At 70.9% G+C, this 461373-nt stretch carries 409 protein-coding genes, 10 tRNA genes, 3 rRNA genes, 1 other RNA gene, 7 pseudogenes and 1 riboswitch (2 of these 431 cut by a window edge); of the genes and pseudogenes, 194 read left to right on the top strand and 236 right to left on the bottom strand.

Annotated elements, in window-relative coordinates:
- The 3 genes in view from HNR20_RS14885 to HNR20_RS14875 are tightly spaced (at most 54 nt apart) and all read left to right on the top strand, a layout consistent with a single transcriptional unit that may run on beyond the window.
- Positions 1-1510, top strand: the 3' portion of a protein-coding gene (locus HNR20_RS14885) for a GTPase family protein (RefSeq protein ID WP_184180301.1). The gene continues 332 nt to the left of window position 1, outside the view; the window shows 1510 of its 1842 coding nt (coding positions 333-1842); its start codon lies off the left edge, out of view; its stop codon occupies positions 1508-1510.
- Positions 1507-3192 (top strand): GTPase, encoded by a 1686-nt coding sequence (locus tag HNR20_RS14880; RefSeq protein WP_184180299.1) that lies wholly within the window; start codon positions 1507-1509, stop codon positions 3190-3192. Before HNR20_RS14885 ends, HNR20_RS14880 begins: the two co-directional genes overlap by 4 nt.
- A gap of 54 nt (positions 3193-3246) precedes the next feature.
- Positions 3247-4470 carry a hypothetical protein gene (locus HNR20_RS14875; RefSeq protein ID WP_184180297.1) on the top strand — a complete coding sequence of 408 codons (1224 nt, stop codon included), beginning with the start codon at positions 3247-3249 and terminating at the stop codon, positions 4468-4470.
- 81 nt (positions 4471-4551) lie between these two features.
- Here the strand turns inward: HNR20_RS14875 and HNR20_RS14870 are convergent, their stop codons facing one another.
- Both HNR20_RS14870 and HNR20_RS31915 read right to left on the bottom strand, forming a co-directional pair.
- Complete coding sequence (locus HNR20_RS14870; protein ID WP_184180295.1) at positions 4552-5175, bottom strand: phosphatase PAP2 family protein; 624 nt, start codon at positions 5173-5175, stop codon at positions 4552-4554.
- Positions 5176-5241: 66 nt separating this feature from the next.
- A complete protein-coding gene (locus HNR20_RS31915) occupies positions 5242-6090 on the bottom strand; it encodes a hypothetical protein (RefSeq protein ID WP_221309808.1) in 849 nt (282 codons plus the stop codon).
- Positions 6091-6612: 522 nt separating this feature from the next.
- On the opposite strand from HNR20_RS31915, the gene pdhA reads away from it, so the two are divergent.
- The 6 genes from pdhA to HNR20_RS14835 all read left to right on the top strand — a co-directional run bounded on the left by pdhA (position 6613) and on the right by HNR20_RS14835 (position 15786).
- Positions 6613-7788, top strand: a complete 1176-nt coding sequence (gene pdhA / locus HNR20_RS14860; RefSeq protein ID WP_184180293.1) for a pyruvate dehydrogenase (acetyl-transferring) E1 component subunit alpha — start codon at positions 6613-6615, stop codon at positions 7786-7788.
- On the top strand, positions 7788-8777 hold the full coding sequence (locus HNR20_RS14855) for an alpha-ketoacid dehydrogenase subunit beta (protein ID WP_184180291.1): 990 nt from the start codon (positions 7788-7790) through the stop codon (positions 8775-8777). Before pdhA ends, HNR20_RS14855 begins: the two co-directional genes overlap by 1 nt.
- A gap of 5 nt (positions 8778-8782) precedes the next feature.
- A complete protein-coding gene (locus HNR20_RS14850; RefSeq protein WP_184188479.1) occupies positions 8783-10270 on the top strand; it encodes a dihydrolipoamide acetyltransferase family protein in 1488 nt (495 codons plus the stop codon).
- 218 nt (positions 10271-10488) lie between these two features.
- Positions 10489-10626 (top strand): hypothetical protein, encoded by a 138-nt coding sequence (locus tag HNR20_RS14845; RefSeq protein ID WP_167454674.1) that lies wholly within the window; start codon positions 10489-10491, stop codon positions 10624-10626.
- Between the two features lie 344 nt (positions 10627-10970).
- On the top strand, positions 10971-13715 hold the full coding sequence (locus tag HNR20_RS14840) for an LppU/SCO3897 family protein (protein ID WP_184180289.1): 2745 nt from the start codon (positions 10971-10973) through the stop codon (positions 13713-13715).
- 232 nt (positions 13716-13947) lie between these two features.
- Positions 13948-15786 carry an NHL domain-containing thioredoxin family protein gene (locus HNR20_RS14835; RefSeq protein ID WP_184180287.1) on the top strand — a complete coding sequence of 613 codons (1839 nt, stop codon included), beginning with the start codon at positions 13948-13950 and terminating at the stop codon, positions 15784-15786.
- A gap of 34 nt (positions 15787-15820) precedes the next feature.
- Here the strand turns inward: HNR20_RS14835 and HNR20_RS14830 are convergent, their stop codons facing one another.
- Genes HNR20_RS14830 through HNR20_RS14820 form a run of 3 tightly spaced genes read right to left on the bottom strand, consistent with a single transcriptional unit; the run spans position 15821 to position 18085 of the window.
- A complete protein-coding gene (locus HNR20_RS14830) occupies positions 15821-16570 on the bottom strand; it encodes a LamB/YcsF family protein (protein WP_184180285.1) in 750 nt (249 codons plus the stop codon).
- A complete protein-coding gene (locus tag HNR20_RS14825) occupies positions 16554-17516 on the bottom strand; it encodes a 5-oxoprolinase subunit C family protein (protein ID WP_221309807.1) in 963 nt (320 codons plus the stop codon). The genes HNR20_RS14830 and HNR20_RS14825 overlap by 17 nt, the downstream gene beginning before the upstream one ends.
- Entirely contained in the window at positions 17414-18085 is a 672-nt protein-coding gene (locus HNR20_RS14820; RefSeq protein ID WP_184180281.1) for a 5-oxoprolinase subunit B family protein, read from the bottom strand. Before HNR20_RS14820 ends, HNR20_RS14825 begins: the two co-directional genes overlap by 103 nt.
- Before the next feature lie 107 nt (positions 18086-18192).
- On the opposite strand from HNR20_RS14820, the gene trhA reads away from it, so the two are divergent.
- Positions 18193-18870, top strand: coding sequence for a PAQR family membrane homeostasis protein TrhA (gene trhA / locus HNR20_RS14815; RefSeq protein ID WP_184180279.1), 678 nt, complete (start codon positions 18193-18195; stop codon positions 18868-18870).
- 96 nt (positions 18871-18966) lie between these two features.
- On the opposite strand, the gene HNR20_RS14810 is transcribed toward trhA, so the two are convergent.
- Positions 18967-19254 (bottom strand): DUF6458 family protein, encoded by a 288-nt coding sequence (locus HNR20_RS14810; RefSeq protein ID WP_184180276.1) that lies wholly within the window; start codon positions 19252-19254, stop codon positions 18967-18969.
- Positions 19255-19366: 112 nt separating this feature from the next.
- Here HNR20_RS14810 and HNR20_RS14805 point away from each other — a divergent pair, with 112 nt between their 5' ends.
- Complete coding sequence (locus HNR20_RS14805; protein ID WP_184180273.1) at positions 19367-19906, top strand: SixA phosphatase family protein; 540 nt, start codon at positions 19367-19369, stop codon at positions 19904-19906.
- A gap of 57 nt (positions 19907-19963) precedes the next feature.
- On the opposite strand, the gene HNR20_RS14800 is transcribed toward HNR20_RS14805, so the two are convergent.
- The 4 genes from HNR20_RS14800 to HNR20_RS14785 all read right to left on the bottom strand — a co-directional run bounded on the left by HNR20_RS14800 (position 19964) and on the right by HNR20_RS14785 (position 24324).
- Positions 19964-20233: a DUF6458 family protein gene (locus tag HNR20_RS14800; protein WP_030487564.1), complete on the bottom strand. Its 270-nt coding sequence runs from the start codon at positions 20231-20233 to the stop codon at positions 19964-19966.
- A 243-nt stretch (positions 20234-20476) separates the two neighbouring features.
- Positions 20477-22333: an acyl-CoA dehydrogenase gene (locus HNR20_RS14795; protein WP_184188476.1), complete on the bottom strand. Its 1857-nt coding sequence runs from the start codon at positions 22331-22333 to the stop codon at positions 20477-20479.
- 129 nt (positions 22334-22462) lie between these two features.
- Positions 22463-23587 (bottom strand): PP2C family protein-serine/threonine phosphatase, encoded by a 1125-nt coding sequence (locus tag HNR20_RS14790; protein ID WP_184188473.1) that lies wholly within the window; start codon positions 23585-23587, stop codon positions 22463-22465.
- Positions 23588-23691: 104 nt separating this feature from the next.
- On the bottom strand, positions 23692-24324 hold the full coding sequence (locus HNR20_RS14785) for a septal ring lytic transglycosylase RlpA family protein (protein ID WP_184180270.1): 633 nt from the start codon (positions 24322-24324) through the stop codon (positions 23692-23694).
- Between the two features lie 187 nt (positions 24325-24511).
- On the opposite strand from HNR20_RS14785, the gene HNR20_RS14780 reads away from it, so the two are divergent.
- Genes HNR20_RS14780 through HNR20_RS14770 form a run of 3 tightly spaced genes read left to right on the top strand, consistent with a single transcriptional unit; the run spans position 24512 to position 26644 of the window.
- Entirely contained in the window at positions 24512-25063 is a 552-nt protein-coding gene (locus HNR20_RS14780) for a phosphoribosyltransferase family protein (protein ID WP_184180267.1), read from the top strand.
- 33 nt (positions 25064-25096) lie between these two features.
- Positions 25097-26155: a questin oxidase family protein gene (locus tag HNR20_RS14775; protein ID WP_184180264.1), complete on the top strand. Its 1059-nt coding sequence runs from the start codon at positions 25097-25099 to the stop codon at positions 26153-26155.
- Between the two features lie 57 nt (positions 26156-26212).
- Complete coding sequence (locus HNR20_RS14770; protein ID WP_184180261.1) at positions 26213-26644, top strand: ASCH domain-containing protein; 432 nt, start codon at positions 26213-26215, stop codon at positions 26642-26644.
- 22 nt (positions 26645-26666) lie between these two features.
- Here the strand turns inward: HNR20_RS14770 and HNR20_RS14765 are convergent, their stop codons facing one another.
- Positions 26667-27548: an LLM class flavin-dependent oxidoreductase gene (locus HNR20_RS14765; RefSeq protein WP_184180258.1), complete on the bottom strand. Its 882-nt coding sequence runs from the start codon at positions 27546-27548 to the stop codon at positions 26667-26669.
- A gap of 57 nt (positions 27549-27605) precedes the next feature.
- Here HNR20_RS14765 and HNR20_RS14760 point away from each other — a divergent pair, with 57 nt between their 5' ends.
- The 3 genes from HNR20_RS14760 (at position 27606) to HNR20_RS14750 (ending at position 29306) form a co-directional block, all read left to right on the top strand.
- On the top strand, positions 27606-27800 hold the full coding sequence (locus HNR20_RS14760; protein WP_184189389.1) for a hypothetical protein: 195 nt from the start codon (positions 27606-27608) through the stop codon (positions 27798-27800).
- A gap of 124 nt (positions 27801-27924) precedes the next feature.
- Entirely contained in the window at positions 27925-28629 is a 705-nt protein-coding gene (locus HNR20_RS14755; RefSeq protein WP_184180254.1) for a dihydrofolate reductase family protein, read from the top strand.
- A 32-nt stretch (positions 28630-28661) separates the two neighbouring features.
- Entirely contained in the window at positions 28662-29306 is a 645-nt protein-coding gene (locus tag HNR20_RS14750; protein ID WP_184180251.1) for a dihydrofolate reductase family protein, read from the top strand.
- Positions 29307-29338: 32 nt separating this feature from the next.
- Here the strand turns inward: HNR20_RS14750 and HNR20_RS14745 are convergent, their stop codons facing one another.
- On the bottom strand, positions 29339-29680 hold the full coding sequence (locus HNR20_RS14745) for a VOC family protein (RefSeq protein ID WP_229687023.1): 342 nt from the start codon (positions 29678-29680) through the stop codon (positions 29339-29341).
- An 89-nt stretch (positions 29681-29769) separates the two neighbouring features.
- Here HNR20_RS14745 and HNR20_RS14740 point away from each other — a divergent pair, with 89 nt between their 5' ends.
- Together HNR20_RS14740 and HNR20_RS14735 are read left to right on the top strand one after the other, a co-directional pair.
- Positions 29770-30612, top strand: coding sequence for a hypothetical protein (locus HNR20_RS14740; protein ID WP_229687024.1), 843 nt, complete (start codon positions 29770-29772; stop codon positions 30610-30612).
- Positions 30609-30995: a transcriptional regulator gene (locus HNR20_RS14735; RefSeq protein WP_184180246.1), complete on the top strand. Its 387-nt coding sequence runs from the start codon at positions 30609-30611 to the stop codon at positions 30993-30995. Before HNR20_RS14740 ends, HNR20_RS14735 begins: the two co-directional genes overlap by 4 nt.
- 42 nt (positions 30996-31037) lie before the next feature.
- On the opposite strand, the gene HNR20_RS14730 is transcribed toward HNR20_RS14735, so the two are convergent.
- Positions 31038-31457, bottom strand: coding sequence for a hypothetical protein (locus tag HNR20_RS14730; protein ID WP_184180243.1), 420 nt, complete (start codon positions 31455-31457; stop codon positions 31038-31040).
- Between the two features lie 49 nt (positions 31458-31506).
- A complete protein-coding gene (locus HNR20_RS14725) occupies positions 31507-32469 on the bottom strand; it encodes a DUF6461 domain-containing protein (protein ID WP_184180241.1) in 963 nt (320 codons plus the stop codon).
- 154 nt (positions 32470-32623) lie between these two features.
- On the opposite strand from HNR20_RS14725, the gene HNR20_RS14720 reads away from it, so the two are divergent.
- Positions 32624-32878, top strand: a complete 255-nt coding sequence (locus HNR20_RS14720) for a hypothetical protein (RefSeq protein ID WP_184180238.1) — start codon at positions 32624-32626, stop codon at positions 32876-32878.
- Between the two features lie 87 nt (positions 32879-32965).
- On the opposite strand, the gene HNR20_RS14715 is transcribed toward HNR20_RS14720, so the two are convergent.
- A tRNA-Gly gene (locus HNR20_RS14715) sits at positions 32966-33039 on the bottom strand.
- 139 nt (positions 33040-33178) lie between these two features.
- A complete protein-coding gene (locus tag HNR20_RS14710) occupies positions 33179-33736 on the bottom strand; it encodes a pyridoxamine 5'-phosphate oxidase family protein (protein ID WP_184180235.1) in 558 nt (185 codons plus the stop codon).
- Between the two features lie 99 nt (positions 33737-33835).
- Between HNR20_RS14710 and dcd the strand changes: the two genes are divergently transcribed.
- Positions 33836-34414 carry a dCTP deaminase gene (gene dcd / locus HNR20_RS14705; protein WP_030332009.1) on the top strand — a complete coding sequence of 193 codons (579 nt, stop codon included), beginning with the start codon at positions 33836-33838 and terminating at the stop codon, positions 34412-34414.
- 60 nt (positions 34415-34474) lie between these two features.
- Here the strand turns inward: dcd and HNR20_RS32695 are convergent, their stop codons facing one another.
- Positions 34475-35515: a C40 family peptidase gene (locus HNR20_RS32695; RefSeq protein ID WP_184180232.1), complete on the bottom strand. Its 1041-nt coding sequence runs from the start codon at positions 35513-35515 to the stop codon at positions 34475-34477.
- A 13-nt stretch (positions 35516-35528) separates the two neighbouring features.
- Positions 35529-35664: riboswitch (cyclic di-AMP (ydaO/yuaA leader) on the bottom strand.
- A gap of 234 nt (positions 35665-35898) precedes the next feature.
- Here HNR20_RS32695 and HNR20_RS14695 point away from each other — a divergent pair.
- Entirely contained in the window at positions 35899-37878 is a 1980-nt protein-coding gene (locus HNR20_RS14695; RefSeq protein WP_184180229.1) for an N-acetylmuramoyl-L-alanine amidase, read from the top strand.
- Between the two features lie 56 nt (positions 37879-37934).
- Here HNR20_RS14695 and HNR20_RS14690 read toward each other — a convergent pair whose 3' ends face one another.
- The 5 genes from HNR20_RS14690 to HNR20_RS14670 form a co-directional block, all read right to left on the bottom strand.
- Positions 37935-38948 (bottom strand): C40 family peptidase, encoded by a 1014-nt coding sequence (locus tag HNR20_RS14690; protein WP_373290975.1) that lies wholly within the window; start codon positions 38946-38948, stop codon positions 37935-37937.
- Between the two features lie 166 nt (positions 38949-39114).
- A complete protein-coding gene (locus HNR20_RS14685; RefSeq protein ID WP_184180223.1) occupies positions 39115-40116 on the bottom strand; it encodes a hemolysin family protein in 1002 nt (333 codons plus the stop codon).
- On the bottom strand, positions 40109-41434 hold the full coding sequence (locus HNR20_RS14680; RefSeq protein ID WP_229687025.1) for a hemolysin family protein: 1326 nt from the start codon (positions 41432-41434) through the stop codon (positions 40109-40111). The genes HNR20_RS14685 and HNR20_RS14680 overlap by 8 nt, the downstream gene beginning before the upstream one ends.
- A gap of 103 nt (positions 41435-41537) precedes the next feature.
- The gene (locus HNR20_RS14675; RefSeq protein ID WP_184188464.1) at positions 41538-43736 is read right to left on the bottom strand and encodes a (Fe-S)-binding protein; all 2199 of its coding nucleotides are present in this window, start codon (positions 43734-43736) and stop codon (positions 41538-41540) included.
- A gap of 208 nt (positions 43737-43944) precedes the next feature.
- A complete protein-coding gene (locus HNR20_RS14670) occupies positions 43945-44208 on the bottom strand; it encodes a cell division protein CrgA (RefSeq protein ID WP_184180220.1) in 264 nt (87 codons plus the stop codon).
- Positions 44209-44430: 222 nt separating this feature from the next.
- Here HNR20_RS14670 and HNR20_RS14665 point away from each other — a divergent pair, with 222 nt between their 5' ends.
- From HNR20_RS14665 to HNR20_RS14650, 4 genes are read left to right on the top strand one after another with little or no spacing between them, the layout of a single operon-like run.
- Complete coding sequence (locus HNR20_RS14665) at positions 44431-45231, top strand: DUF881 domain-containing protein (protein ID WP_184180217.1); 801 nt, start codon at positions 44431-44433, stop codon at positions 45229-45231.
- Positions 45228-46844, top strand: coding sequence for a class E sortase (locus HNR20_RS14660; protein WP_184180215.1), 1617 nt, complete (start codon positions 45228-45230; stop codon positions 46842-46844). Before HNR20_RS14665 ends, HNR20_RS14660 begins: the two co-directional genes overlap by 4 nt.
- 4 nt (positions 46845-46848) lie before the next feature.
- Complete coding sequence (locus HNR20_RS14655) at positions 46849-47127, top strand: hypothetical protein (protein WP_184180212.1); 279 nt, start codon at positions 46849-46851, stop codon at positions 47125-47127.
- A gap of 2 nt (positions 47128-47129) precedes the next feature.
- Positions 47130-47780 carry an aminodeoxychorismate/anthranilate synthase component II gene (locus tag HNR20_RS14650; protein ID WP_184180209.1) on the top strand — a complete coding sequence of 217 codons (651 nt, stop codon included), beginning with the start codon at positions 47130-47132 and terminating at the stop codon, positions 47778-47780.
- 45 nt (positions 47781-47825) lie between these two features.
- Here the strand turns inward: HNR20_RS14650 and HNR20_RS14645 are convergent, their stop codons facing one another.
- From HNR20_RS14645 to HNR20_RS14610, 8 genes are all read right to left on the bottom strand, one after another.
- Positions 47826-48458: a SanA/YdcF family protein gene (locus HNR20_RS14645; protein ID WP_229687026.1), complete on the bottom strand. Its 633-nt coding sequence runs from the start codon at positions 48456-48458 to the stop codon at positions 47826-47828.
- 93 nt (positions 48459-48551) lie between these two features.
- Positions 48552-50372, bottom strand: coding sequence for a Stk1 family PASTA domain-containing Ser/Thr kinase (gene pknB, locus HNR20_RS14640; RefSeq protein ID WP_184180203.1), 1821 nt, complete (start codon positions 50370-50372; stop codon positions 48552-48554).
- Positions 50369-51778: a serine/threonine-protein kinase gene (locus HNR20_RS14635; RefSeq protein WP_184180200.1), complete on the bottom strand. Its 1410-nt coding sequence runs from the start codon at positions 51776-51778 to the stop codon at positions 50369-50371. The genes pknB and HNR20_RS14635 overlap by 4 nt, the downstream gene beginning before the upstream one ends.
- A gap of 1 nt (position 51779) precedes the next feature.
- Positions 51780-53285, bottom strand: a complete 1506-nt coding sequence (locus HNR20_RS14630; RefSeq protein WP_184180197.1) for a peptidoglycan D,D-transpeptidase FtsI family protein — start codon at positions 53283-53285, stop codon at positions 51780-51782.
- Entirely contained in the window at positions 53282-54775 is a 1494-nt protein-coding gene (locus HNR20_RS14625; protein WP_184180194.1) for an FtsW/RodA/SpoVE family cell cycle protein, read from the bottom strand. The genes HNR20_RS14630 and HNR20_RS14625 overlap by 4 nt, the downstream gene beginning before the upstream one ends.
- Positions 54776-54805: 30 nt before the next feature.
- The gene (locus HNR20_RS14620; protein ID WP_184180191.1) at positions 54806-56275 is read right to left on the bottom strand and encodes a protein phosphatase 2C domain-containing protein; all 1470 of its coding nucleotides are present in this window, start codon (positions 56273-56275) and stop codon (positions 54806-54808) included.
- Positions 56272-56757 (bottom strand): FHA domain-containing protein FhaB/FipA, encoded by a 486-nt coding sequence (locus HNR20_RS14615; RefSeq protein ID WP_110562905.1) that lies wholly within the window; start codon positions 56755-56757, stop codon positions 56272-56274. Before HNR20_RS14615 ends, HNR20_RS14620 begins: the two co-directional genes overlap by 4 nt.
- A 6-nt stretch (positions 56758-56763) precedes the next feature.
- Positions 56764-57552: an FHA domain-containing protein gene (locus HNR20_RS14610; protein ID WP_007454122.1), complete on the bottom strand. Its 789-nt coding sequence runs from the start codon at positions 57550-57552 to the stop codon at positions 56764-56766.
- Between the two features lie 205 nt (positions 57553-57757).
- Here HNR20_RS14610 and HNR20_RS14605 point away from each other — a divergent pair.
- The 3 genes from HNR20_RS14605 (at position 57758) to HNR20_RS14595 (ending at position 59826) form a co-directional block, all read left to right on the top strand.
- A tRNA-Leu gene (locus HNR20_RS14605) sits at positions 57758-57843 on the top strand.
- Positions 57844-57907: 64 nt separating this feature from the next.
- Positions 57908-59023 carry an NAD-dependent epimerase/dehydratase family protein gene (locus tag HNR20_RS14600; protein WP_184180188.1) on the top strand — a complete coding sequence of 372 codons (1116 nt, stop codon included), beginning with the start codon at positions 57908-57910 and terminating at the stop codon, positions 59021-59023.
- Positions 59005-59826: a WecB/TagA/CpsF family glycosyltransferase gene (locus HNR20_RS14595; RefSeq protein ID WP_184180185.1), complete on the top strand. Its 822-nt coding sequence runs from the start codon at positions 59005-59007 to the stop codon at positions 59824-59826. Before HNR20_RS14600 ends, HNR20_RS14595 begins: the two co-directional genes overlap by 19 nt.
- Positions 59827-59892: 66 nt before the next feature.
- Here the strand turns inward: HNR20_RS14595 and HNR20_RS14590 are convergent, their stop codons facing one another.
- Entirely contained in the window at positions 59893-61764 is a 1872-nt protein-coding gene (locus tag HNR20_RS14590; RefSeq protein WP_184180181.1) for a S8 family peptidase, read from the bottom strand.
- A gap of 217 nt (positions 61765-61981) precedes the next feature.
- Here HNR20_RS14590 and HNR20_RS14585 point away from each other — a divergent pair, with 217 nt between their 5' ends.
- Complete coding sequence (locus HNR20_RS14585) at positions 61982-62581, top strand: hypothetical protein (protein WP_184180178.1); 600 nt, start codon at positions 61982-61984, stop codon at positions 62579-62581.
- Here the strand turns inward: HNR20_RS14585 and HNR20_RS14580 are convergent.
- The 3 genes from HNR20_RS14580 to HNR20_RS14570 all read right to left on the bottom strand — a co-directional run bounded on the left by HNR20_RS14580 (position 62549) and on the right by HNR20_RS14570 (position 64240).
- Entirely contained in the window at positions 62549-62950 is a 402-nt protein-coding gene (locus HNR20_RS14580; protein WP_184180175.1) for a hypothetical protein, read from the bottom strand. The genes HNR20_RS14585 and HNR20_RS14580 overlap by 33 nt on opposite strands.
- A gap of 217 nt (positions 62951-63167) precedes the next feature.
- Positions 63168-63389, bottom strand: coding sequence for a DUF397 domain-containing protein (locus HNR20_RS14575; RefSeq protein WP_110562909.1), 222 nt, complete (start codon positions 63387-63389; stop codon positions 63168-63170).
- Positions 63359-64240, bottom strand: a complete 882-nt coding sequence (locus HNR20_RS14570) for a helix-turn-helix domain-containing protein (RefSeq protein WP_110562910.1) — start codon at positions 64238-64240, stop codon at positions 63359-63361. Before HNR20_RS14570 ends, HNR20_RS14575 begins: the two co-directional genes overlap by 31 nt.
- 628 nt (positions 64241-64868) lie before the next feature.
- Between HNR20_RS14570 and HNR20_RS14565 the strand changes: the two genes are divergently transcribed.
- Together HNR20_RS14565 and HNR20_RS14560 are read left to right on the top strand one after the other, a co-directional pair.
- Positions 64869-65153: a hypothetical protein gene (locus HNR20_RS14565; RefSeq protein ID WP_110562946.1), complete on the top strand. Its 285-nt coding sequence runs from the start codon at positions 64869-64871 to the stop codon at positions 65151-65153.
- A 98-nt stretch (positions 65154-65251) separates the two neighbouring features.
- Positions 65252-65713, top strand: a complete 462-nt coding sequence (locus HNR20_RS14560) for a hypothetical protein (protein WP_184180172.1) — start codon at positions 65252-65254, stop codon at positions 65711-65713.
- A 9-nt stretch (positions 65714-65722) separates the two neighbouring features.
- Here HNR20_RS14560 and HNR20_RS14555 read toward each other — a convergent pair whose 3' ends face one another.
- Positions 65723-66559: a PASTA domain-containing protein gene (locus HNR20_RS14555; protein WP_184180169.1), complete on the bottom strand. Its 837-nt coding sequence runs from the start codon at positions 66557-66559 to the stop codon at positions 65723-65725.
- A 174-nt stretch (positions 66560-66733) separates the two neighbouring features.
- Complete coding sequence (locus HNR20_RS14550) at positions 66734-67432, bottom strand: PASTA domain-containing protein (protein ID WP_184180166.1); 699 nt, start codon at positions 67430-67432, stop codon at positions 66734-66736.
- Between the two features lie 122 nt (positions 67433-67554).
- Here HNR20_RS14550 and HNR20_RS14545 point away from each other — a divergent pair, with 122 nt between their 5' ends.
- A complete protein-coding gene (locus tag HNR20_RS14545; RefSeq protein WP_184180163.1) occupies positions 67555-68958 on the top strand; it encodes a hypothetical protein in 1404 nt (467 codons plus the stop codon).
- A gap of 128 nt (positions 68959-69086) precedes the next feature.
- On the opposite strand, the gene HNR20_RS14540 is transcribed toward HNR20_RS14545, so the two are convergent.
- Together HNR20_RS14540 and HNR20_RS14535 are read right to left on the bottom strand one after the other, a co-directional pair.
- On the bottom strand, positions 69087-70565 hold the full coding sequence (locus HNR20_RS14540; protein ID WP_184180161.1) for a glutamate-cysteine ligase family protein: 1479 nt from the start codon (positions 70563-70565) through the stop codon (positions 69087-69089).
- A 294-nt stretch (positions 70566-70859) separates the two neighbouring features.
- A complete protein-coding gene (locus HNR20_RS14535; protein ID WP_184180158.1) occupies positions 70860-71441 on the bottom strand; it encodes a YceI family protein in 582 nt (193 codons plus the stop codon).
- A 99-nt stretch (positions 71442-71540) separates the two neighbouring features.
- On the opposite strand from HNR20_RS14535, the gene HNR20_RS14530 reads away from it, so the two are divergent.
- The gene (locus tag HNR20_RS14530) at positions 71541-72059 is read left to right on the top strand and encodes a MarR family winged helix-turn-helix transcriptional regulator (RefSeq protein WP_184180156.1); all 519 of its coding nucleotides are present in this window, start codon (positions 71541-71543) and stop codon (positions 72057-72059) included.
- 237 nt (positions 72060-72296) lie between these two features.
- Here HNR20_RS14530 and HNR20_RS14525 read toward each other — a convergent pair whose 3' ends face one another.
- The 3 genes from HNR20_RS14525 to HNR20_RS14515 form a co-directional block, all read right to left on the bottom strand.
- Positions 72297-74981 (bottom strand): ATP-binding protein, encoded by a 2685-nt coding sequence (locus HNR20_RS14525; RefSeq protein WP_184180153.1) that lies wholly within the window; start codon positions 74979-74981, stop codon positions 72297-72299.
- A gap of 134 nt (positions 74982-75115) precedes the next feature.
- A complete protein-coding gene (locus HNR20_RS14520) occupies positions 75116-76264 on the bottom strand; it encodes an acyl-CoA dehydrogenase family protein (protein WP_184180150.1) in 1149 nt (382 codons plus the stop codon).
- A 76-nt stretch (positions 76265-76340) separates the two neighbouring features.
- Positions 76341-77873, bottom strand: a complete 1533-nt coding sequence (locus HNR20_RS14515; RefSeq protein WP_184180147.1) for an acyl-CoA carboxylase subunit beta — start codon at positions 77871-77873, stop codon at positions 76341-76343.
- Between the two features lie 169 nt (positions 77874-78042).
- On the opposite strand from HNR20_RS14515, the gene HNR20_RS14510 reads away from it, so the two are divergent.
- Positions 78043-78603, top strand: a complete 561-nt coding sequence (locus HNR20_RS14510; RefSeq protein ID WP_184180144.1) for a snapalysin family zinc-dependent metalloprotease — start codon at positions 78043-78045, stop codon at positions 78601-78603.
- 54 nt (positions 78604-78657) lie between these two features.
- Here the strand turns inward: HNR20_RS14510 and HNR20_RS14505 are convergent, their stop codons facing one another.
- The 3 genes from HNR20_RS14505 to HNR20_RS14495 form a co-directional block, all read right to left on the bottom strand.
- The gene (locus HNR20_RS14505; protein ID WP_184180141.1) at positions 78658-79578 is read right to left on the bottom strand and encodes a hydroxymethylglutaryl-CoA lyase; all 921 of its coding nucleotides are present in this window, start codon (positions 79576-79578) and stop codon (positions 78658-78660) included.
- 76 nt (positions 79579-79654) lie between these two features.
- Positions 79655-80992 carry an acetyl-CoA carboxylase biotin carboxylase subunit gene (locus HNR20_RS14500; protein WP_184180138.1) on the bottom strand — a complete coding sequence of 446 codons (1338 nt, stop codon included), beginning with the start codon at positions 80990-80992 and terminating at the stop codon, positions 79655-79657.
- Positions 80993-81065: 73 nt separating this feature from the next.
- Positions 81066-81665: a TetR/AcrR family transcriptional regulator gene (locus HNR20_RS14495; protein WP_184180135.1), complete on the bottom strand. Its 600-nt coding sequence runs from the start codon at positions 81663-81665 to the stop codon at positions 81066-81068.
- A gap of 107 nt (positions 81666-81772) precedes the next feature.
- On the opposite strand from HNR20_RS14495, the gene HNR20_RS14490 reads away from it, so the two are divergent.
- Complete coding sequence (locus HNR20_RS14490; protein ID WP_184180132.1) at positions 81773-83008, top strand: MFS transporter; 1236 nt, start codon at positions 81773-81775, stop codon at positions 83006-83008.
- Positions 83009-83057: 49 nt separating this feature from the next.
- On the opposite strand, the gene HNR20_RS14485 is transcribed toward HNR20_RS14490, so the two are convergent.
- The gene (locus HNR20_RS14485) at positions 83058-83636 is read right to left on the bottom strand and encodes a TetR/AcrR family transcriptional regulator (RefSeq protein WP_184180129.1); all 579 of its coding nucleotides are present in this window, start codon (positions 83634-83636) and stop codon (positions 83058-83060) included.
- 91 nt (positions 83637-83727) lie between these two features.
- Here HNR20_RS14485 and HNR20_RS14480 point away from each other — a divergent pair, with 91 nt between their 5' ends.
- The gene (locus HNR20_RS14480; RefSeq protein ID WP_184180125.1) at positions 83728-84174 is read left to right on the top strand and encodes an anthrone oxygenase family protein; all 447 of its coding nucleotides are present in this window, start codon (positions 83728-83730) and stop codon (positions 84172-84174) included.
- Positions 84175-84209: 35 nt separating this feature from the next.
- Here the strand turns inward: HNR20_RS14480 and HNR20_RS14475 are convergent, their stop codons facing one another.
- Positions 84210-85370 carry an FAD-dependent oxidoreductase gene (locus HNR20_RS14475; RefSeq protein WP_184180122.1) on the bottom strand — a complete coding sequence of 387 codons (1161 nt, stop codon included), beginning with the start codon at positions 85368-85370 and terminating at the stop codon, positions 84210-84212.
- Positions 85371-85475: 105 nt separating this feature from the next.
- Between HNR20_RS14475 and HNR20_RS14470 the strand changes: the two genes are divergently transcribed.
- From HNR20_RS14470 to HNR20_RS14460, 3 genes are all read left to right on the top strand, one after another.
- Positions 85476-86057: a TetR/AcrR family transcriptional regulator gene (locus tag HNR20_RS14470; protein WP_184180119.1), complete on the top strand. Its 582-nt coding sequence runs from the start codon at positions 85476-85478 to the stop codon at positions 86055-86057.
- 68 nt (positions 86058-86125) lie between these two features.
- A complete protein-coding gene (locus HNR20_RS14465) occupies positions 86126-86674 on the top strand; it encodes a SigE family RNA polymerase sigma factor (RefSeq protein WP_184180116.1) in 549 nt (182 codons plus the stop codon).
- Entirely contained in the window at positions 86671-87858 is a 1188-nt protein-coding gene (locus HNR20_RS14460) for a hypothetical protein (protein ID WP_184180113.1), read from the top strand. Before HNR20_RS14465 ends, HNR20_RS14460 begins: the two co-directional genes overlap by 4 nt.
- Positions 87859-87977: 119 nt before the next feature.
- Here HNR20_RS14460 and HNR20_RS14455 read toward each other — a convergent pair whose 3' ends face one another.
- The 6 genes from HNR20_RS14455 to HNR20_RS14430 all read right to left on the bottom strand — a co-directional run bounded on the left by HNR20_RS14455 (position 87978) and on the right by HNR20_RS14430 (position 93433).
- On the bottom strand, positions 87978-88880 hold the full coding sequence (locus HNR20_RS14455; RefSeq protein WP_184180110.1) for a sulfurtransferase: 903 nt from the start codon (positions 88878-88880) through the stop codon (positions 87978-87980).
- Between the two features lie 125 nt (positions 88881-89005).
- A complete protein-coding gene (locus HNR20_RS14450; protein ID WP_184180107.1) occupies positions 89006-89452 on the bottom strand; it encodes a hypothetical protein in 447 nt (148 codons plus the stop codon).
- 2 nt (positions 89453-89454) lie between these two features.
- Positions 89455-90222: an SGNH/GDSL hydrolase family protein gene (locus HNR20_RS14445; RefSeq protein ID WP_184180104.1), complete on the bottom strand. Its 768-nt coding sequence runs from the start codon at positions 90220-90222 to the stop codon at positions 89455-89457.
- A 119-nt stretch (positions 90223-90341) separates the two neighbouring features.
- A complete protein-coding gene (locus HNR20_RS14440; RefSeq protein ID WP_184180101.1) occupies positions 90342-91490 on the bottom strand; it encodes a hypothetical protein in 1149 nt (382 codons plus the stop codon).
- Between the two features lie 231 nt (positions 91491-91721).
- Positions 91722-92906 (bottom strand): hypothetical protein, encoded by a 1185-nt coding sequence (locus tag HNR20_RS14435; protein ID WP_184180098.1) that lies wholly within the window; start codon positions 92904-92906, stop codon positions 91722-91724.
- Positions 92903-93433, bottom strand: coding sequence for a SigE family RNA polymerase sigma factor (locus tag HNR20_RS14430; RefSeq protein ID WP_184180095.1), 531 nt, complete (start codon positions 93431-93433; stop codon positions 92903-92905). The genes HNR20_RS14435 and HNR20_RS14430 overlap by 4 nt, the downstream gene beginning before the upstream one ends.
- A 179-nt stretch (positions 93434-93612) precedes the next feature.
- Here HNR20_RS14430 and HNR20_RS14425 point away from each other — a divergent pair, with 179 nt between their 5' ends.
- The 4 genes from HNR20_RS14425 to HNR20_RS14410 are packed head-to-tail and all read left to right on the top strand — an operon-like array spanning position 93613 to position 96988.
- The gene (locus HNR20_RS14425; protein ID WP_184180092.1) at positions 93613-95382 is read left to right on the top strand and encodes a proline--tRNA ligase; all 1770 of its coding nucleotides are present in this window, start codon (positions 93613-93615) and stop codon (positions 95380-95382) included.
- Positions 95383-95439: 57 nt separating this feature from the next.
- Positions 95440-95865 carry a CBS domain-containing protein gene (locus HNR20_RS14420; RefSeq protein ID WP_184180089.1) on the top strand — a complete coding sequence of 142 codons (426 nt, stop codon included), beginning with the start codon at positions 95440-95442 and terminating at the stop codon, positions 95863-95865.
- A gap of 32 nt (positions 95866-95897) precedes the next feature.
- Positions 95898-96326, top strand: a complete 429-nt coding sequence (locus HNR20_RS14415) for a SufE family protein (RefSeq protein WP_184180086.1) — start codon at positions 95898-95900, stop codon at positions 96324-96326.
- Positions 96327-96346: 20 nt separating this feature from the next.
- On the top strand, positions 96347-96988 hold the full coding sequence (locus HNR20_RS14410; RefSeq protein WP_184180083.1) for a DsbA family oxidoreductase: 642 nt from the start codon (positions 96347-96349) through the stop codon (positions 96986-96988).
- A 73-nt stretch (positions 96989-97061) separates the two neighbouring features.
- On the opposite strand, the gene HNR20_RS14405 is transcribed toward HNR20_RS14410, so the two are convergent.
- From HNR20_RS14405 to HNR20_RS14385, 5 genes are all read right to left on the bottom strand, one after another.
- On the bottom strand, positions 97062-97610 hold the full coding sequence (locus HNR20_RS14405; RefSeq protein ID WP_184188462.1) for a YbaK/EbsC family protein: 549 nt from the start codon (positions 97608-97610) through the stop codon (positions 97062-97064).
- An 85-nt stretch (positions 97611-97695) separates the two neighbouring features.
- Positions 97696-97890 carry a hypothetical protein gene (locus tag HNR20_RS14400; protein WP_184180081.1) on the bottom strand — a complete coding sequence of 65 codons (195 nt, stop codon included), beginning with the start codon at positions 97888-97890 and terminating at the stop codon, positions 97696-97698.
- A 99-nt stretch (positions 97891-97989) separates the two neighbouring features.
- Complete coding sequence (locus tag HNR20_RS14395; protein ID WP_184180078.1) at positions 97990-98643, bottom strand: GAP family protein; 654 nt, start codon at positions 98641-98643, stop codon at positions 97990-97992.
- A gap of 51 nt (positions 98644-98694) precedes the next feature.
- Positions 98695-100083, bottom strand: coding sequence for an MFS transporter (locus HNR20_RS14390; protein WP_184180075.1), 1389 nt, complete (start codon positions 100081-100083; stop codon positions 98695-98697).
- Positions 100084-100142: 59 nt separating this feature from the next.
- A complete protein-coding gene (locus tag HNR20_RS14385; protein WP_184180071.1) occupies positions 100143-100403 on the bottom strand; it encodes a hypothetical protein in 261 nt (86 codons plus the stop codon).
- A 217-nt stretch (positions 100404-100620) separates the two neighbouring features.
- Between HNR20_RS14385 and HNR20_RS14380 the strand changes: the two genes are divergently transcribed.
- Together HNR20_RS14380 and HNR20_RS14375 are read left to right on the top strand one after the other, a co-directional pair.
- Positions 100621-105126 (top strand): cation-translocating P-type ATPase, encoded by a 4506-nt coding sequence (locus HNR20_RS14380; RefSeq protein WP_184180068.1) that lies wholly within the window; start codon positions 100621-100623, stop codon positions 105124-105126.
- A gap of 281 nt (positions 105127-105407) precedes the next feature.
- Complete coding sequence (locus HNR20_RS14375) at positions 105408-105797, top strand: hypothetical protein (protein WP_184180065.1); 390 nt, start codon at positions 105408-105410, stop codon at positions 105795-105797.
- Between the two features lie 19 nt (positions 105798-105816).
- Here HNR20_RS14375 and HNR20_RS14370 read toward each other — a convergent pair.
- The 6 genes from HNR20_RS14370 to gyrB all read right to left on the bottom strand — a co-directional run bounded on the left by HNR20_RS14370 (position 105817) and on the right by gyrB (position 111850).
- Positions 105817-105892, bottom strand: a tRNA-Ala gene (locus tag HNR20_RS14370).
- Between the two features lie 47 nt (positions 105893-105939).
- Positions 105940-106068, bottom strand: coding sequence for a DLW-39 family protein (locus HNR20_RS31910; RefSeq protein WP_209444550.1), 129 nt, complete (start codon positions 106066-106068; stop codon positions 105940-105942).
- A gap of 42 nt (positions 106069-106110) precedes the next feature.
- Positions 106111-106184: transfer RNA gene (locus HNR20_RS14365), tRNA-Ile, on the bottom strand.
- A gap of 150 nt (positions 106185-106334) precedes the next feature.
- The gene (locus HNR20_RS14360; RefSeq protein ID WP_184180062.1) at positions 106335-107246 is read right to left on the bottom strand and encodes a DUF3566 domain-containing protein; all 912 of its coding nucleotides are present in this window, start codon (positions 107244-107246) and stop codon (positions 106335-106337) included.
- Between the two features lie 4 nt (positions 107247-107250).
- Positions 107251-109773: a DNA gyrase subunit A gene (gyrA, locus tag HNR20_RS14355; RefSeq protein WP_184180059.1), complete on the bottom strand. Its 2523-nt coding sequence runs from the start codon at positions 109771-109773 to the stop codon at positions 107251-107253.
- 130 nt (positions 109774-109903) lie between these two features.
- Complete coding sequence (gene gyrB, locus HNR20_RS14350; protein ID WP_184180056.1) at positions 109904-111850, bottom strand: DNA topoisomerase (ATP-hydrolyzing) subunit B; 1947 nt, start codon at positions 111848-111850, stop codon at positions 109904-109906.
- Between the two features lie 523 nt (positions 111851-112373).
- Here gyrB and HNR20_RS14345 point away from each other — a divergent pair.
- The gene (locus HNR20_RS14345) at positions 112374-112928 is read left to right on the top strand and encodes a hypothetical protein (RefSeq protein ID WP_184180053.1); all 555 of its coding nucleotides are present in this window, start codon (positions 112374-112376) and stop codon (positions 112926-112928) included.
- On the opposite strand, the gene HNR20_RS14340 is transcribed toward HNR20_RS14345, so the two are convergent.
- The gene (locus HNR20_RS14340; protein WP_184180050.1) at positions 112913-113413 is read right to left on the bottom strand and encodes a MarR family winged helix-turn-helix transcriptional regulator; all 501 of its coding nucleotides are present in this window, start codon (positions 113411-113413) and stop codon (positions 112913-112915) included. The genes HNR20_RS14345 and HNR20_RS14340 overlap by 16 nt on opposite strands.
- Positions 113414-113522: 109 nt before the next feature.
- Here HNR20_RS14340 and HNR20_RS14335 point away from each other — a divergent pair, with 109 nt between their 5' ends.
- On the top strand, positions 113523-113750 hold the full coding sequence (locus HNR20_RS14335) for a hypothetical protein (RefSeq protein WP_184180047.1): 228 nt from the start codon (positions 113523-113525) through the stop codon (positions 113748-113750).
- Between the two features lie 9 nt (positions 113751-113759).
- Here HNR20_RS14335 and HNR20_RS14330 read toward each other — a convergent pair whose 3' ends face one another.
- The 5 genes from HNR20_RS14330 to dnaA form a co-directional block, all read right to left on the bottom strand.
- Positions 113760-114377 carry a DciA family protein gene (locus HNR20_RS14330; protein WP_373290976.1) on the bottom strand — a complete coding sequence of 206 codons (618 nt, stop codon included), beginning with the start codon at positions 114375-114377 and terminating at the stop codon, positions 113760-113762.
- Positions 114367-115500, bottom strand: a complete 1134-nt coding sequence (recF, locus tag HNR20_RS14325; RefSeq protein WP_184180044.1) for a DNA replication/repair protein RecF — start codon at positions 115498-115500, stop codon at positions 114367-114369. The genes HNR20_RS14330 and recF overlap by 11 nt, the downstream gene beginning before the upstream one ends.
- Before the next feature lie 16 nt (positions 115501-115516).
- Positions 115517-116389 carry a phosphogluconate dehydrogenase (NAD(+)-dependent, decarboxylating) gene (gnd, locus tag HNR20_RS14320; RefSeq protein ID WP_184180041.1) on the bottom strand — a complete coding sequence of 291 codons (873 nt, stop codon included), beginning with the start codon at positions 116387-116389 and terminating at the stop codon, positions 115517-115519.
- Between the two features lie 40 nt (positions 116390-116429).
- Complete coding sequence (gene dnaN / locus HNR20_RS14315; RefSeq protein WP_184180038.1) at positions 116430-117563, bottom strand: DNA polymerase III subunit beta; 1134 nt, start codon at positions 117561-117563, stop codon at positions 116430-116432.
- Between the two features lie 775 nt (positions 117564-118338).
- A complete protein-coding gene (dnaA, locus tag HNR20_RS14310; RefSeq protein WP_184180035.1) occupies positions 118339-120168 on the bottom strand; it encodes a chromosomal replication initiator protein DnaA in 1830 nt (609 codons plus the stop codon).
- Between the two features lie 627 nt (positions 120169-120795).
- Here dnaA and rpmH point away from each other — a divergent pair.
- The 9 genes and pseudogenes from rpmH to HNR20_RS32690 form a co-directional block, all read left to right on the top strand.
- The gene (gene rpmH, locus HNR20_RS14305; protein ID WP_007453904.1) at positions 120796-120933 is read left to right on the top strand and encodes a 50S ribosomal protein L34; all 138 of its coding nucleotides are present in this window, start codon (positions 120796-120798) and stop codon (positions 120931-120933) included.
- Between the two features lie 34 nt (positions 120934-120967).
- Complete coding sequence (gene rnpA, locus HNR20_RS14300) at positions 120968-121384, top strand: ribonuclease P protein component (RefSeq protein WP_184180032.1); 417 nt, start codon at positions 120968-120970, stop codon at positions 121382-121384.
- Positions 121381-121677, top strand: a complete 297-nt coding sequence (gene yidD, locus HNR20_RS14295) for a membrane protein insertion efficiency factor YidD (RefSeq protein WP_184180029.1) — start codon at positions 121381-121383, stop codon at positions 121675-121677. Before rnpA ends, yidD begins: the two co-directional genes overlap by 4 nt.
- Before the next feature lie 2 nt (positions 121678-121679).
- Positions 121680-122675, top strand: a complete 996-nt coding sequence (yidC, locus tag HNR20_RS14290; protein WP_184188458.1) for a membrane protein insertase YidC — start codon at positions 121680-121682, stop codon at positions 122673-122675.
- Between the two features lie 212 nt (positions 122676-122887).
- Positions 122888-123508 carry a Jag family protein gene (locus HNR20_RS14285; RefSeq protein ID WP_184180026.1) on the top strand — a complete coding sequence of 207 codons (621 nt, stop codon included), beginning with the start codon at positions 122888-122890 and terminating at the stop codon, positions 123506-123508.
- Positions 123509-123512: 4 nt separating this feature from the next.
- Positions 123513-124367, top strand: coding sequence for a 16S rRNA (guanine(527)-N(7))-methyltransferase RsmG (gene rsmG / locus HNR20_RS14280; protein ID WP_184180023.1), 855 nt, complete (start codon positions 123513-123515; stop codon positions 124365-124367).
- Between the two features lie 254 nt (positions 124368-124621).
- On the top strand, positions 124622-125929 hold the full coding sequence (locus tag HNR20_RS14275) for a ParA family protein (RefSeq protein ID WP_308425403.1): 1308 nt from the start codon (positions 124622-124624) through the stop codon (positions 125927-125929).
- A gap of 27 nt (positions 125930-125956) precedes the next feature.
- Entirely contained in the window at positions 125957-126970 is a 1014-nt protein-coding gene (locus tag HNR20_RS14270; protein ID WP_184180019.1) for a ParB/RepB/Spo0J family partition protein, read from the top strand.
- Positions 126971-128814: 1844 nt separating this feature from the next.
- A pseudogene (locus HNR20_RS32690) lies at positions 128815-129406 on the top strand (hypothetical protein); the annotation flags it as partial.
- A gap of 768 nt (positions 129407-130174) precedes the next feature.
- Here the strand turns inward: HNR20_RS32690 and HNR20_RS14255 are convergent.
- Positions 130175-131179 (bottom strand): D-alanine--D-alanine ligase family protein, encoded by a 1005-nt coding sequence (locus HNR20_RS14255; protein ID WP_184180016.1) that lies wholly within the window; start codon positions 131177-131179, stop codon positions 130175-130177.
- 7 nt (positions 131180-131186) lie between these two features.
- Positions 131187-132500 (bottom strand): aminotransferase-like domain-containing protein, encoded by a 1314-nt coding sequence (locus HNR20_RS14250; protein ID WP_184180013.1) that lies wholly within the window; start codon positions 132498-132500, stop codon positions 131187-131189.
- A 294-nt stretch (positions 132501-132794) separates the two neighbouring features.
- Between HNR20_RS14250 and HNR20_RS14245 the strand changes: the two genes are divergently transcribed.
- Complete coding sequence (locus HNR20_RS14245; RefSeq protein ID WP_184180011.1) at positions 132795-133460, top strand: GNAT family N-acetyltransferase; 666 nt, start codon at positions 132795-132797, stop codon at positions 133458-133460.
- A gap of 19 nt (positions 133461-133479) precedes the next feature.
- Here HNR20_RS14245 and HNR20_RS14240 read toward each other — a convergent pair whose 3' ends face one another.
- The 7 genes from HNR20_RS14240 to murJ form a co-directional block, all read right to left on the bottom strand.
- Positions 133480-134643, bottom strand: a complete 1164-nt coding sequence (locus HNR20_RS14240) for an N-acetylmuramoyl-L-alanine amidase (protein ID WP_184180008.1) — start codon at positions 134641-134643, stop codon at positions 133480-133482.
- Positions 134644-134813: 170 nt separating this feature from the next.
- The gene (trxA, locus tag HNR20_RS14235) at positions 134814-135137 is read right to left on the bottom strand and encodes a thioredoxin (RefSeq protein ID WP_184180006.1); all 324 of its coding nucleotides are present in this window, start codon (positions 135135-135137) and stop codon (positions 134814-134816) included.
- A 32-nt stretch (positions 135138-135169) separates the two neighbouring features.
- Entirely contained in the window at positions 135170-136120 is a 951-nt protein-coding gene (trxB, locus tag HNR20_RS14230; RefSeq protein ID WP_110564830.1) for a thioredoxin-disulfide reductase, read from the bottom strand.
- A 183-nt stretch (positions 136121-136303) separates the two neighbouring features.
- Positions 136304-137323 carry an RsmA family anti-sigma factor gene (locus tag HNR20_RS14225; RefSeq protein ID WP_184180003.1) on the bottom strand — a complete coding sequence of 340 codons (1020 nt, stop codon included), beginning with the start codon at positions 137321-137323 and terminating at the stop codon, positions 136304-136306.
- Positions 137320-138036 carry an RNA polymerase sigma factor SigM gene (gene sigM / locus HNR20_RS14220; protein ID WP_184188456.1) on the bottom strand — a complete coding sequence of 239 codons (717 nt, stop codon included), beginning with the start codon at positions 138034-138036 and terminating at the stop codon, positions 137320-137322. Before sigM ends, HNR20_RS14225 begins: the two co-directional genes overlap by 4 nt.
- Positions 138037-138079: 43 nt before the next feature.
- Positions 138080-139687 (bottom strand): protein kinase family protein, encoded by a 1608-nt coding sequence (locus HNR20_RS14215; RefSeq protein ID WP_184180000.1) that lies wholly within the window; start codon positions 139685-139687, stop codon positions 138080-138082.
- A 446-nt stretch (positions 139688-140133) separates the two neighbouring features.
- Positions 140134-141873: a murein biosynthesis integral membrane protein MurJ gene (murJ, locus tag HNR20_RS14210; RefSeq protein ID WP_184188454.1), complete on the bottom strand. Its 1740-nt coding sequence runs from the start codon at positions 141871-141873 to the stop codon at positions 140134-140136.
- A gap of 127 nt (positions 141874-142000) precedes the next feature.
- On the opposite strand from murJ, the gene HNR20_RS14205 reads away from it, so the two are divergent.
- Entirely contained in the window at positions 142001-143461 is a 1461-nt protein-coding gene (locus HNR20_RS14205; RefSeq protein WP_184179997.1) for a CCA tRNA nucleotidyltransferase, read from the top strand.
- A gap of 103 nt (positions 143462-143564) precedes the next feature.
- Here HNR20_RS14205 and HNR20_RS14200 read toward each other — a convergent pair whose 3' ends face one another.
- Together HNR20_RS14200 and HNR20_RS14195 are read right to left on the bottom strand one after the other, a co-directional pair.
- Positions 143565-145100, bottom strand: a complete 1536-nt coding sequence (locus HNR20_RS14200) for a flotillin family protein (protein WP_184179994.1) — start codon at positions 145098-145100, stop codon at positions 143565-143567.
- A 26-nt stretch (positions 145101-145126) separates the two neighbouring features.
- On the bottom strand, positions 145127-145639 hold the full coding sequence (locus HNR20_RS14195; protein WP_229687028.1) for an NfeD C-terminal domain-containing protein: 513 nt from the start codon (positions 145637-145639) through the stop codon (positions 145127-145129).
- Positions 145640-145726: 87 nt separating this feature from the next.
- Between HNR20_RS14195 and HNR20_RS14190 the strand changes: the two genes are divergently transcribed.
- Positions 145727-146206 (top strand): methylated-DNA--[protein]-cysteine S-methyltransferase, encoded by a 480-nt coding sequence (locus HNR20_RS14190; RefSeq protein WP_184179988.1) that lies wholly within the window; start codon positions 145727-145729, stop codon positions 146204-146206.
- A gap of 260 nt (positions 146207-146466) precedes the next feature.
- On the opposite strand, the gene HNR20_RS14185 is transcribed toward HNR20_RS14190, so the two are convergent.
- Both HNR20_RS14185 and HNR20_RS14180 read right to left on the bottom strand, forming a co-directional pair.
- Positions 146467-147546: an inositol-3-phosphate synthase gene (locus HNR20_RS14185; protein ID WP_184179985.1), complete on the bottom strand. Its 1080-nt coding sequence runs from the start codon at positions 147544-147546 to the stop codon at positions 146467-146469.
- Between the two features lie 23 nt (positions 147547-147569).
- Positions 147570-148208 (bottom strand): PadR family transcriptional regulator, encoded by a 639-nt coding sequence (locus HNR20_RS14180; protein ID WP_184179982.1) that lies wholly within the window; start codon positions 148206-148208, stop codon positions 147570-147572.
- A 175-nt stretch (positions 148209-148383) separates the two neighbouring features.
- On the opposite strand from HNR20_RS14180, the gene HNR20_RS14175 reads away from it, so the two are divergent.
- From HNR20_RS14175 to HNR20_RS14165, 3 genes are all read left to right on the top strand, one after another.
- Positions 148384-148833, top strand: coding sequence for a DUF5318 domain-containing protein (locus tag HNR20_RS14175; RefSeq protein ID WP_184179979.1), 450 nt, complete (start codon positions 148384-148386; stop codon positions 148831-148833).
- 197 nt (positions 148834-149030) lie between these two features.
- The gene (locus tag HNR20_RS14170) at positions 149031-151904 is read left to right on the top strand and encodes a transglycosylase domain-containing protein (protein ID WP_184179976.1); all 2874 of its coding nucleotides are present in this window, start codon (positions 149031-149033) and stop codon (positions 151902-151904) included.
- A gap of 126 nt (positions 151905-152030) precedes the next feature.
- Positions 152031-153536 carry a glycosyltransferase family 87 protein gene (locus tag HNR20_RS14165; RefSeq protein WP_184179973.1) on the top strand — a complete coding sequence of 502 codons (1506 nt, stop codon included), beginning with the start codon at positions 152031-152033 and terminating at the stop codon, positions 153534-153536.
- A 127-nt stretch (positions 153537-153663) separates the two neighbouring features.
- Here HNR20_RS14165 and HNR20_RS14160 read toward each other — a convergent pair whose 3' ends face one another.
- Both HNR20_RS14160 and HNR20_RS14155 read right to left on the bottom strand, forming a co-directional pair.
- Positions 153664-156039, bottom strand: coding sequence for a putative glycosyltransferase family protein (locus HNR20_RS14160; RefSeq protein ID WP_184179971.1), 2376 nt, complete (start codon positions 156037-156039; stop codon positions 153664-153666).
- A complete protein-coding gene (locus tag HNR20_RS14155) occupies positions 156036-156827 on the bottom strand; it encodes a deoxyribonuclease IV (RefSeq protein WP_184179968.1) in 792 nt (263 codons plus the stop codon). Before HNR20_RS14155 ends, HNR20_RS14160 begins: the two co-directional genes overlap by 4 nt.
- 639 nt (positions 156828-157466) lie before the next feature.
- Here HNR20_RS14155 and rpsF point away from each other — a divergent pair.
- The 4 genes from rpsF to rplI all read left to right on the top strand — a co-directional run bounded on the left by rpsF (position 157467) and on the right by rplI (position 159127).
- Positions 157467-157757, top strand: coding sequence for a 30S ribosomal protein S6 (gene rpsF / locus HNR20_RS14150; protein ID WP_007073791.1), 291 nt, complete (start codon positions 157467-157469; stop codon positions 157755-157757).
- A 91-nt stretch (positions 157758-157848) separates the two neighbouring features.
- The gene (locus HNR20_RS14145; protein WP_184179965.1) at positions 157849-158385 is read left to right on the top strand and encodes a single-stranded DNA-binding protein; all 537 of its coding nucleotides are present in this window, start codon (positions 157849-157851) and stop codon (positions 158383-158385) included.
- Complete coding sequence (gene rpsR, locus HNR20_RS14140; RefSeq protein ID WP_051723758.1) at positions 158385-158666, top strand: 30S ribosomal protein S18; 282 nt, start codon at positions 158385-158387, stop codon at positions 158664-158666. Before HNR20_RS14145 ends, rpsR begins: the two co-directional genes overlap by 1 nt.
- Positions 158667-158680: 14 nt before the next feature.
- A complete protein-coding gene (gene rplI, locus HNR20_RS14135) occupies positions 158681-159127 on the top strand; it encodes a 50S ribosomal protein L9 (protein ID WP_184179963.1) in 447 nt (148 codons plus the stop codon).
- Between the two features lie 639 nt (positions 159128-159766).
- Here rplI and HNR20_RS14130 read toward each other — a convergent pair.
- Positions 159767-161317 (bottom strand): hypothetical protein, encoded by a 1551-nt coding sequence (locus tag HNR20_RS14130; protein WP_184179960.1) that lies wholly within the window; start codon positions 161315-161317, stop codon positions 159767-159769.
- Between the two features lie 397 nt (positions 161318-161714).
- Here HNR20_RS14130 and dnaB point away from each other — a divergent pair, with 397 nt between their 5' ends.
- Positions 161715-163118: a replicative DNA helicase gene (dnaB, locus tag HNR20_RS14125; RefSeq protein WP_184179957.1), complete on the top strand. Its 1404-nt coding sequence runs from the start codon at positions 161715-161717 to the stop codon at positions 163116-163118.
- A 23-nt stretch (positions 163119-163141) separates the two neighbouring features.
- Here dnaB and HNR20_RS14120 read toward each other — a convergent pair whose 3' ends face one another.
- The 5 genes from HNR20_RS14120 to HNR20_RS14100 form a co-directional block, all read right to left on the bottom strand.
- Positions 163142-163819: a maleylpyruvate isomerase N-terminal domain-containing protein gene (locus HNR20_RS14120; protein WP_184179953.1), complete on the bottom strand. Its 678-nt coding sequence runs from the start codon at positions 163817-163819 to the stop codon at positions 163142-163144.
- Between the two features lie 105 nt (positions 163820-163924).
- The gene (locus tag HNR20_RS14115) at positions 163925-164296 is read right to left on the bottom strand and encodes a TFIIB-type zinc ribbon-containing protein (RefSeq protein ID WP_184179950.1); all 372 of its coding nucleotides are present in this window, start codon (positions 164294-164296) and stop codon (positions 163925-163927) included.
- A 22-nt stretch (positions 164297-164318) separates the two neighbouring features.
- Complete coding sequence (locus HNR20_RS14110) at positions 164319-164951, bottom strand: phosphoribosyltransferase (protein WP_184179947.1); 633 nt, start codon at positions 164949-164951, stop codon at positions 164319-164321.
- A 41-nt stretch (positions 164952-164992) separates the two neighbouring features.
- The gene (locus HNR20_RS14105; protein WP_184179944.1) at positions 164993-166336 is read right to left on the bottom strand and encodes a glycosyltransferase 87 family protein; all 1344 of its coding nucleotides are present in this window, start codon (positions 166334-166336) and stop codon (positions 164993-164995) included.
- A gap of 67 nt (positions 166337-166403) precedes the next feature.
- Positions 166404-168926 carry a putative bifunctional diguanylate cyclase/phosphodiesterase gene (locus tag HNR20_RS14100; protein ID WP_184179941.1) on the bottom strand — a complete coding sequence of 841 codons (2523 nt, stop codon included), beginning with the start codon at positions 168924-168926 and terminating at the stop codon, positions 166404-166406.
- Positions 168927-170038: 1112 nt separating this feature from the next.
- Here HNR20_RS14100 and moaC point away from each other — a divergent pair.
- The 4 genes from moaC (at position 170039) to HNR20_RS14080 (ending at position 172759) form a co-directional block, all read left to right on the top strand.
- Positions 170039-170530: a cyclic pyranopterin monophosphate synthase MoaC gene (gene moaC, locus HNR20_RS14095; protein ID WP_184179938.1), complete on the top strand. Its 492-nt coding sequence runs from the start codon at positions 170039-170041 to the stop codon at positions 170528-170530.
- Positions 170527-170997, top strand: coding sequence for a MogA/MoaB family molybdenum cofactor biosynthesis protein (locus tag HNR20_RS14090; protein ID WP_184179935.1), 471 nt, complete (start codon positions 170527-170529; stop codon positions 170995-170997). The genes moaC and HNR20_RS14090 overlap by 4 nt, the downstream gene beginning before the upstream one ends.
- 77 nt (positions 170998-171074) lie before the next feature.
- Positions 171075-172334 carry a molybdopterin molybdotransferase MoeA gene (locus tag HNR20_RS14085; RefSeq protein WP_184179932.1) on the top strand — a complete coding sequence of 420 codons (1260 nt, stop codon included), beginning with the start codon at positions 171075-171077 and terminating at the stop codon, positions 172332-172334.
- A complete protein-coding gene (locus tag HNR20_RS14080) occupies positions 172331-172759 on the top strand; it encodes a molybdenum cofactor biosynthesis protein MoaE (RefSeq protein ID WP_184179929.1) in 429 nt (142 codons plus the stop codon). Before HNR20_RS14085 ends, HNR20_RS14080 begins: the two co-directional genes overlap by 4 nt.
- Before the next feature lie 6 nt (positions 172760-172765).
- Here the strand turns inward: HNR20_RS14080 and HNR20_RS14075 are convergent, their stop codons facing one another.
- Both HNR20_RS14075 and HNR20_RS14070 read right to left on the bottom strand, forming a co-directional pair.
- Positions 172766-174211 carry a glycosyltransferase 87 family protein gene (locus HNR20_RS14075; protein ID WP_184179926.1) on the bottom strand — a complete coding sequence of 482 codons (1446 nt, stop codon included), beginning with the start codon at positions 174209-174211 and terminating at the stop codon, positions 172766-172768.
- 215 nt (positions 174212-174426) lie between these two features.
- Complete coding sequence (locus HNR20_RS14070; protein WP_184179923.1) at positions 174427-174972, bottom strand: DoxX family protein; 546 nt, start codon at positions 174970-174972, stop codon at positions 174427-174429.
- 134 nt (positions 174973-175106) lie between these two features.
- Between HNR20_RS14070 and HNR20_RS14065 the strand changes: the two genes are divergently transcribed.
- Positions 175107-175655: a GNAT family N-acetyltransferase gene (locus HNR20_RS14065; protein ID WP_184188452.1), complete on the top strand. Its 549-nt coding sequence runs from the start codon at positions 175107-175109 to the stop codon at positions 175653-175655.
- A gap of 24 nt (positions 175656-175679) precedes the next feature.
- Here the strand turns inward: HNR20_RS14065 and HNR20_RS14060 are convergent, their stop codons facing one another.
- The 3 genes and pseudogenes from HNR20_RS14060 to HNR20_RS32305 all read right to left on the bottom strand — a co-directional run.
- Positions 175680-176921 (bottom strand): ATP-binding protein, encoded by a 1242-nt coding sequence (locus tag HNR20_RS14060; RefSeq protein ID WP_184179919.1) that lies wholly within the window; start codon positions 176919-176921, stop codon positions 175680-175682.
- Between the two features lie 136 nt (positions 176922-177057).
- Positions 177058-177855: an LppU/SCO3897 family protein gene (locus HNR20_RS32910; RefSeq protein ID WP_229687031.1), complete on the bottom strand. Its 798-nt coding sequence runs from the start codon at positions 177853-177855 to the stop codon at positions 177058-177060.
- Positions 177856-177877: 22 nt separating this feature from the next.
- Positions 177878-178363, bottom strand: a pseudogene (locus HNR20_RS32305) (LppU/SCO3897 family protein); the annotation flags it as partial.
- Positions 178364-178816: 453 nt separating this feature from the next.
- Between HNR20_RS32305 and HNR20_RS14045 the strand changes: the two are divergent.
- Together HNR20_RS14045 and HNR20_RS14040 are read left to right on the top strand one after the other, a co-directional pair.
- A complete protein-coding gene (locus HNR20_RS14045; protein ID WP_184179913.1) occupies positions 178817-179821 on the top strand; it encodes an EamA family transporter in 1005 nt (334 codons plus the stop codon).
- Between the two features lie 10 nt (positions 179822-179831).
- A complete protein-coding gene (locus HNR20_RS14040; RefSeq protein WP_184179911.1) occupies positions 179832-180473 on the top strand; it encodes a prepilin peptidase in 642 nt (213 codons plus the stop codon).
- Between the two features lie 68 nt (positions 180474-180541).
- Here HNR20_RS14040 and HNR20_RS14035 read toward each other — a convergent pair whose 3' ends face one another.
- The 5 genes from HNR20_RS14035 to HNR20_RS14015 form a co-directional block, all read right to left on the bottom strand.
- Positions 180542-183733: a UvrD-helicase domain-containing protein gene (locus HNR20_RS14035; protein ID WP_184179908.1), complete on the bottom strand. Its 3192-nt coding sequence runs from the start codon at positions 183731-183733 to the stop codon at positions 180542-180544.
- Between the two features lie 61 nt (positions 183734-183794).
- Complete coding sequence (locus HNR20_RS14030) at positions 183795-185042, bottom strand: metallophosphoesterase (RefSeq protein ID WP_184179905.1); 1248 nt, start codon at positions 185040-185042, stop codon at positions 183795-183797.
- Positions 185043-185053: 11 nt separating this feature from the next.
- Positions 185054-185308, bottom strand: coding sequence for a MoaD/ThiS family protein (locus HNR20_RS14025; RefSeq protein WP_184179902.1), 255 nt, complete (start codon positions 185306-185308; stop codon positions 185054-185056).
- Between the two features lie 3 nt (positions 185309-185311).
- Positions 185312-186325 carry a GTP 3',8-cyclase MoaA gene (gene moaA / locus HNR20_RS14020; protein WP_184179899.1) on the bottom strand — a complete coding sequence of 338 codons (1014 nt, stop codon included), beginning with the start codon at positions 186323-186325 and terminating at the stop codon, positions 185312-185314.
- A complete protein-coding gene (locus HNR20_RS14015; protein WP_184179896.1) occupies positions 186322-187236 on the bottom strand; it encodes a fructosamine kinase family protein in 915 nt (304 codons plus the stop codon). The genes moaA and HNR20_RS14015 overlap by 4 nt, the downstream gene beginning before the upstream one ends.
- A 174-nt stretch (positions 187237-187410) precedes the next feature.
- Between HNR20_RS14015 and HNR20_RS14010 the strand changes: the two genes are divergently transcribed.
- From HNR20_RS14010 to HNR20_RS14000, 3 genes are all read left to right on the top strand, one after another.
- The gene (locus tag HNR20_RS14010) at positions 187411-188457 is read left to right on the top strand and encodes a DUF4192 domain-containing protein (protein WP_184179892.1); all 1047 of its coding nucleotides are present in this window, start codon (positions 187411-187413) and stop codon (positions 188455-188457) included.
- 61 nt (positions 188458-188518) lie between these two features.
- Positions 188519-188770 (top strand): hypothetical protein, encoded by a 252-nt coding sequence (locus HNR20_RS14005; protein WP_184179890.1) that lies wholly within the window; start codon positions 188519-188521, stop codon positions 188768-188770.
- The gene (locus tag HNR20_RS14000; RefSeq protein ID WP_184179887.1) at positions 188767-189165 is read left to right on the top strand and encodes a hypothetical protein; all 399 of its coding nucleotides are present in this window, start codon (positions 188767-188769) and stop codon (positions 189163-189165) included. The genes HNR20_RS14005 and HNR20_RS14000 overlap by 4 nt, the downstream gene beginning before the upstream one ends.
- Positions 189166-189199: 34 nt before the next feature.
- Here HNR20_RS14000 and HNR20_RS13995 read toward each other — a convergent pair whose 3' ends face one another.
- A complete protein-coding gene (locus HNR20_RS13995; protein WP_184179884.1) occupies positions 189200-189874 on the bottom strand; it encodes a TetR/AcrR family transcriptional regulator in 675 nt (224 codons plus the stop codon).
- Here HNR20_RS13995 and HNR20_RS13990 point away from each other — a divergent pair.
- Positions 189873-190823: an NADP-dependent oxidoreductase gene (locus tag HNR20_RS13990; protein WP_184179880.1), complete on the top strand. Its 951-nt coding sequence runs from the start codon at positions 189873-189875 to the stop codon at positions 190821-190823. The two genes, HNR20_RS13995 and HNR20_RS13990, sit on opposite strands and share 2 nt — an antisense overlap.
- 113 nt (positions 190824-190936) lie before the next feature.
- Positions 190937-191644: a GAP family protein gene (locus tag HNR20_RS13985; protein WP_184179877.1), complete on the top strand. Its 708-nt coding sequence runs from the start codon at positions 190937-190939 to the stop codon at positions 191642-191644.
- A gap of 19 nt (positions 191645-191663) precedes the next feature.
- Here HNR20_RS13985 and fdhD read toward each other — a convergent pair whose 3' ends face one another.
- A complete protein-coding gene (fdhD, locus tag HNR20_RS13980; RefSeq protein ID WP_184179874.1) occupies positions 191664-192530 on the bottom strand; it encodes a formate dehydrogenase accessory sulfurtransferase FdhD in 867 nt (288 codons plus the stop codon).
- 300 nt (positions 192531-192830) lie between these two features.
- Between fdhD and mobA the strand changes: the two genes are divergently transcribed.
- The 3 genes from mobA to HNR20_RS13965 all read left to right on the top strand — a co-directional run bounded on the left by mobA (position 192831) and on the right by HNR20_RS13965 (position 194912).
- Positions 192831-193460, top strand: coding sequence for a molybdenum cofactor guanylyltransferase (mobA, locus tag HNR20_RS13975; protein ID WP_373290979.1), 630 nt, complete (start codon positions 192831-192833; stop codon positions 193458-193460).
- Positions 193457-193723, top strand: coding sequence for a DUF6457 domain-containing protein (locus HNR20_RS13970; RefSeq protein ID WP_184179868.1), 267 nt, complete (start codon positions 193457-193459; stop codon positions 193721-193723). Before mobA ends, HNR20_RS13970 begins: the two co-directional genes overlap by 4 nt.
- Before the next feature lie 82 nt (positions 193724-193805).
- Positions 193806-194912 carry a T3SS (YopN, CesT) and YbjN peptide-binding chaperone 1 gene (locus HNR20_RS13965; RefSeq protein WP_184179865.1) on the top strand — a complete coding sequence of 369 codons (1107 nt, stop codon included), beginning with the start codon at positions 193806-193808 and terminating at the stop codon, positions 194910-194912.
- Between the two features lie 45 nt (positions 194913-194957).
- On the opposite strand, the gene HNR20_RS13960 is transcribed toward HNR20_RS13965, so the two are convergent.
- Positions 194958-195911: a zinc-binding dehydrogenase gene (locus tag HNR20_RS13960; protein WP_184179862.1), complete on the bottom strand. Its 954-nt coding sequence runs from the start codon at positions 195909-195911 to the stop codon at positions 194958-194960.
- Between the two features lie 73 nt (positions 195912-195984).
- Positions 195985-196449 (bottom strand): Lrp/AsnC family transcriptional regulator, encoded by a 465-nt coding sequence (locus tag HNR20_RS13955; protein ID WP_184179859.1) that lies wholly within the window; start codon positions 196447-196449, stop codon positions 195985-195987.
- A 59-nt stretch (positions 196450-196508) separates the two neighbouring features.
- Between HNR20_RS13955 and ddaH the strand changes: the two genes are divergently transcribed.
- Positions 196509-197342 carry a dimethylargininase gene (gene ddaH / locus HNR20_RS13950; RefSeq protein ID WP_373290980.1) on the top strand — a complete coding sequence of 278 codons (834 nt, stop codon included), beginning with the start codon at positions 196509-196511 and terminating at the stop codon, positions 197340-197342.
- 76 nt (positions 197343-197418) lie between these two features.
- On the opposite strand, the gene HNR20_RS13945 is transcribed toward ddaH, so the two are convergent.
- Both HNR20_RS13945 and HNR20_RS13940 read right to left on the bottom strand, forming a co-directional pair.
- Positions 197419-198606: an ABC transporter substrate-binding protein gene (locus HNR20_RS13945; protein ID WP_184179856.1), complete on the bottom strand. Its 1188-nt coding sequence runs from the start codon at positions 198604-198606 to the stop codon at positions 197419-197421.
- A gap of 80 nt (positions 198607-198686) precedes the next feature.
- Entirely contained in the window at positions 198687-199484 is a 798-nt protein-coding gene (locus HNR20_RS13940; RefSeq protein WP_184179853.1) for an alpha/beta hydrolase family protein, read from the bottom strand.
- Between the two features lie 84 nt (positions 199485-199568).
- Between HNR20_RS13940 and HNR20_RS13935 the strand changes: the two genes are divergently transcribed.
- On the top strand, positions 199569-200168 hold the full coding sequence (locus tag HNR20_RS13935) for a bacterial proteasome activator family protein (RefSeq protein WP_184179850.1): 600 nt from the start codon (positions 199569-199571) through the stop codon (positions 200166-200168).
- An 8-nt stretch (positions 200169-200176) separates the two neighbouring features.
- Here HNR20_RS13935 and HNR20_RS13930 read toward each other — a convergent pair whose 3' ends face one another.
- The 3 genes from HNR20_RS13930 to HNR20_RS13920 all read right to left on the bottom strand — a co-directional run bounded on the left by HNR20_RS13930 (position 200177) and on the right by HNR20_RS13920 (position 202810).
- On the bottom strand, positions 200177-200989 hold the full coding sequence (locus HNR20_RS13930) for an HAD family hydrolase (RefSeq protein ID WP_184179847.1): 813 nt from the start codon (positions 200987-200989) through the stop codon (positions 200177-200179).
- On the bottom strand, positions 200989-201810 hold the full coding sequence (locus HNR20_RS13925) for an HAD family hydrolase (RefSeq protein ID WP_184179844.1): 822 nt from the start codon (positions 201808-201810) through the stop codon (positions 200989-200991). Before HNR20_RS13925 ends, HNR20_RS13930 begins: the two co-directional genes overlap by 1 nt.
- A gap of 256 nt (positions 201811-202066) precedes the next feature.
- Complete coding sequence (locus HNR20_RS13920; RefSeq protein WP_184179842.1) at positions 202067-202810, bottom strand: hypothetical protein; 744 nt, start codon at positions 202808-202810, stop codon at positions 202067-202069.
- Between the two features lie 131 nt (positions 202811-202941).
- On the opposite strand from HNR20_RS13920, the gene HNR20_RS13915 reads away from it, so the two are divergent.
- From HNR20_RS13915 to HNR20_RS13905, 3 genes are all read left to right on the top strand, one after another.
- Positions 202942-203373 carry an OsmC family protein gene (locus HNR20_RS13915; protein WP_110564777.1) on the top strand — a complete coding sequence of 144 codons (432 nt, stop codon included), beginning with the start codon at positions 202942-202944 and terminating at the stop codon, positions 203371-203373.
- Between the two features lie 146 nt (positions 203374-203519).
- Entirely contained in the window at positions 203520-203867 is a 348-nt protein-coding gene (locus HNR20_RS13910) for a metallopeptidase family protein (protein ID WP_184188446.1), read from the top strand.
- A 116-nt stretch (positions 203868-203983) separates the two neighbouring features.
- Entirely contained in the window at positions 203984-204706 is a 723-nt protein-coding gene (locus HNR20_RS13905; protein ID WP_184179839.1) for an AIM24 family protein, read from the top strand.
- 45 nt (positions 204707-204751) lie between these two features.
- Here HNR20_RS13905 and pheA read toward each other — a convergent pair whose 3' ends face one another.
- The 5 genes from pheA to HNR20_RS13880 form a co-directional block, all read right to left on the bottom strand.
- The gene (gene pheA, locus HNR20_RS13900; RefSeq protein WP_184179836.1) at positions 204752-205708 is read right to left on the bottom strand and encodes a prephenate dehydratase; all 957 of its coding nucleotides are present in this window, start codon (positions 205706-205708) and stop codon (positions 204752-204754) included.
- A gap of 10 nt (positions 205709-205718) precedes the next feature.
- Entirely contained in the window at positions 205719-206345 is a 627-nt protein-coding gene (locus HNR20_RS13895) for a hypothetical protein (RefSeq protein ID WP_308425404.1), read from the bottom strand.
- An 84-nt stretch (positions 206346-206429) separates the two neighbouring features.
- Complete coding sequence (locus HNR20_RS13890) at positions 206430-206819, bottom strand: ACT domain-containing protein (RefSeq protein WP_184179833.1); 390 nt, start codon at positions 206817-206819, stop codon at positions 206430-206432.
- 93 nt (positions 206820-206912) lie between these two features.
- Positions 206913-207371 carry a hypothetical protein gene (locus HNR20_RS13885; protein ID WP_184179830.1) on the bottom strand — a complete coding sequence of 153 codons (459 nt, stop codon included), beginning with the start codon at positions 207369-207371 and terminating at the stop codon, positions 206913-206915.
- A gap of 169 nt (positions 207372-207540) precedes the next feature.
- Positions 207541-208278 carry a hypothetical protein gene (locus HNR20_RS13880; protein WP_184179827.1) on the bottom strand — a complete coding sequence of 246 codons (738 nt, stop codon included), beginning with the start codon at positions 208276-208278 and terminating at the stop codon, positions 207541-207543.
- A 163-nt stretch (positions 208279-208441) separates the two neighbouring features.
- Between HNR20_RS13880 and HNR20_RS13875 the strand changes: the two genes are divergently transcribed.
- Entirely contained in the window at positions 208442-209683 is a 1242-nt protein-coding gene (locus HNR20_RS13875) for an arginine deiminase (protein ID WP_184179824.1), read from the top strand.
- 2 nt (positions 209684-209685) lie between these two features.
- Here the strand turns inward: HNR20_RS13875 and HNR20_RS13870 are convergent, their stop codons facing one another.
- The gene (locus tag HNR20_RS13870) at positions 209686-210573 is read right to left on the bottom strand and encodes a DUF5926 family protein (RefSeq protein WP_184179821.1); all 888 of its coding nucleotides are present in this window, start codon (positions 210571-210573) and stop codon (positions 209686-209688) included.
- 159 nt (positions 210574-210732) lie between these two features.
- On the opposite strand from HNR20_RS13870, the gene HNR20_RS13865 reads away from it, so the two are divergent.
- Positions 210733-211383, top strand: a complete 651-nt coding sequence (locus HNR20_RS13865) for a hypothetical protein (RefSeq protein WP_184179818.1) — start codon at positions 210733-210735, stop codon at positions 211381-211383.
- A 73-nt stretch (positions 211384-211456) separates the two neighbouring features.
- Here HNR20_RS13865 and HNR20_RS13860 read toward each other — a convergent pair whose 3' ends face one another.
- From HNR20_RS13860 to HNR20_RS13770, 19 genes are all read right to left on the bottom strand, one after another.
- Positions 211457-211873 carry an ATP-binding protein gene (locus HNR20_RS13860; protein WP_229687033.1) on the bottom strand — a complete coding sequence of 139 codons (417 nt, stop codon included), beginning with the start codon at positions 211871-211873 and terminating at the stop codon, positions 211457-211459.
- 61 nt (positions 211874-211934) lie between these two features.
- Positions 211935-213389, bottom strand: coding sequence for a PAS domain-containing sensor histidine kinase (locus HNR20_RS13855; RefSeq protein ID WP_184179816.1), 1455 nt, complete (start codon positions 213387-213389; stop codon positions 211935-211937).
- Positions 213390-213435: 46 nt separating this feature from the next.
- A complete protein-coding gene (locus tag HNR20_RS13850) occupies positions 213436-214224 on the bottom strand; it encodes a glycerophosphodiester phosphodiesterase (protein WP_184179814.1) in 789 nt (262 codons plus the stop codon).
- A gap of 10 nt (positions 214225-214234) precedes the next feature.
- Positions 214235-214570 carry a rhodanese-like domain-containing protein gene (locus HNR20_RS13845; RefSeq protein ID WP_110564760.1) on the bottom strand — a complete coding sequence of 112 codons (336 nt, stop codon included), beginning with the start codon at positions 214568-214570 and terminating at the stop codon, positions 214235-214237.
- Positions 214571-214628: 58 nt separating this feature from the next.
- Entirely contained in the window at positions 214629-215636 is a 1008-nt protein-coding gene (locus HNR20_RS13840) for an LCP family protein (protein ID WP_444543397.1), read from the bottom strand.
- Between the two features lie 136 nt (positions 215637-215772).
- A complete protein-coding gene (locus HNR20_RS13835; protein ID WP_184179812.1) occupies positions 215773-217035 on the bottom strand; it encodes an LCP family protein in 1263 nt (420 codons plus the stop codon).
- 193 nt (positions 217036-217228) lie between these two features.
- On the bottom strand, positions 217229-218455 hold the full coding sequence (locus tag HNR20_RS13830) for an LCP family protein (protein WP_184179810.1): 1227 nt from the start codon (positions 218453-218455) through the stop codon (positions 217229-217231).
- A gap of 75 nt (positions 218456-218530) precedes the next feature.
- Entirely contained in the window at positions 218531-219508 is a 978-nt protein-coding gene (locus tag HNR20_RS13825; RefSeq protein ID WP_184179808.1) for an NAD-dependent epimerase/dehydratase family protein, read from the bottom strand.
- A 91-nt stretch (positions 219509-219599) separates the two neighbouring features.
- On the bottom strand, positions 219600-221291 hold the full coding sequence (locus HNR20_RS13820) for a monocarboxylic acid transporter (protein WP_184179806.1): 1692 nt from the start codon (positions 221289-221291) through the stop codon (positions 219600-219602).
- Complete coding sequence (locus HNR20_RS13815; RefSeq protein ID WP_110564755.1) at positions 221269-221634, bottom strand: DUF485 domain-containing protein; 366 nt, start codon at positions 221632-221634, stop codon at positions 221269-221271. Before HNR20_RS13815 ends, HNR20_RS13820 begins: the two co-directional genes overlap by 23 nt.
- Before the next feature lie 175 nt (positions 221635-221809).
- Positions 221810-222409: a flavin reductase family protein gene (locus tag HNR20_RS13810; protein ID WP_373290981.1), complete on the bottom strand. Its 600-nt coding sequence runs from the start codon at positions 222407-222409 to the stop codon at positions 221810-221812.
- Entirely contained in the window at positions 222324-223226 is a 903-nt protein-coding gene (locus HNR20_RS13805) for an alpha/beta fold hydrolase (RefSeq protein WP_184179801.1), read from the bottom strand. The genes HNR20_RS13810 and HNR20_RS13805 overlap by 86 nt, the downstream gene beginning before the upstream one ends.
- An 84-nt stretch (positions 223227-223310) precedes the next feature.
- On the bottom strand, positions 223311-225014 hold the full coding sequence (locus HNR20_RS13800; protein WP_373290982.1) for an ABC transporter permease: 1704 nt from the start codon (positions 225012-225014) through the stop codon (positions 223311-223313).
- Positions 224999-225763, bottom strand: coding sequence for an ABC transporter ATP-binding protein (locus tag HNR20_RS13795; RefSeq protein WP_184179799.1), 765 nt, complete (start codon positions 225761-225763; stop codon positions 224999-225001). The genes HNR20_RS13800 and HNR20_RS13795 overlap by 16 nt, the downstream gene beginning before the upstream one ends.
- A gap of 101 nt (positions 225764-225864) precedes the next feature.
- Positions 225865-227505, bottom strand: coding sequence for a sodium/solute symporter (locus HNR20_RS13790; protein ID WP_184179796.1), 1641 nt, complete (start codon positions 227503-227505; stop codon positions 225865-225867).
- 1 nt (position 227506) lies between these two features.
- Positions 227507-227920, bottom strand: a complete 414-nt coding sequence (locus HNR20_RS13785) for a DUF485 domain-containing protein (RefSeq protein WP_229687035.1) — start codon at positions 227918-227920, stop codon at positions 227507-227509.
- 44 nt (positions 227921-227964) lie between these two features.
- Positions 227965-229674 carry a DUF4153 domain-containing protein gene (locus tag HNR20_RS13780; RefSeq protein WP_184179793.1) on the bottom strand — a complete coding sequence of 570 codons (1710 nt, stop codon included), beginning with the start codon at positions 229672-229674 and terminating at the stop codon, positions 227965-227967.
- Positions 229671-230753, bottom strand: a complete 1083-nt coding sequence (locus tag HNR20_RS13775; RefSeq protein WP_184179790.1) for a sensor histidine kinase — start codon at positions 230751-230753, stop codon at positions 229671-229673. Before HNR20_RS13775 ends, HNR20_RS13780 begins: the two co-directional genes overlap by 4 nt.
- Entirely contained in the window at positions 230750-231427 is a 678-nt protein-coding gene (locus HNR20_RS13770) for a response regulator transcription factor (RefSeq protein WP_184179787.1), read from the bottom strand. Before HNR20_RS13770 ends, HNR20_RS13775 begins: the two co-directional genes overlap by 4 nt.
- A gap of 183 nt (positions 231428-231610) precedes the next feature.
- On the opposite strand from HNR20_RS13770, the gene HNR20_RS13765 reads away from it, so the two are divergent.
- Positions 231611-232162 (top strand): Uma2 family endonuclease, encoded by a 552-nt coding sequence (locus tag HNR20_RS13765; protein WP_184179784.1) that lies wholly within the window; start codon positions 231611-231613, stop codon positions 232160-232162.
- A 25-nt stretch (positions 232163-232187) separates the two neighbouring features.
- Here HNR20_RS13765 and HNR20_RS13760 read toward each other — a convergent pair whose 3' ends face one another.
- The 5 genes from HNR20_RS13760 to HNR20_RS13740 all read right to left on the bottom strand — a co-directional run bounded on the left by HNR20_RS13760 (position 232188) and on the right by HNR20_RS13740 (position 237683).
- Complete coding sequence (locus HNR20_RS13760) at positions 232188-232850, bottom strand: DUF5701 family protein (protein WP_184179781.1); 663 nt, start codon at positions 232848-232850, stop codon at positions 232188-232190.
- 65 nt (positions 232851-232915) lie between these two features.
- On the bottom strand, positions 232916-233677 hold the full coding sequence (locus HNR20_RS13755) for a LytR/AlgR family response regulator transcription factor (protein ID WP_184179778.1): 762 nt from the start codon (positions 233675-233677) through the stop codon (positions 232916-232918).
- Between the two features lie 43 nt (positions 233678-233720).
- Positions 233721-234947 carry a sensor histidine kinase gene (locus HNR20_RS13750; RefSeq protein WP_184179775.1) on the bottom strand — a complete coding sequence of 409 codons (1227 nt, stop codon included), beginning with the start codon at positions 234945-234947 and terminating at the stop codon, positions 233721-233723.
- Positions 234948-234986: 39 nt separating this feature from the next.
- Positions 234987-236558 (bottom strand): sugar transferase, encoded by a 1572-nt coding sequence (locus tag HNR20_RS13745; protein WP_184188433.1) that lies wholly within the window; start codon positions 236556-236558, stop codon positions 234987-234989.
- Positions 236559-236822: 264 nt separating this feature from the next.
- Complete coding sequence (locus HNR20_RS13740) at positions 236823-237683, bottom strand: Fpg/Nei family DNA glycosylase (protein WP_184179772.1); 861 nt, start codon at positions 237681-237683, stop codon at positions 236823-236825.
- A gap of 80 nt (positions 237684-237763) precedes the next feature.
- Here HNR20_RS13740 and HNR20_RS13735 point away from each other — a divergent pair, with 80 nt between their 5' ends.
- Positions 237764-239032 (top strand): glycosyltransferase, encoded by a 1269-nt coding sequence (locus HNR20_RS13735; protein WP_184179770.1) that lies wholly within the window; start codon positions 237764-237766, stop codon positions 239030-239032.
- A 632-nt stretch (positions 239033-239664) separates the two neighbouring features.
- Here HNR20_RS13735 and HNR20_RS13730 read toward each other — a convergent pair.
- From HNR20_RS13730 to HNR20_RS13715, 4 genes are all read right to left on the bottom strand, one after another.
- Positions 239665-240387 (bottom strand): CDP-alcohol phosphatidyltransferase family protein, encoded by a 723-nt coding sequence (locus HNR20_RS13730; protein WP_184179767.1) that lies wholly within the window; start codon positions 240385-240387, stop codon positions 239665-239667.
- Positions 240362-241429, bottom strand: a complete 1068-nt coding sequence (locus tag HNR20_RS13725; RefSeq protein ID WP_184179764.1) for an iron-containing alcohol dehydrogenase family protein — start codon at positions 241427-241429, stop codon at positions 240362-240364. The genes HNR20_RS13730 and HNR20_RS13725 overlap by 26 nt, the downstream gene beginning before the upstream one ends.
- Entirely contained in the window at positions 241417-242148 is a 732-nt protein-coding gene (locus tag HNR20_RS13720; protein ID WP_184179761.1) for a phosphocholine cytidylyltransferase family protein, read from the bottom strand. The genes HNR20_RS13725 and HNR20_RS13720 overlap by 13 nt, the downstream gene beginning before the upstream one ends.
- Positions 242149-242227: 79 nt before the next feature.
- On the bottom strand, positions 242228-243046 hold the full coding sequence (locus HNR20_RS13715) for a hypothetical protein (RefSeq protein ID WP_229687036.1): 819 nt from the start codon (positions 243044-243046) through the stop codon (positions 242228-242230).
- Between the two features lie 112 nt (positions 243047-243158).
- Here HNR20_RS13715 and HNR20_RS13710 point away from each other — a divergent pair, with 112 nt between their 5' ends.
- The 4 genes from HNR20_RS13710 (at position 243159) to corA (ending at position 246784) form a co-directional block, all read left to right on the top strand.
- The gene (locus HNR20_RS13710) at positions 243159-243554 is read left to right on the top strand and encodes a CBS domain-containing protein (RefSeq protein WP_184179758.1); all 396 of its coding nucleotides are present in this window, start codon (positions 243159-243161) and stop codon (positions 243552-243554) included.
- A 103-nt stretch (positions 243555-243657) separates the two neighbouring features.
- A complete protein-coding gene (locus tag HNR20_RS13705; RefSeq protein ID WP_184179755.1) occupies positions 243658-244116 on the top strand; it encodes an ester cyclase in 459 nt (152 codons plus the stop codon).
- Positions 244117-244222: 106 nt separating this feature from the next.
- Positions 244223-245317 carry an aminotransferase-like domain-containing protein gene (locus HNR20_RS13700; protein ID WP_184179752.1) on the top strand — a complete coding sequence of 365 codons (1095 nt, stop codon included), beginning with the start codon at positions 244223-244225 and terminating at the stop codon, positions 245315-245317.
- A gap of 318 nt (positions 245318-245635) precedes the next feature.
- A complete protein-coding gene (corA, locus tag HNR20_RS13695; protein ID WP_184179749.1) occupies positions 245636-246784 on the top strand; it encodes a magnesium/cobalt transporter CorA in 1149 nt (382 codons plus the stop codon).
- Between the two features lie 93 nt (positions 246785-246877).
- Here corA and HNR20_RS13690 read toward each other — a convergent pair whose 3' ends face one another.
- Entirely contained in the window at positions 246878-247654 is a 777-nt protein-coding gene (locus HNR20_RS13690; protein WP_184179746.1) for a hypothetical protein, read from the bottom strand.
- Positions 247655-247738: 84 nt separating this feature from the next.
- Here HNR20_RS13690 and HNR20_RS13685 point away from each other — a divergent pair, with 84 nt between their 5' ends.
- Positions 247739-248269 (top strand): peptidylprolyl isomerase, encoded by a 531-nt coding sequence (locus tag HNR20_RS13685; RefSeq protein WP_184179744.1) that lies wholly within the window; start codon positions 247739-247741, stop codon positions 248267-248269.
- Between the two features lie 100 nt (positions 248270-248369).
- A complete protein-coding gene (locus HNR20_RS13680; RefSeq protein WP_184179741.1) occupies positions 248370-249281 on the top strand; it encodes a rhomboid family intramembrane serine protease in 912 nt (303 codons plus the stop codon).
- A gap of 4 nt (positions 249282-249285) precedes the next feature.
- Here HNR20_RS13680 and HNR20_RS13675 read toward each other — a convergent pair whose 3' ends face one another.
- On the bottom strand, positions 249286-249714 hold the full coding sequence (locus HNR20_RS13675) for a PH domain-containing protein (RefSeq protein ID WP_184179739.1): 429 nt from the start codon (positions 249712-249714) through the stop codon (positions 249286-249288).
- A gap of 118 nt (positions 249715-249832) precedes the next feature.
- Between HNR20_RS13675 and HNR20_RS13670 the strand changes: the two genes are divergently transcribed.
- The 6 genes from HNR20_RS13670 (at position 249833) to HNR20_RS13645 (ending at position 255593) form a co-directional block, all read left to right on the top strand.
- Complete coding sequence (locus HNR20_RS13670; RefSeq protein WP_184179735.1) at positions 249833-251005, top strand: thiolase family protein; 1173 nt, start codon at positions 249833-249835, stop codon at positions 251003-251005.
- A 57-nt stretch (positions 251006-251062) separates the two neighbouring features.
- Positions 251063-252082 (top strand): phosphotransferase family protein, encoded by a 1020-nt coding sequence (locus tag HNR20_RS13665; RefSeq protein ID WP_184179732.1) that lies wholly within the window; start codon positions 251063-251065, stop codon positions 252080-252082.
- Positions 252083-252188: 106 nt separating this feature from the next.
- On the top strand, positions 252189-252701 hold the full coding sequence (locus HNR20_RS13660) for a hypothetical protein (protein WP_184188427.1): 513 nt from the start codon (positions 252189-252191) through the stop codon (positions 252699-252701).
- An 84-nt stretch (positions 252702-252785) separates the two neighbouring features.
- Entirely contained in the window at positions 252786-253478 is a 693-nt protein-coding gene (locus tag HNR20_RS13655; RefSeq protein WP_184179729.1) for a response regulator transcription factor, read from the top strand.
- Positions 253471-254937, top strand: a complete 1467-nt coding sequence (locus HNR20_RS13650; RefSeq protein WP_184179726.1) for a sensor histidine kinase — start codon at positions 253471-253473, stop codon at positions 254935-254937. Before HNR20_RS13655 ends, HNR20_RS13650 begins: the two co-directional genes overlap by 8 nt.
- 56 nt (positions 254938-254993) lie before the next feature.
- Positions 254994-255593 (top strand): hypothetical protein, encoded by a 600-nt coding sequence (locus tag HNR20_RS13645; RefSeq protein WP_184179723.1) that lies wholly within the window; start codon positions 254994-254996, stop codon positions 255591-255593.
- A gap of 39 nt (positions 255594-255632) precedes the next feature.
- Here HNR20_RS13645 and HNR20_RS13640 read toward each other — a convergent pair whose 3' ends face one another.
- Both HNR20_RS13640 and HNR20_RS13635 read right to left on the bottom strand, forming a co-directional pair.
- Positions 255633-257234: a ricin-type beta-trefoil lectin domain protein gene (locus HNR20_RS13640; RefSeq protein WP_184179720.1), complete on the bottom strand. Its 1602-nt coding sequence runs from the start codon at positions 257232-257234 to the stop codon at positions 255633-255635.
- A gap of 152 nt (positions 257235-257386) precedes the next feature.
- The gene (locus HNR20_RS13635) at positions 257387-259585 is read right to left on the bottom strand and encodes a glycosyltransferase family 39 protein (RefSeq protein ID WP_184179716.1); all 2199 of its coding nucleotides are present in this window, start codon (positions 259583-259585) and stop codon (positions 257387-257389) included.
- Positions 259586-259709: 124 nt separating this feature from the next.
- On the opposite strand from HNR20_RS13635, the gene HNR20_RS13630 reads away from it, so the two are divergent.
- Positions 259710-260417, top strand: a complete 708-nt coding sequence (locus HNR20_RS13630; RefSeq protein ID WP_184179714.1) for a glycosyltransferase family 2 protein — start codon at positions 259710-259712, stop codon at positions 260415-260417.
- A 2-nt stretch (positions 260418-260419) separates the two neighbouring features.
- On the opposite strand, the gene HNR20_RS13625 is transcribed toward HNR20_RS13630, so the two are convergent.
- Together HNR20_RS13625 and HNR20_RS13620 are read right to left on the bottom strand one after the other, a co-directional pair.
- On the bottom strand, positions 260420-261313 hold the full coding sequence (locus tag HNR20_RS13625) for a transketolase family protein (RefSeq protein ID WP_184188425.1): 894 nt from the start codon (positions 261311-261313) through the stop codon (positions 260420-260422).
- A gap of 5 nt (positions 261314-261318) precedes the next feature.
- Complete coding sequence (locus HNR20_RS13620) at positions 261319-262014, bottom strand: thiamine pyrophosphate-binding protein (RefSeq protein ID WP_184179711.1); 696 nt, start codon at positions 262012-262014, stop codon at positions 261319-261321.
- A gap of 47 nt (positions 262015-262061) precedes the next feature.
- Here HNR20_RS13620 and soxR point away from each other — a divergent pair, with 47 nt between their 5' ends.
- Positions 262062-262535, top strand: a complete 474-nt coding sequence (gene soxR, locus HNR20_RS13615) for a redox-sensitive transcriptional activator SoxR (RefSeq protein WP_184179708.1) — start codon at positions 262062-262064, stop codon at positions 262533-262535.
- Positions 262536-262554: 19 nt separating this feature from the next.
- Here soxR and HNR20_RS13610 read toward each other — a convergent pair whose 3' ends face one another.
- Positions 262555-263529, bottom strand: a complete 975-nt coding sequence (locus HNR20_RS13610; protein ID WP_184179705.1) for an NAD(P)H-quinone oxidoreductase — start codon at positions 263527-263529, stop codon at positions 262555-262557.
- 161 nt (positions 263530-263690) lie between these two features.
- Here HNR20_RS13610 and HNR20_RS13605 point away from each other — a divergent pair.
- Positions 263691-263777: transfer RNA gene (locus HNR20_RS13605), tRNA-Ser, on the top strand.
- Between the two features lie 58 nt (positions 263778-263835).
- Here HNR20_RS13605 and HNR20_RS13600 read toward each other — a convergent pair.
- Both HNR20_RS13600 and HNR20_RS13595 read right to left on the bottom strand, forming a co-directional pair.
- Positions 263836-264570 (bottom strand): class I SAM-dependent methyltransferase, encoded by a 735-nt coding sequence (locus HNR20_RS13600; protein ID WP_184179701.1) that lies wholly within the window; start codon positions 264568-264570, stop codon positions 263836-263838.
- A gap of 102 nt (positions 264571-264672) precedes the next feature.
- Positions 264673-265320, bottom strand: a complete 648-nt coding sequence (locus tag HNR20_RS13595) for a MerR family transcriptional regulator (protein ID WP_184179699.1) — start codon at positions 265318-265320, stop codon at positions 264673-264675.
- Positions 265321-265407: 87 nt separating this feature from the next.
- On the opposite strand from HNR20_RS13595, the gene HNR20_RS13590 reads away from it, so the two are divergent.
- Complete coding sequence (locus HNR20_RS13590; RefSeq protein ID WP_184179696.1) at positions 265408-265824, top strand: hypothetical protein; 417 nt, start codon at positions 265408-265410, stop codon at positions 265822-265824.
- A gap of 29 nt (positions 265825-265853) precedes the next feature.
- Here the strand turns inward: HNR20_RS13590 and HNR20_RS13585 are convergent, their stop codons facing one another.
- The gene (locus HNR20_RS13585; protein ID WP_184179693.1) at positions 265854-267056 is read right to left on the bottom strand and encodes a low temperature requirement protein A; all 1203 of its coding nucleotides are present in this window, start codon (positions 267054-267056) and stop codon (positions 265854-265856) included.
- Between the two features lie 51 nt (positions 267057-267107).
- On the bottom strand, positions 267108-267263 hold the full coding sequence (locus tag HNR20_RS13580) for a hypothetical protein (RefSeq protein ID WP_184179690.1): 156 nt from the start codon (positions 267261-267263) through the stop codon (positions 267108-267110).
- A gap of 140 nt (positions 267264-267403) precedes the next feature.
- On the opposite strand from HNR20_RS13580, the gene HNR20_RS13575 reads away from it, so the two are divergent.
- A complete protein-coding gene (locus tag HNR20_RS13575) occupies positions 267404-267946 on the top strand; it encodes a YbhB/YbcL family Raf kinase inhibitor-like protein (RefSeq protein WP_184179687.1) in 543 nt (180 codons plus the stop codon).
- 112 nt (positions 267947-268058) lie between these two features.
- Here HNR20_RS13575 and HNR20_RS13570 read toward each other — a convergent pair whose 3' ends face one another.
- Positions 268059-268769 (bottom strand): class I SAM-dependent methyltransferase, encoded by a 711-nt coding sequence (locus tag HNR20_RS13570; protein WP_184179684.1) that lies wholly within the window; start codon positions 268767-268769, stop codon positions 268059-268061.
- 213 nt (positions 268770-268982) lie between these two features.
- On the opposite strand from HNR20_RS13570, the gene HNR20_RS13565 reads away from it, so the two are divergent.
- Complete coding sequence (locus HNR20_RS13565) at positions 268983-270818, top strand: DUF6311 domain-containing protein (RefSeq protein WP_184179681.1); 1836 nt, start codon at positions 268983-268985, stop codon at positions 270816-270818.
- Positions 270819-270841: 23 nt separating this feature from the next.
- Here the strand turns inward: HNR20_RS13565 and HNR20_RS13560 are convergent, their stop codons facing one another.
- The gene (locus HNR20_RS13560) at positions 270842-271618 is read right to left on the bottom strand and encodes an IucA/IucC family C-terminal-domain containing protein (RefSeq protein ID WP_184179678.1); all 777 of its coding nucleotides are present in this window, start codon (positions 271616-271618) and stop codon (positions 270842-270844) included.
- A 332-nt stretch (positions 271619-271950) separates the two neighbouring features.
- Between HNR20_RS13560 and HNR20_RS13555 the strand changes: the two genes are divergently transcribed.
- The gene (locus HNR20_RS13555) at positions 271951-273480 is read left to right on the top strand and encodes a peptide deformylase (protein WP_184179675.1); all 1530 of its coding nucleotides are present in this window, start codon (positions 271951-271953) and stop codon (positions 273478-273480) included.
- Positions 273481-273549: 69 nt separating this feature from the next.
- Here the strand turns inward: HNR20_RS13555 and HNR20_RS13550 are convergent, their stop codons facing one another.
- Positions 273550-274665, bottom strand: a complete 1116-nt coding sequence (locus HNR20_RS13550) for a globin domain-containing protein (protein ID WP_184179672.1) — start codon at positions 274663-274665, stop codon at positions 273550-273552.
- Between the two features lie 145 nt (positions 274666-274810).
- Here HNR20_RS13550 and HNR20_RS13545 point away from each other — a divergent pair, with 145 nt between their 5' ends.
- Positions 274811-275581 (top strand): CPBP family intramembrane glutamic endopeptidase, encoded by a 771-nt coding sequence (locus HNR20_RS13545; protein WP_184179669.1) that lies wholly within the window; start codon positions 274811-274813, stop codon positions 275579-275581.
- Here HNR20_RS13545 and HNR20_RS32300 read toward each other — a convergent pair.
- A complete protein-coding gene (locus tag HNR20_RS32300) occupies positions 275542-276822 on the bottom strand; it encodes a hypothetical protein (RefSeq protein WP_229687037.1) in 1281 nt (426 codons plus the stop codon). The genes HNR20_RS13545 and HNR20_RS32300 overlap by 40 nt on opposite strands.
- 145 nt (positions 276823-276967) lie before the next feature.
- Between HNR20_RS32300 and HNR20_RS13535 the strand changes: the two genes are divergently transcribed.
- Positions 276968-277058, top strand: a tRNA-Ser gene (locus HNR20_RS13535).
- A 35-nt stretch (positions 277059-277093) separates the two neighbouring features.
- Positions 277094-277166: transfer RNA gene (locus tag HNR20_RS13530), tRNA-Arg, on the top strand.
- Between the two features lie 90 nt (positions 277167-277256).
- Here the strand turns inward: HNR20_RS13530 and HNR20_RS13525 are convergent.
- From HNR20_RS13525 to HNR20_RS13515, 3 genes are all read right to left on the bottom strand, one after another.
- A complete protein-coding gene (locus HNR20_RS13525) occupies positions 277257-278624 on the bottom strand; it encodes an FAD-dependent monooxygenase (protein ID WP_184179666.1) in 1368 nt (455 codons plus the stop codon).
- A 97-nt stretch (positions 278625-278721) separates the two neighbouring features.
- Positions 278722-279273 (bottom strand): hypothetical protein, encoded by a 552-nt coding sequence (locus HNR20_RS13520; protein WP_184179663.1) that lies wholly within the window; start codon positions 279271-279273, stop codon positions 278722-278724.
- Positions 279274-279316: 43 nt separating this feature from the next.
- Complete coding sequence (locus tag HNR20_RS13515) at positions 279317-281821, bottom strand: ATP-binding protein (protein WP_184179660.1); 2505 nt, start codon at positions 281819-281821, stop codon at positions 279317-279319.
- 472 nt (positions 281822-282293) lie between these two features.
- On the opposite strand from HNR20_RS13515, the gene HNR20_RS13510 reads away from it, so the two are divergent.
- Both HNR20_RS13510 and HNR20_RS13505 read left to right on the top strand, forming a co-directional pair.
- Positions 282294-282872, top strand: a complete 579-nt coding sequence (locus HNR20_RS13510) for a DUF3455 domain-containing protein (protein ID WP_184179657.1) — start codon at positions 282294-282296, stop codon at positions 282870-282872.
- Between the two features lie 343 nt (positions 282873-283215).
- Positions 283216-284751 (top strand): non-reducing end alpha-L-arabinofuranosidase family hydrolase, encoded by a 1536-nt coding sequence (locus tag HNR20_RS13505; RefSeq protein WP_184179654.1) that lies wholly within the window; start codon positions 283216-283218, stop codon positions 284749-284751.
- A 66-nt stretch (positions 284752-284817) separates the two neighbouring features.
- On the opposite strand, the gene HNR20_RS13500 is transcribed toward HNR20_RS13505, so the two are convergent.
- Positions 284818-285309, bottom strand: coding sequence for a class I SAM-dependent methyltransferase (locus HNR20_RS13500; protein ID WP_268240255.1), 492 nt, complete (start codon positions 285307-285309; stop codon positions 284818-284820).
- Between the two features lie 224 nt (positions 285310-285533).
- Entirely contained in the window at positions 285534-288764 is a 3231-nt protein-coding gene (locus HNR20_RS13495) for a S8 family peptidase (RefSeq protein WP_184179648.1), read from the bottom strand.
- Positions 288765-288946: 182 nt separating this feature from the next.
- Here HNR20_RS13495 and HNR20_RS13490 point away from each other — a divergent pair, with 182 nt between their 5' ends.
- From HNR20_RS13490 to HNR20_RS32295, 3 genes are all read left to right on the top strand, one after another.
- Entirely contained in the window at positions 288947-289447 is a 501-nt protein-coding gene (locus HNR20_RS13490; protein WP_184179646.1) for a sigma-70 family RNA polymerase sigma factor, read from the top strand.
- On the top strand, positions 289440-290144 hold the full coding sequence (locus HNR20_RS13485) for a hypothetical protein (protein WP_184179643.1): 705 nt from the start codon (positions 289440-289442) through the stop codon (positions 290142-290144). The genes HNR20_RS13490 and HNR20_RS13485 overlap by 8 nt, the downstream gene beginning before the upstream one ends.
- Before the next feature lie 164 nt (positions 290145-290308).
- A complete protein-coding gene (locus HNR20_RS32295) occupies positions 290309-292006 on the top strand; it encodes a glucuronyl esterase domain-containing protein (protein WP_229687038.1) in 1698 nt (565 codons plus the stop codon).
- A 75-nt stretch (positions 292007-292081) separates the two neighbouring features.
- Here the strand turns inward: HNR20_RS32295 and HNR20_RS13475 are convergent, their stop codons facing one another.
- Complete coding sequence (locus HNR20_RS13475; RefSeq protein ID WP_184179640.1) at positions 292082-292744, bottom strand: type 1 periplasmic-binding domain-containing protein; 663 nt, start codon at positions 292742-292744, stop codon at positions 292082-292084.
- Between the two features lie 134 nt (positions 292745-292878).
- On the opposite strand from HNR20_RS13475, the gene HNR20_RS13470 reads away from it, so the two are divergent.
- The 3 genes from HNR20_RS13470 (at position 292879) to HNR20_RS13460 (ending at position 297433) form a co-directional block, all read left to right on the top strand.
- On the top strand, positions 292879-294144 hold the full coding sequence (locus tag HNR20_RS13470) for a HupE/UreJ family protein (RefSeq protein ID WP_311736869.1): 1266 nt from the start codon (positions 292879-292881) through the stop codon (positions 294142-294144).
- Between the two features lie 252 nt (positions 294145-294396).
- Positions 294397-296262, top strand: a complete 1866-nt coding sequence (locus tag HNR20_RS13465; RefSeq protein ID WP_229687040.1) for a purple acid phosphatase family protein — start codon at positions 294397-294399, stop codon at positions 296260-296262.
- A 91-nt stretch (positions 296263-296353) separates the two neighbouring features.
- Complete coding sequence (locus tag HNR20_RS13460) at positions 296354-297433, top strand: WxL protein peptidoglycan domain-containing protein (RefSeq protein WP_184179634.1); 1080 nt, start codon at positions 296354-296356, stop codon at positions 297431-297433.
- A gap of 12 nt (positions 297434-297445) precedes the next feature.
- On the opposite strand, the gene HNR20_RS13455 is transcribed toward HNR20_RS13460, so the two are convergent.
- Entirely contained in the window at positions 297446-298141 is a 696-nt protein-coding gene (locus HNR20_RS13455; RefSeq protein ID WP_229687041.1) for a YoaK family protein, read from the bottom strand.
- A gap of 224 nt (positions 298142-298365) precedes the next feature.
- Here HNR20_RS13455 and HNR20_RS13450 point away from each other — a divergent pair, with 224 nt between their 5' ends.
- On the top strand, positions 298366-299337 hold the full coding sequence (locus HNR20_RS13450) for a quinone oxidoreductase family protein (RefSeq protein ID WP_221309799.1): 972 nt from the start codon (positions 298366-298368) through the stop codon (positions 299335-299337).
- A gap of 3 nt (positions 299338-299340) precedes the next feature.
- Here the strand turns inward: HNR20_RS13450 and HNR20_RS13445 are convergent, their stop codons facing one another.
- From HNR20_RS13445 to HNR20_RS13415, 7 genes are all read right to left on the bottom strand, one after another.
- On the bottom strand, positions 299341-299931 hold the full coding sequence (locus HNR20_RS13445; protein WP_184179628.1) for an HAD family hydrolase: 591 nt from the start codon (positions 299929-299931) through the stop codon (positions 299341-299343).
- A 42-nt stretch (positions 299932-299973) separates the two neighbouring features.
- Entirely contained in the window at positions 299974-301227 is a 1254-nt protein-coding gene (locus HNR20_RS13440; protein WP_184179625.1) for an RNA polymerase sigma factor, read from the bottom strand.
- A gap of 2 nt (positions 301228-301229) precedes the next feature.
- Complete coding sequence (locus tag HNR20_RS13435; protein WP_184188414.1) at positions 301230-301577, bottom strand: YciI family protein; 348 nt, start codon at positions 301575-301577, stop codon at positions 301230-301232.
- A 127-nt stretch (positions 301578-301704) separates the two neighbouring features.
- Positions 301705-302901: a low temperature requirement protein A gene (locus tag HNR20_RS13430; protein ID WP_184179622.1), complete on the bottom strand. Its 1197-nt coding sequence runs from the start codon at positions 302899-302901 to the stop codon at positions 301705-301707.
- 37 nt (positions 302902-302938) lie between these two features.
- Complete coding sequence (locus HNR20_RS13425; protein ID WP_184179619.1) at positions 302939-303268, bottom strand: SCP2 sterol-binding domain-containing protein; 330 nt, start codon at positions 303266-303268, stop codon at positions 302939-302941.
- A gap of 40 nt (positions 303269-303308) precedes the next feature.
- A complete protein-coding gene (trpS, locus tag HNR20_RS13420; RefSeq protein ID WP_184179616.1) occupies positions 303309-304367 on the bottom strand; it encodes a tryptophan--tRNA ligase in 1059 nt (352 codons plus the stop codon).
- Positions 304368-304644: 277 nt separating this feature from the next.
- Positions 304645-305103 (bottom strand): PRC-barrel domain-containing protein, encoded by a 459-nt coding sequence (locus tag HNR20_RS13415; RefSeq protein WP_184179613.1) that lies wholly within the window; start codon positions 305101-305103, stop codon positions 304645-304647.
- Between the two features lie 483 nt (positions 305104-305586).
- Between HNR20_RS13415 and HNR20_RS13410 the strand changes: the two genes are divergently transcribed.
- The 5 genes from HNR20_RS13410 to HNR20_RS13390 all read left to right on the top strand — a co-directional run bounded on the left by HNR20_RS13410 (position 305587) and on the right by HNR20_RS13390 (position 312803).
- Positions 305587-305841: an SCO4848 family membrane protein gene (locus tag HNR20_RS13410; RefSeq protein ID WP_184179611.1), complete on the top strand. Its 255-nt coding sequence runs from the start codon at positions 305587-305589 to the stop codon at positions 305839-305841.
- A gap of 1326 nt (positions 305842-307167) precedes the next feature.
- Positions 307168-308682, top strand: a 16S ribosomal RNA gene (locus HNR20_RS13405).
- 379 nt (positions 308683-309061) lie between these two features.
- Positions 309062-312170, top strand: a 23S ribosomal RNA gene (locus tag HNR20_RS13400).
- Positions 312171-312253: 83 nt separating this feature from the next.
- Positions 312254-312370: ribosomal RNA gene (rrf, locus tag HNR20_RS13395) — 5S ribosomal RNA — on the top strand.
- The 16S, 23S and 5S rRNA genes sit together here, the layout of an rRNA operon.
- Positions 312371-312548: 178 nt before the next feature.
- Complete coding sequence (locus tag HNR20_RS13390) at positions 312549-312803, top strand: hypothetical protein (RefSeq protein WP_184179609.1); 255 nt, start codon at positions 312549-312551, stop codon at positions 312801-312803.
- Between the two features lie 31 nt (positions 312804-312834).
- Here the strand turns inward: HNR20_RS13390 and HNR20_RS13385 are convergent, their stop codons facing one another.
- On the bottom strand, positions 312835-314652 hold the full coding sequence (locus HNR20_RS13385) for a VanW family protein (RefSeq protein ID WP_184179606.1): 1818 nt from the start codon (positions 314650-314652) through the stop codon (positions 312835-312837).
- A gap of 181 nt (positions 314653-314833) precedes the next feature.
- Between HNR20_RS13385 and nudC the strand changes: the two genes are divergently transcribed.
- Positions 314834-315754 carry an NAD(+) diphosphatase gene (nudC, locus tag HNR20_RS13380; protein ID WP_184179603.1) on the top strand — a complete coding sequence of 307 codons (921 nt, stop codon included), beginning with the start codon at positions 314834-314836 and terminating at the stop codon, positions 315752-315754.
- 115 nt (positions 315755-315869) lie between these two features.
- On the top strand, positions 315870-316607 hold the full coding sequence (locus tag HNR20_RS13375; protein ID WP_221309798.1) for an FkbM family methyltransferase: 738 nt from the start codon (positions 315870-315872) through the stop codon (positions 316605-316607).
- Here the strand turns inward: HNR20_RS13375 and HNR20_RS13370 are convergent.
- Positions 316600-317856 (bottom strand): MATE family efflux transporter, encoded by a 1257-nt coding sequence (locus tag HNR20_RS13370; RefSeq protein WP_184179600.1) that lies wholly within the window; start codon positions 317854-317856, stop codon positions 316600-316602. The genes HNR20_RS13375 and HNR20_RS13370 overlap by 8 nt on opposite strands.
- Positions 317857-318110: 254 nt before the next feature.
- Here HNR20_RS13370 and HNR20_RS13365 point away from each other — a divergent pair, with 254 nt between their 5' ends.
- The 5 genes and pseudogenes from HNR20_RS13365 to HNR20_RS32980 all read left to right on the top strand — a co-directional run.
- Positions 318111-319808 (top strand): MmpA family trehalose lipid delivery protein, encoded by a 1698-nt coding sequence (locus tag HNR20_RS13365; protein ID WP_184179598.1) that lies wholly within the window; start codon positions 318111-318113, stop codon positions 319806-319808.
- On the top strand, positions 319805-319966 hold the full coding sequence (locus HNR20_RS13360) for a hypothetical protein (RefSeq protein ID WP_184179595.1): 162 nt from the start codon (positions 319805-319807) through the stop codon (positions 319964-319966). Before HNR20_RS13365 ends, HNR20_RS13360 begins: the two co-directional genes overlap by 4 nt.
- A 30-nt stretch (positions 319967-319996) precedes the next feature.
- Positions 319997-320803, top strand: a complete 807-nt coding sequence (locus HNR20_RS13355; protein WP_221309797.1) for a glycosyltransferase — start codon at positions 319997-319999, stop codon at positions 320801-320803.
- Complete coding sequence (locus HNR20_RS13350) at positions 320800-322257, top strand: glycosyltransferase family 4 protein (RefSeq protein WP_221309796.1); 1458 nt, start codon at positions 320800-320802, stop codon at positions 322255-322257. Before HNR20_RS13355 ends, HNR20_RS13350 begins: the two co-directional genes overlap by 4 nt.
- Positions 322251-325475: pseudogene (locus tag HNR20_RS32980) on the top strand (alpha-(1->3)-arabinofuranosyltransferase); the annotation flags it as partial. The gene HNR20_RS13350 and the pseudogene HNR20_RS32980, both read left to right, overlap by 7 nt.
- An 873-nt stretch (positions 325476-326348) precedes the next feature.
- On the opposite strand, the gene HNR20_RS32900 reads toward HNR20_RS32980, so the two are convergent.
- Positions 326349-327839 (bottom strand): acyltransferase family protein, encoded by a 1491-nt coding sequence (locus HNR20_RS32900; protein WP_373291033.1) that lies wholly within the window; start codon positions 327837-327839, stop codon positions 326349-326351.
- Between the two features lie 133 nt (positions 327840-327972).
- On the opposite strand from HNR20_RS32900, the gene pgfA reads away from it, so the two are divergent.
- On the top strand, positions 327973-329016 hold the full coding sequence (gene pgfA / locus HNR20_RS13340) for a cell envelope lipid trafficking protein PgfA (protein ID WP_184179586.1): 1044 nt from the start codon (positions 327973-327975) through the stop codon (positions 329014-329016).
- A gap of 106 nt (positions 329017-329122) precedes the next feature.
- On the opposite strand, the gene HNR20_RS13335 is transcribed toward pgfA, so the two are convergent.
- Complete coding sequence (locus HNR20_RS13335) at positions 329123-329857, bottom strand: class I SAM-dependent methyltransferase (protein WP_221309795.1); 735 nt, start codon at positions 329855-329857, stop codon at positions 329123-329125.
- A gap of 437 nt (positions 329858-330294) precedes the next feature.
- On the opposite strand from HNR20_RS13335, the gene HNR20_RS13330 reads away from it, so the two are divergent.
- Positions 330295-330918: a DUF6230 family protein gene (locus HNR20_RS13330; protein WP_184179580.1), complete on the top strand. Its 624-nt coding sequence runs from the start codon at positions 330295-330297 to the stop codon at positions 330916-330918.
- A 384-nt stretch (positions 330919-331302) separates the two neighbouring features.
- On the top strand, positions 331303-332799 hold the full coding sequence (locus tag HNR20_RS13325) for a DUF6114 domain-containing protein (RefSeq protein ID WP_184179577.1): 1497 nt from the start codon (positions 331303-331305) through the stop codon (positions 332797-332799).
- 71 nt (positions 332800-332870) lie between these two features.
- Here HNR20_RS13325 and HNR20_RS13320 read toward each other — a convergent pair whose 3' ends face one another.
- Positions 332871-334541, bottom strand: a complete 1671-nt coding sequence (locus tag HNR20_RS13320; RefSeq protein WP_184179574.1) for a DUF885 domain-containing protein — start codon at positions 334539-334541, stop codon at positions 332871-332873.
- Positions 334542-334672: 131 nt separating this feature from the next.
- On the opposite strand from HNR20_RS13320, the gene HNR20_RS13315 reads away from it, so the two are divergent.
- On the top strand, positions 334673-335653 hold the full coding sequence (locus tag HNR20_RS13315; protein ID WP_184179571.1) for a DMT family transporter: 981 nt from the start codon (positions 334673-334675) through the stop codon (positions 335651-335653).
- Between the two features lie 12 nt (positions 335654-335665).
- Here the strand turns inward: HNR20_RS13315 and HNR20_RS13310 are convergent, their stop codons facing one another.
- Together HNR20_RS13310 and HNR20_RS13305 are read right to left on the bottom strand one after the other, a co-directional pair.
- A complete protein-coding gene (locus tag HNR20_RS13310; protein ID WP_184179567.1) occupies positions 335666-336739 on the bottom strand; it encodes a PHP domain-containing protein in 1074 nt (357 codons plus the stop codon).
- Position 336740: 1 nt separating this feature from the next.
- Entirely contained in the window at positions 336741-337457 is a 717-nt protein-coding gene (locus HNR20_RS13305; protein WP_373291032.1) for a M23 family metallopeptidase, read from the bottom strand.
- A gap of 114 nt (positions 337458-337571) precedes the next feature.
- Between HNR20_RS13305 and HNR20_RS13300 the strand changes: the two genes are divergently transcribed.
- The 4 genes from HNR20_RS13300 to HNR20_RS13285 all read left to right on the top strand — a co-directional run bounded on the left by HNR20_RS13300 (position 337572) and on the right by HNR20_RS13285 (position 339514).
- Positions 337572-337964: a hypothetical protein gene (locus HNR20_RS13300; protein ID WP_373291025.1), complete on the top strand. Its 393-nt coding sequence runs from the start codon at positions 337572-337574 to the stop codon at positions 337962-337964.
- A gap of 142 nt (positions 337965-338106) precedes the next feature.
- A complete protein-coding gene (locus tag HNR20_RS13295; protein ID WP_167454701.1) occupies positions 338107-338274 on the top strand; it encodes a hypothetical protein in 168 nt (55 codons plus the stop codon).
- 117 nt (positions 338275-338391) lie between these two features.
- Complete coding sequence (locus tag HNR20_RS13290; RefSeq protein WP_184179561.1) at positions 338392-338919, top strand: tRNA adenosine deaminase-associated protein; 528 nt, start codon at positions 338392-338394, stop codon at positions 338917-338919.
- Between the two features lie 145 nt (positions 338920-339064).
- Complete coding sequence (locus HNR20_RS13285; protein WP_184188402.1) at positions 339065-339514, top strand: nucleoside deaminase; 450 nt, start codon at positions 339065-339067, stop codon at positions 339512-339514.
- 142 nt (positions 339515-339656) lie between these two features.
- Here HNR20_RS13285 and deoD read toward each other — a convergent pair whose 3' ends face one another.
- The gene (gene deoD, locus HNR20_RS13280) at positions 339657-340364 is read right to left on the bottom strand and encodes a purine-nucleoside phosphorylase (RefSeq protein ID WP_110563627.1); all 708 of its coding nucleotides are present in this window, start codon (positions 340362-340364) and stop codon (positions 339657-339659) included.
- A 75-nt stretch (positions 340365-340439) separates the two neighbouring features.
- On the opposite strand from deoD, the gene HNR20_RS13275 reads away from it, so the two are divergent.
- Positions 340440-340526, top strand: a tRNA-Ser gene (locus HNR20_RS13275).
- Positions 340527-340599: 73 nt separating this feature from the next.
- Here the strand turns inward: HNR20_RS13275 and HNR20_RS32895 are convergent.
- The 5 genes from HNR20_RS32895 to HNR20_RS13250 all read right to left on the bottom strand — a co-directional run bounded on the left by HNR20_RS32895 (position 340600) and on the right by HNR20_RS13250 (position 348263).
- Entirely contained in the window at positions 340600-340848 is a 249-nt protein-coding gene (locus HNR20_RS32895; protein ID WP_373291024.1) for a tyrosine-type recombinase/integrase, read from the bottom strand.
- Between the two features lie 630 nt (positions 340849-341478).
- Positions 341479-343827 carry a DEAD/DEAH box helicase gene (locus tag HNR20_RS13265; protein WP_184179558.1) on the bottom strand — a complete coding sequence of 783 codons (2349 nt, stop codon included), beginning with the start codon at positions 343825-343827 and terminating at the stop codon, positions 341479-341481.
- A gap of 29 nt (positions 343828-343856) precedes the next feature.
- A complete protein-coding gene (locus HNR20_RS13260; protein WP_184179555.1) occupies positions 343857-345116 on the bottom strand; it encodes a hypothetical protein in 1260 nt (419 codons plus the stop codon).
- Positions 345117-345665: 549 nt separating this feature from the next.
- Entirely contained in the window at positions 345666-347582 is a 1917-nt protein-coding gene (locus HNR20_RS13255; RefSeq protein ID WP_184179552.1) for a hypothetical protein, read from the bottom strand.
- A gap of 207 nt (positions 347583-347789) precedes the next feature.
- The gene (locus HNR20_RS13250; protein ID WP_184179549.1) at positions 347790-348263 is read right to left on the bottom strand and encodes an SUKH-4 family immunity protein; all 474 of its coding nucleotides are present in this window, start codon (positions 348261-348263) and stop codon (positions 347790-347792) included.
- Positions 348264-348642: 379 nt separating this feature from the next.
- Here HNR20_RS13250 and HNR20_RS13245 point away from each other — a divergent pair, with 379 nt between their 5' ends.
- Positions 348643-349911 carry an NYN domain-containing protein gene (locus tag HNR20_RS13245; RefSeq protein WP_229687135.1) on the top strand — a complete coding sequence of 423 codons (1269 nt, stop codon included), beginning with the start codon at positions 348643-348645 and terminating at the stop codon, positions 349909-349911.
- A 282-nt stretch (positions 349912-350193) separates the two neighbouring features.
- On the opposite strand, the pseudogene HNR20_RS32290 reads toward HNR20_RS13245, so the two are convergent.
- Together HNR20_RS32290 and HNR20_RS13235 are read right to left on the bottom strand one after the other, a co-directional pair.
- A pseudogene (locus HNR20_RS32290) lies at positions 350194-350871 on the bottom strand (ice-binding family protein); the annotation flags it as partial.
- Positions 350872-350996: 125 nt separating this feature from the next.
- Entirely contained in the window at positions 350997-351932 is a 936-nt protein-coding gene (locus HNR20_RS13235; RefSeq protein ID WP_184179542.1) for a TetR/AcrR family transcriptional regulator C-terminal domain-containing protein, read from the bottom strand.
- Positions 351933-352103: 171 nt separating this feature from the next.
- On the opposite strand from HNR20_RS13235, the gene HNR20_RS13230 reads away from it, so the two are divergent.
- Entirely contained in the window at positions 352104-353711 is a 1608-nt protein-coding gene (locus HNR20_RS13230) for a carboxylesterase/lipase family protein (protein ID WP_184179539.1), read from the top strand.
- A 55-nt stretch (positions 353712-353766) separates the two neighbouring features.
- Here HNR20_RS13230 and HNR20_RS13225 read toward each other — a convergent pair.
- Together HNR20_RS13225 and HNR20_RS13220 are read right to left on the bottom strand one after the other, a co-directional pair.
- Positions 353767-354415, bottom strand: a pseudogene (locus HNR20_RS13225) (response regulator).
- Positions 354403-355623, bottom strand: a complete 1221-nt coding sequence (locus HNR20_RS13220) for a sensor histidine kinase (RefSeq protein ID WP_184179536.1) — start codon at positions 355621-355623, stop codon at positions 354403-354405. Before HNR20_RS13220 ends, HNR20_RS13225 begins: the two are co-directional and overlap by 13 nt.
- Positions 355624-355768: 145 nt before the next feature.
- Here HNR20_RS13220 and HNR20_RS13215 point away from each other — a divergent pair, with 145 nt between their 5' ends.
- Together HNR20_RS13215 and HNR20_RS13210 are read left to right on the top strand one after the other, a co-directional pair.
- A complete protein-coding gene (locus HNR20_RS13215; RefSeq protein WP_221309793.1) occupies positions 355769-356893 on the top strand; it encodes a serine hydrolase domain-containing protein in 1125 nt (374 codons plus the stop codon).
- A 41-nt stretch (positions 356894-356934) separates the two neighbouring features.
- The gene (locus HNR20_RS13210) at positions 356935-358497 is read left to right on the top strand and encodes an alpha/beta hydrolase (RefSeq protein WP_221309792.1); all 1563 of its coding nucleotides are present in this window, start codon (positions 356935-356937) and stop codon (positions 358495-358497) included.
- Positions 358498-358511: 14 nt separating this feature from the next.
- Here the strand turns inward: HNR20_RS13210 and HNR20_RS13205 are convergent, their stop codons facing one another.
- From HNR20_RS13205 to HNR20_RS13195, 3 genes are all read right to left on the bottom strand, one after another.
- Complete coding sequence (locus HNR20_RS13205) at positions 358512-359006, bottom strand: hypothetical protein (RefSeq protein WP_184179530.1); 495 nt, start codon at positions 359004-359006, stop codon at positions 358512-358514.
- Positions 359007-359098: 92 nt separating this feature from the next.
- The gene (locus tag HNR20_RS13200) at positions 359099-359653 is read right to left on the bottom strand and encodes a hypothetical protein (protein WP_184179527.1); all 555 of its coding nucleotides are present in this window, start codon (positions 359651-359653) and stop codon (positions 359099-359101) included.
- Positions 359654-359870: 217 nt separating this feature from the next.
- Positions 359871-360707, bottom strand: a complete 837-nt coding sequence (locus tag HNR20_RS13195) for a class I SAM-dependent methyltransferase (protein ID WP_184179524.1) — start codon at positions 360705-360707, stop codon at positions 359871-359873.
- A gap of 39 nt (positions 360708-360746) precedes the next feature.
- Here HNR20_RS13195 and HNR20_RS13190 point away from each other — a divergent pair, with 39 nt between their 5' ends.
- Positions 360747-361097 (top strand): pentapeptide repeat-containing protein, encoded by a 351-nt coding sequence (locus tag HNR20_RS13190; protein ID WP_184179521.1) that lies wholly within the window; start codon positions 360747-360749, stop codon positions 361095-361097.
- Positions 361091-361255, top strand: a complete 165-nt coding sequence (locus HNR20_RS13185; RefSeq protein ID WP_184179518.1) for a hypothetical protein — start codon at positions 361091-361093, stop codon at positions 361253-361255. The genes HNR20_RS13190 and HNR20_RS13185 overlap by 7 nt, the downstream gene beginning before the upstream one ends.
- Before the next feature lie 69 nt (positions 361256-361324).
- On the opposite strand, the gene HNR20_RS13180 is transcribed toward HNR20_RS13185, so the two are convergent.
- Positions 361325-361409: transfer RNA gene (locus HNR20_RS13180), tRNA-Ser, on the bottom strand.
- An 82-nt stretch (positions 361410-361491) separates the two neighbouring features.
- On the opposite strand from HNR20_RS13180, the gene ffs reads away from it, so the two are divergent.
- Both ffs and HNR20_RS13170 read left to right on the top strand, forming a co-directional pair.
- Positions 361492-361581: signal recognition particle sRNA small type (gene ffs, locus HNR20_RS13175), an RNA gene on the top strand.
- Positions 361582-361760: 179 nt separating this feature from the next.
- Positions 361761-364649 (top strand): DNA polymerase III subunit gamma and tau, encoded by a 2889-nt coding sequence (locus HNR20_RS13170; RefSeq protein ID WP_184179515.1) that lies wholly within the window; start codon positions 361761-361763, stop codon positions 364647-364649.
- A 50-nt stretch (positions 364650-364699) separates the two neighbouring features.
- Here the strand turns inward: HNR20_RS13170 and HNR20_RS13165 are convergent, their stop codons facing one another.
- Positions 364700-365383 carry a DUF998 domain-containing protein gene (locus HNR20_RS13165; RefSeq protein WP_229687102.1) on the bottom strand — a complete coding sequence of 228 codons (684 nt, stop codon included), beginning with the start codon at positions 365381-365383 and terminating at the stop codon, positions 364700-364702.
- Between the two features lie 129 nt (positions 365384-365512).
- Here HNR20_RS13165 and HNR20_RS13160 point away from each other — a divergent pair, with 129 nt between their 5' ends.
- From HNR20_RS13160 to HNR20_RS13125, 8 genes are all read left to right on the top strand, one after another.
- Positions 365513-366715 (top strand): hypothetical protein, encoded by a 1203-nt coding sequence (locus tag HNR20_RS13160; RefSeq protein WP_184179512.1) that lies wholly within the window; start codon positions 365513-365515, stop codon positions 366713-366715.
- A gap of 133 nt (positions 366716-366848) precedes the next feature.
- Complete coding sequence (locus HNR20_RS13155; protein ID WP_221310504.1) at positions 366849-367157, top strand: YbaB/EbfC family nucleoid-associated protein; 309 nt, start codon at positions 366849-366851, stop codon at positions 367155-367157.
- An 8-nt stretch (positions 367158-367165) separates the two neighbouring features.
- A complete protein-coding gene (gene recR / locus HNR20_RS13150; RefSeq protein ID WP_030328135.1) occupies positions 367166-367759 on the top strand; it encodes a recombination mediator RecR in 594 nt (197 codons plus the stop codon).
- 312 nt (positions 367760-368071) lie between these two features.
- Positions 368072-369733 (top strand): ABC transporter substrate-binding protein, encoded by a 1662-nt coding sequence (locus tag HNR20_RS13145; protein WP_184179510.1) that lies wholly within the window; start codon positions 368072-368074, stop codon positions 369731-369733.
- 85 nt (positions 369734-369818) lie between these two features.
- On the top strand, positions 369819-370823 hold the full coding sequence (locus tag HNR20_RS13140; RefSeq protein ID WP_184179507.1) for an ABC transporter permease: 1005 nt from the start codon (positions 369819-369821) through the stop codon (positions 370821-370823).
- Complete coding sequence (locus HNR20_RS13135; RefSeq protein WP_184179504.1) at positions 370820-371782, top strand: ABC transporter permease; 963 nt, start codon at positions 370820-370822, stop codon at positions 371780-371782. Before HNR20_RS13140 ends, HNR20_RS13135 begins: the two co-directional genes overlap by 4 nt.
- Before the next feature lie 8 nt (positions 371783-371790).
- Positions 371791-372804, top strand: a complete 1014-nt coding sequence (locus HNR20_RS13130; protein WP_184179500.1) for an ABC transporter ATP-binding protein — start codon at positions 371791-371793, stop codon at positions 372802-372804.
- A gap of 76 nt (positions 372805-372880) precedes the next feature.
- Positions 372881-373984: an ABC transporter ATP-binding protein gene (locus HNR20_RS13125; protein WP_184179497.1), complete on the top strand. Its 1104-nt coding sequence runs from the start codon at positions 372881-372883 to the stop codon at positions 373982-373984.
- Between the two features lie 33 nt (positions 373985-374017).
- Here the strand turns inward: HNR20_RS13125 and HNR20_RS13120 are convergent, their stop codons facing one another.
- Together HNR20_RS13120 and HNR20_RS13115 are read right to left on the bottom strand one after the other, a co-directional pair.
- Positions 374018-374395: a hypothetical protein gene (locus HNR20_RS13120; protein WP_184179494.1), complete on the bottom strand. Its 378-nt coding sequence runs from the start codon at positions 374393-374395 to the stop codon at positions 374018-374020.
- On the bottom strand, positions 374392-375048 hold the full coding sequence (locus HNR20_RS13115) for an HNH endonuclease family protein (protein ID WP_184179491.1): 657 nt from the start codon (positions 375046-375048) through the stop codon (positions 374392-374394). The genes HNR20_RS13120 and HNR20_RS13115 overlap by 4 nt, the downstream gene beginning before the upstream one ends.
- Before the next feature lie 107 nt (positions 375049-375155).
- Here HNR20_RS13115 and HNR20_RS13110 point away from each other — a divergent pair, with 107 nt between their 5' ends.
- The gene (locus tag HNR20_RS13110; protein ID WP_184179488.1) at positions 375156-376658 is read left to right on the top strand and encodes an MFS transporter; all 1503 of its coding nucleotides are present in this window, start codon (positions 375156-375158) and stop codon (positions 376656-376658) included.
- Between the two features lie 34 nt (positions 376659-376692).
- On the opposite strand, the gene leuA is transcribed toward HNR20_RS13110, so the two are convergent.
- From leuA to HNR20_RS13095, 3 genes are all read right to left on the bottom strand, one after another.
- Entirely contained in the window at positions 376693-378444 is a 1752-nt protein-coding gene (leuA, locus tag HNR20_RS13105; RefSeq protein WP_184179485.1) for a 2-isopropylmalate synthase, read from the bottom strand.
- A 344-nt stretch (positions 378445-378788) separates the two neighbouring features.
- Positions 378789-379319 (bottom strand): nitroreductase family protein, encoded by a 531-nt coding sequence (locus HNR20_RS13100; protein WP_184179483.1) that lies wholly within the window; start codon positions 379317-379319, stop codon positions 378789-378791.
- 84 nt (positions 379320-379403) lie between these two features.
- Positions 379404-380192: a hypothetical protein gene (locus HNR20_RS13095; RefSeq protein ID WP_229687101.1), complete on the bottom strand. Its 789-nt coding sequence runs from the start codon at positions 380190-380192 to the stop codon at positions 379404-379406.
- Positions 380193-380452: 260 nt separating this feature from the next.
- Between HNR20_RS13095 and HNR20_RS13090 the strand changes: the two genes are divergently transcribed.
- A complete protein-coding gene (locus HNR20_RS13090; protein WP_088987236.1) occupies positions 380453-381718 on the top strand; it encodes an aspartate kinase in 1266 nt (421 codons plus the stop codon).
- A 5-nt stretch (positions 381719-381723) separates the two neighbouring features.
- Positions 381724-382785 (top strand): aspartate-semialdehyde dehydrogenase, encoded by a 1062-nt coding sequence (locus HNR20_RS13085; protein WP_184179480.1) that lies wholly within the window; start codon positions 381724-381726, stop codon positions 382783-382785.
- A 367-nt stretch (positions 382786-383152) separates the two neighbouring features.
- Here HNR20_RS13085 and HNR20_RS13080 read toward each other — a convergent pair whose 3' ends face one another.
- Positions 383153-384562, bottom strand: coding sequence for a GGDEF domain-containing protein (locus tag HNR20_RS13080; RefSeq protein WP_184179477.1), 1410 nt, complete (start codon positions 384560-384562; stop codon positions 383153-383155).
- Between the two features lie 195 nt (positions 384563-384757).
- Between HNR20_RS13080 and HNR20_RS13075 the strand changes: the two genes are divergently transcribed.
- Entirely contained in the window at positions 384758-385537 is a 780-nt protein-coding gene (locus tag HNR20_RS13075) for a phosphodiesterase (protein WP_184179474.1), read from the top strand.
- A gap of 29 nt (positions 385538-385566) precedes the next feature.
- Here the strand turns inward: HNR20_RS13075 and HNR20_RS13070 are convergent, their stop codons facing one another.
- A complete protein-coding gene (locus tag HNR20_RS13070; RefSeq protein WP_221309790.1) occupies positions 385567-386364 on the bottom strand; it encodes an alpha/beta fold hydrolase in 798 nt (265 codons plus the stop codon).
- Between the two features lie 282 nt (positions 386365-386646).
- Here HNR20_RS13070 and HNR20_RS13065 point away from each other — a divergent pair, with 282 nt between their 5' ends.
- Positions 386647-388353 carry a bifunctional metallophosphatase/5'-nucleotidase gene (locus HNR20_RS13065; protein WP_184179471.1) on the top strand — a complete coding sequence of 569 codons (1707 nt, stop codon included), beginning with the start codon at positions 386647-386649 and terminating at the stop codon, positions 388351-388353.
- A 323-nt stretch (positions 388354-388676) separates the two neighbouring features.
- On the opposite strand, the gene HNR20_RS13060 is transcribed toward HNR20_RS13065, so the two are convergent.
- Complete coding sequence (locus tag HNR20_RS13060) at positions 388677-389960, bottom strand: MFS transporter (protein ID WP_221309789.1); 1284 nt, start codon at positions 389958-389960, stop codon at positions 388677-388679.
- Between the two features lie 76 nt (positions 389961-390036).
- On the opposite strand from HNR20_RS13060, the gene HNR20_RS13055 reads away from it, so the two are divergent.
- Positions 390037-390585, top strand: coding sequence for a hypothetical protein (locus HNR20_RS13055; RefSeq protein WP_308425426.1), 549 nt, complete (start codon positions 390037-390039; stop codon positions 390583-390585).
- A gap of 30 nt (positions 390586-390615) precedes the next feature.
- Here the strand turns inward: HNR20_RS13055 and HNR20_RS13050 are convergent, their stop codons facing one another.
- The 4 genes from HNR20_RS13050 to HNR20_RS13035 form a co-directional block, all read right to left on the bottom strand.
- Positions 390616-391440 carry a class I SAM-dependent methyltransferase gene (locus HNR20_RS13050; protein WP_184179465.1) on the bottom strand — a complete coding sequence of 275 codons (825 nt, stop codon included), beginning with the start codon at positions 391438-391440 and terminating at the stop codon, positions 390616-390618.
- A 76-nt stretch (positions 391441-391516) separates the two neighbouring features.
- Positions 391517-394102 (bottom strand): ATP-binding protein, encoded by a 2586-nt coding sequence (locus tag HNR20_RS13045; protein WP_184179461.1) that lies wholly within the window; start codon positions 394100-394102, stop codon positions 391517-391519.
- Between the two features lie 54 nt (positions 394103-394156).
- Positions 394157-395611, bottom strand: a complete 1455-nt coding sequence (locus tag HNR20_RS13040; protein ID WP_184179457.1) for a hypothetical protein — start codon at positions 395609-395611, stop codon at positions 394157-394159.
- Positions 395608-396174 (bottom strand): SigE family RNA polymerase sigma factor, encoded by a 567-nt coding sequence (locus HNR20_RS13035; RefSeq protein ID WP_184179454.1) that lies wholly within the window; start codon positions 396172-396174, stop codon positions 395608-395610. The genes HNR20_RS13040 and HNR20_RS13035 overlap by 4 nt, the downstream gene beginning before the upstream one ends.
- 241 nt (positions 396175-396415) lie before the next feature.
- Here HNR20_RS13035 and HNR20_RS13030 point away from each other — a divergent pair, with 241 nt between their 5' ends.
- Entirely contained in the window at positions 396416-396838 is a 423-nt protein-coding gene (locus HNR20_RS13030) for a nuclear transport factor 2 family protein (RefSeq protein ID WP_184179452.1), read from the top strand.
- A 52-nt stretch (positions 396839-396890) separates the two neighbouring features.
- Here the strand turns inward: HNR20_RS13030 and HNR20_RS13025 are convergent.
- Positions 396891-396967: transfer RNA gene (locus HNR20_RS13025), tRNA-Pro, on the bottom strand.
- 105 nt (positions 396968-397072) lie between these two features.
- On the bottom strand, positions 397073-397966 hold the full coding sequence (locus HNR20_RS13020; protein ID WP_184179448.1) for a metallophosphoesterase: 894 nt from the start codon (positions 397964-397966) through the stop codon (positions 397073-397075).
- 25 nt (positions 397967-397991) lie between these two features.
- Between HNR20_RS13020 and HNR20_RS13015 the strand changes: the two genes are divergently transcribed.
- A complete protein-coding gene (locus HNR20_RS13015; protein ID WP_184179445.1) occupies positions 397992-398447 on the top strand; it encodes a GatB/YqeY domain-containing protein in 456 nt (151 codons plus the stop codon).
- 139 nt (positions 398448-398586) lie between these two features.
- On the opposite strand, the gene HNR20_RS13010 is transcribed toward HNR20_RS13015, so the two are convergent.
- Complete coding sequence (locus tag HNR20_RS13010; RefSeq protein WP_184179442.1) at positions 398587-401001, bottom strand: penicillin-binding protein; 2415 nt, start codon at positions 400999-401001, stop codon at positions 398587-398589.
- Between the two features lie 407 nt (positions 401002-401408).
- Between HNR20_RS13010 and HNR20_RS13005 the strand changes: the two genes are divergently transcribed.
- Positions 401409-401729 carry a WhiB family transcriptional regulator gene (locus tag HNR20_RS13005; protein ID WP_184179440.1) on the top strand — a complete coding sequence of 107 codons (321 nt, stop codon included), beginning with the start codon at positions 401409-401411 and terminating at the stop codon, positions 401727-401729.
- A gap of 6 nt (positions 401730-401735) precedes the next feature.
- Here HNR20_RS13005 and bagB read toward each other — a convergent pair whose 3' ends face one another.
- The 3 genes from bagB to HNR20_RS12990 are packed head-to-tail and all read right to left on the bottom strand — an operon-like array spanning position 401736 to position 404473.
- Positions 401736-402887: an ArsA family ATPase gene (bagB, locus tag HNR20_RS13000; RefSeq protein WP_184179437.1), complete on the bottom strand. Its 1152-nt coding sequence runs from the start codon at positions 402885-402887 to the stop codon at positions 401736-401738.
- Between the two features lie 54 nt (positions 402888-402941).
- Entirely contained in the window at positions 402942-403919 is a 978-nt protein-coding gene (gene bagA / locus HNR20_RS12995) for an ATPase BagA (protein WP_184179434.1), read from the bottom strand.
- A 26-nt stretch (positions 403920-403945) separates the two neighbouring features.
- Entirely contained in the window at positions 403946-404473 is a 528-nt protein-coding gene (locus HNR20_RS12990) for an Rv0361 family membrane protein (RefSeq protein WP_184188387.1), read from the bottom strand.
- 611 nt (positions 404474-405084) lie between these two features.
- Between HNR20_RS12990 and HNR20_RS12985 the strand changes: the two genes are divergently transcribed.
- The 8 genes and pseudogenes from HNR20_RS12985 (at position 405085) to HNR20_RS12955 (ending at position 413005) form a co-directional block, all read left to right on the top strand.
- Positions 405085-405567 (top strand): hypothetical protein, encoded by a 483-nt coding sequence (locus HNR20_RS12985; protein ID WP_184179431.1) that lies wholly within the window; start codon positions 405085-405087, stop codon positions 405565-405567.
- 44 nt (positions 405568-405611) lie between these two features.
- Positions 405612-405767 carry a Sp36 family protein gene (gene sp36, locus HNR20_RS12980; RefSeq protein WP_007466198.1) on the top strand — a complete coding sequence of 52 codons (156 nt, stop codon included), beginning with the start codon at positions 405612-405614 and terminating at the stop codon, positions 405765-405767.
- Complete coding sequence (locus tag HNR20_RS12975; RefSeq protein ID WP_179781329.1) at positions 405764-406225, top strand: RidA family protein; 462 nt, start codon at positions 405764-405766, stop codon at positions 406223-406225. Before sp36 ends, HNR20_RS12975 begins: the two co-directional genes overlap by 4 nt.
- A 135-nt stretch (positions 406226-406360) precedes the next feature.
- A complete protein-coding gene (locus HNR20_RS12970; protein WP_184179428.1) occupies positions 406361-407197 on the top strand; it encodes an MBL fold metallo-hydrolase in 837 nt (278 codons plus the stop codon).
- Positions 407194-408769: pseudogene (locus HNR20_RS32890) on the top strand (adenylate/guanylate cyclase domain-containing protein); the annotation flags it as partial. The gene HNR20_RS12970 and the pseudogene HNR20_RS32890, both read left to right, overlap by 4 nt.
- 92 nt (positions 408770-408861) lie before the next feature.
- A pseudogene (locus HNR20_RS32885) lies at positions 408862-410856 on the top strand (ATP-binding protein); the annotation flags it as partial.
- Between the two features lie 118 nt (positions 410857-410974).
- A complete protein-coding gene (locus tag HNR20_RS12960) occupies positions 410975-411478 on the top strand; it encodes a hypothetical protein (RefSeq protein ID WP_184179422.1) in 504 nt (167 codons plus the stop codon).
- Positions 411479-411508: 30 nt separating this feature from the next.
- Positions 411509-413005, top strand: coding sequence for a serine/threonine-protein kinase (locus tag HNR20_RS12955; RefSeq protein WP_184179419.1), 1497 nt, complete (start codon positions 411509-411511; stop codon positions 413003-413005).
- On the opposite strand, the gene HNR20_RS12950 is transcribed toward HNR20_RS12955, so the two are convergent.
- From HNR20_RS12950 to HNR20_RS12930, 5 genes are all read right to left on the bottom strand, one after another.
- Positions 412992-413333 carry a hypothetical protein gene (locus HNR20_RS12950; protein ID WP_184179416.1) on the bottom strand — a complete coding sequence of 114 codons (342 nt, stop codon included), beginning with the start codon at positions 413331-413333 and terminating at the stop codon, positions 412992-412994. The two genes, HNR20_RS12955 and HNR20_RS12950, sit on opposite strands and share 14 nt — an antisense overlap.
- A 100-nt stretch (positions 413334-413433) precedes the next feature.
- Positions 413434-414078 carry a response regulator transcription factor gene (locus HNR20_RS12945; protein ID WP_184179413.1) on the bottom strand — a complete coding sequence of 215 codons (645 nt, stop codon included), beginning with the start codon at positions 414076-414078 and terminating at the stop codon, positions 413434-413436.
- Positions 414078-415295: a sensor histidine kinase gene (locus HNR20_RS12940; protein WP_184179410.1), complete on the bottom strand. Its 1218-nt coding sequence runs from the start codon at positions 415293-415295 to the stop codon at positions 414078-414080. The genes HNR20_RS12945 and HNR20_RS12940 overlap by 1 nt, the downstream gene beginning before the upstream one ends.
- A 110-nt stretch (positions 415296-415405) precedes the next feature.
- Complete coding sequence (locus tag HNR20_RS12935; RefSeq protein ID WP_184179407.1) at positions 415406-417946, bottom strand: ABC transporter permease; 2541 nt, start codon at positions 417944-417946, stop codon at positions 415406-415408.
- Positions 417943-418695: an ABC transporter ATP-binding protein gene (locus HNR20_RS12930; RefSeq protein WP_184179403.1), complete on the bottom strand. Its 753-nt coding sequence runs from the start codon at positions 418693-418695 to the stop codon at positions 417943-417945. Before HNR20_RS12930 ends, HNR20_RS12935 begins: the two co-directional genes overlap by 4 nt.
- Before the next feature lie 153 nt (positions 418696-418848).
- On the opposite strand from HNR20_RS12930, the gene HNR20_RS12925 reads away from it, so the two are divergent.
- Both HNR20_RS12925 and HNR20_RS12920 read left to right on the top strand, forming a co-directional pair.
- Complete coding sequence (locus tag HNR20_RS12925) at positions 418849-419790, top strand: transporter substrate-binding domain-containing protein (RefSeq protein WP_184179401.1); 942 nt, start codon at positions 418849-418851, stop codon at positions 419788-419790.
- Entirely contained in the window at positions 419787-420977 is a 1191-nt protein-coding gene (locus HNR20_RS12920) for a hypothetical protein (RefSeq protein ID WP_184179399.1), read from the top strand. The genes HNR20_RS12925 and HNR20_RS12920 overlap by 4 nt, the downstream gene beginning before the upstream one ends.
- Positions 420978-421018: 41 nt before the next feature.
- Here HNR20_RS12920 and HNR20_RS12915 read toward each other — a convergent pair whose 3' ends face one another.
- The 9 genes from HNR20_RS12915 to HNR20_RS12875 form a co-directional block, all read right to left on the bottom strand.
- A complete protein-coding gene (locus tag HNR20_RS12915; RefSeq protein WP_184179397.1) occupies positions 421019-422182 on the bottom strand; it encodes an acyl-CoA dehydrogenase family protein in 1164 nt (387 codons plus the stop codon).
- Positions 422179-424161 carry an ATP-binding protein gene (locus HNR20_RS12910; protein WP_184179395.1) on the bottom strand — a complete coding sequence of 661 codons (1983 nt, stop codon included), beginning with the start codon at positions 424159-424161 and terminating at the stop codon, positions 422179-422181. Before HNR20_RS12910 ends, HNR20_RS12915 begins: the two co-directional genes overlap by 4 nt.
- Before the next feature lie 15 nt (positions 424162-424176).
- Entirely contained in the window at positions 424177-425778 is a 1602-nt protein-coding gene (locus HNR20_RS12905; RefSeq protein ID WP_184179393.1) for an acyl-CoA carboxylase subunit beta, read from the bottom strand.
- The gene (locus tag HNR20_RS12900) at positions 425775-426971 is read right to left on the bottom strand and encodes an acyl-CoA dehydrogenase family protein (protein WP_184179391.1); all 1197 of its coding nucleotides are present in this window, start codon (positions 426969-426971) and stop codon (positions 425775-425777) included. The genes HNR20_RS12905 and HNR20_RS12900 overlap by 4 nt, the downstream gene beginning before the upstream one ends.
- Before the next feature lie 55 nt (positions 426972-427026).
- On the bottom strand, positions 427027-428718 hold the full coding sequence (locus HNR20_RS12895) for an acyclic terpene utilization AtuA family protein (RefSeq protein WP_184179389.1): 1692 nt from the start codon (positions 428716-428718) through the stop codon (positions 427027-427029).
- Positions 428715-429524, bottom strand: coding sequence for a TIGR03084 family metal-binding protein (locus HNR20_RS12890; RefSeq protein ID WP_184179387.1), 810 nt, complete (start codon positions 429522-429524; stop codon positions 428715-428717). Before HNR20_RS12890 ends, HNR20_RS12895 begins: the two co-directional genes overlap by 4 nt.
- A gap of 37 nt (positions 429525-429561) precedes the next feature.
- Positions 429562-430167, bottom strand: a complete 606-nt coding sequence (locus HNR20_RS12885) for a TetR/AcrR family transcriptional regulator (RefSeq protein ID WP_184179385.1) — start codon at positions 430165-430167, stop codon at positions 429562-429564.
- A gap of 406 nt (positions 430168-430573) precedes the next feature.
- Positions 430574-431317, bottom strand: a complete 744-nt coding sequence (locus tag HNR20_RS12880; protein ID WP_184179383.1) for a metallophosphoesterase family protein — start codon at positions 431315-431317, stop codon at positions 430574-430576.
- 109 nt (positions 431318-431426) lie between these two features.
- Entirely contained in the window at positions 431427-432104 is a 678-nt protein-coding gene (locus tag HNR20_RS12875; RefSeq protein ID WP_110563686.1) for a Crp/Fnr family transcriptional regulator, read from the bottom strand.
- A gap of 143 nt (positions 432105-432247) precedes the next feature.
- Between HNR20_RS12875 and HNR20_RS12870 the strand changes: the two genes are divergently transcribed.
- From HNR20_RS12870 to HNR20_RS12845, 6 genes are all read left to right on the top strand, one after another.
- A complete protein-coding gene (locus HNR20_RS12870; RefSeq protein ID WP_184179381.1) occupies positions 432248-432910 on the top strand; it encodes an adenosylcobinamide amidohydrolase in 663 nt (220 codons plus the stop codon).
- Between the two features lie 56 nt (positions 432911-432966).
- Entirely contained in the window at positions 432967-434145 is a 1179-nt protein-coding gene (locus HNR20_RS12865; protein ID WP_184179379.1) for a CapA family protein, read from the top strand.
- Positions 434146-434186: 41 nt separating this feature from the next.
- Complete coding sequence (nth, locus tag HNR20_RS12860) at positions 434187-434975, top strand: endonuclease III (protein ID WP_308425425.1); 789 nt, start codon at positions 434187-434189, stop codon at positions 434973-434975.
- Positions 434972-435613, top strand: coding sequence for a TlpA family protein disulfide reductase (locus HNR20_RS12855; RefSeq protein WP_184179375.1), 642 nt, complete (start codon positions 434972-434974; stop codon positions 435611-435613). The genes nth and HNR20_RS12855 overlap by 4 nt, the downstream gene beginning before the upstream one ends.
- Positions 435610-436302, top strand: coding sequence for an NUDIX hydrolase (locus HNR20_RS12850; protein ID WP_184179373.1), 693 nt, complete (start codon positions 435610-435612; stop codon positions 436300-436302). Before HNR20_RS12855 ends, HNR20_RS12850 begins: the two co-directional genes overlap by 4 nt.
- Positions 436303-436365: 63 nt before the next feature.
- Positions 436366-437544 (top strand): MarP family serine protease, encoded by a 1179-nt coding sequence (locus tag HNR20_RS12845; RefSeq protein WP_184179370.1) that lies wholly within the window; start codon positions 436366-436368, stop codon positions 437542-437544.
- 13 nt (positions 437545-437557) lie between these two features.
- Here HNR20_RS12845 and HNR20_RS12840 read toward each other — a convergent pair whose 3' ends face one another.
- The 4 genes from HNR20_RS12840 to eccCa all read right to left on the bottom strand — a co-directional run bounded on the left by HNR20_RS12840 (position 437558) and on the right by eccCa (position 444542).
- Complete coding sequence (locus tag HNR20_RS12840) at positions 437558-438262, bottom strand: phosphatase PAP2 family protein (protein WP_184179368.1); 705 nt, start codon at positions 438260-438262, stop codon at positions 437558-437560.
- A 37-nt stretch (positions 438263-438299) separates the two neighbouring features.
- On the bottom strand, positions 438300-439091 hold the full coding sequence (locus tag HNR20_RS12835) for a phosphatase PAP2 family protein (RefSeq protein ID WP_184179366.1): 792 nt from the start codon (positions 439089-439091) through the stop codon (positions 438300-438302).
- Between the two features lie 52 nt (positions 439092-439143).
- Positions 439144-440484 (bottom strand): type VII secretion-associated serine protease mycosin, encoded by a 1341-nt coding sequence (mycP, locus tag HNR20_RS12830; RefSeq protein WP_184179364.1) that lies wholly within the window; start codon positions 440482-440484, stop codon positions 439144-439146.
- Positions 440485-440558: 74 nt separating this feature from the next.
- On the bottom strand, positions 440559-444542 hold the full coding sequence (gene eccCa / locus HNR20_RS12825; RefSeq protein WP_184179362.1) for a type VII secretion protein EccCa: 3984 nt from the start codon (positions 444540-444542) through the stop codon (positions 440559-440561).
- A 101-nt stretch (positions 444543-444643) separates the two neighbouring features.
- Between eccCa and eccD the strand changes: the two genes are divergently transcribed.
- Complete coding sequence (eccD, locus tag HNR20_RS12820) at positions 444644-446047, top strand: type VII secretion integral membrane protein EccD (protein WP_184179360.1); 1404 nt, start codon at positions 444644-444646, stop codon at positions 446045-446047.
- Between the two features lie 31 nt (positions 446048-446078).
- On the opposite strand, the gene HNR20_RS12815 is transcribed toward eccD, so the two are convergent.
- Positions 446079-446585 carry an inorganic diphosphatase gene (locus tag HNR20_RS12815; RefSeq protein WP_109816465.1) on the bottom strand — a complete coding sequence of 169 codons (507 nt, stop codon included), beginning with the start codon at positions 446583-446585 and terminating at the stop codon, positions 446079-446081.
- A gap of 597 nt (positions 446586-447182) precedes the next feature.
- Between HNR20_RS12815 and dacB the strand changes: the two genes are divergently transcribed.
- The 3 genes from dacB (at position 447183) to tilS (ending at position 450808) form a co-directional block, all read left to right on the top strand.
- The gene (gene dacB / locus HNR20_RS12810) at positions 447183-448652 is read left to right on the top strand and encodes a D-alanyl-D-alanine carboxypeptidase/D-alanyl-D-alanine endopeptidase (RefSeq protein WP_221310489.1); all 1470 of its coding nucleotides are present in this window, start codon (positions 447183-447185) and stop codon (positions 448650-448652) included.
- An 82-nt stretch (positions 448653-448734) separates the two neighbouring features.
- Positions 448735-449805 (top strand): Rv3626c family coenzyme F420 biosynthesis-associated protein, encoded by a 1071-nt coding sequence (locus tag HNR20_RS12805; RefSeq protein ID WP_184179358.1) that lies wholly within the window; start codon positions 448735-448737, stop codon positions 449803-449805.
- Between the two features lie 10 nt (positions 449806-449815).
- Positions 449816-450808 (top strand): tRNA lysidine(34) synthetase TilS, encoded by a 993-nt coding sequence (tilS, locus tag HNR20_RS12800; protein WP_184179356.1) that lies wholly within the window; start codon positions 449816-449818, stop codon positions 450806-450808.
- Between the two features lie 18 nt (positions 450809-450826).
- Here the strand turns inward: tilS and HNR20_RS12795 are convergent, their stop codons facing one another.
- Positions 450827-451789, bottom strand: coding sequence for a GlxA family transcriptional regulator (locus tag HNR20_RS12795; protein WP_184179354.1), 963 nt, complete (start codon positions 451787-451789; stop codon positions 450827-450829).
- 42 nt (positions 451790-451831) lie between these two features.
- Here HNR20_RS12795 and HNR20_RS12790 point away from each other — a divergent pair, with 42 nt between their 5' ends.
- From HNR20_RS12790 to folE, 4 genes are all read left to right on the top strand, one after another.
- Positions 451832-452077 carry a hypothetical protein gene (locus HNR20_RS12790; RefSeq protein ID WP_184189387.1) on the top strand — a complete coding sequence of 82 codons (246 nt, stop codon included), beginning with the start codon at positions 451832-451834 and terminating at the stop codon, positions 452075-452077.
- Between the two features lie 99 nt (positions 452078-452176).
- Positions 452177-452752, top strand: coding sequence for a hypoxanthine phosphoribosyltransferase (hpt, locus tag HNR20_RS12785; protein ID WP_184179352.1), 576 nt, complete (start codon positions 452177-452179; stop codon positions 452750-452752).
- 466 nt (positions 452753-453218) lie between these two features.
- Positions 453219-455234 carry an ATP-dependent zinc metalloprotease FtsH gene (ftsH, locus tag HNR20_RS12780; RefSeq protein ID WP_184179350.1) on the top strand — a complete coding sequence of 672 codons (2016 nt, stop codon included), beginning with the start codon at positions 453219-453221 and terminating at the stop codon, positions 455232-455234.
- Positions 455235-455269: 35 nt separating this feature from the next.
- Entirely contained in the window at positions 455270-455935 is a 666-nt protein-coding gene (folE, locus tag HNR20_RS12775; RefSeq protein ID WP_184188381.1) for a GTP cyclohydrolase I FolE, read from the top strand.
- Between the two features lie 84 nt (positions 455936-456019).
- Here the strand turns inward: folE and HNR20_RS12770 are convergent, their stop codons facing one another.
- Complete coding sequence (locus HNR20_RS12770; RefSeq protein ID WP_184179348.1) at positions 456020-456739, bottom strand: hypothetical protein; 720 nt, start codon at positions 456737-456739, stop codon at positions 456020-456022.
- Positions 456740-456767: 28 nt separating this feature from the next.
- Positions 456768-459329, bottom strand: coding sequence for an FtsK/SpoIIIE domain-containing protein (locus HNR20_RS12765; RefSeq protein WP_184179346.1), 2562 nt, complete (start codon positions 459327-459329; stop codon positions 456768-456770).
- Between the two features lie 194 nt (positions 459330-459523).
- Here HNR20_RS12765 and HNR20_RS12760 point away from each other — a divergent pair, with 194 nt between their 5' ends.
- Entirely contained in the window at positions 459524-460087 is a 564-nt protein-coding gene (locus tag HNR20_RS12760) for a hypothetical protein (RefSeq protein WP_184188379.1), read from the top strand.
- 2 nt (positions 460088-460089) lie between these two features.
- Here the strand turns inward: HNR20_RS12760 and HNR20_RS12755 are convergent, their stop codons facing one another.
- Positions 460090-460689, bottom strand: a complete 600-nt coding sequence (locus HNR20_RS12755; protein ID WP_184179344.1) for a hypothetical protein — start codon at positions 460687-460689, stop codon at positions 460090-460092.
- A 13-nt stretch (positions 460690-460702) separates the two neighbouring features.
- Positions 460703-461373: the 3' portion of a M23 family metallopeptidase gene (locus HNR20_RS12750; protein WP_184179342.1), read on the bottom strand. 505 nt of this gene lie beyond the right edge of the window; only the last 671 of its 1176 coding nucleotides appear in the window; its start codon lies beyond the right edge, outside the window; its stop codon occupies positions 460703-460705.

Genomic DNA, 461373 nt, shown 5'->3' with positions numbered 1-461373 from the left:
GGCCCGGGTCAGCGCCGCCGGCGTGCTCCGGCCCACCACCCGTTCCCCGGTGCTGGTCTGCAACCCGTCCGACGCGGCCTGGTTTCGGCAGGGCGATCTACTGCCCGGGCTGACCCGCACCACCGAGCCGAGTGACGATCCGCGCGCCCTGCACCTCGTCACCGCCCCGGCCCTGCCCGCCGGGCTGGCCTTCCTCGACGCGCCCGACATCGACTCGGTGGTCGACGCCAACCGGGCGCTCGCCACCCAACTGCTGGCCGCCGCCGATCTCTGGCTCTTCGTCACCACCGCCGCCCGGTACGCCGACGCGGTGCCCTGGGAGCTGCTGCGCAGCGCCCGGGCGCGAGGCGCGGTGATCGCCATGGTTCTGGACCGGGTGCCCGCCGAGGCCACCGACGAGATCGCCGCGCACCTGGCCGAGATGCTCGCCGAGCAGGACCTCGGCCGGGCGCCCCTGTTCGTGTTGCCGGAGACCTGGGTCGACGGTCAAGGGCTGCTGCCCGAGGGCGTGACCGCACCGCTGTCCGACTGGTTCGCCCGGCTGGCCGCCGACGCGGACGCTCGGGCGGCGGTGGTCCGCCAGACGCTGGACGGCGCGCTGGCCGCGGTCCACCCCGCCGTCGAGGAGCTGGCCGACGCCGCCGACGAACAGGTCGCCGCCGCCGACGGGCTGGACGAACGGGTCCGGGCCGCGTACCTGGGCGCCGAGCGCACCGTCGAGCAGGGGCTTCAGGACGGCCGACTGCTCCGGGGCGAGGTGCTCGCACGCTGGCAGGAGTTCGTCGGCACCGGGGAGCTGTTCCGCACCCTGGAAGCACGGATCGGCCGCCTACGGGACCGGGTCGTCGCCGCCGTCACCGGCCGGCCGGCACCCGCCGTCGAGCTGCGCAACGCCATCGAGTCGCAGCTGGTCACGCTGCTGCGCGGGGTGGCCTCGGAGGCCGCCGAATCCGCGTACACCGCGTGGAAGGCGCACCCGGCGGGCGCCGGGCTGCTCGAACCGGCGCTCGCCCACCCGAGTGCCGACCTACCTGAACGCGCCGAACGGATGGTCCGGGACTGGCAGCGCGGGGTGCTGGAGCTGGTCCGGGTCGAGGGCGGTGACAAGCGGTTCGTGGCCCGCACCGCCGCCTACGCGGTCAACGCCACCGGGTTGGCCGTGATGATCGCCGTGTTCGCCTCCACCGCGTTCATCCCGACCGGGCTGGAGCTGGCCACCGGGGCCGGCACGACGGTCGCCGCGCAGGCCGTACTCCAGGCGATCTTTGGTGACCAGGCGGTGCGTACCCTTGCCGCCAAGGCCCGCACCGACCTGCTGGCCCGGGTGCGGACGCTGCTCGACGAGGAGGCCGACCGCTTCCTCAGCCGCACCGCGGACGCCCGCACCGCCGCCGACGCCGGCGACGGGCTGCGCCGGGCCGCCGGCCGGGTCGAGTTGGCCCGGCACCGCAGCGGCCTGTCCGCCGGCGGCGACGCCCAGCCGTCGGGTGACGAGGAGGGCTCCGGGTGACCAACATCACCGGCCGGGTACGCGAGGCGTTCCGCGGTGACCAGCGGGTCGACGCCGACGCGTTGATCGCCCGCCTGGAGGCGGTGCGTCGCTTCCTGACCGCGGTCGACGGCCTGCTGCCCGACGCCGAGCTGGTGCCCGCGCACACCCTGGTCGAGCGGGCCGGCACCCGGCTCGCGCTGTCCCGGGACCACACCGTGGTCGCGCTGGCCGGTGCGACGGGCAGCGGCAAGTCCAGCCTCTTCAACGCCCTGGCCCAGCTGGAACTCTCGCCGGTCGGGGTCCGCCGGCCGACCACCGGCGTCACCCACGCCTGCGTGTGGGGGCCACTGGAGGGCGCCAACCGGCTGCTCGACTGGATCGGCGTGCTGCCCCGACACCGCTTCGTCCGGGAGAGCGCCCTGGACGCGGACGACGAGACGGCGCTGCACGGGCTGATCCTGCTCGACCTGCCCGACTTCGACTCGGTCCAGCGGTCCCACCGGCTCGAGGTGGACCGGCTCCTCGGTCTTGTCGACCAGGTGGTCTGGGTGGTCGACCCGCAGAAGTACGCCGATCGGGTCATCCACGACAGCTACCTGCGCGAGTTCCACCGGCACCGCGACGTCACCGTCGTCGTGCTCAACCAGGCCGACCGGCTGACCCCGGCCGAGTTGCCCCGGGTCCTGGACGACCTGCGCCGACTACTCGACACGGACGGGCTGACCGGCGTGCCGCTGCTGTCCACCACCGCCATCGACCCGGCTGGGATGGTGGGGCTGCGCAGCGCGCTGGAGCGTACGGTCGCCGAGCGGCAGGCCGCGCTGCGCCGGCTCGCCGGTGACGTCGACACGGTTGTCGCCGGGTTGGACGAGCTGGTCGGCTCGGCCCGGCCGGCGGGTGGACCGGACGACACCGCGGTCGACGGGCTGAACCGGGCATTGGCCGGGGCGGCCGGAGTGCCCGCGGTCACCGAGGCGGTGGAGCAGGCGTACCGGCACCGGGCCGGCGCGGCCACCGGCTGGCCCGTGGTCCGAGGCTGGCGGCGGCTGCGACCCGACCCGCTGCGTCGGCTGCACCTGCCCGGTCCGACCGGCGACCAGGCCGACCCGGCGGAGAGCCTGGTCGCGGCCACCTCGGTCCCGGACCCCACGGCCGCCCAGCGCTCGGCGCTGGGTCTCGCGATCCGCGCGGTGGCCGACCGGGCCGCCACCGACCTGCCCGCCGCCTGGCCCGGTGCCGTGACCTCCGCCGCCCGGTCCCGCCTCGGCGACCTGCCGGACGCGCTGGACCGCACGATCGCCGGCACCGACCTCGGCCTGAGCCGTCGGCCGCTGTGGTGGCGGATCGTCGGCGGTGTGCAGTGGTTGGTCACCCTCGCCGCCGTGGTCGGGCTGGGCTGGTTGGTGCTCGGCTACGCGCTGCGGGCGCTCGGCCTGCCCGCGCTGGACAACCCGATGGTCGGTCAGGTGCCGCTGCCCACCCTGCTGCTGCTCGGCGGCCTGCTGGCCGGACTGGTGGTGGCGGCGCTGACCCGGCCGGTGGTGCGCTGGGCCGCTCGGCGCGCCCGGGCCCGCGCCGAGCAGCGGCTGACGGCGAAGGTCGCCCGGGTGGGCGAGGAGTACGTGTTGACACCGGTGCGGATCGTGCTCGGCTCGTACGCGCAGGCGCGCGACGCGCTGCGGGACGCCGCCCGCCGCTGACGCCCGCGACTCGCTACCGCTCTCCGTGCGCCCTGGGCGGCGTAGGGTCGAAGCATGGCCACGCCTGAGACCCCCTACGACGCGGTGCTGCACGCCGCACGCGACGTGACCAAGCTGGAGTCCGCCCTCGACGCCGAGATGCTCGGCAGCGCGCTGCTGGGCAGTGTCTACGCCATCGCGGAGACCGACCGCGACACCGCCGTACGGGAGTTCGTCACCGGGTTCCTCGCCGCAACCGCTCGTCGCCGGATCGCGGCGGCGACCACCATCCGGCAGGTCTTCGCCGCGCTGGTCCCGAACGCCGAGGGCACCGAGCGGGTGCGTCCGGGCAGCCAGGCGCCCGCCTGGTCCGGTCAGCTCGGCCGGGTGCACCTCACCGGCACCTGGGCGTACGGCGACGTGTACGGCGACCAGACCTCCTACCTCGCCACCTTCGCCTACGACGACGCGTCCGGCGGTGCCGAGCACGCGCTGGTGGCCCTCGTGGACCACAACATCGGGATCACCAAGGACATCTTCGTCGGCGGGCCGGCCGAACGGATCCTGGACCAGGTCCGACAGATGTGCGCCGACGACGAGTTGACCTGGTTCCGGACCGAGAATCCGGCCCGGCTCCGTGGCGAGGTGGCCCGCCACCTCGCGGTGACCGACGACCTGAGCGAGCTGCCCGGCGAGGGTTCCCTCGCCACCGACCGGGCACTGGTCGGTGCCCGGCTGGCGTTGCTGCCCACCGCGGCCGACCCGACCGGCCCGGCCGAGGTCGAGCCGCTCTCCGCTGCCGAGCGCACCGACCTGGTCCGGCGGTTCCTCGCCGCGCCGGAGGCCGCCCGTTTCGGGCTGGACACCGTCGACGGCCCGGAGTTGGCCTCCCTGCACTTCTGCCTGAGCCTGGTGCTGGACCATTCGGCGAGCTTCCCGGACGGCGACCCGATGCGCTGGAGCCCCGCGGTGTCCGGGCTCTTCCTGCTGGACTGGGTGCACCGCCGCGCGGTGTTGGACATGGACGACGCGGCGATGCTGCCCCGGGTGCTGCGCGCCTGGGCGCGGTACGCGTCGCGCCAGCGCGGGCTGCCCGAAGCGGCGGCGACCCGCACCGACGAAGCGATCGAGGAGATGGTGCCGGAGTTCGCGCGCCTCTACTCGACGGGTGAGCGGCGTAGCCCGGCGACCGCCGCGGTGGCGCAGCTCATGGCCGACGGGGTGGACCCGGACGACCCGGCCGCCCTGGATGCCTGGATCGAAGCGAACCGGCACCGCCTCGCCGACGACGGCGCCTAACGGATCCCGGGGCGGGCGGCACCGCGCCGCCCACTCCGGGCCCGCCGGACGCGGCGCGCCTCGGTCGGGAGGTGACCGCCGTCAGCGCAGCGCGCCGAAGACCACCACGGCGATCAGCGCGCCGAGCACACCACCGGCGAGCACCTGCGCCACCGTGTGGTCCCTCAGCCGCACTCTGGACCAGCCGACCAACGCCAGCAGCGGTGCCGCGACGACCAGCCGGGTCCCGAAGGTCAGCATCAGGATCACCAGCGTGCCGGCGCCCACCGCCGAGTGGATCGATATTTTCCACCAGTGACTCACCGACACGGTGACCACGAGACCGACGAGCCCGGCCACTGCCAGCGCCAGCACCGGGCGGGGCGCGCCGAAGACGGCGAGCAGGGCGAGCGCCGCCGCCACCGAACCGAGACCGACCAGCAGCGGCGCCCGACGCTGCTCCCGGCGGCCGACGTGATGATCGGTGAGCCGGCCACGGCGTACCCCGCCGATGATGTAGGCGAACGGAATGCCGGTGACGAAGAGCGTGGCGATCAGACCCCAGACCAGGCCCTGACCCGGTCGGCGTGCGCTGTGCCAGCTCACGGTGATGATCAGCAGTGACACGAGCACGGCCGGCGCGGTCACCTCGGTGACCAGCCGGGCGATTCGCACCCCTGGGCCGGGCCGGGTGGTGACCGGGCGGAATTCCGCACCGCCGCCCACGCCACCCCCTCCGGTACGTGTCTACCGCCGGAACACCGCCGGCACCGGATGGGCCGCGCCTGATCGTCACCGTACCGTCGGCGACACCGTCGGGTGCGTTGGTCCGTCCGGGTTGGGTCCGCTGGTCGGGGCAGCAGGGCTGGCGGGCGGCGCGGGTGTGGAGGCCGGCACGGACAGGGCAGTGGTCGGCACGGCGGTCGCAGTCGGGGCGTCCGGCGGGTCCTGCGTGGGTGTCGGGTCCTGCGTCAGAGTCGGGGTCGGATCGGGGTCCGTCGGCCCGGGGTCCGTCGGATCGGGATCGGTCGGCCCAGGGTCCGTCGGATCGGGATCAGTCGGATCGGGATCAGTCGGATCGGGATCAGTCGGATCGGGATCAGTCGGATCGGGGTCCGTCGGATCGGGGTCCGGAGGGTCGGTCGGCGTACCGGTCGGTGGCGGCGGGATGGTCGGCAAGGTGCCCCGGGTGGGCCTCGGCGCCGGCGGCGGGTAGGTCGCCGGCCGGGCAGGCCCCCGGTCGGTCACTGTCGGCCCCGACGCCGGCCCATCCTGGGTACGCCGGGGAGCGGCGGGCAGCCAGCCGCTGGTCGGGCCGACGCTGGGTGTGCCGGGTGGTGGCAGCGCCGGCTGGCTGGTCACCGGTAGCGGAATCACGACCGGCCCGACCGACGGGGTCGGGATGAACGGGGTGCTGCTGTCCGGCAGCGCGGTGCTGCCCGGGGTGGCCGAACCCGCGCTGATGGCGGCGAGGATGGGCATGGACGCGGTGCCGGCCAGCAGCGCGACGGTGAGCAGGTAACCGCGGGAGGGACCGGCTGTGCCGGGGGCACGGTGGACACCGACCACCCGGCGGTAGCCACCGGCCGACCGGTGCCGGCCGAGGGCTGGTGTGCCGGGACCGTCACCTGGCTCCTGCACCACACACCCCTTGTCGTCGGCCGCCGGAGGACATGGATGAACACCGCCAGCCAGAAAGCCGGCATATAACCCGATAGGCGCGATCCTGCGGGAATCAGCCTCGCCCAGTCACCCTGCGTCAGCCAACCTCCACCGCGTGTCGACACGCGGTGGTGACCGAACGGTGACGAATCGTCGCCGGAACGTCTCGGCACGCAGGCCGGCATGATGGCGACAAACGGCGGCAAAGGGTGAGCGGTCGGAACGCGAGGCAGGCGTACTGTGGGCGCGCTCACCTGCTCTGCGAATATGGAGCACGACGGCAACGCAGCCGTGACCTCCGCGCACCCTCGCGGCAGGCGCGGTTGCGCGCTGGCACTCCCCGATCCGGGTTCGGCCAGAACCCGGCTCACGCCGTGCGGCAACCCCCACCGGGGCTAGGCGCGGCCGCCAGGAACCGGTCCGGCAGCAGCCGGACAGGCGCACGAGTTGCGTGGCCGGGTGACCCCCCGGTGCCGACGCAGACACGACAGGGAGAGACCGATGGCAAAGGGCGACCCCGGAGGCACCACCCGCAGCAGGCGGGCGGCACCCCGCTCCAAGAAGGGCGCGGCCGGCGACCCTGAACTGGTGCAGCTACTCACCCCCGACGGCGAGCGGATCGAGAGCCACACCAGCCCGGACGGCACCGAATACCGCGTCGACTTCACCGACGAGGAGTACCGCGGCCTCTACCGCGACCTGGTGCTGGTCCGCAAGCTCGACGCCGAGGCGACCGCTCTTCAGCGCCAGGGCGAGCTGGGCCTCTGGGCCAGCCTGCTCGGCCAGGAGGCCGCGCAGGTCGGGTCGGGGCGGGCGCTGCGGACGCAGGACATGGCCTTCCCGACCTACCGGGAACACGGCGTCCTCTACTGCCGGGGCATCGACCCGATCATGCCGCTCGGCCTGTTCCGCGGTGTCGACCAGGGCGGCTGGGACCCGAACGAGTTCAAGTTCAACATGTACACGATCGTCATCGGTGCGCAGACCCTCCACGCGACCGGCTACGCCATGGGGATCACCATGGACGGCAAGACCGGCACCGACGACGGCGAAGCGGCGATCGCCTACTTCGGCGACGGGGCCACCAGCCAGGGCGATGTGAACGAGGCGTTCGTCTGGGCGAGCGTGTTCAACGCCCCGCTGGTCTTCTTCTGCCAGAACAACCAGTACGCGATCTCCGAGCCGCTGGAGCGGCAGACCCGCGTCCCGCTCTACCAGCGGGCCGCCGGCTTCGGCTTCCCCGGCGTACGGGTGGACGGCAACGACGTGCTCGCCTCGTACGCGGTCACCCGCACGGCGCTGGACAACGCCCGCCACGGGCAGGGCCCCAGCCTGATCGAGGCGTACACCTATCGGATGGGCGCGCACACCACCTCCGACGACCCGACCCGCTACCGAATCGCCAGCGAGGTCGAGGCGTGGCAGGCCAAGGACCCCATCACCCGGGTCAAGGCCTTCCTGGAGAAGCAGCAGATCGCCGACGCGGACTTCTTCGCCGAGGTCGACGAGCAGGCCCGCCGCGAGTCGGTGCACCTGCGCGAGCGGGTGCTCGACATGCCCAACCCCGAGCCGGTGACGATGTTCGACCACGTCTACCCGAACGGCTCTCCGCTGCTCGACGAGCAGCGCGCCCAGTTCACCCGCTACATGGAGTCCTTCGAAGGGAGCGCCCACTGATGGCCACGGAGACGCTCACCCTCGGCAAGGCCCTCAACACCGGCCTGCGCCGCGCCCTGGAGAACGACCCCAAGGTCATCATCATGGGCGAGGACGTCGGCAAGCTCGGCGGCGTCTTCCGGATCACCGACGGGCTCCAGAAGGACTTCGGCGACCAGCGGGTGATCGACACCCCGCTGGCCGAGTCCGGCATCATCGGCACCGCGGTCGGTCTTGCCATCCGTGGCTACCGCCCGATCTGCGAAATCCAGTTCGACGGCTTCGTCTACCCCGCGTACGACCAGATCGTGTCGCAGGTCGCGAAGATGCACTACCGCTCGGGCGGCAGGCTCAACATCCCCATGGTCATCCGGATTCCGTACGGCGGCGGCATCGGCGCGGTCGAGCACCACTCCGAGTCGCCCGAGGCGTACTTCGCGCACACGGCCGGCCTGAAGGTGGTGACCTGCTCCAACCCGCAGGACGCGTACGTGATGATCCAGCAGGCCATCGCCTCGGACGATCCGATCGTCTTCCTGGAGCCCAAGCGGCGCTACTGGGAGAAGGGGCAGGTCGACCTGGACGCGCCGCTGTCCGAGGCGTACCCCCTGCACTCGGCTCGTGTGGTGCGGCCCGGCACGGACGTCACCGTGCTGGCCTACGGCCCGATGGTGCGGACCTGCCTGGAGGCGGCGACCGCTGCCGCCGAGGACGGCCGGGAGCTGGAGGTCATCGACCTGCGCTCGCTCTCCCCGCTGGACCTGGCGGCGGCCTACGAGTCGGTGAAGCGCACCGGCCGCGCGGTGGTGGTGCACGAGGCGCCGTCGAACATCGGCCTCGGCGCCGAGCTGGCCGCCCGGATCACCGAGGAGTGCTTCTACTCCCTCGAGTCGCCCGTGTTGCGGGTGACCGGCTTCGACACCCCCTACCCGGCCGCCCGGGTGGAAGAGGAATACCTGCCCGACCTCGACCGGGTGCTCGACGCCGTCGACCGCACCTTCGGTTGGTGAGCGACATGTCCCGGATCAAGACGTTCAACCTGCCCGACCTGGGCGAGGGGCTGACCGAGGGCGAGATCCTGGCCTGGCTGGTCAAGGTCGGTGACACGATTGAGCTGAACCAGCCGATCGTCGAGGTCGAGACGGCCAAGGCGGCGGTGGAGATCCCGGCGAAGTGGGCCGGGCAGGTGCAGGCGATCTTCCACCCGGAGGGCACCACGGTCGAGGTCGGTGCGCCGATCATCGCGATCGACACCGACCCGGGCGCCGGCCCGCTGGAGGCGCCGTCGACCACGGCCACGGCCAGCGGTGACCTGCCCACCCCGTCGGCGGCTTCGCTGGCGGCGGTGGAGGTGGCACCGGCCGAGGGCATGGTGGAGCCCGGCCTGATCGGCGGTGCGGCCCCGGGCGGTCGGACGGCGGTGCTGGTCGGCTACGGCCCGCGCACGACCGCCGCGAAGCGCCGCCCCCGCAAGGGCGCCGTCCCCACCCAACCCCCCGCACCCCCCGCACCCCCCGCGGTCGATCATGCAGTTGTGGTGGGTGACAAACCAGCCGCAACCTCTACGATCCAGGCACCACCAGTCCATGATCGACGCAATGGGGCGAGCAGCGGCGGTCTGGTACTGGCCAAGCCGCCGGTGCGCAAGCTCGCCAAGGACCTCGGGGTCGACCTCAGCACGTTGACCGGGTCGGGGCCGCTGGGCTCGATCACCCGCGAGGACGTGCAGCAGGCAGCGAGCGGTGCCGTGGCGGTGGTGGTGGCCGAGCCGATCGTGGCGGCGACCGCTCCCAGCTTCGGTGCGGACCGGGAGCAGCGCATCCCGGTCAAGGGTGTCCGCAAGCTCACCGCCGAGAACATGTCCCGCTCGGCGTTCACCGCCCCGCACGTGACGGAGTTCCTGACCGTCGACGTGACCCGGGCGATGAAGGCGCTGGACCGGCTGCGCGGCCGGCGGGAGTGGCGCGACGTACGGGTCTCGCCACTGCTCCTGGTGGCGAAGGCGGTGCTGCTGGCGGTCAAGCGTCACCCGATGGTCAACTCGACCTGGGCCGGCGACGAGATCGTGGTGAAGGAGTACGTCAACCTCGGCATCGCGGCGGCCACCGAGCGCGGCCTGATCGTGCCGAACGTCAAGGACGCCGGCCGCCTCTCGCTCCGGGAGCTGGCGGACTCGCTGACCGACCTGGTGCAGACGGCGAAGTCCGGCCGTACCTCGCCGGCGGCCATGTCCGGCGGCACGTTGACCATCACCAACGTCGGCGTGTTCGGGGTGGACACGGGCACGCCGATCCTGCCGCCGGGCGAGTCGGCGATCCTGGCCTTCGGCGCGGTGCGGGAGATGCCCTGGGTGCACAAGGGCAAGGTCAAGGTGCGTCAGGTCACGACGCTGGGGCTGAGCTTCGACCACCGGATCATCGATGGCGAGCTGGGCTCGAGGTTCCTGCGCGACATCGGCGACTTCCTCGCGGATCCGGAGGCGGCGCTGCTCGCCTGGACCTGACCGTTCGAGACGCCAGCCACGGCCGGTGTGCCACGGGTTAACGCCCGGCACACCGGCCGTGTCGTTTAGGCGACGGAAGCGTCGGCCAGACGGCCCGTTGACCTTTGATTATTAGGCAGGTGTCTCAGCTCACCTAATAATCGATGGAAGTTGGCCGGGTTCTGCGGTTGAATAGATGCATCAGGGGCTGACAACCGAATAGCTAGGGGGACCCACCAATGAGCATGATCGAGCGAATCCGCAACCACCGCGACGCCACCCGCCGCGCCCGTGCCATCGAGCACGCGCTGCGCTCGGCGAACTCGCCGGCAGTTCGCGAGGAACTCCTCGTCATCGCCCAGCGTCACATGAGCTGACGCTCCACAACTTTCCTCACCTCCTCCAGATCGATGGCCCGCCCGGCCCACCGGGTGGGCCATCGGCGTTTCCCGGCCACCCGCCACCGGGATTCCGCCCTGCCGCAGCGCCCGGTACGGTGGGCTTCGGTCGCCGCCCGCCGACCCGGCAGAGGCCGAGCCGACACAAGCTGCTTGACACCGACCGGCCACGGGGAGTGACGACCAGTGCTCCTTGGACGTGCCGTGCCACCACCCGATACCGTGCGGGGAGCCGGCACAGCGGTACGCCGGTGACGCCGGCAGCCACGCCGAGGAGACCGATCGGCACCGGCGAGCCGACATGTGATGGAGGAGGCGCACCCATGACGTCCGAGGGCCCGCACCGCACCGGCCAAGAGCCGGACGAGGTGCCACCGGGCGCCGGCGGACCGGCGCCGTACGGCGACCGCCCGGCGCAGCCGGACAACGGCCACAACGCCGCCGGCCCCGACCTGGGCTGGGCGCCCCCACCACCGGCGCGACCCAACCCGTCGACGCCGGCATGGGCGACCCAGTCCGAGCAGCCGCCGGCCCCCGCCTGGGGTGCCGCCGCTGCCCCGCAGCCCAACGACCCGGCGCAGCCCGCCTGGGCCGCCGGCGGTGGCGCGAGCGAGCCGCCGCAGCAGCAGCCCGGCACCTGGCCCGGCAACGAAGGCGCACCGGCTCCGGCGCAGCCGGCCTGGGCCGCACAGCAGCAGGGCTGGACGCCAGCCGAGCAGAGTGCGCCCGCACCCACCTGGACCCCGAGCGCCACTGAGCAGCCCGACTGGGTGCAGGCCCAGCCGGCCGCACGGGGTGCCGCGCAGGTGCCCCCGGCGACCGCCGCCTGGCCCGCCCAGGAAGACCCGGCCCGCTCCGGCGGCTGGGGTGGCGCGGCGCAGGCCAACCCGCCCGCCGGTGACTGGCGTGGGGCCGAGTCGCAGCAGCCCGAGCAGCAGCAGGCCGCCAACTGGCCGGGCGGCGCTCAGCAGGACGACGCGTCCGGCAACGGCAACTGGCCCGCCAGCGCCGCCGCACGCGACGACCAGCCCGTGTGGACGCCGGCGGAGCAGTCGCCGCCGACCTGGGGCCAGCCCGCCGAATCGGCCGAGCAGCCCGCACCCGGGTGGGGGCAGGCCGCCCAGCCCAACGCCGCCCGTGGCGCGGCCCAGGTGCCGGCCCCGGCGACGAACTGGCCGGCGCAGGACGACCCGGCCCGCTCCGGTGGGTGGGCCGCACAGCAGCAGGCGCAGCCCGCAGGGTGGGGCGACGGCGACGCGCGACAGGACCAGGCCGCACAGCCGGCCGCCTGGGGCGATGCCGAGGGCCGTCCGCAGCAGCCCGACTGGGTGCTCTCGCCGCAGGACCAGCCCAGCGAGCGGCCGGAGGCGGTGGGGTGGACCGCGGCGGAGCAGAGCGGCCTCCCCGCCCGTGCCAGTGTCAGCGTGCCCGGCAACGACGGTGCGCCCGGCTGGGCCGCCGGCCCGGACAACGCCGCGCAGGGCAACCCCGGTGTGCCGGAGGCCGAGCCGTGGGCACCCGGTGAGGTGTGGGGTCGTGCCGAGGCGGAAGCTTCCGCCCAGTCCCGCGGTGGCTGGGAGGCAGACCGGGGCGACGAGGCACCGGCCTACCAGCCCGGGCCCGCGCCGGGCATCTCGCCGGCGAACGCGGTGCCGCTGCCCCCGCAGGAGCAGCGTGTGCCAGGTGCCAGCCTGGCTGCTGCCCCGCCGGCCGACTACGCGCCCCAGGCCCAGTTCGCTCCGATCCCCGAGCAGCCCGCGTACGCCGAGCGGGAGGCCCCGGAGGCCGCCGCGCAGTACGAGGCGGACCCGGCCGGTTGGGGCCGGGCCGAGGAGGCTCCCGCAAGTGGCGCGTTGGTGCCCGCCCCGCGTACCTCTCCGGAGTCCGGAGCGGGCCGCGCGGTGGTGCCGGTGTCGGAGGCCGAGTCGGCAGCCGGCGCGGCGGCCCGGGCCACCGCGAGCGCTTCGGTGCCGTTGGCCAGCCGGGTGATGCCCCCGACCGACCAGGCCATCCGGCCGACTGGCACGGCCACACCCCAACCCCGGGTGTACGGCCGCCCGGCTCGACCCGAGCCGGAGAACGAGCCGGAGCCGGAGGCGTTCCAGGCCGACCCGGGTGCCGAGCGTCAGGTCGCACCAGAGTGGCAGAACGACTCGCCGCGTCAGGGTGCTCCGGAGTGGCAGAACGACGCGCCACGCCAGGTCGCGCCCGACTGGCAGAACGACCCGCCACGCCAGGTCGCGCCCGACTGGCAGAACGACCCGCAGCGCCAGGTTGGCCCTGGCTGGGGTGACGAGTCTCCAGCCGAGCCACGCTTCGACGACCGCCAGCCCGCACCGAACGCGTTCAACGAGGCCCCGTCGGCGCCTCCGGCGTTCCCGCCCGGCGTGCCGTCCTTCGTCGACCCCCCCGGCAACAACCGGCCGTTGAACGGCGTTCGGCCGCACGCCGGTGCCGAGCGCCCGGTGGACCAGTTCGGCGGCCCCGGGTCGCCTGCCGCCGGTGCCGCCACGGTGAACGGGACGTCGGCATTCGGCGGGCCGAGCTTCGGCGGGCCGGGTTCCAGCGGGTCAGGCTTCGGCGGGCCGGCGACCGAGTCGGTGCCGGGCGGCGGCTTCCCGCCGGCCTTCCCACCACCGCAGCAGCCCGCGCCGTCCTGGGGCCAGGAGGCCGGGCAGTCGGACCAGGGACGGTTCGACGCGTTCAAGCCGGACGCCGACGAGCCGAAGGTGGAGCCACCGACGCCGAAGGTACGCAACGGCCGGGTGCTGGCCGCGGTGCTGATCGCCGCGGTGCTCATCCTGGCGGTGCCGCTCGGCCTGCTGATGCTGCTCGGCAAGTTCGGCGGCGGGAACGACTCGCCGGCCTTCGACCCGGCGGTCGGCACCTGCGTGAAGCAGGCCGGCGAGGGTGGCGCCTCAGCGGCGGACTGCGGCGAGGCGGGCGCTTTCACGATCGTCTCGAAGGTGGACGCGAAGGAGAAGTGCACCGACACGACGCAGCCCCACGTGGTGCTGCCGGGTGACGGCACCAACCGGGTGCTCTGCCTCAAGCCGGCCACGAAGTAGCTCCACCGACGGCGGGGTCACGGGCAACCGTGACCCCGCCGTCGTCGTACCCGATGCCGCCCGCGCCCGTCCCCGATGCCGTCCGCCGATCTTGCACTTTTGGTCGCTGTTTTGCGTGGAACGCCCCTTAGGTCGGGGCAGAAAGTGCAAGATCGCGCGGTAGTGGGCGTGGTCCGGGTCTGTCGTCCGGGTCACGGTGGCCGGGACCTCGGGGCGTGGCAGGCTGACAGGCATGGGAACGACAGCGCGTGTACGTGCGCCCGAGCTACACGGCCGGCAGTGGCTCAACACGGGTGGCAAGAATCTGACCTTGCAGGATCTTCGTGGCAAGATCGTCGTGGCGGATTTTTGGACATTCTGCTGCATCAACTGCCTCCACGTGCTCGACGAGTTGCGCCCGCTGGAGGAGAAGTACGGCGACGTGCTCGTCGTGATCGGTGTGCATTCGCCGAAGTTCGAGCACGAGAAGGACGCCGACGCTCTCGCCGCCGCCGTCGAGCGCTACGGGGTGCACCACCCCGTGCTCGACGATCCTGAGATGGACATGTGGCAGCAGTACGCGGCCCGGGCCTGGCCGACTCTGTCGGTGATCGACCCCGAGGGTTACGTGGTGGCCACCATGGCCGGCGAGGGCCATGCCGAGGGGTTGGCCCGGTTGATCGACGAGCTGATCGTCACCCATGAGGCCAAGGGCACCCTGCACCGGGGTGACGGCCCGTACGTCCCGCCGCCGGCGCCGGAGACCGCGCTGCGTTTCCCGGGTAAGGCGGTGCTGCTGCCGAGCGGCAACCTGCTGGTCTCGGACTCGGCCCGGCACTCCCTGGTCGAGGTGGCAGCGGACGGCGAGACTCCGGTGCGCCGGATCGGCTCGGGCGAGCGGGGCCGGGCCGACGGGCCGGGCGGTGCCGCGACGTTCTCCGAGCCGCAGGGGGTGTGCCTGCTGCCCACCCATGTCGCCGAGGTCGCCGGTTACGACCTGGTGGTGGCCGACACGGTCAACCACCTGCTGCGCGGCGTACGGCTGGAGTCCGGCGAGGTGGTCACCGTGGCCGGCAGCGGTCGGCAGTGGCGCGCCGAGGTCGACGACCACGCGCACGACGCGCTCGCGGTGGATCTCTCCTCCCCGTGGGACCTGGCCTGGTACGACGACAAGCTGATCATCGCGATGGCCGGCATCCACCAGCTCTGGTGGTTCGACCCGATCAAGCGGACCGCCGGCATGTACGCCGGCACCACGGTCGAGGCGCTGCGGGACGGCCCGCTGGCCGAGGCGTGGATGGCGCAGCCGTCGGGGCTCTCCGTCTCCGCCGACGGCACCCGGCTCTGGATCGCCGACAGCGAGACCAGCGCCATCCGGTTCGTCGAGAACGGCGTACTGGGCACCGCCGTGGGGCAGGGCCTGTTCGACTTCGGGCACGTGGACGGTCCGGCGGAGTCGGCGCTGCTGCAGCACCCGTTGGGCGTGTGCGCGCTTCCGGACGGCTCGGTGCTGATCGCGGACACCTACAACGGCGCGGTGCGCCGCTTCGACCCGGCCAGCAACCAGGTCTCCACCGTCGCCGACGGGTTGGCGGAGCCGAGCGACCTGGTGGTCACCCCGGCCGGTGAGGTGCTGGTGGTGGAGTCCGCCGCCCACCGGTTGACCCGGCTCGCCCCGGGTGCCCTGTCGGCGGCGGGTGCCAGCACTGTGGACGGCCCCCGGCACCGCACCGAGCGCAAGCCGACCGACGTCGCGGCCGGTGAGGTCACCCTGGACATCGTCTTCACCCCCGCGCCGGGGCAGAAGCTGGACGAGACGTACGGGCCGTCGACCCGCTTGGTGGTCTCCGCGTCTCCGCCGGAGCTGCTGGTGGATGGTGCCGGCACGGGCACCGAGCTGTCCCGCCGGCTGGTGCTCAACGGCGAGGTCACCGCTGGGGTGCTGCAGGTGACCGCCCAGGCGGCGACCTGCGACGCGGACGTCGAGCACGCGGCGTGCCATCTGACCCGGCAGGACTGGGGCGTACCGGTGCGGGTGGTCGACGGTGCCGTGACTCGTCTCCCGCTGGTCCTCCGCGGCCTGGACGCCTGACTGTCGCCCCAGGGGCCCGCGAGGGCCCCTGGGGTCACGCGAACGGGGCCAGGGGGATGTCGGCGTCGATCAGGGTCGCGCGGACGAGCTCGGCGGCGGAGACCGCGCTGGGGGTGTCGCCGTGCACGCAGATCGAGTCGACCGAGCAGGGGATGACGGTGCCGTCCACCGCCACCACGACTCGTTCGGTGGCCATCCGCCCCGCCCGTTCGGCCACCTGCTCCGGATCGGTGATCACCGCTCCGGGGGTGCCGCGCGGCACCAGCGCCCCATTGGGCAGGTAGGCACGATCGGCGAAGGCCTCGGCGACGACCGGCAGGCCCGCGCCGACGGCGAGCTGGGCGAGGGTCGAGCCAGGCAGACAGAGTATGGGCAGCTCGGGGTCGTAGCCGGTAACTGCGGCGACCACGGCCGCCGCCTGGGATTCGTCGGTGCTGGCCGCGTGGTAGAGCGCGCCGTGCGGCTTGAGGTAGCGGACCCGGGTGCCGAACAGCCGGCAGAACGCGTTCAGGGCCCCCAACTGGTAGGTCACCTCGTCGCGTAGTTCGGCGAAGTCGTACGCGATGCGCCGCCGACCGAAGCCGGCCAGGTCCCGGTAGCCGACCTGCGCGCCCACGGCGACCCCGCGCCGCGCGGCGCCCTCGCAGACCCGTCGCATCGTGGACGGGTCACCGCCGTGGAAGCCGCAGGCGACGTTGGCGGAGGTGACGAGGCCCAGCAGCGCCTCGTCGTCGCCGAGCCGCCAGATGCCGAATCCCTCGCCCAGGTCAGCGTTGAGGTCCATGGAATCTGACGGTAGTCCCTGGCCGGGCCTGCGCGAGCGGGGTCACGTCGGTGACCACCCCGATGACGGGGTATCCGCCGGTGGTCGGATGGTCGGCGAGGAAGATCAGGGGTTGTCCGTCCGCAGGCACCTGCACCGCGCCGAGCACGATGCCCTCGCTGGGAAGTTCGCCGGCCACCGCACGGGGCAGCGTCGCGCCGGCGAGCCGCGCGCCGACCCGGTTGCTCACCGGGCTGACGGTGTACGCGGTGCCGAACAGCCGGTCGAGCGCGGTCGGCGTGAACCAGTCGTCGCGAGGGCCGGGGCGCAGCATCAGGTGCAGCTCCGGCGTAGGCGCAGGGCTGACCGTCAGGTCCACTGGCGCGGGTGTGCCGAGCGGCGCACCGAGCGGTAGCCGATCGCCGTCGCGCAGCGGAGGCGGGCCGAGGCCGGACAGGGTGTCGGTGGCCCGACTGCCGAGCACCGCCGGCACGTCGATGCCACCGGCCACTGCCAGCCAACTCCGTACGCCCCGTCGGGCGGGGCCGATCCGCAGAACCGTCCCGGCCGGCACGCTGAGCGGGCGTCCGGTGTCGCCGGGGCGGACGCCGGCATGGACCGTCACCTCGGCACCGGTGACCGCCACCGTGGTCGCCCTGGTCAGCCGCAGTGTGCAGCCGGACAGGGTGATCTCCAGGCCGGCGGCGTGCTCCGGATTGCCGACCAGCCGGTTGGCCAGCCGCAGAGCCGCCGGGTCGAGGGCACCGGACCGGGGTACGCCCAGGTGCGCCAAGCCGGGCCGGCCCAGGTCCTGCACGGTGGTGAGCGCGCCGGCGCGGAGCACCTCGACAGTGGCCGAGTGGGTCACGCCGCCGCCATCCGGACCGAGGTGCCGGGACCGAGTCGGGACGGCGGGTCGACGTCGACGTCGAAGAGGACCAGGTCGGTCCGGCCGACCAGCAGCCAACCGCCGGGGGACGGGCCCGGGTAGATGCCGGCGTACGGGCCGGCCAGGGCGACCGAGCCGGCCGGCACCCGGGGACGAGGGGTGGCCAGCCGGGGCAGCGCCAACTCGGCCGGCAGCCCGGTCAGGTAGGGGAACCCGGGGGCGAAGCCGCAGAACGCCACCCGGAACCGCGTGCTGGTCAGCCGACGCAGCACGGCTGGCACGGCCACGCCCCAGTGTTCGGCCACCGCCGGCAGGTCCGGCCCATCGAACTCGACCGGAACGACCACCTCCGTGCCGTCGCCGTGCTCGCCGTCGCCGTGCTCTCCGTCGCTGCGGCGGGCGGTGGCGGCGTCTTGGACCACCGACGCCCATCGGGTCAGCTGCTCCGCTGTGGCGAGCGGGTCGGGCAGGCCGTCGAGCAGGACGGTGCTGGCTGCCGGCACGACCTCGACGGCGATCAACTCGCCCTGCTCGCGACGCCGCCACAGCTCGGCTCGCCACGCTTCGACCAGCGCGGCTTCGGGAACGTCGGTGGGGGCGGTGCAGTCGAGAAGCAGGGCGTGCGCCCCGACGGGTCGGATCCGCATCCGCTCATCCTCGCCGATGTCGCGCCGATCTGGCGTTCACGATGACGGTGCCAGGTGTCACCAACGCCACTACTTCCAGGTAACCTACGGTGCCGTAGCCTGACGGGGTGAGCACCTCCGCCCCGCTTCGCCTGAAGCCGGTCGACATCGGTAAGCCCCGGATGCGCGGCTGGCTACACACGTACGCATTCTTTGTCGCCCTGGTCTGCGGCATCGTGCTCTGCTCGATCGCCGCCAGCCGGCCGGGTTGGGCACCTCTGGTCAGCTGTCTCATCTACAGCCTGACGGTGTGTGGCCTCTTCGGCACGAGCGCGCTCTACCACCGTCGGGTGTGGTCAGAGCGCGGCTACCAGGTGATGCGCCGGATGGACCACTCGATGATCTTCGTGTTCATCGCCGGGACGTACACGCCGCTCTGCACGATGCTGCTCGCGCCCCGGCCGGCCACGGTGATGCTGGCCCTGGTCTGGGGCGGCGCTCTGGCCGGCGTGGCGATCAAGGTGGTGTGGCCGCATGCGCCGCGCTGGGTGTCCGCGCCGCTCTACCTGGCGCTGGGCTGGGTCGCGGTGGCCATGCTGCCGCAGATCCTGCACGGGGGCGGCGTCGCGGCACTGGTGCTGCTGATCGCCGGTGGGGCGATGTACAGCGTCGGCGCGGTCTTCTACGCGTTGCGCCGACCCAACCCGTGGCCGACCATCTTCGGTCACCACGAGTTCTTCCACGCCTGCACGTTGCTGGCGGCGCTCTGCCATCACATCGCGATCTACTTCGCGCTGTTCGCCTGAGCCCAGCGTCGGTGGCACCGGTGCGTCGCGTTTCGCGGGGTGAATGCGAGCCGGGGCCCCGCGACGCTGCGGGACCCCGGAGTCTGTGCGCGAGGATCAGACCGGCGGGCCCGGCCGACGCACCTCGCGGTACTCCCGCATGACCTGGTCGTCCTGGACCGGCACCACGCGGTCAGCCACCACGCGCTCCTCCCGGACCGGCGCGGCGACCACCGTGCGGCGGCGGCTGTTCCAGAAGTAGAGGGTGGCGACCAGACCGGCGACGCCGGCCAGCATCAGCACCCAGCCGACCACGGACAGGTCCAGCCAGCCCAGGTCGGCCTCTACGGCGAATGCGAGGATCGCGCCCAACGCGATCAAGAAGATGCTGCCACCAATGCCCATGTCTCGCTCCTCGGCTCTAACCTGGCGTACGACGCGCCGCGGCCGTCGGTAGGGGTGCGGCATCCATCGACTTACCCCGGCACGGAGATCGCCAATCGGGCAAGCTGAGGACATGACGGACGCCGACCTCGAGACACGGACACTGGTGTTGCTGCGGCACGCGAAGGCGGAGCAGGGCAGCGACGCGGCGGACGATGCCGAGCGGCCGCTCAGCGCACGCGGGAACGCCGACGCGGCAGCGGCTGGTGCCTGGCTGGCGCAACACGGGTTGCTACCCGACGTGGTGATCTGTTCGACGGCCAGACGTACCCGGCAGACCTGGCATCAGGTGGCGATGGGGATGACCGGTTCACCGCCGGAGGGTGGCCCGGCCGGTCCTCGCCCGATGGTGCGTTACGAGCCCGGCGCGTACGACGCCCACCCCGAGGAGTTGCTGGCACTGGTCCGCACGGTCGACCCGGCGGCCCGCACGGCGCTGCTGATCGCGCACAATCCGGGCATCTCGCTGCTCTCCGCCCTCCTCGACCCGGAGGGGGCGGACGAGGAGGGTTTGCGTACCGCCGAACTCGCGGTGCACCGTGGCCCGCTCGGCTGGGCGGAGCTGGGTCGGTCGGGAGCGCCGATCACGGCACGGCACGCCGCACGCGTCTGAGCCACCCGCCGATCGTCGACGGGTGGCTCAGGGGTAGGCACCGAGCCCGTGCGGGGCTCAGGACGGCGGTGCGGTCGGTGGTGGCGGGTCTGGCGGTGGCGGCATCATCGCCGTCGGATGAGAGAGCCGGTTCTCCTCGACGATGAGGGTCCGGGCCCGCTTGCGCCGGTCCTGCCAGAACCAGACCGTGGTCAGCAGTACGGCCAGCCCGGCCAGGATGAACACCCAGCCGACCGCCCGCACGTCGATCCACCAGACGTTGGCTCTCAGTGCGAAGGTCAGGATCGCGCCGATCGCGATGAGAAAAATGCCGCTTCCTACACCCATATGCGCTGCACTCCCCCGTGCGGTGGCTCTGGGCGTTCCCTTTCGAGGTCACGCGACGGTTACCCGCCACGCCACCGGCATACCCGGCCGGGCTCGCCCAATACGTGCCCACCCCCGCGCGGCCCGACAGCGGGCTGACCGTGCTCAGCCGGACACGGTGACGGCCGGCGGGGCAGGTCGCCCTCGCCGGCCGTCGTTGCTCCGGTGGTGAGGCCCGGAACCGTCAGGCGTGCCGTGGCACGGTCAAAAGGCTTCCTCCGGGAGATCCATGATGTCGACGTCGGCACCCTCGATGATCCGCCGGTCGGCGCCGATGCGGGGCAGCACCTCGCGGGCGAAGAAGCGGGCAGCGGCCACCTTGCCGGTGTAGAACGCCTTGTCGCTGGCGGAGACCTCGCCGGCCAGCGCCTTCAGCGCCACGTCTGCCTGCCGCTGGAGCAGCCAGCCGACAACCAGGTCGCCGATCGCCAGCAGGAACCGCCGGCTGCCCAGCCCGACCTTGTAGAGCGCGCGGGTGTCGCCACTCTGGGCCTCGCCCAGCCAGCCGGTCAGCACACCGAGGATGTTCTGGATCTCGGCCAGCGCCTTGCCGAGCGCCTGCCGCTCCTCCTTGAGCTGGCCGTTGCCCGCCTCGGAGGAGATGAACTCCTGGATCTCACCGGCAACGGCCATCAGGGCCCTGCCGTTGTCCCGGACGATCTTGCGGAAGATCAGGTCCAGGCTCTGGATGGCGGTGGTGCCCTCGTACAGGGTGTCGATCTTGGCGTCCCGGACGTACTGCTCCAGCGGGTAGTCCTGCAGGAACCCGGAGCCACCGAAGGTCTGCAGGGCCTCGTGCCCGAGCATCTCGTACGCCCGCTCCGAGCCGACGCCCTTGACCAGCGGCAGCAGCAGGTCGTTGACCCGCTTGGCCAGCTCGGTGGCCTTCTCGTCGCCGGCCGCCTCGGCGATGGCGATCTTGTCCTGCCAGGTGGCGGTGTAGAGGACCAGGGCACGAAGACCCTCGGCGTACGACTTCTGCAGCAGCAGCGAGCGCCGCACGTCCGGGTGGTGGGTGATGGTGACCCGCGGAGCGGTCTTGTCCGCCTGCTGGATCAGGTCGGCGCCCTGCACCCGGTTCTTCGCGTACTCAAGGGCGTTGAGGTAGCCGGTGGAGAGGGTGGCGATCGCCTTGGTGCCGACCATCATCCGGGCGTACTCGATGATCATGAACATCTGCCGGATGCCGTCGTGCTTGTCGCCGAGCAGCCAACCCTTGGCCGGCACGCCGTGCTCACCGAAGGTCAGCTCGCAGGTGTTGGAGACCTTCAGGCCCATCTTGTGCTCGACGTTGGTGGCGTAGACGCCGTTGCGCTCGCCCAACTCGCCGGTGGTCTCGTCGAAGTGGAACTTCGGCACCACGAACAGCGACAGGCCCTTGGTGCCGGGGCCACCGACGCCCTCCACGCCCACCGGGCGGGCCAGCACGTAGTGCACGATGTTGTCGGTGAGGTCGTGCTCGCCCGAGGTGATGAAGCGCTTCACGCCCTCGATGTGCCAGGAACCGTCCGGCTGCTGAATCGCCCGGGTCCGGCCGGCGCCCACGTCCGAGCCGGCGTCCGGCTCGGTCAGCACCATCGTGGAGCCCCACTGCTTGTCGATGAAGAGCTTGGCCCAGTTCTTCTGCCGCTCGGTGCCCTCGACGTGCAGGACGTGCGCGAAGGACGGGCCGGAGGCGTACATCCAGATCGGGGCGTTCGAGCCGAGCACCATCTCGGCGAGTGCCCACCAGAGCGCGCGGGGCGCGGTGGTGCCACCCAGCGCCGGCGGCAGGTCCAGTCGCCAGAACTCGGAGTCCATGAATGCCTGGTAGGACTTCTTGAACGACTCCGGCAGCGGCGCGGTGTGCGTGGCCGGGTCGAAGACCGGCGGGTTGCGGTCACTGTCCGTGTAGCTGGCGGCCAGGTCCTCGCGGGCAAGACGGTCGACCTCAGCAAGGAAGCTGCGGGCGGTGTCGGTGTCGAGATCCGAGTACGGCTCCTGGCCGAACGCCCGGTCCGCCCCGAAGACCTCGAACAGATTGAACTCGAGATCCCGGAGGTTGCTCTTGTAGTGGGTCATGCTCACTGGCCCCGCTTCCGGACAGGTGTTACCGATCAGTAACTCCGACTGTATTACTCGCGGGTAGGCAGCGACAAGCGGATCACCCAAGTGACGGCGATTACACACACGCTCGTAACAAAGCGCGGATCAACTCTCGGCGGCGCCGACTTCCCAACTCGGGACGGCCGCCGCCGCTCCGGTACGGGCACCGACGTACTCCATGAGGACCAGGGCGATGTCGTCGTCGAGCCGCCCGTGGACCCACTCGATCAGGGCGGTCTCCAGCGAGGCCAGCCCGTCGGCGACCGTGCCGTGGCCGAGCAGTCGCCAGGCGCGGTCGGCGGTGGGGAAGAACTCGCCGTCCCGCCGCGCCTCGCCGAGGCCGTCGGTGAACAGCAGCAGCCGGTCCCCGGGCTCCAGACGTTCCACCCGGGGGCGGACCACCGGCATGAATCCGAGCGGAGGTGCCGGTGCTGGCGGCTCCAGCGAGATCACCGCGCCCCGGCGCAGCAGCAGCGGTGGCGGGTGGCCGCAGTTGACGATCGTGAGCGTGCCACCGCGCTCCTCTACCAGCGCCGCGGTCACGAAGTCCTCGTCACCGACGTTTCGGGCCACCGCACGGTCCAGGTCGGCCACGACGGCACGCAGGTCGGCCCGCTCGTACGCCACGTGCCGGTAGGAACCGAGGACGATGCTCGCCAGCCGGACCGCGTCCAGGCCCTTGCCGCGCACATCGCCGATGATCATGCGCACGCCGTAGGGCGTGTCGATCGCCTCGTACAGGTCACCGCCGATCTCGGCCCTGGCGGTGGAGGAGATGTAGCGACCCGCGACCGAGAGGGTCCCGACCTGCGGCCCCAGCGGACGCAGCACCGCCTGCTGGGCCACCGAGGCGAGCTTGGTCAACTCGACGATCTGCTCCGCCTGCCGCTGCCGGACCGACGCCACCGCCACCGCCAATCCGGTGGCGAGCGCGACCGCGACCACGTTGACCGAGGTGACCAGCGACATCTTCGGCTCGATCAGGGCGAAGCCGGCCCCGGTCAGGGTCGCCGCGACGCCCACCCCCAGCACCACCGGCCAGGACGCCACGGCGGCGGCCAGGAAGGGCACGGCTGCCAACAGCGCGACGTAGTGCGCCAGAAGGCCGTCCGCCGCCTCCGCCGCCGACACGATCGCGAGCAGGACAAGGGCCGCGCCGAGGCCGGCGCGGGATCCGGGGCTCAGCGGGCGGCGGCCCGACTGGAGGAGTCGCGTGGATACGAGGGACAGTTTGCCTGATCCGCGTGAACCGGTGAATGAACCTGACCCGTCGTCCGACAAGGTTCTGTCCGGCCGGCCCGGTTGCGCGGCCGAACCGGCGTAACCCGCCCCGGTCAGCCGAGGACCTCGTAGCGGACAGTGAGCGCGCCCACGTCGACCGAGGCGATGGTGGCGAACGCGGCCCGGGAGAGGTCCAGGCAACGTCCGTCGATGAACGGGCCACGGTCGTTGATCCGCACCACGACCGACTTGCCGTTGGCCGGGTTGGTCACCCGGACCTTGGTGTTGAACGGCAGCGTCTTGTGCGCGGCGGTCAGCGCGTTCGGGTTGAACGACTCACCGTTGGCGGTGAGCTGCCCGTCGGAGTAGAACGAGGCACCGCACGAGCCGCTCTCCAGCACCTTTGGCGATGCCGTGGTCTTCTTCGCGGTCGGGCTCGGCTTCGGCGACGCGGTGCGGGCCTTGCCCCGGGAGGCGGCCTGCTGCGACCGGGTGGCCAACGGGCTGGCGGTCACGCTCGGCGAGGCGCTGGCACTCGGGGAGGCGGCCGGGGAGCTGGGGGTGAGGCTGCTCGCGGCGGTGGTCGGGGTGAGGTCGAGAGCCGTCTGCCCCGACTGCCCGGAGCCGGAGGTCAGCTGCACGGCACCGACCGTACCCCCGACGGCGAGGGCGACGCCGACCGCCGCGGTGGCCACGATGCCCGCCGGGGAGGAGAAGATGCGGGTACGGGAGTGCTTGGCTGCCACCGGCCCGGTCCTTTCGTCGTCTGAACAAACCGGGTCGGACCGTAACGAGAGAAGCACTTCCGAAGTCAACGTGATCATTGTGGTATGCCCGGATTTGCACTGGTACGTGTAGCCGATCATCCGATCCGGGGTGGGCCGGCCGGCCCAGGTGCCGACACGCCGCCCCGACGTGCCGCAGGATGGGCGGATGCCCGCTGAGCTGACCGAACGCCTGGCCGCCCTGTTCCAGTGGATCGACCCCGGCCCGGGCACCAGTCACCTGGTCAGCGACATCTCCGGTTGGTGGCGTGACCCGACCGTGCTGGCCGAACTGGGGCCGGCCCTGGTGGCGCCGTACCGGGCCGCCCGGCCGACGGTGGTGCTCGCCCCGGCGGTCACCGGGCTGCTGCTCGGGCCGTTGGCCGCCACCGCCCTCGGGGTCGGCTTCGTGGCCGCCCACAAACCCGGCGACGGGCGGCTGCCAGCCGGCGCGCTCACCTGGGCGCAGAGCCCACCGGACTACCGGGGCCGGCGGGTCGACCTGGCCGTCCGGGACCGGCACCTCGGCCCCGGCGACCGGGTCCTGGTCGTGGACGACTGGGTACGCACCGGCGCACAACTCCACGCTCTCTACGAGATCTGCGCCGCACTCGGTGCCGAGGTGCTGGGCACCGCCGTCGTGGCCGTCGACTGCCCGCCCGAGGTCGCGGCCGACCTACGGATCACCGGCCTGATCAACGCGGCGGATCTACCAGCTTGACTTCAACCATGCTTCAGCTCCGACGATCGACGCATGAGTGACGAAATCCTCGACGAGGCGTACGAGCGGCTGCACCGCACCGGCCCCGAGTACCAGGGCTGGCTCTCCAACCACGGGCCGATGGCCGTCGAGGCGCTGGCCCGACACGGGCACCAGCGGCAGGTGCACCGCTGGCTCGACAGCTACCTCGGCCGACTCGACGAGTTACCCAGAGGGTTGCACCCGATCGACGACTGGCGGGCGGCGCTGGGCGATGCGAAGCGGGCCGGTGACTGGCTGGCGTACTTCGACCGGCAACTGCGCGAACGACCGTGGCGCGACGTGCTCGGCACCTGGTGGCCCCGACTGCTGCCGGGCATCGCCGCCGGCGCCACCCACGGGGTGATCCGAGTCGGGCACGCCGTACGTGCGCTCGACTCGGACGACGCGAACCGGCAGCGGCGCACCGAGTTGGGCCAGGCCCTCGGCTACTGGGCGGCCCGCTGGCAGCCGATCCCCGGCGCCGACCGGCTGCTCGACCGCACCTCGGCAGGCGAGTCGGGCGGGCCGAGCACCGGCGAGCTGGACGTGGACGCCGCGCTGGCCGGGCTGCCCCGGATCGACGATCAGACCGGGGGCGTCCGCGATCGACTGGACCGACTTCCAGGCGTACCCCGATGGGAGCCCGCGCTCGCGGCGATGCGGCCCGCGCGGACGCCGGCCGAGGCGGAGCGAGGGCTCGCCACTCTGGTGCACCGGGCCGGCCTCGACTACCTCCGCTTCGGGCACGTCGCGCCGGTCATGCTGGTGCACGCGGTCACCGCGCCGACCGCGGTGCTGCGTACCCTGCCGGCACTTGACCAGGCGCTGTGGGCGCCGAGCCTCGCCGCGGCCTGGGCCGCGACGGCGGCGATGACCGCGGTGTACGCCCCGGCCGACGGCCTCGCGCCACCGATCGTGGCCGCCGCGACCCCGGCGGAGGTCTTCGCCCGCGCGGCCCGGCACGGCGACGAGCACGTGGTCAAGCTGGCCGACGCGGTGCTCGACGCGCACGCGGCCACCGGCGACGACCGGCTGCTCACCGCCGCCGGCTACGCCGGGCAGTTGATCTGAGCAGGGCCCGGCGAATTGCGGCGGCGGCGTGGGCCGCGCTGGCCTAGCCTCGGCAGGATGTGGCCTCGGATCGGTGAACTACGCGCCCTCGCCCTCGGCACCCCCGGCGAGCTACGGGAAACCCTCAACACGCTGGTGCTCGCCGGCGTGAAGACCGCGACGGCCGGGCGACTCGCCGAGTACGCGGAAGAGGGCGAGGAGTTGGAGCACGTCGGCGAACGGCTGGCCCTCGTTGACGACGACAACGCCCTGGCCGGCGTGGTGGAGATCACCGGAGTCGAGATCGTCCGCTTCGCCGACGTGCCGTGGGACTTCGCCCGCGCCGAGGGGGAGGGTGACCGCTCGATCGAGGAGTGGCGGGCCGGGCACTCGGCCTACTGGGCGCGGCTCGGCACCCCGGTCGACGGCGACACCCCGATCGTCTGCCTCCGCCTACGGCTGGTCTCCGGTGGCGAGGGCGGCGTGGCCAGCGGTGACCTCGGCACCTGAGCCGGTTCGCTGCGGCACCGGTTCAGCCGCGTAGCTCCGGCAGCAACCGGGTCGCCACGTCCACCAGGACGGCTTCGTCGCCGGCGTACCAACTGCTGGCGCGCGGCCAGTGCGTCACCACGTCGGTGAAGCCGAGGTCGGCGGCCCGGCCGACCTGGTCGGCGAAGAACTGTGCGCTGCTGAGCGAGAACACCGGCGCCGCATCCAGCGAGAGATAACGGTCCAGACTCGCCGGGTCGCGCCCGGCCTCGTCCAGTGTCCGGTCCATTCGCGCGGACAGCGCCGACACGCTGTCCCACCAGCTCGCCAGGTCGTTGTCGTCACCGGTGCCGGTGGTCACCCAGCCCTGACCGAAGCGAGCCACCAGCCGCATCGACCGTGGCCCGTTGGCGGCCACCACGAACGGCACCCGGGGCTGCTGAACGCTGCCGGGGTTGTTGCGGGCGTCCACCGCGGTGAACCAGTCACCGCGCCAGGTGGTGCCGTCCTCCCGCAGAATCAGATCCAGCAACTCGGTGAACTCGGCGAACCGGTCGACCCGCTGACGCGGCGGCAGCGTCTCACCGCCCAGCACGGCCGAGTCGAAGCCGATGCCGCCCGCGCCTAGGCCGAGCAGCAGGCGACCGTCCGAGACGTCGTCCACCGTGGTGATCTGCCGGGCGAACGCGGCCGGGTGTCGGAAGTTCGGCGACGCGACGAGCGTGCCCAACCGGATCCGGGACGTCACCGTGGCGGCGGCGGTCAGCGTGGTCATCGAGTCGAACCACGGGCCGTCGACCAGGTCCCGCCAACCGAGGTGGTCGTAGGTCCAGGCATGGTCGAAGCCCCACTCGTCGACCTGCCGCCAGCGACGCTGCGACTCCGACCAACGCTGGTCCGGCAGGATCACGATGCCAATCCGCATGATCGCCAGCCTAGTCGGGGGGCACCACCGACCCCCGGCTTTAGCTACCGTTCCGCTGTGGACCTACCTACGGGGCGAGCCGCCACGGTACGAGCCTTTGGCACCATCTCGCTGGTGGCCGGCTTCATTACCTGTCTGCTCACCAACTCGTCCGACTACGACGGGCTCAGGCCGCAGATCCTCGCCGCCTTCCTCATCCTGACCGGCATCGGTCTGCGGATCGAGGCGGCGATCGTCGACCGCATGCGGTAACTGGAACCGTCGCGCCGACGTGTGGCGCGCGTCACACCACTTCCCCGTAGGGTCATCGCGGTCGGGTCCGACTCCTCCATGAGCAGGCACCGGTGGGTGCCGTCCGAGGAGAGGAAGACGCGAGATGACGAAGGTGACCGCGCAGGTGTCGGTGTCGGTGGACGGGTTCTACGCCGGCCCACAGTTCGACGGCGACGGCGACTGGATCGACTCGGCGGAGAGCGCGGCTTTCTTCCGGGTCACCCGCTGGGTGACCGAGGCGACGGCCTGGCGGGAGCGACAGGGCTTCACCGGCGGGGAGCAGGACACCAACTCCGACGTGATCGCCGAGACGTTCGCCGCGGCTGGCGCGTACGTGATGGGGCGCCGGATGGCCGACGGGGGTGAGGTGCCCTGGGGTGACGATCCGCCGTTCCGCGCGCCGGTCTTCGTCGTCACACACCGCCCCCGCCAGCGCCTGCTGCGGGAAGGAGGCACCAGCTTCACCTATGTCACCGATGGCGTGGCCAGCGCCGTCGAGCAGGCGCGTGCCGTGGCCGGCGGCAAGAACGTCGCCGTGGCCGGGGGCGGCAGCCTGGTGCGGCAGGTGCTCAAGGCCGGTCTGCTCGACGAGTTGGAGCTGCATGTCGTACCGGTCGTGCTCGGCACCGGGCTCCGGCTGTTCGACGCGGACCTCGACCTCGGCGACAAGGAGGCGGTCGAGCTGACGCCGACCCGCGTCATCCACACACCGCAGGTCACCCACATCCGGTACGCGGTGGGCGGACGCGCACCGCTCGTGCTCGACGACCGGGGCCGCGGCGGCGGCCCGACGGTGACCGCGAACTGAGTCACGGCCCACCGAAGGAGAGAGGAGACACCATGCCGCAACTGTTGCGGGTGCAGTGCTTCAACGTTTCGCAGGACGGGTTCGGCACCGGAGAGGGGCAGAGCCTGGAACGGCCCTTCGGCCACGCGGACCCCACCCCGCTGTTCTCCTGGCGTGCCGCCACCGCCAGCTTCGTGTATCGCACCGAGCCGGGCGGCACTCGCGGCCTGGACGACTACCTGACCCGCGATGCCGAGTGCAACATCGGCGCGGAGATCATGGGCCGCAACAAGTTCGGTCCCCAGCGTGGTCCCTGGAAGGACCATGAGTGGCAGGGATGGTGGGGGGACAACCCGCCGTTCCACACGCCGGTCTTCGTGCTCACCCACCATGAACGCCCGTCGTTCACCCTGGCCGACACCACATTCCACTTCCTCGACGCCAGCCCGACCGAGGCCCTGGCTCGGGCGAAGCAGGCAGCCGCCGGTCGGGACGTACGCCTCGGTGGTGGGGTGGCGACCATCCGGGAGTTCATCGAGGCCGATCTGGTCGACACGATGCATATCGCCGTCGCGCCCGTCGACCTCGACCGGGGCGAGCGTTTGTGGGACAGCCCCACCGAACTCCTCGACCGCTTCCACCTGGAGTCGGTGCCCAGCCCCAGCGGAATCACCCATCTCCTGTTCTGGAGACGATGACCGCTGTCCTGATCCTGCCCCGGCACGGACGCCTACAGCCGGGCCAGCACCAGCAACCGGTTGCCGTCGGGGTCGGTCACCCGCGCGGACCGCTCGCCCCAGGGCTGGTCGACCGGCTCCTCGGTGACCGTCGCTCCACCCGTGCGCAGCGCGCCCACGGCTGCGTCGCAGTCGTCGGCGTAGACGCACAGCTCCCAGCGGTGCGAGTCGGCCGGCTCGTCAGCCTCCGGGTTGGCGGCCAGGCCGAGCTCGCTGTTGCCCAGGCGGAGTGCGACGAACTCCGGGGCGCCCTCGTCCGGGAACCGGTAGGTCAGCTCGAAGCCGACCACGTCCCGGTAGAACGCGACCAGTCGTGGCAGGTCAGGTGTCGTCACGATCGGAAAGGCTTCGATGAACACGGACCACCTCCAGGCCGGACCTTAGCCGGTGCCGAGGCCCTGCAGGAACTACCACGGTCGATCCCGTGGGCCTCGGCGTCTCATTGACCCTTGCGCAGATTGATTTGCAGTGCAAACCTATTGGTAGTGCAGCATCAATCCTGGAGGGCATCGTGTCGGAACAACCGAGCACCGCGCCGAACAGCGAGGACACACCCGGAGAACTGCTGGCATCGGTGGCCGCGCTCCGACGGCGCACCCGGGCCGCCAGACACGCCTACTGGCTGCCGCTCCTGCTGTTCGGTCTCCTGATGGCGGTGGCCGCGCCCCTGTACGTCGAATCGGTCGAATCGCCCGCCTTGCGCGCCACGCAGGACAACCCCGCGCTGACCGGCCTCGGTGGTGACTTCCTTGAACGCTCGGCCGCCCTCGGCTGGTACTGGCTGGTGGCGCTCATCGGCGGCTACCTGCTCAGCCTCTGGTGGTATCGGTGGCACGGTGCGCGGGTGGGTGTGCAGACCCCGACCCGGACGTACGTCATCGCCGGCATCGTGGGCACTCTGGTCGGGCTCGTGCTGCCGATCGCGCTGCGGTTCCTGCTGCTCAACACGGCGACGGTGATCTCGAACGGGACCAGTTGGGCGACCACCCCGCTGTTGGGCATCTCCGGTCGCGGCATGTTCCCGCATCTGGTCATCGCGGTGGGCCTGCTGGTCCTGGCCCGCCTGGAACGCAGTCGCGGCCTCACGGCTGTGGCCGTGTGCTACGCCGCGGCGGTCGTCCTCGTTAACATCTACTTCCAGACCACGGAATTCGAACCGGGGGACCTGAGCCGCTTCAGCTTCCTGCTGGCGGCCCTGCTGCCGGCACCGATCCTGCTGGTCGGCGGCACCATCGCCCTCGTCGCCACGAACAGGAATTCGTCATGAGCAGTGCCGATGGCGCCAACGAAGCGGCCACCGGCCCCGGCAACGGTGGGCACCCGACGAACGGCCTCAGCGACACCGTCCATCAGCGCAACCGGCTCGGCATCCTCACCATCGCCGCGGAGGCCGAGCGGGTGGAGGTCGCCTACCTCCGCGACGCGCTCGAACTCACCGCCGGCAACCTCTCCCGACACCTCGCCGTTCTCGAGGAGGCCGACCTGGTCCAGATCGAGAGGGGCTACCACGGCCGAAGGCCCAAGACCTGGATCAGGATCACCCAGCAGGGGCAGGCCGCGTTGACTGCCGAGATCAACGCGCTGCGGGAACTCCTCCAACGCCACCAGCAGTTGGCCAGCGCCCCGCGGCCGAACGGGCACGAGCAATGATTTGCCGTACGGGCGGGCTGGACGCCCGATAGCGACGCCTGCCTAATGCCCCCAGCGCTCGGCAGGTCGGCAGGCAGCTCCCGGCTCGCCGTAGACGAGGGTGCCGGCGGAGTCCTCGTAACAGTGATCGAACTGGTCGGACGGACGAAACAGCAACCGGCGGTCGATCTCGGCTCCGGTGGTGTCATAACTGACCAACTCCGCGTCTTCGTTGGTGTTGGCATCCTCGGTGATCAGACCGAACACCCCGTTGACCATCCGCGCCGTGGTCGTCTGCCCGTCGCCGTGTTCGAGCACCAGCCGTTGCACCCGAGCGCTGACCCGACCGGTCACCGCGACGTCACCCCCGTCGGCCTCGGTCGATACAAGTAGGAGCCGCTGGATCGGGCCGAAGGCGACCTCGTCACCGGCGGCGATGGTCGACCACAGATCTTGGTCAGACGGTTGTATCTGGCTCGTCACACCTGACTATTGCCGGTCGGGGCGAACCTGTTGCAGCCCTCTCCTGCGGTCAGCCAGTCTCTCGGACCAGGCGGTACAGGTCCCGGCGCACTGCCGGCCATTCGTCGACGATCGCGTGCCGCGCGGCACCCACCGCGTCGACAGCGTCCACCCCGCTGCCGATCGCCGTGTGCAGGGCGTGGACGGCGGACGAACACGCATGCACGTCGTCGCCATGCGCCTTGAGGTAGGCGATCCTCGACCGGGTTTCCTGGTCCAGGGTGAGGCCCCGCTCGACGGCCTCCACCGCCTGCCTCGCCAGCTCCTCATCGCTGAACCTGAACCGCGTCGTTACCGCTCGCAAGGCAAGCGTCAGTGCCGCTCGCCGTACCGTCTCCGGCGCGGCCCGCAGTCGCGCGTCGAGATCGGGCTCGTAGTGACCGAAGTTCGAGGGTGGCCTCGGGTCGGACGGAAACGCGCCAAGACTCACCGTCACCCACGGCCCGGCCTCCGTGTCGGCGCCCTCGTCGCTCATCCACTCGGCCGGCAGCCGCACGCCGGTCCGCCGCTCGACAAACGCCATCACCGCGGATCTCACATACTCGGTCCCCAGCGCGGCGCGCACGTCGTCCAGATCGTCGGCGAAAGCAGACGGGTCATCGCCATGCCGCCGGTCCGGATCGTTCATGTCCATCCGGGCGAGCACCTTGCCGTACACCGCATAGGTGACGCCGCCGTTGCCGTTGATGGTCCAGTCGACCGTATGCACCCGCGTGCCGTCGCTGAGCCAGCGCAGGACTTCAGGCCGGCTCAGGGCGCAGCCGTTGTCCTGGAAGACCACCACGTCGGGGCCGATCTGGGCCAGGTCGGCGAGTTCGCCGGCGTGCTTGTCACCCGGCTCGACGCGCCTGGCCCGCAAGCGCTTGATCACTCCGTCGACAGTGGCCTCGGCACTGGCCGGCTGAACCACCGCCCAGCTCAGCCCCTCGGCGAGCCAGTCCCGGTCAGCCAGGAAATCGTCGTAGTAGCGCACCAGGTCCGACACCATCGGAGAACGGTACGACGATCACGGCCCCGGTGGTCCCCCGCCGGGTGTGGATTTCTGGCGGCCTGGTTCGATGCAGTCCAGCGCTGGGCCAGCCAGCGGAGGCCGCAGCTCCGCCCAAGGGTGTGGCATCCTCCGATGCATGGTCGGCTCCGAATGGCAGGGCGAGACCTGCCCCGGCTGCGGTGGCGAGCTGCGGCTACTCGGCTTCGCCTTAACTCGTCGCGACGAAGATGATCGGTTCGTCTGCAAGACCCCGTTGTTCTGCAGGTCATGCGGCAAGACCTGGAGCCGTTGGGCCGACCGGCCGGGGCAGCCACTCACCGAGGATCCACTGCTGGCGCCCGAAGCGCTCAAACCATCCCGCAAACGCCGCAAGTGGCGGCGAACAAAGTGACTCCCGCGCGGGCTCGGTAAGCGCGAGAATTGATAGCAACGAATGAGGCCCCGGCCAGGAAATTTGTCCTGAGCTGGGGCCTCACGGTGGAGCGGGTGACGGGAATCGAACCCGCACTGTCAGCTTGGGAAGCTGATGTTCTGCCATTGAACTACACCCGCAAGCGGCACCACTGTACCCGAGTCGCCCAGCCTGTGCACCCAGGCACCCCTGCATGGTGCTGCTCTTGCGCGTACACCCGGTGCCGGCTCCGTCATGACGGAGTCGGCACCGGCCTCTCGGCTCAGGGTCCGGCCGCGGTCAGGCGGCCGTGTACTGGACGTCGCGGCTGAGACGGGTCGCGCGCGCCTGCGGTACGGCGAGCGGCGCGGCTGCCGCCGACGGGGCGTGCGGGTCGAGCCAGACCCGGACGGCCGGCCGGCCCGGCGCGAGGCCCGGGACGCCGGCGAGGTGCTGCTCGCGGCGGGTCAGCATCGCCACGTCGACGGTGAACTCGAAGAGCTGCCAGTCGACCTGCGGCTCCGCGCGAGCGCCCTGCGCCAACCGGGCCACCCGCGCCGGATCGGTCACCGGGCGGGCACGACCCGCCACGTACGCCTCGTCGTCGCTCTCCTCCGGAGGGAACGAGTGCAGCGCGTAACGGCCGTCACGTTCGAGGTCACGGCGCTTCGGGGAGTCGATGATGAAGCAGAACAGGCCTTCATCGGTGATGACCGGCGAGACGGGATGGACCCGGGGCCCGCCGTCGGCGCGGACCGTGGCCAGGTAGCCGAAGCCCGGCCCGTACTGCTGGAGGAGAACGCGGATCCCGTCGGCGAGTCGGGGCTCGTCGGCGGCGAATTCGGACCAGGAAGCCATGTGGGCATTCTATCGAACAAATGTACGAGCAGCGACCTCGACTCGCTGGTCACTGCCACCGAATCCCAGAGCTTTGGGCAGCGCGGCTATGGTGGTCCGATGCTGCTCTCCGACCGTGACCTGGTCTCCGAGATCAAGGCCGGCACGCTGGGCCTGGAGCCGTTCGAGCCCACCCTGGTTCAACCTTCCAGCATCGACGTGCGGCTCGACCGGCTGTTCCGGGTCTTCAACAACCACCTCTACACCCACATCGACCCGGCGATGCAGCAGGACGACCTGACCTCGGCGGTCGAGGTGCCCGACGGCGAGCCGTTCGTGCTGCACCCGGGGGAGTTCGTGCTCGCCTCGACGCTGGAGGTCATCTCGCTGGGCGACCAGCTCGCCGGCCGACTGGAGGGGAAGAGTTCGCTGGGTCGGCTCGGGCTGCTCACGCACTCCACCGCCGGCTTCATCGACCCCGGTTTCTCCGGTCACGTGACGCTGGAGCTGTCCAACGTGGCGAACCTGCCGATCACCCTCTGGCCGGGCATGAAGATCGGGCAGCTCTGCATCTTCCGGCTCTCCTCACCGGCCGAGCACCCGTACGGCTCGGTGGTCTACGGCTCGCGCTACCAGGGCCAGCGGGGGCCGACGCCGAGCCGCGCCTGGCAGCACTGGCGCACCTGGCCAACCCGCTGAAACCAGTAACGACGAGGGCCCGCCGCGACGAATCGCGACGGGCCCTTCGGTCACCCTCGATCAGCCTGGGCGGCCATAACTGTGGATCGGGCCGTCGTCGACCTTCTTCATCTTGACCGGTTGGCCGGCCTGCGAGGCGTGCACCACCCAGCCGCCGCCGACGTACATGCCGACGTGGTGGATGTCGCTGTAGTAGAAGACCAGGTCGCCGGGGCGCAGATCGGCCCTGCTGACGTCCTTGGTCGCGCGGCTCTGCGCGGCGGCGTTGTGCGGCAGTGACACGCCGGCCTTCGCCCAGGCGGCCAGCATCAGGCCGGAGCAGTCGTACGAGTTCGGGCCCTCGGCACCCCAGACGTAGGGCTTGCCGATCTGGGCGCAGGCGAACTTGACGGCCGTGCCCGCGGCGCCACCGGGGTAGCTGCCGGGGCACGGCGCCGGGCGCAGCGGGCCGCCGCCACCGTTGCCGTACACCTTGAGGCGCAGCTTCTGCAGCTTGTCGATCTCTTCGTTGATCTGCTTCTTCTTCGCGGCCAACTGGGCCTCGGTGCGGGTCAGTTGGGCCACCATCTCGTCCAGCGGCGCCTTCTGCGCGGCCAGGTCGTCGCGCAGGTCGGCCACCTCCCGCACGTCCTGCTGCTGGTTGTGCGCGAAGCGGTCGAGCATCTCGAGCTGGCCAACGACCTCGCTGGGCGACCTGCTGCCCAGCACCGCGTTCACGGTCGCGACGTTCTCGCCCTTGTACGCACGCACGGCCAGGGCGCTGACCTTGTTCATCGCGGCGTCGACCTGACGCTCCAGCGGGGCGATCCGGGCGGCCACCGCGTCGGCTTGCCTGCGCTTCACGGCGAGGTCGGCCCGGGTGGCGTTGTGCTGCTCGATGATCGGTTCGAGCTTGTTCCAGTCGGCGTCGATCTGGCGCTCGATCTCGGCGACGCTCGGGTCGGCGTGGGCCGCCGTGGCGCTGCCCGTCAGGACGACGGCGACGCCGATCAGTGCGGCGAGAACGGTGGTGAAGCGGGAACTGCGTGGGCGCGGCACGATCGACGTCGGGCCGGCTGATGCCGGCCGCCCGGACGACGGCCGCGGGGCATGGAGTGCCACCGGGGTTCCGTACTCCTTCTTCCTGACCGCCTACCGGGTTAGCTGACGGGTTCGGGCGGGAAGTCGGCGCCCTACCGCAATTGCTGCGGATTCACCCCGGGGGACCTGGGTCCCCGGTTCGTTCGGAAACGACTCGGCGGTGTCGGTCCGTTACCGCCCGGGCTGGGCGGAGCTGATATCGGGCCGACGAAAGACCAGAGTAGAGACGCCTGTTACCGATCCGCAACCCGTGCGGCCGTGACACTCCGTACCGATCAGGGAGGGTCACTGGCCGTGCTCGAAGATTTCTTTCTCGACGCGTCGAGACATGGAAAGGTATTGACGCAGGCTCCCGGGCGGCGCGAAGGTGACCTCACCTTCATTCGCGGAATCTAGGGGGTTCGATGCACCATCCAACCCTGTCCCCCGGCCGGCGCGCACTGCTCGCCGCCGTCGTGGTCGCCGCCGCGACCGCGGTACCGCTACCGGCAAGCGCGGCGGTCGCATCCACCGCCGACCGCCAGCAGCAGTACGCCGCCGCAGCGGCCGAGTACGGCGTACCGACCGACGTGCTGCTCGGCGTCTCCTACCTGGAGTCCCGCTGGGACAGCAACGCCGGCACACCGAGCACCAGCGGCGGCTACGGCCCGATGCACCTGACCGACGCCCGACACGTGGCCGCCCTGCCCGGGGGCGGCCACCACGACGCCGGCACCGAGGACCCGCGCGGCGACGGGTCCCGCCCCGCGCTCGCACCCGCTCCCCGGCCCGCCGAGGACCCCGCACCGCCCGCCGCCGCGTTGCAGACCGTGGACGCCGCCGCCGCTCTGACCGGCGCGGCTCCCGACTCCCTGCGCACCGACGCCGACGTCAACATCCGAGGCGGGGCGGCGCTGCTGGCCTCGTACCAACGGGAGTTGGGCGCCCCGGTCGGCGCCGGCACCGACCCGGCCACCTGGTACGGCGCGGTGGCCCGCTACGCCGGCGCGGACAGTGCCGACGCCGCGGCGGCCTTCGCCGACGAGGTCTTCACCACCATCGGCACCGGCGAGTCGCGGGTGACCGACGACGGCCAGCGGATCACGCTGCCGGCCCGGGCGATCCGGCCCGAGCGTTCCTGGCTGGACCGGCTGGGCCTGCGCCGCCTCGCCCGCCCGGACGGGCTGGAGTGCCCCAGCACCATCTCCTGCGAGTGGATCCCGGCGCCCTACGCGGCGTTCGGCGACGGGGACTACGGCAACCACGACCTCTCCGACCGGCCCGGCCGGCAGAAGATCGAGTACATCGTCATCCACGACACCGAGGCGAGCTGGGCGACCACCCTGAAGCTCGTCCAGGACCCGACCTACGTGAGCTGGCACTATTCGCTGCGTTCCGTGGACGGGCACGTCGCCCAGCACGTGAAGACCAAGGACGTCGCCTGGCACGCCGGTAACTGGTACGTCAACGCCAAGGCGGTCGGGCTGGAGCACGAGGGCTTCGCGGCGCAGGGCACCTGGTACACCGAGGCGATGTATCGGACCTCCGCAAAGCTGGTCCGGCACCTTGCGCTGCGGCTGGGCATCCCGCTGGACCGCCAGCACATCATCGGCCACGACAACGTGCCCGGCACCACGGCCGGGACCGTAGGCGGGATGCACTGGGACACCGGCCCGTACTGGGACTGGACGCACTACTTCGAGCTGCTGCACGCGCCACGTCTGGACACCGGCACCCCGGCCACCGGTCTGGTCCGGATCGACCCGGACTTCGCCACCAACCAGCCGGCGTTCATCGGCTGCGTCACCGCCGGTGTGCCGTGCGCGCCGCGCGGCTCCTCGGCGGTGGTGCTGCGGTCCGCGCCGTCCGCGGACGCGCCACTGGTCAACGACATCGCGCTCCGCCCGGACGGCACTCCGAACACGATGGTGGTGTCGGACCACGGCGCCCGGGCCTCCGCCGGCCAGACGTACGCGCTGGCCGGCCGGCAGGGTGACTGGACGGCCATCTGGTACCTCGGGCAGCGGGCGTGGTTCCACAACCCGGCGTCCGCGCCGACGGCCAGTTGGACCGTCGGCCTGGTGGCCACCCCGAAGCCCGGACGGGCCACCATCCCGGTGTACGGGAGGGCGTACCCGGAGCAGGCGGCCTACCCGGCCGGCGTGCCCTACCAGGCAATCTCGCCGCTGCAGTACACCCTGTCCGCCGGACAGCGGTACGCCGTCGGCGCGGTGCTGGCCGGCGAGTACTACCGGGCCAGCACGTTCGACGGTTCCTCGCCCGGCGACTGGACGGTGATCCGCGGCAAGAACCGGTACGCGCAGATCCAGTTCGGCCACCGCATCATGTACGTCGACCTTGCTGACGTGCAGCTCCTGCCGTCCCCGGTGGGCGCACCCCGCTGAGCACAGCGACGGCCCCCGGTCGGGTGACCGGGGGCCGTCGTGTTGCACGCGGTGGATCAGCCGGGTCTGCGGAACCCGGCGACAGGCATCGTGTTGATGCTGGACACCTGCACCGGTTTACCGGCACGTGGGGCGTGCACCATCTGGTTGTTACCCAGATACAGCCCGACATGGCTCAGGCCGGAGTAGAAGAAGACCAGGTCACCGGGACGGGCGTCGGCGCGCGAGATGGCCTTGCCCTCGTTCCACTGGTCACCCGTGTGGTGGGTGAGGTAGATGCCCGCCGACTTGTAGGCGTACTGGGTGAGGCCCGAGCAGTCGAACGAGTTCGGGCCGGTGGCGCCCCAGACATACGGATCGCCGACCTGCTGGCAGGCGGTCTTGATCGCCTTCTGCGCGGCCACGGCGAGCACACCGTTGATGGTCGGGCAGCCAGCGGTCTTCACCGTGGTCTTCGGCATCGCCGCCTCGAGCTGCTTGATCTCGGCGTCGATCTGCTTCTTCCTGGCGGCCAGCTCGTTCTGCTGCCTGGTCTGGGTGACGATCAGCGCGTCGAGCTTCTGCTTCTCGCCGTCGTACTTGGCCCGCACGGCCAGCACGCCCTCGACCTCCTTGCGCTCCTGCGCGGCCAGCCGGTCGAGGACGGTGAGCTGCTCGGTGAGCGTGTCCGGATTGGCGCTGACCAGCAGTGCGCCGATGTCGTGCGACGGGCCCGACATGTAGTAGCGGGAGGCGAGATCGCCGACCCGGTTGAGCGCCAACTCGCTCTGCAGCGACAACGGCTCGATCTTCTTCTGCAGGTCCGCCGACTTCTGCCGATTGACCTTCAGCTGCGCCCTGACCTTGTTGTACTGCTCGATGGTGGGCTCCAACTGCTCCCACTTCTTGTCGATCTGCGCCTCGATCTCGTCGACCGTCGGCGCGGCGTGTGCCGGCGCGGTGAGCAGACCGGCGCCGACTGCCGCGGCGGCGACCAGGACGAGCAGACGATGGGCAGCGCGGCGCAGGCCACCCGGCCGAGCAGGCACTTTCAGGTCGTGACGATGAGGGGGCATGGTTGCCACCGGCACCGACTCCTTTGCAACCGACCGCCGGGCGCCTCGCGTGAGGGAAGGCCGAGGCAGACGACCTACAGCGGTCGGTGCCTCACATTAGGGAAGGTCGGGGCGGTAATCAAGGCGAGTGCCATCACCATCACTGTCGTGCAACCGCTTGCACACCAAGGGTATTGGCACATCAACCAACGATTGCGGTCAATACATCATCGAGGGTGACCACACCGAGAGGGCGCCGGCCGTCGCTGACCAGCACCATGTGCCGCCGCTCGCGGCGCATGGCCAGCAGCAGGTCGGCCAGCGTACGCTCCGGCGGCACCATCGCCAGCGGCCGGTAGACCTCCGCCGGCACCGGCGATCGGCGGTCCTGCCCGGCGTACCCGAGCACGTCCTTGACGTGCACGAAGCCGAGCACCCGCCGGGTCGATCGCTGCACCACCGGAAAACGGGACCGACCGGTCCGGGTGGCCAACACCTCCAACGACGCCGGCGAAACGTCCTCGGCCACCGTCACCACCGTCGACCACGGCTGCAACGCGTCCGCCGCGGTGCGGCTGTGCAGGGCCAGGGCACCGGTGATCCGCGCATGCTGCTCCTCGTCGAGCAACCCCTCGGTACGCGCCTGTGAGACGAGCCCGGCCAACTCCTCGGCGGTGAACACCGTCTTCACCGCCTCGGACGCCTCGATCCGCCAGAACGCGAGCACCCGGCGGGCCGCCCACTTCATCGCGAGCAGCAGCGGCTTGGTGGCCACACAGAACGCCAGCATCGCCGGGCCGAGCCAGAGCGCGGAGACCTCTGGACCGGCCAGCGTGATGTTCTTCGGGACCATCTCGCCGACGACCGTGTGCAGAAAGACCACCACGCCCAGGGCCAGCACGAACGCCACCGGGTGCACCGCCCGCTCGGGCAGGCCGGCCGCGTGGAACGGCGGCTCCAGCAGGTGCGCCAACGCCGGCTCGGCGATCGCGCCCAGGCCCAGCGAGCAGACCGTGATGCCGAGCTGCGCACCGGCGATCATCAACGGGATCTGGTTCATCGCCGACAACGCCCACCGGGCACGCTTCGACCCGGCGGCCAGCGGCTCGATCACCGTCCGGCGGGACGCGATGAGCGCGAACTCACTGCCCACGAAGAAGCCGTTGCCGAGCAGCAGCACCACGGTCACCAACAGCTCAGTCATCGTCGTCCGGCTCCGCCGGGCGCAACACCCGGACCTGCTCGATGCGGTGCCGCTCCACCTCCACCACGGTGAACTCCCAGCCGTCCGCCTCGACCGTCTCGCCGGCCAGCGGGATGTGCCCGAGCTGCGCCATCAGGAAGCCGGCAAGCGTCTCGTACGGCCCCTCGGGCAGCCGGAAGCCGGTCTGCTCGGCCACCTCGTCGGAGCGGAGCACCCCGTCGACCAGCACGGTGCGCTCACCACCGGGCACGGTCAGTTCGACCGGGCCGGCGTCGTCCACGCTCGCCGGGTCGAACTCGTCGGCGATCTCCCCGACCAACTCCTCCACGAGGTCCTCGATCGTCACCACGCCGTCCGTGCCGCCGTACTCGTCGACGACGATGGCCAGGTCGGCCCCGGCCGCCTTCAACGCCGCCAGCACGCCGTCGAGGTTGAGGCTCTCCGGCACGTACACCGGCTCGCGGGCCACCGAACCGACGCTTGTCGACGCCCGGTCGGCCAGCGGCACACCCAGCGCGTCGGGCACACCGGCAACGCCGGTCACCAGGTCCAGGGTCTCCTCGTACACCGGGAAGCGGGTCCGTCCGGTCTGCCGGGACGCCTCCAGCAACTCGGCCACGGTGGCCGTGACACGCAGCGCGACCACGTCCACCCGGGGGGTCATCGCCTCGGCGGCCCGCTTGTCACCGAACCGGATGGTGCGGCGCAGCAGCATCGCGGTGTCCGTCGGCAACGCACCGGCGCGCGCCGAGATGGCCGCCAGCAGACCCAACTCCTCCGGCGAGCGGGCACTGGCCAGCTCCTCCTGCGGCTCCACGCCGAGCGCCCGGACCAGCCGGTTCGCCGAGCCGTTCAAGCCCCGAATCACCCAGCCGAACGTCCGGGAGAAGGTGTGCATGGGACCAGCCGTGGCCAGCGCCGCCGGCATGGGCCGGGCCAGCGCCGCGTTCTTCGGCACCAACTCACCGAAGAGCATGGAGATCAGCGTGGCCAGGGCCAACGCGAGGAACGGGGTGAACCGCTCGGTGGCGTCCCCGACGATCGGGCGCAACAGGGGACCGAAGAGCCGGGCCAGGGCCGGCTCGGCCAGGTAGCCGGTGAGCAGCGCGGTGATGGTGATCCCGAGCTGCGCACCGGAGAGCTGGAAGGAGAGTTCGCGCAGCGCCGTGCGTACCGTCAGGGCGGCCTGGTCGCCGGCGGCGGCCCGCCGGTCGATCTCCGCGCGGTCGACCGTGACCAGGGCGAACTCGGCCGCGACGAAGAACGCGTTGCCCGCGGTCAGCGCAACGAACCCGACCAGGGGCAACAGCGTCGTCAAGAGTAGGCCGTCGATGTCGCCTCACCTCGGCGAGATTCTTGCACGACGGCGGCGGCCCGCACCGGGCCGCCGCCGTCGATGTCCAGATCCCAGGTGTACGCGCTCAGCCGCCGATCGGCGCGGTCTCCTTGCCGCCCTGCGGCTGCTCCGGCTTGACCGAACGGAGCAGCACGCTCGCCACGTCGATCACCTCGACCTGCTCGCCGGCGCCCTTGCCGTTGACCCCGTCGTTGAGCATCGTCGAGCAGAAGGGGCAGCCGACGGCGACCGTCCTGGCCCCGGTGGCCATGGCCTCCTCGACCCGGTCCACGTTGATCCGCTTGCCGATCTTCTCTTCCATCCACATCCGGGCACCGCCGGCACCGCAGCAGAAGGAGCGCTCGCTGTTGCGCGGCATCTCGGTGAGCTCGCCCGCGATGGCGTCACCGAGGACCTCGCGGGGGGCCGCGAAGACCCGGTTGTGTCGACCCAGGTAGCAGGGGTCGTGGTAGGTGACGCCGCCGTCGACCGGCTGCACCGGGGTGAGCTTGCCGGTGGCGACCAGGTGGGCCAGCAGTTGGGTGTGGTGGACCACCTCGAACTCACCGCCAAGCTGGCCGTACTCGTTGCCCAGGGTGTTGAAGCAGTGCGGGCAGGTCGCAACGATCTTGCGCTTGGCCTTCTCCCGGCCCTCGAACGCCTCGTTCAGCGTCTCCACGTTCTGCTGGGCGAGCATCTGGAAGACGAACTCGTTGCCGATCCGCCGCGCCGGGTCGCCGGAGCAGGTCTCGCCCTCGCCCAGGATCGCGAACTTCACGCCCGCCTCGTTGAGCAGCGTGGCCACCGCGCGGGTGGTCTTCTTGGCCCGGTCCTCGAACGCGCCGGCGCAGCCGACCCAGAACAGGTACTCGAAGTCGTCCACCTCGCCGACCCGGGGCACCTCGAAGTCCAGGCCCTTGGTCCAGTCCTCACGGGTGTTCTGCGGTGCGCCCCACGGGTTGCCCTTGTTCTCCAGGTTGCGCAGCATCACGCCGGCCTCGGAGGGGAAGCTCGACTCGATCAGCACCTGGTAGCGGCGCATGTCGACGATGTGGTCGACGTGCTCGATGTCGACCGGGCACTGCTCCACGCAGGCGCCGCAGGTGGTGCACGACCAGAGCACGTCGGGGTCGATGACACCGCCCTCCTCGGCGGTGCCGATCAACGGCTTGTCGGCCTCGGCCAGGGCCAGCACGTCGAGGTGCGCGAGCTGCGCCTGGGTGGCCTTCTCCTCGCCGGTCAGGTCCTTGCCGCCGCCGGCCAGCAGGTAGGGCGCCTTGGCGTACGCGTGGTCGCGCAGGCTCAGCACGAGCAGCTTCGGCGACAGCGGCTTGCCGGTGTTCCAGGCCGGGCACTGCGACTGGCAGCGACCGCACTCGGTGCAGGTGCTGAAGTCCAGCAGACCCTTCCAGCTGAACTGCTCGACGTGGGCGACGCCGAACTGGTCCTTCTCCGGGTCGGCCTCCTCGAAGTCGAGCGGCTTGCCCTGGCTCGTCATCGGGCGCAGCGCGCCGAGGCCGGAGCCGGCCGGCCGGGCCGGCTCGCGCTTGAAGAAGATGTTGGGGAACGCCAGGAAGCGGTGCCAGGCGACGCCCATGGTGACATTCAGGGAGATGACGATCAGCCAGGTCATCGAGATAATGATCTTGATGGCGGCGGCGACGCTGACCCCGTCCGCCCAGTCCGGCAGCACCGCGCCGACCGCGTGGCTGACCGGGGTGGCCCAGAACGGGAACTCGAAGTGGTCGGTGGCGACCTTGAAGCCGCGGATCACGAACCCGAAGATCAGAACCAGCAGCACGATCCACTCGACGAAGTAGCCCTGCCACATGGTCGAGCCGGTGAACCGGGACCGCCCACCCGGCCGGGTCGGCCGGTTGCGGAGCCGGATCGCCATCAGCACCAGGATGCCGACCAGGCCCAGCACCCCGATGATCTCGGTGACCAGGCCGAAGATCGTCCAGTGCCCGATGATCGGCAGGCCACCGTCCGTGGTGACGACCTCGAAGTACGCCTCGAGCACCAGCAGCGACAGCACGATGAAGCCGACCATCACGAACCAGTGCGCGGCACCCACCACGCCCCACTTGAGCATTCGGGTATGGCCGGCGGTCTCCACCAGCATGGTCCTGGCCCGGGTGACCTTGTCGGTGAACCGCTCCGGTGCCGGCTGCCCGAGCCGGATGACTGCCACCATCTTCAGGACCGCACGCACCGCAAGCCACACCGCCACAGCGGTGATGGCGGCCGCGAGGATCGTGGTGACGATCTGGACGCTGCCCATCGAGTTGGCCTCCCCGGTCTGCTGCCTGATGACCTCGCTCTGCTCGGTCATGCAGTGCAGCCTACGCGAAGGTTACCCAGCAGTAACGTGAGTCATCTCGCAGTAGGCCACGCTGCCTGCGGACACCATAGGGGGCCCCACCCGATCCTGCTGGGCAGGGGCTGGGTGGGGTGACATGGAACCGTCGACGCGACAGCGCCGAGCCGGCTCAGCGCCAGCGGGAGAGCAGCGCCAGAGAGGCGACCATCGCGCCGAAGCCGACCGCGAGGTTCCAGTAACCCCACGCCATGACCGGGTACTCCTGCTCGGACAGGTAGTAGAGCACCAGCCAGCCGATCCCGACGACGATCAAGGCGACCGCGGTGATCGGCAACCACACCGGGCTAGGCTTGCGCGACGACGCCGCCGTCGTGGGACGGACGTCCGTCGGCGGGGTGTACACCTTCTTCTTACGGACCTGAGACTTGGGCATGGCGCTCTCCAGAGGGGGTGACGACCTCGTCCGGCCTGACAACCGGGCGCGGAGGCGACGGTCCATGGCCAATAATGTTCGACAGCTAGCGTAGTCCCGATTGCCCGCCCGGACCACGAATGGGGTCAGGCCGGTGCACGGAGTGACCGAAAGAAGTGGGACTGTTCGCCTCACCGGCCCGGCCGGGGCGGACCAATCCTCGACACGCGGAAGGAACGCTCGGTGGAGTACACGTCCGGCGCTACCTCCTGGCAGAAGGTCCTCCGACGGGCCGCCGCCGGGCTGCTGCCCCGGCGACCGCGTCAACGCCGTCCGGGCTGGTCGATCGGGGTGCCCCTGATCGCCGCCGCGGCAGGACTGCTCTTCACCACCAGCGCGACCACCGCCGACGGCACCGCTCTGCGCGAGGACCGACGGCCCCAGCTCAACCAGCTCATCGAGGACCGGCGCGAGCAGGTGGCGGCGAGTGAACGCCGTGCCGCCACGCTGCGCGGCGAGGTCGAGCAACGGACCGACACACTGGCCGGGTCGGACGCCCCGATCAAGGATCAGCAGGAGCGCGCCCAGGGCAGTCTCCAGGCCGCCGGGTTCACCGCCCTCGGCGGGCCCGGGGTCACGGTCGAGCTGAACGACGCGCCCCAACTCGACCGGACCCAGTCGGACGCCAGCAACGACGACCTGGTGGTGCACCAGGCGGACGTGCAGGCAGTGGTCAACGCGCTCTGGGCCGGCGGCGCGGAGGCCATGTCAATCATGAACGTCCGCGTGCTCACGACCAGCGCGGTACGCTGCGTCGGTAACACCCTGCTGCTTCATGGCCGGGTGTACTCCCCCCCGTTCAAGATCGTGGCAATCGGCGATCCCGCTGCCCTCCAGCAGGCCCTCGCCAGCTCTGAGGGAGTCCGGTTGTTCAAGGACGCGGTCGACGACTACCAGCTCGGTTACGAGGAGACGGCCTCCACGGTGCGAGTTCCCGCATTCGAAGACTCGACCGCCCTCCGCTCCGCGAAGGTGCTCAAGTGAGCGGCCCGGACGAGCGTCGCGACGGACGACACCGGGACCAGACCGACGATCCGACCGCCTTCCTGCCCAAGGTCGACCGGCCGGAGCCGGCACCTGGTCGGCAGACCCCGGCCGGCAACTGGCCCGAGCCGGTGCTGCCCACCCGGTCCAGTACGTCGCGCCCGCCGGCCACGCCCGGGCCTCCGCGCACCGCCGAGCCGACCCACCCCCCGGGCCGTCCGGGTGTCGAAGCCCCGCCGCCGTGGCCGGGCAACCCGGCCCTCGGGCCAGGCGCGCACGGAGGGTCCGGCCTGCCCCCCGCCGCCGCTCCCGGCCGGCCGGCCGCGACCAACCAGGGCCCGGTTCGTCCCGCTGCCCCCGGCAACGCCGCGACCTCCCCGGGTACGCCCGGCGGGACGCCAACCCGGCCGACGACGCCCGGCACGCCGGGCCAGTCGGCCCCGGCCGGTCCTCCGCCACCGCCGGTTGCCGACTCGCCGACCGCGTTCATCCCCCAGATCGCCGCCCGGCCCACCCGACCGACCGGCTCTCCGGCCGCTCCGGTCTCGCCGGCCGCCCCCGCCCCGGCCGCCGGGCAGGACAGCTCCTCTCCGGCCGGGTCCGGCCGGGTCCCTCCCACTGGGCCGGGCCGCGTCCCTCCTACTGGTCCGAGCACCGTCGCTCCCAGTGGGCCGGACCGCGCCGCCGACCCTGCCGCCACCGCGTTGATCCCGGCAGTGCCCGCCACACCCACCACCCGGCCGCCAACCATGGACTCGACCGCGTTGATGGGTGCCGTCCCCCGCTCAGCGGTCCCCGACGGGCCGACCGACGGCGGTGACAACCCCGCCGAGCCTCCCCGGCCCCGGCGCGGCGAGCGGGTGGTCCAACTCCGGCCGCACCAGACCGGCGAGGGCTACAAGAGCGTCTACTCCGAGCTCACCCGCCCGTCGCTCGGCTCCCGGCTGCGCACCGGCGTCCGCGTCACCGGCGAGGTTCTGATCACCTTCGGCCTGGTGGTGCTGCTCTTCGCCGGCTATGAGGTCTGGGGCAAGTCGGCCATCGTCGACGCCCACCAGAACGACCTCAACAACCAGTTGAACCAGGCGTGGGGCCCGACCGACGACCCGACGGTCGCCCCGTCGGCGGCCGGCCCGAGCGTCAAACCGACGCCACCGGTACGCGGCAAACCGCTCGCGGGTCTCTACATCCCCAAGCTCGACAAGAACTGGGTCGTGGTCGAGGGCGTCACCCAGGCCGACATCCGCTACGCCCCGGGCCACTACCCGGCCAGCGCGCTGCCCGGCCAGGTGGGCAACTTCTCCGTCGCCGGCCACCGCAACCGGGCGACCTTCTGGCGGCTGGACGAGCTCGACGAGGGCGACGCCATCGTGGTCGAGAGCAAGACCGACTGGTACGTCTACCGGGTGTCACAGTCGCGGATCGTCAAGCCGACCCAGGTCGAGGTGGTGGCGCCGGTGCCCGGCGAGCCGGACGAGAAGCCGACCAAGCGGATGCTCACCCTGACCACGTGCAACCCGAAGTTCGACAACTACCAGCGCCTGATCATCCACGCCGAGCTGGACCGCACCCAACCCAAGTCGGCGGGCCGCCCGGCCGAGCTGGGAGGCTGACCCGATGTACTCGTTCATCTGGCGCAAGCTGCCCTTCGGCCTGGCCGGAAAACTGATCGGCTCGGTGCTACTGGTGGCCGCCACGGTGGCCCTGCTCTGGTATGTCGCCTTCCCGTGGGCCGAGCCACTGCTGCCCTTCGATGACGTGCAGGTCGAGTCCGGCGTCCCCGCTGAGCCGGGCGACGGCGGCCCGGTGACCGGGGAGACCCCGGCGGGCGAGGACCACGAGTTGCCGTACGACACGGAGCAGAACAACCCCGCTCCGTCCTCCCCGAGCAGGTGACCATGCGCGTCCTGGTGATCGACAACTACGACTCGTTCGTCTTCAACCTCGTGCAGTATCTGGGCCAACTCGGCGTGGACTGCGAGGTCCGCCGCAACGACGAGATCGACATCGCCGAGGTGGGCAAGGTAGGAGCCGCCGGCATCCTGCTCTCACCGGGGCCGGGCAGCCCCGACCGGGCCGGCATCTGTCTGGACGTCATCCGAAAGTACGCGGGCGAGCTGCCGATCTTCGGCGTCTGCCTCGGCCACCAGGCGATCGGCGAGGCGTTCGGGGCGACCGTGACGCGCGCCCCCGAGCTGCTGCACGGCAAGACCTCCGAGGTACGGCACAACTCGGTCGGCGTGCTCGCCGGCCTGCCCGACCCGTTCACCGCCACCCGGTACCACTCGCTCGCGGTGTTGCCCGAGACGCTGCCGGACGAGCTGGAGGTCACCGGCTGGACCGGCTCCGGCGTGGTGATGGCGATGCGGCACCGGACCCTGCCCATCGAGGGTGTCCAGTTCCATCCCGAGTCGGTGCTCACCGAGGGCGGCCACCTGATGCTGGCCAACTGGCTGGCCAGTTGCGGTCACCAGGAGGCGTTGGAGCGCGCACCCGCGCTCGCCGCCGAGGTCGACGCCCGTCGCCGGGCCGCCTTCGCCACCACCTGAGGCCCCGCCGCTCGGTCACCAGGCTCGGGAGGGCCCGCCGTCGGGTCAGCCCCGCAGCGCGTCCTGGACCGCCGGATCCGCGGGCGAGCGGACCGCCGGAGCGCGGCCCCGGACCGCGTCCCACGCCGCCTTGCCACTGGCGAAGTAGTCCCGGACCGACTTCTCCGCGAGCAGGACGGGTCCACAGCCGTCGCACCGCGCGGTGACCCCGTCGACGTCGAGGCCGAGATGCCGGCACAACGTCACTGCTCGGGACAGGTGGTAGGACTGGGTCACGACCAGGGCCCGGTCGACGCCGTACACCTCGCGCGCTCGGGCGCAACTGTCGTAGGTGTCCAGGCCGAACGGGTCGGCCACCACCCGGCGCGGGTCGACGCCAAGCTCGGCGAGGTACGACGTCATGACCGCCGGCTCGTCACCCGACGTGCCGCCGCCATCGCCCGACACGAGCACCACCTTGGCCCGCCCGCTGGTCACCAACTCGGCGGCGGTCTCCAGGCGGCCGGCGAGCCGTTCCCCTGGCCGTTGCCGATCGGCCGCCACGGCCGTGCCGAGGACGATCACCACGTCGGCGACCGGAGCCTCGGCCTCGGCGTACACGTGACCGCGGGCGGCGAGCGTCGTCCAGAGCCACGGAAGACTGGCGAGCAGCAGCACGACGGCACCCAGAATGGCCACGCGCCTGAGCCACCGAGGACGGCGGCTCACCACCGACTCGACACCGGATGCTTCCGTGTCACTCATACCGAGGCCCGGAACCGGGGTGCGGGCCTAGTCCTCGGGAAGACGGGTCGGCTGGGGCGGGAACGGCAGACCGATGCCGCCCCCGGTGCCGGGCGTGGTTGGCGTGCCCGTCGGTGTGCCGGTCGGCGTGCCGGTGGGTGGCGTCTCGACGACCTTCTCCGGAATGCCGATCTCGATGGTCACGGTCCTGTCCTTGGCCAGCTCGGTGCCCGCATTCGGACTCTGCTTCTGGACCCGGCCGGCCTGGTCGGCCGGCACCTCGTCACCGTCGCGGAACTCGACCTTGTAGCCCGCCTCGCGAAGCTCCTGGGCGGCCTCTTCCCGCGTCGAGTTGATCACGTTGGGCACCTTGCTGACGTTGCCCTTGGAGACCTCAACGACCACTGTGCTGTCCTGCTGCACGGTGGTCCCCGACGGCGGGGTCAGCTTGAGGACAATGCCCTTCGCCGCAGGGTTGTCCACCTGCTTCTCCTGGACCTTCAACCCCAGATCCTCGAGCTGGGGCTTGACGTTCTCGAGTTGGGAGTTGATCAAGCCAGGGGGGATCTTCACGTCGGGCTTGCCGCCGCAGAGCTGGATGGTCACCGTGCTGGCCTGCTTGAGCCGAGTGCCCGGCTGGGGATCCTGCTTGGCGACGGTGCCCTTCGTGCAGTCGTTGGCCAGGACGGAGTCACCCACCTGCGGCTGAAGGTTGGCGCTACGGATCTCGGCGACCGCGGCGGCCTGACTCTTGCCGACGAGGGTGGGCACCGACTTGTTGGCCTTGTCCTGCTGCTGGCTCCAGAGCAGGGCGGCGACCAGGGCGATCACCGCCAGCACGCCGACCGCGCTGAACGTCGCGATCAACCACGAGGACGCCTTGCGCTGGCGCGGATCGCCCACCCGGGCCATCTGCCCGGTCTGCTGCCCAGCGGAGGGAGGCGGGTAGCCACCCCGGCCCCCGGCTGCCGGTGCCATCGCCACCGTCTCCGCCTCACGCAGCACCGGGGTGGCCAACACGGGCCGGCCGGCGGCAGCGCGGAGCAGGTCGGCACGCATCTCGCCGGCGCTCTGGTAGCGGTTGAGCGGGTTCTTCGACAGCGCCTTCAGGACGATCGCGTCGACGGCCGGGGTGACGTCCGGGTTGATGTCGCTCGGCGTCGGCGGCGTCTCCCGGACGTGCTGGTAGGCAACGCTGACCGGGCTGTCCCCGACGAACGGCGGGTGCCCGCAGACCAACTCGAAGAGCACGCAGCCAGCCGCGTACACGTCGGAGCGAGCGTCGACGGCCTCGCCGCGCGCCTGCTCCGGGGAGAGGTACTGCGCGGTACCGATCACCGCGCTGGTCTGCGTCATGGTGGTCGCGCCGCTGGCCAGCGCCCGGGCGATGCCGAAGTCCATGACCTTGACCTGGCCGGTCTGGGTGAGCATCACGTTGCCGGGCTTGATGTCCCGGTGGATGATGCCGTGCCGGTGACTGAACTCCAGCGCGGCGCACATGTCGGCGCAGATCTCCAGCGCCCGGCGCGGCTGCAGCCGACCCTCGGCCCCGAGGACCTCCTTCAAGGTCCGACCGTTGACGAACTCCATCACGATGAACGGCAGCGTCTCGCCGGTCGGCGCTGTTTCCTCACCGGTGTCGTAGACCGCCACGATCGCCGGGTGGTTGAGCGAGGCGGCGTTCTGCGCCTCCCGACGGAAGCGCATCTGGAACGTCGCGTCCCGGGCCAGGTCGGTACGGAGCATCTTGATCGCGACGTCCCGACCGAGCCGGAGATCGCGACCGCGGTGCACCTCGGCCATGCCGCCGTAGCCGAGGAGCTCGCCGACCTGGTACCTGCCACCGAGCAGGCGGGCCTGCGCTGTCATCGCGTCTGTCGTCCTTCGCTCGTCGTCGTCCCGCCGTCGCCCGGCTGGAGTCGTATCTCCCGACGGTACGACGTCCGGGTCGGATCGTCGCGCCCGTCGAGTCGCAGCGCGCCGGACGTCACGGTGCGTGCGGTCAGCGCGGCGGGTTCACCGGCCTGCGACCGCTTCTTCAGGTTGTAGGAAATCACGCCGGAGCAGAGCAGGACCAGCACGGCCAGCAGGATGGCGAGAAGCACCATTCCGGGCCGGGACCGGCGGGTCTCGGGTGACGGCGCCGACGGGCCGGCCGGCCGGGCGTACGCCGATGGTTGTTGCTGTCGGGGCGGTGCTGACGGCACCGCCGCGGCACCGCGCGGGTATCCGTTCGGTGCGACCGGCGGTCGGGCGGACGGGACGGCCGGCGCGACCGCGGTGGGGCGCGGCTGCTGGGCCGGCGCGACCGCGGTCGGCCGCAGCCCGGCGGCCGGCGGACGGGCGCCTGGCGGGCGCAGTTGGTGCGCCTGCGGCACCTGGGCCCGGCCGGGCGCCGCGGGCGATGCCGGCGCCGCGGAGACGGGGCCGGAGTTGCCGGCGGCCCTGGCCTGCTGGGAGAGCGCGGCCTTGAGCTGGCGGGCGACCCCGGCGAGCGCGGCGGCGCTCGGCCAACGGGCCGCCGGGTCCTTGGCCAACGCCCGTTCCACCACCGCGCGCACCTGCGGGGGGATGTCGGCGGGCAGCGGCCGGGGAGTCTCCCGGACGTGCCGCATCGCGATGTCGAGCGGGTTGTCGCCCTCGAACGGACGCCGCCCGGCGAGGCACTGGTAGGCGACCACGCCCAGCGCGTACACATCGGACGCGGGGGTGGCCACGCCGCCGGTGGCCTGCTCGGGCGAGATGTACGACGCGGTGCCGAGCACCGAGCCGGCGGCGGTGAGCTGACCGACCAGGTCGGAGCGGGCGATGCCGAAGTCGGTCAGCACCAGCGTGCCGTTCGGCCGGACCAGCAGGTTGCCCGGCTTCACGTCGCGGTGCACGATGCCCTTCTCGTGCGCGGCGTGCAACGCGTCCGCAGCCTGCGCGACGAGGGCCATCGTCCGGGCCGGGGTGAGCCGGCCGACCCGGCTCAGCGTGGACGACAGGGCGTCGCCCTCGACGTACTCCATGACCAGGAACGCGATCTGCTGGTCGTTGCCGAAGTCGTAGACGTCCACCACGCCGGGGTGGTTGATGGTGGCCATCGTGCGGGCCTCGCCGCGGAACCGCTCGGCGAAGTCCGGGTCGTCGAGCAGGGCGGGGAGCAGGCTCTTCACCGCGACCGTCCGACCGAGCACCTGGTCGGTGCCGCGCCAGACGTCGCCCATGCCGCCGCTGGCGATCCGCTCGTCGAGGCGGTAGCGGTTGCCGAGCTGGACACCGGGGCTGAGCATGTCAGCGACCCCCGGGGTCGGCGATCGCGGCCCGCATGATCTGGCCGGCGATCCGGGCTGCCTCGGCGCTGCCACCGGAGCCGGCCTGTTCGAGCATCACGCAGACCGCGGAGATCGGGGTGCCGTTCTTGTCCAACGCGAAGCCGATGAACCAGCCGTGGTCGGGCCGGTCCGGCGCGGACTGCGCGGTGCCGGTCTTGCCGCCGACCGTGTAACCGCTGATCGCGGCCCTCTTGCCGGTGCCGTTCTGGACCACGCTGACCATCATGTCGCGCAGGTCGCCGGCGACCTGAGAGCTGACCGGTTGGCGCAGCTCCCGTGCCTTGGCGGTGTAGTAGCTGGTGGTCCGGTCCGGGGCGAGCAACTGCCGCACCAGGTACGGCCGCATCTGGCTGCCGTTGTTGGCGACCGAGGCAGCGATCATGGCGCCTTCCAGCGGGGTCATCCGAACGTCCCGCTGCCCGATCGAGGACTGGGCGAGCGCGGCCGGGTCGTCTCCGCCGTCGGCGTTCTGGATGGTGCCGGTCCGGCTGGCCGCCGTGGGCAGGCCGCCCTCACCGAGCTCACCGACGGTCAGGTCCTCCTGCTCGAAGCCGAACTGTCGGGCCTTCTCCTTGATGGCGTTGGCGCCGAGCTGCACGCCGAGCTGGGCGAAGCCGGTGTTGCACGACTCGGTGACCGCTGCCAGCAGGGTGACCTTCGGCTCCGGGCAGATCGACGCGTCGGCGTTGCGAATCGGGCTGCCCGAGGTGGGCGGGGTCCAACTGGAACCGGCCGGGATCTGGGTCGTCTTGGTGATGCCGTTCTCCAAGGCTGCCGCGGCCACCACGATCTTGAAGGTGGAGCCCGGCGGCAGCGTCTCGGAGAGCGCGCGGTTCTTCAGCGGCTCGTCCGGGTCCTGCTCCAGCTTGTTGAAGGCCGCAGCCGCCTCGCTGCTCGTGTGGCTGGCCAGCGGGTTCGGATCGAAGCTGGGCATGGAGACCAGCGCCTGCACCGCACCGGTACGCGGGTCGATGGCGATCGCCGCGCCCTTCTTCGCCCCCACCTGGTTGTTGCGCAGCTGGTTGTACGCCGCGTCCTGAGCCTTCTTGGAGAGCGTGAGCAGCACGTTGCCACCACCGCTGTCGTCGCCGGTGAACATGTCCTTCAACCGGTCGCCGATCAACTGGTCGCTGGTGCCGGCCAGGAAGTCGTTCTCCACCCGCTCGATGCCCTGGTCCGCCAGGTTGACCGGCTTGTAGCCGAGCACATGGGCGTACTCGGCGCCGCCCGGGTAGGTGCGCAGGAACTTCAGCGTGCCGGTGGTCTCCTTGCTGGTGGCCACCGCCGTGCCGCCAGCCTCGATGTTGCCGCGCTTGCGCTTGTAGTCGGCAACCTGGACCCGGCCGTTGTAGTCGCTGGTGCGGTACTCGTCGGCCTTGTAGGCCTGGATCCAGTTGAGGTTCACGAAGAGCAGGCCGAACAGGACCATGACGACGACGCCGACACGGCGCAGGGGTGCGTTCACGGCTTGATCACCTCCGTGGGAGCACCGTGCAGCTGCTCGGGCGGGCCGGCGGCGGGCCGGGGAGCTTTGCCAGCGGCCCCGGTGACCGGCCGGCGGGCTCCGTCGGAGACCCGCAGCAACACCGCGATGAGCAGCCAGTTCGCCATCAGTGACGAACCACCGGCGGACAGGAACGGGGTGGTCTGACCGGTCAGCGGGATGAGCTTGCTGATCCCGCCGACGATCACGAAGACCTGCAGACCAAGGGTGAACGCGAGACCACCGGCGAGCAGCTTGCCGAACGAGTCCCGCACCGCGAGCGCGGCGCGCAGCCCCCGCTCCACGATCAGCAGGTAGACGACCAGCAGCGCGGAGAGCCCGAAGAGGCCGAGCTCCTCACCGATGCCGGCGAAGATGAAGTCGTTCTGCACCTCGGGCAGAATCCCGGGCTGGCCGCCGCCCGGCCCGGCACCGAAGAGGCCGCCGGTGCCGAGCGCCAGCAGCCCCTGGACCAACTGATAGCCCTTGTCGGTCGGATCGGCGAACGGGTCGAGCCAGATCTCGGCGCGCAGGTAGAAGTTGGCGAACGGGCCGCCGACCGTCTCGCCGAGGACGTAGGCAAGGTACGCGCCACCGAAGAAGAGCACCAGGCCGATCAGCAGCCAGCTGACCCGTTCGGTGGCGATGTAGAGCGTCACCACGAACATGCCGAAGTAGAGCAGCGAGGTGCCCAGGTCCTTCTCGAAGACCAGCACCAGGACGCTGATCAGCCAGACCCCGACCACCGGGCCGAGGTCGCGGCCGCGCGGGAAGTCGATGCCGAGGAATCGCCGGCTGGCCAGCGACAGCACCTCGCGCTTGCGGACCAGGTAGTAGGCGAAGAAGACCAGCAGCGCCAACTTGGCGAACTCACCCGGCTGGATGGAGAAACTCTCACCGAACTGGATCCACAGCTTGGCGCCGTTTCGCTCGGAGATGCTCGGCGGCAGCACCGCCGGGAGCATCACCAGCACGATGCCGGCCAGCCCCAGGGTGTACGCGTACCGCGAGATCGACCGGTGGTCACGCATGATGGCGAGCAGGCCCGCGGCGAGGATCACCGCACCGAGCGTCCAGGCCAACTGGCGCCCGCCCTGCCCCGCGAAGGTGGCCAGGCCCTCCCGGTCGGCAACCGGGGCGTCGCCCAGGTCGATCCGGCGGAGGAAACCCACCCCGAGCCCGTTGAGCAGGGCCACCGCCGGCAGCAGGGCCGGGTCGGCGAACGGGGCCAGGAACCGGATGACCACGTGCAGACCGAGGAAGACCACCCCGAGCGTGGCGGCGGGCATCCAGAAGTCCGGGGTGACCGTGTCCAGCAGGTTTGCCTCGACGGTCGCCCCGTACGCGGCCACCAACGCCATGGCGAGCAGCAGCAGGGACAGCTCGGCGTTGCGGCGCGACCGCGCCAGGCGTACGCCGGACTGCTCGCCCGCGGTCGCGGGCGAGGGTGCCGGTGTGGCCGCTACGGTCACGGGTGGAGTCCTCGGGATCTCAGCCGACGCTCACTCAGGAGACCGGCAACCGGCTGGGTCGAGCGCCGGCGTGGCCGAGTCGGAGGGCGTGACGTCGGGTGTGGTGGTCGGGCCGGTCGCACCGACAGCGGCGCTGGCAGCGTCGGTCGGGCTCGCGCTGACAACCCCGTTGGGGGTCGCCGACACGTTGGGGCTCGGGCTGCCGTTCGGGATCGGCGTCGCATCGGTCGGTGTGGGCGTGGGCGTGCCGCCCACCGCGGCGCTCGGGTCGAGCGGGCAGAGCGGCTTCAGGTTGGGGTTGCTCGGGGTGTCGCTGGTCAGCTCGGCGAGCTGACGCTCGGCGTCCGGCTCACTCTTGGCCCGAATGCCGACCTTGACCGTGTCCTGCGCAGCGACCGTGAGGTCGTCCAGTCGGGTGCCGCTGCGACGGTGCACGGTGGAGAGGTCCATCCCGGCGATCTGACCCTGGACACCACGGAAGACGGCGACCTGCCCCTCCTCGGTGGCACCCACGTAGTACTGCCGCTGGGTGTACGTCCAGCCCGCGAAGGCCCCACCACCGATGATCACCAGCAGGGCCAGTGCCATGGCGGCGGTACGCACCGGGCGGCGCTTCGGCCGGTCCGGTTCGTCGTCCGAGGCTGCCGGCTCCTCGGGCGCGGCCGGGCGCGGCGCGGCGAGCGCCGAGGCCCGGGCGGCCGGAGTCGATTCGTCGGCGGAGGTTGCCATGCCTCGGTCCCGCGCGGCGGCGCCGCCCACGATCGGGCTGGCCTCGACGATGTCCTGATCCGTGGCGTCGGCGATGATCACCGTGATGTTGTCCGGTCCGCCGCCGCGCAGCGCGAGCTGCACCAGCCGCTCGACGCACTTCTGCGGGTCCGTGTATTCCCGCAGGGTCTCGCCGATGGTTTCGGCGCTGACCACACCCGACAGGCCATCGCTGCAGATCAGGTACCGGTCGCCGGGCAACACCTGGCGCACCGAGTACTCCGGGTCGATGTCCCGGCCGTCCAGGGCTCGGGTGAGCAGTGACCGCTGTGGGTGACTGCTCGCCTCCTCAGCGCTGATCCGGCCTTCGTCGACGAGCATCTGGACGTACGTGTCGTCCTTGGTGATCTGCGCGAACTCGCCGTTGCGCAGCAGGTAGGCCCGCGAGTCACCGATGTGGACCATCCCCAGCTTGCTGCCGGTGAAGAGGGTCGCCGTCAGCGTGGTGCCCATCCCCTCCAGCTGTGGGTTGGCGTCCACGGTGTCGCGGAGTTGTTGGTTGGCGGTGCCCACGGCCGAACGCAACGCATCGACGAGGGCGTCCCCCGGGACGTCCTCGTCGAGCGGCGCCATGGCACCGATGACGATGTTGCTGGCGACGTCACCGGCGGCCATGCCGCCCATGCCGTCGGCAACGGCGAGTAGCCGCGGCCCGGCGTAGACGGAGTCTTGATTGCCGTCTCGGATCAGACCGCGGTCGCTGTGGGCCGCATAGCGCAGGGTCAGAGTCATGGCCGTAATTCGAGGGAAGTGCGGCCGATCCGGATCGGCACGCCGAGGGGGACGGGGGTTGGTCCGGTGACCTTAGCGCGATCTAGGTACGTGCCGTTAGTCGAGCCGAGGTCCTCGACGTACCACTGCCCGTCGCGCGGCACGAGCCGGGCGTGTCGCGCGGAGGCGTAGTCGTCGGTGATGACCAGGGTGGAGTCCTCAGCTCGACCAATGGTGATCTGCGCTTCACCGAGAGTGATCCTGGTGCCGGCCAGCTGACCGGCCGTCACCACCATCTGGTGTGCCGCCCTACCCCGCTTCACCTTCGCCGGCTTCGCCGCCTGCCCCGTCGAGGCCCCCACCGCGCGTGGCGCGGCCACCAGGCGACCGGACCGGGCGCCCGCGAAGAGGTCCCGACGGATCACGCCGACCACCGTGAACACGAAGATCCACAGCAGGATCAGGAACCCGAACCGGGCAACGGTGATGACCAGTTCCGGCAAGGCGGGTCAGCCGTCCACGCGGAAGGTCAGCGTCGTGGTGCCGAGCTGAACCATGTCACCGGGGTTGAGTGCGACGGCGGAGACCCGCTGCCCGTTGACCATGGTGCCGTTGGTCGACCCCAGATCGGTCAGCACGACCTGCCCCCCGTCGAAGTCCAGCCGGGCGTGTCGCCGGGAGATGCCGACGTCGGGCAGGCGCAGATTGGCCTGGTCGCCGCGACCGATCACCGTCGACCCCATCTGAAGGGGGTAGGTGCGTCCGTCACCGGAGACCAGCCGCACGTTGCGACCGCCACCGTGCCCTGGCGGCGGGCCGTAGCCACCACCCTGGTCGTACGCGGGGTAGGCGGGCGGGCCGGCGTCGTAGCCGGGTGCCGACACGGGGGCGACCTCGCCACCGGTGTAGACCTCGGCCGTGACACGGAACATGCCCGTGTCCAGGCCCTCGCCTCGCTCGATCTCGACGATCACGTCGCCATAGACCGTCCACGCCTGCTCGCCGATGAACTCCGCCTGCGACTGGGCCAATTCCTGGGCCAGCGCGGCGGCGTACGGCGCCAGCCGACTGTGGTCGAACGGCGAGAGATCGATCACGTAGCGGTTGGGCACCAACGTGCGCCCACCGGCCAGGATCGCCTTGTGCGCCTCGGCCTCCCGCTGCATGGCGTTGAGGATCTCCACGGGGTGGACCACCCCTTTGAAGACCTTGGCGAAGGCCCCTTCGACCAGGCCTTCCAGACGCTTCTCGAAGCGTTGCAGCACGCTCACCGGCTCCTCCTCGGGTCCCGAGGACATGATGGTATCCGGCCGGCGCGCGCGCAGCTCACACGCCGCTCGGCCGCCTGCTCCCGACCCGTTCGGAAGGGCCGGGACTGACGTGCTAATCTTTCGTCCGCCACGAACGGTAATCGTTCGAGGCGAGCGCCGGGGACAGCGTAGTATTCCCGGGGCCGCTGGAGACAGCGGGCCGGGGCGGCTACAGTGTTCCGGGTCGTGCCACGGGGATGTGGCGGAATGGCAGACGCGCACGGTTCAGGTCCGTGTGCCCGAAAGGGCGTGGGGGTTCAACTCCCCCCATCCCCACCACCGACGAGGGCTCCGCACAACGCGGGGCCCTTCCGTCATATCGGGGCGTGCCGGGCGTCACGCTATGCTGCGATGGATTCTGCCTCCGATGGACCGGGAGTGGCGTGTGAGTGTCGCGTTGGTGACAGGGTCGGGTGGCCTGATCGGCTCCGAGGCGGTCCGGCACTTCGCCGGCCTCGGTCTGGACGTCGTCGGCATCGACAACGACATGCGCCGGTATTTTTTCGGCGAGGACGGCTCCACATCCTGGAGCCTTGAGCGACTCGGGCGCGACCTGGGCAACGCGTACACCCATTTCGCGGTGGACATCCGGGACCGGGACGGTCTGGAGCAGGTGTTCAAGAAGTACGGCTCGGACATCGCCGTGGTGATCCACAGCGCTGCCCAGCCGAGCCACGACTGGGCAGCCAAGGAGCCGTACACGGACTTCGACGTGAACGCCGGCGGCACGCTCAACATCCTGGAGAACACCCGCAGGCACGCGATCGACGCGCCCTTCATCCACTGCTCGACCAACAAGGTCTACGGCGACCGGCCCAACAGCCTGCCGCTGATCGAGCTGGAGACACGGTACGAGCTGCCCGAGGACCACCGGTGGTACGAGGGCATCACCGAAGAGATGTCGATCGACCACTCGCTGCACTCGGTCTTCGGCGCCTCCAAGGTCGCGGCGGACGTGATGGTCCAGGAGTACGGGCGCTACTTCGACATGAAGACCGCCTGCTTCCGGGGCGGCACACTGACCGGTCCGGCGCACTCGGCGGCCGAGCTGCACGGGTTCCTGGCCTACCTGATGCGCTGTGTGATGGAAGGCCGGACATACAACCTGTTCGGCTACAAGGGCAAGATGGTCCGCGACGCGATCCACTCGCGCGACGTGCTGACCGCGTTCGAGGCGTTCTTCCGGGCTCCGCGTTCCGCGGAGGTCTACAACCTCGGTGGCGGCCGGCACTCCAACACCTCCCACATCGAGGCGTTCCGGATCGCCGAGGAGATCACCGGCCGCGAGGCGCGGATCAACTACGTCGAGCAGAACCGCACCGGCGACCACCAGTGGTACGTGAGCAGCATGGCCCGGTTCGAGGCGCAGTACCCGGACTGGAAGATCACTTACGACGTGCCCATGATCTTGCAAGAGATCTACGAGGCCAACGTGGACAAATGGGTGCCCACCGCATGACCACGCGGACCAAGCGCAATGTGCTCGGCGTCCTGGTCGACGCCACCGACTACGCGACCGCGACCGATGCGGTGGTGACCGCGGCGCACGAGCGGCGCCCGCTCGCGCTGACCGCGTTGGCCGTGCACGGCGTGATGACCGGAGTGCTGGACCCGGCGCACAACGCGCGGCTCAACTCCTTCGACGTGGTCACGCCGGACGGGCAGCCGGTGCGCTGGGCGCTCAACCTGCTGCACCACGCCGGGCTCACCGACCGGGTCTACGGGCCGACGCTGACCCTGCACGTGCTGTCGCGCTTCGCCGACGAGGGGCTGCCGGTCTACCTGTACGGCTCGACCGAGGAGACCCTCGCCAGGTTGATCCCGGCACTGGAGCGGATGTTCCCGGCGCTGAAGATCGCCGGAGTGGAGCCGTCCAAGTTTCGTGCCGTCCAGCCGGGTGAGGACGCCGAGATCGCCGACCGGATCCGGTCCAGCGGTGCCCGGCTGGTCCTGGTCGGGCTCGGCTGCCCGCGCCAGGAGGTCTTCGCGTACGCCATGCGGCCGCTGCTCGACATGCCGCTGATGGCGGTCGGCGCGGCCTTCGACTACCACGCAGGGCTGCTGCGCAAGCCCCCGCCGTGGATGCAGCGCGCCGGTCTGGAGTGGTTCTGGCGTCTTGGCCTGGAGCCGAAGCGGCTCTGGCGCCGCTACGTCATCCTCAACCCGGCCTACCTGACCCGGCTCGCCGCCCAGAAGGTCGGCCTGTGGAAGGCCCGCCCGCCGGCCCCGGCCACCGAACGGCCGGCCACCTTCTCGGTCTGATCCCGATTTGTACGACGCGAGGCCCCACCCGGCGTTCCGGGTGGGGCCTCGTTCGTGGGAGACCGGTCAGACAGTCAGGGTCCAGGTGTTGATGTAGCCGGTGTCGCCGGAGTAGACGTCCCGCGCCTGCAGACGCCAGGTGCCGTTCGCCGCCTCACTGGAGACGTTGGCGGTGTAGGTCGTGTTCACGTTGTCCGCGCCGTCGAAGTAGCTGCTGTTCTTCAGCCGGTACGCCGAGCCGTCCGGAGCGATCAGGTCGATCACCAGGTCACCGCGGTAGGTGTGCACGATGTTCACCGCGATCGTCGAGCTCGACGAGGCGTTGCGGTTGCAGCCGGCGATCGTGATCGGGCTGCTCACCGTGGCACCGGTGTCCGGGATCGCGACGTCGGTACCGTTGCTGCCGGAGCACCCGCCGCCGCCCGAACCGGTCACGGTCAACGTATAGGTGGCCGTTCGGGTGCCCGCCGCGCCGCTGCCGGTGATCGTGACCGGGTAGCTGCCGGCGGGCGTGCTCGCCGAGGTGGCGATGGTGAGGGTCGACGAGCCGCCCGACGTCACCGTCGACGGGCTGAACGACGCGGTCGCGCCGCTCGGCAGGCCGCTGGCGGAAAGGCTGACCGACTGGGCGGAGCCGGCGGTCGTGGCCGTGCCGACGGTGGCCGTCACCGAGCCACCAGGAGCGGTGGAGCCGGAGGTCGGCGACACTGACACCGAGAAGTCGTTGGCCGGCGGAGTGCCGTTCACGACGTAGAGCAGCTGGTTTGGGGTGCCGGTGCCGACGTTGGTCACCACGTTCGGGGTGGAGTTGTTGACCAGATAGTCCCGCACCTGCTGCGGGCTCCAGGACGGGTTCCCGGACAGCGCCAGCGCCGCCGCGCCGGCGACGTGCGGCGATGCCATCGAGGTGCCGCTGATGGTGTTCGTCGCGCTGCTGCTGGTGTACCAGGCCGAGGTGATGTTGACGCCCGGAGCCAGGATGTCGACGCAGGTGCCGAAGTTGGAGAAGCTCGCCGCGGCGTCGTTGTTCTGCGTCGCACCCACGGTGATCGCGGAGGCGACTCGCGCCGGGGAGTAGTTGCAGGCGTTCTGCCGGACGCCGAGGGTGTTGCCGTTGCCGGCGGCGACCGCGTACGTGATGCCGGAGTTGATCGAGTTGCTGACGGCCGTGTCGATCGAGCTGTTGGCGCCACCACCGAGGCTCATGTTCGCCACCGCCGGCTTGACCGCGTTCGCGGTCACCCAGTCGATGCCGGCCACCACCTGGGCGTTGGTGCCGCTGCCCTGGCAGTTGAGCACCCGGACGCCGACGATCTGGACGCCCTTGGCCACACCGTACGCCGAGCCGCCGACCGTGCCCGCCACGTGTGTGCCGTGGCCGTTGCAGTCGTCGGCGGAGCCGCCGTCCACCGCGTCGTAGCCCGAGACGGCCCGGCCGCCGAAGTCGTTGTGCCCGTACAGCACGCCGGTGTCGATGACGTAGGCGCGGACGTTGGACGCCGTGTTCGGGTAGGTGTACGAGCTGTTCAGGGGCAGGTTCCGCTGGTCGATCCGGTCCAGGCCCCAGGAGGGCGGGTTGGTCTGCGTCCCGAAGATGGACACGGTGTGGTTCTGCTCGACGTACGCCACCGCCGGGTCCGCGGCGATCCGCGCGGCCGCGCTGGCGCTCACCGTGACCTCGAAACCGCGCAACGCCGCGCTGTACGTGCGGGCCACCTTGCCGCCGTGACGTCCGGAGAGCCGCCTCGCGGTGTCGCCGACCCGGTCCCGGGCCACCGCGCTGTCCTTGAGAACGACGATGTAGCTGTCCGGCACCGCAGTGGCTCCGCCGGCCGCCCTGACCGCACCGGCGGGTTCGGCGGCCAGGGCCGGGGTACCGACGGCCAGCACGGTCGCCATGGCCACCCCGACCAGTACGGACCTTCGTGGAAGACCCATCTCCTACCTCCCTCTGACCGGCGGCGGAACGTGTCCACCGGCCCCAACATCAATCGACTATTGCCGATCTAGCTGAGGGTAAATCAGCACCCCGAGAGTTGGACATGTCGAAACGTCCATAATCTCGGGGGGATGGCCCCCTACGGGCCTGGCGTCCGGGGTGAACGGGGGACCGGCCCCGATTCGCCTCGCCACGATTCGGGAAAGACTCTCGAACATGGAGAGTCAGCTCACCATCCTGCTTCCGATTGCCGCCGTCTGGCTGGCCGCTGGCGTCGTTGCCGACGGGCTTCCCCGGCTGCACAACACTCGCATGCTGCGTCGGCGTACCGGATGGTTGCTGGTGCTGGCTCTCACCGGCGTGGCGCTCACCGCGGCCGTGCTCGGCGGCGGCCTGCTCAGTGCCGGCACCACGCCGGTCGACCGTGCCGCCGCCGGGCTCACCCTGGCCGCCGGCCCGGCGCTCGTGGCGACGGTCTGCTCCCTACGGCGGATCCGCCGGTTGCGGGCCGGGGCGGGCGCGTTCGCCAGTGCTCCCGCCACGCCTGCGCCGCACGGGCTGCGCGCCGCCGCGGCCCACCCGCTCGTCGGCTTGCCACTGCAGGTGACCGCCCTGGCAACGGTGCCGGCGTTGATCGCGGCGGCCGGCACCGACCTCGGAGCCGATCCCAGTGTCACCGGGCCAGCGATCACCATCGGCGCGCTCATGGTGCTGGCCATCGGTGTCCGACACGCGCTGCGGCACAGCCGGTTCGCCGAGCGGGCCCAGCCCGCCGCCCCGCCCTCAGCGCGGACGGCCGGCCCCCTGCACGTATAGCAACTCAAGGATCGCCCTGGTCGCCTCGAACCAGCGGTCCAGCCAGCCCGGCGGCGGCACGCTGCCCCTCGGCGGCAACTCCAACAGCAGGCCGCGCAGCAACGGATGGTCGGCCAGTGACCCGTTGGACTCCATCGGCCAACCGGTCGGCGGAAACGACGGCTCGACCAGCGGGTTCGGATCCAGCGAAGGCAGCGAGAGCGGAAGGTCCGCCGACTCCGAGGCCGACGCGTCCCGCCCGCTCATCTCCTGGTCGGTCGAAACCACCTCGGTCAGCACGGTGTCCCGACGCGCTCCGCGGTACTTGCCACCGAACCGCTCCGGTTTGCCCGGACCGTTGGTGAGATTGTCTGACCCGATCGTCGTCATCCGTCTCGCCTACCTCGCTCGGTTGCCGATCGGCGCGGCGGGTCGTCGACCTGCACCGTACCGACCAGTTCAACGAGACGGGCCCGCTGTAGCGACGGGAATCCCGGCGGAACCTCGCCCACCGCCGTCGGGACACGGGCACCCGCCCGGCTCTCCCGGGACATGCCAAGGTCCCCGTCCGGTTCGACCCGGACGGGGACCTCAGTTGACCACTCGGTCAGACCGCGCCGAACGCACCGCCTCGGGTGCCGCCGACGAATGCGTGCCAGTCACCCGGCGCGAAGACCAGGGCTGGGCCCGCCTTGTCCTTCGAGTCCCGCACTCCGACCGCCCCCGTCACGTACGCCACCTCGACACAGTTGTCACAGTTCGGCCCGCTCTTCGAGCTCTTGAACCATGCTGCCTGCGTCAGGTCCACGGGGAACCTTTTGGTCGCCATTTCCACAACGGCTCCTCTGCCAGTTTTGCGATGTGTGCGACGGACTCCTCTGGACGTATGGCCGCAGCGCGGATGTGATCAAAGATGAAGCTGTACTTCTGCAGTTCGTCGCTCTTCTCGAGGAAAAGCCCACCCGTGGCGTTCTCCGCGTACACAACATCCGGATCACCGGGTTCGGGGAAGCTGAGGATCGTGAAGGTGCCGTCCATGCCGGCATGCGCTCCCACCTCGAAGGGCAGGATCTGCAGCGTCACGTTCGGCAACTCGGCCACCTCGACCAACCGCTTGAGTTGGCCACGCATCACCTCGTCCCCGCCTACCGGCCGACGCACCACCGCCTCATCGAGTACCACCCACAGATCGACCGGATCGTCCTGGGTCAACAACGACTGACGGCCCAGACGGACACGCACCCTTTGGTGGACCTGATCGGCGGTGAAGTCCGGACGAGCGGCGCGGATCATCGCCCCGGCGTACTCCTCGGTCTCCAAAAGACCCGGCACGACCTGCTGTTCGTACGCCCGAATCGAACTCGCAGCCGCCTCCAGCCCGACGTACGCGCCGACGAGCACCGTGCTGTACGGATGCCACCAGCCCTTCTGTCGGGCCTCCCGGGCGATCTGCACGAGCTCGTCGCTCTCGGCACCGACCACGCCGTAGATCCGCAGCATGTCGCGCACGTCGCGAGGGGTGGCCGTGGTGTGCCCGGTCTCGATCCGGGAGACCTTCGACGCCGAGCACTCCAGCTGCTCGGCGACGACTTCGATGGTGATCCCGGCGGACTCCCGTTGGCGGCGCAGCTCGGCTCCGAGCCGCCGCCGTCTGATGGTGGGACTGCGGCGCTCACTCATCGCGCAACCCGTGAGTCACTGGTCCCCGCCGCTGGCTGCTCGACCCCACTCGGGCTACCTCCGGTCGACGCGCCACTGGGTGACACCCGCCGGGGGCGCGACCGTCGACCGGCGAGCGTTCGCGACGGAGGGGATGGTGCCGGTCCTCGGCCGGCCGCGACGGGCGAAACCGGCTCTCAGTGTGCCGTCCGCACGCGGAAGGCTTCAATAGGCCTTTCGCGCGACACGTTCGCGTATCGGCAAAAGTCGACGTGCAACTTGCATGAAGCACGTCCCTGATGCACTCTGTCCGTATGGCACGGATCACTCAGCGTCTCCGTCTGCTCCCTCGGAGTGGTGACCCCACCGAGCCGGGGAAGCCGGACAGGGCGCGGGCCCGGCCGACGACACAGAGACCTGCTCCGGGTTAAAGACCCCGCCGCTGCAAGCCGGCAAGCTGCGGCGGCGGGCGCGGTTCCCGGAAGCAGCCGGGTGGTGGTCGGGTGGCGGCACGCCACCAGCGGAGTACGGCCCGACCACCACCATCCGCACCACCGGTTCACGAGGCACGACCCCGTCACCGGCCGAGACGTTCCCCCGTTCAGGCACCGCCGGCGTAGCTGCCGGCCGACCCTCCCCAGGAGCCCATGTGCTTCCCCGCACCGGTGACGTACTGCACGTGACTCGCGCGGCGAGTGTCCAGTTCCTCAGGCCCATCAAGTTCCGGGTGATCCGGGTGCTCGACTGGCCTACCTATGACGGCTGGCTCTGGCTCGACGGCTACGAGTTGAACGCCGCGGGCGACGCGGTCAACCGACGGTCGATCTTCGTCCAGCGGGACGGGCTGCAGCAACTGCAGGCAGCCCCCGAGCCCCGCCCGCACACCGTACGGGCCCGGCGGCCGGTGACCCGGACTCCGCTCCGGGTCGGCTGACAGACCCGATCCGCCGCCGGTGGGCGTGCCGCCGCCATAGAATCGGTACGCCCACCCCGGCACCGTTCCACCCGCGCGTCCAGGACCCTGACCCTGGGATGGTCATGGTCAATCAGCCCGCCCTGCGGCGGCACCACCGCTCCCGTATCGCCTACGCATTTGGACTGCTCGCCCTCCTCGGGGCGATGGCCACACTCCTGGTCCTCGTCCACGACCCGGCGATGTCGTCCACCCGGCTGACCACTCCGGTGCCGGCACCGGAGATCACCGTGGTGGACGCCGACCCTCCGACGGACGACGATCCATCGGTGCACGATGAACCCGGCTGGATCGGCGCTGACGCCCCCAGCAGCCACGTCGGCGTTACCGACCCGACCGGGCCAGTGGCCGGCCGTGGCGCCGGTGACCAGTCCGATGGCCGTCAGGAGCTCACCGAAGCAGCTCCGGCGGGAGACAACGCGACGGACATCCGCCGCTCCCTGTTCTGGTCCGGGATCTTCGGGCTCGCTATCTCGCTGGCCGGCCTCGGCCTGGTCGGCACCCGCCGCCGGATGTGGTGACCGCCGGTGTCACGGCGTCCTCGACGACGTCGGGATCGGCGTGGTCGGGCTCACCCCGGCCGAGGGCCGGGCCTGGGAGATGATCAACAGCACCTGTTCGTCGGTCGAGACCGGCGTGCCCGTTCCGGGCTCGGTGCCCACCACCGTCCCCGGCGGCAACTCCGACGGGCGGTACACCACCCGGTAGGCAATGCCGAGCCGGCCCAGCAACCCCTCGGCGGTGGCCTGCGGCAGGCCGGCGAGTGGTGGCACCGGCACCCCGGCCGGCTCGCTGGTGGTCGCCGGGCTGCTCGGCGACTCACTGGTCGGCGCGGCCGAGCTGGGTGATGCGCTGGTCGGTGCGGCGCTGGTGGCACTGGTCGGCGGGAGTGACGGGGTGGAACCCGGGTCATCCGGGTCGTCATCCTGCCTGGAGAGCACCAACCAGAGCGCTCCCCCGACCAGGGCGGCGAGCAGCAGCGCGAGGACGCCCCAGAGGATCGGCAGCCACCAACGCCGGCCGCCCTGCTCCTCGACGTACCACTCCCCGGCGGGTTCGGCCGACCGGGGCGGTCGGACCTCGGCCCGCCCGGACCACGACGGCGAGGCCGGCGCCTCCTCGGGTAACCGCGCCGTCCGGTCCACCGGCGGGCCCGGCTGAGTGGCGGCGGAACGATCGATCGGCACGGTCTGGTCAGGCGACACGGCGGGACGAGCCGGGACAGCTCGGTCGATCGGTGCCGTTTCCTCCGGCTCGGCGGCGGGTCGGGCCGGTCGGGGTGGCTCCGGGCGATCTGCGGGTGGCAGGGGGCGGGTCCGGTCATTGTCGTGCTCGCCGGCGGGCGGCTCCTGGCGGTCGTCGCTCATCGCACGTCCTTTCCCGAACCGGACGGGCGTCATGGCCCTCGACCGTCAACCTAGCCGCCCGCACCGCCATCGGCGGGGATCAGCGTGCCGAGCCGCGCCGGACGCCGGCGTGGCGCTCCGATCTCCGATTGGGCGGCGCGGGGTCGTCGCGAGGATCGGCTCGCGGGCCTGAGATCAGGAAGTGGGTTTCGCGGTCGGCTGGTCCGGCGGGCCAGATCCACACCAGATGCTGACCTCGTCGTTCCAACGGGCAGGGCCGTCCTCGGCCGGCTCCTGCTTGGCGACCTTTCCGTTGCGGCCGCTGATGTAACGCGGGTACAGACCCTCGTCGATCAAATCGTCGACGGCCTTGGCGCAGTCCTTACCGACCACGTCCGGCACCTCGGCGGACGGCGCTGGCCCAGCCACCTGCAGTTGCACCGTCGTACCCCGGGCGACCTCGGCACCCACCTCCGGCGAGGCGCTCTCGACCGTACGACCCGCGCCGCTGCCGAAGACCAGCCGCCAACCCAGCCGCTGCTTGCGCAGCATTTCCCGGGCCTGCAAGAAGTCGGAGCCGACCACCGGCGGCACGGTCAGGCCGGTCCCCTTGGTCGCCGTGGCGGAGGTCCGGACGGCCGATGGCGTGGTCCGGCCGGTGCTCGGCCGGGACGCGGTGGCCCGGCCGGTCGGCGGACCGCTCGTGGTCGAGACCGCCAGCGGATCCCCCGAGGGGTTGTCGCCGTCGCCAGCCAGCAGCCAGCCGCCGGTCGCACCGATCGCGGCGAGCAGCACAGCGGCCAACCCACCACCCAGCAGTACGCTGGCCCGTCCTGGACTGCCGCCGTCGCGCCCACCGGCGGCATCCTGCTGGCCCGTGTTCGTGTCCGTCATTCCGCCCACCGCCTCATCACCGGCGACCGTACCGCCCGTCGCCCAATCCGCTGCGCCGGCGGTTCATACCGGCGGGTCGTTGCGACTCGCCGCGCCGACGACGGGACGTTACGCTGCCCGGCATGGCCAGACAGGGCTGGGGAGTGTCGATCGCGACCGCGATCGGGGTCGCTGCCGGCGCGGGCGCCGCGCAACTGGGCTTCGGCTACGGGCTGGGCGTCATCACGTGGACGCCCACCGATGCCGGGGCCACCGATACCGCCTGGGCCGACGGCCTCGCCTGGGCCACCTGGCTCGCCGCCAGTTCGACGGTCCTCGGGGCGGTCTGCGCGCAGCGGCTACACCAACGCAGCGCACCAGCGCCGGCCGAGCCGCAGGCCGCCGAGGTTCCTGACTCCGCGACCTCGCCGGAGCAGCCGACTCAAGGCGGGCACGCCAACGCCACCGCCACCGCCACCGAGGCGACGGTCAGGCGCTCAGCACCGGAGGCCGAGGCCGCGACCCATGACCGTGGTGGCCTGCTGCGACGGGTGGCCCTTGCGCTCAGCGCCGGGATCGGCGGGCTGGTCACCGTGCTGCTGATCGCCGTACCCGCGCGGGTCGCCACCGGCGCCGACACCGGAGCACCACAACGGACGGCCGCGGTGCAGGCGACGCTGGGCATCCTGATTGGCGTACTCGTCGCGATCTGGGCACTTCGCTCCCGGGTCGCGGCGATCAACGTGACCGCGACCGCCGCCTGGCTCTGGCTGCTCGCGGTGGTCTCGGTCATCGACGGGGTACGCGTCGGACGAGGGCTGACCGGCGCTCAACTCGGCACCTGGCAGCTCGACCCGGACCACCCGCGGTACTGGATATCCGACCAGCTCTACTGGCCCGGCGCGCTGTTGGCACTCGTGCCCGCGCTGCTGATCGGCGTGCTGGCCGCACGGCGAGCCGCACGGTCGGCCGGGCACCGCGTCGGCGCGGCGGCCTCCGGCGCTGCCGGTCCGGTGCTCGTCGCGCTCGCCTACCTCACCACTCTGCCGCACTGGTCGACGCTGGGTCCCGCGCAGTTGTCCACCCAGCTGATCGCCCCGTACGCGGTGATCGCCGGCATCGGTGGCTCGGTGCTGGCCGCCGTCCTGGCCGAGCGGGCCGACCGGAGTGCGGCTGCCTCGGCCACGAAGACCGACCCGGCCCCGGCCGATCGAGCCGACCCGGCCCCGGCCACCGGCGGCGGGTCGACCTCGACCGGTCGGGCCACCCCGGCTCCGATTACCGAGGCCGACTCCGGGTTGTCGGCTTCCGGCTCGCCGCTCGGCACCGCGGCTCGACGCGGCAGGGCCGATGCCACACCACGGACCACCAGGGCGGGTTCCCTACCGGGCGAGGCCACCGCCGCACCGCGGGTGCCCGCGCCGCGTACCGAACCGAACCTCTCCGGTCCAGCCCATCCTGCCGAATCCGGAGCAGCGGAGGATCCGACGGCCAGCGGTCGACGCACCCGCGCAACCCGCCGATCCACCCGCCCCACCACCGACTAAACCCCCACCCCCACCCCCACCCACCTCGTTGATCATGAAGTTATTGCCATCCCGCCCGGCGTGTCGTGGCAATAACTTCATGGTCAACGGGGGTCAGGCAGGGGAGGGGAGGCGGGGGGTGGGGTGGGTTAGTTGACTGGCCAGGTGTGGACGGGTTCGTTGGCGCGCTGTAGTTCGGCGTAGCGCTGGACCATGTGGTGCAGGGCTGCCGCTCGGTCCATGCCGTGGTGTCGCTCCGCTGCCCAGACCGCCTCGGTCTGCCAGACGGCACCGTTGCGGCCGGTTCGGCAGCGCTGCTCGATGATGCCGAGCAGCCGGTCCCGTTGTGCTGGGGCCACACCGAACCCGTCCAGTCCGGCCGCGGCGGTGGGCAGCAACTGCTCCAGCACCAGCCGGGTGACCGGCACATCGCCGAGCCCGGGCCAGTGCAGCGCGGCGTCGAGACCACGTCGGGCAGCGGCGTGGAAGTTCTCCTCGGCGGAGCTGAAGGTGAGTTGGCTCCAGATCGGACGGTCCGCCTCGGCCAGCCCTCGCGCCAGCCCAAAGTAGAAGGCCGCGTTGGCGAGCATGTCCACCACCGTCGGACCGGCCGGCAGCACCCGGTTCTCCACCCGCAGGTGCGGTCGGCCGTTCATGATGTCGTAGACCGGGCGGTTCCACCGGTAGACCGTGCCGTTGTGCAGCCTCAGCTCCCCGAGCTGTGGCACCCCGCCGGCGTGCAGCACCTCCACGGGGTCCTCGTCCTCGCAGATCGGCAGCAGCGGCGGAAAGTACCGGACGTTCTCCTCGAACAAATCGAAGATCGAGGTGATCCACCGCTCGCCGAACCACACCCGGGGTCGTACGCCCTGGGCCTTGAGCTCGTCCGGTCGAGTGTCGGTGGCCTGCTGGAACAGGGCGATCCGAGTTTCGGCCCACAGTTGGCGTCCGTACAGGAAGGGGCTGTTCGCCCCGATCGCCACCTGCACGCCGGCGATGGCCTGGGACGCGTTCCAGTAGTCGGCGAAGCTGTCCGGTGCCACCTGGAGGTGGAACTGGAGGCTGGTGCAGGCGGCCTCGGGGGCGATCGAGTCGGTGTGCGTCTGCAACTGCTCGACGCCGCGGATGTCCAGCTCGATGTCCTCGCCGCGGGCGCCAACGATCTGGTCGTTGAGCACCCGGTAACGCTCGTTGGTGGAGAGGTTGTCCTCGACCAGGTGCCCCTCGGTGAGGGTGGGCAGGATCCCGACCAGGACGATCTTCGCGTCGGACTTGGCCGCGCGCTCGTCGGCCCGGGAGAGGCTGCCGCGCAGGTCGTGCTCGTAGTCGGCGAAGCCGGTGCCTTCGATCAGTCGGGGCTCGGCGTTGAGTTCCAGGTTGAACTGCCCCAGCTCGGTCTGGAACAGCGGGTCGGCGATGTCGGCGAGGATCTCCTCGTTGCGCATCGCCGGCTCGGCGGCCGAGTCGACCAGGTTGAGCTCGATCTCCAGACCGGTCATCGGCCGGTCGGCGTCGAAACCGAAGTCATCCAGCATCAGGGCGAAGACGTCGAGGCACCGCCGCACCTTCTGCCGGTAGCGGACGCGATCATCGCGGGTGAAGGCGCCCTGCGAGACGTCCCTGCCCATGTGTCCTCCCGACAGCCGGCGCGGTCGGGATTCTGCCGTCCCGGAAAGCGCATTGTGAACCCTCCACGTTAAGAGCGCCCACCTGACCGGGGCCAGAGGCCGACAGCGGTGATCCGACATCGACCGGAGCGGACGCTCTTGTGGCGCCATCTGTACCCCGTCGTCGACCGACCGGACCCGATGACGGTGCGAACAACTCGTGACAATTACCACGACATAGCGTCGGGTACGGAGACGACGCAGGGCCCGCGCCAACGTGCGGCGCGGGCCCTGCGTACTGATGATCGGGGTGGATCAGGCCTGGCGGACGGCCTCGCCCTCGATCTCGATCTTGATCTTGCGGCTGACCAGCACGCCCCCGGTCTCCAGGGCGACGTTCCAGGTCAGGCCGAACTCCTCACGGTCGATCTCGGTGCTCGCGGAGAAACCGAAGATGTCCTGGCCGAACGGGCTGCGGCCGACACCCTCGAACTCCACCTCCAGCTCGACCGGCCGGGTGACGTCCTTGATGCTCAGCTCGCCGGTGAGCACGAACTCGCTGCCACGACGGGACTTGACCCCGGTGCTGCGGAACTCGAGCGTCGGGAACTTCTCGGAGTCCAGGAACTCGGGGCTGCGCAGGTGCGCGTCCCGGTCGGTCTGGGTGGTGTCGATACTGGCGGCCTGGATGGTCGCGACGACCGACGACTGCAGCGGGTCCTCGGCAACGGTGATGGTGGCGTTCGCCTCCTTGAACTCACCGCGAACCTTGCTGACCATCATGTGCCGGGCAACGAAGCCAACACGCTTGTGCGCCACGTCGAGCGCGTAGGTGCCGGCCGCCGGGATGGTGAGGCCGTCCCAGTCGCGGGTAACCGCGTCGGTGCTGCTGGTCATGCTGCTGTCCTCCAGGAGAATGTTTAGTAGCCCAACGACTGCTGAAGCAAATACAACCGCAACAACATTCCCCGTGTCAAGTACTGGTAGAATGAACGGGTGACCAACGTGTTCGACGATCCCCGGATCACCGCCGTCGGCCTGCTCTTCGAGGCACACGCCGGGCTGTCAGCCCGGTTCAACGCCCAACTCGAGGAGCACGGCCTCTCCGCGGTCGAGTTCGAGGTCATCACCCGACTGGCCCGCTCGCCGGGCAACCAACTACGCATGACCGACCTCGCGGCGCAGACCTCGCTGTCGACCAGTGGCGTGACGCGCGTGGTGGACCGGATGGAACGGGACGGGCTGCTCACCCGCCGGGCATGCCCGAACGACCGGCGCAGCTCGTACGCGGTGGTCACCGCCGCCGGGATGCACCGACTGAACGAGACGCTACCCGGACATCTGCAGATGATCGAGCAATGGTTCACTGGCCAACTCGACCCGAAGGCACTGGCGGCTCTTCTGGACGGGCTGCGTCGAGTCCGTGACGCCGCGCATCCGTGCGCCACCGCCGGCAGCGACGACGTCAGCCCTGAGCAGCAGACCGCCACCACCGACAGCGCCAGACACCGCTGAGCACCGTGCGTGGCAGCACCGGCAGAAAGACCGGCAGAACTTGCCCGGCCAAGCCGGAGAATTCGGTCTAACCCGACTTCCTGCCGCCGTAGCGGTGGCAGGCTCCCTTCACCGGGGATCACCGGGGGGTGACGGCGCGGGCGGACAGCGAGGGGTAGCACCAAGGGGGCTCTTCGCCCGCGCCACTCTCCCCGACTCCACCTCCCCCAGGCCGCTCACGACCCGCAGTCGGTGCGGCTAACGTGCGTCCGGCCCGCCTCGAGCGGCGGTCAGCGCGTAGAGCAGCCCCGACTCCTGCGGCAGTAGCCGAATCCCGTTCTCCCGACAGACCCGCTCCAGCCGGTCGAGGACCGCCGGGTCCGCGGTGCTCGCGGCCAGTCCCACCAGCGCCTCCACCGCGTCCCTGCGATCCAGACCCGCGTCGTCGGCGGCGGCGGCGAACCACTCGGCGGCCAGCTCCCGATCACCCTGGTGCAGCGCCAGATTCCCCTCGATCAAGGCACAGAGCCCTGCCTCCGCCCCACCGGAGGACAGCGCGGCGTCCTCCGAGCGCGGTCGCGGTGCCACGGTCGGCCGAGCCGGTGCCCGCACCGATACGGCTCTGGCGGCCCCCGCGCGCAGCTCAGTGAGCACCTCGGTCGCCTCGGCGCCGCGCCCGTCCTGAGCGAGCGCCAATCCGAGTTTCCCGAGCACCCGCCGGCGGAGCCCCGGATCACCCAGCTCGGACAATGCCGCAGCCACCCGTCGGCCCTGGTCGACAGCGTCCGCGTACCAGCCCTCCAGGCGGGCGACCTCGGCTCGATTGGTCCAGGCCAGCACTCGAAGTCGCTGCTCCCCGCTCTCGGCGGCGAGCCGGTCCGCCGCAGCGAGCCGTCGACGGGCTGCGGCCAGGTCGCCAATCCGGATCTCGTGCCAGGCGAGGCTGTTCTGGGCGACCGCCAGGTCCCTGGTTCGGCCATTGCGGGCGGCCATCCGCAGAGCCGTCTCGGCCTGCTCGCGAGCCTCGTCGTGCTGGCCGACCGAGAGCAACAGGTTGCCGAGCACGTTTCGTGCCTCCAACTCTCCGGTGACGTCGCCGGCTTGCCGGAAGACGTCCAACGCGGCACGCGCCGTCGGCAACTCCTCGGCGTCCGCACCGTGCTCGGCCGCGAGCCGCGCAACCCCGAGAGCGGCCCAGCCGCGCAGGACCGGATCGGCGTCGGCGGTCCGCGGGTCCGCCAACAGCCGTCGCAGCCACTGCCGCCCGGCGACGTCGCGCCCACGGAACCGCCACCAACGCGTCAGGCAGGCTGCCAGCCGCAGCGCGATCAGCGGGTCGTCCGTGGCCGCGTGCACCAGCGACGAGTTGATGTCGCTGCTCATCTCGTCCAGCCGGTGCACCGCGTCGGACGACCGGGGGCCGACCAGGTCGGTCGCGGTCCGTGCCACCAGGCGCGCGATCACCTCCGCGTGCCGACGTCGGATGCGGGTCAACTCACCTTCGCCGGTTGCCTGCTCGACGGCATAGTCACGGACGGCGTCGAGCAGCCGGAACCGGAACGAGCCGGTGCCACGTACGCTCAGCAGCCCGAGTTCGACGAAACGGTCCAACAGCGGAACGGGATCGGTCACCACCGCGCCGTCCCGGTCCGCCTCGTCGGCGAGCATCTCCTCGGCCAACTCCACCGACCAGCGATTGCCGAACACGGCGAGCTGGCGCAGCGCCGCCCGCTCGTCCGGTGCCAGCAATCGGTAGCTGGTCGCCACCGCGTCCCGCAGGGTGACCGTGACCGCTGCCGGCACCGAGGTGTCGGGGTCGCTCGATCGACGGGTCAGCGCATCCGGTGCGTCCCAACCGGGGTGGACCGCTGGATCGGCGGAGGTGGCGAGGTCGAGCACCCGGTCGCCGTACCGGTCGAGCAGTTGGGTGAGGTCGAGGAGTCGGCCCCGGGCGGCCATCAGCTCGATGGCCAGCGGCAGCCCTCCCAGCCGGCGAACCAGCGCGGCAAGCGCTGGCAGCTCGTCGGGGGTGGGCGGCTCCCGGCGGACCTGAGCGAGCCGAGAGGTAAACAACGCGACCGCCGGCCATGATTCGAGCGTGGCCGCTCCGGAGTTTTCGGCACCCGGGGGAGGCACATCCAGCGGTGCGACCGGCCAGACCCTCTCACCGGGTGTCCCGACCGGATGCCGCCCGGTGACCAGCACCCGCAGCGAGGGCAGCGCACCGGTCAGCCGGTGCAGCGTCGCGGCCACCGGGCCCGGGGCGCGCTCCACGGCGTCGATCACGAGCAGCGCCGGTCGCCCGGCGAGCCGGGCCACCAGGTCCGGCAGCCGCGCCGCGCCGAGCACGGCCATCGCGCTGGCCAGCACGTCCGGCCCGTCCGAGCTCTCGTCGACCAGCATCCCGGCCACGCCGGCCGGATGGGCGAAGGACACCGCGTGCGCCACCGCCATCGCCAGGGCGGTCTTGCCGACCCCGGCCAGGCCGACCAGGCTCACCAGTCGAGGTCCGGGCTCCGCGGTCAGCATTCCGGCCAACTCGGCGACGTCGCCATCCCGGCCAACCAGCGTGACCGGCGGCGGGAGGGCGACCGGCGGGTCGGCGGGTGCGGCCTCCGACGCGGTTGCGCCGCTGACCGAAAGCGCGGACGAGGTGGCGTCCGGCCAGGATGACTCAGCACCGGCGGAACCCCGGGCCGCGGCCAGGAACGCCGCCCGGCTGGCGCCGGTCAGCGCCAACGCCGCGGCCAGCAACTCGACAGTGGTGCGTTGCGGCCGGACCGACCGACCACGCTCCAGGTCACGCACCGTCCGCACACCCACCCCGGCCCGGGATGCCAACTCGGCCTGGGTCAGGCCCGCGGTGCGTCGATGCCCGCGGAGCAGCTCCGGCAGGGCGGTACGACCAGCCGGGCTCCGCGACCGATCATGATCCGGAGTCATGGGCACGAAGAGTACGGATCGACGACGACAGCCGGCAGCCGAACGTCGGGCTACCGACGCCCCCTCGCCGAAACCCGACAGCCGTACGGGCAGCCCTGCCGGGGCCGGTTAGTCAGCCCGCCCGGCGGATCCCTTCAGAGACCCAGATCACGAGCGATGATCATGCGCTGCACCTCGCTGGTGCCCTCGCCGATCTCCAGGATCTTGGAGTCTCGCCAGAACCGGGCCACCGGGTACTCGTTCATGAAGCCGTAGCCGCCGTGGATCTGGGTGGCCTCCCGGGCGTTGTCCACCGCGATCGTGCTGGCGTGCAGTTTGGCGATGGCGGCCTGCCGCTTGAACGGCTCGCCGGCCAGCATGCGGGCAGCAGCGTCGTAGTAGGCCAACCGGGCGGTGTGTGCCTTCAGCTCCATGTCCGCGATTTTGAACTGGATGGCCTGGTTGGCACCGATCGGCCGGCCGAAGGCGTGCCGCTCCTTCGCGTATTTGATCGACTCGTCGACGCAGCCCTGGGCGAGACCGACGGCCAGCGCGGCGATGGCGATCCGACCCTCGTCGAGGATCCGCAGGAACTGGGCGAAGCCGCGGCCCCGCTCGCCGAGCAGGTTGGCGGCCGGCACCCGGCAGTCGTCGAAGGTCAGCTCGTGGGTGTCCGAGGCGGTCCAACCCACCTTGGAGTAGCCCGGCGCCACGGTGAACCCGGGCGTGCCGGTCGGCACGATGATCGTCGACAACTCCTTGGAGCCGTCCGGGTTGGTGCCGGTCACCGCGGTGACGGTCACCATGGCCGTGATGTCGGTCCCCGAGTTGGTGATGAACGCCTTCGACCCGTTGATCACCCACTCGTCGCCGTCGAGCACCGCCCGCGTCTGGGTGCCGGCGGCGTCCGAGCCGGTGCCCGGCTCGGTGAGACCGAAACCGGCCAGCGCCTCGCCGCTGAGCAGCTTGGGCAGCCACGTCGCCTTCTGCTCCGCGGTGCCGAAGCGGTAGATCGGCATCGCGCCCAGCGAGACCGCCGCCTCCAGCGTGATGGCCACGCTGGAGTCGACCCGGGCCAACTCCTCCAGCGCCAGGCAGAGCGCGAAGTAGTCACCGCCCATGCCGCCGTGCTCCTCGCCGAAGGGCAGGCCGAACAGGCCCATCTTGCCCATCTGCCGGATCACCTCGTACGGGAACGTGTGCTGCTCGTAGTGCTCGGCGATGACCGGGGCGATCACATCGCGTGCGAAGTCCCGCACACTCTCCCGCAGCGCCGCTTGTTCGTCGGTGAGCCGGAAGTCCATCTCATCCTCCTGTAAGGACAGCCCGCCAGACGCTCGTGACGCCGGGGCGGGTCGCTGTGGCGGCCTGGGTCGAGGATCAGACCGGGGTGACGCCGTGCCGACGGCGGGAGAAGTGCCGATCCTTCGTACGCGCGGCCGCGAAGCGACGGACCAACTCGGTGCGCAGGTCGTGCGGCTCGACGATGGCGTCCACCACCAGCTCGCTGGCGAGCCGGACGACGTCGATGTCCTGCTCGTACTCGGCCCGCTTGGCGGCGACGAAGGCGGCCCGCTCGTCCTCGTCCGGGATGGCGGCGATCTTGTTGGCGTAGACCGCGTTCACGGCCGCCTCGGCTCCCATCACCGCGATCTTCGCGGTGGGCAGCGCGATGGTGGCGTCCGGCTCGAACCCGGGGCCGGCCATCGCGTAGAGGCCGGCGCCGTACGCCTTGCGGACCACCACGCAGATCTTCGGCACTGTCGCCTCGGAGATCGCGGTGATCATCTTGGCGCCGTGCCGGATGATGCCCTGCTTCTCCACCGCGCTGCCGACCATGAAACCGGGCACGTCGCTGAGGAACAGCAGCGGCACGTTGAACGCGTCGCACAGCTGCACGAACCTGGTCGCCTTGTCGGCCGAGTCGACGAAGAGCACACCGCCCTTGAACATCGAGTTGTTGCCGATGACGCCGACGACCTGACCGTCGAGACGGCCGAAGCCGATGGTCAGCTCCTTGGCCCAGAGTGCCTGGATCTCGAAGAACGAACCCTCGTCGAGCAGACCCTTGACGTACCGCCGCATGTCGAACGCCTGCCGCTCGCTGGCCGGCACCAGCGCGGCCAGGTCGGCCTTCGCGGGCGCGGCGACCGCCGGGGCGGCCGGCGGCTGCTGCGTCCAGTTCGCCGGCAGGTACGACAGGTAGGTCTTCACCACGTCGAGCGCGTCGGCCTCGGTCTTGCAGAGGAAGTGCCCGACGCCCGATTCGGCGGTGTGCACCTTGGCCCCGCCCATCGCCTCCAGGGTGGTCTTCTCGCCGGTGACCATCTCGACCATCCGGTCGGAGCCGAGATACATGCTCGCGTTGCCGTCGACCAGGGCCACCACATCGCAGAACGCCGGAATGTACGCCCCACCGGCGGCGCTCGGTCCGAACAACGCGCAGACCTGCGGGATCGAACCCGAGGCCCGCACCTGGTTCCAGAAGATCTTTCCGGCGCCTCGCCGGCCGGGGAAGAGGTCGACCTGGTCGGTGATCCGAGCGCCGGCCGAGTCGACCAGGTAGACCATCGGCACACCGGCACCGTAGGCGCGCTCGATGATCCTGATGATCTTTTCGACGGTGCGAGCGCCCCAGCTGCCGGCCTTGACGGTGGAGTCGTTGGCCATCAGACAGACCTGGCGGCCGTCGATCGTGGCGGTGCCGGTGACGACCCCGTCGGCCGGCAGCCCTTCGGCCAGCGCGTTGGCGTAGAGGCCGTCCTCGACGAACGAGCCCTCGTCGACCAGGAGCGCGACCCGCTCACGGGCGAAGAGCTTTCCCTTGGCGGCGTTGGCCGCGTGGTACTTGTCCGCGCCGCCGGACCGGGCCCGCTTGCGCAGCTGCTCCAGCGCCTCACCGTCGAGCGTCACGCCGACTCCCTCGCCATACTGACCTGAACGATCGTTAGGCTATCGCATTGGCACGCCTGTCGGCGACCCATGAGCGAACCAGACGGCGAAGCCCAGAGCAAGACATTGAAAAACATGAATGCATGTCGCTAGGCTCCTGGCACCCCCTCCTCCCGGATTGGAGTCAGCGATGACCTCACGACTCAATCGGCTCGCGGTCGCGTTCCTCGCGACGGCACTCACCACCCTCGGCTTGACGGTCGCCAACCCCTCGCCCGCGTCCGCCGCCATGACCATCTGCTACAACACCAGCCAGGCGGGAAGCTACGCCAGCACCGCCAACTCGGCCGCCTCGATCTGGAACAACGCCACGTCGAACCTGACGCTCTCGGCGAACTGCGGTTCCAACCTCCGGATCTACCGGATCACCGGCGGCGGCTCGTACGCCGTGCGGACCAGCCTCGGCAACGGCCGGGTCTACATCGACACCCAGCAGGCGGCGCAGTACAGCGTGCTGCGGATCATGACCCACGAGATCGGGCACATCCTCGGCCTGCCGGACAACTACAACGGGAACTGCTCGCTCCTGATGTCCGGCGGCAGCGCCGGCACCAGCTGCACCAACGCGTATCCGAGCACCGCCGAGGCGAACCGGGTGACCAACCTCTTCGCCGGCACGTTCAGTGCCACCGACCGCAGCGCGGACATCTTCCGCGACAGCTGGCCGAGTGTGCTCACCCCGGTGAGCTGATCGACCTGGCACGTGGAAGGGGCCGGCGCACGCGCCGGCCCCTTCGTCGCGTCCTCAGCTCGGCATCGGCGTCAGTCGGGTCCGCGGGCCCGCGCGCAGCACGCCGGACGGGAGCTTCTTGCCGAGCAGTTCCTCGGCCAGCTCCGCCACCTCGATGAGGGCCGCCAGGTCGATGCCGGTGTCGATGCCCATGTCGTGCAGCATGTGCACGGCCTCCTCGGTCGCCAGGTTGCCGCTCGCCCCCGGCGCGTACGGGCAGCCGCCCAGGCCACCGACGCTGGCGTCGAACTCGGTCACCCCCAACTCCAGCGCGGTCAACAGGTTGGCCAGCGCCGTACCCCGCGTGTTGTGGAAGTGCAGCAGGACCGGGACGTGCGCGTTGCGGTCGCGGACCGCGGTCAGCAGCTCACGGACCCGGCGCGGTGTGCCCATGCCGGTGGTGTCGCCGAACGCGACCCGGTCGGCGCCGTCGCGGACCACCCGGTCCACGATCCCGGCCACCCGCTTCGGGTCGATGTCCCCCTCGTACGGGCAGCCGAAGCTGGTCGCCACGATCACCTCGACCCGAGCGGAGGCGCCGTGCAGCAGGTCGATCAGCTCCGCGATGTCGTCCAGTGACTCGTCGGTGGACCGGTTGACGTTGCGCCGGTTGTGCGTGTCGCTGGCCGAGACGACCACTTCGATCTCGGTGAACCCGGCGGCGAGCGCCCGCTGGGCACCCCGGGTGTTCGGCACCAGTGCCGAATAACGCACGCCGTCCGCCTTCACCGCTCGCTGCCACACGTCGTCGGCGTCGGCCATCTGCGGAATCGCCAACGGATGCACGAACGACACCGCCTCGATCCGGCGTACGCCGGTGGCGGAGAGCGCGTCGAGCAGCCGCACCTTGGCGTCGGCCGGGATCGGGTCCTCGTTCTGCAGCCCGTCCCGCGGCCCGACCTCGCGTATGGAGACGAAATCCGGCAGGTCCGCCATAAGGGGTCACCTCACTGTGACGTAGTGCTGTGCTGGGGTTCCCCCAGCATGCCACTCCCGCCACCAGAGCCGTTGATCAGCGCATACGGGAGACGATGCCCGTGTCGTAGGCGCCCGAGCGGAACTCGGCATTGTCCAGCAGCTCGGCGAAGAAGGGGACGTTGTTCTTCGGGCCCTCGATCTGGAACGCGGCCACCGCCGCCTTCGCGCGTTCGAGCACCTCGTCCCGGGTGGCGCCGGTGATGATCAGCTTGGCCAGCAGGCTGTCGTAGAACTGGGTCACGGTGTTGCCCTCGGTGTAGCCGGAGTCCACCCGCACACCGTCACCCGTCGGTTCCACCCAGGTCCTGATCACGCCGGGCCCGGGGAAGAAGCGCTTCGGGTCCTCCGCGTTGATCCGCATCTCGATGGCGTGCCCGCGCGGGACCAGCGCGTCCGGGTCGAAGGTCGGGGCGAGCCCGGCCGCCACCCGCAACTGCTCCTCGACCAGGTCGACGCCGTAGACGTACTCGGTCACCGGGTGCTCCACCTGCAGTCGCGTGTTCATCTCCAGGAAAAAGAACTCGCCGGAGGCTGGGTCGAGCAGGCACTCCACGGTGCCCGCGTTGCGGTAGCCGACCGCCTCACCAGCGCGCACCGCCGCCGCCAGGAGGCGAGACCGCAGCTCCGGCGACACCGCCGGCGAAGGGGACTCCTCGACCAGCTTCTGGTTGCGCCGCTGCACCGAGCACTCCCGCTCGCCGAGCGCCACCACCCGGCCGTCGGCCAGGCCGAGGATCTGCACCTCGACGTGACGCACCCGGGGGAAGTACCGCTCGAGCAGCACCGAGCCGTCGCCGAACATCCGCTCGGCGAACGTGCGCACCTTGTCGTACTCGGTGCGCAGCGCGGCCTCGTCGACGGCCACGCCCATGCCCATGCCGCCGCCACCGGCCGCGGCCTTGACCATCACCGGGTAGCCGATCTCGGCGGCGGCCGTCACCGCCGCGTCCAGGTCGGCGGCCGGGTCGGTGGTGCCGGGCGCGACCGGAACGCCGGCCGCGGCCATCAGGTTCCGGGCATTGATCTTGTCGCCCATCGCGGTGATCGCGTCCGCGCCGGGCCCGACCCAGATCAGGCCGCTCGACTCGACGGTACGGGCGAACTCGGCGTTCTCCGACAGGAAGCCGTACCCGGGGTGGATGGCCTGCGCACCTGTCGACTTCGCGGCGGCGATGATCGCCTCGGTGTTGCGGTAGCTCTGCGCCGGGTTCGGCGGGCCGATGAGGACCGCCTCGTCGGCCTCGGCGACGAACGGCAGGTCGGCGTCGGCCTCCGAGTACACCGCGATCGCGCGGATGCCGAGCCGCTTGGCGGTACGGATGATCCGGCGGGCGATCTCGCCCCGATTGGCGACCAGCAGTGACTCGATCATGTTTCCTCCCGGCGTCCGGATGTTGGGACGGTGGTTAGGGAATCACGACCGGCAGACTTCTGACGAGTCGGGCTCAGGCGAGCAGCGCGGCCAGGGTTGCGTCGCGCAGCAACTCGGCGCGGCGTCGCCGGTCCACCTCGCCACCGAGGAACGGGGTCGAGTTCATCAGGCCGAACGCGGCGTGCGCGAGCACCCGCGCCTCACCGTCGGGCATACCTGGGTGCAGCGCGGTCAGCACGGTGACCCATTCCTCGACGTAGAGGCGTTGCAGGCGACGGATCCGCCGCCGCGGCTCCTCCGGCAGGCGGTCCAGCTCGTGCAGGTGCAACGCGATCACCGCCGGGTTGGCCAGCGCGAACTCGACGTGGAAGTCGATCAGCGACTCCAGCACACCGCGCGGGTCGTCCGGGTGCCCGGCGGCGCGTTCCCGCCCGCCGGCCAGCAAACCCTCGCTCACCGGGATCAGAGCGGCGGCCAGCATCGCCTCCTTGCCGGCGAAGTGGTGGTAGAGCGCCGGACCGGTGACACCGGCCGCTGCGCCGATGTCGTCCATCGACACACCGTGATAGCCGCGCGCGGCGAACAGACCGACCGCGATCTCCAGGATTTCGTCCTTGCGGGATCTGCGCCGGCCCGCACCCGCCGCACCCCGTGCCTGCTGCTCCACCGTCACCGGGCAAGCGTAGACCGCGAACTGCCTGCGATGGAGTGGCGGTTAGCGAGGGGTTGGCACATCGCACGGCTTGACCCTCGACCCGGTCGAACCTGCACGGTCACCCGATGACCTCCTCCGCTCTCGGCCGGGACTTCCGGCTGCTCTGGTCCGCCGCCGTCTCGTCGCGGTTCGGGGACGCGCTGCGTACGCCGGCACTGGCCCTGTTGGCCGCGACGGTGACCCGCGACCCCCGGATCATCGCGGCGATCACCGTGGCCGGCCAGCTGCCGCCGTTGCTCTTCGGCCTGCTCGGCGGCGTGTACGCGGACCGCTGGGACCGTCGTCGGACGATGGCCCTGGTCGACGGGGTACGCGCCGCCGTGGTGGCGGCGCTGGCCGTGACGATCGCCCTGAACCGGGTCAGCGTTGCGGTGCTGCTGGTGACGGCGTTCCTGCTCGCCGCGCTGGGCACCCTCTTCGACTCCGCCTCGTTCGCGCTGCTCCCCGCGCTGGTGCCGCTGGACGCGCTGCCCCGGGCGAACGGCCGACTTCAGGCGGGCGCCGCGGTGGCCGGTGGTTTCCTCGGGGCACCCGCCGCCGGTGTCCTCTTCGCCGTCGCCCCGGCTCTCCCGTTCGCTGTCGACGCCCTCACCTTCGCCGCGGCCGCCCTGTTCGTGCTGGCCCTGGCGCCGACCCCCGTCGCGGGCGCGAACTCGCGGCCCGCCGTGCGGCGCGGGTCGGTGTGGAGCGAGATCGCCGAAGGGCTGCGCTGGTTGCGGGCACACCGGACCCTGTGGCGGGTGACCCTGCTCGCCGCCGCGAGCAACCTGGCGATCAGCGGGATCATGGCGGTGCTGGTGCTCTACGCGTTGGATGTGCTGCGGGTGCCGCCCGCCGGATACGGGCTGTTCGCCGCCGCCGCCATCGTCGGCGGGGTGGCGGGGGCTCTCGGCGCGAGTCGGCTCGCCGCCCGGCTCGGCACGGTGCGGGCGCTGCGCGCGGTGCTCGCCGTGGAGACCGTGGCGCTGGCGGGGTTCGCGCTTGCCCGGGATCCGGTGCCGGGCGGCTTCGCACTGGCCGTCTTCGCCGCCGGCACCGTGGTGTGGAACAGCCTGTGTGCGTCGTACGGGCAGCGGCACGTGCCGGCCGGGCTGCTCGGCCGGGTGGGTGCGGCCCAGCGGATGGTCGGTCTGCTCACCGCACCGGTCGGGGCGGCGCTCGCCGGGCTGGCCGCCGCCGCCTACGGCACGGTGCCGGTAGCAGGCGCGGCGGCGGGCACGTTCGCGCTGGTCACCCTGGCCGCCTGGCGGGCACTGCGGCCGGCTGCGGCCGGCGTGCTGAACGCCACCGGCGCCGCCTAGGGCGCGGGCAGCGGCCGGGTGCGGGCTGCGCGCCCGTCGGGTTGGTGTGTCAGATCACGGCGAGCCGGTTCACCAGCAGCTCCACCCTCGCCTCGGTGTCCTCCGGCGGCAGGCGTCCCGCTCGGGTCAGGGTGGCCAGCCCGTGCAGGGCCGCCCAGAACAGTTCGGTGAACAGTCCCGGGTGGACGCCGTCCCCGGCGACTTCACCGAGGGTTTCCAGCAGGGCGGCGAAGGCGTCCTTGAGAGGTTCCGGGGTGTCCTCGTTGGCGAAGGCCAGGCCGCCGTCGAGCTCGAACATGGCGTCGTAGACCGCCGGGTTGCGTGCGGCGAATGCGAGGTAGGCCCGGGCAAGGGCGGTGACCCGGGCGCGAGGTCCGTCGGCGGCGGAGGTCGCGGCCCGCAGCGCCACGGCCATCTCGGCGGCGCCGTCGAGGGCGACGGCGCCGATGATCTCGCGCTTGCCACGGAAGTGGCTGTAGAGGACGGGCTGGCTGTATTCGATGCGCTCGGCCAGCCGGCGGGTGGTGACCGCGTCCCAGCCCTGCTGCTCGGCGAGTTCGCGGGCTGTCGCCACGATGAGGCGTTCGCGCTCCGCCCGTTCGCGTTGCTTGCGTTCCTGTACCGACATGAGTGGATTCTAGCACCGCTAGACAACCGAGCGAGAGCAATGCTAGCGTCGCACCATCAGCTAGCGACGCTAGATTGTAGGAAGGGTCATCATGTTCAACGCGCTCGAGGTGTTCACCACCGTGCTTGTCGGCGTGCTGGTGGGGGTGGAGTTCTCCGTCGCTTTCGTCATCAACCGGATCCTCAACGCGCTCCCGGATGACAGTGGCCAACTCGGCCGCGCCCACGGGGGCCGGATGCTCGGTGCCGTGATGCCGTTCTGGTACATCACCTCGCTCGCCCTCGTCGCGGTCTGGGCCATCGCCAGATGGGACCAGCACGGCAACGGCCTCACCGTCACCGCCGGCGCGCTGCTGGCCCTCAGCGTGATCATGTCGATCCTGCTGCTCGTCCCGATCAACAACCGGGGCAAGACGTGGACCCCGGAGAACAGGCCCGCGGACTGGAAGCAGCAGATGAACCGCTGGGACCGCCTCCACTACGTCCGCGTCGCCGTCATCATCGCCGCCTTCGCCCTGTTGGTCGCCGCCCTCACCTGAGCCCGCAGGCCGACACCGCGCCCGGCGCACGTGGCCTAGCGCGGTGTCGGTTCCCGATGGGACAGCCCGGACAGGCGCAGCGCGACCTTCCGGCGGGCTGGCGGCAGTGCGCCGAGCAGGCGGAGCAGCACATCCCGGGCCGGACGGCCGGCGGGGGAGACGGCAGCCAGCCGGGTCAGCCCGGCGGCGAAGCTCAGCACGTCCTCGGCCATCGGCCGCTGCCGGGCGGTGTAGTCGTCGAGCAGCGATTCCGGACCTCCGTCGAGCACGTCCGCCACGGCGGTGCCCAGGGCAACCGCGTCGCAGATGCCGAGGTTCATGCCCTGCCCGCCAGCCGGGCTGTGCACGTGCCCGGCGTCCCCGGCCAGCAGCACCGGCCCGGCTCGGAAGGTGTCGGCGAGCCGGTGGTGCACCCGGAATCGGGAGCCCCAGAGCACCTCGGTCACCCGGCCGGGGCGTCGCGCCGGGCCACGCTCGTCGAGCAGCGTCTGGAGGTACGCCACGTCCGGTGCGGGCGGGGCCACCGCCACGGCGGCTACCAGCCGGACCACGCCGTCGGGAAGCGGCGCCCAGACCAGCGGCCCGGAGCGGGCAAGGAAGAGCGCCACCTCCTCGTCGGGCAGGGCGCTGTCCACCCGCACGTCGGCGAGCACGAAGGACTCCGCGTCGCTGAGTCCGTTGAAGGCGATGCCGGCCGCCTGCCGCACGGTGCTGTGCAGGCCGTCGGCACCGACCACGTAGCGGGCGCGCAGCAGCGCCTCACCGTCGACCTGCGCGAGGACCCCGTCAGCAGTCACATCCAGCCCGGTCAGCCGGCACGGCCGCCGCACCTGGACGCCGAGGTCGGCCAACCGCTCGGTGAGCACCTCCTCGGTGACCGACTGGGAGACCAGCAGCGCGTAGGGGAAGCGGGACGGCAGCTCGTGGAACGGCACCGACAGCAACACCCGGTCCCGGTCACGAACGGTGAAGCGCGGCGACCGCACTCCCTGGGCCACCAGCGGCGCCGCGGCGCCGATCCCGTCCAGCACCTCCAGGGTGTACGCGTGCACCACCGCCGCGCGGGAGGTCGTCGGCGGCTCGGCCAGTTGGTCCAGCACGGTCACCTCGACCCCGCGTCGGGCCAGCGTCAGCGCGGTGGCGAGACCGGTGGGGCCGGCGCCCACCACCAGGACGTCGGTGCTCGTGCGCAGCATGTCCACACCTCCAGATCAATGCCAACGCTTGTTGGCAAACACTTGTTGGCAACGCTAAGGCGCTGCTGATTGTGTGTCAACAGTTGTTGGCATACGGTCGTCGACATGACAGCGTCCGCCCAGCCGACCCATCCGCGCCGCTCCGACGCCACCCGCGCGGCGATCCTGCGAGCCGCCCGGGAACGGTTCGCGGCGGACGGATACGAGCGCGCCACGATCCGGGCCATCGCCGCCGACGCCCAGATCGACCCGTCAATGGTCATGCGCTACTACGGCAGCAAAGAGGGGCTCTTCGCGGCGGCCGCCGAGTTCGACCTACGCCTGCCCGATCTGGAGGCGGTGCCGCCCACTCACCTCGGCGAGGTGCTGGTCCGGCATTTCCTCGCCCGCTGGGAAGGCGACGAGACGCTCGTGGCGTTGCTTCGCGCCGCCAGCACCAATCCGGGCGCGGCCGAACGCATGCGCGGCATCTTCGCCGACCAGCTCACCGCCGCTGTGGCCGTGTTCGGCACCGACCCGGCGATGACCGCCCGCCGTGCCGGCCTGGTGGCCAGTCAGATCCTCGGCCTCGCCTTCACCCGGTACATCATCCGCCTACCACCCATGGTGGACACACCACCCGAGGAGCTGGTCTCCTGGATCGCACCGACGCTGCAGCGCTACCTCACCGGGACGCCGGAGAGCTGACCCAACCTTTTGCCCCTCCCCGTGCGTCTGCCAGGTGACGCGTAACGCGACGGCCGGGAGGGGGGCGAATGGCACCGACGGGGAACGACGGCCGCGACGGCTACCTCGCCTTCGTGGAGAGCCACCAACACCGGCTGCTCCGCGCGGCCTACCTGATCTGTGGCAACCGGCACCAAGCCGAAGATCTTCTCCAGGACGCCCTGCTCAAGCTGGCGCTGCGCTGGACCTCGGTCCGGGACGGCGATCCCTCCGCGTACGTGCGGGCCATCCTCTACCGGGACGCGGTGTCGTGGTGGCGTCGACGGCGGCGGGAATGGCTCAGCGCTTCCCCGCCGGAGCAGGTGGCCCACGACCGGGACGGCGCGTTGCGGCTGACACTGCACGACGCGCTCGGCATGCTGCCGCCACGGCAGCGGGCAGTCCTGGTGCTGCGCTACTACGAGGACCTGACCGAGGTCGCCACCGCCGAGGCGCTCGGGGTGACCGTCGGCACCGTGAAAAGCCAGTGTCATGCCGCGCTGCGTCGGCTCCGCGAGGTGGCCCCGGATCTCGCCCGCGACGCCCGACCGGGCCAGGGCGCGGCCGATCTGACCACCGGCCTGGAGGTGAACCCGTGAACGAGCAGGACCTGCGCCAACTGCTGACCGTCAGCGTCGAGGACGTTCTGCCCAGCCAGCCGGCCACAGCTGGTTGGGAGCGGGCCCGACGTACCCGGCGTACCCGACGGGCCGTCGGCGCGGTCGCCCTGGCCGTGGCACTGGTCGGCGGTGGCACGGTGGCGGCTCTGCGACCGCCCGCCAATCCGCCCCCGGAAATTCCGGTGGCGCCGACCCGGACCGCCGTACCCACCCACGCCGCACCCGTGCAACGGCCCCCCGCCGAGCTGACCTTCCCGCCCGATCCGCTGGCCCGGCTCAGCGGCCCGGCGACCGTGCGGCTCTCCGAGCGACCGGTCGAGCGGGCGCTGGCGCTGTTTCAGCCGTTGGACGAGGAGCTCCACGCGAACGGACCGATTCGCGTGCTCGGCAATGACGGCGTGGTGCGCAGTCTCGATGTGGTGACGCTCGCGCCCACCCGGGACGCGGGCGGCAACCAGGCGGCCGCGGTGAAGCCCGGGGTGCTGTCGCCGGACGGTCGGTCAGCCGCATTCGCGCAGACCAACGAGTTGATCATGGTCGACCTCACCACCGCGGGCGTGCGTCGGATCCCCCTCGACGGCTACCTGGAACTGGTGGTCTGGGCGAACGACCGGGTGCTGGTCGGCGGCGACGACCGGACGTACGCGGTGGACCGGGTCACCGGGGCCGCCAGCACGATCGACGTGTCGGCCTGGGTCGTGGCCGCACCGGACCCGGCGGCCGGCCGCGAGGCAGCCCTGATCGAGATGGTCGGGGAGCGGAGCGGCCTCAAGCTGCGCAGTCGGACCGCCCGCGAGGGCACGACCCGCTCCGAACAACCGATCACCAGCTCGGCGCTGCCCTCGCCGTATCAGATCAACGAGTTCTACGGCCGCGGCTGGCTGCACGGCGGACGCGTGGCCAGCGCGGCGTGGATCACCAGCGGCGAGATCGACGGTGCCGAGGGGGTGGCCGTGCTGGACGCCCGCACCGGCGCGGTGGCGCACGTGCTCGACCTGGGCCGGGACCGGAGCAAAGGCTGCTGCCCCGTGCTGGGCTGGGACAACAAGGGTGCCGTGCTGCTCCAGCTGGCCCCGGCCGCCGTGGCGCGATGGGACCCGGAGACCGGCGAGATCACCGGCGTGGTCCGCGACCTGCGCGGGATGGTGGCGCTCGCCGGCTGAGCACCGTTCCCGCGCGGCCGTGGTCGCGCGGGAACGGTTGGGGCTGCTCAGGCGGCGAGGCCGCAGAGCAGTCAGGCGGCGAGGCCGCAGAGCAGTCAGGCGGCGAGGCCGCAGAGCAGTCAGGCGGCGAGGCCGCCGGGCTGCTCGCCCTTGACGACGGGGGCTCGGACCAGGTTGCCCCACTCGGTCCACGAGCCGTCGTAGTTGCGCACCTGCGGGTAGCCCAGCAGGTGCCGCAGCACGAACCAGGTGTGACTGGACCGCTCACCGATCCGGCAGTACGCGACTACGTCGTCGTCCGGGCTGAGCCCGAGCTGGTCAGCGTAGATCGCCCGCAGCTCGTCGAACGTCTTGAACGTGCCGTCCTCATTTGCGGCGGACTTCCACGGCTTGCTGACCGCGCCCGGGATGTGCCCACCACGCAGCGCACCCTCCTGCGGGTAGTCCGGCATGTGCAGCATCTCGCCGGTGTACTCACCCGGCGACCGGACGTCGACCAGCGGACGACCAGCGGCGATGTGCGCCATGACCTGCTCACGGTAGGCCCGCAGCGGCGCGTCGTCGCGCAGTGGCACCGGGTAGTCGGCGCGGGGGCGAGCCGGCTTGTCGCGGGTCACCCCGCGCCCCTCGGCGATCCACTTCTGCCGGCCGCCGTCGAGCAGCCGCACGTCGGCGTGGCCGAAGAGCGAGAACACCCAGAGGGCGTACGCGGCCCACCAGTTGAAGTTGTCGCCGTAGAAGACGATCGTGTCGCCCCGGCCGATGCCCTTCGCGGCGCACAACTCGGCGAAGCTCTTGGCATCCAGGTAGTCCCGGGTCACCTGGTCGTTCAGTTCCAGGTGCCAGTCGACCTTGACAGCACCGGGGATGTGACCGGATTCGTAGAGCAGCACGTCCTCGTCGGACTCCACGACGACGAGGCCCTCGTCGCCCAGGTGCTCGGCCAGCCATTCGGTGGTCACCAAGCGCCGCGGGTCCGCGTACGACTGGAGGCGGGGATCAGGATCGTTCGGCACAGACATGATCCCCAAACTACGCCGCAACGCGACCGGACGGCCCGCCATCGAGGATCGGGGGCCGCAGATGTGGCGTGGGGAACGCAACCGGGGCCCCCATATCCGGCAGAGTGCTCCGGAGGCAGTGACGGTCAGGCGCGGCGGTGGGCGATCCGGCCGGCGACCACGGTCACCAGGCACGCGCCGTCGGCACCATGGACAGCAAGGTCGGCCCGCCCGCCCGCAAGCAGCGTCGGCGGCACGGCTGTGGACAGCACCAGCAGGTCGCCTCTCTCGACGGCGGCCCGCAGCGCCGGATCGGCGAGGTGCTCCACCAACACCGCCGTCACCCCGTTGCGCAGCAGGGCGTGCACCCGCTCACGCGGGGTGGGCGCCGCCGGCAGCGGGCCGTCGTGCAGCAGACCCGGCCCCAGCGTGCCGGGCCAACGACGGACCCGAACGCCCGCGTACGCCTCAGCCAACTCAGCCAGCGGGCCGACGGCCTGGACCCGGTCGCCGCCGACCAGCACGGCGTGCTCCGGCACCGGCTCGCCGTCAGGGGTGAGCCGCAGCAGCGGAGCGGTGTGCAGGGTGAGCACGCTCAGTCGACGATCGGCCCGAGCAGCGGACGCTTCGCCGTCACCGTGTCGCCGGACGACCGACCGGTCAGCCGCCGCTTCACCCAGGGTGCGAGGTGCTGACCGGCCCAGCGCACGTCGGCGGCACGGGCGGCCAACCACGGCGACGGCGTCGGGTGCGGCGGGACCATCAGCCACTCCTCGTCGCACCCGACCCCGAGGGCGTTCAACACCTGCCCCGCAACCCGTCGGTGGCCAGCCGGGGACAGGTGCAGCCGGTCGGTGCTCCAGAGCATCGGGTTGAGGAACGTGTCGTCGGCGTACAGGTCGACCATGATCGCGCCGTGGCGTTCCGCGGTCTCGCCGACCGCCTGGTTGAGCAACTGCACCCGAGGGGCGACGAGGCGCTGGCCGGGCAGTCGGGCCATCACGTCGGCGAACCGGAAGAGCAGCACGTCGGCGCCGCCGGAACGCAGTTGCCGGACCACCTCGTCGAAGCGGGCAACCAGCGTGTCCGGGTCGAAGGTGCGGCGCAGCACGTCGTTGCCTCCGGCCGCGAAGCTGATCAGGTCGGGCTTCATCGCCACCGCCGCCGGCACCTGCTCGGCGACCACCCCGGGGAAGAGGCGGCCCCGGATGGCGAGGTTCGCGTACCGGAAGTCAGGGCCCGCCTCGACGGCGAGCCGGGTCGCCACCAGGTCGGCCCAGCCCCGGTAGGTGCCGTCCGGGTACGCGTCATCCATGCCCTCGGTGAAACTGTCCCCGACCGCGACAAAACTGCGCCAGCCCACCCGCGTTCCCCTTACGCCGTTCGTTGCCTGCGGCTACCAGTCTTTCACCGGAGGCATGGCGGATACTGCCCCGATCGGGCGACGTGGCGGAGGTCATGGACAACCGCCACGCCGGCCGCTCAGCCCAGCAGGCCGCCCCAACCCTGATCGACGGTCACCGCCGCGTTGCTCAGCACCCGACCGTCGGCGGCATGACGAACCAGCCGGTACTTCGCCCGGTCGTCGGCCGGCGTCCCGGCGTTGACCTGGACCACCAGGCCGCCGTCGGCGGCGATGACCGCTGCGATGGCCTGACCGTGGCCGGTCGGCTTGGTCCAGGCGCTCTCCAGCGGCGCCAGCTCGGTGGCCGCCCCGCTGGCGGCGTCGACGCGGTAGTTGCGGAACCGCCAGCCACAGCCACACTCACCTGCGTTGGGGACGTGGGTGCTGAGCACCAGGGTCCGGCCGTCGGCGGAGACAGCGGCCACTCGGTCGATGACGAGACCGCTCGGAATGCGGGGCTTGATCACGCGCCCGGTAGCGCGCTCGGTGCGGATGTCGACCGTCCGGTCGTCGAACTGGGCGACCCACCCGCCGGACACCGTCGGGCACTTCGTCTGATGGGTGGCGAGCACCTTCCGGCCGGTCCCGTCGGCGTCGATGGCGATCAACGTCCAGTCGTTCTCCGTGCCCTGGCCATACAGCACGCGCTCGGCGTCGAGCCAGCTCGGCGCGCAGGTCAGCGGGCCATCCGTCGGCACGGCGGTCTGTTTGGTGCCGTCGAAGTCGCTGATCACCAACCGGCGGGCGGACGACTCCATCCAGGAGGCTCGCCGACCGTCCGGTGAGACGGCGATCGGGCCGGCGACCGTGCCGTTGCCGGGGTTGCCGGTCCGAACGACCTGCCAGTCCCCAGCGGGGGTACGTCGCCAGATCCGAGCCGGGTCGCTCTGCTTCTTGCCCAGCTCCTGCGGGGTGTACCAGGTCAGCTGCGGCCACTGCGTCGATGTGGCAGCCGGGCGGGCGGAGGCGGCGGGCACTGCGACGGGGCTCGCGTTCGGCACGGAGCCGCCGCCACCGGCCGCCGAGGGGTCGCCGGTCGCGGTAACGGCGTTGTCGGGGGTGGTTGCCGCTTCGGCGGCGGGGGTGGTTGCCGCTTTCGGGCCGGTGGCCCCGCAGGCTGCGGCACCGAATGCCAGGAACAGCAGTGCGGCAGTGCCGACGAGTGCGCGGGAGCGGTGGGCTGGTGCGGCAGCGCGGGTCGGGTAGGTGAACGGGCCGAGGTTCATGGTGTCGCTCCTTGATGGAGTTCGTGACCGAGCAGGACACCACCCAAGACGAGCCCTTGATCCTGGTGAGTTGCCGCCTCCGGACGCCACTATCCGACAGCCGGATCCCTCCGCACCGGCAACCTTTTCGACGGATCACGCACGGTGATCAACACCGCTCCGACATTCGAGGTGGAGACGCCAAAAGGGCGGGCCACCCGAGGGTGACCCGCCCTTCACCGTGCTGGTCGGTCAGTCCACGACGGCCAGGATCCGCATATCCTTCAGGCTCGCCGGCTCGGCGACCTCGGAGATCTTCCTACCGTCCGCGTCCACCAGCAGCACTGCATGCGCGCTGCCGGCCTGGACCCGCACAACCATCGAGCCGTCGGACTGGAAGTACACCTGCCGCAGAGTTCGTCCATTCAGCGGCAACGCGACCTGTTTGCCGGTGCGGGTGTCCAGAACCTCGTTGACCCGCAGGTCGCGGGCGACGTCGGTGCCGTCATCGCCCGGCTTCGGCCGGTACTGGGCAATCCGGGTTCCGTCCGGGGCGAGGCTGGTGACGTCGTCGCAGAACCCGTCCGCGGGAGTGAAGCCGGGCACTGAGCCGCGCTTCCTGCCGTCCGTGCCGTAGAGAGTCACCCCGCCGTCTACCCGCATGGCGATGGTCTTGCCATCCGCCGACCAGAGGGCGTGACATCCCAACGCCCGCCCCGCCCACCAGGTGACCGTCTTCGTTCCGCTACGGGTGTCCAGCACTCCGTAACGGTCTGGCTCGCCGGACGGCAGAGTCTCGCGGAACAGCAGGTGTCGGCTGTCGGGCGACCAGGCAGGCGCGACACAGTCCCCGTCGACGTTCGCGCGCACCGCCTGCTTGGCGGAGCCGTCGACGTTCGCGACGTAGAGGGTGCCCCCGCCGCTGTCCGCCATGTCCACCCAGGCCACCCGCTGGCCGTCCGGTGAGATGTTCGCGTTGACCAACGCTGTGATCGTGGGCAGCGCAAGTAGACGTACGGGGCTGTCGCCGGGGCGCCAGGACCGCAGGTTCGTGGTCGTCGCGTCGGTCATCTCGGCGGGGCCGTAGAAGAGCTTTCCGATTTCCATGGTCGGCGTGTTCGTTCCGGGCCCGCCACTGGGCGGGGCGTCGTCGTCAACGGTGCTGGTGGACGGCGTCGGGCTGGGCGACTGCGTCGGCGTGGGCGTCGCGGTGATCGACGGGGTGTCCGCGGGGAGTGGGGACGGGGACTGGTTGGGGCGGATGGCGAGGGCGGTCCCGGTCGCCGCCGCGATCAGCACCAATGCGGCGGCCGACGTGGCCACCGCGCGCTGGACACCGAGACGGCGGGACGTACGCAGGGTCCGGTCCCGGAGGTCGACCACGGTGACCTCCTCGGCCAGGTCGGTCAGGTCGAGCCGAAGGCGCTGGTCGTTCATCGGGTGCTCCCTTCCAGGACGTACAGCTCGGCGAGTTCGGGCGCGACGGCGCGCAACTTGGCCAGCGACTTGGCCGTCTGGCTCTTGACGGTGCCGACCGTGACGCCGAGCAGTTCGGCAGCCTCGGCCTCGGTGCGGTCCTCGAAGAACCTCAGCACCAGCACGGCCCGCTGTTTCGGGGAGAGCTTCGCCAGCGCCGCCCGGAGAGTGAGCCGCAGGCTCGTCTGTTGCGCGTGGTCCAGGCCCGAGTCGCCTCCGCGTGGCTCCGGCAGATCGCCCGGCATCGACTCGGGTACCCGGCGTCGCCGCCACCAGGACACCTGCAGGTGGTACATGGTCTTGCGGGTGTACGCCTCGGCGTTACCACTGTGGTGCAGCCGGCTCCACGAGCGGTGAGTCCGGGCCAGGGCCGACTGGACCAGGTCCTCGGCCAGGTGCTGATCCCCGGTCAGCAGATACGCCGAGCGCAGCAGCGCCGCGGTGCGGGTACGGACGAACGAGTCGAACTCACTCAGCGATGGGTCCACACGAGCCGATCCTTCGGGTAGTGGTGCGTGAAGGGCTTGATGCCTTCCCAGACGTCGCCCCAGGCAACGTTGGTTGCCGCCCAGACCAGAGATTTTCGGCGGTCCGCAGAGACCGCCCGCAACGGACCATGGGACGAATTGGTTCGCTCGTCCGATCGGCGCGGCCCTACGCTGCACCCATGCTGCTGCGCATGTCGACCCTGTTGCTGCGAACCCTGCGCGAGGACCCGGCCGACGCGGAGGTGCCGAGCCACCGGCTCCTCCTGCGCGCCGGTTACATCCGTCGCGCCGCGCCGGGCGGCTACACCTGGCTGCCGTTGGGCAAGCTGGTGCTGGACCGGATCACCGAGGTGGTGCGTGGCGAGTTGTTCGCGATCGGTGACCAGGAGGTGCACTTCCCGGCGCTGCTGCCCGCCGACCCCTACCGGACGAGCGGCCGGTGGACGGAGTACGGCGACGACATCTTCACCCTCGCCGACCGGCGCGGCGCCGAGCACCTGTTGGCGCCCACCCACGAGGAGATGGCGGCGCTGCTGGTCAAGGACCTGTTCACCTCCTACCGGGACTTCCCGGTGACGCTCTTCCAGGTGCAGACGAAGTTCCGCGACGAGGCGCGGCCCCGCGCCGGGCTGCTGCGGGGCCGCGAGTTCCTGATGAAGGACGCGTACTCCTTCGACCTGGACGAGGCTGGGCTGCGCGACGCGTACGCACGGCATCGAGCGGCGTACCGGCGGATCTTCGACCGGTTGGGCCTGGACTACACGGTGGTGCAGGCGATGTCCGGCGCGATGGGCGGCTCCGCGTCGGAGGAGTTCCTGGCGGCGACGCCGGTCGGCGAGGACACCTTCGTCGGCTGTACCGCCTGCGACTACGCGGCCAACACCGAGGCGGTGATCACCCGGGCGCCGGTTGCCGGTGACCCCGCCGCGCAGCCGACTGCCGAGGTGCACGACACACCGGAGACTCCGACGATCGCGAGCCTGGTGGAGCTGGCCAACGTCCGCCGGCTGGGCGGTCGGGACGGCTGGACGGCCGCCGACACCCTGAAGAACGTCGTGCTGTCCGTTCGGCAGCCGGGCGCGGACCGGGCCGAGCCTCTGGTGGTCGGGCTGCCGGGCGACCGGGAGGTCGACCTGAAACGGGTCGGTGCCGCCCTGCACCCGGCCCAGGTGGCCGTCTTCGAGGAGTGGGCCGACCATCCCGAGCTGGTCCGCGGGTACATCGGGCCGCAACTGCTCGACAAGCTGGGCATCCGTTACCTGGTCGATCCCCGGGTGGTGGCCGGGTCGGCCTGGTTGACCGGGGCGAACGAGCCGGGCCGGCACGCGACCGACGTGGTGTGCGGACGGGACTTCACGCCCGACGGCACCATCGAGGCGGCCGACGTGCGCGCCGGCGACCCCTGCCCCGACTGCGACGCGGGCGAGCTGACGATCCGGCGGGGCATCGAGATCGGGCACATCTTCCAGCTCGGACGCCGGTTCACCGACGCGTTCGCGGTCGACGTGCTCGGGCCGGCCGGGAAGCCGGTCCGGCCGACCATGGGCTGCTACGGCATCGGGGTGTCCCGGGCGGTGGCGGCGGTCGCCGAGCAGCACCACGACGACCGGGGGCTGATCTGGCCGGCGGCGATCGCGCCGTGCGACGTACACCTGGTGGTTGCGGGCAAGGGCCCGCAGCTCGACGCGGCCTTGGAGCTCGGCGGGCGCCTCGACGCCGCCGGCCTGCGGGTGCTGCTCGACGACCGCACGCACGTCTCGGCCGGGGTCAAGTTCACCGACGCCGAGCTGATCGGCATTCCCCGGGCCGTCGTGGTCGGCCGCCGGCTCGCCGACGGGTACGTCGAGCTGCGTGAGCGGGCCAACGACGCGCGCACGGAGCTACCGCTGGACGGTCTGGTGGACCGGCTTGTCCACGAGGTGCGCCAGGATCGTGGAAACCTGGTGTAGCTGCCACGTCACGGGGTAGTGCAGTCGGATCGACTGGAAACGCTCGTGGAGGCTCTCATGACCGATTACCGGGTCAGTGACGTGATGACCAAGCAAGTCGTGTATCTGCCGGTGGAGACCACCCTGGACGAGGCGGCCAGGGTGATGAAGGAGGCCGACATCGGTGACGTGGTGGTCACCGACGGCGCCAGCCTCGCCGGCATGTTGACCGACCGGGACATCGTGGTGCGGGCCGTGGCGGAGAACAGCTCCCCCGCGGCCACCACCATCGGCTCGATCGTCACCCGCGAGGTGGTCATGATCGAGCAGCACTGCACGGCGGGTGAGGCGGCGGCGCTCATGCGGGACCGGGGCATCCGGCGGGTGCTGGTCTGTGACAGTGATCGCAAGCTGGTCGGCATCGTCTCGCTCGGCGACCTGGCCATGCAGCTCGACCCCACCAGCGCCCTCAGCGAGATCAGCGAGCAGTCGCCCACCGTCTGAGGAGCCCCGCACGGCGGCGGTAGCCTCGACACATGGCTGATATGCCGGCCCGACTGGCCGAGATCGTCGACGAGTTCGCCGCCGCGCCGCGCGACCTGGTGTTGGAAATGCTCCTGGAGTACGCCGACGTCATCCCGGCGCTGCCGCCGGGCGCCGCCGAGCGCGAGGGCATGGAGCAGGTCCCGGAGTGTCAGACGGCGTTCTTCCTGCGCGCCCGGGTGACCCCGGAGGGCACCGTGGAGACGCTCTTCGACTGCCCACCGGAGGCGCCCACCACCCGGGCGTTCGCCGGGATCCTCGCCGAGGGCCTGGCGGGCGCGAGCGCCGAGCAGGTGCTGGCCGTTCCGGACGACCTCTACCAGCGGATGGGTCTGGCGCAGGCGATCAGCCCGCTGCGGGTACGCGGTGGCACGGCGATCCTGGGTCGCCTCAAGCGTCAGATCCGGGAACAACTCGACTGATCGTGAGGTTGCCACCGATCATGGAGATCGAGATCTACGCGGACGTCATCTGCCCGTGGTGCTACATCGGTAAGCGTCGTCTGGATGCGGCCCTCGCCAACTACGCGGGCGAGGTGACGGTCCATTACCGGCCGTTCCAGCTCGACCCGTCACCGGTGCCCGAGCCCCTCCCACTGGTGGAGGCGCTGGCCGCCAAGTTCGGGGGCCCGGAGCGCGCCCGGCAGATGGTCGACCACGTGACCCAGGTCGCGGCGAGTGACGGCCTGCAGCTCGACTACGGCCGCGCGGTGATCGCCAACACCTTCGACGCGCACCGGCTGGTCTCCTACGCCAGTGACCACGGGCGGTCCGCCGAGATGGTGGAGGCGCTCTACCAGGCGCACTTCACCCAGGGCGTCGACGTCGGGTCCCGGGAAGCTCTGGCCACCATCGCCGGCGGGATCGGCCTGGACGCGGCCGACGCGCGCCGATTCCTCGACTCCGACGAACGCGTCGCCGACATCGCCGCCCAGTTGGCCGCCGCGCAGGGCCTGGGCATCACCAGCGTGCCGACCTTCGTCCTGGCCGGGAAGTACGCGGTCTCCGGCGCGCAGGAGACGCAGACGCTGCTCGCCGCGCTGACCGAGGTCGAGCAGCGCGAGGCAGCAGCACACTCACACTGAGTCACTGACCAAACGGCACCGGCATCGACGACCGCAATGTTTCACGTGCAACGGTATCGATGCCGGTGGCTGGTCATGCCGGCCTGGCCAGGCCTTCCACCACCTGCGCGCCGGGCAGTGCGCCCAACGCCGGCCCCGGCAGCGCGATCTTGCTGTGCCGCACACCGGACCCGATGATCACGTGCGGTGTGGCGACGACCCGCGCGTCCACCAGGATCGGCCACTGCGCCGGCAGCCCGATCGGGGTGATCCCGCCGTACTCCATGCCGGTCAACTCGACCGCGTCGGCCATCGGTGCGAAGCTCGCCTTGCGGACGTCCAGCGCCCGACGGGCCACCCCGTTCACGTCGGCCCGGGTGGTGGCCAGGACGATGCAGGCCGCGTAGCGGACGACACCCTCACGCTTGCCAGCCACCACGACACAGTTGGCCGACACGTCCAACCCCACCTCGTACGCGGCGCAGAACGCCGCGGTGTCGGCGAGCTCGGCATCGATCGGCGCGACCAGCACATCGTTGACGTCCACCGGCGCGTCGGCGGGCCACTGCGCGAGAGCTTCCGCCACCGGCGCGGCGAGCAGGTCGAGGCGAGCGCGGGCCGGTTCGGTCTTCAGCGTTCCCATCACGGGTGCGATCCTCGCATCCGCCGTCCCGGAACGCCCGGCCACTCCCGGGCCGTCCCACGACACCACCGGACCGGGCCGGTACTCAACTGCCGGCGAGGAAGGCGTTGTCGCGCATGAAGGAGCGGTCGCGGGAGGCCGCCAACTCCTCTTCGCGCTGGGCCTTGGCCCGTTGCAGCTCAAGGTCCTCCATCGCGTGCCGGACACCCAACCGGATCACGCCGTAGAGGAAGACGAAACCGAAGACGTAGAGGATCACCGTGGTGACGACAGCGAACATGGCGTCACCGTAAGACGAACGTGAACCGTTGTTGCTCTCATTTCCGCCCGGTTCCCCCGTACGTGTCGGCCAGATGGTCGGCCCAGGTGCGCACGGCCCTCACCCGGAACGCACCAGGTCCAACACGGTCAGCAGCGCGAAGAACGCGATCACGATCTCGTTGACGATCCAGGCGTGCCCCTCGGCCCATTCCCGCATCCGGGTCAGTGCCCGGGCCGCACTTCTCCCGAGCAGCAGCAACGCCAGCAGGGGCAGGGCGAGCAGCAGCACGGTGAGCAGCACGAACGGCGCCAGATGCCACCACGGCAGGTCGTGTCGTGCCACGCTCGCCCCGACTGCGGCCATGGTCAGGTCGTCGGTGGGCGTCACCACGAAGAGCAGCGCACCCAGGCGCAGCGCCTGACGCGGATCGGCGCGCTCGATGCTTCCCAGCCATCTCGGCGGCCCGGCTCGATTCCGCCGCACCCAGACCACCACGGCCAGACTGACCAGCAGCGCGAGCACCACCAGGTCGATGGCGGGACCGCGATCGACCTTGCCGGCCACGTCGCTGGCGTCGGTGGCCAGGCCGCCCACCAACCGGGTCAGCACCCAACTCACCGTCACCCCGGCACCGACCACCAGCCCGGCACCGGCCAGGAAGCCCATCGACGCCGCCCGGGGCCGGTCCGACGACGCGAGGAAGACCGCCACGACCAACTGGGTGCCGGCGACCATCACCACGGCGAGCGGCAGGATGGTCAGGAAGTTCATCGCCCGCCATCCTCCCGGCCCAGCGAGGTCAGACGCGGCCGAATCCCCGGATCACCCGCCGGGTCGCGCCCCGCCGCCCACCACGACACGGCCGGCGAGCAGCGCCCCCAGCAGTGCCAGGCCCGCGGCCACCACCAGAGTCGCCGCGTAACTGGCCGGGCCGGGCGCGCTCCCCGCAGCCAGCACGGCACCGGTCAGCGCGAGCACGGTCGCCGCGAAGAGAGAGTCGCTCAGTTGCAGCGAAGAGCTGTTGCGGCCCTGCTCACCGGGTGCGGACAACTCCAGGGTGAGCACCGACAACGACGGATACAACAACCCCATGCCGAGGCCTGCGACCGCCCAACCGACCACCGCGACGGTGACCGGCAACTCGGGCCGGACGGCCAGCGCCACCGTGGCGGTGCCGACCGTGATGCAGCTCAGCCCGGCGCGCGGCAGGCTGGCCCGGGACGCCGGCACCCGGATCCGGCCCTGCACCCAGGAGCCCACCGACCAGGCCAGCGCCCCGACCGTGAGGACCAGCCCGGCAGCGGTCGGCGAGAGGCCCCGCTCCCGGGAGAGCATCAACGGGATGACCACCTCGGCGCCGACGAACGCCGCCGACGCCAGACCGCGCAGCCCGACCACGGTGGGGAGCCCTCGGGCCGCCCGCAGAAACCCGGCCGGCAGCAGGCGCGGGGCACAGACCAGCAGGCCAACCACGGCGAGCGCGACCAGCACCAGGGCGATGCCGCCACGCTGCTGTCCCCCGATGTGCAGCAGCGCGGCGCTCGCCGCGGCCCCGCACGCCCAACCGATCCGGCTTGCCGCCCCGGCTGGCGGCCGGGTCGCCGCGCTCCGACCCAGCGACCGCAGGCCGGGATGGATCAGCAGCACCGCCGGCACGGCCACCGCGGGTACCGCGAGGAAGACCCACCGCCAGCCCAGGTGCTCGACGATCAGGCCGGCCACCGCCGGCCCGACCAGCGACGGTACGACCCACGCCGCCGCGAACGCCGCGAAGATCCGCCGGTGCAGCTCCTGCGGGTACGCCTGCCCGACGATCACGTAGAGCGCCACCGAGAGCAGTCCGGAGCCGAACCCCTGCACCACCCGCCCGACGACCAACGCACCCATCACGGGGGCCGTTCCGGCGATCAACAACCCGACCACGAACCAGGCGACGCCGTGCCACATCGGCCCCCGAGGCCCTCGGGCGTCGCACCAGATACCCGAGACCACCATGGCCAGCACGCCCGTGGCGAACGGGCCACCGAAGGCGATCCCGTACAGCGCGAGCCCGTCGAGGTTGCGGGCGACGGTCGGCATCGCCGTGCCGACCGCCAACGCCTCGAACGCGAGCAGCGAGATCAACGCGACGCTGCCCACCGTCATCGCTCGCAACCGGGGTGCGAACAGTCCCGCTGGGGCCGGTACGGCAGTGGCGACTGTGCTCGGCATGGACCGAGCATGCGACCTCAACCCTGATTCATGTCAATCGCCTGGCGACCCGACTCTCGTCAGGCGTCCTGTAGCGCCTCCCCGACCCCGCGCACCAACCCGGAAAAATGCTGGTCTGCCAGCAGGTGCCCGGCGGTGATCACAATCGCGATCGGCCACTCGATGACCTGGAGTGCGGCGAGCACCCCGAGCCCGGCGTAGTAGACAACCTTGTCCGGTGGCGGCACCGCCATCTCGCCCAGCAGTGGTATCTCCACCCGCCGGCTGTACATCTGGACGGTCTCGTGCGAACCGTTGAGGTGTCGCGTCAGCGTGCTCAATCCGGCCTCCCCATGTCCGGTGATGGTCGTCGGATTCCACAGCCCACCCCGTCTATGCGCCGGCAACGGCCGAAAGTTCCGCCGCTGGAGGGGCATAACGGACGACAGGTCGGGAAGCCAGGCCGCCGGACGTCAGCGGCGGGAGGGACGAGATGGCCAAGGTCAGGACCAGCAGCAACTGGGAGCCGGGCCAGCGTCCGTCCAGCCGTACGACTCGATGACGGCGGCGGGTCGCGCAGCCGGCCGCATCCTGCCGTCCTTCGGCGTGCCGCACCTGGTCGGCGAGGCGTCCCGGACCGTCGGCTCGGCCGCTACCCGGCTGGCCCGGACGGCCGGGCTCACGCGGCGTCGGGTCTGGTCCCGACCGGGCCGGCATCACATCGAGGTACACGGCGTCTGCCAGGACGGCGGAAACCAGCTGGCCCGTCAGGTGGAGGGCGCGCTGGAGCGCATGCCCGGGGTGGCCTGGGCCCGGGTCAACGCCCCGTCCGGCCGGGTGGTGGTTGCCGTCCAGACCCCCGAGCCGCCGCTGCGCGACCTGATTGCCACGATCAGCCGCATCGAGCGGACCTGCGACCACGAGCCCGATCCGGAGATCCCACCGCCGCACCCACCGGAGGAAGGGCCGCGCACCCCTCGCACCCTCGGCGCGCTGGCCTCGGACGCGCTGGGCCTGACCATCTCGGCGGCCACCCGGATCCTGCCGTTCGCGCCTCTGCCCGGCGAGGTGGCCGGCGTGCTCTCCGCGGTGGACCTGCAACCGAAGCTGCACGAGTTCATCGGGAAACGACTGCGCTCAGACCCACGCGCCGACATCCTCTTTCCGCTGGCCGAGGCGGTGGTGCAGGGCCTGACCGGCCGCTGGACCGGGATCGTCCTGGACGGCGCCCAACGGATCGTGCAGTGGGGTGAGGATCGGGCCCAGCTCTCCGCCTGGGAGCGGGCCGAGCCACGGCTGACCGGCGACGCCGAACGAGCCACCGCGCGGTGGCCGGTGATCGAACGTCCACGGCCGAAGCCGGACGGCCCGGTCGAGCGGTACATCAACCGTATGCTCGCTGCGGGTGCGGCCGCCGGCGCGGCCGCGATGCCGTTCGCCGGGCCGAAACGGGCCACCGCGCTGGGCCTGTCCACGTTGCCCAAGGCCCCCGGCAGCGGACGCGAGGGGTACGCCGCCCAGCTCGGCCGGATGCTGGCCCGGCGCGGAGTGATCGCGATGGACCGCAGTGTGCTGCGGGAGCTCGACCGGATCGACACGCTCGTGCTGGACGCCGCCGTGCTCGGGTCGGACCGGGGCGTGTTGGCCGATCTGGCGCCGGCGCCCGGAACTGATGTCGACCAGGTGGCGGAGCGTGCCTTCGCGTTGTTCGACCCGGACGATCCGGCCGCCTCCCGTACCGCGGACGGCTGGCAGCTCGGACCGCTGGATCAGCTGCCCGCGAGTGACCCGGGCGCCGTTCCGGACGGCGACCGGCTGCGGTCCGCTGGCGGCCAGCTACTCGGCCTCGCCCACGGCGACCGACTCGCCGCACTGCTGCGGGTCGAGCCGGAACCCGCGCCGGGCGTCGACGGCCTGCCGGCCGCCGCCCGACACGCCGGCCTGCGGCTCGTCGTTGCCGGCGGTGACGAGCAGCGGTACGGCTTCGCCGACGCGATGTTGCCCGGCGGGGACCGGCTGACCGAGTCGGTACGCGCGCTGCAGCGCGACGGCGCGGTGGTGATGCTGGTTTCCGCGGACCGGAAGGCACTGGGCGCGTCCGACTGCGGTCTCGGGTTCGCCGCGCCGGAGGAGCTGCCGCCCTGGGGGGCACATCTGCTGGTCGGCGCCGACCTGCGGGTGGTGGCCTTGGTGATCGAGGCGACCGGGGTTGCCCGGCGAACGGCTCAGCAGAACATCCGCCTGGCCATGGCGGGTACCGGTCTCGGGGCGCTGGGCGCGTTCACCGCCCCACCGACCCAGCTGCCCCACCGGTCGCTCGTCGCGGTCAACGGCGCGGCCGGGCTGGCCTTCGCGAACGGGGTCTGGCAGGCCCGCCGCCTGCACGACCAGTCGGACACCCCGGCGCCCGTGGCGACGGCCTGGCACCTGATGCCCGTCAGCACCGTGCTCGACCAGCTGCGCACCACGCCGGACGGTCTGGCCAGCGCGGAGGCGCACCACCGGCACCACAGCTCCGGAGGCAACGGCGATGCCGCACCCGGACGTGGTGGTCTGCTGCGTGCCTTCGTGGAGGAACTGTCCAACCCGCTGACCCCCGTGCTGGCCGCCGGGGCGGTGCTCTCCGCGTCGTTCGGCTCACTTGTCGACGCCGCCCTGGTCGGCAGCGTGGTTGGTGGGTCCGCCCTGATCGGGGCGGTGCACGAGCGCAACACGGAAAGGTCCCTGGCCGAGCTGTTGTCCCGTTCGGCGGTGACCGCACGGGTCCGCCGGGACAGCACCGAGCAGGTTCTCGCCGCCGAAGACCTGGTCCTCGGGGACGTCATCGCCCTTGAGCCGGGTGACTCGGTGCCCGCCGACTGCCGCGTACTCGAGTCGGTGGGGCTGGAGGCGGACGAGTCGTCCCTGACCGGCGAGTCGCTGCCGGTTGCCAAGTCCAACCGACCGGTGGTGGCCGCCGCCATCGCCGACCGCCACTCGATGTTGTACGAGGGCACCACGGTCGCCGCTGGGCACGGCACTGCCGTGGTGGTGGCCACCGGCAACGACACCGAGGCGGGACGCAGTCTGGCGCTGGTTCGGCAGGCGCCACCGACCAGTGGGGTGGAAGCCCGGCTCGGCTCGTTGACCAGCGCGGCCATCCCGTTGGCCGCCGGTTCTGCGGTGGCGGTGGCTGGCGCGGGTCTGCTTCGGGGCGTACCCCTGGCCGAAACGGCGGCGACCGCCGCGAACCTCGCCGTGGCGTCGGTGCCGGAGGGGCTGCCGTTCCTGGTCAGCGCGGCGCAGTTGGCCGCCGCCCGGCGGCTGGCCGAACACGGCGCGTTGGTCCGCAACCCGCGCACCATCGAGGCGCTGGGTCGCGTTGATGTGCTGTGCTTCGACAAGACCGGCACCCTCACCGAGGGCAAGTTGCTGCTGGCCGGGGTCGGCGACAGCGTCGGCGACCGGTACGCCCCGGTGGACCGGCTGGACGAACGCCTTCAGTTGACGCTGGCCACTGCGCTACGGGCCACCCCCGCCGCTGCCGACCCGGAGGAGTTGGCGTTGCAGACCGACCGGGCGGTCCGGCGGGGTGCCGGAGTGGCCGGGGTGGTGGAGCAGACCGGTGCCGCCGGCTGGCGGGCTGCTGGCGGGCTGCCCTTCGAGCCGTCCCGCGGCTATCACGCGAGCATCGGCGAGACCGACGGTCACCTGTTGTTGAGTGTCAAGGGTGCCCCGGAGACGGTGCTGCCGCGCTGTTCTGCCCGGCGCACCGACGGCAGTCAGGAGCCACTGGACGACGCCGGCCGCGCGGAGCTGGAGCGGATGCTCTCCGATCGGGCCGGGGCGGGTAACCGGATCCTGGCGGTCGCCGAGTGCCAGGTGGACGACCCGAAGGTGATCGACTCCGACGTCCGCGGGCTGACCTTCGTTGGCTTCCTGGCCCTCGCGGACGGGGTCCGGGCGAGCGCCGCCCCAGCGGTACGGCGGATCCGGCAGGCCGGCGTGCACACCATCATGATCACCGGCGATCATCCGGCCACCGCCGAGGCGATCGCCGCCACCATCAGTGAGAACGACGAACAGCGGGTGGTCACCGCCGGCGAGCTCGACCAACTGGACGACGAAGCCCTCGCCGAGCGGTTGGCCAACACCGACGTGGTGGCCCGCTGCACCCCGGCGCACAAGGTGCGGATCATCCAGGCGTTGCAGAAGTGCGGGCGGACCGTGGCGATGACCGGTGACGGTGCCAACGACGCCCCGGCGATCCGGCTGGCCGATGTCGGCATCGCCCTCGGCCAACGGGGCACCCCGGCCGCGCGCGCCGCAGCCGATCTGGTGGTGACCGACGACCGGTTGGAAACCATCATCGCGACCCTGGTCGAGGGGCGGGCGATGTGGGCCTCGGTGCGGCACGCGCTCAGCATCCTGGTCGGCGGCAACCTCGGCGAGATCGCGTTCAGTGTGCTGACCGCCGCGGCGACCGGCCGCTCCGCCCTCACCGGGCGGCAACTGCTGCTCGTCAACCTGCTCACCGACCTGGCACCGGCACTGGCCATCGCGGTCCGGCCGCCCGCGTCGGACCGCACCGACGGACTGCTCCGGGAGGGCCCGGACTCGGCGCTCGGGGAGTCCCTCACCCGGGAGATCGGACTGCGGGCGGCGGCAACCACGCTGGGCGCGACGGCCGGCTGGACGTTGGCCCGGTACACCGGACGCCGTCAGCGGGCCGGGACGGTCGCCCTGGTCTCTCTGGTCGGCACCCAACTCGGGCAGACCATCCTGGCCGGCGGCACCAGCCCGGCCGTGCTGGCATCGACGGCGGCGTCGCTGGGCGTGCTCGTCGTGGTGGTGCAGACGCCCGGAGTGAGCCAGTTCTTCGGCTGCACCCCACTCGGGCCCGTCGGCTGGACCATCGGGGCGGGGTCAGCGCTCGGCGCCACCTTCGCCAACGGCGCGCTCACCAAGCTGATGGAACACCTTCCGGAAGCGCGGCCGAACAACGCCGGGCGAGAAGCCGGACTGGCCGCTGGCTCTGAACGGCCATCGGCGGACAGCGGTGGAGCGAGCGGGTCCAAGGGTTGACGAGCAGCCCCGTGGCGGTGTGCCGTTGCCCCGGCCGACGGCGAACTCACCAGAGAGCGCTATACCTCTGAGTCATATCTATACCTGTGTGTCATCACGCTCACACGGAAGTTAGCCGCCCGATGCCCCCGCCTTCGGGCTACCGGTACCGAAGCGGCTCTGGCGGCCCAGATACGGTTCCTCCGTCGTGGAGGAGGATCAACGTGCGACGGTGTCACTGCTGCGGGGATGAGCTGGACGACAAGAATCTCCGCTGGGAGTACGAGTTTCCTGACGAACTTGTGGACGACCAGGATGAGATCACTTACCGCAGTCGCTCGGTCATCCTCTCCGCAAGCGGCAGCTTCCTGCGCTGTATTGCGCCGATTCGCCTCGACAACGGCTCAATCGCCCGGTTCAGCATCTGGGTCGCGATTCTCGATGACGTTAAGCGGGTCATGGCCGCTGGGCGCGCCGGCGGCGACGCCTGGGCGTCATTGAAATTCACTGGCGTCCTTGCCAACAGGCTGAGGCCGTGGCCCGCGATCTACCGCCCTGTCGTGTCGGTCGCCGTCTCTGAGCCTGACCTGGTGCCACTGTTGGTTGGCAGCAGAGATCCACACATGCTCGACGTGCTAACCCACGTCTGGCCGCACGCCGACGTGGTTCGTCAGCGCGAACAGCACGGCTGAGCGCTGGGTCGGAAAGTGCTGGTGGAGCCCAGGGGACTCGAACCCCTAACCCCTGCCTTGCAAAGGCAGTGCTCTGCCAGTTGAGCTAGGGCCCCGCGGGTGGCCGTGGCGTCGATCGCTCGTCGCCGGGCCGGGCCGAACGTCAGCGCAGGTCGGGCGCGGTGGTCGCCTCGTGCCACAGGGCGCGCTCGTCGTTCGAGGCCTTGATCTTGTTGAACACGACGGCGGCCACGCCTACGACGCCAGCCAGAATCAGCAGCTTCTTGAACATGCGGTGACCCCTCGCGCTCGACTAGCGTCGGACGACTTGCGGTGGGGCTAGATGGAATCGAACCATCGACCTCAGAGTTATCAGCTCTGCGCTCTAACCGACTGAGCTATAGCCCCGCGTTGCGACGAGCAAGATTAACCCATCCGCTCTGCCGGCCCCAAATCGGGGTCCGGACTCACGGGCCGGGCCGTCGACGCCTGCAAAACCTATCTGAGTACGGGACGCCGGAGCGACCGCTTTTCACGGTGCCCCGGCGTCCCGGTCGTTCAGTCCCGCTCGGCGAGGGTCAGCTCGATCCCGCCGACCAGGTCGGCGCAGACGTTGTAGACGAACGCTCCCAGCGTGGCCAGCGCGGTAAACAGCACCACGTTGACCAGGCCGATCAGCGCCGAGCTGAGGATCACGCCCTTGGCGGTGATCTGGAAGCCGCTGGTGCTCTGCCCACCGCCGGCGTTGACCAGGTCACTCAGGCTTCCGTTGACGCTCTCGAACACACCCATCGCGTCCAGCGCCAGGTAGAGCACCGAGGTGGCGACCACCACGACGATGAAGAGCACCACCGAGACGGCGAACGCGAACTTCATCACAGACCACGGGTCGATCCGCTTCAGGTTCAGCCGTGCCCGGCGCGGTCCGCGGGACGCGGCCGAGCTGACCGAGGTGCGCGCGGCGCGTACCGCGTCACCGACGCGGGCAGCCCCGACGGCGGACGCGTTGCCGATGCCCGGCGGTAGGCCACCGCCGCTGGCCGGGCGGCCGGCAGCGGCGGTACGCGCCGTGTCCGGCTGCGGCTGGGTCATGCCGGGTGTGATCCGTGGCTGGGTGCCGGTGGCCCCGGTCGACGCCGCCTGACCGGGTCGGACGTTGATCGGCTGGGTGGTCGCCGGCCGGGCCGAGGGTGCCGCCGCCGGACCCGGAGGCGTGGCGACAGCGGACGTCGGCGCCTCGGCGGCGGACGCCTCGGTCTTGTCACCGGTGCCAGCACCATCGCCGGACGGCTCCGGCGGGGGTGTCATGCCCGGGGCCCTCGTGAATTTCGGGGCAGGCGCGTCAGCGGGGACCGTCGCCCGGCCCACGGCCGCGCGGCCGGTCGATGGTGTGCCGCCCTTGGCGGCCTCCTCGTCGACCGGGTTGGCCGAGGTCCCCGTGTTCCCCGACTTCGCCTGTGTCTCCGTCATTCAACTAGTCCTGTTCGTCAGGCTCGTCGGCATTGCGAGCAATCGCCACGATAGTCACGCCGTCCGGGAGGTCCATCAGCTTGACCCCCATTGTGTTCCGGTCACGCGTACGGCGTACAGGCTTCACCGGAGTCCGAATGACACCACCGTTGCTGGTGATCGCGAACAGCTCGTCGTCCGGATCGATCACCACCGCGCCAACCAGACCACCGCGCCGTTCGGTGATCTTCGCAGTCAACACGCCCTTACCTCCCCGGCCCTGCACCGGGTATTCCTCGATCGGGGTCCGCTTCGCGTATCCCCCGTTCGTGGCCACCAGAACGTCCAGGCCCTCCCGGACGACCTCCATGGCGAGCAGGACGTCGTCGTCCGTGAAGCGCATGCCGATCACGCCCGAGGTTGCCCGCCCCATCGGCCGCAGCGCCTCGTCCGAGGCGTTGAACCGGATCGCCTGTGCCTTCTTGGAGACCAGCAGCAGGTCATTTTCCGGCGCAACCAGCGCAGCACCGACCAGCTCGTCCTCATCGCGCAGGTTGATCGCGATGATTCCGCCGGAACGGTTGGAGTCGAACTCCTCGAGCCGCGTCTTCTTCACCAGGCCGTTCTTCGTGGCCAGTACCAGATAGGGGGCTACCTGGTAGTTCGGGATTTCGATGATCTGCGCGATCTGCTCGTCGGGTTGGAAGGCGAGCAGGTTGGCCACGTGTTGGCCCTTGGCTACCCTACTGGCCTCCGGCAACTCGTACGCCTTGGCCCGGTAGACACGGCCCTTGTTCGTGAGGAACAGGATCCAGTCGTGGGTCGAGCAGACGAAGAAATGACTGACGATGTCGTCCTGCCGCAGCGTAGCGCCACTGACGCCCTTACCGCCGCGCCGCTGCGAGCGGTAGAGATCGACCTTGGTCCGCTTGGCGTACCCGGTCCGGGTGATCGTGACGACCACATCCTCGCGGGCGATGAGGTCCTCCATCGAGACCTCGCCGTCGAACGGAATGATCTGCGTGCGCCGGTCGTCGCCCCACTTGGCGACGATCTCGCCGAGCTCCTCGGAGACGATCTTCCGCTGCCGCTCCGGCTTGGCCAGGATGTCCTTGAGATCGGCGATCTCAATCTCAAGCTTGGCCAGGTCGTCCACGATCCGCTGCCGCTCCAACGCGGCGAGGCGGCGCAGCTGCATGTCCAGGATCGCGGTTGCCTGGATCTCGTCGATCTCCAGCAACCGGATCAGGCCCTGCCGGGCGTCGTCCACGGTCGGTGAACGCCGGATCAGCGCGATCACCTCGTCCAGCGCGTCCAGCGCCTTACCGAGACCGCGCAGGATGTGCGCCCGCTCCTCGGCCTTGCGCAGCCGGAACGCGGTCCGCCGGCGGATCACGTCGATCTGGTGCTCGACGTAGTAGCGGATGAACTGCGCCAGGTTGAGCGTGCGCGGCACCCCGTCGACCAGGGCCAGCATGTTGGCGCCGAAGGTCTCCTGGAGCTGGGTGTGCTTGTAGAGGTTGTTCAGCACGACCTTCGCGACCGCGTCGCGCTTGAGCACCAGCACGATCCGCATGCCGGTACGCCCGGAGGACTCGTCGCGGATGTCGGCGATCCCGGCGAGCTTGCCCTCCTTGATCAGCTCGGCGATCCGCTCGGCGAGGTTGTCCGGGTTGACCTGGTAGGGCAGCTCGCTGACGACCAGGCAGGGTCGGCCCCGCTTGTCCTCCTCGACCTCCACCACGGCGCGCATCCGGATCGAGCCACGACCCGTGCGGTACGCGTCCTGGATCGCGGTCGTGCCGACGATCAGACCGTGGGTCGGGAAGTCCGGGCCCTTGACGATGCCGAGCAGCGCCTCGAGCGTCGTCTCCTCGTCCTCCTCCGGGTGCTCCAGGCACCACTGCACCGCCGCGCCGATCTCCCGCAGGTTGTGCGGCGGGATCTTGGTGGCCATGCCGACCGCGATGCCCTCGGAGCCGTTCACCAGCAGGTTGGGGATCCGCGACGGCAGGATCGTGGGCTCCTTGGCCCGACCGTCGTAGTTGTCCTGGAGGTCGACGGTGTCCTCGTCGATGTCCCGCAGCATCTCCATGGCCAGCGGGTCGAGCTTGCACTCGGTGTACCGCATGGCGGCAGCAGGATCGTTACCGGGCGAGCCGAAGTTGCCGTTGCCGTCGACCAGCGGGTACCGCAGCGACCAGGGCTGCGCCATCCGGACGAGCGCGTCGTAGATCGCCGAGTCGCCGTGCGGGTGGAACTGACCCATCACGTCGCCGACGACCCGGGAGCACTTCACGTAGCCGCGGTCCGGCCGGTAGCCGGAGTCGAACATCGCGTAGAGGATCTTGCGGTGGACCGGCTTGAGCCCGTCCCGGACGTCCGGCAGCGCGCGCCCGACGATGACGCTCATCGCGTAGTCGAGGTAGGAGCGCTGCATCTCCACCTCGAGCCCGACCGGTTCGATCCGGTCGTGTGCGACCACGGCGGCGATGGCGTCGGCGGGGATCTCGGGTTCGTTCGGTGTGGACTCGGGAGAATCGGTCACTGTATACCCTTATCAGACTCAGAGTCGTTTTCGTGCTGTGGATAACCGCTGTGGATACCGGCCAAGCTGTGGATAACTCTGTGGACCGGTGGAGCGGCCGAGCGCTGCCCGGCCGCTCCACCGCGGTCCGTCAGATGTCCAGGAACCGCACGTCCTTGGCGTTGCGCTGGATGAACGACCGGCGCGCCTCGACGTCCTCACCCATCAGCACACTGAACAACTCGTCGGCGGTCGCCGCGTCGTCGAGAGTGACCTGACGCAGGGTACGCGTCGCCGGGTTCATCGTGGTTTCCCACAGCTCGGGATAGTTCATCTCGCCGAGGCCCTTGAAGCGCTGAATGTCGTCCGGCTTGGCGTTCGGCTTCTTCTGCTGGCGAAGCGCGATCAGCCCGTCCCGCTCGCGGTCCGAGTACGCGTACTGCGCGTCGTCGCCCTTCTTGTTCCACTTGATCTTGTAGAGAGGCGGGGCGGCCAGGTAGACGTTGCCCATCTCGACCAGCGGACGCATGAAGCGGAACAGCAGCGTGAGCAGGAGCGTCTGGATGTGCTGGCCGTCGACGTCCGCGTCGGCCATCAGCACCACCTTGTGGTAGCGCAGCTTCTCCATGTCGAAGTCGTCGTGGATGCCGGTGCCCAGCGCGGTGATCAGCGCCTGGACCTCGTTGTTCTTCAGCACCCGGTCGATCCGGGCCTTCTCCACGTTGAGGATCTTGCCGCGGATCGGCAGGATCGCCTGGGTCCGCGGGTCGCGGCCCTGCTTGGCCGAGCCACCGGCCGAGTCGCCCTCGACGATGAACACCTCGGACTCGCGCGGGTCGGTGGACTGGCAGTCGGCCAGCTTGCCCGGCATCGAGCCGGACTCCAGCAGCGACTTGCGTCGGGCCAGCTTGCGCGCCTGCTGCGCGGCGATCCGGGCCCGGGCCGCCTGCGACGCCTTCGTGATGATCATTTTGGCCTCGGCCGGGTTACGGTCGAACCAGTCGACCAGCCGGTCGTTGCAGACCCGCTGCACGAAGCTCTTCACCGGGGTGTTGCCGAGCTTGGTCTTGGTCTGGCCCTCGAACTGCGGGTTGGCCAGCTTGACCGAGATGATCGCCGCGAGCCCTTCACGGATGTCCTCGCCGGAGAGCTTCTCGTCGCCCTTGAGCAGCTTCTTGTCGGTGCCGTAGCGGTTGACCACGCTGGTCAGCGCGGACCGGAAGCCCTCCTCGTGCGTGCCACCCTCGTGCGTGTTGATCGTGTTGGCGAAGGTGTAGACCGACTCGCCGTACGACTCGTTCCACTGCATGGCGATCTCGAGCGACATGCCCTCTTCCTCGGCTTCGAACTCGACCACCGTCTTGTGGATCGGGCTCTTCGAGGCGTTGAGGTGCCGGACGAAGTCGGCGATGCCACCCTCGTAGTAGAAGGTCACCTCGCGCTGCCGGCCGTCCTCCTCCTCGGCCACCCGCTCGTCGAGCAGGTGGATGCGCAGGGCGCGGTTGAGGAAGGCCATCTCCTGCAGGCGTCGGTAGATGGTCTGGAAGTCGAAGTCGACGGTCTCGAAGACGTCGGGGTCGGGCCAGAAGGAGACCGCCGAGCCGGTGCGGTCGGTGGTCTCGCCCTTCTCCAGCGGGCTCGGCTTTGAGTTGGTGTAGTGCTGCCGCCACACGGAGCCGGACTTGTGGATCTCGACGAACATCTTGGTGGAGAGCGCGTTCACCACGGAGACGCCGACGCCGTGCAGACCCCCGGAGACCGCGTACGCCTTGCCGTCGAACTTGCCACCCGCGTGCAGGATGGTCAGCGCGACCTCGACGCCCGGCTTCTTGAGCTTCGGGTGGAGGTCGACCGGGAAACCACGGCCGTTGTCGGTGACCCGGACGCCACCGTCGGCGAGCAGCACCACGTCGATGGTGTCGCAGTAACCGGCGAGGGCCTCATCGACCGCGTTGTCGACGACCTCCCAGACGAGGTGGTGCAGACCGCGCTCGCCGGTGGACCCGATGTACATACCGGGCCGCTTGCGGACCGCCTCCAGCCCCTCGAGAACGGTGATCGACTCTGCGCCGTACTCCTGCTTGTCCTGCGCTGCCACCCTCGGCCACTTTCTCGCGTCAGCCGCGCCGGTAGGGCGCGGCGGGCGCGGGTTCGGCGGACAGGACGCGACGTCGGCGCGCGGACCGGTGCCGGAGACCTCCGGACAACGGGTCGAACGCGCCGGTCGCCGCGGTTGCCCGCGGATCGCGATCGGCTCGACCCGAGGTGGAGAATGAACCTGGGGCCACCGGCCCCGTCCCTCTCCCGCACCCGGGTCTTCGTCTCGCTGTCAATCCTACTGTGCGCGGAGGACAGAACCACCACTCGGCACCCTCAGAGAGGCGGCTGAGAAGTCCGTAGCCGGCAGAACCCCGTTGCCCGCGACTCCCCCCACACGCCAGGCTCCGATCGCACGCGCCGCCCCCGAACGGGTTGACCCGCGGCCGGGCGGGTCGGGGGTCGCGGCCGGAGCGTCCGTGCCGTACGTTTGCGGCGCCCCGGCAACCTGCCTTGATCTTTACCCGCCGGAACCGGGACGATCGACCCGATCGACCCGACACGTGCTCTTTAAGAGGTGACAGATGGGGCTGGACAACGTCGCGGTGCACTGGCCGCGGACCGGCCGCTTCTACGATCCGGTCGCGCCGGCCGAGTTCGTCGACTTCGGCGAGATCGTCGACCTGCCGCGAATTTCCGCGCCGACGGCGGCGCTGGCTGAGCTGATCGCGAAGACCGGCACCATCCGGGCGACCGCGTACACCGAGTTGGTGGATCTGCTCCTCGGCCTCGAAGGTGTGTTGTACGCCACAGACGCCGCCGCCGAGGACGAGGACCCGGTGATCGATCCGGACGGCTGCTCCTGGATCGCCAGCGGCATCGAGAGGTTCGTGGCCGGGCACCGGCCGTTCGGCGAGTCGGTCACCTTCGAGTCGGTGAGCACCGTGCTGCGCTCGCTACTCGGCGACGGCAGGCTGGCCGAGCAGCAGCTGCGGTGGCTGGAGAGCCGGCTTGACGCGCTGCGCGACGAGCGCGGCGACCCGCCGCAGTGGAATTTCACCTGCGCCGAGTTGGGCGTGCTGGCCGCCTTCTACCGACGCTGCGCCGAGCGCGGCTTCGCCGTCTACGCCGACGCCTGAGCCGACGGGCCGGCGTCCGGCACGGTCTGGTCGCCGCCTGGCCGGTTGGCCGCCGCGATCACCTGCGTGAGCACCGCGTGCAGGTGTTGCAGGTCCTCGACGGGCAAGCCGAGTCGCTGCACGATCGCGGCCGGGATCAGCTCCGCCTGGCTGCGCAGGGCGGCACCGCTGGCGGTGAGGGTGACGGCGAGGCTGCGCTCGTCGCTGGGGTCACGTTCGCGGCGCAGGTAGCCCGCCGCTTCGAGCCGCTTGAGCAGGGGTGACAGTGTGCCCGGGTCGAGCTGCAACAGGCGGCTGAGATCACGCCCGGACAACGGCGCGTGCTGCCAGAGCGCCAGCATGACCAGGTACTGCGGATGGGTCAGCCCCATCGGTTCCAGGAGCGGTCGGTAGACGGCCACCACGCTGCGCGCGGCCACCGAAAGGGCGAAGCAGACCTGCTGCTCCAGCGCCAGCGGGTCGACGCCTTCTCGTTGTTCGCTCATCGGTTGCCCTTCCCCTGCACGGTGACTATCGTAGCGATCATTGGTGCACCAATCATTGGTGGGCCAATTGGCGGTGGTGCGACGGGCACAACGTTGGAGAGGTCGACACATGAGCGAGGACGGCGCGGTCACCAGGGCACAGGGCGAGGGTGGCCGATTGATGCGCTGGGCCTTCCGGCACCTCGCCGGCCCGGCCGAGGGGGTGCAGGGCGCGGTGCAGGGCGGCTCGACCGAGGCCCGCGAGGCGTGGAAGCGCGACCTGGCCGAGCGCAAGCGCTACACCCAGGAACAGCGCGAACGGAAGAGGGCCGCCCGCGAGGCCGGCCGGCGGAGCTGAGGGGCCGGCTCAGCCGTACGTGTCGCGTGGCCCCCGACCCCGCACCCGGCGCGGCCCCTTCCCCCAGGAGGGCGCGGCCGGGCCGTGGATGTGCAGCTTGCGCACCACGTTGTGGCCAACCTCGCTGGCGATCTGCTTGAGCAGCGAGCCCGCGAGCAGACGCAGCTGCGTCGCCCAGGCGGTCGAGCGCGCCTCCACGGTCAATTCGCCGTTCTCCAGCTTGACCGGGCGACTGTGCTGGGCGACCTCCGCGCCGACGACCCGTTCCCAGGCACCGAACACGGTGGCCTCGGCCGCCGGCTGCTGCCAGCCACGCGCCTTCACCAGCCGGTTCAGCACGGCGCTGAGCGGCTGCGGGTCGCGCGGGTCGGGGCCTGGGCCGGAGTAACCACGCAACCGCCGCCCCGAGCCGCCGGCAGCGTCGCCGCCCGCGCCGCCAGGGGTACGCCGGGCGCGAGCCGCCGCCTGCCGCCGGGACAGCGCCGCGTCGAGCACCGCACGGGCCAACTCCGGCCCGCTGGCGGCCGCCGCTGGCTCACCGCCCGCCGCCTGCACCCCAGGGGTACGCGCGGCCGCAGCGTCGCCTCCGGCGCTCTCGGGCCGTTTGGGGCGTGGCTCATCCGACACGGCGTACCGTCCCTTCGCCAACCTGGTAGCGGGTGCCGCGCAGAGCCGCCGGCACGTCGTCGTCCACGGCGCAGGTGACCAGCAGCTGACTCGCCCCGCCGACCAGCTCCGCCAACCGCTCCCGGCGGCCGGTGTCCAACTCCGCGAAGACATCGTCGAGCACCAGCACCGGCTCGATGCCGTCGGCCCGCAGCAGGTCGTACCCGGCCAGCCGCAGCGCGAGCGCGAACGACCACGACTCGCCGTGGCTGGCGTACCCCTTGGCCGGCAGTGGGCCGAGGGTCAACGCCAGCTCGTCGCGGTGCGGACCGACCAGGGTCGTGCCCCGTTCGATCTCGGCGGAGCGGGACGCGGCCAGGGCGGCGGTCAGCGCGTCGGCCAGCGCGGCCCGGTCGGTGGTCGGCTCGGCCAGCTCGATCGACGGCCGGTAGGCGATGCTCGCCGCACCTCGACCGGCGGCCACCGCGTCGTACGCCTTGGCGACGTGCGGGGTGAGCGCGGCGACGAGTTCCAGTCTGCCGGCGAGCAACTCCGCGCCGTGCTGGGCGAGGTGGGTGTCCCAGACGGCGAGGGTGCCCAGGTCGCCGCCCCGTGACCCGCCGGTCTTACGCGCCAGGTACGCGGTGCGCAGCAGCGCGTTGCGTTGCTTGACCACCCGCTCGTAGTCGGCCCGCACGCCCGCGAACCGGGGCTGTCGGTTGACCAGCAGGTCGTCCAGGTAGCGGCGGCGCTCGGCCGGATCACCCCGCACCAACTCGAGGTCCTCCGGGGCGAAGAGCACGAGTCGCAGGGCGCCGAGCACGTCCCGCGCCCGCCGGGCCGGTGATCGACCCAGCCGGGCCCGGTTGGCCTTGCCGGGCACGATCTCCAGCTCGACCAGGAGCTCCCGCCCGTCGTGGACCACCGCGCAGCGGATCACCGCGGACGCGGCGCCCATCCGGACCAGAGGCGCGTCGGTGGCGACCCGGTGTGAATCCAGGGTCGCCACGTAGCCCAGCGCCTCGACGAGGTTGGTCTTACCGACGCCGTTCGCGCCGATCAGCACGTTCGCCCCCGGCTGGAGGTCGACGGCCACCCGCTCATACGAGCGGAAGTCGACCAGTTCCAGCCGGTGAACGTACACAGGTTGTGGATACCGCTCAGCGCTTGTGGACGGCGTGGCCGCCGAACTGCTGACGCAGCGCGGCAACGGCCTTCATGGCGGGCGAGTCGTCCTGCCGCGAGGCGAACCGGGCGAACAGCGAAGCGGTGATGACGTTCAGCGGCACGGCCAACCGGACCGCCTCGTCGACGGTCCACCGGCCCTCGCCGGTGTCCTCCGTGTAGCCGCTCAGGTCGGCCAGCTCCGGGTCCTCGTCGAGCGCCCGGTCCAGCAGGTCGAGCAGCCAGGAACGGACGACGGTGCCCTCCCGCCAGGACTTGATGACCCCCGGCACGTTGGTCACCAGCTCGGAGGCCGCCATCAGCTCGTAGCCCTCGGCGTAGGCGTGCATCAGGCCGTACTCGATGCCGTTGTGCACCATCTTCGAGTAGTGCCCGGCGCCGACCGGCCCGGCGTGCACGAAACCGAACTCGCCCTCCGGCTTGAGAGCGTCGAAGATCGGCATCAGCCGGTCGACGTGCTCCTGGGCGCCGCCGACCATCAGGCCGTAGCCGTTCTGCCGGCCCCAGACGCCGCCGGAGACGCCGACGTCGATGTAGCCGATGCCCAGCTCGTTGAGCCGTTCGGCCCGGGGAGCGTCATCGCTGAAGCGGGAGTTGCCGCCGTCGATGATGATGTCGCCCTCGCCGAGCACCGCGGCGAGCTCGTCGATGGTGGCGTCGGTGACACCGGCGGGCACCATGACCCAGACCGCACGCGGCGACTCGAGCTTCTCTGCCAGGCCGGCAATGGTCGCAACGTCGCTCAGCTGCGCGTTGTGGTCGAAACCGACCACCTCGTGACCAGCGGCACGCAACCGCTCCCGCATGTTGCCGCCCATACGGCCGAGTCCTACAAGGCCGAGCTGCATGTGTTTCTACCTCCGTGGATCTGGGTGTTGCTTGGCGCGATCAGCGGGAAACGCGGATCGGCATGATGAGGTACCGGTACCCCGGAATGACCTCGCCATCCTCGCCGGCGGGGGAGATCACCGCGGGCTTGAAGGCGTCGACGAACGAGAGCACGGCGGTCTGGGAACCCAGGTTGGCCAGGCCGTCGATGAGGTACTGCGGGTTGAACCCGATGGTCAGCGCGTCGCCGGTGAAGGTGGCCTCCATCGCCTCGCTGGCCCGCGCCTCCTCGGAACCGCCAGCCTCGACCACCAGGCCGTCGGCGCTGAAGCTGAGCAGCACCGGGGTGGCCCGCTCGGCGACCAGCGCGACCCGCTTGACCACCTCGATCAGGGTGCTCACCGGCACCCGGGCAGCGGCGTTGTGGGTGGCCGGGAAGAGCGAACGGACCGGCGGGTAGTTGGCGCCGTCGAGCAGGCGGCTGGTGGTGCGTCGGGTGCCGCCGGCCAGGCCGACCATGCCCTCGCCAGCAGCGCCCTGGGCGAGAGCGAGCGTGACCTCGCCACCCAGCGGGCCGAGGGCCTTGGCGGTGTCGTTCAGGGTGCGGGCCGGCACCAGGGCGTTGATGCTCACCTCGGGGTCGTCCGGCTGCCACTGGATCTCGCGCAGCGCCAGCCGGTAACGGTCGGTGGCGAGCATCGACAGCGTGCTGCCGGAGAGCTCGACGCGGACGCCGGTCATCATCGGCAGCGTCTCGTCCCGGCCGGCCGCGATGGCCACCTGGGAGACCGCGGTGGCGAACGCGGCCGCGTCGACCGTGCCGGCGCTCTGCGGCATCTCGGGCAGCGCGGGGTAGTCCTCCACCGGCATGGTGGGCAGGGTGAACCGGGCGCTGCCGCAGACCAGCTCGAGGTGGGCGCCAACCGCGGCGATGTCGACCGGCTTGGCCGGCAACGCCTTCGTGATCTCGGCGAGCAGGCGGCCGGAGACGAGCGCGGCGCCGTCGGCGTCACCCTGCACCTCAACGGTCACCTGGCTGGAGACCTCGTAGTCGAACCCGGAAACCCGCAGGTTGCCGTCGGTGACCCGGAGCATCACCCCGGCGAGCACCGGAACGGATGGCCGGTTGGGCAGGCTCTTCGCGGTCCACGCCACGGCCTCGGCGAGCGCGTCGCGCTCCACTCGGAACTTCATCAATGCCTCCGCGTCGACGTCAGCGACAACTCTCTCATGCCGACCGCTGCCTACCGTCCCGCCCGACCGTGCGGGTACCCATCGCACCTTAGGGCGCGGGGGCATCGGCTGTGCGCCCGACCCCATGGATCGTGTCGGTGCTGACGGGCTGATCCGGCAGCGCTCGGCACGATCCACAGAAAGCCCAACGGTGATGATTGGTTTTTGTTCTCTTAGAAGAGATAACTCATCGTCTTCATCGCACCTGTGCAAACTGTGGAAAACCGGGGTCTGCGCAGCTCAGACAGGTTATCCACCGGTGATTTAGCTGTGGAGAACCGGGGGTACAACCGGCTCGCGTGTCCACAGGCCGATCTCGGCGGCCGGTTGTCCACCGTTGTCCACCGGTTGTCCACCGGTAATCCACCGACTTTCTCCCCAAGCCTGTGGATCACGGAGAAGATCACCATTGCCGTCATCCCCAGAACCTTCAACAGCTCGTACACAGGTCGACGGTCATCGGTGGATAACGTGACGGTTGTCCCCAGGCGTCCACAGCTCCGTACACAGGGTTTCTCCACAGCCTGTGGGTAACCGGCGGAGGACGGACCGTAGTTATCCACCGACGGTGGATAACAAGCTGTGGACAACGAGTGGGAGCCGAGGCGGTCACGGCCTCGATGATGTGGGCTAGACCATGTCGAGAGTCCAGCTGAGGACGAAAAAAGGACGCCCGGCCGGAGGTCCGGCCGGGCGTGTCCCGGGCTACGTGCCGTCGCGACGGCTGGCGTACGCCTCAGCTGTTCTGCTTGATCCGGTTGGTCAGCTCAGCGATCTGGTTGTAGAGCGAGCGGCGCTCGGCCATCTGCTGACGGATCTTCCGGTCGGCGTGCATCACCGTGGTGTGGTCCCGGCCACCGAAGGCCTGCCCGATCCGGGGCAGCGACAGCTCGGTCAACTCCCGACACAGGTACATGGCCACCTGCCGTGCGTTGACCAGCACCCGAGACCTGGACTGACCCCGGAGGTCCTCCAGACTCACCCCGAAATAGTCCGCGGTCGACGCCATGATCTGGTCGGCGTTGATCTCTGGCCCGGCGCCGTCGGGCATGAAGTCCCGGAGCACCTCCTCGGCCAGTGACAGCTCGACGGTCGACCGGGTCAGGCTGGCGAACGCCGTCACCCGGATCAGCGCGCCCTCCAGTTCCCGGATCGAGTTCGAGACCCGGGAGGCGATGAACTCCAACACGTCCGGCGGGGCGTACATCCGCTCCTGCGCCGCCTTCTTCTGCAGGATCGCGATCCTGGTCTCCAGGTCCGGCGGCTGGATGTCGGCCAGCAGCCCCCACTCGAACCGGGTTCGCATCCGGTCCTCGAGAGTGGCGAGCTGGCGCGGCGACCGGTCGGAGGTGATCACGATCTGCTTGTTGGCGTTGTGCAGGGTGTTGAAGGTGTGGAAGAACTCCTCCTGGGTGCGCTCGCGGTTCTCCAGGAACTGGATGTCGTCGATCAGCAGGATGTCGACGTCGCGGTAGCGCCGCTGGAACGCACTGGTCTTGTCGTCCCGGAGCGAGTTGATGAAGTCGTTGGTGAACTCCTCGGTCGAGACGTACCGGACCGAGCGGGCGTTGCCGAGTGTCGTGGCGTAGTGCCCGATGGCGTGCAGCAGGTGGGTCTTGCCCAGCCCGGAGTGCCCGTAGATGAACAGCGGGTTGTACGCCTTCGCCGGTGACTCCGCCACCGCCACGCTCGCCGCGTGCGCGAACCGGTTGGACGAGCCGATGACGAACGTCTCGAACATGTACTTCGGGTTGAGCCGGTTGCCGCCGGTGTCGGCACCGGGCAGCCGGCGATCGTCGCGGCCACCCGCCCGATGGTCCACCCCGCTGCGGCCCGGGCCGCTGTCCGTCCCGTTGTCCCGAGGCAGCGAGCGGATCACGTGCTGGTCGCGCGGCGAGGCCGAGTCGTCCCGGTAGCGCGGCTCGTAGGGTCGGGTGTCCGGGCCCGGCGGCTCCAGGCGAGCGGCCTGCTCGTCGTAACCGCGCCGCTCCGGTGCCGGTCGGGACGGCCGCATCGGCTCCGCGAACGAGGCGCTGAACAGCGCCTCCTGCCCGTCCCTGCTGGCCGGGATCAGCCCGGAACGGTGCCCGTCGACGGTCGGCGCTAGCGGCGGACCCGCCGGCGCGGGCGGAGCGCTGGGCTCGGGCGCACGTGCCGCGTGTGACTGCTCCGGGATCAACGTGTCGGCGACCGGCCGAACATCATGGTCGTCGTCGAGTGGCGCGGGGGGCGGACCCTCGACGTCGAGCGGCCCGGTCTCCGGGGTACTGCGGTAGACGGTGCCGGCCGGTCGGCCCGCGGCGTCCTCGGCCACCCGGACGGTGACAGCGACCTGGATCGGCCGGCCGAGCCGGCGGGTGAGCGCCTCGGTGATCGCCGGGCGCAGCCGCGACTCGATCACGTCGCGCGTGAACGCGTCCGGCACGGAGAGCAGCGCGGTGTCCTCGACGATCGCCCGCAGCCGGGTCAGTCGGAGATAGGCACGCTGCTGGGCGGAGATGATCTCGTCGGCTAGCTCGTCGGTCGCCGCTAACCACACTGCGGCAAGGTCGGTCGTACCGGCCACCGTCGTGCCACCCCCTCGCCTCTGCTCCCGGCCGCCGCTGTCTGCCAGCCGGCCGTCCCGGGCCCGCCGCGTTCGCGGGGTGGAACAACACCCACCCGGACGGTCGACCGGTGGTCATCCACAAGTTATCCACAGCCTGTGTACCGACCGATTGTGGCCGCCGCCGGATGCGGGTGGGACCTGCCCCCTGCCTGACCGGGCGTTGAAGCGGGTTCACCGTGCCGAACGATTCACTACCTTGTCCGGTCTTGCCTGCGCGACGACCGGAGCTTCCGACGCTCACCGCAATCGGGCACGGTAACAGCGTTGTCCCTGCGCCATCAACCGGCGACGTGGCGGCACCCTTGTCGGCATCAGCGAAAACCGCCGTTCGGCCCCGGGCGCGTCCTGTTGTCCGCTGCTCGGGGTGTTTGACGGTCATTGCCCCCCTGCGTAGGCTGGAACGGCTGCTTTCTCGCCCTCTGCTAGGGTGATGGGTGCTTGCTGTCCGCGGTCGCATCCCCGCATCGCCGAGGTCCCGCACCGCCGGACAGCACCGATCGGGGGCCACCGTCGAGGTGGCCTGGACCACCCCACGACCCCGGCGATCCCGTCGCGCGGGGCGCGTACGAAAACGGAGAGCCTGACGTGAGCAAGCGCACCTACCAGCCGAACAACCGCCGGCGCGCGAAGACCCACGGCTTCCGGCTGCGCATGCGCACCCGTGCCGGCCGTGCCATCCTCTCGAGCCGTCGCGCCAAGGGTCGCACCACCCTGTCGGCCTGAGCCGACCGGGCCGGTCCAGGGGACGTGGGCAGTCGTGCTGGCCGCCGCGCAGCGACTGCGGCGCAGCACTGACTTCGCCGCAGCGGTTCGTGGTGGCCGACGCGCCGGACGTGGCGCCGTCGTGGCCCACCTGACCGTGCCGGCGGCCGTCGACCCCAGCACACCGACCTTGCCGGAGCCGGTGCGGGACAACAGTGCGGAGCAGACATCCGTGCCGTCCCGCGCCGGCTTCGTCGTGTCCAAAGCCGTCGGCAACGCGGTCACCCGTAACCGGGTCCGGCGTCGACTGCGGGCACTGGTCCGGGAGCGGATGACCACCCTGCCGGCCGGCAGCACCCTGGTCGTCCGGGCGCTCCCCGCCGCGGCGCAGGCGTCGTACCCTCGGCTCGCCACCGACCTGGATGCCGCCATCGCGGTCGCTCGGTCGCCCCGCGAGCGGCGGTCCCGATGACCGGGACCGAGCAGACCAGCCCACGCCCGGGGACAACCGGTGCCAAGGTGCTGATCGCGCCCATCATCGCGTACCGTCGGTGGATAAGTCCGGCACTGCCGGCCCGCTGTCGGTTCTACCCGTCGTGCAGCGCGTACGCCCAGGAGGCGCTCGCTCAGCACGGCGCGCTCCGGGGAGCCGCGCTGGCGGTCCGGCGGCTGTTGCGCTGCCACCCCTTTCACCCTGGTGGATATGACCCGGTGCCGGAGCCGGGCGGCCGCCGCCGTGCTGATGTGACTGGAGCCCCGAATTGAGTCTGAGTCTCGACTGGATCTACTACGCGATTTCGTGGATCCTGCTGACCTGGCACTCTGCCTGGGACGCCATCGGGGTGCCGGTCGGCGCGGTGATCGGCACCAACTTCGCCTGGATTCTGGCCATCATCTTCCTGGTGGTCACCGTCCGGGTGATCCTGTTCCCGGTCTTCGTCAAGCAGATCAAGTCCCAGCGGGCGATGCAGGCGCTTCAGCCCAAGGTCAAGGAGCTGCAGGAGAAGCACAAGGGTGACCGGGAGACGCTCCAGAAAGAAATGATGGAGCTCTACAAGAAGGAGAAGGCCAACCCGCTGATGGGTTGCCTTCCGATGTTCCTTCAGATTCCGGTCTTCCTCGGTCTCTTCCACGTGCTGCGGCGGCTGGACCCGTTCAAGGGCGAAGACAAGAAGACGATCTACGGCTGGTCCGTCGACCAGTTCAACAGCGCCTCGCACGCAAAGCTCTTCACCGCGCCGCTGTCGGGCAAGTTCGGCTCCACCGCCGACGAGTTGGCCCGCCTCGGCGCCAACGGCACCACCGTGAAGGTCATCGCCGGTCTCCTGGTTCTGGTCATGATCGGCACCACCTACCTGACCAGCCGTCAGATGATCCTCAAGACCGGCTGGGCGGAGGACCCGCAGCAGCGGATGATCCAGCGACTGATGCTCTACGGCATCCCCGCGTCGCTGCTCATCTCCGGCGCGATCTTCCCGATCGGCGTGATCATCTACTGGGTCACCAACAACCTCTTCACCCTTGGCCAGCAGCAGTGGGTGCTGCGGAAGTTCCCGCCGCCGGTGACCGCCAAGAAGGCCGTCGCCCCCGCCGCCACGCGCAGCCCGGTGCAGCCCGCCAAGTCCGGTGGTCTGTTCGGTCGTGGCAAGTCGGCCCCGCCGGCACCGGTCAAGGCGACCGCCCCCAAGGTTGCCGGGCCGAAGCCGGGTGCCAAGCCGGTGAACAACGCGAAGAAGAGCCGCCCCGCCAAGCGGCAGGGCTGACCTCCAAGGGCCGTCGCCGGGTGACCGGCGGCGGCCCGTTCCGCACCGCGCAGCCGCCGTAAGGCCGGCGCCGGGCGGAACCCACCGCGCATCGCGCGGCCGCGGGCGACACTGCCCGTACAGACGTGCCTGTGGGCACCGGCGACCTCCAGCCGGCCCCGGGAAACCAGTCGGACCCTGCGGTCCGGCCGAGCGAGTACGGAGATGAGACCGTGACCGAGACCAGCATCCCCCGCGCCGAGCAGTCCCTGGACGAGGAGGAGACCGCGGCGCTCGCGGTGGACGGCGACGACACCGAGGCCGACGTTGACGCCGAGGCCGACGACGACACCGAGACCGCCGCTGGCGGCCGGGTGAAGAAGGCCGTGAGCGAGGGCGACCTGTTCCGGCAGAGCGAGATCGCGGCCGACTACGTCGAAGGGCTGCTCGACATCCTCGACTACGACGGCGACATCGACGAGCTGGTTTCCGCCGGCCGTCCGATGGTCGAGGTGGTCGGCGAGCGGCTGCAGAATCTGGTCGGTCAGCGTGGCGCCACCCTGGAGGCGCTCCAGGAGCTGACCCGTCTCGCCGTCTTCCGGCAGACCGGGACTCCGAGCCGCCTGCTGCTCGACGTCGGTGGCTACCGGGCGAACCGCCGCAAGGAACTCGCCGCGGTCGCCAAGAACGCTGTCGAGAAGGTCAAGGAGTACGGCGAGCCGGTGCGACTCGATGCGATGTCCGCCTTCGAGCGCAAGTGCGTGCACGACGTGGTCAACGCCATGTCCGGCGTGGCGAGTGAGTCCGAGGGTGTCGAGCCGAACCGGCGCATCGTCGTACGGCCGGCGGACTGACCGGGTGACCCACGACGACATCACGGGTGACGCCGTGACGGGCCCGGGCGGCACGCCGCCCGGGCCTCCCGCTGTCCGGCCCGCTACTCCCGACGTCGACGTCGATTCGACTGGGCGCGACACTGGCCCGTCGCCGGAGGACGCGGCACTGCCGCCCGAGCTGGCGCCGGCCGCACTGACCCTCTTCGGCGACCGGCTCGACCTGGCCGCCGCGTACGCCGAGCTGTTGGCCACCGACGGGGTCGTCCGCGGTCTGATCGGCCCCCGAGAGGCACCTCGCATCTGGGATCGGCACCTGCTCAACTGCGCGGCGGTCGCCGAGCGGATCCCGTCCGGCGCCACGGTGCTCGACGTTGGGTCCGGTGCCGGTCTCCCGGGTCTGGTCCTGGCCATCGCGCGCCCCGACCTCACGGTCACCCTGATCGAGCCGCTCGCTCGACGGACGTCGTTCCTGATCGAGGTCGTCGAGCGACTCGGTCTGGCCAAGTCGGTGCGGGTGTTCCGTGGTCGGGCCGACGAGGCGGCCACCGGGTCGAGCGGTCGGGAACCCATCAGCGGGGACGTGGTGACTGCCCGCGCGGTCGCTCCGCTGGATCGCCTGGCGGGCTGGAGTCTCCCTCTGGCAGTCCGTGGCGGCCGTCTGCTGGCGCTCAAGGGCTCGTCCGCCGCAGCGGAGATCGAGGAGCACGCCGGGGTGGTCGCGCGACTCGGTGGCGGGGAGCCGTCTGTGCTCCTGTGCGGCGTCGGGGTGATTGATCCGCCGACGACCGTCGTGGAGATCGTGCGCGAGCGGATGATCGGCCCCCCGCGCGTGGCGGCCAACAAGCACTCCCGGAGCGGACGTTCCCGCCGACGTTGACTTCGCGCCATCGGGCTTCCGGCCGGTGGGTTGCCTCGTTGTACCGGTACGGATGGACGAGGGGATGAGAACCCGACGTGGACCGGCCGCGCCCGTCCGCCGTAGGCTGACCGCGCGTCGATAGTGTGGAGCGGGCGACGGACGTCGCGGGTCTCCGACCGCTCCCGAGGGCCGTACGCTCCGGGATGCGAGCGTGGGTGTGGCCAAGTTGACCGGGGCGCGGACCGACCATCCGAAGCGGGCAGGGATGACAGGTGCATGACGACGGCAGGTACGACGATCCACGCGTGACCGGGTCAACCAGCGATCCCGTTTCACGTGAAACCGACTACCCGAGCTGGTCGCCCGGCGCGACCCAACCTACGGACAGCGAACTGCCGCCGATGCGGGAAGGGCCGGCAGACCAGTCGAGCGGGCCAGAGATCGCGGGCCCGGCACCTGTTCGACGGACACCGGAAGGGCCAACCCGACCGGCCAATGCCGCCGAGGTGCGGCAGACGTTGGGTCGGCGGAACACCGCAGCAGCGGTTCGCTTCGAGCCGGCGGTCCCGCACCAACCCAGCGCGGCGGTTGTTCGGGACGCCGCGCCGGTGATCGCCGACGCCCCGGTCGCCTCGACTGAGTCGTTGGCTGCCGTGACGGCCGATCCCACGTACGTTTCACGTGAAACCCCGACGCGCGAAGAGGATGACCCACCGTTGGCTATGGAGGCGATGCGCGCCGTGCAGATCCTGAATCCCAGTGGCGAGGTGACCATGCCTCGGCCGGACCGGACCCGGGTCATGTGCGTCGCCAACCAGAAGGGCGGCGTGGGCAAGACCACGACCACCGTCAACCTTGCGGTGGCGCTCGCCCTGCACGGGAACCGGGTGCTTGTGGTCGACCTCGACCCACAGGGCAATGCCTCGACCGGGCTCAACGTCCCGCACCACACCGGGATCCCCGACGTCTACGACTGCCTCATCAACAGCGTGCCGCTGGCCGAGGTGGCGCAGGCGGTCGAGGGCATCCCCAACCTCTGGTGCGTACCCGCGACCATCGACCTGGCCGGCGCGGAGATCGAGCTGGTGTCGGTGGTGGCGCGGGAGTCGCGCCTGGACCGGGCGATTGCCGCCTACCCGGGCGAGTTCGACTACGTCTTCATCGACTGCCCGCCCTCGCTCGGTCTGCTCACGGTCAACGCCCTGGTTGCCGCGCAGGAGGTGTTGATCCCGATCCAGTGTGAGTACTACGCCCTGGAAGGGCTCAACCAGCTGATCAACAACATCAACCTGGTGCGCCAACACCTCAACCCGAAGCTCGACGTCTCCACCATCCTGCTGACGATGTATGACCGGCGTACCCGGTTGGCCGACGCCGTCGAGCAGGACGTCCGGAACCACTTCGGCGACAAGGTTCTCCAGGCGGTCATCCCGCGCAACGTCCGGGTCTCCGAGGCACCCAGCTACGGCCAGTCGGTGATGACCTACGATCCCGGATCGCGGGGGGCCACGAGTTACTTCGAGGCCGCCCAGGAGATCGCCGAGCGGGGCGTCAAGGAGCCGGTGGGCCGGAATGCGTAGTGCGGACGAGTCGCTGGGAGGCGTGGCATGAAGAACCGTCCTCGGGGCGGTCTGGGTAGGGGCCTGGGGGCGCTGATTCCGACCGGGCCGGCACCCGCTGCCGCCGGCACCGCAACGGCCGAGCCGGAGAACGAGCCCGCGGACGACGCGGGCGCCGTAGTCGTCCCCACGGTGTCGGCCGTGGCGCAGGTCCACGAGCCGGAACCCACGCTCAGCCCGGTACCCGGAGCTCGGTTCGCCGAGATTTCGGTCGACGCGATCCTGCCCAACCCGAAGCAGCCCCGCCAGGTCTTCGACGAGGAGGCGCTGGAGGAGCTCAAGACCTCGATCCAGGAGGTCGGCTTCCTCCAGCCCATCGTGGTGCGTCAGCTCGACGACGAGAAGTACGAACTGGTGATGGGTGAGCGGCGCTGGCGGGCCGCCCAGGCGGTGGGGCGGGAGAGCATTCCCGCGATCATCCGGGACACCCGTGATGACGCCATGCTCCGTGACGCCCTGTTGGAGAACATCCACCGGGCCAACCTGAACCCCCTGGAAGAGGCCGCTGCCTACCAGCAACTGCTGGAGGAGTTCGGGGCCACCCACGAGGAGCTGGCCCGCCGGATCGGCCGGAGTCGCCCGCAGATCTCCAACACCATCCGGCTCCTGAACCTGCCAGCGCAGGTGCAGCGCCGGGTTGCTGCGGGGATCCTGTCGGCGGGCCACGCCCGCGCTCTGCTGAGTCTCGACGAGGCCGAGGCGCAGGAGCAGTTGGCGTTGCGGATCGTGGCCGAGGGCCTGTCGGTTCGGGCAACCGAGGAGATCGTGGCCCTGGCGCTGAACGACGGGCCGGCGAAGGGTCAAGCCGCGAAACGGCGACCGAAGGCGCACGCCCCGGCCCTGAACGATCTCGCCGATCGACTGTCCGACCGGTTCGACACCCGAGTGAAGGTGGACATCGGCCGGAGCAAGGGCAAGATCACGATCGAGTTCGCGACGGTCGACGACCTTGAGCGGATCGTCGGGATCATCGGAGTGCAGCAGGAGGAGAGCGGGGACTGAGTCCCCCTCTCGCCTACGGCCGCGCTACCCGGAGGGGTGCGCGGCCGTTCTGCATCCGGCTCGCCGCGTTTCACGTGAAACAGGCCGCCGCTTCCCCGCGCCTCTGGCGGGTGTGGGGACTCAAGCCCGGCGCGCCGCCGGCTTGCGGCTCGCTTGGGCCGACTGTGCCGCTCTGACCATCACACCCCTGGTGCCGAAGCGCCGACGGGTACGCGTGGCCTTGTTTCACGTGAAACGGAGAACCGCTGCGGGCGGCCGGCGCGTCTCCATGGTCACGGGGGTGACCATGGAGTGCCCTTGCGGGCCGCTGAGCGGCCCGCTGCCGCGTTGCTTGCCGCTGGGGGTGGCTCTGGTCGGCCGGAGCTGTCCACGGTCATCTCAGTGCTCGTGTGGCGGCGAAGCGCGCTCGGGTCTCGCGCTTCGGTCTCGCGCCCCGCGCCTCGCGCCCCGCGTTCCGGGCTTCGCGCGACGGGCTTCGCGCGACGGGCTTCGCGCTCCGGGCTTCGCTCCCCGGGCTTCGCTCCCCGGGCTTCGCTCCCCGGGTTCCGCTCCCCGGTCGGTCCGGTCGGCCCGGTCGGCCCGGTCGGCCCGGTCGGCCCGGTCGGTCCGGTCGGTCCGGTCGGTCCGGTCGGTCCGGTCGGTCCGGTCGGTCCGGTCGGTCCGGTCGGCCCGGTCGGTCCGGTCGGCCCGGTCGGCCCGGTCGGCCCGGTACGGGGAATGATCGACTTCATATCGCCGATGTTGCGGTGTCCGGCCGCTCGGATACCGCAATGTCGCGGATGTGGAGTCGATCATGCGCCGGACCGGATGACGCACTGCCCGCGACGCCCGACCTCGGGGCTCGGAGCCCGAAGCGCACAGCCCGTGACGCCCGGAGCGCGGACTGGGCCGACCGGATCGTGCGCCGTGCGCCGTGCGCCGTGCCGCGTGCGTGATGCGCCGTGCCGCGTGCGTCATGCGTCATGCGTCATGCGCCGTGCCGCGTGGGCCACACGTGTAATGCGCCCCACGTCTGACCCGCCGGGCCCTCCGCCCAACGCCCTCGGCGGTGGCCCGATGTCCCTCACCCGCGCGTCATCCCGGCACCCCGATGTCGCTCGCGGCCGCACGTCGTCCATGCCGCCTGTCACCTCACGGAGGCCTGCGCCTGACGTCGCCTGTCACCTCGGGCTGGCCGCGCCACGTTGCCCACCGCCTCTCCCGGTCGCGCCTCACGTTCGACGGTAGGTACCAGGCCGGCCGGCCATGCTGCGATCACGTGCCTAGTGCGCGCTCGCCGGCGGCGCTTTCCCGACCGGCCCCGAGGCGGCGGACTCGCTGACCGCATGGCCGGCCGCCATACCCCCATCGCGTGAGCCAGGTAGCGCCGACGTCTCTGAGCCCATGCACATCACGCTCCCGGCAGGCCTGTCAGCAATCGCGCCGGCGTGGGCGGACATGGTCCCGGCGGCGACTCGGTAGGTGGCCGGCTGGTGTGGCCTCCTCCCACCCGGAGGGGCCACACGGCGAGGGAGAGCAAGGTCAGAATCGCGCCGTTCCGGTGGCGGCGCCGAGCGGTCATCGCCGGGCGATGCTGTGGGTCCGCGGACAACGACTGTCGCGCCGAAAAGTTATCCACACCCGTTGTCCACAGGTACCCCCTGTTTCACGTGAAACAGCGCGTGGGAGCGGGTGCAAGCCTGTGGATGACGGCGTGTGTTCAGGATCTCGGCAGCCTGTGGATATCGCTTCATGGTGCTAGTGGTGACTCGGCGTACCTGGTCGACGAAGGGCATAGATCCGGTCGGTCCAGGCCGGTCAAACAGGTAGGGACAGCGGTGCCAGACTCGGTTAGGGTCAGCGTCGTGCACGACACCCCTCCCTCAGTTCCGGACTTCACCCAGTGGCCGTCGTTCCCCTTCGAGGGTGACCTCCACGTGAAGCAACTCGATGATCCGGTCCCGGTCGAACCGCCTCGGAAGGGCGAGGGTCTCCGGGAATGCACCGCCTGCAACGCACCCGACGACGCCTACATCTGGGTGGGTGAGCGGTGGCGGGTACGCGCCATGGACCGGCCCACCGGTCTGCCCATGGTGCTCATCCTGGAATCGCGGACGCACCTCGATCTCGGTGATCTGCCGAACTTGCTCGCCGCCGAGTTGGGTGTGATGACCGTACGGCTGGAGCGAGCCATCCGGTCTCTCGACGGTGTGGCGCGGGTGCACGTCAACCGGTGGGGCGACGGCTCAGCCCACCTGCACATGTGGTTCCTCGCCAGGCCGTACGGCCGCCTCCAACTGCGGGGCACCTTCCTGTCGCTGTGGGACTCGATCCTGCCGCCGATCTCCGAGGCGCAGTGGCGGGAGAATCTGGCGCTCGTCGCCGCCTGGCTCGCCGAATTTGGCGGCCGCCCGCTCGCCGAGCCACCCCGCATCCAGTGGCAGGCGCCGTCCAGCCTGCTGGCCCAGTCCGCCGCTGCGGATGCCGCTGCCGCAGCCGAGGCTGCCGCGTTGGAGGCGGTCTCGGTCATCGAGGCGGCAGAGGAGATTCCGGAACCAGCGCCCGAGCCGATTCCCGGTGCCGAGCAGACCGCCGGCGACCCGGCGCCCTCTGCCAATCCCGTTACCCCGGACACCGGCACCGGCACCGACACCGACACCGGCACCGGCACCGACACCGACACCGACACCGACACCGACACCGACACCGACACGAACACCGGATCGGACACGGCCGCCGGTGCCGACTCCACGGCCGCCGTCACCGATCCACCGGGTGAACCCGCTCGGTCGGCCTCTGCCACGAACGTGGCGAGCGACGCGCCCGCCACCTCAGCGCCCACCACGCCAGCTTCCGGCACGGCAGTGTCCGCCACTCAAGCCTCCGGCCCCGTCGGCAAGCTGGGGTCGTTCACCGCAGGATCCGCAGTCCTCGACGGCCCCGCAGTCCCTCGTCAGCGGACGGGCGAGACCGATGACGAGGCCGCCACCGACGCGGCCAATGAGGCCGTCAACCAAACCGCCCCGAACGGCGGCACCCGGGACAGCGGCACCCCGGCCAGCCGCAACCCGGGTGCGGCACCTGCGGCAACCGCACACACCAACGGCCCGGACACCCCTGACGCACGCACCACCCGCTGACACAGTGGGCCGACCATGAAGGTGGCGACCCTCATGGTCGGCCGACGGGCAGCACTGCGCCGCAGCCGAAGCGTTGGCGAGTAGGTCAGGGAGTGGTGAGGCGTGCCGCTGCTCGGGCGACCAGGGTGCCGAGGAGTCGGCCAAAGTCCAGCCCCGCCGCCTGCACGGCGAGCGGCAGCAGCGACGTCTCCGTCATGCCCGGCGAGACGTTGACCTCCAGCACGTGCGGCTGCCCGGCGGCATCCACGATCACGTCGACGCGAGATAGATCGCGCAGACCGAGCGCGGTGTGCGCCTCGAGGGCCACGTCAGCGACAGTGGCGGCCACCTCGGGGGCCAGCCGGGCCGGAGCGTGCCAGGTGGTCCGTCCAGCCGTGTAGCGGGCGGCATAGTCGTACACGCCGTTGCGCGGCACGATCTCCACCGGCGGCAGCGCCTGTGGCCCGTCGCCGAGGTCGACCACGGAGACCGCTACGTCCATGCCGGGCACGTACCGCTCCACCAGGGCCGTGGAGTCGTAACTGAAGCAACCCACCATTGCCGCGGGCAACGCAGCGGCGTCCCGGACCACCGCGCCACCCAGCCCCGACCCGCCCTGTGCCGGCTTGACCATCAGGGGCAGGCCCAGTCGGTCGACGATCCGATCCAGTACGGCGACCGCGCCGAGCTCGGAGAAGCGATCGTGCGGGAGGGCCACCCAGTCCGGGGTGGGGATGCCCGCCTCGCGGAGCACCGCCTTGGCCGACGGCTTGTCCCAGGCGACTCGGGAGGCCCTGGCGTCGCAGCCGACGTACGGGATGTCGCACAGGTCCAGCACACCGCGCAGCGAGCCGTCCTCGCCGGTGGCGCCGTGCAGCGCGATGACCACGGCATCCGGTGGGTCAGCGGCCAGCGCCGGCAGCAGGGCCACGTCGGCGTCCCGTAGTTCGGCCTCCACCCCGACGGCGCGCAGCGCGTCGAGCACCCGGCGACCGGAGCGCAGTGAGACGTCCCGTTCGTAGGAGAGCCCACCCGCGAGCACCACAACACGCAGGTCGGCCGAGACGGCGGAATCGGTCACGAGGAGGCGCTCGGCAGCGGTCGTACCCATGCCGGCATCATGCCAAGTCGGGCCCTGGCACGTCGGAGCCGGCCTGGCCGCGACGGCCGGTGGCACCGCCCACGGCACCGAAGACCCGGCGCATCGCGATCTCCTGCTCCATCACACCGGCGAGCCGGCGGACGCCCTCACGGATCCGCTCCGGGGGTGGGAAGCTGAAATTCAACCGCATGGCGCCGGTGCCGGTGCCGTCGGCGTAGAAGCCGGTGCCGGGCACGTAGGCGACCCGGGCGGCGACCGCTCGCGGCATCATGGCCTTCGAGTCGAGCCCGTCGGGCAGGGTGGCCCACACGAAGAGACCGCCGGCCGGGGTGGTCCAGCTGGTGCCTTCGGGCATCAGGTCGGCCATCGCGTCGAGCAGGGCGTCCCGGCGTTCCCGGTAGACCTCCCGGTAGACCTTGAGCTGCTGCCGCCACGGCATCGTGCTCAGGTAGGTGGCGACCGCGGCCTGGGCGTAACCACTGGGGCAGAGGATCTGCGCTTCGCTGGCGATGACCAGCTTGTCGCGCACCGCGTGCGGCGCCAGGATCCAGCCGACCCGCAGCCCCGGCGCGAAGGTCTTGGAGAAGGTGCTGAGGTAGAAGACCCCGTCCCGACGCCGGGCCCGCAGCGGCGCCGGCGCCTCACCCTCGAAACCCAACTGACCGTACGGGTCGTCCTCGACCACGAGCAGGCCGGCGCGTTCGCAGATGTCGAGCACCCGTTCCCGGCGCTCCTCGCTGAGCGTCACGCCGGTCGGGTTCTGGTAGGTGGGGATCGTGTAGAGGAACTTCACCCGTCGACCCGCGCGGGCCAGGTCGGCGATGGCCGACTCCAGCGCCTCCGGGATCAGCCCGTCCGCATCCATCGGGACGTGCACGACCTGCGCCTGGGCGGCCTGGAACACTCCAAGCGCACCGACGTACGTCGGCCCCTCGGCGAGCACCACGTCACCCGGGTCGAGGAAGAGTCGGGCCACCAGGTCCAGTGCCTGCTGCCCGCCGACGGTGACCACGACGTCCTCCGGGGAGGCGCCACACGCGGCGTCGATCCCGGAAAGCGACATCACCTCGCAGATCCGCTCGCGCAGCTCGAGGGTGCCCTGACCGATGCCGTACTGCAGGGTGGTCACGCCGTGCTCGGAGCCGAGTCGGCCGAGCATCTCACCGACCGCGTCCAGCGGAAGCGCGGCGATGTACGGGGCGCCACCAGCGAGCGAGACGACCTCCGGACGACTGGCCACCGCGAACAATGCTCGAATCTCGGAGGCGGTCATGCCACGTACCCGCCGGGCGTACCGGTCGGTGTAGTCGTCGAGCGTCGTGCCGGTCATGACCTCACCTCGATCGCTGCTCGGGTGGCTCCCGCCCCGGGTACCCCATCCGCCGGTGACCATGGCGGCGGGACACCGATTGTCGATCCTAGTCCGCCAGAGCCACGCTGACGGCGTGCCAAGACGGATCGACCACATGGCGGACCGTCCTGGGCGTCCCCCGGTGTGGTGGCCATCTGCGCGTCCCCTCCCGCATCACCGATCGGCGGCGTACGATCGCTCGTCGGGGGCAGGAAGGCGGCGCGGTCGTTCCATGCCGGTCTTACCACCGAGCCTATTGTGGGGATGCGCCATATGTCGCGACGTCTGGTCAGCCTGACCCTCGATACGTTGGAAGACCTCCCTCGCCCGTGCCGGCAGTGCGTCTACTGGGAGCTTGATCCGGTCTCCGCGGACCGGGCCTGTGCCGCTGGCGACCCGGGTCTGGAGAAGGAGGCGTGGGTCTCCCAGACGTTGCTGGAGTGGGGCTCCTGCGGCAAGCTCGCGTACGTCGACGGCATGCCGGCGGGCTTCGTGATGTACGCCCCGCCGGCCTACGTGCCCCGCTCGATGGCGTTCCCGACCTCGCCGGTCTCCGCTGACGCCGCACTGCTGATGACCGCCAACGTGGTCGCCGCGTTCGCCGGTGGCGGGCTGGGCCGGATGCTGGTGCAGGGCGTCGCCCGGGACCTGACCAAGCGGGGGATCAAGGCCATCGAGGCGTTCGGCGACGCCAAGTTCGGCGATGCGGACGACCCCGCCGGTGGCTGTGTGGCACCTGTCGACTTCTTCCTCTCGGTGGGGTTCAAGACGGTACGTCCGCATCCGCGTTTCCCCCGGCTGCGCCTTGAGCTGCGTACCGCGCTGAGCTGGAAGTCCGACGTCGAGTACGCGCTGGAGAAGCTGCTCGGCTCGATGAGCCCGGAGACCCTGCTCCGCCCGGTCCGTCCCACCCCGGCTACCCGCTCCACCAACGGCTGACTACTGAGCTCGCAGCGGATCAGTCGACCACGGTGCCGGCGGTGACGACGGCGCGCAGTTCGCTGACGTCCAGCGAGCCGGTTGGAACGTCCCGTTCGATCGGGTAGTACATCCGTTGCACCGCGGCCACGATCGCCTCCACCGCCCGGTCCCGGAAGCGGGGGTCGACCAGCTGGGCGCGGTCCGTGGGCGAGGTGAGGTAGCCGACCTCGATCCGGACGGCGGGCATCCGCGTCAGTCGCAGCAGGTCCCAGGTCTTGGCGTGGGTGCGGCAGTCCCGCAGCCCGGTCCGGGCGACGATCTCCCGCTGCACCAGCCCGGCCAGGCGTTCACCGGTCGCGGACGTCACCCCGTTGTCGGTGCCGTAGTGGTAGGTCGCGACGCCCTCCGCAGCCGGGTTGGCGTGGCCGTCCAGGTGCAACGAGATGAACACGTCGGCGCCCAGCGAATTGGCCAGCAGGGCCCGGTCGGCGTCCGGCAGGCATCTGTCGGGCGATGGGCCCCGGGTGAGCTGCACCCGCACCCCGGTCGCGGCGAGGCGCCCCTCCAGCCGGCTGGCCAGGTCATGCATCAGGTCCGCCTCGGTCCAGCGCAGCGACCCGTCGGGCACCACCACGCCAGGGTCGGTGCCCCCGTGCCCCGGGTCGATGACCACCGTCTTGCCGACCAAAGCCGGTCCGGACTGGCGGATAGCGTCAGATTCGCGTAGCCACTGCGGGCGGCCACCGACCACCTTGCGGCCGATCCGGCGCAGCGCGTTCATGGTGTGCGGGCCGCAGGAGCCGTCGGGAGTGAGGCCGACCTCGCGTTGGAACTGGGCCACGGCCCGGGAGGTCCGGATGCCGTAGATGGCGTCCGCCCGGCCCACGTCGTACCCCATCTCCAGCAGTCGCTCCTGCAGCGACCGGACGTCCTCGCCGCTGAGCGGGTCGGGAACCGCGTGGTAGAGGGTGCGGGCGCCGAGCCGCCAGCGGGCGGCGTCCAAGGCGCGCCAGGTTTCCGCCCCGACCCGGCCGTCCACGCTGAGCCCCCGGGACTGCTGGAACGCGCGGACCGCGCGCTCGGCGTCGAGGTCGAACTCGTCGGTGTGCGGACCGGCGACGGTGAGCAGGTCGAGGCCGGTCAGGATGCTGCGGATCTCCGTGACCGCGGGTCCCCGGTCACCGGGTCGGATCGGACGCACGCACGACCCCCTCTGCACGACGCTGGCTGGCCGGGCGGCCCAGGCTTGAGGCTATGCGTTCCAGGGCGGCGAGGTGGCTCGGGCCAGAAAAACGTCGACCGGGCGGCCGGGAAGACACCGAACCCCGCACCCGGCGAGCGGGTACGGGGTTCGGTGGATGTTTCTGCTGGTCAGAGGGCCGATTCGATGAGTCGGACCAGCTCACCCTTCGGCTTGGCGCCGGCGATCGACTGCACCGGCTGGCCGTTCTTGAAGACGGTGAGCGTCGGCACCGACATCACCCGGTAGGCCCGGGCGGTCTCGGGGTTCTCGTCGATGTTGAGCTTGACGATGGTGACCTGGTCGCCCATCTCGCCGGCGATCTCCTCGAGCAGCGGCGACACCTTGCGGCACGGCCCGCACCACTCGGCCCAGAAGTCCACCAGAACCGGCTTGTCGGCCTGCAGCACGTCGGCGATGAAACTCGCGTCGGTGACCGCCTTGGTCTTTCCCACTATGCCCCTCCTCCGGGATGTGTTCTGTTGCTTCAGCTGAGCGTCGCGATGAACCGCTCGGCGTCGAGCGCGGCGGCACAACCGGTGCCGGCCGCGGTGATCGCCTGACGGTAGGTGTGGTCGACCACGTCGCCGGCGGCGAAGACGCCGGGCACGCTGGTGCGGGTGCCGGGGGCCTGGACCTTCACGTAGCCCTCGTCGTCCAGCTCGACCTGGTCACGGAAGAGTTCGCTGCGGGGGTCGTGACCGATGGCCACGAAGACGCCGGTGACGTCCAGCACCTTGGTCTCGCCGGTGTGCACGTTGCGGACCCGTACGCCGGTGACCTTGCCGTCGTCGCCGAGGATCTCCTCGACGGTGCTGTTCCACTCGACCTTGATCTTCTCGTTGCTCAGCGCCCGGTCGGCCATGATCTTGCTGGCCCGGAACGAGTCGCGCCGGTGGATGATGGTGACCGATTCGGCGAAGCGGGTGAGGAAGGTGGCCTCCTCCATCGCCGAGTCACCGCCACCGACGACCACGATCTGCTGGTTGCGGAAGAAGAAGCCGTCACAGGTGGCGCACGCCGAGACGCCGTGGCCGAGGAACTCCTGCTCACCAGGCACGCCCAGCGGACGCCAGGCCGAACCGGTGGAAAGGATGATGGATCGGGCGCGGTAGGCGGTCTCGCCAACCCAGACGGTGCTCACCGCACCGGAGCCGGCGTCGCCGGTGTCCACCAGCTCGACGCGGGTCACGTCGTCGGTGAGGAACTCGGCGCCGAACCGCTCGGCCTGCTTGCGCATGTTGTCCATCAGCTCGGGGCCGAGGATGCCGTCGGCGAAGCCGGGGAAGTTTTCCACCTCGGTCGTGGTCATCAGCGCGCCACCGGACTGCACGCCCTCAATGATCAGCGGCTTCAGGTTGGCGCGTGCGGCGTAGACCGCCGCTGTGTAGCCGGCCGGCCCGGAGCCGATGATGATCAGGTTGCGGACCTCGTCCACTGCCGTCTCCCGAGTTGTGTGTGTTCGGCGTCGGCGCGAGCACCGATGCTGATCCGAGTTGCCGACGCCTGGGTGGGGCCGGCAGCTGACTTCCAGAACGTCATCGTACGAACCGGGGATTCCCGAGCCGGGCATCCGGTGGGTCAGGTCACGTGGGCGGTCTACGTGCCGTTGACCGTGGATTCACCCTACCCGCGCTGAATACCGGCTGTCCGAGCCGGACCCAGGCACTCCGCACTCCGGGCCGCTCACCCAGGCCCAGCGGGCCCCGGTCGCGTCGGTGAATCGGATGACCAGCGCCTGTTCGCCCCGGAACCGCGCGTAGTCGATCACCTCGACCACCAGCGGGGCGGATCCGTGCTCCTCCGCCACGTCGGCCAGGCAGGTGGTCAGCGCGGCCTCCGTGGTAAGCCGGGCCATCTGTTCCAGCCCGTTGGGCGAAGCACGTCGATCCTCCTCGGCGCCCACCTCCGGCTGGGTGCCGAGCGTGCTGCCGGTGGCCCGGCTGGGGGCCGGTCTGCTCTGCGCGTCAGCGCCCTGCGTGTCGCCGAGGGTCTGCGGGGTGTAGTCCGTACCGCTGTGCAGTGCCGGCCCGGTGGTGCGGACCGCCCCCGCCGCCGCGACGCCCTCGGGTGCGCTGGCCGGGCGGTCCAGGGCGCTGCCGGCGGTGTCCGTTGCGCTCCTCGACAGTTGGTTGAGGCCCAGCGCGACCGCGACGACGGCGATCGCCGCGGCGGCCACCGGCGCGCCCCGGCGGGCCCAGCCGCGCCGTCGACGACCCGGTCCGGTGGGCGCCCGGCGACCCGACCCGGCCGGCGTGGAGACGGTTGGCCGGCGACCAGCCCCGCCCTGCACCGGCACGACCGGCGGCGTGGCGTCGTTGCCAGGCGGGTCGACCTCAGGAGCGGCGGTGGCGTTCTCGTCGGTCGAGGTGTCTTTCGGGATCGGTCCCGCGGCGGCCAGCGCGGCGAAGAGTCGGTCGGCGGTTGCCTGCGGCATCTCGGGCGACGGCTCGGCCCAGCGGGCCAGGTCCGCACGGACCTCCGTCAGCGCGGGAGCCAGCAGCGCGTACGCCTCGGCCCAGGCCGGGTCCGTGGACACCAGCTGGGCGACCTCCTCCTGCTGCGGGGTGCCGTCCAACGCCCCGCCGAGGTAGTCAGCGAGGAGGTCGTCGTCGACCTCCCGGAACCCCTCGGTCGTCACGTGTCCTCCTGGTTGGCGTCCCGCCGGTACCGGCCCGACCCCGATCCGACGCCCTCGGCCGGGCCGGGGTTCCCTGGCGTGACGTCCGGCACCTCCCTGGTCGGGCTGGTCGGGTCCGGTCGGGCTGAGAGCGTCGTGGCGACGGCAGGGCGAAGATGCCCGAGCAGCACCGCGAGCTTGGCTCGCCCCCGGGCGCACCGGCTCTTCACCGTCCCCTCGGCGACGCCGAGGATCCGGGCGACCTCGGCGACCGGGTAGCCCTGCACGTCCACCAGCACCAGGGCGGCGCGTTGCTCAAGGGGCAGCGCGGCGAGCGCCTCGCGGACCACCAGCGCGGTGTCGTGGTCCTGCGTGGGTGCGGTCGGCTCCACACCGCCGATGCCCGAGCCGGCCTCCGCCCGGTTGCCGTCCGGAAGCGGCACGGTCGGGTGTGCCTGCCGGCGACGGATCCGGTCCAGGCAGGCGTTCACCACGATGCGGTGCAGCCAGGTGGTGACGGCCGAGTCGCCTCGGAACCGGCCGGCCGCCCGGTGCGCGGAGAGCAACGCGTCCTGGAGTGCGTCGGCGGCCTCCTCACGGTCGCCGAGCGTACGCAGGGCGACCGCCCAGAGCCGGTCGCGGTGCCGGTGGAACAGCTCGGCGAAAGCGTGCTGGTCGCCATCGACGTGGGCACGCAGCAGCTCCAGATCCGAAGCGGCGGCGTGCCCGTCCATCACCACGCCCTGCGGATGCGGTGCCACGGTGAAGATGCCGGGCTCACGACCCCTGGACCGTGATCTCCTGGACGTCGACCTGGAAGCCCCGCTCGCTGGCCGGCAACTCGGTGATCCAGAACAGCAGGTACTGGTATTTCGCGTCGGCGTCGAAGCCGTCGAATGCCATGGTCGTGCCGTCGTGGTCCACGAATGGCTGCCCGATGGCGGTCTTCTCGGTCTTGTAGTTGGCCATCAGTTGCTTGTCGCCGTTGGAGGTCGACGGCGGGTTGACCGTGCCGGTGAGAAGCTGGGCGGAGGCACCGCGAGCCGACAGCACGGCCTGCACCGACTTGACGGTGTGTGGCGCGCCGAGATCCAGCCAGATCCCCATGCCGGACTTCTGGTTGCCGAACTTGGCGGCCGTGTACGTGTCGGTGCCCCAGCCCTTGTCCGGGTCGCCGTCGATCACCTTGTCGGCGCCGCCCAGCTCATCGCGCTTCTGGCTGTCCGGGTCGATGATCCGGACGCCCTGCACGGGCAGCTTGCGGACGGTGGCGGCGGCCGGGGTGGCATCGCCGGCCGGGGCGCTCGAAGACGGAGCGGGGCTCTGGCTCGCCTGCGGGTCCTTGTCGCCCAGCGTGCTGATCCCGATCAGCAGACCGACCAGGGCGACCGCCAGCAGGCCGGCGATGCCCACGGCGACCTTGCGACCACCGGCCGCGGCCAACGGCGACGGCTCTTCCTCGGTGTCGGCGGCGAACCGGAGCGGGCCGCTGTTTTCGAGGTAGTGCTCCTCCTCGGCCGGCACGTCCAGTCGGGCCAACTCGGCGGCGAGCACATCGGAGGACGGCGGCGCGATCTCGGCGTCGAGCAGATCCATGGTCAGGTCGTCGAGGTACGCGGGCACACCCGCCCGGATCTGACGAGGCGCCGCGAGGGCACCTCCGGCGTCGCGAACGGCGTCCGGGATGGCGGCACGGCCATGGCCGGCGGTGGCACCGTGCAGCGGTGCCTCGGCGTGCGGCCAGTAGCCGGTCAGGGCGAAGTAGAGGACGCCGCCGACTGCCCGGATGTCGTTCTCCTGGCTGTCGGCGCCATCGGTGCGCGCGTCGGCCAGGACCACACGGCCCTCGTCGCTGATCATGACGGTGCCGGGGTGGACGTTGCCGTGCACCATGCCGGTGGCGTGCACCGCGGCGAGTGCGCTCGCGACGGCGTTGCCGATCGCGGTGGCGCGGGCCGGGTCCAGCGGACCATCGGTCGCCAGGTCGCGCAGGGACTGCCCGTCGACCCACTCGCGCACCACGTACGCCCGGTCGGCCTCGTCGATCGCGTCGTAGACGCCGACAAGGTTGGGGTGGATGACCCGGCTCGCCGCGACGGCGGCCTGAAGCATTTCGGTGGCGGAGTCGCCACCCGGGTAGCGCAGCACCACCGCGACGGGACGGCGCAGGATGACATCGACCCCGCGCCAGACCAGCCGACCCGCGCTGTCGTTGTTGATGTGCTCAACCAGTTCGTAACGCTCGGCGAGGACTTCACCGGCCGTGGGAGCACCGAAGGTCATGACCGGAGGAGCGCTTTCGTCTGCCTCCTGACCCTCGCCGACCTGGGTCACCCGTCCTCCCTCGGTGATCGTGTCGATCGATGGACCCGAACTGCTGGGCATGTGGCTTCCCGCTCTGCCGTTGAAGGAACCGGCCGACCGGTGTCGACGCGCAGCGTCGGCCCCTGCCGTACCCGTCGAGAGCGACCTTACCCGGGTTGCCCGTCTCCCCGACATGTCATCTTCCCGCCGTAACCGGCGGGCTTCCGGCAGTCGAAGAACTCGTCCGGTTACGACCGTTGTCAGCCACGTTGCTGGCACATGTACTAGCTAATCTACGGCTTCACCGCAAGTGACCGACGCCGGGGCCGGGCTGTTGGGAAGCTCCCACCAACAGGCATGTTCCCGCCGATCGGCTTGCCACGCTCAGCCGTACGGTTGGTTATCCACAGGACGATGCGGTGGTTGACCGGCGAATCGCGGAGTTATCCACAGGTGTGTCCCCAGCCTGGTGATCCGCGGTCACGGTCCGTGTAACTGTCAACTTTTTTGTCACCGAATGTTGCCGGTCAGCGACCGAGGCGGCGGCGGACCATGCCGACCACCTCGGTGATCTCTCCGATCCGCAGCAGCATGGCCAGACCCAGGTAGGTCCCGCCGATCACCGCGCCACCAACGACGAGCTGGATTGCCGCCTCGATCCAGCTCGGCTTGTCGCCGCCGGGCAGTAGGGCGATCACCAGCCATCCGATCAGCGCCGCGCCGAGTGCGGCGACCACGACCCGGCCGAGGGTGCGCATGATGGCGCCCAGGCCGATCCGGCCGACCCGAGGCCGGAGCAGCCAGGCCGAGCCGACCGCCGCCGCCAGGTAGGAGACCGCGTTGCCGATCATCATTCCGGCCGCCGCGAAGTGCGCGGCGAACGCGGCGAAGAGCACGATCTGTACGCCGACCCGCAGCGCCACCACCGGGATGTTGATCAGAGCGGGGGTGCGGGTGTCCGGCAGCGCGTAGAAGGCAAAGGTGAAGAGCTGACTGATCGCGAACGGCACCAGGGCAATCGCGGCGGCCAGCAGAACGGTGGACGTGGCCGTCGCGTTCTCGGCGCTGAACGCGCCGTACCTGAAGACCACGACCGAGATCGGGGTGGACAGCACCGCGTAGCAGACCGCGATCGGCGCGAGCACGGCTGTCACCATCCGGACACCCCGGGAGAGGTCGGCGGTGACGTCGTGGAAGCGCCCGTCCGCCGCGGCGGCGGCCATCCGGGGCATCAGCGCGGTGATGATCGAGACGGCGATGATGCCGTGCGCCATCATCAGCAGCAGGAAGACGTTGTTGTAGATGAGGATGCCGGCCTGATCCTCACCCGCAGCCCGGGTGAGGAGGTTGACCACCACGAAGAGACCGAGCTGGTTGACGGCCACGTAGCAGAACATCCAGGCGCCGAGCTTGGCCAGCTCGCGCAGCCCCAGCTCGCGGAAGTCGAACCGCCACCGCCACCGGAAGCCGACCTTGCGCAACGCCGGCAGCAGCCCGGCGGTCTGCACCGCCACGCCGAGCAGGGTGCCGCCACCGACCAGCAGGATCCGGCCGGCGCCCATCTCCGACGGCTGCAGCCCCTTCGCCCCGTAGACCAGGATGTAGAGACCGAAGACGCCGATCACCACCAGGTTGTTGAGGATTGGCGCCCACATCGGCGCGGCGAAGTGGCCCCGGGTGTTCAGTACTGCGGCGATCAACGCGCTGACGCCGGTGAAGAAGAGCATCGGCAGGATCAGCCACGACAGGTGGGTGATCAGTCCGGTGTAGGCCTCGTCCTTGCCGCTGGCGTAGATGGCGGTCAGTGAGGACGCCGACGCCACGGCGATCAGGGCCGCGGCGGCCAGCGCCAGCACCGCGAGGGTGAGCAGCCGTTGGGCGTACGCCTCGCCCCGGTCGGCGTCGCTCTTGCGTCGGCGCACCAGCACCGGGATCAGCACGCTGGTGAGCACCCCGCCGAGCAGGAACTCGTACACCTGGTTGGGGAGGAATATGGCGGTCGTGTACGCGTTGCCGATCAGGTTGCCGAGGGCGGCACCGATCATCAGGTTCCGGATGAAGCCGGTGCCCCGGCTCACCAGACTGCCGACCGCCATGATCGCGCTGTTCGCGGCGGCGCTGGTCTCGCCAACGACCTCCGGCGGGGGTGCCGTGCCCTCCACCGCAGGCTGATTCAGCGGCTCCGCGGAGATGAAGATCGCCCCGTCAGCCGGCGGCACGTTGCCGTCCGGCGTGGCGTTGGCGCTGCGGTAGAGCCCGCCGCTCATCTCCAGCCTCCCAGGGGGTATGTCGAGCCGGGCACCGACCCGCACGCCACAGACCTTAGTCAACCGCCACCCGTTACCCGCGCCCGGCGGATCGGATCACACCTCGGCCCGATAGGCTGGCGATCCCATGTCCGAAGCCTCCGCTCCCCACGCCGCCGACCGCCGCGAACTCACCGCCGCGCAGCGCAACGCCGTTGCCGAACTGCTCCGGGTCTCCCCGGTCGCCGACGAGTTGGGCCACCGGTTCGTCCGTGCCGGCCACGAGTTGCACCTGGTGGGCGGTTCGGTGCGGGATGCCCTGCTCGGCCGACTCGGTGACGACCTGGATTTCTGCACCGACGCGCACCCGGACGAGACCCTGCGGATCCTCAAGGGCTGGGCCGAGTCGATCTGGGAGACCGGTCGGGAGTTCGGCACCATCGGCGCTCAGCGCGACGGCCTCCAGTTGGAGATCACCACCTTCCGCGCGGAGTCGTACGACCAGGTCAGTCGCAACCCCGTGGTGGTGTACGGCACCAGCCTCGACGAAGACCTCAAGAGGCGTGACTTCACGATCAATGCGATGGCGGTCAGCCTGCCGGAGCACCGGTTCACCGACCCGCACGGCGGGCTGGACGACCTCTCGGCCAAGGTGATCCGTACACCGAGCACCCCTGGTGAGTCGTTCGGTGACGACCCGTTGCGGATGCTGCGGGCCGCCCGGTTCGCCGCGCAGTTGCGCTTTGCCGTGCACCCGGACGTGCACACGGCGATGACCGAGATGGCCGCCGACCTGGACCGGATCACCGCCGAGCGGATCCGCGACGAGTTCACCAAGCTGCTGTGCGGCGCCGACCCGATCACCGGGCTGCGGCTGCTGGTCGACACCGGGCTGGCCGAGCGGTTCCTGCCCGAGCTGACCGGCCTGAAGCTGGAGATCGACGAGCACGCCCAGCACAAGGACGTCTACGAGCACACGCTGACGGTCGTCGAGAACGCGGTCTCCTACGAGGAGGAGGGCTGCGACTTCATCCTGCGGATGGCCGCCCTCCTGCACGACGCGGGCAAGCCGGCGACGAAGGCGGTCGGGTCCGACGGTCGGGTCAGCTTCCACCACCACGAGGTGGTCGGCGCCCGGCTCACCAAGGCTCGGATGAAGGCGATGCGCTACCCGAAGGAGGTCACCGCCAAGGTGACCGCGCTGGTCGCGCTGCATCTGCGCTTCTACGGGTACGGGCGGGGCGAGTGGACCGACTCGGCGGTGCGCCGCTATGTCGCCGATGCCGGCGACCTGCTGCCTCGACTGCACAAGCTGACCCGCTCGGACTGCACGACCCGTAACCGGCGCAAGGCCGCCCAGCTCGCCGCAGACTACGACGCGCTGGAGGATCGGATCGCCCGGATCGCGGCCGAGGAGGACCTGGCCCGCGTCCGGCCCGACCTGGACGGCAACGCGATCATGGAGTTGCTGGGCGTACCGCCGGGGCCGGTGGTCGGGCGGGCCTGGAAGCACCTCAAGGAGCAGCGCCTCGAACACGGCCCGTTGGACCGGGACGCCGCCGAGGCGGAGCTGCTGCGCTGGGCCCGTGCCGAGGGCCTGATCGAGTAGCTGCCGGGCCGACAGGCCCGTGCCGTCGTCCGGCGACACCTCTGCAAGGCGCGACGGGCGCCGCCCCCGAGGTGGGGAGCAGCGCCCGTCGGCGTACGGCGGGTCAGCGGGTCTCGACGGCCGTTCCGTCCACGGCGGTGGTGCCCTTGCCACCCGAGGTGCTGTTGCCGCTCGCGCTGGACGCCGAACCGAGCCGGCCCAGCAGACCGGCCAGATCGATGCCGGTCAGGTCGCTGCCGAGTTGGAGCCCCTGGGCGACGTTCCCGGCCACCGACTTCGTCAGCGACGAGGCACCGTCGGTGGAGATGACGGTCATCTTGTCGATCGCCCCGATCGGCGCGCTGGCCGCCTGAACCACCTGCGGCAGCACCTTGACCAGCAGGTCCAGCACCGCCGCCTCCCCGTACGCGGCGAACGCCTCGGCCTTGCGCGCCATCGCGTCGGCCTCGGCCTCACCCTTCGCGAGAATTGCCGCGGCCTCGGCCTGACCTTCCCGCTCCACCGCCTCGGCGATCGCGGAGCGCCGACGCTGCTCGGCCTCACCTTCCTTGGCGCCCTCGATTGCGTTCGCCTCGGCGAGCGCGGCACGCCGGGCCCGCTCGCCCTCACCGGTGAGTCGGGCCTGCTCGGCGGAGGCCTGCGCGGCGGCGATGACCGCCTGCCGCTGTGCGTCCGCGTGCAGCACCGCCGCGTTGCGGGACGCCTCGGCCTCCTGCTCCACCTTGTACCGGGCCGCGTCGGCCGGCTTGCGCACCTCGGTGTCCAGTTGGCGCTGCTTGAGTTCGGCGTTGCGCTCGGCGACCTTCTGCTGCTCGGAGAGGATCGCCTGGTCCCGCTCCGCCTGGGCGAGGGGCCCGGCGGCGGCGGACTTCGCCTTCGCCGCGTCGATCTCGGCCTGGATGCCGGCCTGCTTGAGGGCCAGGTTCCGATTCGCCTCGGCGATGGCCTCCTCGGCGAGCAGCCGCTCCTGCTCGGCCTGCTGCCGAGCCCGAGCCTCGGCGATCGCCGCGTCCTTGAGCACCCGGGCGGCCTCGGGCCGGCCCAGGTCCTGAAGGTAGGACCCCTCGGCGAGGATGTCCTGCAGCTGGAAGGTGTCCAGCACCAGGCCCTGGTTGGTCATCGAGTGCTCGGCCTCCTCCGCGACGGCGCTGGCGAACGCCGCCCGGTCCCGGATGACCTCCTCCACGGTGAGCCGACCGACGATCGAGCGCAGCGCGCCGGCCAACACCTCCCGGGTGAAGTTGTCGATCTCGTCCTGCTGGTGCAGGAACCGCTGGGCGGCGGCCCGGATCGCGTCCTCGGTGCCGCCGACCTTGACGATCGCCACACCGTGCAGGTCCGCGCGGATGCCCTGCTTGCTCACCGCGCCCCGGATGCCGACGTCGATTCGCCGACTGGACAGGTCGAGCGACTGGAGCTTCTGCACCACCGGCAGTACGAAGACCGAGGCGCCCAGCACGACCTTCTGCCCGGAGTTGTCGGTGGAGCGGCCGCCGTCGGCGGTCTGGGTGGTGCGGCCCTTGCGGCCGGTGACGATGAACGCCTCGTTCGGCCCGGCGACCTTGATCCGGGAGAGCACGAAGAGCACCAGGATGAGCGCGAGGAGGACCGCGCCGCCGATGGCGATTAACAGGGCCATAAGGAGTCCCGTCTGCGAGGAGGAGGTCAGTAGGCCTCGACGTGCACGCTGGTTTCGCTGAGCGCCTGCACGACGAAGACCTGGGTGCCGATCGGTATTGGCTGATCGGCGCGAGCGCTGAGTTTGACCGGTTGGCCGGCGAGGCGTACCCGGACCTCGCCGTAGCCGTCGACCGGCACCGGGGTGACGACCAGGCCGATCGCACCGACCAGGTCGTGGCGGGTGGGGGTGGGGTCGGTGCGCATGTTCCGTGCCGCCCGGCTCAGCCGGGACGCCAACCAGCCGGCCGGCACGGCCGCGAGCACGCCGCCGACCGCCGCGCCGACGACCATCCCCGGTGTACGCGCACCGAGCAGCTCGTTGACGATGGCCCCGCCGAACCCGAACGCTCCGGCGAAACCGGCGACCGTCTCGACCGAGATCGGACCGTCCACGTCGGCGTGCCCGAACTGGAACAGCTCGGTGCCGAGCAGAGCGAGCGCGAGCACTCCGATGCCCGCTCCGCCGATGATCAGAAAGATGAGCGTCCCCGTTGCCACGACCTGGACGGTATCGACATCTCGCAAGGTTCAACGGCCCAGTAGGCGGGCCAGAGGGAACGTCAGCGCGACTGGGACAATGGGTGGATGCACTGGTCTGTGCTCGACTCACCGATCGGCGAATTCTCCGTGGCCACCGACGGCGCGAGCGTGTGCGGCACGCACTTCGGGCGGGTGGACACGGCGACCGACGAGCCGAACGGGGTGCTGTCCCGGCAGGCCGTCGCCGAGCTGCGGGCCTACTTCGCCGGTGAGTTGACCGCGTTCACCGTCCCGGTGTCGATGCCGCGCGGCTCCGACTTCGAGCGCGCCGTGTGGCGGGAGATGACCCTCATTCCGTACGGGGAGACGTTGACGTACGGCGAGGTGGCGCGCCTGGTCGGCGATCCCGGGGCGGCCCGGGCGGTCGGCGTGGCGTGCAACCGCAACCCGGTGCCGGTCATCGTGCCGTGTCACCGGATCGTCGGGGTCGGCGGCAAGCTGGTCGGGTTCGGTGGAGGCCTGCCCCGCAAGGTCAAGCTGCTGGAGTTGGAGGCCGGGGTCGCCCTGCGACACGCCTGGTCCTGAGCCCGAGCCCTGCCTTGCGACATGCCTGCTCCAGCCCTGCCCAGCCCAGCCCCGCGCGTGATCGACTCCACCTCGCCGATGTGGCGGTTTCAGGTCGCTCTGATGCCGCCACATCGGCGATACGGAGTCGATCACGCCACCGCCACCGCCACCGCCTCCGGTGACGGGGCCCGGGCCGTACCTGGAGATCTCGGAGCTGAACGCGGCGAGGGCCGGGTCCATTCGGACCCGGCCCTCGGCCGTGCTTGGTGCTCAGCGGGTCAGCGCTCGACCTCGCCGGCGATGAACTCCTCGACAGCCTGGTGGGCGTCGTGGTCGGCGTACTGCACCGGCGGGGACTTCATGAAGTACGACGAGGCCGACAGGATCGGTCCGGCGATCTTCCGGTCCAGCGCGATCTTCGCGGCCCGGACCGCGTCGATGATGACGCCGGCCGAGTTCGGCGAGTCCCACACCTCGAGCTTGAGCTCGGCGTTGAGGGGGGTGTCACCGAACGAACGGCCCTCCAGGCGGATGTACGCCCACTTGCGGTCGTCCAGCCACGGCACGTGGTCCGACGGGCCGATGTGCACGTCGCTCTTGCTCATCTCGTGCGGGATCTGCGAGGTGACCGACTGGGTCTTCGAGATCTTCTTCGAGACCAGCCGCTTGCGCTCCAGCATGTTCATGAAGTCCATGTTGCCGCCGAAGTTGAGCTGGTACGTGCGCAGCAGCTCGACACCGCGGTCCTCGAAGAGCTTCGCGAGCGCGCGGTGCACGATGGTGGCACCGACCTGGCTCTTGATGTCGTCACCGACGATCGGCAGGCCCGCGTCCTCGAACTTCTTGGCCCACTCGGGGTCGGAGGCGATGAAGACCGGCAGGGCGTTGACGAACGCGCAGCCGGCGTCGATCGCAGCCTGAGCGTAGAACTTGTCGGCCTGCTCGGAACCCACCGGCAGGTAGGAGACGACCACGTCGACCTGCGCGTCACGCAGTGCCTGCGCCACGTCGACCGGCGTGGCGTCGGACTCCTCGACGATCTCGCGGTAGTACTCACCCAGACCATCGAAGGTCGGGCCGCGCTGCACGGACACGCCGGTCGGCGGTACGTCGCAGAGCTTGATGGTGTTGTTCTCGCTGGCGACGATCGCCTCCGCGAGGTCCATGCCCACCTTCTTGGCGTCCACGTCGAACGCCGCGACGAACTGCACGTCAGAGACGTGGTACTCGCCGAAGGTGACGTGCATGAGACCCGGGACGCGGTCGTTCGGGTCGGCGTTCCGGTAGTACTCGACGCCCTGAACCAGGGACGAGGCGCAGTTACCCACACCGACGATGGCGACGCGGACGGAGCCCATAGCGTCTGCCTCCTTCTTTTCTGTCACGGCCGCTCATTCCTGGTCTCTCCAGGCGGAGGCGGGCTGTTGTCTTCTCGTCGGCCGCCGGCTGTCCCGATGTTCGGGACCGTCGGGGCTCGGCCGGAGCGCTCGTTGGCGATGAGCTCCTCCAGCCAGCGGACCTCGCGCTCACAGGCGTCAAGGCCGTGGCGCTGCAGTTCCAGGGTGTAAGCGTCGAGGCGCTCGGCCGCTCGGCCCAGCACGTCACGAAGCCCTTCGCGACGCTCCTCGATCTTGCGGCGGCGACCCTCCAAAATGCGCAGTCGGGTCGCCTGGTCGGTCCGGGCGAAGAACGCGAAGTGCACCCCGAAGCCCGTGTCGTCATACGTCTCGGGCCCGGCCTGTGCGATCAACTGGCCGAAGCGTTCCTTGCCATCCGCGGTGATTTTGTAGACCACCCGACCTCGTCGGCTGGTCAGCGCGGGAACCTCCTCGGCGGTGACGGGTGTCTCAGCAGCTTCGGTGATCCATCCCGCCGCCTGCAGCCTGCGTAGGGTCGGGTAGAGCGAGCCGTAGCTGATTGCCGCCCGGATCGCGCCGAGTTTGGCGGTCAGCTCCTTGCGCAGCTCATAGCCGTGCATCGGAGACTCCTGCAGGAGGCCGAGGATGGCGAACTCAAGCACTGGCCACCCTCTCTTTACCCTCCCGTTTGAAGTGGTAACCGCCGCGATGTATCGGACCGATACATCGCACGTTAGCGGGTCGCGCGGGCCAGGGCAAACCCCCGTTCCGAGATGCTCTCGTCACGGATCGTGAGCGTGGTCGCCTGCTCGGGCCGGACCGCGTACCCTTCTCCGCATGCGTACGCAGCGCCAGGTCGTCGACTACTCGCTTCAGAAGCGAGCAGTGCTGCGTGAGCTGCTGGCCGGCCGGGTCGGCACGTACGACGTCTGCGACGCGTCGCCGTACCTGAAAAACGCCGCTCGGTTCCACGGCGAACCAACCGACCGGCGCTGCCCGATCTGCCGCAGCGAGAACCTGACGCTCGTCCATTACATTTACGGTGACGAGCTCAAGCAGTCAGCCGGGCAGGCCCGGACACTGACCGAGCTGCCCGTGCTGGCGATGACGCTGCGTGAGTTCCAGGTCTTCGTGGTGGAGGTGTGCCTCGGCTGTGACTGGAACCATCTCGTCGAGCAGTACCTGCTCGGCCGGGACGGTCTGACCGGCGACAGCGACGGCACCGGCGAGCAGGACGTGGCGTCCGGCGAAGGTGCGGGTCGGCGGAGGCGAGAGGCGCAACGGTGATCACAGTTGGTTGGACCGGCCCCGGGGCCATCGACAAAACCCGGGACGGCCGACCACTCGTTGGTCCGATTGGCCCCATTGATACGGCAATGACCTCGGTGATGCGGCACCCCCGTGCCGGTGTCCCGGGTGAAGCAACTCACGGCAACCCGGTGGCGGCGCAGTTGCGCCCCACCGCGACCGGCAGGGTGTGAGGAATGAACTCGTACGGCGATCCCAGTTCTGCGCGCGGACGGGCCCAGTACCCGGGCGCGGACGGCGACCCCGGGTCGGGGGCGGACGACGCGTACCGCCGACCCAGCGGTGACTCCCGCGGGAGCGGCTGGTCGGCTTCGGAAGGCGGCGCGGCGACCCCGGGTCGCGCCTCGGTGACGCCACGGGCAACTGGTGGGCGGGCCTCGGTGGGCGGTTCAGCCTCGGTGCCGCCGCGCGGCGCCGCAGCGGCTGGATCCGCCTCGGTGGGTCCGGCAGCCCCGGGCCGAGCAGGGCGGGCGTCGGTGCCGGTGTCGCCGGCACCAGGTGTGGCCGCCGGTCGCGCCGGCGCGGGTCGGGCCTCGGTGCCCGTGTCCCCGGCGCCGGGTGCACCGGCAGGTCGAGCCGTGGTCGGTGCCGCAGCCGTGGGTGCCGCCTCGGTCGGCAGCGCTTCGGCGGGCCGGGCCAGTGTCGGCTCCGCGTCGGTGGGTGGCCGTGCCGCGGTCGCTCGGGCGAGCGTCTCACCGGTCTCCGGTGGCCCGGGTGGGCCCAACGGTCCGGGTGGGCCAAACGGGCCCGGTCGAGGCGGTCGTGGTCCGGGTGGTTCGGGTCCCGCAGGTCGGGCGAAGAAGCGCAAGCGGATGAACCTGCTGATCGCCGCGTTCGCGACCTTCATCATGCTCGCCGGCATCGGCGTGGTCGGGTTCACCTACTACTCGACCAACGTGGTCATGCCCAACGAGATGCCGCTGCCGCTGTCCACCACGGTGTACGCGAAGGACGGCAAGACCCAGTTGGCCAAGCTGGGCAGCGAGAACCGTACCTTCATCACGATCAAGGACATCCCGCAGCACGTGCAGGACGCGGTGGCGGCAGCCGAGGACCGGAACTTCTACCGGCACTCGGGCGTCGACTACAAGGGCATCGTCCGGGCCGGATGGAACAACATCTCCGGTGGTGACAAGCAGGGTGCCTCGACCATCACCCAGCAGTACGCCCGCAACGCGTTCGAGAATCTCCAGGACGACACGTACGGCCGGAAGGTGAAGGAGGCCATCCTCGCCTCCAAGCTGAACGACGCGTACAGCAAGCCGGAGATCATGCAGCACTACCTCAACGTGATCTACTTCGGACGCGGTGCCTACGGCATCGAAGCTGCGGCCCAGACCTACTTCAACAAGGCGGCGAAGGACCTGACCGTGGGCGAGGGCGCGGTGCTCGCGGCGGTCATCAAGCAGCCGGTGGCGAGCGAGACCCACAAGGGGTTCGACCCCGCCGTCAACATGCCCGACGCCAAGGCGCGGTGGGACTACGTGATCAGCGGCATGAAGAAGGAAGGCTGGGTCGACGCCGCCGGGCGGCCCGCGTCGCCGACCGAGTACCCGAAGGTGCTGCCGCCGAAGAAGGGCGGGAACGGGTTCGGTGTCGACAGCCCGCGCGGCAACGTCATCAACTACGTCCGCCAAGAGATGGACGAGATGAACCTCTGCTCCGACACCGGAGAGGAGGGCAAGACGAGCTGCGTGGACGCGCTGCGGGACGGCGGCTACCGGATCACCACCACGATCGACCCGAAGTTGCAGACCGCAGCCGAGAACACGGCGATGCAGTCGAAGAAGGGTTCGGAGCTCAACGACCAGCCGAAGAACCTGATGGCGGCGGTCGTGTCGATCGACCCGTCGAAGGGTCGCGTGCTCGCCTACTACGGCGGTGACAGCGGTGCCGACTTCGACTACGCCGGCAAGAACACCGACAAGAACGGCGACCTGACCGGTGGTCACCAGCCGGGCTCGTCGATGAAGGTGTACACCTTGGCCGCCGCGCTCGAGGCTGGCATCTCGGTCAAGTCGCACTGGGATCCCACGCCGTACAAGCCCAAGGAATCCAGGGACACGATCGGCAACGCCGGCCGTACCAACCTCAAGTGCGGCAAGTGGTGCACCCTCGAAGAGTCGACGGTCCAGTCGTACAACGTGCCCTTCTACTGGGTCGCCGACAAGATCGGTGCCGACAAGGTCGTCGACATGGCCAGGAAGGCCGGCGTGACCACCATGTGGGGCGTCGACCCGCCGCAAGCCTTCGACCTGGCGAAGAAGGGGCCGAACCCCTTCGACCAGTACACCGGTTTCGGTAAGTACCCGATCACCGTGTTCGACCACGCCAACGCCATGGCCACGTTCGCCAACGATGGCAAGTACATCAAGGCCCACTTCGTGGTCAAGGTGGAGCAGCAGGACAAGGACACCGGTAAGTGGAAGGTGGTCGGCAGCGAGCGCATCAAGCCCGAGCAGCGGATCCCCAAGAAGATCACTGACGAGGTCACCGGCGTCCTGAAGCAGATCCCCCGTCCCAACAACATCTCCCTGGAAGACGGCCGTCAGGCCGCCGCCAAGACCGGCACCTGGGAGTACGACAAGGACGACAACTCGCACGCCTGGACGGTCGGCTACACCCCGCAGAACGCGACCGCGGTGTGGGTGGGCAGCCGGGACCCGAAGAAGCCGGAGATCCGGCTCAGCAGCGGCAAGGACATCGGTGGTTCTACTCTCCCGGGCCCGATCTGGGAGAAGTACATGAACGCCGCTCTGAAGGGCCAGGAGGAGATCTCCTTGCCCAGCGTCACCGGCGAGGGTGACGTCACGATGGGCAACGGCGTGGAGCCGGCGGCGCCGCCGCCGCCGCTCTTCCCGGGCGGCCAGCCGCCCTGCGACCCGTTGACCCAGCCGTTCTGCCAGGGCAACCCCGGTGGCAACCCGGGCGGTAATCCTGGGGGCAACCCAGGCGGCAATCCCGGCGGTAACCCCGGCGGTAATCCCGGCGGCGGCGGCGGTGGTGGCGGCGGTGGAGTGCTGCCCGGCCTGCCACCCAACCGGGACTGACCCGCACCACTGCATGACGCCGCCGCCGGCCGGACGACCTGTTCCGGCCGGCGGCGGCGTTTTGCTACCGGGATCTCCGCGCCGGGACGGGACGGACACCCCTGTCGTACGGCAGGATGCCTCTTCATGAGCACCCAGTCGACGCCCGGCATCGACGACGCCGGAACCACCGACCACCCGTCCCGCTCCGATGGGTTCGTCCGCGGCATCTCTGGCGCGATCGGCGGCCCGCTGGGCGACCACGCGACCGCGCTGGACCGGCCGGCCGGCCAGGAACGGCGCTTCTGGACTGCCGTTCGAATCGTGCTGGCCCTGGCCTGCCTCACTCTCGCGCTGCACTGGGTGCAGAAGTCGCCCTGCCAGGACGGCGCCTGGCAGAACAACGTCCAGTACACCCGGTTCTGCTACACCGACGTCCTCGCCCTCTACTACGCGGAAGGGCTCAACGAGGGCAAGGTGCCGTACCGCGACCACCCGGTCGAGTACCCGGTGCTGACCGGCTACTTCATGGGCGCGCTGGGCCTGCCGGTGCACGCTGTCGGTGACGGCGACCCGAGCATCAACCAGGGCCAGTGGTTCTACAACCTCAACGCGCTGGTGCTGGGCGCGCTCGCGGTGGCCACTGTGGCGGTGATCCTGGCGCTGCGCCGCCGACGACCCTGGGACGCCGCGATGTTCGCGCTCGCCCCGGCGCTGGTGCTCACCGCCACCGTCAACTGGGACCTGCTCGCCATCGGGCTGGCCGCCTTCGGCCTGCTGGCCTGGGCTCGAAAACGACCGGCGACAGCCGGCGTACTGCTCGGGCTGGCCGGGGCGGCGAAGCTGTGGCCGCTGTTCCTGCTCGGGCCGATCCTCGTGCTGGCGCTGCGCGCCGACCGGCTTCGCGCCGCGCTCGTCGCCACGGGTACGGCGATCGCCGCCGTGGTGCTGGTGAATCTGCCCGCCGCACGGGCGTACCCGGACAACTGGGACCGGTTCTTCGAGCTGAACACCACCCGGCCGATCGACTGGGGCACGCTCTGGTACATCGGGCGCTACCTCGACGGCAAGGTCGGCAACGACCCCGCCCGACTCGGCCCGTTCGAGTGGCTGAACGCCAACATCCCCACCCTCAACACCCTCTCGTACGTGCTGTTCGGGTTGGCTTGTCTCGGTGTGGCCGTGCTGGCGTTGCGGGCGCCGCGCCGACCGCGGCTGGGCCAGCTCGCCTTCCTGGTGGTCGCGGCGTTCCTCATCTTCAGCAAGGTCTGGTCGCAGCAGTTCGTGCTGTGGCTGCTGCCGCTGGTGGTGCTGGCCCGACCGAAGTGGGGTGCCTTCCTGGCCTGGCAGATCGCCGAGGTCTGCTACTTCGTCGCCTTCTACGGTGAGCTGCTCGGCGCGGCGACCAGCCGTCCGGTCTTCCCGGAGGGGGTGTTCGTGCTGGCCTCGGCGCTGCGGCTGACCACTGTGGTGGTGCTCTGCGTGCTGGTCATCCGGGAGATCCTGCATCCCGAGCGGGACGCGGTGCGGGCCACCTATCCGGACGACCCGGACGGCGGCGTGCTCGACGGCGCCCCCGATGCCCCCTGGCTGGACCGCTGGCGCAGGCGAGAAGCCAAGCCCGAACCCCAACCCGAACCCGCCACCACCTGATCCGCAAGGATTCGCGCGGCTTGCTGATGTCAGGGTTTGCGGGGGAGCCCACCGGCGCAGGGATCAAGCCTGACCGCCCGGGGCCGGGTGGGCTCCCCCGCAAACCCGCCCTAAACGGCAACCACGCTCAAAGCCGGTAAACCACGGCGGAGCCGACGTCCTCACGGGTGATGCCGAGCGAATCGACAGGCGTGTCGATGCTGATCTCCCACGGGGTGCCCGCAACCTGCCCGCGCAGCAACACCACCGTGCGGACGCCGAGCGTGCGCAGGTAGTCGACGCTTGTCTGGTTGGGGAACGACTGGCTCACCCGACGGACGTCGTCGAGTTGGCGCGGAGTGAAGCCGCTACCGCCGTTGACCACATCGGGGAAGCCGCTGGTCGACCAGAGCATCACGTGCTGGTCCAGGCTCTGGTTACTGGGCAGCACGAGCAGAGGCCCCTCCGCCGAGCGCATCGCGGCCGGTTGGGTCGGCACCACCGGGTGCGGGGTGGTGTTCAGGCCCTCGAGGGTGACCAGCAGCAGCGGCAGCAGGGTGGCCGTCCGCAGCCACGGCCCCGGCCACGACGGGATCCGCTGCGCGGTCAACTCGCGGACCCGGTCGGTGAGCGCGGTGACCGCGCCCGCCGCGAGCAGGCCGAGCAACAACGTGGTCCAGAGCATCAACCGACCAGGGGTACGCAGCGCACTCCAGCCCGGCACGTGCTCGAACAGCGGCACGTAGGTGAAGGTGCCGTCGAAGAAGCGCGTGCCCATCGCGAAGGCCATCGTCACCAGCACCCCGACAAGCAGCAGCAGTCGGTGCCGCAGCCGCCAGACCGAGAAGAACAGCCCACCCAGGGCGAGCGCGTAGAGCACGAAGCCCGGCAACAGGGTCATCTCCGGATGCCACGGCAGCGCCTCGCGGGCACCCTCGTGCAGTCCACCCCAGACTCGCGACTCGGCGGGCGCCGTCACGAAACCCGACGCCGGCGGCGAGAAGATGCTGATGTCGCGGATGGTGCGCTCGGCGTACGGGTGCAGCTCGGTCACCTTGAAGAACGGGAACGCCATCAGCAGACCCACACCGGCGAAGAACAACCCACCGAGCAGGTCGGCGACGAGCAAGCGGCGACCGAACGGCACAGCCTGGCGGGTGCGCAGCCGCCGCGCGTAGAAGAGGACGATCGCGACCACGACCGCGCCGCCCAAGAGGTACGCGAACGGCAGCCCGATGCCGAAGCCGAGGCTGAGCTGCCAGGCCGCCACCAGCCAACCGGCGTAGATCCAACCGTCGTGCCGGCGCTCCGGTCGGTAACCGTGCCGCAGTGACCAGCCGTGCCCGCGCGCCAACATCGCCAGCGCCAGCGGAATCCCGCCGTTGGAGAGCACGTGCAGGTGCCCGGCCTGCGCCAGCAACCACGGCGCGTAGGTGTAGCTGACGCCAGCCACGGCGGCGCCGATTCGGCCAGCCCCGAGTTGCCGAGCCAGCGCGTACGCCCCGAGTGTGGCGAGCGCATGCGCCAGCACGAACATGATGTTGTAGCGCAACACCGCGTCTTCGGGGCCACTGCCGAGCATCCCGGCCGGGGCGTACCCGAGCAGGGTGTCGGAGAACGCGAAGCTCCACAGCTCGGGGAAGAACGTGTTGGACTGCCACAGGTGCGCCGGGTCGGCCAGCAGGATGTGCCCGGACCAGGCCATCTGCCAGGCCTGCAGGCTCGGGTCCCAGTAGTCCTGCGGGAGTGTGTAACGCGGGTAGCGCAGCGTCGGCCAGGTCATCAGTACGGCCAGTACCAGCGCACCGAGGCTGGCCAGGGTCCACTCGTGGATCAGGAACCGGCCGACGGCCCGGCCCGCCCGGCTGAAGATGGACGGCTTCGGCTCCGGTGCGGAAGCGAACGCCTCCCACCGATCCGCGCCGACCGGCTTCGACTCGGCGTCGGTCTTCACCCGGCCGTCGGCGTCGCCTGCCTTCTCACCCTTGGTGGCGGCGCCGTTCTTGGTCGCATCGTCCTTCGTGCCGTCCTTGGCCGGGTCACTGGCCTTGTCGGCGTCCCCCTTGGTGCCGGCCTTGGCTGTCCCGCCGTTCTTGTCTGCTTCGCTGGCGTTGGCCGCTCCACCGTTCTTGGTGGCGTCGTCCTTCGTGCCGTCCGTGGCCGCGTCGTCCTTTGCGCCATCCGTGGTCGTGGTGTTCTTGGCCCACCAGCGCCATGCTCGGCCACGGCCGCGGTCACGTCGGCCGAGGGCGGCGTCGCTGGCCTTGGCCCCCGCACCGTCCTTTGCCGCGTCGCCGTCCCTGGCCGTATCGCTCTTCGCGGGGCGGGGCTCGTTGTCGCCGGTTGCGGCGCCGGCACCGTTGGGCCTGCCGTTCGTGGTGGCTTCGGCCGTCGTACCGTCGGTCACCTGCGGGCTGCGCGCGGCGCCCTCTGGGGTCGGCACCGCGGATGCCTTGCCGGAGGTGCGGGCCGGGCGGGCGGGGGCGGGCCGGGCCTTACCGGTCCCGGGTTGTCCGGTCGTCATGCTGCCCGGCTCTCCGTCCCGAGCTGCTGACGGAGGAAGTCGATGTCGGCGGCCTGTCCGGCCACGCCTCCCGGTGTCTCGACGACCACCGGCGCTCCGGCTGCCCGAATCACCGCCACCAACAGCTCCGGGTCGATCGTCCCGCCGTCCAGGTTGTCGTGCCGGTCCTGGCCGGAGTTGAACGCGCCCTTGGAGTTGTTGGCGTGCACCAGATCGATCCGTCCGGTGATCGCCTTGACCCGGTCGACGAGGCCGAGCAGCTCCTCGCCGCCCGCGAACGCGTGGCAGGTGTCCAGGCAGAAGCCGACCTCGTAGTCGCCGATGGCGTCCCAGAGTCGCGCGAGTGCGTCCAGTCGGCGGGCGCACGCATTGTCGCCGCCCGCGGTGTTCTCGATCAGGACCGGCACGCCGAAGCCGCCGGAGTCGGCCGCGTACGCGAAGGTCTTGCGCCAGTTGTCGAAGCCCACGGCCAGGTCGTCCCCGGCGTTGACGTGCCCACCGTGCACGATCACGCCCTTGGCGCCGATGGCGGCGGCCGCGTTGGCGTGCCCGAGCAGCAGCTTTCGGCTGGGGATCCGGATGCGGTTGTTGAGGGTCGCCACGTTGATGACGTACGGCGCGTGCACGTAGAGGTCGACCTCGGCCGCGCGCAGCCGCTCGGCGTCTTCCCGAGGCTTGGGCGCCTTCCACCCCTGTGGGTCGGAGAGGAAGAACTGAACGGTGTCGGCGGACCGGTCGGCCGCCTCCGCCAGCGGGTCGGTCGAATCGACGTGGGCTCCGATACGCATGCGAGCGAGCCTACGTCGCGACCCTGACTGGCGGAGCGACGGCCGGGGAGGTGTCGCGCGCGGTTCACGTCACCGGACGGACCGACGATCGTTGATGGGTTTGAACCGGCGACCAGCTCCCGGTAGAGCCGGCGGCGTGAGCGCCGCGTACGGCGACCGGTGGTCGACGGCCGACAGCGAGGTCACCCCCGCCACGCGGCCCGGCGCGGCGGGGGCGGCCCCTTCGCACACCGGGCCCCAACCGATGAAGAATCTCGGAAATTTGTGCTTTTTCCCCCGACAAGGTACGAGAGCCGTTGTATCGTCAGATAACAACACGATAAAGCTCCGCGGGGCGTCTTCGGTCCAACCTCATCGGTGTGGTCGTTCCTCCCCAGGTCCCACCCAAGGAATGCGGACGGGACGCCCCGCGGCCTTGTAGACGGGGGTCCACCACCGACCGGTACACGGTCGGACGGTGGACCCCCGTCAGCATGTCCGGGGGCCGACCCGACCGCCCCGGGCATGATCGTTCGGACCGGGTATCCTGGTCAGGTTGTCCGCGTCCGGCCGGGTTCCCTCGGCACGTGCGGGCAGCGACGCACGACCTCCTGCCACGGAAGGACCGTGGCCGCATAGCCCACAGGAGGTGAGCACGTCTTGCGTCATTACGAGATCATGGTGATCCTTGATCCCAGCCTCGAGGAACGCACCGTCGCCCCGTCGCTCGACACGTACCTGAACGTGATTCGGACTGCGGGTGGCTCGGTTGAGAAGACCGATGTGTGGGGCCGCCGGCGCCTCGCGTACGAGATCAACAAAAAGGCCGAGGGCATCTACGCCGTCGTCGACCTGCAGGCTACGCCTGCTGCCGTGGCCGAGCTGGACCGTCAGCTCCGGCTCAACGAGTCCGTGCTGCGCACCAAGGTCATCCGGCCGGAGATGCGCTAAGCATTTCAGTCCGGCAATCAACCCGGTTCGCCCGGATCAGCCTCCGCGACTCTGTCGTACGGCTCTGCGAGCCTGTACTACGAGACGCTGAGTGCGCGAGGAGATGGTCATGGCAGGAGACACCACCATCACGGTCATCGGCAATCTGACCGATGACCCCGAGTTGCGGTTCACCCCCTCCGGGGCTGCGGTCGCCAAGTTCCGTGTCGCTTCGACGCCCCGATTCATGGACAAGGCGTCGAACGAATGGAAGGACGGCGAGCCGCTGTTCCTCGCATGCACCGTCTGGCGGCAGGCCGCCGAGCACGTCGCCGAGTCGCTGCAGCGTGGCGCTCGGGTGATCGTGTCGGGCCGGCTGCGTCAGCGGTCTTACGAGACCCGCGAGGGTGAGAAGCGCACAGTCATCGAGCTTGAGGTCGACGAGATCGGCCCGTCGCTGCGCTACGCCACGGCGAAGGTGCAGAAGATGTCCCGCTCCGGCGGCGCTGGCGGCGGCTTCGGTGGCGGCGGTGGCGGTGGCAGCCAGGGTGGCGGCGGAGGCAACTTCGACGACCCCTGGGCTTCGGCTGCTCCCTCTCCCGCGCGTGCCGGTTCGGGCGCCAATTTTGACGAGGAGCCACCGTTCTAATGGCGCCGAGCGCCCGCGATCGCAAACCAGGTGCACGTGCAACGGCCAAGGCTGCGGCACTGCGCAAGCCCAAGAAGAAGGTGAACCCGCTCGACAAGGACGGGATCGCCTACATCGATTACAAGGACACCGCGCTGCTGCGCAAGTTCATCTCCGATCGCGGCAAGATCCGCGCTCGGCGGGTGACCGGCGTGACCTCGCAGCAGCAGCGGCAGATCGCCCGTGCGGTCAAGAACGCCCGTGAGATGGCGCTCCTGCCGTACACGGCCACCACCCGCTGAGAGGAGGCACCGATATGAAGATCATCCTGACTCAGGAAGTGTCCGGCCTCGGTGCCCCGGGCGACATCGTCGAGGTCAAGGACGGCTTCGGCCGTAACTACCTGCTGCCGCAGGGCTTCGCGATCGCCTGGACCAAGGGCGCGGAAAAGCAGGTCACGGTCATCAAGCGGGCCCGTGGGGCCCGCGAGATCCGCGACCTCGACCACGCCAACGAGGTCAAGGCTCAGCTCGAGGGTCTCAAGGTCAACCTGAAGGTCCGCGCCGGCGACGGCGGACGGCTCTTCGGCTCGGTCACCCCGACCGAGATCGTCGACGCCGTCAAGGCGGCCAGCGGTCCGGTCCTCGACCGGCGCCGGCTGGAGGTGCCCGGTCACATCAAGTCGATCGGTACCTACCCGGTGAAGATCAAGCTGCACCCTGAGGTGACCGCGTCGTTCAACCTGAACGTCGTTCAGGGCTGACGTCCGCAACACCACCACGAGGGCCCGCACCGAGCGATCGGTGCGGGCCCTCGTGTGTACGTCGTCTAGGCAAGGTCGATGACCCCCGGTCTGGCCCGGCTCGGCCGGCAGTTCGTTGCCCGGCGGGAGTCGGCGGTGCCATCTGGATGAGAGCCGGCGGCCAGGTCGCAAGTGTCCAGGCGGTCTGATCCACTCCAGGTCGGCGATGTGGGGGTGTCCTGGCGGTGCGTTACCGCAATGTCGCCGACCTGGTGTCGATCATCCCCGCACCGCCCGCCCAAGCAGGCGGATCAGCGGACCGGCGGACCGGCGGACCGGCGGAGCAGCGATCGGAGTCGGCGGCCCCGTCGGGATGAGGGTCGCCGGCCAGGTCGCGAGGGTCCAGGAGGTTTGATCCACTCCAGGTCGGCGATGTGGGGGTGTCCTGGCGGTGCGATACCGCCATGTCGCCGACCTGGTGTCGATCAACCGCGCGCCGCCCGCCCAAGCGGCCGGAACCAGCAGGCCGACAGGCCGACAGGCCGACAGGCCGACAGGCCAGCAGGCCAGCAGACCAGCAGACCAGCGGCGCGGGCACCCATACGAACGCTGGTGGCCGCGCGTCTGCCACCGTGGCGGAGGCCCGGGACTGCGGGCTGGTCAGCCGATCGGCTGACCGGTTACCGCGCTGATCAGCACCGTGGAGAGGCCGCCGCCCACCACCGCGGCGGCTACCGCGATGGTGGCCGAGCGCCACGTCGTGCCCACCCGTCGCAGCAGCGCCGCCACCACCAGACTGCTCACCAGCGCCAACCCGAAGCGTGGCGAGCCGGCGAGCAACGACTCCAACGCGCGTGACCGGGGCGAGTCGCACCCACCCCCGCTGATGTCGGTCACGCAGCCGGCCGGCGCCTGACTGTCCAGGGTCAACAGCCAGACGAAGATCAGCATTGCCGGCATCAGGTAACAGGCGGCCGTGTACAGCAACGGCCGGAACGGCCCGCCCGGATCCGGGTCGAGCAGATCGTCCTCCAGGCGGCGAGCCCAGGCACCCGTCGCCGCCGACTCGACCCGCTGACGGACCGACGCCGCCCCAACCGCCGGCCGGTCCGCCCGACGCCGTGGCGCACCTCCACGCTGCACGGGCACGGTGCGCGGCCGGGGAGCCGTGTAACCCACTACCGGCGAGCGGGGCGCCGACGTCGGCGGATCCGTCCATCTGGGGTCATCGTCGGCCAGCCGAGTGCCGGACCAGAACCCGTCGTCCCGGGCCGGCCAACCCTCCGCCGCAACGGACCGGTCGGAGCGCGGCGCAAGCGTACGGTCCCACTGGTCGTCCTCGATCGCGGACCGTTCCCACTGGCCGGTGCGGTCGGACCGCTCCCAGCCACCGACGCCTTCCACTGCTGCCCACTGCTCGCTCAGATCCGTGCCGTCCGCACCGGGGCCGGGTGGCCACGCGTGCACGCCCGAGGCGTCCCACGGATCCACCGCGGGCGGGTACGACGGCTCGGGCTCAGCCACCCGGTCGGACCCGCGTGCCCACGGGTCGGCAGCCGGGCGGGACCAGGACTCCTCCGCCGCGCGGCGGCTGCGCCGGGTGGGACGGCTTGCCTCCTGGCTCGGTGCCGGCTCGCTCGGAGCCGGCTCCAGATCCCCACCCGACCAGATCACCTGCGGACGGCCAGCGGGCGCGCGGCGGGGACGGCGGTCCGGGACGGCGCCGGAAACCGGCTCGTCCTCCCCTGCGTCCGCGCGTCGGCGACCGGCGTACCCCTGCTCCTGCGGACGGTCGAGCGTCCACTCGCGGGTGTGGTCCGACTCGGGGGCCGCGCCGATCGCCGCTTGCTCCCGCCAGCTCGGTTCGCTGCCCCGCCGACGGCTGCCCGGCGCCTCGATGGCCCGCCGACCGGCAGCGGAGCTCGGCCGTTCGGGCTCGCGCTCGGGGTCGTCCCCATCGTCGTCCGGCGCCGCGTGACGACCGCCGCCGTCGGCGTGACGGACCCCCGACTCCACTGCCCAACGGGGCAGGTATGCATCGACGGGCTCGTCCTGGCCACGGTCGAGGGCACGCCGCCGGCTGGAGGTGCGGTAGCGACCGTCCTCGTCGTACGGATCAACCGGAAGAGACGCCGCGCGCTCACTCCACGAGGCGATCGGCTGGCGCTCGCGCGGGCTGCCATCCCCGCGTCCCCAGTCCCGGTAACTCACGGCCGGAGTGTGACCCTTCTGAACCGAAAGCGGAATCCGCTGTCCAGGTGTAGCCGTTCGCTGGAGATAGTACGGGACGATCGTGTCACAGGCCCGACCGAAATATTCTCCTCCACAGGCTGGGGAGCATGTTTCTGCAGGTCAACGGCGTAAGGCCAAGAATTCCCCAACAGTTGTCCACAGGCTGTGCACACGCTGCGCACATCATGTCCACCGGCATCCACAGGTTGTCCCGAGGCTCGTCCACCGGCGTTGTTGAGTCTCTGACCTCGGGGTCCGTATGGTTGGCCCTCGACCGCCGGCGCGATGGCCCCCGATCGACCGGCCCGGTCGGACGGAAGTGTCGCACCCCAGCGGTAGAGCTGGGATTGGACCCGGCGCAGTGGAGGGGGGACCCGTGTCGGTCACTGACGACATGCGGGCAGAGCCACGCTCCGGTGGTGGTCAGACACCCGCGCAGCGGGACGGCCAGTTCGACAAGACACCGCCCCAGGACGTTGCCGCCGAGCAGTGCGTCCTCGGCGGCATGCTGCTCTCCAAGGACGCCATCGCCGACGTCGTCGAGATCCTCAAGACCAACGACTTCTACCGGCCGGTGCACGCCACCATCTTCGACATCATTCTCGACATCTACGGCCGGGGTGAGCCCGCCGACTCGATCACTGTCGCGGCGGCGCTCGCCGACTCCGGCGACCTGGTACGCATCGGTGGCGCGCCCTACCTGCACACCCTCATCGCCAGCGTGCCCACCGCGGCGAACGCGGCCTACTACGCGCGAATCGTCAGCGAACGGGCGGTGCTGCGCCGGTTGGTCGAGGCCGGCACCAAGATCGTGCAGCTCGGTTACGGCACCGCCAGCGGCGGCAGTCGCGACGTCGACGATGTCGTGGACCTCGCCCAGCAGGCCGTCTACGACGTCACCGAACGCCGGGTCAGCGAGGACTTCGCGATCCTCGCCGACATGTTGCAGCCGACGCTCGACGAGATCGAGGCGGTGGGTGCGCAGGGCGGAATGATGACCGGCGTGCCGACCGGCTTCAGCGACCTGGACCGACTGCTCAACGGCCTGCACGCTGGGCAGTTGATCATCGTGGCCGGTCGGCCCGGTCTGGGTAAGTCGACCGCGAGCATGGACTTTGCCCGAAACGCTGCTATACGCGCCAACCAGGCGGCCGCGATCTTCTCGCTGGAAATGAGCAAGGTCGAGATCGTCATGCGCCTGCTCTCCGCCGAGGCGCGGGTGCCGCTGCACGTGCTGCGCAGCGGTCAGCTCTCCGACGACGACTGGACCAAGCTGGCCAGATGCATGGGCGAGATCAGCGAGGCGCCGCTCTTCGTCGACGACACCCCGAGCATGAACCTGATGGAGATCCGCGCCAAGGCTCGGCGGCTCAAGCAACGGCACGACCTCAAGATGATCGTCGTCGACTATCTCCAGCTGATGACCTCACCGAAGCGCACCGAGAGTCGCCAGCAGGAGGTCGCCGACCTCTCCCGTGGCCTGAAGCTGCTGGCCAAGGAGGTCGAGTGCCCGGTCATCGCGGTAAGCCAGCTGAACCGTGGCCCGGAGCAGCGGACCGACAAGCGTCCTCAACTGTCCGACCTGCGGGAATCCGGGTCAATTGAGCAGGACGCCGACGTTGTCATCCTGCTCCACCGCGACGACTACTACGACAAGGAGTCGCCGCGTGCGGGCGAGGCCGATTTCATTGTCGCCAAGCATCGAAATGGCCCGACCGACACCGTGACCGTCGCGGCCCAACTGCACCTGTCCCGCTTCGTCGACATGGCCATCGGCTGACCCACACGGCATCCCGCCGTCGATCACCCGAGCAGCGGAAACCAGCCCGCCGACTCACCCAACTCCAACCGATCGCGGTCGGTGAGCGGCAAGCGGCCGGTGGCCTTCAGCAGGAAATCGTGGTCGTCCCAGGCGGCAGGCCGGACCGTGTCGTCGCTGAGCAGGCCATCCATGGTGGCCACCGCGACGCGTACGGCCAGTGGGCCGGGCGGCGGCGCGCCGGGCAGCGCCGGTGTCAGGTCCAGGTGATGGACCACGGCCTCGGTGGTCAGGGTGGCGAGGAAATCCGGTACGCGCAGCACGTGCCCCTGCGTGGTCACGTACCCCTCGGGGTTGGCTGACGCGGCGGCGCGGACCGCCGCCGGGGGGGTCTCACTCCACAGCCCGACGATCCCGGTCGGGCGGTCGAACGCGGCGGCCGACCGGCGGACCCACCAGGCGTGCCGGCTGGCCCCTTCGCCGCCGGCGGGGAAGTCGCGCCAGTAGCTCACGTCGTCGGTGTCGGCGGGACCGTCGACCGGGCTGGCCAGTGCGACCAGTGCCCGTTGGGCGTCGCCGAGCACGTGCAGGAGCAGGTCCGCGATGAGCCAGCCCTGGCAGCGGGTGGCCTGTTGCAGGCCGGCGTCGTCCAGGTCGCCGACCACCGCGGTGATCCCGTCGTACGCCTGGGCCAGCGCAGCGTGGGGTCGGGTCGCGGTCATGCGAACCAGCCTCGCATGGACCAACCCACCCGCCAACCGTGAACGGCGTGGGCGATGTGCCCGGGCCGATGCGTGGATCGACCCGGGCGGGATGTCAGCCTGGACTCAGCCGAACATGTCGTCGAGGAAGCCCTTGCGCTTCTTCTGCCGGTAGTGCCCGTGGTAGCCGTGGTGCTGTTGCTGCTGGTGGCCGTACGCCGGCTGCGGCGGGTAGCCGTGGGCGGGCGGGGGCGGCGGCGGGACGGCACCATAACCAGGCTGGTGCGGGGGCGGGTAGCCGGCCGGCTGCTGGGCGGGTTGCGGCGGCGCGCCGCCGGTCTGTTGGCGGCTCCAGTTGGCCTCCGCCTCGAACAGCTTCTCCAGCTCGCCGCGGTCCAGGAAGATGCCTCGGCACTCCCCGCACTGGTCGATGTTGACGCCGCTGCGCTCGTATTGGCGCATTTCTCCGTGACACTTGGGACAGGTGAGACTACTCATCGCCCGACGGTACCTGCTGGACCTATGCAGTTGCTGTGAGCGCCTCGGTGACTTCCTCGTCGGAAACCTCGTGGAAGTCCTCGTAGTAGACGCTCACCGCGCCGAAGTCCGGTGGGCGTTGGGCGCAGACGACCTGGTCGGCCTCGGCGGCGAGCAGTTCGAACGCCTCCTGCGCGCCGACGGGGACCGCGACCACGACCCGGTGGGCCCCGAGCTGGCGGACGACCGCCACGGCAGCGCGGGCGGTCGCGCCGGTGGCCAGGCCGTCGTCGACGATCACCGCGGTCCGCCCGGTGAGGTCCAGCTGCGGGCGACCGCCCCGGTAGAGCCGCTCCCGGCGTTCCAGCTCGGTCTGCTCCCGCTGGCTGACCTGGGCGATGTCGTCGCTGCTGAGTCGGCTGGCCACCGCGTCGTTGAGCACCTGGACACCGCCCGGCCCGAGCGCGCCGAAGGCGACCTCCCGGGCCCACGGCATGCCGAGTTTGCGGACGACCAGCACGTCCAGGGGTGCGCCGAGCCGTTCGGCGACGACCCGGGCGACCGGCACGCCGCCACGGACGAGGCCGAGGACGATGACGTCCGGGTCGCCGATGAGTGCGGTGAGTCGCTCGGAGAGCACCCGGCCCGCCTCGGCCCGGTCGCGGTACGTCGTCATGCCATCAGGTCTACGCCCTGACGCGCCGTTTCGCCCGGCAGTTACGCCGAAGTGGTCCGACCGGACAACTCGTCGGCTGCCGGCGCGGTCGGCGTGTCGACCGGGCGGCGCAGGGCGGGTGCCCAGGTGAGCAGGGCCAACGGGTACAGCAGGTAGCCGAAGCGGGTCGAGGGCATCAGGGCGATGGCGGCGAGCAGCCCGTACCCGCAGATCAGCGCGGTGGCGACAGCGGTGCGCGGCGGGCGGCGGGCGAGCCGGACGGCGATGGCCACGCCGGCGGCGACCAGCAGCGCGGCGGCGACGAGCCGGCCGGCGGGCATGGCGTTGGCGATCAGGTAGCCGGGGAACGGGGACTGGGCGGGGCTGGTGACCAGGCCGTGGCCGAGGGGGAAGCGCAGCACGTTCTCGGTCAGCGCGTCGTGGTCGACCAGCATCGCCGGCAGGAGGGCCGCGACGGGCAGGCCGATCGCGCCGGCGGCGACCCGGATGCCGGCGCGTCGGGTCAGGCCCCAGACGATCAGAACCAGGGCCACCGGCCAGGCGAACAGCTTCAGCGCGCCGGCGAGACCAACCGCGAGGCCGGCCCGGCCGGGCCGGTCGGCGGCGGCAAGCGCGAGGGCCAGCAGGCAGAGCGCGAGTACGGGTAGGTCGTCGCCGCCGGTGGCGAGGGTGAGGGCGCAGATTGGCAGGACGGTGGCGGCCTGCACGCCTCGCAACAGCGCGGCGTCCCGCCGCTGAGCCGTAACGGCGGTGGCGGCGAGGGACGGTGTCCCGCGCAGGGCGGCCACGGCCAGGGCGAGGGCCAGCACGGTGCCCACCGCGAACCAGACCCGGGAGTCGGTCCACCAGGTGTCGACAAGTGCTCTGGGCAGGCCGAACATCGCCATCCCGGGCTGGTACGGGGTGTAGCCGAGCAGTTGCTCGCCGGGCGGGAGGGCGGCTATCGCATCGGGTCCGAGGTATGGCGTGCCGTGCTCCAGGAGGCGGATGCCGGCCTGCTCCACGACCAGCACTTCCTCCTGGGCCCGATCGGTGCGCCCGCCGGCTCGCTCGATGCTCTGCCACAGCAGGGGCAGCAGCGCGGCGCCGACCCAGGCGAGACCGGTGACCGCCCAGCGGGCTGGCAGACCGACCAGCCGTGCGGTCGGGGAGCGTCGACGCAGCAGGAGTTGAGCGATCACCATCAGCGTCGCGACCAGGTACGCGACGGCGGCGACCGCGCCCCAGGCCCGGTGCGGCAGCAGGGTCGACGTGACCGCGGTGATCGCGGCGAAGATGGCCGAGACGGCGTAGAGGCCGAGGTCGAGGGCGAGTCCGCCGGCGGCGGTGTCGAGCGTCCGCCAGTGCCAGCGACGGCGGCGGGCGGTCGGGGCGTCGGCGATCACGCGGGCCAGTCTGGCAGACCGGGCCGCACCTGCACCGGACCACGTCGGGCCAGCGGCCGGTGCCCGGTCAGGCGGGTAGGTGCGGGAGGCGGGTGCGGCCGGTCTGGCGGCGGTTCTGGCTCAACCGGATCACCGCGCCGGCGTCGTGCAGTGGCGCGGCGAGGGCACCCGGACGGCCGCCCGAGCCGCGCTGCATCGCCGCGAGCAGGGTGCCGGCTGGCACCGGCCGCGCGAACAGGTGCCCCTGGCCGGCGACGCAGCCCAACTCCCAGAGGGCCCGCCGCTGCGGCTCGCTCTCCACCCCCTCGGCCACCACATCCAGGTTGAGGCTGCGGCCCAGGTCGAGGGTCGAGCGGATGACCGCGGCGGCCTCCGCCGAACTCTCCATCGTCGTCACGAAGCTCCGGTCGATCTTCAACTCGTGCACCGGGATTCGGGAGAGCAGGGAGAGCGAGGAGTAGCCGGTGCCGAAGTCGTCCAACGCCAGCCGGACGCCCTCGTCGCGCAGCCGGCTGAGCACCCGGTCGACCACGTCGAGTTGGCTGAGGGTGAGCGTCTCGGTCAGCTCCAGCACCAGCCGGTCCGGTGGCAGGTCGTGGGCGCGCAGGCGAGCCAGCACCGAGCCGGGGAACCGCGCGTCGAGCAGGCTGCGGGGGGACACGTTGACCGCGACCGGTACGTCGAAGCCGGCGTCACGCCAGTTGGCCGCTGCGATCAGTGCCTGGTCGAGGATCGCTTCGGCGAAGGCTGGCAGCAGGCCGGAACGCTCCACCGCCTCCAGGAAGCGCAGGGGGTCGATCATGCCGTGGGTGGGGTGGCGCCAGCGGGCGAGCGCTTCGGCGCTGGTCACCTCGCCGGTGCCCAGATCGACGATCGGTTGGAAGTTGACGACGAACTCGTGGTCGGCCACCGCACGTGGCAGGTCACCACCGAGGGTGAGGCGGCCCAGGTCGGCGGTGTCCCGGGTCGGGGCGTACGAGGAGATCCGTTGCCCGGCGCGCTTCGCCTGGTACATGGCCACGTCGGCGCGCCGCAGCAGCTCGGCCATGCCACCGTTCGACGGGGCGACGGAGATGCCGCCGCTGGCCTCGACGCTGATCCGCATGCCGTCCAGGTCGAACGGCTCGTGCAGAGCGGCGAGCAGCGTCTCGGCCCGGTGCGCGGCTACCGCCGGGGCCGGCAACCCCCGCAGGAGTACGGCGAACTCGTCGCCGCCGAGGCGGGCCACCAGGTCACTCGCCTGGGCTGCTCGTCGCAACCGGTCGGCGACCTGCACCAGCACCTGGTCGCCGGCGGCGTGCCCGAGCGTGTCGTTGACCTCCTTGAAGTGGTTGAGGTCGATCAGCACGAGCGCGGTGACACCGTCCGCGTGTCGAGCGCTCAACTGCTCGGTGCCCTCGTCGAGGAGGTGCCGGCGGTTGGCCAGGTCGGTCAGCGCGTCGTGGGCGGCGGCGTACGCGTGATCGTCGGCCACCCGGGCCAGTTCGGCGTACGCCTGGGCGTTGCGAACGGCGGTGCAGAGCGCGGAGGCGAAGGTGCGCAGGGTGTACTGCTCCCGCTCGGAGAGCTGCACCGGGCCGCGGAAGCGCAGTCGGAGCACGCCGACATCGACGGTCCGGTCATGTCCTTCGAGTGGTGTGGGGACGATCGTGCCGTCCACGTCGGTGGGCGTACCGGTGGGGCCGTCGAAGGTGATGCCGCCGGTGCCGCCGCGTACGGCGCGGTTGCCGTCACGCAGCTCGATCTCGACCTCGTCGGCGGAGAACAACTCGGCGGCCTGGGTGACCGCGGTGGTGAGGACGTTGTCGAGGTCGACCACGTTGAGCGCGTCGGTGGTGCGGGCGAGCCGCTGCCACGCCTGCTGCTCGGTGCGCCCCCGGATGCGGGCGGAGTAGGCCAGGTGCAGGCTGAGGACCAGGGGCGGGACGGCAAGTAGCAGTCGGGGGTCCGCCCAGAGGATGAACAGTGTGCAGAGGGCCACGACGAAGCGCACGCCGAAGCCGGCCAGCCGGAGGTCAAGGTTGTTGAGGAACTGGCGGGAGATCCGGGTGCCGGTCGCCAGTGCGATGACCGGGATTGCCAGCAGGTCGTCCAACAGGGCGGCGACCAGGTAGATCGCTGCCAGCAGACCGATGAGCTCCATCGGCCCCACCGGCGGCCATTGCCAGTGGACTGCCAGCACGGTGGCGCTCGCTCCGCCGGCGACCAGGATGTTCTTGCTGACGCCGAAGGCGGTCTTGATCGGAGGGAGCTTCATGATCGCTGACGCGATGCCGACGCCCACTCCGGTTGCCAGCAACACCCAGGCGGGTGGGGCCACCGCGAGCCCGATCACGATTGCCGCCTCGATCCAGGTGATGGCGTGCGTGGTCGAGCGGATGCGGATCGGCGCCTTGATGATCGTCCCGAGGGCCGTCATGAACATCAGCGCCACGACGGTCGCCCCGTCGCCCACCGAGTTCGGCGGGTGGGCCAGCACGTCGGCGACGGCGATGAGCGTCGGGCCGGTAGCCAGTACGACGATGAGACCGACGAGCACCAGAAGTCGCCGGTCTGCCCGGGTGGTGTTCTCGGATGCAACCCGACTCATGAAGCTCCTGTCGTTGCCGACAGTTACATGTTGACGACAGGAGCTTACCGCTGTGGGTCACTCGTATGTCAGTGCCAGTCGCTGCCGCGCATTGCACGCTCCCTCCACTCTCGTCCCCCGGGACTTGGTTCCGTTTCCCGGGCTGTCTTTCGTGACGAGAGACTAAGGCGAACTCGATGCGGTTAGCAGCAATAAATGTCGGTATGCGCAACATTAGCCAAGCCGGAGCTGGTTTATCACGTTCTGTCCATCGTTCCTGAACGGAGTGCGGTCGAGTCTGCCAGTTCTGGATTCACACGAGAGCTCGCAACTGCGGACGGTTTCCGCTGAGCCTATTGGTCGTGTTATTCCCCGAGTCTGGTGGCTCTACCAGAGTTGCCTCATCCGGAGTTCGGCCAGGCGTAAGGGCGGGTTGGGCAATGTTGCCACGTACGGCGTGTCGGCAGGGGAGGCGGCGGCGCGCGCCATCGGCCCGGGTCGAGGTCGACGGCGCGAAGACAACGGCGTTTCGGTAGGCAGAGGTGCAACTTGCCGTGGACATGGTGCGTTCATGGATAGGCAATCGAGCAGCCCGCCGCGGCCCTCTCGCGGCGAGCGCCCGATCGGGCGCGAGTGGTACGGGCTGAGGTAGGTCGCAGACCTCGTTGCGTGATCGACTGAACACCCACTACGGCTGGAGCAGGGGGCGGGTGGAGATTCAGGTCCCCGGGTGGTCTTTAGGTGCAACTGTCTGGCCGCACGTTGCGCCTTGGCACACCCGAACAGCAGCGATCCACGCGATGCTCGCAGTTCAGCCCGGTCAACTGGTGACGGTGGACAACCTCGTCGACGGGTTATGGGTTGATTGCCCACCGCGATCAGCCGTGGCTAATGTGCGTACCTATGCGGCCAATCCGCGCCGGGTTTTCGAGGCTTCCCCGGCCGGTCGAGGCGCATTCGTCGTCGGCGCAACGGCTATCGACTTGACGTACGCCCCGAGCTCATCGACGTCTTTTGCTTCGAGTCTGAGCGGAACGCTGCTCGGAAACCCGGACGGCCGGCTGCCGCCGGGGCAGGCGGTGCGACGCCGCTCCTTCCGAGCCTCGTCGTACGGCACCGATAGGCTCACGGCCGTGACCGAACCCGCGCAGCTCAGCCACGTCGACCGCGCCGGCGCGGCCCGCATGGTCGACGTCTCCGCCAAGGCGGTGACGGGCCGACTTGCCGTCGCGGCCGGCCGTCTGCGGACCACGCCCGAGGTCATCGACCTGTTGCACCGCGACGGTCTGCCCAAGGGCGATGCGCTGGCGGTCGGTCGAATGGCCGGGATCATGGGGGCCAAGCGCACCCCTGACCTGATTCCGCTCTGCCACCCGATCGCCCTGCACGGCGTCACCGTCGACCTGCGGTTGACCGCCGACACCGTGGAGATCACGGCCACCGCCCGCACGGCGGACCGGACCGGGGTGGAGATGGAGGCACTCACGGCGGTCGCCGTCGCAGGCCTCGCTCTGATCGACATGGTCAAGGCGGTCGACCCGGCGGCCTCGGTGGACGCGGTGCGGGTGCTGCGCAAGGAAGGCGGCAAGACCGGCGAGTGGGTCCGGCCGGAGGACCGGCCGTGATCCGGGCCCGGGTGATCGTCGCGTCCAACCGCGCCGCGGCCGGTGTCTACGCCGACACCAGCGGTCCGCTGCTCGTCGCCGGCCTGCGTGAGCTGGGGTGCCAGGTCGACGAGCCGGTGGTGGTGCCCGACGGTGAGCCGGTCGGCGCCGCCCTGCTGGACGCCCGCGCCGACGGGGTCGACGTGGTGCTGACCAGCGGTGGCACCGGGGTGACTCCGTCGGATCGCACACCCGACGTGACCCGGGTTCTGCTGGATTACGAGATCCCCGGCATCGCCGAGGCGATCCGCGCACACAGTCGCGACCGGGTGCCCACCTCGGTGCTGTCCCGAGGCCTGGCCGGTGTCGCCGGCCGGATGCTGGTGGTCAACCTGCCCGGCTCGACCGGCGGCGCCCGGGACGGGCTGGCAGTGCTCGGGCCGATCCTCGGGCACACCGTCGACCAGCTCCGCGGCGGGGACCACTGACCGCTCCGCGGTGGGAACCGCTGACCGGTCCGGTCCAGGCCCGGGCGGCTGTCGGTCCGTGCCGATAGGCTCGGCCGGTGAGCACGGAAACCGCACCCACCGCGGATCGGATCGCCGCACCCCCGCCAGCCGGCTGGGAGGAAGCGCGTTCGCGGGTCTACGCGGTCGGTCTGGCCGCCGCGCTACCCGCCGTCGCCCGAGCACTGCTCGACGCCGACGGGTCGACCCTGGCCGAGCCGTTGACCACCCGCACCGACCTGCCCGCCTTCCCGACCTCCAGCGTGGACGGCTGGGCGGTGCGCGGCGACGGCCCGTGGCGGGTCGTCGGCCGGGTGTTGGCGGGCAGCACGCCCGCGCCGCTCACCGAGGACGACACGACAGTTGAGATCGCCACCGGGGCCATGGTCCCCGAGGGCGCCACCGCCGTGCTCCGCGTCGAGGAGTCCGCCGCATCCACCACCGGCCTGATCAGCGGCACTCCCCGGGAGACGCCGGAGTGGCGCAAGCCCGGTGAGGAGGCGTACGCCGACGAGGAGCTGTTGCCGGTCGGCACGCCGGTCGACCCCGCGGTGATCGGCCTGGCCGCCTCCTGCGGGCACGACACGCTGCGGGTCCGGCGGGCGCCGCGCGCTGCGCTGCTGGTCTTCGGCGACGAGCTGCTGACCGCGGGTCCGCCCGGGGCCGGTCGGGTCCGGGACGCGCTCGGCCCCACGGTGCCGGCGTGGCTGCGGCGGTACGGCTGCCAGGTCCGCCCGTCCGACGTGGTCGGCCCGGTGGCCGACACGCTGCCCGCGCACGTGGCGGCCCTGCGCTCGGCGCTGGCCAGCGCCGACCTGGTGTGCACCACCGGCGGCACGATGAACGGCCCGGTCGACCACCTGCACCCGACCCTGGAGGCGCTCGGCGCCGACTACGTGGTCAACACGGTGGCCGTCCGTCCGGGCTTCCCGATGCTGCTGGCCCGGGTGGCCGGCGACGACGGGCGGATCCGGTTCGTGGCCGGGCTGCCGGGCAACCCGCAGTCCGCCATCGTCGCGCTGGTGTCGCTCGTCGCCCCGCTGCTCGCCGGCCTGCAGGGCCGCTCGATGCCGGTGTTGCCGCAGGCCACGTTGGCCGAGGCGGTGCCCGGCCGGGGTGACCACACCCACCTGGCGCTGGTCCGGCTGGACCGGGTCGCCGGCACCGCGTTCCCGGTGCGGCACGTCGGCTCGGCGATGCTGCGCGGCCTGGCCGGCGCGGACGGGTTCGCCGTCATCCGACCCGGCACCAGGGGCGAGCCGGGCGACCGGGTGCCGATCGTGCCGTTGCCATTGCTTCCCGGGGAGCGTGCGTCATGACCGCACCGACGATCACCTTCGGCGAGATCACCGATCAGCCGCTCGACCTCGCCACACACGAGGCGGCGGTCGCCGACCGCCGGGCCGGCGCCGTGGTGTCCTTCCAGGGCGTGGTCCGCGACCACGACCACGGGCGTCAGGTCACGAGCCTGGAGTACGAAGGGCACCCGAGCGCCGCGCAGGTTCTGCGCGAGGTGGCCGCCGAGATCGCCGCAGAGCCCGACGTCTACGCGGTGGCGGTCTCGCACCGGGTCGGCCCGCTGGAGATCGGTGACGTGGCGCTGGTCGCCGCGGTGAGCACCGCGCACCGGGCGGCGGCCTTCGCGGCCTGCGCCCGGCTCGTCGACGAGGTCAAGGCGCGCCTGCCGATCTGGAAGCGGCAGGTCTTCACCGATGGCACCGAGGAATGGGTCAACTGCCCCTGACCGTGCTCAGCGGCGGTTGTTGACCACCACAGCTCTGGCGAGCCGGTCGCCGTAGAACGCCGGCTCCGCACCCGGGCGCCACGGCAGTGCGGCGACCAGCACGATCAGCGCGAGTGCCAGCGAGTTTTCCATCAGGGCTCCGAAGAGACCGTCCTGGTAGTGCGACATCTCCGGCAGTTGGTGCTCGTACGGCCAGATCGGCGAGATCAGGAAGAGCAGGTAGAGCCCGATCGCGGCGACGCCGTGGCGGAGCCCGGTCAGCGTGGGGTACCAGATCGGCGGGCGGAGCCCGTTGACCCCGGACAGCCCTCCGAACGCCGGGCCCTGGCCGGTGCGCTGGGGAATCCCCCGGCTCGCCTCCCGGCGGCGCACGGCGGCGTCGGCCAGCACGATGATCGCCGGGATCACCCAGACCAGGTGGTGCGTCCAGGAGATCGGGCTGATCACGTTCGCGGTCAGACCGACAAGCGTGAACGCGGTCAGCTCGTCACCATCGGCGCGGGAACTGGCCGCTCGGGACAGGCCCAGCGCCAGGATCAGCACCGAGAAGGCGAGCCAGAGCAGCCCGGGGGTCTCGATCGAGTCGTACAGGCGGGCGAGCAGGCCGGCGAGTGACTGGTTGGGTGTCATGTCCGCCGCGCCGACCCGTTCGGTCTGCCAGAGCACGCTGCCGAAGTACGTCCGCGACTCGTCGCCGACGATCGCGAAGGTCGCCACCGTCACGCCGATCGTGGTGCCGATGGCGGTGGCCGCGACCCGCCACTGGCGGGTGATCAGCAGGTAGGCGATGAACAGTGCCGGAGTGAGCTTGACCGCGGTGGCCAGGCCGATGCCGGCGCCGGCCCAGGCTCCCCCGTAGAGGAAGCGCAGCAGTGGGCCGTCGGTCGCGGCGTAGTGGGTGCCCCGGCGGGAGCGCCAGCGAAGGCCGATCAGGTCAGCCATGATCAGCGCGAACAGCAGGATGTTGACCTGGCCGTAGCCGAGAGTCTCCCGACCTGGCTCGATGGCGACCGCGAGCGGCACCGCCACGGCCACCGTGAACCACAGTGGCCACCCCAGCCGGTCCACGATGGGGCGGAGCAGCCCGGCCAGCACCAGCGCCAGCGCGGCGATGCTGGCGAAGGCGTTGACCATGCCGGCCATGCCGATCGGGAGCTGCGCCATCGGCAACATGACCAGCCCGCCGAACGGCGGGTAGGTGAAACCGAGGGTGGTCCCGGGCGCGATGAACTCGTAGAGCTCGTGACCGCTCGCCCACCACACCACGGCACCGTGGTAGATCTTCATGTCGAAGAAGTTGTACGGCCGCCCGAAGGCACCGATGGCGAGCCATGCGGCGTAGGCGACGGCGGCCACGATGGCACCCCGTACGACGTTCCTGCGATCGATCCGACGCGTCACGCGTTGGATTGGGGCGAGGCGGTCCGCCCGACTACCGACAGCCGTCGGCATGGCGTGGCCACCCCCATACCAAGGTCGTCCTACCCGTCCAGGTCCTGCACGGAGCCTAGAACGGCGCCTCACGTCAGTGCCTCCCGCGTTATGCGACCGTGTCCGATCCCACACAAGTTTTTGACATTTCCACCGCGTTAACGCCTACCGGGTGGTTCAGGTAATTCGCGGCCTTAGCGGGGGGTGGGGGTGACACAGAGACGCATCGACGCAGTTCAGCCGGGGAGTCGGCGTGCGGTGGACGCGGATCGGACGGCGATCCGGGCCTCGCGTCGGGCGGTACGGACGGCGCGCTGCACGGAACGTCGAGAATGGCCGATGCGGTGACCGGTCCGCCAACGCAGACCGGGCTTGCCACCGGTGTCGGTTGCGGCCAGCAGGAGACCGCCGAGCAGACCGAGGTTCTTCAACGCGTGGATCTGGTTGTTGTTCTTGGCGGTCGGGTCGTCGTTGTTCCAGAAGGGATGCCCGGCGATGGTCACCGGCACCAGCGTGCCGGCGAGGACCAGCGCGGCGGGTCGGCTGAACCGCCCGGTGGCCATCATCAGCCCAGCGGTGACCTGCACCGCCGCGTTGAGCCGGATCAACGTCTCGGTTTCGGTGGGGAAGCTCGGATGTGCCTTCTTCAGGATCGGTGCGACCTTGTCGGTCACCGGCCTGGCGGCCACTGCCAGCCGAGCCGGGCTGCGGAAGTTGCGATACCCGCTGACCACGAAGATGCCGCTCAGCATGGCGCGGGCGAGGGAGCGTACGGGCGTCATGGATCAGTCATACCCCGTCGCGGCGTTTGCTACCCCGGCAACCGCCGGATCCGGATCGGTGATCGTGCCCCTGCGCCACGCCGATTCGAGTGACCGTCACGGATGGCCGGGCCGTGGCGGGTAAGGTCGCGCGGGTGACCACGCTGCGGCTACGCCCTGAGGACCCGGCCGACGCCGGCCCGGTACGCCGCGTGCTGGCCGCCGCCTTCGCCCGTCCGGACGTGGCGACGCCGCCGGAGGTGAGCCTTGTCGACGAGCTGCGCGGCACCGCCGCCTGGCTGCCGGAGCTGGCCATGGTCGCCGAGTACGGCGGTGAGGTGGTCGGGTACGCGCTGCTGACCCGGGTGCGGGTGCGGCCGGAGCAGGGCTCGGACGTTCCCGTTCTGGCGCTCGGCCCGGTGGCGGTCGCGCCGCACCGACAGCGCGTCGGGCACGGCACGGCGGTCGTGCAGGCCTCCCTGGACGCCTGCACCGAGCTGGGTGAGCGGCTGGTCGTGGTCCTCGGTGACCCGGCCTTCTACCGCCGATTCGGCTTCAGTCCTGCGACTGAGCTGGGCCTGACCGGGCCGTGGGCCGGTCTCGGTGAGCCCTGGCAGGCGTTGGTGCTGCCACCGTCCACCAGCGAGGAGGGGCCCCCGCCGAGCGGCGAGGTGCTCTTTCCGGCGCCCTGGTCGAAGGTCTGACCGCGCCGACGCGGTGTGTGCCGGTCAGGCTGGCTGTGTCCGCAGGTACCGGCCGAAGTGCGGGACCGTGAAGGCGACCGTGCCCCGCTCACCGGAGTAGATCAGCCCCTTCTTGATCAGCGCGTCCCGGGCCGGGGAGAGGCTGGCGGGTTTGCGGCCGAGGGCGCGGGCGATCTCGGCGGTGGGCACCGCGGCGTCCATGTCGTCGCGGACCACCGCTCCGGAGTCGTCCTCGACCGCGGACATCGTGGCCATCGCCCGCATGTACTCGCGTTCGGCGGGGGTGGCCCGCTCGAACCGGGAGCCGAAGAACCCGACCGCCAACTCGGCTTCCGCCTCGGGCGCGGCGACCCGCACGTCGGCGGCGGTGATCGGCGAGCGCGGCGCGTGGTCCCAGGTCGCCTTGCCGTACGCCTGAACGAAGTAGGGGTAGCCACCGGACTTCTCGTAGAGCAGGTCGAGTGCCTTCTGCTCGTACTCGACCTCCTCGCGCTCGGCGGGCGCGCAGAGCGCGTGGTCGGCGGCGATCCGGTCGAGCCGGTCGATGCGTTGGTAGCGGAACAACCGTTCGGAGTACGACTTGGCGGCGCTGAGCACCGCCGGCAGGTGCGGCAGTCCCGCGCCGACGACGATCAGTGGCGCGCCGAGCTGGGACAGCTCGTGGCAGGCGGCGCAGAGCGCCGACACGTCCTCCGGGCCGAGATCCTGCATCTCGTCGATGAAGATGGCGATGCCGGTGCCGACGTCGCTGGCCACCGCGGCGGCGTCACTGAGCAGCTCGACCAGGTCGATTTCGATGTCGCCGGAGTCGGCCCGACCGCTGGCCGCGGGCACGTCGATGCCGGGCTGCCACCGTTCGCGCAGCTTCGGGGCGGCACCGGCCCGGCCGGTCGGGGCGGACCGTTGGGCGAACGCCTTGAGGACGCCGAGGAACGTGTCGATCCGATCGGGCGCGCGGTGTCGGGGGGCGAGCTCGCGGACCGCCATGTGCAGCGCGGCGGCGACCGGGCGACGCAACGACTGGTCCGGACGTGCCTCGATCTTGCCGCTGCCCCAGAGGCGGTTGATCGCCTGCGACCGGAGAGTGTTGAGCAGAACCGTCTTGCCGACGCCGCGCAGCCCGGTGAGCATCAGGCTGCGTTCGGGTCGCCCGCGTGCGATGCGTTCGAGCACGATGTCGAAGACGTCCAGCTCCCGCCCCCGCCCGGCGAGTTCGGGCGGACGCTGGCCGGCGCCCGGCGCGTACGGGTTGCGGACCGGATCCACGCATCGGAGAGTATCGGGCCATCTAGCTGCGAGGCTAGACATGCATAGATGGGGCTACCGGCGTGTCGTGGCCGTCGACAAGAAACTAGGGCTGTCTAGCTTGGACGCTAGACAGCCCTAGTTTTGGCAATCGGGCCTACCGCTCTTTCAGGCAGAGCACGTAGTCGAACAGGTCGATCGAGTTGTCGTGCACGTAGTTCGCGGTTGCCTGCGGCGCGAGCGACTCGCACCGGTCCCCGTCGGTCGTCGCCGGGATCCGCAGTAGCACCTGATAGGTGTTCGGACCGCACGGCACCTTGCGCAGCTCCGCGTCGTCCTCGGTGCCCTCGTTCACCAGGCAGTCGCCGGTGGCGAACTCCTCGTCCGGGGTCGGCGCGGCCGACCTCGGCACGTCCCTCGGCAGGGCGGGCGGGACCGCCGGCGCGCTCGTCGACGGCGTACGCGCGTCGTCACCGTTGGCGTCGGCGACCCTCCAGACCGCCCAGCCGGCCAGGCCGAGGCACGGGCAGAGCACGAGCAGCACCACCAGCGCGATGATGAGAGCGACCTTGCGGCCGGTCTTCTTCACCGGCGCGACGGGCGGCATCCCGTAGCCGCCAGGCGGCGGCTGACCCCACGGCGTGGGCGGCTGACCCGGCATCGGCCCAGGCGGCGGCATCGGCCCAGCGGGCGGCATTGGCCCGGCTGGCGGCATCGGCCCGGCGGGCGGGAACGGCCCGGGCGGCGGGTAACCCGGGCCCGAGGTGGGCGGCGGTGCCCACATCGGTGCGGTCGGCGGCTCCGGTTGGGCCGGCGGCGGTGCCCACATCGGTGTGGTCGGCGGCTCGGCATCGCTCGACGGCGGACCCCACTGTTGTCGGGTCGGATCCTCGGCGGGCGGGCGCTGGTACGGGTCGTCCGGTTGGTCGGAACCCGCTGGTCCGTAGGTCGTCATGTCATCCCCGGGGTGGGTGGTCTCAGCGCTGCTTGAGGCAGAGGACGAAGTCGAGAGTGTCCAGCTCACTGTCGAAGAAGTACCAGTTGGTGTAGCCCTCGACCTTGCCGCACTTGGCCTCGGCGTCGCGCTCGCCACTGGTCGCGCCGTCGATTCGGCTCAGCACCTCGTACGACTTCGCGGCGCAGCCGCTGATCAGCAACTTCGGCTTGCCGCCCGCCGCGCCGTCATTGCGGACGCACTGGCCGACCTTGGCGAACCGGGGATCGGCAGACGACTCCGGTGCGGCCGCGCTCGGTGCGGGCTCGGTCGCGTCCGCGTCCGCACTGGGGTCACCAGCAACGGCCGAACCGGTCGGCGCGGCCAACGACGTTGGGCCATCCTGCCCGCGCAGGAACCAGAACGCACCGCCGGCGGCCACCACCAGCAGCACGACGGCCAGCACGGCGATCAGCGGTCCCCGACCGCGTCGACCCGGTGCCGGTTCGGGATCCTCGCCGTACGGGTCGCCATCGGGCCGGTAGGGCTGCCCGCCGTACGGGTCGCCATCGGGCCGGTACGGCTGCCCGCCGTACGCCGGGTTCACCCCGGGCGGCTGGTACGCGCCGCCGTAGGGCGCCCCGGGCTCACGGCCGTAGGGGCTCTCCGTCCCGCCGCCGTACGGTGTCCCGGGCGCACCGCCGTAGGGCGACCCGGAACCACCTCCGTAGGGCGCGGCGGGTGGGCCGCCGTACGTCCCGGGGCGTCCCTGGGGGTCGGGCGGGTAGGACGGAACCGTCGGCGGGTAGGGCTGCTGCACCGGCCGTCCGGGCGTCTCGTCAGGTCGTTGCCCACGCCACGGTCCCGGGTTGCCGCCCCCGGGTGGTCCGTAGTTCGTCATGCCACCCTCCTGCACAAGTGGTGAGAGGCCGGCCACCAAAGCGCGACGCCGACTCCGACGTCACCGTAGCGTGGTCCACTGATGAGCTCACCTCCACCGAGCGCCGCAGCCGCCGTCGGCCGCCGCGCTGATGTCACGCCCACCCTGATCTGGACCGCTCTGATCGTGGTCTACCTCCTCTGGGGGTCCACCTACCTGGCCATCCGGATCACCGTGGAGACGCTGCCTCCGCTGCTGTCGGCCGCCCTGCGCTTCGCCGTCGCCGGCCTGATTCTGGCGGTGGTGCTGCGGCTGCGCCGAGGCCCCGGCGCACTGCGGGTGGACCGGCGACAGCTCGCCTCGGCCGCGCTGGTCGGGGTGCTCCTGCTCGCCGGCGGCAACGGCCTGGTGGTGCTCGCCGAATCCGGGCCGCCCGGAGTGGCGCTCCCGTCCGGGATCGCCGCGCTGCTGGTGGCGACCGTGCCGTTGCTCGTGGTGTTGTTGCGCGCCGCCACCGGGGACCGCCCGCCGATCTGGACGTTCGCCGGGGTCTCCCTGGGCTTCGTCGGCCTCGTCCTGCTGGTGCTACCCGCCGGCAGTTCGGACGCGGTACCGCTGGTCGGGGCGTTGACCGTCGTGGCGGGGGCAGTTTCCTGGTCGGTCGGGTCGTTCCTGTCCGGCCGGATCCGGATGCCCGCCGACCCTTTCGTGGCCACGGTGTACGAGATGCTGGCCGGCGCGCTGGTGCTGGCCGTCATCGCCGCCGGTCGGGGCGAGCTGAGTGATTTTCACCCCGCGGCGGTCAGCACCCGGTCGTGGCTGGCGCTGGTCTACCTGATGGTGGCGGGCTCGCTGGTGGCCTTCACCGCGTACGTCTGGCTCCTGCACAACGCGCCCATCTCGCTGGTGTCGACGTACGCCTACGTCAACCCGGCGGTCGCGGTGGCGCTCGGCGCGCTGCTGGTGGCCGAGCCGATCACTGCGCAGGTGCTGCTCGGTGGCGCGGTCATCGTCGCCGGGGTCGCTCTGGTGGTGAGCACCGAACGGCCCCGCCGGGCGGGCGCCGGATCACGATCGGGGGCCTCGCCGGTGAGCAGCCGCCGGTAACCTCCGGCCCATGTCGGCCGCTGCGCTGGTGTCGGTCGCGCTGCTCGGCGCGCTGGTCGGCCTCGTCGTACCCCGGTTGGCCCGGCGCTTCACCGCCGCGTCGACCCGACCCCGGCCGCGGCGCGAGGCCCGGGTGTTGCTCAGTCCGCTGCTGGCTGCCGGCGTCTTTGCCGGTCTCGCCGTCGCCATGAATGACGATCCGGCGCTGCCGGTCTTCCTCGCGGTGGCAGCGGTGGGGCTGGTGCTGGCCGGGGTCGACCTAGCCTGCCTGCGGCTGCCCGACCCGTTGGTCCTCGTCGCCGCAGTGCTGGCCCTCGGTGGTCTGACCGCTGCGGCGTTGCTGGCCGGCACTCCCGGCCGGTTACTGCACGTGCTGGCTGGCGCGGCGGTCGCGGGCGCGGCGCACGTGCTGCTGGCCCTGCTGCCCGGCTCACGACTGGGCTTCGGGGACGTCAAGCTGGCCGCCGTCCTCGGCGCACCGCTCGGCTGGCTGGGCCGGGATGCCCTGCTGGCTGGGCTGCTCCTGCCTCATCTGCTGCACGGCGGGCTGGTGCTCGCTCTGCTCGTCACCCGGCGGGTGCGCCGCGACACCCTGCTGCCCGTCGGGCCGGCCCTGCTGGCCGGCGCCTGGCTCGGTGTCCTCCTCGGCTGACGCGGCCGGCAACCGCAGCCCAGAGTCACCGAGCGCGGCGTCGTCGATGGCGCACGCGCCGGGCCGGCTCAGATCAGCCGGAGCTGGCGGTCCTTCGGGCGACGCGGCTCCGTCTCGCCGAACCGCTCGAACAGGCCCGGGTCGATGACGCCGAGGAACGGCGACGGAGCACAGTCGCGCTCCGCGCCATGTCGGGTGCGGCGGGCGGCGTGACTGACGTACAGCCGGTCCTGGGCCCGGGTCAGGCCGACGAAGAAGAGCCGGCGCTCCTCGGCGACCGCGTCCTCGTCGGGCGTCGAGCCCGGCCAGCGCAACGGCAGCAGGCCGTCCTCGACACCGACCAGGAAGACCACCGGGAACTCCAGGCCCTTCGCGGCGTGCAGGGTGAGCAGCGTGACCGCCTCCGCACGCGGGTCGAGCGCATCCACCTCCGCGCCGGTGGCCAGTTGCGACAGGAACGCCTCCAGGTCGTCGCCGCAGCGTCGGGCCAGCGGGGTCAGCAGGTCCACGGCCGAACGGACGGCCTCGGGGCGTACCGTGCCGGTGCCGTCCAGGGTGGGCACGGCGAACCGCTCCGCGACCACCTGGCCGGCCAGCCGCACCCGGGCGGCCAGCGAACCGGCCAACCCGTCGGCGTGTCGCAACTCGCGGGCGATGGCCGCCACCCCGGGCCGATCCCGCAGCCGGTCGTGTGAACGCTTCTGCACCGGAATGTTGGCCCGGGCCAGGGCGTCCACCACCGGCGCGGCCTGCGCGTCGGTGCGGTACAACACGGCGATGTCGGAGAACGACAGGGACGTCGACCGGCCGTCGATACGGCCCGAGTCCAGCGAACGGTGGGACAGTCCGCCGACCAGCTCGTCGACGGTACGGACCACGAAGTCGGCCTCCTCGGCGACGGACGCCGCCGGATAGCGCCCCACCAGCGGGGCCTCCGGGTCGAGCCGGGCCGGATCCAGCCGCCGGCCACGAACCAGCGAGGACGGTGCGATGGCCTGCACGGCGGCGGCCAGGATCGGCGCCGACGAGCGGTAGTTGCGGTTGAGCCGGACCAACCGCGCGTCCGTGAAGTCCTCGGAGAAGCGCAGGAAGTAGCCGACGTCGGCACCCCGGAACGAGTAGATCGCCTGGTCCGGGTCGCCGATCGCGCACAGGTTGCCGTCCGCCGGGCTGAGCAGCCGCAGCAGCTCGTACTGCGTCGCGTCGACGTCCTGGTACTCGTCGACGAAGATCCACCGCCAGCGGTCCCGGTACTGCTCGACCAGCTTGCGGTCGGCCCGCAGCAACTCCACCGGCAGGGTGACCAGCTCGTCCAGGTCGACCAGGTCCTGCTTGCGCAGCAGCGCCGCATAGCCGGCGATGTCGTCGCCCGCCTCGGAGCGGGCCGCCGCCCGTTCGGCGTCGTCGGCGATGCGGAAATTAGCCGGCAGACCCGCCGCGTCGGCGTTCTCCCGCAGGATGGTCAACCCCAGCGCGTGGAAAGTGCCCACGGTGACGTCCTCGGCGACCGGTCCGAGCAGGCCGTCGAGGCGGTGTCGCAGCTCCTCGGCGGCCCGGCGGGTGAACGTGATCGCGAGGCAGTGCTCGGGAAAGACGTTCAGCTCCGCGCAGAGGTACGCGATCCGGTGGGTGAGCGTCCTGGTCTTGCCGGTGCCCGGGCCGGCCACGATGAGCAGCGGGCCACCGGGCGCGGACGCGGCCACTCGTTGCATCGCGTCCAGCCGGTCCAGCAGGCCGGTACCGACCTCCTCCATCCCGGAGAGCATCGGCTCGAACGGCTCGTGGGGGGACGGCGGCGACGCGATCGGCGGTGCGGGAGCCGGGGCCGGCTTCCGCTTCGGCTCGGCCTTCGCCGCCGCCGGGCGCTTGGCCGTCGAGCGGGCCGGCGGCTCCACGGGGCGGCGCTGCGCCGGCACCGGTACGTCGAACAGCGTCTCCTGTGCCGCACCGGAGTTGGCGCCCAACTCCGCCGGGTCGAAGAGCGTGATCACCCCGTACTCGCCGTCGTAGCCCGGCACCCGGCGCACCTCGCCTCGTCGTAGTCGCCCGATGCCCTCCGCGAGCAGCTCACCGCCGGCCTGTGCGATGTCGGTCAACGGCGTCGTGGTCAGGATCTCCAGCTCAGGGCCGAGCGCGGCGAGCAGCTCGTTGAGTCGCCCCTCGACCTTCTTCGACCGGGCGCCCACCTTGTTGATCTCACCGAGGACCTCGGCCAGCGGGACGAGGTGGGTGACGTCTCGGGCGTCTGCAGGTCGGTGCCCCGCCGGGCGGTCGGCCAGTTCCTCGATCCGGCTGAGGACGCCCACGGTGAGCGGCTTTCCGCACTCGGGGCAGCGACCCTCGGCGGCCCGGGTCCGCTCCGGGGACCAGTTGACCCCGCAGAGCCGGTGCCCGTCCGCGTGGTACTTGCCCTCCTCCGGGAAGAACTCGATGGTGCCGGCCAGGCCGTCACCGGTCCGCAGCGCCTCCCGGACGGCGAAGTAGTCCCGATCGGTGGTCAGCACGGTCGCCTCCCGGCCCAGGGCCGGCGGCGAGTGCGCGTCCGAGTTGGACACCAGTTGATAGCCGTCCAGGCTGCCGACCCGCCAGTTCATCGCCGGGTCGGACGAGAGACCGGTCTCCACGGCGAAGATGTGTTCGGCCAGATCGGCGTAGCAGTCCGCGATCGCGTCGAAGCCGGATTTCGAGCCCAGCGCGGAGAACCACGGCGTCCAGATGTGAGCCGGCACCAGGTAACCGTCCGGGCTGGCCTCCAGGGTGATCTCCAGCAGGTCGCGGGAGTCCAGACCGAGGATCGGCCGGCCGTCCGAACCGAGATTGCCGATCCGGCCGAGGGCGGCGTTGAACCGGGCCACCGCGTCGAGATCCGGCAGGTAGATCAGGTGGTGCACCTTGCGGGTCCGGTCGTCCCGCTTGTAGATGGTGGAGATCTCCACGCTCAACATGAACCGGACCGGGTCCGCGTCCGCCGTCCCGGCGAGTCGCGGCGGCAGCCGGCGGGCGATGTCCCGCTCCGCCTCGGCGTCGAGCCGGTACAGCCCCGGCTCGGCCGGGCGCAGGGTCTCCCGCAGGTGGTCGTACCAGGCGGGGTGCGTGAAGTCGCCGGTGCCGAGCAGACCGATGCCCTTACGACGGGCCCACCACGCGAGGTTCGGCAGAGTGAGGTCGCGGCTGCACGCGCGCGAGTATTTCGAGTGGATGTGCAGGTCCGCGACGAATGGCGGGAGGCCACCGGGGGGTACGGCGCTGAACGGGGGCACGCCGCATCCTGTCACGCCCGCCGCGCCGCCCGCCCGCCGCCACGCGCGGACGTGACGTCCGCTATGCCGAGCGCAACTCGACCAGACTGATCTGCGGCTCCGCCCCGACCCGGACCGGCGGCCCCCAGAAGCCGGCACCGTTGGTCACGTAGACCTTGGTGCCGTCGACCTCGCCGAGGCCACTGACCACCGGCTGCTGCAGCCGGACGGCCAGGTTGAACGGCACCATCTGCCCACCGTGGGTGTGCCCGGACAGTTGCAGGTCCACGCCGTATCTCGCGGCCTCCACCGCTGCCAACGGCTGGTGGGCGAGCAGCACGACGGGACGGCTCGGGTCGCGGTCACCGAGCGCGGCGGCGAAGTCCGGCCCGGCGGCGAGACCGGTGTCTCCGGTGGCGTCCAGGTCGTTCACGCCGGCCAGGTCGAGCACGCCGCCCCGGGCCTGGATCTCCTGCCGCCGGTTCTGCAACACCCGCAGGCCGAGCCGGTCGACCTCCTGGACCCACTCCTCCACGCCGGAGTAGTACTCGTGGTTGCCCGTGACGAAGAAGCTGCCGTACCGGGAGCGCAGGTCGCGCAGCGGCGCCGCGGCCGAGCCGAGTTCGGCGACCGAACCGTCGACCAGGTCACCGACGACCGCGACCAGGTCCGCGTCGAGCCGGTTGATCGCGGCGACGATCCGCTCGGTGTGTGCCCGGCCGCGCAACGGCCCGAGGTGGATGTCGGAGACGGTCGCGATGCGCAGGCCGTCCATGCTGCGCGGGAGCTTGGCGAGCGGGATCTGCACCCGGTCGAGGCGTGGCGGGCCGAGCGCGGTGCGCACGCCGTACCCCGTGATGCCGGTGGCGGTGAGGCCGGCGAAGATGGCCGCACCCCGGGCCAGCAGCAGCCGGCGGGCCGGGTCGTGATCCGGGGCCGCGACGGCGCCGGCGGCCGGCGGCTCGGGCGGGCCGGCGGCGCCGACCAGCACCGGTTCGGGCGCGGCGGTGGTCGGCTCGACGGCGGTCAGCCGGCGGCGCAGCACCAGCCGGGTGACCAGCATCGGCACTTCGAGCACGACCAGCACGACAAGCAGGTAGAACATCACCGCGAGCCACAGGTAGCCCGGCCAGGCGAGCCAGTAGAGCCCGGCCTGCGCCCCGGCGAGGGTGACCGGCACGAGCAGCGCCAGCACCAGAGCGGCGATCCCGCCGATCCGCCGCCAACGGCCCGGGGTGGTGGTGTCCCGAACGAGCCGCTTCCACAGGTAGAGGTGGATGAGGCCGGTGGTCAGCGCCAGGACGGCCACGAACCCCAGAACCGCCAACATGTGCGTCTCCCTCAGCCGCCCGCGAACGGGGGCAGTACATCGATCGTGGCCCCGGCCGGTAGGGGTGCCTGACGATCATGACAGGTGACGCCGTCCACGAGGAAACTCGCCACCCGCAGCACTGCGCCGAGCCGGTCGCCGTGTCGCCGCACCAATTCGGCCGTGAGGTCGTCGAGTGACCGGCCGGCGGGCATGACCTCCTCGCGGTGCCCGGCGGCGGCGCGGGCGCCGGCGAAGTAGCGGACGGTCAGCGGCGTCGGCTCCACGCCTCAACCCCCGATCGCGGACATCGGCCGGGTCGGCTGGAGGAACGTCGGGTCGTCGATGCCGTGTCCGGCGCGCTTTCCCCACATCGCCGTCCGCCAACGCCGGGCCAGCTCGTCGTCGTCCGTGCCGGAGCGTAGGGCGGCCCGCAGATCGGACTCCTCGGTGGCGAAGAGGCAGGCGCGGACCTGGCCGTCCGCGGTGAGGCGGGTGCGGTCGCAGTCGCCGCAGAAGGGGCGGGTGACGCTGGCGATCACACCGACCTTCGCGGGGCCGCCGTCGACCAGCCAGGTCTCCGCCGGTGCCGCGCCGCGTTCGGCCGGGTCAGGGCTGAGATCGAAGACGGTACGCAGGGAGGTCAGGATCTCCTCGGCGGTCACCATCGTGGCGCGGTCCCAGCCATGTTGGGCGTCCAGTGGCATCTGCTCGATGATCCGCAGCTGGTAGTCGTGGTCGACGGCGAACCGGAGCAGGGCCGGCGCCTCGTCCTCGTTGAGACCGCGCATCAGCACAGAGTTGATCTTCACTGGATTGAGCCCGGCGGCTGCCGCCCCGGCGAGCCCGGCCAGCACCGCGTCCAGGCGGGGACGGCGGGTGAGCGTGGTGAACCGGGCCGAATCCAGCGTGTCCAGTGAGACGTTCACCCGGTCCAGGCCGGCCTCCCGCAACGCTGGCGCCAGCCGGTCCAGACCGATGCCGTTGGTGGTGAGCGAGATGCGTGGGCGGGGTTCGAGCGCGGCGACCGCGGCCACGATGCCGAGCAACCCGGGCCGGATCAGCGGCTCACCGCCGGTGAACCGCACCTCGGTCACGCCGAGCCGCTCGACGGCCACCCGGACCAACCGGACGACTTCCTCGTCGGTCAGCAACTCCGGGCCGGCCAGCCAGGGCAGGCCCTCCGCCGGCATGCAGTAGGTGCAGCGCAGGTTGCACTTGTCGGTGAGGGACACGCGCAGGTCCCGGGCGACGCGGCCAAACCGGTCGACGAGGACGCCGTCGGTCCCCGAGGCGGCGCTCACCTGTCGACCGTAGCGCGCTCGGCCCGGCCCAGGACGGCACGGGCGGTTTGGACGACCGGATCTCGGTAACCGCCGCCGAAGAGCGCGGTGTGCACGAGCAGCAGATGCAGTTGATGCAGTGGCACCCGCTCGCGCCAGCCAGCCGGCAGCGGCCAACTTTCCTGGTAGGCGGCCAGCACCCGATCCAGATAGGGGATGCCGCCGAAGAGGGCGAGTTGGGCCAGATCGGTCTCCCGGTGCCCGCCGTGCGCCGCCGGGTCGACCAGCCAGGCCCGATCGTCGGCGCCCCACAGCACGTTGCCCGGCCACAGGTCGCCGTGGATGCGTGCGGGCGGCTCGTCGCCGCCGAGCCCACCGACCTGACCGATCACCTGCTCGACCAGCATGGCGTCGGCGCTGGTCAACGCGCCACCGTCGACCGAGCGGCGCAGGTAGGGGGCGAGGCGTCGCTCGGCGAACCACGTCGACCAGGGCCCGTCGGCGGGGGTGTTGTCCTGCGGAAGCGACCCGATGAAACCCGGCCAGGTCGCACCGAAGGTGGCTGAGCCCGCTCGGTGCAGGCCGGCCAACTCCCGGCCGAAGCGTTCCGCGGCCTCCGGCGTCGGCTCGCCGGGCTCCACCCAGTCGAGCGCCAGCAGGTCTGGCAACGCCACGATCACCTCGGGTACGGCGATCGCGTCGGCCTCCCGCAGCCAGCGCAACCCGGCCGCCTCGGCGGCGAAGAAACCCGCGGGCGCCGGCGTGGCGGCCCCCTCGGGCCAGGACTTGGCGAAGATTGAGTGGCCGTCGTCCAGCGTCAGCCGAGCGGCGGCGCAGATGTCCCCACCGGCCACCGGCGTCTCCCGGATCCGCTGGTGGGTCCGGAAGGTCGGCAGGTGTGCCGGGTGTGCGCGCAGGTACGCCAGGTCCATCAGCGCACGGTAACCGCTCCCCACGACACCACGGCGCCGCCCGAAGACATCGGGTCTCTCTCGGCACTCGGGGGTGCGGGATGAGCAGGGAGAACACGCAGAGTAGCTGTGGATAAGCCGCGTGTCGTCCACAGGGGCGGCGGAGCCGGGTCAGCCCGCCGCAGGCTTCCGACCATGACCTCGACCGAACGCCCCCAGCTCGCCGTCCGCTCGCCCGCCGACCTGATCGCCGCTGTGCCGTACCTGCTCGGCTTCCACCCCACCGAGAGCGTGGTCGCCGTGGCGTTGCTCGGCCGGCAGATCATCTTCGCTGCCCGCGCAGATCTGCCCGACCCGTCGATCGATCTGGTCGAGCGGGCCCGGCACCTGGCCGCCGTCATCCGCCGCCAGGGCGCGGAGGCTGCCACCGTGGTCGGTTACGGGCCGGCCGATCGCGTCACGCCGGCCGTGGACGCGGTGCGCGCCGCACTGGGCGCCGCCGGGTTGGAGGTGCTCGACGCGCTGCGAGTGACCGACGGCCGGTGGTGGTCCTATCTGTGCACCGAGCCCGACTGCTGCCCGCCCGAGGGCCGGCGCTACGACCCGGCGGCCAACCCGGTGACCGCCTCGGCGGTCTTCGCCGGCCAGGTCGCGCTACCCGACCGGGCCGCTCTCGTGGCGCAGGTGTCGCCGGTGGATGGCCCGGCCCGGGAGGCGGTGCGCGCGGCCACCGCCCGCGCTCGGCTGCGACTGACCGAGTTGCTGGAGCAGGCGCCCGCCGAGGACCTGCTCGGCAACCGGACGATGCGTTCCGCCGGGGTGGCGGCGGTCCGCGAGGCCCAGCGCCGGCAGCGCCGCGGTGAGCGGCTGGACGACGACGAGGTTGCCTGGTTGAGCGTGCTGATGACCCACCTGCCGATCCGCGATCACGCCTGGGAACGCACCGACGGTCGGGACCGGGACATCGCCCTCTGGACCGACGTGCTGCGCCGGGTCGAGCCGGAGGTGGCCGCCGCTCCCGGTGCGCTGCTCGCCTTCGCGGCCTGGCGCGCGGGGCAGGGCGCGTTGGCGGCGGTGGCGCTCGAACGCACGCTGAGCCTGCACCCCGACTACTCCCTGGCCGTGCTGCTGGACGATCTGCTCCGGCGCGGCGTGCCCCCGTCGGAGCTGGACGGGTGGCCGTCGGTGGGGATGCCCGGAGTGGTCCGGCCACGCAAGCGGAGTCGACGTGGCCGCCGCTGACCGGCCTCACCACGTGCGCGGTAATACCGTGGGTGCTACCGAAATTGGTAGGCTGGCGGACATGACCGTGAAGCGCTCCGTGAGCCTCCCCGACGACGTCGCTGAGTGGCTCGACCAGCAGCCCAACGTCTCGGCCGCGATCACCGCGGCGGTCCGGGCCCAGATGGCCGCCGTGCACCTTCACGAGGTGCTGCGGCGAGCTGGCATCGAGGTGACGGAGGCGGGCAGGGCGCGGTGGCGGGAGCGGCTGGCGACACCCATTCCGGCGGACGCGCTGGCTGAAGGTCGTCGGATGTTGGGCCGTGCCGGATGAGCGACCGGATCGCGGCGGTGTTCGACGCGTCGGCGTTGACCGCCTACATCGAGGGCAACGTCTCGGTGGGGGAGTTGATGCTGGAGGTCGCCGACGAGGGTCGGCAGGTGGCCGTGCCGGCTGCCTGTCTGGCGGTCGCCATCGCGGGCGCGGGCGACGAGGTTGACGCCGCGCTGCTGGCCCTGATGGTGAGCGCCCCGATGATATGCGTGCTGCCGCTCGATGCCGACGGCGTGCGAGACACGGGCACGCTGGCCAGCGCCGCCGACGGGGACATCTCGCTCGGTCAGGCCGCCAGTGCGGCACTCACGCACGAGGCGCACTACGCGACCGCGCAGCCCAAGGCGGCGGCGAAGGTCCTTCCCGCCAACTGGAGCATCCTCGACCTGGCCTGAGGTGCGCAGCCGACGCCGACGCCGGTTGTGGGACTCAGGGTGTCGACAGCGGTAGGCGGACGGCCGGTGGAAGTGGTGCCCGCGTCGGACTCGTCTGGAATGACTGGATCATGAATGCCGCGAAGCGACGTGCGGCTGCCAGGCGTCTGACGGTTGACTCGGCTCGGATGCCTTCGTTCGCCATCAGCGCCAGGATCAGGTCCTCCAGAACGAAGTCGTCCCGAAGTTCTCCGGTCGTTCGCGCACGGTCGACGAGTTCGGCGAGCATGCGCAGCGTTCGGGCGCGATCGGCGGCGAAGCCGGCTTCCTGGGGAAGTTGACTGATGAAGGCGCGGGCGAAGCCTCGATCGTGGGCGTGCGTCTCGATGAGCTTCTTCACCACCAGGCGGAAGCCCAGCCAGGCGTCGGGCTGAGCGAGGCCCTCCTCGACGATCGCCGAGCACACGGTCATCTGTTCGGCGAATGCCACGGCGAGCAGCGCGTCCTTGGTGGGGAAGTGTCGGTAGACCGTGGCGGCACCGACCTGTGCCCGCCGTGCGATCTCCCGGATCGGCACGTCGAGGCCGTCGGTCGCGAACGCCAGGCGGGCGACGGCCAGGATGCGTTCCCGGTTGTCGCGCGCATCCGAACGCAGGGCTTGTCTCACTTCAACCGTCACTGATCTCACTTTAGCTAACCGGACGGGGTGCTCCGTTACGGTTCGGCCCATGAGAGCTGTCGTATTTGCCGAATTCGGGCCGCCCAGCGTTGTGCACGTCGCCGAGGTCGTGGCCCCGCACGCCGGGCCGGGTGAGGTCCGCATCGCTGTCCGGGCGTCCGGGGTCTCGACGGGGGAGGTGCTCATCCGCTCCGGCAAACTGGCCGACGTGGTGCCGGTGACGTTCCCGCACCGGACCGGCTTCGACGCGGCCGGCGTGGTCGACGAGGTTGGTGACGGCGTGACCGGCGTCACCGTCGGCGATCAGGTGTTCGGCATGGCCTCGTCGGCCACGCGTGGCGCCAACGCCGACCACGTGGTGCTGAGCGCGTGGGCCGGCAAACCCGCCGCCTGGAGTTGGGCGCAGGCGGGTGGGGCTGCCGGCAGCGTCGAGACGGCCACTCGCGTTCTCGATCGGCTCGGGGTCGCAGAGGGGCGCACCGTGCTGGTGCACGGCGCGGCCGGCGCCGTGGGCAGTGTCGCCGTTCAGTTCGCAGCCGCCCGGGGTGCAGTCGTCATCGGCACGGCGAGTGGACGCAATCACGACTTTCTACGTTCGCTCGGCGCGGTGCCGACGACGTACGGGCCCGGGTTGCCCGACCGGATCCGCAGCTTGGCGCCGGGCGGGGTCGACGCGGTGTTCGACTGTGCCGGAGGAGCACTGCCCGACCTGATCGCCATCGCCGGAGATGCGGCACGCGTGGTGACGATCGCCGATTTCACGGCCGCCGCCCACGGTGTCCACCTGTCGCACGGCGCTCCCGCCGATCGGACTGGCAAGGCCGTGGGTTCCGGAGCTGACCTGCTCGCGGTACACGGCCTCGACATCGCGGTCCGCCTTGCCGAATCCGGTCGGCTGCACATTCCCGTCGCGGCCACGTTCCCGCTGACCGAGGCGGCGGCGGCACACGAGTTGAGCGAGGCACGTCATGCACCCGGGAGGATCGTTCTGGTCAACTGACCCACCGAGAGCCTCCGTCGAAGGATGTACGCGTTTCTCCTGATCACGGCCGACTCGGCGGCGCAGCCGAGGCCGGACACTGGTTGCGTGGCCGATCTTCGCACTGGTACGACATGACCATCGGGTTGCTGTTGTCGCTGGCTGGGCTGGCGTTGGTGGACAGCACCAGCATCGGCACCCTCTTCATCCCGGTCTGGCTGCTGCTCGCCCCCGGGCCGGTCAACGCCCGGCGCATCCTGGGCTACCTCGCCACGATCGCGGCGTTCTACCTCGCGGTGGGGCTGTTGCTGGTCTGGGGTGGCAGCAGGTTGGCCGATGCGCTCGGCGGTGCCCTGGACAACCGGGGTGTGCTGTGGGCACAACTCGTCCTGGGCGTCGCGATGCTGGCGCTCAGCTTCCGTTACGACGGCAAGCGGCGTCCTCGCACCGGTGGCGTGTTGCGGTGGCGGGACCGAGCCACCGCCGGCGATTCCTCGGCCCGCTGGTTGGTCGGGCTCGCTCTGCTCGCCGCGCTTGCCGAGGTGGCGACCATGCTTCCGTACCTCGGCGCGGTAGGTCTGTTGGCCACCTCTGGGGTGGGATCGGCGAGCCTGGTGGCACTGCTCGCCGGATACTGCCTGGTCATGGTGTTGCCGGCCCTGCTGTTGCTGGGTGCCAGGGTGGCCCGCCCGACACTCATTGAGCCGGTGCTGGCCCGCCTGAACAACTGGATCGTCACGAAGGCGGGCAGCGCTCTGAGTTGGTTTCTCGGCATCGCTGGTTTCCTGATCGCCCGTGACGCCGCCGCGCGGCTGGCGCTGTTCGACCTGATTGGCCGCTGAGCGTCGGCCCGCCCGCGTGTCAGGCCGGCTGCTCCATCGTGATCCGGTGCGGCCCGGTGTAGACGTTCATGGTCCGGCCGCGCAGGAAACCGACAAGCGTCATTCCCGCCTCGTCGGCGAGTTCGGCGGCGAGGGTGCTCGGGGCGGACACCGCTGCCAGCAGCGGCAACCCGGCCATCCATGCCTTCTGGGTCAGCTCGAAGCTGGCCCGGCCGGACACCAGCAGCAGGTGCCCGGCCAGTGGCAGGCGACGTTCCCGCACCGCCCAGCCGATCACCTTGTCCACCGCGTTGTGCCGGCCCACGTCCTCCCGGAGCACCACCAGCTCACCGTCGGGGGTGAACAGCCCCGCCGCGTGCAGCCCGCCGGTCCGATCGAAGCCGCGCTGGGCGGCGCGCAACCGGTCGGGCAGCTCGGCGAGCAGTGTGGCCGGCACGCTGAGCGGATCAGCCGAGACCGGAAACAGTGACCGGGTGCGTATCGCCTCGATGCTGGCCTTGCCGCAGACCCCGCAGGAACTGGTCGTGTAGAAGTTCCGGGACGGGTCGGTGGTGGGTTCCGGCACGCCGGGGGCGAGCACCACGTCCACCACGTTGTATGTGTTCGGTGTCTCCGCGCCCGCACAGAGTTGCGCGGTGAGCACGTCGTCGGTCGACCGGATCAGCCCCTCGGTCAGCAGGAAACCGATGGCCAGGTCCAGGTCGTCTCCGGGGGTGCGCATGGTGACGGCGAGCGGCCGTCGCCGGCCGGGACCGGCCGCGCCGACCCGGATCTCCAGTGGCTCCTCCACCGCCAGGGTGTCTGGCCGACGGATGGACCCGCGCCCGGCAGTCGCGGCGTCCAGGTCGATCCGGAGTACGCCGCGTCGATCAGTTGCCCGTCCCATCCCGCCATCCTCCACCTAGCGCCGGCACGTCCGCACGGCCACCGGTCATCGGGCACCCGGCAACGACCGTCAACCCCAGCCCCGTCCCGGCCTGCCCCGTCCCGGCCTGCCCCGTCCCGGCCTGCCCCGTCCCGGGCTGGCCCGTCCCGGCCTGCCCCGTCGATCTTGCAGTTTCGGTCGCCGTTTCGCGTGATATGCCCCTTAGGTCGGGACAGAAAGTGCAAGATCGATGGGCCGATGGACGCGATCGATCATGGAGCACAGCCGTGGCGACATCTTCGCCACGGCTACCGTGACCGGGTGGGGACGTACGCCGCCGTGGTGCTCGCAGGTGGGGCCGCCCGACGGATGGGTGGGGTGGACAAGCCCGCGCTCCCGGTCGGTGGCCGGCCGATGCGTGACCGCGTGCTGGCCGCGGTTGGTGATGCCAGGCCACGGGTGCTGGTCGGCCCGGCTGACGCCGTCCCGTCGGGCGTGCGGGTCACCCGGGAGGACCCGCCCGGTGGGGGTCCGGTCGCCGCGGCGGCTGCCGGGCTGGCGCTGCTCGATGCCGACACGGCATTCGTCGCGCTGCTCGCCGCCGACTTGCCGCTGCTCACCCGCGCGGCGATCGGCGGGTTGCTGACCCACCTCGCCCCGGATGATCTTCCAGCGGCAACGACGTCGGAGCAGCCACCTGACGGGGCGTGCTTCGTGGACGGGGACGGGCGGCGGCAGTCGCTCTGCGGTGTCTGGCGGGTGGCCGCGCTGCGGGCGGCGTTGGACCGGCTGACGGTCGAGCGGGGCGGCAGTCTGTCCGGGGCCCCGGTCCGGGCGCTGCTGGCCGGCCTCGTCGTGCGGGAGGTCCCGTGGTCCGGCGACGGCCCGCCGCCCTGGTTCGACTGCGACACTGACGAGGACGTACGCCGGGCAGAGGAGTGGGCGCGATGACGGTGCTGGACGACTGGGTCACGGCGGTGTGCACCGAGTTGGATCTGGACCCGGCCGGGGTGCCCGTGCCGGCAGTGCTGGATCTGGCCCGCGACGTCGCCCACCAGGTGCTTCGGCCGGGCGCGCCGGTCACCGCGTACCTGCTTGGGCTTGCGGTCGGCCGGGGTGCCGACCCGGCGGACGCCGCGGCCCGGCTCAGCGTTCTGGCGGGCACCTGGCCGGTCGAGCTGGGCGCGGACCCCGCGGACCCGACGGCCCCCTGACCGCCGTTGTCCGATCCCGGTCCGGGCTGATTGGGCACCCTGGGCGGCGTGGGTAGGGTGATCGTGACGGACGGAGGCGATCATGACGGCTGACCACCCCTCGGCGCCGCACGATGAGCTGCCCGGCGCTACGGCTGAGCCGGCAGAATCGATCCTGCTCGACGAACCCAGCACCACCGATCTGCGGGCGAAGGTGACCGAGGCGTGGCGGGAGTTCGCTCGGGCGCTCGCCGTGCGGCTGCGGGAACTCCCGGTCGGCACGCACCTGGAGGTGACCCTGGACCCCACCGCCTCCGGGACCGGGGACGCCGTCTACTCGGTCAGTGTGGACGTGGACGAGGACGGCGGGCTGTCCGCCCGGGCGGTCGGGAACGCCGCCCTGCCGGCGGGCTACCGGCTCGACCGCAGCGCGGTGGCGGACATGATCGCGCTCGGCTGGTCGCCGCCCGGCGTGGTCGCTGGCTCGGGTGGCGCCTTCGGGCTGGACGGTACGACGACCGAGTCGACCCGGATCGCCGCGCTGCTCTCCCGGACGCTGCGTGACGTCTACGGCGCCCCGCACCCGGCGTTCCTCGTCTATCTGGTGCAGGACACCGAGGGCGAGCCGCTGGCCGTGGACCCGCTGGGCACCGCGCGCAGCGAGTTCGGCCCGGACGCCGACGTCGAGGCCGACCTGGAGGAGGCGCTGGCCGAGGCGGCTGCCGCACAGGTCGAGCGGGACGACGTGCTCGACCTGGCGGATCGGGTTCGGACCGTGGTCTCCACGATGCTCAAGTCGGACACCGACCGGTTGCAGATCGACTCGGACGGCGACATCACCATCCGCGCAGGCTCGGCGATGGTCTTCGTGCGGGTGCGGGACAACCCGCCGCTGGTGGACGTCTTCTCCCCGGTGCTCACGGAGGTGGAGCCGACCGAGCGGCTCTACGTCAAGCTCTCCGATCTGACGAACCGGATGCCGATCGGCCGCCTCTACTGCGCCGACGACACGGTCTGGGCGTCCATCCCGGTCTTCGGCCGCAACTTCCAGGCCACCCACCTGATGCTGGCGGTGCAGGTGATGACCGGTCTCGCCGACGAGTTGGACGACCGTCTGCACGGCGAGTTCGGTGGCAAGCGGTTCTTCGGCGAGGGCGACAAGCCGGTACGACGCGACGAGTCGCAGCACCGCACCGGCATGTACCTATAGGCCTTTTTCATAAAGACTGGCCGGCCTGCGGCGGGCCCGGACGCCTTAGAGGTCCAGCAGGGTCTTGCCGACCGTCGTGCGAGCCTCGATGGCGGCGTGCGCGTCGGCGGCGCGCTCCAGCGGGAAGCGCTGGCCGATGAGCGGTCGCAGGCGGCCGGCCGCCGCGTCCGCCAGGACCTGCTGGGTGTACGCCCGAAGTTGCGCGGGTGACACGTCCGGTCGGACCAGGGTGACCTGCCGTGCCGTGGCGGCCTCGGGCGACACCGGGGACCACTGCCCGCTCGCCAACCCGAAGCTGACCATGCGGCCGCCCGGGGCCAGCAGGTCGAAGGCCGCCCGGGCCACCGCGCCGCCGACCCCGTCGAACACGACGTCGATCCCGCCCAGCGCAGCCCGGACGCGGTCGGCCCAGTCCGGCAGGAGGTAGTCGACCGCCAGGTCGGCGCCGAGGCCGGCCAGCAGGTCCACCTTGCGCGGCCCACCGGCGACGCCGACCACCTGGGCGCCGGCCTGGTCCGCGAGCTGCACCAACAGGCTGCCCACGCCGCCCGCGGCGGCTTCCACCAGCACCCGGTCACCGGGGCGGACGCCGACCGCCTGGACCAGCATGGTGGCGGTACGCCCGTCGGCCAGCAGCGCCACCGCCTCGTCCAGCGCCAACCCGTCGGGCACCTCGATCGGCGCGGCGGCGTCCACCACCGCACGCTCGGCGTAGCCGCCGGATCCGCCGGTGGCGCTGACCACGCGCCGCCCGATCAGTGCCGGGTCGACGTCCGGCCCGACGGCGGCGATCAGCCCGCCCACGCCGTTGCCGGGGATCAGCGGTGGGGTGACCTGGAACGGCCCGGGGCGACCGGAGCGCTGCTGCGTCTCGACGAAGGTGATGTTCGCGTGCGCGACGTCGATCAGCGCCTGGCCGGGGCCGGGCGTCGGGTCGGGTGCCGGTCCGGGGACCAGCGCCTCGGGTCCACCGAACGCACGTAACCAGACCGCCCGCATGACATCCCCCTCGACTGCGGTGGGCGGCGCGCCCACGCTCCCGGCCAGTTCATCTCCTCAACCGGGGTTGAGGTCAAGGGGTGCGAGGGGACGGGCCCACGCCGGGGGACTCGACCAGCCGGGACAGCACGATCGTGCTGCGCGTGGAGGTCACGAAGGACTCGCCACGTAGCCGCTCCAGCGCCGCCTCCAGGTGGGCGATGTCGGCGGCGCGCAGGTGTACGAGCGCGTCCGCCTCCCCGGAGACGGTGTACGCGCCGACCACCTCCGGGTGTCGCCGGGTGGCCACACCGATCTGCGCCGGGGTGGTCCGGCCGGCGCAGAACAGCTCGACGAACGCCTCGGTGGTCCAGCCGACGGCAGCCGGATCAACCACGGCCGTGAATCCCCTGATCACGCCGGTGGCGCGCAGCCGGTCGACGCGACGCTTGACGGCCGGGGCGGAGAGTGACACCCGGGTACCGATGTCCGCGTACGACGCACGGGCGTCGGCAACAAGTAACGCAATGATCCGCTGGTCTACCGCGTCTATCTGCAACGTTCCGCCTCTGGGAAGCAACGGTTGTGGCTGTTACCAAAGTTCCACGGTACCTACTCTTGGTGACCGTGAACCAGCAGCGAGTCCCGCGAAAGCGGACATATCTCATGTGCTCGCCCGAGCACTTCGCGGTCGAGTATGCGATCAACCCGTGGATGGACGTGACCACCCCGGTCGACCGGGACCTGGCCGTCAAACAGTGGGACCGGCTGCGCGAGACGCTTGTCGGCCTCGGTCACGAGGTGCACCTGCTCACCCCCGAGCAGGGCCTGCCCGACATGGTCTACGCCGCGAACGGCGCCTTCATGGTGGACGGCAGCGTGTACGGCGCACGGTTCAAGCACGAGCAGCGGGCCGCCGAGGCCGCCGCCCACCACGCCTTCTACGAGTCGCAGGGCTGGCGGTTCATCGCGCCGAGCGAGACCAACGAGGGTGAGGGCGACTTCGCGTACGTCCCGGAGGCGCACGGCGGGCTCATCCTGGCCGGCCACGGCTTCCGCACCGAGATCCCGGCGCACGCCGAGGCGCAGGAGGCGTTGGGGCGGCCCGTGGTGTCGCTGCGTCTGGTCGACCCCCGCTTCTACCACCTGGACGTGGCGTTGGCGGCCATCGACGACTCGAACGTCGTCTACTTCCCGGGCGCGTTCTCCGCGGCCAGCCAGCGGGTGCTCACCCAGCTCTTCCCGGACGCGGTGATCGCCGACGACGAGGACGCTCTGGCCTTTGGGCTCAACCTGGTCAGCGACGGCGCGAACGTGGTGCTCAACAGCGAGGCCACCCGGTTGGCCGGCAAGCTCAAGGCCGCCGGCTACACCCCGGTCACCGTCGAGCTGGCCGAGCTGAAGAAGGGCGGCGGCAGTGTGAAGTGCTGCATCGCCGAGCTGAGGCCCTGACCCATTGACCGCCGCGTACGCCAGGGGCCGGCCTCCCGTTCGGGAGACCGGCCCCTGACGTTGCTCCGGTGGGCGTTCAGCCCAGCGTGGCCAGCTCGTTGATCAGCACGTTCGACATGACCTGGCCATCGCGCTGCACCTCCCGCAGGTACCACTTCTGCTGCGGGGTACGCGGCTGGTTGAACTGCCAGATGCCACGCGGGCTGTCGATCTGACCGATCTTGCCGAGGGCCAGGTTGACCTGCTGCGGGTTGGGCGAGCCGCCGGCCAGCTGGATCGCCTGGTCGAGCACCTGCGCCGCGTCGTACGACGCCATGGCATAGGTGGTGGGCGTGACCTGGTACTTCTTCCGGTAGGCCGAGGCGAAGACCCGGTTGGACGTGTTGTTGAGGTCGGCCGAGTAGTTCAACGCGGTCTGGATGCCCAGCGCGTTTTCCTTCAGGCTCTCCAGCACGGTGCCCTCGGTGAGGAAGCCGGGCGCGTAGATCGGCCCGGAGAACTTCTCCCGCAACTGCTTGATGAACTCCACCGCGGCCGAGCCGGCGAAGAAGCAGAAGACCGCCGTGGGCTTCTTGGCCAGTGCCTTGTTGATGTCCGCGGAGAATGTTGTCTTGCCGGGGCTGGTGGTGGCGTTCGTGTAGGTCACCGGGTCGCTGATGCGCGGGTCGGTCGCGCCGAACTCCTGCCGGAAGCCGCGCACCACGTCGGGGCTGCCGACGTTCTCCGGCATGATGATCGCCACACGGCCGTTCGCCGGCAGCTGGTCACGCAGGTAGCGGCCCAGCGCCCGGCCAGCCTCATCCAGCACGTAGGACGTGCGCCAGATGTAGAAGACGCTCTGCAGGCTGCTCGGCGAGGCGTTGGAGCCGATCAGCGGGACCCGGGCCTGCTCCACGGTGTCCCGGATGCCGACCATCACCGCCGAGTTGACCACCCCGGTGAGCGCCAGGACGCCCTGCTTGAGCAGCCCGTCGACAGCTGCCTTGCCGGTCTTCGCGGTGTCACCCTCGTCGGCGGTCAGCAGCTCCACGGGGTGGCCGCCCAGCCGCTTGTCGTGCAGGTCGAGGAAGAGTTGGAAGCCGTTGGTGATGTCGTCGCCGATGCTCTTGAAACCACCGGCCTGCGGCGTGATCAGCCCGATCTTGATCGGGCTGCGGTTGGCGGTCGGTTCGGAGTCGGTGTCGGAGCCACATCCGGCGACGAAACCGGTGGTACCGAGCGCGGCCAACAGTTGGAGCGCGCGCCTGCGATTCATCTGTGACACCGAGTTCCTTCCAAGGAGCGTTGCAGGGCCGGACACCGCCCCTCCGGCGTTCTACCTGGTCCGCGACGCTGCGTCAATGGCTAGTGATCATCGTGCAGGGACCGCAACACAGCAAGGACTCGGGGCCAGGCGGCAGACTCCGGGTCGATCAGCCCGAAATGCTCGCATCCGGGCAGTTCAACAAGGGAAATATCGGATCCTGCGGCACCCGCCTCCGCGACAAAGTCCCGGCTCATCTCCGCCGGAACCTGCTGATCCTCCGAGCCGTGCAGAACTACTGTCCGTGTCCGCACGGGCACCAATACTCGTGGATCCGCTGCCGCGTACCGATCCGGGACCTCTTCCGGGCCGCCGCCGAGCAACGCGGCCACCGCACCCGAGTCCAGATTCCGCCGGTACGCCTCGGCGAGGTCAGCCACCGGGGCCAGAGCGAGCACTGCACCCACCGTCGTCGGGGCGGTGGCCGCCGTGTACAGCGCCAGATGGCCGCCGGCGGAATGCCCGATCAGGATCGGCGGGGCCAGGGTCACCCGGCCGGGCAGCGCCTCGGCGGCCAGCGCGGGCAGCTCGGCCACCCCGGTCAGTACGTCGGTCAACGTGCCCGGCCAACCACCTCCGGGCTGACCGGTCCGCCGGTATTCCAACTGCGCCACCGGGTAACCACCCGCGGCGAGCGCGGCGGCCAGCGGGCCGGTGTGCCGCCGGTCGTACTCGAACCGCCAGAAACCGCCGTGCAGGACGACGACCAGTGGCCGCGCCGGGCCAGTTCCCGCCGGGAACCGCAGGTCGGCCACCTGATCCGGGTGCTCGCCGTACGCCACGGTCCGGTCGGGCTCCGGTGCGGGCCGGGTCAACACGGCGCGCGGGTCGGCAGACATGGCGCGACGGTAGCGCGCCCCGCCCGGGTGGTTCGGCACCGGTAGTCGGTCCCGGACGCCACGGGTCGAGTCCACTGAGTAAAAATGGACCTCATGACCGAAGCGCGCTCTGGACAGACCGACGAGCCCGGCTCCGACGACTCCGGCCACCCCGGCACCGTTGTGGTGGTCGGCCCGGACGGCCGGCCGATCGGGACGATGCAGACCGACGAGGGCCAGGGTGAGGACCCGACCCGCCTGGTCGAACAGCCGGCCAAGGTGATGCGGATCGGCAGCATGATCAAGCAGTTGCTGGAGGAGGTGAAGGCCGCGCCCCTCGACGACGCCAGCCGCAACCGGATGCGGGAGATCCACGAGCGGTCGATCGTCGAGCTCAAGGAGGGCCTTGCCCCCGAGCTGCGCGACGAGTTGGAGCGCATCTCGCTGCCCTTCGCCGAGGACAAGGCCCCCAGCGAGAGCGAGCTGCGGATCGCGCACGCCCAGCTCGTCGGTTGGCTGGAGGGCCTGTTCCACGGCATCCAGGCGGCCCTGGTGGCCCAGCAGATGGCTGCCCGGGTTCAGCTGGAGCAGATGCGCGGCGGCCGGCAGGCGCTGCCCAGCGGCCCCGGCGGGGTGGTGCCCGGGATGCCGGGCATCGGCCAGCCGGGCGGTGGCGAGGGCCACAACACCGGCCAGTACCTCTGACCGCCGGCTCAGCCCACCCCGAAAACCTTCTCCAGGTACGCCGCCACGCCGTCCTCGGAGTTCGCCGTCGTCACCTCGTCGGCGACCGCCAGGACGGCGCGGTGCGCGTTGGCCACCGCCACACCGCGACCGGCCCAGGTCAGCATCGGCACGTCGTTGGGCATGTCGCCGAACGCCAACACGTCCGCCGCGCTGACCCCGAGCCGGTCGCAGTACCAGGCCAGGCCGGCCGCTTTGGTGACCCCGGCCGCGGAGATCTCCACCAGACCGGAGGAGGACGAGTGGGTGGCCTCGGCCAGCCCTACCACCGCCGCGGCGATCAGCTCGACGAAGGCATCCGGGTCCTGCTCGCCGGCCCGCGCGAGTAGCTTCACCGCCGGCACCGAGAGCAACTCCTCCGGCGTCTCGATCGGTCGGATGCCTTCGGGGTCGACGTCCCAGCGCAGCGGGTAGTGCGCCTCGTGCCGCATCTCCCGGCTGTCCAGGATCTCCACGGCGAAGCTGATGCCGGGCACCTCGGCGCGCAGCCTCCGGGCCACCTCGGCCAGGTGGTGCGGCGCGAGCGGGTCGGCCCGCAGCACCTCGTCGTGGACCGGGTCGTAGACCACCGCCCCGTTGGCGCAGACGGCCGGCAGTGGCTCGGCCAGTTGCTCGTACACCATCTTGAGCCAGCGGACCGGGCGGCCGGTGACGAGGACGACCGGCGTGCCCTGCGCGGAGATCCGCGCGAGCACGTCGGCGGTGCGCGGGCTGACGGTGCGGTCGTCGCGGATCAGCGTGCCGTCGATGTCGGTGGCGATCAGGCGGGGCGTCTCTCCCATCACCGGGACAGTAGCCGGTCCAGATACACCGCCACACCGTCGTCGTCGTTGCGCAGGGTCACCTCGTCGGCGACGGCGCGCAGGGCGGGGTGCGCGTTGGCCACCGCCACCCGGGACCAGCCGGCCCACTCGAACATCGGCAGGTCGTTGGGCATGTCACCGAAGACCAGGACGTCGGCCGGGTCCACCCCGAGGCTCTGCGCCACCACCGTCAGCCCGGTCGCCTTGTCCACACCCGGCGGGCAGATCTCGATGAAGCCGAGCCCGGCCTGGGTGAGGGTGGCGACCTGCGGCGGGACGATCCGGCGGGCCACCGCGAGCAGTTCGTCCACGTGGTGGTCGGCGGTGCGGGCGAACGCCTTGATCACGTCGCAGGAGAGGCACTCCGCGCGGCTGCGTGCCTCGAACCGGTCCTGGTAGGGCCAGCTCTCGTGGTAGTCGCCCCAGAGCGGGGCGTCGTGCTCGTCGGACGCCTCGACCATCACGGTCAGCGGGCCGACTTCGGCCTCCAGGTCGGCGAGCAGCCGGGCCAGCACCTCGGCGGGCAGCCGCTCGTCGCGGAGCACCAGCGGGCCGGTCGGGTCGCTCTGGTCGACCACCCGTCCGCCGCCAGCCATCACCAGGAAATCGGCGGCGCGGATGTCGTTGCGGGTCAACTCGGTCAGCCGAGGGCCGCGACCGGTCGCGCCGACCACCGGGATTCCGGCGGCCCGCACCCGGTCGAGCACCCCATGGGTGTACGCGGAGACGGTGTCATCGCTGCGGACCAGCGTTCCGTCGAGGTCGGTCGCGATCAGCTTGGGCAGTCCCGGGCGGGTCATCGTTCCTCCTTCGCCCGCCGCCGTCGCACCTGCCGAGGTCGAAGAACCGGGACCCGGCGTGACGGCGGGCAGCAACCGTACCTCGCGGAACGGGTCGCATCCATGGCTTCCAGGCGAATCGGGCGCCAACGAGCGGTGCCCCTCGGGTGTCCCCCAACCGGCGCGCGATCCTGCACTTTCAGTCGCCGTGATGCGTGGGATGCGCCTTATGTCGGGGCCGGAAGTGCAAGGTCGGCGCAGAGGGCGGGCGCGCGGGTCAGGCGGGGTGTTCGGGGCGGGCGAACGGGGCCGCCGGAGTGACGGTCAGATCGGCCGGCGCGGGCAGGCCGTCCTCCTGAACCGGGTCGCTGTCTCGGTGACGGCGCCACAGCCGGGGCGCTGGCACATCCGCGGGCCGGCCGTCCTCCGGTGGGCCGACCAGTGGGCCGGGCGGCGCGGCCGGAGCCAGCCGCAGAGCCGCGCCGAGCAGCACGCAGGCGGCGAATGCCATCACCAGACCGCGACCGTACTCGGCCCGGAAGCCGTCCTGCGGCGAGTAGAAGAAGTTTCGCTGACCGGGGTCGTTGAGGGTTGCCGTGGCGGCCACCAACAGCCCCAACAGGGCGCCGGCCAGGGTGAGACCGGCGAGCCGGGCGTTCGGCCGCACGGCCGCCGTGCCCCGCAGCGCCAGCGACACGGTGCAGACGAGACCGAGCAACCCGACCAGGTAGCCAACCCCGAAGCCCCCGACGTCGGACACCCCGGCGGGCACCTCGATCGTGCCCTCCCCCTCGGGCCCACCGTTCGGCAGGCTCATCACCAGCCACTCACCGACCAGCGAGGCGACCCCGGCCACCGCTCCCAGACCGGCGAGCAGCAGGGGCAGCCGAGGGTCCTGTGTGAAAGCGGCCAGGGACAAGCCGAAGCGGCGCCGCGGAGCCGGGTCGACAGGACCCCACTCGATCACGGCCGGGCCCTCGGACCGGTCACTCTGCCGTGGGACTGGAAGCTCCTCGGACATCGGCCATCCTTCCGCCGGTCACGGACCTGGGTCGCATCATGGCACAGCCAGCTGGTAGTGACGGGGATCGCAGGGCGGGCGTCCGTGCCGGTCGGTCGCCCGGCGGTCACCTTTCCGCTAGCGTTCTCCTCATGCCTATCCGTACCGCTTCAGCACAATGGCAGGGCAATCTCACCGAGGGCGCCGGCACGGTCCGCACCGGTAAGGGCGGCCTGTCGGGCAACTACTCCTTCAAGTCGCGTTTCGAGGAGGGCGAGGGCACCAACCCCGAGGAGCTGATCGCCGCCGCGCACGCTGGCTGCTTCTCGATGGCGTTCTCGAAGGCGCTTGCCGACGCCGGCTCGACGGCCACGTCGGTCGAGACCACCGCCAAGGTCCACCTGGACAAGACCGACGCCGGGATGACCGTGACCCGGATCGACCTGGAGACCGTCGGCCAGGTCCCCGGGATCGACGACGCCGAGTTCCAGAAGCTCGCCGAGGCCGCCAAGGCCAACTGCCCGATCTCCCGCCTGCTCTCGCCGGGCGCCGAGATCACCCTCAGCGCGCGCCTGGCTTCCTGAGCCGGTCGACCCACAAACCGCTCGTTCACGGACAGAGTCTCCGCCCGCCCCGGGCGGTCACTCTCTCCGTGAACCCGCGGACCCGGTCGAGGCACGCTGCGACCGGGCCCACGGCTCCGGCATCGGGCAGAATGGGTGAGGTGCCGGTGGAGATGACCCGCGAGCGCTTCGAGGAGCTGGTCGCCGATGCCCTCGACGAGGTGCCCGAGGAACTGCTCGGCCTGATGAGCAACGTGGTGATCCTCGTCGAAGACGACCCACCGCAGGGCGAGCCCGACCTGCTCGGCCTCTACGAAGGCCACGCGCTCACCGACCGCGGCTGGGACTACTCCGGCGTGCTGCCGGACCGGATCTTCATCTACCGACACCCGATCCTGCGGATCTGCGACAACGACGACGACGTCGTCGATGAGGTGGCGGTGACCGTCGTGCACGAGATCGCCCATCACTTCGGCATCGACGACGAACGGCTGCACTCGCTCGGCTGGGGCTGACCCCACCGGCGGCAACCGGCCAGATCACGGCACGCCCCTCGGCCGATGGCCCGTGGTTGCCCTGGTCGCCTACCGTCGGTGCAGCGACCGCAAACCCTGTCAGGAGGCACCCTTTCATGCGCAGTGAGCTGTTCTCCTCGGAGAATTTGGAGAAGGAGTCCGCGCAGCCCGGCATGCGGCTGCAAAACTCCAAGATGTTGAAGATCGAGCTCAACGGCGAGGCGATGGCCCGGGTCGGGTCGATGGTCGCCTACCAGGGGAATGTGCAGTTCCAGGCGCTGGGCTCGGGCGGGCTCGGCAAGTTCCTCAAGCAGAAGCTCACCGGCGAGGGTGTCCCGCTGATGAAGGTCTCCGGCCAGGGTGACGTCTTCCTCGCCGAGCTGGCCAAGGACGTGCACATCATCGACCTGGAGCCGGGTGACGCACTCTCCATCAACGGCTCCAGCGTGCTCGCCTTCGACTCGACCCTCCAGTACGACATCAGGATGGTCGGCGGTGCCGGAATGGCCTCCTCGTCCGGCCTGTTCAACTGTGTCTTCAGCGGCTACGGACGGATCGCCATCACCACCAAGGGCACCCCGGTCGTGCTCAACGTGGACGCCCCGACGTACGTCGACCCGCAGGCCGCGGTCTGCTGGTCGGCGAACCTCCAGACCGGCTACCACCGGGCCGAGCAGATGGGCCTCGGCACGCTGCTGGGTCGGCGGACCGGTGAGTCGTTCACGATGAGCTTCGCCGGCCAGGGCTTCGTGGTGGTCCAGCCGTCCGAGGAGCCGCCGGTCATGGGCAGCGGCCAGCAGCAACAGGAGGGCGGTCTGCTCGGCGGTCTGCTGAGCTGACCACCTCGGTGTGGGCGCTCCCGGTCTCGGGGGCGCCCCGCACGGTCAGGTCAACTCACCCGTGCGCAGTCGGGCCAGCCAAGCCGCCGCGTCGACGTAGTCGGTGTCGGAGAGGCCCGCTGGCGCGGGCACCGGGCGCTCGCCGGCCGCCCCGGCCCACCGGTGCCGGGGGTACGAGCCCAGGAAACGGACGTCGGCGCAGACCCGGCGCAGCCCCTGCAGCGCCTCACCCAGCCGTACGTCGGCCACGTGCCCGGTGCAGTCCAGGAAGAAGACGTACCGGCCGAGCGCCTCGCCGGTCGGGCGGGACTCGATCCGGGTCAGGTTGACCCCACGGACGGCCAACTCCATCAGCACGGACAGCAGCGCACCGACCCGGTCGTGGGCGATGTAGACCGCGAGCGAGGTGAGGTCGTCGCCGGTCGGCGGCGGGGGCGGCCCGGGGCGGGACACCAGCACAAACCGGGTCACCGCGTCCGGGTGATCGGCGATCTTCTCCGCGAGAGTCGCGAGCCGGTGTCGGGTCGCCCCGATCGGCGCGCAGATCGCGGCGTCGTACTCGCCGGCGCCGGCGCCGGCCGCGGCCGCGCCGTTGGAGAGCACATCGACCACCACGGCGTCGGGCAGATGGTCGCGCAGCCAACCCCGGCACTGGGTGGACGCCTGCGGATGGGCCGCCACGGTGTGGATCGAGGTCAGCGGAGTGTTGGGCCGGGCGCCGAGCACGAACTCCACCGGCAGGATCACCTCCCGGGTGATCACCAACGGGTCCCCCTCGGCCATCTCGTCCAGCGTGACGCCCACCGCGCCGCCGATCGAGTTTTCCAGCGGCACCAGCGCGGCGTCGGCATCCCCGACCCGGACGCTGTCCAGGGCCTCCCCAACGCTGCGGGCAGGCGTAAGGGTGCCGCGCTCGGCGGCGGGGACGGAGCGCAGTGCCTGCTCGGCGAAGGTGCCCTCCGGCCCGAGGTAGACGAAGCGTGTCGGCGGTGTTCCCGGCATGCCGGTCAGCCTACGCACTCGGCCGGGTGACCGGACCGGCGTCGCAGGCCAGGGCTCGAATCGCGGCGGGGGCGGTGGCGCGTACCTCGATGGTGCAGACATCGGTGCCGGCGGTGACCAGCGCCGGCGCGGTGGGCTGGCCCCTGGTGACCACCTGGAGCTCCTCGTGCCCGGTCACCTCCACCAGGGTGAACTGCCAGTCGGCGGCGCAGAGCGGCCCGGTCTGGACCTGGACCCGGACGTTGGCCGGGAGCACTCCTGCCCGGCCGCGCAGCAGTTGCACCACCCGCTCTGCGGTCGGCCCGTTCCGGCAGGCCGTCGCGACGAGCCCGGCGTCCGGAGTGGGTGTCACCCCGCCGAGTGGCGGTGCGGTGGCCGGCGGGGTGGCGGGTGCGGTGCCCGTGCCGGTTGTCGTCGGGGCTGCGGTGCGGGTGGGCGCGGCAGTCGGCTCCCGCAACTCGGGTGGGGCGCCACAGCCGGCCAACGCCACGACGGTGAGCGTCGCGAGCGCGACCGGCAGGATCCGGGACGCCGTCCGGGCAGGGGCGCGGTCAGCCGCCCGGTCGCGGGTCGCCGGTGGGATGTGGACCGTCGCCCGCGGTGGGGAAGACGCGGGGCGGGGCGGGGTGAACGGCACGGGCCGATCCTCGGGACATCGGAGAATTCGTCGCGGCCGGGATGGCCGAGCCCATCGTAGGGTGAGCGGCCGATCGGGTGAAGCTCAGCCGGTGACGCGATGCCCGGCGCGTTCCAGCGCGGCCGTGCCCTCGGTCAGTCGGACGGCCGGGACCAGCAGATAGTCGGTGTCGAAGGTGGAGAACGTGACCACGCTGACCCGTGCCTCGGCGAGCGGGTCGACGAGTGCGGCCAGGCTGCCGGTGTCGGCCAACTCCACCGGGGCGGTGACCCGTAGACAGCGCCAGGCGGTCTCCACCACGGCCTGCACCGGTGCCCGGTCCGCCGGGCAGATCACGGAGATCCCGTCGGAGGTCCAGCTCACCGTCACCACGTCGGTGCCCCTCAGCCCGTTCGACAGCGCGTACGGCAGGGCGGTGCCGGCGGCCAGCCGCCACACAGCGTATTCCCCCGGCAGCAGAGCGATATCGAGCATGAGGGCACCCTACGGCCTGCGCGCGTAGGCCCACCCCAGCAACGCCGTGTGCGGCTCCGCCGCAGGTCAGACCATGTGCGGCTCCGCCGCAGGTCAGACCTCGGAGAAGAAGGTGAGCGACCCGGCGACGTTGCCGTCGGTGAGCACCGGGGTGGAGATCGCGTCGACGGTGGCATCGGAGCTGTTCGCCGAGGCGGCCTGCACACGGAGTAGCCCGCGAGCGAGTCGACCGGAGGAGAGCGCCAGCAGGGGCGGGATCTTGTCGATCTCGGCCTCGGTCAGCTCGCCCCGGTTGGCGGTGAAATCGAGGAGACGTAGCCCCCCGTCGAGCAGCGGTCGCCCGATCAGGCCGTCCGGCTCGCCCAGACAGAGCAGCTCGCAGCCGGCCGTGGAGATCGCTATCACCCGGGTGGCGGCATCGATCAGCACGCAGGGCTCGGCGGCTCGGGACACCGTCGAGGACCATTGGCCGACATTGTCGGACTCCGGCTCTGTCGAGACCCGTGCCGCCGGCACGAACGCTTCCGAGAGCGAAAGTTCGACGTGGGCCACCGCGCCTCCTATGTGCACCGATCGACTGTCCACGCTAGCGGGTCGCCGACGGAATCACCGAGCGCACCGGGTCACCGAGCCGCGCAGCCCGAAGCGTGGCGGCCGGTGACGGCGCGAGAACCGGTGAGGTGTACGGGGGGACCGGCGTCGCGTGGCGTCGCTGGTGAGGTTACCGGCGGTGAGCCGGCTTGTCAGCGGCCGTTCGGCCCTCGTCATACCACCGGTAGTCGGCTGTTGGACGGTACGTGCCGTTCAGCCAGGTGCCGGGGTGCTGAGCAACCCGGGAAAGCTTCTCGGCGGTAGCGGGGCTGATCCGGCTGCCACCGGCCACAAGGAGCCGGTCCAGCTCCCGGTGGGTGGCCATCAGGCAGTCCTTTGGAAGGCCGTAGACGCTGATCACGCCGGAGCCGACGAAGGTCAGCACCGGTGTCACCGGCACGGTCAGCCCCACCGCGTCGGAGAGGGCCTTGCTGGCCCGCTTGGCGTCCCGGCGGGACTCGGCCACGTACGGAGGACGCTTGCCGTTGATCTGCACGACGTCCCCGGCGACGAGCACCCTTGCCCGGCCGTGGTCGGCGATCGTCACGGCGAAGAGGCCGCTCGGCCCGATGGCGAGGAACCCGGCCCGATCGTCCTGACCGCGGTCGAGGACATCTGTCACGTCGGTGCGTGGCCACTCGATGACGTGCCAGGCTGGCCCGAGGTGGTCGAGTTGACCCAGCGCCCGAGCCCCGGCCGCCTCCAGACGGCGCGCACCCCGTTCGGCCCGACGGCGACGGGCCCATTCGAGCGGTGTCGGACGGGCCGGTTCGAGAACCCCGGGCGTATCGACGCGGGGGTGTGGCACCGCCACGGGCGGCAGTGCCCGAGCGGACGGTACGGCTCGTCGTGCGGGAAAGACAGTCATCGCGACCTCCGGCAAAAGGTCCCTCGAAGTTATGTCCTCACTACCCTACGTTGCCACTACCGGTGTTCTGCAAGCCGGAGCGCCGGAGTGACTGTGGATGAATGCCATATTCATCCACAGTTCTTTTCTCGGATGCCGCCAAACCCTGCCCTACGCTGCGGTAGTGACCCACTACGTCGACAGCGAAGTCGGCCGGCTCGGCACCGTCCTGCTGCACCGGCCCGGGCCCGAACTGGCCCGGCTCACCCCCCGCAACAACGACTCGCTCCTGTTCGACGCGATCCCCTGGGTGGGGCGCGCCCAGGAGGAGCACGACGCGTTCGCCGCCGCTCTGCGCGAGCGCGGGGTCGAGGTGCTCTACCTGGCCACCCTGCTGACCGAGACGCTTGCCGTCGCGGACGCCCGTGCCGAGCTCACCGAGGAGGTGCTGCGCTCCCGGCGGCTCGGTGACACCCTGCGGGCCCGCGTCGCCGACCACCTCTCCTACCTGGACCCGGCCGCCCTCGCCGACGTGCTCACCGCCGGGCTGGCCCACGAGGAACTGCGGATCAGCTCAGAGCGGCCGGGTGGGCTGGTCTACACACTGATGGACCGACACGACTTCGTTATCGACCCGTTGCCGAACCTGCTGTTCACCCGCGACTCGTCGCTGTGGATCGGCGATCGGGTCGGTGTCACCAGCCTGGCCATGCCGGCCCGCAGCCGCGAGACCACCCTGACCGACGCCATCTACCGCCACCACCCACGCTTCGCCGGCACCGAGTTCGTCTACCGCCCGAACCTCGAGCACCTGGAGGGCGGGGACGTGCTGCTGCTCGCACCCGGAGTGCTGGCGGTCGGGGTGGGCGAGCGGACGACACCGGCCGGCGCCGAACGGCTCGGCCGGCAGGTCTTCGCGGCTGGCCTGGCCCACACCATCCTGGTGGTGCCGATCGCACAGAAGCGCGCCACCATGCACCTCGACACGGTCTGCACGATGGTCGACGTGGACGCCGTGCTGATGTACCCCAACATCGCGAGCACACTGTCCGCGTACACGGTGATCGCCGGCGCGGACGGCGAGGACCCGCGCGTGGACGGGCCGGCGCCGTTCCTGCGGGCTGCCGCCGACGCGATGGACCTGGACCTGCTCCGGGTCATCGACACCGGACTGGACCCGGTCACCGCGGAACGCGAGCAGTGGGACGACGGCAACAACACCCTCGCACTGGCGCCCCGGCTCTGCGTCGGCTACGAGCGCAACACCGAGACCAACGCCCAACTGGAGCGAGCCGGCATCGAGGTGATCCCGATCGCCGGCTCCGAGTTGGGCTCCGGCCGCGGCGGGCCGCGCTGCATGTCCTGCCCGATCACCCGCGAGCCGCTCCGCGCGGAAGGGTCCCCTGGACCAGGGGACCCTTCCTGACGTCAGCGGAGGGTGAGCTGGCGGCCGAGCAGACCCTGTCGGGCGCGCCGGCCGGCGGCGTCGAGCGGGTCGGTGGCGGTGAGCGCCTCGGCGTACCGCTTGGCGAACTGCGCCACCGGCTCCTCCCACTCGGACGCCGGAGTCTCCTCCGGCAGGTCCCAGACCGGCACCAGCCGACCGTGTGCGCGGAACATGCCGGCGAACTTCGTCTGCTCGCCGAGCGGCAACAGGCCGGCCGCACCGAGGCGGGCCAGCGCGTCCAGGGCGGCGTCCTCGTCGTCCGGCAGCACCCAGCGCACGTGTGCCTTCTCCGGGACCTGGCACCAGTACGCGGCCTTCGCCGCGGTCAGCCGCACCGTCGGGTAGATGGCCGCGTTCGCCCGCTCCAGCGATGCCTGGACGGTCGGGTCGTCGGCGGCCCCGGGGTCCAGCCAGAACTCGAACCCCTCATGCATGCTGATCTCCAGCGGGCCATCAACGAGGATGTCCTGCAGGCGAGGGCCGGGGCCGGGCAACGGCGGCACGGTCACCTGGCCACCCGGCTCGGTCCGCAGCGCGCTGAGTAGCGCCTCGGCCAGGTCCCGGGAAACATCACCGGACTGCTGGTGGCGCTGGAGACCGATGAGCACCCGGCCGTCCGGCTTGGTGATCGCCGGGGCGGCCATCGGCAGCACCGTGGCGAGCGTCACCGGCCGGTCCCCGAACTCCTCGACGAGGGCGGGTGTCAGCCGCAGCGGCGCGGAGGCGGCGGGCACCAACTCGCGCAGCGCGATCCACTCGGGCTCGTCGACGAGCCCGTCGAACGGACGCGGCACGAAGATGTCCCGCACCTTGTCTCGGCGGGGGGCGGTGTCGGCGGCGGGGCGCTGGCTCTTTCGACGCTTACTCACGGCGTCACAGCCTAGTGCAGTGCCGCGTCGGTTCTTCGGGGGTTGGAGCGGACCAGGTCGGCCGCGTAGGCGGGCCGGGCCGAGCAGTCTGCTCTTGAAGGGGTGGGCGCGCCCGTAATAGAGTCAGCTCCTTTATCGACGGATCTGCATGGAGTGCCGGTGTCGCGCAAGACCGGGAAGCCCTCGTACGTGCGTCAGGCCCAGGCGGAGCAGACCCGCCGGATGCCGCTGACCGTCGTCATCGTGCTCGTCGTCGTGGCCGCGCTCGTCGGTGGGCTCAGCGGCTTCCTCATCGCTCGGCCCGACAGCACCACCCGCGCGGTCGAGGAGTTGAAGGCACAGGAGGCCGTGCGGGACAAGCAGCAGATTCAGGAGCTGACCGCCGCCGTAGGCGACTCGCAGAAGGCGATCAACACCCTGCTTACCGCGTTCGACGGGGCATTGGAGAAGGGCCAGCCCGCCGACGCCGCCATGGTCCAGGGTTGGCAGACGACGATGAGACAACTCGTCGCGAAGCTCGCCGAGAGCCCGTCCGGGGCGACGGCAACCAATGTGGCCCGTGGCGGATTCCGTGGGGCGGTCAACGACTTCGCGCTCACCGTCGACCTGTTCGCGGCCGCGCAGGCTGGCCCGGAGGCGCAGCGTCCCGGTCTGATCGAGATCGTGAAGCGGTCCCGGACGGGCGCCGCGACCGCATGGTCGGTGGCGGCGGCCCAACTGGACCAGATCAACGTCGACGCCGGCCTCGGGCACCAGCACGTCTACCTCACCGGCCAGGGCGGCGGCGAGCCCGAGGGCCACACCGACTGACCGGCCCGAGGGCTGACTCACTCGGCACCGGTCGAGGCCGCCTGGACGAACGAGACGTCGCCCTGTTCCAACGTCAGCCCGCCGGCACCAGGTCCGGTCGGTGTGTCGGCGCCGGGTCGAACTCGGCCCAGACACGCTGGCCCATGCCGTCCCGCTCGACGCCCCAGCGGGTGGCCAGACCAGCCACGATGTGCAGCCCTCGCCCGTCCGCGGCGTCGGCGCTGGCCGTCCGGATCCGGGGTCCGGTGCTCGCGCCGCCGTCGGTGACCCCTAACTGGATCACTGCGCCCTCGGCCGAGGGCCGCAACCGCCAGGCCACCCGGACCACTCCGCCGGGCAGTGGTCGGGCGTGCCGCACCGCGTTGCCCACCAGCTCCGCGAGCACCGCGATCAGATCCGCCAAGAGCGTCGGGGGTACGACGTCCGCCAGCTCACCGGCGAGCCGGTGCCGGGCCAGCCGTGCCCCGGCCGGGTGGTGGGGAACCACCACGCACCAAGCCCGATCCCTCGCTGCCGCTGCCACCGTCGCCTCCACGTCGCGTCACCCTCGGTCAACCGCGCGGTAGCCGCACCTCTGCGACCGTACCGCCGCCGGTCCTCGGACGTAGGGATACCCATCCATTCTGCTGTTCAACGATTCGGCGGACGAGATAGAGGCCGAGCCCTGCCCCCGGGTAGCCGCGCCGGTCGCCGGACTCGCCCTGCCAGAACCGGTCGAACGCCCGCTCCACGTGCTCCGGGCGGATGCCGATGCCCCGATCGCTGACCCGGAACGCCACCAGTTGGCCGTCGACCGAGGCGGTGATCTCGATCGGAGTGTCCGGGGCGGAGTACTTGCCGGCGTTTGTCGTCAACTCGGTCAGCACGGTGGCCAGGCTGGGCCGGTGGCCGAGCACCTTGGGCAGGTCGGTCGGGAGGAGGACCGTCAGCCGGCGCCGCAACTCCGCCGGCAGGTCCACGACGGCGGAACGCAGCGCGTCGCCGAGGTCGAACAAGGCGGGTGGTTCATCCCCCGGCCCCGCCTCGGCCGCCGAGCTGAGGAGACGGTCGACCAGCCGGGCCAACTCGTTCGCGCGTTGCCCGATCACCCGGGCAGCCTGCCGTCGGTCGACCTCGGTCAGCGACTCCCAGTGGTCGGTGAGGGTGTCCGCGTACCCCTTGATCACGGTGACCGGGGTGCGCAGCTCGTGGCTTGTCACCGCGACGAACAGATCCCGGTCGTGGTCGCGGCGCTGCTGGTCGGTGATGTCGCGGAAGGTGACCACCCGCAGCGTGCCCGGGCCGGGCAGGTCGCCGGAGGTGATCCGCAGCCAGCGACCGTCCGGCATCCGGTGGTCTCGAACCTGGCCGGAGGGCGGCAGCGGAAACGGCAGTGGGCGGCTCAGCGCCTGCTCGACCGGCCGGCCGGTGACCTGGGCGGCGGCCGGGTTCCAGAGTCGGACGTGCCCGTCCCGGTCGACGACGGCCAGCCCGTCGGCGAGTGCCGCCACCACCGGCCCGTCGCCGTGCACGGGCAGGCCGGTCTGGTCGCCGTACATGTGCCCGACGCAGGACGCGAGGTAGGCGATCACTCCCTGCCGTTCGGCGCCCGGCTCGTCATCGCTCGAGTAGAGGGCGTGCAGACTGCCGACGGTGTGGCCGCCGATCTCGGCCCGGGAGACCACCATCTGGCGTAGGCCACTGCCGGCCAGCTCGCCGGCCAACTTGCCGTTGAGGTGGCTCACCCGGACCTGTTGCACCCGTGGCCCGGCGAGCAGGCAGACGGTGTCCGGGTCGTCGACCGCCAGCGGACGGCCGAGGGCCCACTCCGCCGCGCCGGTCGCGGCGATCACGCGACCGCCGGTCGGACCGAACTCGACGAACGCCATACCTGTCGCGCCGAGGGCTGGCTGGGCCACCCGGAGCAGCTGGGTGAGGACCGGAAGGCCCGCTTCCCCCGAGTTGATCATCTCGATCACGATGGTGTGGCCAGCGAGGAGAGCGGGAAAATCGATACGCTCCAGCATGTGCCGAGTCTGCCCCGCCGACGAGGATTTGGGCACCCCCGCCCGGTCAGCGGTCCAGCCGGGCGAGGGCGTACGCGGGCCGATCAGTGATGATCCCGTCCGCACCGGCGGCCAGCGCCAGCTCCAGGTCGGTCGGTTCGTTGACCGTCCAGACGTACACCTGGTTGCCGGCCATGCGAAGAGCGGGCAGCAGTTTCGGACGGGCCCGGACCAGGCCGATGCCCGGCCCTGCGATCCGGGCGCCGAACGGCAGCCGACCCAGCCGCAGCCAGGGCGGCAACACCTCCAGCAACAGCACCGTGGGCAGCTTCGGAGCGAGCTCGCGTACCCGGCGGACGGCCAGCGGGGAGAACGACATGACGGTGATCTGCACCGGGTCGTCCGGCGCCGGGTCGGCCAGCCCGTACCGGCGCAGCAGACTGACCAGTCGCCGTTCCACATTCGAGCCGTAACGGGACGGATGTTTCGTCTCCACCAGCAGCCGGACCGGCCGGCCGGCGGCGAGCACCGCGTCCAGCAGTCGGGCCAGCGTCAGCAGCCGGGTGTGCGACTCGTCCGGCGGTAGGTCCCCGCCCGGCGCGCTGCCCGGATGCCACGAGCCGAAGTCCAGTGCGTCCAGCTCGGCGAGCGTACGCGCGCTGACCAGACCGCGACCGTTGCTGGTGCGGTCGAGTCGTCGGTCGTGCACGCAGACCAGGTGCCCGTCCCGGGTTAGCCGGACGTCGCACTCCAGGCCGTCGGCGCCCTCGTCGAGAGCGCGCAGGTAGGCGGCGAGGGTGTGCTCAGGGAGGTCGTACGAGGCGCCGCGGTGCGCGAAGACCAGTGGCCCAGCCATCCCGGCCGCCTCAGATGACCTGGCCGGGCTGCCCGTTCGCGTCGACCACCGGTCGGCCGACGGCGGCCCACTGGCGCATCCCGCCGTCGGCGTTACGCACCTGCTCCCAGCCGTTGTTGATCAGGTAGGCGACGACCTGGGCGGAACGCCCCCCGGAGCGGCAGACGACCGCCACGTCCCGGTCGGTGGGCACCTCCGCGAGCCGAGCTGGCAGCTCCATCATCGGCAGGTGGTGGGCATGGGGAGCATGGCCGGCCGCCCATTCGTCGTCCTCCCGCACATCCAGCAGGTAGGTCTCGTCGGCGATCTCGGTCACGGGCACGGTGGGAACCTGGGGTCCGAACACAGGAAGCAACATTAGATCCTCGTCGACCGGATCGACACCGACCTGGCCGTCGGCACTGTCACAACCGGGTCACCCAGCGCGGGTTGGCCTGCGCCCAGCTCGGCATCGCCCGGCCGCGAACCGCCTCGAAGAGCCCGTTGCCCCCGTTGTCGAGCACCACGTACGACACCTCGTTGATGGTCTGTGGAGACGACGGCACCTGGATGCCGCGCATCCCGTCGGGCGGCAGCGCGCGCAGCGCGAGGAGCAGATCCTCCAGGGGTACGCCGTTGGTGTCGACGGTCAACGAGCCGCCCACCGCCCGGAGCACCTGGTCCAACTTGACCGGGTTGCTGCGCAGGTCCGCCTTGCCGGCGCTGTCCAGCATCGCCCGGAGCAACTGCTGCTGGTGGTGCTGCCGGTCGTAGTCGCCGCCGGGCAGGTCGTAGCGCTGTCGTACGTAGTCGAGCGCCTGTGCCCCGTCCATCTGCTGGCATCCGGTGGGGAAGACCCGGTTGGTGTGGATCGAGCGGACCTCGGTGTCCACGCACATCTCCACCCCGCCGAGCAGGTCGATGACCTTCCGGAAGCCGGAGAAGTCGATCAGCGCGGCACCGTCGAACTGGATTCCGGTGAGCCGGTTGAGGGTGGCGGAGAGCAGTTGGGCCCCGGCCTGCCCGCCACCGCCGTGCTCGTACGCCGCATTGATCTTGTCTTGACCCCCACCGAAGCCGTTCGCGGGCGGGATGGCGACCAGCAGATCGCGCGGGATGGAGACCAGGTAGGCCTCCCGCTGGCCGGCGGGCACGTGCACGATGAGGATGGTGTCCGAGCGTTGGTCCGGTCCGGTGTCGCCTGGGCGCCGGTCGGAGCCGACCAGGAGATAGTTGAGTGGCCCGTCCAGGTCGGTCCGGTCGGTGCGGGCGTCGGGGTCGAGCAGTTGCTCCTTGGTCACCGTGCGGTCGTACCGGTTGCTGAGCGTCTCGAGCCCGGCCAGGGCGAGCCCGGACAGCAGGACGAGGGCCAGGCCGATGCCGAGCAGGATCCGCGACCCGCGGGCGCGGCGTGGTCGGGCGGTCGGGGGCACTCCGGCCCGGCCCGCCGCGTTCCGTCCCGACCTGGACGTGACAGCCTCCCCGCGGCCGATACGTGAAACCTGCTCACGTCAGGCTACGGGCGGTGACGGTGCCGTCGCCGGGTTTCGTGACTTCCGGCCACTGCCCTCACTTGCGAGTGGAGATCACCTCGGGGTGGGTGAAGACGAATTCGGCGAGCTTGTCCTGCTTGACCGCCCGGAACATGGCAAGCGTCTCTTCGCTCAAGGCCTCGTTGCCGTTGCCATTGCCGTTGAAGGTGCCGTTGTTGGTCTTGAGCATGGTCAGCTCGTTCGCGGTGACCCCGCGCATGGTGAAGATGAAGTTCTCGATCGGCACGCCGCCGGTGTCCAGCACGAGCGCCTTACCCGCCGTCTTGACCAACTGCTGGAGCTTGGCGGGCTTGGTCAACATGCCGCCGTCGGTCGCCTTCCGGGCCATCGCCTTGATCAGCTGCTGCTGGTTCTGCTGCCGGTCGTAGTCGCCGCCGGGCAGTCCGTAGCGCTGCCGGGAGTAGTCCAGGGCCGCCCAGCCCTCCATCTCCTGGCAGCCCTTCTTGTGCAGCACCGGGGTCATCTTCTTGCCGGTCTTCTTGGCGTCGGCGTTCCACATCGGCTTGCCGTCGACGAACGACATGTGCTTCGACTTGACCTCGTGGCTCACGCAGATCTTCACCGTGCCGAGGGTGTCGATGACGTTCTTGAAGCCGCCGAAGTTGATGATCGCCGCGCCGTCGAAGCTGACGTCGGTGAGTCGCTGGATCGTCTCGGCCATCAACTGTGCGCCGCCCTCCCACCCGCCGCCGTTGCGGGCGCCGACCTCGAAGGCTGCATTGATCTTTCCGTTGCCGCCGGACCAACCGCTCTTCGGACGGGACGGGATGTGCGCCTCGGTGTCCCGGGGGATGGAGATCAGGTACGCCTGGTCGTGCGTGGCCGGGATGTGCAGGATGATGATGCTGTCCGAGCGGACATCGTCGGCCGCCCAGCGCTCCCGCGCGTCCACGCCGAGCAGCAGCATGTCGATCGGCCCGTCCAGGCTCGCCCCGCCCTCGGCGTCGGACTTGCCGGCCCCACCCAGCAGGTTGCGCTGGGCGATGTCACCGGTCGCCTGACCGATCATCACCTTGGTGCCGACGACGGCGGCCCCGCTGGTGAGCATCAGCACCGCCCCGAACACCACGGTCAGACGGGCCCAGAGCGGGTCCTTGCGCTTGGTCCGCTTCTTCGCCGACCCACCGCCACCCACCCGGCCGCCATCGCCACCGCCGGGCGGGCGACCGCCCGGCCCGCCGCGCGAGGGGCGGGCCTGCACTGGTATGGCTGCGGCGACACGGCCGCTGGGGGCGGCGGACCCGGGGGACGAAGGGCGACGACTGGCCTGAACCGGCATGCGTGCTCCAGCTCGTGATCAGGAGGGGGCGGCACCACTGTACGTACATCAATTCGACTTGGCGAGTTCATCCCGGGTCAATCCGGACGTCTTTTTCTCGTACTCAGTCGATCGTCGTCACTCGATGACCCGAACGGCCGGGTGGCCGTCGGGCCGCCGACAGCCGTAACGGCAGGCCGTCCCCCTGATGCGGTCAGCCGCCGTTGTTGCCCTTCGGCGGGTTGGCCTTGACCCAGTCCGCCATGGTGTCCGCCGACATGGCCCGGTACATGGCGAGCGCCTTCTCCCGGTCCGAGACCACCACGGACTCGCCGTTGATCGTGTCGCTGCCCGTGTTCGGGCTGGTCACGAAGGTGAGGTTCTGGCCGCGCAGATTGCGGAACTGCAGCGCCATGTCTGTAACCGAGAAACCCTGGTCGACGGTTACGGCCGCGGTGACCGACTGGAGGAAATTGTTGAGCTTCCCCGGGTTCGCCAGCGTGCCGGTGCTCGCCGCCTTGTCCATCAACGCCCGGAGGAACTCCTGCTGGTGCCGCATCCGGGCGAAGTCCCCGTCCGGGAACTGCTTGCGCTGACGGATCCAGTCCAGCGCCTCCGCGCCGTCCATGTGGTTGGTGCCCTTGGTGAACGTCCGGTACGGCTTGTGGATTGAGGTGATGGTCCGCTCCACCTTGAGGTCCACCCCGCCGAGGGCGTCGGTGACCTCCTTGAAGCCGCCGAAGTCGATCGCCATCACGTGGTCGATCCGAACGTCGCTGAAGCACTCCACGGTGCGTACCGCCAGCGGCAGCCCGCCGAACGCGAACGCCGCGTTGATCTTCGCGCGCTTGCCGGAGTCGCAGTCCGCGCCGGCGCTCTCCGGGATCGGCACGTAGAGGTCGCGCGGGATGGAGACCAGGTACGCCTCCTGGTGGTCGGCCGGGACGTGCATCACGATGATCGTGTCGGCGCGCCACTGACTCTTGGTGTCGACCGGCGCATCCGGGTCCCGCGAGTCGCTACCGACCAGCAGGATGTTCAGCGCGCCATCGACGGTCTTGGTCGGCCTGCCACCGGTGATCTCCGCGAACGGGTCGGTGCGAGCCAGGTCGCTGTTGAGATTGCGGGCGTACAGCCAGGCGCCCACGCTGCCGAGCAGCGCCAGCACCAGCACCGCGATCCCCGCCACGAGGGCGATCCGACCCCAGCGCGGTCGCGGGCCACGCCGCCCCGACCCGCCGGTGAAACCCGGACCACCGGGCCCTCTCGGCCCCGCCGGGCCGCCGGGCCTGGGCTGCTCCTCGTCGTACGACGGATAGAAGCGCGCCTCGGTCGGGCGGGCACGCCCGGTGGCACCCCGATCAGGGCCGGGTACCGACGCGCGTCCGGCGCTGCGGTGCAGGTGCGGACGCGGGACGCCGGCAGACGAAGTCGCAGACATGTAACTCAGGGTACGTAGCGGGAGCCACCGCCGCCTTCAGGCGACACTCAGAGAGAGCCGATGCCCGACGAACGGTTACCCTAGCCGCGCCCGGAAGTACTCGATCGTGCGTCGCAGGCCGTCTTCGGGCGCAACCGTCGGCTCGTATCCGAGCAGTTCCCGGGCGAGCGTGAGATCGGGCCGACGCATCTCCGGGTCGTCGGAGCTGCGCGTGACGTAGGTCACCTGCGAGTTGCTGTCGGAGAGCGACACGATCAACTCAGCGAGTTGCCGCATGGACAGCTCGTGCTCGGTGCCGCAGTTGACCGGGCCCGTTTCGGTCGAGTCGAGCAGCAGCAGGATGCCCCGCACCAGATCCTCGACGAAACAGATGGACCGGGTCTGGTTGCCGGTGCCGTGCACGGTGATCGGCTCGCCGCGCAGCGCCTGGGAGATGAAGGTGGGGATGGCGCGGCCGTCGTCCGGGCGCATCCGCGGGCCGTACGTGTTGAAGATCCGGACGATCGCCGCGTCGAGCCCGCGGTAGCGGTGGTACGCCATGGTGGCCGCCTCGGAGAAGCGCTTCGCCTCGTCGTAGACGCTGCGGACCCCGATCGGGTTGACGTTGCCCCAGTAGGTCTCGCGCTGTGGGTGCTCCTTCGGGTCCCCGTACGCCTCGGAGGTGGAGGCCATCAGGAACCGGGCGCCGTCGGCGACCGCGCGCTCCAACAGGTGCAGGGTGCCGACCGAGCCGACGCGGAGGATCTCCACCGGCAGTTGGGCGAAGTCGGTGGGGCTGGCCGGTGAGGCCATGTGCAGGATCGCGTCGAACCGCTCGGCCAGTGCCGGGTGGTGGCTCGGCAGGCCCTCGGAGATGTCCGCCTCGACCAGGGTGAAGGTTGGCCGGTCCAGCAGGTGGGCGACGTTCTCCTTGGAGCCGGTGACGAAGTTGTCCAGCGCCACCACCGTGCAACCACGGGCGATCAGGACGTCCACCAGGTGCGACGGGACGAAACCGGCTCCGCCGGTGACGAGGACGCGGTGACCGGACCCGAAGCGCTCAGCAACCTTCATGGCGCTCAGCCTACCGACCCCCATCTGCGCGGAAGGGACCCCCGCTGACGCGTGGCGTCAACAGGAGTCCCTTCCTGGCAGTGCGCGACGATCAGTGGGCGCCAGCTCCGGTGAGGGAGCGAACCTCCAGCTCCGCGTACTTGTCCTCGTCGTGCTCCTTGGAGATGACCGTGCCGATCCACCCGCACAGGAAACCGAACGGGATGGAGAGGATGCCCGGGTTGGACAGCGGGAACCACTGCCAGTCGTGGTCCGGGAACATCGAGGTCGCCGCACCGGAGACCACTGGCGAGAAGAACACCAGCAGTACGGCCGAGAGCAGGCCGCCGTAGATCGCCCACACCGCGCCGGAAGTGTTGAACCGCTTCCAGAACAGGCTGTAGAGGATCGCCGGCAGGTTGCCCGAGGCGGCGACCGCGAAGGCCAACGCCACCAGGAACGCCACGTTGAGGTTCTGTGCGTAGATCGACAGGGCGATCGACACCGCGCCGATCACCAGGGCGGAGATCCGGGCGACCTTCACCTCCTGACGCTCCGACGCCTCCCCCTTCTTCATGACGTTCGCGTAGAAGTCGTGCGCCAGGCTGGACGAGGAGGCCAGGGTCAACCCGGCGACCACCGCCAGGATGGTGGCGAAGGCGACCGCCGCGATGATCGCCAGCAGGGCCGCCCCACCTAGTTCGCCGCCGAAGAAGTCGATTCCGAGTGCTTCGGCCAGCTGTGGTGCCGCGGTGTTGCCGGCCTTGTCCTGCGCGGTGATCGCCGAGCTGCCCACCAACGCCGCCGCACCGAAGCCGAGGGCCAGGGTGAGCAGGTAGAAGGTGCCGATGATGCCGATCGCCCAGAGCACGCTCTTGCGGGCCGCCTTCGCGGTCGGCACCGTGTAGAAGCGGATCAGGATGTGCGGCAGACCGGCGGTGCCGAGCACCAGGGCGATACCCAGGGACAGCAGATCCACCTTGTTGTAGAAGGTCTGTGTCGAATTGCCAGCGACCTCGACGCCGTACCGCAACCCGGGTTCGAGGAACGCGCTGCCCTTGCCGGAAGCCTCGGCCGCCTGGCCCAGGAGTGCCGACAGGTTGAAGTTGAACTTCGCCAGCACCAGGATGGTCATCAGCAGCGCGCCGCCCATGAGCAGGAACGCCTTGACGATCTGCACGTAGGTGGTGCCCTTCATGCCACCCACGGTGACGTAGATGATCATCAGCGCGCCGACCATGATGATGGTAGCGATCTTCGCGGTGGACGCGTCCATGCCGAGGAAGGTCGTCCCCGGCCGGATGCCGAGCAGCAGCGCCACAAGCGCGCCGGCGCCCACCATCTGCGCGAGCAGGTAGAAGATCGACACCGTGATGGTGGAGACCGCCGCCGCCGTACGCACCGGACGCTGGCGCATCCGGAAGGCCAGCACGTCGGCCATCGTGTACCGACCCGAGTTACGCAGCAGCTCCGCCACCAGCAACAGGGCCACCAGCCAGGCGACCAGGAAGCCGATCGAGTAGAGGAAGCCGTCGTAGCCGTAGAGGGCGATGATGCCGGCGATGCCGAGGAACGAGGCGGCCGACATGTAGTCGCCGCCGATCGCCATGCCGTTCTGGAAGCCGGAGAAGGACCGGCCGCCCGCGTAGAAGTCGGTCGCCGTCTTGGTCTGCCGGCTGGCCCAGATCGTGATGGCCAGGGTCACCGCCACGAAGACCAGGAACAGCGTGATCGTCAGGTTGCGGGCGGTGTGGTTGCCCGCCTCAGCCGCCAGGTACGTCTCAACCGCGTGGACCTTGCTCATGGGTCACCTCCCCGATCTCTTCGCGGATCCGGTCGGCGATTGGGTCGATCTTCCGGTCCGCGTACCGGGAGTAGAGCCAGGCGATCAGGAACGTGGAGACGAACTGGAGCAGGCCGAAGACGAGCGCGACGTTGATGTTGCTGCCGAACAGCTTCGTGCCCATGAAGTCCCGGGCGTACGCGGAGAGAATGACGTAGAGCGCATACCACAGGAAGAACGCGACGGTCATCGGGAAGACGAAGCCGCGCAGCGCACGCCGCAGCCCGGCGAACTCGTCCGACCGTTGTACGGCCAGGTACTTGTCCGACTGGGAAGCGGCCGGAGCGGGTGTGTCCGTGGACATCTGTGGATCACCACCTTCACAGGCGTCAGAGGAGTTTCGCGCACGGTAAAGAGCGCACTCCCCGACACGGAAGGCTGAGATCGACGCCGGTCGGCGAGTGCGCCGAGCGGTTGACTGGCTGCGCCAAGTGACTCAGGTCACTGCGGTGATCGGTCGGTCTGTTCGAGGCGTCCGTTCAGGACGGCAGTTCGTGGTACCGACCGCGGTAGTGCAGCAGTGGAGCGGCCTCCTCGGCCAGGTTGACCGTCTCGATGGTGGCCTCCACCAGCAGGCCCCAGCCGTACTCCCGGGCGCTGTCCAGTCGGCATCCGGCCCAGCCACCGGCGTCCGCCGGGGCCGGTCCGTAGGGCGTTTCCCGCCACTCCCCGGTGGCGAAGAGCCCGCCCGGAGCGGGAAAGAGGCCGGCGAACCGATCAGCGAGCTGCCGGTGCGACGGACCGAGCGGCGTGACCGCGAACCGGCCCGCCTCGTCCGCTGCCGCCCAGAAATCGGACTCCGGGTCGATCAGCCCGAGCAGCCGGTCCGGTTCCCCTTCGGCGACAAGCGTGGACGACACCGTCAGCCCGGCCGGGCCGGGCGTCGTCCAGAGGGTCACCGGGGCGGCGAGCCGACCGCGTAGTCGGCGTACCGGCGACCGCTGCCCGCTCGGCACCGCGAACGGATCGGTGTGATGGATCTCGGCGCCCGGCTCATGATTCACGTGAAACATTGTGACCCCACCGCCCGGCCTCCAGGATCCGACCGGCGAAGGCCCGGACCAGGGCGGCCACCTCATCCGGTCGCGTGTCGAGCACGAAGTGCCCACCGTCGAGCAGGTGCACCTCCGCCCCCGGCACGTCGGAGCGGTACGCCTCGGGTTCGGTGATCTCGAACGAGGTGTCATGGCGACCCCAGACGACCAGCAGCGGCGGCTGGGTCCGGCGGAGCCAGTCCTGCCAGGCCGGGTACGAGGCGACGTTGGTCCGGTAGTCGTACTGCAGGTCGAGTTGTTGCTCGATAACTCCGGGACGACTGAGGAAGGCGTGCTCGTCGACCCACAGGTCTGGGTCGTACCGCTCCGGGTCCGGATCGTTGCCGACGTGCCGGGCACGGATCGCCGCCAGGGATAGGACGTTCTCCCGGATCGCCGCCTCGTGCCCGGCACGGTCCTGCCAGAAAGCTCGGCGGACAGCCCAGAGCGGGCCCAGCCCTGCGTCGTGTGCGACCGCGTTCTGCACCATCAGCCCGCGCAGTCGGCCCGGATCGGCGAGCGCCATCCGGAACCCCACCGGCCCGCCGTAGTCCTGCACGTAGAGCAGATACTGCTCGACCCCGACGGCCGCGGCGAAGTTCGACATCGTGCCGGCGATCCGGTCGAAGGTGTACGGGAAGCTTTGGGGATCCGGGGCGTCACTGTGCCCGAAACCGGGGTAGTCCGGCGCGATCAGCCGGAACTGGTCGGCGAGCCGGTCCAGCAGCGTTTCGAACATTCGCGACGAGGACGGGAAACCGTGCAGGAGCAGCAGCACGGGGGCATCCGGTGCGCCCGCCTCCCGGTAGAAGACGGAGCGCCCGTCGACGACGATGCTGCGGTAACGCGTCTGCGAGCCCATGCCGACCGCCCCCTCGTCCCGACTGCTCGCACCATAACGAGGGACAGGTGCCCCCGACCGGCGTTCGGCCAGGCGGGACGCGCCTCAGCGGCGCGGCGTGACCGTGGCCAGCAGCTCCGGCTGACGCCGGTCCAGCACGTCACCGGCCAGGTAGGCGCCCAGCAGCGCCGCGCCCAGCCCGTACGCCGCGCCGACCGGGAGAGCCAGCCAGAGCCAGGCGTCACCGAGCAGCGCCGCGGCCACCACCATCGGCACCGCGACGACCGCGGAGACGACCATGGACAGCAGGGTGAGCAACCCCTTCGCCATGCCGGCACCGCTGTTCATCGCGAACGGGTTGCTCGTCTCCGGCAGCGAGTACGCCCCGAGCACCGACACCAGGCTGTTCACCGCCAGCCCGGCACCGTAGGTGGCGACCAGGCTGCCGATGGTGAGCCCGATCCAACCCGGTCGGCCGAGCAGCAACGACAGCAGCACCGCGACGACCGCCAGCATCGGCAGCACGTACAGCGAGAAGGCCGTCATCCGGGCCCGCAGCTCGACCCGGCCGGGCACCCCGGCCACCACGTTCGCGGCGTACGCGCTGCCGTCGAAGCCGAACTGGTTGGCCAGGGTGACCGCGGCCAGCACGCCCACGAAGACCATCGAGATGGTGACCACGACCGGTGAGCTGTCGCTGGCAGCCGCCGTCAACCCCTCGTCTTCCATGGCCGCGAAGTCCCCGCCAGTAACGTTGATCATCACTGGCACGAAGATGCCGACCACCGCGATCGTGATCAGGTTGGCTCGGCGCCGAGCGTCCCGCCACCAGTAACGGGCCTCCCGGGCGACGATGGCACCGAACTGGTCCCGGCGGGCCCAGCCGGCGACCCGAGGAAACAATTGGGCGACGGCCCCGCCGGTAACTCCGCGCCGTGCCGGGGCCTTGCCGGCGCTCGCCGCCCCGACCATCGCCGACTCAAGCGACCGGGACCACCAGGCGAGCAGGGCGCCGAGCGCCACCACCGTGATCAGCAACTTGACCGGTGCGGCCCAGACCCGGCCCTGGGCCACGTCGATGCCGACGGTCCAGGGAGCGCCGAGTGGCGTCCAGCCGATCACGGTCGCCATGCCGGTCAGCCGGGTCCAGTCCGCCTCGCGCAGCGCGGCGAGGCCGAACACCTGCAACGGGCCGATCAGCGCGGCGGTCACCGCCAACAGCACGGCCGCCAGGTCGCGGACCCGCCGGGACCGCAACATGGTGGCGAAGGCGCTGGTTACCGCCCGGCTGGCGGCCACACAGAGCAACAGCCCGGCGACCACGCCGACGACGGCGACCAACCCCGCCGACCAGCCGCCCAACGACCAGGCGGTCAGCACCAGCCCGAACGTCGCGATGAGCACCGCCAGCACCGGCACACTGACGAGGGCCGCGACGAACAGGCCGGTCACCAGCGTGCGGCGGGGCAGCGGCAGCAGCGCGAACCGGGCCGGATCCAGTGTCTCGTCCACCCCGAAGAAGACCAGCGGCAGCAGCAGCCAAGCGAGCACCAGCAGTCCGCCGCCGGCCGCGGCGATCAGCACGGCGTACTGGCCGTCGCCCGCCAGACCGGGTGCGGCGAAGAGGAAGAAGCCACTGACGGCGAACCAGAGCCCCAGGACCGCGCCACCGATGAACATGGCGATCCGCCAGCCCTGGCCCCGGAAACTGTTGCCCATCACCCGCAGCTTGAGCCGGACGAAGTGCCGGGCGGAGACCGCGCGCACCGGAGCGGCGGGCGTGGCGTCCACGCTCACTGGGACAGCCACGACAGCTCCTCGCCGGTTGCGGTGCGCCCGCCGACCACCTCGACGAAGACCTGCTCCAACGAGCGGTCGCCGCGGACCTCGCCGATCGTCCCGACCCGCTTGATGACGCCCCCGGCCAGGATCGCCACGTGCGAGCAGAGCCGTTCGACGACCTCCATCACGTGACTGGAGAAGACCACCGTGCCGCCGCCGGCCGCGTAGCGGGTGAGGATGTCCCGGATCAGCGCGGCGGAGACCGGGTCGACCGCCTCGAACGGCTCGTCCAGCACCAACAGCTTCGGACCGTGCAGCAGCGCGCAGGCCAGGCCGATCTTCTTCTTCATGCCCGCCGAGTAGTCCACCACCAGCGTCCGGCCGGCGTCGCCGAGCGCCAGCACGTCGAGCAGCTCGGCGGCCCGCTGGTCGACCACCGCCGGGTCCATCCCGCGCAGCAACCCGTTGTACGCCAGCAACTCCGCCCCGGTCAGCCGATCGAACAGCCGGACCCCGTCGGGCATCACACCGAGCAGCCGTTTCGCGGCGAGCGGGTCCTGCCACACGTCGTGCCCGAGCACCCAGGCCGAACCGGCGTCCGGCCGCAACAGCCCGACCGCCATCGACAGGGTCGTGGTCTTGCCGGCGCCGTTCGGGCCGAGCAGGCCGTAGAAGGAACCGGCGGGGACGTCGAGGTCGACGCCGGCCACCGCGATCGTCCCGTCGAACCGCTTGGCCAGGCCACGCAGTGCGAGCGCGGGGTGCTCAACAGTCATGAGCCGACGTTAACCGCCGGTCGCTCGTTGCGCCCTCCCGCAGCGGGTGGATTCGCGATCATCCCCAAGGCGGACGGCCGATCGGCTCGGCCTTGAGACGACTACAGGCGAAGGGCCTCGGGGGTGTGCAGACGGAGCATGGTGGCCGCGACGTCGGCGGGAGCGCGGCGACGGGTGGCGATCGACACCGCGACCATCACGGTGAAGGCCAGTGGCACCGTCCAGGCCGCCGGCTGTGAGGTGAGCGTGGCCGGCCAGCCGGACAGCGGTGGTCCGAGCACGGTGACCAGCACCGCCCCGATCGCCGCCCCGCCGCCGACCACGACGCCGGCGGCGGCGCCCACGTCGGTCAGCCCACGCCACCAGATTCCGAGCACCAGCAGCGGGCAGAAACTCGACGCGGCAACCGCGAAGGCCAACCCGACGACCTGCGAGACGTCCAGTCCGGATACGTGCAGCGCCAGCACCGTCGGCACCGCTCCGGCGATCACCGTGGCGAGCCGGAAGCCGCGTACCGAGCCCCGGCCGAGCACGTCCGTCGAGATCACGCCGGCGACGCTGGTCAGCAGCCCGGACGAGGTGGAGAGGAAGGCCGCGAACGCGCCCGCCGAGACCAGCGCCGCGAGCAGTCGCCCGAGTGTCCCGTCGCCGAGGGCCGCACCGGGCAGCAACACCACCACCGCGTCGGTCTGCCCGCTGATCAGCAGTTGCGGCGTGTAGATCCGGCCGAGCACCCCGTACAGGGTGGGCAGCAGGTAGAAGGCCCCGACCAGGGCCAGCACGACCAGGGTGGTCCGGCGCGCCGCCGCGCCGTCCGGGTTGGTGTAGAAGCGGACCAGCACGTGCGGCAGGCCCATGGTGCCCAGGAACGTGGCCAGGATCAACGAGTACGTGGCGAACAGCCCCCGGTCGTCGTTGCCCGCCGCGCTGGGCAGCAGCCAGTCGCTGGCGTCGGTGGCCACTCCGGACACTTCCGGCACCGGGTCGCCTGCGGCGAAGGTCAATTCGTCGCCGGGGCGTACCTCCCGGATGTCGCCGTCGGGCAGGGTGAGGGTCGCGCGGTGCTCGACCACGACGGTGGTCGCGACCCGGAACGTCGGCCCGTCGGGCGGGGTCACCGCCGGACGACCGTCGGCCTGCCACTGCAGCGCCAGGAAAATCACCGGTACGGCGAGTGCGGTCAACTTGAGCCAGTACTGGAACGCCTGCACGAAGGTGATGGCCCGCATCCCGCCCAGCGCCACGTTGGCGGTGACCACGGCCGCCACCAGCAGGGCACCGAGCGGGTACGGGGAGCCGGCCACCGTGGCCAGGGTGAGCCCGGCGCCCTGGAGTTGCGGCACCAGGTACAACCAACCGATGAAGATCACGAAGGCGGTGGCCAGGATGCGGAGCCGGCGGGACCCCAGCCGCAGCTCACAGAAGTCGGGCAGGGTGAACGCGCCGGAGCGGCGCAGCGGCGCGGCCACGAAGAGCAGCAGAGCCAGGTAGCCGGCGGCGAACCCGACCGGATACCAGAGCACGTCCACGCCGTACTTGAGGACCAGCCCGGCGATGCCGAGGAAGCTCGCCGCCGACAGGTACTCCCCGCCGATGGCGGCGGCGTTCCAGGTCGGACTGACCGCCCGCGACGCCACCAGGAAATCGGACGTGGTCCGGGCCAGCCGCAGCCCGTAGAAGCCGATCCCGACGGTGACCAGGGTGACCGCGACGATGGCCGGGACCACGAAGTTGTTGCCCACCTCAGCGCTCCGGCCGTTGCACCAGATCGGTGAAGTCCTGTTCGTTGCGCTCGGCCAGCCGCACGTACGCCCAGCCCACCCCGATCAGGAACGGGAAGGAGGCCACCCCGAGCAGCAGCCACGGCAGGTTGACGCCGGCCACGGTGGTCCGGCCGAGCGACGGTGCGATGGCGAACAGCCAGGGCAGCCCGCCCAACCCGATGACCACCACCAGGGACAGCCGCAGCGCCAGCGCGAGCTGGGCCCGGACCAGGCCACGGACCAGCGCCTCGCCGACCTGCGTCTGCTGGGCCAACTCGGCGCGGGTCCGCTCGGCGCGTGTGTCCTGCCGGGTGATCTCGGCCAGCACGATCCGGGCCCGCCGGGGCGGCGGTACCGCATCGCCCGACCCCACGTCAGGGAGTTGCTTGGCCACCCCGGCAGTCTTGCCCGCCGTGCGGGATTGTCAAGCGTTCCCGCTCACCATCCCCGCAGATCGAGACAGCCCGTCGCGCTGCCGGTCAGCGGGATCGTGTCGAGCTTCCGGCGGGCCTGCTCCCGGCCGAGGTTCGTCGCCCAGAGACCGTCCCGGGGCAGCTCGGCGGCGATCTGCCCCAGCGCGCAGATGCGCATCGGCTCCGGCAGCCGTGCCAGGGCCGGTACGGCGTCAGCCGACAGCCCGGACAGGTAGCTGACGTCCAACCGGCCGGTCTCCAGGTACCGGTCGACGTTCCGCTCGGCGATCAACCGATCGGGGTTGACCAGGGCCAACCCGAGTAGCGCCAGAACCGCCGTGCCGATCACCAGCCGGGGCAGCCAGGCGGCGCGCAGCCGCACCACGGCCACCCCGACCAGGACGAAGAGCAGCCCGAGCCAGAGTTCGACGGTCGTCACGAAGAGCCTGAGGCGGGTGGCGCCGTACGCGTCGGTGTAGACCTGCATCCGGTAGAGCGCGGAGGCGACGATCACCAGGCTGAGCGCGGCGAGCGTGCCGAGCAGCGCGCGGACCAGCAGCCGGTCGGCCCGGGTGGCCTTCGGTGCCCGGCGGGCGGCGATCGCGATCACCAGCAGGGTGAGCGCGGTGACGGCGAGCAACTGCCAGAACCCGCCGCGGGCGTACTCGGCGTAGGTGAGGTTGGCCGTGCGCAGCACGTGCCCCGCGCCGCCGAACAACACCGTCAACTGGACCAGCACGAACGCGGCGAACAGGGCGTCGAGCAACACCAGTGGCAGGGTCCACTCCAGCCGGTGGGCCGGTCGGGACGGCCCGGGGCGCAGGCCCTCCAGATCGGGGGGACGGCTGACCAGGTACGCGGCACCGAGCAGCCCACCGCCGATCAGCAGCAGACGCATCAGCCAGCCGACCACACCGGCCGGTGAGATGTCGGGCAGCAGGCCCGTGACCAGATCGGCGAAGACGGCGTCGGCGGAGGAGAAGAGCAGACCGAAGAGCATCAGCAGGCCGGCGGAGATCGCCAAGCTGGTCAGGATGCGCCCGAGCCCGATCCCCGAACCCGCCGGGCGGGTGTCGCGCAGTCCGCGTACCGCCCAGGGGAGCGACCGTACCGTCGCGGCCGGCGGCAGCGTCGCGGCGACCAGCATCCCGAGGGGGCTTCGCCCACCGGTCACCGCGAGCGTCCCGGTCACCGCCGCCGCGACCAGGCAGAGGGCGAAGAGCCAGCCGGCGGCCCGGACCGTGCCGACGGCGACCAGTGCGACCGTCGCGGCAGCCCAGGCGACCTGTGCCGCCCGCCCCGGTGCCCCCGTGGCACCGGGACGGGCGGTGGCTGCCGCCGGCGCGGTGACGCCCGTCGCCGGGGACGACGTCCCGGCACGGACGACGCCGGCGGTGACGAGGGCGGCGGTGCCGGCCAGCGCGGCCACCAGCCAGCCGAGGCCGGGACGAATCGTCGTGAGCGCGGAGGCGCCGAGGACCGCCGCCGCGGTCAGTGCCGCCAGGACCAGCGGGCGGGCGGAGCCGGACGGCCCTGGCCAGCGCCGCTGGATCAGCGACGGTGGCCTCGGCAGGGCCGGTGCGGCCGGCCACGGTTGCGGCTGACCGGCGGCCGGTGGGCCGGCCGGGCCAGGTCTGACGGTCGGGGGGACCTGCGGTCCGCTCGGCCCGGGTTTGGCGGTCGGGGGGACCTGCGGTCCGCTGCTTGGGAGTGGGGTGGTGCCAGGGCTGGTCATGCGATCTCTTTCCGATCTGGCCCGTCGCTGGGGATGGTGACCTGGATGCGGCAGCCGGGCCGATCACCCCGGTGCGGTTTGGCGGGATCGAGGACACCGATCTGACCGCCGTGCAGTTCGACGACCCAGCGGGCGATGGCCAGGCCGAGCCCGGTCCCGCCGCCGGCCGAACGATCGCCGCGAGTGAACCGCTCGAAGACCCGCAGACGCTCGCCGGGCGGAATGCCCTGGCCCTCGTCGCTCACCTCGAAGCGGAGTTCGTCGCCCTGTTCCTCCGCGCTCAACCGGACGATGCCGCCGGGTGGGCTGTGTCGCGCCGCGTTGTCGAGCAGGTTCGCGAACACCTGGTGCAGCCGCCACGGGTCCGCGTGGACGGTCAGTGGTGCCGGCAGCTCGCGGAGCTGGAACTTCACGTCGAGTCCGGCCCCGGACGCGCTGGCGGTGGCGTGCTCCACCGCCTCGTCGAGGAAATCCCCCACGTCGATGCGTACCCGCCGCAGCGGCACCACCCCGGCGTCGAGGCGGGACAGGTCGAGCAGGTCGGCGACGAGGTGCCCGAGCCGTTCGGTCTGGGCCAGCGCCGACCGCAGCGCCGCCGGTTCGGGGTCGGCCACCCCGTCCACCATGTTCTCCAACACGCCCTGCAACGCCGTGATCGGCGTACGCAGCTCATGCGAGACGTTGGCGATCAGCTCGCGTCGGCGCTGGTCCGCGGCGTGCAGATCCTCGGCCATCTTGTTGAACGCCTGAGCCAGCTCGCCGACCTCGTCGCGGGAGGTGGCGCGTACCCGTCTGGTGTAGTCACCGCGGGCCATCGCACCGGCGGCCGCCGTCATGTCCCGCAGCGGCGAGGTCATGCCGTGGGCGAGCACCTGCGACGTCAGCAGGGCGACGGCGATGGCGGTCGCCGAGGTCACCGGTGGCGGCCAGCCGATGCCGTACGAGAAGTAGGCCAGCCCGGCCGCACCGCTGGCGACCAGCAGCACGCCCAGTTTCAGCTTGATGGACCGCACCGGGTCCAGGGGGCGGGGCAGCAGCTCCAGCACCCGGTCCAGTCGGGCGAGCACGGTGGCGGTCATGACGGCAGCTCCAGGGCGTAGCCGACACCGTGCACGGTACGGATGAGGCCCGCGCCCAACTTGCGGCGCAGCGCCTTGATGTGGCTGTCCACCGTGCGGGTGCCGCTCCCGTCGACCCATCCCCACACGTCGGCGAGCAGCCGTTCCCGGGGGAGCACCGTGCGCGGTCGCCCGGCGAGGTGGACCAGCAGGTCGAACTCGGTCGGCGTGAGGTGCACGTCCGTGCCGTCCCGGCGGACCCGCCGCTCGGCCTCGTTGATCTCGATGTCACCGAGGCGGATGGCGGGCGGCGTCGGGGTGGCGGCCCGCTCCACCCGCCGCAGCAGGACGTGCACCCGGGCCGCCAGCTCCCGCATCGAGAACGGCTTGGTGAGGTAGTCGTCCGCGCCGACCGCGAGCCCCACCAGCAGGTCGTTCTCGTCGTCGCGGGCCGTGAGCATCAGCACCGGCACCGGCCGTTCGGCCTGGATCCGGCGGCACACCTCCAGGCCGTCGAAGCCCGGCAGCATCACGTCGAGTACGACGAGATCCGGCTGCCCAGCGTGGAACTGCGCGACGGCGCTCGGCCCGTCCGCCGCGATCTGCACCGTGAAACCCTCGGCCCTCAATCGGGCGGCGATGGACTCGGCAATGGTCCGTTCGTCCTCGACCACCAGTACCCGGCGTTCGTTCATGGCTCCTGACCTTAGGGAGCCGCCGTGGAGATCAGTGGGTCGCGTTGTGAATAACCTGTGGAGAACGGTTCACGCCTGTGGATAACTCGTCGGACGTGCTGGCTGGCCTCCGCGAAGACCCGTGGCTCGTTGTGGACGACCGACCGAGCTGTCAGGGTGGTCCGATAGAGAGGGGGTGTGACGGTGACCAATCCTGCTCGGCCCGGCCACGGGGCCGCTTGGACGGTGGACGACCTCCAGAGCCTTCCGGAGGACGACCAGGTCTACGAGATCTTCGACGCGAGCCTGCTCGTGTCCCCCCATGCGGATGTCTTCCACGGCGCGGTCGCCAACCGCCTCCGCCGGCTCCTCGACCGGCAGGCCCCCGTTGGCGTGCTCGTCGGTCAGGACATCGGGGTGAGCGCCAAACGTTCCTCCTACTTCGTGCCGGATCTCTTCGTCGCCCGTGAGAGCGCGGTGGACCGAGGCGGCGCGGCGCTCGACCCGGCCGACGTGCTCCTCGTCGTCGAGGTGATCTCGCCGAGCAATGCCGGCCGCGACCTCGTGCTCAAACGCCATGAGTACGCGGCCGCCGGTATCCCCCTCTACTGGCTGGTGGAGCCGCGGAAGCAGACCCTGACCGTGCTGGCGAACGGTGCGGGCGGTTACCGGGAGCAGGCGCTGCTTCCGGTCGGCGAGGTCTACCGCACCGAGCAGCCGTTTCCTCTCACCTTGACGCTCGCCGACATCTTCTGACCGGACGCGAAACGGGGCCCGGCGATCACTCCAGGCCGACGCGTTCCGGCCGGGCCGAGGCGGAGCCGAGCCAGGTGTGCGGATTGCCGTACCAGCACCAGCCCAGCTTCGGTGCGCCCTGGCTGATCCAGAGTGCCGGCACCCGCTTGTCGCCGCATCGGGAACCGACCAGCGAGAAGCACCGGTTGCTCGCCAGCGCGGCCGGGTGCAGCGTGACGAAGGCGAGCCCCTCGTCGATGGTGAGCGGCAGACGACCCTGGGCGGTCATCCCTTCCACGGCGGTGCTCGGGGGCAGGTTGCGAAACTCCTCGCCCCGGTCGACGTCGAAGAGCAGGTACGCCGTCCCGGTCGGCACCTCCAACTCCTTGATCGGGTCGAAGCGGGGCAGGTCCGCCTCGGCGTAGTTGCGGTCCAGGAGGCCGGGCTTGCGCTTGCCGTCCAGGGTGGTGAGCTCCAGCCTCTCCACCACCCCGATCAGGTCCCGGGTGATGACCAGTAGGAATGGCACCCGGGCGTCGGTGGGGGCGGGGAGGTCGGCGGTGCCCTCGACCGCCCTGACCCGCAGCGGTGCGACCAGGTCGCGGAAGGCGGTCTCGGGCAGCCCGGCCAGGGCGGGGTAACCCAATTGCACCAGTCGGTCGAGTTGGCGGTCGAACTCGGTCTCGGCGTCGAACGGAGTGACGGTCACGGCGGCCTCCCGGAAGTCGTACGGCCTAGCGTACAACGTACGGCGGTGGTCGTCCCATTCCCGACTCAGCGACTCCAGTCCTGCTTCGCGGCCCGGACCAGCTTGTCCTTCAGCTCCCGGGTGTGGCGCCGGCTCACCGGCAGCTCGGTGCCGTCGATCACCACCACATAGCCGGAGTTGACCAGTCGCAGCTCCGCTATCAACTTCAACTGCACCAGGTACGACCGGTGCACCCGGACGAAGCCGGCATCGGCCCACCGCTCCGCCAGCGTGGCCAGCGAGACCCGCACCAGGTGTGACCCCTCCGCGGTGTGCAACCGGGCATAGTCGCCCTGCGCCTCCACCCACCGCACCGCCGAGCGGGGCAGCATCCGGGTGGTGCCAGCCAACTCGATCGGGATGGTCGGGTCCTCCTCCGCGCGGGCCAGCGCCGCCGGGTGCGACGGCACCACCCGGGAGCCGATCACCCGGCGTAACGATTCGGCCAGCCGGTCGGCGCGGACCGGTTTGCGGACGTAGTCGGTGGCACCCAGATCGAAGGCGTCCACCGCGCCGTCGTCGTACGCGGTGACGAAGACGATCGCCGGCGGTCGGGCGAACCGCCGCAGCACCCGGGCCAACTCCATCCCGTCCAGCCCGGGCATCCGGATGTCCAGGAAGACCACGTCCACGTCACCGTCACGAAGCAGTCGCAGCGCCTCGGTCGCGTCCCCGGCGGTGTTCAGCCGAGCCACCCGGGGATCGGCCCGCAGGTGGTACGCCAGCTCGTCGAGCGCGGGCGGCTCGTCGTCCACCGCCAGCACCCGGAGAAAGCCGGTCGTGTTCACCGCGCCGCCTCGCGCTCGGTCACGGCCACCCTGGTGCGCTCGCTCACGACCCTGCCCGTACGCCAGCGTGGAACTTCGGAATCCGCATGCTCACCTTCGTGCCCGAGCCCAACCCGGTCTCCACGACCAGGCCGAACCGGTCCCCGAAGACCGACCGCAGCCGCTCGTCGACGTTGGAGAGGCCGACGTGCTGGCCCGTGTCGTCACCCGGGTCGCCGGTGCCGCGGGCCAGCTCGGCGATGCCGGCGGTCAGCGCGGTCGGATCCATTCCCACTCCGTCGTCCTCCACCGTGATGTGGCATTCGGAGCCCGCGTCCCGGGCCTCGATGCTCACCATGCCCGTGCCCGGCTTGCGGGACAACCCGTGGCGGACGGCGTTCTCCACCAGTGGCTGCAGGCAGAGGAACGGCAGCATCACCGGCAGCACCTCCGGGGCGATCTGCAACCGCACCTGCAACCGGTCGCCGAACCTGGCCCGTTCGATGGTCAGGTAGCGGTCGATCGACCGCAGCTCCTCGGCGAGGGTGGTGAACTCCCCGTGCGCCCGGAACGAGTACCGCGTGAACTCCGCGAACTCCAGGATCAGCTCCCGGGCCCGCTCCGGGTCGGTGCGGACGAACGAGCCGATCGCGGTCAGCGCGTTGTAGATGAAGTGCGGGCTGATCTGCGCCCGCAACGCCCGGACCTCGGCACGGGCCAACCGCTCCCGCGACGAGTCCAGCTCGGCCAGGGCGAGCTGGTTGCCGGCCCAGTGCGCGGTCTCCAGGGTGGCCTGCACCAGGCCGGGGGCCGGTGGGCTGTCGGCGATGGCCACGAGCGCGCCCACCACCCGGCCGTCCGCCCCCTGCAGTGGCGCGACCACCGCCCCCCGGATCGGGCAGTCGACCCGGTCGCAGTGCAGCTCCTGCTCACCGAGGACGGTAGAACGGCCGGTGTCCACCGTCCGCCGGGCCGCCGCGAGCAACTGCTCGCCGTGGTGGGTGCCGCGCCCGTCGAGGGCCAGCACCCGGTCGGCGTCGGTGAGCGCCAGCCCGGCCGCGCCCACCAGGGCCCGCAGATGACGTACGGCCTTCGCCGCCCCCGCCTCGCTCAGCCCCGCTCGCAGCGGCTCGGCGGCCAGGCCGGCGGTGTGCAGCACCTCGTAGGTGGCCCGCTGGGTGGCGGTGGCGATGCCACGGCGGGCCCGGAGCCGCAGGACCGCCAACAGGGCAGCGGTCAGCGCGGTGACGAGTGATACGACGCCGACCACGGCGGAGAGGTTGGCAGCCACGCAGCGATCCTTGCCGCTGCGGGCCGGCGCGCCAACCCCCTAGTACGCGCCCTTGCGGGCGAGCACCACCCCGACGGTCCGCCACAGGATGCTGAGGTCGTACGCCAACGACCAGTTGTCGACGTAGTAGAGGTCCAGGCGGACGGACTCGTCCCAGGACAGGTCGGAGCGGCCGGAAACCTGCCACAGGCCGGTCATGCCGGGGCGGACGAGCAGTCGACGGCGCACGTCACCCAGGAAGTCGCCGTCGTCGGCGGGCAGCGGGCGCGGCCCGACCAGCGACATCTCACCCCAGAGCACGTTGATCAGCTGCGGCAGCTCGTCCAGCGACGAGGCCCGCAGGAAGCCACCCACCGGGAAGACCCGGGGGTCCTGCTTCATCTTGAACAGCATGCCGTCGGTCTCGTTCCGGTCGACCAGGCTGGCCAGTCGATCCTCGGCGTCGACGTACATGGTCCGGAACTTCCACACCCGGAACGTGCGCCCCTCGTGCCCCACCCGAGGCTGGCGGAAGAAGACCGGCCCCCGGTCGGAGATCTGGATCGCCACGGCGATGATCAGGAAGAGCGGGATCAGCAGCAGCAGGCCGAGGCCGGCGGCGACCCGGTCCATCAGGTTCTTCGCCAGCAGCGCCGGCCCGGAGAGGGTCGGCTCCTCGACGTACAGCAGCGGCAGGCCCTCGATCGGCCGGATGTGCACCCGGGGGCCGGCGATGTCGGTGAGCTGCGGGGCGACCACCAGGTCGACGCCGGAGCCTTCGAGCTGCCAGGCCAGCCGGCGCAGCTCGCCGGGCTCGGCGCTGGCCGACCCGCAGACGGCGATGGTGTCCCCGCCGACCTCACGGACCAGGGCCAGGACGTCCCGCCCGGCGTACACCGGCACCGGGGTCGGCATTCCCCGGGCCGCCGCGTAGCCGTCGGTGATGTGGATGGCGACGGGCACCAGCCCGGCGTTCGGGTTGCGGGTGACCGCCGCGTAGACCTCCAGGCACTCCGGCAGGGTGCCGACCAGCACCATCCGGTGCGCGGCCTGACCGGCCCGCCGACGGATGTAGTGCAGCGCCCAACGGGCCACGAAGCGGCACCAGAGGATCAGCAGCAGCGCCCCGAGCAGCGCCGTGCCCACCGTCCACCGGGACGGCGCGGTCTTGGTGGAGAAGACGAGGAAGGAGAGGGTGGCGGTGACTGTCACCGCGCCCCGGATCACCCGCTTGAACTCGTCGGGCCCGAGGCCCAGGTAACGCCGGTCGTAGGCCCGGTTGCTCCAGAGGATGACCACCCACCCGAGGGGGAGCAGCAGGTAGGAGATGGTGTGGAACCAGGTGAGGTCCTTGTGCGTGCCGGAGAAGCCGGACGGCGCCTGGTCGAAGAGTTGGATCGCGATCCAGCTGGCGAACGCCGCCGCGGCGAAGTCGAGCAGCAGCAGGGTCGCAATGTAGGGCCGGTGCCAGCGGGAGACACGACGTCGCGCCCTGGTCCACGCCGACCGAGGAACGCCGTTGTGCGACGGCGGTGTCGGCGGCTGGATCTCGAAGCTGTCCACGTGCCGCACGAGATTGCTCCGGCCTTCGTTGGTTACCGGGCGCTGGAGGCTTGCCGTCACCTCACCCATGTCCTCCCGCATGACACGGGCCGCTCACTCGGCGTGAGGGCCCGGGTCGCCCACCGTCCCAGTCTCCCACGCGGGCTCCGACCGGTCGCCGCCCCGAAGGAGATTGGCGACCGATGGTGCCGGCGGGATCTGGCCGGCTCCGCACCATTTCAGAAGCCGGGGACCGGGCCACTATACCGATGGATGCGCGAGAGGCGAGAGCGGCGGACCGGAGCTTCCGCTCACTCGGGCCGATTCCGCTCCGTAGTCGCCGAGTGGAATTACTCACCGTACGAGGCGGGACAACCGTCGGTCAGCGAGGGGCTTTCCACCGGTCTGGCACGTTGGGCAGTACTGGAGGCTGGAATCGGCGAACGAGACCTCACGCACGGTGTCTCCGCAGACCGGGCAGGGCAGCCCCGTGCGGGCGTGCACCTTCAACCCGGAGCGCTTCTCGCCCTTCAGCTCCGCGGCCCGCTGACCCAGGGACCGCTCCACGGCGTCGCCGAGGACCTGGCGCGTGGCCGCGTGCAGGGTGGCCATCTGGGCGTCGGTGAGCCGATCGGTGATCGCGAACGGGGACAGCTTCGCGAAGTGCAAGATCTCGTCCGAGTACGCGTTGCCCACCCCGGACAACACCGACTGATCGGTCAGCACCCCCTTGACCTGCCCCCGCCGGCTACGCAGCCGCTCGGCGAAGGTGGGTAGGTCTGCCGCGAGCGCGTCCGGGCCCAGCTTGGCCACTCCGGGCACCGCCGCCAGGTCGGTGACCAGGTACGCGGCCAGCTTCTTCTGGGTGCCGGCCTCGGTCAGGTCGAAGCCGGAGCCGTCGTCCAGGCGTACGCGCACCGCGATCGGGCCCTTGCCAGGACGCAGCGGGGTGGTGGCCGGGAACGCCTCCCGGTAGTGCAGCCAGCCCGCCCGGGCCAGGTGCACCACCAGGTGCAGGTCGCCCTCGAAGAGCACGTCGAGGAACTTGCCGTGTCGGCTGGCGTCGACCACGGCCCGACCGGCGACTGCGGTAGGTGCCGGTTCGTACGTCTTCAGGGCGCTGATCGCGGCGATCTCCAGTCGATCGACACGCCGCCCCACCGCGCGCTGTCGCAGGTAACCCGCGAGCGCCTCAACCTCCGGTAGTTCGGGCACCAGCCAACGGTAGCCTTCTTTCCGGTGAGCGCGAGGAATGAGCTTGCGAGTCCCGCAATCGCGAACGAAAGGCGAGCTCCGTGAGAATCGTGGTGGCGCACAACCGGTACCGGGAAGCTCAGCCCTCCGGCGAGAACACCATCGTCGACTCGGAGATCGCTCAGCTCACCGCCGCTGGCGTCGAGGTGCTGCCCTTCATCCGAAGTTCCGACGAGATCCCGTCGATGTCGAAGGCGGCGAAGGCGCTGCTGCCGATCTCGCCGATCTGGGCGCCGCGCGCCCAGCACGACCTGAGCCGGCTGCTCACCGAGCATCGACCGGACGTCCTGCACCTGCACAACCCGTACCCTCTGCTGTCGCCCTGGGTGGTGCGGACCGCGCACCGCCACGGCGTGCCGGTGGTGCAGACGGTGCACAACTACCGGCAGGTCTGCTCGTCGGGGATCTACTTCCGGGACGGCGTGATCTGTCAGGACTGCAAGGGTCGGGCGCTCGGGGTGCCGGCGATCAAGCACCGCTGCTACCGCGACTCGGCGGCGCAGAGCGCGCTGATGGCGACCACCCTGGCCGTGCACCGGGGCACCTGGCGCTCGGTGGATCGGTACATCGCACTCACCTCGGCCATCGCCGATCACCTGCGCGACTACGGCATTCCGGACGAACGGGTCGTGGTGAAGCCGAACTCGGTGCCCGACCCGGGTCGGCCGACCCCGCTCGGCGACGGGTTCCTCTACATGGCCCGGCTCTCCCCGGAGAAGGGCGTCGACCTGCTGCTGGACGCCTGGCGGCGACACCCGGTGGGCGCGCTGGGCACGTTGCGCGTGGCGGGCGACGGCGAGTTGCGCCCGCTCGTCGAGGCGGCCGCCGCCGAGCGACCCGACGTGGTCTACCTCGGTCAGCTCGACCGGGCCGGCGTGCGGGCGGCGGTCGAGGCGAGCGCGGTGGTGATCGCCGCCTCCATGTGGCACGACGTGCTGCCGACCGTGATCATCGAGGCGCTGGCGAGCGGCCGGCCGGTGCTCGGCACGGCGTTGGGCGGCATCCCGTACCTGGTCGGGGCGGATGCCCCGCACGAACCGGCCGGCACCGGGCCCGCCGAGATCGCGTCCGCGGTCGCCGGGGGTGGCGGACCGGCCATGCCGGCCGGGATCGGTCTGGGCGAGGCCGGCTGGGTGGTCGCCCCGGAGCCGGCCGCGCTCGCGGCCGCCCTGCCAGTCGCCCGCTCCGGTGCGTCCGGGCTGGCTCTGGCCGCCCGCGCCCGCTACGAGCGCACCTTCCACCCCGACGTGGTCACCAAGCAGCTCATCGACATCTACGCGGGCGTGGCCCGCACCCCCAACCACGTCTGAACCACCCCCCCCGCGCCCGGCCCGCGCCTCGCGCCGCCCCGCGCCCGGCCCGCGCCTCGCGCCGCCCCGCGCCCGGCCCGCGCCTCGCGCCGCCCCGCGCCCGGCCCGCGCCTCGCGCCGCCCCGCGCCCGGCCCGCGCCTCGCGCCGCCCCGCGCCCGGCCCGCGCCTCGCGCCGCCCCGCGCCGCCCCGCCCCGTGCTGCCCCGCGCCGCCCCGCCAAGATCGTGCTCGATCCAGGATGTAGTGGTCTTACGGTGGCGGGATGGCCCTATTTCCTGGATCGAGCACGATGTTGGCGGCGGCGGCCGTCGCTCCAGGCACAGGTACGGGCTTGCGCGGCGCATCTGCCCGGCAAGATCCACACAACATCGGCGATGTTGCTGCTTCCCGGGTGCCGGAAGCAGCAACATCCGGGATGTTGTGCCGATCTTGCGAGGGCGCCGCGGATCGGGCGGTGCGGATCTTGCGAGGGCGCTGCGACGGTGCAGCGAGGGCGCAGAGAGGGCGCAGCGAGGGCGCTGCGACGGCGGCAGCGGGGAGGTACGGGGTGCACCGATGGAGCATTGGGGCGGCGCGGGCGCGGCAGGGCGGGCTCGGGTGCCCGGTCGGCGGTGCGGGGTGCGGGCGTCGGCTCAGCGGAGCGAGGCGCGGGCGGAGAAGGCGATGCTGGCGAGCAGGAAGCCGCCGTTGACGATGGTGAACGCGACCATCACCCAGAGGACCAGCGCGGGGGCCACGGCCAGCACCAGGGCGGCCACGAAGATCACGGCGCCGTAGTCGCGGATCAGCTTGACCAGGCGGACCGGCAGCGAGGTCGAGGTGACCATGCTGGCCGCGTTCGGGCCGGCCTGCATCACCGAGGTGACCAGGTTGACCATCCAGGTGCCTGCGAAGGTCGCCACCAGCCAGGTCGGGGTGGACGGTTCCTGTGCCACGGAGGTCGCGGCCAGCGCGGCCACCAGGGCGATCTGCGCGGCCACGTCGCAGAGCACGTCGACGCGGGCGCCGGCCGCGCTGCCCTGGCCGGTCACCCGGGCGAGCTGCCCGTCGGCGCAGTCCAGGGAGTACGCGACCTGCCAGCCGATCAGGGCGAGCAGGCCGACCACCCAGGCGGGTACGTCGCCGTCGGCGACCGGTCCGGCGAGTGCCACCACGGTGACCGAGGTGGCCAGGCCGAGCACCAGGTTGGTGATGGTCAGCGCCGTCGGGCGTAGCCCGAGCCGCTGGGCGACCAGCGCGAAGACGGCTCCCAGCCATTGGCTGATCGACTCGCTGAACAGGCCGCCGCCCCGGTTCACCCGGTGGAAGTCGGCGACGGTGGGACGGGGGTCAGCCAAGCTGGTCGCGGATTGCACCGGCGTAGTCTGCCAGCCGCTCCCGCGTCTCGGTAGGCGACAGCGCCAGGTGCTCGAGGATCGTGTACCGGTCCGGTCGGGTACGCGGCGCGAACTGCACCGCCTCCACGAACTGTTCGTCGCTGAGCGCCACCTCGGCGGGGAGCCGGGGCAGCCCGTGCCGGGTCAGGCAGGCCGACATCTCCCGGAAGCGGCGCAGGTCCCCGCGCAGCCAGGTGCAGAACAGCGCCCCCAGGCCCGCCAACTCGCCGTGCGAGGCCGTGCCGGGAAAGAGCGAGTCGACGGCGTGCATGATCTCGTGGCAGCCGCCGCTGCACGGCCGGCTGGTGCCGTCGACCGCCATCGCCAGGCCGCTGGAGATCAGCGCTTCGGCGAGCACGATGACGAACGCGTCGTCGGTCATGTCGCCCGGGTGGTTGAGCACCGCCTCGGCACCCGCTCGGGAGAGCGAGGCGGCCAGCCCGTCGACCGGCTCACCGCGTACCTGGCGGGCCAACTCCCAGTCGGCCAGCGCGCTGATGTTGCTGACCACATCGCCGATGCCGGCCCGGTTGTGCCGGTCCGGGCCGCTCTCCACGAAGTCCAGGTCGACGATCACCGCGATCGGGATGTGCACCCCGTAGGAGCCCTTGATCCCATCGGTGATGAGGCTGGCCACCGGGGAGGCGATCCCGTCGTTGGCGAGGCTGGTCGCCACCGACACCATCGGAAGGCCTCGGCGGGTCGCCGCGTACTTGGCCACGTCGATGGTCTTGCCGCCGCCGATGCCGACCACCGCGTCGTATGACCGGGCGCGGAGCTTGCCGCCGAGGTCGTCGGCGGCGTCCAGGGTTCCGCCGACGACGGTGAACACGTCCGCCGTCCGCAGCGACGGTCGGATCAGCTCCGCGATCTGGGCGCCCTGACCCGGGCCGACCACCACCGCTACGTCACCGCCGGCGGAGATCCGCCCATCGGCCAGGATCGCGCCCAGGTCGGCGACCGCCCCGCGTCGCACGTCGATGTGCAGCGGGGTCAGTACGCTCCGAGCTAGTAGCGGCACGCGATCTCCCGCGCGCGGGCCAGGTCGGCGTGGTTGTCGACCTCGACCCACGGGACGTCACCGATCGGCGCCGCCCGCACCTCCCCGCCCCGGTCGGCGAACTCCTGGTAGCCGTCCTCGTAGTAGAGGTTCGGGTCACGCCGCCACGTCGCCTCCAAGGCGTCGGCGAGGGCGTCGGCGATCTGTGGCTCGATGAGCGTGGCGCCGATGTACTCCCCGTACGCCTCGCCCGGGTCCATGATCTTGGTGATCCGGGTGAGCTGGCCTGCGGCGTCGAAGGTGGTCTTCATCTCCTCCTCGGCCAGCGGCTTGAGCGTGTCCACGGCCAGCAGGATGCCCGGCCCGCGCTCGGCGAGGAGGGTCTTCTCCACGCTCACCGGGTGCACGGTGTCCCCGTTGACCAGCAGCACCCCGCGTGCGAAGTACTCCCGGGCCAGCCAGAGCGAGTAGGCGTTGTTCCACTCCTCGGCCTTGTCGTTGTGCACGAGGGTGAGCGTGACCCCGTACCGCTTCTCCAGGTCGGCCTGCCGCTCGCGGACCGCGTCCGCGGCGTAGCCGACCACGATCACGATGTCGGTGAGGCCGACCTCGGCGAGGTTGCCCAGCGCGATGTCCAGGATCGTGGTCTCGCCGTCCACCGGCACCAACGCCTTGGGCAGGGTGTCGGTGTACGGGCGCAGCCGGCGTCCCGCTCCGGCCGCGAGCACCATTCCGATCATCGCGACATCCTCCCTAGTCCTGCTCCCCGTCACCGCTGGAGGATAGCGCCGGTTGGCCGGGCCGCTCCGGTCAACCGGGTCAGCCGGGGAGGGCGGCCAGGTCGGCGAGCATGGTCAGCCGCTCGTCCGCGCCGAGCGCGGCGTACGGTCCGGCCGCCCGGCGGTCGGTCTCCAACTCGATGGCGACCCGCTCGGGGCCGGGCGGCAGGGCGGCGATGCTCGACGCGGTGTGCCCGGCGGCGGTCCAGGCGGCGGCGTGCGCGTCGGCCCGGTGGTATCGCAGTGTGCCGAGCCGGTTGAGCAGTAGCACGCCCGACGGGGTGCCGTCCGGCTCGTACGGGGGCGCCATCGCGGCGAACGCGGTGCCGGTCTGGTCGCCCTCCTCGTCGGCCAGCACCAGGGCGTACGCCAGCACCCGGCCGAGCGCCGCCACCAGCCGCAGCACCCGCTCGTCCTGCCCGGCCCACAGCTCCTCGGTGACCTCGGCGTGCACCTGGTACAGCTCGGTGAGGAAAGCGGCACCCCGGTCGGTGGCGGACAGCCCACCGTTCGGATGGCGGTGGAGCATCCCGTACGCCACCTGTTTGTCCACGACCCGGCGGCTGACGAGCGGATCGCCGTACCGGGTGATCGCCGCGAATCCCGGCCCGTCGACCGTGCCACCCGGTGCGGCCAGCCGGGTGCGGAGGTCCACCAGGAAGCCGGTCGCAGCCGTACCGCCGTACCGCTGGCTCAGTTCGGCGCCGCCACCGTCCCGGCCGGCCAGCATGCCGGCGCGGAAGACCCGGTCCACGGCCGGGGCGAGCAGCCCGGCGATGCGGTGCGGCACCAACTCGACGGTGTGCACAGGCCGATCGACGATCAGCGCGCCGGCGCAGCGCAGAGGCTCGGTGGACACCGTCCGACAGTAGCGAGCGCACGCTGCAACTGCGATGCGGCTCTTGTCCCGGAAACATCCACGGACCACCATGTCCGTACCGAACGCCGCCGTCCCAAAGGAGTGATGGGTGATGCAGGTACGGGATGCGATGTCCAACCAGGTCCTCGTCGTCGGTCCGGAGCACACGCTTCGCCAGGCGGCCCGGATGATGTCGGCCCGCGGTGTCGGGTCGGCGGTCGTGATCGACCCGGATTCCGAGGGGGTCGGGATCATGACCGAACGCGACGTGTTGAAGGCCATCGGCGCTGACCTCGACTGTGACGTGGAACGCACCGGCGACCACCTGACCTGGGACGTGGTCTACGCGGGCCCGGAGTGGACGGTGGCCGAGGCTGCCGCCGCGATGGCCCGGGGCGGGTTCCGGCACCTGGTGGTGCTGGATGGCCGGGAGGTGGCCGGGGTGATCTCGGTGCGGGACATCATGCGGGTTTGGGCGGAGAGCCAGGCCGCCATCGTCGCAACCTGACCGGGCGGGCGGATTCCCGGCGGGCGCAGGTGTGCCGGGTCGGATAGACGGGTAGGGATCCCTTGCGGGCGCGGAGGTGCCGTGGCCCGCGAGGGAGGGCCCGATGCGTGACGCGGAGCGCCTGGTCGAGCAGCAGTACGCCATGCTCCTGAGTCGGGACGTGGCCCGTCTACCGGATCTCTACGCCCCGGAGGCGTTCTACGCCATGCCGGGGGTGACGGTCCGCCCGATCGAGCTGCCCGCGCTCCTGCGCACCTGGACCGGTGCCTTTCCGGACCTGCGAGTCGATCCGATCGGCGCCGTCCGCACGGGTGGTGGCGCGGCCGTCGAGCTGCGCCTGACCGGCACCCACACCGGCACGCTGCATTCGCCGTACGGCACCGTCGCGCCCACCGGCCGGATGGTGACCTGGGAGGTGGCCGACGTGGTCCGGGCCCGCAAGGGTCGGATCGTCGCCTGGCGTTCCTACTTCGACTGGAGCCAGCTCCTGGACGCGCTCGGCGTGCAGCTGGAGGGACTTTCCCGGGCTGCGCACCACGACGCGCTCGCCCTTCCGGTCTGATCTGTCGCCGACCGGTGGAGCTGGGTCACCCGACCCGGTGGCTCAGGATGCGGACATCGCCGTGCCGTCCGCGCGTCCCCCGCCGCCGCCCGTACGCTCAACATCCATGACCGCCGAGCAGTTGATCTCCTTTGCCCGTGGGGCTCCCTCGCTGGACATCGTCGATGTCGAGGGGCTCAAGGCCGCCGCCGTCCGTGCCTTCGACGCCGACCCCGCGGGGGTCACGGCGTATGGCACCTCCGTCGGCTACCGTCCGCTGCGAAAGTGGATCGCCGAGAAGCACGGGGTCCAGGCCGACCAGGTGCTGGTGACCAACGGGTCACTCCAGGCCGACGCGTTCCTCTTCGAGCACCTGGTGCGTCCGGGCGACGCGGTGGTGGTGGAACGCCCGACGTACGACCGGACGCTGCTCAACCTCCAGCGGATGGGCAGTGAGCTGCACGGCATCTCGGTTCAGCCGGACGGCCTCGACACCGCCGAGCTGCGCAAGCTGCTGGAGTCCGGGGTCCGACCCCGGCTCGCGCACGTCATCCCGAACTACCAGAACCCGGCCGGCATGACGCTCTCCCTGGAGAAGCGTCGGGAGCTGCTCGATCTTGCTGCCGAGTACGAGTTCATCATCTTCGAGGACGACCCGTACGCGGACATCCGCTTCCGCGGCGAGGCGCTTCCGTCGATGCTCTCGCTGGACACCCGCAACGTGGTGGTGCACGCGTCGAGCTTCACCAAGACCGTCTGCCCGGGCGTGCGGGTCGGGTACCTGGTCGGCTCGGCGGACCTGATCGCCGACATCGCCAAGAACGCGACAAGCCTCTACATCTCGCCCGGAATGGTGTCCCAGGCGATCGTGCACCAGTTCTGCGTCTCCGGCGACATCGACCGCTCGATCGAGACGGTGCGCGCGGCGCTGGGCGAACGGGCCCGGGTGCTCGCCGAGTCGTTGCGCCGGCACCTGCCGCAGGCCCGGTTCGTGGAGCCCGACGGCGGCTACTTCCTCTGGGTGGAGTTCCCGGAGGACGTGCTGGTCGACCGGCTCGCCCCGGCGGCGGCGGAGCGCGGGGTCGCCGTGGTCAAGGGCAGCGACTTCGTGCTGGACGGTGGGCGGCACGCCCTGCGGCTGGCCTTCTCGGCGGTGACCGTCGATCGGATCGACGAGGGCGTCCGTCGGCTCGCGGAGGCAGTCGAGGCTGTCCGCAGCTGAGCCAACTGTCGGGTTCCCGACAGAACGACGATGCCGGCCGTCCCGGGACTCCCGTCCGGGCGGCCGGCGGCCCACAATGCTGCGAGCGTCACCCGTCAGACGTAGCGGAGATCACCGCCGGCGTTCGGGCCGGCCGCGGCCTGGGTGACGCGGCAGCACAACCTCCCGCCCCCACTGGCGCCGGGTGGGCCGTGTCGTCCCCGCACCCCCCGATGCGGCCCGGCCCGCCCGGCGCCGCCCACGCGACCGCCGTCACACGTCTTCTCGACCGCGGTCGGCGTAGCCTGCAAGCCGCAGCCGAGCGTGGGAGGTGGCGCGATGACGGATCGGACAGAGCGGGACCGGACGGCACCGTCTGCCACCGGTCGGGTGCTGCGTCCTCGGGCGTGGCCGTCTCCGGTCCGGGCGATGACCCGGATGCTCAACGCCGACGGCTCGCCGCCCGTGCCAGTCCCCTCCGGCACCGGCCGCAGCGGCGTGGTCGACTGCGCGCTCTACGTCGACGGCAAGCGGCAACCCGGCGACTGGACTTACGCGGAGGCGCTGGCCGCGGCCCGTCGCGAGGAGCACGGCTTCGTCTGGATCGGTCTGCACCAGCCGGAGCTGGCCGAGATGACCGCCATCGCGGAGACCTATGGCCTGCACGAGCTCGCCGTCGAGGACGCGGTGAAGGCCGAGCAGCGCCCCAAGCTGGAGCGGTTCGGCGACGTCGTCTTCCTGGTGCTGCGCACCGCCCGGTACTGCGAGCACGCCGAGCTGACCGAGAACTCCGAGGTCGTGGAGACCGGGCAGGTGATGCTCTTCATCGGCCCGAACTTCGTGATCAGCGTCCGGCACGGGGATGCCTGCCGGCTCGCCCCGATCCGTGCCGACCTGGAGACCAAGCAGGAGTTGCTGCTCCAGGGCCCGTGGGCGGTGGCGTACGGGGTGACCGACCGGGTGGTCGACCTCTACCTGGAGGTTGCCGAGCAGATCGAGGACGACCTGGACGTGCTGGAGGCCGAGGTCTTCGACCGCAACGGCCACGGGCGGATCCAGCGGATCTATCAGATGAAGCGGGAGCTGGTGGAGTTCAAGCGGGCGGTGGTGCCGTTGCAACGGCCGCTGATGACGCTGACGTCCCAGGTCAACCGCGAGGTGCCCAAGGAGATCCGGCGCTACTTCCGGGACGTCCAGGATCACCTGAGCCGCACCGTGGAGCAGGTGAACTCGTACGACGACCTGCTGAACTCGATCCTGCAGGCGCGGTTGGCCCAGGTCACCGTCGACCAGAACAACGACATGCGCAAGATCGCCGCCTGGGCCGCCATCGCGGCGGTCTGGACCTCCATCGCCGGCGTCGAGGGCATGAACTTCGACAACATGCCCGAGCTGAAGATGACGTACGGCTACCCGGTGGCCCTCGCCCTCATGCTCGGCGTCTCGCTGGCCCTCTACCGCTGGTTCCGCCGCAACGGCTGGCTCTGACCGCGAAGCGGAGGCGCCCGGGGCGCCGGCATGCGGAAGCGCCGACGAGCGGGGTGGTCCCACGTCGTCGGCGCTCGCCGCGCTGTCGTCGGGTCAGCGGCGGCCGTTGGTGCGGGCCGTGTTCTTGCTCAGCGCATTGGTGAGGTCGTCGGTCGGCCGACCGGAGGCGTCGGTGGCGCCCTCGGCGACCGACGGGACCTTGTCGGTCGGGCGGATGCCGGTCTGCTTGGCCGCGCCGGTGGTGCTCGCGCTCGTGCCGCCGGCCACCGCCGAACTGCCGGCACCGGTCATCCCGGCCGCGCCGGTCATGGCGGCGCCGTCGGTTCCCTTGGCGGTGGACGGCGTCCGCACCTCGATCGAGTCGACCTCGTCGCGCATCGGATCGAGGCTGCGGGCCGGGTCGTACTCGGCCCACTCCTGCTGCTCTCGGCGGCGGCGCATGGCCACTGCGCCGGCCAGGCCGGCTACGACGCCTGCTGCCAGCAGGCCGGTCATCATCGAGCCGCGACGGCGCGGCTGCTTCTTCTTACCGGAGATCCGCATGGTCTTCGACTTGGCCTTCCTGGTCAGCGGCCCTGCCTGCGCGGCGCCGTCACGGGCCGCCGCGGCCAGCGGTGCCAGCGTGGTGAGTGTCGTCCCCCAGCCGGTTGACGCCTGGTCGCGAACCTTCGCCGCGGCCGGCCCGACGTAGCCCCGGGCCACCTGGACCCGCGGACCGACGGTCGCACCGGCGCCCTTCGCGGCGTGGTTGGCTGCCTGCATCAGGTGGCTGATGCTCTGGTTCAGCTCGGCCTTGGCCAACTGCCCCTGGGACTTACGCCGCCCGAATCCAAACACGGTCCTACCTCCTGGGAGTTGTTCCTTCGTCATCCTCCACCTTCGGATGCCTCCGCGATGCCAGATCGGGCACATGGGAGGATCCGCATGGAACTGACCATCGAGTGAGGAGTACCCGTGGCCGAGGCTGTCTACGCCACCCTGCACACCAACGCTGGCCCGATCCGGCTGGAGCTCTTCCCCAACCACGCGCCGAAGACCGTCCGTAACTTCGTCGACCTGGCCGAGGGCAACCGGGAGTACACCGACCCGCGCACGGGTCAGCCGGGCAGTGGTCCGTACTACGACGGCACCATCTCGCACCGCGTCATCAGCGGCTTCATGGTCCAGATGGGCGACCCGACCGGCACCGGTCGGGGCGGGCCGGGCTACAAGTTCGCCGATGAGTTCCACCCGGAGCTGCGGTTCGACCGGCCCTACCTGCTGGCGATGGCGAACGCCGGACCGGGCACCAACGGTTCGCAGTTCTTCATCACCGTGTCCCCGACGCCGCACCTCAACAACCGGCACACGATCTTCGGCCAGGTTGCCGACGAGGAGTCGGTGAAGATCGTCGACTCGATCGCGAACACCCCGACCGGCCCGAGCGACCGTCCGCTCCAGGACGTCGTCATCGAGCGGGTCGAGATCGAGCGGTCTGCTGCCTGACCGACCGGCGAGGTACCTTTGCTCGCATGATTGAGCGCTCCGGAGCACCGCACCGGCCGGCGCCGGTGGATCGCGCGGCGGTGGACGGAGGGTCGGCCCGGTGAGCGAGTCTCCGCCGACCGCCCCGGTCTGCTACCGGCACCCCGGTCGGGAGACCTACGTGCGGTGCACCCGCTGCGACCGGCCGATCTGCCCGGACTGCATGCGGGAGGCGTCCGTCGGGCACCAGTGCCCGGAGTGCGTCAACGAGGGACGTCGCAGTGTCCGGCCGGCGCGTACCGCCTTCGGTGGCGGTACCGCCGGCCGGCAGGGCTACGTCACGAAGGCGCTGATAGCTCTGAATCTGCTGCTCATGCTGCTCTCCATCGCCTCCGACCGGGGTGGGGACGCAGCGGTGGGTGGCTCTGGCTTCGGCGGCCTGATGGGCGGCAGTACGCCGCTGACCAACTGGGGGTCGGTGCTCGGGCTGGCGGTCCTTCCCGACGGCACGCTCGGAGGGATCGCCGAGGGCCAGTGGTACCGGCTGGTCACCGCGATGTTTCTGCACTACGGCGTGATTCACCTGCTGCTCAACATGTGGGCCCTGTGGGTGCTCGGCCGGTCGCTGGAGGCCAACCTCGGGCGGGTGCGTTTCGCCGCGCTCTACCTGATCGCGGGTTTTGGCGGCAACGTGGCGGCCTACCTGTTCAGCGCCCAGAACGCGACCACCGCCGGCGCGTCCACCGCGATCTTCGGGCTCTTCGCCGCGCTGCTCATCATCGAGCGCAAGATGGGCCGGGACATCTCCCAGATCATTCCGATCCTGGTGATCAACCTGGTGTTCACGCTGGCCGTGCCGGGCATCTCGATCCCCGGGCACCTTGGTGGTCTGGTGGTCGGCGCGCTGATGGCATTGGTGCTCGCGTACGCGCCGCGGGGTCGGCGCACGTTGGTGCAGGTCGTCGGCGGTGCGATCATCCTGCTGGTCCTGCTCGCCCTGGTCCTCTTCCGAACCGCCTACCTGCTCGGCTGACAGATCAAGGGTTCGGGCGGGCGGCGCGCACTTCGGCGGCCACCTCCTCCGGGGTGGCGCCCAGGTCGTACCGGCCGAACAGGTGCAGCGAGTCGCCCGCGTCGATTTCCAGGGTTTCGCTGGTCAGCCCCAACCGTGGCCGACGGTCCACGGCGATCGCCTCGACCGTCGACCAGGGCAGCCGTCGTCGGCCCGCGAACCCGCGGATGACGGTGAGGCCGGCGGCGTCCACCGCCAACCGGACCGGCGCGACCAGGTCGCGTACCGCCCAGGCGGCCAGCGCGGCGGCGGCCAGGACGGCCAGCGCCAGGCGGACCGGGTCGCCGTCGGCGAAGAGCAGCCCGAGCGCGACCAGTAGGACCGCACCGACCAGCTTCGCCGCGGGCAGGCTCGTCGGCACCCGCCACTGCCGCACGGGAGGGGTCTCATCCACCCGCCCAGCATGCCAGCGACCGCCGGATGGCGGGGGTGCAGGCACCTCGACGCCTGGTCGGACGGCCGGTCCCCGGACGACGTAAGATCGGGGTAGCCCAAGTTACCGGGGAGTAAACATGAGTGACGCGGTCATCGTCGGCGCGGTACGCACCCCGGTCGGGCGGCGCAGGGGCAGCCTCGCCAGCGTCCACCCGGTCGATCTGTCGGCGCACGTGCTGCGCGCCCTCGCCGAGCGCACCGGGATCGACCCCGCGCAGGTCGACGACGTCTTCTGGGGCTGCGTGTCCCAGATCGGCGAGCAGTCGTGGAACATCGCCCGCAACGGCGTCCTCGCCGCCGGCTGGCCCGAGTCGGTGCCCGGCACCACCCTGGACCGGCAGTGCGGCTCCAGCCAGCAGGCACTGCACTTCGCCGCCGCGACGGTGCTCTCCGGCCAGGCCGACCTGGTGGTCGCCGGCGGCGTGGAGTCGATGACCCAGGTGCCGTTGGGCTCCGGTGCGGCCGGCCGCCTGCCGTTCAGCGAGCAGTTGCGCGCCCGCTACCGGGGTGTCGAGGGTTTCGACGACGACGCGCCGCTGCCGTTCAGCCAGGGGGTCGGGGCCGAGCTGATCGCCCAGCGGTGGCGCCTCTCGCGTACCCAGCTCGACGAGTTCGCGCTGGCCAGCCACGAGAAGGCGGCCGCCGCGCAGGACGCCGGCGCGTTCGATCCGGAGCTGGCGCCGGTGCCGCTCGCCGACGGTGGCAAGTTCTTCGCCGACGAGGGCATCCGACGCGACTCGTCGCTCGACAAGCTCGGCGAGCTGACCACCCCGTTCCGCGTCGACGGTGTGGTGACCGCCGGGTCCGCGTCCCAGATCTCCGACGGCGCCGCGGCCCTCGCGGTGACCACCTCCGAGTGGGCCAGCCGGCACGGCCTGCGGCCGCTTGCCCGGATCCACACCGCCGTGGTCGCCGCCGACGACCCGGTCACCATGCTCACCGCGCCCATCCCGGCCACCGCGAAGGCGCTGCGCCGCGCGGGGCTGGGCATCGAGGAGATCGGGGTGTACGAGGTCAACGAGGCGTTCGCCCCGGTGCCGCTGGCCTGGCTGGCGGAGACCGAGGCGGACCCGGAGCGGCTCAACCCGCGCGGTGGGGCGATCTCCATCGGTCATCCGCTCGGCGGCTCCGGTGCCCGGATCATGACAACCATGCTCCAGCACATGCGGGACAACGGGATCCGCTACGGCCTGCAGACCATGTGCGAGGGCGGCGGCATGGCCAACGCCACCATCGTCGAGCTGGTCTGACGCCCCAGCCGGAAAACGTATGGCCCGGCGCGGTGAGGGCCGCCTATGGTGCCCAACGTGACGACGAACGCGGATGGGTACGGCCCCGACTGGTCCAGCGAGCAGTGGCAGTTGCGGGCCCGGTCCTGGGTCGAGGCGCAGCTGGGCCAGACCGGCCGGCGGGTGACCGGGCTGGCGGAGCCCCGGGTGCGTCCCTGGTCGCTGGTCTGGCGCGTGCCCACCGACGACGGCCCGGTCTGGTTCAAGGCCAACAACCGGGGCACCGTGCACGAGGCGGTCCTGATCGCGACGCTCGCCCAGTTGACGCCCGAGCGGGTGCTGACACCGATCGCGGTCGACCCGGCGCAGGGCTGGTCGCTCCTGCCCGACGGCGGCGAGTCGTTGCGCGACCTGCTGGCGCGCGACCCTGATCTGGCGCACTGGGAACGGGCGCTGCCCGGGTACGCCGCGCTCCAACTGGCCACCGCGCCGCGTGCCGACGAGCTGGTCTCCCTGGGCGTGCCGGACCACCGTCCCGAGGTGCTGGCCGGAAACTTCGCCGAGCTGCTCGACGATCGCGAGTCACTGCTGATCGGTGCCGAGGGCGGGCTCAGCCCGGACATGCACGAGCGGCTGCGGGCCGAGCTGCCGTCGTACGCCGAGCGGTGCCGCCGACTCGCCGACATCGGCATCCCGGCCACGGTGCAACACGACGACCTGCACGACGGCAACGTCTTCGCAGGCCCGGAGGGGTGCCGCTACTTCGACTGGGGTGACGCCTCGGTGGCGCACCCCTTCGGCACGCTGCTGGTGACCCTGCGCTCCATCCGGTACAGCAAGGAGTTGGCGGCCGACGACGCCCGCCTGGTGCGGCTGCGCGACGCCTACCTGGAAGCGTGGACCGACCGGTACGACCGCCGGACCCTCGTCGAGGCGGCCGACCTGGCGATCAACCTGGGGGCGGTGAGCCGGTCGCTGTCCTGGCGTCGAGCGCTGGACACTGCCGAGGAGTCCCGCGCCGAGTACGCCGACGCGGTGCCCGGCTGGCTGGAGGAGTTGTTCGCCGCCAGTCCGCTCCAGCCCGACACCCGACCATGATCCGTCCAAGTCGGAAATCGGACAGGGAGTGCGACCCGGCGCGTGGAACTTCCAAAAAAGCCGCGTGACCCACGTCACCCCGCTAAGGGAGGTCGTTGGGCAGGTCATGGACGTCTTCTCCCGAACGTTCCTTCCGGCCGCCGCCGAGGCTGGCCTGGCCGTGCAGACCGTGAGCCGGCACATGCCGGTCTTCCGGCGCTGCGTCGGCTCCGGTGACGCCACCATCCTGGTCACCCGTTGTAGCCGCCCCGACCGCCCGGTCACCGGCGACTACCTGATCCTGCTCACCCACCGCCGGCTGGTGGTGACCCAGCAGACCCGGCTGCTGCACCGACTGCGTCTGCACCTCAACACCGAGTTGCGTGAGCTGAGCAACGTGACCTGGAGCCCGGACCCGCGGCTGCACTCGGTCGAGTTGGCGGCCACCGCGATCGACGGGATCCGTGAGCGGTTCCTGATCCGTACCAGTCAACCGAAGCGCGTGTGGCAGCTCGATGCGTTGCTCAACCACGCGTTCCGGACCCGCCTGCGAACGCCCCGCGAGCGGATCGTCGCCACCATCGGTGACGCGCCGGCCGCCGCGCGTCCCAGCGTGTTCCGTCCCGCCGTGGTGAGCTGACGCCGTTCCGGCTTCGCCCCGCCTTTACCGAACTCGAACACGCGTCGATCGCGTCGAGCCCTCCGGGTCGGCAATCATGGGCCGGTGACCGTCGAACCGCCGCACCGCGGGCTCGTCCTCGTGGTCGAGGACGAGCCGGCCATCGCCGACCTGGTCCGGCTGTACCTCACCCGCGACGGCTTCGGTGTCCACCTGGAACGGGACGGCGCGGCCGGCCTGAGCGCCGCCCGCCGACTGCGCCCGGTGGCCTGCGTCCTGGACATCGCGCTGCCGGGCCTGCCCGGTACCGAGATCTGCCGCCGGCTGCGCGAGGCCGGCGACTGGACCCCGGTCATCTTCCTCACCGCCCGGGACGACGAGGTCGATCGGATCGTCGGCCTGGAGTTGGGTGCCGACGACTACGTCACCAAGCCGTTCAGCCCTCGGGAGCTGGTCGCCCGGGTGCGCGCGGTGCTGCGCCGCTCCGCTGGCGGCCCGGAGGGCGCGGACCGGCCGCGCGTCGTCGGCCCGGTGACGCTCGACCCGGCCCGCCGGACGGTGACCGTCGCGGGTGCCCCGGTGCAGCTCACCTCCACCGAGTTCGACCTGCTGGCCCACCTGATGGCCCGGCCCGGTCGGGTCTTCACCCGGGAGGAGTTACTGGCCGGAGTCTGGGGTTACGCGGCGCACGCCGGCACCCGGACGGTGGACGTGCACGTCGCCCAGGTACGGGCGAAGCTCGGGCCGGCCAGCGTGATCCGCACCCACCGCGGCGTGGGGTACGCGGTCGATGCCTGACCACCCCGAGCGCGCCGAGTCGCCGACCATGGCCCTGCCGGTGGTCGGCACCGTCCCGCCGGCCGCACCTCGACGTGGCCGGTTCGGCCGCACGCTGACCGCCCGGGCGGTGCTGGTCACCTGCGCGGTGGCGCTGGTGTCGGTACTGGTCACCGCGATCGTCGCCGTGCCGTTGGCGATCCGCGGCGCGGAGCGGAGCGATCAGAGGGCGCTCGCCGCACAGGCCCGGCTCGCCGCCGAGGTGCTGCGGACCCGGCTGGACCGGGGTCGCAGCGCCGACGAGGAACGACTCATCCAGCAACTACGCAACCAGGGCATCGACGCGTACCTGATCCGGCGCGGGACGGTCGACCGGCCGGGCCTGCCAGCCCGGGTGGTGCAGCGAATCGAGGAGGGTCGCAACGTCTCGGTCCGCCGCCCGGTCAACGGCGAACGTGCCCTGGTCGAAGGTCGAGCCCTCCCCAACGGCAACGGGGTGGTGCTCTCCCGTCCCACGGCGAACGGGCTGTGGGCCCAGGTGCTGCTCAGTCTGTGGCTGCCGCTGCTGGCCGGGTTGACCGCCGGTGTGGTGGCCGGGTTGCTGCTGGCCCGGCGGCTGGCCCGGCCGATCCGCGTCGCGGCCACCGCCGCCGCCCGGCTGCGCGCCGGCGACCGTGCCGTCCGGGTGCCGGTGGAGTCGCCCGACGAGGTCGCCGACCTGGCCGAGGCGCTGAATGGGTTGGCCGCCGCACTGGCCACCAGTGAGGGTCGGCAACGGGAGTTCCTCCTCTCCGTCTCGCACGAGCTGCGCACCCCGCTGACCGCGATCCGGGGGTACGCCGAGGCGCTCGCCGACGGGGTGCTCGGCGCGGACGACACGGTCGACACCGGTCGGACGGTGCTGGCCGAAGCCCAACACCTGGACCGGCTGATCGGCGATCTGCTGGCGTTGGCCCGGCTGGAGGCCGCCGACTTCCCACTCGAACCGGTGCCGGTGGACCTGACCCGGCTGGCCATGGACGCGGAGCCGACCTGGTCCGGCCGGTGCGCGGCGGTCGGCGTGTCGTTCCGGGTGGAGACGCCTGGTCAGCCGGTGCCCGCGTACACCGATCCGGGGCGCATCCGGCAGGTGCTGGACGGGCTGCTGGAGAACGCGTTGCGGGTCGTACCCCCGGGGTCGCCGGTGGTGCTCGCGGTCCGGCCGGCCGACGCGGACCCGGCCTCCGGCGGTGTGCTGGAGGTCCGGGACGGCGGGCCCGGCTTCACCGACGACGACCTGGCGGTGGCGTTCGAACGCGGTGCGCTGCACGAGCGTTACCGGGGAGTGCGCAAGGTGGGCAGCGGGCTGGGGTTGGCGCTGGCCGCCGGGCTGGTCCGTCGGTTGGGCGGGGAGATCGCCGCAGGGCACGCGCCGGAGGGCGGTGCCGCCTTCACGGTCCGGCTGCCGGGTGATCCTTACCTGGCCCGAACATCGGCCTGACGCTCCGCTCGTCGTCGGAGGGAATGCTGAGGACTCCACGGACGAGAGGGAAAGCCATGCCACGTTGGGGATTCGCCACCGGCACCACGGCACTGCTCGCGGCGGCCACGCTCGGTCTCGCCGGCTGCGGTGCGGCCGAGGTGGCCAGCCAGCCCGCCCGGGAGGCCGCTGTCGAGGTCGCCGCCGCGATGGGGGTGGAGGGCCAGGCGCTGGCCGCGATGGGCTTCGACGCCGACGACCTGGACGTGCAGACCGTCGCCGCCCCGGCCACCCCGACGCCGGGCGCCTCCCCCACGGCGCAGGAGAAGGCCCGGGAGAAGCGCGGCGAGGAGTGGCGCAAACGCCGCCAGGCCCGCGTGCAGCTGCGCAAGAACACCCTGCACGGTGAGGCGGTGGTGCAGACCAGGGACAACGGTACGCAGACCGTCGTCGTGCAGCGCGGCGAGGTGACCGCTATCGACGGCGACTCGATGACCGTCAAGTCCACCGACGGCTTTACCATGACCTGGGCCTTCGGCGACGACCTGCGGGTCGTCGAGCGGCGTGCCACCGTGCAGCCGAGCGAGGTGAAGGTCGGCGCGACGCTCGGCGTCGCCGGTGCGAAGGACGGCGACAAGGGCGTGGCCCGCCTCATCCTCATTCCCCGCGCGAAGTGAGCGAAGGGGCCCTGGTCGACGCCAGGGCCCCTGCCCTTGTCAGTAGACGCGGGAGCCGATGAAGTCGTCGTGGCCGTAGCCGACCGGGTTGGCGGCGGTACGGGCCTCGAACGACCACTGCTGTCGGGTGTTGCTGGAGCAGCCGGTCAACCGCAACCGGGGAGTGCCCAGCCACGGGCTGTCGAACGCCACGCAGAGGTTGCTCGCGGCGGCCGGCTTGATCTGGTTGCCGGCGAAGACGAACTGTTGGGCGGCGGTGCCGTTGCAGTCGTAGATGTTGACCGCCGTGCCGGAGGTCATCGAGCTGTTGGCGACGTCGAGGCAGCGGTCGTGGGAGAGCTCCGAGTGCAGCGACCGCCGGTTCTGGTCGTACCAGAAGCCCTGGTTACGCCCACCGTGACAGGAGTACGGCTGCTGCGCGGTGCCGTTGCGGGAGTCGTACCCCTTGCCGTCGACGCAGGTGCCGGTGGCCAGGTTGCGCAGTTGCTTGAACTCCAGCAGCCCCGGGTAGAGCACGCCGCTGCCGGTGCTGGCCGGGTCGACGCAGCTTGCCCGGTCCTGACCGGAGTTCCAGAACTGGGTGATGCACTGGGCGAACATGCCGTGCCCACGAGCGTTGGGGTGGAACGACTGCCGGGCGGCGTTCTCGTTCCAGATCCCGACCTCGATGTAGAGGCCGCGGACCGAGGTGTTGTCGGTGCACACCTCGTGGCCGTGGAAGAGCCGGCTGGCGTCCAGGTAACGGGTGCCGGTGTTCGCCGCGGCCGACCGGAGCGCCGACTCGAACATCGGCACCGCCTTGTTCCGGGCGAACGCCGCGTCCGCCAGGTAGAGCAGGCAGCCACCGGAGTACCAGCCGGGGAAGTTCGGGTTGTCCTCGACGTCGGGGCTGCCCGGGCTCGGGTACGACATCAGCACCAGCTCGTAGTCCGATCGCAGGTAGCCGGCGTTGGTCATGGTCTGCCGGATGTCGGTGAGCGCCGATTCCACGGCCTGCCGGCTGCCGTCGGTGCGGATCGTCCACTGGTCGGTGTAGGTGGGGTAGCAGGCGCCCTGGAAGAAGACCCGGCGGATGGCGCAGTCGGTGGCGACCGGACCGAACTGGATGGTGCCGTCACCGTTCGCGCCGACCACTACCCAGATCAGCTTCACGTTCGTGTTGCGCGCCTTGATGCCCAGGTAGTCGCCCTGGTTCAGCTCGTTGTGCTGGGTCGGGCCGCCGGCGATGAGGTTCCACGGGGTGGCACCCGAACAGGCCAGGTTGTATTGCGCGTCCGACGTGATGCCGGTGCGGAACAGCGCCTGGTCGTACGAGCGGTCGCACCAGTTTCCGTCCTGGTGGGTGCCGGGGACGTAGTTGCCGACTCCTTCGCCGGAGATCTCGCTGTCGCCCATGGTGATCAGCGCTGTGCGGCGTTGGTCGATCGGGCGGATCTGCGGGCTGCCGTAGAGGGCGGTGGCTTCGGCGGCCCGGATGGCTTCGAGGTTGGCGGGGAGTGGTTGGACGGTCGGCCGGTCGGCGGCGGTGGCGGGGGCGGCGGGTCCGGCGAGCATCGGTAGGACGAGAGCGGCGACGGCGACGGCGACGGTGATGGCCCGTCGTCGGGTCGCGCGTCCGGGCCTGGCGGGATTTGCAGGCATCGACGCACTCCTTTCAGCTCAATCGCGGGACGTCGATTGAGTTACCAGACGGTAACGTGCTGATCAATGGATGTGAATGCGTCTCAGATCCTTGCGCGCGAGCTGCAGAACCGCCCGGAACGGACCATCCGGGCGGTCGTAGCTTCGTCGGGTCAGCGACCCGGCGGCAGCGCGTAGCCGACGTAGCCGCGGAACTCCAGCCGCCAGCCCGCCGGGACGAGCTTGGCGCAGGCCGGCTTGCTGCCGGTGCACACGATCCCGTCAACCGATCCGGGGTCCGCCGGCGGTCGTTCCGGCAGCACCGACTGCAGCGACACCAGGTCCGGCGAGCGTCCGTCCGGCTGCCGCAGCAGCAGCCACCACGGGTACTCCCAGTTGTCGTTCTGCTGCACCAGCCCGATCCGACGGGCACCGCTGTCGCGGACCGCCGCCGCGGCCCAGCGGAACTCGTCAGCCCACTCCGGACGACGCACGAACCGGGTGTCCCAGTCCGAGGTGGTGAAGACCGAACCGGTGCCGACGAGCCGTCGTGGGAAGCCGTACGACACCGCGAGCACCCCGGCCAGCGCCGAGGCGGCCAGCACGGCGACGGCCGCCAGCGTGGCCACCGATCGCCGCGCCCCGAGCCTGCCCGGGTACGCGTGGCGGCGCAGCAGCGCGTCGAGCCAGAGCCCGGCCAGCGGCACCGCGAGCACCAGGGCGTAGAGGATCAGCCGGTTTCCCCACGGCTGCCACTTGATCATCGAGGTGTGCAGCAGGACGGCGGTCAGCACCACCACCGCGTACGCGCGCAGCGGCCCGGTCCGCTCGGGGTCGATCCGGCGGGGACGGGCGAGCGCGACCACCGCACCGATCAACGCCAGCGCCCCGGCCAGGGGGAACGCGACCCGATCCTCGTCCGGATACCAGGCCGGCTCCGGAAAGATCTCCCGACCGAAGGTGATCGCGCGGTCCTGCGGGTCGACCCCGATCACGCCGGCGCCGTCGATGATCGCCTCGGCTCCGGCCCGGCGCAGGGGCGCCAGCGGCGTGTCGAACGCGGTGTGCCCGATCCGCAGAGCGTTGACCAGGATCGACGGCGGATCGTGCCGTTCCATCGGGATCGATTCGCGTAGCCGGGGCGGCCCCAGCGGGTGCCCGAACTCGGCGGTCACCCGGGCCAGGAACGGGCCGACCACCACGGCCGCGACAAGCAGGATCAGCACCGAACCAGTGACCGTGCGGGCCAGCCCGCCAACCGGCCGAGGCCGCCGCCCCCCGCCAGTTGTCGTCGTCGGCGCAGCCGATGCCGCGCTCCCGGCCAGGGTCAGCCGGAGTTGGGCCAGCCCCCAGAGCACCAGCAGCGGGCCGACCGCGATCAGGCCGCTGGTCTTGGTCACCGCGGTCAGCCCGGTGGCCGCGCCCAACCCGAGGAGCGTGCCCCAGCCGGTCCGCCGACGCAGCCCATCCAGCACCAGGGTCGCCACGCAGGCCACCCACGCCGCGCAGACCAGGTCGGTCTGCGTGCTGGTCGCCTGGAGCACCACCATCGGCGTGGTCGCCAGCACGAACGCGGTGAGCAACTGGGCCCTCCGACCACCGCCGAGCTGCCCGGTGATCCGTGCGGCCACCAGCAGGCAGAGCACCCCGGCCGCCCACTGCACCAGGTTGTACAACTGGTCCCCGCCGGTGAGCAGGCGCAGGTGCAGCAGCAGATACTCGGCTCCGGGCGGGATGGTCACCTGCCGGTGGATCGCGGTGGGCCAGAAATCCAGGCCACCCTGGGCCACCCAGTGCTCCACCTTCGGCAGGTGGTACGTCTGCGAGTCGAAGTTGTTCGGCTCGGCCAGCAGCGCGACCAGCAACTCCACCAGGACCAGCCCGGCGACCGTGCCGGCGAGCAGCCGCTCGCCCCGACCCGCCGTACGCCAGGCGTCGACCGCCACGGCGAGCAGGCCGGGGCGTGCCCGACCGGTCGACGCGGGGCCGGAATCGTCCGCCTCGGGGTCGACGGCCGGGGTGGAGGTCTCGGGGGTGCCACCGGACACGACGGCGCCGACCGGCACCGGTCGTGGTTCGGCGGTGCGCGGCTGCGCGAGAAGGGTCGCCCGTCGCCGCCGCACCCCGACTGCTGTCGCGCCGGCGGCCAGGAGGAGCAGCCAGGCGGCGGCGAACGCCGGCCGGGTCAGCGCGTGCATCGCGCCGAGCACCTCGACGACGAGCACCGCGTACACCCCGCTGAGCAGGGCGGCGCGCACCACGGCGAGCCGCAGCGGTGCCACCGCGCCGGCCTCGCGCGGCCTCGTCGCGACGGTGAGCAGGAGCACCGCGGCGACAGGAACCGCCGCGAGCAGGGAGCCGGCAGCCGACATGGCGGGAAGTAAACACCATCGGGCTGAACCCGCCACGCCGACTGCCCGACGGTGGCGGCAGACGTCGGGCTGACCAGCCACGCTAGGCTATGCCTGACGTGTCGTCGCCACCGTGGAGATTCCCGTGAAGCTCTCGATCCTCATGCCGGTCTTCAACGAGGAAGAACGCATCGCGGATGCCCTCAAGCAGGCATTGGCGGTGGACTATCCGTGCGAGATCGAGTTGGTCGTCGTCGACGACGGTAGCCGGGACGGCACCGGCGAGGTCCTCGGTCGCGCCGATGACGCACGCCTGCGGGTCATCACCCACCAGCGCAACGCCGGCAAGGGTGCCGCCATCAAGACGGCGGTCGACAGCGCAGAGGGCGACTACATGGTCATCCTCGACGCCGACCTGGAGTACGACCCGCAGGACATCCCCAAGCTGCTCGCCCCGGTGCTCGACGGGCGAGCCACTGTCGTCTACGGCAACCGCACCTTCGGCAGCCACAGCGCCTACAGCTTCTGGTACGTGATGGGCAACAAGGGCGTCACGATGGCGGCCAACGTGCTGTTCAACTCGTACATCGGCGACCTGGAGACCTGCTTCAAGCTGATGCCGGTGGCGCTCTACCGGTCGCTCGACGTGCGTTCGCGCGGCTTCGGCATGGAGGCCGAGGTGACCGGCAAGCTGCTGCGGCAACGGATCCGCCCGTACGAGGTGCCGATCAGTTACCGGGCGCGTGGCCGCGAAGAGGGCAAGAAGATCACCTGGAAGGACGGCGTCGAGGCGATCTGGATCCTCGGCCGCGAACGCGCCCGCCGCCGCCCCGCCGCCTCATCCGCGCGCTGACCTCAGGAACGCGCTGATCTCAGGAACGCGCTGATCGACCGCCGCAGACCGCTGGCGTCCAGGCCGTGCCACCGGACGTGGTCGGCCGGATCTCCGTACCGGCGCAGGTCGGTCTGACCCACGCCCAGCGCGAGCAGCCGATGCGGCACGTCCGCCATCGCCCGGCTGACGATCGCGCTCGACGTTCCGGCCAGATACGGCTCGACCAGCACCACCTCGGTCCCGGCGAGCGCCCGTAGCCCGGCCGTGTCGAGCGGCCGGGGCGTGTGGGTGTACGCGACGGTCACGTCCATCCCCTCGGTCGCCGCCAACGTGGGATCGAGCATCGGCCCGACAGCCACCACCAGCGGCGCGTTCGTCCCGCCCTGCCGGAGCACCCGTAACCGGTCGGCGTCCGGGTACGCCTGAGCATTGCGCTGCTCACTGAGCCGCAGGTAGACGGGGTCGTCGGTGGCCGTGGCGTTCCGGAGCAGCGGTGCGACCTCGTCCGGGTGACCGGGCACCCGGACCGTCCAGCCGTCGCCGAGAGAGTCGAAGAGCGCCACATCCCCGGGCGACTGGTGGGTTCGGCCCTCCGCCGACCCGTCGAACGACGCGCCGATGCTGACCAGGACCGCGCCCACGCCCTGGTGGTCCAGATCCAACTTGATCTGCTCGTACGCCCGGTCCACCAGGAACGTCGCGTAGGAGTGCACGATCGGGCGGAGCCCGGTCAGGGCGAGTCCGCCGGCCACACCGACCATCAGTTGTTCCCGGATGCCGACGTTGAGCACCCGGTCGGGATGCCGGTGCGCGGCCGGGGCGAGCTGACTGGCCGAGATGTCGGCCAACACGAGCGCGGTACGCGGATCCTCGTCGAGAAGCGCGGTGGTGGTGTCCAGGAAGGCGGCACGCATGGCGGTCATCCCTTGCTCTCGACGCGGGCGACCACCAGGTGCGGCCGTCGTGGCCGGTGCCCGGTCAGCGCCGCGTACAGGCCGGTGTGGTCCCGGCCGTCGACGGTGTCGGCGGTCCAGCCGTTGACGGTGAACCGACCGGCGATGCCACCGGACCAGCCGTGTGTGGCCGACGAGTTGTCGACCACGACCGCGGTGAGATTTTCCAGGCCGGTCGCTCCCGCGTACGCGATCGCCTCGTGGTTGGAGCCCTCGTCCAGTTCGGCGTCGCCGAGCAGCACGTACACCCGGGGTGTGAGCAGCCCTTGGGCGCGCAGGCCGAGGGCGGTGCCGACGGCCAGCCCAAGCCCGTGACCGAGTGAGCCGGAGCCGATCTCGACTCCGGGCACCAGCAGTCGGTCCGGGTGGTGGCCGAGCCGGCTCTCCGGTCCGGCCAGGTCGTCGAGCCACGCATCCGGGATGAAACCGTGCGCGGCGAGCACCGCATAGTAGGCGGCTGGTCCGTGCCCCTTGGAGAGCAGGAAACGATTCCGCTCCGGGTCGCCGGCGGTTTCCGGGGTGATCCGCAGCACCCGGTCGTAGAGCACCTGGAGCACGTCGATGGTGGAGTGCGCGCTGGGCGCGTGCTTCTCGTCGCCGGTCAGTCGTCGGAGCAGCCCGGGAAGCCGGGAGCCGGTCTCGGTGGTCAGTGCGGTGGTCATGCCACTACTGTGTGACTTAAAGTGCACTTCAACTCAAGGACCTGGTGATGCAGGATCTATTGACGATCGGCGAGCTCTCCGTCCGCTCCGGCGTGGCGCCGTCGGCGCTGCGCTACTACGAGCGGCTCGGGCTGATCCGCGCCGACCGTACCGGCGGGAACCAGCGCCGGTACGCCCGCGCCGAGTTGCGGCGGGTCGCCTTCATCCGGATCTCCCAGCAGGTCGGCGTCTCGCTCGACGAGATCCGGGCCGCGCTGGAGTCGCTCCCCGAAGCCCGCACGCCCAGCCCACAGGACTGGGCGCGGCTCTCCGCGAGCTGGCGGGGCCGGTTGGACGAGAAGATCCGGCTGCTCACCAACCTTCGCGACGACCTGGATGGCTGCATCGGCTGTGGCTGTCTCTCCCTGCAGCGCTGCACGCTCTACAACCCCGGGGACGCGTTGGCCGGCGAGGGGCCGGGCGCCCGCCTGATGCTGCCCCGAGCGCCGGAGGAGCCGACTCCGGCGGACTCGCTGGCCTGACGGGCGGCACCCCGCCGCGTCACATGGGCATGAGCAGCACCTTGCCGAAGTGATCGTGCGACTCGACGATCCGGTGCGCCTGCGCCGCTTCGGTCATCGGCAGCCGCCGGTCCACGATCGGTCGGATCATGCCGGCCTCGATCAACGGCCACACCTCGTCCCGTACGCCCTGGACGATCTTCGCCTTCTCCGCGAGCGGTCGGGAGCGTAGCGACGTCGCGGCGATGCTCGCCCGTTTGGTGAGCAGCGCTCCGAGATCCAACTCGGCCTTGCGCCCACCCTGCAACCCGATCGTCACCAGCCGGCCGCCGGCCGCCAACGCGGCGACGTTCCGGCCCAGGTAGGACGCGCCCATGATGTCGAGGATGACGTCGGCGCCGCGACCATCGGTGGCTCGCCGGACCTCCTCGACGAAGTCCTGCTCCCGGTAATCGATCGGGTGTGCCGCGCCCAACTCGCGCAGCCCGCGGTGCTTGGGCTCCCGGGCGGTGGTCAGGACGGTAGCGCCGAGCGCCACCCCGAGCTGGATCGCGAAGGTGCCGATCCCGCTGCCCCCGCCGTGCACGAGCAGCGTCTCGCCCGCGCCGAGCCGCGCCACCATGACCAGGTTCGACCAGACCGTGCAGGCCACCTCGGGCAGCGCCGCGGCGTCGACCGGGTCACAGGCCGGCACCGGCAGCAGTTGCTCGGCGGGGACCGCGACCCGCTCGGCGTAACCCCCGCCGGCCAGCAGCGCGCAGACCTGCTGACCGACCGCCCACCCGGAGACCTCCGAGCCGACCACGGTGATCACCCCGGAGCATTCCAGGCCGGGGTACGCGGATGCGCCCGGCGGCGGAGGGTAGTGCCCCTGCCGTTGCAGCAGGTCAGCACGGTTGACCCCGCTGGCCCGCACATCCACGATCACCTCGCCGGGCCCCGGCTCCGGATCGGGCACCTCGGCCCAGACCAGCGCTTCGGGTCCACCGGGCTGCGGAATGGTGATGGCTCGCATGGGCCCAGTCTTCCCGATCTCACCGGGTGCCGCAGGCGCACCCTCCAGCCCATTGTGGACGCGCCAAGACGCCTGGCCGGCGCACCGGGGAGGGACGCCGGGCCGCCTGGTGCGAGCCGTGGCAGACTATGCGTGGCCGTACACCTGCGGGTTGCGGCCCGGGAGGGTTCGCCTAGTGGCCGATGGCGCTGGTCTTGAAAACCGGTAAGGCAGCGATGTCTTCGTGGGTTCGAATCCCACACCCTCCGCCCCTGCGGGCAGCCAAAACGTCCCCTGACCAGCTCGAACGCTGATCAGGGGACGTGCCTAGGGCAGGCGGTAGACCGAGACGTGCGAGCGGGAGTCGGCGGTGAACTGGGCTCCGGACCAGTCTGCGTGCCGGCTCTCCAGCTCGAAGCCGGCGAGTTGCGCCATCAGATCCAGCTCCGCCGGCCAGATGTAGCGGTGCGGCGATCGGCTCAGCCGTGCCTCCCGCCCCGCATCGAACTGGAAGTGGTGTGACACGACGTGCTGGAGCAGGGTGTCGTAGGTGTCCAGGCCGATGTAGCCGGGCTCGCAGGCGAACACCGTCGCGGCCTGGCCCGGCGGTAGCTTGCGCAGCTCGGGCACCCACAGCTCGATGACGAACCGGCCGCCCGGCGTCAGGTGCCGGGCCGCGTTGCGGAAGCACTCCACCTGCTCGGCCTGGGTGAGCAGGTTCGAGATCGTGTTGTAGACCAGGTAGACCAGGGCGAACTCGCCCGGTGCGGTAGCGGTGGCCATGTCACCGGCGATCACCGGGATCCGCGTCTCGTCGACCTTCTGCCGGAGCCGGGCGAGCATCGCCGCGGACAGCTCGATGCCGGTGACCGGCACGCCGCGCTCAGCCAGCGGCACTGCCACCCGGCCGGTTCCGATCGCGAATTCGAGCGCCCGTCCGCCGCTGGCGAGGGCACTGAGCCGCTCCACCGCCGGATCGACAACTTCCGGCGCGAACATGCCGGTGCCCGGGGTGTCGTAGCGGTTCGCGGTATCGGCGTCCCAAAGCTCGTCCTGGCGCATCCGCCCACGATCACCCGGCCGGACCGGGACCGTCCAGCGGATTTCCTCACCGCGCGACCGACAGGCCCGGGTCGTCCTCGCCACCAACCGTCGGGCTCTCGCCTAGCCGTCGGATGCCGACGCTGGGCCCAGCAGTCGGGCGGAGAGGCTCTCCTGGGCCAGCAGCCGTAGCGCGGCGATGAGTGTCTCGCCGAGGATGGTGCCGATCACGACGCTCTCGGCGATCTGGTCCGGCTCGGCGTACGAGGTGACCGCCGCCAGCTCCAGATCGGTGAACCGCTCGACGGCTTCCGCGTACGCGTCGAGGTGACCGGTGAGGCGGTCCTGGCCGAGCGCGCGCAGGGCGGTGATGGTCTCGATGAGCGTCGTGATGGCGGGCGCGTCCGGCTGCACCGCCCAACCGCGCCGCTCGACGAGTTCCCGTACCTGCGCGGCGGCCACGGCACGCATCTCGTCGTCGCCGGTCACCTGTCGGTGGGGCGTGATGGCGCGGTGCACCGTCCCGATCCGTTCGTGCAGCGGGAGGTCGTCCGAGTCGAACCCCTCCAGGACCACCTTCACGCTGGCCACGGGTAGCTGCGCCAGCTCGATCAGGGCGCGGATCAGGCGGAGCCGACGCAGGTGGCGCTCCTCGTACCTGGCCTGGTTGGGGCTGGTCAGCTCGCCGGGTGGCAGCAGGCCTTCCCGCAGGTAGTACTTGATGGTCGGCACGGGCACCCCCGACCGGCGACTCAGCTCCGCGATCCGCATTGCGTTTCCTCTCGTCAGGATGGATAGTAGCGCTATCCATAAGCGGATAGTCCCACTATCCATCTGAAACCTCGAACGGAGACTGCCGTGCAGACCCTGGCCCTCAGCACCGAGTCGCGGATCCTTGCCGGAGTGGTGCTGCTCACCATCGTCACCATCCAGGTGGGCGGCTGGTTCCTGACGCGGATCGCCCGCGGTCAGGTCCCGATGACGGACTTCCAGAAGTCATTCGCACGCGCCGGCCACGGCCACGCCGGCGTGCTGGTCCTCCTGAGCCTGATCGCCCTGCTCTATGTGGACGCCACCGGGCTCAGCGGCGTTCTGCTCTGGACCGCGAGGCTTGGCGTGCCGCTCGCCGCGATCCTGATGTCGGCGGGATTCTTCGCGTCGTCCGCCGGCCGGAACGTCACCGCGCCCAACCGGTTCGTCTGGGTGCTGTGGGTGGGCGCACTCTGCCTCGCCGCAGGGGTGGTGAGCCTCGGCGTCGGGCTGCTGACCGCCTGAGGTGTCGAGCAGCACCGTTACGCGCTCGGTCACTCCGGCGGCGTCTGCGGCGCGCCGCTCGTCGCGGCTCGCCTGGTCCACGCCTCGTAGCTGAGAAGTACGACGAGGAACGCGGTGAGCAGGCCGAGAGCGACCAGGTCGTGCAGGTATCGGCCGGCGGGAAGTAGCAGCAGAGCGGCAACGGGAGCGATGAACTGCCCCGGTCGAACGCATCGGACGCTGAGACTCAGAAAGGTCGCCCTGGCCGCCAGGAACAGGGCGGTCCCGCCGAACAACGCGATGGCCGGCATCCAGATCGAGGTGCCTCGGGGTTCCTCGTGCGCCAGCCCGGCGAGCACCTGCTCGACCCCCAGCGCCACGTAGATGATTCCCGCGAGCACCGGGAAGTGGGCGACGCTGTAGGCGTTGGCGCCCACGTGGGCCCGCTGCAGCCCGGTTGCCGTCGTCAACGCGTTCCGGGCGGTTGCTGCGCTCGCGGAGTACAACCCGTACAGGCACACCGTGACGGCCAGGGTGAGAAGGCCGGCCAGCAGGATCGGCCCACGGATCCTCTCGACCCCGACGCCAGCGCCGACTGAGATCAGGGACTCGCCGAGCGCAATGATCACTACGAGGCTGTGCCGCTCCGCGAAGTGACCGGGGCTGCGCAGGGTCCACCCGCTCAGCACCGAGGCGACCACCCCGCCGCCCAGGTCGACGGTGAGGGCCGCCGCCCAGAGGAAGAACTGTGCGGTGCCGCCGAACACGGCACCGAGGACGAGCGGGATCCAGGACAGCGCGGCGGAGGCGGTGTAGATCCGAATGGTCCGGCGCAGTTGCTGGTTGCCAGCCACAACCCAGCGGAAGAGGGCCAGATCGATGACTCGGAGCGCGACGTAGGCGAGCACCAGAATCAGCCGTTCTCCGGTCGTACCCGGTCCGGTCTCCCAGGCGTCTGGGATGACCAGCGCGACGAGGAAGATGGCTGCCATCGCGACGGTGGTGCCGGCGCGAATCAACCCGACGTCGATGGCGACGTTGTTGCCCAACCAGCAGTAGACCAGCCAGGAGATCCACAGCAGCAGGAGTACGAGGAATCCCTGCGCCAAACTCAGCGGCGCGGGTCGCTGGCTCATGAACGTGGTGACTCGGATGAGCCCGAAGACGAATACCAGGTCGAAGAAGATCTCGAACAGGGTCGTTCGGTGCGCCTCCGCGGTCGCCACCGGCCGTGCCCCGAAGATCCGCCCCATCAGGACATCTTCACCATCAATCTTTGGGCCGTTCGGCATCCGACGTCCCGGTCACTCCGGCGGGTCTGCCGCCCGCCGGCCCTCGCGAACCGTCTCCTCGGCCAGCCGCTCGACCGCGCGGCGGCGTTCCCGGGCGAGCGACTCCATGTCGGGCTTCCGTCCGGCGGTGACGACGGCGATCACGAAGTCGCGCCAGATGCCTGCCAAAGAGTTCCCCTCGTGGAACGTTGCGGCGACAACCTTATCTTTCCTCGGGTGCCTCCCGGACAGTGGCCAACCGGTCGTCGACCGCCGCCGAACGGGGTAAGAAGGGCAGGTATCTCCGCACACCGGAAGGACGCGTACCGATGACCCTGGAACGACCGATCGCCCCGGACCCGTACGAGCTGCTGCCGACGCTGCCCTCGTTCACGCTGACGAGTGACGACGTGCAGAACGGCGAGCCGATGGACGCCCGGCACGCGCATGGCAGCACCGGGGGTGACAACGTCTCGCCGCAGCTGACCTGGTCGGATTTCCCCGCCGAGACGAAGAGCTTCACGGTGACCTGCTACGACCCCGACGCGCCGACCGGCAGCGGCTTCTGGCACTGGGTGCTCGTGAACGTGCCGGTCGAGGTCACGCAGTTGCCCAGGGGCGCCGGTGGCGCGGCGGGCACCGACCTCGGCGGCGCGTTCTCGGTCCGTAACGACTACGGCCAGCAGGGCTACGGCGGTGCGGCTCCGCCGGCCGGCGACCGCCCGCACCGGTACGTCTTCGCGGTGCACGCAGTGGACGTCGACCACCTGGACCTGACCCCGGATGCCAGCCCCGCCTACGTCGGCTTCAACCTCACGTTCCACACCCTGGCCCGAGCGGTGATCCGCCCGACGTACCAGATCAAGGAGTAACCCCTGACCCCCGCGATCTTGCACTTGCTGTCCCGACATCCGTGACATAAGGGACAGAAGGGCGACCGTAAGTGCAAGATCGCGCGGGGTGGGTGGGGTGTGGGGCGGGGGGTTAGGACGGGACGCGGGCTACGGCGAAGACTGACTGGCCGAACGGGGGGCGGACGCGCTGTTCGGCGGCCTTGGTGGCGGGCAGGACGACGGAGTCGTAGACCTTGACCATCGGGCCCTCCTTCGGCATCAGCCGGAAGACCTTGGTGGCCATGAAGTAGCCGATCAGCCCGAGCGCGTTGGCGTAGTGGATCTTCTCGACGGTCAGGCCGGCCTCGGTCATCGCCGCCTCAAGCGTCTTCTTCGTGTAGCGACGGACGTGCCCGGTGGCGATGTCGGCCGGGCTCATCGCGAACTGGAACGCCGGCACGATGATGATCACGTTGCCGCCGGGGCGGACCAGGTCACGCATGCTGCCCAGCGCGCCCACGTGGTCCTCGATGTGCTCCAGGACGTTGTACGAAACCGCCGCGCTGTAGTCACCCCGGTCGTTGTGCGGCAGCAGCATCTGCCGGACGTCGATGTTCGGCCGGTCGGCGAGGCGCTCCTTGAGCTGCACCAGCCGGTCCGGGTCGGCCTCGGTGGCGGTGAACCGGGGCAGCATCTCTGACCATTCCAGCGCGTAGTCGCCGAGACCGCTGCCGATCTCGATCGGGTTGTCGCCGAGGTAGGGCAGGGCCAGTTCGATGAACCAGCGACGGTGGTTGACAGCGGTCGCCAGGCCTTCCAGCACCTCGGACTGCACGCGCTGATCCCCAGTGATTTCTGCCATGCGTCGATTCCTCACGATATGAACTCGACCCGTGCCTGGACCGACAGAGTGAATCATCCGCTGGGACGGCAGAAGAATCGGGGCATCGGGGGTGGCCGAATTGTGGTCGGGGGGTGGGTTCGTGATCGGCGGTCGGCGAACCCGGCACATAGTACGGCAGTACCCCGAAACATGTCACGGCAGCGCCATGCCCTGACTACCCTATGAATTGTCATGACTACTCCTGAACCGGACATGCCCAGCGACAGCGACGGTCCGGCCGCTGCGTCGTCGGTGCAGGGGGCCCCTGGTGGCGTTCGGCCTTCCCGCAAGGGGAAGTGGGTCGACCTGGCCGCCGTGCTGAGCTTCGTGGCGCTCGGCCTTTGGGTGACCGGTCGCCTCTGGTTGGAGCCCGGCAGTGGTGTGCGGGACAACCAGTCCGATCAGTCGCAGTTCGAATGGATGATGGCGCACGGTGCGCGAGTCGTGACGCATTTTGCGTATCCGTTCCACTCCAATCAGATGAACGTACCGGACGGCGTGAATCTGATGGCCAATACGTCCGTATTATCCATTTCATTGCCACTGACGCCGGTCACCCTGCTCCTGGGGCCGCGAGTGGCATTCCTGGTCTTTCTCACCGTCGGCATGATTGCCACCGCCACTGCCTGGTATTTCCTGCTCTCCCGGGTCCTGATCGGCACCCGTGGGCCGGCGTGGCTGGGCGCCGGCTTCTGCGCGTTCGCGCCGGCCATGGTGTCGCACGCCAATGGGCACCCGAACATCGTGTCGCAGTTCGTCGTCCCGTTGATCATTTGGCGCACGCTGCGACTCGGCGAGGCGGGCCGTTGGCTGCGCAACGGAGTCCTTCTCGCGCTCGTGATCGTCTGGCAGGCCTTCCTCAACCTGGAGATTCTGCTGATGACCGCGATCGGGCTCGGCGTGATCATCGGCGTGCTCGCCCTCGGACGTGCCGATCTGCGATCGCGGGCCCGGCCCTTCATCGCCGGCCTCGCCGTGGCGGCCGGGGTCGCCGGGCTTCTGCTGGCGTACCCCCTGTACGTCCAGTTCTTCGGGCCGGACGCGTACTCCGGGCTGTCCCGGTTGATCCGTGGCTACTCCAGCGACCTGGCCTCGTTTGTCGCGTACTCCCGCGAGGCACTCGCCGGTAGCCCGCGTACCGCCGCCGGGCTGGCCAAGAACCCGACCGAGGAGAACAGCTTCTTCGGCTGGGCGCTGGTGGTCCTGGTGATCGCCCTGGTCTGGTGGTTGCGCCGCTCGGTCGTGGTGCTCGCGCTGGCCGCGCTCGGGCTGCTCTTCGCGGTGCTCTCGCTGGGCCGGGAGGTTCGCTTCGACAACCGGGGTACGGGTGTGCCGGGACCCTGGGCGGCGCTGGAGAACCTGCCGATCCTGCACTCGGTGGTGCCGACGCGGTGGGCGTTGGCGATCACCCCGATCATCGGGCTGCTGCTCGCCTACGGTGCCGAACGCGCCCGCGAGCTGGCCAGTTCGCACCCGGCCGCGAAGGGGCAGATCCGCTTTGTCGCCGCGACCGTGCTCACGATGGCCCTGTTGCCGATCGTCCCCACTCCGCTGCCCGTGACCCATCTCAACCCGGTGCCCACCTTCGTGACCAGTGGGGCCTGGCGTCCGTACGTGACAGGTGGGCGCAGCGTGGTGGCCCTGCCGTTGCCGGACAGCACCTACGCGGAGCCGTTGCGGTGGTCTGCGGCGACCCGACTCGACATGCCGCTGGCCCGTGGCTACTTCCTCGGCCCGGACACCCGCCCGAACGCCGAGGCCCCGCGGGTCGCGTTGTTCGGTGCGCCGCCCCGCCCCACCAGCAGCTTCTTCGGCACCATCCGGCGCACCGGGGCGGTGCCGCCGATCACCCCGCAGGGCCGGGTCCAGGCGGTCGACGATCTGCGCTTCTGGCGGGCCGGTGTGGTCGTCCTCGGACCGCACGAGCACGAGACGGCGCTGCGCCGGGGGATGACGGAGCTGACCGGGATCCAGCCGGTCTTCACCGGCGGCGTGTGGGTGTGGGACGTCCGATCGTTGACCGACTGAGCTTGCGACTCAGGGCAGGACAGCTAGCGGACGCAGCAGCCCTGGCACACCTTCGGGGTGGGCAGGGTGAAGGCGAGGCAGCAGGTGCGCCGCTGCACACTCGGCTCACCGGTCGGCCCTGGCACCAGCTCGATCAGGTCGGCCAGGTCGAGCGCGCCGAGCAGGGTGTCGATGCTCTGCACCGTCGAGCCGGGCAGGCCGTCCGCGGCCCGCAGGATGCCGTGCGCGATGCCGGAGGCGACCGAGCCGAGCAGCGTCCGGGTGCCCACCCGGACCTCCGACTGGATCGCCGTGATGAGCGGCGTTAGGTGGGCGTCGAGCAGTGAGGCGCGCAGCGCGGCCAGCAGCTCCGCCTCGTCGGCGACGACCCGCACCTCCGGCAGGCCGGCGAGCGCCAGCGGGTCGCTCGGCAGCACCGCCACGGTGGTGCCACGACGCAGGCCCAGGGTGAGCAGTTGCCGGTGGTCCTCGAAGTGGATCAGCACGTTGGCCGGATCGACCAGCGGCACCCGCCGGGCGGAGGCCCAGCCGAGCACGACCGGCAGCGCGGTCCAGTAGCTGTACGACTTCCAGGCCAGCGCCGCGCAGGCGTGCGGGGTGCCGCCCCAGCGGACAGCGGCGCCGCGCAGCAGCTCCGGCAGCCGACTGCCGTCGATCAGGGTGGTGGCGGGCGCCCAGCCGAACTCGTCCTCGACCACCAGGCCCCGGGCGAGCCCGGGAAGGTCGTCGGTGCCGAACATGGCCCGTAGCGCCGCGGTGACGGGGGCGAGCGGCGTGGCGATGGTGTCCCGCCTGGGCATCACCGCTGTCACCTGATCCGTCCCCCCGTGCGCGTGACCGAGGAGTGTGCCTCGGCGGATGACCAGTGTCGTCCTGAGCTAAGGCTAGCCTAACCAGGCCTTCGAGTCTAAGGGAAGCCTCACCTTGGTTGGATCCGGAGGCCCAGGTCACCCCGGCTTCCGGCGAAAGCAGCGCGTCGTGCTCCGCGTACTACCCGGCGTGAGCGCGGAGAAACAGCGCGCAGGATCGATGATCATCGGTTACTTGTCAAGCGGAGTGTCGAAAAGGTGCCAGTTGCGTGTGCGCTCACGCACAGAACGTGAAACTTATAGCCCCGGCCACGAGGAAGCTGATGACGACCTCACCCCTCGAACGGGCTGCCGACTCCTTCGCGGCCGAGCTCGCCCGACAACGGACCGGGCGAGGGCTGTCCAAGAAACAACTGGCCGTCCTGATGGGGTTCGACCCGTCCTACGTGAGCCACGTCGAAGGGCGCCGACACCGCCCGACCGAAGACTTCGCCCGCCGCGCCGAGGCCGTCCTGGAGGCCAGCGGCGCGATCTGGCAGCGCTTCCGGGAGTACGACGACCTACGGCACGCCCGCACGGGTCAGTCGCACCGTGAGCCGTACCTGCCCGGACAGTGGCTGCCGCCCGGCACCGGCCTCGTCGTGGAGCGGGAGCTCGCCACCCTGATCCACACCGACGACGGCTACCGGTGCGTCATCCACCGAGAGCTGTACAACGCCGGCACCGAGCCGGTCACCCGCTACCTGGTCCGGGTCGCCGTCGACCGCTACCCGAACGACCCCGGCCGCTCCAACCGGCACCACCGGGAGCACCAACTCACGTTCGCCGAGCTGCAACTACAGGCCCGCCGGGACGACGGCAGCGGTGATGCGGAGCCGATGCACTGGCGAGCCAAACACGACCGGGACGCGTTCAAGGAGATCTGGCTGCTCTTCGAGAACGAAGAGCGGCGCTTTCCGCTCTACCCCGGCGACCGGGCCACCATCGAGTACGCGTACAGCGTCGGGCACGAGAAGTGGGGTCCCTGGTTCCAGCGGGCCGTCCGGCTACCCACCCGGCAGCTCGCCGTACGCCTCGACCTGCCTGCGGCGCTCGACCCGCAGGTCTGGGGCGAGGAGACCTCGCTCTCCGCGGAGGAGTGCCCGCTGCGGACGGCGCCGCAGCGTCACGACGAGGGTGACCGGGCAATCTACGACTGGCAGACCGACGACCCACCGCTGAACGCCCGCTACCGGATGCAGTGGCGCTTCCGTGCCCGTCCGGACACCGACGCGGACGGCGTCCCCGGCGGTGTCCGAGTTCGGCCCAGCGACCGGATGCGCGGTCTCGGCATCGTGCAACGCGGCGCCGACCTGCTTCGCCAGCGCGTCCGCCCGTTCGACCTGCCCGGAGAGGAGCAGATCGCCCGGGACGTGGTCGACCGGCTCACCAGGGCACTGGCCCGGCTCGACGAGCTGCACCCGTTCAGCAAGGGGGTGGGCGTTGCCGCCCCGCAGCTCGGCGTCGGCCGGGCGGCGGCCGTGGTGCGGCCCCCCGACCGGTTGGCCGATCCGGTCGTGCTGCTCAACCCCCGGGTCGTCGACGCCGACCTGGACACCGACGAGCAGTACGAGGGCTGCCTGTCCTTCTTCGATCATCGAGGTCTGGTGCCCCGGCCGCTGCGACTGGACGTGGAGCATGCCCAGTGGGACGGCAGCCGGATCATCACCTCGTTCGAGTTCGGCATGGCTCGGCTGGTCGCACACGAGATCGACCACCTGGAGGGCCAGCTCTACGTCGACCGGATGGCACCTGGCGTGCCGCTGGTGCCGGTGGAGGAGTACCGCGAGACCGGGCACCCCTGGCGCTACTGACCAGAGGGGGGACCGGGGCGCGTGCCCCAGGGGGCAGGGGCACGCGCCCCGGTGTGGGGGGAGGAACGTCTAGAGGTCACCGAAGGTGTCGTAGCGGATGTGCGGCGGCGGCACCTCGTCCGCGGCGAGCACCCGCAGCGTGGACCGGACCATCCGGGCCGAGCCGGAGACGTAGCAGTCGTGCGTGGTCCACGGGCCGTACCGGGCCACCACGTCCGGGATGTCGCCCAGCTCACCGTCGAAGTCCGGGTCGTCACTGCAGGCCGGGGTGACCGACAACCACGGGTGTACGGCGACCAGCTCCTGCAACCCGGCCAGGCCGTACAGGTCCGCCGAATGGCGGGCACCGTAGAAGACGTGCACCCACCGGGTCCGGTTGTAGGTGGCCAACTCCTCCACCAGCGCCTTGATCGGTGCCAGGCCGACCCCGCCGGCAACGCAGAGGATGTCCCGGTCCGAGGCGCGGTCCAGGGTCATCGACCCCATCGGTGCGGCCAGGCGAAGCAGCTCACCCGGCCGTACCCGACGCACCAGCGCGCCGGACACCCAGCCGGCCCCCGGCGACCGGACGTGGAACTCCAGGACGTTGTCGCCCTTCGGGGCGTTCGCCACCGAGTAGTTCCGCCACACCCGGGGGTGATGGCGCGGGACCTCCAGGCTGACGTACTGCCCAGCCCGCCAACGCAGCGGATGCTGCAACGCCCGGCAGGTCAGCACGGCGGTGTCCGGGCCGTACCGCTGGTGGGTCAGCACCTCGGCGTGCCAGAACGGCGGGTCCTCGTCGTCCGCGGCCCCGGCGATCATCAGGGCGGCGATCGCCGCGTACGCCTCCCGCCACGCCTGGTCGTACTCCAGGTTCCAGCCGTCACCGGCGGTGCTGCGCAGCGCGTCCAGCAGGGCCACCCCCACCGTCGCGTAGTGCTGGTCGGCCACGTGGTACTTGCGGTGGTCGCGGCCCAGCGCCCGGAGAAACTCGTCGAAGCTCTCCGGGTCGTCGACGGTGTGGATCGCCGTGATGATCGCCTCCAGGAGGCGGTCGCCCTGGCCGGTCATCTGCACCGGGAAGAGTTGCCGCAGGGCGGGGTCGAGCAGGAACAGCCGGGCGTAGAAGTGGCCGCCCAGTCGGGCCCGGTCGTCTTCGACGAGGGTCCAGCTCTCCTTCAGCAACCGCGCGAGGTTGTCCATGCGGCGCTCCTCCTCCAGTCGGCAGCGGATCGGGCGCCCATAGAATGTCCACGGAGAGTGTCGACTGGTCGCACAGAATGTGCGATCGGCTCATGCTGGCCGGTCAGCCGTGTCAGTGGTGCCGCCCGTCGGGCAGAGTGGTGCGGTGACCGTTGAGCTGACCCGCCCGGTGTCCCGCCGACTACTGGGCACCGAGACGCTGCTGGTCCTCGGCCTCTCCCTCGGCCAGTCCGCGGTCTACGCGGTGGTCTCGATCATCGCGAAGCTGACCGCCGAGGGTCCGCTCTCCAAGCAGACCGCCTCGCTGAACACCTCGGCGTCGACCCGACACTGGCTGGACCTGACGTACCAGCTGCTCGGCATCGTGTTCGCGCTGCTTCCGGTGCTGCTCGCCGTACACCTGCTCAGCCGCGACCCCGGCGACCCTGCGCGGACCCTCGGCCTGGACGCCCGGCGGCCCGGCCAGGACCTGGCCCGCGGCGCTGGCCTGGCCGCGCTGATCGGCCTGCCCGGGCTGGCCCTGGTCTGGGTGGCGGCTCAGCTCGGCCTCAACGCCACGCTCGTGCCGGCCGCGCTGCCGGACGTCTGGTGGGCGATCCCGGTGCTGATCCTCGCCGCCGTGCAGAACGCCGTGCTGGAGGAGGTGATCGTGGTCGGCTACCTGGTCACCCGACTGCGCCAGTTCCAGTGGCGGCTCGCCGCGATCATCGCGACCAGCGCGCTGCTACGCGGCTCGTACCACCTCTACCAAGGCTTCGGCGCGTTCGTCGGCAACGCGGTGATGGGCGTCGTGTTCAGCCTCTTCTACCTGCGCACCCGGCGGGTAATGCCACTGATCATCGCGCACACGCTGCTCGACGTGGTCGCCTTCGTCGGCTACGCGCTGCTGCCCCGGGAGTGGTTCGACTGGCTCTGACCGGTCAGCGCCCGGCTGGGTCGGTAGGCGGCCGCCGTTCGGGCCGCGAGCCGGTCGGCCGCCGCCGCGTCTCCCAGCGCCGCCGCGAGCACCGCCGCTCCCGGTAGCAGCCGGGCCACCAGCCGCAACGCAACCCAACCGCTGGCCTGGGCGGTGAGCGGCGCGGCCAGCCGCCAGGCCGCCTCTGCCGCCCGCGGCCAGGCCCCGTCGACCGGATCGCCCGCCTGCTCTGCGGCAGCCAGGGCCGCCCGCGCGCTCGCCGGGTCCGGATGCACCTGGGTGAGCACCAGCAGCTCGACGGCCCGGGCGGGATCGGCTGGATCCTTGCCGTAGGCCGCAGCAAGGTGCAGCACCAGATTCGCGTGCGTCCACAGCACCGAGGCCAACTCGGCCAGCGGCGCGAAGAGACCGGCCAGCGCCGCGGTCGCCCCGCCCGCGCCCGCCGAGCGGACGAACCGCTGGGTGGCCAACCGGGCCAGGCCGTCCGCCGACGCGTCCGGGTACCGGACCCGCAGGCGCTCGGCCCACTCGGCCGCGCCCGGCCCGAGCGCCCGCACCGCGGCCAGAGCCAACAGCTCCGGCGCGAAGCCCGGGTGGTCGAGCACGCGCGCGGCGACCGCCCGCAGCTCCGATTCCGGGGTATGCCCCAGAGCCGGGGCGGTCTGCGCGGTGGTGGGGGTTGCCGGTGCCCTGTCCTGCTCGGCTACGGGCTCTCTCGGCGTCGTGCTCTTCCGAGCGGGCGCCGCCCGTTTGGTGGGGCTCGGGGCACGCTTGCGCGGGGAGGGTGCCGGCGCCGCAGCCGGTGTGCTCGGGGTCACATCGGCCGTCGTTGTGGGTGCCTTCCTGGTGGCGGCCTTTCGAACGGGGGTGGTTCGGGCCTTCGGCGGCCGGGTCGCCGGCTCGACTGCCGCCGGGCCTGGCTCACTGCTGCCTCCGGTGGCGGTTGGCGGGTCTGCTTGCTCGCTGCTCGGCCGGCTTGGCTGGTCGTCGGTCGGGTCGGTCGGCGGGCGGCTCGGCTGTCGGGGCAGGAGGCGGTCCGGCTCCGGTGGCTGGAAGAGCACCGCCGGGGCGGCCTTGGCCCGTCGAGGACGCTGGCTCGCCGGAGCGGCGGCCGGCGGTGCCGCCGTCTCCGCGGGCTGCTCGGCAACAGCCGGCGGCGTGAAGGTGGCCCGCGGGGAGCGCCGACGCGCTCTCTCAGCAGGCTCTCGACGGGTCGACTCGCTGGGCGGCTGCTCCTGCATATCGATGGAGCGTAGTCCCGATCACGCTGCCGCACAGCGCCGAAACACGGGTCCGGGTGGCCGCGGTGGGCGTACCCCGGAAGTCGTTTTGCTCCCGGTGGGTAGCGACCTGTATTCTCGGGCGCGGTGGTCTGCGGGCCACCTGGGAGACTTCGCCTAGTCTGGTCTATGGCGCCGCACTGCTAATGCGGTTGGGGTCTTAAAGCCCCTCCCGGGTTCGAATCCCGGAGTCTCCGCGCGAAAGCCGGGTGTGTAGACTGGCTGAGCACGAGCGCCCGTAGCTCAATGGATAGAGCATCTGACTACGGATCAGAAGGTTAGGGGTTCGAGTCCCTTCGGGCGCACAGAGCAGGAAAGAAAGAGCCCCCGACCAGCCAGAACGGCAGGGTCGGGGGTTCTTTCACGTCCGCCGGAATCAGGCTTTGATATGCCGCTCAGGCGAACGGGACAGTGGTCGCGATGAAGCGGTCCGGGCGCACGATCGTCGCTTGTCCTTTTGCAAACCTGTCCACGTCGGCGAAGACGGCGCCGTGCGTGGTGAGCCACGCCATGGTGCCGGCGTCGAGGCCGCAGGCCTCGCCGCCGATGACGCCCCACCGGTTGCCCAGCAGCGCGTCGAGGTTGGTGCGCCGGCCGTCAACGACGAGCGGGGCATCGGGCAGTTGCCGGGTGCCGTCGGGGAGGCGCTCAGGCGCTGCGGCTGCCCTGGCTACGCGCGCGTCGAGGCCTGGGAGCATCCCTGCGGTCCGCACCAGTCCGCGCAGCGCGGCTGCCGTGAAACGGTTGCGACCGAGCATCACCCGGCCGGTGAGTAACGCCGTGCGGGTCATCCGCGCCACGGCTGGCCGCCGCTCGCGCTCGTAGCGGTCCACGTCGCCGGGCGCGTCGGCCAGCAGCCAGGACAGGGTCGCGACATCGCGTAGGCCGGCGCCGAGGCCCTGACCGGTGAACGGCGGCATCGAGTGCGCCGCGTCGCCGGCGAGCAGCACGCGGCCGCGGCGCCATGCCGAGGCCGTACGGGCATGGAACGTGAACACCGCGGCCCGCTCGACCCGCAGCGCCGCAGGATCCGCCCATGGCTGGATCAGCTGGTCAATCCGCGCGACCATGCCGACCGGGTCCTCGTCGGGCAGCAGCATCCACTCCCACCTCCGAACGCCGGGCCGCTCGAACGTCACCATCGGCCGGGCCGGGTCGAGCACGTGGGAGAACATCGGCTCGCCGGTGCTGTGCCCATCGGTGCGGGCGTCGACCACCAGCCACGGCTCCGGGTAGCTGACGCCGTCATAGGAGGCACCGATGAGGCCCCGCACGGTGCTCGACGCCCCGTCGCAACCGACGAGCCACGCGGCGGTCAGCGTCGAGCCGTCGTCGAGCGTGACGGCGACGATGTCGCCCGACTGCTCGAGCGCTGTCACCGACCGACCGGTGTGGAGGTGCACCGTGGGCATCCGCGCCAGTCGGTCGCGTAGTGCCCGCTCCAGGCGGGGCTGGTCGAGCATGACGCCAGCCGGGACGCCATCCGCCAGACGAAGCGTCAGCAGCGGGCGGCGATCGGGGCCGAGTAGTTGCGTACGGCGCAACGGCGTCGCCCACTCGTCCCAGTCGTCCAAGCCGTCGATGCGGCGGAGGATCCGCTGCACGTGCGAGTCGAGGACCGCCGCCCGCGGGTGGGCGTGCGGCCCAGACCGGGCGTCGGACGCCGGGTCCACGACGACGACGCGGATGCCACGGTCACCGAGCAGTGCGGCGAGCACGGCTCCGACCGGTCCACATCCGGCAATCACCACATCCGTGTCCATGGGTCAATGTTCTTACGTGGCCGCGCGGGAGGACATGGCGCAGCACCGGAACCTGGTCGCGGAGTCCGGGGCGCACTGCGCGGTGGCGGTCCTGGCGTTATGAATAGGCGCGACCCGGCCCGAACTCCGGGCTGGCCTGACGACGTCCGAACAGCGCCCGCAGCACGGAGGCGACGAAGACGACTGACGCGATGGTCAGCACCAGGGCCACGGGAGCGATGTGCTCCGCCTGCCACTCGAAGTCGCCTGCGGTGATGGTCGTCTGGTCGACGCCGAGGACATCCATCGACGGCAGCAGTGCGGCCGGGTACCACAGCGGCGCGTACGAATATGGCAGGCTCACACCACCGTTGAGCGTCCAGTAACCGGTCCCGTCGTAGATCAACGCACTGTCGACGACAACTGCCACATCGCAGGCCACCAGCGTCGCGACACACAACAGCACGACGGCACTCTTGGCGTGCCCCGACCTCGCCAGCCGACTCGCCAGGATCGCGCCCAGGCCGAGGAGCACCGCCCAGACGGTGGCGGTGAGCGCCTCGATCGGCAGGTACTCGGCGCGTAGTCCGTGCGCAAAAAGCACCAGGAGCAGCACCGCAAGTGTCCACAACAGACCGAGTCGCTTGATCATCGGCCAGGTTGCATTCATGACGTGAGGCTACCGCAGATCGACTACCGTGGCTGTCAGCGGCTCAGATGCTCAAGTACCGATGTCGGCCGTTGGTGGGTATGCGAGCGGGTGGTGGAGCCTCCTTGGCGGTGGCACCGAGGCGGGCGGAGATTGCGTTGGCCTCTTCGAGCGCTCGTCGGGCGGCCGGCGAATCGGTGCGCGCGTAGGCATGGCTGAGGCTTGCCAGTGCCGCGGCATGCATGGAATGCCAACCGCGTGTCCTCCACAGCGCGACGGACTCCTCAAGGTGGTCGACCGCGTCGGTGGGGCGATCCTCCGCCAACTCGATCTCGCCCAGCACCATCAGCGCTTCAGCCAGGTGGTGGGCCATGTTGTGCTCGCGACTGAGTATCACCGCCGCTTCGGCCGTCGCCCGCGCGGTGGAGGCGCCGCGTCGCTTCTCCAGGCGGGCCAACGCGATCAGGGTGAACACGTGGGTGTAGGTGTCGCCGTGGCGTAGGGCGATGCTCATCGACTCGTACAGCATCTGTTGGCTTCGCGCGAAGTCGCCGAGGTCAGCGTGGGCGATGCCGGCGAACTGCAGCACGGTCGCGACCCAGCGCGGGTTGTTCAATGCGCGTGCCTCGTCCAGCATCTCGATGAGTAACGCGGCGTCCGCGAAGCGCCCCTGTTCGTAGCTGACGATCGACAGTGCGAGCCGAGCTCGAATCCGACCGCCTCGGTGATCCGACCGCTCGGCGAGTTGCAGGGCCTGACTGGCGTACGCAGCCGCCGCGGAGTGGTCGCCGGCGGCGGCGAGTGCCCACGCGCACATCACCGCGGCGTCACACATGCCCGGCTCGTGTCGCAGCTTGGTGAACATGGCCAGTAGCCGCTGCGATTCCTCGTGGTGGCGGGACATGGCGTCACCGGAGGGCCGGTCGTCGATCCACGTCGTCACATCGATGAGCCCGCGCAGCATGACGGCCTCACCAAGGCGGTTACCCGCGGCCCTGCACACGGACAGAACCTCGGTGTTGATGTCGGCCCAGTCGCGGTACATGCCGCGCACGTCGAAGTATTTCTCCATGCATCCGGCCAGGTCGAAGGCCAGGTCGTCACAGCCGAGTACGCAGGCTTGCCGGATGATCGACAGCAGCGTCGCCTTCTCGGCGTCGAACCACCGTGCCGGGTCGGGATCCGACAGGTACGGATGGGACCAGTCCATCGGCGGCCGCGCGGCAGGTCCGCTGATCGCCGCGTAGCAGGGCCCCGGGATGTGCCTGGCCATCCGCTCGGCGACGGCGAGCCAGCCACCGAGTCCGCGGCGCAGGGCGTCCGCTGTCGCCTCGCGAGTTTCCTCCAGGGCCGCGCGTTCTCTGGCGAACAGCCGCACCAGATCGTGGAACCGGTAGCGGTGCTGGCCGCAGACGTCGGTGCCGACGGCGGTGAGTAGTTGCGCATCCACCAGCGCTTCGGCGTGCGCCATGCCGCTGTCCAGTGTGGTCCCGAGCACGACGGCGGCGAACCACACCGGGAAGTCCGGCAGGTCAAAGACGCTGAGTAGGAGGAGCAGTCGACGTGTCTCTGGCTCGAGCGCTTGGTAGCTGAGTGTGAGTGAGGGGCGGACGGCCAGGTCGCCGGCCGCCAGGTGGTCCAGGCGTCGGCGCTCGTCGCCGAGCATCGTCGCCAGTTGTCCGAGTCGCCAGGTCGGTCGCCCGGCCAGGCGGGCGCCGGCTACCCGTATCGCGAGCGGGAGGCCGCCGCACAGCCTGACGATCTGTGTCGCCTCGAGGTGCTCGGCCGTGACCCGGTCGACGCCGGCGACACTGGCCAGCAACCGCAGCGCGGTCGCGGTTGGGAACACGTCCAGGTCGAGGCGGCGGGTCCCCTCGATGCCCGTCAGACGCGATCGGCTGGTAATCAACACCGCGCATGTCGCTGTTGCCGGGAGAATGGGTCTGACCTGCGCCTCGCTCGCAACGTCGTCCAGCAGCAGGAGCACCCGGCGACCCGCGAGGTGGGTGCGGAAGAGTTCGGCACGCTCGGTCTCGTCGGCAGGAATCATCCGGCTGTCCAGGCCCAGGGCGCGTAGGAACCTCGCCAGGACGTCGCTGGAGGGCAGCGGTGACGTTTCGGCTCCACGCAGGTTCACGTACAGCCGGCCGTCCGGGTACGCGACGGCCAGCCGATGCGCGACATGCACGGCGAGGGTCGTCTTGCCGACGCCGCCCATGCCGCTGATGACGGCGATGGGAGTGGCATTGTGGTGCCGGCTGTCGTGCTCCAGGCCGGCCAGGTGCTGGTACAGCGTCGTCACGTGCTCTTCTCGGCCGGTGAAGTCGGCGATGTCCGTGGGCAGCATGGCGGGCACGAGGTTGCGGGCAGGCGCCTGCCACGGGCCTCCGGGCAACGCGGGCGAGGTGTCGTCGCCGACGGTGCTGGTGGAGGCGAGGGCGTCACGTACGGCCACCCAGCGCACAGCGGCGGCGGCGTCGAGCCCGCACGCCTGGACGAAGGTCGAGACCAACTCGCTCCTGGGCAGGCTGGAACGGCTGAGCATGGTCGCCGTGGTGCTCGCGGGCATGCTGTCACCTGCAGCCGCCGCCTGCCGCGCGAGTTGACGGTAGGTCTGCGTCGACCAGGCTCTCAGTCGGCGCAGGGCGGCGAGGAACTCCGCGACGCTACGGACCTCGTCTGGATTCGGCGGCGGGACTACCGGCACAGCCACGACACCATCGACCCTCGGCCGAGGTACGCCACCGCCATGCCGCCCAGCGCGGACGGTGGTTGAAGCTGATCGGCGCAGTCCCGGATGCCTCGAATCATTGTGCTTCCCCCGTCGGTGATGCGATGGCTACACCATCATCATTATCCATCTCCGGGAGATCTCTCCGACCCCGAAGATCATCGGCAAAGGGTCGCGTCGGGGCCGCCAGGGGGTCAGCCCGCCAGGTGAATGATGGGTCAAGTTCGTCGCGACATTGATCGTCGTACGCATGCTGTCCGTGCAGAAATCACGTGGGCGCAGGTGCGCCTACCTGGAACGGAGGAATCGCATGCTGAGCACGTTTCACTCTCGGGTCCGAGCGCTCGCGGTCATCGGCATGGCTGGTGTCGTGGCGGCGACCGGCGCGATGCCCCATGCGGCGTCGGCGGACGCGGTGGCCGCACCGGCCGCCGCGGGTGCCGACGCCCGACAGGTCGACCTCCCGCGCATCACCTCGACGATCAAGCCTCCGGCGGGATCTCGCCCCGTCGGCGCGTACGTCGTCACTCGCGGAACGCAGACCTACACCTGCGCTGGTGGCGCGTTCACCGGCGCGTCCGTGCCGGAGGCCCAGCTGATCGGCACGGGTGGCCGGGTTCACCACTTCAAGGGTCCGAGTTGGCAGTCCGAGCGTGACGGTTCACTGATCACGGCGAAGAAGACCGCGGAGAGGCCGCGTCCGGGGACGATCCCCGAGCTGCTGCTGACGGTGGACAGCCATACCGGCGCCGGCATTCTCAGCAATGTCGCGTACGTCAGTCGCCTGCTGACCTCGGGTGGCGTCGCACCGGCCGGCGCGTGCACCGACGGCGCGACGGCGGCCGTGCCGTACGGCGCGGTCTACGTCTTCTGGGCCGCGAAGCGGTAACAGCCAGGTCCCCGGTGTCCGCCGGGATCCCCGGCGGGCACCGGACGATGGTCATGGGCAACCGTCGATGTTAGCGTCTACCAACCGCAATCCGCCACCGGCTGATGTTCCCCGCACGTTACGTCTTGACGAACGCCATGTTATCGCTCACAGTCGATGGCTAAGGACGACGACACCTTTGGCTTACCGGGCAAGCCTGATTCGTCGACCTCGAATCAGGCGTGCGCCAAGGCATGCAGTCGCGTTGTTAGCGCTAACGTTCTCGAAGCATGCTCCCGGCCACGCGTCGCGGTGCGCCCATCTTCGGGCAGACCGTTCGGCTCTTGGTCTCTGAAGGAGGATCATGTCTGCCCTCGATAGGTCTCCATCGATCACCCCGCCGCGGCGGCGCGGGTGGCTGCTGCGGGTTTTCACCGCTGGCGTGATGGCGGTGGCGGTCGGCGGCGCCGCCGCAGCGGTGGTGTCGACACCCGCCGCCGCGGCGACTGTCGACACGAGCGCGTGGTACGTGTTGATCAACCGCAACAGCGGCAAGGCCCTGGACGTGTACAACCTGGCCACGAATGACGGTGCGCGGATCACCCAGTGGGCCCGGAACAACGGCAACCAGCAGCAGTGGCAGTTCGTCGACTCTGGCGGTGGCTACTACCGGGTGAAGTCGCGGCTGTCCGGCAAGGTGCTGGACGTCTACAACTTCTCGACTGCCAACGGTGCCAGCATCGTGCAATGGAGCGACAACAACAGCACCAACCAGCAGTTCCGGTTGGCCGACTCCGACAGCGGCTACGTCCGGTTGATCAACCGGAACAGCAACAAGGTGCTGGAGGTGCAGGGCGCCTCGACCGCCGACGGCGGCAACATCGTCCAGTACGACGACTGGAACGGCAGCAACCAGCAGTGGCAGTTCGTCCGCGTCGACGGCGGGAGCAACCCCACCACGCCTCCCCCGACCACGCCGCCGCCGTCCGGCACCTGCGACCTTCCCTCGACGTACCGCTGGTCGTCAACCGGTCAGCTGGCGACCCCGAAGTCGGGGTGGGTGTCGCTCAAGGACTTCACCGTGGCCCCCTACAACGGCCAGCAGCTGGTCTACGCCACCACGCACGACTTCGGGAGTAGCTGGGGCTCGATGAACTTCGGCCTCTTCACGAACTACTCGCAGATGGCCTCGGCGAGCCAGAACACGATGAACTCGGCCACTGTCGCGCCGTCGCTGTTCTACTTCGCGCCGAGGAACATCTGGGTGCTCGCCTACCAGTGGGGTGGGCCGGCGTTCTCCTACCGGACCTCCACTGACCCGACCAACCCGAACGGCTGGTCGGCGGCGCAGACGCTGTTCACCGGAAGCATCACGGGTTCGGGTACGGGTCCGATCGATCAGACGCTCATCGGCGACGGCACGAACATGTACCTGTTCTTCGCCGGGGACAACGGCAAGATCTACCGGGCCAGCATGCCGATCGGGAACTTCCCCGGCAACTTCGGCAGCAGCTACACGACCATCATGAGCGACACGACGAACAACCTGTTCGAGGCCCCGCAGGTCTACAAGCTGCAGGGTCTGAACAAGTACCTCATGATCGTCGAGGCGATCGGCTCGCAGGGCCGCTACTTCCGCTCGTTCACGGCCACCAGCCTTGGGGGTTCGTGGACGCCACAGGCCGCCAGCGAGAGCAACCCGTTCGCCGGCAAGGCCAACAGCGGTGCCACCTGGACCAACGACATCAGCCACGGTGAGCTGCTGCGGACCAGCGCCGACCAGACGATGACGGTCAACGCCTGCAACCTGCAGCTGCTCTACCAGGGTCGTTCGCCCAGTTCCGGCGGCGACTACGGCCTCCTGCCGTACCGGCCCGGTCTGCTGACCCTGCAACGATGAGGGCGTGACCCAGCTCGGAACTGAACGGGCGGGCTCGGCGTCGAGCCGAGCCCGCCCGCTACAGCGTCACTCGATCGGCGTGCCGCTGACGCAGGTGAGCACCTGGCCCTGACCACGAATCGCGCTCGACCTGGCCGTGGTGAACCCACGGGCTTCGAGTAGCAGTTTGGTCGCGGTGAGGTTCGCCGTGGCGTGTGCGGCGGTGGGCCGCTCGCCGAACACGTAGAGCTGCCCTCCCGGTGCCAGCAGGCTCCGCATCCGGTCGATCGGCTGAGTCGCGTCGCCCAGCCAGAACAGGCTGACGTTCACGGCGAAGATCTTGGTGAAACGGCGGGCCGGGAGGTCGGCCGCCTCAAATCCTGCACATCGAATCTCAGCTCTGCCGGCGTTGATGTGGTTCAGGTTCCGTTCGGTCGCGAGCCGCACCATCGTCGCCGCTCGGTCGATGGCGACGATTCGGCCGGTCGTGAGGCGGCTGGCGACCAGGGAGACGGCCGCTCCCCGACCGCAGCCGATCTCCAACACCTGGTCGTCCGCTGCGACAGCCATCGTGTCCACCGCCCATCGCTGCCGATGGGCTGCCGTCGTCCGCACCGGTTCCTCGGGTGCGAAATCCGGATCGCTGGTCGGCAGGGTGAACTTCACGACGTCACTCGCCGATGCCTGCTCTGTGCACACCTCTGATTCCACCCTGCCGGGCGAGTCAGTGCACCGTGTCCTCGGTCACCGGTGAGTTCCGGGGCGGCGCGTCAAGCAGGCGCCGCCCCGGACTCACCGCGGGATCAGGCGATCCGGTAGGCGCGTTGGATCGTCTGCGTGACCGTGTTGCCGGCGGTGTCGGTCGCCGTCAGTCGGAGCGAGACGAAGCCGGCCCGCCGGGGGTGACTGATGAGGGCGACGTCCCGGATCACCGGCAGCGTGACCCACGTCTTGCCGTCGTCGAACGACGCCGAGACGCCCAGCGTCCGGTTGGGCGCGGCCTTGGAACCAGCCTGCCGGTCCAGTGCCACCGGAATGGTCATGATCCGGCCCGCGCGGGCCGTGTTGGTGTCGTCGAGCACCGGCGTCGGTCGGGCTGTCGTCAGGGGCAGCCGCTGCGGCGACGTCGTGTGCGCCGAGGTGAAGGTCCAGGCCACCGCGATCGAGGTCGACAGGGTGTCCGGGACCGCGCGGGTGACGGTCGCCTCCAGACGGTAGGTGGCCTTCTCGGCGGGCACCGCGAACTCGGCCCACGGGCTGTCCGAGGTGCCGATCTCCGTGCCGTTGCGCAGCAGCCGGAACTGCACCGGCCGGTCGTCGCGGCTCCCGGGGCGACCGGCCGCGTCGCCGAACAGCGGCAACGACGAGATGGAGATGGTGTCGCCGTCGCGGCCCGCGTACCCCAGGGGCGACAGGGTCGGGGCCTGGGTCACCGAGGGCCCGAAGGGGGCCGCGTTCCAGGTCTGGGTGTACGTCCGGCCCGGCTTGAAGGTCGACTCCTGCATGGTGGAGTTGTCGCCCTCGACGAACGTGGACGTCCAGACGATGCCGCCGTCGGTGTTGTAGTACTCGGTGCCATGGAACGGCAGGTCGATCGGCGTGTTCGAACCGATCGGGCCGGAGCCACCGGGCGCTGACGCACGGTGGTACCGGACCGCCGTCGCCGCCGTGGACTGGCTGCGGTAGGTCGTCCTGACCGTGGCGAGGTTCTTCGGCGACAGCTTCCTGGTCAGACCCGTGAACATGTCGCCCGGGCTGACGTACGCCAGGTCGTACGTGTAGGGGCTGTTCCGGAAGGTTCCGTCCTTGCCGGGACGGGCAAGCCCGACGCCCAGCGTCGCGGTGAACTCGGGTGCCGCGACGGCGGGCCCGATCCGACCGAAGAAGACGTCGGCGAAGGACGCCCCACTGAGCTGGACACCCGGGTAGCGCATGCCATCGTTCCAGTTCGCGCTCACGTTGATCGAGAGGGGCGCGGCGTCGCGCTGGGGCACGGTCAGCGCGACCGGCTTGGCGGTACGGGCGTCGACGGCCTCGGTGATCGGGCCGCGTACGTCCAGCAGGGGCTGGACGAGCAGCGTCGACGCGTCGCCCTCGTGGATGGTGCTGTAGAGCCCGTAACGGCCCTTGGGCAGCCGCATGGTGCCACCGCCCGGTACCCCGTCCAGGGTGGTGAACTCGCCGGTGGTCAGGTTCGCCGCCACGGTCGAGTACTCCGTGGCCGGCTTGCCGTCACGTCCGGTGTGGTTGAGCCGTACGTCGTAGCTCTCGATCTCGCGGTTCAGCGCGAAAGGTGTGCGTACCCGCAGGTCGCCGGCACCGGTCGCGGTCAGCGCCCCCTGGTAGACGCCGTCGGTGGCGTCGACCCGGGTGTCGACGGTGATCGTCGCCTCGGCGCGACCGCCGGCCGGCACGACCAGCGTGGCCGGGCTGACGGTGAGCATGCCGGCCGGCGCCGGGGCGACGGTCAGCGTCAGGGTGACCGGCGTGCTGCCCGTGTTGCGGTAGCCGACGACCTGCGTGATCGGGGTGTCGTCGGCGTGCGGCCAGCGCTGGACCGGAAAGTCGATGGCGGCGATGTCGGCGGCGACCGGCTGGGCGACCGCGCGGGCGATGTCGACCCGACCCGCGCCCTGCTCGTAGAGGGTGTCCTCGCCGGTCGGCTTGGCGGAGTCCATCAGCGTGGCCTTGAGTTGCGGGCCGGTCCAGTCCGGGTGCTGCCCAGCGAGGATCGCGGCAGTGCCGGCCACGTGCGGGGTGGCCATCGACGTGCCCGCCATGGTCGCGTAGTCGCCGCCGGGGGCAGCGGCCACGATGTCGACACCGGGCGCGCTGATCTCGGGCTTGATGTGGTTGTCGCCGATGCGGGGACCCCGGCTGGAGAAGTAGGCCCGCTGGTCGTCGGCGTCGACCGCGGCGACGGCGAGGGCGTCGTCGGCGGAGGCCGGCGAGGAGACCGACTTCGGTTTGCCCTCGTTGCCGGCCGCGACCACGAAGAGGGTGCCGTACTGGTGGCTGAGCTCCTGGACCGCCGTCTCCAGCGGGTCGAGGCCGGGCGCGTCGTCGCCGCCCACGCTCAGGTTGACCACCCGCGTCTGCGGCGCGAGCCACTGCATGCCGGTGATGATGTCCGAGTCCTGGCATTCGGTGGTGGCGCAGACCTTGCCGACGAGGAGCTTCGCTCCCGGCGCCACACCTCGGTACCTGCCACCGGAGGCCGCGCCGCTGCCCACGATGGTCGACGCCACGTGGGTGCCGTGGCCGACCGCGTCGGCGGGGTCGTTGCCGCCGGTGAAGTCCCGGACCTCGGTGAGGCGCCCGGCGAAGTCGGGGTGGCCGGCGTCGATCCCGGTGTCCAGCACGCCAACGGTGATGCCGGTGCCGTCGAAGCCCGCCTGCCAGGCCGCCGGGGCGCCGATCTGCGGCACGCTGCGATCGAGGGAGACCTTGCGCTTGCCGTCCAGCCAGATGTGGTCGACCCCGGCGGTGAGGGTGCGCGCCGACGTCGTACCCCGGGTGAGCGAGGCCCAGAGCGTGACCCGGTCGTCCGGGTTCGCCCGCACGGCCAGCGCTCGGGCGGCGGGCAGGTCGGCCCGCACCCGTCCGTCACCCCCGATGGTCGCGGCCCGCGCCTGCGCCGCCATGTTCTCGGGGTACGCGACCAGCAGCGGCAGGTCGGCCGCCCGGTCGTCGTAGCCGAACTCGCCCAGCGCGGTGAGGTCGAACAACCGACGGTCGAGGCGTCCGTCCCGCAGCAGTGGCATCGCGTCCACCGGGATCACGAACTGGTGGCCGCCCTCGCGGCTGGTCACGAACCGCATGTCGGCCCGCCCCGGCCCGCGCTGGATCTGCGGCTGGCCGTGGGCGTCCACCGAGATCCGGTCGCCGGTGATCAGCGTGAAGGTGCCGGGCCTGCTCTCGACCGTGGCCCCGGTCGACACCCGCGCATTCGCCGGGGTGGCCGTCAGGCCCGCCGCTACCAGCGCGGTCGCGAGTACGCCGGCTGTCAGCGCCCGTCGTTGCCGTCGTCGCACATCGTCCTCTCCGCCACGGGCGTCTCCCGGGACGGCACGATGACGCCTGACCAGAGCGTTAGGTTGATCACTCCGGTGTGACGGTGGCCACAATCCTCCCCCCGCGCCGACGTGTCCGATTGACCCAGGCGGGTTCCATGCGGCGGTGACCAGGGGACGAGGCACTGGAGGGCACCGGTCGGATGCGTGATGCCGAGGAGTTCGACGCCCTCTACGCGGCCTGTGCGGGTCGGGTCGTGGGTCACGTGTACGCGCTGACCGGAAACCGTGCCGAGGCGGAGGATGCCGTCGCCGAGGCGTTCATGCGGGCCTGGCAGCGTTGGCGGACGGTACGGGAGGCGGACAGCCCGGAGGCGTGGGTCCGCCGCGTCGCGTCCCGGATCGCGGTGAGCAGTTGGCGCAAGACGTTCAATCGGATCCGCGCTCATCGTCGGGCCGCGGTCGACCAGGGCGTGCCCGGACTGAACGAGGACCACGTCGCCCTGTTGCAGGCGCTGCAGCGGCTGAGCGCCAACGAGCGCCGGGCCGTCGTGCTGCACCATCTGAACGATCTCAGCGTCGCAGAGGTGGCAGCCGAGATGCAGGCGCCGGTCGGGACCGTGAAGACGTACCTCGCCCGCGGTCGGCGAGCGATGGCCGGGTTGCTGACCGATGTGCACCAGGAGGAGACCTCCCATGGCTGATCCGCGCGACGACCTCACCGCGATCGTCGACGAGGTCCGGCGAGTCACCACGCTGCCGGGAGCCCAGGCGCTGCGCGACCGCAGCGACCGGCGTCGACGCCGCCGGGCGGCGGTCAGCGCGGCGGGGCTGGCCGTCGTGGCCGTTGCCGCCGGCACAGCCCTGTTGCAGGCACGAGCCGACGTCGAGACGCCGGGTGTCGTCGGCCCGGCGAGCCAGGTCCCACCTTCTGTCGTCCCGTCCGTGACGGCCGCGGCCGGACCTCAGGAGATCCTCGGCGGCAAGCGGCAGGTCGAGATCGCGGTGCCCGGCATGGCCGGGGCCACGTTGGCGATCGGCGCTGGCACCGACCAGGTGCGCGCCACCGCCGCGCAGAGCGTCGACGAGGGGGCGCTGTGGGTCCTGCGCCCCGAGGGGAACAGGTACCGGATCACCCTGGCCGCGCCTTCCGGCGGCAGCGCGGTCTGCATGACCGTCGTGCACGACACGGCGCCGGGCAGCGTACGCGGCCGGGTCTGCGATCCGGCCGCCGCGACACAGCTCTTCCGGATCGACCAGCTCGCTGACGGCAGCTACTCGATCTTCCAGGGCAAGCGCTACGTCCAGGTGGTCGACGGCACCAACGCGCTGGTCCCCGATCTGCCCGAGGGCCTGACCACCACGTACGAGTTCGAGGATCGCGGGCCCGCACCGCGCTGAGCTGCGCGGCGTCGACGCTCACCGCACGTCGAAAGTGGCACTGAAAGTTTCGGAAACTAATTGACACTTCACGATGGTCTTGCTCAGACTTTACGCGGCTGGCATTCGTGATTATCGATCACGTTTCGTTCCTTCCCACCACCACCCTCGGAAGGAGAGACCTGGTGATCATCCGCTCGGACCGTTCAAGGACCCGGTCCGTTCTCGTCGCGCTGGCGGTAGCCGCGCTCACCGTCGCCGGATCGGTATCGGTAGTAGCACGAACGACAACCGCGCAGGCCGCCGCAGGCGTCCTGGCCGCCGCAACGGTGGAGGACGAGGGCGCCGACTGTGCGGTGTCCGGTCTGCCTGACCTTGGTTCGCTGCCCACCAACGCCAAGCTTCCCGATCCTTTCAAGAAGCTGAACGGTGCGACCATCACCGCCAAGTCCGACTGGCGCTGCCGTCGGGCGGAGATCAAGGAGTTGGCGGAGAAGTTCGTCTTCGGCGAGAAGCCCGCCAAGCCGGCCACCGTCACGGGGACGGTCTCGACCACCAACATCACCGTGAACGTGTCGCACAACGGCAGGAGCTCCAGCTTCTCGGCACGGGTCGAGTTGCCGAGCGGCACCGGCCCGTTCCCGGCCGTCGTGGTGGTGGGTGGGTTCGGTGCGGACACCGCCACCATCAAGGCCGCCGGTGCTGCCGTCATCAGCTACGACCCGCTGGCCGTTGGTCGCGAGGGCACACCCCGAAACAACAAGCAGGGCGCGTTCTACAGCATCTACGGCTCATCGAGCAGCACCGGGCTGCTCGCGGCCTGGGGCTGGGGCGTGAGTCGGATCATCGACGTCATCGAGCAGTCCGGCAGCACGATCCTCAAGTCCGACGCGATGGGTGTCACCGGATGCTCGCGCTACGGCAAGGGCGCCTTCGCGATCGGTGTGTTCGACCAGCGCATCGCTCTGACCATGCCGATCGAGTCGGGCAGCGCGGGCGTTCCGATCTTCCGGGGCATCCCCGGGGAGGGCGCCCAGAGCCTGAGCAGCGCGTACGGGGAGCAGCCATGGTTGGGTGACGCGTTCGGCTCCTTCACCGGCAGCCCGAACCGACTGCCGGTGGACACGCACGAGATGGTCGCCATGGTGGCCCCGCGAGGGCTGTTCATCATGGACAACCCGCACATCGCCAACCTCGGCCCCCGGTCGGCGAGCGTGGCGGCGCTGGGCGGCGCGGAGGTCTACCGGGCGCTCGGCGCTGGCGACAACATCACCTACTGGTCCGACGTCCAGGACGGCAGCCACTGCGCCAACCGCCCCGAGTGGCGTACCCCGCTGCAGAACAACATCCGCAAGTTCCTGTTGAAGACGGGCAACGAGCCGGGAGCGATCCGGATTCACAGCAAGGCGCTCGGTCGGTTGGCCGACTGGCGGGACTGGCCGACGCCGGTCCTGGCTGACGGCCCGACCACCCCACCGCCGACGACTCCGCCGCCGACCACTCCGCCGCCGACGACTTCGCCGCCGACGACGCCCCCGCCGACCACTCCGCCGCCCACCACCCCGCCGCCGACGACGCCGCCTCCGAACGGTGCTGGATGTACGGCGACCGTGTCGGTCAACCAGTGGACGGGTGGTTTCGTCGCCGCAGTCCGGGTTACCGCCGGCCCCGCGCCGATCAACGGTTGGACGGTCACCATGACCCTGCCGTCAGGAGCCAGCATCACCAACATCTGGAGTGCCAACCGGAGCGGCACCACCGGCACGGTCCAGTTCACCAATGTCGCCTACAACGGCTCCATCGGAGCTGGCCAGTCGACCGAATTCGGCTACCAGGGCACGGGCACCGCCGCGGGGATGACCCCCACCTGCTCGGCCGCGTAACCCCTCAGGCCCGGTGTGGAGGTCGCGGGCCTCCGCACCGGGCCGTGTCGGCTCTGCGGCGGACGGCCCCGGCCGTCAGAGCCAGATCACGATCCCGGTCAGGTCGTTGAGGACCGCCGCCACGCCGGCCCTGATCGCCGCCGCGCAGCGTTCGGCGGTGAACGAGTTCGGGTCGTACGTGGATGCCATGCCGAGCCCTTCCCCGCGGAACGACGCGCCGTCCCAGTCGACCGAGGTGACGTTGTGGGTCGGCTCGGCCAGTTCCGCGCCCACCACGAGGAACTTCTCGTCCAGGTGGTTCGGGGTGACCAGCGCGAGGGGGTCGATGAGGTCGTTGCCCGCGCTGACGATGAGGTCCGGGCCCATCTCCATCGCCTTGGTGATGCTGGCGAGGGCGTCCGCCGGGTCGCCGACGTCGATCGTCCTGAGGTCGACGTGCTCGTCGTCGGCCCAGTCCTTGACCCCCGTCACGAGCGCCTTCGTCGGGTTGTCGTCGCCGACCGTCAGCAGCACCACGCGGTAGTCCTTCGGCGGGTGCACATCGGCCCACGAGCCGGGCTGCGGCGTGATGGTCGCCTCCGGGGCGGGCGTCGTGGAGGGGTCGACGAACCCGGGTCCGAGTGCGCCGACGGCGCTGGGCGTGGGGTGCGGCTGTGACCAGTCGTCGCCGGAACTGCAAGCGGTGACCAGCGCGGCGGTCGCGGCCAGCATGGCAACGGCCCGAAGCGGGGGGCGCAAGGCGGTCGTCCTTTCGAGTGGTGGCGGAGAGTCCGCGTAGTTCTTCGTATTCCTATCTCAATTCCGTCCGCCGTTTAGCGGTGGGCGGTCGCGCGAGGTCTTTGTTTTCCGGCGGTTCGTCGGTGCGGGGGTTGGTGTTCACCCGCGACGTGCAACGTGCACTGGCCAACCGAGGGAGTCGCATGTTAGGGCGCGTCCGCCGTACCGTTATCGTCATCGCTGTCGGGATCGCCGCAGCGGTGATCCCGTTTTTGGGCGCCGGAACGGCGTCCGCACACGGTTTTTCGTCGACTGTGTACGCGAAAATCACAGCGGGAGACGAGGGTCACATCCGCACGGCGTTGGAGCTCGAATACGACCTCCTCATCGTGTCCGCCGCCGATTCCGGTGACGACGATCCGCTCTTCCAGACGGGAACGGCCGCATTCGAGGCGGGTGACTCCGACGCCCAGGCCGCAGCGCTGAAGAGCCACGCATCGACGGTTCTCGGCTATGTCTCCGACCGGTTCTCGGTGGACGCGCGGAGCGCGGACTGCCAGCCGACCCAGGTGGGCGACGCGACGATCGGCGAGCGCGATGGCGTGCCGTACGCGACTCTGCTGCTGGACTGGACCTGCCCGGAGCGGGTCGCCGACCACGAGGTGCGCAGCGGTCTCTTCGCCGATGACGAGGGCTACGTCAAGGGCACCAAGACGATCGTCACCTACGAGATCGACGGCCGTTCGGGCAGCGCGGCGCTCGACTCCGCCAACCCCTCCTTCTCGACCGGGCAGGCCTGGTACGAGCGGTTCGGTGAGTTCTTCCTACTGGGCGCCGAGCACCTGCTGTCCGGGATCGACCACATCCTGTTCCTGCTGGCGCTCATCGCCGGGTCACGACGCCTTCGCGAGATCGTGCTCGCGGCCACCAGCTTCACCCTGGCGCACTCGGTGACGTTCATGCTCGCGGCACTCGGCCTGGTCGAGGTGCCGGGGGCGATCGTGGAGCCGATCATCGCGTTGTCGATCGCCGTGGTCGCGGGCTGGCACCTGTGGGGGATCTGGCGGCGCGGTGGGCACGCCACCGACCTGGAGACGACGGGGCAGGGTCACTTCAGCCTGGACCGGGCCGGCTGGATCCGCCTCGGCGTGGTGTTCTGCTTCGGCCTGGTGCACGGGCTGGGCTTCGCAGGCGCGCTCGGCATCGACGAGGCGTGGTCCTGGACCCTGCTGTGGTCGCTGCTGGTGTTCAACGTCGGCATCGAGACCGTTCAGTTGACGATTATCGCTCTCGTCTTCCCGCTGCTGATCGTGCTGCGCCGCCGTGCGCCAAAAGCCGGCATCTGGGCGACCGGTGTTGTTTCCGCAGCCGTGTCCGTCATGGGGCTGATCTGGTTTGTACAGCGCGTTTCTGGGTCCTGAGTAGGGCTAAGTAGTTTGCGAAGTGCAGTATTTCGCAAGATCGCGTTCATGGTTGGTTCATCGGGCAACGAAAGCGTGGAACCGCTTCCCCAGCGTCGGGTGAAGTCACAATCCATTTCTCTATTTGAAAAGGGAACAATGTCGATGACATTGAGCACCTCGACACGGGCCCCCGGGCTCGTGCGGCGGCGCCTGGTCGCCGGGGTCGCAGCCGGGTTCCTGGGAATGGGCGCGGCCCTCGGTAGTGGTCTCATGGCCACGGCGAGTGCAGCCGAGTCCACCACGATCACCGGTGTGGTCCTCGGCGTCGGCGCCAACGAGACCCAGCGCATCGTGACCTGGTACTCCTCCGCCGACACCGCGCAGAAGATCCAGCTCGCCCCGACCGCCGAGATCGTCAACGGCGAGTTCCCGGCCAGCGCGGTCAGCTTCGAGGCCGTTGGTGCGGCGAACACCTCCACCACCGGCTTCAACCGGCACGCCACGATCAGCGACCTGCGCGAGAACGTGACGTACTCGTACCGGGTCGGCTCCGAGGGCAACTGGTCCCCGGCGTACTCCTTCAAGACCCGGTCCTTCGAGGGCGACTACGACTTCCTGTTCTTCGGCGACCCGCAGATCGGCGCCTCCGGCGACCGGCTGAAGGACCAGGCCGGCTGGGAGGAGACCCTGAAGGTCGCCACCGCGGCCAACCCGAACACCGAGCTGCTGGTCTCCGCCGGTGACCACGTCGAGAGCGCCAACGACGAGAGCCAGTGGGACTCGTTCCTGGCCCCCGACCAGCTGCGTCAGTACCCCCTGGGTGCCACCATCGGTAACCACGATGTCGGCGGCAAGTCCTGGGAGCAGCACCACTTCACGCCGAACACCGACCGCTCGGCCCAGTACTACACCGGGGACCAGGCGACCCGCTCCGGCGGTGACTTCTGGTACATCTACAAGGACGTGCTGTTCATCGACCTGAACAGCAACAGCTACGTCAACCCGGCGGACGGCTCCGCCGGCGGCGACGCGGCGCACGTCTCGTACGTCACCGACGTCGTCAACAAGCACGGCAACGAGGCCAAGTGGAAGGTGCTGGTCTACCACCACTCCATCTACTCGGCGGCGAGCCACTCCACCGACGGGGACAACGCGGCCCGTCGGAAGGACTTCACGACGGCGTTCTCCGACCTCGGCATCGACATGGTGCTGCAGGGACATGACCACGTCTACACCCGTAGCTACTCGATCAAGAACGGTCAGAAGGAGAACCCGGCCGAGCAGCCCGGTGCTGCCGACGTGTTCCCCGGCCCGGGCGGCGTCATCTACGTGACGGCCAACTCGGCCTCTGGCTCGAAGTACTACGACATCAAGAAGCCGGGCAACACCGGCACCGGTCCCGACGGCCTCGGCCCGGACCCGCTGAACCCGAGCAATTACTGGTTCAACTCGGTGCAGAACCAGGAGCACGTCCGCAGCTACGTCAAGGTGTCGGTCAAGGCCGACAAGCTGGTGCTCGAGAACCTCCGCAGCGGCACCTGCGCGGCGCCGAACGCGGCCGTCGAGAAGGGCCTCTCCTGCGTCAACACCCCGGACGGTCAGCCGGTCGGCTCGATCGTCGACAGCACGACCATCCACCCGTACCACGGTGACGGTCAGGCCATCCAGGTCAACGTGCCGAACGCGGCTCCGGGCGAGTTCGGCTGGACGATCGACGGCTACAACGGCCTGGTCAACCTGGGCACCGCGCAGGAGCGCAACGGCACCTCCTTCGAGGCGACCGGCAAGATCAACCCGCTCCTCGTGACGGACAGCCGCCGCTCGCTCGCCCCGTGGTCGATCTCGGCCAACGTCGGCGACTTCCAGGACGCCGACAAGAAGTTCTCCGGCTCCTACCTGGGCTGGACCCCGTACGTGCTCGACGGCGGCGCGGGTGCCGAGGCCGGCGCCCCGGTCCTGTCGTCCTTCGACGACCAGGGCAAGGGCCTCTCGGTCTCCAGCGGCCTCGCCGCGGCCGTGCAGGGTCACCCGCGGGGCGGCGCCCGGCTCGGTGCTGACCTGGATCTGAAGATCCCGGACAGCATCGCGGTGGGTAGCTACCGCACCACCCTCACGATCACTGCGCTGAGCAGCTGACCGAACAGTTCCATCGGGCGGGGTAGGCACCTTCGGGTGCCTACCCCGCCACCCATTTGCAAGCCTCCCAAGATCACCTCAAGGAACCGAAATGCAACCGTCCGTGACGCGCTGGAAGACCAAGACCGCCGTACTCCTTCGTACGACCGCCCTGTCCCTGCTCGCCGCCGTCGCGGCCGCCGGCGTCGGTGCCGGCCCTGCCCAGGCGGCAGACGGCAACGTCGCCTGGACGGTCCGGACGGCCTCCAACAGCTACGGCGAAGCTCGGTCCAGTTACAGCTACAACGTCAATCCCGGTGGCTCCGTCGAGGACGCCATGGTCGTGGCCAACCGCGGCACGGCGCCGCTGACCCTGTCCGTGTACGCCGCCGACGGCTTCACCACCGACGCGGGCCAACTCGACCTCCTCGCCAAGGACAAGAAGTCCGTCGCGATCGGCGCCTGGGCGAAGCCGAATGCCGGCAGTGTCGTGGTCCAGCCCGGCAAGACCGCGCAGGTCCCCTTCAAGGTCAGCGTCCCGGACAACGCCACGCCCGGCGACTACGTCGGCGGCATTCTCACCACGTTGACCCAGGCCGACCAGGCCGAGGGCATCAACGTCGACCGGCGCCTCGGTATCCGGATCAAGATGCGGGTTGGCGGCGACCTGAAGCCGAACCTCGCGATCGAGAACCTCCACGTGAAGTACTCCGGCCCGTCCAACCCGTTCAGCAAGGGTGACGCCACCATCACGTACACGATCCACAACGTCGGCAACGCCGCCCTGTCCGGGCAGCAGGCGGTGTCGGTCTCGGGTCCGTTCGGTCTGCTGCGGGTGCGCGCCAAGGACATCGCCGCGCCGCCGGAACTGCTGCCGGGTGAGAGCTGGAACGTGACGGTACCCGTACACGGTGTGGCTCCCGTCGTCTCGCTGGCCGCGACCGCGACCCTCACACCCCTGCTCAACGACGCCTCGGGCTCCACCACCCCGCTCAAGGCGGTCCAGGTCACCGCGCACGGCTGGGCCCTGCCGTGGACGTTCGTGCTGGTGCTCGTCGTGCTGATCGCCGCGCTCGTCGGGGTGTTCCTGTACCGGCGCCGCAACCGGACGCAGCGCAAGGCGCGCGAGGACGCCCGCGTCCGCGACGCCGTCGAGCAGGCGCTGCGTGGTCAGGAGCCGCGGACGTCCTGATCGCGGGGCCGGTCAGCGCCGCTGGTTGCGGCCGGCCGCAGTCGCCGCACGACGGGTCAGGCCGACAGCGACCACGATCACGGCGATCACCAACACCGCCGCCGGCACGGATGCCCAGGTCGGAGCCGTGCGCAGCACGACCGTGCCGAGCACGGCGCCGACCACCAGCCCCGCCAGCCGGCCGACACCACCCACGTCGGCGAATCGGTGCGGGTCGACGACGCGACGCCGAACCAGCTCGGTCAGTGAGCCAGTCAGATAGGTGGTCGACGCACCCCGGACGCCGGCGCCAACGGTGATCACGCTCTGAATGCCGCTCGCCACGGCCGCCATCCCGAGCAGCACGAGCCCGAAGCCGTACCCGGGACGTGCCGAGCAGGCCAACCAGCCGACCGTGAACCCGAGCAGCAGCACCGCCTCGGCAGACGTCACCACCGCGGTACGGACGTTCCAGCCCGGCGGGGTGTGGCGCAACGGCACCGTGGCGGCGGCCACCCCGACGGCGTACCCACCAACCGCCACCACCGCCCCCGCGAGCGATCGGGCGTCGGCAGTGGCGATCGCGTGGCCGAAGTGCACCAGGTTGCCGGTGATCACGCTGGCGAAGTACGCGTTGAGCTTGGTCAGGCAGATCACGTCGATGCAGCCGGAGGCCGCGGCCAGCGCCACCAGGAGCCAGGCCGTGGCCCGTGTCGAGGGAGCGTGCACGGTGCCCTCCCGTCGGTCCCCGCTGGCGGCGTGACCGCCGCGATCGCCCGGAGCCACCTGACTCCGGGTGGCACCCATTCCCGTGCTGGCACCGGCTACGCCCCCGCGGGGCGCACCGAGCGGTGGCGGTCGCCCTTGTGGGTGAACGGCACTCGGCTCCGGACCGCGCCTGTCCCCGAGCCGGCATGCTGCGACGGTGACGCCGGCACGGGAGGGGAATCCACATGGTTGACGGGGATGTGCCAGAGCGGATGCAGGCCGCGGCCTTCGACGAGTTCGGTGGCCCGGAGGTGATCACTTTGCGGAAGCTGCCGATCCCGCAGGTCGCTGACGACGAGGTCCTGATCAAGGTTTTGAGCGCCGGCGTGGGAGTGTGGGACGCGTACGAGCGGCAGGGTGTGCTGGTGCCGGAGGGCTCAGCCCTCCCGATCGTGCCCGGCTCCGACGGCGCCGGAACCGTCACCGCGGCCGGCCGCAAGGTGACCGACCTCGTGGTGGGTGACCTTGTCTACGCCTCCGCCACCGCCCGACCGAAGGGCGGCTTCTACGCCGAGTACGCGGCCGTCAAGGCGCAGTTCGTGGCGAAGCTGCCCGACGGCGTACCGGCGGAGCACGCGGGCGCCATGTCGACCGACGCGCTGACCGCGTTGGCCGGGCTCGACACCGTCAGCCTGTCGGCCGGCGACTGGTTGCTGATCTTCGGGGCGAGCGGCGGTCAGGGCCACCTGGCCGTGCAGTTGGCCAAGCGGCAGGGGCTGAACGTGATCGCCGTCGCCTCCGGCGCGGACGGCGTCGCGTTGGTGACCCGCCTCGGTGCCGACGTGTCCCTCGACGGCCACGGCGACCTGACCGACGTGCTCGCACGGATCAAGGACGCGGCACCGGCCGGAGTGGCCGCCATCCTGGCGATGGCCAGCGGCAAGACGTTGGACCGGCTCACCGAGGCGCTGGTCGACGGCGGAGTTGTCGCGTACGCCCACGGTGTGCGGCCCGAGCCGAGCGAGCGGCCGGGCGTCGTGGTCCGGGCGTACGACGGCGTGGCGAACCCTCGACAGTTGCAGCGCCTCAACGAACTCATCGAGGCGGGCCCGTTCGTGGTGCACGTCGCGGAGAAGTTCCCGCTCGGCAAGGTGCGGGAGGCGCACAAGCGCCTGCAGACGTCCTACGCGGGCAAGTTGCTGCTGACCGTCGGCTGAGACTCAGCGCGAGCGCGGTTGCGGCACGCGTACCGATGCCATGCCGGCCGCGGTCGCGGACTGGATGCCCAGGTCGGTGTCCTCGAAGACCAGGCAGGCCCCCGGGGGTACGCCGAGGTGCTGCGCCGCGAGCAGGTACGCCTCCGGGTCGGGCTTCGCGCGGGTGTAGTCGTCAGCGCAGACCAGCACGTCGAACCGGTCCAGCAGACCGAGCGCGTCGAGGGAGGCGGTGACCGAGGCCCGCGTGCTGCCGGAGACGACGGCGAACGGGACCCGTCGGTGCGCGTCGTGGATGTGCGCCAGCACGTCCGGCACGGCGGCGAGTTGCGGCAGCGACTCCTGGTAGTAGCTCTCCCGGCGCTCGACGACGGTCGCCACCGGCATGGCCAGGCCGTGCTGCTCGTTCAGGGAGACGACGATGTCCGCGGTCGGTCGCCCACCCCACGCGTAGAAGAGATCCTCGGGGAACTCGCAGCCCCACTCGTCCAGGGCCCGCTGCCAGGCCACGTAGTGCAGCGGCATCGAGTCGACGATGGTGCCGTCGCAGTCGAACAGGTACGCCGCGAACTCACCGGACGGCAGGGGCAGACTCACCCGAGCAGGGTACAGCGGGCCGGCGGCGACCGGCCGAGCCGCTCAGTCGGCGGTGACGGACGCCAGCCTGCGCAGCAGGTGTGCCCGTTCCGGCTCGGTCCCGACCAGCGCCAACGCGCTGCGGTACGCCGCCGCGGCCTCGTCGTACCGGCCGAGCCGGCGCAGCAGGTCGGCCCGGGTGGCTGGATACAGGTGGTACCCACGCAGACGCGGATCGTCGGCCAACTCGTCCAGCAGGGCGAGCCCCGCGTCCGGCCCATCCCGCATGGCCACGGCGGCGGCCCGGTTCAGCGCCACGACCGGTGACGGGACCATGCCGAGCAGCACGTCGTAGAGCGCCACCACCTGGGGCCAGTCGGTGCTGGTCACGTCGGCGGCCTCGTCGTGCAGGGCGGCGATGGCGGCCTGCACCCCGTACGGCCCGGGTCTCGGGCCGGTCAGCGCGATGACCACCAGTGCGCGCCCCTCGTCGATCATCGGGTGGTCCCAGCGTCCGCGGTCCTGGTCGTCGAGGAGGACCATCGCGCCGTCCGGCCCGGTACGAGCGTTCCGCCGAGCATGCACCAGCAGCAGCAACCCGAGCAGACCGGCGACCTCCCGTTCGGCGGGCAGCAGCCGGCGCAGGATCCGGGCCAGCCGGATGGCCTCCTCGGCGAGGTCGATCCGCTGGAGATCAGGGCCGGAGCTGGCGGCGTACCCCTCGGTGAAGACCGAATAGACGGCCTGGAGCACGGTGGGCAGGCGATCGGGCAACTCGTCTCCGCCCGGCACCCGGAACGGGATGCGGGCGTCGCGGATCTTCCGCTTGGCCCGGACGAGTCGCTGGGCCATGGTCGCGGGCGGCACCAGGAAGGCCCGCGCGACCTCGGTCGTGGTGAGGCCGGCGAGGAATCGCAGGGTGAGCGCTCCGCGATCCTGCGCGGCCAGGGCGGGATGTGCGCAGGTGAAGAAGAGCGCGAGTCGGTCGTCGGGCAGGTCACGGTCCGCGTCGGCGGGCGGGGCCGGGTCGGCCCGCTCGGCCTCCGCCTGGAGAACGGCGAGCCTCGTCGCCAGCACCCGGTCGCGGCGCAGCCGGTCGACGGCGCGGCGGCGGGCCGTGGTAAGCAACCAGGCGCCCGGCCGGCTCGGAACGCCGTCGGTCGGCCAGTGCAGCAGCGCCGCCTCGATTGCCTCGGAGGCCACCTCCTCGGCCAGGTCGAGGTCGCCGAAGCGGTGCACGAGTGAGGCGAGCAGTCGGCCGTGTTCCTCGCGGAACACCGCCTCCACCGACCCGACTGCCGCCTCTTGACCCGCCACGGTCAGACCTCGACCTCGATCTCGGCGACCGGGCGCACCTGCACCGACCCACCGCCAAGCGCTCCGGGGCTGCGGGCCGCCCATTCCATCGCGGCGTCGAGGTCCGGCACGTCGATGATGTCGTACCCGCCGAGCACCTCGCGGGTCTCGGCGAACGGCCCGTCGGTGATCGTGCGGTCGCCGTCCGGGCCCACCTGCACCGTCGTACAGGTGGTCAGGTCCTGCAACGGATACCCGGAGACCCAGATCCCGGCATCCTTCATCTCCCGGTCGTAGCGGATCCAGTCCTCGAAAGAGCATCCGTCCACGGTTGTGTCCCACTCCGTCGTCGGGCTCATGAACAGCAGCATGTACTTCACGTTTCGGCTCCTCTCGGTGCGGCGGGTCGCCGTACAGCATGACGACGATCGGAGGCCGGGGATATCGACACGGCGTCCGGATTTTCTGTCGTCACGCCCGGGGCCACGGGAGAAGCGCCTACGCCGTCGCGGTGTGCTCGTCGCGCCGGTCCACTCGCCGCTCGAACCAGGTCACCCCGATCAGGAAGACGGTCAGCAGGGCGAGCGCCGCCAACGGGAGCAGGGACCGGCCGATCGGCAGCAGGGGCAGCGGCAGCAGTGCGGCGACGACCTGCGTCGGGTGCACCGAGCGGATGGTCAGCCGGCGAAAGACCAACCTGCTGAGCAGGTAGAGGGCGGCGCCGCCGTAGAGCGCGGTGGCAGCTTCCCAGCCCAGGCCGTGGGGATGGGGTGACTCCTCGGTGAGCTGGCCGATCACCTCTTCGATACCGAGCGCGACGTAGATCGCGCCGATGATCAGGGTGGAGTGCCCGAGGCCGTACGCATCGCCTGCCACGTGGGCCCGCCGCTCATCCGGCACGTCGCTGACGGCCCGCCGTGCGGCGGGCGCCAGTCGATCGAAGTAGAGCCACCACAGGCAGACCGTGCTGGTGAGGCCGAGCAGCGCGGCCAGCACGGCGGCGCCGACGGGCGCCATCGTCCTTGGTCCTGCGCCGGCAGAGATCAGCGACTCGCCCAGCGCGATGATGAGCACCAGGCCGAACCGCTCGGTGAAGTGGTCCACACTGCGCAGTTGCCACGGCCGGAAGGTGGATGCGATCCGGGCGCCGCCGACATTCAGCAGAAACGCGACCGTCCAGAGCGCCGTCTGGGCTGCGCCGCCGAGCAGCGCGCCGATGATCAGCGGGATCCAACCCAGCATCACCGGCACGGTGAAGAACCGCAGCGTCGAGCGCAGTGCGGGGTCCGTCGCGCTCGCCCAGAACAGGATCACGAGCTGCACGGCCCGACCGACCACGTAGGCGAGGGCGAGGGTGAGCGGCGCGTCGAAGAGCTCCGGACTCTGCTGCCACGCGCCCGGCAGCACCAGTGCGGCCACGAAGATCGCCGCCATCGCGACCAGGGTGGCCGCGCGGACCAGGCCGACGTCCGCGCGGACCAGGTTCCCCACCCAGATGTACGGCGACCAGGAGTAGAGCAGCAGTAGCAGGAGGAGCAACCCCTGGGCCAGGGTGAGCGCGCTCGGCGACCCCGCCATGAACGTGATGACCCGGGTGAGCGCGAAGACGAAGACCAGGTCGAAGAAGATCTCGAACATCGTGGTCCGGTGCGCCTCCGCAGGCGGAACCGGACGAACGCCGAAAATCCCCTTCATCCTCGCATTCTGCGCCTCAATCGAGGGCCTGTCGGGCTCATGGGGTCCCCCCGCCCGGCGGTGCCGAAAAGAGCCGGAAGAACTGCTCGGCCTCCCCGAGGTCGCCGTGCACCTCGATCTCCCCGGCCGAGACAGCCGATCGCAGCGGCGTGCCGTCGAACATCACCGCCCGCAGAGCGGCCACCGTGCCGGTGACCGTGGCATCGACCTCGCCCGTCCGGCCACGGGCCACGCTGATCCCGCTCGGACCCACCTCGACCTCGAACGCGTCGGCACCGACGCGACGCCGGATCCACATCCGCCAGGAGGACCGCACTCCGGACCTCTCCTGGACGCCGATCACGCTGGACCTGGCGGACGTCCGCATCCGCTGACCCGGCGTCACGTCGTCGACCGGACGCCCGGCCTCAGGCCGAGGCGTCCGTCCGGCGCCGGCTTCGCTCGGCCCGCCGCCGCACCTGCTGGTACGCGCCGGTCAACCCCATCGCCCGCCGCACCTCGACCATGGTCTGGCGTACCTCCTGGCGGGTCCGTTCAGTGCCCTCGACGATCAGCCGGTCGACGAACCCCCGGTCGGCTTCGATCTCGGCCCGGCGCTCCCGGATCGGCGCCAGGAACCCCTCCAGCGCGACGACCAGCCGCTCCTTGACCTCCACGTCACCGACCCGCCCGGCCCGGTAACGCCCGGCCAGGTCGGCCACCTCATCGCGGTCCGGATTGAACACCTCGTGGTACGCGAAGACCGGGTTGCCCTCCACCGTGCCCGGCACATCGGCCCGCACCCGGTTCGGATCGGTGTACATGCCGAGCACCTTGCGACGCACCGTGGCCGCATCGTCGGAGAGAGCGATCGTGTTGCCGCGGCTCTTGCTCATCTTGGCCGCGCCGTCGGTGCCCACCAGGCTCGGCGTGTCAGCCGGGATCAGCTCGGGAACCGGGAAGACCGGGCCGTACAGGTGATTGAACCGCCGGGCGATCTCCCGGGTCACCTCGACGTGTGCGGCGTTGTCCCGCCCGACCGGGACCACCTCCCCCTTGACGCAGAGGATGTCCGCGGCCTGGAGCACCGGGTAACCCAGCAGCCCGTACGGCATCTCCTCCTTGCCGGCGTCCCGGGCCATGTCCTTGAGCGACGGCACCCGCTCCAGCCGGGGAACGGTCACCAGGTTCTGTAGGAGGGTGTTGAGGTCCCCGACCTCGGGGATGGCCGACTGCAGGTAGAAGGTCGCCCGTTCCGGATCGACGCCGGCGGCGAGGATGTCGGTCACCATCTCGCGGGCGTTGCCGGAGACCTGGTCGATGTCCTCGCGGCGGTTGCGGGTGGTGAGCATGTGCAGGTCGGCGATGATGAAGAAGCTCTCGTAGCTCCGGTGCAGTCGCACCCGGTTGGCGATGCTGCCGACGTAGTGACCGAGGTGCAGGCGACCGGTCGGCCGGTCGCCGGTGAGCATTCGTGCGACGGACATGGCGATGTGCCTTTCGTGCGGGAAGGTTGGGCAACGCGTGGGCGCGCGCCGAGCAGGGCGGATTCAGCCCTCTCGGTCAGCGGGATCGGCTCAGCGAGCCGTCCGCCATCGCGCGCCGGCGCGGTACCGCAGACCACCGGCACGGAGGACGCTCAGAAGTTGCTCACGGCCATCGCCATCGCCGGAGCTGGTCGGGGACCCAAGCGGCGCACCGAGCGGGCGGTCGACAAGCATGTCGACCGCCTCCGATGTGCAGATGCCTACCCGGACCACGGCCTCACATTACCCGCGGAATGGCTCCCGGAGGCGGCAGGTACTTGTCGGCGTAGTAGTTGCCCACGCGCTCCCGGTACTCCGGGTCGGCTGACTCCGCATCGAACGGCGGCGCGTCCTTGATCTCCTGCCGAGTGCGGTCGACGTGCACGACGCGTTCCTGGTGATCCACGTGAGCCACCGTGCCGGCCGGCAGCAACACCTTCTGGCCGAAGATCCACGGCCCGGTGTCCACGACCACGTACTCGGCATCCGCCTCGTTGCTCGCCTCGTCGATGGTGCCGATGCGCCCGTCGTTCGCCTGCACGTGATAGCCCACCAGGTCAATCGGCGTGCCGGGGCCGGGGGCGTCCGGGGCGTCGTGGCCGCCGTCCGGGCCATCCGGCGGCGTCGCCTGTGTGTACCCACCAGCGAGGGCGGACGGGTCACGCCAAGCCCAGGGATTGAACATCGAGGGTTGCATGGGGCACCTCCGGGGGGACGGTCCTCAGCTGTCCTGTCTCGCAGTGCCCACCCCGCTGGCGCCGGAAACAGATCGATACAGATCAGCTCCGGTGCCGAAGCTCCGGCCCGGGCCCCGACCATCGGTTCATGTTGTTGACCGGCCGTTGGTGAACGGCGGGCTTGCCCCGCGTCGTGCCTGGTGGCGTACTGGTTCGTGTGCTTGACCGGCCGCTGGTGAACGGCGGGCTTGCCCCGCGTCGTGCCTGGTGGCGTACTGGTTCGCGTGCTTGACCGGCCGCTGGTGAACGGCGGGTTCGCCTCCGCGTCGGGCCTGGTGGCCGGGTTGGTTTCTCGTGCTTGACCAGCCTCTGATGCTGGGGGGTTGGTGTGCGCGCCGGGCTTGCTGGCCGGGTGGTTGGTGTGCCGTCGGGCCTGGTGAGCCAGGGGGTCGCGCGTCGGCAACCCGCTCTGGCGAACGGGCGCGCTGGCATACTCGGCTGCCATGGTGCTTTCGCGAGGATGGTCTGTCTTCCTGGTCGGAGTCGGGATCTGGACCTGGGTGATCTGGCCGAGGTTCGCGGTCGCCATCTGGCAGGACCCGCGGTCCTGGGCCTCCGGCACGGTGGCGGACGGTGCCGCCACCAGCTTCTTATGGGTGCACGCGCTGCTGATCGCCGCGTCCCTGGCCATCGGTACCACCGTCGGGGTCCTCGGTATCCGGGCCTGGGTTGCCGCCCGCCGGCGGCAGGCGTCCTGACCCCCCGCCCGACCAGAAGTCACACCGGGGCCTTCCGTGGAACTCGGCCATCACGGGCGGAAGTGGGATTCGGACAGCACGGGACCGGCCGTGGAATTCCGGGTGCGGGCAGCTTTGGCCGCGGGCGTCTCGCGACCGGGCTTGTCTGCGGGATGAGTCGTGCCGTCCGCCGTCCGCCGTCCGCCGGTCGCCCGGTCCGGTCCGCCGGTCCGGCCGGTCCGTCCCGCCCGGTCCGCCGGTCTGCCTCCGCCGGGTTCGCTGATCCGGCTGCTTGTGCGGGCGGTGCGGGGTTGATCGACACCAGGTCGGCGATGTGGGGGTATCGCACCGCCGTGTTACCCCCACATCGCCGAAGTGGAGTGGATCAGCCGGCTTGGACAGGCATGACCTGGCCGCCGACCCTCGCCCTGATGGCGCCGCCGACCCTTGCCCTGATGGCGCCGCGACTCCGATGGCTGGTCTGGCGGTCTGTTGGTCCCCTGCCTGGGTGGGCGGTGCGGGGTTGATCGACACCAGGTCGGCGACATGGCGGTGTCGCACCCTCCGGGTTACCGCCACATCGCCGAAGTGGAGTCGATCAGCCCGCTTGGACGGTCGCGATTTGGCCGCTGACTCTCATTGGTGATGGGGCCGTCCGCTGCGATGGTTGGTCCGGGATCGGTCTGACCTGGGGAAACCGCTGTGGACCGCGAGTGTGACGCGGGACGCGTCCTGCGGATTTGACGATCAAACCCGCGGACGCGTAACTTTCTCTCTGCCAGCGCGGAACGGGGCAAACGGGACGAAAGTCCTGGGGCACCGGAACGGGCGGGCAGCCGGGTCAGACAGGGTTCGCTCCTGCCAGACACGGTCCGGGCGGGGCTCGCCGAATCGGCCGCGAGGCGGATTTGGTGCAGCGAAGCCGACCGGGTAAGGTTCACGACCGGCAGGGCACCGGGCGCGACTGCGGGACACCGCAGCGGCCGGCCTGCCAAATCCGACGACCTGACACAGCGGCTTCGCCGCTGAGTGAGTGCGCCGGTGCCAAGCCGCACGAAGCATGACAGACCGGGACACACGGTTTGACACGGCCGAGACGGTAAGGTAACGTAGTAAAAGTGCCCGGCGCGAGAGCGGGGGGCACGCAGAACGGAAAAGCCCCGGATCGGGGTTCCACTGAGTGTGGGGCTTTGGTTTGGTGTGTGGTTGTTCTTTGAGAACTCAACAGGGTGCTTGTAAAGCCAGTGCCAATTATGATTTATACCCCGGACTGGTCAGTTTTTGCTGGCTGGTTGGGATTCCTTTGGCAACATTTGTTTGTTGTCAGGATGCTGTTCAACTAATTTTTTGTTGGAGAGTTTGATCCTGGCTCAGGACGAACGCTGGCGGCGTGCTTAACACATGCAAGTCGAGCGGAAAGGCCCTTCGGGGTACTCGAGCGGCGAACGGGTGAGTAACACGTGAGCAACCTGCCCCAAGCTTTGGGATAACCCCGGGAAACCGGGGCTAATACCGAATAGGACCTTCGGCCGCATGGCTGGGGGTGGAAAGTTTTTCGGCTTGGGATGGGCTCGCGGCCTATCAGCTTGTTGGTGGGGTGATGGCCTACCAAGGCGACGACGGGTAGCCGGCCTGAGAGGGCGACCGGCCACACTGGGACTGAGACACGGCCCAGACTCCTACGGGAGGCAGCAGTGGGGAATATTGCACAATGGGCGGAAGCCTGATGCAGCGACGCCGCGTGAGGGATGACGGCCTTCGGGTTGTAAACCTCTTTCAGCAGGGACGAAGCGAGAGTGACGGTACCTGCAGAAGAAGCACCGGCCAACTACGTGCCAGCAGCCGCGGTAAGACGTAGGGTGCGAGCGTTGTCCGGATTTATTGGGCGTAAAGAGCTCGTAGGCGGCTTGTCGCGTCGACCGTGAAAACTTGGGGCTCAACCCCAAGCCTGCGGTCGATACGGGCAGGCTAGAGTTCGGTAGGGGAGACTGGAATTCCTGGTGTAGCGGTGAAATGCGCAGATATCAGGAGGAACACCGGTGGCGAAGGCGGGTCTCTGGGCCGATACTGACGCTGAGGAGCGAAAGCGTGGGGAGCGAACAGGATTAGATACCCTGGTAGTCCACGCTGTAAACGTTGGGCGCTAGGTGTGGGGGGCCTCTCCGGTTCCCTGTGCCGCAGCTAACGCATTAAGCGCCCCGCCTGGGGAGTACGGCCGCAAGGCTAAAACTCAAAGGAATTGACGGGGGCCCGCACAAGCGGCGGAGCATGCGGATTAATTCGATGCAACGCGAAGAACCTTACCTGGGTTTGACATGGCCGCAAAACTCGCAGAGATGTGAGGTCCTTCGGGGGCGGTCACAGGTGGTGCATGGCTGTCGTCAGCTCGTGTCGTGAGATGTTGGGTTAAGTCCCGCAACGAGCGCAACCCTCGTTCGATGTTGCCAGCGCGTTATGGCGGGGACTCATCGAAGACTGCCGGGGTCAACTCGGAGGAAGGTGGGGATGACGTCAAGTCATCATGCCCCTTATGTCCAGGGCTTCACGCATGCTACAATGGCCGGTACAATGGGCTGCGATACCGTGAGGTGGAGCGAATCCCAAAAAGCCGGTCTCAGTTCGGATCGGGGTCTGCAACTCGACCCCGTGAAGTCGGAGTCGCTAGTAATCGCAGATCAGCAACGCTGCGGTGAATACGTTCCCGGGCCTTGTACACACCGCCCGTCACGTCACGAAAGTCGGCAACACCCGAAGCCGGTGGCCCAACCCTTGTGGAGGGAGCCGTCGAAGGTGGGGCTGGCGATTGGGACGAAGTCGTAACAAGGTAGCCGTACCGGAAGGTGCGGCTGGATCACCTCCTTTCTAAGGAGCACCTTCACCTGAAAGGGTGCAAGGAGCCCGCGGCCCACGAATGTTGGGTCGGGGTGCTCAGATGGCGGAGACACTGGCAAGTTTTTCCTCGGCAACGGCCGGGATCGCCTAGTACAGCCACTCTTCGGAGTGGTGGGAACGGTTGCTTCCGGTGCGGCTGAGAAGGAATGTAAGCACCCTGTTGGGTCCTGAAAGAACAACCCTTGGGTTGTTGTTTCAGAGCCTTGAGTGGAGCGTGAACGCTTCACGAGGTTGCCAGGCATGGCCTGGCCCCACATACCGCCGGCGGTTGTCGGGTTTGGTGTGGGGCGGATCGGGTTGTGGGTTGGTCGTTTGTTGAGAATTGCACAGTGGACGCGAGCATCTTTGTGGTCAAGTTGTCAAGGGCGAACGGTGAATGCCTTGGCACCAGGAGCCGATGAAGGACGTGGGAGGCCGCGATAGGCCTGGGGGAGCTGTCAACCAAGCTGTGATCCCAGGGTGTCCGAATGGGGAAACCTGGCACCAGTCATGTGGTGTCACCCACACCTGAACACATAGGGTGTGTGGAGGGAACGCGGGGAAGTGAAACATCTCAGTACCCGCAGGAAGAGAAAACAATTTAGTGATTCCGTGAGTAGTGGCGAGCGAAAGCGGATCGAGGCTAAACCGGCTGCGTGTGATACCTGTCAGGGGTTGCGTGGTTGGGGTTGTGGGACCCTGCTGAACAAGCTGACACTTGTTCGAGAAGTTACAAAGTTAGTGGCTAGTCGAACAGTCTGGAATGGCTGACCGTAGACGGTGAAAGTCCGGTAGGTGAAAGTTGCTGACCTTCTGTGGGTGTTCCCGAGTAGCGGCGGACCCCTGAAATCTGCCGTGAATCTGCCAGGACCACCTGGTAAGCCTAAATACTTCCTGGTGACCGATAGCGGACAAGTACCGTGAGGGAATGGTGAAAAGTACCCCGGGAGGGGAGTGAAATAGTACCTGAAACCGTTCGCCTACAATCCGTCGGAGCCTTGCGGGGTGACGGCGTGCCTTTTGAAGAATGAGCCTGCGAGTTAGTGGCATGTGGCGAGGTTAACCCGTGTGGGGGAGCCGTAGCGAAAGCGAGTCTGAATAGGGCGATTCAGTCGCGTGTCCTAGACCCGAAGCGGAGTGATCTAGCCATGGGCAGGCTGAAGCGCGGGTAAGACCGCGTGGAGGGCCGAACCCACCAATGTTGAAAAATTGGGGGATGACCTGTGGTTAGGGGTGAAAGGCCAATCAAACTCCGTGATAGCTGGTTCTCCCCGAAATGCATTTAGGTGCAGCGTCGCGTGTTTCTTGCCGGAGGTAGAGCACTGGATGGTCTAGGGGGCCCACAAGCTTACCGAAATCAGCCAAACTCCGAATGCCGGTAAGTGAGAGCGCGGCAGTGAGACTGCGGGGGATAAGCTTCGTAGTCGAGAGGGAAACAGCCCAGATCACCAGCTAAGGCCCCTAAGCGTGTGCTAAGTGGAAAAGGATGTGGGGTCGCATAGACAACCAGGAGGTTGGCTTAGAAGCAGCCACCCTTTAAAGAGTGCGTAATAGCTCACTGGTCAAGTGGTTCCGCGCCGACAATGTAGCGGGGCTCAAGCACACCGCCGAAGCTGTGGCATTCACATTTTATCCTCGCTTGGACTTGATTCCTTGTGCAGGTGTGTGGATGGGTAGGGGAGCGTCGTGCCGCGAGTGAAGCAGCGGGGTGACCCAGTTGTGGACGCGGCACGAGTGAGAATGCAGGCATGAGTAGCGAAAGAAGGGTGAGAAACCCTTCCGCCGGATGACCAAGGGTTCCAGGGCCAGGCTAATCCGCCCTGGGTGAGTCGGGACCTAAGGCGAGGCCGAGAGGCGTAGTCGATGGACAACGGGTTGATATTCCCGTACCCGCGAAAGAGCGTCCCTGATGAACCTCGTTGTGCTAACCACCCAAACCTTCCGAGACCTTCGGGTTGAGGAGGGGGAGCGTGGGAACCTGATGGGTAGTAGTCAAGCGATGGGGTGACGCAGGAAGGTAGCTGAGCCCGGCCGGTGGTTGTGCCGGGGTAAGCGTGTAGGCCGTGTTGTAGGCAAATCCGCAACACATATAGGCTGAGACGTGATGCCGAGCCGATTCAGGTGAAGTCAGTGATCCTATGCTGCCGAGAAAAGCCTCTAGCGAGTTCTTAGCGGCCCGTACCCCAAACCGACACAGGTGGTCAGGTAGAGAATACCGAGGCGATCGGGCGAACTGTGGTTAAGGAACTCGGCAAATTGCCCCCGTAACTTAGGGAGAAGGGGGGCCGGAGACGTGAAGCCCCGCGCGGGTGGAGCGTTGTATGGCCGCAGAGAGCAGGGGGAAGCGACTGTTTACTAAAAACACAGGTCCATGCGAAGAAGTAATTCGATGTATATGGACTGACGCCTGCCCGGTGCTGGAACGTTAAGGGGACCTGTTAGCTCTTCGGGGCGAAGCGGAGAACTTAAGCGCCAGTAAACGGCGGTGGTAACTATAACCATCCTAAGGTAGCGAAATTCCTTGTCGGGTAAGTTCCGACCTGCACGAATGGCGTAACGACTTCCCCACTGTCTCAACCACAGGCCCGGCGAAATTGCAGTACGAGTAAAGATGCTCGTTACGCGCGGCAGGACGGAAAGACCCCGGGACCTTTACTATAGCTTGACATTGGTACTCGAATTAGCTTGTGTAGGATAGGTGGGAGCCGGTGAAGTCCATACGCCAGTATGGGTGGAGGCAATCTTGAAATACCACTCTGGTTGATTTGGGTATCTAACTTCGGACCGTTATCCGGTTCAGGGACAGTGTCTGGTGGGTAGTTTAACTGGGGCGGTTGCCTCCTAAAAGGTAACGGAGGCGCCCAAAGGTTCCCTCAGCCTGGTTGGCAATCAGGTGTTGAGTGCAAGTACACAAGGGAGCTTGACTGTGAGACTGACAGGTCGAGCAGGGACGAAAGTCGGGACTAGTGATCCGGCACTTGCGAGTGGAAGCGGTGTCGCTCAACGGATAAAAGGTACCCCGGGGATAACAGGCTGATCTTCCCCAAGAGTCCATATCGACGGGATGGTTTGGCACCTCGATGTCGGCTCGTCGCATCCTGGGGCTGTAGCAGGTCCCAAGGGTTGGGCTGTTCGCCCATTAAAGCGGTACGCGAGCTGGGTTTAGAACGTCGTGAGACAGTTCGGTCCCTATCCGCCGTGCGCGTAGGATACTTGAGAAGGGCTGTCCCTAGTACGAGAGGACCGGGACGGACGAACCTCTGGTGTGCCAGTTGTCCTGCCAAGGGCACGGCTGGTTAGCTACGTTCGGAAGGGATAACCGCTGAAAGCATCTAAGCGGGAAGCCTGCTTCAAGATGAGGTATCCCACCCACTTTGTGGGGTAAGGCCCCCAGCTAGACGACTGGGTTGATAGGCCGGAAATGTAAGCCCGGTAACGGGTTCAGTTGACCGGTACTAATAGGCCGAGGACTTGACTACTAAGCTGCTACGCGTCCACTGTGCAACTCTCGATAAACGAACAACAGACCACGTGGTGGTGTTGTTTGATATGTCGATAGAGTTACGGCGGTCATGGCGGAGGGGAAACGCCCGGTTACATTCCGAACCCGGAAGCTAAGCCCTCCAGCGCCGATGGTACTGCACTCGTGAGGGTGTGGGAGAGTAGGACGCCGCCGGACAATCTTTCAGAAAGGGCCACCCCTAACGGGGTGGCCCTTTCTGCATTCCCTGGCCGTGTGTGACCCCGCCACGAAGCGCCGGCGCCAGCGGAATCGACCCGATCATCACGCCCCGAGTGGGCCCGCCCGGCTTGGATCGGATCGGCGAGGCGAGGGCTTCGCTGGCTAGGCTCGGCGTGTGGTGGACGTCCTGATACTTCTGGTGTTCGCGGGCTGCGTGGCGGCGATCCTGGGCGTCCTCTCGTGGCTGGGGTCCCGTGTGCGTCGCCGCGGTGTCGGTGGTGAGGTCATGGGTCCGTTCGAGGAGATGTGGCATCCCGCAGCGCACCGGTACCGGGCCGAGATCCGGGTGCAGGAATCTCGGCTGATGCCAACACCACCGCAGGGCGGCAGGCGCAATGGGCACGGCGGTGACGTACGCGCTGACCGCTGACCGCTGAGCGGGAGCGGCAGCGGGAGTGACCTCAGGAGGGCTTGGGGCCGCAGACGTAGCGGGGCTCCGCGTCATAGCGCCAGGTGAACTTCTCCCGCTTGACCACCGTGCCGCCCTTCTTGATGACCCGGAAGGCGTCCTGGGTGAAGCCGTTGATGCCGTTGGTCGGAATGCACGAGGGACCGGGCTCCAGATGGATCAGCTTCGGCGTGGTGATGTTGCGGCGCGGCCCGTACTCCGTCTTCACGCTGTCGTAGATCTTCGTGCTCCAGATCGACACGGTGATCGTGCTCGACGTGTACGACGTGTCGATGAGCAGGCCGTACTCGGTGTTGTTGCGGAACTTGAAGTCCAGGTCCGGCCAGAAGATCGTCGACTCGATGACCGCCGGGTACCTGTCGAACCAGTACGAGTGCGGCTTGTGCTCGACGTCCTCCAGCCCGGCGTAGTAGGTCGCGTTGAACAGGGTGGTGGTGAACTGCGAGGTGCCGCCCCCGACACCCGGTACGAGTTTGCCGCCGAGGATGACCGGCGCGTCCCGATAGCCCTGGGCGTAGCCGCGCTCGCCCGTGTGGCCGTTCAGCGAGAAGGTCTTCCCGGGCAGGACGACAGTGCCGTCCACCTGACGTGCGATGGTCGCGATGTTCTGGCTGCGCGACGAGGCCATCCCCCCGGTGAAACGGGTGGTGAAGGTGGACACCCGCTCCTTGATGCCCAGGCCGGAGATCTTCTCCGCAGTCAGCTCCGGCGGCGTCGGCTTCAGCTTGCCGGTCACCTCGCGGCCGTCCGACTTCGGTAGCACCGCCAGCAGGTCTTGACCCAGGGTCGCGGTATCCAGCTGCTGACCGGGCCGCCCGTCGGTGGTGGTGGGTCGTCCACCGGAGATCGTCATCGTGGCGTTCTTCGGCGGCACCTCGATGGTGGCCAGGTCATCGCCGAGCGCAGCCCGCAGCTGCTTGACGTCCACCGACGGGGTCAACTTGCCGGTCTTGTCGGCGGTGAAGCGCAGGCTCTTCGCGATGGCGGCGGGCGGGACCTTCACCGAGCCCTTATCGGTGCGCAGGGTGACCGGTGCGGCGACTGCCGGCTTCGCCAGTTCGGTGACCAGTTGGTTCAACTCCTCCGGGGTGGTCGCCGGGTGGCGCTCCACCAGGGGCACGGTGATCGGGGCGCCAGCCAACCAGCCGGCGCGGACCACCTCGGCGGAGCGCTGCGGCTCCAGGGCCAGCCCCGGCTTGGGCTGCACGACCTTCGGCGTGGTGCCCTGGTAGGTGATCGCTGGCATCGTCATGCCCTGGGCCTTGTCGCCGAGCACCTTGCGGAGGGCGTCGTCCAGCCGGTCCACGTCGACGGTGACCACCGGATCGACCGTGCGGGAGCCGACCAGCCGGCTGACCGCGTGCGCGTCGGCCGCGGCCGCTGCCGCGACGGTCGCCGGCACGTCGACGGCCAGCCCCACGTCGGCCGGGTTGATCTCGGCGCTACGCCCGTCGACGGTGACCTTCAAGGGACCCGCCAGCGCGGCCGCCCGCCGGTCCAGCTCCGCCCGCAACTCCCGGTCGGCGTCCGCGCGGCTCCGGCCGCCCAGCTCGGTGCCGAGCACGCTGGTGCCGCGGGGAACGTCCCCGGCGTACGCCCACGCACCGGCACCCGCGACGGCGGCGAGTACGCCACCGGTGACGCCGGTGGCGAGCAGCATCCGCATCCGGCGGCGGCGCGGGCCGGCCTCCGGCTCGCCAGCGGCAGGTGACGTCACCGGCCCCGGTCCGTCGTCCGGCCAGGTGACCGCGCTGACCTGCACGGTGGGCCGGTCGTCGGCGGGTGGACTCTTTTCGCCGTACAGCGTCACTGCAACCTCGATCGCCAGGGTGCCGCGGGAGGTGCCCCCTCCCGGAGGCACCTACGGTAACGAATGCCCGGCCCCCTTGCGGGCTGCGGCCACCAGGCGCTGCTACCGCGTGTCGCCCGGCGTGTCGCCCGAGTCCGGGGGTGGTGCCGGCGGCCGACCACAGACATGGCACGGTGGCCGAGTGGACACTGCGGAGCGGGTGTTGGCGTATGGCGGCGGTTGGCTGGACCGGGCGGGCCCCCTGCGCACCGATCCCACCCGATTGAACGCGCTGCGTACCGAGCCGACCACCGTGGTGCTGCCACTGTGGCAGGACCGCTGTCTCGTCGACGCGGACGGCCCGGTCCGGCTGACCGCGGAGCGCGCGTCTCTCGTCATGTCCGCTGCCGGCGAGACGGTCTTCCTGGGGCTCGACGGGAAGGATGCCGTGTTCGCCGCAGACCTGTCCGCACTCGCCGAGCAGTCCGCCACCGAAATGGCCGGTGCGGCGCGGTCCGTCGACGTGCGGGCGCTGGTCGGGCGGCTCGAGCCGGGCGACGCGGCCGTCCAGGCGTACGCCAGGGGGTTGCTGCACTGGCACCGGCAGCAGCGATTCTGCGGGACGTGCGGTGCGGCGACCGTCGCGGACGGCGGCGGGCACGTGCGGACCTGTACCGGCGGAGAGTGCGGGCGTCTCCTGTTTCCTCGCATCGAACCGGCGATCATCGTGTTGGTCGAGGCACCCGGCCCGCCGGGGCGCTGCCTGCTGGCCCGGCACGCGGGCGCACCCGAGGACGCGTACTCGACGCTGGCCGGGTTCGTCGAGGTCGGCGAGAGCCTGGAGGACGCGGTCCGTCGGGAGATGGCCGAGGAGGCGGGCGTGACCGTCACCGACGTGACCTACCAGGGGTCGCAGGCGTGGCCGTTTCCCGCCGGTCTGATGGTGGGCTTCCGGGCCATCGCCACGTCCGACGAGGTACGTGTCGACGGGGACGAACTGTTGGAGGCGCGCTGGTTCACCCGGGCAGAGCTGCGGGATCGGGTGGCTTCCGGCCGCACGCTCGGACGGGTGGACGCGATCGACCACCGCCTCCTGGAGGACTGGTTGGCCTCGGCATCCTGACCGGTTGGGCTGATGCTACTCGGTAGTACGGACACCTGTTCAGGTGTGCCGCTGACCCGTACCCTTTGCGCTCATGCCGTCTTCGACCGGTCTGCTGACCGCAGTGAGTTCGCACGTGGCGTCGCTACTGCCCGATCGGGTCGTCGCGGGAGCCCTCCGCGCTGTCTATCCGCGGATCGAGCCGGAGCTCGCGTGCCTCGCGGAGTTCATGCCCGCTGGCGGCACGGCGCTCGACGTCGGCGCCTGGTACGGGCCGTGGACCCAGCGCATGCGCAAGCTGGCCGACCAGGTTGTCGCCATCGAGCCGAACGAGGAACTCGCGCGGAGCATCTCGAGTGCGTTCCCCGATGTGCGGGTGGTTCGTGCGGTGGCGTCGGATCGTGCGGGCAGTGCCGAACTCTTCCTGCCGAAGAACGGTCCCGCTGTCGGCACCTCGTCGCTCGAGCACGGCGACGGCAGTGCGACGACGGTTACCGTCCCACGGGTCACGATCGACGGCCTCGGCCTCGACGACGTGCGGTTTATGAAGATCGATGTCGAGGGTCACGAGCTGTCGGCGTTGCGGGGCGCGGCCGAGACGATCCATCGGGACGGACCGGTGCTGCTGATCGAGGTCGAGGAGAGGATCCAGCCGGTGGCCCCGATCATCGATCTGCTCGATGAATGGGGTTATCGCGGCTACGTACTGCCGGAGCGGGAATGGCTGCCCCTCGCCGACTTCGACATCCGGGGCAACCAGCGAAGCGCGATAGCGCGGGTCAATCAGAGTCTCGCGCGGCGGGTGGTGCTCCCCCGGCCGCGCTACGTCAACTCGGTGCTGTTCAAGCGGGAAGGGACCAGCCCGGTCAGCTGACGGTCTCGGCGGAAGGGGCGCGGCGCTCGGCTGAGTCTGCGGACGAGGACCGGCGTGCCGTGCCCCGCAGCGAGGGCCCGAAGACCATCACCAGCGCGGTCAACGCGGCGGTGGCGAAAGCACACCACATGATCCCCTGGAAGGTGCGCGGCGCGACGAACATCGTCAGGACGGCCAGGACACCGGCGGCCGCCCAGAGTGGCGCGGAGGGCCACCGCGAACCGGCCGCGATCTTCGCGTTGACCACTGCGAAGACCAGCGCGTAGAGCGCGCCGGTGGCGGCGAAGATCGGGGCGTACTCGCCCAGCGGCGCGTAGTCCTGGCCGCCCGCCAGACGGAACGCGAAGCCACCGGCCAGGATCGCGGCGGCGACGAGCACGGCACCACAGGCGCCGACGATCGCGAGCACGGTGGTGCGTAGGCGGCTGTCCCCGACGGCCAGGCGGGGCAGGGCCAGCACCGTGATCACCTGAGGTGCCCAGAGCGCGCCCTTGGTGAGCACGGTGCCCACGGAGTACGCCCCCGAGTCGGCCGGTGACAGCAGTTGTCGGGCGAAGATCAGGTCGGCGTACGACACCACGAGCATCGCCAGCGCGGCGGTGCCGGCGCTCATGACCTGCCGGATCCGCAGGGGAGCATCGATGCTGCTGCCCCTGTTGGTGGCGGCCGGACGGGCGATCCAGGCCAGGACCGGCAGGACGAGGTATGCCGTCACCAAGCCGGCGAGGAGGGTGTCCACGACGCCGGCACCGAAGACGAGTGTGACGATCATGCCGGCGTAACGCCCGACGGCGAACACTCCCATCGCCCACGCGAGTCGCAGGAAACGCTGATCGCCCTGTAGCTCCCCGAGCCACCGGCCGGCCAGCACGACCGCGAAGGTCGTGGCGGCGACCAACGCCACGACCGTCAGGGACAGCCGGAGGGCGGTCAGCATCAGCGGCGTGGCCACGACGACGACGCCAGTGGCGACCGCGGCCGTGACGAGGGTGACCTGCAAGGTCGGCGTGCCGGGCTGGCGGGCGCGGTGCACGGCGACCGCCATCTGCAGGCCCACGCCCGCGACGCCGGCGATCGCGACGAGAGCCAGCACGGTGGCCAGCACGCTCAGTTCCTCGGCCGGCAGGTGCCGGGCACCGAGCATGGGGAGCAGGTAGGCCAGCCCGTTCGTCACCATCGCGGCGACCGCCACCGCCGCGCCGGCCGCTCCCAGCCGGCCTGGGCTGGACCCAGCCGTCGTCTCTGTCATGGCGCCTCATGTCGGTTCGCCGGGGGATCGGCTGTGCGCTGAGCCTCGCGATCTCGACGCGGTCGGCTCATCGACGTCGTCAGGCAAGGTACCCCCCGTTCGCTCCCTGTGCCTAGAGTGCTGTCCGGAGTCCTGGGTGCGACGTCGGGCCCGCTGCCGTCGAGGTTTTTGGGGTGTGTGTGCGCCGACCATTACCGGAGTTCGGTCCGGCGTTGCGCCGGGCCGCTGTCGGGCTTCGTCGCTGGTGGCCGGAGATGGCGCTCGCTCTCGGTGTGGTCGTCGCGATCCTCGGCCCGGTGCTCCGCCGGGGTTACGTCCTCCGTTACGACCTGGTGTTCGTGCCGGATCCGCCGTTCGGCGCGATGGTCTGGGGCAGCGGCTCCGAGCTGCCCCGCGCGGTGCCCAGCGAACTGCTCGCGGTCGGCCTGTCCCAGCTGATCACCGCCGACCTGGCGGAGAAGGTGATCCTGGCCGGTTGCCTGGCACTCGCGTCGGTGGGTGCCGCCCGGTTGGCCCCCGTCAGTCACCCGTTGGCGCGGGTCGCCGCCGGGCTCGGGTACGTCTGGAACCCCTGGGTGTACGGGCGGCTGCACCTCGGGCAGTGGGCGGTCATCGCCGGGTACGCCGCGTTGCCCTGGGCGTACTCCTGGGTGCTCGGGGTGTTGCGGCCTCCGCCTGACGGTGCTGGCCCGAGCCGGCGCTCTGCCGTCGCCGGTGGGCTCGCGGTGGTGTTGGGCGGGCCCGCGATGGTGTTGGTGGCGGTGTTCACCTGCGCTCCGGCGTTGGCCCTGGCCCGGCAGTGGCGGGCAGTCGTCGCGGGCACCGCGACGCTGGTCGGTCTCACCGCGCCCTGGCTGTTGGCCCTGGCAGACCGTGGCGGCGCGATCGATCTCGACCAGCGCGGTATCAGCGCGTTCGCCATCCGTGCGGACACGCCGCTCGGTGTGCTCGGCAGTGCCGCCACGCTCGGTGGCATCTGGAGCCGATACGCCGTTCCGGTGGGGCGTGACCAGTGGCCCGTCGCCGTGCTCGCGCTGCTGATGGTCGTGGCGGCGGTCTGGGGGTACGGACTGACCCGACGTCGTTGGCCGCCAGCGGCATGGTGGGGGCTGCTCGTCGGCGCCGTGCTGGGCACCGTGCTCGCCGTGCTGCCAGCCTGGTCGATGGGCGCACAGTGGATGGTGGCGCTGGTCGAGCACGTTCCGCTGGCCGGTGCCGCCCGGGACAGCACCCGTCTGCTCGCGCCGCTCGCGCTGCTGCAGGCGGTGGGGCTCGGGATGCTGGTGCAGTCGATGGCGACGACCGGTGCTCGCGCGCTGGCCCCGCTGGTGATGCTCGCTCCGGTGCTGCTCCTGCCCAGCCTGGCCTGGGGTCTCGGCGGTCAACTCGAAACGGTGCGCTACCCGGCCGAGTGGTCGACGGTGCGTGCGGTGGTGAACCGGGATCCGACCGGAGGCAGCCTGGTCTCACTGCCCTGGTCGTCGTTTCGCGCCTACCGCTGGGCCAGCGGCGCGCCAATGCTCGATCCGGCCACCCGGGCCTTTCGTCGACCCGTGATCGGGGATCAGGACGTGCTGGTCGGCCAGGACCGGATCAGGGGTGAGAGCCGCGTGGCCGAACGGGTGGCGGCGGCGCTCGCGGTGCCCGGCGATCCGGGGCCAGCCCTGCGTCGGCTCGGCGTGCGGTATGTGCTCATCCAGACTGATCAACCCGATGCTGCCGAGGTCGAGAGCAGATTCGCGGACGCCGAGCTCGTCCGGCGGGATGGGACATTGACGCTGTTCCGTCTGTCTGGTGACGGTTATTCCAGCTCAGCATGGACTGTCGGCATTGTTCCGGCGGTGGGGTATTCGGTACTCGGGGTCACCCTGTTGATCGCCCTTTCGTACCCGGCGGCACGGCGGCGACGCGTGTTACTGTCCGGTACCTTTTGTCGAAGGGATCGTCAATGAAGGCATCCTTCAATCCCCTCCTCACCGCGGTCGTCGCCGCGGCGGTGGGTGCCGTGCTGGGAATTCTGGCCGTCTCCATCGGGACGTCCACCATCACCAACAGCAACACCAAGCCTGCCAACGTGGAGCAGGACATCATCGTGTACGGCGAGCGCTGACGGCCCTTCATGGAGGTCCTACCTCCTGACGTGTCGTCAGATGCGGTCGTACTCGACGTCGTGGTGCCCGCCTTCAACGAGGCGGAGCGCCTGCCGGCGACTCTGCTCCTGCTCCGCGCGGCGTTGGCCGGCCTCGGTGTGCCGTGCCGGGTGACCGTGGTCGACAACGCCAGCACCGACGGAACCGCCGAGGTGGTGGCGACCGCCCTGCCCGGCACGGTCCCCGTCCGGCTGTTGTGGTGCGGCGAGCGAGGGAAGGGATTCGCGGTGCGTACCGGTGTGCTGGCCAGCGGTGCACGCTACGTCGGCTTCTGCGACGCGGACCTGGCCACCGCGCCGGACAATCTCGGGCAGGTGCTCAGTCTCCTGGTCGAGGGCGCCGACGTGGTGGTCGGTTCCCGTGCGCATCCGGAGTCGGTCGTCGAGGAGCGGCACAGCCTGCTCCGACGCTGGGGCGCGGTGGCGTTCCGGGGTGCGGTCCGGCAGGTCGTGCGCAACGTGGGTGAGACGCAGTGCGGGTTCAAGTTCTTCCGCGGCGATGTCGCACGACGGGCGTTCGCGCCACTGCGGTGCGGTGGATTCGCCTTCGACGTGGAGGTGCTGGGGCGCGTCGAGCGGGCGGGCGCCCGGCTGGTGGAGATCCCGGTCAACTGGGTGGATGTGCCCGGGTCACGCTTCTCACCGGTCCGCCACGGCTGGCAGAGCTTTGTGGACGTCGCGAAGATCCGGTGGCGGCTCCGTGCCAGTGTCGCTCCCACCATGCCGATGCCGGTCGTCGCCATCGCGGTGACCCCCGACGTGACAACTGGCGCCGCGACTGTTGGATTGCGGCCGTGAGTGTCGGATCATTCCGGGTCGCTGCGGTTCCCGCCACCGAGGCCTCGGTGGCGGGCCGTCGGGTCGCGGTGCTCAACTGGAAGGACCCCTGGCATCCCGACGCCGGGGGTGCCGAGGTGTATGCCTGGCAGGTCGCCCGTGACCTGGTGAGTGCCGGCGCGGAGGTCACCTTCGTCACGGCACGTCCGGCCGGCCAGCGTGGCGACGAGGTACGGGACGGCATCCGACTCGTCCGGGCCGGTGGCCGGTGGAGCATCTACCCTCGCGTGCTGGGCTGGTTGCTGCGGCACCGGCGTCAGTTCGATGCCGTCGTGGACTGCCAGAACGGCATTCCGTTCTTCAGCCCGGCGGTCCTGCCGGTCAGCGTGCCGGTGATCTGCGTGATCCACCATGTGCACGACCGGCAGTTCCGACTGTATTTCGGCCCGCTCGTCGGTCGCTTCGGGGCGTGGTTGGAGGGGCCCGTCGCCCGCTGGGTCTACCGCCGTTGCGTGACCCTCGCGGTCTCACCCTCGACCGCCGCGGCCATTCGTGACCGGCTTCGCTGGGCTGGCCCGGTGGTCGTGGTGCCGAACGGAGCTGACGCCTCGTCGCGTACAGGCGACCACCCCCGGGGTGGGGTGCGGGACGAGCGACCCCGACTCGTCTGCGTCGGTCGGGTAACCCGACACAAGCGGGTGGATCTGGTGCTCGACGCCGTCGACCAGCTCCGGCCAGACCGGCCCGACCTGCGCCTGGACATCGTCGGTGGTGGGCCGGACGTGGAGACGATCCGCCGTCAGGTCGACGAGCGTGGCCTGACCGACGTGGTGACGGTCCACGGCCACCTACCTTCCGCCGAACGGGACGCGTTGTTGGCCGCCGCGTGGCTGCACGTCTCCGGTTCGTGGGGCGAGGGCTGGGGCCTGGTGGTGGTGGAGGCCGCCGCCGCCGGGCTGCCCACGGTCGCCTTCGACGTGGACGGGCTTCGCGACGCCGTGCGACCAGGTCGGACCGGGTGGCTGGTGAGTGAGGGCGAGAACCCCGCCGGCAACCTTGCCGCCGGTCTCGACCGCGCGCTGACCGCTGTCGCGACACCGGCCGAGGCGGACCGGATGGCGAGCGAGTGCCGTGGTTGGAGCGACACGTTCCGGTGGGCCGACACCGGCCGACGGGTCCGTGCGGTCCTCGGTGATCTGCTCACGCCGCGAGCGGTGCCGTGGGCGCCGGGGGACGCCTGTCTCGTGGTCCGGACTGACCAGCCGGACAGCCTCCTCGCCCGGGTTGCCCCACTTCTGCCGCACAGCCGCCATGTCGCCATCGACGAGCGGAGTCTGTGGATCCTGGTGCCGGGCGCTGATCCGGCGACGATCCGGCAGGTGCTGGTCGACGCGGGCGTTCCCGAGGACGCCGTGACCGAGCGGGAGGCCAGCCCCGACGAACTGCTCACCGGAGTTCCGGTACGGCAGTGCTGACCACTTGGTCGACCGCTCGTCGCACCCCCGGCGTACCGTCCGCGACGGTGTCCCTGGCGGTGTGGCGCCTGCGTGAGCTGCTGGTCTGTCTCGCGCTGATCGGTCTGTGCGTAACCCAGAGCCCGGGCCTCATCGTGCCCGAGACGAAGCTGGACATGGCGCTGGACCCGAGCGGGTTCCTTGCCCGGGCCACCCATCTGTGGATCGCGGACTGGCAGTTCGGCACCCTGCAGAACCAGGCCGTCGGCTACTTCTTCCCGATGGGGCCGTTCTTCCTCCTCGGTGAGGCGGTGGGCCTCCCGCCGTGGCTCGTCCAACGCCTGTGGATGGCGGCCCTGCTCTGCGTCGCCCTCACCGGTGTGGTGCGTCTGGCGCGCGCCCTCGACCTCGGTGGCCCGGCGTCCCGCCTGGTCGCCGGCGCGGTGTTCGCCCTCTCACCTCGGGCCTTGACCCTGGTCGGCACGGTCTCACTGGAGCTGCTGCCGTACTGCGTCGCCCCGTGGGTGCTGCTGCCGCTGGTCAAGGGAGCTGCGGGCGGCTCACTGCGACGGGCGGCCGCACTCAGCGGACTCGCGGTGGTCTGCATGGGTGGAGCGAACGGGGCGGCCGCCGCGTGCGCCGTACTGCCGGCCTTTCTCTTCGTGGTGACGCGTGCCCCCGGAAAGCGGCGTGTCCGCCTGCTGGCCTGCTGGACGGTGGCGATGGTGGCGGCCACCTTCTGGTGGCTCGCGCCGCTGCTGCTTCTGCAGAGGTACGGCTTCCCGTTCCTGCCCTTCACCGAGAGCGCGGCGGTGACGACCGGAGTGACCACCCTCCCGGAGGCCGTCCGCGGTGCCACCCACTGGGTGGGCCACCTGGCGGTCGACGGGGTGCCCTGGTGGCCCTCGGGTTGGTCACTGGTCACCGTGCCCTGGATGGTCCTGCTCACCGGTCTGATCGCCTGCATCGGGCTGGCCGGCCTGGCCCGTCGGGACCTGCCGGAGCGACGATTCCTCCTCATCGCGGCGCTGGTCGGGTTGCTGACCCTGACCGCGGGAAACCTGTCGGACGGGGGTGCTCCCTTCGCCGCGACGGTGCGGGAGGCGCTCGACGGCCCACTGGGCGCGCTCCGCAACCTGCACAAGTTCGATGTCGTCATCCGCCTGCCACTGGCTCTGGCCACCGCGCACATGCTGGACACCGTCGGCCTGATCGCCGTCATTCGCCGGTTCTCCCGGCCCACCGGGATGGCGCCCCGGCGGGTGGCGCTGGGAATCACCGCCGTGGCGCTCGTCGCGGTCGGCACCGGCGCGGGTAGTGCGGGCCTCACGGCGGGTGGCGGTTTCCCAGCCCTGCCCGAGCACTGGCGGCAGGCGACCGGTTGGCTCGACCGGCACGCGGGCCCCGGTACGACGCTGCTGGTGCCCGGGTCCAACTTCGCCGAGTACGACTGGGGGCGCTCGTTGGACGAGCCGGTCCAACCCCTGTTGGACTCACCGTGGGCGGTGCGTTCGCTGGTGCCGGCCGGTTCCGCGGGAAACGCGCGGCTGCTCTCTGCGATCGACGACCGGCTCGCCGCCGGCGCGGTCTCGCCGGGCCTGGCCGACGTGCTCGCTCGGCTCGGCGTGCGCTATCTGCTCGTTCGCAACGACCTTCGTCAACCCGTCGGCGCCATCGCCTGGCCGCTGCTGGTGCATCGGACCCTCGACAGCACACCGGGGCTGTTCAAAGCCGCCGAGTTCGGGCCGAGCGTCGGACTGCCGCCGGATCTCGGTGGGGCGTGGGACTACGGGCTGCGCAAGTCGTACCCGGCGGTGGAGATCTACCAGGTGGACCGGCCGACCCCCCAGGTCAGCCTGGCGGACGCGGCGCACCCGCTCGACCTGGTCGGCGCGCCGGAGACGCTGCTGGATCTCAGCGACGCCGGTGTCCTCGGTAACCGGCCGGTGATCCTCAACGGTGACGACCCGGTCGCTACCGGTGGTGGCGGCACGGTGCTCGCCGACAGCCTCCGCAGCCGGGAGGTCGACTTCGGACTCCTGCGCGGCAACACCTCGCGGACGTTCACCCCCGCGGACCAGCCCCGCCAGGTACGCGCGGTCCACGACATCCTCGACCCCGCCTGGGACGGGTCGGTCACCTCGGCCGGCTATGCCGGGGTGACCGACGTGCGGGTCTCGTCCAGCGCGGCCGACGTCGCCGGCCCGGCCGGGCTGCGTGACCCGTCCGCCGGCCCATTCGCGGCCCTGGACGGCGACAGCGGTACGGCCTGGTTGTCCGACGGTGCCCGGAAACCGGTGGGCCAGTGGCTGGAGGTCCGCTTCCCGGAAGCGATCCAGCCCGGTTCGGTGGAGCTGCAGGTGGTCGACGACGAGATCATCGGCGCTCGGGTCACCCGGGTCGAGATCAGCACCAAGGGTGGGACCGTGGTGCACGAGGTGACCGGCGCGGGCCGAGCCCCGCTGCGGTTGACGTTGCCCTCCGGGCGTACCACCTGGCTTCGCGTGACGATCGACGGCGTCGCCGGCTTCGACGTGCCGGGGCGGCGCGCGGGGCTCCGGGACCTGCGGGTGCCGGGCGTGAATCCGGTGCGCTACCTACGGCTGCCGGCAGCGCCCGCCTCCACCGCTGCGCCGGAGGTCATCGCACTGGCCCGAAAGGCCGTCGACCGACCGGCCTGCGCCGTCGCCGGCGACAACTACCTCTGCGCGCCCGACCTGATCCGCCAGGGTGAGGAGGCCGGCCTGGTGCCCCGTCGCTTCGATCTGCCGAGCGCGACCACCGTCAGCCTCACCGGCATGGCCCGCGCCGCGCCGGCCACCGCGCTCGCTGTCTACGACGAGATGGTGGGCGGGCAGACCTTCACCGCGTCGAGCGCCTGGTTCGCGGACCCGGTCGCCTCGGCGCGGGCGTTGGGCGACGGCGACGACGGAACGGCGTGGTTGGCCGACCCGAACGACCCGCAGCCGACCGTGGAACTGCGGTGGGCCAAGGCCCGCAAGGTGAGTTGGGTGCGGTTGCGGTTTGCGGCGACCCTCGTCGCGGCACCGCCGAGGACGCTTCGGATCACCGGCGACGACGGTATCCGGGAAGTGGCCGTCGGCCCGGACGGGGTAGCCCGCTTCCCAGCCCTGCGTACGCGCAACCTCTTCATGGCCGTGACCTCGACGGTGCCGCGGATCAGTCGCTCGACGGCGTTCTTCGAGCCACGGCCCCTCCCGGTCGGCCTCAGCGGTGTGGACGTGGAGGGTCTGCCCGCGGCCAACCTGCCCCGCGGCCTGGACCGTGCCGTGACGTTGCCGTGTGGTGCGGGGCCGGCGGTCGTCGTCAACGGAGCAACGGTGCCGACCACCCTGTCCGGCACTCTGCGGGACCTACGGGATCTGCGGCCGCTGCGATACCGCGCCTGCACGATCGAGACGAACGCCAAGGCCAAGCCGAAGGCGAACGCCGACCTTGTTCCGCTGCGCGCCGGCCCGAACGAGGTCTCCGCTCCGGCGGACCGGTTCGTCGTCGACAGCGTGATCCTCAGCGGCGAGACACCCTCCGGGGCGGCCGTCGAGCCGTCCCGTCAGGCATCGGCGGTGCTCAGCTGGACCGACCAGCATCGGTCGGTCGAGGTCGGGCCGGGGGGCAGCAGCTATCTGGTCGTCCCGGAGAACGCCAATGCCGGCTGGCGCGCCACGCTGGACGGTGTCCGGCTCCAACCGACCCGCGTCGACGGGTGGAAGCAGGCCTGGTTCGTGCCGGCCGGGGCCGCCGGCCGGGTCGAGCTCGACTTCACACCCGGGATGCAGTACGAGCGCATCCTGGCTGTCGCCGCAGGTCTGCTCCTGCTGTTGATCGTGGCAGCCGTGCTCCCCGCGCGTCGCCATCGACCGTCGTACCCGGTGGTCCCATCCACACTGGCGACCGCACCGCTTCTCGCGGTCGGCGTACCGGCGCTGCTCGGGGGTCTGGTCGGGCTTGGCTGCGCGGTCGTGGTCGTGGCGCTGCACCGGCGTCGAATGCCCACCCCCGGGTGGATCTGGGTGCCAGCCGCCGCGGGCCTCGCGATCTACGGGACCGAGCGATGGTGGTTGTGGCGCGTCAGCAACGAATCGGTAGCTGAGCTACTCGCCGTGCTCCCGACGGCCCTGCTTCTCGTCGCTGTCGCCGCCCTGGTGTTGCGTTCCCGAAGGGTCCGCGGGAAGTACGAGTCGCGCCGGGAGGGTCGGGTGCTCGGCTGGGCCCGACGCCGCGGCCTGCGGCACTGGCACCCGCGTCGGCGTTTCCGCACGGACGGCGGGCGCGGCTCCGGGCCCGCGGCCGGCGGCCCGCCTCTCCAGGAATCTCCGCAGCCGCTGCATCGGCCGCTCGATGAGGTAGTAGCTGGCGGTCGCGGCCGGGATGGTGAGGGCCAGAGTCAGCGCCAGGACCACCCAGAACGAGCTGTGCATTCGGGTCAATCCAAGCAGTCGGAAGCACGCCTCGAGGGCGAGGATGTGCCAGAGGAAGATGCCGTAGGAGATTCGACCGAGGAACCTGACCAGCGGCTGCAGCAGGAGCGCACGCGGCACCCCGCCCGAACCCCGGCCGACGAGCGGGGCGATCACGCACCACGTGATGAGCAGGAACAACAGGTGTTCGGTGACCGACTCGACCGGGGTGGCGGGCTCAAGCCCGCGGGGGCCGGCGATCGGCGTGCTGGCGATCCAGAGCAGCGCGCCGGCGATGAGCCACGACGTCCCGGGGGCGAACGTGAGGACTCGGAGCCCGCGCGGCGTGGCGGACCACAGGTCCTCCTCGCGGCGGTCGGACCCGTTCATGGCCAGCTCCGGGAGGAACGGGGAGGAGGAGGTGCTGGGAGGCCACGAGGCGAGAACGGCCAGCATGATGCCGATGCCGAACCAGTCCAGGAAGGCCGGCAGCCAGAGCCACGACAACCCCGGTAGGGGCGCGTTCTGGCCGTGCGCGTAGACGTTCCAGACGAGGCCGGCCACAACGAGTGCGATGCCGAGTGCCAGTTGGCGCCGCGCCCGCGCCAGCGGGTTCCGACCACCCAGGTGCCGGCCGAGCACCGCGATCACCGGCAGCGCCAGGTAGAAGGTCGCTTCGGTGGCGAGGCTCCAGGTCTGCTCCATACCGACCGGCAGCCGCAATGGCTGATAAATGTGCACCAACAGGAGGGGGATTGCCCAGTCCCACAGTGACCTGAGGTAATCGATGTTGAGCCACGTCAGTGCGACAACCGCCATTGCCCAGTACCCGGGCAAGATGCGCACTGCGCGGTGCCAGAGGTATGCCCGAACCGGCGGCTGTGGCTGCGAATGAATAGCGGCACGCGCGAATGGCCGGTAGAGCAGGAAGGCGGACAGCGCGAAGAAGATCGCGATGCCCACATCCAGCCTGGCCAGCACATCTCCGAAGCGGCCGTACGAGTTGGTCAGCCCGCTGAGAAAGGACACATGGTGGACGAGCACCCCGAGTACCGCCACGGCCCGAAGGCCTTCCAGAGCGGGTAACCAGCCATCAGTACGGCCGGTATTCGGCTCGGAACGATGACGCTCCCCGTTGATCGGGGTTGCTTTGACAGGTCGGCTCACAGGTCCTCGACATCCCATTTGTTGTGGCAGCCGGACGGCCGCATCCGACCGTGGTCGGTACGGCTCAGGAGGCCGCGTCGGACCATATCCGAAAACGGTCCCGTCATGTACTGTCAGCCGACTAGTCGACCATTACAAGGGGAGGAGTTACATGCGACCTACGTCGGGTGCCATCTTGGTGGCGGCGGGCGCGTTCCTGATCGTCGGGGCCGTGGCGACGCCGCTGGCCGTCGCGCCCGCTCTCGTCAAGGTGCCCCTGGACCAGAGTTCGGTGACGATCTCGAAGGCCCAGAACGCGACCGTCCTCGATTTCGGCACACTGTCGGAGCGAACCGCGGTCAACCTGACCGCCCATCGTGCCGTCCGGGGTGATGTCAAGGACGGCAACGCCGACCGGGCGGTCTTCAACGTCGGTGTCCGGGTGATCGACGATGCCAGCAAGAAGGAGATCACGGTCAGTACGGACCGGGTGGCCCTGGACCGGCGGACGGCGATGGCTGTCGCCTGCTGTGCCGAGGACATCAACGGCGCGGCCTTCAAGCATGAGGGCCTGACGTACACCTTCCCGTTCGGCACGGAGAAGAAGACCTATCAGTACTTCGACAACACCGCTCGGAAGGCGTACCCCGCCAAGTACGTGAGCACCGAGAAGTTGCAGGGGCTGACCGTCTACAAGTTCGAGATGACGGTCGAGCCGATCAAGATCAGCGAGATCAAGGTCCCCGGCAGCCTGCTGGGTTCGAGCGAGCCGGCTGTCAACGCCGGCCGTTACTACGCCAACACCCGCACGCTGTGGGTGGAGCCCGACAGTGGCGTGATCGTCAAGGGCCAGGAGAAGCAGCTGCAGACCCTCCGCGACGGGACCGGCCCGGACAAGCTCAAGATCATCGACGCCGACCTCGCCTTCACCGAGGACACCCAGAAGCAGCAGGCCAAGGCTGCCAAGGACGCGCGTGATCAGATCAACCTGCTGACCACGGTGGTGCCGATCGTCCTCGGGCTCCTCGGCCTCGCCCTGGTGCTGCTGGGTCTGTACCTCGTCATCCGCGCAGCTCGCCGCGGGCCCGAAGCGGCACTGGTGGAAACCGGCGACCAGCCGACGACCGACCTGCCGTCGCAGGCGTCCTCGGAGCCGGTCGACGAGCCCACGGTGCCGGCCGGAGGGCGCCACGCTGTGGAGCGCAGCGAGCCGTAACACCGCCACATCGCCTCACCACCGCACGCCGACCTGACCGGGCCGGCCGGCCCTCGGGTCGGCCGGCCCGGTCATGTTCGAGGTCGCGCCGGGTGCGGTCGGACGGCTAGGCGCGGCGTACCGCGTACCGCGTGCAGACCCAATCTTCGCTGTACGGCAGGTCGCGCCACTGCCCGACGATGTCCCCGCCGTGCGCGTCCATCAGCTCAACCATGTCGGCATGCGGCACGACGGTCATCTTCATCGGCGCCGGATATTTGAGCAGGTGACGCTGTGCCCAGCTGATCAGCCGGAAGGGCACCACCTGCCAGATGAAACCCTTTGCCGTACGCGCCAACTCCGTCGGTAGCCCCACAACGGCAATGCCGCCGGGACGCAGGACGCGCAGGAACTCGGCCAGGTAGTTGTCGATGGCGGGGCGCGGCAGATGCTGCAGCACCAGGGTGCTGTAGACCAGGTCGAAGTGACCGTCGGGGAACTGGCTCAGGTCTGGTGCGTCGTTGAGGACGAACCGGATGTTCCCGGCGCTCCGGTCGAGCTGTCGGGCGGTCTCCAGCATGGGCGGAGCGATGTCCACGCCGACGACTTCGTCAGCGTGCGGAGCGAGCGCCTGCGACAGTCGCCCGGCGCCGCAGCCGAAATCCAGCACCCGTTCCCAGCGAGTGGGCAGGCCCAGGCGGCGGAGCTGCCCGCTGGTCTCTTCGACATCGGTGCGGCCGGTGGCCAGGAACTCCTCGACGTCCCACCGCCCGCCACGCTTGCCGGGTTGGACGAGGACGGCCCAGAGTGGATCCTCGGTGCCGAGCTTGGTCCAGTCGCGCCGCACGTCGTTCAGATTCACGCCGAAACAGTAGGGCATTCGGGGACCTGTCGGGATCGACCGGCTCCTCGGTCGTCGGGATGTTCGGCTGGGTCGGCCGACCCGAACGGTCTGCGCGCGCCGGGTGACGCCTGCTGGTGCGGAGGCGTGCTTTACATCCGTTACATTATTGTAATCCGTCAATGCATCGTCACGGTCCGCATCCGAATCTGCTGATTGCGACACCTTTCCTGGTGATTTGACCGCTTGCTCATCCGGTCATCCCGACTCGGCGTGACGCCGCGCTACTGCTGGATCGCCCTTCTGTTACCGCCGAGTAATCGAGGGCTTGTGAGCTACGCCCCAACGGGTGCACCATCAAGCCCGATCGTTACCCGCCGGTAACAGATGACGGGCCCGGCGCAGGGCCGCCAGATCAAGACCGGCGACCCGCGCGCATCCACCTCGAGGAGGAACCCGTGCAGGATCGGTTCGACAATCAGGGTCGTACCCGATGGCGGCGGTTCGCCGCCATGATGGTGCCCGCCACGGCCGCCGCGGGCGCCATCCTGTTCGGAATGTCGACCGGCGCGATCGCGTCCGACATCACGGTCTCCGGACAGACATTCAAGATCGGTGCCGACCGCCTCGAGGGCGACGGCTTCAAGCAGTACGGCGGCATCGTCCGGGAGAAGGGCAAGGACGGAAAATCCGGACAGGTCCACCCGATCGCTCTCTCCGAGATCAGCAGCGCCGAGCTGTACAGCCTCTGCCAGTCCGTCCGCGCCGACCTGCCCGGCCTGCCGGTGGTGCTCACCATCAACGCTGGTGAGGGCAAGGAACCCGCCCGGGCCAAGGACCTGCTGATCGCGATGGACTCGTTGAACGGCAACGCGACCTTCACCAACATCAAGATTGGTCGGGACGCCACCGACCTGAACCCGACGGCGCAGGCCGGGTCGTTCGGCCAGAACTCCGACCACGTCACCATCACCAACCTGCAGCAGGTGTCCCGCTACACCACGGCGGCCACCTTCAACCTGGTCGGCCTTCGGCTGAAGGTCAACGTGGGCGAAGACGCCAAGGGCAAGGAGTGCTTCTGAGGTGAGCCGTGGCCCACGGTTCCCCACCGCTGCCGGCGGTGCCCCATCGCGGATTCGCGAGTCACCTGCGTGCACCCGAAGGTCGCCGGCGGTGTCCTCGTCGTCGAACTCGCTGCTGGTCGGTGGCCGTCCGCTGAGGCCGCTGCTGGTCGGTGGCCATCGGCCGAGGGCACCGCTGGTCAGTGACCGCCCGACGCGCACGCCGAGGCCGTCCGCCGCCAGGCCACGGGGGCGCCGGGCAGTGATCAACTCCAGCTCGCCGATGTTGCGGTGTCCTCGAGGAGGGATGCCGCCACATCGCCGAAGTGGAGTGGATCATCCGCACGGTGCCCGGCGCTGCGGGCCCGGACCGTGTCCCCGTCCCCGCTCGGTCAGGAGGAGTACGTGACAACCGCCAACCCGTCGCACGCCCGGCCCGGCGGTCCGGCTCAGGCGTGGCGGCTCTTCCGCCGCTGGCAGCGCAGCCGACCGTTCTGGGGTGGCCTGCTCACCGCCCTGGCCGGGCTGGAGATGTTCGCTTCCACCCGGATGACCCTCAACGGCCTCAGCTTCCACAGTGGGGCGAGCGGCCTGCTCTCGCTGTTGATCCCGGTCATCCTGGTGACCTGTGGCCTGCTGCTCTGGTTCACTCCGGCACAGCGCCTGTTCTACTCGGTCGCCGCGGCGGTGACCGCGGTGTACTCGCTGATCGGGCTCAACCTCGGCGGCTTCTTCGTTGGTCTGTTGCTCGGCATCGTCGGCAGCGCTCTCGCCTTCGCCTGGACGCCGACCCGACCCGCACCCTCCCCCACACCACAGGCCGACGTCGCGCAGCCCGACGCCGCGCAGGCCGACGTCGTGCAGCCAGACGTCGCGCAGCCCGACGCCGCGCAGGCCGACGCCGCGCAGGCCGACGTCGTGCAGCCAGACGTCGCGCGGGCCGATGTCGCGCCGGGCGATCGCCCTACGGCGGCGCAGGCGTCCGACGAGGGCGCGCCGCCCGAGTGGCCGGGACGTTCCGCTGACCCGCGAGCCTTCGGCATTGTTCTCGTGGTGCTCGGTCTGGCCGCCGTCGGACTGGCCATCCAGCCCCGGCCGGTGCAGGCCGCCCCGGGTCGGTCGGCCGCGACCGCCTGCCCTACCCCGTCCCGGTCCGGTAGTCCGTCGCCCAGCCGCAGCGCGGCCACGCCGACCCCGACCCCGAGCCCGGGGCGGGGCGGCAACGTGATCACCGACATCCTGGACGGAATCGGTGATCTGCTCGGTGGTGGACGCCGCGGGGAAACCCCGACACCGTCGACGAGCCCAACAGCCACGCCGACGACCCGCCCCGGCTTCCCCAACTGCCCGGGGGCGACCCCAGGCACCCCGGGCAAGCCGGGCACGACGACCCCGGGCAAGCCCGGCGGGACGGCACCCGACGAGCCGGGCACGGTGGAGCCGGGCAAGCCGCTGCCGCGTATCGCCGCCGATCCGGGCCTGCCGGTGGTGGCTCAGACGCCGTCCAAGCTCACCGGGTCGTCGGTCCGGATGACCGGGTTGCGGTTCGAGGGGATCACCGACCTGAGCACGGTGAAGGGCGACCTCAAGGTGCTGAAGTTCAGCATGCGGGAGGCGGTGACCGACGACTTCCTGCTGAGCGCCGACGGCCCCGAGGGGCGCAACCAGAGGTACGCGACCGACCGGCTGACCGTCAGTGGTGACGTGGCCTTCTATGCCACCCGGTTCGTCGGCCGGCTGCTCGGCATCAAGGTCACGCTGACGCCGGATCTGCCGCTGCCGAACGGCATTCCGATCACCTCGCCCGTTCCGATCACGTTCACCGACCCGGTCATCGATCTGGCGTACGTCACCAGTGACACGCTGACCGCCCGACCGGCGTTGGCGCTGACCCTCGGCTGAACGGCACGTCGGTCCGATGGCCCCGGCGCCGGCGGGTCGTCGTACCGCCGGCGCCTGGAACCGTTGGTGAATCAGAGCCGGGCCAGCGCCTTCCGCAGCGGGTCGAGACCAAGAGCGCCCAGGTCCAACGCCTGCCGGTGGAACTCGCGCAGGTCGAAATCGGCACCCTTGCGGGCCTTGGCGTCCTCCCGGGCCTGGAGCCAGATCCGCTCACCCACCTTGTACGAAGGTGCCTGCCCCGGCCAGCCCAGGTAGCGGTTCAGCTCGAAGCGCAGATTCTCGTCCGGCACCCGGCAGTGCGCCCGCATGAACTCCCAGCCCAGTTCGGGCGTCCACCGCTCGCCCGGGTGGAAGCCGAACGGATTGTCCTTGGGGATCTCCAGCTCCAGGTGCATGCCGATGTCGACGATCACCCGTGCTGCGCGCATCGCCTGACCGTCGAGCATGCCCAGCTTGTCGCCCGGGTCTTCCAGGTAACCCAGCTCGTCCATCAGCCGCTCCGAGTAGAGCGCCCAGCCCTCGCCGTGCCCGGAGACCCAGCAGAGCAGCCGCTGCCAGCGGTTGAGCAGGTCGGCCCGGACGGCGGTCTGCGCCACCTGGAGGTGGTGACCCGGCACGCCCTCGTGGTAGACCGTGGTCACCTCTCGCCAGGTGGAGAAGTCGGTGATGCCCTGCGGCACCGCCCACCACATCCGGCCCGGGCGGGAGAAGTCCTCACTCGGCCCGGTGTAGTAGATGGCACCGTCGCTGGTCGGGGCGAGGCAGCACTCGATGCGGCGGACCTGCTCCGGAATGTCGAAGTGGGTGTCGTGCAGTTCGGAGATCGCCTTGTCGGCGAGCGCCTGCATCCAGTCTCGGAACGCCTCCTTGCCCTGGATGGTCCGGGCCGGGTCGGCGTCCAACTTGGCCACGGCCTCGTCGACGGTGGCACCGGAGCCGGCGATGCGCCCCGCGACGACCCGCATCTCCGCCTCCAGGCGGGCAAGTTCCGCGAAGCCCCAGGCGTACGTCTCGTCCAGGTCGACCTTGGCGCCGAGGAAGTACTGCGAGGCGAGCTCGTAGCGCTCCCGTCCGGCCGCCTGCTTGTCCCGCCCGTGCGGGGCCAGCTCGGTACGCAGGAACTGGCCGAACTCGGCGGTCGCCGCGGTCGCCGCGGCCGCACCCCGACGCAGGTCGGCGCCGAGCGTGCCCTCAGCGCCCAGTCGCTCCACCAGACCGTGGAAGAAGTTGTCCCCGGTCGGGTCGACCCAGATGTCGCACTGCTTGGCCACCTCGACCAGCTGCACCTTCGAGCTGACCCGACCGGCGGCGAGCGCCTCGCGCAGCGTGGTCTTGTAGCTCTCGAGCGCGCCGCCGAAGCTGTTGAGCCGGGCGGCGATGTTGGCCTGCTCGTCGCTGGTCGCGGTTGGCATCAGGTCGAACACCATGCGGATCTCGTGGAGTCCGCTCTCGATCACGCTGATTTCGCTTGTCGTCTCGCCGGCGTCGTACCGGGCCAGGTCCAGGCCGAGCCGTTCCTGCATGGCCTCCTTGGCGGTGCGTTCCGACTCGGTCTGCGGTTCGGTCACCTCCAGTTCGGCGAGCGTCCGGCGGGTGAGGTCCGCGCGCGCCTGGTAACCCTCGGGCGAGAGGTCGTCGAGCTGGTCGTCATGGCCGGCGATGCCGACGAAGGTCGCGCCGGTGGGGCTCAACGGCGCCCACTCGGCCACGTAACGGTTGGCGAGTTCATCAATTCGTCCCACGCTGCGACCCTACGTGACCACCCGGCCCCCGTGTCGACGACGTTTGTCGTGTTCAGGCCACCGTCGTGGCGGGGAGCGCGGCGTCCGAAAGGCGCGCGACTTTGTCGGTGGGTTCCGGCAGAGTGTCAGGGGTGACTGCCGACATCACTCCTGACAAGGCACCGGCTCGCGCCTGGCTGCCGGGCTTCATCGCCCTCGCCGCGATCTGGGGTTCCAGCTTCCTGTTCATCAAGATCGGGGTGGCCGAGCTGCACCCGGTCCAGCTCACTCTCTACCGGGTCGTCGCCGGCGCGCTGACCCTGCTGGTCGTCCTCGCCGTGCTCCGCGACCGGCTGCCCCGCGAGCCCCGGGTCTGGGCGCACCTGACTGTCGTCGCCGCGTTCGGTGTGGCTGTGCCGTTCACCCTGTTCGGCTACGGCGAGCAGCGGGTCGAGTCGATGCTGGCGGGCATCTGGAACGCGACCACGCCTCTGATCGTGCTGCCGCTGGCGGTGCTGGTCTTCCGCACCGAGCGGTTGACCGCGCGTCGCGGGGTCGGGCTCGGGCTGGGCTTCCTCGGGGTGCTGGTGGTGCTGGGGGTCTGGGAGGGCATCGGCGGGGCGCACTTCACCGGGCAACTGATGTGCTTCGGCGCGGCTGCCTGCTACGGCGTCGCCATCCCGTACCAGAAGAGGTTCGTCGCCGGCAGCGCGTACTCCGGCCTGTCGCTCTCCGCCGCGCAGCTTCTGCTCGCCGCCGGGCAACTGGCCATCGTCACCCCGTTCGTCGCCGGCCTGCCGCCGCTGCCCACCGAGTTGTCGCTCGGGGTGGTGGCCAGCGTGCTGACTCTCGGCGCGCTCGGCACGGGCCTCGCTTTCGTCATCAACATGCGCAACATCCGGTTGGCCGGCGCGAGTACCGCGTCCACCGTCACGTACCTGATCCCGATCTTCGCGGTGCTGATCGGAGCCGTGGCGCTCGACGAGCGACTCAACTGGCACCAACCGGTCGGCGCGCTCATCGTGCTGTTGGGGGTCGCGGTCGCGCAGGGTCTGTTCGGTCGTCGGAAGCCCCGCCCGGTGGTCGGGGTCGGCGCACCCGCCGCACCCGCCGCCGAGCCTGCCGGCCGCTGACAGCCGAGTCGATCAGCCGCGGTCGCGCGTCCACTCGACCAGTTGCTCCGCCGACCAGGTGTTGATCACGCGGTCGGCGGGGACGCCGCAGCGTGCCGCCCGCTCGCAGCCGAACCGCTGCCAGTCGAGTTGGCCGGGCGCGTGCGCGTCCGTGTCGATGGCGAACCGGCAGCCAGCTTCCAGCGCGCGGCGGATCAGGCGCTTCGGCGGATCCTGCCGCTCCGGCCGGGAGTTGATTTCGACGGCGGTGTCGTGCTCGGCGCAGGCGGCGAAGACGGCGTCCGCGTCGAAGTCGCTCTCCGCCCGGGTCCGGGCGCGGTGCCCCCGGTCACCCGGACCGGTCACCCCGGCTGGCCGGGACGACACCATCCGGCCGGTGACGTGGCCGAGGATGTCCAGGTGCGGGTTGGCGACCGCGGTCAGCATCCGTCGGGTCATCTTCGACCGCTCGTCGTTCAGGCCGCTGTGCACCGACCCGACCACCACGTCCAGCCGGGCCAGCAGCTCATCGTCCTGATCCAACGAGCCGTCGGCGAGGATGTCCACCTCGATCCCCGTGAGGATCCGGAAACCCTCCGGCAGTGCCGCGTTGACCTGCGCCACATGGTCGAGCTGCCGGCGCAGCCGGTCGGCGGTCAGCCCCCGGGCCACCTTCAGCCGGGGCGAGTGGTCGGTCAACACCATGTACTCGTGGCCCAACTCCACCGCCGCCAGTGCCATCTCCTCGATGGGCGAGCCACCGTCGGACCAGTCCGAGTGGGTGTGACAGTCACCTCGCAGGGCGGTGCGCAGCGCCGTCGCCTCGGCGTCCAGATCACTGCCCTCGGTCGCCACCAGCCGGCGCAGGTAGACCGGCTCCTCACCGGCCAGCGACTCCGCCACGCAGCGGGCCGTGACGTCACCGACTCCGGCCAGCTTGGTGAGCGTGCCGTTGCCGGCCAGCTCGGCCACCTCGGCAGCCGGCAGGCCAGCCAGCGCCTTCGCCGCCGACCGAAAGGCGCGTACCCGATACGTGGCCTCGTTCGCCCGCTCCAACAGGAACGCGATCCGGCGCAGGTCGGCGATGGGATCCCGGGTGCTCGTCACGTCAGGGCGCCTTCGGGCAGCCGTTTTTGCGTTGCCACGTGACGACCTCGGCGGCTGGTTCCCGATTGCCGCCGTTCCGCCAGGAATCCAGGTAACGGGCCGGCCAGAGCACCCCGCGCCGGATCCACCAGCCGTCCTTGCCCGGACACGGCGGCGAGATGCCGAAGTGCACATGGCAGACGTTGTTGGCGTTGCCGGTGCGCCCCACCTTGCCGAGCTGCTGCCCGGCGCGGACGCGGACCCCGGCGTCGACACCGCTGGACACGACGCTCAGGTGCGAGCCGTAGTAACGCACCCCGTCGTCGCCGAGCAGGGAGACCGACAGGCCGCCGTTCTCCGGGCCCTGCGGCCCACGCTTCGTGTACCTGTCGACGCGACTCACCTCCAGCACCTTCCCGTCGGTCACCGCGACAAACGGCTCACCGCAGTCGGCGAAGAGATCCGTGGCGGGGTATGCCCCGTGCGTCGGGTGATAGTCCACGTTGTCGGCGCGTACCGGAAAGACGTGCCGCAGGCCCGTGCGAGGTAGCGGCGCCGACGGTCTGGCCGACGACGGCGCCGGGCGGGCTGGAACGGGCGCCGTCGGCGTGGCCGACGGCGACACCGGCTGGTCGGCGGTCGCCCAGACCGCCGGCGGCGTCGGTGCCGCGCCGTCGGCCGGCGCGCCTGGCCGGGTGGTCGCGCAGCCCGCGGCCAGCACCGGGGCGAGCAGCAGCATGATCGGGTACGCCGGACGCACGCGGCGGCTGATCGTCGGCGAGGGCATCCGGTCATCCTGGCAGAGCCGGTACCGTGAGCACGAGTGGCGCGCGCGTGAGGGAGGGCAGCGACGGTGAGCATCGCCCAACCCGATCCTGGCCCGGATCCCGGTGCCGCCGCACGGTCGTTGGCGCGTACCCCGTCGGGGCTCTTTCCGGCCGGGCCCCCGTCGCGGCCCACCTACCGCGAGCCGCACCCGATCACCGGCGGCGGTGTCGCCGCCGGGGGCGGCGCGGCGGCCAGCTGGTTGCTGCTGTTCGGCCTGCTCGGCACCGATGTGACCAGCTACGCGTGGTGGACGTTGTTTGCCGGGTTGCTGGCGTGGCTGACCGCGCTGGTGCTGGTCCGCTACGGCGATCGCGGGGTTGCCACCGGAGTCGCCATCGTCACGGCGGGTGGCTGGAGCATCGCCGCCGCCGTGGTGGCGGTCCGCTGGGCCACCGGTGGTGACTGGCCGCTGTGGTGACTGGCCGTCGTGGTGATCTGCCGTTGTGGTGACCGGCGCGGCGGGCCTCGAGACGGCAGCCGATGACTGCGCCGTGTGCCCGGTTGGCTGCGTAGCGAACGCCGTCTTGACGTGGCCGCCGAGACTCGGCACGCTCGGCACTATGGCCTGGACCACTCCGCGACAGGACCCCGATCGCAGCCGCCGCCGCCTGCAGTTGCTGGCCGAGTTGGCGGGTGCCCGCGCGGTCCGCCAGCGCAGCCGACCGCAGCGGCAGCGCACCGAGCGGCTGCGCCAGCTCATCGCCACCCGTCGTCGAGTCGCCGGCTGACCCGACTTTGTCAGGAATGACCGACCCGTCGGGGCGTTGACGAGTCGCCTGCCGACCCGACCGGCTAACGTGCACGCGTAACGAGTCGACGCTGTGTCGAGGGCTATTGGGGGGACCGTGTCGTACTTCGCTGCGGCCGTTGTGCGCGACGACAGTGGCTGGACCGCCGCCGAGGTCAGCCTGCGTGGCGCCACTGACATCGACGAGGTCGCAGACCGGCTGCGTGACGTCGACCAGGAAGCCGACGTGTCGCTGCTCTTCGTCGAGGCCGACGACGCGTACCTGGTGGTGCTGCGCCTCGACGAGGGTGAGGACCTGCGGGTGTTCGGTTCGGACTCCGCGTACGCCGAGGAGTCCCAGCTGGGTTCGCTGCTGGTCGGTGACCTGAAGACCTCGGTCACCGGGCTCGACGGCGACGAGGAGCCACGCCCGGCGACCACCGGTGACGAGGAGAGCGAGCAGCCCGTCGTCGACCCGGAGGCGGACCCGGTCGGTGACGCCGATCTGCTGGCCAACCTGGGCATCTCCGCGCAGAAGCTGCTGACCCTCTGCACCCACGAGGGGATGCTGCCGGCGGACGTCACCGCCGAGATCTGCCAGGTGCTCGGCTGCGCCGACGAGGTCGAGGAGCTGCGTGAGGTCTGAGCCGGCCGACGCCACCGATCCGGCACTGGAGTCGCTCAGCCCAGGGCAGCCCACTCCCGGTGCGGTGGGTCGCGCCGGGCCTGGCGCTAGCGAGGGCCTCGCCGACCTGGGTGAGGTCGGCCGGCGGCAGCGGCACGAGCTGTGGATGCGGCGCGCGTTGGAGGTCGCCGTCACGGGCCCTGCCGACTCGGCCGGTGCCGGGGCTTTGGCGATCGATGACATCCCGGTTGGCGCGGTCCTCTACGGGCCGGACGGCGCCGAGTTGGCCATCGGGCGCAACGAGCGGGAGTTGACCGGCGACCCCACCGCTCACGCCGAGGTGCTGGCCCTGCGGCGGGGTGCCGAACGGACCGGCCGGTGGCGGCTCGACGGCTGCACCCTGGTGGTCACCCTCGAACCGTGCACCATGTGCGCGGGGGCCCTGGTGCTTGCCCGGGTCTCCACCGTCGTGTTCGGCGCGTGGGAGCCCAAGACCGGCGCGGCCGGATCACTCTGGGACGTGCTGCGTGACCGTCGCCTCAACCACCGCCCCGAGGTCTACGGCGGGGTGCTGGAGGCCGAAACCGCAGCCGTTCTGCGCGCCTTCTTCCGCTGAGACATCGCCCTCCCGGTCCGGCCGGGCGGCAGGGCGCGGCCCTGCCGCCACGGGCGGGCCGGGCACGAAAGAGCGTGATGACAGCGGGGCATTCTGCGCCACCGAGTCATCACGCTCTTCGCGGTACTGCCGCCCGAACGGGTCAGGCGATGATCGTGTCGAGAGCGATCTCGACCATCTGGCTGAAGGTCTGCTCCCGCTCCTCCGACGTGGTCTTCTCGCCGGTCTTGATGTGGTCGCTGACGGTCAGCACGGTCAGCGCACGGGCCTTGAACCGTGCGGCGATCGTGTAGAGCGCCGCCGACTCCATCTCCACCGCCAGCACCCCATAGTCGGCGAGGGTGTCGTAGAGGTCCGGCCGGTCGGTGTAGAAGGCGTCCGCCGCCAGAATCGGGCCGACATGCATGTTGATGCCGCGCCGCTCGGCCACCTCCACCGACGTACGCAGCAGCCCGAAATCGGCCACCGGCGCGTAGTCGATCAACCCGTCGAAGCGCATCCGGTTCATGTTCGAGTCGGTGGACGACCCGATCGCGGCCACCACGTCGCGCAGTTGGAGGTCGGTGCTGAGGGCGCCGCAGGAGCCGACCCGGATCAGCGTCTTCACGCCGTACTCGTTGATCAACTCGTGGGCGTAGATGGAGGCGGACGGCATGCCCATGCCGGAGCCTTGGACCGAGACCTCGACACCGTTCCAGCGGCCGGTGAAGCCCAGCATGCCCCGAACCGTCGAGTAGCAGGTGGCGCCCTCGAGGTAGGTTTCCGCGATCCACTTGGCCCGCAGTGGGTCGCCCGGCATCAGGACCCGCTCGGCGATCTCGCCCGGCTTCGCGCCGATGTGCGTACTCATGGCAAAGATCCTGCCAGGCCGGCCGGGGCGATACCGGTTCGGCGTCGGAACCAGCGGTCATGTACCCTCGTCGGCGGTGGCGTGTCCGAGCGGCCTAAGGAGCACGCCTCGAAAGCGTGTGAGGGTTAACGCCCTCCGAGGGTTCAAATCCCTCCGCCACCGCTCTGAAATGCAGAAACGCCCGGTCGATCCGCGAGGATCGGCCGGGCGTTTCGCTAGCGGTCTGAGTTGCTGCTCAAGGGGTCAATTTCGAGTCCTCTGTCGGGCTGTCCCACAGCAGCCCTCCAACGCGCTGGGCGATGTCCCGGCGCACCTGGGCGGTGAGGTGTTGGTACCGGGCCGCCATCGCTGAGTTCGACCAGCCCATGATTCCCATCACCGCCCGCTCGGCCACGCCGAGGATCAGCAACACCGTGGCAGCGGTGTGCCGGGCGTCATGCAGTCGGCTATCGCGCAGCCCGGCGAGCTGAGCAGCCGCTTCCACTCGTCGTAGGCGGTTCGCGGGTTCACCGGGCCGCCGGTCGGCCTGGCAAACAGCCAGTCGCCACCCTCCCAGAGCTGGGCGGCGGTGGCGCGCTCCTAATCCTGCTCGTCGCGGTGCCTGCGGAGCAGCACCACCAGTTCGTCTGGGAGGCCGATGCTGCGCCGACCGGCCCGAGACTTGGTCTCGGCAGTATCGGCCCGCACCTGACGGCGGTCGGGGCAGTGCCCGCCGTGCTTCCGGCCGCACGGTGAGCGGCACCCGTGCTCCCACCTCGGCCGCTGCCGACCGCGCCGGACGGTCAGCGTCCCGGCGTGCAGGTCGACATCCGACCAGCGGAGTCCGAGCGCTTCCCCTGGCGCAGACCAAGGGTGAGCGCGACCGCCCACCGCGCGCTGTTGCGTCGGCCACGGGTGCGGCCATAAACCGCTGTACCTCGGAGACCGTGTACGGCTCGATCTCACTTTCCGGTAGGCGCGGTGCCTTGGCGAGGGCGGCCGCGCTCTTAGCGAGGTGGCCCCGACGTACGGCTGTCTCCCAGACTGCGGCGGGCCGCAAAGCCGGCGTCCCCCGGTTGGCCCCTCTGTTGAGCGTCCACTGTCCGGGTAGTTGTGGGCGGTCGGCTACGCCCGACTACCCCCTTCCGTGGTCGGCCAGGTTGAGGTACTGGGACTCGAATCGTTCTGGCCGGAAAAACTGCCCAACCTGCTCGATGATCTTTAGCGGGAGTGGAGCGGATATGAGCGCATTCTGCCAGGCCGCGATCTCCGCGAACCCAGCCTCTGGCGCAGCCCTTTGAAGGTGGCCTACCAGAACTTCCAGTTGCAGGCGAAGCCACTCGGCCTGCTGCTGGTCGAGGAGGAATGCCTCTGCGCCGACCAGGGGAAGTTCGATCCGTGCCGCCGCTGCCCATCGTTGCGCGTCCTCGAGGTATGCCGCGGCGATGGCCTCGCGGTTGACGGCATCGCGGAGGAATCGTTCGAGGTTGAGCGGCAGCGTCGGGGCGAACTTAAGGGTTATGTAGCGCAGCCAGGTGGTACTGCGCCCAGGTCGGTATGGACGCAACTCCTGTCCGTAGTATGGGGTTTGGGTGATTTCCTTGCGGGCGTACTCTGCCGCGACGATTAAGTCGACGTAGGATTTCCACAAACTGCCCGACCTGCTGTCGGGCGACACAAAGGCGCACAGGTACTGGCCATGCTCCTTTATGTCTTCATTCCGCGCCGACACGTCGTTGAACACTCGTATGAACCGCTGCCGCTCTACGGCGTCTATCAGGACGGCGCCCCATACGCTCTGCTCTGCGAATTCATCCGCTGTGCCATAGTGCGGTATACCGGTGAGCATCAGATGTAGATCTTCTCCGGGCTCGAGCTGGTCAAGCTGAGCGAGCACGCGTTGCCGGGTAGGCGCGGCGACGTTGTGCCGTTCGAGAAGCTCGTCGACGTGGTCCCGCAGATCGGGTGCCGTCCCATAGGTCATGTCAACCAGGTCAGGGCGGAGCCGGTCGGAGATGTCCTGATACAGCCAACGCTGATCAAAGTGGTATTCAAGGTTCGACTCGCGGACCTGGACTACGTGCGCGGTGCGCTTGCCGGGCGCCCAGCGGAGGGCGCGGCCGGCTACCTGCATCAGGTGGCCAATGCTGGTCGACGGATAGGTAACAACGACGGCGTCGATAGAGGGATCGTCGTAGCCCTCGCCGATCAGTTGGCTGGTCGCGATCAGGATGCCCTTTGGGCGTGCTTTGAACTCGTCGAGGAAGTCCGCCGAGTCTCGCGCCCCTGCGCTGTTGCCCGCGCCATGTACGTAGCCGACGTCTTCACCGGACAAGGGGTGGGTGGGCCGTTCGTCAAGGAGGTCGGACACCGCCTCGTAGAGGGTGCGGGCGCGGTCCTGCAGTGAGACCGCGACGAGCACCTTGCCGAAGTCCTCCTCCGTGCGCTCAAGAAGGTAATCGGCCAAGTCGCGAAGACCATCGGATGCTGACCAGTCCAGAGCCGTGAGATCGAGCGGCGGATCGAAGACGGGCTCAATCACGCACCCGCGTGCGAAGAGTTCCCGGTAGGTGATGGTGTAGGCGATTTCGTCGATACCGATTGGTAGGTCGTCCGAGCGGTTCGGTGTTGCGGTGAGGAACAGGGCCGGGGCTACGGCGTCAGCAAAGATCGGCTCGTACGAGGGCGCAGCCGCGTGGTGGGCCTCGTCGATCACGACCAGCCCGATCTGCTCGCCGAACTCAGCCATCGCCTTTGAGAGATCGCCGACCATCACGAACCGGATGCGCTCGGCGAATAGGGACGCCGCCCCCTCCGGTGCGTGGACGGGGTCGCGCAGCAGTTGCTGTAGCGTACGTCTGGCCTGCAGTCGTAGGCCACGGCGATGCGTGACCCAGAGAACGACCCGGTCAGGCTGCGGTCTCTCCGACAGCCACGTGAGAATCAGGCGGAGGGCAATGCGTGTTTTGCCGCCGCCGGTCGGAACGACAAGTCCAACCTTTGAAGTGGGGTTCTTGCGCAAGGACTTGAGCGACGCCGCGATTGCGTCTTCCTGCCACGACCAGTCGGGACTGCTCGCGGAAATCGAACCGGGCGGGTCAACCTCCGCCGGTTGGCCGGTCTCGGCAACCAGTCGAACTACCGCCGCCGGGACTCCGAGTTCTTTGACGACTCGGCCTACGGCAGCCTCGCCGTCCCCCGTACCGGCGTGGGCCGCTGCGAGGGCCTTGCGGATGGCACCCTCGGGGTTCCCCGGACGGGCCGGGATGGTCCGCTCGACGGTGTCGAGGCCCTGTTCGATCGCCTCCAACGTCGCCGAGTTGACGCTACGGGCCGGATCATCGGACAGCATCCCGTGCACACGGTTCGGGTAGATGCGCTGCGCCGGGCCCGCGTTCTGAGCCTGCGATAGTGCCTCGGCGAGTGCCTTCACGCTGCCTGCACGCAAAAAGCCATCGGCCAGGCGACGCACCGCGGTCTGCACGCGGGGGTCAGAGACGTGGTGACGCGCCACTATGCCTCCGCAGCATCGATCATCTTGAGGAACATGTCAGCTTGGTCGCGCAACTGCACCAACTGGGCACGCAAGATCTGACCCTCGGTGGCCAACTTCTCGGCAGTCAACTCAGACAAGCGGCGCAGAAGTTCGTCGATCACCGCGTTCGGCTTGCGGCCGGCCTTGTGTGCGAGGTACTCCGCCTCGACTTCCTGCATTGTCGGCGCGTCGTCAGGGTTGGTGACGTCAAATCGAGCCGCGAAGGCAGTGCCCTGCTTCTCGTCGTACCGCTTCAGTTGGTCCCACAGGAGCACGTTCTCGTGCCGGTAGAACACGTTCGGGTTGTCGTCCGCAGTCCTGCCGCGGGGGTGCCTGAAGATCCATTTGAACAGCACATCCTCGCCGTCTGGCGGGATACTGAGGTCGTCTTCGCTGATGCCCAACTGCTGCCGTACCCAGGGCTTGCGACTGATGTTCTCGAACAGGTAGTAGTCGGTCTTTCCGAACTCCTCACCATCAGGCAGGTTTTCTTCCCACTCTGCACGGAAGTGGCTAAACCAACTGGCCGCCTTCAGTTGCCGCTTAGCCCTGGTGGCGGACAAGGATGCCTCGTCACTCACGCGTCCGATGACGGAGGAATCCCAGAACGGGTCGGCCTGCTCGCCGTGCTTGTCCACGAAGAGTTGGTGATACCGGTTGAGCAGCCACACGTCCTCGGCGTAGTTGCCCCATTCCTTCGCGCCAGTGATGTGTCGTACGGCCAGCACCCGAGGCAGTTTGTGCTCGAGTTCCTCGACCGAATCAGCGTCGATCGGTAGCACCTGAAGCTCGTTGGTGTCCTTGACGATCCGCTCCAGCCGGACGACGAACTCCCGCTGCTCATCGATGGTTGCCTTCGGGTAGGTGGACGCCCGCTTGAGCATCCGCTCCAGCTTGCGCCTCGCCTTGTCCAACTCCGTTGTGCGGATGCGCTCCAGCGCCAGCCGACGGCGGTTGCCCTCGACTACGACGCATCGGTCGCTGTCCTTCGGGTGGTGCCACACGATGATGTTGTCGATCGGCATCCAGCCCTGGCCCAGGATCGCCTGCACCAGGGTGTCGACGTCGTAGGCACCCGTGCCCAACTCCTCGAAGATCTGCCTACGCGTGTTGCTATCGAACAGCTGTCCGGGGTCCTCGTATCCGGGGGCGTCCGGCAGCGCCAGCCGCGGGTTGTTCGGGTCCGGGTACAGCTGGTCGATCGGGACCATGATCGATCCGCGTAGGTAGTTCTCCATCCGTGCCTCCATTTCGGTACGTCTACTCCCGACGTTCCAAGATAATGGATTTAACGCCGTCGTCAAGTCCTAGTTGGTCTCGCCAGCGGCGAGGTCGCGGCGTGAGGCCCGCGGCCCGCTGGGAGATGTGGCAGGTCACGGAGAAGGCCGAGGCGGACATGGGCCGAGGGCTTTGCCCGGGCCTGCGGCGACCGGAAAGCCGCCTTCGCTGGCGCAACTCGCCTGCCGGCGGTGCCGTGCACGATTGCGACATGTCCACGGCGCCACCGGGTGCCAGACGCAGCAGCCCTGCCCCGGAGCGACAAGGAGCCGTGGTGGTCTCGATCCCGGTCTCGTTCGCGGCCGTGCGGACCTGCCCGCGGGAGTCCGCAACGACGTCCAGTCCCTGGTCACGTACGGGGGTGCCTTGCAATGAACAGTGGATCGCAGACCTCGAAAGCGTGTGAGGGTTAACGCCCTCCGAGGGTTCAAATCCCTCCGCCACCGCTCTGAAATGCAGACACGCCCGGTCGATCCGCGAGGATCGGCCGGGCGTTTCTGTGGTTGGTCTCAGTTGGCCATCCAACGCACCCGGCGGGTGCGCCAGAGGACCGCCATGCCGATCAGGATCAGCAGCACGCCGGCCGCCGCGATGGCGAAGATGGGCGCACCGGTGATCGGCAGGCCGCCGCCGCCACCGCCTCCGCCGTCCTCGCCGCCCCCGGCGCCACTCGGCTGCTTCAGGGCGACGAAAACGGGGATGTCGTCGGAGCCGCCCAGGTAGGCCTGCTTCTCGTCCGAGGTCTTGGTGACCTCGGTGAGGGACTTGTCGACAGTGCTCGGCAGAGTCCCGTGCTGCTCCTTGAACGTGGTGTCACTCACCTTGGCCGTCTTCACCGGCTGGGTGAAGTCGACGCCGCCCGTGGTCACCGTCACGCCGTTCGGCAGTTCGTACTTGGTGGCGGAGAGTTCCTTCAGGTACTGGTTGAAGACGTCGGTCGGGTTCCAGTCGTCCTCCCGCTCCAGGGCGGTGACGTCGTTGGTGTCGATACCGGCCTCTTCCGCCCGGCCGTCGGCCGTCATCCGGTCGCGGTACCACTCGGCAGCCACCCGGCTGAGGTAGGCACGGCGCAGGTCCTTGAACTCGGGCGCGCCGTTCACGGCCTTGTTCAACTCCGGCAGGAGCAGGTCCCGGTAGACGGCCATGGACGGCTCGGGATTGGCCGGGCAGGTGAAGTTCGGGTCGCTGGGGATCGTGAAGTCGAACGCCTCGGCCTTCACCTCGAGCGGCGCGTCGAGGATGTAGAGGCGGTTGCCCTCCTCGCGGATCGTCGCCGCCTTCGGCACGATCCACTGCCGGATGCAGGCCCCGTCCAGGCCGGTCATCCGGTTCCAGTACTCCAGGCCGACCGCCGTCTTCGGGTCCTGGGATCGCGTCCAGGCCCGCTTCAACTCCAGGTCGGCCTCGAGCAGGATGCGGCCGACCGCGGTCGCGCCGAGGTACTCGTCGATCACCTTGTCCGGCTGACTTGGGTTGAGGTTCACCCAGAACCGCGACGGCTCCACGGCCATCCAGGTGTTCAGTGCGTTATCGGCGTCGTAGATCTGGCCGGTGCCGTCCTTCGACTCCTGGCCGGGGGTGGTCACCGTCTCGAACGAGTACGTGTTACCGCCCGATCCGCCGTCCGTGACGTACCGCAGTTGGACCGACGAGAAGTCGATGCCACCCGGCCGGACCGGCCCCAGTTGTTTACCGACCGCCTTGCTGACCGCGCTGCCCTTGGCCAACTCCTCCGGCGATTTGGGGAGGATGGGACCTGGCTCCCTCGTCTTGAGCAGGGTTTGGACCGCGACCTGCTTCGCACCCGTCTTCGGGTGGTTGGTCTTGTCGTGGAGCTCCTGGGTGGTCTCGTTCGGGCCGGGGTTCCACCGGTAACTGTAGGTGAACTTGTCCCGGACCTTGGCGGCCTCCAGGGCCGGGTTGCAGGTCTTCTTGCAGGGCTCGATCTCGGAGTAACCCTCCTTGATCGGCGAGGCCTTCGCCGGTTGGTAGGACACCTTGCCGGTCTGCGGGTCGAACTCGATGCGCGGCGCCCTGCCCCGCATCTGTTCGAGCAGCCGTTCCTCGGCGTGCTTCGTACCGTCGCTGTAACCGATGATGTATTTGCCGTCCTGCAGCTGGGCGATCGCGTAGTTGCCCCTGACGTTCGTGTACAGCTTGTCCTTGGTCTTCGGCGGCCGGTTGTACCGGAGATCCAGTCGCGCCCGCTGCAGGTGCGTGCTCAATTTGGTGCACCCGTAACCGACCAGGCCTTCCGGCGTGACCGGCGCACACCGGGCATCGATGATCGGCCAGTCCGCGACGACCCGCGAGCCCGCCTGGGCGGCGGCCGGCACACCGGCGATCACCGACCAGATCAGGACCAGGACCGTCGCGAGTCGCGTCAGCGCCCCAATCCGCGGACGTTCCTCGATGATGTTGCCCATCAGATCCGCTGTCCCCCTTCGCACCCGCGACACAGAATGGCCCCCCAACGCGCATTCAAGATCGCGCGGCGGCACGGGTGATCTTTTTGTTGTCCGCATGTCACATGCGAGTTGTGCCATACGTGAACGTCGATGTCACGTGGCCTTGGGGGATGTTAGACAGTCAATGTTGCATGGGTGGCCCCGACCGACATTTCGGAAAGGTTGCTAAAGGTCCGATTGGTCAGCGTAGTTGCCGGCAGCGATCTCCCACGAGATGAATTCCCAGTAGTTGTCCTCGATCATCGCTGGCGCATCCCACTCCTCGATGACCTGCCGCATCTCAGCCTTGGCGTCTTCCCAGCGGTCCGGGTCGCCGCCGACGATCGCGGGCGCAAGGCCAGCCACGAGGTGCAACGAGCGGGCGAACAACTCGAGCGACGAGTTCACGAACGTCGGTGGCGGGTTTTCGTCGATGATCAGCACGGCACCCGTGTCCAGATCAAGACAGAATTCGCCGCTCAGTCCGGCCGTGGCGTAACCGAATCGCAACATGTCATTCCGAAGAATCAAATCCGGGCCGAGCAGAAAAATGTCGTACTCGTCGAGTCGCAGCGATTCCGGCAGGTCGACGGTCGCCAGCTGTTCCCGCAACTCCGGCGACAGCGACTCCCACCCGTCGAGCTTCGTCAGTGAAGACATGGCGGTCAATCTATCGAGCGCCAGCCGGCAGCGCGGGGATCAACTCGGCCAGGACGCGGCCCGATCGCCGGCGCTCCGCCTGGCGCCATCCCTGCGCCGGCGCGGCACTGGCTCCCTCGGCCATGGGACGCGGCTGGCTCGCTGGGGGGATTCGGTCGCATCGGCGCGTGGCGATGCTGAAGCACGTCAGCCGACGGGTGGCCAGGAGGAGCGACATGTTCAGGTTTGGTTTTCGTACGACGGCGTTGGCGGCGGTTGCGGCCGTGGGGGTCGCGGCGTCGCCCTCTGTCGCGCAGGCCAGGCAGGCCGAGGCGCCAAGCGCCGCCGGGCGGTCGGGCGCCGAGCTTCCTTGTCCAGGGCACCGGGATCGGCCGTGACCATGATCTGGCGTTGGTGGGCGTACTGGTCGGCGTGGTCCGGGTACGCGGCTGCGGCCTTCTCGCTGCTCTACGGCGGGTTGGGGTTGTACTGGTGGGCCGGTGGGGACGGGTTCCCGTTCGCGCCGATCGACCCGGGCCACGCGTCGGGGTCCATTCTGGAAGGCAGCCGGGTCGAGATCGTGGCACCGATCATCGCCGCAGTCGGGCTGCTCGGCGCGGTCATCGCGCTGGTGATGACGCGCCGAGCCCGGCCCGGTCGTCTGTCCGTGGGGTTGGTCGTCTTCGGGTGGGCGATGGCAGGCGGGCTGATCCTGATCATCCCCGACTACACCCTGATCGTCCTGGTGGCGTTCGCGCCACTGCTGCTGGTCTTCGCCTTCACCGGCGTGCCAGGTGACCAGGGCGGTGTCGGTGACATTCTCTACTGGCACCGGACGAACCTGATCATCATCTTTGTCGGCGGCCTGCTGTGGGCCGCCGCCACCCTCGCCTACCGGCGGCGGGTCCGGGCCGCCTGTGCCCACTGCGGCCGCCGCCACGGGGCCGATGACGGGCCGTCCCGGCAGACGCTGCTGCGTTGGGGCAGGTGGGCCGTCGTGGTCGCCTGCCTCGCCCCGCTGCCCTACGAGGTCACCAGGATCGCCTGGGCCCTCGGCTTTCCACTCGGCATCACGCCGGATTTCCTGCGGATGATGCAGGACACGCCAGGAATGCTCGCGGTCGGGCTGGGCTGCGCGGTGGCGTCAGCGGCGGGCGGCGTGCTCACCCATGGTCTGGTGGGACGGTGGGGTGAGGTGTATCCCCGCTGGATCTGGTTCAAGGCCGGCAAAGGGGTCCCGCCCGCCCTCGCCGTCGTCCCAGCGTCGATCGTCTCGGTAACGATCATCCCGGCCGGGCTGATGTTTCTCTGGACGCCGGAAGCCCGGGGCACCTGGGCTCTTCACCTTCCGAGCCTCTTCTGGATCGCCTGGGGGGTCGGACTGGGCGTCGCCACCGTCGCCTACCACCTGCGCCGGCGCGGAGCCTGCCGCCGCTGCGGCCGGGGCCACGTCAGCGACGACCGACGGGATGCTCTCCGTCTGCGGCAGCTCTCAGGCGACCGAGAACGTGACCGTTCCGGAGTAGGCACCCGCGACGGCAGTCAGGGGAATTTGCACCGAGACGACGGGGTCCCAGGTCGCCGAGTTGTTGCCGATGCCGTTCGTGAGGGTGAACGCGGTCCGCGCGACATTGATGATCTCTGCGTCCCCGGCAGTGGGTTGGCCTGAGGTGAAGGTGCCGATGCCGCTGGTCGAGGTGGCTGGCCCCGACCAGTAGGAGACGTTGGCGTTGGCGATCGTGTGCACCGGGAGGCCGCTGGTGACGAAGTTCGTCGCGACGACGGTCGCGGTCCAGGTCGGCGCCGACAGCAGGCGCTCGTCCGTCACCGTGACCGGCCCCAGATTGTCCGACACGACTCCGCCGAGGTTGGCACTGCCGAGGTCGGCTGTCTCCGGTGCGCTGATGGACAACTCCCCGGGCACCGCGCAGGTCGAGCGGGTGATCGTGGCGGTGTCCATGGTGACCGCGCCGTTGATCGCGAGCGTTCGGCCGTCGACCGCGAGCGCCGCGCCGACGGTGATCGAGGTGAAGGCCAGCAGGTTGCCGCGGAGCGTGGAGTTGGCGCCAAGGGTGGCGGAGCTGCCGACCTGCCAGAAAACGTTGCACGACTGGGCGCCGTTGATCAGGTTCACCATGCTCGATGCGCCCGTGATGAGCGTGGTGGTGGTCTTGAAGATGAAGACGGCGTTCGGGTCGCCCCCCGCGTCGAGGGTCAGGTCTCCGGTGATGTTGAAGGTGCCCGCGACGGATTCGTACACGCCGGTGGTCTTGGTGGTTCCACCGAGTTGATCCGAGACGACTGCGGTGGTCGTACGGCCGACGGCGTCGTTGTAGGCGATGGCCAGATCGCTCTTACCTGCCACGGCGGCGGCGTCGTTGGAGTGCAGTGAGCCGTTCAGCTGGCCGGGAGGAAAGCCGGTCACCGCGGTGCCCGGGCTCACGCCGATGTCACCGTTGACCACACTGAGCCCGGTGCTGGTGATCGTCGTGCCGGCGAGGACCGCGAAGTTGGCGGCGGCGCCCAGCTCCACCGGCAGCTCCGCCGCCCTCGCGCTGCGCGGGGCGGCCACGACGGCCAGGATGGTGATCGCGCCAACCAGGGTCAGGGCGGAAGCTGCCCGGGACATCCCGGTGATCTTGCGGGATGTGTCCGTGCTGCCAAAGATCGCCATTTTTCCTCGGGACGCTCGACGGTTGAAAGCCTCTTGGGTGCCCATAGTGGCACGTCTTGGCACAAAACGGACTTGATCCGTCATTGTTCAAGAAGCTCTGCCACCCCGTCGAGCAGGCGCTCCAGGCCGAACTCGAAGAGGCTGTCGACGTTGAGGTCGATCTCCGACCGGGACAGCCGCGCCAGGTGCGGAAACTCGCCAGCGGTGAGCAGCCCGGCCAACACCTCGGCGTGGGCCACCATCCACTCGTCGTCGGTCAGGCCGGTGTCCTGCTCCGCCTCGGCTCCCTGCTGCAGGTTCACCGCAGTGCCGCGTACGTGGTTGGCCAGGACCGCCACCAGGTGCAGCAGATCGTGCTCGTCCAGCCCGTGCCCAGCGAGAGCGCGAAGAGCCCACTCGGTGTGCGCGACGGCGTGCGGCGCCATCAGTGGACGGGTCACCGAGATCACCTGAGCCAGCCAGGGGTGCCGCCGGTAGATCGACCACTGGAGCCGGCAGAGCAACTCCAGTTGGGCGCGCCACCCGACGGGGAACGTGCGGGGCAGACGATGGGCTGCGAAAGCGGCATCCGCCATCAGCAGCAGAAGCTGCTCCTTGCCGCGGACCTGCCGGTACAGCGACATGGTGGGCACATCCAGTTCGGTGGCGATGCGCCGCATGCTCAATCCCGGTAACCCCTCGGCGTCGGCGATCTCGGTGGCGGTCCGCACCACCTGGTCGCGGGTCACCCCCCGGGCGGGCCGCTGACGCGCGTCGACCCGCGCGCCCCGACCGGCCGGCGTCGACTCCGGGCCGGTCACCACCATCCCGACTCCGGGCACCGCCCGGACCAACTCCTCCTGCCGGAGCAGGGTGAGTGCCCGGCTGGCGGTCGCCATGGCGACCCCCCACTCCCGGACGATCTGGCGGGTGGACGGCACCCGGTCGCCGGGGCTCAACTCGCCCGCCGTGATGCGCCGCCGCAACTCCCCGACGATGCGCAGATAGGGAGGAGTGGACTCGTCCAATTCGGTCACGGTGGCCCTCCCGCCGGTTGGAAGTGACCGTAGCGCACTAGAGCACCTCGTCGATGTTCGCCTGTCTCGCTGCTGGGCGTACTAGAGCTCCATAGCCGAGCAGGCGACAGCTCGGCATGCTCGCCCACAACACGGCGCGTACGCCGTACCGGCTTCGACGAATGGAGAGTCATGACCTGGATCCCGTACCCCCGGTGGGTTGTCGCGATGGGCGTCGTCGCGCTCCTCGCGCCGACGCTGGCCGTCGGCCCGGCCGCCGCGGCCGACGATCGGCGGAGCGCGGCCGTCGTCCGAACCGACCAGGGCGCGGTACGCGGCACCGTCTCGGCGCACCACCGTTCGTTCCAGGGCATCCCGTACTCGCGTCCGCCGCTGGGCGCGCTGCGTTGGGCCCCGCCGCAGCCGGGCCCGGTCTGGACCGGCGTCCGCGACGCGATCCAACCGGGTGCCGCCTGCGCCCAACTGCAAGGGCTACCCATGGACCGCCCCGCGGAATCCGAGGACTGCCTCCACCTGAACGTCACGACCCCGCGCACCGCCGCGCGCACGCCCCGACCGGTCATGGTGTGGCTGCACGGCGGGGACTTCCGGTTCGGTAGGGGAGACGTGTACGGCGGGCAGCGGCTGGCGGTCGACGGCGACGTCATCGTCGTCACGGTGAACTACCGGCTCGGCGCGCTCGGGTTCCTGGCCCATCCGGCACTCGCCGGCCCCGACGGCTTCACCGGCAACTTCGGGCTGCAGGATCAGCAGGCCGCATTGCGCTGGGTACGGCGCAACGTGGCCGCCTTCGGCGGCGACCCCGGCAACGTCACCCTGTTCGGCCAGTCCGCCGGGGCGACCAGCGTCTGCGCACAGCTCGCCGCGCCGGCCTCCGCCGGTCTGTTCCACCGCGCGATCATGCAGAGCAACTCGTGCGCGAACCCGATCCAGACGCGGGCCGAGGCGGTCGCGTCGGCCGAGGAGTTCACCCGGAGGGTCGGATGTACCGACCCGGGTACGGTCGCCGCCTGCCTGCGCGGACGTGACCCCGCCCGGCTGATCGAGACGGCCGGCTACCCGGGCTCGGGTGTCGACCTGGGCCCGGTCGTCGACGGCCACACGCTGCCGACGAACCCGGCAGACGCGTTGGCGAACGGTCGGCTGCACCCGGTCCCGGTGCTGACCGGGATGAACCGGGACGAGTCCCGGCTCGTGGTGTGGGGCATGGAACGCGGTGGACTGAACTGCCCGGAGCCGTCGTCCGGGCCGTCGTCGGAGCCGTCGCCCGAGTCGTGCCCGCTTACCGATGACCAGTACCGGGACCAGGTACGCGCCGTGTTTGGTGACCGGGCGGAGGAGGTGCTGGCCCGCTATCCCCGGAATGACAAGCAGTTTGCCAGCGAGACGTTGGGTGCCGTGTTGACCGACCACGACTACGCCGAACCGGTCTACTCCGCCGCGTTGGCGTTCGCCCGGCGGGTGCCGACGTTCATGTACGAGTTTGCTGAGGAGGATGCGCCGTTCTTCACCGAAGGGCCCGAGCCGACCTTCCCGGCCGGGGCGTACCACTGCGCCGAGCTGCCGTACCTGTTCACGGTCGACTACGCCGAGGCGCTCACGTCGACCCAGCGACGGCTCTCCAACGACATGGTCCGGACCTGGAGCGATTTCGCCCGGACGGGTCGCGCGGGCTGGCCCCGATTCCGCGCTGATGCCCCGTACGTGCGGGTGTTCGGCGGGGGGACGACGGACTTCGCGACCGCCCATTCGTATGACTTCTGGCGGTCGTTCCACTGAAGTCGTAGCCAGGCCGGGTGCGGCGGGTGGGTCGGTCCTCGGTGGGCCGGCCCGCTCACCGTCCCGGGTCGTTCAGGAAGGCGAGCACGGCGGCGACCCGGCGGTGCACGTCGGTGTCGGGCGGCAGGTCGAGCTTGGTGAAGATGTTCCCGATGTGCTTGCTCACCGCGCGTTCGGTGATGACGAGCTGTGCGGCGATGCCCGTGTTGGTGCTGCCTCCCGCCATCAGCGCAAGCACCTCGCGCTCGCGTGGGGTGAGGTCGGCGAGCGGGCTGCGCCGGGCGGCGACGAGCTGGGCCACGACCTGCGGGTCCAACACCGTGCCGCCGGCCGCGACCCGACGCAACGCGTCGAGGAACTCCTCGACCCGGGACACCCGGTCCTTGAGTAGGTAACCAACTGCGCCCTGCCCATCGGCGAGCAGCTCAGACGCGTAGGCGCGCTCCACGTACTGCGAGAGCAGTAGCACCGGCAGACCTGGGTGTTGCCGCCGAGCGGTCAACGCGGTCCGGAGCCCTTCGTCGCGGAACGTGGGCGGCAGTCGGATGTCCATGATGGCGACGTCGGGGCGCTGCCGATCAATCGCCGCGATGATGTCGCCGGGCGAGTCCACCGCCGCCGTCACCTCGAATCCGGCGGGTGCTGAGCAGCAGGTTGAGCCCTTCCTGGAGCAGGATGTTGTCCTCGGCGATCAGGACGCGCACGGCAACTCCACTCGCAGCACCGTCGGCCCACCAATCGGGCTGCTCAACTCGACCCTGCCGTCCAGGGCCGCGACCCGGCGCCGGATGCCGGTCAGGCCGGTGCCGTTCGAAGTCTGCGCGCCACCGACACCGTCGTCGGTCACGTTGACCACAAGCTGGCCCGCCCGGTGTTCCACTCGCAGGTCACCACCGGTCGCCCCACTGTGCCGGGCGATGTTGGCCAACGCCTCCGCGACGACGAAGTAGGCGGCGCTCTCCAGCGCGGCCGGTAGGCGTTGCAGCGGGGTGACCCGGACCGTGAGCGGCACCGGACAGTCGGCGGCGAGCGCGTGCACGGCACCGGGCAGACCTCGGTCGGCGAGGATCGGCGGATAGATGCCGCGCACCACGGCGCGCAGCTCGGTCAGCGCCGCCTCGACGCTCGTCCGGGCCCGGTCGATCAACTGGTCCGCGAGCGCCGGGTCGGCGGCCCGTTGATTCTGCGCGACGCCGAGGTGGATGGCGATCGCCACCAGCCGGGCTTGGGTGCCGTCGTGCAGATCGCGTTCGATACGCCGCAGCTCCGCGGCGTGGACGTCGAGCGCACCGGCCCGGGTGGCCGTGAGTTCCGTGACCCGGCGCTCCAACCGGCTCCGCGACGACGGCGCGAACGCCGCCCGCGCGGCCAGGGCGTACCTCACGCCGAAGGCCGGGACGGCCCACCGGAGGAGCGTCAGCGCAGCGAGCGCGAGCAGGGGTGGCAACAGCAGGGCCTCGACCCAGCTCGTGATCGGCACGACGAAGGTGAGCGGCGCCTCGACCGGCACGGCCCACCACATGAGCGGCACGATCAGCCCGCCCAGCGCGATCAGCCAGAGCAGCAGCACCCCGGCCGCCAACGGCACCCCGGCGATGGCGTGCACGGTCAGCCAGGCCGCACTCCGGTAGGTGGCCGGATCACCTGCGGCGGCACGCAGCCGGGCGGCCGGGGTCATGTCCGACGTCCGGGGCTCAGCCGTGATCGGTGTGACCAGCAGCCGTTCCGCGCGGCGGCGCTCCAGGTCGACGAGCGCCTCGAGGACGCGCACGGCTGGGGCCAGCAGCGCGACGCCGACCAGGACGAAGCTCAATGCGAGTGCGCCGGCCAGCGCGACGATCGCGACCGCCGACGCGACCGCTGTGGCCCCGCCGGTCACCAGGTACGTCGTTGCGAACCACGCCCGCCGCATCGCCCTATTCTCCGTCCACAACGGGGGTAGGGCAGTGTAGCCAGCTACACCATCGATCGGGGTCTCTGCTCCCTCGTGGGCACGTCCCGCCGTCCCTAGCGTCGGTGAGATGAGAAGACCGACACGACGAAGGCACCGTTTGGGCGTGCTCGCCGGGGTTGTCCTGCTCGCCCTCGGCGGTGCGGGTGTGCCGGCCGCGGCCCGCGAACCGGGGCCGGGGTGCTCGGGCCTGCCGGCGACGAAAGCGGCGCTGCACGCGCTGACCACCACTCACCGGCTGGTCGGTGCGGCCATCGAGGTGCACGGACCCACTTGCGGCCGGTGGTCCGACGCCAGCGGCCGAGCCGACCTGCGAACGGGCCGGCCGATGCGTGCCGACGAGCGGATCAGGATCGGCAGCACGACCAAGACGTTCACCGCGACCGTCGTGCTGCAACTCGTCGCCGAGGGCCGTCTCGGGTTGGACACCCCCATCGAGACATACCTTCCGGGCCTGGTCCGGGCCAACGGGTACGACGGCCGGCGGATCACCGTCCGCGATCTGCTGCGGCACACCAGCGGCCTGCCCGACCACGTCGACGCGATGGACTGGGACCGGGTGGATCGTTGGCGGTATCGACACCATTCGCCGGCGGAGCTGATCGCGATGGCGCTGGCCCAACCGCCACCCACTGCGGGCTGGCACTACTCGACCACCAACTACGTCCTCGCCGGCCTGATCGTCGAGCGGGTCACCGGCCACGACATCGGCGTGGAGATCACCCGGCGGATCATCGGGCCACTGGGCCTGAGCGACACCGACTGGCCCGGAGACTCGGTGCGGATCCGGGGGGCACATCCACGTGGCTACGCGTTGGTCGGCGCTGAGGGGCGGCGAGATGTCACCGAGTTCAACATGTCGTTCGGTGGTGCGGGAGGGGCGCTCGTCTCGACCCTCGCCGACCAGAACCGCTTCTTCGCCGCGCTGCTCAGCGGTCGACTGCTGGACCCCATCGGCCTCGCCGCGCTGACCCGGACGGTGCCGGCCGACCCGGACCGGCTGTGGCCCGGCGCCCGATACGGGCTCGGGATCATCTCGACGCCGCTGGCCGGCTGTGGCGGAGCCCTGTACTGGGGGCACGGCGGGACGACGCCGGGCTTCCGCACCCTGGGCGGCGTCACCGCCGACGGTCGACGGGCGCAGCTCGTCGTGAACGACGAACCAGCGTCTTATGAGAGCTGGCAGGCGCTGTCCGCGACCCTCCACACCGCCCTGTGTGAGGCCCGGTGAGCCGCCGGCGTGCGGACTCTCCGACGACAAAGGAGACGACAATGATCTGGAACGGTGGGATCACCGGCGCGACGAGGGCGATGGCGGTGCTGACCGCCGTCACCGTCACCGTCACCGTCACCGTCACCGCCGCCGCGGGCCCGGTGCGGGCCGATGCCGGCGACCTGAGTGGCTACGAGCGACAACGCCTTTCCTGGCACAGCTGTCAGCAGGGTTCGGCCGATCAGACCGGTGCCGAGTTGGACCAGGCGGGCGCGACCTGCACCGAGCTGACCGTGCCGCTGGACTACGCCCGGCCAGGCGGCCCCACCATCACCCTGGCGCTGTCCCGGTTGGCGGCGACCGACACCGAACGCCGGGTCGGCATCCTGCTGTTGAACACCGGCGGTCCAGGTGCGCCGGGGATGTGGGACGTCCTGCCGATACGGCAGTGGATGGGTGACGTCGGGGCGACGTTCGACCTGATCGGGTTGGACCCCCGGTTCGTCGGTCGCAGCACCCCACTGGACTGCGGCTGGCCGGCCGGCACCTGGACCCGCTCGGCCGGGCCAGACCGTGCCACGTTCGACCGGCTGACCGTGTTCGAACGGGACCTGGCTGCCCGGTGTACCCGCCGAAATGCCGACCTGCTGCCGCACGTCACCACCCGAAACACGGCCCGCGACATGGATCTCCTTCGGGCTGTGCTCGGCGAGACGAAGTTGTCCTACCTCGGCTACTCCTACGGCACCTACCTCGGCGCGGTCTACACCCAGATGTTTCCCGAGCGCGCGGATCGGGTCGTCCTGGACAGCGCGGTCGACCCCGCGGGCTACGGCGCGAGGGTGCTGCGCGAGGCCGGGCCCGCCAACGAGGTGGCGCTGCGCGACTGGGCGGACTGGGTGGCCCGCCACCATGACCGGTACGGCCTGGGCAGCACCGGCCAGCAGGTGCTGGCCGTCGTGGACGGGATCCACGCCGCCGCTGCTCGGCGTCCGCTGCGGGTGGGCCACCACCGGGTCGACCGACAGTCGTTGCCGTACCTGCTGCTCAACCGGCTCGGCGACGACCGGGACGAGACGCACGCCGACCTCGCCGAGACGGTCCGGGTGCTTCGGCGGGCCGCGACGTCGGGCTCGGCGACACCCACCGCGTCGTTGGCGGACACTCTGTCGTTCCTGCTGACCGGTGCCGAGTCGGCAACGGGCAGCGTGCAGGCCGCGATTCTTTGCGGAGACGTGCCGGTCTCCCGCGATCCCGCGGACTATTGGCGGGACATCCGGCAGCATCGGGCCAGTGAGCCCCGGTTCGGGGAAGTGACCAGGGCAATCAGTCCGTGCGCGTTCTGGCCGCAGCAGCCACGGGAGCGGCCGACCGTGGTGCGGAATGCCGTGCCCGCCCTGATCGTGCAGTCGACCGGGGACACCCGGACGATCTACCGGCACGGCCAGGCGATGCACCGGGCGCTGACCGGCTCCCGGCTGCTCACCCTGCGCGATGCTCGGATCCACGGTGTCTTCGGCAACTACGGCAACGCGTGCGTGGACGGGGTGGTTATCGCCTATCTCGCTGGCGGGAAGTTGCCGGCCGACGACCTCGACTGTGTCGGCACCGCGTCGCCCTGATCACTCTGCGTCGGTCAGCACGGGCCCGCCCCCTCGTCGAAGAGGCGGCGGGCCCAGTCGGCGTACCCCGCGATGGTCTTTCGGACCGTGCGCCCGTCGTGCAGGAAGAGGTACGCGCGGTCGCCGCTGCGGGCGAGCAGCCCATCGAGGCGGTGCGTCCCCTGTGGAGCCCGGAGTCGAGTGACCTGCGGATATCGTGCCCACACCTGCTCGACGGGTGAGCCCGCCGTGATGCCCTCCGGTGTCCGCATCGGGTCACCGACCCAGAGCAGCACCAGCTTGTCCTCCACGAAGACCGGGCTGACCGTGTCGTGGCCGGCGAGCATCGGCCCGCAGGCATCCAGATCGGTGAGCAGGATGCCGCGTCGGGTCAGTTCGTCCTCGGTGGCACCGAACTCGATGTTGCTGAGGCCGTTCAGGTCGATGATCTCGACGCTGCCAGCGGGTCGGCCGTCCGGGATCGGCCCGGTTGGCGGTGCGCCGCTGCCAGCGATCGAGGCAGCCGTCATCAGCGTGGCAATAAACGCGAATTGTCGCAATTTCATGGAATCCCCCAGTCCCCAACGGAATGGGAGCGTTCAGGTTGCTGCCGGTGGCCGGATTACTGATTTTCCCACTGCTCGACCAGCTCATCCCAGTAGTCGGCACTGAGTCGACGGCGTCCGTGCGCCAGCCATCCGTCGGTGTTCCGCTCCAGGTGCAACCCCAGTTCGGCGAACGGGTCGATCCATGCGCCCGGCTCGACACCGAGCCGGATGAGCGCCGCGTTGATCGGCCACTGCTCGCGCGGCGTATCCAGTTCGTCGTCGAAGTGCGGACCCCAGGACAGCGAGCCACCCAGCCACACCGCCGCCGACTGGTGACCGTCGCCAGCCCAGAACTCCGCCTCCAGGTATGCCAGCGGCCCGGACAGTGACCACCGGGCCAGCAACTCCATCAATGCTGGCGACAACACCAGCTCGAACGGGTGCTCCGCACTGCGGTCGACCGTCGCGAAATCCGGCAGCGACCCGGTCAACTCCACCACCAACTGTGGGGTGATCGGCAGTAGAGCGAAGTCCTGCCGAAGCTCGCCGAGGACCGCGTGATCCAGCTCGGCGGTCTGCTCACGGAGCAGCTCTGCGTCGGCGACCACCGCGCTGAGCTGGTAACTCATCGAACCCTCCGTCGTCCACAGCCTGTGGATAGAACATGTGTACGACGGATTCAGGTCCGCCCGCCACCCGGACCGTACCCGCCGTCCGCGACCACCCCTCAGGCCCCGCGATCTTGCACTTGCCGACGCACGTTAAGGCGGGATGCCCTGATCTGTCGGGACAGTAAACGCAAGATCGGCGAGCCGTGACCGTGCCGCGGGCCGCGGCTGGGGGACGTCAGGGGCGCCAGATCACCACGGCGATCTCTCGTCGCCGTTCAGCGAAGAGGCCATCTCGCGCCGCCGACGTCAGAACGCCGCGCAGATCCGCCTCGAAAGCGGGCAGTCGGTCAGCGAAGAGGTGCGGCGCTGAGCTGGACAGCGAGAACACCGCCGACGTGATCTCGTCCACGGAGCGCTCCACGACCATCCCGCCGCCGACCTCGAGCCTCGTCGGGCCGGTGAAGCCGGCCTCCCGCATGATCTCCTGCTCGCCGGAAGGGGTGCCCGTCGGCAACAACCCCTGCCCGGCCCGGCGGACCGGTCCCAGGTAGCTGGCGACCAGGTCGTTGATCTCCCGCCAGGGCGGGCGGGGGTAGGGGAGCGTCTCGTCATCGGACGGGCCGCGGTGCGTGCTCGCGCCCACGTGGACCCAGGCCCCGTCGGGCGTGAGCATCTCGCGGACTCGACGCGCCACCAGCGGACGGTCCATCCAGTGGAACGACTGGGCGAACGTGGCCACCCGGAACGTCCCCAGGTCGGCCGGCAGGGCCTCGGCGCGTAGGTGTCGCCACTCGACGTTGTTCGCCCCGATGTCGTCAGCTCTGCGCCGACCCTCGACGAGCATGTCCGGGTCGGCGTCGACGCCGACCGCCGCCTCGAACAGGGGCGCGACCAGCAGCGTCAACGACCCAGGCCCACAGCCGACGTCGAGGAGTCGGCCGCTGCCGTCGAGGTCGAGTGCGGTGCCGATGGCGTCGGCGAGACTGGGTGGATAGGGCATCCGGCCGACGCTGTAGTGGCGAGCGCTGCCCGCGTACAACGTCTCGTCCCACTGCCACGTCGCCTCAGTCACGACGTCGATCAGACCATACGGCAGCGCAGCGGGTGGGTTATGCCGTCTCAGCTGCACAGATACAACCGGGCCAGCGGCGACGTGATTCGCTGGCCGGACAGTCCCGACGCTCGGGAAGCGCTTGAGGATTGGTTCGCCGACTCTTCGACCACGGCGTACCTGTCGGGTGATTCTCTCGATTTTCGCGGCGCTGATCTCAGCCGTCTTGACCTGGCCGGCGCCTATCTCGCCAATGCCCGCCTGGCCGACGTGCGATTCGCGGAGGCCAACCTCGGCGACGCCAACCTGGCCAACGCCGAGCTGCAGGGAGCGGATTTCTCCTTCGCTGACCTGGCCTCGCCAGCCTGCGCTGGTGCACGATCGGCGGCACCAGCATGCCCGCGGTGCTGAGCGGCGCGAGGATGTTCGGCTGCCAGTTCGAAGGCGCGAAGGGGGCCGTCGTCGGTCCGGTCTTCGTCGACGAGGAAGCGACCCGGTCCCTCGGCGGCGGTGAGCTGGAGGCGTGGCTCTCGGCGCAGGGCGCGGCGAGCGTCCAGGTGCTGGGCTGACGTCACCGCGTAGACGACTCAGGGCCGGTCCCGTGGGGCCGGCCCTGTCGTTCGTGCTGCTCAGGAGAGCGGAGGATACGAGATTCGAACTCGTGAGGGTGTAAACCCAACACGCTTTCCAAGCGTGCGCCCTAGGCCTCTAGGCGAATCCTCCGCGAGCCAGGATACAGGCCCGCGTTGGTCGGGCCACCCCACCACCCCCTGAAGATCGACCGGCGGTCGGGTAGGCTTGGCGGCACCTCCCGTGCGGCGGTATCTCGTGAACCTCCCCAGGGCCGGAAGGCAGCAAGGATAAGCGAGCTCTGCCGGGTGCACGGGAGGCCTTTTCGTTTCCGGGGCCCTCGATCCACTCCAGGTCGCCGATGTGGGGCTTTCCCGGGCCGTGGATACCGCCATGTCGCCGACATGGAGTCGATGCCGGTCAGCAACCGAGGTGTGCGGCGGGGTGGGTGGTCACCCGCGCCCGACCGGCGCAGAATGGCTCGGTCGAGAGGAGGCGGGACGAGTGACGCTGGCGCTCTACCGCAAGTACCGGCCGCGTACCTTCGCTGAGGTCATCGGTCAGGAGCACGTGACCGAGCCGCTGTCGCAGGCGCTGCGCAGCGGACGGCTCAACCACGCCTACCTCTTCTCCGGCCCACGCGGCTGCGGCAAGACCACCAGTGCCCGGATCATGGCCCGCTCGCTCAACTGTGAGCAGGGCCCCACCCCCGAGCCGTGCGGCAAGTGTGCGTCCTGCCGCTCGCTGACCACCGACGGTGCTGGCTCCATCGACGTGATCGAGATCGACGCGGCCAGCCACGGCGGTGTCGACGACGCCCGCGAGCTGCGCGAGCGTGCCTTCTTCGCGCCGGCCAACAGCCGCTTCAAGATCTACATCATCGACGAGGCGCACATGGTCTCGACCCAGGGCTTCAACGCCCTGCTCAAGCTCGTCGAGGAGCCCCCGGAGTACGTCAAGTTCATCTTCGCCACCACCGAGCCGGAGAAGGTCCTCGGCACGATCCGGTCGCGGACCCACCACTACCCGTTCCGGCTGTTTCCGCCGAAGGTGGTCCGCCCGTATCTGGAGCAGCTCTGCGTGGCGGAGAAGGTCACCGTCGAGCCGGCGGTCTTTCCGCTGGTGGTGCGCGCCGGTGGCGGCAGCATGCGGGACAGCCTCTCCGTGCTCGACCAGCTCATCGCCGGCGCCGGCCCGGAGGGGGTCAGCTACGCGCGGGCCGTCGCGCTGCTCGGGGTCACCGACTCCGCGCTGATCGACGAGATGTGCGACGCGCTGGCCGCCGGTGACGGCGCGGCCGCGTACGCCACCGTCGACCGGGTCGCCGAGGCCGGGCACGACATGCGTCGGTTCGCCTCCGACCTGCTGGAGCGGCTGCGCGACCTCATCGTGCTCCAGCAGGTGCCGGACGCCACCGCGAAGGGCCTGATCGACGGCCCCGCCGACCAGATCGAGCGGATGGCCGCCCAGGCCGCGCAACTCGGGCCGGGCACGCTGTCCCGCTGCGCCGACATCGTGCACGACGGCCTGGTGGAGATGCGCGGCACCACCGCGCCGCGCCTGCTGCTGGAGCTGATCTGCGCCCGGATGCTGCTGCCCGGCGCGGACGACTCCACCGGTGGCCTGCTCCAGCGCCTGGAACGGATGGAACGCCGGCTCACCCTGAGCGGCACCGACGCGCCGCCGGCCGCCGCCGGCTCCGCTCCGGCCACCCACCCGGGAGTACGCCCACAGCCAGGCACCCCGGTCCCGGCTGTCGCCACCCCGGCACCCGTCAACGCCCCGACCTCCGCACCGCCGTGGGCGGTCGACCCGGCAGCGTCCCCGACCCAGCACACTGCGGCCCAGGGCGCTCCCGCGTCGGCTGCTCCGACCTCCGGTGCGCCGGCCTCGCACGCTCCGACCTCCGGTGGACCGGCCTCGCACGTCTCGGCGGCTGACTCGCCGATCCCGGCGTCGCCCGGCGCGTCGGCCGTCGCCGGGTCGGCACCCGAGGATCGGTTCGCTCCCGCCGGGCCGGGCACCGGCTCGCCGGCCCCACGTCGCGCGGTGCCACCGTCGGCGGTGCTTCCCGACCCGGCCACGCCGGAGCCGCCTCGACCGGGTGCGCCGGCTGCGGCGCTGGACGCGGTCGCGGTTCGCCGCGTCTGGCCCGACGTCGTCGGCAAGGTCAACCGGACCAACAAGCGGATCGCCGCCCTGATGCGTGACGCCGTGGTGCGTGAACTCGACGGCGACATGCTGGTGCTGACGGTGAAGTCCACCGTGCTGGCCAAGATGATGGCCGATCATGCGGCGGTGCTCACCGACGCGCTCTACGAGGAGTTGGGCGGGCGCTGGCAGATCCGCTGCGAGGTGGCCGGCGAGCGCGGTGGCGTGTCGTTGTCCGGCCCGCAGCGCTCGCAATCCGCCCCGCCGGCCCGCCCCGCCGCACCGAACGCGCCTGCCGCCGGCCAGACGAGCGCACCTCCCGCCGCACCGAACGCGCCTGCCACTGCCGCACCGAACGCGCCTGCCACTGCCGGCCCGACGACTGCGCCTGCCGCTGCCGGCCAGACGAGCGCACCACCCGCCGCACCGAACGCGTCTGCCGGTGCCGGCCCGACGAGCGCACCACCCGCCGTACCCAGCCCGACCGCGGCTGCCGCTGCCGGCCCGACGAGCACAACACCGGCCGCGCCGACCTCGACCACCGCCGCCGGCCCGGAGGACGACTGGCCGGAGGCAGCGCGCCCCGGCGGCGGTGCCCCGGCCGCCGAGGCGACGGATGACGAGGACTGGCCGGAGGCCGTCCGCCCCGGCGGCGCGTCAGCCGAAAACGCCCCACGCTCCGACGTCGCATCGGGCGGCTCGGCACCCGCATCGACCGGCGCGAACGGCGGCAGCACGAGCGGCAGTGCCGCGAACGGCGGTGCCGCGAACGGCGGTGCCGCGAACGGCAGTGCCGCCAACGGCGGTGGACCGGGTGTTGCGGGTGGCCCCGGCGCGGCGGCCGATGGCGGTAAGCCGGGCGGGCGGGGTAACCCGACACCGGCGGCCCGGCAGCCGGCGTCAGCCGGTGGTGCGCCGGTGAGCAGCGCCATCGCCGCAGCTCGCGCGGCGGCGGCGGGGCGCGGTGCGCGTACCGGATCGGCGGCCCGGCCCATCGCGGACGCCGAGTGGGCCGGCGAACCGCCCTACGACCCGGACTTCGATGGTCCCTCGCGGGGTGGTCGGCCGGGTGGCGCGGCGCCGACGGCGGCACCGGCCTACGAGGGGTTCGACCCGGGCGACGAGCCGTTGGACGAGGTCATCGACGAGAAGACCGCCCGAGAGTCCAGCGAAGAGCAGGCGGTACGTCTGCTCCGGGAAACCTTCGGAGCCGAGAAGATCAACGAGGTCGACGCGCGCTGACGTCCGTCGATCACGGAGTTGTGGTGGGTGACAAAGCGCCTGTGGCGGGCTTATTCGGGCACCACAACTGCATGATCGACAAGAGCTGGGGTTCTTGTTTCGGCTAGCAGGACGCCTAGGCAGCAGGCCCAGAGCGGGAAGGGCAGCACGGCTACCCGTTCCATGCCGCCGACCCCGATCCCGACGCCCTGCTGGGCGAAGAACAGCACCGTCCCGGCGAGGGCGATGAACCCGGCGGTGAGGGTGAGCGGTCGCCATCGGCCGAGCGTCGTGGTGCTCGGCGCGAAGCCGGCGAGGAACAGGCCGACGTTGCCCAGCCCCATGATCAGGAATGCGCCGAGCACGTGCAGGTTCTCGTCGATGTCGGCCGGGTAGAGGGCCACCAGGGCGTACCCACCGGTGGCCAGCAGCAGGAGTGTCTGGGCCGATCGCACCACCGCGCCGCGACCGAGGATCCGCCAGGTCAGCAGGAGCCCGGCGGCGAGCAGCACGGCGGTGCCCAGTGTCGCGGCGTTCATCAGCGGGTGCCAGGGCGAGCAGACGTAGCGGGGTCGGCTGGTGTCCCAGATGCCGCAGTGGGCGTTGCCGAGGTCGCTGATGTTGTGGGTGGCCCAGCTGTAGATCGGCTCGCGCCAGCGCAGGCCGGTGACCAGGCTGGCGACGAGGAAGATCGGTGCGGCCGCGACCCAGCACAAAGCGCCGACCCGGCCGGTGCGGTGGAGATTCATGCCCATGAGCACACCAGGGCGACAGCCCTCGGCGCACTACCAGCAGATGGCCGGTTCGGGGTAGTGGTAGCCGTACCGGGCAGGCAGTTCAATTCGGGGTGGAAGGTGTCTTCGGGCGCTGTCAGGATGTGCGCCATGAAGATCACCTCCGCTCCACAGCGGGCCGCCGACACCAGCCGTCGCCATGTCAAGGCCGCAGTGCTGGCGGTCGTTGGTCTGGCCGCGCTGTTGTGGGCGTGGTCGATGTCGTGGGTGGCGGTGCGCCCCGGTCAGGCCGTCGTTGATCGGCTTCTCGGTAATCGTCCGTCGACCGAGGTGCGGACGTTCGCGTTGGCCGACCTCGCGGGCTACTGGCAACCGCTGTGCGTCGGGTGGGGCGCGCTGCTGGTGCTGCTGGTGGTGGCCTGGTTGCGCCCGCCGTGGCGGTTCGGTCTGCGGTTGGCCGCGATGCTGCTCGGCGTGGTTCTGGCAGTCGGCACCTTCCTGCCCGGCACGGCCGCGATTGACGTCAGCGGCTTTCCGCTGAAGGACAACCCCGGTACGGAGCTCCTCGGCGGTGTGTGGCTCGGCCTCCTTGGGGTGGTGTTGCTGACGCGCGCCGTGACGACCCTGCCGGAGTTGTCGACCCCTGCCGCGCCGGAGGTCCCACCCGCCCCACCTGCCGTACCCGCCGATGAGCCCATCGCGACAGACCCGCAGACTGCGCCGGACTCGACCCCCTTTGTCTGGCAGGGTTCACGGCGGGACGCCCGATCGGCGGCGCCGTGGTGGCGGCGACCGGGACCGATCGTCGGCGTGCTGGCGGTTCTCGGTGTGGCCACCATCCTCGGCGTGGTCACCTGGCGGGCGATCCACTCTGCGGACGAGCAGCCCGCTGCCCTCGGCGCCCTGGTGGTGGTGGCTCCCGCCGATTCGGCACCCACCGCGCCGGCCGCAGCGGACGATCGGGTCGACCTGGGTCGGATTCTGCCGCTCTCCCCGGATCGGGCGAACCTGCTCGCCGAGCAGACGGGCGACGACGTGGTCCACGTTGCTGGCACGGCCTGGACGCGCCCGGACGATGCTGCCGTGTCGATCACCCTGGTCCAGTTCAGTTCGTCGGCGTCGGCTGACCAGTTCCAGCGTTCCTACTCCGACTTGCGGCAGGCAACTCCCGGCGAGGCGACTCCGCTCGCCGACGTGCCGGGGGCGGCGGTCTTCGTCGGTGCCGAGCGGGCCGGCGTGTGGGCCGTCGCGGGCCGAGCCGACGTCGTCGTGATCGTCAGCGTGGTCGGCGGGCCATCGGAAACCGTGCCCGTCGCCGAGTCTCTGCTTCGTGAACAGTACGACCGGCTCTGAGTAGTGGCCGGAAGGCTCGGCGTGGGCGGACGCACCGGGCGGGGTGGGGTCGGTCCCAGCGGATAGGCTGGGCGGCGGTCGAGCAGACGAGTGCGAGAAGGAGCCATCCGTGCGCCCAGGTGGACAGCCGAACATGCAGCAGATGCTGAAGCAGGCGCAGAAGATGCAGCAGCAGATCGCCGCCGCTCAGGCCGAGTTGGCCGAGGCCGAGCTGACCGGCACCGCCGGCGGCGGGCTGGTCACCGCGACCGTCTCCGGCGCCGGTGAGCTCAAGGCCATCAAGATCGACCCGAAGGCCGTCGACCCGGACGACGTGGAGACGCTGGAAGACCTGGTCGTCGCGGCGATGCACAACGCCGCCGAGGCGGCACGGGAGCTGACCGAGCGCAAGATGGGCCCGGTCGCCGGTGGCATGGGCGGCCTCGGCCTGCCCGGTTTCTGAGCCGGCAGATGTACGAAGGTGCCATTCAGGATCTGATCGACGAGCTGGGCCGGCTGCCGGGCGTGGGCCCGAAGAGCGCTCAGCGGATCGCGTTCCACGTCCTGTCGGCGGATCCTGCCGACGTCAACCGGCTGGCCGGCGCGCTGCGCAAGGTCAAGGAGCTGGTGCGGTTCTGCACGACCTGCTACAACGTGGCCGAGTCCGAGCAGTGCCGGATCTGCCGCGACCCGCGCCGCACCGACGAGGTGCTGTGCGTGGTGGAGGAGCCCAAGGACGTGGTGGCCATCGAGCGGACCGGTGAGTTCCGCGGTCGCTACCACGTGCTGGGTGGCGCGATCAATCCGCTGGAGGGGATCGGCCCGGACAATCTGCGCATCCGGGAGCTGATGATCCGGCTCGGCGGTGGCGGGGTGCGGGAGTTGATCCTGGCCACCGACCCGAACACCGAGGGCGAGGCGACCGCCACCTACCTGGCGCTGATGGTGAAGCCGATGGGGATCTCGGTGACCCGGCTGGCCAGTGGGCTGCCGGTCGGCGGCGACCTGGAGTACGCCGACGAGATCACCCTCGGCCGGGCCTTCGAGGGTCGCCGGGCCGTCTGATTCCTCGTGCAAGGCCGATGGCCGGCACCCCGCGTGGGTGCCGGCCATCGCTGTGTCACTGCCCGGGATGATCTGACACCTGTGCCCTCATCGGGGCTGTTCGACGTAACAGTTTGGCATCACGGATGCAGATTAATCGGTTTTCGATGCCGCCTACCTACGAATCGAATGTCAAGCGACGGTTGAGGCACGATCCGATACCAACCGTCCACTCAACGGTTTCCGGGTGGACGCATCGGGAGCTATGGTCACCGCCATCGGTGACCCCTGTCACCACGTTGTCCGTACCCCCAAGGACGAGGTGAGGCACACATGCGTGCACCCAGGCCGAAGGTCGCGATCGCGGCCGTCGCGGTCGCGGCCCTCGCGGTAGCAGGCTGCGCCGAGAGCAACCGCGACGACAAATCCAGCGGTAGTAAGAAGGACACCCTCGTCTTCGGCGTCGCCGGAGACCCGAAGGTGCTCGACCCGAGCTTCGCCAGCGACGGTGAGTCGCTGCGTGTGGCGCGTCAGGTCTTCGAGACCCTGGTCCGACCGGAGGAGGGTGGCACGAAGGTCACCCCCGGCCTGGCCGAGTCCTGGACCCCGGACGCCGCCGGCACCACCTGGACCTTCAAGCTCCGCTCGGGCGTGAAGTTCCACGATGGCACCGACTTCAACGCCGAGGCCGTCTGCGTCAACTTCAACCGCTGGTACAACGCCAAGGGCCTCATGCAGAGCCCGGACGTGACCGCGTACTGGCAGGACGTCATGGGCGGCTTCGCCAAGAACGAGGACGCGGAGCTGCCGCCGAGCCTCTTCAAGTCCTGCACCGCGAAGGACGCCACCACTGTGGACCTGTCCTTCACGCGGGTCTCCAGCAAGATCCCCGCCGCGCTGATGCTGCCCTCGTTCTCCATCCACAGCCCGAAGGCGCTGCAGGAGTTCGACGCCAGCAACGTTGCCGGCACCGCCGAGGACATCAAGTACCCGGCGTACGCGACGGAGCACCCCACCGGCACCGGTCCGTTCAAGTTCAAGTCCTGGGACGTCGCGAACAAGACGCTGACCCTGGAGCGCAACGAGGACTACTCGGGCGCCAAGGCCAAGCTGAAGACCCTGATCTTCAAGACGATCTCGGACGAGAACGCCCGCAAGCAGGCGCTGCGCTCCGGCGACATCCAGGGGTACGACCTGGTCGGTCCCGCCGACGTCGAGCCGCTGAAGAGCGAGGGCTTCAACATGCTCACGCGCCCGGCGTTCAACGTGCTCTACCTGGCGATCAACCAGAAGGGCAACCCGAAGCTCGCCGACATCCGTGTCCGGCAGGCCATCGCGTACGCCCTGAACCGTCAGCAGCTGGTCACCTCCAAGCTGCCGCCGGGTGCCAAGGTCGCCGACAACTTCATGCCGGACACCGTCGAGGGTTGGAACGGTGACGTCACGAAGTACACCTACGACCCGGCCAAGGCGAAGGCGCTGCTGGCCGAGGCCGGCGCGTCGAACCTGACGCTGAAGTTCCACTACCCGACCGAGGTCACCCGGCCGTACATGCCGAACCCGAAGGACATCTTCGAGCTGCTGTCGGCGGACCTGAAGGCGGTTGGCATCACCGTCGAGGCGATCCCGCTCAAGTGGAGCCCGGACTACCTGAACGCCACCACCTCGGGTAGCAAGCACGACATCCACTTCCTGGGCTGGACCGGTGACTACGGCGACGCCTACAACTTCATCGGTACCTTCTTCGACCGGCCGAAGGACGAGTGGGGCTTCAACAACAAGGCCCTGTTCGAGCAGTTCAAGGACGCGGACACCACCGCCGACATCGCGGCCCGGACCGAGAAGTACAAGGCCCTGAACAAGTCCGTGATGGAGTTCCTGCCCGGTGTGCCGATCTCGCACTCGCCGCCGGCGATCGTATTCGGCAAGGACGTGACCGGCGTCAAGGCGAGCCCGCTCACCGACGAGCGGTACGCCACCGCCGAGTTCAAGTAAGTCCTGATCTGACGCAGCAAGGAACGCGGGCGGGCGCTGTCGCACAGCGCCCGCCCGCAACCCTCCGCACCCCTTCGAGGCCGCCGTGTTCCGGTTCATCGTCAGGCGCCTGCTTCAGCTGATACCCACGCTGTTCGGGCTCTCCCTCCTGCTCTTCATCTGGCTCCGCCGGCTCCCCGGCGGCCCCGAGACCGCCATCCTCGGCGAGCGCGGCACGCCCGAGATGCGTGCCGCGATCCGCCGCAACATGGGGCTCGACGAGCCCATCCTGGTGCAGTACGGCCGTTTCGTCCGGCGGATGATCAAGCTCGACCTGGGCACCTCGACCTCCACGAAGCGTGCGGTCACCACGGAGTTCATCGAGCGCTTCCCCGGCACCGTCGAGCTGACCATCACCGCGATGATCATCGCGATCGGCGTCGGCATCCCGCTGGGCTATCTGGCCGCCCGCCGTCGCGGCCGGTTCCTGGACCACGCGTCCGTGGGCGGCTCGCTGATCGGCATCTGCATCCCGGTCTTCTTCCTGGGCTACGTGCTCAAGGCCATCTTCTCGGAGAACCTGCACTGGTTCCCGTCCAGCGGCCGGCAGGACCCGACGCTCGGGGCCACCCGGGTCACCAACTTCTTCGTCCTGGACGGGTTGATGACCCGTGAGTGGGACGCCGCCGTCGACGCCCTCTGGCATCTGGTGCTGCCCAGCATCGCGTTGGCCAGCATCCCGCTGGCGATCATCGTCCGGATCACGCGGGCGAGTGTGCTGGAGGTGCTGAACGAGGACTTCGTTCGGACCGCCGAGGCGAAGGGCCTGACCGAGCAGACGGTTCGTCGCCGGCACGTCCTGCGCAACGCGATGCTGCCGGTGGCCACCTCGATCGGTCTGCTCGCGGGCGGCCTGCTCTCCGGCGCCGTGCTGACCGAGACCGTCTTCGCCTTCAGTGGCATCGGAGCGTTCGTCGCCGAGGCCATCGGCCAGCGCGACTATCCGGTGCTGATGGGCTTCATTCTGATCATCGCGGTGGTGTACGTGCTGGTGAATCTCCTGGTCGACCTCTCCTACAGCTTCATCGACCCGAGGGTGAGGGTGCGATGACGCTCAGCCCGGGCAAGAAGCGCGAAAAGATCGACCGACTCTCCGAGCTGGCCGCCCGTGACGACGAGCGGGGCGTCAGCCTCTGGCAGGAGGCGTTCCGCCGGCTGCGTGGCAACCCGGCCGCGATCGTCGGCGCGATCATCCTGGCGCTCTTCGTGCTGGTCGCGGTGGTCGGGCCGTTCCTCGTGCCGTACGCGCCGACCGACACGATCGGCATCCGGGAGGGGCTGATCAGGCCGGGTGTCATTCCCGGTCCCACCGGCGAGCACTGGTTCGGTTACGACCACCAGGGCCGTGACGAGTTCAGCCGGATGATCGTGGGTGCCCGCCAGACCCTGCTGGTCGGCGTGGTCTCCACCCTGATCGGTCTGGCGATCGGCGCGTTGATCGGTGGCGTCTCCGGTGCCGCGGCCGGTCTCGGTGGCCGGTGGGGGCGGTGGATCGACACCACCCTGATGCGCTTCATCGACATGCTGCTGGCGATGCCGAGCCTGCTGCTGGCGGTGAGCATCGCCGCCCTGCTCGGGGCCAGCCTGACCACGGTGATGATCGCGGTCGGCGTGGTCTCGGTGCCGGTGTTCGCCCGACTGCTGCGCGGCTCGATGATCTCCCAGGCCAACAGCGACTACGTGCTGGCGGCCACCTCGCTCGGCGTCAAGAAGTCGAAGATCGCACTGACCCACGTGGTGCCGAACTCGCTCGCCCCGGTGATCGTGCAGGCCACATTGACCCTGGCTACCGCGATCATCGAGGCTGCGGCTCTCTCCTTCCTCGGCCTGGGTAACCCGGACACCGCCGTACCGGAGTGGGGGGTCATGCTCGCCGACGCGCAGCAGTACCTCGGCATCCGGCCGTCGCTGGCGATCTACCCGGCGGTCGCGATCATCATCACCGCGCTCGGCTTCACCCTGCTCGGTGAGGCGATGCGCGAGGCCCTCGACCCGAAGCTGCGGAAGTAGGCCCAGTAATGGCACTGCTCGAAGTCGAAGATCTCTCCGTCACGTTCGCCCGCCGCGGTCAGCGGACCGTGCACGCGGTCGACGGTGTGTCCTTCTCAGTCGACGCCGGTGAGGTGGTCGGCCTGGTCGGCGAGTCCGGCTGCGGCAAGAGCGTCACCTCGCTCGCGATCATGGGTCTGTTGCCGAAGCAGCCGGGCCTCCAGGTTGGGGGCAAGGCTGTCTTCGACGGCACCGACCTGCTGCAACTGGATGACCGGTCGCGACGGGACATCCGTGGTCGGGACATCGCAATGATCTTCCAGGACCCGCTCTCCTCGCTGAACCCGGTGATCCCGATCGGGTTGCAGGTAACCGAGGTACTCGCCCGGCACCGGGGGATGAAGGGCGAGGCCGCGGCCAAGGAGGCGGCGGCGCTGCTGGACCGGGTCGGCATCCCCGACCCGAAGCGGCGGCTCAAGGAGTACCCGCACCAGCTCTCCGGTGGCATGCGCCAGCGGGCGCTCATCGCGATGGCGGTGGCCTGCCAGCCACGGCTGCTGATCGCCGACGAGCCGACCACCGCGCTGGACGTCACCATCCAGGCCCAGATCCTGGAACTGCTCAAGGAGCTGGTCCGGGACTCCGGCACCGCACTGTTGATGATCACGCACGATCTGGGTGTGGTGGCCGGGATGTGCGACACCGTCAACGTGCTCTACGGCGGCCGGGTGGTGGAGACGGCCCGCCGTCGTCCGCTGTTCCGCCAGCCGCGTCACCCGTACACCGTGGGTCTGCTCGGCTCGGTGCCGCGCCTGGACGCCGGGCGGGGCGAGAAGCTCAACCCGATTCCCGGTTCGGTCCGCGACCTGCTGCCCTGGCCGGATGGCTGTGCCTTCGCCCCGCGCTGCGCCCGACGGACCGACGAGTGCGTGGGTGAGCCACCGGAGTTGGTGCACGCGCACGACGGACGTAGCTACCGGTGCGTCAACCCGGAGCCGGTGCCCGGCATGGTGCCCGCCCCGCGCGAGGAGGAATCAGCGTGAGCGAGCGTAGCGAGCGAACCATCAGGCACAGCAGCGTGGCGTCTCGCGCCGGCGCGGAGCGAAGCGGAGTGCTGGCGTGAGCGAGAACGACATCCTCGTCGAAGTGCGCGATCTGAAGGTGCACTTCCCGATCAAGCGGGGAGTGCTCTTCGACCGGGTGATCGGCCACGTGAAGGCCGTCGACGGGGTCGACCTGAGCATCGCCCGTGGCAAGACGTACGGCCTGGTCGGCGAGTCCGGCTGCGGCAAGTCCACGCTCGGCCGGGCGCTGCTCCAGCTCACCCCGCCGACCGCTGGCGAGGTCAGCTTCGATGGTGTCGAGCTGACGACGCTGCCGTCCGGAAAGCTGCGCAGCATGCGTCGCCGGATGCAGATGATCTTTCAGGATCCGATGTCCAGCCTCGACCCGCGGCAGAACGTCGAGTCGATCCTGACCGAGGGCCTGCAGACCCACGGGATCGGCACCGACCGCACCGACCGTCGGCGGATCATCGGGGAGACCCTGGACGCGGTCGGGCTGCCCCGCTGGGCTCTGTCCCGTTACCCGCACGAGTTCTCCGGCGGGCAGCGGCAGCGCATCGGCATCGCCCGCGCGCTGGTGCTCGGGCCGGAGCTGATCGTCGCCGACGAGCCGGTCTCCGCGCTCGACGTCTCCATCCAGGCCCAGGTGGTCAACCTGCTGGACGAACTCCAGGACAGTCTGGGGCTGACCTACCTGGTGATCGCGCACGATCTCGCGGTGGTCCGGCACATCTCCGACACCGTCGGCGTCATGTACCTGGGGGCGCTGGTCGAGGAGGCGCCGAGCGACCGGCTCTACAACGAGCCGCTGCACCCGTACACCCGGGCGCTGATGTCCGCGGTGCCGGTGCCGGACCCGGACGTAGAGGACCGCCGGGAGCGGATCCTGCTCGCCGGGGACCTGCCGTCGCCGGCCAACCCGCCATCCGGCTGCCGTTTCCACACGCGCTGCCCGTGGGCGCAGCCCACCCGCTGCGCCGACGAGCGGCCGGTATTGCGGGAGATCGGTGCCAGCCGGGTGGCCTGCCACTGGGCCGAGCAGATCGCCAGCGGCGAGTTGCGCCCGCACCAGGTCAGCGTGCAGATCGTCCGCCCCGAGGACGAGGGGGACGCGCCGAGCGTGGTTTCCGCGCCCACCGAACCCGGCTCGTACGTCTGAGACTGGACGCGGTACCGGCGGCGTGGGAGGTCGTCAGCCCTCGGGGCGGTGCAGCAGGCCCACCGCGACATCGTGTACCGCGTCCAGCCCCGCCGGGTCGGCCAGCTTGACCGACGCGCCGGTCACCGCGTACCACTCGTCGGCGTCCTTGTACTGCACCCGGAGGGTGACCTTGCCGTCCGCGTACTCGGTGCGCAGGGTCAGGTCGCCGGTGACGACGCCGACCTCGTCGGTCATCACGCCGCCGGGGCCGGGCACGATGTCGGTGGTGCGGCTCTGCGGGCCAGCCGAGCCGCCCGAATCCGCGACCATGCCGGCGCCCGGCACGGCGGCGGGAGCCTCGGCGGTGCCGTCCGCGGTCATGCCGGCGGCGGCCGGACCACCATCGGCGGTCTTCTCGGCGTCCGTCACGAATCGCTTCCCACTGAGCAGCCCTCCAACATGTCGGTGAGGGCGGTCTTCTCGGCGCTGGTCACCGTCAACCGCCAGTAGTGCTTGACCGTCACCCAGCTTTCGGCGTACTTACACCAGTACGACCGGTTCGCCGGCTTCCACTGCGACGGGTCCTGGTCACCCTTTGCCCGGTTGGAGGACGCGGAAACCGCGAGGAGCTGCGGACGGGTGGTGTCGTTGGCGAAGTCACCGCGCTTCGCGTCGTCCCACTCGTCGGCACCCGAGCGCCACGCATTGGCCAACGGCACCATGTGGTCGATGTCCACCTCGGAGGGGTCGGCGGCGCTGCGGCCGTCGTACACGCTCTCCCAGCGCCCATCGACCACGTTGCAGCCGGAGAGCTTCACGTCCTTGCCGTCGCGCTGGAGGATGCTGTCCCGCACGTCGCAGTTCTTGCCCGTGTCCCGCCAGTGCGGGAAGTGGTCCCGGCTGTAGCCCTTCATCGACCCAGCGGTGGCGACGGTCAGCTCACCGAGCTGCTCCATGGCGCTGCCGCCGTCGCTCGGCGGCGGCGTGTCCGGCTCGTCCTGCGGGACGCAACCGGCCACGCTGAGCGCCAGCGCCGCGGCGAGCGCGGCCACCGCCGCTCGCGGTCCTGATCTGGTACGCACAGACGACACCTCTCCAGCTTGCGGTCTCCCGGCGATTGCGCACAGTACCCGGGGATGGTTTCGGCGTTTCGTGGCGTCTCCCACATGGTGCAAGGCAGATTGGTGGGATGACCGCACCCGTACCGGCGCCCGCCCTCCGAATGGGCACCGCTGCCGGTCGGGGGACGTTGCTTGCCGCCGTCCTCGCCTCCGGCATGGTCTTCCTCGACACGACGGTCGTCAACGTGGCGTTGCCGAAGCTCGGGCAGGACCTCGGCGCGAACGTATCCGATCTCCAGTGGACCATCAACGGGTACCTGCTGATGTTGGCGGCGTTCGTGCTGCTCGGCGGCGCACTCGGGGACCGGTTCGGTCGGCGACGCATCTTCCTCATCGGCGTGGTCTGGTTCACCGCCGCCTCTGTGCTGTGCGGGTTGGCCCAGGGTACCGGTTGGCTGATCGCGGCCCGGTTCCTCCAGGGTGCCGGCGGCGCGTTGCTCACGCCCGGATCGCTGTCGGTGCTCCAGGCCAGTTTCCACCCGGACGACCGGGGCCGGGCCATCGGCGCCTGGGCCGGGCTGTCCGGGGTGTCCACCGCGCTGGGTCCGTTCATCGGGGGCTGGCTGATCGACGCGCTCTCCTGGCGCTGGATCTTCTTCCTCAACCTGCCGCTCGCCGTGCTGGTGGTGCTGGCCGCGATGCGTTGGGTCCCTGAGAGCAGGGACGAGAGCGCCTCGCGGACCGAAGCGCCGGGACGGACCCGACGGCGGTTCGACGTCGGAGGAGCCCTGCTCGGAGCGCTCGCGCTCGCCGGCGCCACGTACGCCCTGATCGACGCGCCGACCCGCGGCTTCGACTCGGCGCCGGTGCTGATCGCAGCGCTGGTCGGGGTGGTCTCCGCGGTGGCCTTCGTACTGCTCGAACGGCGACGTGGCGACGCGGCGATGCTGCCCACCGGGCTGTTCAGCAGCCGACTCTTCTCGGTGCTGAACCTCTTCACCGTGGTCGTCTACGCGGCGCTCGGCGGCTTCACCTTCTTCTTCGCCGTCTATCTGCAGAACGTGGTCGAGTGGTCGGCCTTCCGCACCGGAATCGCGTTGCTGCCGATGACCCTGCTGCTGTTGATCGGGTCGGCCCGGGCAGGTGCCCTGTCGGCACGGATCGGCCCTCGACTGCCGCTGACCGTCGGGCCGGTGATCGCCGCGGTCGGTCTGCTGCTGCTGCGCGGGGTCGGGCCGGGTGCGTCGTACTGGACGGACGTGCTTCCCGGGGTGCTGCTCTTCGGCATCGGGCTGACCCTGGTGGTGGCACCACTGACCGCATCGGTGCTGGCCGCGGTGCAGGACCGGTTCTCCGGGGTGGCCAGCGGCTTCAACAATGCCGCGTCCCGCGCCGGAAGTCTGCTCGCGGTGGCGGCGCTGCCGCTGGTGGTCGGCCTCTCCGGGGGCGGGTACGAGCAGAAGGCCGAGCTGACCGACGCGTTCCGGGGCGCGATGGAACTCTGCGCCGGACTGCTCGTGGCGGGCGCGGTGCTGGCCCTCGTGCTGGTCCGCCGGCCGCCCCGGGACGCCCCGCCGTCCCAGCCCTGCCATTCGTTGCCCGCCGCCACACCGCCGGCCCAGCGGAAATGAGGGAGGGCCCCCGAGTGGGGACCCTCCCGGAGCACTAGCGGCGTGCGCGGTTCACGGCGCTGGTGACCGCCTTGATCGAGGCGGTGACGATGTTGGCGTCGGTGCCGACACCCCAGACCGTCCGCCCGTCCACCTCGCACTCCACGTACGCGGCTGCCTGCGCGTCCCCGCCGGAGGAGAGCGCGTGCTCGTGGTAGTCGAGCACCCGCACGCCCACCCCGACCGACTGGAGCGCGTTGACGTACGCGTCGATCGGGCCGTTGCCGACCGCGGCGAGCGAGCGCTGCTCGGCGCCCACGCCGACCTGCGCCTCGATCTCGACTTTGCCGTCGGTGGCGCCGATCGAGTAGCTGGTGAGCCGGACCGCCGGGTCGGGCTGGTGGTCGAGCAGGTAGTGCGTCGCGAAGATCTCCCACATGGCGCTCGGGTCGACCTCGCCGCCGTCGTGATCGGTGACGTGCTGCACCACCCCGGAGAACTCGATCTGGAGCCGGCGGGGCAGGTCCAGCTGGTGCTCGCTCTTCATGATGTACGCGACGCCGCCCTTGCCGGACTGCGAGTTGACCCGGATGACGGCCTCGTAGGTGCGGCCCAGGTCCTTGGGGTCGATCGGCAGGTACGGCACGGCCCAGGTGTGCTCGTCCACCGGTACGCCAGCCGCCTTGGCGTCGGCGGCGAGGGCGTCGAACCCCTTCTTGATGGCGTCCTGGTGGGAGCCGGAGAAGGCGGTGTAGACGAGGTCGCCCGCGTAGGGGTGGCGCTCGTGCACCGGCAGTTGGTTGCAGTACTCGACGGCCCGCCGAACCTCGTCGATGTCCGAGAAGTCGATCATCGGGTCGATGCCCTGGGAGAAGATGTTGAGCCCCAGCGTCACCAGGTCCACGTTGCCGGTGCGCTCGCCGTTGCCGAACAGGCAACCCTCGATGCGGTCCGCGCCCGCGAGCAGGCCCAGCTCGGCGGCGGCGACGCCGGTGCCCCGGTCGTTGTGCGGGTGCAGGCTCAGCACCACGCTGTCCCGGCGCGGCAGGTGCCGGTGCATCCACTCGATCGAGTCGGCGTACACGTTGGGCGTGGCCATCTCGACGGTGGCCGGCAGGTTGATGATCAGCGGCCGGTCGGGCGTCGGGTCGATCACGTCGATCACCCGGGAGCAGACCTCCAGCGCGTACTCCAGCTCGGTGCCTGTGTACGACTCCGGCGAGTACTCGTAGAAGATGTCCGTGTCCGGGGTGTGGATCTCGGCGTACTTCTGGCAGAGCCGCGCCCCGGTGGTGGCGATGTCGGCGATGCCGTCCTTGTCCAGGCCGAAGACCACCCGGCGCTGGAGGGTGGACGTCGAGTTGTAGAAGTGCACGATGGCCCGCTTCGCACCGCGCAGCGACTCGAACGTCCGCTCGATCAGGTGCTCCCGGCACTGGGTGAGCACCTGGATGGTGACGTCGTCCGGGATCATGTCCTGCTCGATGAGCTGCCGGACGAAGTCGAAGTCGGTCTGGCTGGCCGACGGGAAGCCGACCTCGATCTCCTTGTACCCCATCTGGACCAGCAGCTGGAACATCCGGCGCTTGCGCTCGGGGGACATCGGGTCGATCAGCGCCTGGTTGCCGTCGCGGAGATCCACTGCGCACCAGCGCGGAGCGGCGTCGATGTGCCGGGTGGGCCAGGTGCGGTCCGGCAGGTCGACCCGGAACTCGTCCCGGTACGGCTGGTAGCGGTGGTACGGCATCCGGCTCGGGCGTTGCCGGGCGATCGGATCAGTCTCAGCGTCGGTGACAGGTTGAGCCATCTCAGAGTGCTCCCGTGGGTCATGTGGCGTCAGCAGATCGGAAGGTGTCGGCGAGATGCCGGGCGACGATGCGCGGCGGTGCCGAGAAGAAGTTCGGATGTGCTGGACGGCGCGATGCAACTCCGCGACGAGGTGCCGGCCGGTCAGGCCTCGTCGCGGCGGCTAAGGAGAAGAAGCGCCCGCCACATGACCACGTCACCCTACGTGATGGATCGGGGGGTGGGAAGGCCGGTCCGGACAATGGGACCAGGGTCATCGATCACTCCGCAGCATCGGGACCCAGCCGCCGTTGGTGGCTCCGCCCGTGCGCCGGAGCGATCAGCTCCGGCAGTTCCGGCGGGCGATCAGCGGAGCAGCAGGTCGGCGACCGGGCGGCGGTGACGCAGGCTGGTCTCCCGGGCGCGCAGATCGGCCGGGAGAGCGAACGGGTCCCCGAGCCGGCCGACGGCGGCGACCACCAGCGGGCGGATGCTGCCGGGCAGGTCGAGTTCGGTGGCGAGGCCGACCTGGTCGAAGTGGGTGAGTTGGCGCACGTGCAGGCCGAGTGCGGTGGCCTGCAGCGTCAGGTGTGCCATCGCCTGACCGAGGTCGTACGCGGCCCGCTCGGCGTCGCCGCCGGTGTGCGCGCCGACCACCAGGGTCGCGGCGTGCCGGACCCAGCCCTGGTCGTCGCCCGGGAGGCTGGTCAGGATCCGTTTCCAGGTCTCGTCGTCCCGGTGGCCGAGGGCGAACCGCCAGGGCTGCCCGTTCTCCGCCGACGGTGCCCAGCGCGCGGCCTCCAGCAGTGAGGCCGCCTCGTCCCTGGTCAACTCGGCGCTCGGGTCGAAGGCCCGGGGGCTCCAGCGGAAGGCGAGCAGCGGGGTGAGATCGGCCATGAGTGAAGTGTCCCGTATGGGCAATTAGCCCTCTTAGGTAGGGTGCGCCAAATGTGGGCAAGAGCACCCGTAACGGGATGAAGGTCAGGACGTTCCCGCGCTCGGGCTGTCCGACGGATCAGGGGTCGGGGGCGCGGCGGTGTCGAGCGGTTCCCGGTCGACCACCACCGGGCCGGCCAACTGCACGGTCGCCGGCGCCGGGCCGGGCGGCGCGGCCAGCCGCAGCGTCCCGGCCCCGGTCCGGGCGCCGGTCGGCGTGCCGTCCTTGTCGTAGCAGTAGATGCCCACCTCCAGCGGGGCGTTCAGCGACGCCGAGGTGGAGTCCACCGAGTAACAGGTGCCGGCGAGGCCCTTGGGTGGGCTGGCCGGGGCCACCGCCAGCGGTGCGCGCCGGTCGGTGAGCACGTCCAGCCAGTCGGTGAGCGGATGCTGGACCCGGGGGTCCGACCGGCGCGGGATCGCGTCGTCGCGCTCACCGAGGCGTACACAGCTCGCCGACTCCGGCCGGCCGGCCGACGGCAGGGCGCACTGGAACAGCCCGTCGGTCGTGGCGGCCATCGAGATGTCGGCGGCGCCACCCCACGCGCCCCCCGGCACGTCGATCCGCCAGCTGCCGTCGTTCGCGCTGGTGAACGCGATCGTCCGGTCTGATTTACCGGCCTGGCTGTACACGTACTGGGCCACCATGTGACGGTCCTGGGCGGCCGCGGCCAGGGCGGCCAGCTCGTCCCGCGCGGCGTCCACCGCGACCGGTCCTGGATCGGCGGGCGGCGGGGCCGGCGGCTGCTCACCGGTACAGGCGACCAGGAGAGCTGGCAGGGCGAACACGAGCGGCCCGAGCACGCGGCCGGCCGAGCGGATGAGGACGGGCACCGGCTCATTCTGGTGGGTGCGGGCGGTCGGTGGGGACCGGCGCGTACCGGGTTCGTCCCGGCGTGTCGGGCTTTGGCCGTCCCTGCGTACCGCCGGACCTGGTGGGACCGGCCCGGCCGGCCCCGCTCGGGCCGGATGGTGGGATCACCTGACCCGGCGTCGTTACCTGCCGGATACCCTCAAGAGGTCTGACACGCGCCGCCGGCCCCGGTTCCGGCGGCGTCGGCACGCTCAGGGTCGCTGGGAGGGAGTGCACCGTCGTGGCACTCGTAGTGCAGAAATACGGCGGGTCCTCCGTCGCCAACGCCGAGCGGATCAAGCGGGTGGCCGAGCGCATCGTCGCCGCCCGCAAGGCCGGCGACGACGTGGTGGTGGTGGTCTCCGCGATGGGGGACACCACCGACGAGCTGCTCGACCTGGCCAACCAGGTCAGCCCGCTGCCGCCGGGCCGCGAGCTGGACATGCTGCTCACCGCTGGGGAGCGGATCTCCATGGCGTTGCTCGCCATGGCCATCCACAACCTGGGGTACGAAGCCCGCTCGTTCACCGGCTCGCAGGCCGGCGTGATCACCACCTCGGTGCACGGCCGCGCACGGATCATCGACGTCACCCCCGGGAGGCTCAAGGGCGCGCTCGACGAGGGGTCGGTGGTCATCGTGGCCGGCTTCCAGGGTGTCTCGCAGGACACCAAGGACGTCACGACGCTGGGCCGGGGTGGTTCGGACACCACCGCCGTGGCGCTCGCCGCTGCCCTGCACGCCGACGTCTGCGAGATCTACACCGACGTGGACGGCATCTTCACCGCCGACCCGCGGATCGTGCCCAACGCCCGGCACATCCAGCACATCACCTACGAGGAGACGCTGGAGTTGGCCGCGTGCGGTGCGAAGGTGCTGCACCTACGTAGCGTGGAGTACGCCCGACGGGCGGGGTTGCCGATCCACGTCCGTTCGTCATACTCGACCAACACCGGCACGATGGTCACCGGATCGATGGAGGACCTTTCCGTGGAGCAGGCACTGATCACCGGAGTCGCGCACGACCGCAGCGAGGCCAAGATCACGATCGTCGGGGTGCCCGACGAGCCGGGTGCCGCCGCGCGGATCTTCGACACCGTCGCCGGCGCCGAGATCAACATCGACATGATCGTGCAGAACGTCTCCACCGAGGGCACCGGCCGGACGGACATCTCGTTCACCCTGCCCAAGGCCGACGGCCCGACCGCGATGGCGGCGCTCAGCAAGATCCAGGAGCCGGTCAAGTTCAAGGGCCTGCTCTACGACGACCACGTCGGCAAGGTCTCCCTGATCGGCGCCGGCATGCGCTCGCACCCCGGTGTGGCCGCCGGCTTCTTCGCCGCGCTTGGCGCGGCCGGGGTCAACATCGAGATGATCTCCACCTCCGAGATCCGTGTCTCCGTGGTCTGCCGGGACACCGACCTCGACGCCGCCGTCCGCGCCATCCACGACGCGTTCGAGCTGGGCGGCGACACCGAAGCCGTGGTCTACGCGGGGACGGGTAGGTAGCGCCGATGACGGCGCTGCCCACCCTCGCCGTGGTCGGAGCAACCGGTGCCGTCGGCACCGTCATGTGTGAGCTGCTCACCGGGCGCCGCAACGTCTGGGGTGAGATTCGGCTGCTCGCCTCCGAGCGCTCGGTCGGGCGCCGGGTGCGCTGCCGGGGTGAAGAACTCGTCGTCCAGGCACTGACCCCCGAGGCGTTCGACGGGGTCGACGTGGCGATGTTCGACGTGCCCGACGAGGTCTCCGCCGAGTGGGCGCCGATCGCCGTCGCCCGAGGCGCGATCGCGGTCGACAACTCCGGCGCGTTCCGGATGGATCGGGATGTCCCGTTGGTCGTTCCGGAGATCAACCCCGAAGAGGTCCGCAACCGCACCCGGGGCATCATCGCGAACGCCAACTGCACCACCCTCGCGATGATCGTCGCCGTTGCGCCGCTGCACCGCGAGTACGGCCTACGGGAGCTGGTGCTCGCCTCCTACCAGGCGGTCTCCGGGGCCGGCCAGTCCGGCGTCGACATCCTGCACGACCAGCTCACCAAGGTCGCCGGAGACCGCGCGCTCGGCTCGCGCACCGGCGACGTCCGCCAGGCGGTCGGCGACGACCTCGGGCCGTTCCCGGCCCCGCTGGCGCTCAACGTGGTGCCCTGGGCCGGCTCCCCGGCAGACGGTGGCTGGTCATCCGAGGAAATGAAGATCCGCAACGAGTCGCGGAAGATCCTCGGCCTGCCCGACCTCAAGGTGTCCGCCACCTGCGTCCGGGTGCCGGTGGTCACCGCCCACTCGGTGGCCGTGCACGCCGTCTTCGGCACCGAGGTGGACGCCGAGGGCGCCCGCGAAGCACTGCGCAACGCGCCCGGGGTGATCCTGGTCGACGACCCCGCGGCCGGGGAGTTCCCGATGCCGATCGACGCGGTCGGCACCGACCCGTCCTGGGTCGGCCGGATCCGCCGCGCCCTGGACGACCCCCGCGCCCTCGACTTCTTCGTCACGGGCGACAACCTCCGCAAGGGCGCCGCCCTCAACACGGCCCAGATCGCCGAACTCCTAGCCAAAGAGCTAAAAACCCCCTAACCCCCTCCGGCGCTCACCCCTGCCCGGCGCTCGCCCCGCCCCGCGCTCGCCCCTGCCCTGCTCGCCCCGTGCCCTGCTCCGCGATCTTGCAGTTTCTGTCGCGACAAAAGGGGTTAAGGGTGACGAATCAGCGACCGAAACTGCAAGATCGCGGTCCTGGTGGCGGGAGCGCGGGGGGCGGGGGCGTGGGGTCGATCATGGAGTTGTGGTGGGTGAAAGATGTAGCCATGCCCGTTTCGCGGGGCACCACAACTCCATGATCGACGCCGGGGGCTCCGGGGGGGCTCCAGGGGGCGCGGGCGACGGGGCGCGGGGCGACGGGAGCGGGACGGGGCGGGCGGGGTGACGCGGCGGGGGCGGGGTGGGGTTATGCCGCGGACAGGTGTACGCCGTCTCGGCCTTGGCGTTTTACCGCGTACAGGGCCTGGTCGGCTCTTCGTAGGGTGCGATCGGGGGACTCGCCGGGGCGAGGCAGTGCGACACCCACGCTGATCGTGCGACCGATCCGCCGGGCTGCCTCGGTCAGCCGTTCGGCAATCCGGACCGCCTCCTCGGGACGGCTCACCTCGATCACTGCGACGAACTCGTCGCCGCCGATCCGGTACAGCTCGTCGCCGTGCCGCAGTGCCCCCTCCAGCGCCCGGGCCAGCCCGACCAGCACCCGGTCGCCAGCCTGGTGGCCGTACGTGTCGTTGACGGTCTTGAAGCCGTCCACGTCGATCGCCAGCAGGGCCGTACGTCCCGGGGTGGCCGCGGCGATCCGCTGCCCGAACGGGCCGGTGTGCCGCAACCCGGTCAGTGGGTCGGAGCTGGCCTGCTCCCGGAGCCGGGCCAGCGTGCGGAGCCGGTCCAGGTTCGTCCACGCCTGCCCGGCGAGCAGTTCCATCAAGCTGACCGTGGTCGGGTCCGGGCGCAGTGCGCGTTCGTCGGCGACCAGCAGCACCCCGCCGGCGTCCGGCGGCCCGACCGGAACGGCGACCAGCGTGCGCACCCCCGCCCGGGTCAGCGGCCGGTAGTCCTCGGTCGGGGGGTGCCCGGCCTCGCCCAGCGTGTACCCGGCGCCGTACCGGTGCGCCCGGTCGACCATCCGGTCCAGTGCGGCCGGACCCGCCTCGGTCAGCTCGGTGCGGATCCGGGTTTCCAGGTCGCTCGGCGTCGCCGGGGGTGGGCCGGGTTGGCCGGCGATCAGGAGCAGCGCGGTGGAGAGGGTGGAGACCTCCCGGGCGGCGCCGGCCGCCACGTCCAGCACGTCCCACTCGGTCGGTGCGGAGGTGAGCGCGGCGGCGTGCCGGAGCAGTTTCTCGCTGCGGCTCTCCGCCGGTGGGCCGCCGAGCGCGGCGATCCGCGCGCCGAGCCGGTTGGCCAGCCGCTGTGTGGTCTCCCGCCACGGTTCCAGGTCGACCGGCTCACTCCACTGCAGGTCGAGCACGCCGATCGCGCGGCCCGCCGGGTCCAGCACCGGTACGCACAGCTCGGCGGTCACGTCCGGGCGTACCGGTAGGTAGTCCGGGTCGACCGTGACGTCCGGGACGACGGCGGGGGTGCCGTTGGCGTACACCCGCCCGACGATGCCGGTCCGCGCCGGCACGGTCGCGAAGACCTGCCAGGCCCCGGTCGCCGCGACGCAGCGCAGCCGGTCGTGGACCGCGAGCAGCACGGAGATCGTCGCCGGGGTGTGGCGGGACAGCGCGGTGACCGTCCACCGGCAGGCCTCCGGCGCGCTCGACGCCATCGGCAGGCGGACGGTGACGTCACGGATGACTCGCTGATGATCCACTCGCACGTCGTTCCAGGTAGGGGACAGGCCGGCCGGCGCCGAGCCGCGCGATCAAGCGTACTCACGGCGGCGAGGTCGACCATGCTTCGTACACATGTGCTATCCACAGGCTGTGGACACAGCCTGTGGGCGCGTGCCCCCGGGACGCCGCGGCCGGCGATAGCGTGGAGCTCCCGGCGCCGAGGAGGCGAGCCCATGCTCATCGCCCAGCTCAGTGACCCGCATCTGACCACCGGGCTGCTCGCCGCCCAACCGGCCGCCGGGCTGCACCGTGCGCTCGGCCGGGTGCTGGCGTTGAGGCCCCGACCGGACTGCGTGGTGATCACCGGCGACCTGGTCGACCACGGCCGGCCCGACGAGTACGCGGCACTGCGCGAGCTGATCGGCCAGTTCCCGCTGCCGGTGCACCTGGTCCCCGGCAACCACGACGACCGCGAGTCTCTGCTCGACGCTTTCGGGGGCACACCGTGGCTCGGGGGCGGCTTCTCCGCCTACTACCACGTCGACCATGAGGCGGCGTCCGTCGTGGTGCTCGACTCGCTCGTCCCCGGCAGCAGCAGCGGCCAGCTCGGCGAGGAGCAGCTCGGCTGGCTCGACGGGGTGCTGGCCGGGCGGCCCGAGGTGCCCGCCGTGGTCTGCCTGCACCATCCGCCGGTCGCGGTCGGCATCCCCGCGGCCGACTCCCTCCGGCTCGCCGACGGTGACGCGCTCGCCGAGGTGATCGGTCGGCACCGGCACGTCGTGCGGGTCGCCGCCGGCCACCTGCACCGCCCGGTCACCACGGGGTACGCGGGCACGGTGCTCACCGTGGCGCCCAGCACGTGGAAGCAGAGCACGCTCACCATGAGCGCCGACGAGCAGATCGGTTGGGTCGACGAGCCAACCGCGTTCCTGCTGCACATGATCGAGGCGGGCGGCTGCGTGACACACACCGTGCAGGTCAGCCACTCCGCCGGCCAGACCTGCGGCTTCTGAGAGCGCCCGTCGCTGCCCGCCCCGGGCCGTCAAGCCAGCAGGAACTCGCGCAACGCGGGAGCGAGCGTCGTCGGCGGCACCTCGTGGTAGCCACCGTCGAGGCTGACCGACCGGCCCCCCGGGACCGCCCCGGCCGCTGCACGGCTCCCGTCGCGTAGCCACTGCGGGCTACCCGTGCTGTCCACAGCCAGGGTCGGCGCGGTGATTGCCGCCAGCCGGTCCGCGGGCAGTCGCCCTCCCGCGGTGACGATCTCGTCGTACGGCAGGGTGTGCGCGATCGCGGTCAGGGAGCCCCACATCGGTTGCGCCTTCATCCCCGTGATCGCCTCGGCCGGCAGCCCGACCGAGGAGCTGAGGAACGTCTCCACCGCGCCGTCCCGGTCGTCGGCCGCGATCAGCTCGATGAGCTGCGCGGTGGTGTCCTTCCAGACGCCGACGTGCGTCCCAACCTGAAACGGTGGCTCGAACAGGACCAACCCGGTCACCAGCAGACCCTGCGCGGTGGCGAGGGCGGCCAGGACCGCGCCGGAGGAGATCCCGTAGACAGCGGCGGAACCACCTGCCGCCGCGATCAGGGCAGCCAGATCGTCGAACTCGCGGCCGATCTCGTACGGTGCCGTGTCGCCGCTGTAGCCCCGACCTCGGCGGTCGTAGCTGAACACGGTGAAATCCGGTGCCAACGCCGCACCGATGTCGCGGGTCGTGTTGCGGTCGCTCAGCGCGCCACCGACCAGGATGATCGCGGGCCCGGCCCCGGACCGTTCGAACGCGATGGGCGTGCCGTCCGCCGATCGCACCTGCTCCACCACCGGTGTCGTCCCGCTCACGATGCCGCCTCCGTCCGCGCTGGCCGTCCCGTCCTTTCTAGACCCTGGGCCCGACAATGTCTGGCAGACCGCACGGAACACCTGTCGATTGGGGTTCGGGCCTGCTCGCGGCCCTGATGTGCTGCCTGGGTCGACCGGTCGCCGTCCGGATGAGAGGCTGTCGGTGCAGGCGGCCATCCCCAACCGCCGCCATTCGCGATCGATCCTTCCGACGGCGTCGGTTGGCGGCCCGGTCGACCCAGAGGCCGGGCGCCGCACGCGTCGATTCTCACGAGGAGATTCATGTCCATACCCGGGATGCGTCGGGCCGCTGTCGGTCTGACCGCGTTTGCGGTGGCCGCGTTCGGCGCGGTCGCCACCACCCCTGAAGAAGCCGACGCGCGGCCGAAGCCGGTCGACGTCAGCCTGCTGGCGCTGAACGACTTCCATGGCAACCTCGAACCGCCGAGCGGGTCCAGCGGCACCATCGCCGGGCAGACCGCGGGTGGCGTCGAGTTCCTGGCCACCCACCTGGCCGAGCTGCGCGCCGCCGCCAAGAAGAAGAACACCATCACGGTCGCCGCGGGTGACCTGATCGGCGCGTCCCCGCTGCTCTCCGCCGCGTTCCACGACGAGCCGACCATCGAGGCGCTGAGCATGGCCGGGCTGGACTACGCCAGCGTCGGCAACCACGAGTTCGACGAGGGTGCCGCCGAGCTGGTGCGGATCCAGAACGGCGGCTGCCACCCGGTCGACGGCTGCGCCGACGGCACCCCCTACCGGGGCGCCGGCTTCCAGTACCTGTCCGCGAACGCCTTCAAGACCGCGACCGGCAAGCCGCTGATGGCGCCGTACGCGATCCACAAGGTGCAGGGCGTCAAGGTCGGCTTCATCGGGATGACCCTGGAGGGCACCCCGGAGATCGTCAGCCAGCAGGGGGTCGCCGGCCTCCGCTTCGCCGACGAGGCGGACACCGCCAACCGGTACGCTCGCGAGCTGCGCCGCAAGGGCGTAGAGGCGATCGTCGTGCTGTTGCACGAGGGCGGCACCCAGGCGGCGACCGGCGGGATCAACGACTGCGTCGGCATGACCGGGCCCATCGTGGACATCACGAACCGGATGGACCCGTCGATCGACGTGGTGGTCAGCGGGCACACCCACCAGGCGTACAACTGCGACATCAACGGCAAGCTGGTCACCAGTGCCAGCTCCTTCGGTCGCCTGGTCACCGACATCGACCTCAAGATCGACCGTCGGTCCGGAGACGTCATCTCCGCCGCCGCGGAGAACATCGTGGTCACCCGGGACGTGGCCAAGGACCCGAAGCAGACCGCACTGATCAGCCGGTACAAGACCGTGCTCGGCCCGGTCGCCGGCCGCCAGGTCGGTGAGACCAGCCAGGCGATCACCCGGAGCCAGGAAACCCTCTTCGGTACGAGTCTGGGTGAATCGCCACTGGGCAACCTGATCGCCGACGCGCAACTCGCCGCCACCGACGACGAACAGGGGGCGGTCGCCGCCTTCATGAACCCGGGCGGGGTCCGGGCCGACCTCGACGCCGGCCCGGTCACCTACGAGGAGGCGTTCACGGTGCAGCCGTTCGCCAACAACCTGGTGACGCTGGACCTGACCGGTGCACAGCTCTACTGCGTACTGGAGCAGCAGTTCGTCACCGGCCGGACGCTGTACCCGTCGGCGACGGTGGGCTACGTCGTCGACCCGTCCGGCACCACCGGCACGGTGGCCGACCCGTGCGCCGGCACCCGCGTGGTCCGGGGCAGCCTCACCCTCGGCGGCACCACGGTCGACACCGCCGCCACCTACCGGGTGACGGTGAACAACTTCCTGGCCGGCGGCGGTGACGGCTTCAGCGCCCTCACCGGCGGGACGAACCTGGTCACCGCTCAGATCGACCTGGACGCCTTCGTGGCTTACCTGACCGCCCAGTCGCCGGTCTCCGCGCCGACGCTGGACCGGATCCGCACCACCGCCGAGGTCCTCGTCTCCTGACGGCCGACCCCGCGATGTCGGGCCCCGGAGCGGATGCTCCGGGGCCCGACCCGTCCCACGCCCCTGCCGGCTCCCAGTTGCGCCTGGCGGCCGCCGGCCCCGCGCGCGGCCGGCTTGGGCGGCTGCGGCTGGGGCAAGATCGCGCTGGAACCTGGATGTAGTGGTATCGGAGCGCGGTCGAGGCCACTACATCCAGGATCGAGCATGATCTTGCGGGGCAGCGGGCGGGCGAGCAGGCGGGGCAGCGGGCGGGCGAGCAGGCGGGGCAGCGGGCGGGCGAGCAGGCGGGGCAGCGGGGCAGCGGGGCAGCGGGGGGCGTGGGGTCAGGCGGGGGTGGGGGCTGGGGTGGAGGGTGCCGGGTCGGGCGTTGCGAGGCCGTCCTGTGCCGGGCTGAGCAGGCGGCGCAGAGAGAGCGCGACCAGCGAGGCGACCAGGCAGCCGCCGACCACCGTGGCCACCCAGACCTTGCCGTCGGCGGCGCCGATGAGTGGACCGGCGGTCACCGGGCCGATGACACCGCTGATGCCGAAGATCATCGAGCTCATCGCGTTGTACCGGCCGCGTAGCTCGTCCGTGGCCAGCGCGTTGGTCAGCGCGGGCATCACCGGCGAGAGCATCGTCTCGCCGAACCCGAAGATCGCCGAGCAGGCCACCACGCACAGGGCGGCCAGCAGGGCGCTTTCACCATTGACCAGGCCCGCTGCGCCGAGGACCAGCCAGGCGGCGGCGAACACCGCCCCGACCACGGCCAGCGCGCGGGTGCGGCTGCGCCCTTCGATCCGGCGGATCACCAGCAGCTGCGCGAGCACGATCATCACGGTGTTGGCGGCGAGTGCCCAGGCCACCACCCGCGGGTTGACCTCGGCGACCCGCACCGCGTACGCGGCGAAGCCCACCTCGATCTGCGCGTACCCGCACGTGGTGAGGACCAGCCCGAAGATCACCAGCCGTCGGAACGGGCGGTCGCGGAGCACGGTCAGGTAGCCGCCGGGCGACGGCTCGTCCGTGCCTCGACGGCTGCCGAGTCGGTGGCCCACGCCGGGCAGGGTGAGCAGGATCAGCGCCGGCAACAGGTAGGTCACCGCGTCCAGCAGATAGATCGTCTGGAAGGTGCCGGGCCGGGCGGTGTCGACAATCGCGCCGGAGGTCATGCCACCGATGCCGATACCGAGGTTGAGCAGGGCGAAGTTCAGCCCGAAGACGCGTTGCCGTTCACCGTCGTCGGTCAACGAGGCGAGGATCGTGTTCTGCCCGGACCAGATCGCCGAGCTGCCGATGGCGATCACCGTCATCACCAGCAGGGCCGACCCGGTGTTGTGGACCAGCGCGAGCGAGCCGGTGCCGACCGCCTCGATCAGCAGGCAGGGCAGCACCACCCGACGGGCGCCGATCCGGTCGATCAGTGTTCCGCCCAGCGGCGACAGGGCCAGGGTGACCGCGCCGTACCAGCCGATCACGAGCCCAGCGCGGGTGTCGGTGAGCCCGCGTACGTCGGTCAGGTAGATGAACAGGAACGGCAGGGTCAGGCCCCGCCCGATCGCCGACAGCAGGGTGCCGAGCAGGATCCGGCGGGCTTCCGAACGGCGGGGCAGGACACGACGCAGCATGTCCGGCATTCTCTTCGCCGGGTGTGACGCCGCGCGAGCTGTTTTGGCCGAGGCCCCCTGCGTCTGTGATCGTCAGGTGACCGATCGCACGATGATCCACTCGACTCGGGAGCGGTCCGTCGGTGTCCGCCGGGTCTGCGATGCTGGCCCGATGACCGGCACCTGGCGACACCTGCCCGCTACCGCCCGCGCCATCGCGGTGACCGCCACTGCGGCCGTCGCCGCTGCCCAGGCACGCGACGGACAGTCCTACGACGACGCGGTCGGTGGGCTCGCCGTGGACGAGCGGTCCGGCCTGGTGCTCGGCGCGGTGGTTCGGCTGCTGCTGGAGGAGAGCCATCCGGAAGGGCTGACCGGCGACGACATCCGCCAGGTGTTGACTCGCTGCGTGCAGGGCGCGACGCGGTGGCGTTCGGACGTGGACCCGCATGTGGTGCTCGTTCTGCTGGCCGGCGCGCTCGGGGTGTACGACCCGGAGGGCGACGAGTCACCTCCGGACGCGTCCGCCCTGGCCCGGCACGCCCCGCTGCTCGTGGCCGACCTGTTGGCGGTGACCGGCGCGCCGTTGGACGACTACCTGGCCGCCGCGTTCGCTGAGATCGAGCGCACCGAACGGCAGGACTGACAGGCCGGGGCGACCACAGTGGAGCTGTGGTCAGGCCGGGTCGGTGACCCGCTGCGCAACCACCTCCAGATACTCCGCCGGGATCCGTACCGTGGCGTCGGTGGCCCGGTTGTGCGTACGGGCCAGCTCGACCAGGTCGGCGTGGAACTGTGGCCGCCGCTCCTCGGGCAGCGCCTCGAACGCCTTCAACGTCGGCCCGTAGTTGGCCCGGAAGAAGTCGGCGAACTCCTCCGGTGTGCCGAAGCGGAAGACGAACTCCCGGCGTACCGTCCGCAGGTCGCCCACGGCCCCGCCGAGCAACTCGCGGACCCGGGCCTCGTCGCCCCACTCGACCGGAGGGCGTAGCCCGGCCGGCGGCGGCACATGCCGCCCCACCGTGCGGAACAGGTCGCCGATGAACCCCTGCGGCGTCCACGACGCCAGTGCCACCGTGCCGCCGGGCCGGCAGACGCGGACCAGTTCGGCCGCCGCCCGCTCCTGATCCGGTGCGAACATCACGCCGACGACGGAGAGCACGGCGTCGAAGGAGCCGTCCGCGTAGGCCAGGCGCTCCGCGTCACCGGTCACGAACGTGACCGGGAGCCGTTCCGCCGCGGCCCGCGCGTGGCCCCGTTCCAGCAGCTCGGGTACGTAGTCGACGCCGGTCACGACGCAGCCGCAGCGGGCGGCGGCGATGGCGGCGTTGCCGGAGCCGGTCGCCACGTCGAGCACGCGGGCGCCCGCCGACAGGTCGGCCGAGGTCACCAGTAACTCGGAGATCGGATGGATGAGCGCGGCTACCGCGCCGTAGTCGCCGCTGGCCCAGGTCACCTGCTGGCGTGCCTTTACGGCGCCGAGATCGATTGCGGTTGTCATCGGTGGTCCCCCTCGGATTGTTCGTCGTGCCACCGACGCTAGGTGCGGCGACACCTCCGGGGATCGGCAAAAATACCTATGTTGGCGGCACCAGGCCCTGTCGGCGAGCCGTCGCGGCCGCCTGGCCCCGGCTGGGCACCGCGAGCTTGCCCAGCACCGCCGACACGTGGTGGTCGACGGTCCGGGTGGAGAGCGACAGCCGGGCGGCGATCTCGGCGTTGCTGAGCCCGTCGACGAGCAGCGCGAGCACCTCCCGTTGCCGCGCGGTCAGACCCGTCGGGTGCGCGGCGGTCGCCGGTCGCGGCCCCCGCGGCACCCGGGCCATGCCACGTCCGCGCAGGTCGGCCCGGATCCGTCGGGCCACGGCCACCGCACCAAGCCCGTCCAGGATCCGCAGCGCCTCGCCAGCCGCCGGGCCGTCGCCGCAGGCCAGGGCCTCGGCCCGGGAGTACGGGCAGCCGAGCTGCTGCCACTCGCCGGCCGCACCCGCCCAGTCGCCCTCGATCAGCCGCCGGTACGGCGAGGCCAGCGCACCGGTGTCCCCGACCGGCTGGCCGACCCGCCACAGCCAGTACGCCAGCTCCCCGGCGAACCAGGGCTGGCCCGCCTCGGCGGCGAGTCGGTGCACACGTCGCAGCTCGGCGACCGCCGGCTCCGGATCGCCGGCCAGCCAGTGCCGTTCGGCCAACGCCGCCGCGACCGGCACCACGAACTGGAGTTCCCGGCTCTGCACCGCCCAGCGTGCGGCCGTGTCCAAATGCGAGGTCGGTTCGTCCCGGCGGGTACCGAGCCGACCCAGTGCGACCAGGGCCGGGACCAGGCTCCCACCGGGCTGCGCGGCGCCGGCCAGTGCCCGGTCGGCGTCGGAGCGCGCGCCGGCCCAGTCGCCGGTGGTCAACCGCAGTCGGGACCGGTAGCCGAGCAGGTGCCGGGCGTACCCGTCGAGGTCCCGGCTGGTGGTGAAGAGCAGCGCCCGCTCCAGGGCCTCGGCGGCCGGCGCGAGCCGATGCCACTCCACCGTCAGGGTGGCCAGGTTGACCAACGCGCGCGCGGCATGGTCGTCGAGGTGGTGTGCGACGGCCAGGGCGTGCCCACGTTCCAGCTCGACGATGCCGGCGAGGTCCCCGCCCTGCAGCCGCGCCGAGCCGACGTTGACCAGGGCGTGCGCCTCGGTCTCGACGTCCCCGAGCCGGCGGGCCAGCTCCCGGGCCCGGTCACCCCACCCGACGGCTCCACGGGTGTCGTCGGCGAGCATGAGCAGCTGCGACATGTTGCTGTAGGCCATCGCCAGTTGCCGGCCGGGAGGGGCGTTCTCCAGCACCTGGATCGCACGGGTGCCGGCCGTACGGGCCGCCGGGCTGTCCCCGGTCCACCAGGACAGTCGGGAGACCCAGCGCAGGTCCTCGCCGATCCGCAGCGGGTCGCCGTCGGCCTCCCGCAGGGCCAGCGCGGCACGGCGGGCGTCGAGCGCCTGCGCGGCCATCCCGGCCAGGTACGCGGCCGTCGCGTACGCCTCCAGCAGTTCCGCCCGGCTCGCTCCCGGCAGCCGCGCGGCGTGCGGAAGCGCGACGGCGTATTGGTCGGCCGCCTGCCGGTGGGCGCCGGCCCGGCTGGCCTGCTCGGCCGCCACCGGCGCCCAGCGCAGCACGGCCTCCGGGTCGTCGGCGTGGTGCGCGTGGTGCACCAGCCGGGCGGCGTCCACGTCGGCGCGTGGCATGAGCCGGGCCAGCACGGCGGCGTGCAGCGCCACCCGCTGGACCGGGGACAGCGATTCACGTACCGCCCGACCCAGCAGCTCATGCCGGAACGCCACGGCGTTGCCCACCGACACCAGCACGCCCCGGTCCAGGCATTCCTGCACGTCGGCAGGCGGGTGGTCGTTCAGCAGGTACGGCTCGGCCCGGGAAGGCACCACGGAGACCAGGGCGGCGACCTCCCGGGCCGGCGCCGGCAGCGCGGCCAGCCGGGCCAGCACCAGATCGCGTACGGTCGGCGGCACGTCCGGGCCGGTCGCGGCCAGCACTTCGGTGACCAGCAACGGGTTGCCGCCGGTGGCCTGGTACAGGCCGTCCGTGGCGCGGCCGGCTGCGCGGGCCAGCGCCGCGACCGCGTCGGTCGACAGCGCCGGCAGCGGCAGCCGCCGGACCAGCGGGCGGGGCAGGCCCGCGAGTACGGCGTGCAGTGGATGCTCCGCCCCGACCTCGTCGTCCCGCAGGGTCAGCACGAGCAGCGCCGGGCGACGGGTCAGTCGCCTCCCCAGGTACGCGATCAGGTCCAGGGTTGCCCCGTCCGCCCAGTGCGCGTCCTCCACCACGAGCACCGTTCGACAACCGGGCCGCGAATCGGTCAGCTCGTCGAGGAGCGCGTCGAACACGGCACCCCGGCGTTCGGCCTCCGCCGCCGCGTGCAGCGCGGCCAGTCGGTCCGCGAGCACGCCACCCACCTGGCGGGCGACGTCATGCAGCGGGCCGAGCGCCCGGGGTGTCAGCAGCGGGTCGCAGCTGCCCCAGAGCACCCTGGCCCTGGTCGTCGCGGCGAACGCGTTGACCAGGGCGGACTTGCCGGCACCCGCCTCGCCCGCGACGAGCGCGACCGCGCCGCCGGGGGAGGCCAGCAGCCCGTCCAGGGTGGCGAGCGCGTCCGCGCGCTCCAGCAGCTCCATCGAGGTCGATGCTAGTCAGCGGGGTGCCCGGCCGACGTCACCCGTGTCGGCAGTTCACTCCTGGTTCCAGGCGTCGACTTTGAGTGTCGGCTGTCCATCCTCCTTGGCCACCTGTCCGGTCGCGAGCGTCCCGCCGGACGCGTCGAGCGCCTCCAGGACGAGGCCCGCTGCCGGGCGGGGAACGGTCAGCAGCGCCCCGGAGCCGCTGACCGCAGTCGTCGCCGCACCCTCGGCTGGCCGGACACGTACCGTCGTGGCGGCGGCTGGCGTCACCACGAGCAGGGCCTGAGGGCCCTCGCCACTGGCCGCGTCACCGTCCAACGACACGGCCAGCAGGCCCGCGGGATCGGTCGGGTCTGTCGCCAGGGTGAAATAGGTGCTGGTGCTGACCGCGCCGTCGGACCTTGGTTGATCGGGGTCGATCGTCACCTCGCCGGCCCAGCCGCCACCGACCGTGGGAGCAGCCAGGACCGTCACCGTGGCGCTCTCCGTCGACGGCTCCCCGGCGCTCGGCGACCCGTCGATCGTGCCGCTCGGGATGCCAGTAACGTGCCCACCCCACACCACCTTCGGGAGGCCGCTCAGTCGGTAGCCCTCGGACTGGGCGTACTGATACACCAACTCTCGGGCGCTCTGCTCCGTGGCACTGCCGCGTACGCGGGACATCGCGGTCGCGAACTGGGCGTCGGTGATCGGCTCGGGCGCCAACGAGCCCGGCCCGGGGGTCATCTTGCGAGTCACGGTGCCGCAGTCGACCCGCCACCATTCGGGTCGCTGGGTCTGCGGCGTGCGGATCAGGTAGGACCCGGTCGGCTCCTCGGTCCACCGGAACGCGTCGGTCGGCAGCGGTGAGCTGAGGAAGGCACAGCCGGCCGGTGCGATCGCCACGTGTACCGCCTTCCCCGGACTCGACGGATCGTCCACGGCCAGGCTCTCGTAGGGTTCCAGCGCGTCGCTCGTACCCCGGACGGCGGCGGTGCTGGCCAGCTTCTGGGCGCTGGCGCCCTCCTCGGCGACCAACCACACCGCTGCGCTCGGCCAGCCGGTGACCGGATCGGGCTGGTCTCGGACGAACGCGGCGAGCGCGATCCGCTGGCCGTAGACGTCGTCGGCGAAGAGGACCTTCACCGTGCTCACCGGCACCGTCAGTCGGGGGAATTCGCCCCTGCGCTGGGTGGCCAACAGGAGATCGGAGAGTTGCCGGACATAGGTGCTGTCCTGGGCGACGGCGCCGCGCGGCGGCGACTGGAGCAGGTTGTCCGACCACGCCAGCACGTGTGCGAAGGGCTCGGTCGAGTCGGCTGGTGGCAGCTGCGTGGTCCGGCCCGGGCCGGCGACGGCGAACGCCGCGCCGCCCACGGAGACCACGAGCGCCAGGGCCAGCCCAGCGAGGCGTCGTTGCCGCATCCGTCGGTATCGCGCCCGGGCTCGACCGTACGGATCAGGTTGTGGGGTCAATGACCTGCTCAGCTCGGCCAGGGCCTGGCTCAGCTCTTCGTCGACAGTCATGGCGTTGCCCCCGTCATCTTCGTCATACCGGACGGCGCTGGATCAGCTGCCGCTGCTGTCGAGATCGGCACCAGCGTCGACGGCGGCGCACCCGGTGCCAGTGCCAGACGCAGGCGGGCCAGGCCTCGTGATGCGCGACTCTTGACCGATCCGACCGAGCAGCCCAGGGTGGCTGCAACCTCCGCCTCCGGAAGATCGACCACGTACCGCAGCACGATCACGGCCCGGGTGCGGGGCGTCAGCGCCCGCATCGCCTCGTAGAGGGCGTGCCGTTCCGTCACCGCCTCGGTCATATCCCGGGTGGATCGGTCCGGCAGGATCGCCGTCACCACCTCGTGCACCCGGTAGCGGCGCCAGGTGCTGATGTGCTGGTTGATCATGACTCGGCGCAGGTAGGCCATGGGATCGTCGACCCGTCGCCACCGACGCATCACCTTCACCAGCGCCGCCTGCACCAGATCCTCGGCATCCTGCGCCGACCCGGTGAGGTGGTACGCCACGCGCAAGAGATCGATGTAGCGCGTATCGACGAACTCGCGAAAATGCTCGTCGTCAGCTGCCATGAGCCCCTCGCCTCGGTTGGTTACCCATCACGACTCCGTCGGGGCTCAAAAGGTTGAAGGCCGGCAGCAGTTCCGTCAGCGGTGCCGGGCGCCGCTCGTCCGGTCCTGCCCAACCCCGAATTCCGGGCCAACGGCGTCGCCGGGGTGCTTACTGTAAGTAAAGGTCCGACATCTGCCGGCGATATCGAGTTTCAGGCATTGCCCCGTCTGCGGGCGTGCCGTCCGTGAGGGGCTGAACAGCGTGACCAAGCGTTCCGGTGTCGACGCCGTGCACAACTTCTGGGCGCATGTCTGGCAGGCGCCGCAGGACTACGACGCCATCGACGACCTCGTGGTGGAGGACTTCGTCCTCATCTCCGGTGGCAAGCGCATCGAGTCGCGCGCCCGCTTCAAGGAGTGGGTGCAGGGCTTCAGCGCGGTCATCGACAACCTCGATTTCAAGGTCATTGAGTCGTTCGAGAATCACGACGGTTCGCGCGTGGCATCGATCTTCAGCTTGACCGGCAACAACAACGGCGTGTTCGGAACCGCCCCCGACGGCGCGCCACTCGAGATGTTCGGTACGGCCGTCTGGGAGGTACGCGAGGACGGGATGCTGCTCTCGAACCGTGTCGAACGCAACGCCCTCGAGGTCTACCAGCAGCTCACCGCCCGCGCGCGGTAGGCGCAACGAGTCAAGGCCCCTCCGTGGAGGGGCCTTGACCGTTACTTGCCTCTGGTCGGGGTGGCCGGATTCGAACCGACGACCTCTTCGTCCCGAACGAAGCGCGCTACCAAGCTGCGCCACACCCCGAGGCGTGCCGACAAATAGTAGCCCACCCGCCCCGATGGTCAAACTCGGTACCCCCGCCGCCCCGACCAGGCTCGGAGCAGCCAGGACGCGGGCGCACCGCGCGGGTCAGCGGGGGATGAGGGTGAGGATGCTGGCCTCCGGGGGGCAGGCGAAGCGGACCGGGGCGGTCGGGTGGGTGCCGAGGCCGGCCGAGACGTGCAGCCAGGAGTCCGAGCCCGGCCACCGGTGCAGACCGCGCGCCATCGAGCGGGGCAGGCCGCAGTTGGTCACCAGCGCCCCGAAGCCCGGTACGCAGACCTGACCGCCGTGGGTGTGCCCGGCCAGCAGCAGCCCGAAGCTGTCCGCGGCCATCTGGTCCAGCACCCGTGGCTCAGGGGAGTGCGCCAGCGCGATCGACAGGTCGGCCGAGGACGAGACCGGGCCGGCTACCGACGGGTAGTCGTCCCGGTCGATGTGGGGGTCGTCCACGCCGACCAGGTCGAGCTGCCGACCGCCGGCCTTCAACGTGGTCCGGGCGTTGTTGAGGTCCGCCCAGCCAGCGCCGGTGAACACCTGGCGCAGTTCCTCGTAGGGCAGCTCGACGCCCTCGGTGTACTCCCGGTCGGGCAGGAAGTAGGTGAACGGGTTCTTCAACACCGGCCCGGTGTAGTCGTTGGAGCCGAACACGAACGCGCCCGGGTAGTCCAGCAGCGGCTGCAGGGCCCGCAGCACTCCCGGCACCGCGTCCGGGTGCGCCATGTTGTCGCCGGTCACCACCACCAGGTCGGGGTCGAGGTTGGCCAGCGACGCCACCCAGCGCTGCTTGCGCGCCTGGTCGGGCATCATGTGCAGGTCCGACAGGTGCAGCACGCGCAGCGGCTCCGCGTCGGCCGACAGCACCGGCACGTCGTACCGCCGCAGGGTGAACATGTTGCGCTCGATGAGCGACGCGTACGCGAGGGTGGCCGCGCCGACCGTGGCGGTTCCGGCGGCAAGCCGGAATAGTGTGCGCTTTCGCATGGCGTTCAGGGTAGTTTGACCGTCCATGAGCACGCTGAAGGACCGCCTCACTGCCGACATGCGTTCCGCGCTCAAGGCGCGCGACGAGCTGACCACCTCCACGCTGCGGATGGCCCTGGCTGCCGTCGGCACCGCCGAGGTCGCCGGCAAGGCCAAGCGCGAGCTCACCGACGACGAGGTGCTCGCGGTGCTGACCAAGGAGGCCAAGAAGCGCCGGGAGGCGGCCACCGCCTTCGCCGACGCCGGCCGCGCCGAGCAGGCCGCGAAGGAGAGCGCCGAGGGTGAGGTGTTGGACCGCTACCTGCCCAAGCAGCTCGCCGACGCCGAGCTGACCGAGCTGGTCGCGGGGGCGCTCGCCGCGGGCGGCTTCACCGGTAAGGCCCAGATGGGCCCGGCCATGAAGGCGGCTCAGGCCGCGGTGGCGGGCCAGGCCGAGGGTGGTCGGGTGGCCGCCGAGGTACGCCGACAGCTCGGCCTCTGACCCGCCGGCACCCCCGTCAGCGGCACCGAGATCGCTGGCCCTGGATCAGCGGCGTCAGCCGCGGCCAGCCGTAGTCCGGACAGACGAAACGGGCGGGCACCCGCAGAGGGTGCCCGCCCGTCGTGTCCTACTGGTCGGCTCAGCCGCCCGGGCGACCGCCGGGTCGACCGCCGGGCTGCCCGCTGGGGGGAGTGCCCGGCGGGGTGGCACCGCCACCGCTGCTGACCTGGATGGTGACGATCCCGCCCTTGATGGTGCGCCCGTCCGGGCTGGTGCCCGCCGCCTCGCCCGCCTTGCAGGGTGAGGCGATCTTCGTGCTGGAGACGACCGGCTCGAAGCTAGCGCCCTTGAGGCGGGACTTCGCCTGATCCACCGAAATGCACTTCACGTCGGGGATGCTGCGCTGGTCACCCTCGGAGATCTTCTGGCCCGGCGCCTCGAACGGGATCGGCTTCTTGCCCCTCATCGCGTCCCGCAGCGTCTCCCACACCGGAGGGTTGATGCCGTCCTTCTCCGCGTGCTTCATCTTGACGTTGGTCTGCGGCCAGTCCGGGTCGGCCATGATGCCGGCGACCGCGTACTGCTTGGTCATCGCGACCAGGGCGGCGGTCTTCTCCGAGTCGGTGGTGCCGGACTTGCCGGCCACCGGATAACCGACGTCGCCGCGCACGTTGCCGGCGGTGGCTCCGGTGCACCGGGAGGCGGACGATCGGTCACCCACCGGGCAGCGGGCCGCGTCCACCGCGGCGCGGGCCACGTCGGTGCTGAACCGCTTTTCGCACCGCGGGTTGGCGATGTCGAGCTTGTTGCCCTCCGGGTCGCGGATCTCCTGCACCGGGATCGGCTCACAGAAGGTGCCGTCGGCGGCCAGTGTGGCGTAGGCATTGGCCAGATCCAGCGGGGTGGTCTGCGAGACGCCCAGGGTGAAGGCGCCCCACTGGTGCGCCCCCTTCTCCAGGGTCAGATCCTCCTCGGAACGGAAGTTGATGCCCAGCCTCTTGGCGGCCTTGACCACGTTCTCCGCACCGACCTGCTGTTGCAGCGGCACGAAGAAGGTGTTCACCGACTTACCGAACGCGCTCCACATGTTGTGCACGCCGGCCATGCTGTCGCTCGAGTTCGTGGGGCAGTAGAAGTGCGTCCCCGCACACGCTGCCGGGCCTGGCCGGATGATGTATTCCGACTTGAACTGCTTCGGCGCGTTGATTTGGTAGCTGAGGGGGATGCCCTTCTCCAGTGCCGCCACCATGGTGAACATCTTGAAGGTCGAGCCGGCCTGGTAGCCGGTGATGCCGTCGCCGCCGGTCAGCAGGGGGTTGACCGTCGCCGGGTAGTTGCCCCGGATGCCCTTCCTGCTCTTCGCCGGATCACTGGAGATCTTGTTGGTCGGCTTCTTCGGGTCGTCGAGCTTGAACTGCCGGTTGACCGCGAGCGCCCGGACCCGACCACTGCCGGGCTCGATCACCGCGACCATGGCGGCTTCCTTGCTGTTCTCGCTCTTGGCCTTGCGGACCGCCTTGTCCGCGCCCTTCTGCGCCTGGACGTCGATCGAGGTCACGACGGTGTAGCCGCCGCTCTTCAGCCGCCGCTCCCGGTCGTACGTGGTCGAACCGAACGTCTCCTGCTGCATCCACCAGCGGTAGAAGTAGTCGCAGAAGAAGCCCCAGCTGTTGACGTTCGCGGCGACGCAGCCGTTGGGGGTGCGCTTGTCCAGCACCTTCAGGGGGACGGCCTTGGCCGCGTCGGCCTCCTGCTGGGTGATGGCCTTGGTCTCGACCATGTTGTCGATGACGTAGTCGCGCCGTTCCAGAGCCTTCGGGTAACCCGCCTCGGTGGTCGGGTCGTTCGTCGTGGGCGCCTTGACCATGCCGGCCAGCAGCGCCGCCTCCTCAATCTTGAGCTTGCTCGGCGGCTTACCGAAGTAGACCTGGCTGGCGGCGTAGATGCCGTACGCGCCGTTGCCGAACGAGGCGAGGTTGAGGTAGCGGGTGAGGATCTCGTCCTTGGAGAATTCCTTGTCGACCTGGAGGGCCAGCCGCATCTCGCGAAGCTTGCGGGCGCTGGTGTCCTCGGTCGCCGCGACCACGTCGGCCGGGTGGGTGGCCGAGTAGGCGATGGCCAGCCGGACGTACTGCATGGTCAGCGTCGAAGCACCCTGCCGGCCGGAGCCTTCGCTCTGGTTGTTGACGAACGCGCGGGCGACACCGTTGATGTCGACGCCGTTGTGCTTGTAGAAGTCATGGTCCTCGGCCGCGATGATGGCCTTCTGCATGTACGGCGAGATGTCGGCGAGCTTCACGTCGCGCCGGTTCTCGTCGTACATGGTCGCGAGCGGTGTCTTGCCGTCCGAGGCCAGCAGGTAGCTGATCTGCGGCGCGCGGGCCACCGTCAGCTCCGTCGGCAGGGCGCCGAATGTCTCGGCTCCGGCCTTGGCGGCCAAGCCGGACATCGCCACCGCGGGGAAGGCCGCCGCAGCGACCACCACGCCAGCCAACAGGCCACATACGAGCAGCGATGCGGCGTTGGTCAGCACATTGTGGTCACGTTTCCGCATCCAGTTCACCTCGACAGGGTACGCGAGTAGGGAACGAGGGGCGCTGGGGTGTTCTTTCCCCATTTCCTGCACGCGCTGCCCTCGTTGTGCTAAACGCACGACCCCCGGTGCTTGGTTGCGTGTGACCTGGCGTGAGTCTCCTCCGATTCAGGAAGGCGGCGCAGCGTTATCGCCGACCTCGGCGGGGTAACCGGCGATCGAAGGCCCGGGAAGCCGGGAGTGTCCGGAATGATGGATTTCGTCGACAACGTTGCGTAATCAGTCGACTACAGAGCATGATGGGGGCGGCGACAGCGCCACATGTCGTCCGTGCCGCCTTGGGGAAGGCGAGCCGGGCGATCGGGGGGAATTGCCGGCTGACGTGCATCGACGAGGTCGGTAGGTACTGCAAGGGGGGACGTGTACACATGGGCATGATCACTGACTGGCCGTCGCTTGCGGCATGTCAGAACGGGGACCCGGACGCGTTGTTCGTACAGGGCGCCGAACAGAACGTGGCGAAGCGGATTTGTCGGAGCTGCCCTGTTCGCTACGAGTGCCTGGCCGACGCGCTGGACAACCGGATCGAGTTCGGTGTGTGGGGCGGCATGACCGAACGCGAACGGCGAGCGCTGCTGCGTCGACACCCGCAGGTGACGAGCTGGCGCAAGATGTTCGAGGCTGCGATGAAGAAGAACAGCAAGGAGAAGGCCGGCAAGGACAAGATCCTCGTCAGCGCCGCGAACTGACGTCGATCACGGCCGGCTGATCGCCGCGCCGATCGTCCGTAGCCCGTCGACGTCGTGCACGTCGGCGGGCTGCGCCGTCACCGACACCGCCGGCACCGCCGGGAACGCCTCGGTGAAGCGCGCGGCCACCTGTTGTTCGCGTACCGCCTGACGGGCCAGTGCCGCGTGCGCCCGCAGCACGTCGACGGTGGCCTCATGCCCACCCAGCTCGGTCAGCCGCTCGGCGGCGACCCGGCTCTGCTCGGCGTCCAGCTCCGGCACCGCCGGTCGGTGCACCCGGTTGAGCACAAGGCCGGCCAGCGGCATCCGTTCGTCGCGCAGGCGGCCCGCGAAGTAGGCGGCCTCCCGGACCGCGTCCGGCTCCGGTGCCGCGACCAGCAGGAAGGCCGTCTCCCGCGCCTGCAGGATGCGGTACGTCTGTTCGGCCCGCTGCCGGAAACCGCCGAACATCGAATCCAGGGCCGCCACGAAGCCGGACAGGTCGGTGAGCAGCTGCGCGCCGAGCACCTTCTGCACCACTTTCGAGAACATCCCGAACGAGGCCGTGACCAGGCTGAACATGCTCCGCCCGCCGCTGCGAGCCGGGGCCAGCAGCAGTCGCAGCATCCGGCCGTCGAGGAAACGGGAGAGTCGGGCCGGCGCGTCCAGGAAATCCAGTGCCGAGCGGGACGGTGGCGTGTCCACCACGATCAGGTCCCATTCGCCCCGGGCGTGCAGCTGACCCAGCTTCTCCATCGCCATGTATTCCTGCGTGCCGGCGAATGTCGAGCTCATCGCCTGGTAGAACGGGTTCGCGAAGATCTCGGCGGCCTTCGTCGGATCGGTGTGCTGCAGCACCACGTCGTCGAAGGTGCGCTTCATGTCCAGCATCATGGCGTGCAGCTCGCCGCCGCTGCTCTCGACGTCGATCCCCTTGACCTGGCGAGGGGTGTTGTCCAGCTCGGTCAGACCCAGCGACTGCGCCAGCCGGCGGGCCGGGTCGATGGTGAGCACCACCGTGCGTCGGCCGTGGTGCTCGGCGGCCCGCAGCGCCAGCGCCGCGGCTGTGGTCGTCTTTCCCACCCCGCCGGCACCGCAGCACACGATGATCTTCACGCCCGGGTCGGCGAGGATCTGGTCGACGTCCAGCTGCGGCGCTGCGTCTTCGGAAGGCACCAATCGAGCGTATCGGGCCGGCTGGGTCCGTGCGCCCGTGCCGAGCTCAGGTGTGAGTCAATCGGCGCGGACGAGGGCCCGGGCCAGTGCCGCGAGCCCTGCGCGGTCCACCCCGTCGGGCAGCAACGGCAGCTCGATCATCGGCAGCCCCAGCTCCACCAGGTCGGCGCGGAGCGAATCCTCCAATTCGCGCCGAATGAGCTGGTCCCGTGCCTCGTCGTGCAAACCGGCCACAATGTCCCGATCGGCCGGCAGCCCGGCGGCGACCAGCCCTCGCTTCAGCTCCGCGGCGGTGACCGCCCGGTTGGCAGGCAGCGGGGGTCGCGTGCCGTTGACGATCACTTTTCCAATGCCGAAGCCGAGTGAGGTCAGGTCGGCGATCGCGTCCACCGTCTCCTGTACCGGCATCTCCTCCAGGAGCGTGACCACGTGCACCGCGGTCATCGGGGAGCGCAACAGCGCGGCGACACCCTCGCTCTGGGTCTTGATCGGGCCGACCTTGGCCAGCCGAGCCGTCTCCGCCGTCACGTTGAGGAACCGGCCGATCCGCCCGGTCGGCGGGGCGTCCAGCACCACCGCGTCGTACGCGCGCCGCTGCCCGGAGGTGCGGGTGGTGGCCTCCTTCACCTTGCCGGTGAGGAGCACGTCCCGCAGACCTGGCGCGATGGTGGTGGCGAAGTCGATGGCACCGAGCTTGCGCAGCGCCCGGCCTGCCGCGCCGAGCTTGTAGAACATGTCGAGGTATTCGAGCAGCGCCTCCTCCGCGTCCACCGCGAGAGCGCGCACCTCACCACCCTCCGGCGCTTCGGCGAGGTGTCGCTCCTCGTAGGGCAACGGGTCGATGCCGAAGAGTTGGGCGATGCCCTGCCGCCCCTCGACCTCGACCAGCAGGGTGCGCCGGCCACCTGCGGCGAGCGCGAGGGCCAGGGCCGCCGCCACGCTGGTCTTGCCGGTGCCGCCCTTGCCGGTCACCACGTGGAGGCGGGCGGACCATCCGGTACCGGCCGGGTCGACCGGCCGCTCAGCTGCACACACCCGTCGAGCCTATCCACGCCTGGCGGTCACGCGACCTCGCAGACCCACCAACCCGTCTTCTGCACCACAGTGAAGCGCAGGTCCTGGTCGGCCACCTTCTCGTCCGAGGTGGTCATGGTGACCCGGGTGGAGACGGTGGCCCGTTCCCCGGTCTGGTTGTCCACCTTCGGGGTGGTCCACCGGAAGCGCGGGTTCTGGTACGCGGAGGCGTACTTCTGCACTTCGGCCACCTTGGCGGTGATCTTTCCGTCGTCGCGGGAGGCGGCGCACACGCGGCTGGCCGCCTTGGTCGCGTCGCGATCCTTGTAGACCGCGGTCAGGAACTCGTCGACGGCGACCGCCGGCTCCTTGGCGCCCTCGCCGGTTTCGGCATTGCGCAGGGTCAGGAACGCCACCACACCGCCGCCCACGCAGAGCACCATGATCACGACCAGGGAGATCGCGGCGATCAGCAGGCCGCGCTTCTTCTTCGGCTCGCCCTGGTAGGGCGGGTATCCCGGCGGGGGTGGCGGGATCACCGAAGGGTCCGGGGTTCCCGGTTGCGTCGCTGCCACGGTCGAGGGGTCGGCCGACGGGCCGGCAGCGCCAGCCCCGCTGGTCGGCCTGGGGAAGGCCTGCTGGAGGGGGACGGTCGGCTGGGCGGGGAGCGCCGCCGGTGCGGGGGGCGCGGGGAGCGCGAGCTGCCCGGACGGCGCGGCGGGGGCCGGCTGAACGGGGACGACCGCAGCGCCGGGCGGAACGCTGGATTCCGGCGGGGCCGGCGGAAGGGCGGGCGGGCCGGCCTGGTCACCGTTGGGCGGTTGGGTCATCGTCTTTCCCCCGGGGGTGCGGAGCCCGCCGCCACCCCTGGCGTCGAGCGTGATCGAGCGGGCTGCCGGGCGCTGCGCGACCGTCCGACCGGAAGGGTAGCGGTCGATGAGCGCATCGGTGTCGCCCCCGCCGCGCCGCGCTGCCCAGCGATCCGGCCGGTGGGACCCGCGTCCGATGCGCCGTCGGGTCCCTTAGCTGGCTTGTGTCGCATATGTGACTGTGGGTGACCAATCGGGCGCGTCCTGTTGGCGGGACTGTGACCACGGACCTACCTTTCGTCCCGGCGCGGGGGCCGGAACGGACGAATGGGTCCGGACCGGAAGCGTGATCCGAGCGGTACGACCGGAGGCAGTGCATGCGCGACGCGGACAATATCCCTCGCACCCAGTACCCGAACAACGACCGGCCGCGCCGGCCCGGGTCCTTGTTCGAGGCCGGTGGGCAGGTCGGCGGCCAGTCGATCAACGAACGGTCGTACCGCCGAATGCCAGAGCAAGCGGAGGTGGCGCGGGCGCCGAGCCATCCCGCCGAGCGGGCCCGCGACGAAGACGAGCCGGGCTTCGTCATCCACCTGCCGATCCGGGTGCCGAACCTGACGGCGGCGACCGTGCTCGCCGGCCGGGTCGCGGTGTCCCTGGGCTTCCTGCCCGAGCTGGATGCCGGCGAGACCACCGTGTCCAACGCCGACGACCAGAACAACCGGCACCGGGTCTTCTGCGACCTGCTGCTGCCCGACCGGTCCCGCTGCCCCCAGGGGTACGAGCACGAGGGGCTCTGCGGGGAGGTGCCGGCCGCGCCGGAGCAGCGTCCCGCGTCTCGCCCGGCCAGCGGACCGTAGGCTGTCCCTCGAACAATTCCGCACCGAGAGGGAGCCCTTCAGCGATGCAGAAGTGGGAATACTCCACGGTCCCGCTGCTGGTCCACGCGACCAAGCAGATCCTCGACAACTGGGGCGAGGACGGGTGGGAGCTCGTCGCCGTGGTCCCCGGGCCGAACCCGGACCAACTGGTCGCCTACCTGAAGCGGCCGAAGGCGTGAGCAACGGACCGCACGCGAAGCTTGCCGAGCTGGGTCTCGAACTGCCCGAGGTCGTGCCGCCGGTGGCCAGCTACGTGCCGGCCGTGCAGTCCGGGCAGCACGTCTACGTTTCCGGTCAGCTGCCGATCGCCGAGGGCAAGCTGCTCGCGACCGGCAAGGTCGGCGCCGGGATCTCCGCCGAGCAGGCGAAGGATCTGGCCCAGCGGTGCGCGCTCAACGCGTTGGCCGCGGTCGACTCGCTGGTCGGCTTGGAGAACGTGGTCAAGGTGGTCAAGGTGACCGGTTTCGTGGCGTCCGCGCCCGGTTTCACCGGTCAGCCCGCAGTGATCAACGGTGCCTCCGACCTCTTCGGCACTGTCTTCGGCGAGGCCGGTCGCCATGCCCGCAGCGCCGTAGGGGTGGCCGAGCTGCCTCTCGACGCCCCGGTGGAGATCGAACTGATCGTCGAGGTCGCCTGACGCGTCGCCACCGCGATCCACAACCCGTCAGGAAGGGCCCCTTCCTAATAAATCACGCGTTAGCAGGGGGTCCTTCCTTCGGGTTGGGTGGGCAAGATCGTGGGGTGTGGCGGGCGGGGTCGTACGATCGCAGCCATGAGCGGGCACGTGACGGCGCCGGCGGCGGCGCTCGCCGACGAGTTGCCGACCTGGGTGACACTGCTGCGTGCGCCGAACCCTGGGCCGATGACCCTCGACGGCACCAACACCTGGGTGCTGCGCGCCCCGACAGCCGAGTCCGGCGTCGTGATCGACCCGGGGCCGGCGGACGAGGGGCACCTGGCCCGGATCGCCGAGCACGGCCCCATCGGTCTGATCCTGATCACTCACGGCCACCCGGACCACACCGAGGGCGCGGCCCGGCTGAGTGAGCTGCTCGGTGGGGTGCACGTCCTCGCCGTCGACCCGGCGCACACCGTCGGTGGTGATCCGCTGACCGAGCCGGGTGAGCAATTCGGCGGCTTCGGCCTGGACATCCGTCTGCTGAACACTCCGGGGCACACCGCCGACTCGGTCTGCTTCCTCGTCGAGCACGGCGACGAGCGGGTGGTGTTCACCGGTGACACCATCCTCGGCCGGGGCACCACCGTGGTCGCCCACCCGGACGGGCACCTCGGTGACTACCTGGCCAGTCTGGAACTGCTGTCCGCGTACCGGGGGATCCCGGCGCTGCCCGGGCACGGCCCGGCGCTGGCCGACTGCGCCGCGGCCGCCGACTTCTACCTCGCGCACCGCCGGGCCCGGCTCGACCAGGTCAGGGCGGCGGTGGCCGCCGGCGCGGGCACGCCCGCCGACGTGGTGGCCGTGGTCTACGCGGACGTGGACCGCTCGCTGTGGTGGGCGGCCGAATGGTCGGTCCGGGCGCAGTTGGAGTATCTGGGTGTCGGCACCGGGGAATCCGCACCCGGGGTCAGTGGGTTGGAGCACATGTGACCTGCCCCGTGTGCGGAACCGTTGCCGTTCCCGGTGCGCGGTTCTGCCACAACTGCGGTGCCGCGCTGCCGGCCGCCGCCACGTTGCCGGCGGCCGAGCGCCGGGTGGTCACCGTGCTCTTCGGCGATCTTTCCGAGTTCACCTCCTGGTCGGAGGACCTCGACCCGGAACGCGTCGGCGCGGTCACCGACCGGGTGCTCGCCGCACTCGCCGGCGCGGTGAAGACCTTTGGCGGGCACGTCGACAAGCTGACCGGCGACGGGATCATGGCGGTCTTCGGTGCGCCGGTGGCGCACGAGGACGACGCCGAACGAGCTGTCCGGGCGGCTCTGTCCATGCAGCGGGCCGTCCGTCGGGTGCTCGACGACGAGCGGGGCGGCGGCGCGCCGCTCGGGCTGCGGGTCGGGCTGAACACCGGTGACGTCATCGCGGGCATCCAGGCCGCCATCGAGTACACGGTCATCGGCGACACGGTGAACACTGCCGCCCGGCTGGCCGACGCCGCCGCGGTGGGCGCGGTCTACGCCGGCAAACGCACTGTCGCCGCCACCCGGCACGTGTCCTCCTGGCGGGCACTGCGCCCGCTGCGGCTCAAGGGCAAGCGTGAGCCGGTCGAGGCGTACGAGCTGCTGGGTCTGCTGGACGCGCCAGGAACCCGGTCGGGGCTCGGCGACGAAGCGCCGTACGTGGGTCGGGAGACGGAGATCGGCCGGATCGCCGGCCGGCTCGCCGAGGTGATCGACCAGGGTGACCCGCGGGTGCTGCTGATGACCGCCGAGGCGGGCATCGGCAAGTCCCGGTTCGCCGCGGAGGTGGAGCGCCTCGCCGCCGGGTACGACGTGGGCGCGGGCCGGTACGCGGCGCACACCGGCGCCCGGGTGCTCTCGGTGCGCTGCGCCGCGTTTGGTGAGCGGCGCCGGCTGGCACCCCTCGCCGACCTGGTGCGTGCCGCCGTCGGCCTGCCCAGTGACGCCGCCACCGCGCTGACCCGACCAGCGGTGGAGGAGAGGCTGCGGCGGCTCGGGCAGCGGCTCGCCCGCTCCGCCGGCGAGACCGCGCCGATCGCCACCGAGCACCTGCTCGCCCTGCTCGGCTATGCCGAACTACCGGCCCACGGCGGCACCGACACCGGCGAGTGGGGCGGTTCGGGCACCCCGGCCGCCGATGCCGAGGTGGTGCCGAACGCGGTCGCCGACCTGCTCAGTGGGCTCGCCTCGGAGGCGCCGCTGGTGATCGTGGTGGACGACCTGCACGACGCCACCGCCGAGACGATAAGTGCCCTCGGGCTGGCCCTGTCCAGGCTCACCGGCCCGGTGCTGGTGCTGCTGCTCGGCCGCCCCGAGTTGGTGCGTACCGCTGGCGCGTTGACCCGGGTCGCGGACGCCGAGGTGCACTCCCTGCCGCCGCTACGCGGTGCCGACGCCGCGCGGCTGCTCACGAGCTACCTCGGCGGCGGCAAGTTGCCACAGCCCGACGCCGACCGGCTGCTCGCCACCGCTCAGGGCAATCCCTTCTACCTGGCCGAGCTGGTCACCCTGCTCATCGAGCGCGGGGCGCTCACCACGGAGTCGACGCGCGGGGCGCTCACCACGGAGTCAGCGCGCAGTGTCGGTGTCGCGGGGGAGCGACCCACGGCCGGCGAGCGGGACCAGAGCACGCCGGCCGGTTGGCGGTTGGTGCCCGGGTCGCTGGGCAGCAGGCTGCTCTCCCGGGACCTCGCCGCCGTGCTGGCCGCCCGGATCGACGCGCTGCCGCCGGACGCCCGTTCGGTGCTGCGTGATGCAGCGGTGATCGGTGACGCGGTGCCGACCGGTGCGCTGGAGGCGATGCGTGAGCAGCGCGCCGGCCGCGATGGTCGGCCGTCGGCCGTGGTCGCCGTGGAGCTCGACCGGGCTGTCGAGGAGCTGCTGCAACGCCGGATGCTGCACCGCTCCCGTACCGGTTACTCGTTCGCGACCCCGCTGATGCGGGAGGCCGCGTACGCCGGGGTGAGCAAGGCCGAACTGGCCGAGCGGCACGCCGCGCTGGCCCGCTGGGCGGCGCCGGGGGACGAGGCCGCGGCCGGAGCGGCGGGTGGGTTCACCGACGACGACCGGGACGACTTCGTGGCGATGCACGTCGAGCGTGCCGCCACGCTCGCCGACGCGGTGAAGCTGCGTCCGGACGCGCCGGCTCGGGCGGTGGTCCCGCTCGGCGTCGCCGCGCTCGGCCGGGCCGCCCGCCGGTCGCTGTCCGCCGGTGAGCCGGTGCTGGCCGTCGAGTACGCCGAGCGTGCCACCGAGCTGGCCCGCGACGGGGTGCCGGCGGCCGATCGGGTGGTGCACGCGCGGGCGCTGCTCCAGGTCGGTCGCGTCGTCGACGCGTTGGCGTACGCCGAGAAGATCGCCGCGAACGCGGGCGACGAGGCGACCCGGGTCAACGCCCTGCTGCTCGCGGGGCAGGCCCAGGAGACTCTGGGCGATCAGGACCGGGCGGTGACCGCCTGGCAGGAGGCGTTGCAGGTGGCCACGGCGGGCGGGCTGCCCGTGCAGCGTGCCACGGCGATGCGCCGGCTCGGCATGGCCGACTTCGTGGCCGGGCGGCTGAGTCAGGCGAGCAGCCGGTTGGCCGCCGCGTACCAGGTCAGCCTCGGTGTGCAGGACCGGCACGGGCAGGCCTGGTCCCTGCAGAACCTGGCCTGGGTGACCACCACCCGGGGTGACTTCGCCGGCACCGACGCGGTGCTCGGGCGGGCCGCCCGGCTCTTCGCCGAGCTGAAGGACCCGTACGGGCGGGCCTGGCTGCGCGGCACCACGGCATTCGCCCGGCTGCTCGCCGGCCGACTGCGCGAGGCGTGTCGGATGGCGCAGGTGTTCCTGCCCTTCGGGGAGCGGGTCGGTGAGGCGTGGGCGGTGGGCACGCTGCGGGCGGTGGCGGCGTTCGCCACCGCCGAGTTGGGTGACCTGGCCGAGGCGGACCGGGAGGCCCGGAGGGCGTACCGGGAGTTCGCCGCCGCGTCCGACGACTGGGGGCGTGGTTTCGCGCTGGTGGTCCGGGCGGTGGTGGCGCGCGGGCTGGGCGAGCCGGAGCACGCGGCGGACCTGCTCACCGACGCCCTGGCGTACGCCGAGCGCACCTCGCACCCGCTGCTCACCGGGATGGCCGGCACGCTGCGCGGCTTCGTCGCGATGGACATGGGTGACTGCGAGACGGCCGAGCGGGTCGCCCGCGCGGTGCTGACCGCTGTGGAGCCGCACAACCCGCAGGCCCCGGCCCAGGTGGCACCCCGGGTGCTGCTGGCGACGGCGCGTCTGGCCGCCGGTGACTCGGCGACCGCGGTCGGGCTGCTCGCCCCGGTGGCCACGGTCGCCGCGAACGCACCGTCGCTGCTCTTCTCCCGCCGCCAGACGATGGCCCAGTACGCGTCGGCGTTGCTCGCCCACGGTCAGCGTGAACAGGCGTTGGACTGGGCCCGGCGGGCGGTCACCGCTCCGGCCGAGGACGTGCGCAGCCAGGTGCTCGCGGCCAGCGTGCTGGCCGAGGCGCTCGCCGCCTGCGGTGAGCCGATGGAGGCGTTGTCCTACGCGGACGAGGCGGTCCGCCTGGCGTACGCGACCGAGCAGCGCAGCGAACGCGACGCGGCCAATGCCCTACGCGCCCGCCTGGCTCTCCTCGTCTAGACCCCGAGATGCGGTTTTGTCGGTTCCGGGGATGTGGTTGTCGGGGTGACGGGCTAGCGTGTCAGCACCGTGTGCCGGTCCACAGTGGTGACCGTCGCCGTGCCTGGGGAGGCCCTTCATGAAGCTGCCGCGCTCCATCGCGGGCTGGACCATCGCGGTCTTCGGCGTGTTGGCGCTGGTGATGGGCGCGCTCGGGCTGCTCTGGCCGGAGGCGCAGTTGCGAATGCTCGGGTTCGAGGTGCCGGCGACCCGTGCCGCTGGTGACTACACCGGCACGTTCCTGGTGGCGTCCTCGATGGCGGCGTTCAACATGGGCGTCTACTACCTGCTCGCCACGGTCACCGAGTGGCGGGTGTTCTACCGGTTCACCGTGGTCTTCCGGCTGGTCACGTTCACCGTGTTCACCATCGCCGTGCTGGCCGACATCGCTCCCGACCGGTTCTTCGGGGTGGCGGCCTGGGAAGGGCTGGGGGCCGTGGCCACCGCCATTGGCCTGCGCCTGGATGCCCGCCGGAGCGCGCCGGCCGGCGCGGTCGCCACGCCCGACGAGTCCGGGTCGGCTGTGCCCGCCGAGGAGGGTACCGGCCCGGCCGGTGCCGCTCCGGCGGACGCGGTGCGCTGAGCCACTGGCCGGGTTGGGTATTTTCGAGCGGTGACCGACACCCCGACCGGCGGCTTGCCGGTGCCGATTGTGCCTGGTCTGACTGATTTGCGGGTCTTTGCCCGGGGCGGGTACGCGACCGTCTACCAGGCCACCCAGATCTCCGTGGGTCGTGAGGTCGCCGTCAAGGTGGAGAACCGGACGCTGGACAGCGAGCGGGATCAGGCCCGCTTCCTACGCGAGGCGCGGGCGGCCGGCCGGATGTCGTCGCACCCGCACGTGGTGGACCTCTTCGACGTCGGAGTCACCGTCGATCAGCACCCATATCTGATCATGGAGCTCTGCGACGGTTCGTACGCCGAACGGATGCGGAACTCACCACTGGACCCGGTGGAGGCCCGTGACCTCGGCATCAAGATCGCCGACGCGTTGGCCCACTCGCACGCGGCCGGGGTGCTGCACCGGGACGTGAAACCGGCCAACATCCTCTACTCGGGCTTCAACTCGGCCGTGCTCGCCGACTTCGGGCTGGCCGTGCTCGCCGAGCACCGCGACGCCTCGGTCACCCTGGAGGTGCTCACCCCGGCGTACGCGCCGCCGGAGATGTTCAGCCACAGCCCACCGTCGCCGGCCGTCGACGTGTACGCGCTCTGCGCCACCCTCTACGCGGTGATGCACGGCCGGCCGCCACGCTGGCAGTCCGAGCGCAACCCCAGCCTGGTCACCGTGTTGGAGATGTTCAACCAGCCGCTCCCGGCCCTGCCCGGCGTACCGGACGAGCTGATCGACGTACTGCGCGCCGGCATGGCCAACGACCCGGCCGAGCGTCCCTCCGCCCTCGAACTGCACGACCTGCTCGCCAGCCTGCCACTCGGCCCATCGTCGGCACCGGTGAGCGGCGCCCCGGTGAGCGGCGGCGCAACCCGCTCCGGCCCGTACGCGGCCAGTCAGCCGGTGCCCCGACCGCCCATCGAGGACACCCAGCAGGTGATCCCCGGCGGCCGGCGCTGGCGGCGCTGGTTCTTCGGCGGCGCCGGAGTGCTCGCCCTCGCCGCCTCCGCTGCCGCCGGGGCCTGGGTCGCCGACCGGGCGCCACCGCCCGCCCCGAACCCGTCGGTCACCCAGATCGCCGCGCCGGCGACCGGACCGCTGCCTGGCTGCGTGACCGGCACCGGTCCGCCCACCGCCCTGCCCGAGGGCGCCCGGTGCCTGCCCGAGCTGGAATGCTTCGGCCCGGTGCGGATCCGCGGCAGCCGCGCCGAGGCGACCCGGCTGTCCTGCGCCGACCGGCACACCTGGGAGACGTACGCCGAGGGCATCCTGCCGGTGTCGCTGGTCGGCGCCGCCTACGACGAGGTGATCGCCGCCGAGCCGGTGCGGCAGGTGTGCAGTATGACGACGTTCCGGTTGACCACCGGGATCGCCGAGCCGAGCGGCTGGCACCTGGAGGTGCTCCCCCCGGTCGACGGCAACGTCGACCGGGTCTACCGGTGTCTGGCCGGGCGGGGCGTGGACGCGCTCGCCGCGCCCACCCTCACCGGCCGCTGAAACCGTTCGACCCGCGCCGCCGGTCACGCACCGCACGCAACGCGTCCCGACTGTCCAGGGCGTCGAGGGTGTCCGCGTCGATCCCGTACGGCATCAGCTCCACCGGCCCGCCGGTCGTCGGCCGGTCCACCGGCTCCGGGTCGTCGACCTGACGGGCGGCGGAGGCGGCGACCCCGGCGACCATGGTCAGCAGGACACAGAGCAGCGCGAGGACCACGCCGAGAAGGTCCTGTCGGCGCCACAGGACCAGCAGGACCAGCGGCACGAGGGCTCCCAGCGCCGCGATCACCGCCACCGTCCGCGCATCGGGCCTGAGCAATCGACTCACAGGTCCAGCATGTCGTGACATCGGCGGCTGTCAACCGCAAAGCGGACCGCCACGCCGATCGACCGGTCCGTTCGACGTGGCCCGCACCGTCAGTTGGCCATCAGTGGTTGAGGTAGGTGAGGACTGCGCGGACACGCCGGTTGGCGTCGTCGGCCGGCGGCAGATCGAGCTTGGCGAAGATGTTGGTGATGTGCTTCTCCACCGACACCGGTGCCAGGACGAGCGTGGTGCAGATGGCCGCGTTGCTCAGGCCCTGGGCCATGAGGCCGAGCACCTCCCGTTCCCGTGGGGTGAGCCCGTCGACCCCGTGGTTGTGGCTGTTGCGGGTGAACAGTTGCCGGACCACTTCCGGGTCCAGGGCGGTGCCCCCGTTGGCGACCCGCTCCACCGCGTCGAGGAAATCGTCGAGGGCCGTCACGCGGTCCTTGAGGAGGTAGCCGACACCGCCCCGGCCGTCGGCGAGCAGTTCCACGGCGTACGCCCGTTCGACGTACTGGGAGACGATGAGCACCTTGGTGTCCGGGTCCGTGGCACGCAGCGTCAGCGCGGCGCGGAGTCCCTCGTCGCGGAAGCCGGGTGGCAGTCGAACATCGACGATGGACAGGTCGGGTCGGTGTTCGGTGACGGCCGCCAGCAGGGCGGGCGCGTTGTCGACGGCGGCGACGACGGTGTGGCCGGTGTCGGTCAGCAACCGCACCATGCCGTCCCGGAGCAGCAGCAGGTCTTCGGCGATCACGATGCGCATCAGTGGGGCAGCTCCGCGGACAGGACGGTGGGACCGCCGGGTGGACTGGTGATGGTGAGTTGGCCGTCGAGTGCCTCGACGCGGCGGCGCAGACCGTCGAGCCCGGAGCCGGACGGGTCGGCGCCGCCCTGTCCGTCGTCGGCGAGCGTGACGGTGACGGTGTCGGCGGTGCGGGCGAGGGTGACGACACAGCTCCGGGCGTCGGCGTGTTTGCCCGCATTGGCGAGACCCTCGGCGATGACGAAGTAGGCCGCCGACTCGACCGCCGGCGGGTAGCGATCGTCCGGGTCGCCCCGAACCTCGACGGCCAGTGGGCTGTCGCCGGCCAGGGCGGCGACAGCGGCGTGCAGCCCCCGGTCGGTGAGGATCGGCGGATGGATGCCCCGCACCAGCCGGCGCAGCTCGGTGAGGGCGTCGTCGAGCTGCCGACGGGCGAGGTCGACGTCGGAGGCGGCGGCCGCACCGGTTGGCAGCTTGCGAGCAGCCAGCGCCATGGTCATGCCGGCGGCCACGATCCGGGCCTGGGCACCGTCGTGCAGATCCCGCTCGATTCGACGCAGCTCTGCCGCCTGGGCATCGACGACCCGACGGCGGGTCTGCGCGAGGCGGGTGGTTTCCTCGACCAGGTACCGGTGCGCGCCGGGTGCCAGGAGGACCTGGGCCGTCCGGGCCTGGGCCAGCCCGGCGGTCCGCAGGAACCACGCGGTGACCGGCAAGAGCAGCACGCCGAGGACGGTCAGGCCGAACCGGCCCGGCATCGTCGTCATGAGTGGATCCATCGGAAACGGTGCGCGCGGGTTCGGCACCGCCCACGCCCAGGCCGGCGCCACGACGGCGGCGAGATCGACGACGGTGACCACGATGGCGGCGATCCCGCCCGCCAGGCCCAACGGAAACAGCGCGACCAGCCAGGCCAGGTCCCGCCAGGTGGCCGGTTGCGTGGCGACCGCGCTGACCCGCTGCCGGACGGTCGCGCCCTCGATCGGCAGGTACGGCGCGGCGATCGCGGTGCCGAGCACCCAACCGGCCCGGTGCCGCTCCAGGTCCGCGAGACGCCGGGTCACCCAGGCGGCGCCGAGGAACGCCGGGCCGCCGGCCAGAGTGATCGACAGTAGACCGACGCCGACGATGATCGCCAAACTCCAGACGAGGCCGACCAAGCCGGCGACGATGCTGCTGACCAGGTACGCCAGTGCCGACGCCGTTGTGCGAATCATCGCGGCGATCCTACCGACGGCGAGCCGGTACCGGAGCGCGGCAGCCGGCCGGACCCGGCCCCCGATGATCCGGAGGACGGGTCCGAACGGCGTTCCGGCCGTGAGCACCATCAGCGCCCGTCGCTCAGAGCCGGCAGACTGCGCCGTCGCAGCAGGACCCGTGCCGGTACGGCACCCGCGACCAGTCCCAGTGCCGCGACACCGCCGAGCATCCCCGCGTACGTTGCGGCGTCGACGAACACCGACAACGTGCCGTCCTGCGCGGTGCTGAAGGCGCCGACCACGATCGCGGTGACCAGGGCACCCAGCGCCAGCCCGACGGTGACCGTGATCATCGCCTCGCGGTCGACGAGCCGGTGGAGCTGCCTGGTCGTCGCCCCGGCCAGACGCAGGTCGGCGAATTCGCGGCGGCGCGCGGCGGTGGCGATGGCGAAGGTGTTGACGACTGCGATCGCCGTGAAGCCGAGCGAGATGACCACCAGGAGCTCCCAGGCGCCCTGCTGGTTCTGGTTGTCACCGGTGGGTGCCGCACCGAGCGTGGGGGTCAGCCGCAGGCTGGGCCACGAGGTGGCGATCCGCTCCGGTACGTCGCCGCTGTAACGCAGCCCGACCGTGCTGACCAGTCCGCGTGGATCGTGCGCCGCCACCAGGTCTGCGGGGAGTGCCAGGTCGCCGAACCCCCGGGCTCGGGCGTACACCCCGGCGAGGCGCAGTTTGACCTGGTAGCCGTCGGCGAGCCAGACCGGCACGTCGTCGCCCACCCGCCAGCCGTACTGCTTGGTCACGTACTCGCTGGCGGCGAACGTGCCATCGCCTGGCAGCGTTCCGGCGCGTAGATCGAGGTCGAGCGCCGCCTCGGTGCCGGCGACCAGCAGACCCTGCGTCGCGTAGTCCTCGGGCTTGCCACCCTGCTCGACGATCGCCCGCGTCGGCAACGTCGCTGCCGCGCCGGTCACCCCGTTGAGTGCGAGGAGTTCTCTGACGGTACTGAGCGGCATCCCGCCCGGTGCGCTCACCTGCGCCGTCGCGGCTGCCGTCCGGGCCGCCTGCTCCCGCCCGGCCAGTTCGTCCAGCAGGGTGGTGTTGAGCAGCATGGTGGCATTGATCGCGAACATGAGCACGAGCGGAACCGCGACCGCCGCGACCCTTCGCCGCTCGGCCCGGGTGACCAGGCCGGCCAGCCAGCCGATCGCGCCGCCGGAGCCGATGACACGGGACACCGGCGTCGTCAGCACCCGGACCAGCAGCGGGCCCAGGGCCGCGACCGTGCACAGCAACAGGGCGCACGACAGGAAACACATGCCGATGCCGAGCGGTCCGCCGAGCGGAACGAAGATGAGCAGGGCGAATGCGCCGGCGGCGGTCACCACCGCGAGGGCGGTGCGCAGGACGAGTCCACCGGTCGGTGCGTTCGCGGTCTCGGCGAGTGCCTGTGTCGGCGCGATGCGCACCGCTCGGCGGCCGGCGATCTGGGCGCCGACGAAGGTCACCAGCATCCCTGCCGCCATGGCGGCGATGAGCACGATCACGTTGGTCTGTACGACGAACTGGGCCGGCACCGCGCCCAGTTCCCGGAACCGGGCAGCCACCACGTGGGCGAACACCACACCGAGCGGTATGCCCGGCAGCGCGGCGACCCCGGCGAGCAGGAGGCTTTCCACACCGAGGAGGCGGCGCAACTGGGCCGGGGTCGCACCGGCGGTGCGCAGCAGGGCCAGCTCGCGCAGTCGTTGACGTACCCCGAGCGTGACCGTGCCGGTGAGGACGAAGATGGCCGCGAACGCCGTGATACCGATGACGAAGCCGAAGATCGAGATGGGGCCGATGTAGTCAGGCAGGGCGCCGGGCAGGTCGGCCCGGACTCGATCGTCGCCCGTGAGCACGGGCGCATCCCCGGCGACCCCCTCGACGGCCTTGCGGAGCGCGACCGGGTCGGTGTCGGGGTTGGCCAGGATGGCCACCGCGGTCGGCCCGGGCAGCCCCGACACCGACGCCACGTCGGAATCGGCGACGAACAGGGCGCCCTGGGCGGGCAGTCCGTCGCGCCCGGCCGGTGCGGCGACACCGGACACGACCAGGGTGCGGACGCCGGTCTTCGTGGTGACGACGAGACGTCCACCAACGGTGGTGCCCGAACGGTTGGCCAGGTCGGCGTCGATGACGACCTGGCCCGGGCCGGGCGCTTCGCCGGTGCGCAACGAGTACGGGGTCAGCTGTGCGGAGCTCCACCCGTGTCCGATCACGGGAGCGTCATCGGCACCACGCAGTAGGAGTCCGTCCGGCGTGCCTGCCTGGACCGGGAAGGCGACGTCCGCGGTCGCGGCCGCGACGCCGGGAAGGTTGCCCAGTCGACCGACGAGGTCCGCCGGCAGGGAACCGGCACCGGTGAGCTGCTCGGACTTGACCTTGACCTTGCGCTTGACCTTGTCCTTCTTGTGTTTGGTGGTGACCTTCTGGAGGGTCACGTCGCGGTCGCCCGACACGACGATCGGCGCTGCCGCGAACCGGTCGGCCGGCGGCTTCGCGGTGAGTACGGAGGCGAGCAGCAGACCGCCGCCGGCGAGTAGTGCCACGGCGAGCAGCGCGGCGAAGAACGTGCCCGCGTAGGCGCCGCGGTGCTGGCGCAGCGTGCTGAGAGCGAGCCGGATCATCGGACGGTCACCGCCATCATCTGTGCCGCGATCTTCTCGGCGGTGGGGTCGGCGAGCTCCGTGACGATCCGCCCGTCGGCGAGGAACACCGCGCGGTCGGCCCACGCCGCCGCAGCCGGGTCGTGCGTGACCATGACGATCGTCGTGCCGACGTCGTCCACCGCTTCGCGCAGCAGTTGGAGTACCTCGCGGCCGGTCGACAGGTCCAGCGCCCCGGTCGGCTCGTCGGCGAAGATGACCTCCGGTCGACTCGCCAGGGCGCGGGCCAGGGCGACCCGCTGCCGCTGACCGCCGGACAGTTGGCCGGGCCGGGCGTTCTCCCGTCCGGTGAGCCCGACGCGGCGAATCACCTCCTGCGCCCACTTCCGGTCCGGTCGTACCCCGGCCAGCCGCTGCGGCAGCAGGATGTTGTGCCAGACCGACAGCGAGTCCATCAGGTTGTACGACTGGAAGACGAAGCCGACCCGCTGCCGCCGTGCCTGGGTGAGCTGCGGTTCACGCAGCCCGCCGATGTCCTGACCGGCGAGGAGTACCCGTCCGCTGTCCGGCCGGTCCAGGCCCGCCGCACAGTGCAGAAGCGTGGATTTGCCCGAGCCGGACGGGCCCATCACGGCGCAGAACGAACCGGCCTCGAAGGCGACCGACACGCCGTCCAACGCCCGGACACCGCCCGCGCCGGCATAGGTCTTCGTCACGTCGAGCACCTCGACGACCGGCCCTCGACCGGGGGTCACATCGCTGTTTCGCATGGTGGAAAGCCTGGTCGAGGCGGCGTTTCCGGAACACACGGCGGCCCATGATCTCGGTGGTGGGGAAACCCCTACCGATACCGACGTGCACACAAATTGGACGCGAACGACTACTCTCGGTGTCTCGCAGGCTCTCCCGGCAGCGAGGTGCGCATGAACTCAGGCAGTTCGCAGTCCCGGCTCCGCTCGGTCGCGACGACGCTGGCGGTCGCCCTCACCCTCACCCTGGCCGCCGCCGCCGGCTGCGACAGCCGGCAGGAACCGGAGCTGCAGTCCGTACAGGAGAAACTCCGCGAGTCGCACATCTACGGCCAGACGAAGCTGCGCATCGGCGTCGCCACCAACGAGCCGCTGATGGGCGAACTCCGCAACGGCCAGCATGCCGGCTTCGACGTCGAGATCGGTCGGTACATCGCCGCCTCCCTCGGCTACGAGGGGGACCAGCGGTTGGAGTTCGTCTCCGTGGCCACCGAGGACCGGATCCCGGCGCTGCAGGGCGGCACTGTCGACCTGGTGGTGTCCAGCTTCTCCATCACCGAGGAGCGCAAGAAGCTGGTCAGCTTCGCCGGGCCGTACTTCGTCACCACCCAGGAGGTGATGGTGTCGAGCCGGCTCAAGGACAAGATCCGCACCATTGAGGACCTGCGCGACCCGGCTTACCGGGTCTGCACGAGCGGCGGCTCCACCACCGAGGCCGAGCTGGAGAAGCACCAGGTCAAGACGTTCGTGGTGAAGGACGTCGGCGACTGCGTCGACGGCATCCGGAAGGGCCGGTACGACGCGGTCAGCTCCGACGAGTCGATCCTCGCCGGCTTCCTGGCCAGCTTCCCCAAGGAGTTCGAGATCGTGGACATGCCGTTCGGCACCAGCGAACTGCTGGGCATCGGCGTGCCGATCGGGGATCCCGCACTGCGCGACCTCGTCGCGTTCTTCCTGCAGAAGAGCTACGAGCAGGGCCGGGACGGGCAGGCGAGCCCCTGGCAGACGGCGTACAACCGGACGTTGGGTCCGTGGCTGCGGGCGGAGAAGCGCCAGCCGCAGCCGCTGGAGGTGCCGAAACTGGTCGACTTCGACGATAAGGCTCCCCGGCGGTGAGCACGGCGCCGACCGCCACCGGCGGCGCGGGCGCCGACGGCCCGGTCCCGCCACCCCGGGCGTCCGTGCCGCACGACACCGCCACCGTGCCGGCTGTCGACGGTCCGCTCCATTCCGGGACGGACGCCACCGTCTGGCCGGCGGACGTGCCGGTCGCCGCACCCGCCGAACCGGTCGTCGCCGACGTCGAGCCGGGGCGGGTGCGGTGGGATCCGGCGGAGCGGCGCGCCCGGGCCAGCCAGTCGTTTTGGACGGCGCTGGTGGGCGTACCGGCGATCTTCTCGGTGCTTCGGCTCGGTGTGGAGGCGGGCGGCGAACTCCAGACCACGTTGCTGCTGGTCGCAAACGTCGGGCCGGTCAACCTGCTCGCCGGTTTCCTGACCACCGCTGCCCGGCTGCTCTCCACCGCTCTGGTCGCCGTCTTCGCGCTCGGCGCCGTGCTGGCGGTCAGTGTGGACCGGTTGCCGCCGGGCACCCGCCGTCGTCCACTCTTCGCCCGCTGGGCCGACATCACCCCGGCCTGGGTGGTGCTGGCCAGTTTCCTGCTCGCCCTGATCACCTGGCCGCTGCTCTACCTGCCGCTACTGCTGCCGGCGTTCGTGGCCGCGTTCCAACTCCGTCCCGCGCGGCTGCACGAACGGGTGGTGCCACGGCTGCTCCTGATCGTCGTGCTGCTCGCCGCGTACGGCTGGCTGCTGCTGCCCACGCTGCGCGACGCCGCGGAGCAGGGCGAGCTGCTGGTGCTGGCGCTGCTCGTGGTGCCGCCGCTGTCGGCCCTCTTCATCGCGGGGCCGCTGCCCGGCGTGGTGATCCGGCCGCTGGCCTCGGTGACCGAGGTGGCGATGTTGGCCACGCTGGTCTGGGCCGCGGTGCCGGTGATCAGCACACCGGTGCTGCCACTGACCGTCACGACCGTGGGCACGGAGAACGGACCCGCCGAGGACGTACGCGGGCACGTGATCACCACGGACGACGTCAACATGGTGATCCTGCAGGAGCGGGGTGGTGTGCGGTACGTGCCGGTCGAGCTGGTCCGTGCGCAGGTGCTCTGCCCGAGCGAGGAGGAGCTGCCCCGGCGCCAGTTGCGTGTCCACGACTTCCACGTCGAGGACTCACTGCTGGAGGGGATGGGCCGTCGCGTCCGCCCACTTCACCGTATCGATGCCGCCTGCCGCACCCCGGCCTGACCGCCACACCCGCGCAGCCGGTCATGCGTCGGTTGGGCGGCTCAGTACGACTTGTCCTGACCGAGGACGTGCTGGGCTACGAAGTTGAGGATCATCTCTCTACTGACCGGGGCGATCCGGCCGGCCCGGACCGCGCCGAGCAGGGTCGCCACCCCGTACTCGGTGGTCATGCCGGCCCCGCCGAGCACCTGGACGGCGGTGTCCACGGCGAGTGCCGCCGCCTCCCCGGCCGCGTACTTGGCCATGTTGCCGGCCACCCCGGCCTCCAGGTCGCGGCCCGCGTCGTACAGCGTGGCCGCCTTCTGGATCATGAGTCGGGCCAGCTCCACCTGCACCGCGGCGTGCGCCAGCGGGTGTGACACACCCTGGTGCGAGCCGATGGTCCGGCCACCCCAGACCTTGCGGGTGGCGGTGTACTCGCTGGCCCGCTCGATGGCGTACCGGCCGGTGCCGGCACCCATCGCGGCCACCGTGATCCGTTCCGGGTTGAGCCCGGCGAAGAGGGCCGGCAGGCCGGTGTCCAGCGACTCACCGAGCAGCGCGTCGGCGGGGAGTCGCACGTCATCCAGGTAGAGCAGGAACTGGTTCTCCGGGGACAAGATCTCCATGTCCAGCTTGGACCGGGTCAGCCCAGCCGCGTCGGTCGGCACCAGGAACAGCGCGGGCTTCAGTTTTCCGGTGGACGAGTCCTCGGTCCGTGCCACCACCAGCACGTGGTCCGCCTCGTCCACCCCGGAGATGTAGCACTTGCGGCCGGAGAGCAGCCAACCGTCGCCGTCGCGGCGGGCGACCGTGCCGAGCCGGTGGAAGTTGGAACCGGCCTCCGGCTCGGTGATCGCGAAGACGATCTTCTGGGAGCCGTCGGCGAGGCCGGGCAGGTGCCGCTTGCGCTGCTCCTCGGTGCCATGCCGGTTGAGCACCGTGGCCGCGATCGCGGGGGAGACCACCAGCAGCAGTAGCGGGCAGCCGGCGGCCGCCAGCTCCTCGCAGACGATGGCCAGGTCGGTGATGCCGCCGCCCCCACCGCCGTACTCGGTGGGGATGTTGACCCCCAGGTAGCCGAGCCGGCCGGCCTCGGCCCAGAGTTCGGTGGTGTGTTCCCCGGCCTTCGCCTTCTCGACGAAGTAGCCGTGGCCGTAGCGGCGGCCCAACGCTCGCACCGCGTCGCGCAGTTGGTCCTGCTCAGGGGTGAGGTCGAAGGTCATCGCGGGTTCTCCTCTGCGTTGTCGATGACGGCAAGCACCGCGCCGGTGCGCACCTGACCGCCGGCCGGCACCGGCAGCTCGGCGACCACGCCGTCGGTCGGAGCGAGGACGGGATGTTCCAACTTCATCGCTTCCAGGGTGAGCAGCGGATCGCCGGCCGAGACCCGCTGGCCGACCTGGACGTGCACCCGAGCCACCGCGCCCGGCAGCGGCGCGAGCAGCGAACCGGCGGCCACCTCCGCGGTGGGCAGCGGGAGGCGTGGCAGCTCGGCCAGGCTCGCCGCCCCGTCCGGGCCGTCCACGAACACCGCCGACCCCGCCCGGTGTACGCGGTACGCGTGCCGCACCCCATCGACGTCGAGCACCACTCGGTCGGGGGTGGCCTCGACCAGCGCCACGGCCGGCCGTTCGGTGGCACCGGGGTCGGCGGACCACTCGGCGAGCCGGCCCGTGCGGTCCAGCCGGTAGCGGACCTCGACCTCGCCGTCCGGCCCGCTGAACCGGGTGACCTGCGGGACGGCCGGCACGTTACGCCAGCCCGACGGCAGCCCGGCCAGCACCGGCGCGTCGGCACGGCGGCCGGCGGCTGAGGCGAGTGCCGCCGCCAGCGCGGCCAGCGGGAACCGGTCGGCGGGAAGCAGCGGGGCGAAGACCTCCGTGTGCCGGTCCAGGAACCCGGTGTCGATCTCCACGGCCGCGAACGCGGGGCTGCGCAGAACCCCGACCAGCAGGTCCCGGTTGGTGGTCACCCCGTGCAGCTCAGCTCGGGCCAGCGCGGTGGACAGCAGGCGGGTCGCCTCCGCGCGGGTGCGGCCCCAGCCGACCAGCTTCGCCAGCATCGAGTCGTAGTGCACCCCGACCACCGATCCGGCCACCACACCCGAGTCGAGCCGCAGGCCCGGCGCGGCCAGCCCGCCGAACTCGGCTGCCACCTGGGGGACCGCGAACCGGTGCAGGGTGCCGGTGGCCGGCCGCCAACCCGCGGTGGCGTCCTCGGCACACAGGCGTACCTCGATCGCATGCCCGGTGCTGACCGGCAGGGTCGCCGGCAGTGGCTCACCCTCGGCGACGAGCAGTTGCAGCCCCACCAGGTCCAGCCCCGTGCACAGCTCGGTGACCGGGTGCTCCACCTGGAGCCGGGTGTTCATCTCCAGGAAGAAGAACTCCCCACCCGGGGCGAGCAGGAACTCCACAGTGCCCGCACCCAGGTAGTCGACCGCGCGACCAGCGGCCACCGCCGCCTCGTGCAACGCCGTCCGCACCCGCTCCGGAACGACCGCCGGCGCCTCCTCGACGATCTTCTGGTGCCGGCGCTGGATCGAGCACTCACGGTCACCGAGGGCCACCACCCGACCGTGGGCGTCGCCGAAGATCTGCACCTCGACGTGCCGACCGCGCTCGACGTACCGCTCGATGAAGACCGTGCCGTCACCGAACGCGGCAGCCGCCTCGCGGCGCGCCGAGGCGACGGCCTCGGCCAGCCCGCCTGCATCCCGGACGATCCGCATCCCCCGCCCGCCGCCACCGGCGGACGCCTTGACGAGCACCGGAAAGTCGGTGATCACATCGGTGTCGGTCCAGCTCGGCAGCATCGGCACGCCCGCCTCGGCGAGCAGCGCCTTCGCCGCCAGCTTGTCGCCCATCGCGGCGATCACCTTGGCTGGCGGCCCGACCCAGGTCAGCCCGGCGTCGGTCACCGCCGCCGCGAACTCGGCGTTCTCGGCGAGGAACCCGTAGCCCGGGTGGACGGCGTCCGCGCCGCTGCGCCGGGCCGCATCCAGGATCAGCTCGACCCGCAGGTACGTCTCGGCCGGCGCGGCACCGGGCAGCCGGACCGCGTGGTCGGCCTCGGCGACGAACGGCTCGGCGGCATCCGCATCCGAGTGCACCGCGACCGTCTCCACGCCGAGCGCCCGGCAGGTCGCGAAGACCCGGCGGGCGATCTCCCCACGATTGGCGACGAGCAATCTACTGATCATCTTTGGCTTCGCCCCCTACATCCGGAAGACGCCGAAACCGTCGGCGCCCTCCACCGGTCCGCTGTGGATCGCCGAGAGGCAGAGCCCGAGGACCGTACGCGTGTCCCGAGGGTCGATCACCCCGTCGTCGTAGAGCCGGCCGGAGAGGAACAGCGCGCCCGACTGCGACTCGATCTGCTGCTCGACCATCATTCGCATCGCGGCGTCGGACTCCTCGTCGTAGTCGCGCCCCCGGGCGGCGGCGGCCTGCCGCGCCACGATGGAGAGCACCCCGGCGAGCTGAGCCGGACCCATCACCGCCGACTTCGCGTTCGGCCAGGTGAACAAGAACCTCGGCTCGTACGCCCGGCCACACATGCCGTAGTTGCCGGCCCCGTACGAGGCGCCGAGGTTCACCGTCAGGTGCGGCACCGTCGAGTTGGACACCGCATTGATCATCAGTGCGCCGTGCTTGATGATGCCGCGCTGCTCGTACTCGGTGCCGACCATGTAGCCGGTGGTGTTCTGCAGGAAGATCAGCGGGGTGTCCGCGGCGTTCGCGAGCTGGATGAACTGGGCCGCCTTCTGCGCCTCCTCGCTGAACAACACCCCGCGGGCGTTGGCCAGCACGCCGACCGGGTACCCGTGCAGCTCGCCCCAGCCGGTGACCAGCGCGTCCCCGTACGCGGGCTTGAACTCGTCGAAGTCGCTGCCGTCCAGGATCCGGGCCAGCACCTCACGTGGGTCGAACGGCACCTTCAGGTCCGCGCTGGTGATGCCGAGCAACTCCTCCGGGTCGTACTTCGGTGGCTGCGGCACGGCCGTACGCGGCGACGGGCCCTGCTTGCGCCAGTTCAACCGGCGTACGCACTGCCGGGCCAACCGGATGCCGTCCCGCTCGTCGGAGGCCAGATAGTCGGCGAGCCCCGACGTGGCCGCGTGCATCGCCGCACCACCCAGCGACTCGTCGTCGGTCACCTCGCCGGTCGCCATCTTCACCAGCGGCGGCCCGGCCAGGTAGACCTGCGACCGGTCCCGAATCATGATCACGTGGTCGGACATCCCCGGCACGTACGCGCCACCGGCCGTCGCGTTGCCGAAGACCACGCTGACCGTGGGGATGCCCGCCGCCGAGAGCCGGGTCAGGTCACGGAACACCCGACCACCCGGAATGAAGATCTCCGCCTGGGTGGGCAGGTCCGCCCCGGCCGACTCGACAAGGTTGACCATCGGGAGCCGGTTGGCCAGGGCGATCTCGCCGGCCCGCCGGGTCTTCGCCAGCGACCACGGATTGACCGCGCCGCCGCGTACCGTCGGATCGTTGGCGACGATCAGACACTCCACGCCCTCGACGACCCCGATGCCGGTGACCACGCTGGCCCCGACCGGGAAGTCCGTGCCGTACGCGGCGACCGGCGACAACTCCAGGAACGGGCTGTCCGCGTCCACCAGCAGCTCGATCCGCTCCCGGGGGAGCAGTTTGCCGCGCGAGTGGTGCCGGGTCACGTACTTCTCGCCGCCGCCGGCCCGAGCCTGGTCCAGCGCGGCGTCCAACTCGGCCAGTCGGTCCAGCAGAGCCGCCCGGTTCACCACGTGCCCGGGAGCGGACACGTCGACCGCGCTGTTCAGGATGCTCACAGCCCCATGCCCTTCGCGATGATCTCGTTCATGATCTCGGTGGTGCCGCCGCCGATGCCGAGGATCCGGGCATCGCGGTAGTGCCGCTCCACCTCGGCGTCGCGCAGGTAGCCGAAGCCGCCGTGCAACTGCAACGCCTGGTCGACGACCTGGTCGCAGGCGGCCACCGCCACGTTCTTGGCCATCGCCACCTCGGTCACCACCGGCTCGCCCGCCGCCACCCGGATGGCCACCTCGTGCACGTACGACCGGGCGGCCTCCGCCCTGGTGTGCATCTCGGCCAACCGGTGCCGGATCAGCTGTCGACTGGCCAACGGGCGGCCGAAGGTCTCCCGGTCCCGGCACCAGCGCGTCGCCAGTTCGACGCAACGCTGGGCGGTGGCGTACGCCTGCGTCGCCAGGGAGAGCCGCTCCGCCGCGAAGTGCTGCATGATCGCCAGGAAGCCGGTGTTCTCGGCGCCGATCCGGTTGGCCACCGGCACCCGTACGTCGACGAACGACAGCTCGGCGGTGTCCGAGCAGTGCCAGCCCAACTTCTCCAACCGCCGCCCCACCGTGAACCCGGGCAGCCCCTTGTCGATGACCAGCAGGGTGAGCTCGCCGCTGCCGGGGAAGTCGGTGCAGACCGCCGTGGTCACGAAATCGGCCCGATGCCCGCTGGTGATGTAGGTCTTCGACCCGTTCACCACGTAGTGGTCGCCGTCCCGCCGGGCGTTGGTGCGGATGCCGGCCACATCGGAACCGCCGTCCGGTTCGGTGATCGCCAGCGCGCCGATCATCGTGCCAGCCAGGGTCGGCCGGACGTACCGATCGATCAGGTCGTCGTCACCCGGCGTCGCCGCGACGCCGAGTCGGCCACCCAGCGACCCGCCGGTACGGGCACCCGCCGCCGCGACCATGTGCGGCAACGCGATGCCGTGCGTGAACAGGGCCGCCACCAGCCCGGACGAGCCGCCCGAGCGGATCAGCTCCTCGGTCACGATGATCGAGTCGAGCAGGTCACCGCCGCTGCCACCGACCGACTCGGGAAAACCGATGCCGAGCAGGCCGAGCTTCGCCGCGGTGGCGTGCAGCGCCCGGGGCACCTCACCGACCCGCTCCCAGTCGTCCAGGTGCGACAGCACCTCGCGCGTCACGAAGGCGCGGGTCAGCTCGCGCAGTTGTCGCCGCTCCGGCGTGTCCACGATGCTCACGGCGTCACCGTTGTTCGCGACTGCGGGGCTCGCAGGACCGGCTCACTCCTCGCGCTCACGGCACCAACCCCGGCGGCACGTCGGCCGGTAGGTCGACGATCCGGGCGCGCAGCAGCTCGCCGAGCGCCTTGGCCTGCGGATCGAACCGGGTCGACGCGGCCACCCCCGCCCCGAGCAGGCCCTCGATCACGAAGTTGATCGCGCGCAGGTTCGGCAGCTCGTAGCGCCGCACCGACAGCGGCGCGGTCTCCGGCAACAGCTCGGCCAGCCGCTCGACGGTCAACCAGGCGCGCAGCCACGCGTCCCCGGCTTCGGTCCGCGCCCAGACGCCGAGGTTCGCGTCCCCACCCTTGTCCCCCGAGCGCGCGCCGACCAACTCGCCGAGCGGTCCGCGTCGGGTCGGACCGTCGACGGCCGCCTCGCCGCCCGAAGCTGTCTCGGCGGCTGCGGCGGCGGCGGCTGCGGCGGGGGCGGTGCGGAGCGGCGGGGCGATCGGCACCCGCTCGCCGCCGGGCAGCACCGCGACGTGCGCCACCGCGTCCTGCGGCACCGTGTCGGCGGTGAAGACGCCGTACGGGGTCGCGTCGCCGGGCAGGGTGGTCAGCGTGCAGCCCGGGTACGACGCCAGCGCCAACTCCACCGCTGCCGCCGAGAAGGCCCGTCCGGCTCGCGCCTTGTCGCCGTCGCGCAGGTGGACGTGGAGCAGCGCACTGGCAGCCTCGGTGTCGGCGGCATCGGGGTGGTCGGTCCGGGCCAGCACGAACTCCAGCCCGTCCTTGCCCACCGCCTCCTCGACCTGCCCTCGGACCAGAGCGGCCTTCGCCTGGATGTCGAGGCCGCAGAGGACGAACGTCATCGAGTTGCGGAAGCCACCGAGGTTGTTGACGCCCACCTTGAGCGTGGCCGGCGGTGGCGTACCCCGGACACCGGAGACCTGGACCCGGTCCGGCCCGTCGGCCCGCAACGTCACCGTGTCCAGTCGGGTGACCACGTCCGGTCCCAGGTACGCGGGCCCACCGATCTCGTAGAGCAGTTGGGCGGTGACCGTCTCCACGGTGACCGCGCCGCCGGTGCCCACATGCTTGGTGAGCACCGCTGTGCCATCGGCGTGCACCTCGGCGATCGGGAAACCGGGCCGATGCCCGCCGTCAGGCAGTTCGGTGAAGAAGCTGAAGTTGCCACCGGTGACCTGTGCGCCGCACTCGATGAGGTGACCCGCGACGGTCGCCCCGGCCAGCTCGTCGAGGTCGTCGCGGCCCCACCCGTACCGGGCGATGGCCGGGCCGACCACCAGCGACGCGTCGGTGACCCGGCCGGTGACCACCACGTCCGCACCGCCGTCGAGGCAGGCCGCGATCCCGAACGCGCCAAGGTAGGCGTTCGCGCTCAACGCGTCCGGCCGCTGGATCATGTCGCCCTCGACGTACCCGACCTGGGCCGGCAGGCCCAGACGGCCGGCGAGCGCGCCGATGGCGGCGGCCAGGCCGGCCGGGTTCAACCCGCCGGCGTTCGTCACGATCCGCACCCCTCGGTCGAGGGCGGTGCCGAGGCACGTCTCCAGTTGACGCAGGAACGTCTTCGCGTAGCCCAGGTCGGGGTCGCGCAGCCGATCCCGCGCGAGGATCAGCATGGTCAACTCGGCCAGGTAGTCACCGGTCAGCACATCCAACTCGCCGCCGTCGAGCATCTCCCGCCAGGCGGTGAACCGGTCGCCGTAGAAGCCGGAGGCGTTTCCGATCCGGATCATGCTCGTCCTCCGCCCGCGTCGGCCGGGGCGGCGGTCGGCTCGCGGCCGACCCCGGGCGGGCCGGCGAACGCCTGCGCCACGTCGAGCCACTCGTCGGCGACCGGACCGACAGCGACCAGGGCGAGGTCCGCGCGGTGTCGGCGCTGGGTGACCAGCAGGCAGAAGTCCCGAGCCGGGCCGCTCAGTCGGTCGGCGGCGTCCGCCGGACCCCAGCTCCACGTGTCACCGCCGGGCCCGACCAGGTCGACCCGGACCGGCGCCGTCGGTGCCACCCGGCCGTGCGCGGCGAAGCCGTGCCCGAGGGTACGCACACCGAGGTGCGCGACGTGCCGGAGCCGGTCGGTGGCGGGACGGACGACGCCGAGTGTGTCGGCCACGTCCTCACCGTGTGCCCAGGTCTCCATGATCCGGGCGGTCGCCATCGAGGTGGCGGACATCCGGGTGCCGTACCAGGGCAGCTTCTCGCCGGCCGGAACGGCGGCCAGTGCGTCGGTGAGTGCCGCCCGGCCGGCGCGCCAACGGGGGAGCAGCTCCGCCGGCGGGGCGAGGAACTCCTCGGCACCGGCGTCGACCATCCGGGTCGGGTCGGGTGCGGCAGTGACCGTCGCGTAGAACGCCGCGGGATCGGTCGCGGCCAGCAGCGCCACCTGGTCGGTCCAGGCGAGGTGGGCGATCTGGTGTCCGATGCTCCAGCCCGGAGCGAGGGTCGGTCGTGACCAATCGGCCGCCGGCAGCGGCGCCACCAGGAGGTCCAGCTGGGTGGACTCGGCGGCCAGATCCGCGAGCAGGTCGGTGAGGTCGACCATGGTGCCTCCGGTCGGTGAAGGCCTGCGCGGCCGGCGGTCAGGGCGTGAGCAGGGTGGCGAGTTGGCGCTTCCAGGTGGTCAGCAGAGCAGTGCGGCGGGCCGAGTCGTCGTTGAGCAGGTTGGCCACCCCGAGCCCGCGGAGCAGGTCGAGGGTCGCCTGCACCGCCTCGCGGACTCCGGGCCGGCGCTCATCGACGCCGAGTAGCGCGACGGTGAGGCGGTGCATCTCCCGGCCGACCGTCGCCTCCAGCGGTACCAGGGCGTCCCGCAGCTCCCGATCGGTGCGGGCGGCGACCCAGAGCTCGAGAGCGGCCACGAACAGCGGCCCGGTGAACGCCACACCGAGCAGGTCGATCACCCGGTCCAGTCGCTGCGGGCCAGCGGGCATCGCCTCGGCCTCGGTGCGCAGCTCGGCGGCCCGCCGCTCGGCCAGATGGGCCACGGCGGCGGTGACCAGGGCGGCCTTCGTCGGGTAGTGATGCAGCTGGGCCCCGCGCGAGACACCGGCCCGTGCAGCGACGACGGTGGTCGTGGTGCCGGACCAGCCGTGCTCGATCAGGCAGTCGACAGTCGCCTCCAGCAGACGGGCCTGGGTGGCGCGGCTGCGCTCCTGCTGAGGGACACGCGTCGATGCGGCGGACACGGGAACAGCCTGCGGCCTACGAAACAAACAGTCAAGACTGACTTTTTCTAAGGCTGGCGTCGCACGGGCGGGCAGTGCGGCAGCGCGGGGTGGTGCGGAACGGCGCGCGGCGGCGCGTCTCAGGGGTGGGTGCGGGTGTGCTGACTCGCTTTGGAGCTGATGTCACAAACGAGTCATCGGCAGATCCGGCGGGCCAATCCGGCGGGCGGGCTGGTCCGGCGGGCGGGTCTGGCGGGCCGCAGCCAGCCGAACTCTGGCCTTTCCCGCTGACCTCGTCCGCTGATGTCGCAAACGATTCAGCTCCAAAGGCACCCAATCCCATGTCCCCAGCTGCCGCGGCTGCGGCGGGGGCCAGAAGGGCGGAGAGCGCGTTACCGTCCCGCCCCCAAAGCACCCGACTGCTCGCTCAGCGGCCGTCGCGGGGGCCGAAGACCGCCAACGCGGCGGCGTCGCTGTGTTGGGAGCGCAGGTACTCGTCGGCCCAGGCGGCGGCGTCGGGGAAGGTCGACTCGGCGGCCACCCGGGCGCACGCCGCGTCCACGTCGAAGTGCGTGCGCCGCAGCTGGACGCCTGGCCCCAGCAGTGCCCACCACGCGCCGGCACCGCCGTAGGGCATGCCGATGCTGCCGGGGTTGACCACCAGACGTCGATCGACGAGCCGGGTGAAGGGCATGTGGGTGTGCCCGCAGACCACCGTCGAGACCTCGGCCGGAAGACCGGCGAACACCTCCGTCCAGCGCTCCATCCGGGAGTCGACGAGCACCATCTCCTCGTCGTCGCGGGGGGTCGCGTGGCAGAAGAGCGTCGGGCCGAGGTCGCCGACCTCCAGCGTCACCGTCGCCGGCAGCGCGGCGAGACGGGCCAACTGGTCGTCGCGGAGCTGCCCGGCGGCCCAGTTGGACACCTCGATCGACGCGGGCCGGCCGGCCCGCGCCTCGACCAGCTCGCGGTCGGCGTTACCGCCGACCCAGCACACCCGGTCGCCCAGGCCGGCGAGCACGTCCAGCACCTCGACCGGCTGCGGACCGGCCGCGATGTCGCCGGTCAGGACGATCAGGTCGGCGGCGGCGACGTCCGGTTCGGCCAGCACGGCCTCCAGAGCGGGCAACACGCCATGGATGTCGGAGAGCACGGCAACGCTGTTCGGCATGGCCCCACCCTCGTTGCCCGCGCCGGTCAGAGACCAGCGATTCTGCTCGGGGCAGACGAAACGTCCCCGCCCACCGTCGAAGACGGAAGGCGGGGACGGGACGTGCTGATCAGACGCGGGCGCGACGAGCGAGGCGCTCCGGGTCCAGGATGATGATGCTCTTGCCGTCCAGCCGCAGCCAGCCGCGCGAGGCGAAGTCGGCCAGCGCCTTGTTGACCGTCTCCCGGGAGGCGCCGACGAGCTGGGCGATCTCCTCCTGGGTGAGGTCGTGGGTCACCCGCAGGACGCCGCCGTCGCGGGTGCCGAACCGGCCGGCCATCTGGAGCAGGTTCTTGGCGACCCGGCCCGGCACGTCCGTGAAGATCAGGTCGGCGAGCGAGTCGTTGGTCCGGCGCAGCCGTCGGGCGAGCACCCGGAGCAACTGCTCGGCGATCTCCGGGCGGTTGGCCAGCCATGGCCGCAGCGCCTGCTTGCGCAGACGTACGAGCCGGGTGTCGGTCACCGCGGTGGCGGTCGCCGTACGCGGGCCAGGGTCGAAGAGCGACAGCTCACCAACCATGTCCGACGGCCCCATCACCGCGATCAGGTTCTGTCGGCCGTCCGCGGCGCGGCGACCAACCTTGATCTTCCCGGACAGCAGGATATAGAGACTGTCACCGGGCTCGCCCTCATTGAAAACGATCTCGCCCTTGCGGACCTCGATCGTCTCCATCTCCTTGGCAAGCGCCTCGGCAGCTTCCGGGTCAACACCCTGGAAGATCCCGCTGCGGGCCAGTACCTCGTCCATCGCGCACCTCCGCTTACGCGTGCCGTCCGTCGGCCGGGTCCGCCGTCCGCTGATCCCCTCGCGCGCCGCCAAGTCTAGGCGCACGTGAGCATGAATCAGAGGTCGCCCCTGGAATCTTGATCGGTGGGCGTAACCTGCCCGACGTGCTGAGGGAGCCGATTCTGACCAGCCGCGCCGAGGATGGGCGGCACATTCCGCTGCTCGTCTGGCGCGCGGACGTGCCCCTGCGGGCGGTCAGCAGCGGCCCGCTGGGCGGTGGTATCGGGGCCCGGCGCTGGGTGCTGAACGCGACCGTACCCATGTCGTACGACCGGGATGACCCCGCCGCGCACCTGGGGGCGCTCGCCGCCGACCTCGCCCTCGACGGGCCCGGGATCGGCCTGCTGACCGGCGTCGATGTGAGCGAGGTGGTGGCGCGGACCGACACCGGCGTGCGGGCCTGGGCGACGGTCGGGCTCGGCACCCCCGTGCTCGCGGCCGCGCACGCTCCGGCCACGCTCGCCCAGCGCGTCGGCACGGTCAACATCGTGGTGTACGTCCCGGCTCGGCTCGCCGACTCGGCACTTGTCAACGCCGTGGCCACGGCGACCGAGGCGAAGACCCAGGCGATCACCGAGTTGGGGTTGCCCGGGACCGGCACCCCGACCGACGCGGTCACCGTGCTCTGCCCGGTCGGCGGGCCGGAGGCCGCGTACGGCGGGCCTCGCTCCACCTGGGGCGCCCCGCTCGCCCGAGCGGTGCACGCCGCGGTGCTCGCCGGGGGCGCCCGGGCGGTCGTGCCCTGGTCAGAGCAGCTCGGCGGCTGAACTTCCAACCGATCGGCTGTCGTCGGCGCGTTAACGGCCCGGTAGGGTCGCGAGCGATGTATTCTCCCGCCTCCCTCGCGTCCCGCCCGCGTCGCCGCGTGGCCCTCGGCCTCGCCGCGCTGCTGGCCACCCTGCTCGTCGCCGGCTGCGCCGACTCCGGTGGCGACGCTCCCGTCTGGCAGCCAGGCGCCGGCGGCGGTGGCACCGGCGCGCCGGTGGCCACGGCCGGCCCGAAGGCAACCGGGCCGGCGGCCTCCGAGGAGGGCGGCGCGATCTCGCTCTCCGCCACCGGCGACATCATCATGGGCAACGCGCCGAGCCGGCTGCCCGCCGCCGGCGGTAAGGGCTTCTTCGCGGCGGTCACCGAGGCGCTCAAGGCCGACCTGGTGATGGGCAACCTGGAGGAGCCGCTGACCGTGGACACCGGCACCGGCAAGTGCGGGGCCAACTCCACCCGCTGCTTCCAGTTCCGGGCTCCACCGGAGTACGCCGCACACCTGCGCGACGCCGGCTTCGACGTGCTCAACCAGGCCAACAACCACGGCTACGACTACGGGCCGAAGGGCTACGAGAACACCCAGAAGGCGCTGGAGAAGTACGACCTGGAGCACACCGGCGCGCCGGACCAGATCACCGTGGTCGACGTCAAGGGCGTCAAGGTCGCGGTGGCCGGGTTCTCGTCGTACGTCTGGTCCAACAGCCTGGTCGACATCGACAAGGCGAAGACGGTGGTCGCCAAGGCCGCCACCATGGCCGACGTGGTCGTGGTGCAGGTGCACATGGGTGGCGAGGGTGCCGCCCAGACCCGGGTCAAGCCGGGCACGGAGATGTTCCTCGGCGAAAACCGGGGCGACCCGGTAAAGTTCTCGCACGCCATGATCGACGCCGGCGCGGATCTGATCGTCGGGCACGGGCCGCACGTGCTGCGCGGCATGGAGTTCTACAAGGGCCGGCTCATCGCGTACAGCCTGGGCAACTTCGCCGGCGGCGGCAACTCGCTGAACAACGACGGCCGCCTCGGTTGGGGCGGGGTGCTGAAGGTGTCGCTCAAGCCGGACGGCGCCTGGGCCGGCGGCTCCTTCACCTCGACGTACATGAACGACGCCGGCAAGCCGACCATGGACCGGAACAACCGGGGCCTGGGTCTGGTTACCGAGTTGAGCCGCAGCGACTTCCCGTCGAGCGGCGCCCGGCTCGACGGGCAGGGCAAGATCTCGTCGCCGACCGGTGGTTGACCCGACCGGGAACGTCCGGGGCGCGACGTAGGCTGACCGTCGTGACCAGTAGCCCTCCCGGTGCCAGCGAGACCGACCTCGGGCGCAAACGTCGTGCCCGCAAGATCGGTCGGGTGCTGGCTGAGACGCACCCCGACGCGCATTGTGAGCTGGACCACTCCAATGCCCTGGAGTTGGCCGTCGCCACCATCCTTTCCGCGCAGTGCACGGACAAGAAGGTCAACGAGGTCACGCCGAAGCTCTTCGCCCGCTACCCCAGCGCCGCCGCGTACGCCGGGGCCGACCGCGGCGAGATGGAGGAGCTGATCCGGCCCACCGGCTTCTTTCGCAACAAGACCGACTCGCTGCTCAAGCTCGGTCAGGCTCTTCTCGACCGGTACGACGGCAACGTCCCCGGCCGGCTCGCCGATCTGGTGACGCTGCCCGGCATCGGCCGCAAGACCGCCAACGTGATCCTCGGCAACGCCTTCGACGTCCCGGGCATCACCGTCGACACGCACTTCCAGCGGCTGGTCCACCGGTGGGGGCTGACCACCGAAACCGACCCGGTCAAGATCGAGCACGCGATCGGCGCGTTGTACGACAAGCGCGACTGGACCATGCTGTCGCACCGGATCATCTTCCACGGGCGACGGGTCTGTCACGCCCGCAAACCGGCCTGTGGCGCCTGCACGCTCGCGAAGCTCTGCCCCTCGTACGGCACCGGCCCGACCGAGCCCGCCGCTGCCGCCAAGCTGCTCAAGGGCCCCCGGGCACGCGATCTCGCGGTGGCGGCCGGAGTCGACCCGGAGTTGGTGCCCGCGCAGGCGATCGCGGCGGAGGTGCCGTGAACCGGCGCCTCGCCCTCCTGGTCCTGCCGCTGCTGCTGACCGTCGCCGGCTGCACCAGCGGCACGGTCGACGACCCCGCCCCCCGGCCGGCTGCCGCCGAGCGTCCCTCGCCGTTCCGGGACTGCGCCGGCCTGAGCACGGCACCCACGGCCGCCTCGCCGGGTGCGGGCACCGCGGCATCGCCCGGTTCCGCAACGGCGACGCCCAAAGCCGGCGAGCTGCTGCCGGAGCTGACCCTGGCCTGCTTCACCGGCGGAACCCCCGTCGCTCTGCGGGACGTGGCCGGTCCCGCCGTGATCAACGTCTGGGCCTCCTGGTGCCCGCCGTGCCGCAAGGAGTTGCCCGCCTTCCAACGCCTCAGCGCGCGGTCCGCCGGTCAGCTCCAGGTGATCGGGGTCAACAGCCGGGACAGCCGCGGCGGCGCCCAGTCCATCGGTGAGGACTTCGGCGTACGGTTCCCGATCCTGGTCGACCAGGGCGAGGCGTTGCAACGCGAGCTGAAGCGCAACGCCATCCCGTTGACCCTCTTCGTCGACGCGCAGGGCCGGATCCGGCACATCGACGCCACCGGCGCGCTCGACGACGCCCAACTCGCCAAGCTGGTCCGCCAGCACCTCGGCCTGGTGGTGTCGGCGTGACCCGTCGACCGCCCGAGTGGATCGAGCCCTTGTTGACCCGGCTGGGCACCGCCCGAGCCGAGGACTTCACGAGGCTGACCACCCCGGCCGAGGGGGGCCGGGAGAGCGCCGTGCTGGTGCTGCTCGGCGAGCAACCCAGCGTCGGCCCCGACGTGCTGGTCCTGCAACGCGCCGCCACCCTGCGCAACCACGCCGGCCAGCCAGCCTTCCCCGGGGGCGCGGCCGACCCGGAGGACGCCGACGTACGCGCCACCGCCCTGCGCGAGGCGAACGAGGAGGTCGGCCTCGACCCGGCCAGCGTGACCGTGCTCGCCGAGCTGCCGAAACTGTGGATCCCGGTCAGCGACTTCGTGGTCACGCCGGTGCTGGCCTGGTGGCACGACCCGCACCCGGTGCACCCCCGGGAGCCGGCCGAGGTGGCACACGTCGCCCGGCTGCCCATCAGTGAACTGGTCGACCCGGCCAACCGGCTGCGGGTCCGCCACCCCAGCGGCTGGATCGGGCCGGCGTTCTCGGCGCGCGGGATGCTCGTCTGGGGCTTCACCGCCGGGGTGCTGGCCACTCTGCTGGAGATGGGCGGCTGGGCCGGCCCGTGGCGGCACGACCGGGTGGTCGAGCTGCCACCATCCGGGATGACCCCGGCACCGTCGGCCGGCACCGACGACGTCGACGAGACCGCATTGCGCTGACCCCGCGGTCACCTTCCGCAAGCGATGGTCATCTGGGGGGCGCGCTGCCCGTACGCTTGACCCGTGTCCGTCGTGGATCTCGCCCTCCTGTTGCTCATGCTCGTGTTCGCGATCAGCGGATACCGCCAGGGCTTCGTCATCGGCATCACGTCGCTGACCGGCTTCTTCCTGGGGCTGTTGCTGGGCCTCCAGCTCGGGCCGCTGTTCGCCCGGCAGTTCGTGGACGCCGGCACCCGGGTGCTGATCTCGCTGGTGGCGATCTTCGGGCTGGCCGTGATCGGGCAGGCGCTCGCCGGCTGGCTCGGCTCACACCTGCGCAAGACGATCACCAGCGACGTGGGCAAACGGATCGACGACGTCGGCGGGGCGTTCGTCTCGCTCTTCGCGGTGCTGCTGCTCGCCTGGCTGGTGGCCGTACCGCTCGGTTCGTCCTCGGTCCCCTGGCTCGCCGCCTCGGTACGCAACAGCGCGCTGATCACGGTGGTCAACCGGGTTCTGCCGGAGAAGGCTCACCAGTTGTCCACCGCACTGGAAGACACCGTCGACACCGACGGGTTCCCGGACGTCTTCGGTGGTCTCGCACCCACCCGGGCCCGGCAGGTCGAGCCACCGGACCCGGCGTTGGCCGGCTCACAGGTCGTGGTGAGCGGCCAGCGGTCGGTGGTCAAGGTCCTCGGTTCCGCACCCAGTTGCTCGCGCCGGATCGAGGGTTCCGGCTTCGTGTACGCCGATGACCGGGTGATGACCAACGCGCACGTCGTCGCCGGCACCCGGTCGGTCGCCGTGGAGTTGGGCGGCGAACGGTACGACGGCAAGGTCGTTGTCTACGATCCGGACCGGGACCTGGCCGTGCTGCTCGTGCCCGGGCTACCCGGTCCGTCCCTGCGGTTCGCCGCCGGCAACGCGGGCAGCGGCTCCGACGCCATCGTGCTCGGCTTCCCGCTCGACGGCCCCTACAACGCGCAGTCGGCGCGGATCCGCGACGTCGACCGGATCAAAGGACCGGACATCTACTCCGCCGGCGACGTCACCCGGGAGATCTACACGATCCGAGCGCTGGTCCGTAGCGGCAACTCCGGCGGGCCGCTGCTCTCCGCCAACGGCCTGGTGCTCGGCGTGATCTTCGCGGCGGCGGCCGACGACCCGAACACCGGTTTCGCGGTGACCGCGGCCGAGGCCCGCCCGGTGGCGTTGGCCGGTGCCGAACGCAACCGGCAGGTCGCCACCGGCGAGTGCACCTGAGCGCCGCTCGCGGTCAGCTCCGGGCCGCCACCACGGGCCGCCTGGTCGGCTGCTTCGCCCGCCCCCACCGCAGCCCTCGGTCCAGCACGGCGCGGGCCATGATCGCGACGCAGGTGCCGCCGTTGACGAACGACGCCAGCACGTCGCTCGGGTGGTGCATCCCCCGATACATCCGGGTCACCGCCACACCCAGCGGCACCGTCAGCAGCAGCGTCCACCAGGCGACCTTCGCCCCGGTGCTCCGTACCCGTAGCGCCATCAGCACGGCAACACCGACGTAGAGCGCCACTGCCGCCGAGGTGTGCCCGGACGGGAAGCTCGACGTGGGTGGCGACACGTCCATGTGCTCCACCGCCGGCCGGTGCCGGTCGATCGCCAGCGTGGTCAGCAGGAACACCAGCGCCTGGGCGGTCACCGCCGCGCACAGGAACAGCGGCTCCCGCCAGCGCTTCAGCCAGAGTCGCAGCGCCAGCGCCACCAGCACGGTGACCACGACGATCATCTGGGTGCTGGCCAGCGTGCTGAACACCAGCGAGACGCTGTTCCAGCCGTCGGTACGGTCGCCGGCGAGTTCCCGGTTGACCGCGTCCTCGACGGTGAACGGCCAGGTCCGGGCGAGCACCCGGGTGATCAGCACCCCGAGCAGCACCATGACGCCCAGCAGGAGGGACACCGGCAGCAGCACCCGCCGGACGATCAAGAGCACGGTGTCGGACATGGGTGGGCCAGTACCCGGCCGGCCTCGACGTCACGCCTCAGGCGTCCTCGGGGTGCCGCTCGACTTCCGGAGAGACGCCGTCGCGGGCGGGCTGGACCGGCCGCAGGCCGGCGTGTGCGCGCCAACTGGTGAACGCGGCGGTGGTCGCCGCGACCACCGCCACACCGAGCAGCCAGCCGCCCAGCACGTCGCTGGTGAAGTGCACACCGAGCGCCACCCTGCTCAGCCCGGTCACCACGGTGAGCAGTAGCGCGGCGACCCAGAGCGCGACCCGCGCCACCCCCCGCCCGACGTAGGGCAGGAGCACCAGCAGCAGCACCCCGGCGGCCAGGGTGGCGTTCAGCGCGTGCCCGGAGGGGAACGAGAAGCCGGCGGCCCGCGCCACCGGGTCCAACAGCTCCGGCCGGTCCCGGCCGACGAGCAACTTGAGCAGCGGACCGATCAGACCACCGACGACCATGGTGGTGGTCGCCCAGAGGGCCAGCCGGCGGGCTCCCCGGCGCAGCAGCCAGATCACCAGGAGCAGGGCGACGGCCCGCAGTGGCATCGGCGCGAACACGTCACTCCAGATCCGCATCAGCACGACCCAGGCCGGGTGGTCGACCGCGTAGTCGTGCAGCGTGTGGGTGACCGCCGTGTCCAGCCGGTGCAGCGGTGCCCAGGCGCCGAGCACCAGCAGCGCGAGCAGCGCGAAAGGCACCAGCACCAGGAACGCCGCCGTCGCGGCAAGGGTCAGCCGCAGACCCAGCGAATGGTCCGGGTCGAGTCGGCGGCGCCGCCACGACGGCTGGCTGGAGGGGGCGAGGGTGGGCGGCCGATGCGTACTCATGGGTCGGTTCTACCCGACGAGGCGACTGGTCAGGCCTGCCCGTGGGCCGCGATCAAGGGGTCCGCTGTCGGAGCCGGCGCACCAACAGGGCGGCGCCGCCGGCCAAGGCGGCGAGCAGCACGACCCCGGTCCACAGCTGCTCCGGTGCCGAGGTGTCCTCGCCGCCCGCCGCCCGCGCCGTCCACTGGGTCTGTCGACGAGGCGCGGCGAGACCGAGCGGATCGCTGCCGGCACCGGCCACCGGCTCGTCATCCGCCGAGCCGGGAGCCGGGCCGAAGCCGGTCACGCCCGGCGACGTCTGATCGTCCAGCGGGTTGGCGGCCACTGGCGGCACCTGAGCGGTCAGCGCGGCCACCGGGTCGACCATCCCGTACCCGAAGCGGTCGTCCCGCCCGGTCGGGCCGAGATCCCGGGCGGTGGCCAGCAACCGGTTGACCACCTCACCCGCGGGCATCTGTGGATAGCGGGACCGGACCAGCGCGGCGGTGGCCGCCACCAGCGGCGCGGCGAAGCTGGTGCCCTGCACCCGCCAGTACCCGTCCGGAGGTTTGGCGCCGACCAGCCCGGTGGCGGGGGCGGTGAGCACCGTCGCCCGGCCGGTGATCGACCCGGACCACAGGTTGTCGCTGCTGCGTTCGAGACCGGCGACCGCGATCACGCCCGGTTCACGGGCCGGGTACCACACCTTGGTGCTGGTGGAGGTGGCCAGGTTGCCGGTGCAGGCGACCACGACCACGTCCCGGACGAACGCGTAGTCCAGGGCCGCGGCCAGGGCCGGGCTGTCGCCGCTGCCGCCCAGCGACAGGTTGATCACGCGGGCGCCGTGGTCGACCGCCCAGCGGACCCCCTGGGCGACGATCAGCGCGTCGTCGTAGCGGTTGTCCTCGTCGAGCACCCGCACCGGCAGGATCCGGGCGTCCGGCGCGAGGCCGACCGCGCCCCGCTTGTCGTCGCTGCGCCCGGCGATCAGACCGGCGACCGTGGTGCCGTGCCCCACCGGATCCGGGCCCGCACCCCCGTCGGGGCCGACCAGATCCTGACCGGGCAGCACCTGACCGACCAGGTCAGGATGGGTGCCGTCCACTCCGGAGTCGACCACCGCGACGGTCACGCCCCGGCCGGTCGAGCTGCGCCACGCCGTCTCGGCCTGCAACTCGTCGAGCTGCCACTGCTCGTCACGGACCTGGTCGGTGCGGGCGACAGTGTCGCCGGGGGCAAACGCCATCGGCGCGCCAGCGAGCTGCCCGCCATGGGTGGGCGCGACGACGGGCACGGCCGCCGCGGTCGGCGCCACGACGGCGAGCGCCGCGGCCACACCGAGCAGCGCCCGGACGGTAGCCCGTCGGTCCGCTGACGGACCGCTGTGCCGCACCCCTGTCACATCCCCAGCCATTCATCCCGACGGAACCATGACGATCGGAGATTACCGGTTTCCCCACCCGTCACGGGAAGAACCGGCGAGTCAGGTCATTGTGGCGGCAGTTGTGCGAGCTGGACGAGGCGTACGCCCTCGCGTCGCGTGACCAGCCGACCACGTCCCGGCGGCAGCGGCCCGGGCCGCACCGGCCCGACGAGTGCGCCCTCGTCCGGGCTGCCCGCCATCACCAGACCGGCGGTGGACAACTCCCGCAGTCGCTGCACGATCGGCTCGTACTGAGCGCGGCCCGCGCCACCGGACCGGCGGGCCAGCACCAGGTGCAACCCGACGTCCCGGGCGTGCGGCAGGTGCTCCTCCAACGCGCGCAACGGGTTCGCCGGCCCGGCCGCCACCAGGTCGTAGTCGTCCACCAGTACGAACAGCTCCGGCCCGGTCCACCAGGACCGCTCCCGCAACTGTTGCGGGGTGACCTCCGGCCCGGGTGCCCGCCGCTCCAGATAACCGGCGGCCGACTCGACCAGGTCGGCGGTGTGCGCTGCCGCGGTGCCGTACCCGATCAGGTGTGGCGTCTCGATGGCGCCGAGCAGGCTGCGCCGGTAGTCGACCAGGATCACCCGGGCCTGCTCGGGGGTGAACCGGGTGATGATCGACGTGGCCAGCGCGCGCAGGAACGACGACTTGCCGCACTCCGAGTCCCCGAAGACCACGAAATGCGGCTCGCTGGCGAAGTCGAGCAGCACCGGGCGCAGGTCCGCCTCCGCGATCCCGATCGGCAACCGCAGCCCGGTCGTCGCGGCGAGGTCCAGGTCGGCGTACGGCAGCACCGGCGGGAGCAGCCGGACCCGGGGCGCCGGATGGCCCGCCCACCCCTCGGCGGCTCGTTTGACCAGGTCGGCGGTGTCCCCGCTGGCGGCAGCGAGCTGGGGCAGCGCGGTGAGGAAGTGCAGGCCCTCCGCGGTCACCCCTCGGCCGGAGCGCTCCGGCACGTTCGCGGCCGCACGACGGGCCACCAGCGAGTCGGACGGGTCGCCGAGGCGCAACTCCAACCGTGAACCGAACAGGTCCCGGATCGCCGGGCGGAAGTCCAGCCAGCGCAGCGCCGTGGCGACCACGTGCAGCCCGTACGACAGCCCTCGGGTGGCCAGGTCGGTGACCAGTGGCTCCAAGTCGTCGTACTCGCCGCGGACCGTGCTCCAACCGTCGATCACCAGGAACACGTCACCGAACGGATCGTGGCCCGGCTGGCTGGTCGCCGCCGCTGCGTTCCGTCGCTGCCGGTACGCGGCCATCGACTCCACGCCCAGCTCCGCGAAGCGGCGTTCCCGATCGGCCAGCAGGGTGGCCATCTCGCCGACGGTGCGCCGTACGGCGGTCGGGTCGGCCCGACCGGTCACCCCGCCGACGTGCGGGAGGTCGCGCAGGGCGGCCAGCCCGCCGCCACCGAAGTCGAGGCAGTAGACCTGCACCTCGGCCGGGGTGTGGGTGAGCGCCAGCGCGCAGATCAGCGTACGCAGCGCGGTGGATTTGCCGCTCTGCGGCGCTCCGACCACCGCGACATGCCCGGCGGCACCGTCCAGCGCCAGCCAGAGCAGGTCCCGTCGCTGCTCCAACGGCTTGTCCACGATGGCGAGCGGCACTCCGAGCGCGCCGTGCAGCTCCGGGTTGCCCACGGTGAGCCCGCGCTTCGGGTCCACCTCCACCGGGCCGAGCAGCTCGTCCAGGGCCGGCGGCTGACCGAGCGGCGGGAGCCAGACCTGGTGCGCCGGCGGGCCCTGTCCGACGAGCCGGTCCACCAGCAGGTCGAGCAGTGTCTCTCTGCCCTCCTCCTCCGCGACGACGGGCGCGACCGGGGTTGTCGGCTCGGGCACCGGCACGACGTGGGTGGTGAAGGTGAGCAGTCGCGCGCCCCCCTCGGCGCTCACGCCGGCCGTCGCGGCCCGACGCCGGACGGCACCCGAGACGTACGCGGCCTTGAACCGGGCCAGCGGGTCGGTGCCGGCGCGCAGGTAGCCGTGGCCCGGCGAGCGGGGCAGCTCGTGGGCGTCCGCCACCCCGAGCACGGTGCGGGACTCCAGCGCGGAGAAGGTACGCAGACCGATCCGGTACGACAGGTGGGTGTCCAGCCCGCGGAGTCGCCCCTCTTCCAGCCGCTGGCTGGCGAGCAGCAGGTGCACGCCGAGCGACCGGCCCAGCCGGCCGATCTGCACGAACAGGTCGATGAAGTCGGGCTTGGCGGAGAGCAGTTCGGAGAATTCGTCGCAGATCAGCAGCAGCGACGGCAGCGGGGCCAGTGGGCTGCCGGCCGCCCGGGCCCGTTCGTAGTCGCGCACGCTGGCGAAGTTGCCGGCGCGCCGCAGCAGCTCCTGGCGGCGGACGAGTTCCCCGTTGATCGCGTCGACCATCCGGTCGACCAGGGGCAACGCGTCGGCCAGGTTGGTGATCACGGCTGCGGTGTGCGGCAGCCGGTCGAACGAGGCGAAGGTGGCGCCACCCTTGAAGTCGACGAGCACGAAGTTGAGCTGCTCGGAGCTGTGCGTCACGGCCAGCCCCAGCACCAGCGTGCGAAGCAGCTCGGACTTGCCGGAACCGGTCGCCCCGATGAGCAGGCCGTGCGGACCCATCCCGTCCTGGGCGGACTCCTTGAGGTCCAACTCGATGGCACCGCCGTCCGCGCCCACCCCGATCGGCACCCGCAGCCGGTCGCGCGCCGAGCGCGGGAGCCAGCCCTGCTCGGCCGTGAAGCTCTCCGGGTCGCCGAGACCCAGTAGCTCGGGAAGGCCCAGGTCGGCCTGGAGTGGGGCATCGGGTCCGCGGGACGCGCCAGCGAGGCGCAGCGGCGCCAACCGTCGGGCGATCGCCTCGGCGTCGGCGAGGTCGAGCTGGTCGGCGGTGCCCACCTCGGCGTGCCCGTCGGACGACCATGAGTGCAGCCGCCGCCCGTGCAACTCGAGCAGCAGCGCGTACCGGTCGAGCAGCCGTGGCGCCGGGGTGTCCAGGTCCAGCACGGTGACCGCGTCGATACCGCCGTCACCGGTCAGGTCACTGGCACCGGTCAGGTCGCCGCCGTCGAGGACCACCACCACGTGCGGGCCGTCGGTGGCCGGGCCGGCCGGGCTGAACCGGGACCGGCTGGCGAGTACGTCGGCCAGCAGGCGTTCCAGCTCGGCGGCGGAGCTGGTCACCAGGCGTACCGGTCCGAGCGCGTCGGTGCGGCCGGGGTGGTGGGCGTGCGGGAGCCATTTCACCCACTCCCAGCAGGTCCGGCGTTCCGGGCCGGCGCAGACCGCGACGAGCAGCTCGTCGGGGGCGTGGAAGACCGCCAGTTGGGTCAGCACCGCCCGGGCCAGCGCCTGCGCCGCCGGGTCGCCGGTGGGTGGTCCGGCGGTGGCCGGGGCGCCGCTCCCGGTCCGGCCGGCCGGCCGCACGTGCACGCGGGCGAAGCTGCGCAGCGACAGCGCCACCGGCAGGTCCGGCACCACGGAGTACGCGTCCAGGAAGCGGCGCAGCGCCCCGGCCGTCATCGGCTCCAACTCCTCCAACGGTCGGGTGACCGGTGGAACGAGCGGGGTGGCCAGGGTCTGTGGCCCGACGGCGACCCGCACCACCGCGAAATCGGGGTCGGCGGGGCGCCGCTCCCAGACCCGGTGGCTGTCCACGGTCGACCAGAGCCCGCCTGGGTCCGGGTGCCGGTAGTAGAGCCCGGCCCGCTGCTGTCCAGCGGTCCGTCGAACCCTCCGCCGCAGCGTGGCCAGGTGGCGCAGGTACTCCCGGCGGGCGGCCATCATCTCGGACTTCTTCGGGGTGCCGGAGGCGCTGCCCCAGGACGTCACCAGCATCGCCAACGACGAGAGCCCGAACATTCCGCCCACCACGTACGAGTAGGCGCCGCCGCCCCGGCCGAACATCATCGCCATCGCCACCGTGCCGCCGAGCATGGGCAGCAGCATGAGCATCTGCTGCCACCGCCCGCCGGTCACCACGGGGATCTCCGGCGGGGCCTCGACCGGCAGCTCGCCCGCGGGGATCTCCGGCGCCGGTCGACGTGGCGGGCGCTTGATGACGACGGTGGACACTCGGCCTCCTGACAGCGCTGGGTAACCCGAGCCTGGCTCATGGTAGGTAAAGTCCTGTCGTCCGCGCAGCCTCCGATCCCCTTCGATATGGAGATCAGTCGATGACAACCGGGCTGGCCCGCGTCACCATCAGCGCGCCGCAACGACGGGTGGACGTCGCCCTGCCGGAGCAGGTGCCCCTGGCCGAGCTGCTGCCCGACGTGCTCCGGCACGCCGGTGTCGGGCTGGCCGACGACGGCGAGAAGCACGGCGGTTGGGTTCTCCGTCGCACCGACGGCGCGCTGCTGGTGACCGCTCAGGCGCTGCTGCCGCAGGGCGTCCGCGACGGTGAGGTGCTGCATCTCGTGCCGGCCCGCGCCCACTGGCCCGAGCTGGAGTACGACGACGTGGTCGAGGCGATCGCCGACGGCGCCCGTCGCCGTGGCGGCGCCTGGTCACCAACCGCCACCCGTGCCGCCGGTCTGGCCGGCGCCGCCGTGCCGCTCTTCGTCGGGCTGCTCGCCCTGCTCGCCGGCGGCCCGACGCACCGGGCCGGCTGGCTGGCGGCCGCTGTGGTGGCGCTGATGCTCACCGTGGCCGGCACGGTGGCGTCCCGCGCCAACGGCGACGGCGCCGCCGGGGCGACGCTCGGCGGTTACGCGCTGCCGTACGCGTTCATGGCCGGCGCCCTCGCGGTCGGCTCCGGCGACCCGGTCGGGCCGGTCGGGCCGGCCCGCTGGGTGGGTGCGCCCGAGCTGCTGGCCGGCTCGGTGGCGCTGCTGCTGGTGGCGCTGATCGGCCTGCTCGGGGTGGCCAGCCGGCTGCGGGTCTTCGTGGCCGGTGTCACGGTCGGCCTGATCAGCGCCGGGGCCGCGCTCGGTGGGCTGCTGCTGACGTCGGCCGGCACGGCCGCGGTGCTGCTCAGCGCACTGGTCTTCGCGGTCGGCGTGATCCCGCTGCTGGCCATCCGGCTGGGCAAGTTGCCCTTGCCGCCCATCACCCTGCCGGCCTCGACCTCCGCGGAAGAGCCGGAGCGGGCCCGGGATCTGCCGGACCGAAGCCGGGTACACGCCGCGGTGACCCGCACCGAGGAGATGCTCACCGGGATGTTGATCGGGCACGCCCTGCTGGTGGTGGCCTCGGCGGTCGTACTCGGTCTTGCTGGTGGAACGGCCGGTCGGGTGCTGGTCGCGGTCACCTCGGCGGTGCTGCTGCTGCGGTCGCGGCTGTTCGTGGCGCTGCGGCACCGGGTGCCGACGGTGCTCGCCGGGCTGGCCGGCTACGCGGTGCTGGGCGCGGTGCTGGTCGGCCGGGCCGACGACGCGGGGCGACTGGCGCTGGTCCTGGGTGGTGCGGCGCTGGCCCTGGTGGCCGCGGCCAGCGGCACCGGGTACGCCCGCCGGCCGGTCTCGCCGTACCTCGGCAGGGTCGCGGACCTCACCGACACGGCCCTGGTGGTCGCCGTGGTGCCGATCGCCTGCGCGGTGCTCGACCTGTACGACCGGGCCCGGGGGCTGCTCGGTTGAGCGGCCCCCGGGCCCGGTGCGTCAGCGGTTGTCAGTGGGCGGATTCGCCGCGCGCCTCGGCGTCGCGGGCCCGCTGGTAGGAGGCGTGGATCTCGGCCTCGGCCTCGGTGCGGCCGACCCAGGTGGCGCCCTCCACCGACTTGCCGGGCTCCAGGTCCTTGTACACCTCGAAGAAGTGCTGGATCTCGAGCCGGTCGAACTCGCCCAGGTGGTGGATGTCGCGCAGGTGCTCCTGGCGCGGGTCCTCGTAGGGCACGCAGAGGACCTTGTCGTCCCCGCCCTTCTCGTCGGTCATCCGGAACATGCCGATGGTGCGGCAGCGGATCAGGCAGCCCGGGAAGGTCGGCTCGGGGACCAGCACCAGCGCGTCCAGCGGGTCGCCGTCCTCGCCCAGGGTGCCCTCGATGAACCCGTAGTCGGCCGGGTACTGGGTGGAGGTGAAGAGGGTGCGATCCAGCCGGATCCGGCCGGTCTTGTGGTCCACCTCGTACTTGTTCCGGTGACCCTTGGGGATCTCAACCGTCACGTCGAAATCCATGTGCACGCTCCCTCGTCTGCCCACGCTGGCTAACGGAACCACTGGCGGCCCCTCCGGACAGGTGAATGCCCACCCGCCGACTCCGGCCGCCGCATAGTCTTCGGACCGAAGTAGTGTCACCCAAGCCGATTTTCGCTGGGGGAGGAGGGGGTCGTGGGGAGGGAAGATTCACACTACCGCCCGGACGGGGGCTCCGCGCACGGTACCGGACGATCTGGCTCCGGTGGCGCCAGGGGTCGGGTGCCGGTGCCCGAGGCCCACCTTCCACGGGCTCCCGAGCCAGCGACGCCGGCGCCGGAGACGGTGCCCGAGAGGCCTTCACCGCTGCCCTGGCGCCCGCCGGCCGGGTCGGCCCCGCCCGGCTCGAACAACGCCCGCTTCCCGGCGGTCGCCGGTGATCGGCCGGCGAGCGGCCCGCCGCGCGGGAACGCCGCGGTTCCGGTCAACTCCGCCCCGACCAGCCCGGCCCGGGGCGGCCCGCCGCGCGGGAGCGCCGCGGTTCCGGTCAGCCCGGTCCCGACCAGCCCGTCGTCCGGTCACGGGCCGACCGCCCCCAACCTGAACGGCGTCCCGCCGCTGGGTCCGCCGATCTCCGCGCTGCCCGCACCCGCCGGTGCCGCGCCGGCGCCCGAGCCCGTCACACCGCGTCGCCGGCGGCGGCTGCCGGTGGTGTTGGCCGTCGTCCTGCTGCTGGTGCTCGCCGGCGTCGGAGTCGTCGTCACCCGGCCCGGTCCGGTCGCCGGATGGCTGGGCGACGACAACGGTTCCGCCCCGAGTGCCGTCGGCGTGACCCCGGAGCCCGACCCGTCGGACGTGCTGCCCGGCCCGGACCCGAACGCCCCGGTGCCCACCCCGGACGGGGTTCGTGCCGCGCTTGACCCGCTGGTCGGGGTCTCCGCCCTGGGCGACCGGGTGAACGTCTCGGTAGCCGATGTCATCACCGGCCAGACGTTGTTCGACAAGGGCGCTGACGACGGCACCGTGCCCGCCTCGGTGACCAAGTTGGCGACCGCGGTGACCGTGCTGGCGGCCCGTGGACCCGGCTACCGGATCCCGACTCGCGCCGTGGCCGGCGCGAAGGCCGGCGAGGTAGTGATCATCGGTGGCGGTGATCCCACCATCGCGATCGACAAGAAGGGCTACTACCCGGGAGCGGCACGTCTCGACGATCTGGCCGCCCAGGTGCGTACCGCGCTCGGCGGCACCACCCCGACCAGTGTCACCATCGACGGCTCGGTCTACTCCGGCCCGGTCTACGGTCCGGGCTGGGACTCCGACATCCCCACCGGTGGGTCTGGCGGCGCGGTGACCGCGTTGATGACCGATGGCGCGCGCAGGGACCCGGGCGTCGAGCACGGGGCCGCCGCCCGGTTCAGCGAGCCGGACCTGGCGGCCGGTAAGGCGTTCGCCCGGCTGCTCGGCGTGCCGGCCAGCGCGGTGAAGCGTGGCACCGCTCCAGCGCCGGCGGCAGCCGGTGGCACCCCGGCACCGGGCACCGAACTGGGTGTGGTGCAGTCTCCGCCGATGATCCGGCTGGTCGACATCATGATCAGCGAGAGTGACAACCTGGTGGCCGAGGCGCTGGCCCGTCAGGTCGCGCTGGCCCGCAACCAGCCGGCCTCGTTCGACGGGGGCGCCGCCGCGATGGACGCCGAGGTGGCCGAGCTGGGCCTGCCCGCCGACGAGATCACGCTCTCCGACGGCAGCGGGCTGTCCCGCCGCAACCGGATCAGCCCGTCGTTGCTGACCGACCTGATCCGACTGGCGGCCAGCCCGGACCATCCGGAGTTGGCCGGCGTCTTCGGTGGCCTGCCGGTGGGCGCCTGGTCCGGGACCCTGGACGAGCGTTACCGCAACGCGCCCGGCACCGCTGCCGGTGCAGGCAGCGTCCGGGCCAAGACCGGCACACTGACCGCCGTGCACGCCATCGCGGGCCTGGTCACTACCGCTGATGGTCGACTGCTCACCTTCGCGGTGCTCACCGACCAGGTGCCGGGCGGGAAGGAAACGGCCCAGCCCGCTCTGGACCGGATCGCCGCCGCGTTGGCTGGTTGCGGCTGCGGCTGAGGAGGGCTCCCGACCCCGCCATCGGCGTCGATCGACGGCGCGAGCCCGGGTCGGGGTGTCGCGGCGCGGGTACGGTGGGTCCATGGCGCAGTTCGTGGACTGGGATCTGGCCGCCGCCACCGCGGGGGCGTTGAGCAAGTCGGGCCCCCGGGTGTCGTTCTCCGAGGCCACCGACGTGGTCGGCGACCTGCGCCGGCTGACCGACGAGGCGGCCGGGCACGTGGCCGACTACACGGGGTTGCGGGCGCAGGTGGCGCATCCGCCGGTCCGGGTGGTCGACCGGCGCGACTGGGCGGCGACCAACATCGCCGGTCTCCGCGAGGTGATCACTCCGCTGGTGAGCCGGCTCTCCGGCGACAAGCAGCCGGGCGCGTTGACCGAGGCGATCGGGTCGAGGCTGACCGGGGTGCAGGCCGGGACCGTGCTGGCCTACCTCTCCGGCCGGGTGCTCGGCCAGTACGAGGTCTTCTCGGCCGACCCGGGCCAGTTGCTGCTGGTCGCACCGAACATCGTCGAGGTGGAGCGCAAGCTCGGCGCCGACCCGCGGGACTTCCGGCTCTGGGTGTGCCTGCACGAGGTCACGCACCGGACCCAGTTCACCGCCGTCCCGTGGATGCGGGCGTACTTCCTCGGTGAGGTGCAGGCGTTCGTCGACGCCTCGTCCAGCGGGAGCGAGCATCTGGTCGAGCGGCTGCGGCGCGGGGTGGCGACGCTCTCCGACGCGGTCCGTGACCCGGAGAGCCGCACCAGCGTGCTGGACATCGTGCAGACCCCGGCGCAGCGGGCGGTGCTCGACCGGCTCACCGCGTTGATGACCCTGCTGGAGGGGCACGCCGAGTTCGTCATGGACGGCGTCGGCCCGCAGGTGATCCCGAGCGTGGAGCGGATCCGGGCGTCGTTCAACCGTCGCCGGGAGGCGGGCAACCCGCTGGAGAAGGCGATCCGCCGGCTGCTCGGGGTGGACGTCAAGATGCGCCAGTACGCCGAGGGGCGCAAGTTCGTGCACGGCGTGGTCGAGCGGGTCGGCATGGACGGGTTCAACTCGATCTTCAACTCGCCGCTCACCCTGCCCCGCCTGTCGGAGCTGGGCGACCCGGACGCCTGGGTGGCCCGGGTGCACGGCCCGGCCGGCACCTTCCCGGCCGCTGGCTGACCACCCGCCGGTGGCCGCGCTCGCCCCGCCGGTGGCCGCGATCCGGGTCGCGGTCCGCCGCGCACTGACCGGGCTGCCGTCCGGCGGGCCGGTGCTGGTCGCCTGCTCCGGTGGCGCCGATTCGCTCGCACTCGCGGCGGCCACCGTGTTCGTGGCGCCTCGGCTGGGCCGCGCCGCGGCGTTCGTCACCGTCGACCACGGCTTGCAGGACGGCTCCGCGCAGCGTGCCGAGGCGGTGGCCGGGTGGGCCCGTGGGGCCGGGTTCGTGTCGGCGACCGTGGTGCGGGTGGAGGTGGCCGGGCGTCCGGGAGGCCCGGAGGCGGCAGCCCGGGAGGCCCGCTACGAGGCGTTGACCGAGGTGGCGCGGCAGCAGAACGCGGTCGCGGTGCTCACCGGGCACACCCGCGACGACCAGGCGGAGACGGTGCTGCTCGCGCTTGCCCGGGGCTCCGGCCCCCGCGGGCTGGCCGGGATGCCGGCCCGGCGGGACCTGGCCGGGGTGCCGCTGCTGCGGCCGCTGCTGGAGATCGGTCGGGAGCAGACGCGCGCGGCGTGTGCCGCGCTCGGGCTGAGCCCGTGGCAGGACCCGCACAACACCGACCCGTCGTACGCCCGCTCCCGGGTACGAGCCGACCTGCTGCCGGCGCTGGTGCGGGCGCTCGGGCCCGGCGTGGTGGACAACCTCGCGCGTACCGCCCGGCTGGTGGCTGCCGACAACGCCGCGCTCGACGAGCTGGCGGCGACGGCGCTCGCGGCGGCGCGGTGTCCCGGCGGAGGGCTCTCCGTGCCGGGGCTGGTCGGTCTGGTTCCCGCGGTACGCGGCCGGGTGCTGCACAGCTGGGCGCGCGAGCTGGGCGCCGTGGCGGGCGCGCTGTCGCACCGGCACGTCAGTGCCCTGGACGCCCTGGTCACCGATTGGCGTGGTCAGGGCCCGACCGATCTGCCGGGGGGTGTCCGGGTGCTTCGCCGCGCCGACCGGCTGACGCCGGTGGAGCCCACCTGACCGTCCCGGCGGGTCGGCTCAGCTGCTGTGCGCCCGGTCCCGGAACGTGGTCCGGTAACTGTGCGGGGTGGCGCCGACTCGGCGGCTGAAGTGGTGGCGTAACGCCGCGGCGTCGCCGAAGCCGGCCTGGTCGGCGACCGCCTCCACGCTCAACGGGGTCTCCTCGAGCAGCCGTCGGGCAAGCAGCACCCGCTGGTTGGTGAGCCAGTCGTGCGGGGTGGTGCCGGTCTCGGCCCGGAACCGACGGGCGAACGTGCGTGGTGCCATGTCGGCGCGGGCGGCCAACTCCTCCACGGTGATCGTCCGGTCCAGGTGACCCATCAACCACTCCAGCACTGGCTCCAGGGTGGGCGCCTCGGGTGCCTTCGGGATGGGCGCCTCGACGTACTGGGACTGGCCGCCGTCGCGGTGTGGCGGCACCACCATCCGCCGGGCCAGCCTGGTCGCCGTGGCCGAGCCGTGCTCCTGGCGGATCAGGTGCAGGCAGGCGTCGATGCCGGCCGCCGTGCCGGCGCTGGTGAGCAGCCGCCCGTCCTGGACGTAGAGCGAGTTGCAGCGCACCCGGGCACGCGGGTGTCGGCGTTGCAGCTCGTCCACGTGCCGCCAGTGGGTCGTGCACTCCCGGTCGTCGAGCAGCCCGGCCTCGCCGAGCAGGAAGGCGCCGGAGCAGACGCTGAACAGGTACGCGCCGCGCGCGTCGGCCCGGCGCAGCGCGTCGAGCACCGGGCCGGGAACGGTGGTGCCCTGGCTGTGCGCGGGGATGGCCACCAGGTCGGCCTCGTCGACCGGGCCGAGGTCGGCGTTCGGGGTGAGGCGGAAGCCGGACGAGGTACGCACGGGAGCGCCGTCGGGGCTGCACACCTGGAAGCGGTAGCCGGGGAAGCCATCGGCGGTGCGGTCGGTGCCGAACACCTCGGCGAGCACGCCGAGCTCGAAGGGAGCGACCTGGTCGAGGGCGAGAACGGCGACGGACCGGAGCATGTGACGAGGGTAACCCGACAGGTGGCAGTAAATCGATGCCCAATGGCATTCCTGCCACTGTCCGGTGGACGCGAGTGGCCGCAAACTGGTTTCAGTCCGGTGCGCACCGGCGGCGAAACCGACAGCAATCATGCGAAAGCGAGCGCCGCCATGGAGTTCCTGTTCTTCCTCGTGTTCCTCGTCCTGCTCGTCGCCGCCTCGGCGGCGGGCCTCACCGCTGACAGTCACGATTCGGCCGACTGGAAGCCCAGCGACGACGGCCGCCGCTGGCGGTCCCGCACCAACTGATGTGATTGGCATTATTTGCCCGGAAAATCCCTGGCGGGACCGCGCCAAAAGGTGCGGCCCCGCCGACGGAGGCCATCCGACGTACGGCAGGCTAGGAGCATGGCTGACGGCTCCTGGTACGACGCCGACATCGACCACGTGATCATCTCCGAGGCGCAGATCCGCGAGAAGACGGCGGAACTGGCCAAGCAGGTCTCCGCCGACTACGCCCACGTGGGCGACGGACTGCTGCTGGTATGCGTACTCAAGGGTGCGGTGATGTTCATGGCGGACTTCGCCCGGGCGCTGGGCCGCAACGGCCCGCCGGCCGAGCTCGACTTCATGGCCATCTCGTCCTACGGCCAGGGCACCACCTCCTCCGGGGTGGTCCGCATCCTCAAGGACCTGGATCGGGACATCGCCGGTCGGCACGTGGTGGTCGTCGAGGACATCGTCGACTCCGGGCTCACCCTCTCCTGGCTGCTGCGCTACCTCGAGTCGCGTTCGGCGGCGAGCGTCGAGGTCGTCGCGCTGTTCCGCAAGCCGGACGCGGTCAAGGTGCCGGTCGCAGTGAAGTACGTCGGCTTCGACATCCCCACCGAGTTCGTGGTCGGCTACGGCCTGGACTTCGGTGAGCGCTACCGGGAGCTGCCCTACGTCGGGGTGCTCAAGCCCGAGGTCTACGCCCGCTCCTGACGCCCGGACCGGGGGTGACCCGGTGGCGGCGCGAGGCCGACTCGCATCGGTATCCATCAAGCCGACGTTCAGCGCGCTCTCAGGTGTTGCGGCTACCGTGGACCCCGGTGGCGTGGAGGTAACTCCTCGCCCGACCCCCTCGACCGCGTGACCGGGCGTTCAGGTGGCCGGGCCGGACTCTCCGCCACGCCGGTTTCTGCCCGGACCCGCCGTACGTTCGTTGCGGGGCTGGTGGGCCTGCCCACGATGCGTGCCGTCGATCTCGAAGGTGTGCCGAGTGCGGGGCTCGCAAGCTCACTCCTCGCGTACACGGTGTACCGTCGAATGACCGCGGCGCGGCAGTTTTCGCGCTTCGGGGTCGAGGCCGGCCCGCACGGCGGCTCCGGCCGCCGCTCACGCGGCGACACCATCAGACGGTCAGGACGTCGATCAGGAGGATGCGGGCGCTCCGGCGCTCGACAACAGTATGGAACGTACGCGTTTCTTCCGCCGACCGGTGGTCTGGATCATCCTGGTCATCCTCGGCGCCGTTGTGCTCAGTCAGCTGTTCACCGCTGGTCCCAGCTACCACCGCGTGGACACTTCCGTTGCGCTCGATCAGCTCCACACCGCCAAGATCAACAAGGTGGTCTTCCAGGACAAGGAGCAGACGCTCCAGCTGGACCTGGCGCAGAAGACCAAGTTCGGTAAGACCGAGACCAACAAGATCGAGGCTCAGTTCCCGTACCAGGCTGGCGACCAGATCTGGAACGAGGTGCTGGACGCCAAGGCGGCCAACCGGGTCACCGGCCCGGCCGACGCCAAGGTCTCGTCGGACAGCATCTGGGTGAGCCTGCTGGTCAACCTGCTGCCGATCGCGTTGCTCGTCCTCCTGCTGCTGTTCTTCATGTCGCAGATGCAGGGTGGCGGCTCCCGGGTGCTCAACTTCGGCAAGTCCAAGGCGAAGATGATCACCAAGGACACGCCGAAGACGACCTTCGAGGACGTCGCGGGTGCCGAGGAGGCCGTCGAGGAACTGCACGAGATCAAGGACTTCCTGCAGAACCCTGCGAAGTACCAGGCCCTGGGTGCCAAGATCCCGAAGGGCGTGCTGCTGTTCGGCCCGCCCGGCACCGGCAAGACGCTGCTGGCCCGCGCGGTCGCCGGCGAGGCCGGGGTGCCCTTCTACTCCATCTCCGGCTCCGACTTCGTGGAGATGTTCGTCGGTGTCGGCGCCAGCCGGGTCCGCGACCTCTTCGAGCAGGCCAAGACGAACGCCCCGGCGATCGTCTTCGTCGACGAGATCGACGCCGTCGGTCGGCACCGCGGCGCCGGCATGGGCGGCGGTCACGACGAGCGCGAGCAGACGCTCAACCAGCTGCTCGTCGAGATGGACGGCTTCGACACCAAGGGCGGGGTCATCCTGATCGCGGCCACCAACCGACCGGACATCCTCGACCCGGCGCTGCTGCGCCCGGGCCGGTTCGACCGGCAGATCCCGGTGGACGCCCCCGACATGGAGGGCCGCAAGGCCGTCCTGCGGGTGCACGCCAAGGGCAAGCCGTTCGCCCCCGACGTCGACCTTGACGCGGTGGCGCGACGTACCCCGGGCTTCAGCGGCGCCGACCTGGCCAACGTGATCAACGAGTCCGCGCTGCTCACCGCCCGCAAGGACCAGCGGGCGATCACCAACGACTCGCTGGAAGAGTCGATCGACCGGGTGGTCGCCGGTCCGCAGCGTCGGACCCGGGTGATGAGCGACCAGGAAAAGAAGATCACCGCGTACCACGAGGGTGGGCACGCACTGGTCGCCTGGGCGCTGCCGCACGCCGCGCCGGTGCACAAGGTGACGATCCTGTCCCGTGGCCGCTCCCTGGGCCACACCCTGGTGCTCCCGACCGAAGACAAGTACACCCAGACCCGCGCCGAGATGATCGACACCCTGGCGTACGCGCTGGGTGGCCGGGCCGCCGAGGAACTGGTCTTCCACGAGCCCACCACCGGTGCCGGCAACGACATCGAGAAGGCCACCCAACTGGCCCGCGCGATGATCACGCAGTACGGCATGAGCTCCAAGCTCGGCGCGATCAAGTACGGCACCAGCGGGGACGAGCCGTTCCTCGGCCGCAACATGGGCCACGAGCGGGACTACTCGGACTCGGTCGCCGCCGAGATCGACGGTGAGATGCGGGCACTGGTCGAGCTGGCGCACGACGAGGCCTGGGAGATCCTGGTGGAATACCGGGACGTCCTGGACAACATCGTGCTCGAGCTGATGGAGAAGGAAACCCTCTCCACCGCCGACATGGCGCGGATCTGCTCCCGGGTGGTCAAGCGCCCGCCGCTGGCGCCGTACAACGGCTTCGGCAAGCGTCAGCCCTCGACCGAGCCGCCCGTGCTCACCCCTGCGGAGAAGGACAAGCTCAAGGCGCAGGCCCAGGCGGACGGCGCGCAGGCGTCGGTCGGCGGGGCGCCGTCCAACAACTCGGACGGCACACACTGAGCAACGACCCGACGGCCAGCTCCCCGCACCGGGAGCTGGCCGTCTCCGCGACCGAGCCCGACGGCGACGACGAGCTGGACTATGTGGCCGCCCGGCTGATCAGCGGCAAGCTGACCGGCCGCCCGGTCGAGGACGCGGTCGACCTGGGCCGGATCGAGAAGGCCGTTCGCGAGATCCTGATCGCGGTCGGTGAGGACCCGGACCGCGACGGGCTCCAGCAGACCCCGGCCCGGGTCGCCCGCGCGTACGCCGAGCTGTTCGCCGGCCTGCGGGTCGACCCGGCGCAGGTGCTCAGCACCACCTTCGAGGCCAACCACGAAGAGCTGGTGATCGTCCGGGACATCGACGTGATGAGCCTCTGTGAGCACCACCTGCTGCCGTTCCGTGGCGTCGCGCACATCGGGTACATCCCCGGCCCGGACGGACGGATCACCGGCCTGTCCAAGCTGGCCCGACTGGTCGAGGTCTTCGCCCGCCGGCCTCAGGTGCAGGAGCGGCTCACCTCGCAGGTTGCCGACCTGCTGATGAGCAAACTCGCCCCGCGCGGTGTCGTCGTCGTGCTGGAGTGCGAGCACATGTGCATGGCGATGCGCGGCATCCAGAAGTCCGGTGCCAAGACCATCACCTCAGCGGTACGCGGCATCCTCCAGACGGACTCCAAGTCCCGCTCCGAGGCGATGGCGCTGATCATCCCGCGCTGACATCCCGCTGCACCACGGCCGGCCGGCTCCCCTCGCGGGACGGCCGGCCGTTGCAGTTCCGGCCCCCCGGAACAGTCGGGCGGATCAGCCGGCGAGCAGGGCCAGCAGCAAGCCTGCCGTGACCAGCACCGCCGGCACCAGGCACACCAGTGCGCCGAAACGCACCGTGCGGTCCAGCCGCTCAGTCGGGCTGACCCGGAACAACCGCCCAACACCCACCCACCCGGCGACGAACGCGACCGCCGGCATCGGCAGCCCGCAGATCAGTGCCGCCACACTGGCCGGCCCCACCCCCGTCGCCGCGTACACCGCGACCTGGATCAGCGGCACCAGCAGCGCCAACGGCCCGTACACCAGGAGGTTGCGCGCCCGCGCGGGCCAGGACCCCGGTCGGAACCGGCGGCGCGCGGCCAGGGCCGCGTCCGCCGCCTCGGCCCGGCCCCGCGCGGCCCGCAGCGCCGCCAGCACGGCCGCCGGGCCGCCCGCCATCGACCGGGACGCCTCGGTCAGCTCCGGCGGCGACGGCACCAGGGAAATCGCGGGTACGCCCAACTCACGCAGCCGTTCCTGCTGGCTCGCCAGCCCGGTCCGGACCACCGTCAGCTCCTCCCGGGCAGCCTCCGCAGACCGGGCCTGCTCGCCGGCGGCGGCAGCCGCGCCGCGGCGCACCCCGTCGAGCTGGCGGGCGGCGGCCAGGTACTCCGCCCAGGCCGTGCTGGGCTCGACCGCCGCTGCCGTGGTGTCCTCGCTCGCCGCGGCGACCCGCTGCCGACCCGGCCCGGTCACCGTCGCGTTCGGAACCATCTCGACACCCCCCGCCCGCGTCACCAGATCACCCGGCCTCGTCGGCGAACGGCACCAGGACCGTGCCCCGCTCGTCCGGACCGTCCCAGAGCACCGCCCGGTCCGGGCGAGCCCGCCACTCCATCGGCCGGCCGAAGACCGCGGCGAGCTGCGCGACCGGCACGTCCAGCACGGCCACGGCGGCCAGCTTGTCGACCTCGCCCTCGGGCTCCAGCAGCGCGGCGAACGGCGGCACCGCGCGCCACCAACCAAGCAGGTGCCTACCCGCCGGTGGTCCGTCCCGCAGCAGCGCACGCAGCCGGTCCACCGGCAGCTCCCGAGGGCCCGGCCGGTCCAGCCCGAAGACCACCAGGTACGTCGGCAGGTCGTCGGCGGCGTCCGCGAGCAGCGTCGGCAGGTCCACCATCTCGGCCGGATGCCGGGTCGCCAACTCGGCCGTCAACGCCTCCGCCAGCGCTCGGGCGCCCGGATCCGGTGCCGCCAGCAGGAAGCGGGCGGTGCCCGGCGCATGGTGGTCCGCGGTGCTCCGGGCCGCCGTCGCCAGCAGCCCACCCGCCGCAGCACCCGACCCGAGCACCGCCAGGTTGCGGCCCGCCGCCGGCCCCAACGGTACGGCGACCGTCGATCGGGCCACCCCCACCGCGCGGCCCAGCAGGGCGGCCGGACCGTGCGCCTGCCCCGCCAAGGCGGCTCGGTGCCGCGGATCGTTGCCCAGCAGAGGGCGGGCGTACCCGGCGAAGACCACCGGCGGCGCCGACCCGGCCGGCCGGGCCGTCCACAGCTCGTGCCGCAGCTCCTCCACCACCGTCGGGTGGTCCTGCGGGTCGGGGTGCCGGATCAGCCGTTCGTGACCTCGGGTCGCACCCCGGGGGCCGCCGAGGCCGCCGGCGGTGTTCACCACCGCGCTGCCCACCGGAAGGCCCGCAGCCGAGTCGTTCGTCGGCTCCAGCACCGGGCTGCCGCCCGGCAGCGCCACCCGCACCGGGAACTGCCCCAGCACCGAATCCCGATGACCGGCATCCGCGCGGGCACTCAACCCCAGCTCGCCCGCGCCCGCCAACACCAGGTGCACGCCGTACGCCCGCCCGGCCCGAGCCAGCGCGTCCAACTGAGCGGCCACCTCAGTGGCCAGGCGGTCCCGCTCGGCGAAGAGCAGCGGCACATTGTCCAACACACAGACGATCCGGGGCAGCGGCTGGTGCTGACGCAACTCCGCGAAGCGTTGCCCGCCGGCCCGCGCCCCGGCCTCCGCCCGGCGCTGCACCTCTGCCGTCAACTCGTCGAGCAGATCCCGGACGTACTCCCGGTCGGCTGCCATCGCGGCCGCACGCACCTGCGGGATCCACGACCGGTCCCGCTCGGTCTGCAGGAACTCCACGAACGACTCACCGTCGCCGAGATCCACCAGGTAGAGCGCCAGGTCGTCCGGGCCGTACCGGGCGGCCAGGCCGAGCAGCGCGGTGGTCAGGAACGCCGCGCGACCCCCCGCCGACCGACCACTGACCAGCCAGTGCGGGGTCAGCTCGGTGAAGCCCAGCGGCACCGACCGGCCCCCGGCATCACCGACCGTGGTGGTCAGCCCGTCCGCCGAATCCGACTCCCACAGCCGCTCACCAGTCGGCGGCAGCAGAGCCGCCAACGCCAACCGCGAGCCGGCCTCCACCTGCTCGGCGAGCCGCCGACAAACCGCGTCGACCAGCTCCGCCGGCGGATCCGACTCGACGAAGACCGGCGAGTTCAACCCACCCGGCGAATCCGTGCCCGGGCTGGCGAGGGACGCCCCCGGCGGATCACCGAGCAACGCGTACGCGTTGCGCAGCGCCAGCGGCGTCGTGTGCGGCAGCGGCGCCCGGGCCGCGTACGGGCCGGCGGGCGGCCAGCCGGCCACCACCAGGTGCAGCCCTGCGGTCGGCCCCTGCTCGGCCAGCGCCTCGATCCGCGCCAGATCGGTCGGGCCAGTCGACTCCGGCAGCGCGGCGACCACCAGCAACAGCGTGCGATCGTGGCGGCGTCGTCCACTCGCCCCTGGCGTGACCCACTGCTCCGCCTCGGTCAGCACCGCGCGCAGACCCGCCACGTCCACCGCCGGCGGCGGCAGCAGGCCAGCATCAGCGAGCGCCCCGAACGGGGCCAGCGCGGCGCCCGTGGCATCGACCGCGCGGATCAGCAGGGCACCCGCCGGTGCCGCACCCAGCAACCGCAGGAGTACGGCTCGAAGCAACCCCGCCACCCGCGGCTCCCGGGCGTCAGCGTCCACGCTCAGATGACCAGTGCCCACCAGCGGCACCAACGCGGGAAAGCGGGCGTCGTCCAACGGTGCCGCCGTGCCGACCCGGACGAACGGCGGCGGGCCGTCACCCGCCGGAGAGTCCACGGTGAGCGAGTCCAACGCGGCGCCGGACCAGCCGGGGGCCAGCCGTGCCGCGACCGCCCGCAGGCGGTCGGCCAGCTCGTACTGGCGGCGCTGGTCGGCCGGGGCAGGTCGGGTCTCGTCCAGGATCGCGGTGGCAGCTGTCGCGACCGCCGCCGCCCGGCGATGCAGGGCTGCGGCGCGGTTCGTGCGTGCCTTCGGACCGGCCACCGCATCCACCCCCTCTGCGCGAGGTTGGCAACCCTTCCCCGAGCAGAACGGTATCCCAGCCGAGGCTGCTCCTCCGGGAGGTGCCACGGCGGTGCGTCGGTGATGTCGTGGATCTCACCGGTGGGGAGGGGTCCGTCACGATCCGCTCGATCTGAGGCATTGGCTCCGAGCCGTCCAGCCGATAACTTCAGGAGGTGGAATCAGTGCAGCCCCCCGCCGGTTCCCAGGTCTCCCGCGTACCGGCCCAACGGGCACCGTCCGAGCAGCTGCCGCCGGCCCCTCTGACGCCGGAGCCGCAGCCGCCACGCCGCCGCATGCGGACGGTGCTCACGGTTGTCGCGGGGGTGCTCGCCGTGCTCTGCCTCGGCGGGCTCATCACGGGCCTCGTGCTGTACAACCGCGCCGCCGCCCCGGATCGCAGTGCACCCGACGTGGTGGTGGACAACTATCTCCGCGCGTTCCTGGTGGATCGCAACGACGCGAGAGCGGACCTCTTCACCTGTAAGCGCGGCGCCGACCTTCAGGCCGTCCAAGACCTTCGAGTTGAGACTGAGCAGCGTGAGTCGAAGTTTGGTGTCACCGTGCGGGTTAGCTGGGGCCCGCTGACTCGCACGCCGTCTAGCGGCGGCGAATCCGTTGGCACGACGTTGACCATTGCTGGCTCTGCCGACGGTGTCCCCAGAAGCAGCCGGCGAGAGGACTGGACGTTCAGCGTCGTCGAGGATGACGATGGTTGGCGAGTTTGTGGCGGCACACGGGCTAGTTGACGTCACTCAATCCACAACAGGTGGACCGGGACCTCCAAGGTGGTGGGTGACTGGCCGCGCCAGGCCCAGCGGTACCACTCCACCTCGGGCGTGATCCGCACGCAGATGTCGCCTTCGGCGCCTGAGTAGGTCTCGGTGACGGCTCGTAGGTGGCGGTGTTCCAGACCGCCCTCGACGTGCACCACCCGGCGTCCGGTGACGGCGTCCGCCTCGAAGACGGGTGTGGGGGTCCGGTGTGCCGGACCGTCCAGCGAGACCAACCGGATGCCGGTTTCGCGGGTGCCCTCCGACCCTGACCGGCTGCCGACCGTCTCCACCCAGACCCGCTCCACCGGCACCAGCGGCGCGAACACCTCGACCTGGTCGGCCTCGGCCCGGTACCACTCGTGCTCGGGGATCACCGGCACGTAGGTCCGCGCGCCCTGCACCACCCGGTCGTCCGCGCGCAGGTCGCCCCGCCAACCCAGCCCCGGCAGACCGACCAGTACGCGGCGCCCCCGCAACTCCACGCGCTCGGTGGCGGGAACGATGGCCATCGGGCGGGGCGGCCGAGGCGCCCAGTCGGGTTGGTCGGCGAACGGGTCCGGCATCGGTCCGGTCATGTCGGTGGCGGTCTCATTCCGCGGCGCGCAGCGGGGCGCCCCGCTCGCGCATGAACGGAATCGGGTCTATTGCACCCCGGCTGGTCCGGTCCTTGCGCAGGTGCACCTCGAAGTGCAGGTGCGGGCAGGACGAGTTGCCGCTGCTGCCGACCTGTCCGATCACCTGGCCGGCCGGCACGATCTGATTGGGTGTCACCCGGGGCTGGACCACCATGTGGCAGTAGCGGGTGATGTAGCCGCCGGCGTGCAGCAGGTCGACGAACCAACCGCAGCCGCCCTTGTCCGGATATCCGTCCACGTCGCAATCCTGCCGGCGACTGTTGTCTGGGTCGCAGCGGGCCACCAACACACGGCCGGCCGCTGCGGCACGGATCTCGGTGCCCTTGGTTGCCCCGATGTCCACCCCGTCGTGGCCGGGTCGGCTGGCGGTTCGAAAGCCGGAGCCGACGTCGCCAGAGATGGGTGCAGTCCAGCCGGACGCGGCGATCTCACCACGCTCGGCCGCATCGCACACCGCCTTACCGTTGATCTCGACGGTGCGAGCCGCACCGCCGGCCAGCGCGTCCACGAGCTTGCTCGCCAACTCCTCGTGCTTGGCGTACGCATCCGGGTAGGCGCTGATCTGAACCTGCTGCGCCACCACACTCAGCGGACGACGCTGCCAGCTCGGCACCTTGACCAGCT

It is taken from the genome of Micromonospora parathelypteridis (assembly GCF_014201145.1).
Taxonomy (GTDB): domain Bacteria; phylum Actinomycetota; class Actinomycetes; order Mycobacteriales; family Micromonosporaceae; genus Micromonospora; species Micromonospora parathelypteridis.
Note: the sequence above shows the minus strand (reverse complement) of the source record. Positions and strands in the feature narration are given on the sequence as shown.

Excerpts from the sequence above, each read along its gene's own strand:
- HNR20_RS12835 (WP_184179366.1), bottom strand. The coding sequence starts at position 439,091 with ATGAGTACGCATCGGCCGCCCACCCTCGCCCCCTCCAGCCAGCCGTCG.
- HNR20_RS12960 (WP_184179422.1), top strand. The coding sequence starts at position 410,975 with ATGAAGCTGCCGCGCTCCATCGCGGGCTGGACCATCGCGGTCTTCGGC.
- HNR20_RS13515 (WP_184179660.1), bottom strand. The coding sequence starts at position 281,821 with ATGCCCGCGAGCACCACGGCGACCATGCTCAGCCGTTCCAGCCTGCCC.
- HNR20_RS13510 (WP_184179657.1), top strand. The coding sequence starts at position 282,294 with ATGCTGAGCACGTTTCACTCTCGGGTCCGAGCGCTCGCGGTCATCGGC.
- HNR20_RS32300 (WP_229687037.1), bottom strand. The coding sequence starts at position 276,822 with ATGCAGGAGCAGCCGCCCAGCGAGTCGACCCGTCGAGAGCCTGCTGAG.
- HNR20_RS12895 (WP_184179389.1), bottom strand. The coding sequence starts at position 428,718 with ATGATCCGGATCGGAAACGCCTCCGGCTTCTACGGCGACCGGTTCACC.
- HNR20_RS13645 (WP_184179723.1), top strand. The coding sequence starts at position 254,994 with ATGCCACGTTGGGGATTCGCCACCGGCACCACGGCACTGCTCGCGGCG.
- HNR20_RS14755 (WP_184180254.1), top strand. The coding sequence starts at position 27,925 with ATGACGAAGGTGACCGCGCAGGTGTCGGTGTCGGTGGACGGGTTCTAC.
- HNR20_RS13130 (WP_184179500.1), top strand. The coding sequence starts at position 371,791 with ATGGCACTGCTCGAAGTCGAAGATCTCTCCGTCACGTTCGCCCGCCGC.
- HNR20_RS13245 (WP_229687135.1), top strand. The coding sequence starts at position 348,643 with ATGATCTGGCGTTGGTGGGCGTACTGGTCGGCGTGGTCCGGGTACGCG.
- HNR20_RS14250 (WP_184180013.1), bottom strand. The coding sequence starts at position 132,500 with ATGACCGGCACGACGCTCGACGACTACACCGACCGGTACGCCCGGCGG.
- HNR20_RS14735 (WP_184180246.1), top strand. The coding sequence starts at position 30,609 with ATGAGCAGTGCCGATGGCGCCAACGAAGCGGCCACCGGCCCCGGCAAC.
- HNR20_RS14200 (WP_184179994.1), bottom strand. The coding sequence starts at position 145,100 with ATGGCCCTGTTAATCGCCATCGGCGGCGCGGTCCTCCTCGCGCTCATC.
- HNR20_RS13550 (WP_184179672.1), bottom strand. The coding sequence starts at position 274,665 with ATGGACAACCTCGCGCGGTTGCTGAAGGAGAGCTGGACCCTCGTCGAA.
- HNR20_RS14485 (WP_184180129.1), bottom strand. The coding sequence starts at position 83,636 with ATGTCGGTACAGGAACGCAAGCAACGCGAACGGGCGGAGCGCGAACGC.
- HNR20_RS14120 (WP_184179953.1), bottom strand. The coding sequence starts at position 163,819 with ATGACCGCGACCCGACCCCACGCTGCGCTGGCCCAGGCGTACGACGGG.
- fdhD (WP_184179874.1), bottom strand. The coding sequence starts at position 192,530 with ATGGGACGGGCAACTGATCGACGCGGCGTACTCCGGATCGACCTGGAC.
- HNR20_RS14595 (WP_184180185.1), top strand. The coding sequence starts at position 59,005 with ATGGGTGCCCACCGCATGACCACGCGGACCAAGCGCAATGTGCTCGGC.
- HNR20_RS13085 (WP_184179480.1), top strand. The coding sequence starts at position 381,724 with ATGACGGCGCTGCCCACCCTCGCCGTGGTCGGAGCAACCGGTGCCGTC.
- yidD (WP_184180029.1), top strand. The coding sequence starts at position 121,381 with ATGACCGGGACCGAGCAGACCAGCCCACGCCCGGGGACAACCGGTGCC.
- HNR20_RS13710 (WP_184179758.1), top strand. The coding sequence starts at position 243,159 with ATGCAGGTACGGGATGCGATGTCCAACCAGGTCCTCGTCGTCGGTCCG.
- HNR20_RS14520 (WP_184180150.1), bottom strand. The coding sequence starts at position 76,264 with ATGGACTTCCGGCTCACCGACGAACAAGCGGCGCTGCGGGAGAGTGTG.
- HNR20_RS13990 (WP_184179880.1), top strand. The coding sequence starts at position 189,873 with ATGAGAGCTGTCGTATTTGCCGAATTCGGGCCGCCCAGCGTTGTGCAC.
- HNR20_RS13040 (WP_184179457.1), bottom strand. The coding sequence starts at position 395,611 with ATGACTGTCGACGAAGAGCTGAGCCAGGCCCTGGCCGAGCTGAGCAGG.
- HNR20_RS14575 (WP_110562909.1), bottom strand. The coding sequence starts at position 63,389 with ATGGCGACCAAAAGGTTCCCCGTGGACCTGACGCAGGCAGCATGGTTC.
- HNR20_RS14455 (WP_184180110.1), bottom strand. The coding sequence starts at position 88,880 with ATGTCTGTGCCGAACGATCCTGATCCCCGCCTCCAGTCGTACGCGGAC.
- HNR20_RS14820 (WP_184180281.1), bottom strand. The coding sequence starts at position 18,085 with ATGCGGATCCGACCCGTCGGGGCGCACGCCCTGCTTCTCGACTGCACC.
- HNR20_RS13110 (WP_184179488.1), top strand. The coding sequence starts at position 375,156 with ATGACCGCACCCGTACCGGCGCCCGCCCTCCGAATGGGCACCGCTGCC.
- HNR20_RS12815 (WP_109816465.1), bottom strand. The coding sequence starts at position 446,585 with ATGGATTTCGACGTGACGGTTGAGATCCCCAAGGGTCACCGGAACAAG.
- HNR20_RS13925 (WP_184179844.1), bottom strand. The coding sequence starts at position 201,810 with ATGACCCGCCCGGGACTGCCCAAGCTGATCGCGACCGACCTCGACGGA.
- mycP (WP_184179364.1), bottom strand. The coding sequence starts at position 440,484 with ATGGCTGGGGATGTGACAGGGGTGCGGCACAGCGGTCCGTCAGCGGAC.
- HNR20_RS14555 (WP_184180169.1), bottom strand. The coding sequence starts at position 66,559 with ATGAGCGACGACCGCCAGGAGCCGCCCGCCGGCGAGCACGACAATGAC.
- HNR20_RS14080 (WP_184179929.1), top strand. The coding sequence starts at position 172,331 with ATGACCGCACCGACGATCACCTTCGGCGAGATCACCGATCAGCCGCTC.
- HNR20_RS13635 (WP_184179716.1), bottom strand. The coding sequence starts at position 259,585 with ATGTCGGCTGCCGGCTCCCTGCTCGCGGCGGTTCCTGTCGCCGCGGTG.
- HNR20_RS13305 (WP_373291032.1), bottom strand. The coding sequence starts at position 337,457 with ATGCTGCTGCTCGCCCCGGTGCTGGCCGCGGGCTGCGCGACCACCCGG.
- HNR20_RS13525 (WP_184179666.1), bottom strand. The coding sequence starts at position 278,624 with ATGGACACGGATGTGGTGATTGCCGGATGTGGACCGGTCGGAGCCGTG.
- HNR20_RS13625 (WP_184188425.1), bottom strand. The coding sequence starts at position 261,313 with ATGCGTGCCGCCTTCCTGGACACCACCACCGCGCTTCTCGACGAGGAT.
- HNR20_RS12755 (WP_184179344.1), bottom strand. The coding sequence starts at position 460,689 with ATGACCGGACCGATGCCGGACCCGTTCGCCGACCAACCCGACTGGGCG.
- HNR20_RS13670 (WP_184179735.1), top strand. The coding sequence starts at position 249,833 with ATGAGTGACGCGGTCATCGTCGGCGCGGTACGCACCCCGGTCGGGCGG.
- HNR20_RS12790 (WP_184189387.1), top strand. The coding sequence starts at position 451,832 with ATGGCATTCCTGCCACTGTCCGGTGGACGCGAGTGGCCGCAAACTGGT.
- HNR20_RS13155 (WP_221310504.1), top strand. The coding sequence starts at position 366,849 with ATGCAGCAGATGCTGAAGCAGGCGCAGAAGATGCAGCAGCAGATCGCC.
- HNR20_RS14410 (WP_184180083.1), top strand. The coding sequence starts at position 96,347 with ATGGAGATCGAGATCTACGCGGACGTCATCTGCCCGTGGTGCTACATC.
- HNR20_RS13830 (WP_184179810.1), bottom strand. The coding sequence starts at position 218,455 with ATGTCTGCGACTTCGTCTGCCGGCGTCCCGCGTCCGCACCTGCACCGC.
- HNR20_RS13575 (WP_184179687.1), top strand. The coding sequence starts at position 267,404 with ATGACCCTGGAACGACCGATCGCCCCGGACCCGTACGAGCTGCTGCCG.
- HNR20_RS14100 (WP_184179941.1), bottom strand. The coding sequence starts at position 168,926 with ATGAGTCGGGTTGCATCCGAGAACACCACCCGGGCAGACCGGCGACTT.
- HNR20_RS13520 (WP_184179663.1), bottom strand. The coding sequence starts at position 279,273 with ATGAATGCAACCTGGCCGATGATCAAGCGACTCGGTCTGTTGTGGACA.
- HNR20_RS14685 (WP_184180223.1), bottom strand. The coding sequence starts at position 40,116 with ATGACTGAGCTGTTGGTGACCGTGGTGCTGCTGCTCGGCAACGGCTTC.
- rpsR (WP_051723758.1), top strand. The coding sequence starts at position 158,385 with ATGGCGCCGAGCGCCCGCGATCGCAAACCAGGTGCACGTGCAACGGCC.
- HNR20_RS13220 (WP_184179536.1), bottom strand. The coding sequence starts at position 355,623 with ATGCGGCGGGCGTGGTTCGCAACGACGTACCTGGTGACCGGCGGGGCC.
- HNR20_RS14160 (WP_184179971.1), bottom strand. The coding sequence starts at position 156,039 with ATGACGACCGGACAACCCGGGACCGGTAAGGCCCGGCCCGCCCCCGCC.
- HNR20_RS14490 (WP_184180132.1), top strand. The coding sequence starts at position 81,773 with ATGACCTCCTCCGCTCTCGGCCGGGACTTCCGGCTGCTCTGGTCCGCC.
- HNR20_RS12795 (WP_184179354.1), bottom strand. The coding sequence starts at position 451,789 with ATGCTCCGGTCCGTCGCCGTTCTCGCCCTCGACCAGGTCGCTCCCTTC.
- HNR20_RS14340 (WP_184180050.1), bottom strand. The coding sequence starts at position 113,413 with ATGAGCGAACAACGAGAAGGCGTCGACCCGCTGGCGCTGGAGCAGCAG.
- HNR20_RS14245 (WP_184180011.1), top strand. The coding sequence starts at position 132,795 with ATGTCGCGACGTCTGGTCAGCCTGACCCTCGATACGTTGGAAGACCTC.
- HNR20_RS14840 (WP_184180289.1), top strand. The coding sequence starts at position 10,971 with ATGACGTCCGAGGGCCCGCACCGCACCGGCCAAGAGCCGGACGAGGTG.
- HNR20_RS12925 (WP_184179401.1), top strand. The coding sequence starts at position 418,849 with ATGAACTCAGGCAGTTCGCAGTCCCGGCTCCGCTCGGTCGCGACGACG.
- HNR20_RS14255 (WP_184180016.1), bottom strand. The coding sequence starts at position 131,179 with ATGGGTACGACCGCTGCCGAGCGCCTCCTCGTGACCGATTCCGCCGTC.
- HNR20_RS13255 (WP_184179552.1), bottom strand. The coding sequence starts at position 347,582 with ATGGGCAACATCATCGAGGAACGTCCGCGGATTGGGGCGCTGACGCGA.
- HNR20_RS13430 (WP_184179622.1), bottom strand. The coding sequence starts at position 302,901 with ATGAAGGGGATTTTCGGCGTTCGTCCGGTTCCGCCTGCGGAGGCGCAC.
- HNR20_RS14775 (WP_184180264.1), top strand. The coding sequence starts at position 25,097 with ATGAGTGACGAAATCCTCGACGAGGCGTACGAGCGGCTGCACCGCACC.
- HNR20_RS14545 (WP_184180163.1), top strand. The coding sequence starts at position 67,555 with ATGGCCAGACAGGGCTGGGGAGTGTCGATCGCGACCGCGATCGGGGTC.
- HNR20_RS13985 (WP_184179877.1), top strand. The coding sequence starts at position 190,937 with ATGACCATCGGGTTGCTGTTGTCGCTGGCTGGGCTGGCGTTGGTGGAC.
- sp36 (WP_007466198.1), top strand. The coding sequence starts at position 405,612 with ATGCAGAAGTGGGAATACTCCACGGTCCCGCTGCTGGTCCACGCGACC.
- HNR20_RS12880 (WP_184179383.1), bottom strand. The coding sequence starts at position 431,317 with ATGCCGAACAGCGTTGCCGTGCTCTCCGACATCCATGGCGTGTTGCCC.
- HNR20_RS13600 (WP_184179701.1), bottom strand. The coding sequence starts at position 264,570 with ATGCGCCAGGACGAGCTTTGGGACGCCGATACCGCGAACCGCTACGAC.
- HNR20_RS13745 (WP_184188433.1), bottom strand. The coding sequence starts at position 236,558 with ATGGGTGAGGTGACGGCAAGCCTCCAGCGCCCGGTAACCAACGAAGGC.
- HNR20_RS13650 (WP_184179726.1), top strand. The coding sequence starts at position 253,471 with ATGCCTGACCACCCCGAGCGCGCCGAGTCGCCGACCATGGCCCTGCCG.
- HNR20_RS13365 (WP_184179598.1), top strand. The coding sequence starts at position 318,111 with ATGGCGCTCGCTCTCGGTGTGGTCGTCGCGATCCTCGGCCCGGTGCTC.
- HNR20_RS13135 (WP_184179504.1), top strand. The coding sequence starts at position 370,820 with ATGACGCTCAGCCCGGGCAAGAAGCGCGAAAAGATCGACCGACTCTCC.
- HNR20_RS13505 (WP_184179654.1), top strand. The coding sequence starts at position 283,216 with ATGTCTGCCCTCGATAGGTCTCCATCGATCACCCCGCCGCGGCGGCGC.
- HNR20_RS13200 (WP_184179527.1), bottom strand. The coding sequence starts at position 359,653 with ATGAGTTACCAGCTCAGCGCGGTGGTCGCCGACGCAGAGCTGCTCCGT.
- HNR20_RS14110 (WP_184179947.1), bottom strand. The coding sequence starts at position 164,951 with ATGACGACGTACCGCGACCGGGCCGAGGCGGGCCGGGTGCTCTCCGAG.
- pknB (WP_184180203.1), bottom strand. The coding sequence starts at position 50,372 with ATGACAGCGCAGGCCCGCCTGCTCGGTGGCAGGTACCAGGTCGGCGAG.
- HNR20_RS14610 (WP_007454122.1), bottom strand. The coding sequence starts at position 57,552 with ATGTCCTCGGGACCCGAGGAGGAGCCGGTGAGCGTGCTGCAACGCTTC.
- HNR20_RS12915 (WP_184179397.1), bottom strand. The coding sequence starts at position 422,182 with ATGACCTTCGACCTCACCCCTGAGCAGGACCAACTGCGCGACGCGGTG.
- soxR (WP_184179708.1), top strand. The coding sequence starts at position 262,062 with ATGCAGGATCTATTGACGATCGGCGAGCTCTCCGTCCGCTCCGGCGTG.
- pheA (WP_184179836.1), bottom strand. The coding sequence starts at position 205,708 with ATGCCGGGAACACCGCCGACACGCTTCGTCTACCTCGGGCCGGAGGGC.
- HNR20_RS14805 (WP_184180273.1), top strand. The coding sequence starts at position 19,367 with ATGACGGACGCCGACCTCGAGACACGGACACTGGTGTTGCTGCGGCAC.
- HNR20_RS14380 (WP_184180068.1), top strand. The coding sequence starts at position 100,621 with ATGACGGCGGCGGGTCGCGCAGCCGGCCGCATCCTGCCGTCCTTCGGC.
- HNR20_RS13585 (WP_184179693.1), bottom strand. The coding sequence starts at position 267,056 with ATGGGGCGGATCTTCGGGGCACGGCCGGTGGCGACCGCGGAGGCGCAC.
- HNR20_RS13620 (WP_184179711.1), bottom strand. The coding sequence starts at position 262,014 with ATGACCACCGCACTGACCACCGAGACCGGCTCCCGGCTTCCCGGGCTG.
- HNR20_RS14535 (WP_184180158.1), bottom strand. The coding sequence starts at position 71,441 with ATGACCAGCAGCACCGACGCGGTTACCCGCGACTGGGACGGCCTCACC.
- HNR20_RS13595 (WP_184179699.1), bottom strand. The coding sequence starts at position 265,320 with ATGCGGATCGCGGAGCTGAGTCGCCGGTCGGGGGTGCCCGTGCCGACC.
- HNR20_RS13005 (WP_184179440.1), top strand. The coding sequence starts at position 401,409 with ATGGGCATGATCACTGACTGGCCGTCGCTTGCGGCATGTCAGAACGGG.
- HNR20_RS13015 (WP_184179445.1), top strand. The coding sequence starts at position 397,992 with ATGAGCACGCTGAAGGACCGCCTCACTGCCGACATGCGTTCCGCGCTC.
- HNR20_RS14655 (WP_184180212.1), top strand. The coding sequence starts at position 46,849 with ATGTACTCGTTCATCTGGCGCAAGCTGCCCTTCGGCCTGGCCGGAAAA.
- HNR20_RS13360 (WP_184179595.1), top strand. The coding sequence starts at position 319,805 with ATGAAGGCATCCTTCAATCCCCTCCTCACCGCGGTCGTCGCCGCGGCG.
- HNR20_RS13465 (WP_229687040.1), top strand. The coding sequence starts at position 294,397 with ATGGCCACGGCGAGTGCAGCCGAGTCCACCACGATCACCGGTGTGGTC.
- HNR20_RS14850 (WP_184188479.1), top strand. The coding sequence starts at position 8,783 with ATGTCCCGGATCAAGACGTTCAACCTGCCCGACCTGGGCGAGGGGCTG.
- sigM (WP_184188456.1), bottom strand. The coding sequence starts at position 138,036 with ATGGACGGGCACGCCGCCGCTTCGGATCTGGAGCTGCTGCGTGCCCAC.
- HNR20_RS13780 (WP_184179793.1), bottom strand. The coding sequence starts at position 229,674 with ATGACCAGCCCTGGCACCACCCCACTCCCAAGCAGCGGACCGCAGGTC.
- HNR20_RS13805 (WP_184179801.1), bottom strand. The coding sequence starts at position 223,226 with ATGGGCTCGCAGACGCGTTACCGCAGCATCGTCGTCGACGGGCGCTCC.
- HNR20_RS14400 (WP_184180081.1), bottom strand. The coding sequence starts at position 97,890 with ATGTTCGCTGTCGTCACCACGGTGATCCTCTACGTCTTCGGTTTCGTC.
- leuA (WP_184179485.1), bottom strand. The coding sequence starts at position 378,444 with ATGGCTCAACCTGTCACCGACGCTGAGACTGATCCGATCGCCCGGCAA.
- HNR20_RS14165 (WP_184179973.1), top strand. The coding sequence starts at position 152,031 with ATGAGCACCCAGTCGACGCCCGGCATCGACGACGCCGGAACCACCGAC.
- HNR20_RS14540 (WP_184180161.1), bottom strand. The coding sequence starts at position 70,565 with ATGGGCAGGGACGTCTCGCAGGGCGCCTTCACCCGCGATGATCGCGTC.
- HNR20_RS14800 (WP_030487564.1), bottom strand. The coding sequence starts at position 20,233 with ATGGGTGTAGGAAGCGGCATTTTTCTCATCGCGATCGGCGCGATCCTG.
- HNR20_RS13965 (WP_184179865.1), top strand. The coding sequence starts at position 193,806 with ATGACGGCTGACCACCCCTCGGCGCCGCACGATGAGCTGCCCGGCGCT.
- HNR20_RS13065 (WP_184179471.1), top strand. The coding sequence starts at position 386,647 with ATGTCCATACCCGGGATGCGTCGGGCCGCTGTCGGTCTGACCGCGTTT.
- HNR20_RS13700 (WP_184179752.1), top strand. The coding sequence starts at position 244,223 with ATGACCGCCGAGCAGTTGATCTCCTTTGCCCGTGGGGCTCCCTCGCTG.
- pdhA (WP_184180293.1), top strand. The coding sequence starts at position 6,613 with ATGGCAAAGGGCGACCCCGGAGGCACCACCCGCAGCAGGCGGGCGGCA.
- HNR20_RS14435 (WP_184180098.1), bottom strand. The coding sequence starts at position 92,906 with ATGAACGACCAGCGCCTTCGGCTCGACCTGACCGACCTGGCCGAGGAG.
- HNR20_RS14675 (WP_184188464.1), bottom strand. The coding sequence starts at position 43,736 with ATGGGCAGCGTCCAGATCGTCACCACGATCCTCGCGGCCGCCATCACC.
- HNR20_RS13050 (WP_184179465.1), bottom strand. The coding sequence starts at position 391,440 with ATGACAACCGCAATCGATCTCGGCGCCGTAAAGGCACGCCAGCAGGTG.
- HNR20_RS32910 (WP_229687031.1), bottom strand. The coding sequence starts at position 177,855 with ATGACGACCTACGGACCAGCGGGTTCCGACCAACCGGACGACCCGTAC.
- HNR20_RS13165 (WP_229687102.1), bottom strand. The coding sequence starts at position 365,383 with ATGGGCATGAATCTCCACCGCACCGGCCGGGTCGGCGCTTTGTGCTGG.
- HNR20_RS13460 (WP_184179634.1), top strand. The coding sequence starts at position 296,354 with ATGCAACCGTCCGTGACGCGCTGGAAGACCAAGACCGCCGTACTCCTT.
- HNR20_RS13190 (WP_184179521.1), top strand. The coding sequence starts at position 360,747 with ATGCCGTCTCAGCTGCACAGATACAACCGGGCCAGCGGCGACGTGATT.
- HNR20_RS14395 (WP_184180078.1), bottom strand. The coding sequence starts at position 98,643 with ATGAACTTCCTGACCATCCTGCCGCTCGCCGTGGTGATGGTCGCCGGC.
- HNR20_RS13285 (WP_184188402.1), top strand. The coding sequence starts at position 339,065 with ATGCGGCGCGCGTTGGAGGTCGCCGTCACGGGCCCTGCCGACTCGGCC.
- HNR20_RS14215 (WP_184180000.1), bottom strand. The coding sequence starts at position 139,687 with ATGCCCAGCAGTTCGGGTCCATCGATCGACACGATCACCGAGGGAGGA.
- HNR20_RS13795 (WP_184179799.1), bottom strand. The coding sequence starts at position 225,763 with ATGACTGTTGAGCACCCCGCGCTCGCACTGCGTGGCCTGGCCAAGCGG.
- HNR20_RS13435 (WP_184188414.1), bottom strand. The coding sequence starts at position 301,577 with ATGCTGCTGTTCATGAGCCCGACGACGGAGTGGGACACAACCGTGGAC.
- HNR20_RS14040 (WP_184179911.1), top strand. The coding sequence starts at position 179,832 with ATGTCGGCCGCTGCGCTGGTGTCGGTCGCGCTGCTCGGCGCGCTGGTC.
- HNR20_RS14560 (WP_184180172.1), top strand. The coding sequence starts at position 65,252 with ATGGTCATGGTCAATCAGCCCGCCCTGCGGCGGCACCACCGCTCCCGT.
- HNR20_RS14440 (WP_184180101.1), bottom strand. The coding sequence starts at position 91,490 with ATGAACCTCGGCCCGTTCACCTACCCGACCCGCGCTGCCGCACCAGCC.
- HNR20_RS14600 (WP_184180188.1), top strand. The coding sequence starts at position 57,908 with ATGCTGCGATGGATTCTGCCTCCGATGGACCGGGAGTGGCGTGTGAGT.
- HNR20_RS14720 (WP_184180238.1), top strand. The coding sequence starts at position 32,624 with ATGGTCGGCTCCGAATGGCAGGGCGAGACCTGCCCCGGCTGCGGTGGC.
- HNR20_RS13660 (WP_184188427.1), top strand. The coding sequence starts at position 252,189 with ATGGACGTCTTCTCCCGAACGTTCCTTCCGGCCGCCGCCGAGGCTGGC.
- murJ (WP_184188454.1), bottom strand. The coding sequence starts at position 141,873 with ATGAGCGGCGGGCTCTACCGCAGCGCCAACGCCACGCCGGACGGCAAC.
- HNR20_RS14415 (WP_184180086.1), top strand. The coding sequence starts at position 95,898 with ATGGCTGATATGCCGGCCCGACTGGCCGAGATCGTCGACGAGTTCGCC.
- HNR20_RS12875 (WP_110563686.1), bottom strand. The coding sequence starts at position 432,104 with ATGGACGAGGTACTGGCCCGCAGCGGGATCTTCCAGGGTGTTGACCCG.
- HNR20_RS14175 (WP_184179979.1), top strand. The coding sequence starts at position 148,384 with ATGCGTACGCAGCGCCAGGTCGTCGACTACTCGCTTCAGAAGCGAGCA.
- HNR20_RS14770 (WP_184180261.1), top strand. The coding sequence starts at position 26,213 with ATGTGGCCTCGGATCGGTGAACTACGCGCCCTCGCCCTCGGCACCCCC.
- recR (WP_030328135.1), top strand. The coding sequence starts at position 367,166 with ATGTACGAAGGTGCCATTCAGGATCTGATCGACGAGCTGGGCCGGCTG.
- HNR20_RS12865 (WP_184179379.1), top strand. The coding sequence starts at position 432,967 with ATGTATTCTCCCGCCTCCCTCGCGTCCCGCCCGCGTCGCCGCGTGGCC.
- hpt (WP_184179352.1), top strand. The coding sequence starts at position 452,177 with ATGGCTGACGGCTCCTGGTACGACGCCGACATCGACCACGTGATCATC.
- HNR20_RS14000 (WP_184179887.1), top strand. The coding sequence starts at position 188,767 with ATGAGCGACCGGATCGCGGCGGTGTTCGACGCGTCGGCGTTGACCGCC.
- HNR20_RS13555 (WP_184179675.1), top strand. The coding sequence starts at position 271,951 with ATGACGACCTCACCCCTCGAACGGGCTGCCGACTCCTTCGCGGCCGAG.
- HNR20_RS12940 (WP_184179410.1), bottom strand. The coding sequence starts at position 415,295 with ATGATTCGCACAACGGCGTCGGCACTGGCGTACCTGGTCAGCAGCATC.
- HNR20_RS13890 (WP_184179833.1), bottom strand. The coding sequence starts at position 206,819 with ATGCTCGATATCGCTCTGCTGCCGGGGGAATACGCTGTGTGGCGGCTG.
- HNR20_RS13490 (WP_184179646.1), top strand. The coding sequence starts at position 288,947 with ATGCGTGATGCCGAGGAGTTCGACGCCCTCTACGCGGCCTGTGCGGGT.
- HNR20_RS12910 (WP_184179395.1), bottom strand. The coding sequence starts at position 424,161 with ATGATCAGTAGATTGCTCGTCGCCAATCGTGGGGAGATCGCCCGCCGG.
- HNR20_RS13835 (WP_184179812.1), bottom strand. The coding sequence starts at position 217,035 with ATGCCGGTTCAGGCCAGTCGTCGCCCTTCGTCCCCCGGGTCCGCCGCC.
- HNR20_RS13880 (WP_184179827.1), bottom strand. The coding sequence starts at position 208,278 with ATGACTGTCTTTCCCGCACGACGAGCCGTACCGTCCGCTCGGGCACTG.
- HNR20_RS14185 (WP_184179985.1), bottom strand. The coding sequence starts at position 147,546 with ATGGGCTCCGTCCGCGTCGCCATCGTCGGTGTGGGTAACTGCGCCTCG.
- HNR20_RS14465 (WP_184180116.1), top strand. The coding sequence starts at position 86,126 with ATGGCACCGACGGGGAACGACGGCCGCGACGGCTACCTCGCCTTCGTG.
- HNR20_RS14030 (WP_184179905.1), bottom strand. The coding sequence starts at position 185,042 with ATGTTGGCGGTTCTGGGGTTCGTGGCCGTCCTGGCGCTGACCACCGGC.
- HNR20_RS14015 (WP_184179896.1), bottom strand. The coding sequence starts at position 187,236 with ATGGACCTGGCGTACCTGCGCGCACACCCGGCACACCTGCCGACCTTC.
- HNR20_RS12985 (WP_184179431.1), top strand. The coding sequence starts at position 405,085 with ATGCGCGACGCGGACAATATCCCTCGCACCCAGTACCCGAACAACGAC.
- HNR20_RS13450 (WP_221309799.1), top strand. The coding sequence starts at position 298,366 with ATGGTTGACGGGGATGTGCCAGAGCGGATGCAGGCCGCGGCCTTCGAC.
- HNR20_RS13915 (WP_110564777.1), top strand. The coding sequence starts at position 202,942 with ATGCCTATCCGTACCGCTTCAGCACAATGGCAGGGCAATCTCACCGAG.
- HNR20_RS13850 (WP_184179814.1), bottom strand. The coding sequence starts at position 214,224 with ATGGCTGGGCCACTGGTCTTCGCGCACCGCGGCGCCTCGTACGACCTC.
- HNR20_RS14505 (WP_184180141.1), bottom strand. The coding sequence starts at position 79,578 with ATGGCGGACCTGCCGGATTTCGTCTCCATACGCGAGGTCGGGCCGCGG.
- HNR20_RS14045 (WP_184179913.1), top strand. The coding sequence starts at position 178,817 with ATGAGCTCACCTCCACCGAGCGCCGCAGCCGCCGTCGGCCGCCGCGCT.
- HNR20_RS14270 (WP_184180019.1), top strand. The coding sequence starts at position 125,957 with ATGAAGAACCGTCCTCGGGGCGGTCTGGGTAGGGGCCTGGGGGCGCTG.
- HNR20_RS14830 (WP_184180285.1), bottom strand. The coding sequence starts at position 16,570 with ATGGACCTCAACGCTGACCTGGGCGAGGGATTCGGCATCTGGCGGCTC.
- HNR20_RS13565 (WP_184179681.1), top strand. The coding sequence starts at position 268,983 with ATGACTACTCCTGAACCGGACATGCCCAGCGACAGCGACGGTCCGGCC.
- HNR20_RS13720 (WP_184179761.1), bottom strand. The coding sequence starts at position 242,148 with ATGATCGGAATGGTGCTCGCGGCCGGAGCGGGACGCCGGCTGCGCCCG.
- rplI (WP_184179963.1), top strand. The coding sequence starts at position 158,681 with ATGAAGATCATCCTGACTCAGGAAGTGTCCGGCCTCGGTGCCCCGGGC.
- HNR20_RS14480 (WP_184180125.1), top strand. The coding sequence starts at position 83,728 with ATGTTCAACGCGCTCGAGGTGTTCACCACCGTGCTTGTCGGCGTGCTG.
- HNR20_RS14500 (WP_184180138.1), bottom strand. The coding sequence starts at position 80,992 with ATGATCGAGTCACTGCTGGTCGCCAATCGGGGCGAGATCGCCCGCCGG.
- HNR20_RS31910 (WP_209444550.1), bottom strand. The coding sequence starts at position 106,068 with ATGTTCAAGAAGCTGCTGATTCTGGCTGGCGTCGTAGGCGTGGCCGCC.
- HNR20_RS14590 (WP_184180181.1), bottom strand. The coding sequence starts at position 61,764 with ATGGGTCTTCCACGAAGGTCCGTACTGGTCGGGGTGGCCATGGCGACC.
- HNR20_RS13705 (WP_184179755.1), top strand. The coding sequence starts at position 243,658 with ATGCGTGACGCGGAGCGCCTGGTCGAGCAGCAGTACGCCATGCTCCTG.
- HNR20_RS13260 (WP_184179555.1), bottom strand. The coding sequence starts at position 345,116 with ATGGAGAACTACCTACGCGGATCGATCATGGTCCCGATCGACCAGCTG.
- HNR20_RS13570 (WP_184179684.1), bottom strand. The coding sequence starts at position 268,769 with ATGGCAGAAATCACTGGGGATCAGCGCGTGCAGTCCGAGGTGCTGGAA.
- HNR20_RS14795 (WP_184188476.1), bottom strand. The coding sequence starts at position 22,333 with ATGACCCACTACAAGAGCAACCTCCGGGATCTCGAGTTCAATCTGTTC.
- HNR20_RS14470 (WP_184180119.1), top strand. The coding sequence starts at position 85,476 with ATGACAGCGTCCGCCCAGCCGACCCATCCGCGCCGCTCCGACGCCACC.
- HNR20_RS14425 (WP_184180092.1), top strand. The coding sequence starts at position 93,613 with ATGCTGCTGCGCATGTCGACCCTGTTGCTGCGAACCCTGCGCGAGGAC.
- HNR20_RS13210 (WP_221309792.1), top strand. The coding sequence starts at position 356,935 with ATGATCTGGAACGGTGGGATCACCGGCGCGACGAGGGCGATGGCGGTG.
- HNR20_RS13010 (WP_184179442.1), bottom strand. The coding sequence starts at position 401,001 with ATGCGGAAACGTGACCACAATGTGCTGACCAACGCCGCATCGCTGCTC.
- HNR20_RS14190 (WP_184179988.1), top strand. The coding sequence starts at position 145,727 with ATGCACTGGTCTGTGCTCGACTCACCGATCGGCGAATTCTCCGTGGCC.
- HNR20_RS14570 (WP_110562910.1), bottom strand. The coding sequence starts at position 64,240 with ATGAGTGAGCGCCGCAGTCCCACCATCAGACGGCGGCGGCTCGGAGCC.
- HNR20_RS14475 (WP_184180122.1), bottom strand. The coding sequence starts at position 85,370 with ATGCTGCGCACGAGCACCGACGTCCTGGTGGTGGGCGCCGGCCCCACC.
- HNR20_RS14670 (WP_184180220.1), bottom strand. The coding sequence starts at position 44,208 with ATGCCCAAGTCTCAGGTCCGTAAGAAGAAGGTGTACACCCCGCCGACG.
- HNR20_RS13690 (WP_184179746.1), bottom strand. The coding sequence starts at position 247,654 with ATGACGAAGGAACAACTCCCAGGAGGTAGGACCGTGTTTGGATTCGGG.
- HNR20_RS14510 (WP_184180144.1), top strand. The coding sequence starts at position 78,043 with ATGACCTCACGACTCAATCGGCTCGCGGTCGCGTTCCTCGCGACGGCA.
- HNR20_RS13930 (WP_184179847.1), bottom strand. The coding sequence starts at position 200,989 with ATGGGAGAGACGCCCCGCCTGATCGCCACCGACATCGACGGCACGCTG.
- HNR20_RS14345 (WP_184180053.1), top strand. The coding sequence starts at position 112,374 with ATGGGGCTGGACAACGTCGCGGTGCACTGGCCGCGGACCGGCCGCTTC.
- HNR20_RS13825 (WP_184179808.1), bottom strand. The coding sequence starts at position 219,508 with ATGAAGGTTGCTGAGCGCTTCGGGTCCGGTCACCGCGTCCTCGTCACC.
- HNR20_RS14420 (WP_184180089.1), top strand. The coding sequence starts at position 95,440 with ATGACCGATTACCGGGTCAGTGACGTGATGACCAAGCAAGTCGTGTAT.
- HNR20_RS14585 (WP_184180178.1), top strand. The coding sequence starts at position 61,982 with ATGGAGAGTCAGCTCACCATCCTGCTTCCGATTGCCGCCGTCTGGCTG.
- HNR20_RS14405 (WP_184188462.1), bottom strand. The coding sequence starts at position 97,610 with ATGGGAACGCTGAAGACCGAACCGGCCCGCGCTCGCCTCGACCTGCTC.
- HNR20_RS13145 (WP_184179510.1), top strand. The coding sequence starts at position 368,072 with ATGCGTGCACCCAGGCCGAAGGTCGCGATCGCGGCCGTCGCGGTCGCG.
- HNR20_RS14005 (WP_184179890.1), top strand. The coding sequence starts at position 188,519 with ATGACCGTGAAGCGCTCCGTGAGCCTCCCCGACGACGTCGCTGAGTGG.
- HNR20_RS12840 (WP_184179368.1), bottom strand. The coding sequence starts at position 438,262 with ATGTCCGACACCGTGCTCTTGATCGTCCGGCGGGTGCTGCTGCCGGTG.
- HNR20_RS14710 (WP_184180235.1), bottom strand. The coding sequence starts at position 33,736 with ATGGCTTCCTGGTCCGAATTCGCCGCCGACGAGCCCCGACTCGCCGAC.
- HNR20_RS13035 (WP_184179454.1), bottom strand. The coding sequence starts at position 396,174 with ATGGCAGCTGACGACGAGCATTTTCGCGAGTTCGTCGATACGCGCTAC.
- HNR20_RS14070 (WP_184179923.1), bottom strand. The coding sequence starts at position 174,972 with ATGACGCCCGTACGCTCCCTCGCCCGCGCCATGCTGAGCGGCATCTTC.
- dcd (WP_030332009.1), top strand. The coding sequence starts at position 33,836 with ATGCTGCTCTCCGACCGTGACCTGGTCTCCGAGATCAAGGCCGGCACG.
- HNR20_RS14695 (WP_184180229.1), top strand. The coding sequence starts at position 35,899 with ATGCACCATCCAACCCTGTCCCCCGGCCGGCGCGCACTGCTCGCCGCC.
- HNR20_RS13960 (WP_184179862.1), bottom strand. The coding sequence starts at position 195,911 with ATGCGGGCGGTCTGGTTACGTGCGTTCGGTGGACCCGAGGCGCTGGTC.
- HNR20_RS13820 (WP_184179806.1), bottom strand. The coding sequence starts at position 221,291 with ATGAGCAAGGTCCACGCGGTTGAGACGTACCTGGCGGCTGAGGCGGGC.
- HNR20_RS14750 (WP_184180251.1), top strand. The coding sequence starts at position 28,662 with ATGCCGCAACTGTTGCGGGTGCAGTGCTTCAACGTTTCGCAGGACGGG.
- HNR20_RS12970 (WP_184179428.1), top strand. The coding sequence starts at position 406,361 with ATGAGCGGGCACGTGACGGCGCCGGCGGCGGCGCTCGCCGACGAGTTG.
- HNR20_RS14115 (WP_184179950.1), bottom strand. The coding sequence starts at position 164,296 with ATGAGTAGTCTCACCTGTCCCAAGTGTCACGGAGAAATGCGCCAATAC.
- HNR20_RS14155 (WP_184179968.1), bottom strand. The coding sequence starts at position 156,827 with ATGCGTATCGGAGCCCACGTCGATTCGACCGACCCGCTGGCGGAGGCG.
- HNR20_RS14810 (WP_184180276.1), bottom strand. The coding sequence starts at position 19,254 with ATGGGCATTGGTGGCAGCATCTTCTTGATCGCGTTGGGCGCGATCCTC.
- HNR20_RS13425 (WP_184179619.1), bottom strand. The coding sequence starts at position 303,268 with ATGCGGACGTCCGCCAGGTCCAGCGTGATCGGCGTCCAGGAGAGGTCC.
- HNR20_RS14620 (WP_184180191.1), bottom strand. The coding sequence starts at position 56,275 with ATGACTCTGACCCTGCGCTATGCGGCCCACAGCGACCGCGGTCTGATC.
- HNR20_RS12945 (WP_184179413.1), bottom strand. The coding sequence starts at position 414,078 with ATGCGCATCGTGATCGCCGAAGACCTGCTGCTGCTCCGGGACGGCATG.
- HNR20_RS14170 (WP_184179976.1), top strand. The coding sequence starts at position 149,031 with ATGAACTCGTACGGCGATCCCAGTTCTGCGCGCGGACGGGCCCAGTAC.
- HNR20_RS13640 (WP_184179720.1), bottom strand. The coding sequence starts at position 257,234 with ATGCCTGCAAATCCCGCCAGGCCCGGACGCGCGACCCGACGACGGGCC.
- HNR20_RS14360 (WP_184180062.1), bottom strand. The coding sequence starts at position 107,246 with ATGACGGAGACACAGGCGAAGTCGGGGAACACGGGGACCTCGGCCAAC.
- HNR20_RS14635 (WP_184180200.1), bottom strand. The coding sequence starts at position 51,778 with ATGCTCAGCCCCGGTGTCCAGCTCGGCAACCGCTACCGCCTCGACGAG.
- HNR20_RS13205 (WP_184179530.1), bottom strand. The coding sequence starts at position 359,006 with ATGACGGCTGCCTCGATCGCTGGCAGCGGCGCACCGCCAACCGGGCCG.
- HNR20_RS12805 (WP_184179358.1), top strand. The coding sequence starts at position 448,735 with ATGGCGCAGTTCGTGGACTGGGATCTGGCCGCCGCCACCGCGGGGGCG.
- trpS (WP_184179616.1), bottom strand. The coding sequence starts at position 304,367 with ATGTCCGTCGCACGAATGCTCACCGGCGACCGGCCGACCGGTCGCCTG.
- corA (WP_184179749.1), top strand. The coding sequence starts at position 245,636 with ATGACGGATCGGACAGAGCGGGACCGGACGGCACCGTCTGCCACCGGT.
- HNR20_RS13230 (WP_184179539.1), top strand. The coding sequence starts at position 352,104 with ATGACCTGGATCCCGTACCCCCGGTGGGTTGTCGCGATGGGCGTCGTC.
- HNR20_RS13250 (WP_184179549.1), bottom strand. The coding sequence starts at position 348,263 with ATGTCTTCACTGACGAAGCTCGACGGGTGGGAGTCGCTGTCGCCGGAG.
- HNR20_RS12890 (WP_184179387.1), bottom strand. The coding sequence starts at position 429,524 with ATGGTCGACCTCACCGACCTGCTCGCGGATCTGGCCGCCGAGTCCACC.
- gnd (WP_184180041.1), bottom strand. The coding sequence starts at position 116,389 with ATGCAGCTCGGCCTTGTAGGACTCGGCCGTATGGGCGGCAACATGCGG.
- HNR20_RS13610 (WP_184179705.1), bottom strand. The coding sequence starts at position 263,529 with ATGCGAGCCATCACCATTCCGCAGCCCGGTGGACCCGAAGCGCTGGTC.
- HNR20_RS14765 (WP_184180258.1), bottom strand. The coding sequence starts at position 27,548 with ATGCGGATTGGCATCGTGATCCTGCCGGACCAGCGTTGGTCGGAGTCG.
- HNR20_RS13415 (WP_184179613.1), bottom strand. The coding sequence starts at position 305,103 with ATGCAACCCTCGATGTTCAATCCCTGGGCTTGGCGTGACCCGTCCGCC.
- HNR20_RS13485 (WP_184179643.1), top strand. The coding sequence starts at position 289,440 with ATGGCTGATCCGCGCGACGACCTCACCGCGATCGTCGACGAGGTCCGG.
- HNR20_RS14875 (WP_184180297.1), top strand. The coding sequence starts at position 3,247 with ATGGCCACGCCTGAGACCCCCTACGACGCGGTGCTGCACGCCGCACGC.
- HNR20_RS14835 (WP_184180287.1), top strand. The coding sequence starts at position 13,948 with ATGGGAACGACAGCGCGTGTACGTGCGCCCGAGCTACACGGCCGGCAG.
- HNR20_RS13045 (WP_184179461.1), bottom strand. The coding sequence starts at position 394,102 with ATGGAGCTGCTGGAGCGCGCGGACGCGCTCGCCACCCTGGACGGGCTG.
- HNR20_RS13410 (WP_184179611.1), top strand. The coding sequence starts at position 305,587 with ATGGTGCTTTCGCGAGGATGGTCTGTCTTCCTGGTCGGAGTCGGGATC.
- HNR20_RS13855 (WP_184179816.1), bottom strand. The coding sequence starts at position 213,389 with ATGCTGGAGCGTATCGATTTTCCCGCTCTCCTCGCTGGCCACACCATC.
- HNR20_RS32900 (WP_373291033.1), bottom strand. The coding sequence starts at position 327,839 with ATGGGATGTCGAGGACCTGTGAGCCGACCTGTCAAAGCAACCCCGATC.
- HNR20_RS13770 (WP_184179787.1), bottom strand. The coding sequence starts at position 231,427 with ATGAACGAACGCCGGGTACTGGTGGTCGAGGACGAACGGACCATTGCC.
- eccD (WP_184179360.1), top strand. The coding sequence starts at position 444,644 with ATGACAACCGGGCTGGCCCGCGTCACCATCAGCGCGCCGCAACGACGG.
- deoD (WP_110563627.1), bottom strand. The coding sequence starts at position 340,364 with ATGAGTACGCACATCGGCGCGAAGCCGGGCGAGATCGCCGAGCGGGTC.
- HNR20_RS14780 (WP_184180267.1), top strand. The coding sequence starts at position 24,512 with ATGCCCGCTGAGCTGACCGAACGCCTGGCCGCCCTGTTCCAGTGGATC.
- HNR20_RS13370 (WP_184179600.1), bottom strand. The coding sequence starts at position 317,856 with ATGACAGAGACGACGGCTGGGTCCAGCCCAGGCCGGCTGGGAGCGGCC.
- HNR20_RS13295 (WP_167454701.1), top strand. The coding sequence starts at position 338,107 with ATGGCCTGGACCACTCCGCGACAGGACCCCGATCGCAGCCGCCGCCGC.
- HNR20_RS13920 (WP_184179842.1), bottom strand. The coding sequence starts at position 202,810 with ATGTCCGAGGAGCTTCCAGTCCCACGGCAGAGTGACCGGTCCGAGGGC.
- dnaN (WP_184180038.1), bottom strand. The coding sequence starts at position 117,563 with ATGAAGTTCCGAGTGGAGCGCGACGCGCTCGCCGAGGCCGTGGCGTGG.
- HNR20_RS13100 (WP_184179483.1), bottom strand. The coding sequence starts at position 379,319 with ATGGCCGATCTCACCCCGCTGCTCGCCTTCCGCTGGAGCCCCCGGGCC.
- HNR20_RS13060 (WP_221309789.1), bottom strand. The coding sequence starts at position 389,960 with ATGCTGCGTCGTGTCCTGCCCCGCCGTTCGGAAGCCCGCCGGATCCTG.
- HNR20_RS14580 (WP_184180175.1), bottom strand. The coding sequence starts at position 62,950 with ATGACGACGATCGGGTCAGACAATCTCACCAACGGTCCGGGCAAACCG.
- HNR20_RS12930 (WP_184179403.1), bottom strand. The coding sequence starts at position 418,695 with ATGCGAAACAGCGATGTGACCCCCGGTCGAGGGCCGGTCGTCGAGGTG.
- HNR20_RS12935 (WP_184179407.1), bottom strand. The coding sequence starts at position 417,946 with ATGATCCGGCTCGCTCTCAGCACGCTGCGCCAGCACCGCGGCGCCTAC.
- HNR20_RS13560 (WP_184179678.1), bottom strand. The coding sequence starts at position 271,618 with ATGCCCAGGCGGGACACCATCGCCACGCCGCTCGCCCCCGTCACCGCG.
- HNR20_RS14855 (WP_184180291.1), top strand. The coding sequence starts at position 7,788 with ATGGCCACGGAGACGCTCACCCTCGGCAAGGCCCTCAACACCGGCCTG.
- HNR20_RS14650 (WP_184180209.1), top strand. The coding sequence starts at position 47,130 with ATGCGCGTCCTGGTGATCGACAACTACGACTCGTTCGTCTTCAACCTC.
- HNR20_RS14075 (WP_184179926.1), bottom strand. The coding sequence starts at position 174,211 with ATGCCGACGGCTGTCGGTAGTCGGGCGGACCGCCTCGCCCCAATCCAA.
- HNR20_RS13020 (WP_184179448.1), bottom strand. The coding sequence starts at position 397,966 with ATGCGAAAGCGCACACTATTCCGGCTTGCCGCCGGAACCGCCACGGTC.
- HNR20_RS14550 (WP_184180166.1), bottom strand. The coding sequence starts at position 67,432 with ATGACGGACACGAACACGGGCCAGCAGGATGCCGCCGGTGGGCGCGAC.
- HNR20_RS13905 (WP_184179839.1), top strand. The coding sequence starts at position 203,984 with ATGCGCAGTGAGCTGTTCTCCTCGGAGAATTTGGAGAAGGAGTCCGCG.
- HNR20_RS13160 (WP_184179512.1), top strand. The coding sequence starts at position 365,513 with ATGAAGATCACCTCCGCTCCACAGCGGGCCGCCGACACCAGCCGTCGC.
- pgfA (WP_184179586.1), top strand. The coding sequence starts at position 327,973 with ATGCGACCTACGTCGGGTGCCATCTTGGTGGCGGCGGGCGCGTTCCTG.
- ftsH (WP_184179350.1), top strand. The coding sequence starts at position 453,219 with ATGGAACGTACGCGTTTCTTCCGCCGACCGGTGGTCTGGATCATCCTG.
- HNR20_RS13970 (WP_184179868.1), top strand. The coding sequence starts at position 193,457 with ATGACGGTGCTGGACGACTGGGTCACGGCGGTGTGCACCGAGTTGGAT.
- HNR20_RS14845 (WP_167454674.1), top strand. The coding sequence starts at position 10,489 with ATGAGCATGATCGAGCGAATCCGCAACCACCGCGACGCCACCCGCCGC.
- HNR20_RS12770 (WP_184179348.1), bottom strand. The coding sequence starts at position 456,739 with ATGGTTCCGAACGCGACGGTGACCGGGCCGGGTCGGCAGCGGGTCGCC.
- HNR20_RS14205 (WP_184179997.1), top strand. The coding sequence starts at position 142,001 with ATGTCCGAAGCCTCCGCTCCCCACGCCGCCGACCGCCGCGAACTCACC.
- HNR20_RS14010 (WP_184179892.1), top strand. The coding sequence starts at position 187,411 with ATGACCTCGACCGAACGCCCCCAGCTCGCCGTCCGCTCGCCCGCCGAC.
- HNR20_RS14525 (WP_184180153.1), bottom strand. The coding sequence starts at position 74,981 with ATGACTCCGGATCATGATCGGTCGCGGAGCCCGGCTGGTCGTACCGCC.
- HNR20_RS13810 (WP_373290981.1), bottom strand. The coding sequence starts at position 222,409 with ATGAGGTGGCCGCCCTGGTCCGGGCCTTCGCCGGTCGGATCCTGGAGG.
- HNR20_RS14390 (WP_184180075.1), bottom strand. The coding sequence starts at position 100,083 with ATGCCGAGCACAGTCGCCACTGCCGTACCGGCCCCAGCGGGACTGTTC.
- HNR20_RS13775 (WP_184179790.1), bottom strand. The coding sequence starts at position 230,753 with ATGACCGCCACCGTGCTCGCCCGACTGGACCGGGTGCTGGAGCTGCTG.
- HNR20_RS13940 (WP_184179853.1), bottom strand. The coding sequence starts at position 199,484 with ATGTCTGCCGACCCGCGCGCCGTGTTGACCCGGCCCGCACCGGAGCCC.
- HNR20_RS14335 (WP_184180047.1), top strand. The coding sequence starts at position 113,523 with ATGAGCGAGGACGGCGCGGTCACCAGGGCACAGGGCGAGGGTGGCCGA.
- HNR20_RS13995 (WP_184179884.1), bottom strand. The coding sequence starts at position 189,874 with ATGGGCCGAACCGTAACGGAGCACCCCGTCCGGTTAGCTAAAGTGAGA.
- HNR20_RS13075 (WP_184179474.1), top strand. The coding sequence starts at position 384,758 with ATGCTCATCGCCCAGCTCAGTGACCCGCATCTGACCACCGGGCTGCTC.
- HNR20_RS13815 (WP_110564755.1), bottom strand. The coding sequence starts at position 221,634 with ATGTCCACGGACACACCCGCTCCGGCCGCTTCCCAGTCGGACAAGTAC.
- HNR20_RS13935 (WP_184179850.1), top strand. The coding sequence starts at position 199,569 with ATGGACCTCATGACCGAAGCGCGCTCTGGACAGACCGACGAGCCCGGC.